Below are 461,373 nucleotides of genomic sequence, written 5' to 3'. Positions count from 1 at the left end.
GAGTGACGGTTGTCGTTCGGCACGTCGACCTGGACCGAGCCGTCCTGCACCTCGACCCGGTCGGCCACGACGACGGGCGGGTTCAGCGCCGCGCCCTCCTGACCGGACCACTCGGCCTCGCGCACCTGCACGTCCACGGTGTCGCCGAAGACCTCCGGGTCGATCCCGTCGACCTCGACCCGGACGTCCGCGCTACCGCCGCCGAAGATCGCCGTCGCCTGGCGACGGTCCGCGTCGATCGTGGCGGTGCCCTGCAGGGTGTCCACGGCGTCGAGCTGCGGCGGCGTCACCTCGACCGTCTGACCGGTGAGGTCGGCGTACCACTTGAGCAGCCACCACGCGCCGTTGGCGGCGTTGTTCTTGGCCATGTTGTCGTTGAGGTTGCCGGCGAACGTCCAGTACGCGGTCTGGGCGTCGACCTTCTCGTCCTCGAACATCGACAGCCACTGCACGAGCTGGCCGGGCACCGACATGTCGCGGCGCATGGCGTACTCGGTGATGTTCACCGGCAGCGGGCCGACCCCGACCTCCTGCTCGATCTGCCGGTACTCCGCCAGGTGCGAACGGAACGTCGCGAGGTTCTCGACCCCGAGCTCGTGCCACGTCCAGATGTCCGGCAGGGTGTCGTTGGCCTTCGCGGCCTCGAGGATCTCGCGCGTGCTGCCGCCGTGCCACCACGCGTCACCCGGGCCGGCGATGCGCGCCTCGGGGTAGATCTCCTTGATCGTGGCGTACGCGGCCTCCCAGTCGGCGAGGAACGTGTCCCGCATCGTGTCCCAGTCGCCGTACCAGTTGATCCCGTCCGGCTCGTTGAACGGGGTGAACACGTACCGCTCGGGGTACGCGGACTCCTCGACGATGCTCGTGACCACCGTGCGCACGGTCTCGAGATAGGTGTCGAAGTCCTCCGGGCGCTGACCGCCGTTGTAGGGCCAGTCGGGGTAGTAGTCCTGGATGTTGACCATCAGGTACTCGCCCCCGTTCTCGAAGAACGACCGCTCGACCTCGAGCGGGTCACCGTTGGGGTGCTGCGCGCCGTACGGGGCCTTCTGGGTGACGTTGGTGGGGCGCGCGCCGGCCACGATCGGGTCGGTGGGCACGCCGTCGTCGCCCAGCCCGTAGAGCATCCCCGACGCTCCGCCCTGGAACTCGCCGGTCGTCGCCGCGAGGTCGATCTCGAGGACCTCCGGGTCGGCGGCCGCGGCCGAGCTCATCGGCAGCACCGCGCCCGCGGCACCGACGGCCACCGCCGCGGCCACCGCGACGCCCCGCCGCATCCTGGGCGCGCGGTCGCGCGCGCCCCCGTCGCTTCGTCTCCTGCTCGAACGGTCATGCATTCAACTCACTCCTTCGTGATGGTTGCCGCCTGCGGGACACGCCGCACCGGCGCGACCCGCAGGCGTGGTGGCCGGTCTACTTCTGGAGGACGGTGTTGATCTGCTCGTTGGCGTCCGTCAGGGACGACGCCTCGGTGTTGCCGAGGTAGATGTCCTCGAAGGCGACGGAGGCGATGGCGTTGACCTCACCGGCGTTCAGGGTGATGGGCGGCAGGAACGTCCGCCCCTCCTCCTCGTAGCTGAAGAACGCCGAGACGTCCCAGCCCTTCTCGTCGAAGGCGGCCAGCGCCTTCTCCGAGGACTCCGGGATCGCGGGGAACACGACGGCGTGCTCCCCGACGATGTCCTGGCAGTCCGTCGACCCGAGGAACTGGACCCACTGCCAGGCGGCCTCCGGGTCGTCCGACGAGGCGCTGATGGAGTCGGCGACGCCGTTGAACAGCGACGCACGCTCCCCGGTGGGACCGACGGGGCCGGGCGCGATGCCCACGTCCACGCCGTCGAGCTCCATGAACGAGCCGGTCGCCCACGAGCCGTTGGTGCCCATGGCGACCTGGCCGGAGCCGAGCTGGGTGGGCGTCTCGTCCGAGAACACGCCGGCCGCGGGGGCGTAGCCCTTCTCGGCGAGGCCGTAGAACCAGTCGATCGCCTGCTGGAACTCGGGGTCGTCGAAGTGGTACTGGGTGCCCCACGGGTTGGTGTCGAGGTAGTCCCAGTCGAGCGTGCCGGTGAAGTTGGCCCACTGCATCTGGCCGGTCTCCTCGAAGTTCGGGTTGATCCCGAGCCCGTAGACCTCGACGTTCGTCGGGTCGAACCCGTCCTCGTCGCCGCGGACCCCGTTCGCGTCCACCGTGAGGTGGGCGACGATCTCCTCGAACGTGCCGCCGTCGTCCGGGTTCCAGTCCGCCGCCCACAGCTCCTCGGCGGTGATGCCGGCGTCGTCGAGCATCTCCGTGTTGTAGAAGAACGCGGTGGTGTCCCAGTCCTTCGGCAGTCCGTAGACGGAGCCGTCGTCGTACTGCCACGGGTCGATGAGCCCGTCGGCGTAGACGCCCGTGTCGAACCCGTCGCGCTCGATCATCTCGTCCAGGGCGACGATCTGGCCCTGGGCGGCGAACTCGCCGTACTTGGACAGGTGGTCGACGAACACGTCCGGGCCGGAGCCGCCGACGAACGAGGCGGTGAGCTTGGTCCAGTAGTCGTCCCAGGCGAACTGCTCGATCTTCACCGTGGTGTCGGGGTTCGCCTCGGTGAACGCGTCGGCGCAGGCCTGGTAGGCCGGGAGCTGGTTGGAGTCCCACAGCCAGTAGGTGATCTCGCCGGCCCCGTCGCCGCCCGACCCCGACCCGCCGCCCGACGAGCAGGCGCCCAGGGCGAGAGCGACGGCTCCCGCGAGCGCCATCGGTGCTGTCTTGCGCATCATTGTTTCCCTTTCGCAGTCATCCGCGTTGATGGTGCGGAGTGGTGGTGCGCCGGCGGCTGCCGGCGAGTGTTGGCACCGTGCCGTTCGCAGGCCGGATCACTTGATCCCGGTGAAGCCGATCGAGTTGACGATCCGCCGCGCGAAGGCGAGAAAGAGCAGGAGCATGGGCAGCGCGGCGAGCAGGGTCGCCGCCATGAGCCCGGCCCAGTCGGGTGCCGACTGGGGTGCCTGGGCACGGAAGATGCCCAGCGCCAGCGTCAGGACGCGCGACTGGTCCGACTGGCTCACGAGCAGCGGCCACAGGTAGTCGTTCCAGGCGGTCATGTAGGTCAGGAGGGCGAGCGTGGCCACGGCCGGCGCCGCCATGGGCAGGATGATGGTGAAGAACGTCCGGAACCGGCCGGCACCGTCGAGCCGGGCCGCCTCCTCGATCTCGACGCTGATCCCGGCGAAGAACTGCCGCAGGAAGAACACGGCGAACGGCGTCATGATCATCGTGGGCAGCGCGATGCCGGGCAGGGTGTCCAGCAGGCCGAGGTCGCGGATCAGCAGGAAGTTCGGCAGCAGCGTGAAGATGATCGGCACCATGAGGCCGGCCAGGAAGATGCTGAAGACGACGTCGCGGCCGGGCCAGCGCAGCCGGGCGAAGGCGTAGGCGGCCATCGCCGAGAAGAAGACCTGGAAGACGGTGACCAGCGTGGCCACGATCACCGAGTTCATCAGGTAGAGCGGGAAGTCCAGCGAGGCCCCCGAGCCGCCGTCGGCCAGCGACTCCGCCGCGGTGGCGAGCCCGAGGGCGCGACGGAACCCCTCGATGCTGAGGCCCACGGGCAGCGGGTCGGCCGCGCCGCCCGGCAACGCCGCGTTGGTGGACAGCGCCGTGCGGAGCATCCAGTAGAAGGGCAGGAGCGTCGCGAGCATCACGAGCGCCAGGACGAGCCAGCCGAGGAGCCGGCCGGCGGTGGGCCGACGACGACGGCGCCGGGGAGCCTCGCCGGACGACGTCGCGGGGGTCGTGGTGACGGTGGGTGACGGTGCGGTGGTGGTCATCGGTGCCTCACGCCATGTCGTTCTGGTTGGCCCGGGTGAGCCGGAACTGGACGATCGAGATGGTCGCGAGCACGACCATGAGCGCCACGGACATCGCCGAGGCGTAGCCGAAGTCGTAGCCGCGGCTGAAGGCGACCTCGTAGATGTAGTACTGGATGACGTTCGAGGCGTTGGCGGGGCCGCCCTGGGTCGCGACGGAGACGGTGTCGAAGACCTGGAACGAACCGATCATCGTGACGATGAGGACGAGCCCCAGGTAGGGGCGCAGCAGCGGCATCGTGATCGACCGGAACATCCGCAGCTCCGACGCGCCGTCGACCCGTCCGGCCTCGTAGAGGTTCCCGGGGATGGTCTGCAGGCCGGCGAACACCAGCAGCGCCGTGTACCCGACGTGCCGCCACACGTTCACCAGGGCGATGGTCGGGATCACGAGCGACTGGTCCCCGAAGAACATCACCCGGTCCCAGCCCAGCGCCGCGATCACCTCGTTGACGAACCCGAGCTGGTAGTCGAGCAGCATCAGGAACAGCATCGCCGCGACCACGTTGGACACGAGGTACGGCGTGAGGATGATGCCCCGGATCACCATGGACCTGGTGAGCCGGTGCATGAGCACCGCGACGAGGACGGCCAGCGTGGTCTGGATGCCGATGTTGAGCACCACGTACCAGAGCGTCACCCCGAAGGCGTTCCAGAACACCGGGTCGTCGGCCAGGCGCTGATAGTTCTCGAGGCCGATGAACCCGCCGGCCTGGAACGCCGTCGTGTCGGTGAAGCTCAGCCAGATACCGCGGAGGGTCGGCCACAGCAGGAAGACGACGAAGCCGATCGTCGCAGGCAGGACGAACACGAGCGCGGCGGGGAGGTCCCCCAGGTTCCGCCGTCGCCGCGTGGCCCGGCCGTCGCTCCGGGGCGCCGCCGTCGTGGTCGGCGCGTGGGTCGCGGCACTCATCGCACGGCCTCCACGTGGATCAGGGCGCTGTGGTCGGGGTCCAGCGCCGGCACGCTCACACCGGCGTCGGCGAGCGCCGCGCCGGACAACCACAGGCCCGACTGCCACCACGCCGGGTAGACGCGCGGAGAGGTCTGGCCTGCCACGCCGGGGCCGGACGGCCGCACGCGGTAGGTGCGGTCGCGGTCCAGGCCGGGCAGGCGCACGCGGCCCGGTGGCCAGGTGACGTGGCGCTCGTTGACCGTGACGGCGAACAACGCTTCCGACCGGTCGGGGCGGACCGCTCCGTGCAGCCAGACGTCCCCCGACTCGAGGGACCGCCGGACCGTGGTGCCGGTGTGCACGAGGTCGCGGACCTCCTGGTAGTACTCGACCCAGGCGCGCAGCTCGGCACGTTCGGCGGGATCGGCGGCCGAGAGGTCCCACTCGATGCCGAAGTGCCCGAACAGCGCGGTCGCCGCGCGGAACGACAGGTCGTGCCGCCGGCCCGTGGTGTGGGCACGGTCGGCGCCCACGTGGCTGCCGACCAGCTCGGGCGGGAGCAGCTGCGCCGTCCACCGCTGGATCTGCTGGCGCTCGCGGGCGTCGATGCAGTCGGACGCCCAGACGCGGTCGGTGCGTTCGAGGACCTCCAGGTCGACGCGCGCGCCGCCCGAGGAGCAGGACTCGATCTCGAGGCCGGGGTGGGCGGCGCGGATCGCGTCCATGAGCCGGTAGGCGGCGAGGGTCTGCTCGTGCACCGCCGCGCGTCCCGTCCGGGTGGATCCGGCGTCGACCAGGTCCCGGTTGTGGTCCCACTTGACGAAGTCGACGCTCAGCTCGGCCAGGACGGCGGACACGCTCGTCAGGACGTGGTCGAACGCGTCGGGGTGCGTCAGGTCGAGGACCTGCTGCCGGCGGGCCTCGACGGGCAGCCGCCCGGGGACCTGCAGGATCCACTCGGGGTGCGCGGCGGCGACCTGGGAGCGGACGTTGACCATCTCGGGCTCGAACCAGAGCCCGAACTCCATCCCGAGCCCGCGCACGTGCTCGACGAGCTCCTTGAGCCGGCCGTCGCCCCACACGTCCTCGGCGACGTGCCAGTCGCCCAGGCCCGAGGAGTCGTCCCGGCGGGAGCCGAACCAGCCGTCGTCGAGCACGTACCGCTCCACGCCGACCTCGGCGGCCCGGTCCGCGAGCTCGGTGAGCCGCGCCAGGTCGTGGTCGAAGTAGACGGCCTCCCAGACGTTCATCGTCACCGGCCGGGCGGTGCGCGGGTGGTGCGGCCGCGAGCGCAGGTGGGTGTGGAACCGGCCGGCGAGCGCGTCGAGGCCGACGGCGTGCCCGGCGAAGAGGCGCGGCGAGGAGTAGGTCTCGCCGGGGGCGAGCTCGATCTCGCCGGGCAGCAGCAGCTCGCCGCCGCTGAGCAGCCGGTGGCCGTCGAAGGTGCGCTCGGCCGTGACCTGGTGGTTGCCGCTGAACGCGACGTGCAGGCCCCAGACCTCCCCGCGGTCGAAGTCGAAGCCGGGCTCCCCCGCGAGCAGGATGGTCGCCGCGTCCGCCCCCGTGCGGCCGTGACGACCCTCGCGCAGGTGGGTGCCGACGGTCATCGCCCGGCGCTGCGGCACCCGCTCCTTGGCCCAGCGCCCGGCGAGGTCCATGATCTCGTCGGCCGACGTCGGCACCGGCAGCGCCAGGCGCAGCGCGTCGACGACGTAGCTCTCGTCACCGAGGTTCGTCACCGCTGCCCGCAGCCGCAGCAGGCCGGACGGCAGGAGCTCGGTCTCGAGCACGAGGCGCAGCGCCGCGTCGTCGTCGACCGCCGTCGTCGTCACCGCTCCCCCGGCGTCGTCGCGCCGGACGGTGACGTCCACGGGCCGGAACCGCGGCGCCCAGGCCGTGCCGGCGCGGTGCCCCTCGAGCCCCGGCGTGCCCGTCCATCCGGTCCACGCCTCGGGCAGGATCGCGACGGGCACCTGCCCGTCGACGCCGTTCGTCGCCAGCGCCGGGGAGGCGGCGGCCTCGAGGTCCGCCAGCCCGGCGTCGTCGAGCGGCCCCGGGTCCGCGCCCCAGTGGACGACCACCGGCAGCGCGTCCTGCGGCAGCGCGAGCACCACCGACACGCCTGCCGCGGCCAGCTGCACCGCTGGAGGCCAGTCGCTCGCGGTGCGGGCAGACGAGCCCTCGAGCTTCGGCATGATGCCCACGTGCACAACCCCTTCGTCGCACCCGCCACATCGCGGATGTTCTGCAAACGTTGGTCAGACGTTAGCGGCTGCTGGCCTGGTTCTGCAAACGTTGGTCAGAAATCAGGCGGACGAATCACGCGCAGGGTCCCGGGAGCCGGGGTCAGGCGGGCGGGGCGGCGGTGCTGGACCGCACGACGAGGCGCGGGGAGGCGGAGGTGCTCCGCGGCTTGCGTCCCGTGGCGGTCCACTCGGCGAGCAGCCGGAAGGTCCGCTGCCCCAGTCCCACGAAGTCCTGGGACACCGTCGTCAGCGGCGGGGTCCACATCCGCGCGAACGGCTGGTCGTCGAACCCGACCACGCTGACGTCCTCCGGGACCCGGCGCCCGGCCTCGGCGAGGGCACGCATCACGCCGATCGCGAGCTCGTCGTTGCCGCACAGCACCGCCGTCACGGACAGGTCCCGCGCGAGACGCTGACCGGCGTCGTAGCCCGAGTCCGGGTCGTAGCTCGCCTGGATGACCTTCGGGGGCTCGATGCCCGCGGCCTTCATCGCCGCACGCCACCCCCAGCTGCGCCCCGAGCGAGCACGCGTGGCGGGGATCGCCACGTGGTGGACGGTCCGGTGACCGAGCCCCAGCAGGTACTCGGTCGCCTCGCGGCCGCCGGTCTCGTCGTCGAGGAACGCGTGCGGCCTCGACCCGACCTTGCGCCGCGCACCCGCCGCGGCGACGACCGGCAGGGACTCCGGCAGGGCGTCCAGCGTCGCGACGCCCAGGGCGTCGAACTCCACCACGATCGCGCCGGCCAACGGCTGGGAGAGCACCAGGTCGACGGCGCTCTTCATCGCCTCCGGGTCCTCCGACTCGACGACGCCGATCGTCACCACGAAGCCCGACGCCCGAGCCGCCTCCTCGATCCCCTGCAGGGTAGCCGCGTACCCGTACCGCAGCGTGTTGCGGGCCAGCACCGCCACCGTGCGCCGTCGGCCGCTGACCAGCGTCTGGGCCGCCGCGTTGGGGCGGTAGCCGAGCTCGGCGACGGCGGACTCGACCCGTGCGCGCAGGCTCTTGCTGACCGGGGTCCGGCCCGTGAGCACCCTCGAGACCGTGGACAGGCTCACGCCGGCCCGCTCCGCGACGTCGCGAAGCACGGGAGGCTGCTGTTCCGGTCGGAGCACACGTGAAGGGTAGTCGCAGGCCAGGTGAGGCGCCGCATCGCCGCCAGCGGGTCCGCGTCGACTCCCTCTCACGGGGGTGGTCGCCCATGGCGACGGACCGGGATGATCACCGCATGACACGCCGTGACGCCGCTCCGCCACCGTGGTCCGACCGCCAGTGGGTCGCGCCCGCCGCGCTGGCCGTGCTGCTCACGATCCTCCTGCTGACGTCGCCCCTACGTCTGCCTCTCGACAGCTACGCGGACCACCAGGTGGACGGCGTCGAGGTCGTGCCCAGCTACCCGTTGCTCCTCGCGACAGGTTGGTGGGAGACGGGGCTGCTTCTCCCCCTCATCGCGTGGACGGCAGGGTTGAGCTGCGTGCTCGCCGTCCTGGTCGCGCGGCAGCACCCGTCGACCGCGACCCTGCTCGCGGCCTGGCCCTTCGTCACGGTCCCGCTGATCGGGACCTTCGTGTGGGGTTGGTGGCTCGCCCTGCTGATGATCACCTGCCTCGTGCTGCAGGACTCGTGGCGGCGCGCCGCCGTCCCCGGGGTGGCGACGCTGGCCGCAGCCTGGCTGTACGCGCTCAGCGGTGTCCCCGCCGCCCTGCCCATCGGCCCGGTGAACGCCGGTGACGTCGACGGCGGCCGGGCGGTCTCGGCGGGCGTCATCTACACGGTGGCGGTCGCCGTCGTCGTCGGAGGTGCCGCCGTCGTCCGCCTCGTCTCGGCCTCGGCACGGCGCAACGCCCGAGCCGCCGCCACCGAGCGGCGCGCCCTCGAGGTGGAGTCGGTCGCCGTCGAGCGGGCGCGCCTGGCACGCGACCTGCACGACGTCGTCGCGCACCACGTCTCCCTGGTGGCGGTCCGGGCCGAGTCAGCCCCGTACACGTACCCCGACCTGGACGAGGACGCACGGCGTGTCCTCGGGGAGATTGCCGACGACGCACGCTCGGCGCTCGGCGAGCTGCGGCAGGTGCTCACCGTCCTGCAACGCACCGAGGGCGCGGAGAGGGCACCGCAACCCGCGGCCTGCGACATCGTCGAACTCGTCGACCAGGCGCGCGACGCGGGGCAGGACGTCACGCTGTCGGGGGACTGCGAGGACGTGCCCGACGCCCAGGGCTACGTCCTCTACCGAGCAGCGCAGGAGGCGCTGACGAACGCACGACGACATGCCCCCGGAGCGCCGACGCAGATCGCCGTCTCGCACGTCGCCGACGTGGCGGGGCTCCGGGTCACCAACCCCGTCCAGGGGCAGGTCGGCCAGCCGGCAGGACGCGGGTTGACGGGCATGCGCGAGCGAGTCGAGGCGCTCGGCGGCGCGATGACGGCGACCGTGGAGGACTCGTCCTTCGTCCTGGTGATCACCTTGCCGACCTCCTCGGGCGAACGCCGTGGGCCGGCCGTCCGAGACGTTGCGGGTGCGGTGTGACGCGCGTCGTGGTCGCTGACGACCAGGCCGTCGTCCTGCACGGGTTCGCGTCGATCCTGGGTTCCGCAGCCGACCTGGACATCGTGGGCACCGCCTCCGACGGCGGCGAGCTGCTCGACGTCGTCGCTCGCGCGCAGCCCGACGTCGCGGTCGTCGACATCCGCATGCCCGTGCTCGACGGCATCGCCGCCACTGCTCGGATCGCCGCCGAGCACCCGGCCACGAGAGTGCTCGTGCTGACCACCTTCGATCTCGACGAGTACGTCTACGACGCGCTCCGGGCGGGAGCGAGCGGGTTCCTGCTGAAGGACGTGACCGGTGAACGACTCATCGAGGGGGTCCGGCTCGTCGCCGACGGCTCCATGCTGCTCGGTCCACGGGTCACGCGCCGCCTGGTGGACGACTTCGCCGCACGGCGACCCACGGCGACCGCCGTGCCGGCGCTCGACGCGCTCACGCCACGCGAGACCGACGTGCTCCGCGCCGTCGCCCGCGGACTGTCCAACGCGGAGATCGGGGAGGCCCTGTTCATCGGCGAGCAGACCGTGAAGTCCCACGTCTCCGAAGTGCTGCGCAAGCTCGCCTGCCGTGACCGCGTCCAACTCGTCATCGTCGCGTACGAGTCGGGGCTCGTCCTCCGGAACCCGTAGGTTCGTGCCATGCACATCCGGCACCTGGGCCTGGCCCGGCTCGACGGCGCTCCCGGCGTGACGACGGGCCTGCTCGCGCCGGGCACCGACCCCGAGGAGGTCCGCGTCGACGTCGCCGTGCTCGACGCGGGGTCCTCGCTGCCGCGGCACCCCGCCGGACGTGACCAGTCGTTCTACGTCGTGGCGGGCACCGGGCAGGTGGCCGGAGCCGACGACGTCCCCACCGACGTCGGGCCGGGCGACCTGGTGACCTGGGACGCCGGGGAGCAGCACACCACCTGGGCGACGACGGCGCTCACCGCCGTGATCGTGCAGCGCCGCCGAGCGTGACCGTCCCGGCCCTTCGGCAGGGTCAGGAGATGCTGCGCACGAAGGTGCGGAGGTCGTCCGCGAGCAGCTTCGGCTCCTCCATCGCGGGGAAGTGGCCGCCCTCGGTGAAGTCGCTCCAGTGGTTGGCCGCGTTCCACGGGTCCATCACGCGGCGCAGGAGCGGGTGGGTGTCGAACGCGGCCCAGCCGGCGGGGACGTCGGCGGCCATGGCCCACCCGAGCCCCGAGTGCTCGGACTCGTAGTAGAACTGTGCGCTCGACGCGCCGCTGCGGGTGAACCAGTAGAGGCTGATGTTCGTCAGGAGCTGGTCGCGGTCCACGGACTCGTCGGGCGTCCCGGAGGCGCCGTGGGTCCAGCCCTGGAACTTCTCGGCGATCCACGCGAGCTGGCCGACCGGGGAGTCGGTGAGCGCCGGTCCGATCGTGTCGGGCCGGTGGTTCTGCATCTCGAAGTACCCCCGTTCGGCCGCGTCCACGGCGCGCATCGCCTCGAGCTCGACGACCTCGTCGTCGGACAGCCCGTCGGGGAGGGGCAGCTTGTCACCGACCATGCCGAGCAGCCGGCGCTCGATCCCCGTGTGCGTGCCGATGACGCGCTCCGGGTGGAGCGCCGCCAGACGGCCGGCGATGCCCGACCCGATGTCCGTGCCGTGGGTCGCGAAACGTTCGTACCCCAGGCGCGTCATGATCTGGGCGTAGGCCTCCGTCGTCCGCGCCAGCTCCCAGCCGGTCCCCGACAGCGGGGTGGAGAAGCCGAAGCCGGGCAGCGCCGGGACGACGACGTGGAAGTCGTCGGCCAGCAGCGGGATCAGGCGCTGGTACTCGACGAACGAGCCCGGCCAGCCGTGGTGGAGCAGGAGCGGGGTGGCGTCCGGGTTCGTCGAGCGCACGTGCACCACGTGGAACGTCTGGCCGTCGACGACGGTGGTGAGCTGGTCGAGCTCGTTGAGCGCCGCCTCCTGGGCGCGCCAGTCGAACCCGTCGCGCCAGTACGCGGCGAGCTCCTGCAGGTACGCCTGCGGGATGCCGCGGCTGAAGTCGGTGCGGTCGTCCCGGCCGGGGACGGGGTGCGGCCAGCGGGTCTGCGCGAGCCGGTGACGCAGGTCGTCGACGTCGACCTGCGGGATGTCGATACGGAAGGGCGTGAGCGCCGTGTTCTCGGTCATGACCACCACGTTCCTCGCTATCGCGGCAGGCTTTCTTCCGCAATGACTGGAAAGATCGAGAACATGTTGGAGACCTCGGCCCGGCTGCTGGAGCTGCTGTCGCTGCTCCAGGTCAAGCGCGACTGGACCAGCGCCGAGCTCGCGGACCGGCTCGGCGTGAGCACGAGGACGGTACGTGCCGACGTCGGCAAGCTGCGGTCGCTCGGCTACCCCGTCGACGCCCGCCCCGGCGTCGCGGGCGGGTACCGGCTGGCCGCCGGGACGGCGATGCCCCCGCTGCTGCTCGACGACGACGAGGCCGTCGCCGTCGCCGTCGGGCTGGGAGCCGTCGCCACCCGGGGGCTCGGCGTCGAGGAGACCTCGCTGACCGCGCTCGCCAAGCTGGAGCAGGTGCTGCCCTCGCGCCTGCGCCGACGCGTCGAGGCGGTCCGTGAGGCGACGAGCGTCGTCCCCGGCATCGAACCGTCGCTCGATCTCGCGGTCCTGGGAGCGGTCGCCGCCGCGATCCGCGGCCACGAACGGCTCCGGTTCGGGTACACGAAGCCCGGCGGCAGCGAAGCGGCGCGCCGCACCGAACCGCAACGGCTGGTGAGCTGGGGAGCGCTCTGGTACCTGCTCGCGTGGGACCTGGACCGGGACGACTGGCGGGTCTTCCGCGTCGACCGCATGACGCCCCACCCGCCGACGGGAGCGCGGTTCCGGCCGCGCGTGATCTCGGAGGACACGGTCGTCGAGTACGTCGTCCGACGCATCGTCCGGGGCGCCTGGACGTACCGGGCACGCGTGCTCGTGCACGCTCCCGCGGCCGACGTCGCGGCGAAGATCCAGGTTCCCGTCGACATCGAGGCGGTCGACGAGTCCACCTGCCGCGTCGAGCTGGGGTCCGACGACCCGGACGGGCTGGCCCTGTGGCTCACCCGGCTCGGCGTCGACGTCGAGGTGATCGAGGGCGACGAGCTCGCCGCTGCCTTCGAGCGCCTCGCGACGAGGTTCCGCCGCGCGGCGGGGACGGCCGCCCGCCGGGAGTCAGGCAGGTCTCACCCGTCGTGAGAGGACCGCCGATCTCCGCCGTCGGCACCTTCCGGAGCGCGGCGCAGGATCGCGGTGCACTCGCGCTGGAGGTCGCCGTCCTGCCACATGGCGTGGTGCGGCGCGGCGTTGGAGCAGACGACGGATCCCCAGGCGCCGACGTCGGTGGCGTGCCGGACGGCGTCGCGGCAGATCTGCGCGCCCACGGGTCCCTCCTCGAACCGGGTGTCGCGCGGCGTGTACCCGACCCAGCCCTCCCCGAGGACGAGCGGGATCCCGAGCCGGGCGGCGTGGTCCGCGGCCACGCCGATCCACTCGCGCAACCGCTCGGCCATGGCGATCCGGTGCGCGCCGTACCGGTCGTACAGCCACCGGTCCACGGCCTGCGGGTCGCACCAGTCGTGCACGTAGATCTCGGCGTGGCCGACGATCGACGCGTGCCGCTTCCACTCCTCGTCGGACGGCGGGGCCCACTCCGCGAGCCGCGGGGCGCCGGGGCGCAGGAGCTCGGCGTCGGCCCGCTGCTGCGGGAAGTCGGCCGGATCGCCGCGCAGCGCGAACTCGCTCACCAGGTCGTCCAGGACGCCGTACACGTAGGGGTGCACGCCCAGCATCTGGGCGTTGCGCGGCAGCCCGCGCATCGCGGTGACGGGGACGGCGGCGTAGTTCGGGCCGCACAGCACGTCGGGGTGGCGCGCGGAGAACGCGGCGATGCCGCGCTCGAGGCGGTCGCGCAGCTCCACCACCGGGTCCTGCGTGCCGGGCAGCCCGGCGGTGAGGTGCCCGGCCTGCACCTCGTTGTGCGGCTCGACGCAGGCGAGCACGTGGTCGAGCCCCTGGTCCTCGAGCAGGTCGACGAGGTCGGCCATCGCCTCGCCGAGCACGGTCAGCCGTTCCTCGGGGTCGACGGCGTGCAGCGCGTCGTACCAGCCCCGGTCGACGGCGAAGGCCGGGCTCTGCTGGTACTCCCACGACGACGCGATCACGGTCATGCCGTGCCGGTCTGCGCCGCGGAACAGCTCCAGCAGGTGGGCGCGGGCGTCGATCGTCGTCGGCTCGCGCACGTCGTACCAGCGCACGCGGGACGCGTAGCCGCCCCCGATGGGCCCCAACCGGAGCGCCGTCGTGTCGAGGCCCGAACGGAACAGCAGGAACGGCATCGCACAGACCCGCACCGCGTTGTAGCCGAGCTCGGCGGCGCGGGCGAACGCCGCGTCGAGGTCCTCGAACGGCTCCCCCGGCCCGGTACGCACGTACCAGGAGAAGTCCCAGAGCGTGATCGCCAGCCGGCGCGGCAGGTGCTCGGGCAGGCTCGAGGGCACCGCCTCGCTCCCCGCGTCCGCCGTCGTCCCTGTCCCCGTCACCATGCGGGCCGTCGTGCCGGTCATGCGTCCTCCTTCAGGGTCAGCACCGTGCGCGCCACGCGCACGACGTCCACCGCCTCGACCGTGATCCCGTCGGGCACGTCCCGCACGGACGGGTCGACCCAGACGCCGATCTCGGCGCGCCACGGCAGCAGGTCGAGCGTCACGCCGTCGCGGGCGACGTCGTCGCGCCACGGCGTGAGGTCGACGTCCCATGCGCGACCGTGCCAGAAGTGGTCGCTCACCACCTCGCCGCCCACCAGTGCGCGGCCGACGTCGCCGGTCCAGGAGACCCGCAGCAGCGCGCGGTCGACGCCGGCGAGCGCGTCGGCGGGCACGTCCAGGTGCACGCGGGCCGCACCGGTGAAGTCCGTCGGTGCGCTGAGCCGGTCCATCGGACCGCCACGCGCGGGCAGCGGCGGTGCCGGCGCACCCAGCCGCAGGTCCGCGGCGACCCGGCGGCTCCCCGCGCCGGGGACGGCCAGCGTCCAGGTCGACCAGAGCGTGCCCGCCTCACCGGCCGGGGTGGCGGTGGCGCCGTCCGACGCCGACAGAGGGAGCGACGCCGCGAGCGACGCCGGCGCGGGGAGCACCGACACCGTCGTGGTCGGTTCGTCCGTGTGCACCACCAGGTTCCCGTCGAGGGCGTGGACCGGGGCGTCGCAGAGGACCAGGCGCTCGCGGCCGCCGACGTCCAGGCGGTACAGCCGGTTCGCCGTCGCCTCGTCGAGCACCAGCACCCGCACCCCGGACTCACCTGCCGTGCCGGGCGCACCGTGCAGCCGGACCACGGTCTCCGGCCCGGGGTCGCCGGTGAGGTCGAGGACGGTCGTCCCGCCCTCGCGCCGGACGGACACGGGGCCCGTCGCCTCGACGTCGCCGTCGAGCACGAGCTCCACCGGTACGCCGTCGGTCGCGACCAGCACGACGAGCTCCCCGGGCCGGTTGCCGGCGATGCCCGGGCCCCCGCCGTCCGAGACCCTCGTGAGGAGCTGCGCCGTCGCGCTGCGCAGCACCAGCCCCTCGGCGAGCGGGTAGCGCAGCGGCCACGCGACCGAGAGGCCGGCGGGCAGGTCGACCGGCCGCGTGGGCACGGTGACCGTCGTGTCCTCCTGCTCCACCTGCACCTGGGTGCTCGGCTGCGCCGCGAGCGGTCGGCGTGCGGGCTGGTAGGTGGTGAGGAAGACGTACCCGCGGCGCCCGTCCGAGCGCACCGACCAGCGCAGCGCGGACGGGTCGTCGCTGCCCCCGCCCACCGTCGTCGTCATGGCCGCGAGCGCGTCGCCGTCGGCCCGGAGCCACAGGTGCTGGCGCCGGAGCAGGTGGTGGTGGCGGCGCACCTGGCCGTGCTCGCCGACGGGCGCACCGAAGTCGTAGGTGCGCGTGGGGACGTCGTTCGGGTACCCCGTGGCCTGCGACTCCTGCTCGGTCCCCCGCGGCCCCACGCGCTGGGTGCCGCCCGCGTACATGTAGTACCCCTGCCAGACCGAGCCGCTGCCGATCTTCGCCAGCGCGAGCGCCGCCACGTCGTCGGGCGTGACGAGCGGACGCCGGTGGTAGGCCACGTGCATCCCGCCGCCGAGCTCGCACGTGGCGTACGGGAGGAGGTCGTCGTCGGGGCCCGGGGGCTCGGCCGCGCGGTCGACCGCGAGCCCGTCCAGGGCCTCGCGCAGGTCCGCGCCCACCGACAGGTCGTCGCGCACGGTGCTGTAGCGGAAGTGCACGGGCGCGAACGCCGGCCACTCGGTGTCGGCGTCCTCCCAGAACCCGTCCGCGTACGCGCTGTACACCGGCAGCAGCGTGTCCGGCACCTGCGCCCCGCCCCAGCCGGTGGCCGTCCAGAGCGGCACCTGCAGGCCGAGCTCCTCGGCGATCGTGCGCAGCATGGCCAGGTGCTCCGGCTGGTCGTAGAGCTCGTTGTCCATCTGGGCGCCGATCACCGGCCCGCCCTGGGCGTGCAGGAGCCCGTCGAGCTGCGCGATCGTCTGCGCGTAGAACGCCCGGACCAGGTCGAGGTAGGCCGGGTCGTTCGTGCGGGCGGCCACCCCGCGCTCGACGAGCCAGTCCGGGAACCCGCCGTAGCGTGCCTCGCCGTGCGCCCACGGCCCCATCCGCACGATCACGGCGAGGCCGTGCCGCGCCGCGAGCTCGACGAACGCCCGCAGGTCGAGGTTGCCGTCCCAGCGGAAGTCACCGGGCGTCGGCTCGTGCGCCTGCCAGAAGACGTACGTCGCCACCGAGTCCAGCCCGCCGGCCCGTGCGTGCCCCAGCACCTCCGACCAGCGCTCGCGCGGGATGCGGGAGTAGTGCACCTCCCCGGTCACCGGGAACCAGGGCCGGCCCGCCCGCTCGAGGTACCGGCCGGTCACCGCCACGGCGTCCGGCGTACCGGGCGGCGAGCCGAGCGCGAGGTGGTCGCGGCGCACGGCGGGCGGCCGGGTGACGCGCACGCGGTGCGTGGCGGCCCTGTCGAGGGCCGCGAGCTGGTTCCGCAGCGCGCGGACGCGGTCGTCGTGCTCCTCCTGGACGTCGTGGGTGAACAGGAGCATCGTCGGCAGCGAGGTCGCGAAGTAGTCGACGGTCGCGCGGCGCCCGGCCTCTTGCTCCACGTACCGGGCGAGCCCGTCGCGCAGCAGCCGTGCCTCGTCGTCGCGGCCCAGCCGACGTAGGGCGAGGACGGAGGCCGCCGTGCGCTCCGAGAAGTCCTGCACGGCCATGCCCTCGAAGTCGCCCTGCTGGTCGGCGGCCGTCCGCCAGGCCTCGCGCGCGTCGTCGGACCGGCCGACGGCGGCGAGCGCGTCGCCGAGCAGCAGGTGCAGGTCGGCGGTGTTGGCGAGCGGGTGCCGGGCCTCCCCGAGCGACGCCGGCGGGTCCAGCGCAGCGGCGGCATGGGCGAGCGCAGCCGCGGCGTCGCCGTCGTCCAGGGCCCCTCTGCCGAGGGCGAGGTGTGCGGCGTCCCAGGCCGCGAGCACACGCCCCTCGCCGCCCTCCCACGGCTGGAAGGGGCGGCCCGTCAGGATCTCGAGCGCGTCGTCGGCGCGGCCGACGGCGGTCAGCAGCTCGGCGACCTGGACGGACAGGTCGTCGCGCGCACCGACGAGGTCGGGCCGGTCGAGCAGCACCGCCAGGCGGTGCTCGGGGGCGGTGCCGCGGCGTGCCTCGAGCTGGTCGGCCTCGTAGAGCAGGCGTGCGTCGTCGGGTGCCACCGCCCGTGCCCGCGCGTACCAGGCGGCCGCCGCCTCCGCGTCGCCCTGCACGTTGTGGGCCGCGACGCCGAGGTTCCGCAGCACCACGGGGTCGGTCCCGTCGCCCGACGCCGCGACCTCCCACGCCGCGATCGCCTCGTCCCGGCGCCCCGCCGCGTAGAGCCGGTGCCCCGCCAGGCCGGCGACGAGCGGGTCCTGCGGCCAGGCGCGACGCAGGCGGGCCAGCGCGTCGTCGTCGGTCGCGGCCGGGAACGCCCAGTCCCGCGGGGCGCGGCGGGCCCGCTCGAGCGCGTCGGCCGCGGCACCGTGGTCGCCGCGGGTCAGCTCCAGGTCCGCGAGGTGCAGCAGGGCGAGCGCCCGGACGTCCCGCTGGCCGCGCGGGGACGGACGCGTCGCGACGTCCTCGAGCAGCTCGACCGCAGCAGCCGTCTGACCGGCCGACGCGTGCTCGAGCGCGACGTCGAGCGCGACGGTCGGGTCCGTCGTCGGGCCCGCCGTGGTCGGGGCGCCGAGCCGCGCCGCGAGGTCGCGCGCCCAGGCGTCGAGCGGGTCGACGGCGAGCGTGCCGCGCACCAGGTCGCGGGCGCGCTGGGTGTCGCCGATGCGGCCTGCGGCGACGGCTGCGAGGTTGCGCCCCTGGACGTGCTCCGGGCTGCGGCGCAGCAGCGCCTCGAGCTGCTCCGCGGCGTCGGCGTCTCGGCCTTCCGCGAGGTCGAGGCGTGCGGTCGCGACCGCCGCCGCGTCCCGCCAGGCCTGGTCCCACGACGCCGTCCCGAGCGCCTCGCGGGCCTCGGCCGTCCGGCCCTGGCGAGCCAGGACGACGCCCAGCCGGTAGTGCGCCTCGCCGTCGCGCGGGTTGGGGTTGCGCAGCGTCAGGCGCGCCGTCGCGGTGCGCAGCAGCCGCTCGGCGTCGGCCAGGCGGCCCGCGCGCGCCCGCCGGGCCGCGAGCGCCGTCGCGCAGCGCGCGTCACCCGGGTCCCGCCGCAGCGCCTCGGTCCAGTAGGGCTCCGGTGACCGGGTCGCGTGCCGGTACTGCTCCAGGTGGAGCCCGGTGACGTACAGCTCGTCGAGAGAGTCGATGTCCGCCGGGGCGGGCGGCTCGGTGGCGGGCTCGGGCATCGCGGGCTCGGGGATCGTCGTCCCGGGGTCGGCGTCGGGCCCGGTGTCGGGGTCGGCGTCGGGCCCGCTGTCGGGCCCGGCCTCGGCGCGAGGGCGCCAGGTCAGGAGGGTGGCGCCGTCGTGCTCGACGACGAGCTCGTACCCGGTGGCGCCGACGCCGGGCGGGCCGGTCAGCTCGCGCACCAGCGGGTTGCCGGGCGCGACGTCGGCACGCTCGTCCAGCAGCACCTCCTCGCCGGCGCGCAGCACCACCCGCGCACCCGGACGCGGGGACGTCACGGCGACGCCGACGCGCACCGTGCCACCGGTGCCGACGTCGAGCCGCACCGCCGCGTCCCGCGTCGCCTGGTGCACCGGGCCGATGTCCTGGATCGGGTACCAGTACTGCGAGAAGGTCGTCGTCTCCCCCGGGCGCAGGAACGCGAAGTCAGGCTGGTTGTCGGTGAAGACGCCCGCCATCAGCTCGATGTACGGGCCGTTGGTGTCGGTCAGGTGCCGGTCCCACGCCCGGCCGAACGGCGCGTCGCCCCAGGTCCACATCTTCTTGCCGGGCGAGATGCGGTGGTCCGCCCAGTGCACGAACCCCGCGCCGGCGGCGTGGTCGTACCCGCCGAAGAAGTCGTCCTGCGAGCCGAGGCACATGTACGACGTCGGCACCGGGATGTTGCGGTACCAGTCCAGGCGGTCGCCGTCGGGGTGCTCCGCGGTGCGGCGGGCCGGATAGTCGACGCCGTAGTAGCGGCCCGACGCCGCGGGGAAGGTCGTGACGGCACGCTTGGCGTGGTCGGCGACGACGGTGACGTCGGTCGGGAAGAACGCCTGGTAGTCGTCGTGCACGGCCGCGGCGACGTTGGCCCACCACAGGAACGTCTGCACGTCGTCGGTGCGGTTGACGAGACGAACCCGCAGCTCGACGAGCGCACTGTCGGGTCGCAGCCGGACGCCGTGCATGCCCTGCAGGCGGGCGAACGGGTCGTGGTCGGAGCACCAGACGGTGACCGCGCCGTCGGGCTCGGACTCGATCCACGTCTCGACCGGCAGGAACGTGGCGGGCCGGTGGTGCTGCGGCCAGTTGAGCTCCACCCCGCCCGAGACCCAGGGCCCGAGCAGCCCGACCAGCGCCGGCTTGATCACGTCGTTGCGGTAGAAGAAGTCGTAGCCGCGGGTGCGGTCGAGGCCCACGTGGATGCGCCCGCCCAGCTCCGGCAGGACCATCAGCCGCACGAACGCGTTCTCGAGGTGGATCGCGTCCCACTCCCGGGGCGCCTTGGTGTGCTCCACCCTGTCGACGAACGGCATCGGGTACACCGCCCCAGAGGATCCCTGGTAGACGCGCTGGTCCAGGTACGCCGGGTAGCGGTCCGGCTCGCCGATGCCGTACGTGTCGATGGACACCGGCTCGCGCCAGCCGCGCACCGGGCGGGCGGAGAGGCTGGCCGGGGCGGGCGGCAGGACGATCCGCGACTCCTCAGGGGGCATGGGACGAACCTAGGCCGCTTGACGGCGTGGTGCGATGGGCGATTCCCTCGGACCTATGGACGAATCGACGGTGGATGCGCTCGGTGGCCTGCCCGAGGGCTTCGCCGGTCAGCGCATGGTCGTCGTGCCGCGACCCACCGTGCGCGCCGCCCTGGCACGACCGGTGACGAACCGCCTGGTGGTGACGGACGCGGGATTCTTCCCTCACGCCGCCCGCCACGGCCGGTCGCGGCCCGACGGTGCCCGCGAGCACGTCCTGCTGGTCTGCACCGCGGGAGCCGGCTGGTGCCGCACGCCGGATGGACGGTTCGACGTCCGCCCCGGAGACGTCGTGCTCGTGCCCGCCCGCACGCCGCACGAGTACGCCGCCGACCGAGCCGACCCCTGGACCCTCTGGTGGCTGCACGCCACCGGCCCGGACGCCGACGAGCTCGCCACCGCCGTCCGCGACGCGGCCGGTGGCCCGGTGTCGCACCTGCGCGACCCGGCGACCGTCGCCAGCCTCGTCTCCCAGGCCATCGACGCCCTCGACGACGGCACCGCAGGAGGGCTCGTCCGGGCCGCGGGCGCCGCCTGGCACGCCCTCGCGCACGTCGTGGCGACCGGGCGCCGCTCACCCGGGCCCGCACCCGACCCGGTGGAGCGCGCCGTCGAGCACCTGCGGGCCACGGCCCCGCGCCGGACGCCGGTCAGCGCGCTCGCAGCGATGGTGGGGCTCAGCACCTCGCAGCTCGGCGCTCTGTTCCGCGCCCAGGTGGGCACGTCCCCGCTGCAGTACCAGACCGGGCTGCGCCTGGCCCGGGCCCGCGAGCTGCTCGACGCCACCGACCTGCCCGTCGCGGCCGTCGCGCAGGCGTGCGGCTACGCCGACCCGCTGTACTTCTCCCGCCGGTTCACCCGGACGCACGGCCTGTCGCCGTCGGCCTACCGCGGCCGGGACGTCTGACGCCACCCGGGCGGTCGTGCGCTGCTGTGCAACGATGTCGACACGGCTGACACGCGTCGGCCAGATCGGAGCCGGGGCGATGCAGCGACCGCACCGGGTCGTGGTCCTCGTACTCGAGGGGGCGCGCCCGCTCGACGTCGGGATCCCGACGGAGGTGTTCCACCCGGAGACAGGGTTCCCCTACGAGGTCTCCACCTGCGGCGCCACCACCGACACGGTGCTGTCCTCCGGAGGCTTCGGCTTCGCGGTGCAGCGCGGCCTGGACGCACTGTCCGACACGGACACGATCATCGTCCCGGGGTACGCCCCGCCGGGCCGGCCGATACCCGTGGAGGTGCGCGAGGCGCTCCGCAGCGCCGCAGCCCGTGGGACACGCATCGCATCGATCTGCTACGGCGCGTTCGCGCTCGCGGACTCGGGCCTGCTCGACGGCCTGCGGGCGACGACCCACTGGGACGCTGCGGAGAAGCTCGCCACGCGGCACCCGCAGATCACGGTGGAGCCGAACGTGCTCTTCGTCGACGAGGGACCCATCCTGACCTCGGCGGGAGCCGCCGCCGGTCTCGACCTCTGCCTGCACATCGTCCGGCGCGACCTCGGCGTGACCGCGGCGAACGAGATCGCCCGAGGACTCGTCACCGCGCCCTACCGCACCGGGGGGCAGGCCCAGTACCTGCCGAAGACCAGCTCGGCGGCCCAGGGCGAGACCCTCGCCGCGACACGCGAATGGGCCCTGACGCGACTCGATCAGCAAGTCACGATCGCCGACCTCGCCGCCCATGCCGACATGTCGCGACGCACGTTCTTGCGTCGCTTCACCGAAGAGACCGGCAGCACCCCGCTGCAGTGGATCCTCCGGGCGAGGGTCGACGCCGCCCGCGAGCTCCTGGAGAGCACGAGGCTGCCGATCGACCGCATCGCCGAAGAGGTCGGCCTGGGGACCGGGGCGAACCTCCGGCTGCACTTCCGTCGGCTCCTGGACGTGTCCCCCTCGGCGTACCGCGCCACGTTCGCCGGGCGGAGCTGACCACCGCGGCGATCCGCCGTCACCCGCGAAGAACGCGACAGCTACGCGTCCACACCGTCGACCAGCACGGCCCGGTAGGTCGCACCCTGGAAGCGGTCCTGCACGACCTCCTGGTACTGCTCACCGCGGTACCACCCCCTCGCCGCCGCCGCGTCGGGGAACCGGAGGACGACGACCCCTTCGATCGGAGGCCCTTCGAGCACCTCGTACGTGCCGTAGTCGACCAGGGCCTGCACGTCGTGGCCGTCGAACGTGCCGTCGGCGCGCTGCGCGTAGCGGTCGAGGGCTTGCTGGTCGTGGGTGCTCTCTCGCTGGAACACGATGTATGCGCTCATGTTTCCGTCCTCCGTGGTTGTCGATGTTCTGGTGCGCTGTTCGTCGCTGCACCGCTACGCGATGCGCGGCGGGAGCGCGACGGTGTCGCCCACGACATCGATGGCGACCTTGCCCCGGAGCACATACGACTGCCTGTTCTCCAGGAGCTCGTGAGCCTCACCCGTCCGTGCGAGCGGGAGGGTCGCGCCGATGACCGGCTTCACGAGTCCGCGCTCGACCAGCGTCGTGAGCGCGTCCAGCTTGCCTCGGTTCTGTCGTGTGAAGACGAAGTGGTAGGCGGCGTTGACGCCCCACGCCTCGATGAGGTTCTGCGGCTGCGCGTGGTCGACGATGCTGACGACGCGTGCAGAGTCGGCGAGCGTCAGCGGGCTCCGCGTGAGCGTGTCGCCACCGATCGTGTCGAAGACGACATCGACCCCCTTGCCCTCCGTCATCTCGGCCACAGCCTCGACGTAGTCCGTCGAGGTGTAGTCGATGGCTGCGTCCGCTCCGAGAGAGCGCACGAACTCATGGTCTCCGGCCTTCGCGGTGGTGATCACGCGTGCGCCCATCGCCTTCGCGACCTGGATCGCGATCGTGCCGACACCGCCTGTGCCGCCGTGGATCAGGATCGTCTCCCCCACGGTGAGCCGCGCTCGCGTCACCAGCGCCTCCCAGACCGTTCCACCGACGAGAGTCAGGCTCGCCGCCTCCAGGTGACTGACGTTCGCCGGCTTGCGACCGACGAGGTCGACGTCGACGACGTGCTGCTCGGCGTAGGAGCCGGGGCCACCGAAGATCTGGGGCGTGTAGTAGACCTCGTCGCCGACGGCGAACTCCGTCACGTGGGAACCGACCTCCTCGATCACGCCGGAGACGTCATGCCCGATGATCGCCGGCAGCGGCACGTGTTCCGCGTAGTCCCCGCGACGGATCTGAAAGTCCAGCGGGTTGACGGCGGTCGCGTGGACGCGCACCCGCACCTGGCGCGGTTCGACGTCCGGCACGGAGGTGTCGCGCAGCTCGAAAGCATCCACCCCTCCGAAACGGGTCAGGACGACAGCCTTCATCTGAGCGGTCATAGCGGATTTCTCCTCGCCGTGGTTCTTGGTGTGCGACCCGCCGGATCGGCGGTTCGCATCAAGTTACGCGCGGGAGATGCGGCAATCTAGGGGCGAGAATGCCAGTATCCGCAAGGATAGTGTCACGAATGCTGCACGAGGCTCGGGCGTGCTCGTTGCGGGGCATTTCAGAATGTACATTCTGGCCGGCACTGCGACACAGGTCCGGCGAAAAGCCGTCTTCCGCTCGCCTCCATGTGTGACACCTTGTCGGTCATGGAGCTCGCATCGCCGCGCAAGGCCGCCCCCGGGGACAAGGTCGCCGTCGTCTCGCCATCGTTCGCCGCGCCCGGGTTCGCGCCGGCGGTGCACGAACAGGCCATGGCGCGTCTGCAGGAGATCACCGGCCTGGTCCCCGTCGAGTACCCGACCACGCGCCAGCTCGGCGCGACGCCGCAGGCCCGTGCCGCCGACCTCGATGCAGCGTTCAGCGACCCCGCCATCCGGGCGGTCCTGGCCACCATCGGCGGTGAGGACCAGATCACCGTGATACCCCACCTCGACGCCGACCTGGTGCGGGCCGATCCCAAGCCGTTCCTCGGCTACAGCGACAACACCAATCTCCTCAACTGGCTGTGGACCCACGGCATCGCCGGCTTCTACGGCGGCTCCACGCAGGTCCACCTCGGGCCTGGTCCCTCCGTGGACCCGATCCACGCCGCCTCGCTGCGCGCCGCCCTGCTCACCGGCGAGCGCCTGGAGATCACCGAACCGTGCGAGTCCGAGGACTTCGGCATCGACTGGCAGGACCCCGCGGCGCTCACCGAGTACGGCGACCGGGAACCCACCGAGCCGTGGACCTGGGCCGGACCCGAACAGGCCGTCACCGGGCGCACCTGGGGCGGCTGCATCGAGGTGCTGCAGTGGATCCTCACCGCCGGCCGCTTCCCCACCGACCCGGGCGTGCTGCAGGGCGGAGTCCTGCTGCTGGAGACCTCGGAGGAGCTCATCCCGGCGTGCGAGTTCGGCTGGATCCTGCGCTCGCTCGGCGAGCGCGGTCTCCTCGACGCCGTCGACGCCGTCGTCGTCGCCCGACCGCCGACCTCGTCCTTCGAGGTGCACCGGACCTCTGCGGAGCGCGCCGTCAAGCGTGCCGAGCAGCGCGACGCCGCCATCGAGACGGTGAAGCGCTACAACTCGGAGGCCGTCATCGTCGTCGGCGTGCCGTTCGGCCACACGCGTCCGCAGTGGATCGTCCCCTACGGGGGATCGATGACCGTCGACGGTGCCGAGCAGCGGATCTGGGCCGACTTCGCGTAGGCGAGGCGCCGTGCGGCTCGGTATCGCAACTCGTCCGTGGATTCGTTGAGGATGGTTAGACCACCCCACTGCTCTCTGGTGAACTGTCCAGCAGCAGCAGCAGATCCCCCTGCTACTCCGACGCCTCGGCCGACCGTGGCGCCTTCAGTACTTCCCGCAAAGTGCCGAGGCGTGCCAGCACCTCGTCATAGCCCAAGATGCTCACCGACGACAGGTCTGCCCGGTACCGCAGGAACGACTCGCGTTGCTCAGGGGAGAGCCGAGAGACCTGACCGACGATGACTGCTCCGCGGACCTCGTTCCATGGATCAAGGTCGATTTCGGGCGTCGCCGCGAGTCGCCCCGCGAGGTCCTTCGGTACCGAAGCCAGTTGAGACTGCAACTGACTGACTGCCCCGCTCAATTCTCGGTGCGGCGCGAAGACCGCAGCGGTGCCCTTGCCGCGATACTCTCGGCTGTCCATCAGGTCGGTCTTCGGGGTCTTGATCTCGACGACGAACGCAGTGCGAGTCACCGTGTTGACGCACAAGAAGTCCGCTATACGTGACCCTCGTCCCTCGATGTCCGGCGACTTCACGCGCGCTTGCTGGCGCTCGACCACGATCGGCATCGAGAGGATCTGCTGTAGGGCGAACTGGTTTGTGCTGAAGAAGTCCTGCCAGTGGGACTCGTTCCCAGCGTTGCGGCCATTCATACTCTGCTCAAACTGCTCGATGAGGACCTCCAACGACACGAGCTCGACGCTCTGGCGTAGCCGACCAAAGCGCTCGGGGTTCTCGTGCGCGGCAGTCGGCGCTGCTCGCGTGGCATGCTCGACCAGGGCGGCCCGGTCGCCCGCGTCGACCACGTGACCAGTGAACGCCTCCTCAGTGATAGCGCGGATAACCTCGTTCCTGCCGTATCGCGGCTCGACATGATCCAGGCCGAATAGGTCCGCAACAGCGTTGTGGAGCTCGGCCTCGATCACCCGCCTGGCTGCAGTTTGGGCGCGCGACCGATCACGATCCACGGCCGCGCGGTACCTGTCGAAACGATCGAGAGAGATCCGGAAAGTCACCCCGTCCTCGCTGGCCCCCTCGTCTCCGGCCATCGTGAGTCTGACCGTCGTGCAGGTCGTGCGCGCCTCGATCTCATCGATCAGACCGCGATAGTCCCGCTTCACTCCGAGGCCATACTCGTAGGTGGTCCCGAACCCTCTGGGCAACCCGTTGGCACAGAGCAAGCCGAAACGATCGCCCTCAAACGAGTGGTCAGCCGCATTCCAGGAAGGGCTCTCGATTTGGATCTCGTGGACCCGTTCGAACTGCCCGACCCAGTCGCCGAAGCTGAGTTTCGTCGGGAAGATCCGCACTAGCTCCTGACCTCGGTCAAACCGGAGCATCTCGCGCGGCGCGCGCGTGCCGTCCAACGATGTCCTCGTCAGGACGAGCTCATCCCCGTCGACGCTGGCGTAGATCGCACCGAGCCTGTCCTCGAGTTCAAGGTCGCCGTCGTTGTCCTCTTCGATGACACCATCGTCAAACATCCTGCTGTTCACTCTGCCTCCGTCGTACCCGAGATGGAACCCGCCGTAGTCTGCACCGACCACACCTCGTCGCGCTTTCTCACTTGACCGGCATATAATTGCCCTTCTCTCGAGGTCTAGACGTACAGGATGGAGGTTCCTGGGTCTTCTCGTCGACCAGTTCAGTGGCCGACGAACGCAGCGCCCGGGGAATGCTTGCGGCCACGACGTTCGAGCAGTTCGTAAGCACTCTCGAAGACTTGGTAGGTGATGCTAAGCAGTCCAACCGCGTCGTCTAGTCGGGCAGAGACCAGGTGTCCCGTGCCATCCGAGTTCGGTGTCGCGATCCGTAGGAACGGCCACATGTTCGCATGGGCGTAGCCGCTCGTCTGGTTCCAGTAGCGGACGAGGACCGCCTCGCTAGTGATCGAGCGGGACGGCTCAACTTCGTCGGACTGCTGCAGTGGCTGCACCTTGTCGAGGTATTGTCCCGCCGTGCTAAACAGTTCCCCGTCGCCACGTAGGGATGCCCTCTCGATGCCAAGCGCTCGGAGTTGCTCCTTGACTTGAGCCGGGCCTGCCTTCAATCGGGTCTGCCACCCGGCCCACGTCGCGCTCATCGGGTCCTCCTCGCCGAGCACTTTCAGGGCGTCCTCGACCTCACGGAGCGAGCTTTCGCCATCCTTCAGCATCAGGGACGCGCACCGCGCGAGCCGGTCGTCGCTGGCCGAGGGCTCGAGGAGGTAGAGAGCTTTGCAGGCCGCGATCAGAGCGGTCCGGCTCATCGCTTGCTCCACCCCGAGCGGGTTGAAGGACTTCGTTGCCCGCGCGAGGATGCCGATGGACCGCAGGAACTCATAACTCACTTGCAGGTGGAAGTACGCGCGGTTTCCCGGTTGCAGGGTAGACCTCGCCTCGTCCTGTGCGAGGGATGACCCCTCCTCGATGGGCGGTTCGGCGGCCTGTAGACGGTCATCGTATTTGTGGAGCTGCCTGTAGACGAGGTTCAGGTGGTCGAGCGCGCGCTTCTCGTCGATGGGTGCCACGGTCAGACCGTAGCCGAGGCGGACCGAGACCACTGCACGGATAGGCACGTTGCCTGTGGTGCGTCTGACCCGCGAGGTCTGCCCCTGTGGATGCGGGCCAGATCACCACGTCCAACGCGTCCAGGGAGGCACCAGGACGGCCCAACCCACGCGTAGCCCACCGGGACAGATGAGTGGCCCGTCCATACGAGTGTTGCGCCTAGGGTTCAGCGGACTCCACGGAAGCCGGGGCAGACCACCTCCATCAGGCCTAAGGCGGTTCATGGTCCTAGACCCCTGCCGATACGCTCAGCTCAAACGAGCTTGTCAAATCTGGCCCAGCCCGTCGGGGACCAGTGGAAGATGCCCCCGGCGTTCCAAGTGCTCATGAACCACAGGTGCGTCAACTCTGGTGGTAGGTCGGGCGCGGCATCCGGCAGCGGCGCTGCGGCACGGGCCAGAAGGTCCGACACCGAGAACGGCGCGGACGTGAATCCGGGCATCAAGACGAATAGGTGCCGTTCGGCTCGATCCACGGCTGCAAGTTTGGCGAGGTTGTGCTCCAGGTCGGGTTGACGCACCCAGTGGTTGAACCAGGTCACGAGCTCGTCGCCCGTTTCGCCCGTCAGCCCGCCGGTGAGCGCATGATTGCGATCGATGGTCAAGTAGATGCTGCCGGGAAAGTCCGTGTCCGATCGGTGGGCGTCGACGACACCGAGCCCTTGGAGGAGCGCTCCCGCTTCACGATCACTCGCGTCGGCCTCCAGGCGATACAGCAGACTGGGTGCGCGCTGCTTGAGCTTCTTGACTTTGCAGCGAGGGGCCAGGCTCAGGACCCACCCTCCAGCGATCTCGGTCTCGATCCAGCGCTCCCCGCTGCCGTTGGCCACGTTCCACAACTCGATCGAGGTCGTGTCCGCAGCTGCCGTGATCTCGCAGGCACCGAACCGCACTCCGTCGCGCATCAGATCCATGTCATGCATCGCGGGGCGACTGCCGTCATCGTGCTGACGTGTGACAACGCCAGGCAGTGCCTGTTCGATGCATCTCGCTGCCCAACGCTCCTCGCCCCGTAGTTCCACCACGGGTGCCATCCTGGCCGCCGCAGTGGCCCAGGTCGAGGCCTTCGCAGATGCGTGCCAGGGTGAACTCCCGTGGGTCGACTGGTCAACCGCCCATGACCCGGGTCAAGGTGTAGGTGTGCCCTTCCGGGTCTGCTGCACAGTCAGGTGACACCCGACCGAGCAACAGACGAATCCTGGTTTGCGGCGATCATTCGAGAGCCATCGCGCTTGGCCCGCGCTACGGTCGCTTGCATGTCGACGACACCAGGCGATCGCTTCCCGGGCCTACTCAGCGACGATGCTCGCGATGGCACGCCTGGGCGGCCCGACGGCCTCGACCGCAAGATGTTTGTTGAACACCTATCGGCGCTGCTCGACAACGTCCGTTCACAGAGCGAGTCGACAGTTCTGGCTCTGATCGGCGACTGGGGTTCTGGCAAGAGTTCTGTCCTTGAGATGCTCCGTCGCAGCCTTGAGGATCCATGGCTCGTGGCCACGTTCAACCCGTGGACCTACCCCGACCCGGCGACCCTGCAGCGAGGATTCTTCAACGAGCTCGGAGCCGAGCTACCTGACGAGGACCGCCTAGGCAACGCGCGAGCGAAGGTTGGTGACTTCGCCCGTGCCATAAGCCCTCTCGGCGGGCTGGCCAGCGTCATCGGACTTCAACTTGAGAATCCGCTCAAGGCCGTGGGTGACCTCATCGCGGGTGACACCAGCGCCTCTGCCGCAAAGCGGGCCGCCGAAGTTGCCTTGCGACGGAGCGGTCGCCCCGTACTCATGGTCGTCGATGACTTGGACCGGCTAACACCGGACGAGCTACTCGAGGTCCTCAAGTTGGTCCGGCTCGTAGGCCGGCTCCCCCACGTCTACTACCTGCTTTCCTACGACGAGCGGACGCTCCTAGACGTCCTTCGACGCACTTCGGTGACGGGCGATGACGAGACCCGAGCCCGCGCCTACATGGAGAAGATCGTGCAGGTCCGGCTCGACATGCCCACTCTGCGCTACGCCCAACGTTCCGCCCTCCTTGAAGCCGGGATAGAGCAGGTCGGAAGCCAGGTGGACCTTCAACTATCCGAGGACGACGAACGACGACTCGGTGAGATCTACTTCTCTGTCCTGGACCGGCGCCTCGCGACGCCACGCGCAGTCAACCGGTTCCTCGGACAGGTCCAGGCCTTCTATCCCCTGCTTCACGGGGAGGTTGACTTCGTTGACTTCTTTCTGGTGACATGGCTTCGCACCCAGGAGCCAGGCGTCTACCGGATGTTGCAGAGCCACCGAGATGAGTTGCTTCGTGTCGGAGTGGCCAGCTTCACTGTCAACCAGAATGCCTCCGCACAGCAAGAGCGCCGCGAGAAGTGGCACGAGCGACTCGCCACCGCCCACGTGAAGAATGTGGACGTCGTTGGAGTCGTCAAGGTTCTCTCGACGCTGTTCCCTGAACTCGAAGCCGCGTTCTCCAACTTCCAACAGTTCGCCCAAGCCGGACAGCGAGCAACCCCGAAGGCGATCAGCGACCCCGACTACTTCGACAGATACGTAAGCTTCGGAGTCCCGATGGAGGACGTGTCCGATTCTGACGTCCTCGACGCCCTCGACGACCTAGCGAGAGGTGAACAGGGCCCGGCCAGCAGACGCCTCGCCGAGGAGGTCGCCGGCAACGCGGCGCGTATCATGCGCAAACTAGACGCCTTGAGGCAGTCTGGCCGGGCCCTGCCCGAGCGGTCACTTTTCGAACTGATCACACGGAACGCATCGTCCATCGACCGTAGACGCACCAGCATGTTCGATGACCCGTGGCGGTCTGCGGTGTTCGGTGGGGCTTCGTGTCTTGGCGCGATGGGCAGCGAGTCAGCAGCGGAAACAGTTGGTCTCCTGGCCGCCGAGCCCGATCTCGAGGAGTACGTCGTTGAGGCCGTCTGGTTCCTGCTGCGTAGCGGGAGCGATCCGGATCGGTCGCGGGTATCCAATGACTACGACCTGGACGCAGTTGCCCGCGCTGCCGCCGCAGCTCTCAAGGCATCCCGCGGGACGCAACCGCCAGAGAACCCGCTCGACGAGGGCGCACTGACGAGCTTCTGGACATGGCGAGCCCTCGACACGAAGGAGGCTGACGCGTGGTTCCGACAGCAGGTTGATTCCGGACGGTGGTCGCTGGTCGACGCTCTCGGAGCGCTCACGACCACAGCTGTGTCCATCGGAGCAGGCACACCTGAGACGAGCATCAGCGAGTTTGATATCCAGGCCGCAGACGAAATCTTCGGCTTAGAAGCAATCTACTCGGATGCGTCGGCTGACATCGACGCGGCCACACCACCGGGCGGCGGCACATTCCGTGTGCCAGCCACCCGAGACAACAGGATTCGACACTCCCTACTCGCGCTGAAACAGTCCCGCGAACAGCCATCCCCGCAGCCACCCCAGAAGGAGTGACCCTCTACCTGGGGGAGTCTGGGCTCCGCTGCACGGTCAGGTGACACCCGACCGTGCAGCAGTCTCTCAGAGCCGTCACCGGGGTGTCGCTGTTGGAGCAGCGGCACCCCATTTTGCGCTCTCACGCAGGCTCTGCCACCACCATGGTGGCTCTCTGAGCCTAGACCTGATCGATCGAGAGTGGAAGAGTTGTTTCGTCCACCTCTACCAGGGCACTTGCTGACATGATCAGGCAAACATCGTTCGCACGGGGACAGTTTCGTCTCAGATCAACGGTGCCGAGAGAATCCGCCCCTGACCAGGCCCTACGCGCCTTAGACCGACCGCCCGGAGCCGACATGCTGAACGCCGAGCAACTTGAGGTGCCGATGCGATGCATGGAGCCCAGGTGCACGAAGCTCTGCGAGCTCTCCCAGACCGGACGTCCTGGCGCCTTCTGCAGCTCTGCGTGCCGCAATCGGTACCACCGTCAACGAGCGACCTTGCTTGATGACCTCGACGTGGTCGACGACGCTCTAGCCCGGGCCCCCAAGAAGGAACGGCCCGAGCTCCTCCGACGGCGCACCGCCCTGCGCTTCCACCTTTATCGCTACCCACCCCTGCTCACCACGCACCAAGAAGTCGAAGCACGGGGTCCTGCAGCAGAGGGCTGAGTCGAGAATGTTCGCGGCGCGCATCGCACGGCCGAAGCCATACACCAGGGCCTTGTCCAGCGTCCGAGCGATTAGTGATTTCGCCCCCCGCCCCCGGGCAGGGGCCCGTTCACGCCGATAGCGTGAGTCGGGAGTCCGCCGCACTCCGCATGCCAAGCGATCGGAGGATCCGATGAGGGCTGGCGTAGCCTGCACCTCCATCGTGGCCATCGGCCTCGCGCTCGCTGGCTGCGACTCGGAACCGCCGACGTCGTCTGCGACGCCCGAACCGATATCCACATCGACGGAGGCTGGACCTACCCGGATGAGCCCGGGGAGCGGTGTGCTCCTCCCCGAGAACTCTCTGGACCAGCACGTCGACGAACCCTTGCCGACAGCGGACGCGGGCGCCGACCGACCAACGGCCGAGCCTTCACCGGAACTCGATGAGCCCGACGATGACTCCGGACCGGACCTGGACCCTGACGCCGAAGCTGATGAAATCTGCCGCCAGGCAAGCAACGCGCTCAGGGCGCCCCCGACTGCCGACGCCAGGGGCCTGCGTGCTCTCGCCTCGTCCTTCCAGATGGCAGTCAGCGCCGGGGGCAACTGGCCGACGACGAACATCCGACTCACCACGGTCCGAAGCGAAGCCTCAAGCGTGGCCTGGGCCCTAAACGACGCTGCCCGCATAGCCGAAGACCTCGAACGAGCCCGCGACTTCCCCGAACTGATCTCCGCCGTGACGGAGCACGACCTCGACACTGCTCTACAGCGGGCAGATACCGCCATCGGAAGGCTCAACACTCACTGTTGAGGGCCGTCCGTCAGAGCAAGGCGTACCAGCGGGATCGCCAGGTCCGGGCTGCCAGCGGACCCCGAATGACGTCATGTAAAGGTCGAGCAAGACTCAAGCCCGAACCATGTTACATAGGTGAGGGTTTGTGAAATCTAGGTTGCACGTCGACATAGGTCCTCGTCACACCTGCATGTCAACGAACCGCGAGTAGTGCCCCTGGAACGCTACGGTGATCGTGTCGGTCGGGCCGTTACGGTGCTTTGCAACAATCAGGTCTGCCTCCCCAGCGCGCGGTGACTCCTTTTCATAGGCGTCCTCGCGGTGCAGCAGGATCACCATGTCGGCGTCCTGCTCGATGCTGTTGTGGACAGCGATGCCGTTCGCGACAAAATTATGAGTATCCAGGACCGTCGCGTCGAATACCTGCTTCTCCCCGACCGGCTCGATCTCGACGACCTCGTCCCACAGGAGATCGTTCACCGCCATCATCTCTAGCTCTTCACTCTCGAGGACGGTCGCGATCTTCCCCAACCGCTGACGGGACGGCGAGCGCTTCCAGAGCGTGCTGCCGCAAAACTGGGTGCCGATCGCCTCAGCAAACTGGCGATGCGTCATTCCTCGCTCCACGAGAAGGTCCCGCACGTCGTCCCAGACCTGACGCGGCACGGTGTCGATATTGGTGTTCGCCTGCGTCTCGCGGATGATCTCTAGCAGCCTCTCTGCGATGTCCCCGCGGTCGCCGTGCACACCGATCTCCTGGAGGAAGCGGCGCTGGTCGTCAACGCCGCTGACGTCCAGTGTGTAACCCTGCCGGTAGGCGCCCTTCAGTGTCGTCCGGCGCACACGCGTCGAGATCCCGAAGCGGAGCAGCAGCCGAGACAGGCCGTCAACCAGCTCGCGCGACGTCGACGCGTAGTAGATCCGCCCGCTGCGACCGTTCTTGTTGATCGTCACTGAGCCGTCGGTCGCCCAGATGTGCTTGATGAAGAGCGCGATCTGATGCTTCGGCAGGTGGAAGACGCTCGATGGAACGAACTTCTGGTGGCTCCGCGCACCGAACAGACCCATGTCGTCGAGCCATTCGGCGATAGGATTCCGCCGGCCTCGAGCAAGACGGTAGGGCGCCGGCAGGCGCAGCGTCGTCACGCGTGCGGCGGCGTACTCGTCACGGATGGTTGTGATCCCAAAGGCTTCCGCCGCGTCCGTCACGGCCGAGAGGTTGCGCTCGTCGATCGACGCGTAGCGGATGGGCTGCCGCTTGACGAATGATCCGTCTCCGAGCAGGTGCGCAAGCATGACGACCTTGCGGTCGTCCCACTCGATGTTCTGCTCCGGCCCAGGCACATGGCGCGGCACTCCGAGGCGAGCGCCGACCTCGAGCTCGCCGAGCGGCGTCCAGCCCTCGTAGGTGAGGAACGGGTGGTTCGCCGTGGCCTCGATCTGCTTACCGGAGGCGAGACGCAGCCGGTAGACCTGCTTCACTCCCGTCGGGAAGACGTGCGTGAGGTGACGTCGCACGTACTGCAGCCGCTCATTGAGCGCCCAGACCGGGACGTCCTTCGCGTTCAGCGCGAAGAGCTCGCCCATCGTGGTCTCAGCGCCGGTGTCGGCGCGGAGGATCTTGGTGTCTTCGGTGAGACAGCCCGACTCACGAAGATCCGACATCGCCGGCTTCTTGTCCTGCCGCTGTTCCGGACCACGGTTCAACTGCGACAGCGCGATCACAGGAACCTCGATCTCCTTCGCCAGCAGCTTCAGAGCACGCGAGAACTCGGAGACCTCCTGCTGCCGTGATTCGACCTTCTTGCCGGACGTCATCAGCTGCAGGTAGTCGATGACGACCAGCTCGAGGTCGTGCTTCTGCTTGAGCCGCCGGCACTTGGCGCGGATCTCGGTCAGCGACATGTTGGGCGAGTCGTCGATGAACAGCGGCGCCTCGGACACCTTGCCCATGACCTTGGCGAGCTTCTGCCAGTCGTCGTCACCGAGCGAGCCGTTGCGGAGCTTCTGCAGGTGCACGCGCGCCTCGGCGGAGAGCAGACGCATCGTAATCTCGTTGCGGCTCATCTCGAGCGAGAAGACGACGGACGTCTTCTGGTGCTTGATGGACGCCGACCGTGCGATGTCGATGGCGAGCGTCGAGTTGTGCGTCGGGATCTTCGCCGCCGACGCAAGGTACAGATGCTCCGGGTGGTCGATCTCCACACAGCGTACGGGCCGCGAATCGACCGCCACGACGTCGACGATCTTCCAGGCGGCGCCGGGCCGCGCCACCGAGTGCGCAACGCCCGCACGCATCGACGCAAGGATGTCCTCCGTCGTCCGCACCGCGGCGTCAGCGGGCTTCCCCGACGTGCTCGTCACCCACTCGTGCCAGGCGTCCGCGACGATCGTCGTGCCGTCGTCGAACACCACCTCGTAGCAGGGCCTGCCGGTCATGACCTCGGTGGCGCGCACCACGCGCGTCGGCGTCCCGTCCGCGGCGATCAGCTCGTCCCCGACGGCGACGTCGCCCATCGTGGTCCAGCCGGTCGGCGTCGGCAGCGGGGTGTCGAGGGCGAGCGCCTTACCCATGGCCGGTCGCGCCGCGACCACGATCATCTGCCCAGGGTGCAGCCCGTTCGTCAGCCGGTCGAGGTCGGCGAACCCGGTCGGCACGCCGACCATGCCCTCGCCCCGGTTGCCCGCGGCCTCGATCTCGTCCATCGCGCCGCCGATGATGTCGGCGAGCGGTGCGTAGTCTTCGGACGTCTTGCGCTCGGTGACCGCGTAGATCTCGGCCTGGGCGTTGTTGACGACCGCGTCGACGTCGCCGCCGTCGGTCGCGTATCCGAGCTGGACGATCTTGGTCCCCGCCTCGACGAGCCGCCGGAGGACGGCCCGCTCCTGCACGATGCGCGCGTAGTAGCCGGCGTTGGCCGCCGTCGGCACGCCGGCCATGAGGTCGTGGATGTAGGAGGCGCCGCCGATCCGCCCGATCTCGCCCCGCTTGGTCAGCTCGGCGACCACGGTGATCGCGTCGGCGGGCTCACCGCGGCCGTACAGGTCGATGATCGCGTCGTAGATCGCCTCGTGCACCGGGCGGTAGAAGTCGACGCCGCGGATCTGCTCGACCACGTCGGCGATCGCGTCCTTCGACAGGAGCATGCCGCCGAGCACGCTCATCTCGGCCTCGACGTCCTGCGGAGGGGTGCGGTCGAAGCTCCCGCGCGACGAGTAGTTCGCCTCCAGCTCGTCGATCGACATGTCTCCCACCTCCCCCGGCTCCCACCGGCACCACGACCCGAACCCGGGCGAATCGACCGGTCCTCAGCACCTTGTTCTACAGTCCACCTCTGACACTCGGGACGACGCTAGGCGCGCCCGGTACGGTGCGCAAAAGACTCTGTGGACACATCTGTGGACAGGGTTGTGGAAGACTGCCCAGTCCTGTGCACCGGTGGTGGACAACCCTGTGCACAACTGGGGACATCTCCTGTGTACAACTCAAGATATGGCTGTGACCTGCAGCAACGCTGTTCCCAGCCTGTGGAGAAAAGAAAGGTGGGGTGAGTTGCGCCGCATCGACCGCGAGATCCTCGCGCTCGCCTGGCCGGCCCTCGGGGCGCTCGTCGCGGAGCCGCTGTTCGTGCTCGTCGACAGCGCCGTCGTCGGCCACCTCGGCACCGCCCAGCTCGCCGGGCTATCCCTCGCCTCGACGCTCCTCATCACCCTCGTCGGGCTCTGCGTCTTCCTCGCCTACGCGACCACCGCCGCCGTGGCGCGCCGCCTCGGCGCCGGGGCGGACCGCGAGGCTCTCCAGTCCGGCGTCGACGGCATGTGGCTCGCCCTGCTCCTCGGCACGGTCCTCGCCGCCGCCCTCCTCCTCGCCGCCCCGTGGGCGGTCAGCGCCATGGGCGCCTCCGACGACGTCGCCGCGCACGCCGTCACCTACCTGCGGTGGTCCGCCCCCGGCCTGCCGGGGATGCTGCTCGTGCTCGCCACCACGGGCGTGCTCCGCGGTCTGCAGGACACCCGCACACCCCTGTGGGTGGCCTCCGGCGGAGCGGTCTTCAACGCCGTCGGGTCGGTGACGCTCGTGTACGGCCTGGGGATGGGCATCGCGGGCTCGGCCCTGGCGACGACGACGGCGCAGCTGCTGATGGCGGCCGTGCTCGCCGCCGTCGTCGTCGCCGGAGCCCGGCGGCGCGGTGCGTCCCTGCGTCCGCACCACGCGGGGATCTGGGCCAACGCCGTCGCCGGGGCGCCGCTGTTCGTCCGCACCGTCTCGCTGCGGCTCGCGATCCTGCTGACGGTGTGGACGGCGACCTCGCTCGGCGCGGTGGCCCTCGCCGGGCACCAGGTCATCAACAGCCTGTGGGGACTGGCGGCGTTCGCCCTCGACGCCCTGGCGATCGCCGCCCAGGCGCTGGTCGGGCACGGCCTCGGGTCAGGCGACGTCGAGCGGGTCCGGGCCGTGCTGCGGCGCTGCCTGCAGTGGGGCGTCGGCGCCGGGATCGTGATCGGCCTGGTCTTCGCGGCGTCGGGCTGGTGGATCGCGCCCCTGTTCTCCCCCGACCCCGACGTGCGCCTCGCGGTCGCGGCGGGACTGGCCGTGTGCGGCGTCCTCATGCCGATGGCCGGCTGGGTGTTCGTCCTCGACGGCGTGCTCATCGGCGCGGGCGACGGCCGCTACCTCGCGTGGGCCGGGATGCTCACCCTCGTGCTGTACGTCCCGTGCGCGCTGGCGGTCCGGGCGTGGGCCCCCGACGGCGCCGTCGGGCTCGCGTGGCTGTGGGCGGCCTTCGCCGGGGTCTTCATGCTCGCGCGGGCGCTGACCACGGGGCTGCGGGCGCGCGGCGACCGGTGGATGGTCACGGGCGTCTGAGCGCCCCTCTCGTTCGGCACATCCTGCCTCGTTCGGCAGTTGGAACTGCCGAACGAGGCAGGAAGTGCCGAATGAGCCACCGACCCCGGCGTCATCGCGGCCGGGGCAGCAAGGGATTCTTGCGCGCAGCGCGCCGCACATCGCCAGGAAAGCGCGCCAGCAGACGATCGGCCACCGCCTGCGGGTCCGGAGCATCCTTCGACGTCACGTGGAGCGGCTGGATGCCGGTGGCCTCCGCGATGGCATCGGACCGCCGCTTCTCGTCGATCCGTGCCCGGTCCGGGTCGTGGTCCGTGCCGAGCGCGCCGGTCCGGTACTTCACGAGGCCGTCGAACTCGACGAGCACCCGGTGGTCCTCCCAGCCCAGGTCCACCCGGAAGCGGCCGAGCGCGGTGCGCACCGGCACCTGCGTCCGTGGCCGCGGCAGTCCCGCCCAGTGGGCCACGTAGCGCAACCACGACTCCCAGGGACTCTCGGCGCCTGGATCTGCCAGCTCGAGGACGAGGAGCGCACGCCGGACGCCTCGCGCACGCGACCTGACGAGCTCCGCCGTCCTGTCGCGGTCGAGACCCCGCGCCATGGCGGCGTCGGCGACCACCAGGGCGTCGAGCGGGGGCAGCGTCGTCGCGCAGTCGGCCACCGTCCGTTCCAGGGTAGTGACCGGCAGGCCGAGCACCTCGCAGCCATCGGCCGGGCGCCCCTCGACGAAGTGCCGGCGTACGTCCCGGGCCGCCCGCGACGACGCTCGATAGGTCTGCAGCACGTGCGTCTCCGAGGGCAGGCGCCACAGGGGCAGACCGTGCAGCATCGCCGCCGTCTGGTGGCTGAACCAGTGCGCCGACCGGAGCTGGCGTCCCAGGGCACGCGCTCGGTCGACCTGGAGCCAGCGTGCGGCGGACCAGCTGTCCGGTCCGCCGCTGCCGTCGTCGGGCACCACGCGGTACGCACCGCGCCGGATCCGTTCGATCTCGCCCGCACGGCGCGCGGTGCGCAGCGCGGTGGGCAGGTGCTCACGGGCGACGAGGATCTCGGTCGGCATGCTCCCAGCCTGGCGCCGGGGCACGGTCCCCGTGCCGGCTGTCCACAGGCTCGTCCCCTCGTTCGGCACTTCGTGCCGCGTTCGGCAGTTGGAACTGCCGAACAAAGCAGGAACTGCCGAACGCGCTCCCCTGCGGCATGCAGAAGGCCCCGGTCCTGCTCGCTGGGCGAGCGGGACCGGGGCCTCCGACGGTCTAGACCGGCGTCAGCCGGCGACGACCTCGAGCTCGATCTTGGCCGACACCTCGGGGTGGAGGCGGATCGACGCGGTGTGCACACCGGTCGACTTGATCGGCTGGCCGATCTCGATCTTGCGCTTGTCGACCGACGGGCCACCGGCGGACTTCACCGCAGCGGCGATGTCGGCCGTGGTGACCGCACCGAAGAGACGGCCGGACTCGCCGGAGTGCGCCTCGATCGTGTAGGTCTTCGACTGGATCGAGGCCGCAGCGGCCTCGGCGTCCTCACGCGTGGAGATCTCGCGGGCCTTGCGGGCCTTGCGGATCGCCGAGACCTGGGACTCGGCGCCCTTGGTCCACGGCGTGGCGAGCGAGCGCGGGATGAGGAAGTTACGGGCGTACCCGTCCTTCACCTCGACGACGTCCCCGGGCTCACCGAGACCGGTGACCTCGTGGGTCAGGATCAGCTTTGCCATGATCTGGATCCTTTCCGGTCAGCGGGCCGACGACGAGTACGGCAGGAGTGCCATCTCGCGGGCGTTCTTGACGGCCTTGGCGATCTGGCGCTGCTCCTGGACGGAGACGCCGGTGACCCGACGCGCGCGGATCTTGCCACGGTCGGAGATGAACTTGCGCAGCAGGGCGGTGTCCTTGTAGTCCACCGTCTCGACCTTCGCCGCCTTCAGCGGGTTGGCCTTCTTCTTGGGCTTGCGCACCACAGGCTTGGCCATGGTGAGTGCTCCTTACTCAGGATCGCCCCGGCCGGTACGTACCGCCGGGACAGGGATGATCTGGGGGTTGAGCGACGATCAGAACGGGGGCTCGTCCGAGAACCCGCCGCCGGACGACGCCGGGCCGGCCGTGGCCCAGGGGTCGTTCTGCTGCTGACCGCCGCCGGAGGAACCGAAACCGCCGCCCTGGCCGCCGCCGGGCTGGCCACCGGGGCCACCGGCGTTGCCGCCGTAGCCCCCGCCGCCGCCGAAGCCGCCACCGCCACCGGAGCGCTGGGCACGAGTGACCTTGGCCGAGGCGAACCTCAGGGCCGGGCCGATCTCGTCCACCTGCAGCTCGACGACGGTGCGCTTCTCGCCCTCGCGGGTCTCGTACGACCGCTGCGTCAGACGGCCCTGCGCGATGACGCGCATGCCCTTCGTCAGCGACTCGGCGACGTTCTCCGCGGCCTCACGCCAGATGGAGCAGCGCAGGAACAGCGCCTCCCCGTCCTTCCACTCGTTCGACTGCCGGTCGAACGTGCGGGGCGTGGACGCGATCGTGAAGTTGGCAACGGCAGCACCCGACGGGGTGAAGCGCAGCTCCGGGTCCGCAGTCAGGTTTCCGACGACCGTGATGACGGTCTCACCAGCCATGCCAAGCTCCTTCGTTCGTCCGCGAGATTCGGCTGTACTCGACTTCCAGGGAAGATCCCATCACGAGCCTCCCACAGGGGGCCGGGACGGGCGCAGAATGTTTCGGTTCAGCGGATTCAGCGAGCGCTGGGGCGCAGGATCTTGGTGCGCAGCACGGCCTCGTTCAGGCCGAGCTGGCGGTCCAGCTCCTTCGCGGTGTCCGGCGTGGACGTGAAGTCGACGACGGCGTAGATGCCCTCGGCCCGCTTGTTGATCTCGTAGGCCATACGGCGACGGCCCCAGATGTCCACGTTGTCGACGGTGCCGCCCTCGGTCTTGACGACCGTCAGCAGCTTCTCGAGCGACGGGGCTACGGTGCGCTCCTCGACCTCCGGGTCCAGGATCACCATCAGTTCGTACTGACGCATGTGTTCAACCCACCTCCTCTGGTCTCAACGGCCACGGTCTGTCCGTGGCAGGAGGGTTATTGCGTGCGTCGGCCGCGCCACCGGGTGGCACGGCCAGTCCACCAGGGTACCCGGTGCGGGCACCCCGGTGGAATTCAGGGGGTGGTGCTATCCATCACTGGCGTTGCCGAGGAGGCCACCGTCGTTGCCACCTCCACCGCCGCCACCGCCGCCGCCGCCACCGTTGCCGCCACCGCCGCCTTCCTCGTCGGTCGGCTCGGGCTCGGGCTCGGGCTCCTCGGTCTGCTCGGGGCCACGTGAGACGACGATCGTCACGGTCGAGTCAGGTGCCACCTCGGCTCCCGCGCCGGGGTCGGTGCGGATGACGTTGCCCACCGGCACGTCGTTGCTGAACTCCTCCGCGGTGGCCGCGGACAGCCCGACCCGCCGGAGCTGCTGCTCGGCAGCCGTGCGCGGCTGGCCGGCCACGTTCGGGACGGCGACCTGCTGCGGTTCGGCCGGCTGTCCGGTCGAGACCACCAGCGTGATGGTCGATCCGGCAGGGATCTTGCCACCGCCGGAGTTGACGCTGACGACCGTGCCCTTGGCGGCCTGGTCGTTCGCCGCCTGCGTCGCCACCTTCAGACCCATCTCCTGGAGCAGCGTCGTCGCCTGCGAGATGTCCATCCCGACGAGGTTGCCGGGAAGCTCCACCCACTCCGGCGTCGACTCGCTCGGTGACGGGCTGGGCGAGAAGGTGGGACGCGGCGGGGTGTACGCCGGGAACTCCTGGATCTCCTTGCCGTCGAGCGCCACCTGCATGAAATCCGTCCAGGCCGCGGCGGGCCACGTGCTACCGGTGATCTCGTCGTAACCGCCGAAGGCGTCGATCGGCTCCCGGTCGGCGAGGATCCCCTCCTCGACGTCGACCTTCTTGTATTGGCGCAGGTTCACCACCGTCGCGAGCTGCGGGGTGAAGCCGGCGAACCAGGCCGTCACGTTGTCGTTCGAGGTGCCGGTCTTGCCGGCTACCGGACGACGGGTCCCGTCCGGACCGGTCAGCTCGAGAGCGGCGCGGCCAGAGCCCTGCTCGACCACCTGGGTCATGGCGTACGTCGCCTGGGTGATGACGTCCCGTTCGAACCGCTGGTCGGGAGTCGTCTCGGGCTCCCACCGCAGCGACCCGTCGCGGTGCTCGACCCGCTCGACGACGTGCGGCTTGATGTAGTTGCCGCCGGCGGCGATCGTCGCGTACGCGGACGCGAGGTCCACCGGGTAGACGTCCGCCGTCCCGAGCACGTTCGACGGGTACGGGTCGATCTCGGTCTCCTCGCGGATCCCGAGGCGGTGCGCCACGTCGGCGGTCTTCTCGGGACCCACCTCGATGTTCAGCGCGACATAAGCGGTGTTGACCGAGTTCGCGGTCGCCTTGACCAGGTCGATCTGGCCGTAGCTCTGGAGGCCGAAGTTCGTCGGCCATTCCCTCGAGGGATCCTCTGGGTCCAGGTGGCCCGGCGAGTTGCCGTCGAACGTCTCGTTGAGCTCGTGGCCCTTCTCGAGCGCCCCGATGAGCGTGAACGGCTTGAACGTCGAGCCGCCCTGGATCCTGTCCTGGCTGGCGGTGTTGAGCGCTTGCTTGATGTAGTCCTTGCCGCCGTACAGCGTCACGACCGCGCCGTTCGACGGGTCGATCGAGACGATCGAGGCGCGGACCTTCTTGCTCGCGTCGTCGGGCATGTTCTTGACGATCTTGGCGGCCTCGCGCTGCAGCTTCGGCTTGATGGTGGTGTAGATCTGCAGACCCTTGGTCTCGATCTCCTCCTCGGTGAGGCCGTTCTTCAGCAGCTCAGCCTTGACCGCGGCCATGATGTAGCCCTTCTGGCCGCCGAGGCTGTTGCCGCCCTCTTCCTTCTCCTTGAACTCAGGGAACTCGGCGGACTGCCGCTCCTCCTCGGTGATGTAGCCCTGGTCGGCCATCCGGTTGATGCTGCGCTCCCAGCGCTTCTGCGTGACCTCGAGCTGCACCGACGGGTCGTAGTTCACCGGGGAGGGGATGATGCCGGCCAGCATCGCCGACTCCGAGTACGTCAGGTCGGCGGCGTCCTTGCCGAAGTACGCCTGCGCGGCCGCCTGGACGCCGTACGCGCCGCGGCCGAAGTAGATGGTGTTGAGGTACCGGTCCAGCACGAGCTCCTTGGACTGCTCGCGGGTGATCTTCAACGCGATGATCGCCTCCTGCGCCTTGCCCAGGATGTCCGTGGTGCTGCCCAGGTAGTAGCGCTCCACGTACTGCTGCGTGAGCGTGGACCCGCCCTGCGTGCCCCCGTCGCTCGTCAGGTTGGTCCACAGCGCGCGGGCCATGCCCTTCATGTCGACGCCGGGGTCGGTCCAGAACGACGCGTTCTCCGAGGCGACGACGGCGTCGCCCACGTAGGAGGGCAGCGTCTCGTAGTCGACGATCTCGCGCGTGATCGTCGAGTAGGAGCCGACCTCCTTGCCGTTGCCGTAGTAGACGGTGGTGGCCTGGTGGTTGACGTCGTCGAGGTTCTCCGGGATCTCGGTGGAGGTCCACGCGGCGAAGAACACGCCGGCGCCCAGGGCGAGGCAGCCCAGCATGCAGCCGACGACCACGCGCCACGAGGGCAGCCACCGCTGCACCGGGTTCTTGCCCCGGCGCGGGTAGTTCCAGAAGCGACGTCTGCGCTTGCTCGCCACGTCCCAGCCTTTCGATTGCGGAGGTCCTCGGAGGAGTCCCGCCCCCTGCGGGCACGAGGAACCACAGGGAACACTAGGGGATCGACCCGCGTGACTGTCCAGGCTCGCCCGGCCCTGACGCGGTTCCACGCCGACCGTCCCCAGACCCTCACAGGCCGCTCCACCGGGCCTTCACAACTCGTGGCCCGACGGCGGACGGGCGCGTCCCGTTGCTCGCACCGGTCGGCAGGTCCTATCCTGACGATGTATCGACTCGATACAACGAGTCATCAGACATGACCGGCACGTGCAGCACGGAGCGAAGGAGGGCAGCCGGGTGCGCAGTCGCTCGAACGTCCTCGAGACGGCCATCCTCGGCCTGCTCAGCTCCGCACCGCTGCACGGCTACGAGCTGCGCAAGCGCCTCAACCTGCTCCTGGGGTCCTTCCGGGCGTTCTCGTACGGCACCCTCTACCCGGCGCTGAAGTCGCTGGTGGCGCGGGGCCTCATCGAGACCGTCGACCCGGACCCCGAGGCCCTCCCCCGGGCCGCCGCACGGGCCGGCGCGTCGAGCGCCACCGGGCGGACGCCGTCGGGCACGAAGCCGTTGACGGGGCGCCGCGGGCGTATCGTGTACCGGCTCACTGCCGACGGCAAGGAGCACCTCCAGACCACTCTCTCCTCCGCGGGCCCCGCGGCCTGGGAGGACGAGAGCTTCGACGTCCGGTTCGCGCTGTTCGCGCAGACGGACGCCGAGACCCGCCTCCGCATCCTCGAGGGCCGGCGCACCCGGCTGACCGAGCGCTTGGAGGCGGTCCGGGAGTCCGCAGCCCGGACCCGTGAACGGCTCGACGAGTACACGCTCGAGCTGCAACGGCACGGGCTGGAGCAGGTCGAGCGCGAGGTGCGCTGGCTCGACGGGCTCATCACCACCGAGCGCGACCGCGCGAGCAGCCGCGACAAGACCGCCGGGACGCACGACGTCCCGGCCACGAGAAACAAGGAGCGAGGATGACCTCCGTCCGCGTTGCCATCGTCGGCGTCGGAAACTGTGCATCGTCCCTGGTCCAGGGTGTGCACTACTACCGCGACGCCGACCCGTCCGACACCGTCCCGGGTCTCATGCACGTGCAGTTCGGTGAATACCACGTGCGCGACCTCGAGTTCGTGGCGGCGTTCGACGTCGACGCGAAGAAGGTCGGCTTCGACCTGGCCGAGGCGATCCACGCCTCGGAGAACAACACCATCAAGATCGCGGACGTGGCGCCCACGGGCGTCATGGTCCAGCGCGGTCCGACGCTCGACGGCCTCGGCGACTACTACGCCGCGACGATCGACGAGTCCGACCGTGAGGCCGTCGACGTCGTGCAGGCGCTCAAGGACGCCCGCGTGGACGTCCTCGTCTCCTACCTCCCGGTGGGCTCCGAGGAGGCCGACAAGTTCTACGCCCAGTGCGCCATCGACGCGGGCGTCGCGTTCGTCAACGCCCTGCCCGTGTTCATCGCCTCCGACCCCGTCTGGGCGAAGAAGTTCGAGGACGCCGGCGTGCCGATCGTCGGTGACGACATCAAGTCCCAGGTCGGCGCGACGATCACGCACCGCGTGCTCGCGAAGCTCTTCGAGGACCGCGGCGTGGTGCTGGACCGTACGTACCAGCTCAACGTCGGCGGCAACATGGACTTCAAGAACATGCTGCAGCGCGACCGGCTCGAGTCGAAGAAGGTCTCGAAGACCCAGGCCGTGACCTCCAACCTCACCGGCGCGCTCGGTGGCAAGACGGAGGACCGCAACGTCCACATCGGGCCGTCGGACTACGTGGCCTGGCTCGACGACCGCAAGTGGGCGTACGTCCGCCTCGAGGGTCGCGCGTTCGGCGAGGCCCCGATCAGCCTCGAGTACAAGCTCGAGGTGTGGGACTCCCCCAACTCGGCCGGCATCATCATCGACGCCATCCGCGCCGCGAAGATCGCGAAGGACCGCGGCACCGGCGGGCCGATCCTGTCGGCGTCGACGTACTTCATGAAGTCCCCGCCCGTGCAGATGGAGGACACCGAGGGCCGCCGGCACCTGGAGGCCTTCATCCGCGGTGACGTGGAGCGATAGTCCGTAGCGAGCCTGCGAGCGCAGGACGATCGCGACCATCCAGGTGGAGCGCTGACCTGGAGCGAGCCCGGCGCGAGGTAGTAGCTCGCACGCCGAGGTAGTGGACGACGCGCCGAGGTAGTACTACCTCGGCGCGTCCCGCACTACCTCGGCGCGTCCCGCACTACCTCGGCGCCCCTCGCGCTACCTCGGCCGACGCCGCGCTACCTCGCGCCTCGTCCCTGGGCGACGGGACCGACGTCGCCGAGCGCTCCATCCTCCGCAGGACCGACGTGAAAGGCTGGCCTGCGTGGGCGCCCTCAGCGAGACCTGGCAGGACCTGCGCGCTCTGCTGCGCCTGTCGGGCTTCCGGCGGCTCTTCGCTGTGCGCCTGGTCTCCCAGGCCGGTGACGGCATGTTCCAGGTGGGTCTGGCGTCGCTGCTGTTCTTCTCCCCGGAGCGGGCCGGGACGGCGGCGGGCGTCGCGGGCGCGTTCGCGATCATGCTGGCCCCGTTCACGCTCGTCGGCCCGTTCGCCGGCGTGCTGCTGGACCGGTGGCGCCGCCGGCAGGTGCTCGCCGTCGGCAACCTGGTGCGGTTGGTCCTCACGGGCGCGATGGCGGCCGTGATGCTGACCGGAGGCCTGTCGGGCGCGGGCGAGGCCGTCGTGATCGTCCTGGGGCTGACCGCCCTGAGCGTCAACCGGTTCCTGCTCGCTGCGCTGAGCGCGGGACTCCCCCGCGTCGTCGACGGACCCCTGCTCCTCACCGCGAACTCGCTGACGCCCACGCTGGGCGCCGGAGCGGTGTTCCTCGGCGGGGGCGTCGGCTTCCTCCTGGGGCTCGGCCTCGCGCCCGGCCGGATGCACGACGCCGCGGCGCTCGTCTGCGCGTCCGTCGTCTTCGGTGTGGCCGGCCTGCTGGCGCTGCGCCTGGGCCGCGACCAGCTCGGTCCCGAGCACCCGGTCCGCGGGCGCCTCGGGGCGGAGATCGCCGCGGTCGCCCGCGGCCTGGTCGACGGCGCCCGGTACCTCGTCGCCCGACGGACGCCCGGGCAGGGCCTGCTCGTCATGGCCGCGCACCGGTTCCTCTACGGCGTCGTGTTCATCGCGGCGATCCTCATCTCGCGCAATCTGCTGGCCGAGCCGGGCGACACGTCGGCCGGCCTGGCGAACTTCGCCCTCGTCATCGCGATGACGGGCGTCGGCGGCGCCTGCGCGGTCCTCATCACCCCGGTGCTGTCCCGCCGCACGGGTCCGCAGGGCTGGATCGTGTGCATGCTGCTGCTCGCGGCGGCCTCGCAGCTTCTGCTGGCCACGACGCCGTCGCGCACCGTGGTCCTCGTCGGTGCGGGCCTGCTGGGGCTCGCCGCGCAGAGCGCCAAGATCGCCGTCGACACCATCGTCCAGCGCGACACGCACGACGACTACCGGGGCCGCGCGTTCGCGTTCTACGACGTGCTCTACAACGCGGCGTTCGTCGGCGCCGCCGTCCTCGCCGCGTTCGCGGTGCCCGACGACGGCTGGTCGCGGGGGCTGTTCGTCCTCCTGGCGCTGGCCTACCTCGCCGTCGCGGCGCTGATGTGGTTCCGCGGCGCGCGCCACCCCGCCGAGGTCGACCTCCCCCGCTCCCCGGCGGCGCGGTGAGGTCCACGCCGCGAGGCGTGACGGCGCGCACGTGGACAGGTGGACGCGCGCGACGCAAGATATAGCCGTCCGGACGGTCGAGCAGACGGCCGCCGGTGCTTCAGGACGAGAGGTACCCGATGACGCAGCACGCGACGTCGTCGCCGGCCGGCACGACACCCAGCACGATGGTGCTGCCCGATCTCGTCGACCCCGTGCAGGCCGCCACCGGTGGCGCGGTGCTGCTCCTGGACACGGCGAGCCAGATGGTGGTGGACGCCAACCGGGTCGCTTCGCGCCTGGCCGGCGGCATGGGCATCCCGTCGTCGTTCGGCTCGTGGTGCACGGCCGCGGGCATCATCCCTGCGTTCGAGACGCCGCAGAGCACCCCGGAGGCGATCTTCGCCGCGCTGCGTGAGGGTCGCGGGATCGCCGTCCGCTCGACCCGCCGTGGCCAGGACGGCGTCTCGTGGGCGGTGGGGCTGCCCCTCGTCGGCGCACCGGACCACCTCGCGGACCGCGCGCTCCTCGTGCTGCTGCCGATCGCCGGGCTCGACGAGCCCTCGGACCGCGACAACTCGTTGGACGGGCTCCAGATGCGGGCCGCCGTCGCGAGCCACCTGAGCTTCACCATCTCGGACCCGACCCTGCCGGACGACCCGCTGATCTGGGTGAACCCCGCGTTCTGCGAGGTGACGGGCTACACGGCGGAGGAGGTCCTCGGCCGCAACTGCCGGTTCCTGCAGGGTCCCGGCACCGACCCCGGTGCCGTGGCGCGCATCCGCGCAGCGATCGAGGCGGGCGAGGCCGTCGGCGAGACCCTGCTCAACCACCGCAAGGACGGCACACCGTTCTGGAACCAGGTGGTGGTCTCCCCGGTGCACGACGAGCAGGGGCGGATCACCCATCACGTCGGCATCCAGGCCGACGTGACCGAACGCATCCACGCCGAGCGCCGGCACGTGCTCGAGCTCGACGAGGTCAACCGCGAGAACCAGCGGCTCAGCCTGCTCGCCACGATCACGCAGGCGCTCGTCGACCTCTTCGACGAGGACTCCGGCGCCGCTCTCCTGCCCGAGCTGGTCGCCCCGCACTTCGGGACCTGGTGCGCCGTCGTGGTCGTGGACGACACGGGCGAGCCACGGCTCGTGCACGGCGCGGCGCGCGACCCGGAGCGTGCGGCGGACATCGCGGTGCTCGAGCGCTCGCACCGCTGGGTCCGCGAGTCACCCTCCGTCCTGCACGTGCTGTCGGCGCACCACAGCCAGGTGCCGGCACCGTTCCCGGTCCAGGTCGACACCTTGCCGAGCCGCACAACGCCGGAGGAGCTGGCCGCGCTGGAACGGCTGGGCCTCGGCAGCGCCCTCGTCGTCCCGCTGCGCGGCCGGGACCGCCACACCGGCGTCCTGGTCGTGGTCAGCGAGGACGAGGACGCCTTCTCCGGCGACGACCTCCACGACATCGTGGCGCTGGGTGCCCGCGCCGGGCTCGCGCTCGACAACGCCCGCCTGTACCACCGGGAGCACGAGGCGGCGCTGACGCTGCAGCGGAGCCTGCTGCCCGAGATCGTCGCCGCACCGGGGCTGGACTGCGCCACGCTGTACGACCCGGCGTCCGACGGCGCGGACGTCGGCGGCGACTGGTACGACGTCGTGCCGCTGCCCACCGGGCGCGTCGCCGTCACGGTCGGCGACGTCGTCGGCCACGACGTCCGGGCGGCCGCGTCCATGGGTCAGCTGCGCTCGGTGATCCGCAGCGAGGCGTGGTCCGGCCGGTCGCCCGCCGAGGTGGTCTCCGGGATGGACGAGCTGGTCCGGGGTCTGGGGATGGCGGACATCGCGACGTGCGTGTTCGCGCTGGTCGACCTGCCCGACGAGCACGGCTCGCGGCGGATCACCTACACGCGGTCGGGGCATCCGGCTCCGCTGCTGCTGCGGGTCGACGGGACCGTCGAGCACCTGGACGGCGCCCTCACCACGCCCATCGGCGTCTCGACCATCCACGAGGAGGTGCCGCAGGCCGAGGCCGTCCTGCACCCCGGCGACGTCCTCGTGCTGTTCACGGACGGGCTGGTCGAGCGGCGGGACCGCCCGCTGCGCGCCCAGCTGGAGAACCTGGCCACCTGCGCCGGGGAGATCGAGCAGGGGATGGACGCGGCCGGCATCCGTGACGCGATCGTCGAGGTGTGCGCGGACGGCACGCGCGAGGACGACACCTGCCTGCTGGTGGTGCGCAACACGCCCGGCTCCGACGGCGCCTCCTGACGGCGGCTGACGACGCTTCCTGACGGGACCCGTCGGCCCCTCCGATGAGTCCGGCGACGAAATCAGGTCGACCCCCCGCGGGGGAATACCGCACCCTGGTGACGACTTGAGTTGACGGGTCAGTCCGTGCGCAGCGTCGCCCGCGGTCGGAAGGCATCGACGAACCGGAGGGGACACATGTCTGTACGCACCACCGAGGCTCCGCCCGGTCCCACCCCGACGGACGGCGACCGCCTGCCTCGTGAGCACGTGCGCGTCATCGCCCTGCTCCTGGTCTCCGCGTTCGTCGTGATCCTCAACGAGACCACCATGGGCGTCGCCCTGCCGGCGGTCATGGAGGAGTTCGACATCCCGGAGTCGTCCGGGCAGTGGCTGACCACGGGGTTCCTGCTGACCATGGCCGTGGTCATCCCGTCCACGGGCTGGCTCCTGCAGCGGCTCGGCACGCGCGGCGCCTTCATCCTCGCGATGTCCCTCTTCACGACGGGCACGTTCCTCGCGGCGATCGCGCCGGTCTTCGGCCTGCTCGTCGCCGCCCGGGTGGTCCAGGCGTCGGGCACGGCGATCATGATGCCGCTGCTCATGACCACCGTCATGAGCACCGTGCCCCCGCACCGCCGCGGGCGCGTCATGGGCAACGTGTCGCTGGTGATCGCGGTCGCCCCGGCGCTCGGCCCGACCGTCTCGGGCGGCGTCGTCACCGCTCTGGGCTGGCGTGAGGTCTTCTGGGTCGTGCTGCCGATCGCGGCCGTGTCGCTGCTCCTCGGGTCCCTGCTCGTCCGGGACGTCGCCGACCGCGCGCGCACCCGCCTCGACCCGCTGTCCCTGCTCCTCGCGGCGGTGGCGTTCGGCGGCCTGGTGTACGGACTCTCGGCCCTCGGCGAGGCCGCGCAGCACGACCTCCCGCTCTCCCCGGCCGTCCCGCTCGTGGCGGGCGCGGTGTTCCTGGGGCTGTTCGTGTGGCGCCAGCTCGTGCTGCAGCGCACCGACTCCGCGCTGCTCGACCTGCGGGTGTTCCGCGCCCCGGGCTTCTCCGTCGGCCTGTCGGTCATGGCGGTGAGCATGATCGCGATGTTCGGCATGATCATCGGCCTGCCGCTCGTGCTCCAGCGCGGGATGGGTCTGGACGCGCTGACCGCCGGCCTGCTCATGCTGCCCGGAGGACTCCTGATGGGCCTGCTCGGCCCGGTGGTCGGCCGCCTCTACGACCGCGTCGGCCCGCGGCCCCTGGCCATCCCCGGGGTGGCCGCCGTCGGCGTCGCGATGCTCCTCTTCGCGTCGTTGTCGCCGACGTCGCCGCTGTGGCTGGTCGTCGTGGGGCACCTCGTGCTGAGCCTGGGTCTGGCGTTCATCTTCACGCCGACCTTCACCTCGGCGCTCGGCGGCCTCCGGCCCGGTCTCTACTCGCACGGTTCCGCCGCGATCACGACGGTCCAGCAGCTCGCGGGCGCCGCGGGCACCGCGATGTTCGTCGCGCTGCTGACGCTGCGCAAGGTGACGCTGCTCGACGCCGGCGCCACGGAGGCGGAGGCCACCGCGGGTGGTGCACAGCTCGCCTTCACGGTGGCGGCCGTCGTCATCGTCGGGGCGCTCGTCCTGGCCACGCGCCTGCGCAAGTCGGAGGCCCCGCAGCCCGCGCCCGCGCACTGAGGTCGCTCGCCGGACGTCGCCCTCCCTACCGCGCGACGTCCGGCGCCACGGCACCGGCGAGCGGCTTGCCCCGCCGGGCGCGGGCCGCCACCCGGAAGGCGGGGGCGAGCGCGACGACGCCGAGCGCGAGCAGCGCCGGCACCGCGAACGCCCAGCGCAGGCTCGTGAGCTCCGCGATCCCGCCGACGAGTCCGGCGCCGAGCACGAACCCGACGTAGTTGAAGAGGTTCACGCGCGCGACGGCCACACCGGTCTCGTCGAGCGCGCCCGCGACCGAGAACGACAGCGGCACCACGACGCTGAGCCCCAGACCGGTCGCGGCGAAGCCGAGGATCGCGACCCAGGGCACCGGGGCGAGCGCCACCAGCCCGAGGCCCGTCGCGCCGACGAGTCCGCCCACCGCGACGGGCCGCACCGGGCCGAACCGGTTGACCTGTGCGTCCGCCGCGAGCCGGCCCAGGAGCTGGCAGCCCAGGTAGGCGGCCAGCCCCAGCGGGGCCACCTCCCCCGCGCCGCCCAGCACGTCGGCGATGTACTTGGTGGACCAGCTCGAGGCCGCGGAGTCCGCCAGGTAGACGATGGCGACGGCGGTGCCGACCAGCAGGATCGGCCGCCACGGCACCCGCACCGCCGGGTCCTCGCCGGTGGCCGACGACGCGACGTCCGCCCCGTGGTCCACCAGCAGCGGGGCCGCGGCGAGATCCACCACGACCGCCACCGCCGCGACCAGTCCGAGCCCGGCGACGAGCCCCCAGTCCAGGGAGTGGGCGAGGACGGCCGCCAGCGCGCCGAGGATGCCGCCGATGCTCCACGCGCCGTGGAACGAGTTGAGCAGGCTGCGCCCGTACCGTCGCTCGACCGCGACTCCCTGCATGTTCATCGTCGCGTCCACCACGCCGAGCAGCAGCCCGACGAGCGCGACCACCGGGTAGAGGACCGCCGCCGACGGCGCCAGAGCCGTCCCGAGGACGGCCAGGGCGACGAGCGGGCCAGCCAGCCGCAGGAGCACCGCGCTGCCCGTCCGCGGGGCCAGGTGGCCGGCGAGGACGCTGCCGACGCCCGCCACCACGGGCACCACGAGCAGGACCAGGGTCAGCTCGGCGTCCGAGATCCCGAGGCCGTCCTGGAGCGTCGGCACCTGGGCGAGCAGCCCGGCGAAGCAGAGCCCCTGGACAAGGTAGTACGCGGTCGCCCCCGCACGTGCCCTGCGATCGGTCCCCATGCCCGGCCTCCGCTCGGCGGGTCCCGCAGGACGCGGCGACCTCGCGAGCCCACCCTAGGGCCGGGCCGTCACGCCTGGCGAGCCTCCCACCAGGCCGTCAGCTCCGCCGTCGCGCGCTCCGTGCCGAGCGGGCCGTGCTCCATGCGCAGCGCGAGGAGGTGCTTGTACGCCGCGCCGACGTCCGGTCCGGCGCCGATGCCGAGGATCTCCATGATCTGCGTCCCGTCCAGGTCGGGCCGGATCGAGTCGATCTCCTCCTGCTCGCGCAGCGCCGCGATGCGCTGCTCGAGGTCCGTGTAGGCGTCCGCGAGGCGCTTCGCCTTGCGCCGGTTGCGGGTGGTGCAGTCCGCGCGGGTGAGCCGGTGCAGCCGCTCGAGCAGGGGGCCGGCGTCGGTGACGTACCGACGCACCGCCGAGTCGGTCCAGGCGCCGTCGCCGTAGCCGTGGAACCGCAGGTGCAGCTCGACGAGCCGCGCGACGTCCTTGACCACCTGCTTCTCGAACTTCAGGGCCCGCAGACGCTTGGCCACCATCTTGGCCCCGACCACCTCGTGGTGGTGGAAGCTGACGCCGCCACCCGGCTCGAACCGGCGCGTCGGGGGCTTGCCGATGTCGTGCAGGAGGGCCGCGAGCCGGAGCACGAGGTCCGGCGCGGGCACCGCCCCGTCCGGTCCCGTCTCCTGGGCGATGGCCTGGTCGAGCACGATGAGGGAGTGCTCGTAGACGTCCTTGTGCCGGTGGTGCTCGTCGATCTCGAGGCGCAGCGCGGGCAGCTCGGGCAGCATCTGGTCGGCGAGGCCGGTCTCCACGAGGACCTGCAGACCGGCGCGGGGCGAGGGCGCGCACAGCAGCTTGGTCAGCTCGGCCTGCACCCGTTCCGCGGAGACGATGTCGAGCCGCGGCGCCATGTCCACGATCGCGGCGCGGGTCGCCGGCTCGACGTCGAACCCGAGCTGGGCGGCGAACCGCGCCACCCGGAGCATCCGCAACGGGTCGTCGTCGAACGAGCGCTCCGGGGCGATCGGGGTGCGCAGCACCTTCGCCGCCAGGTCCGTGAGACCCCCGAACGGGTCGACGAAGGTCAGGTCCGGCAGGCGCACCGCCATGGCGTTGACGGTGAGGTCGCGCCGGGAGAGGTCGCCGTCGAGCGAGTCGCCGAACGCCACGACGGGCTTGCGGGAGGCGGGGTCGTACTCGTCGGTGCGGTAGGTGGTCACCTCGACGACGACGTCCGCCGCGTCGTCGCCCGCGCCGCGCGCGAAGCGCCGGGCCCCGATGGTGCCGAACTCCTTGCCGATGTCCCAGTGGGCGTCGCCCCAGCGGGCGAGGAGCTGCTGGGTCTCGTCGGGCGAGGCGGACGTCGCGAAGTCCAGGTCGGCGCTGCCGCGGCCGAGGAACGCGTCGCGGACCGGGCCTCCCACGAGGGCCAGCTCGTGCCCGGCGGCGGCGAAGACCTCACCGAGCTCGATGGCGGCGGGAGCCATCTGGGTCAGCACGCTCAGGGCTCGGTGGAGGAGCTGGGCGGGGGCGGGGTTCGCAGGGGTCGACACGACGTCCCATCCTCCCAGATCGCGGCGCCGTCCGCGTCGGTGACGACCACCCGGTCCGGTTGTTCTGTTTGTCCTGGTTCGTCACTGTCAGGCGGACCGGGGTTCGGCACGGTCCGGGTCGTCGGGATGCCTCGACGAACTCGGTAGGGTGTGCGCATGTCTTCTGCGGCACCGGCGCCAGGCGCTTCCGACGGGCGCCCGCCCGTGCCGGTGCCCGTCCCGCCCGGCGGACACCCCCTGCGGGTCGACCCTGCCCGCCGGCAGGGCAGCCCGTCCGCCCCCGCGACACCCCCGGTGGGGAGCCTTCCCTCGGGTCACCTGCCCGTGGTGGACGAGACCTCCGCAGGTGGTCTCGTCGTCGAGCGCCACGTCTCGGGCCACCGGGCCGCGGTCATCCTGCGGCGCAACCGCGCCGGACGGCTCGAGATGTGCCTGCCGAAAGGCCACCTCGAGGGGCGCGAGACGCCCGAGGAGGCCGCGGTCCGCGAGATCCACGAGGAGACGGGCATCGTCGGGACGGTGCGCAGCACGCTGGGCGTGATCGACTACTGGTTCAGCGGTGAGGACCGTCGGGTCCACAAGGTGGTGCACCACTTCCTGCTGCGGTCGGAGGGCGGGGTCATCACCGCCGCCGGCGACCCGGACGGCGAGGCCGAGGACGCCTGCTGGGTCCCGCTCCACGAGCTGCCCGACCGCCTCGCGTACCCCAACGAGCAGCGCCTCGCCGCCACGGCGTTGCAGACGCTGTCCGACAGCCCGGAGCTCGTCGAGTGAGGCCCCCCGCGTGATCATGTCCCGTGCCGCGGTGGTGCTCCCCCGCGCCGTCGCCGTCGTCGTGGCCGCCCTGATGCTGGCCGGTGCGCTCGTCGCCCTCCCGCTCGCCGCCGCCGTGCCGTCGTCCGCGGCCGTGCGCGACGGCGTCACGGTCGACATCGTGGACATGTCTCCCACGGTGGTGGGCCCGGACCAGACGCAGGACGTCACGGTCCGCGTCACGAACGACTCGGGGGCCGCGCTGACCGGGCTGCAGGCCGACCTGGGCGTGGGCTGGCGCGAGGTCTCGGCGCGGTCCACCGTGGCGGCGTGGGCGGACGACGACTCGACGCGCACGGCGGCGCGCCAGCTCAGCCTGCCGATGGACGACCTCCCCGCGGGCGAGTCGGCCGAGGTGACCTTCGAGCTGGGCGTCTCCACCCTCCAGCTCGGCGTCGACGCCCCCTGGGGCCCCCGGCAGCTCTCCGTCGAGGTGCGTGACGACGGCGGCACCATCGACGTGCTGCACTCCTTCATGCTCTACGACCCGGACGGCGGGACCGGCGACGCCGGGTCGACGGCACCGGCACCGGTGGACCTGGCGGTGGTCGCCCCGCTGACCGGACCGCCCCTGGACCCGGCCGCGCCGGACGAGTACAACTCGACCATCGCGGAACGTACAACCGAGGACGGCGCCTACGAGGCGCTCCTGTCCGCTGCCGGCGCAGCCGACCTGCCGCTCTCCCTCGCGGTCGACCCGGCCGTCGTCGCCACGGCCGCCACCTCCTCCGACGAGCAGCTCAGCTCCTGGGCCAGCAGGTTGCAGCGCCCCGGTGCGGCCGACGTCGTCACCCTCCCGCCGTACGACACCGACCTCGCCGCCCTGGCGCACGCGGACGTCCAGCCGAGCGGCCTGCGCACCGTCACCACGCAGACCGGCCTGGTGCCGAGCGACTGGACGGCGCCCGACGCCTGGAGCACCCGGATCGGCTGGCCCGCGGGCACCGCCGACCTCGACACCCTCGCCGCCGCCCGGTCCGCCGGGACCCAGCACGTCCTCGTCACCGACGGCCTCGAACCGCGGATCGGTGTCACCGCCTCGGCCACCACCACCGTGCCCACCGCTGCGGGCGACGTGGCGGCCGTCGTCGCGGACCACGCTCTCGGCGGGGCCCTCGCCGCGAGCACCGCAGGCTCCGGGAGCGCGACGCCGGCCGCCACCCAGCGCCTGCTCGCCGACACCGCGGTGCTCGCCATGGCTGCCGCCGAGTCCGGGCGCCCCGTCTCCGTGGTCGCCGCGATGCCGCGGGAGTGGTCGCCGGACGTCGAGACCTACACCGCCGTCACGTCCGCCCTCGCGGGGCAGTCCTGGGTCGACGCGGTCGCCCTGACGGACGTCCTGGCCGAGGAGCCCACCGACGCCCCGCGCACCCCCCTCGAGCAGCGCGTCGTCGACGACGCCGAGCTGCGGCCCGGAGCCGTGCAGACCCTCGTCGACGAGCTGGACGGTCTCGCGTCCTTCGCCACCGTCGCCGCGGACCCCGCCGCGCTGACCGCCGACGTCGACCGCGACCTCGTCGCCCCGCTCGCCGTCGCCTACCGCCAGGACCGGGACGCCCGGGACGCCGCCATCCTCCTCGCCGGGGAGCGCGCCGACCAGCTCCAGTCCGGGATCCGGGTCATCGGGCGGGCCGACGTCCTCCTGATCAGCGACACCGGCAACCTTCCCGTCCGGGTGCGCAACGACCTGCCGGTCGACGCCACCGTGACGGTGACCCTCAAACCGGACGACCCCCGGCTCATCGTCGAGACCTCCCCCACCGTCGTGGTCCCCGCCGGCGAGTCCCGCGACGCCGAGGTCCGCGTCCGGGCCATCGGCTCGGGCGACGCGAACCTCGAGGTGAACGTGCTCGCGCCGAGCGGTGCCGCGGTCACGGCCCCGACCGAGTTCGCCGTCCAGGTCCGCGCCGGCTGGGAGACCGTCGGCACGTCGGTGATGGCCGTCGGGGTGGGACTGCTCTTCCTCGCAGGAATCTGGCGTACCGTGCGACGCGGCCGGTCCGACCGTCGTACCACCGCCGAGGTCGCCGAGACGGTGGCGCCGCAGGAGCCCCCGACGCACCGACCGCCGACACACTCACCGGAGGACCCGCAGGCATGACCGCCGAGAACCCCGACCCGGCCGCGCCGGGCCCCCTCCCCGACGACGCCCGACCCGCGCCGGCCGGGCCGTCGTCGTCGGGCTCCGGGGTTCGCCGGCCCAGCCTCGGCCGGGGTTCGGTCGCCATGTCCCTGGGCACGGCGGCGTCCCGGGCCTCCGGGCTGGTGCGGTCCATGCTGCTGGTCGCGTGCGTCGGCGCGGTCGGCACCGTCGCGGACGCCTTCGACATCGGCAACAAGCTCCCCAACGTGCTGTTCGCCCTGATCTCCGCGGGCGTGCTGCAGGCCGTGCTCATCCCGCAGATCCTGCGGGCGATGAACGCCGAGAACGCGCGGGAGCGGCTGGACAAGCTGCTGAGCCTCTCCGGGCTCGGGCTCCTGCTGCTCACGGCGGTCCTCGTCGTCGCCGCGCCCCTGATCGTGTGGGCGTACACCACCAGCGACGCCTGGTCGGACGACGCGCGCCACCTCGCGACCGTCTTCGCGTACTGGTGCATCCCTCAGGTCTTCTTCTACGGCCTGTACATGCTGCTCGGCCAGGTGCTCAACGCCCGCGGCCGGTTCGGTGCCTACGGCGTCGCCCCGGTGGCGAACAACGTCGTCTCGGTGCTGGGGTTCGGCGCCTTCCTGCTGGTGTGGGGCACCGCCCCCGACCGCGGCATCACCGACCTGTCGACCTGGACGACGCCGATGACGGTGCTGCTCGCCGGCACCGCCACCCTCGGGATCGCCGCCCAGGCGCTGGTCCTGGTCGTCGCGCTGCGCCGGTCCGGGTTCGCCTGGCGGTTCCGGCTCGGGGTCCGGGGCATCGGTCTGCGCGCGGCGGGCAACGTCGTCGGGTGGACGCTCGGTGCCGTCGTCCTCGAACAGCTCGGCGTCCTGTTCCTCACCAACGTGCTCGGCCGCGGGGCGCGCGCCGTCGAGGCGACCGGAGAGGTCGCCGCCGGCAACATGGCCTACACGCAGGCCATGACCATCTACCTGCTGCCCCACTCGCTGGTCATCGTGTCGATCGTGACCGTCCTCTTCCCGCGCATGACGGCGGCGGTCCAGGCCGGCAACCTCCCGGCGGTGCGCGCGGACATGTCGCTCGGCCTCCGGTCGGCCGGCATCTTCTCCGTCATCTCGGCAGCGGTCCTGTTCGTCCTGGCGAGCCCGCTCACCGGGGCGCTGCTGCCGTCGCTGAGCGCCGCCGAGGTCGACGCGATCGCCCCCATCCTGCGGGCGATGTCCCTCGGGCTGGTCGCGCTCGGGGCCACCGTGCTGGTCCGCCGCATGTACTTCGCCTTCGAGGACGGCCGCGGCCTGTTCCTCATCCAGATCGCCGCCACGGTCACGCTGGTCGCCGCGCTGGCCGTCGCCGTCGCCGTCCTGCCCGAGCAGTGGTGGGCGGTCGCCGGCGGCGGCGCGTTCGCCCTCTCCACCTGGGTCTCGCTGCTGCTGCGCCTGCGCGGCATGAACCGCAAGCTGCACGGCATGGACGGCGGGCGCGTGCTGCGCCTCTACGTCCGCGCCGCCCTCGCCGCCGTCGTCGCCGGGGTCCTCGGCTGGGGCGTCGTCCTCCTGATGGACGGCGGGGCGGCGTCCTGGCCGCACGCCGTGCTCATGACGGCGGCCGGCGGCCTCGTGATGGTCGCCGCCTACCTGGGCATGCTCAAGCTGCTCCGCGTCCGCGAGCTCGACGACGCCCTGGCCCCGATCCTGCGACGCCTGCGCCGAGGCGCACGATGACAGGACCTCTGACCAGCACTTCGCTCTACCATGGTCCGATGGCACGGACCACCGGCGCATCCCGCCGGAGCCCACTCTCCCACCACACCCCCACGGAGGCGTCCAGGTGAGCACCGTCCAGCCCGGGACCGTCATGGTCGATCGTTACCGGCTGACCCAGCCCGCGAGCACGGACCTGGCGACGGCGGAGGCGTGGGAGGCCCACGACCAGATCCTCGACCGGCCCGTGCGAGTCACGTTCGTCGACGGTCCGCAGGCCGCCTCCGCGCTCGACGCCGCACGCCGCGCAGCACTGGTCGCCGACAACCGCCTCTGCCGGGTGCTCGACGTCGGCACCACCGACCTCGGCGCGGGCGACCGTTCCTACGTCATCACCGAGCCCTTCGCCGGTGAGTCCCTGACGCAGATCGTCTCCCGCGGGCTGGTGGACGCCCAGCAGGCCCGCGCCCTCATGGGAGAGGCCGCGACCGCCCTGGAGGCCGCTCGCCAGCGCGGGGTGCACCACTGCGCGCTGCGCCCCGAGGCGGTGCGCGTCGACGGGCACCGCGTGGTCGTCACCGGACTCGGTATCGACGCCGGCCTCGCCGGGATCGAGCCCACGGACACCCAGGCCGCAGCGGCGGACGCCCGGGGCCTCGTGGCTCTCGGCTACTACGCGCTCACCGCACGCTGGGCCGCCGACAGCCTCGAGGTCCCCTGGATCGCCCCGGACGCCGTCCGTCCGCTGCCCGCCCAGACCGGACCCGACGGCGTCGTCCCGGTCTCGGAGCTCGTGCCGCACGTCGACGAGGAGATCGACGTGCTGGTCCGCCGCACCTTCACCGGGGACGATGCCGGCGCCCCGGCCACGCCCGCCGACGTCGTCGCCGCGCTCGAGCCCTGGGGGCAGGTCTCCGTCGTGGCCGCCCTCCCCCGGTTCGTGCAACCGCCCGAGCGGCCGGTCCGCTCGTCCGTCCTGGGTGCCGGCAGCCCCGCCGGGAACGGCCCGCGCCCGGGGACGCCGCCGCCGGCACCGCCGGTGCGCCGGCCGTCCTCCGGGGGCCGGATCGCCCGGGCCGGGACGGTCGGTGCCGGTGCGGGCGCCGTGGCCGGCGCCGCTTACGGACAGCCGCCCGCGCAGGGTGCGGTGCCCCCGCCCCCCGGCCAGCCGGGCTACGGGCAGCCTGCCCCCTACGGCCAGCCCCCGGTCCCGCCGCCGGGCCAGGGTCCGAACGGGTACGCGCAACCCGCCGCACCCGGCCAGCCGCCGACGGGTGCCTACGGACAGCCGGCGACCGGGGCGCAGGGCGTCCCGCCGTCGGAGGGCAACCCGCCGACGGGCGGCTTCGCCTCGACCGCCGCACCCAAGAAGCGTGGCGTCAACCCGACGCCGATCGTGCTCGGCGTCCTGCTCGTCGGCGTCGTGCTCGCCGCCGTCTGGGCGATGGCCCAGGCCTTCACGCCCTTCAGCTCCGAGCCTCCGCCCGAGGTCCAGGCCTCGCAGGAGGCCACCGCCGGGACCGAGCCGACGGAGACGTCGGACGGCGGCACGGAGCCGGAGCCGACGGAGTCCGAGACGCCCGAGGTACGGCCCATCATCGAGACCGGCGAGCAGCTCGACCCCGCCAGCGACGGAGAGCACCCGGAGGCCGTCGAGCTGGCGTACGACGCCGACCCGTCCACGTTCTGGTTCACGCGGACCTACTACAACAACCCTGTCTGGGGCGGCTTCAAGGAGGGCGCCGGCTACGGCGTCGAGCTGCGCGAGCCGGCACCCGTCTCCCAGGTCGACCTGAGCACGAACGGCAGCGGCGGCACCTGGCAGCTGCGCTCGACCAGCCTGGATGACCCGACCGGCGGCGACCTGCTCGCCGAGGGCTCGTTCTCCGAGGACACCACGATCGAGCTCGACGAGCCGGTCATCGTCGACTCGCTGGTCCTGTGGATCACGGAGCTCCCGGACACGGACAAGGCCGACGAATACCGCCTCGAGCTGAACGAGATCACGCTGTCCTGAGCCCTGGAACATCACCGATGCCCCGGGTGTTGACCCCTGGTGCCGGCCCGCGCCGGCACCGAACCGAACCGCAGGAGTTGATGTGACCGACCAGCCGACCCCCCCGGCCAGCACGGACGCCGCGCTGCACGACATCGTCATCGTCGGTTCCGGCCCCGCCGGGTACACCGCCGCCATCTATGCCGCACGGGCCGGCCTGGCGCCGATCGTCGTCGCCGGGTCTGTCACAGCGGGTGGTGCCCTCATGAACACCACCGAGGTCGAGAACTTTCCCGGCTTCCCGCCCGGGATCCAGGGACCGGACCTCATGGAGGCGATGCGCGAGCAGGCCGAGAAGTTCGGTGCGAAGGTCCTCTGGGACGACGCCGAGACGCTCGACCTCGCCGGGGACGTCAAGACCGTCGTCACGGGCGGCGGCGAGACGTTCCGCTCCCGGACCGTCATCCTCGCGACCGGGTCCGCGTACCGCGAGCTCGGCCTGCCCGAGGAGAAGAAGCTCTCGGGCCGCGGCATCTCCTGGTGCGCGACGTGCGACGGTTTCTTCTTCCGCGACCAGCACGTCGCCGTCGTCGGTGGCGGTGACTCCGCGATGGAGGAAGCGACCTTCTTGACCCGCTTTGCGTCGAAGGTCACGATCGTCCACCGGCGCGACGCGCTGCGCGCGTCCAAGATCATGGCCGACCGCGCCCTCGCCGACCCCAAGATCGACTTCGCGTGGAACAGCGAGGTCGTGGGCATCGACGGTGAGGACAAGCTCTCCGGCGTCCGCCTGCGGGACACGGTCACCGGTGCCGAGCGAGACCTCGACGTCACCGGGCTTTTCGTCGCCATCGGGCACGACCCGCGCAGCGAGCTGCTCGCCGGCCAGGTCGACCTGGACGACGAGGGCTACGTGCTCGCGGAGGGCCGATCCACCCGGACGAACCTGCCCGGCGTCTTCGCCTGCGGCGACCTCGTCGACCACACCTACCGCCAGGCGATCACCGCCGCGGGTTCTGGCTGCTCCGCCGCCCTCGATGCGCAGGCCTACCTCTCCGAGCTGGCAGACCTCGCGACCGCGCCCGACCCGGAGCAGCTCCCGGCCGCGCTCGACGCCGTCTGACCACCACCACGCATACCGAAGGAGTCTCCATGCCTACTGTCGCCGTCACCGACGACACCTTCCAGTCCGAGGTCCTCGAGTCCGACGTTCCCGTCCTGGTGGACTTCTGGGCCACCTGGTGCGGACCCTGCCGCATGGTCGCACCCATCCTCGAGGAGCTCTCCGAGGAGTACGAGGGCAAGGTGAAGATCGTCAAGCTCGACACCGACGCCAACCAGGCCACCACCATGGCCTACGGCATCACGTCGATCCCGACGCTCAACGTCTACTCGGGTGGTGAGGTGGTCAAGTCGATCATCGGCGCCCGGCCCAAGCGTGCGCTGGCCGAGGAGATCGACGGCGTCCTCGCCTGACACTCCCCCGCTGCAGACGGCCGCCCTGGTTCTCCGGAACCAGGGCGGCCGTTCTGTTTCTCCGGCACTTCGGAATCCCGGTGAGTCGACGACGGTGGCGGACTGACTCATGCTTGTCGAATAGCCGCCGTTTCACGTGAAACATCGCCGCGCCCGGGCTGTTTCACGTGAAACAGCCGGTCCCTCGCGCCGGCGAAACCGCCCCGTACCCACTCCTCTCACATGGAAACGGCCCGGTCTGTGTTTCACGTGAAACACAGACCGGGCCTTTCGCCTTTGGAGGCGCGCTACGAGGGCGCGAAGCCGGGATCCTCCGGAGCCATCACGGCCAAGATGCGATTGAGGTCCTCGACGGAGGCGAACTCCACCGTGACCTTGCCCTTGGTCTTGCCCAGGTTGACCTTGACCCGCGTCTCGAACCGGTCGGAGAGCCGCGTGGCGAGCTCATCCATCGCCTCGCTGCGCTGCCCGGCGCGTGGGGCGCGCGCGGCCGGCTGCTCGTCGGACCCCTCGGCCAGCAGCGTCACGACCTCTTCGGTGGCCCGCACCGACAGCCCCTCCGAGACGATGCGCTGCGCCAGCCGCTCGATCTCGGCACCATCGCTCAGGCCCAGCAAAGCACGGGCGTGACCGGCGGAGAGAACTCCCGCAGCGACCCGTCGCTGCACGAGAGGAGGCAGCTTCAGCAGCCGGAGCGTGTTCGAGATCTGCGGACGCGACCGCGCGATCCTCGTCGCCAGCTCCTCGTGGGTGCAGCCGAAGTCGTCCAACAGCTGCCGGTAGGCCGCAGCCTCCTCCAGCGGGTTCAGCGCGGCCCGGTGCAGGTTCTCCAGCAGCGCATCGCGCAGCATGTCGGAGTCGTCGGTGGAACGGATGATCGCCGGGATCGTGTCGAGCCCGGCCTCCTGCGCGGCACGCCAGCGCCGTTCACCCATGATGAGCTCGTACCCGGCAGAGGCGTCCGGGTCGGGTCGCACGACGATGGGCTGCAGCACGCCGATCTCGTTGATCGACTCGACCAGCTCGTCCAGCTCACCCTCGTCGAACACGCTGCGGGGCTGCCGCGAGTTCGGCCGAATTTGTTCCACCGGCACCTCGGCGAAACGCGCACCCGGGACGGGCACGAGGCCGTCCTCGTCGTGCGGGTGCTCCTCGCCCACGTCCTGCGCGAAGGTTTCGCCAGCCTCGCCGCTCCGTGCCGCCCCATCGGATCCGGGTGCGTCCTCGGTCGCCTCCGTAGCGGACGCCGGATCGTCCGGAGCGTCGTGCTCCCTGATCTCGATGGTGCCCAGCGACTCATACCCCGCGCCCGCGTCCCGGCCCGCCTCCGACTCCAGCCTGCCGGCGAGTCCCGCCAGGGCGGACACAGGGTCCGAGGCGTCCTCTGCTCGAGATCCCCCGTTGATGCTCAGCCGACCACCGGCGATGGCCGAGTCCCACGATGCCGAACGCCGACCGCCCCGGTCCGCGCTGGCCGACGACGCCTCCGAGGCCCGCTCCGACCTCTCGCCCCCCCGGTCGTCGTCGGGTGCCGTCATGACAGCACCGGGCGCTTCCTGCTCCTCGTCCCGCTGCGGGAAGAACACGTCCACCGGCTTCTCCTGCGGTGGTCCCTGGGGGATCAGCGCCCCGAGTCCACGGCCGAGCCCTCGCTTCTTCTGGCTCATGATCCACCAGCCTCCTGGTTCCGTCCGGGTGTCGGCCCGTGTTCGTGGTGTCGCGGCATCGCGTCCCTGACCGGTCGCGGCTCGCCGTCCTGCCTCGATGCTACGCGCATCATTGCAGGTCAGCGCGCTGGGCGGAGTGCTCGGACATCTCCCGTGCCGCCTCGAGGTACGCCAGTGCGCCGGTCGAACCGGGGTCGTAGGTCATCACCGTCTGCCCGTAGGAGGGCGCCTCGGAGATGCGCACGGACCGCGGGACCGTCGTGCGCAACGTCTGATCCGGGAAGTGCTGCCGAACCTCAGCGGCCACCTGCTGCGCCAGGTTGGTGCGACCGTCGTACATCGTCAGGAGGATCGTGGAGACCACGAGCTCCGGGTTCAGGTGTGCCTTGATCAGTTCGATCGTCTTCAAGAGCTGGCTGAGTCCCTCCAGCGCGTAGTACTCGCACTGGATCGGAATGAGCACCTCGCGGCCGGTGACGAAGGCGTTGACGGTGAGCAGACCGAGGCTGGGAGGGCAGTCCACGAACACGTAGTCGATCGGATCCTCCCCTCGCGCGGTCCGCTCGTCCAGGTACCTGTCGAGCGCCTTGCGAAGCCTGGTCTCTCGAGAGACCAGGGAGACCAGCTCGATCTCCGCGCCCGAGAGATCGATGGTGGCCGGGACACCCCACAGGCCGTCCACGTCCGGGCATGCCTGCACTGCCGACGCGATCGGCTCGTCCTCGACGAGCACCTCATAGATCGACGGAGTGCCCGCGCGGTGCTCGATACCCAGCGCCGTCGAGGCGTTTCCCTGCGGGTCGTTGTCGATGACGAGAACCTTCAGGCCGGCTCGCGCCAGGCCCGCGGCCAGGTTGACCGTCGTCGTCGTCTTGCCGACGCCGCCCTTCTGATTCGCCACCGTGATGATCCGCGTCCGCTCTGGCCGGGGGAACCTCCGACCATCGAGGTCGATCCGCCGGCGCGCGTCCAGCGCAAGCTGTGCCGCCAGGGGTGTGTCCTCATCCACCTGGGGAACCGATGAGATGAGAGCCTCGCGATGAAGATCGCCACCCCGCTCGGTCGAATTGCCGCCGTGCCAGGACGACGATGTTGTTTCACGTGAAACATCGGCGTCGTAGGCCTCGGGGGTGCTCCAGGTACCGTCCTCGGACGAGGCGTCCTGGCGGTCGGCGCTCATGCTCACGGGTCGTTCCTCCAGGTCGCGTCGCACGTCGATGCAGTTCCGCGCTCACTCTACGGCCTCGCACCGACGTGTGCGGCGGTGACACCCGCCCTCGTGGCACGTCACTCGGAGACCACGTCAGACGTCAGCGGCCCGGCATGTTTCACGTGAAACATGCCGGGCCGCCGGGTCGTCCACGGCGACCAGGTCGGGCCGGTCGCCGGGTGTCGGTCTACTTCCGCCGCACCCTGAGCACCGTGGTCGACTCCACGCCGTCGATGGTCCGTCCCTCCAGGATCTCCGGTTCGCCGACCGTGAGCTTGCGGAGGATCTTGCGCGCCGGCTCGATCTCCTGCTCCACGTTCCGCCCCTTGAGGATCACCAGCTCGCCCCCGGACCTCACGAGCGGGAGGCTGATCCGCGCCAGCTTCGACAGTGCAGCCACCGCGCGCGACGTCACAGCATCGACCTCCAGCGCGCCGTCGTACTCCTCTGCGCGGCCCCGCTTCACCTCCACGTTCGCCAGTCCTAGATCTGCGACGACCTCCTCGAGCCAGGTCGTGCGGCGCTCCATGGGCTCGATGAGATGCACCTGGGCGTCGGGTCGCAGGATCGCGATGACGATCCCCGGCAGCCCGGCTCCGGATCCGATGTCAGCGACCGATCCAGCCGAGGCGAGGAACGGGACGACCGCTGCCGAGTTGAGGATGTGCCGCTCCCAGAGCCGGTCCACCTCACGCGGACCGATCAGTCCCCGGACCTCCCCCTCGTCCCGCAGTCGAGCATGGAAGCGGGAGACCGCGTCGTAGTGCTCGCCGAAGTAGTCGCGTACCGCCGCGCTCGTCCCCATGACCTCGTCCGTGTCCACCATGCGCACCATCCTGTCACTTGACCTGAGTCGTCCAGACGCGACGGGGCCCGCTGTTTCACGTGAAACAGCGGGCCCCGTCGTTCGTCGTCATGCCGTGGCGGGCTCCGCCGGGTGGATCACCACGTACCGCTGCGGTTCGGTGCCGGCCGAGTCGCTCACGAGTCCCGCACCCGCCACCTCGTCGTGCACGACCTTGCGCTCGAACGCGTTCATCGGGTCCAGCGACACCGTCGCGCCGGACTCCTGCACACGTGCGATCGCGTCCGCGGCCAGCGCCTCGAGCTCAGCGCGCCGTGCCGCACGGAACCCGCCGACGTCCAGCATCAGCCTGCTCCGCTCCCCCGTCCGCGCCTGGACGGCGAGGCGGGTGAGGTCTTGGAGCGCCTCGAGCACCTCGCCGTTCCGCCCGACCAGGGAGTCGAGCGAGCGCGGGGATTCCTCGGAGACGATCTCGACCGCCGCACGCTCGTGGCGGATGTCGAGGTCGATGTCGCCGTCCAGGTCGGCGATGTCGAGGAGCTCCTCGAGGTAGTCGGCAGCGACCTCGCCCTCCTCCTCGAGACGTGCCACCAGCGTCTTGCCGTTCTCCGGCGTCGCGTCGCTCGTCATGGCTGACCTCATCTCTTCTTCTTCTTGCGGTTCTTGCGCATGGGCTGCTCACGCTGCCCCACCGGCTTCGGCGGCTCGATCTCCGTCGGCTCCTCGGCCACGATGCCCTTCTTGGCAGCCTTCGCGGCCTGCTTCTCCTTGAGCTGACGCTCTGCCTCGGAGCCCGGCGCCGGCATCCGCTTGATCGTGTAGAACTGCTGCCCCATGGACCACAGGTTCGTCGTGGTCCAGTAGATCAGCACACCCACCGGGAAGTTCACGCCCGAGATCAGGAAGATGACCGGCAGCGCGTACAGCATCATCTTCTGCGTGTTCGCCATCGGGCCCTCAAGGGCGGCCTTCGGCATGTTCTTCATCGTCAGCTGACGCTGGGTGAAGAACGTCGTGGCGCTCATCGCGAGGATGAGGACGAGGATCGTGATCCGAGCGCCCCAGTCGTCCGTCTGCAGGAAGATGTCCGACAGCTGAGCACCGAAGAGCGACGACTCCTCGATGTCCGCGGCCACCGACGCGTCGATGGGGCCGATCGGGTCGAGCGTGCCCGCCGCGATCGGAGGCAGGTTGTAGAGCACACGGAACAGTGCGAAGAAGATCGGCGACTGCAGCAGGATCGGCATGCACGACGCCATCGGGTTGGTGCCGTGCTTGCGATACAGCTCCATGGTCTCGCGGCCCATGGCTTCGCGGGACGACGGGTCCTTCTTGTTCTTGTACTTCTTCTGGATCGCCTGGAGCTCCGGCTGCATCATCTGCATCCCGCGCGACGCCTTGATCTGCTTGAAGAACAGCGGGATCAGGAGGATGCGGATGACGATCACGAGGGCGACGATCGACAGCACCCAGGCGAACCCCGGGCCGTCCTGGAAGCCGAGGGTGGTGAATACCTGGTGGGACCCGTACATGATCCAGGCCACGACCCACTGGATCGGGAACAGGATGGTATCGAAGAAGCCCATTTGTCTCCTCTGTCGGAAAGCTGAGCCCGGGTGGCGCGATCCCGGGAGGTCAGTGCGTGTCGGCGCCGCGGTGCTCGTGCTGACGAGCCGGCGGCACGTCGTCGACGCCGCCGAGGCTCCACGGGTTGCACCGCAGGATCCGCCAGAGGGCGAGTCCGGTCCCCCGCAGCGGCCCGTGCGTGCGGACTGCGACGAGCGCGTACTGCGAGCAGGACGGGTAGTACTTGCAGGTCGGCCCGGTCATCGGTGACACGACGGCCTGGTACACACGGATCGCGCCGACCAGCACGGCCGTGGGGACGGCGCGCGCGAGCTCCCGGCTGCGCCCGAGCACGGAACCGGTCATCAGCCCGGCCCCGCGACCCGGGCGAGCGCCTTGTGCATCCCGCGGGAGACGTCCCGGTCCAGGCGCGCGTAGTCCGCCTCGGCGGACGCCGGCAGCGCCCGCAGCACCATGAGCGCGTCGTCCGGCAGGTCGTCCAGGTGCGCGGCCGCGACGCCGCGGAGGCGTCGCTTGACGAGGTTGCGGTGCACGGCGTTGCCGACCGCCTTGGAGACCACCAGGCCCACCAAAGGGCCGTCCACCTGCCCCGGGGCGCGGGTCAGGTGGACGACGACGGTCGAGCGCCCTGCGCGCGCGCCACCGCGCACCGCTCGTTCGAAGTCGAAGGAGCGGCGCATGCGTCGCGCCGCAGGGAGCACGGCTCAGGCAGCGAGTTCGGTGCGGCCCTTGCGACGGCGGTTCGCCAGGATGGCGCGGCCGGCGCGGGTGCGCATGCGCAGCCGGAAACCGTGGGTCTTCGCACGACGGCGGTTGTTCGGCTGGAAGGTCCGCTTGCTCACGAGGTACTCCAAGAAACGTCGGGGAGGCACACCGTCAGGTCCTCGACGATGTCGGTCAGGTTGCTGGTCGGCGTCCGCACGGGCAGTGTGTCGACCGGGCCGACCCGAGGCCGCACGCCCGAAGGAGGGCGCGCGAAAGTACCTGGAACGGCTGTCCGACGTTACGCCGTCGCGGGCCCTCAGGTCAACTGCGCCCGGCGTGACGCCGACGACACGACCGGTCTCGCGCCGCCGTCGTCCACACCGATGTCCACAGGTTCCACAGGGTGTGGAAAACTATGTGGACACTGTTACCGACCGCCCGGAGGAACCCCCGTGCCCCAGCCCGACGCCGACATCACCGAGGTCTGGTCACAGACCCTGGCGACCCTCGAGGCGCGGTCGGACATGACCCAGCGGCAGCTCGCCTTCATCAAGCTGGCGAAGCCGATGGCGATCCTGGAGGACACGGTCTTCATCGCCGTGCCGCACGAGCAGACGCGCAACTATCTCGAGACGAGCGTGCGCGACCAGCTGGTCTCGGCTATGTCCTCCGCGCTCGGGCGGGACATCCGGTTCGGGATCACGGTCGACCCGGAGCTCAGCCACGAGGCACTCGCCGGCCCGACGCAGGACTACAGCCCTCCCTCGGAAGAACCGGAGCCCGAGATCTCCGCCCCGGAACGGACCGCGGTCCACCGCTCCGCGCCGCCGGCGCGCAAGGAGGCCGCGGAGCCCACCCGGCTGAACCCCAAGTACATCTTCGAGACGTTCGTCATCGGTTCGTCCAACCGGTTCGCGCACGCGGCGGCCGTCGCGGTCGCCGAGGCGCCGGCCAAGGCGTACAACCCCCTCTTCATCTACGGCGACTCCGGGCTGGGCAAGACGCACCTGCTGCACGCCATCGGCCACTACGCGCACAACCTGTACCCGCACGTGCGCGTGCGGTACGTGAACTCGGAGGAGTTCACCAACGACTTCATCAACAGCATCGGCGAGGGGCGCACCGGCGCGTTCCAGCGCCGCTACCGCGACGTCGACGTCCTGCTCATCGACGACATCCAGTTCCTGCAGGGCAAGGAACAGACGATGGAGGAGTTCTTCCACACCTTCAACGCGCTGCACAACGCGGACAAGCAGGTCGTCATCACCTCCGACGTGCCGCCCAAGCAGCTCGACGGGTTCGAGGACCGGCTGCGCTCCCGGTTCGAGTGGGGCCTGATCACCGACGTCCAGCCGCCCGACCTCGAGACCCGCATCGCGATCCTGCGCAAGAAGGCGGCGAGCGAGCGTCTCGACGTGCCGGCCGAGGTGCTGAGCTACATCGGTTCCCGCATCTCGACGAACATCCGCGAGCTCGAGGGCGCGCTGATCCGGGTCACGGCGTTCGCGAACCTGAACAAGCAGCAGGTGGACCTGGCCCTCACCGAGATCGTCCTCAAGGACCTCATCACCGACGACGACCAGGCCACGGAGATCACCCCGGCGATGGTCATCGCCCAGACGGCCGCCTACTTCGGTCTCACGATCGACGACCTCTGCGGGACGTCCCGGTCGCGCGTCCTGGTGACGGCACGCCAGATCGCGATGTACCTGTGCCGTGAGCTGACGGACCTCTCCCTGCCCAAGATCGGCCAGCAGTTCGGTGGCCGCGACCACACCACCGTCATGCACGCGAACAAGAAGATCGCCGGTCAGATGGCCGAGCGCCGGTCGACGTACAACCAGGTCACGGAGCTCACGAGCCGGATCAAGCAGCAGCACCGCGGCTGATCCACAATTCCACAACCCTGTGGACAACCGCGTGTTCACAGGGTTTCCCACAGCAGCCCGCCCGAGATCGTGCCATTTCGGGCGGGCTGTCCCCATCCTGTGGACCCGCACGGTGGACAACTCCGCCGATTCCGGTCAGGCACCCGTTCACACCTGTGGACAAATCTGTGGACGCCTGTGGAACACGCGCGAGAACCGGTGGACGAAGGCACCCCCATCGGTGGACGCCTGTGGGTACAGAAACCGTCGCCCACAGGGGCACCGAGTTGCCCACAGGCTCGCGCACAGCCGCCTCCACAGGGTTCCGTGCCTCCTGAACTGCGAAGACACCGGTTTTCCCCATGATCCACAACCCCTACGACGACGATGAACGTGTTTTTCCCAGGAGAGATCCACACGCCTTCGAAGCCCCGGACGGCGGTCGCAGGGCGCCCTTCCTCGAGGGCTCCGGCACGGTAGGGTTTGCACGGACGACGGCGCTGCTGACAGGCACGTCGTCGCACCGCACGAGCACACTGAGGAGTGGGATGAAGTTCCGGGTTGAACGTGACGTCCTGGCCGAGGCCGTGACATGGACGGCTCGTACGCTCCCCACACGACCGCCGGCTCCCGTCCTGGCCGGTGTCCGGCTCGAGGCCAGCACCGCGGGGTCGATCGGCCTGGCGAGCTTCGACTACGAGGTCTCGGCGCGCTCCGAGATCCCCGCCGAGGTGTCGGAGTCCGGCACGGTGCTCGTCTCCGGCCGCCTCCTCGCCGAGATCTCCCGCGCCCTGCCGAGCAAGCCGGTGGACGTCACGGTCGAGGGCAACAAGGTCGCGCTGACCTGCGGTGCCTCCCGCTTCACCCTGCTCACCATGCCGGTCGAGGACTATCCGGCGCTGCCGGCGATGCCCGAGCTCACCGGAACCGTTCCCGGTGACGCCCTCACCCACGCCGTCGCCCAGGTGAGCGTGGCCGCGAGCCGCGACGACACGCTCCCGCTGCTCACCGGTGTGCGGATGGAGATCGAGGGCGAGCGGATCACGCTCCTCGCCACCGACCGCTACCGCCTGGCGCTGCGCGAGCTGACGTGGACCCCCGCGACTCCCGGGTACTCCGCCGTCGCGCTGGTCCGCGCACGGACGCTCAACGACGTCGCGAAGTCGCTCGGCGCCGGTGGCGGACCGGTGAACATCGGGCTGTCCACCGGCGAGGGCATCGATCTGATCGGTTTCGAGGCCGGCGGTCGGCACACCACCTCCCAGCTGGTCGACGGCGACTACCCGGCCGTGCGCCGGCTGTTCCCGGACGCGACGCCCATCCACGCCGTCGTGCCCACCCAGGCCCTCATCGACGCCGCCAAGCGGGTCTCCCTCGTGGCCGAGCGCAACACGCCGATCCGCCTGGCGTTCTCCGAGGGCCAGGTCGTGCTCGACGCCGGCCAGGGGGACGACGCCCAGGCGTCGGAAGCCCTGGAGGCGGTGCTCGTCGGCGAGGACATCCAGGTGGCCTTCAACCCGCAGTTCCTGCTGGACGGTCTGGGCGCGCTGGGCACGGACTTCGTGCGGATGTCGTTCACGCACCCCAACAAGCCGGTGGAGTTCACCGGCCAGGAGTCCCTGGACGGCGAGGACTCGTCCGCCTACCGCTACCTGCTGGTCCCCATCCGTTTCTCGTCCTGAGAGGTTCTCCACATGGTCACCCACATGGGTCTGGTCGGTCTGGGCAAGATGGGCAACAACATGCGCGAGCGCCTGCGCCGCGCGGGCATCGAGGTCACCGGGTACGACCCGCGACCCGAGGTGTCCGACGTCGAGTCGCTCGCCGCGCTGGTCGACGCCCTCCCCGGACCTCGGCGCGTGGTGTGGGTGATGGTCCCGGCCGGCGACCCGACCCGGGGCGTCGTCCAGGAGCTCGGGACCCTGCTGGGCGACGGCGACATCGTCGTCGAGGGCGGCAACTCCCACTACCCGGAGGACCAGGCACGCGCGGCCGAGCTCGCCGAGCGCGGTGTCGGGTACGTCGACGTCGGTGTCTCCGGCGGCATCTGGGGGCTGGAGAACGGCTACGGCCTGATGTGCGGTGGTGACGACGACCAGGTCGCGCACCTCATGCCGGTCTTCGACGCGCTGCGGCCGGAGGGTCCCCGCGAAGAGGGCTTCGTGCACGCGGGCAACGTCGGTGCCGGGCACTTCGCCAAGATGGTGCACAACGGCATCGAGTACGGCCTGATGCAGGCGTACGCCGAGGGCTACGAGCTGCTGTCGGCGAAGAAGGACGTGGTCACGGACGTGCACGGCACGATGCGTGCGTGGAAGCGTGGCACGGTGGTGCGCTCCTGGCTCCTGGACCTCATGGTCAAGGCCCTCGAGGAGGACCCGCAGCTCGCCGCGATCGACGACTGGGTCGCCGACTCCGGCGAGGGCCGGTGGACCGTGGACGAGGCGATCGACAACGCTGTGCCGCTGCCGGTCATCTCCGCGGCGCTGTTCTCCCGGTTCGCCTCGCGGCAGGACGACTCGCCCGCCATGAAGGCCGTGGCGGCGCTGCGTCAGCAGTTCGGCGGCCACGCCACGAAGCCGTCGGCCGAGTAGGCCGCGCGACACTGGGGTCATGTACGTCTCGCACCTGTCGCTGCTCGACTTCCGCTCCTACGAGTCCGCCGACGTCGAGCTCGAGCCGGGCCCCAACGCCTTCGTCGGGCGCAACGGGCGCGGCAAGACGAACCTCGTCGAGGCGCTGGGGTACGTCGCGACGCTCGGCAGCCACCGGGTCGCGAACGACACCCCGCTCATCCGCGCCGGGGCCCAGCGAGCCGTGGTCCGGACCCGGGTCGTGCGCGGCGAGCGCGCGTCGACCGTCGAGCTGGAGATCACCGCGGGCAAGGCGAACCGGGCCCGCGTCAACCGCGGGCAGCTCGGCCGGGCCCGCGACGTCCTCGGCATCCTGCGTACCGTCCTGTTCGCCCCGGAGGACCTGGGGCTCGTCAAGGGCGAGCCGGACGGCCGACGCCGCTTCCTGGACCAGCTCGTCGTGCAGCTCCTCCCCCGCGCCGCCGGCGTGCTGTCGGACTATGAGCGGGTCGTCCGCCAACGCTCGGCGCTGCTGAAGTCGCTGCGGGGCCACCGGGCGGCTGGGCGCGACCCGGACCTGTCGGCGCTGGAGGTGTGGGACGCCCGGGCGGCCCAGCTCGGTGGACAGGTCCTGGCCTGGCGCACGGCGCTGGTCCGTGCCCTGCAGCCGCTCGTGGCCACCGCGTACGAGCAGGTGAGCGACGCGGACAGCGAGGCGCAGGTGCGGTACCGCTCGGCGGTGCTGCCGGATCCCGGCCCGGACGGTCCGCTCCCGCACGAGGCGCCGGAGGCGCTCGAGAAGCTCCTGGCCGCCGCCATCGAGGAGCAGCGCTCCCAGGAGATCGATCGCGGGCAGAGTCTCGTCGGGCCCCACCGGGACGACCTGGTGCTCTCCCTGGGCGACCTCCCCGCGAAGGGGTATGCGAGCCACGGGGAGTCGTGGTCGTTCGCCCTGGCGCTGCGTCTCGCGGCCTTCCGCTTGCTGGGCGGCGGCTCGGAGCCCATCGAGACCGACGGCGTCTTCTGGGACCCGGACCACGGCTCGGACGCGGATCCCGTGCTCATCCTCGACGACGTGTTCGCCGAGCTCGACGTCCGCCGTCGCGAGCGGTTGGCCGAGCTCGTGGTGCAGGCCCGTCAGGTGCTGGTGACGGCCGCGGTGCCGCAGGACGTCCCGGAGGCGCTCCTGGGCGCCCGCTTCGAGGTCACGTCGGGGCAGGTGCGTCGTGTCTGACCAGGGGGCCGACGCCGGCTCCCCGGACGCGCTCGACCCGCCGGAGGGGCGTACGGAGCGCGACCCGCGTCCCGTCGTCGAACGCACGGAGCTGACGCCACGCTCCGAGGTGGCCCGCGAGGCGCTGAACCGTGCGAAGGCGGCGGCTCGCGCCAAAGGTCTGCGGCCGGGGTCGCCGTCGCGGCGTTCGGCGCTGGCCGAGCCGCGCAAGGAACCGGGCAAGGGCCCGAACGCCCGCGACCCGCGCCTCGTGTCGGACGTGGTGGCGCGCCTCCTGCGGGACAAGGGCTGGCACGAGGAGGTGTCGGTCGGCGGGGTGATCGGCCGGTGGCGCGAGGTGGTCGGTGACCAGGTCGCGGACCACTGCACGCCGGAGACCTTCGAGGACAAGGTGCTCGTGGTGCGGGCGGACTCGACGGCGTGGGCCACGCAGGTCCGGCTGCTCGTGCCCACGCTGATGCGACGCCTCGACGAGGAGGTCGGCGAGGGCGTCGTGGAGAAGGTCACGGTGCTCGGTCCGGCAGGCCCGAGCTTCCGCCGTGGACGCCGGTCGGTGCGGGGCCCGGGACCGGGTGACACCTTCGGCTGAGCGACGCTGCGGCCGATGTGGAGAAACCTGTGGACAACGTGTGGCAGCGCACACGCTCAAGAGCCCGATCGCCGCGATTTCCTGCGGATCTCCGGTAGACTTGGCGGGTGTCCCCGGGTGTCGATCCGGGTCCGTGGAGAAGCGTGCGACCGGCCCCGCTGGGCCGGTCGACGACTGCTCGGGCCTCGATGGTCCCCCGGCGGCGCACGGCACCGACCCGCAGCCGGCACACCCGTGCCTGTCCCTGTGCTGCGGCCCGGACCCCTCGGTCCGGGACACCCCGTCGCGTGCCTGGACGACGAGGAGTGCTACAGCCTGTGGCTCAGCGATCCGACAGCAGCTACGACGCCGGGAACATCACCGTCCTCGAGGGCCTCGAGGCAGTCCGTAAGCGACCCGGCATGTACATCGGGTCCACCGGCGCGCGAGGTCTCCATCACCTCGTGTATGAGGTTGTGGACAACTCGGTCGACGAGGCTCTCGCCGGCCATGCCGACACCATCGACGTCACGCTGCTGGCGGACGGCGGGGTGCGCGTCGTGGACAACGGCCGCGGCATCCCGGTGGCGATGCACCCCACGGAGGGCCGGCCGACGGTCGAGGTCGTCATGACGATCCTGCACGCGGGCGGCAAGTTCGGGGGCGGCGGGTACGCCGTCTCCGGCGGTCTGCACGGCGTGGGCATCTCGGTCGTCAACGCCCTCTCGTCGCGGGTCGTCACCGAGGTGCGCCGTGACGGTCACGCCTGGCGCCAGGAGTTCGCCGACGGCGGCGCCCCGGTCGGTGAGCTGCAGCAGCTCGAGGCGACGGACGAGACGGGCACGACGCAGACGTTCTGGGCCGACGGCACCATCTTCGAGACGACGGACTACGACTTCGAGACGCTCCGGTCCCGCTTCCAGCAGTACGCGTTCCTCAACAAGGGCCTGCGCATCACGCTCACGGACGAGCGCACCGAGCACGTCTCCGGCCCCGACGAGATCACCGGCGTGCCGACCGACGGCGAGGCCGCCGGGATCGAGGGTGCGGACGCCCCCGCCGTGGACACGGTCGAGTCCCCGGACGACGAGGTGCACGACGCCGAGTCGGACGGCGGCGCGGTCCGGACGGTCACGTACAAGTACGACCACGGCCTCATCGACTACGTGAAGCACATCAACGCGGCGAAGCGGTCGGAGATCATCCACCCGGAGATCATCGACATCGAGTCGGAGGACACCTCGGCGCAGATCTCGCTCGAGATCGCCCTGCAGTGGACCAGCGCGTACAGCGAGTCGGTCCACACGTTCGCCAACACGATCTCGACGACGGAGGGCGGCACCCACGAGGAGGGCTTCCGCGCAGCGCTGACGGGTCTGGTGAACTCCTACGCGCGGGACAAGGCGATCCTCAAGGAGAAGGACGAGAACCTCACGGGTGACGACATCCGCGAGGGGCTCACCGCGGTGCTGAGCGTCAAGCTGGGCGAGCCGCAGTTCGAGGGCCAGACGAAGACCAAGCTGGGCAACACCGAGGCCAAGACGTTCGTGCAGCGCGTCGTGCGCGAGAAGCTGGTCGACTGGTTCGACGCCCACCCGAACGAGGCGCGGGACATCATCCGCAAGGCGATCTCGGCGTCGCAGGCGCGGATCGCGGCCCGCAAGGCGCGCGAGGCGACACGGCGCAAGGGGATCCTCAGCTCGGGCGGGATGCCCGGCAAGCTGAAGGACTGCCAGTCGAACCGCCCCGAGGAGTGCGAGATCTACATCGTCGAGGGCGACTCCGCGGGTGGTTCCGCGGTGCGCGGCCGCGACCCGCACCACCAGGCGATCCTGCCGCTGCGCGGCAAGATCCTCAACGTGGAGCGCGCCCGGCTCGACAAGGCGCTGTCCAACGCCGAGGTCCAGGCGCTGATCACCGCGTTCGGCACCGGCATCGGCGAGGACTTCGACATCGTCAAGCTGCGGTACCACAAGATCGTGCTCATGGCCGACGCCGACGTCGACGGCCAGCACATCTGCACGCTCCTGCTGACGCTGCTGTTCCGCTACATGCGCCCGCTCATCGAGCAGGGGCACGTGTACCTCGCGCAGCCGCCGCTGTACAGGCTCAAGTGGACGAACGCCCCGCACGACTACGTGTACTCCGACCGGGAGCGTGACGCGTTCCTCCAGCAGGGCATCGCCGCGGGCAAGCGGATCCCCAAGGAGAACGGCATCCAGCGCTACAAGGGTCTCGGCGAGATGGACTACACCGAGCTATGGGACACCACGATGGACCCGGAGCACCGCACGTTGATGCAGGTCACGATCGATGACGCTGCCGCGGCGGACGAGATCTTCTCGGTGCTGATGGGCGAGGACGTCGAGTCCCGCCGCAGCTTCATCCAGCGCAACGCCAAGGACGTCCGGTTCCTCGACATCTGACCGGAGCTGGGCGTACACGATGTGAACGTCCAGTTGTACAGAACCTTCAGGACTGATTGAGGCAGGACCCGCGCCCGGGCGGCGCAGGAAGAAACGGAGACACGGTGACGGACGAGACACCCGGCCCCGAGAACGACGGACCCGCGCAGATGCCGGCAGGCGACGACGTCGCGCTGGCCGCGATCCAGCACGGCCGCGTCGAGCAGGTCGACCTGCAGCTCGAGATGCAGCGGTCGTACCTGGACTACGCGATGAGCGTCATCGTCGGCCGGGCGCTGCCCGACGTGCGCGACGGCCTCAAGCCGGTGCACCGCCGCGTGCTCTACGCGATGTACGACGGCGGCTACCGGCCCGACCGCGCGTTCTCCAAGTGCTCCCGTGTCGTCGGCGACGTCATGGGCAAGTTCCACCCCCACGGCGACACGGCGATCTACGACACGCTGGTCCGCCTCGTCCAGGACTGGGTGCTGCGGTACCCGCTGGTCGCGGGTCAGGGGAACTTCGGCTCGCCCGGCAACGACCCGGCGGCCGCCCCGCGGTACACCGAGTGCCGGATGGCGCCCCTGGCCCTCGAGATGGTCCGGGACATCGACAAGGACACCGTCGACTTCCAGGACAACTACGACGGCCGGACGCAGGAGCCCGTCGTCCTGCCGTCCCGCATCCCGAACCTCCTGGTCAACGGCTCGGCGGGCATCGCCGTCGGCATGGCCACGAACATCCCGCCGCACAACCTGCGGGAGGTCGCCGAGGGTGTCCGGTGGCACCTGGCCAACCCGGACGCCTCCAAGGAGGAGCTGCTCGCCGCGCTCATGCAGCGCATCAAGGGGCCGGACTTCCCCTCGGGCGCGCAGATCCTGGGCACCAAGGGCATCGAGGAGGCCTACCGGACGGGCCGTGGGTCGATCACGATGCGCGCCGTGGTCAACGTCGAGGAGATCCAGAACCGGATCTGCCTGGTGATCACCGAGCTGCCCTACATGGTCAACCCGGACAACCTGGCCACCAAGATCGCCGACCTGGTCAACGACGGGAAGATCGCCGGCATCGCCGACATCCGGGACGAGACCTCCGGCCGCACCGGTCAGCGCCTGGTCATCGTCCTCAAGCGCGACGCCGTCGCCAAGGTCGTGCTGAACAACCTGTACAAGCACACCCAGCTGCAGGACAACTTCAGCGCGAACATGCTCGCGCTCGTCGACGAGGTGCCCCGCACGCTCAGCCTCGACGCGTTCGTGCGGCACTGGACGCAGCACCAGATCGAGGTCGTGCGCCGCCGCACCGCCTACCTGCTGCGCGAGGCGCAGGACAAGATCCACATCTACGAGGGCTACCTGCGCGCCCTCGACGCGCTCGACGCCGTCATCGCCCTCATCCGCCGCTCCCCCGACGCCGACCAGGCACGGTCCGGGCTCATGGAGCTGCTCGGGATCGACGAGACGCAGGCCAACGCGATCCTCGCGCTGCAGCTCCGCCGTCTGGCGGCGCTGGAGCGGCAGCAGATCCTCGACGAGCACGCCAAGCTCAAGGCGGAGATCCTCGAGTACGAGGACATCCTCGCCAAGCCGGCGCGTCAGCGGGAGATCGTCGCGACCGAGCTGGACGAGGTCACCGAGCGGTGGGGCGACGAGCGCCGCACCACGATCCTCCCCTACGACGGCGACATGTCGATCGAGGACCTCATCCCCGAGGAGGACGTGGTCGTCACGATCACGCACGGCGGGTACGCCAAGCGCACGCGCACCGACTCCTACCGTGCCCAGCGCCGTGGCGGGAAGGGTGTCCGGGGCGCCACGCTGCGCCAGGACGACATCGTCGACCACTTCTTCGTGACCACGACCCACCACTGGCTGCTGTTCTTCACCGACGCCGGCCGGGTCTACCGCGTCAAGGGCTACGAGCTGCCCGAGCAGGCGCGGGACGCGAAGGGCCAGCACGTCGCGAACCTGCTGGCGATGCAGCCCGACGAGAAGATCGCCCAGGTGCTGGCCGTCCGGGACTACGACGCGGCGGAGTACCTCGTGCTCGCCACGCGCCGCGGGCTGGTCAAGAAGACGCGCCTGAGCGACTACGACTCCCCGCGCAGCGGTGGTCTCATCGCCATCAACCTGCGCCAGGACGACGACGGCACCCCGGACGAGCTCGTGGCCGCCCGCCTGGTGAACGCCGACGACGAGCTCATCCTCGTCTCGCGCAAGGGTCAGTCGATCCGGTTCCCGGCCGACGACGACACGCTGCGCCCGATGGGACGTGCGACGTCCGGCGTGACCGGCATGAAGTTCCGCGAGGACGACGAGCTGCTCAACGCCGACGTCGTCACGCCGGGCACCGACCTGTTCGTGGTCACGGAGGGCGGGTTCGCGAAGCGCACCCGGATCGACGACTACCGCCTCCAGGGTCGCAACGGCTACGGCATCAAGGTGGCGAACCTCGTCGAGGCGCGGGGCGACCTCGTGGGCGCTCTCGTCACGGACGCGGACACCGAGGTCCTGGTCATCATGGAGCGTGGCAAGATCGTCCGGTCGCGGGTGGACGAGGTGAACCTGACGGGTCGGACGACCCAGGGCGTCACCTTCGCCAAGCCGGACAAGAAGGACCGGATCATCGCGGTCGCCCGGAACGTCGAGCGTCGCGAGGACGAGGTGTCGGTTAGCGTGGAGGAGCAGGCCGCTGACGGCGGCCCGGTCGGGGCCGCCGAGGCGACCGCGCCCGAGCAGGACGAGACCGGGGACGGGAACATCTGATGGCCAGCGACAAGAACGCGGGGCAGGCAGGGACGAAGACGGCGGAGGCTGTGGACTCGACGCAGCAGATGTCGCCCGTGCCGGCAGCCCCGACCACGTCGGGCGAGGACCGCGTCCCGGCGCCGAGCAACGGCAGCACGTCCGCCGCGGCGAAGGCCGACGCGAAGCCCACCGGTGAGCCCGTGGGCGAGGTGAGCGTGGCCGAGCCGGCCTCCTCGACGGAGGGCACGATGTCGGGCACCACGACGGGCACGACGTCGAAGCCCGCGCCGGCGGACACCACGCCGGCGGAAGCAGCCTCGGCGGAGCAGGCGCCCACGAACGGTTCCGCCGTGAAGGACGGTGCCGTCAAGGCAGCGGCGGCGGCCCTCGCGGCGGCGCGCAACGCGGCCAAGAAGGTGCAGTCGGCGGCGTCCTCGAGCACCGGTGCGGAACCGCCGGACGCGGCGTCCTCGGGCTCGCAGAGCGCTCCCCCGCCGCCGCCCTCGACGGGGACGACGCAGAGCGCCTCACGGCCGGAGATGCACTACTCCGCCGGGGGCGTGCACGGTGCGGCGCAGCCTGAGGCGTCGCCGGCGGGTGCGCAGTACGGGGGCGCGCAGTACGGCGCCGCCACCGGTGCGCAGCCCACGCTGCAGTCGGCGGCCAGCCCGAGCGAGGGTCTGGGCAGCCCGCGTCGGGTCCGCCTGTCCGTGTCGCGGATCGACCCCTGGTCGATCATGAAGCTCGCGTTCCTGCTGTCCGTCGCGATCGGCATCATGATCGTCGTCGCGACGGCTGTGGTCTGGTACTCGCTGAATTCCCTCGGGACGTTCGCGACGATCCAGGAGTTCCTCATCGAGACGATGGGGCCGCAGACGATCAACATCACGCAGTTCGTCGAGTTCGAGCGCATGATCTCGCTCTCGACGCTCATCGCGCTGGTCAACATGGTGCTGTTCACGGCGATCGCCACCATCATGGCGATCCTCTACAACATCACCGCGGCGCTGGTCGGCGGCGTGCACCTGACCCTCACCGACGACTGAGGCGGGACGCACCCGGCGCGACGGACGTCACACCGCGGCGACCGCCCGCGGTTTGGGACCGGAGCGCCGGGTACGGTAATGTTCCGTGCTGCACGCGTTCATCGGACACGTGCGGAGGGGCTATAGCTCAGACGGTTAGAGCGCTTCCCTGATAAGGAAGAGGTCGGAGGTTCAAGTCCTCCTAGCCCCACTCCCTGGCAGACGCGGAGGTCCAGCATGAAGAAGCTGTTCGTGATCCTGCTCGCCGCCCTGGCCGGGTACGTCGTCTGGCGGCGCCTGTCGGCAGACGCCGCCGACCGCGACCTCTGGACCGAGGTCACCGACTCCCTCGACTGACCCCCCCGGGGCCATGGCGCAATTGGTAGCGCACCTGCTTTGCAAGCAGGGGGTTAGGGGTTCGAGTCCCCTTGGCTCCACCCGAGAAAGGCCGCTGACCGACGGGTCAGCGGCCTTTCGTCGTCACAGGCCTCCTGCTACGGGGTGTGGATGTCAGGCCAGGGGTAGCTGCTCACCTCGCTGCCGATGTGGAAGCTGGGGTGCGGCGGCTGGTTGTAGCCCGTGTTCTGCCAGGCGATCGCCACGCGGTACTGCGGATCGTGCATGAGAGTGGGGATCCGCAGGTCCGTCTCGTACGGCGTGGAGTAGATCCGGAGCGCCGACGAGTCGTCGGTCCGCCAGACGACCTCTTCGCGCCAGTCACCGAAGAGGTCACCGGAGAGCGCCGGGTTCGACTTCGTGCCGTTGTTCGTGCTCACCCCGGAGGCGGTCAGCAGGCGTCCGTCGTCGTAGTCGTCGACGTGGGTGCCGTCGAGCAGCTCGCGCTCGCCGTCGTCGTCCCACCATGCCAGGAAGTTCGCCGAGCTCGGCTTGGCCCCGACGGTGTCCCCTGAGGCGTTGCGCAGGCCGGACACGTTGGACGACCAGTACTCGGCGCCCGGATTGGCGGTGGTGACGTTCGCGGCCACGCCACGGCCGTTGTCGCCGTCCGGGCTGGTCTGGAACAGCACCGTGCCGTCCGAGCCGAGGAGGCTGGAGGACGGGGCGCTGCTGCTCTCGTGCGGCATGTAGACCTCCTGCCCGGGCCGGCCGGGCACGAGGTCGGAGACGTGGAGCGCGTCGCCGTGGCCCATGCGGGAGTTCCACAGCGGGTCGCCGTCGGAGCCGATCGCCATCGCGCCGTAGACGACGTCCTGGCGACCGTCACCGTCGAGGTCCGCGATCGAGAGGCTGTGGGCGCCCTGGCCGCGGTACTGCGAACCCTGGTCGTCGGAGTCGAAGACCCACCGGGTGGTCAGGTCCTGCCCGTCGAAGTCGACCGCCCAGATGACTGAGCGGGTGTAGTAGCCGCGCGCGAAGACCATGGACGGGCTGGTGCCATCCAGGTACGCGGTCCCGGCCAGGAACCGGTCGACCCGGTTGCCGTAGCTGTCGCCCCAGCTCGAGACGTCGCCGCGCGGCGGCTGGTAGTCGACGGTGTCGACCGCGGCGCCGGTACGGCCGTCGAAGATGGTCAGGAACTCGGGCCCCGACAGGACGTAGCCACCCGCGTTGCGGTGGTCGGCGCCGGCGTTCCCGATGACGCTCCCCTGGCCGTCGCGCGTCCCGTCGGCGGTCTTCATCGCGATCTCGGCGTCGCCGTCGCCGTCGTAGTCGTAGACCTGGAACTGGGTGTAGTGGGCGCCAGAGCGGATGTTGCGGCCCAGGTCGATCCGCCAGAGGCGGCTGCCGTCGAGCGTGTACGCGTCGATGATCGTGTTGTCGGTGTACCCGGACTGGGAGTTGTCCTTGGCGTTGTCCGGATACCACTTGACGACGTACTCGTAGTCGCCGTCACCGTCCAGGTCGCCGACGCTGGCGTCGTTGGCCGTGTAGTTGCTCCCGGGCCGGTCGATCGGCACGTCGAGGTAGCCGCCCGCGGTGAACCGTGCCTCCGTGGCCGCCTGCGCCCCCTCGGACCCGCCGGTCACCGGGGCGACCGCATAGCTCGAGCTCGACGAGCCGCCGGTGTCGCGGTAGTTCGTGGCGCCGGTGAGCGGGGAGGAGTTGAGCCGCTGCCCGTCCCGGTAGACGTTGAAGGCCACGTCCGGGTCGTCCGTGCCGAGCAGGCGCCAGCTCACCAGGTTGCCGTCGCTCGTCGGTCGGACGCTCACGCCCCGGGTCAGGGCCTCGACCTCGTAGGCGCCGTCGCCTCCGGGCTGGTCTGACCCGCCGGGCGTGACGTCGAGGTAGTCGATGTTCGCCAACCCGTCCGGGCCGGTCGCCTGCAGGCGGACGGTGTTGACGCCCGCGTCCAGCTCGACGGTGACGCGCTCGGTCGCCCAGGTCGTCCATGCGCCGGTGGCGGAGAACTGCGCGGTCCGCACGGACGTCCCGTTGACGACGACCTCACCGGGCCGGCTGCTCGAACCGGCGTGGGCGTAGCCGACGTCGAGAGTCGTCGTCCCCGCCGCGGCGGCGTCGACCGAGAACTCGACCCCGGCGCCGACGGCGTTGTCGGTGTTGCAGAAGCCGGTGCCCGAGTGCCCGGCGTGGTTGGCCTCGACGAGGCCTTCGCAGAGTGCCGGGGCGTCCTCCGCCTCGTGTCGAGACGGTGTGGGGGCGGCGGTGACCTCGGCCTCGACGTAGTCGATGTTGGCGAGCCCGCCGGCGCTGGTCGCGGCCACGCGGATCGTGGTCGCGCCGCCGGTGACGGGAACGGTGACGGTGCTGGTGGTCCAGGCGTCCCATGCTCCGGTCGGGCCCAGCGCGACGGTGCCGACCGTCTCGCCGTCGACGACGACGTCGGCCGGCCGGTCGGTCGTGCCCCCGTTGGCGTACCGGATGCCGAGGGTGGCCGTGCCGCCGGATCCGGCGTCGATCGTGACGTCGAGGGTGGCTCCGACGGCGTTGTCGGAGTTGCAGAAGCCGGTGCCGGAGTGCCCGGCGTGGTTGGCGTCGATCGTCCCGGCACACACGGTTGGGGCGTCCTCGGCCTCGTAGCGGACCGGGTCCGCGTGGGCGGTGGTCAGCGTGCCGACGCTCGTCGCGGCGACCGCGACGCCGGAGAGCGCGGCGACGAGGACGGCTCTGGTTGTTCTTCGCCTGGACATTGCTTCACTCCTTCGTGAAAGGGCGCGGCCGCGGCGTTGCGGCCGGAGGGCTGGCATGTCGCAGCGGCGAGAGCGGGCTCCGTCGCCACGAGGTCGGATCGGATTGAATCCATCCAACCGCCGATTCACGATCGTAGGGCAGGCGCTTTCCGGCGGATGGTGGTGCGCGACCGCTTAAACGGTTCGGGCACCCGGCGCCAGCAGCACGAGAGCCCCCGTCCTGGTCAGGACGGGGGCTCTCGGCGTTCCGGACGGGCGGTCTACTTCGTGCCGTCGTTCTTCGGGTCGGTGGCCTCGTCGGCTGCCTCCACAGCCTCGTCGGCCTTCTGCTGGGCGGCGTCCGTCGCCTTCTTCGCGCCGTCCGCGGCGTCGTCCACCGCGTCCTTGGTCGCGTCGGCCGCGGACTTGCGAGCCCTGGAGGTCCGGGCAGCCGTCTTCTCCTTGGCGTCCTCCGTGGCCTGGGCGGCCCGGCTCGAGAGCTTCTCCGTGGCCTCCTTGCCCTTGGCCACGGCCGCACCGGCGGCCTCGCCCACGGCCTCGGCCGCGTCGCCGACCACGTGCCGCGCGTCGCGCGCCACGCCGTCGAAGTCGGGTGCGGTGGACTGCTCCCAGGGCTCGGCCCACGGGTCGTTCTGCGGCTGCGCCCGGCGGTAGAACGCGTACCCGGCGGCGGCGGCACCGCCCGCGACCAGCGTCCAGACGAACGTCTTGCGGCGCCGGGACTTGCGCTGGGCCTTGCGCGCCGACTTCTCGGCCGCCTTCGCGGCCTTCTTGGCGGCCTTCGCCGCCTCCTCGGTCGTCAGCGCCGCCTTCTTGGCGGCATCGTTGAACACCTCGACGAGCTTGGGCAGGTACTCGTCCACGATCTTGTCGTGGGCGCTGTCGACGAGCGGGCCGGTCCTGCCGGCGGCCTGCTCGACACGCGGCGCGGCGGCCTGAACACTTTCGCTCCACGCCTGCTCGACGCGTGGCCGGAGCCACTCGACGAACGAGTCCACACGCGGGGAGGCCCAGTCCCGGGCCTGCCCTGCGGCGTCCTTGGCGCTGTCCGCGGCACGGGAGCCCGCGCCGACGAGCGCGGCCGTGACCTCCGCGGCGGAGTCCTTGACCTTGGCGGAGTCGATCTTCGGGGTCTGCACCATGCGACCACTGTGCCACTCGTCGCGCCGGGTCGCACCGCTACACGCCCGGTGGCGTCCATCCGGGTCGCCGGTGAGAGGATGGGGCCATGTTCGCAACTCTCCACACCTCTGCCGGTGACATCCGCCTCGAGCTGTTCCCGAACCACGCGCCGAAGACGGTCGCGAACTTCGTCGGGCTGGCCCAGGGCACCAAGACCTGGACGGACCCGCGCACGGGCGCCGAGCGCAACGACCCGCTGTACGACGGCGTCATCTTCCACCGGGTGATCGACAACTTCATGATCCAGGGCGGCGACCCGCTGGGCACCGGCACCGGCGGCCCCGGCTACACGTTCGACGACGAGATCCACCCGGAGCTCGCGTTCGACGAGAAGTACCTCCTCGCCATGGCGAACGCCGGCAAGCGGCGCAACCCCGTGACCGGTGAGGTCGAGGGCACCAACGGCTCGCAGTTCTTCATCACCACGACGGTCACGTCCTGGCTGAACGGCAAGCACACGATCTTCGGCAAGGTCGCCGACGACGAGTCGCGCGCCGTCGTCGACGCCATCGGTTCGACCAAGGTGCGCCCCGGGGACCGCCCGGTCGAGGACATCGTCCTCGAGCGCGTCACGATCGAGGACTGAGGAGCCCCACCATCAGCACCCCGCAGCAGCCGCCCGCGGGCCGGCCGGGCGAGGCTCCGCCGGTCTGCCCGCGGCACCCCGACCGGGTCGCCTACGTGCGCTGCCAGCGCTGCGGGCGACCGACGTGCCCGGAGTGCCAGCGCCCCGCGCCCGTCGGTGTGCAGTGCGTCGACTGCGTGGCGCAGGCGGCGAAGGCCTCCCGCAGCGCCCGGACCGTCTTCGGGGGGACGGTCCGCGGGGGGCGCCCGGTCGTCACGCTGACGATCATCGGCCTGTGCGTGGTGAGCTGGGTCCTCCAGCTCGCGACGGGGGGCGCCTGGACGCAGCAGTGGGCGTTCGTCCCCGTGTTCGGCGACGAGGAGCCGTGGCGCTTCCTCACGGCGGCGTTCCTGCACTCCACCAGCCCGCTGCACATCCTGTTCAACATGTACGCGCTGTGGCTGGTGGGACCGTTCCTCGAGCAGGCGTTCGGGCGGGGGCGGTTCATCGCCCTCTACCTGCTCGCGGCCGTCGGTGGGTCGGTGGGCGTGCTGCTGCTGGCCGATCCGCTGAGCACGAGCTGGCTCACCCCGGTGGTGGGTGCCTCGGGTGCCGTGTTCGGCCTTTTCGGCGCCATCATCCCGGTGCTGCGCCGCATGGGCCGCAACGCCGGGCAGATCGTGGTGCTGATCGCGATCAACATGGCGCTGCCGTTCTTCATGGACAACATCGCCTGGCAGGCGCACGTCGGCGGCCTCGTCGTCGGGCTCGTCATCGGCGCCGGCTACGCCGCCGCACCGCGGGAGCGTCAGAAGCTCGTGGGCTGGGCGCTGCCTACCGCCGTCGGCGTCGTCCTCGTCGCCCTCACGGTGTGGAAGTACTCGACCGCGGTGTCCCTGCCGATGCTCTGACGGCGGACGCCGTACGAGTTATCCCCAGAGATATGCACAGGTGTGGAATCACACCGGTGGGACTTGTACAGCCCAGGTCACTTCCAGCGTGTGGTCAGGGAGAACCCGGCGATGATGAGGACGAACCCGACCAGGAGGTTCCAGTTGCCGAGCTGCGGGACGGGCAGCCCGAGGTTCTGGCTCGTCAGGTAGTAGATGACGATCCACGCGAGCCCGGCGAGCATCAGTCCGAGCATCGTGGGCACGAGCCAGCGGGGGTTGGCCGACGACTTCGGGACCGCGGGGTCGGACTTCTTCTTCTCGGGCTTCGACTCGGCCACGGGGCTGACTCCTGTGAGGGTGTTTTGCGACGTTCGAGAGGGATTCTCGACCGCCGACGACGGGTTTTTCGTCTAGCGTAGTGGCCACCAGCACCAGCACCAGAACCGGCACCATGAGAGAGGAGGCCCGCGATGTCACCACGGATCCGCTCCGCGATCTCCGTCGCGGGCGTGCTCGCCCTCTCCGGCGTGCTCTTCACCGCCAGCGCCCAGCTCGCCGGCGACCAGGACACCCGGCACCGCGACGACCTGGCCTCCGTGATCGCCGCGGAGTCGGCGCGCGTCGAGGAGCTGAGCGAGCAGGCGAACCTCCTGGACGACGAGGTCGACCAGCTCGGCGACGCCGTCGACGTCGACGTCCCGCGGCGTGACCCCGCGCTGCGCGCCCAGGAGGCGGTCGTCTCCGGCGCCTGGCCGGTGGCGGGCGGCGGGCTGAGCGTCGCGCTCGAGGACGCGCCGATCTCCGCGCTCGACAACCCGCAGGTGCGGCCCGACGACCTGGTGGTGCACCAGCAGGACGTGCAGCACGTCATCAACGCCCTCTGGGCCGGGGGCGCCGAGGCGATGACGCTGCAGGGCGAGCGCGTCACGTCCACGAGCGCGTTCCGGTGCTCGGGCAACATCCTGCTGCTGCACGGCAAGGTCTTCTCGCCGCCGTACGTCATCGAGGCGATCGGCGACCCCGACCAGCTGCAGGCGGCGCTCGACGCATCCCCCGGGATCGGGGTGTACAAGCAGTACGTGGACTGGATCGGGCTCGGCTACGACGTCCAGCAGCACGACGGCCTGGAGATGCCCGCGTACACCGGGGGTGAGGGGCTGCAGCACGCCACGGTGCCCGAGGGCACGGACGTGTTCTCGTGAGACATGCGCGGGGGCACCGGGGCGGTGCGCTCAGCGCGGCGGTCGGCGTCGTCGGTGAGCTGCTCATCACCGCCGGGGTGTTCCTCGGGCTGTTCGTGGTGTGGCAGCTGTGGTGGACGGACGTCCAGGCCGAACGGGTCCACACCCAGGTGCTCGCCGACCTCGACTGGCCCGAGCCTCCCCCGCTCGAGGTCGACGACGGACCGGCGATCGCGAGCGAGCACCGCGGCGAGCCGCCCGTCCTGGACGAGCCCGCGGACGAGACCGTCTTCGCCGAGCTCTACGTGCCCCGCTGGGGCGACGACTACGTGACCCCGGTCGCCCAGGGTGTGGACAAGGCGCGGGTGCTCGACCGGCTCGGTGCCGGCCACTACCCGGGGACGGCGATGCCCGGCGACCTCGGCAACTTCGCCACGGCCGGCCACCGCACCACCTACGGCAAGCCGTACCACCAGGTCGCGGACCTCCAGGAGGGCGACCCGCTCGTCTTCCGCACCGAGGACACCTGGTACGTGTACCGGAAGACGACGCACGAGATCGTGTGGCCGCACGAGGTGGACGTCATCGCGCCCGTGCCCGGCCTGCAGGCGGGCGACCCGGTGCCCGAGCTGACCGAGCGCTTGCTGACGCTGACCGCGTGCCACCCCATGTACTCCGCCGCCCAGCGGTACATCGTCCACGGCGAGCTGGACTACTGGGCCCCCGTCGAGGAGGGCACACCCATCGAGCTCATCGAGGTCGGCGTGCAGGTGCGCGGCGTCGAGGACGGGGAGGCGTGATGTACGGAGCGTTGTGGCGTATCCTCCCTGGACCCGCATGGTTCCGGGTGCTGGTGCTGCTCGTGGCGTTCGTGGCCCTCGTCTGGGTCTGCTTCGAGTGGGTCTTCCCCTGGCTCTCCACCTACGTCCCCATCAACGACAACACCGTCGAGGCACACCCATGACCTCCATCCTCGTCGTCGACAACTACGACTCCTTCGTCTACACGATCGTCGGCTACCTCGACCAGCTCGGGGCCCGCACCACCGTCGTGCGCAACGACGCCGTGCCGGAGCCCGATGCGGACGGTCGCTTCTGGCACGACGACGGCACGCCCTTCGACGGCGTCCTCGTCTCGCCGGGACCGGGCACGCCCAAGCACGCGGGCTCGTCGGAGGACGTCATCCGTGCCTGCGCCCGGTCCGAGACGCCGATGCTGGGCGTCTGCCTGGGGCACCAGGCCCTGGCCGAGGTGTACGGGGCGACGGTGTCGCACGCCGCCGAGCTCATGCACGGCAAGACGAGCGAGGTGGAGCACCAGGGCGTCGGCGTGCTGGACGGGCTGGGTTCACCCTTCACGGCGACGCGCTACCACTCCCTCGCCGTGGAGCCGCACACCGTGCCCGCCGAGCTCGAGGTCACCTGCACCACGGCCGGTGGCGTCATCATGGGCGTGCAGCACCGCGACCTGCCGCTGCACGGCGTGCAGTTCCACCCGGAGTCGGTGCTGACCGAGGGCGGTCACCGCCTGCTGGCCAACTGGCTCGCGGTGTGCGGCGACCCGGCGGCCGTGGAACGGTCCGCCGGGATGGCGCCGCTCGTCCACCAGGGCTGAGCGGCGCCGTCCGCGGCGTGCGGCAGGGCGTCAGCCCTCGTCGCCGGGCGTCTCCCCGTCGCCGCCCAGGCCGAGGCCGGGGCCGTCGTCCTCCGGCGGTGCCGGGGTCGCCTCACCGGCGCTGCAGTCCTGGCCCTCGGCACCCGTCGAGACGATGATCGTCACGTCGGACCCGATCTCCAGCTCGGTCCCGGCCGGCGGGTCCTGCCGCGCCACGAAGCCCGGGCAGTACTCCTCCGACGACTCGGTCCGCTGGACCGCGGTGAGGTTGGCCTGCCCGCCCAGCGCGGACTCGGCGTCCTCGGCGCTCATCCCCTCGACGTTCGGCACCTGCACCATCTCGGCCTCGGGCTCCTCGCCGATCGTGAGCTCGACGGTGGTGTCCTGGTCCACGGTGCCGCCCTCGGGCGACTGGTTGACGACCTTGCCGACGTCGTTGGTGTCCTGCACGGGCTCGCTGCTGATGCGGACGTTGAGGCCCAGGTCCTCGAGCGCGGCCTCGGCGTCCTCCTGGTCCTGCCCGATGAGGTCGGGCAGCTCGACCTGGCCGTTGGACCAGACGATGTCCACGGTGTCGCCCGGGTTGACGGCATTGCCGGGTGCGGGGTCGGTCGAGATGACGTCCCCCTCGTCCACGCTCGAGCTGGCCTGCTCCTCACGTTCGCCGACCTCCAGGCCGGCATCCGTGATCTGCTGCTCGGCCTCCTCGAGGCTCCGGCCGGTGACATCGGGCATCGAGAAGGTCTCCGGCCCGCCGGAGAAGTAGACGAGCACGGTCGAGCCCTCCGCGACCTGCTCGCCGCTGGCCGGGTCGGAGCGGGTCAGGGTGTTCTCGGGCTCGTCGGACTCGTCGTCGACGCGCTCGGAGTACACGAGCCCTGCCCCCTCCACGAGCCGCTGCGCCTCCGTCGGGCTCATGTTGGCCGTCAGCTCGGGCACCGCGACGAGGTCCGGCTCGTCCTCACCGCTGGTGAGCCAGAAGAACAGGATCGCGGCGAGGGCCAGCACGCCGACGCCGATCAGCGTCCACATGAGCCACTTGCGGTTGCCCTCGTCCTCCTCCTCGCCGGGCGGGACGGCCGTGCCGACGGCGGTCTGGTCGGTCGGGAGGCCGGTCTGGCCCCAGGGCGACGGGTCGCCGGCGGGCGACATCACCTGCGTGCCCTGCGGGTCCCCGAGCACCTGGGTGGCACCGTAGGCGGCGGCCGCACCGGCCGCTGCGGCGCCGAGCGCCGGGGCCATGATGTTGCCGCCGCGCACGGCCGACTCCAGGTCGGAGCGGAACTCGCCGGCCGACGAGTAGCGGTCGTTGCGGTCCTTGGCCAGGGAGCTGAGGACGATGCGGTCCAGCACCTCGGGCACGTCGTTGGCGATCTCGCTGGGCCGCTGGGGCTGCTGGCCCACGTGCTGGTAGGCGAGCGCCACGGGCGAGTCCCCCACGAACGGCGGGCGCCCGGTGAGCAGCTCGAAGAGGACGCAGCCGGTGGAGTAGAGGTCGCTGCGGGCGTCGACCTGCTCGCCGCGCGCCTGCTCGGGCGACAGGTACTGGGCGGTGCCGATGACGGCCTGACCCTGCGTCATGGTCGCCGCCGAGTCGGCCATCGCCCGCGCGATGCCGAAGTCCATCACCTTGACGGCACCCGTCGGCGTGATCATCACGTTGGCGGGCTTGATGTCGCGGTGCACGATCCCGGCGTGGTGGGAGTACTCGAGCGCGCTGAGGATGCCCACCGTGATCTCGACGGCCTCCTCGATCGGCACGGCGGCGCCGTCGGCGAGGATGTCGCGGACCGTGTGGCCCTCCACGTACTCCATGACGATGAACGGGATGTGGACCTGCTGCCCCGAGGCGTCGGTGGAGGTGTCCTCGCCCGTGTCGTACACCGCGACGATCGCCGGGTGGTTGAGCGCGGCGGCCGACTGCGCCTCACGGCGGAACCGGGCGAGGAACGAGGGGTCGCGTGCGAGGTCGGACCGCAGCACCTTGATCGCGACGGTGCGACCGAGGCGCGTGTCATGGCCGATGTGCACCTCGGCCATGCCACCGCGGCCGATGAGCTCACCGACCTCGTACCGGCCCGCGAGTACTCGGGGCGTGTTGTCCACCACTCAGACGTCCTTCTGGGTCGTTGTCGCACCGGCGGGGTGCGACGGGTCCGGGAGCATCATCCCAGAACCGGGATCGGTCATCGCCCGCAGACTCGCGGGTCGTGTCGCCAGCACGACGCCGGCGAGGAGCGGCAGGGCAGCAGCGTCGCCGTCGTCCCCGCCGAAGAGTCCGCTCATGAGCGTGGCCAGGAGCAGCACGCCGAGCAGCCCCAGCAGGGCCAGCAGCGGCCAGGAGAGCCGGCCCAGCGGCCCACCCAGCCGTTGGCCCGTGGTGGTCGAGCTGCGTTCCGGGCGCGCCGAGGACCGGTTCGAGGCCCGGGACGCCGGCGTGCGCGTCGGGTCGCTGCGCGTCGCGGCACGGCTGGGCGGCCCGCCACGCGGCGGCGTCGGGCGTGCAGGTGCGCTGGAGCGCAGGTCGCGGCGCGCCGGGTAGCTGCGGGGCACCACGGGTTCGGGCAGGTCCGGCGTGGACGACGACGGCGCGGCGGCGGGGCGCTCGGCGTGCGCCGCGGGGTCGAGCGGCCGGGCCGGCGGGGCGTCGTCGGGCCGCGCGTGGCGGACGGGTGCGGGCCGGCCGGTCCGGGCGGCACGGCGTGCGGCGCGGGAGCGTGCGCCGAGAGGGTCCTCGGCGATCTCCCGGGCGAGGACGTCGAGCTCGTCGGCCAGCGCGGCGCCAGAGGCGGGCCGCTTGTTCGGGTCCTTGGCGAGCATGCGCATGATGACGTCGTCGAGGCCCGGGTGGACGCTGGACGGCAAGGGCGGCACGGCGCTGTTGACGTGGGCGACGGCGATGTCGACCGGGGTGGACCCGGTGAAGGGCCGCTTGCCGGCGGTGGCCTCGTACGCCACGATGCCGAGCGCGTAGAGGTCGGAGGCCGCCGTCGCGGGCTGACCGACGGCCTGCTCGGGCGAGAGGTACTGGGCCGTGCCCATGACCATGCCCGTCGCGGTCATCGTCGCCTGGTTGGCGGCCAGTGAGACGCCGAAGTCGGTGATCTTGACGTTGCGGCTGTCGTGCTCGAGCAGGATGTTGCCCGGCTTGACGTCCCGGTGGACCACCTTGGCCCGGTGGGCGTGGTGCAGGCCCCGGGCGGTCGCCGCGAGGATGGGCAGGAGCTTGCGGGGTGCGACGACGGGCTCACGCTCGAGCAGGTCCGCGAGCGGTTCGCCGAGCACGAGCTCCATGACGAGGTAGCCGGCGCCGTCCTGCTCGCCGTAGTCGTACATCTGCGCGATGTTCGGGTGCGAGAGCGCCGCGCTGTTGCGCGCCTCGGTGCGCAGGCGCCGGAGGAAGTCCTCGTTGCCGGTGAACTCCTCGCGCAGCACCTTCACGGCGACGTCGCGGCCGAGGTAGCCGTCGTCGGCGACCCAGACCTCGCCCATGCCGCCGACGGCGATCTGCCGGGTCAGGTGGTAGCGCTCCCCGAGGGAGAGCCCGATGGAGGGCCTCATCCGTTCAGCACCGCCTCGATGACGGCCTTGGCGATGGGGGCGGCCACGCGCCCGCCGGTCGCCTCGCCCCCGAGTGCCCCGCCCTCGTCGACGATCACCGCGACCGCGACCTGCGGGTCGTCCGCGGGCGCGAACCCGGTGAACCACACGTGCGGGGGTGCGCTGTTGTCGCCGTGCTGGGCGGTGCCGGTCTTGCCGGCCACGGGCACGCCGGAGATCTGCGCGGAGGTGCCCGAGCCGCTCTCCACGACGCTGACCATCATGTCGGTGAGCGCGGAGGCCGTCTCGGTGGAGACGGCGCGCCCGAGGCTGTTGGTGCGCGTCTCCTCGACCACCTCCAGCTCGGCGTCGCGGACCCGGTCCACCGAGTACGGCTCCATGAGCTCGCCGCCGTTCGCGATGGCGGCGGACACCATGGCGACCTGCAGCGGGTGGGCGAGCACGCTGCCCTGCCCGATGCCGGAGAGCTCGACCTGGTCGGTGGACATGGCGTCCACGTCCGGGTCGTACTGGCTGGCCGACGTCGTGAACGGGATGTCGTGGGTGCTGCCGAAGCCGAACTTCTCGGCCTGCTCGTTCATGGCCTCGGCGCCGAGCTCGCCCGCGAGCCCGAGGTAGGCGGTGTTGCAGGAGATCCGCAGCGCCTCGGCCAGGGTCATCTCGCCGGCCGACGCGCAGGAGGTGCCGGCGAAGTTGCCGACGTCGGTGCTCGTACCGGTGAGCGTGTAGGTCGACGGCGCGTCGATGACGGAGTCCGCCGTGTACTCGCCGCTCTCCAGGGCGGCCGCCGTGGTGACGAGCTTGAAGGTCGACCCCGGCGGCTCCAGGGTGTTGCTCGCCCGGCTGAGGAGCGGGTCGTCCTCGTCGTTGAGCAGGTCGAGGTAGGCCTGGTTGGCCTCGGCCGTGTCGTGGCTCGCGAGGTCGTTGGGGTCGAACGTCGGCTTGGACACCAGCGCCAGGATCCGGCCGGTGGACGGTTCGAGGGCGACGACGGCGCCGCGCTGGTCGCCCAGGGCGTCCCAGGCCGCCTGCTGCGCCTCCGGGTCGATGGTCAGCTCCACGGAGGACCCCTGCGGGTCGGAGCCCGTGAGGATGTTCTGGACGCGCTCCACCCAGAGGGCGTCGGCCGACCCGGCGAGGAAGTCGTTCTCGGCCCGCTCGATGCCGGAGGTACCACTGACCAGCGAGTAGTAGCCCGTCAGCGGGGCGTAGAGGCGGCCCTGGGCGTACTCGCGCTGGTAGTTCCACTCGTCGTCCACCGGGACGGAGTCGACGATGGCCTCACCGCCCACCACGATCGGCCCACGGTCGGTGCCGAACTGCGCGTAGAGGGCGCGGGCGTTGCGCGGGTCGTTGTTCAGCCGGTCCGCCGCGAAGAACTGGATCCACGTCGTGGAGACGAGGAGCGCGAGGAACATGACCATGACGATCCCGGCCAGACGGCGCGTGGTCGTGTTCACCTGCTCTCACCTCCTCGGTGCTCGGGCGGGACGTCGGTCCCGATGTGCTCGGTGGGGGCGGCGTCCCCCGGGGCGCCGTGCGGATCGCGGTCGACGACCCGGCGGCGCGGCAGGTTGCTGCCGGCCGCGGGTGTCCCGTCGGCCGGTGTGCCGCCGTCGGCCCCCGACGGGCCGACGAGGATCGGTTCCGACTCGGGTGCCGGGGCGCCCGCCGAGACCTGCCCGCGGACCGGCAGGTCGGAGGGTCGTCGGGCGCTGTCCGATATCCGCAGCAGCAGGGCGATGACGATCCAGTTCGCGAGCAGGGAGGAACCGCCCTGCGCCATGAAGGGCAGCGTCAGGCCCGTCAGCGGGATGATGCGGGTGATGCCCCCGATCACCACGAAGACCTGCAGCGCCATCGCGAAGGCGAGGCCGCCCGCGAGCAGCTTGCCGAAGCCGTCGCGCACGCTGAGGGCCGACTTCAGGCCGCGCTGCACGATGAGCAGGTAGGTCAGCACGACGGCCGCCAGGCCGGTGAGACCGAGCTCCTCGCCCAGCGCCGCGTAGATGAAGTCCGAGAAGGCGTAGGGGATCTGGAAGGGGCGCCCCTCCCCCCAGCCCGTGCCGAACAGGCCGCCGTTCGCCATGGAGAACTGGCCCTGGACCAGCTGGTACGAACCGCCGACCTCGCGGTCGTAGTACTCGGCGTCGAACGGGTGCAGCCAGACGTCGATGCGGGCTCCGACGTGCGGGAACAGCCGCGCCGCGGCGAGCGCGCCCGCCGCGAACAGCGTCAGGCCCAGGACGATCCAGCTCGAACGGGCCGTCGCCTGGTAGAGCATCGCGACGAAGAGGCCGAAGAACAGCAGCGACGTGCCGAGGTCACGCTGCAGGATCAGCACCGCGAGCGAAGCCGCCCAGATCAGCAGGATCGGGCCCAGGTCGCGCAGCCGAGGGAGCTGCAGGCCGAAGATCTTGGGCCCGGCGAGCGCGAGGGTGTCCCGGTTGGTCACCAGGTAGCCGGCGAAGAACACCGCGAAGGCGATCTTGGCGAACTCGGCGGGCTGCAGCGAGAAGCCGCCGACGCTGATCCAGATCCTCGCCCCGTTGATCTCCTGGCCCAGACCGGGGATCAGGGGCAACGCGATGAGCACCAGACCGACGACCATCGCGGTGTACGTGTAGCGCCGCAGCCACCGGTGGTCCTTGAGGACCCACAGCAGGGCGAAGGCGACGATGGCGCCGAGCAGCGTGGCCTGCATGTTGCCGGCCGCGTCCGCGGGGGCCATGCCCGTGGCGTCGGAGATCTCCAGACGCCAGATCATGGACAGGCCGATGCCGTTGAGCAGCACCACCGCGGGCAGGATCACCTGGTCGGCCCACGGGGCGCGCAGGCGAAGGACGATGTGCGCGACCAGTGCGGTGGCCGCGAGCAGCATGCTGCGGAACCAGAACTGGTCGGGCAGCTCGCCGCGGATCGACAGCCCGACCATGGCGAAGCCACCGATGCCCCCGCCGAGGGCCAGGATCAGGAGGAACACCTCCGCGATGCGCAGCGGCCGGCGCTGCCGGGGTTCAACGGTGGAGCTCGGGGACGTCACGCCTCGGCCCCCTCGTCCTGCGCCGCGGGGTCGGACCCGGACGCGGGGCTCGCCGACGGCGAGGGGCTCACGCTCGGCTCGGGGGTGGGGCTCGGGGTGGGGGTGGGCAGCGCCTCGTCGATGAGGCGCTCGGCGCGCTCGAGGGCCTCGGCCTCCGACGTCGCGCGGATCGTGCCGTCGAGGCGCTCGCTCCAGTAGGCCGGGAGCTCGTCGACGGGCGTGCCCGTCAGCCGCACCGGCTGGGAGAGGGTGAGCGGGCCTGCGTCCTGGGGGATCCCCTGGTAGACGGCGACCTGACCGTCGGCCACGCCGACGTAGAACTGCTCCTGGGTCCAGCCGTACGCCCACCAGGCGCCGTAGCCGAGACCGCCCAGGACCACGAGTACGACGAGGACGCCGATCCAGGGACGCCGCTTCGGCGCCGGCCGCGCGTCGTCGTCCTCGTCGTCCTCCTCCTCGTCGTCGTCACGACGGCGGGAGCCGTCCTCGGGCGCGTCCGGCGCGGGACGGGCGAGCTCGGGTGCCATCTCCGACGCCGCGGCGCCGACCACCTGGGTCGAGGTGGAGACCGGCGAGGCCTCGTCCGCGTCCGGGTCGACGACGTCGGCCACGACGACGGTGATGTTGTCGGTGCTGCCCGCGGTCATCGCGAGCGTGACGAGGAGGTCGGCGGCCTCGTCGGGAGACTCGCACTCCGCGAGCACCTGCGTGATCTGCTCGATGGGCACGAAACCGGACAGCCCGTCCGAGCAGAGCAGCCAGCGGTCGCCGGGCCGCGCCTCGCGCACCGACATGTCGGGCGTGAGGTCGACGTCGAAGTCGCCCAGGACCCGCATGACGACGTTGCGCTGGGGGTGGGTCTCCGCCTCGTCCGGGGAGATGCGCCCCGTGTCCACCAGGTGCTGGACGAACGTGTGGTCCACCGTCACCTGGTTGAGCGCGCCGTCGCGCAGCAGGTAGGCGCGCGAGTCGCCCAGGTGGGCCATCGCCAGCGTGTTGCCGGAGCGCAGGAGCGCGGTCACCGTGGTGCCCATGCCGGCGAGGTCCGGGTCGACCTCCGAGGCGTGCACCAGGTCCTGACGCGCCTGCTCGACGGTCCGCTCCAGGTCGGCCAGTGCCTCCTGAGGGCCGTGCTCCGACTCGTCGAGCGGCGCGAGGGCGGCGATCGCGAGGCTGGACGCGATGTCGCCGCCGGCGTGACCGCCCATGCCGTCGGCCACCACTAGCAGGTTCGGGCCCGCGTAGGCGGAGTCCTGGTTGTTCTGCCGCACGAGGCCGACGTCGGAGCGCGCGGCATACCTCAGGGCGAGGGTCACGAAGGCGTCACCCCTGCAGCTCGACGACGGAGCGGCCGATCTGCACGCCGACGCCCGGGGCGAGCGGGATCGGCGAGGTGACCTGCTGGTCGCCGATGAACGTGCCGTTCGTGGAGCCGAGGTCCTCGACGTACCACTGGTCCCCCTGCGGGAAGATGCGGGCGTGACGCGACGAAGAGTAGTCGTCGTCGAGCACCAGCGTGCAGCTCGGGGCGCGGCCGATGAGGATCGACGACGTCGACAGCGGCAGGGTGGTCCCGGTCAGCGGACCCGCGGTGACCACCAGCTTGTGGGGCCCGGAGCTGCGCGCCGGGGCGGGGCTGCTCGCGGCCGGGGCCGGTGCAGCGACCGGTGCGCCGCCGTCGTCGGCCCGCTTGCGCGAGCGCGGGGAGCGCAGAGCGAGGTCGCGGCGCAGCACCGCGACGGCCGAGAGCACGAACACCCAGAGCAGCACCAGGTATCCCAGCCGCAGCAGGGTGAACGTCAGCTCGCTCATCCTCGGTCGATCACCAGTCCTCGTTCGATCGGCCGGCCGACGTACCCGTCCAGAACATGATCCTGGTCCGGCCGATGGTCATGGTGTTGCCGTCCAGCAGCGTGGCCGCCGGGACCTGGTGGCCCTCGACGAAGAGGCCGTTGGTGGACCCGAGGTCCGTCGCGACCACGCCCTCGGGCGCGACGCGGATCTCGAGGTGGCGGCGGGAGACGCCCGGGTCGTCGACGACGATGTCCGCCTCCGCGTCCCGGCCGATCACCGTCACCGGACCGGTCAGGAGGTAGCGCTGCCCGTCGATGTCGATGAGGGGGTGGCGGGTGCTCGGCGCCGGGTTCGTCGCCGGCGCGACGTTGCCGCGCACCGTGGCCGAGCGGAGCTGGAACCGACCGCCCGTCAGCTCCTCGTGGTTCTCGAAGGAGACGCTCACCGGACCGACGAACGCATAGTGCTGCGACGCCGCGTACTCGGTCAGGTTGGTCGCGAGCTCGTCGGCCAGGGTCTCCGCACCCCACGACTGCACCTGCGCGAAGTCGTTGGGGCTCAGCTCGATGGTGAACTCGTTCGGCGCGACCGTGCGGTCGCGACCGACGACGGCGGCACGGTCGTCGATCTCGCGCCGCAAGCGGCTGGCCAGCTCGACCGCCTTGACCTCACCGCCACGCCCGACCTTGGCGAACGCGTTGTTCATCAGCCGCTCGACGCTCTTCTCGAAGCGGTCCAGCGCTCCCATGCCACCTCCTCTCGTCCACCCGTGCTTGTCGCGGGCAGACTATCCAGATCGTAGGCAGGGGTGCACCACCCGCGCCCGTAAACCTGTGGATTTCGTGCGAATCCCTCGGGTAGACCCGTGCGCCGAGGTCACGAGCGTGTCACGACGTGCAGGTGGGGGCGCGTCGGGCCGGATCCGGTGGCTGACGGCGCGACGGCGGTGTGACGCAGGTCCCTCCCCCACGGGCCGGAACGGGTTGGGATCCGAGGGCCGGCGCGTGCTAATCTCCTACGGCACGCGCGAGTGGCGGAATAGGCAGACGCGCACGGTTCAGGTCCGTGTGCCCGAAAGGGCGTGGGGGTTCAACTCCCCCCTCGCGCACGTGAGGAGGGTTTCGGCTTCAGAGCCGGAACACCTTCGGAAAGTCCCGGTCAGGTTCTCCTGGCCGGGACTTTTTGCGTTCGGTGGGGCCGTCGGGGCGGGTTGAGTGCCGGGGGACGGCGCCCTTGCTGGTGGACGCAGCGTCAAGGGTGTCGCGGGGCGTTCATGGGCGTGGTGGGTCGTCACGCGGGCCGGTTGCGCGGTGGCAGGTCGTCCTCGTTGTCGCCGGAGGTCGTGTGCCGGCCGGGCGGTCCGCGGCGATGCAGGCCCGTGGAGCGGGTGGTGCGTTCCAGTGGGCCGGGTGTCGGGAGGTTCGCCGAGCTGTTGAGCCCATGGTTCGGGCTGGTCGTGGCTGGCGGCCCACTTGAAGAGCTCGACGGTGTCGTAGCTGGTGAGGTAGAAGGCCAGGAGCACTGCGGTCGAGTGCTGGTCGAGGACTCGTCCGTGGCTTCGCGCAGGCAATGCTGTCACGATGCCTTCCGTGACGAAAAAGTCGAGCGCACGCCGACCCTGGACGCTGCTCCTGATTCTCGGCGGGTGCCTGCTCGGCGCGGCGGCAGCTGCCGCGATCATCGAGGGGTACGTGTCAGACGCGCAGGGGCGCGGCGGCAACCCAGCCCTCGCGCTCACCCTGGCCGTCGTGGCCGTGCTCGTGACGACGATCGGGGTCGTGGGATACGTCCGGTCGCCGCATCGGACGGAGGGGGCTTCTGCACGAACAGGTGACAGGCGGAGTCACTGAACTCCAGTGAGCATCACTGAGCTGCACTGACGACTGCCCGGTCCTCGCTCAGCTCTTCCGCGCACCCAGGACGCAGAACTCGTTGCCCTCCGGGTCGAGGAGGGTCACCCAGGACTGCTCGTCCTGGACGGCGTCGGCGCGCCGGGCACCGAGGGAGAGCAGTCGGGTGACCTCGGCCTCCTGGTCGTCGGGGCGGAAGTCGGGGTGGAGCCGGTTCTTCGACGTCTTGCCTTCCGGCACGGGGACGAAGAGCAGCCCCGGCATCTGGTCCGGCGCAGGGCGGACCTCGATGATCTCCTCGGTCTCGTCGACCACGACCCAGCGGAGAGCCTCGGCCCACCAGCGCCCGAGAGCGACGGGGTCGGACGAGTCGACGATGATCTGTTCCCACTCCAGTGCCATGGGCGTGAGCATAGGCGGGCCGGCTGGGCGCGAGGATCGGGTGCAGGCGGAGACTCTGCCCCGATCAGGCGTGGAGTGCTGTGGCCCTGCTCGGGCCGGTGGGGACCTCCGTCGCCTCGGCGCCGTCGTACGGCGCCCAGGCCGGCTCGCGCAGGGCCGGGCAGTGCTCGGGGGTCGGATGGTTCGCCATGTCGACCACGCGGTCGAGGGCGTCGCGTGCCGCCGCGAGGTCCTCCATGGCCGCGGTGATGCGGCGGCGCTCGGCTGCGAGCAGCTCGAAGATCTCGGGTGACCCGTGCCCGGTATCGACGCAGGGCAGGATCCGCAGGATGGTCCGGCTCGGCAGACCCGCGGTGAAGAACTGCTGGATCATCCGCACTCGCTCGACGGCGGACTCGGGGTAGGTGCGCTGGCCGCTGGGGGAGCGCTCCGAGGTGAGCAGGCCCTGTTCCTCGTAGTACCGGAGAGCTCTGGTGCTGACTCCCGCGCGGCGCGCGACCTCGCCGATCCGCATCTGCGTCCTCCCTGTGATCTGTGCCTCGTGGCGTCCCCCTTGCCCTTGACGCCAACGTCAGGTTTTAGCGTAACCGATGCCGGGCCGGATGCGGCGCGGAAGACCTCATCGAAGACCTACGCAGGAAGCAAGGGACCCATGAACGTCACCGATCAGATCGCCCTCGTCACCGGAGCAAACCGCGGTATCGGCCGCCAGTTCGTGCTCGAGCTGCTCGAGCGCGGCGCGAGCAAGGTGTACGCGGCGGCACGCCGTCCCGAGAGCCTCGACTTCGACGACGCCCGGGTGGTGCCGCTGCGGATGGACCTGCTCGACCACGGGTCCGTCGTCGCGGCGGCGGCGACCGCGCGCGACGTGACCCTTCTCGTCAACAATGCCGGGATCTCGACCGGTGCCGCCCTCGTCACGGGCGACCTCGCCGAGGTGCGCCGCGAGATGGACACCCACTTCTGGGGCACGCTCGACGTCACCCGGGAGTTCGCCCCCGTGCTCTCGGCCAACGGAGGGGGCGCGATCGTGAACATCCTCTCGGCGCTCTCGTGGTTCGTCGCCCCGGGCACAGGCTCGTACTCGGCGGCCAAGGCCGCGGAGTGGAACATGACGAACGGTGTGCGCACGGAGCTCGCGGCGCAGGGCACCCTCGTCCAGGGAGTCCTCCTCGGCGCCGCCGACACGGACATCGCCGCCGGGTACGACGGGCCCAAGATCGACGCCCGCGAGGTGCCGCGCCGCTCGCTCGACGGCCTGGCGGTGGGCTCGATCGAGGTGATCGTCGACGACTGGACCGCGATGGTGAAGGCGTCGCTCGCCGGCGACCCGGCCGCCTTCTACGCCCAGATGAACGAGCTGCTGGGCGCGAGCTGAACGAACCGGCCGGAGCGCGGTCGAGCCGGGCGGGTCCCGACCCGCGGCGATGTCGGGGTCCGTCAGGCTGCCCGGGCGAACCAGTCGGTCGCGAGGTGCGCGACCGCGGTCGGGGCGTCGTCCGTGATGAAGTGTGCCGCGTCGTCGACGTAGGCGAACTCGACACGGTCGGCGTAGCGCTCGGGTTCCGGGCAGATGCGGGCCATCAGCTCCTCGGTGGTCGGGTGGTCCCGCCGGCCGAACACGACGAGCGTCGGCACGGCGAGCCTCCGACGGCGGTACGCGCCCCGCATCATGCGCAGGGCCTCGGGCAGGATCATGCGTCGGCAGAGCGGGCGGACCGCGCCGTCGATCTCGGGACGGGACAGGGGGGCCAGGTGTGCCTCGACGGTCGTCTCCGCCATCGGGCGGGCGACGTACCGCTCGGAGAACGTGCCGCGCAGCGACGACCCGGGCCGGTGCCAGATCAACCCGGGCAGGTGCTGGAAGGCCGGCGCCAGCCGCGGGCTGAACGTCAGGAACCCCGGCCACACGGAGAGCTGCACCGCCGTGCGGACACGCTCGGGGTGGTCGTAGGTGAGCTGCATGGCGGTGATCGCTCCCATGTCGTGGGAGACGAGGTGCACCCGCTCGACATCGAGCTCGTCGAGCAGGGCGAGCAGATCGTGCAGCCGCGTCTCCCGTGACATGCGCGGGTCGTCGGCGGTCGTCCAGCCGGCCCCGCGCAGGTCGGGGCAGAGGACGCGATAGCCCTGCGCGGCGATGATCGGCGCGACCGTGCGCCACTGCCACCAGTGCTGTGGAAAACCGTGCAGCAGCAGCACCGCCTCACCGTCGCCGGTCTCGGCGAGGTGGGTGTGCAGGCCCGGTGTCTCGACGACCCGATGATCGAATCCGGGGGCCTCCGGTAACGGCGGGGACCAGGCCAGGGCGGGGTGGGACATGGCGACCTCCTCGGTGCGCCTCGTCTTACTATGTTCATAGTAGACCTGCCCTGAGGAGGTGTCGATGCCCCCCGCGACCCGTGACCGTGGACTCGAGGCAGCCGTGGAGCTGCTCGGCGCGGAGGGTGTCCGCGCGCTGACCCATGCGCGCGTCGACGAACGCGCCGGCCTCCCACCGGGATCGACCTCGAACTGGTTCCGGACCCGCCGGGCGCTGCTCGGTGGAGTGGTCGACTGGATCGCCGAGCGCGAGCGTGCCGACTTCGCCCCGGCGGCGCTCGCGGTCTCGGACGTCGCCGAGCTGGCCGAGGGCCTGTGCGCGATGACCGAGCAGCAGGCCGGGCCGTTCGCCGTGCGCACCCGTGCCCGCTACGCGCTCTTCCTCGAGCTCGCCGACGACCCCGAGCTCGGCGCCCCGTTGCGGCAGCAGCGGCGACAGTTCGAGCGGTGGACGGAGGAGATGGTGAGAGCGGTCGGCATCGCCGACCCGCAGCCCGCGACGAGGGCGCTCATGGCGCTCTGCGACGGCCTGCTCCTGCACCGACTGACCGTGGACCCGGAGCTCGACGTGCGTCCCGCCGTCGAACGCGCTGTGCGCGCCCTCGCGGAGTCCTGACGCCGTGGATCAGGCGTCGCGGTCACCGACGGGGGCCAGCACCCCCGAGATCAGCAGCTGCACCAGCTCGTCGGCGTCGTAGCGCGGGTCGGCCGCTGCGCCGATGCACAGGTTCCCGACGCCCTTGAGCACCGTGTACGCGTCGGCCGGCGAAGCGCTGGCGCCCCGCTCCGCACGGGCCGCGTCCAGGAGCGAGCCGCAGACCGGGACGAGGCGATCGACGAAGTACCGGTGCAACGCGTCCGGTCCGGCGTCGTCGGCGTGCAGGGCACCCGCGAGGCCGTGCTTGGTGACCAGGAACTCGACGAACAGGGCGACCCACGCGCGCAGCGCGACCTCGGGCGTCGGGCTCTCCGCGAGCAGCCGCGGCCCTGCCTCGGCGCAGGCCTCGACCTGGTGCCGGTAGACCGCGACGACGAGCTCCGCGCGGGTCGGGAAGTGCCGGTAGAGGGTTCCCACCCCGACGCCGGCCTTCGCCGCGATCTCCCGCACCGGGGCGTCGACACCGGAGGTGACGAAGACCGCGGCCGCCGCCTGGAGCAGGTCCTCCTGGCTCCGGCGGGGCCGCCCCGCCGGCCTGGCCCGCGCGGCAGGCTGCTGCTCGGGACCGGGGTGAGACATGGGCCCTCCTGGGGTCGACGACGCAGGCTTGCGTTTCGGAACAGCGTTCCGTATCGTGGTGGAACAGCGTTCCGATAACCAGTATCGCAGAGCGCCGCACCCCTCAGGGAGGAACCTGTCATGACCACCTCGATCGTCGACACCCTGGACGGCATCGTCGGCACCGGCACCCCGGTCGTCTCCGTCGCTCCCCTCGAGCTGTCAGCCCCGCACCGACCCGTCCCGCTGGAGGTGCGTGTGTCCGCCCCGGCGTCGGGCACGAACCTCCCCGTCGTGCTCCTGTCCCACGGCAACGGGTGGAACCTCGACGGCTACGCGCCGCTCGCGGCGTTCTGGGCGTCCCGCGGCTTCGTCGTGGTCCAGCCCACGCACCTGGACTCGCGCCGCCACGGGTTCGGGTTCGACCACCCCGTGTTCCCGACCATCTGGACGGAGCGGATCGCGGACCTCACCCGCGTCCTCGACCAGCTCGACACCCTCGAGGCCGCGGTCCCGGGCCTCGCCGGCCGGGTCGACCGCGACCGGGTCGCCGCCACCGGTCACTCCTGGGGCGGGCAGACCGCCCAGACGCTCCTCGGTGCACGGATCCTCGACGAGTCGGGTCGGGTCGGTGAGGACCGGTCCGACAGCCGCGTCACGGCGGGCGTCCTGCTGGCGGCGACAGGGCTGGGCGGCGACGAGCTGCACCCCTTCGCGCAGGAGAACTTCCCGTTCATGCGCCCCTCGTTCCAGGAGCTGACCACCCCGACGCTGGTCGTCGCCGGCGACCGTGACCAGTCCAAGATGTCGAGCCGTGGACCGGACTGGTTCACCGACGTCTACACGCACAGCCCCGGTGCCACCGACCTCCTCACCCTCCACGGCGCCGAGCACGGGCTCGGCGGGATCGCCGGGTACGAGGTGGCCGAGACCACCGACGAGAGCCCGGAGCGGGTCGCCGTCCTGCAGCGTCTGACCACGGCCTACCTCCGGACCGCGCTCGGCGTGGACGAGGACGCCTGGCCCGCCGCGCGGGCCGCGTTCAGCGGTGCCCCCGACCCGATCGGGCGCGTCGACCGCAAGTGAGGCAGGAGGGCCGGCCTACGCCGCGTCCGCGACGAAGCGCTCCAGGGACCGCGCCGGGTGGCCGGTCAGCCGGGACACCGTGTCGGTGACGAGGGCGAAGTGCCCGGCGCGTACCCGCTCGTAGGTCAGCGCGGTCAGGTCCCGCTCGAAACCGCTCAGGCCCTCCAGCGACCCCTCGGTCCCCGGGTCGGTGTAGCGGACGGTCCGGCCCAGGGCCGCCGAGAGGCGTGCCGCCGTCCGGGCCGGCGGCACGGCCTCGGGGCCGGACAGCTCGTAGGTCTGCCCGACGTGCCGCTCGTCCGTCAGCGCCAGCTCGGCCACCTCGGCGATGTCACGCGTGTCGATCCACGCCATGCGGGCGTCCGGGTGCGGGAACGCGAACCGGCCCTCGGCGATCTGCTCGCCGAAGAACCGGGGGTCCGTGAGGACCTGCATGAACCATCCGGGCCGCACCATGGTCCACGACCGCCCGCTCTCACGGACGGCGCGCTCCACCCTCGCCGACCAGCCCTCCGAGCCCGACTGCTCCGGGTCGCGCTCGGAGAGCAGCACGACGTGCGTGGACGCCGGGGTGGTGGCCAGGAAGGACGCGACGAGATCGGGTGCGTCCTCGCGGAGCGGGACGACGACGAACACGGCGTCGACCCCGTCGGTCGCGCGAGCCCAGCCTTCCGGCCGGTCCCACGAGAGCTCGACCGGGACCACCCGGTCGTGGTCCACGAGCGCGGGGTCGCTGCTGCCGCCCCACAGCTCGACGTCGTCGCGCGGTGCCAGCCGGTCGGCCAGCGCCGAACCGGTCTTGCCGCGGACGCCGGTGATCAGGATGCGCATCGTGGGACCTCCGTGGGGGTGCGGGTCAGGAGTCGGTGGTGGGCGGTGTGATCGCGGTGACCCGGATCTCGACCCGCATGCCGACGGCGCCGAGCGCGGCGACGCCGATCTCGGTCCAGACCGGTGCACGCTCGCCCATCCGGAGCCGGAACTGCTCGGTCATGACGGACGTGTGCTCGTCGCCGATCTCGTCGGTCGCCGTGGGGACGTGGAAGCTGTCGACGGCGACGACGTCGCGCCACGTGGCACCGGCCAGCGCCAGGGTCCGCTCGACGTTGTCGAAGGCCTGGACGATCTCCTCCCGCAGGTCCTCGGGGAAGTGGAACTCGTCGTCCCAGCCCCCCTGGCCGGAGAGGTGGACGGTGTCGCCGATCCGGACGGCCTGCTGGTAGTGGAGCTGCTCGCGCAGCATGTCGCCGTAGCCGGGGGTGACGAAGAACTGGGGCTCGATCATCGCTAGCTCGCTCTCATTGGTTCAAGCATGAACTGAAAGGACGATCCGAACGTAGCACGGTTCACTTCATGCCAAAAGTAATCTAGGGTGAGGGCATGCCCCAGCCGACCCAGGACGAACAGGTCGACGAGGCCGTCGACGGCGGGCAGCGCTGGCTCTCGCCGAGCGAGAAGGAGGCGTGGACCGGCGCGGCCTCGTTGATGCTGCTGCTGCCGGGCCGCCTCGACGCGGCGGTGCAGCGTGCGGCCGGCCTGAGTCTCTTCGAGTACCTCACGCTGAGCCACATGTCGGAGGCCGAGGACCGCCGCCTGGTCATGAGCGAGCTGGCCTACCTCACCAACGGCTCGCTCCCCCGGCTCTCCAACGTCATGAAGAGGTTCGAGGCGCGCGGCTGGGCGCACCGGTACCCGGACCCCGAGGACCGTCGCTGCACGATCGCGGCGCTCACGGACGAGGGTTACGCGAAGGTGGTCGAGGCGGCCCCCGCCCACCTGCGCTCCGTGCGCGAGCACGTGCTCGACCCGCTGACCGCCACCGACCAGCGGGCGCTGGCCCGGATCGCCGCGAAGCTGCGCACCCGACCGGAGGACTTCCCGGCCCCGTGAAGCGGTGAGCGTCACGCGGTCGCCCACAGGAGGTTGTGATGAGCGAGTCAGGCCCTCGGCAGGTGCACGCGCCGGACGGCGCACGGATCGCGGTGTGGAGCAGCGGCTCCGGCCCACCGTTGCTGCTCGTGCACGGCACGATGTCGGACCATCGGCGGTGGCGCATCACCGACCTCCTCGCCGGCGACCGGACCGTCCACGCGATGGACCGGCGCGGTCGCGGCGGCAGCACCGACGGTCCGCGCTGGGCGCCCGAGCGCGAGGTCGAGGACGTCGTCGCGGTCGTGGACGACCTGGCCGCCGAGGCGGCGCAGCCGGTGGACGTGCTCGGGCACTCCCTCGGCGGGTACCTGGCGCTGCGTGCCGCTGCCCGCACGCCCCACGTCCGCCGTCTGGTGCTCTACGAGCCGGCGCTCGTCGAGCACCCCCCACCGGCCGACGTCGTCGCACGCCTGCAGGTGGCGTCCGACGAGGGCCGGTACGTGGACGTCGTCGACCTCATGATGCGCGAGGTGCTGCACATGCCCGACGACGAGATCGCCGCGCTGCGCGACCAGCCGAGCTGGGCGGCCCGGGTGGCCAGCGCCCCGACCGTCCCCCGCGAGGAGAGCGTCCCGCTGGTGCTGGCACCGGGTGAGGCGGCCGCCGTCACGGCACCCACCCTGCTGATCCGTGGCGGGGACAGCCCCGCGTTCCTCCAGGACGCGGTGCGCACGGTGGCCGAGTCCGTCCCGGACTGCGAGGTCGTGGCGCTGGAGGGCCACCGGCACGTCGCGGACCAGACCGATCCGGAGATGTTCGCGGCCGTCGTCCGCGACTTCCTCCTGCGGTGACGTCCCCGGCCCGGCGACGTCCCGCACGGGCAGCCCCGATCAGTGGAACGTCGTCGCGTAGTACGTCTGCCGGTCGACCTCCTCGACGGTGACGTCCCGCGTCCGTTCCAGGTGCCGGCGCAGGTTGTCGGCGAACCGCAGCCCGTCGTCGTTGAACCGGGACACGTCGTAGGCGCAGACCACGCGGTGCTCGGCGAGGTGGGCGACGAGCGCGTCGATCATGTCCATGAACGTGCGCGTCGCCCGTCGTCCGGGGTGCGCGAGCGTGTAGCCGATGTACCAGACGGCGCCGCGCGCCGCGTGCTCCGGGTACCGGGCGGCGAAGAACTCGGGACTGACCCACGGCACGGCGGCGAGGTCGGTCGCCAGGGTCGTCATCCCGACGGGCTCCCCGGCGTCGTCGTGGGCGAGCAGCTTGAGCACGCGGGGGTCGGCCATCTCCTCGTCGAACTCCTCGCGGTGCAGCACGTGACGGGCGGCGGCCCGCGTGCGCAGCGGCTCGAAGGCGTCCAGGTACAGCTGCCAGAAGCTCTCGGCGACGTCGCCGCCGAGCGTCGGCTCGAACGTGACGTCAGTGGCCATCGGCGATCGCCTCCCAGCCGGCCCGCCGGAAGGTCGCGACGACGACGGCGCACACGGGCAGCGAGTCGCACGTGATGCCGGTGATCAGGCGGCCGCTCGGGTGGTAGATGCCCCCGCGCGACGCGGAGAGGTCCTCCAGGCTGTGGATGAGGTCGGTGGCGACCTGCTCGTGCGAGGGGCCCTCGTGCTCGACGAAGAGCCCGGCACCGCTGCCGTCGTCACGGAGCGACCAGGCGACGCCCGCCCACGCCTCGTGCCCGGGCAGCGAGGCGTGCGCCTCCGCGTACACGCAGTACAGCGCGTCCCCGTGCTCGCCGACCAGGGCGTCCTCGGCGTCCACCTCGAGGATCGTGCTGCCGGGCGGGACGACGGAGCTCAGTCGGATGAGGTTGAAGTCACCGACCCCGGCGGCGACCAGGGCGGCGTCGAAGGCTGCCAGCGTCGTCCGGCCGGTGCCGGTCCCCTTGCTGATGCGGATGGTCAGGTTGGCGCTCATCGGTTCCTCGGTGGTCGGGATCAGTTCTGTCTGGGGCGCCGCGGCCGGCGACGGAGTCCAGGAGGTCCAGCACCGGGCCCAGGAGGGCCTGGGGTGCCGTGCGTTCCTTGGCGAGGAAGACGGTACGGCCCAGGCGGAGGTCCTCGCGCTCCTGCATGCCGACGGAGGAGCCGGTGTAGACGACGAGCGGGACCTGCCGCAGGCGCCCGTCGCGCCGCAGGTCGCTGACCAGCGCGTTGCCGGTGCCGTCCGGCAAGGAGAGGTCGAGCAGCAGGAGGTCCGGCTCCACCCTGGCGAGCGCCTGCCGTGCCTCCTCGACGGAGCGGGCCTGGGTCACGGCGAGCCCGCCGCTCTCGAGCACCGTGGCCACGACGCGACGCAGGTCGTCGTCGTCCTCCACGACGAGGACCTGCTCGTGGTGCGGGTGCCGCCGGGCGACGTCGCGCACCGTGCCGGCGAGCTGTGCCGGGTCGACGGGCTTGACCAGCCAGCCGTCGGCCAGCGAGGCGGCCTCCCGGGCGTCGGCGGGCCGGGTCCCGGACACGACCACCACGGGCACCCGTGCCGTCGCGGCGGTGCGCCGCACCTGCGCCAGCACCTCGGCGCCGTCGGTGCCCGGCATCGCGAGGTCCAGGACGATCGCCGCCGGATGCTCCGCGGCGATCAGCTCGATCGCCGTCCGGCCGTCCGTGACCCCGAGGACGGTGAAGCCACGTTCCTCCAGGACGGTGCTCAGGACGTCGACCACGTAGGGGTCGTCGTCCACGACGACGACGCGCGGCGGGCCTGCGGCGTCGATGTCCTCGGCGGTCTCCTGAGCGGCCAGGGACGACGGCGGAGCGTGGGTGCGCGTCGCGGGTTCGCCGTCGGCGGTGCGCGGCCCGGACGGCGCGCGGTGCGGGTCGACGCGACGCAGGGTGAAGCGCAGGCTCGCCCCGGTCCCCTCGCCGTCGCTCACGGCCCACATCCGGCCGCCGTGGCGTTCGACGATGCTGCGGGCGATGGGCAGCCCCAGGCCGGTGCCGCCGCGCTCGCGGGCGTCGGAGGCGTCGACCTGCTCGAACCGGCGGAAGACGGCTTCCAGCTTGTCGGGCGGGATCCCGCGGCCCTGGTCGTCGACGCGCACCTCGACCATGTCCCCGACGGGCACCACGCTGGTGCGCACCGCGCTCCCGGGCGGGGAGAACTTCACCGCGTTGGACAGCACGTTGACCAGGGTCTGGACGATGCGGTCCGCGTCGGCGCTGACGACCTCGGCGGACGGGTCGTGGTCGAGCGTGACCCCGGCCTTCTCGGCGAGGATCGCGACCTGCTCCTCCGCGGAATCCAGCAGCGTCTCCACCCGGTGGTCCGCCAGGTCCAGCTGCGTCGACCCGGCCGCCATGCGTTCGATGTCGAGGATGTCGTCCACGAGCCGGCCGAGGCGCTCGCTGCTGGTCAGCGCGATGTGCACCATCCGTTGCGCCCGCTCGGGGTCGTCGCCGAGGACGCCGCTGTCCAGCAGGCCGAGCGAACCGCGGATCGACGTGAGCGGGGTGCGCAGCTCGTGGCTCACCACGGAGACGAACTCGTCCTTGATGCGCTCCATCTCGCGGCGCTCGGTGACGTCGCGGAAGACGACGACCGCCCCGCGGATCGTCCCGTCGTCGCGCAGCGGGCTGGCGGTCACCTCGACCGGCACCTCCTTGCCGTCGAGCCGGAGGTAGACGTCCTGCTCGGCGGTGGTGGTGACGCCGTCGCGCACGGCCTCGGTGATGTAGCAGCCCTCCACGGGGTAGGGGGTGCCGTCGGCGTCCGTGGCGTGGAAGGTGGCGTGCACGTCGCACCCGACGAGGTCGGCCGGCGTCGCGCCGAGCGTGCGGGACGCCGCCGCGTTGATGAAGGTGAGCCGCCCCGCGGCGTCCACGCCGTAGATGCCGTCCGCGACGGACTCGAGCGTGCGCTCGCGCTCGCCGGCCAGGGCGCGCAGCTGCGCGGTACGGTCCTCGACCCGGCGCTCCAGGCCGTGCCGCAGCGACTCGTTGTCCACGACGACGAGGATCTGCCGGATCACCACCGCGGCCAGCACCGCCACCCACAGGGCGTCCGCCACCCACGGGACCCCCTCGCCCGACCGGACCACCCGGACCAGGGCCGCCGCGAGGAACAGGGAGAACGTCACCACGGTGCCGAGCACCGGCGAGCCGTCCCCCGGACGCCGGCTGTCGATCGGGCTCCCGGACGCCGCGGGGTGGCGCGCGGCGACGGCGATGGCGGCGTACCCGCCGATCCAGCCGAGGTCGACGGGGCTGCCGAAGGTGAAGCCGCCGCTGGCGGAGAACAGCGCGAACGCGACGTCGGCGACGGCGTAGAGCACGAACCCGCTGCCCACGAGGACCAGGGGGACGCGTTCCTCGGCGCTCGACCGCGTCATCACGAGCACGGCGAGCGTGGCGAGCAGCGCGTCCACCACGGGCAGGGCGTAGGCGCTGACGGCGGGCTGGGCGGTCCAGTCGCGCCCGCCCAGCACGACGGCGAACACGGCGATGTACAGCACCGACCCGCCGACCACGACGCTGTCGAGCAGCATGCGCACGATCTCCTGGCCGCGCGGTCGCACGGTGGGGAACAGGGCGAGGCCCACGACGCCCAGCGAGAGGGCGGCGATGTAGGCGATGTCGCCCGTCGAGGGGTCGCCGACGGCGGTGGCGTAGACGTTGCCCAGCAGGCCCACGATCCCGCCGAGGGACAGCGCTCCCCAGGCGCGACGACGTCGTCCGGTGGAGCGCACCGCGCGCCAGCCGCAGCTCACGGACGCGAAGACGGCGGCCGCGGCGAGGGCGGACTGGGACACCAGCTGGCGGGTCGCGGCGTCGAACGGACCCGCGAGCACGACGGCGAGCACGAGCATCACCGCCCCGGCTGCCCAGCACCAGCGGAGGAACAGTGCGTGCGCTCGTGCTGCCGCGCGTCGCGCCTCAACCATGGCCCGAGCGTAGGTGGCGGATGCCGATGGCGCCCGGGCGGGGTAGCGTCGGCCGGGTCCGGTCACGGGGGGACGGAGCAGATGGGAACGAGCCGACGCTGCGTGGTGGTGGTCGACGACGACCCGTCGATCCGCGAGGTCGCCGCCCTGTCGTTGTCCGCCGTCGGCGGGCACGACGTGCGCACGGCGGGCGACGGGGCCGACGGCGTCGAGCTCGCTCGTCAGGTGCGGCCGGACGTCATCCTGCTGGACGTCATGATGCCCACGCACGACGGCCCCACCGTCCTGGCCCGGATCCGGACGATCGACGTGCTGCGGGACGTCCCCGTCGTCTTCCTCACCGCGAAGGTGGGGGCCCAGGACATCCGCAAGCTCGACGGCCTGGGCGCGGTCGGGGTGATCACCAAGCCCTTCGACCCGCTCGCGCTGCCGCAGCGCCTCGCCGACGTGCTCGGGTGGGACGAGTGAGCGGGTCGGGGAGCGGTGTCCCCGAGGACGACGCGCTGGACGACGCCGTCGCGCGGCTCGCCCGCAGCGCTCGGCAGCGCAACCTCGGCCGGGCGGACCGGGTCCTGGAGCTGCTCGCGCCCTCCGGCGCGTCCCCCAGCGCGACCCCCGGCGCGACCTCCGGCGGTGCGGCGCCCGACCCGGCGGACCGCGACGAGGCAGCGCTGCTGTGCCACTCGATAGTCGGCTCGGCGGGGACGTTCGGGGACGACGAGCTCGCCGATGCCGCCCGGCACGTCGAGTCCGCGCTCCAGGACGGTCACCGGGACGGGATGCCGGCGGCCCTCGACCGGCTGCGCGCGACCGCGAGCGCCCTGCGAGGGCTCTGACACGACGCGCCACCGGTCGGGATCTTGAGGTGATCTTGAGGTGATCCTGATCGGAACGGCAGCCCTCCACGAGGTCGGGTGCTCAGCATCGAGGTATCGATGCCTCACTAGCCCGCGGAGCCGGACATGCCCGTACTGCTCTCGCACGACGCCGAGCCGACGTCCGCCGACGTCGGAGCCACCGTGCTGCCGTGGTGCCGGCCATGACCGGCCTCGATCCGCTCGCCGCCGTCGCGCGGGCGTGGCAGGACCTGATCGACGGGCTCGAGGGCGACGCGCCGGCGGTCGACCGGTTCGCGACGATCTGGCTCGAGCTGCTGCCGCGGCGGCTGACGTCCTGCCGACGGGCCCTGGCCCGCGGGGACGGCGAGCTGGCACGGGTGCGGCTCCTCAGCCTCCACAGCTCGGCGGTCATGCTGGGTCTGGAGGACCTGGCCCGGTCCACGGCGCGTTGCCAGGCGGCCCTCGACGAGGACGACCCCGGGCTGGAGACGGCGCGCGCCCTGGCCCGCGACGTCATGGTGGACGCGCAGGAGGCCGCGGCCCTGGTGTCGGCCGCCCTCGGTCAGGGTCGGTGGTCGAAGCGGTAGCCGACGCCGCGGACCGTCCTGATCCACCGCGGTGAGGCCGGGTCGTCGCCGATCTTGCGCCGCAGGTTGGCCATGTGGACCTCGACGCTGCGGCGGTCGGCCGGGGTCACGGGAGTACCGGTGTCGTACTCGTCGCCCCACAGGACCCGCACGAGGGTGTCCTTGGAGAGCACCCGGCCGGGCGCGTTGACGAGCGCGGCGAGCAGGTCGAACTCGCTGCGGGTCAGGTGGACCTCCACGTCGTCGACGTGGACGGTGCGGCCCGCCGGGTCCACCAGCAGCCCGTCGGCGTCCGCCGTCACCGTCAGCGCGGAGGCCGCACCGTCGGGCAGCGGCCGGGCCCCGGCGTGCGGTGCGTGGGCGGCGGCCGGTGCCGCGGCCGGGGCGGCGGCGGGCGGGACGTCGCGGCGGTGCCGGCGCAGGATCGCCTCGATGCGTGCCCGCAGCTCCCGTGGCCGGAACGGTTTGGTCTGGTAGTCGTCGGCGCCCGCGTCCAGGCCCATCAGGGCGTCGATCTCGTCGGTGCGCGCGGTCAGCATCACGACGTAGGTGTTCGAGACGGTGCGGATCTGGCGGCACACCTCGATCCCGTCGATGTCGGGCAGGCTGATGTCGAGCGTGGTCAGCAGGGGGTCGATCCGCGTCACCAGGTCGACCCCGCTGCGTCCGTCGACGGCGGTGTAGGTGGTGAACCCGGCCTGGGTGAGGACCTCCTCGAGCAGCGCACGGATCTCGGCGTCGTCCTCGACCACGACCGCGGTGCGGTCGGAGGCGGCGGCCGGGTCACGGGGGCGGCCCGGGTGGGGTCCAGCGGTCATGCCGCCACGGTAGTGGCCGGTTGCCCGAAGCGCACGGGTGCCATGCCTAGCCGTCCTCCCGGACGCCCGGCGCGGCCTCGTCCAGCGCGGTCCTGAGCGCGTCGAGATTCTGCCCGGCGAGCTCCTCGCCGAGCGTCGCGGCGCCGTCGTCGGAGCCGACGCCCCCCGGGGCGGCCGACGGCGAGACCACCGTCCCGGCGACCTCTCCCGCACCGATGACGCCGCCGTCGAAGGGCACGACGCTGTCGAGCCCGAGCGTGTTCCAGTGGGCCGGGACGGGCTCGGGCCCGTCGGGCACGGCGGGCTCCCAGAACAGCGCGAGGACGTAGCTGTGCCCGACCTCGAGCCGGGGGGTGCCCTCCGCGACGACCGGGACCTTCTCGCCCTCGTCGAGCGTCCATCCGCGGGCGACCAGCGGGAAGCGGCCTTCCGGAGCGCCGCGTGCCGGCTCCTCCGCCGACCAGACGACCTCGTCGAGGTGAAGGCTGACCTCGCGCGGCACGGTCGTCTCGCCGCTCTCCGCAGGGTCCTCGTCCTGCGGCACCTCCCGCTCGGCGACGACCGTCGCGACGACGACGTGGTCCGCGGACGCGACCCAGTCCGCCGCGGTGTCGTCGGGGTACCGCTCCGAGAGCCCTGCCGCGTCGGCGGGTGGGGTGGCCTCGTCGGCGCAGCCCGCCGTGAGCAGCGTCGCGGTGAGGGCGAGCGCGAGGGCCGTGACCGACCTGGTCATCACGCTCCCCTCCCGTGGCCGACCGGCTGGTGCCGGGCGCGCGCACGGTGACGCCGGACGGCGGCACGGTTGGCGCAGCGCACGGAGCAGTAGCGCTGACGCCCGTTCCGGGTGACGTCGACGACGACGGCGGCGCACGGGTCGCCCGGCTCCTCGCCCGCGGCGCACCGGTGCAGGCGGTGCATGCCGCGGGTGGTGAGGTGCAGGGCGGTGCCGACGCTGATGACGGCGTGCAGCACCCGCGGGAGCGACTGGTCCTCGTCGCGGTAGTGCAGGTGCCAGCCCTCGTCGTCGTGGTCGGTGAGGCGGGGGTAGGCCGCGGCGGCGGCCATCTGCGCGTTGAGCCGCCGGGCACGCTCCTCCGGGTCGGTGGCGTCGACGACGGCGAGCCAGTCGTCGACGACGCGGCGGGTGCGCGGGTGGTCGTCGGGCGCGACGGGGAACGTCATCGTCATGCCGAACTCGCGGGTCCGCGCCTCGATGCCGGCGCGGTCGCCGGGCCAGTCGTCCGCGAGGGAGGCGGCCAGGAGCACCGCGTACTCGCCGTAAGGGTTGAGGTGCACAAGACCATGACACCACGCTGGACCGCATGACGACACTCGAGGCGCACGGACAGGCGCACGGACAGGCACACGACCACCGGAGCACCGCGGCGTCGCCGCACGAGCACGGGTGGGTCGTGGAGTCCGGCCACACCGTCTCCACCGGCCGCATCCTCTACGTGCGGTGCGCCGGGTGCGGCGTGCGGCGCGTCGACCAGCAGGACGACCGCCGTCGTCCGCCGGTCGCGCTCAGCCGCGAGACGGCGCGGTAGGTTGCCTGCGCAAGCCTTGCTCGGACGCCGGTGTCACGACGAGAGGACCGCGATGACGGCACGGTACGACGTCGACCTGCCCGACGGACGCACGCTCGTGGTGCACGACACCGGCGCGCACACCGACGCGCACCGCGACGAGCCCGCCGTCGTCTGGCACCACGGGTCGCCCCAGTCCGGGGCGCTGCTCGCGCCGGTGGTCGCCGCGGCGGCCGCCCGTGGCCTGCGCGTCCTCTCCCCCGCGCGCTCCGGGTACGGCGGTTCGACCCCGGCGCCCGGACGGTCCGTGGCCGACGCCGCGGCCGACGTCGGCCACGCCCTCGACGCGCTCGGCGTGCCCGCCTGCCACGCCGTCGGCGCCTCCGGCGGGGGGCCGCACGCCCTCGCGCTCGCGGCGCTGCGACCCGACCTGGTCCGCGGCGTCGTGACCCTCGCGGGCGTCGCCCCGTACGACGGCACCGACGCCTGGTTCGCCGGCATGGCCGACGACGGCGGGCTCCGGGCCGCGCTCGGCGGCCGGGCCGCGCGCGAGCGGTTCGGCGAGACGGCCGAGTTCGACGAGACGAGCTTCACGGAGGCCGACTACGCGATGCTCGCCGGCTCCTGGGCCGGGCTCGGGGACGACGCCGTACGCGCCGGCCAGGAGTGGCCGGGAGGCCTGGTGGACGACGACGTCGCCTTCGTCCGGCCGTGGGGTGCGGCGCTCGCGGACGTGACCGCGCCCGTGCTGGTGGTCCAGGGTGGCGCCGACCGGGTGATTCCCCGCCACCACGGCGAGCTGCTGGTGACGGGCCTGCCCGCGGGCGAGCTGTGGCTGCGCCCGCGCGACGGGCACGTCAGCGTCCTCGGCGCCCTGCCGGTCGCGTACGACTGGCTGCGCGCGGTCTGACCCGTCCGCGGGTGAAACAGCGGGTGAACTTGCGCCCTGGGAAACCGATCTCTAGCATGAGAAACCGGTTCCTGATGGAGCCGACCTCATCTGGGTGTCTCGCTCCAGCGTCGGAGCCAGGCACGACAGGGGCTTCTCGATGAGGCCACGCGTCACCCGGGCAGTGCTGCCCGACGGCGGACGGTCCGCCTGGCGCGTCGCACCACCCGCCATGCCCGATTCGATGACGAAGTGAGGCAACGATGAGAAGAACAGCCGCCAGACGGCTCACCGCGGCAGGAGCCACGATGGCCCTCGCCGGGACGATGGGCATCACCGCCCTGTGGATGGCCGACGCCCAGGCCGCCACCGGCAGCGCCACCGGGTTCGCCACCCAGAACGGCGGGACCACCGGCGGCGCGGGCGGGCAGACCGTCAGCGCCAGCACCGGCACCGAGATCCACCAGGCGCTCTGCTCCCGTGCCAGCAGCGACACCCCGATCATCATCGAGGTCGAGGGCACCATCAACCACGGCAACACCAGCAAGGTGTCCGGGGACAGCTGCAACACCGCCGACGGCGTGATCGAGCTCAAGGAGATCAGCAACGTCACGCTGGTCGGCGTGGGCAGCGGCGCGCTCTTCGACGAGCTCGGCATCCACATCCGCTCGTCGGACAACATCATCCTGCAGAACCTGCACGTGCGGAACGTCAAGAAGTCGGGCTCCCCCACCTCCAACGGCGGCGACGCCATCGGCATGGAGAGCGACGTCAGCAACGTCTGGGCGGACCACCTCACGCTCGAGGCCTCCGGCGGCGAGTCCGAGGGCTACGACGCCCTCTTCGACATGAAGAACGACACCACGCACGTGACGCTGTCGTACTCGATCCTGCGCAACTCCGGGCGCGGCGGGCTCGTCGGCTCCAGCGACGGCGACACCGGCAACGGTCCCGTCACGTACCACCACAACCTCTACGAGAACATCGACTCCCGCACGCCCCTGCTGCGGGCCGGGACGGCGCACACCTACAACAACCACTTCGTGGGGCTGACCAAGTCCGGGATCAACTCCCGCCTCGGCGCGGAGGCGCTGGTCGAGAACAACTACTTCGAGGACTCCAAGGACCCGCTCGGCACCTTCTACACGGACGACATGGGGTACTGGGAGGTCAGCGGCAACATCTGGGACAACATCACCTGGTCCTCGGACGGCTCGGACAACCACCCCGCCGGGCCGAACCCGACGTCGACCACCTCGGTGTCCGTGCCGTACTCCTACCAGCTCGACGACGCCCAGTGCGTCCCCAACCTGCTCGCGGCGACCGCCGGCGCGAACAAGGGCCTCCAGGTCTCCGACGGCTCCTGCTCGCCGCAGAACCCCGACCCCACGCCGGACCCGGACCCGACTCCCGACCCGGACCCCACGCCGGACCCGGACCCGACTCCCGACCCGGACCCCACGCCTGACCCGGACCCGACTCCGGACCCGGACCCGACGGACCCGACGGACCCGCCCAGCGGCGAGAACCTCAGCATCGGTGCGGGCTCGGACGGCTCCTCCAAGGGTGACGGCACGAGCTACGGCAACGTCCGTGACGGCGACATGAGCACCTACTGGTCGCCGTCGGGCTCCACCGGCCGGATCTCGGTCAAGTGGGGCACCGACACCACGGTGTCCTCGATCAACATCCGCGAGGCCGCGGGAGCCGAGGGCAACATCGGTGCGTGGCAGGTCGTCAACCACGACAACGACGACGTGCTGGCCACCGGCAGCGGCGCCGGCGTCATCGACGTCCCGACGACGTCGCTGAGCAAGATCGACTTCGTCATCACCTCCTCGAGCGGCACCCCCCGGGTCGGCGAGTTCGAGACCTACGCCGGCGACCCGGGCACCGACCCGGCACCGGACCCCGACCCGACCGAGGACCCGACGCCGGACCCGGACCCGACCGACGAGCCCCAGCCCGGCGCTGACACCCTCTACGTGGCACCGGGCGGTTCCTCCGGAGCCTCCGGGACGGAGTCCGACCCGACCACGCTGACGGCGGCGATCGACCGGGTCGACGCGGGTGGCGAGATCTTCCTGCGGGGTGGCACGTACGACCTGGCCGACACCGTGACCATCGAGCCCGGCAACGACGGCACCGCGGGCGACCGCACGCTGCTCTCCGCCTACCCGGGCGAGACGCCGGTGCTCGACTTCTCCGCGCAGGCGGAGGACTCCTCGAACCGCGGTCTCGCCATCGGTGGCGACTACTGGCACGTCTACGGGCTCGTCGTCCAGCACGCAGGGGACAACGGCATCCTGCTCGGCGGCAACCACAACATCATCGAGCGCGTCGTGACCCGGTACAACCACGACACCGGGCTGCAGCTCTCCCGCCTGATCGCGGGCGCGCCGTCGGACCAGTGGCCGTCGCACAACCTCATCGTCTCGAGCGAGTCGCACGACAACGCCGACTCGGACGGCGAGGACGCCGACGGGTTCGCGGCCAAGCTCACCTCCGGGCCGGGCAACGTCTTCCGCGACACGGTGGCGCACCACAACATCGACGACGGCTGGGACCTCTACACCAAGTCCGAGACCGGGCCGATCGGCGAGGTGACCATCGAGAGCTCGCTCGCCTTCTCCAACGGCACGCTGTCGGACGGCTCGCAGGCCGGCAACGGTGACCGCAACGGCTTCAAGCTCGGGGGCGAGGACATCGAGGTCGACCACGTCGTCCGCGACTCGTACGCGGTGGACAACGGCAAGCACGGGTTCACGTACAACAGCAACCCTGGCTCGATGACCATCACCGGCAACGTGTCGATCGGCAACGAGGAGCGGAACTTCAACTTCGACGAGGGGTCGCACACCTTCAGCGGCAACGTGTCCTGCGACAGCGGCTCCAGCGACCGCTACTCCGGCACGGACGCCGGCGGCAACTCCTTCTGGTCCGGTTCGAACGGGTCCGCGTGCGGTCAGTACGCGGGCAACCTCGCCTGGTCGTTCGCGGCCGACGGCTCGCTCGACGTCACGTTCGGGTAGATCCAGGCGCAGTAGCGTGATTCGGGGGGCGGGGGCACGAGGGGTCCAGCAGCGGGCTTCTCGGGCCCTCGCCCACCACGACGCGCAGCGTTCGTCCGTCAGTCGGGCAGCTCGGGCACCTGGCTGCCTGCTGCGCGCACGCGGGCGAGTCGCTCGTCGTCCTTGCGGGAACGTGCTTCGTCGCGCGACCGGTAGTCGGCGGAGCTGTTGACGTGCGGGAAGGGGCGGCCCGGTAAGGCCATGCCGAGGGCGCGGCAGATCGGCTCCCAGCCGTCGCCCGGCTGCCACTCGACCAGTCGTTCGGGCGGGACCAGTGCTCGGACCTCCTGGAGCCGGCGGTGGTAGCCCTCCTTGACCGCGTGCGGATCGGTGATGTCGGTGAAGACATCACGGAAGAGAACCCTGAAGAGCGGGACCATCGGGTCGTCGGCGTCCCTGGCGAGCATCTCGCTGGTGCGGGGCAGGACGGTCGACGCCATGCTGCGGTACCAGACCTCCGGGTCGCCGCGGTGCGACAGCAGCACCGGAACGTCCGGGTTGGCAGCGGCGAGATCACGCCAGCAGTTCGAGAACGGCGCGTCCACTCCCGCGGCGTACCCGGCGAGAAGATCGTCCCAGTCGGGCATGTCGCCGTCGATGGCTCGGACCCAGGTGGCAGCGTGCTCGGGGTGGGCGAACACCTCGCTCATGTGGTAAACCGGCGCGTCCAGGAGGAACGCCAGCGCCTCCCGCAGCGAGGACGTCCCGGTGCGGGGCAGGCCCGCGCCGATCAGTCGTAGGGTCACGGCGGCAGTCTAGGCGCGGCTGCCCCTGTCCTCCGGGCGCGCCCCGGCTGATGGCTGTGGTGGCGTACCTGCTGGTGGAACCCGGCGGGTAGCAGCACGTCGGAGGACCTCGCCGTCTGGCGTGGCGACGCCATAGGCTCGGGCCATGAACGCTGACAAGGCTTCGACCGGCTCCTCGTCCGCCCTGACCCGGAGCTTCCTGACGATCGCGCTGGTCGAGGGCGCGCTTCTGGGCGCGGCGGTGATCCTCCTCGCACTGGACGTCATCCCGTTCAACGTCTTCCTCGGGGTGATCGCCGTGTGCGTGGCGGGCACGGGCATCGCGTTCCTGCGGGTGATCCGCGGGGCGCAGCGCACCGCCTCGTCCGACGCCGGACCGGACTCCGGCACGGGCGCACGCAGCACGAGCCCCGGCTCGACGATCGACCGGTCGAACCCCTTCACGCGCTAATAATGCGCATCATCTCGTTGACCTGAGTCGCGGGGCCTCCGGAGACTGCCGGTGCCGGGCACGTCCCGGCGCCGGTGGCGACGGTGCCGCCGGTCCTACCGACGGAGGTCACCGTGCACCCTCACCGCAGACGAAGCCGTCTGACCGGCCGCCTGGCGGCCGTCACCACCTCGCTGACGATCGCGCTCGCCGGAGCTCTCGTGGCGCCGTCGACCGCCGCAGCGGCCGACGCCGAGCCGGCGCTCCCCGAGTTCGCGTTCTCCGGCCGGGTCATCGACAAGGCCGAGATGGACTACAACCCGACGAACGAGTTCATCTTCCCGAGCATCTTCCACGCCGGTGAGCACCTCGCCGACCCGCTGGGCGAGTGGTACCTGTACTACGCCCCGCACGACTCCCCCGGCGGCATCTCGCTGCTGTACGCCGACTCGCTCGACGGCCCGTGGACGGAGTACGCCGAGAACCCGCTCATCGACAACGAGTGGCCGCCGCACTACGACCGCGTCTCCCACGTCTCCTCCCCGGACGCGGTGTGGGACGACGCCACCGGTCAGGTGCTGCTGTACTTCCACGGCGAGAACTCCACGACCCGCTGGGCGAGCTCGGCCGACGGCGTCACGTTCGACGACTCCGGCGTCGCCGTGACGAACGCCGACGGCGGCCCCGGCACCACCGAGACGTCGTACGCCCGGGTGTTCCCCCACCCGGACCCGGACTCGGCGTACCGCTGGGGGATGTTCTACATGCAGAACCGCACCGACAACATCCGCCGCATCAAGATGGCGGAGTCGGTGGACGGCAAGAGCTGGGACGTGCGGGCGGAGCCGGTCGTCGTCCCCGACGCCGCGACGGGGCAGAACGTGTCGGGCGGCAACCTGCTGACCTGGGAGGGGCAGCACTACCTCGCCTACCACGGCTCGTCGGGCGTCACCTATGCCCGTGCGATCGACCCGACGGTGACCGAGATCGGCCCCCAGCGGGTGCTGCACCGCTCGTCGGGGGTCGGGGACGACGTCGGACGCGTCGCCGCCCCGGAGGTGGTCACCGAGGGTGAGGACACCTACCTGTTCTACGAGTCGGGCGACCGGCTCGGCGCCACGATCGCGTACGCGACCAGGGTGGAGCCGACGCCGCCCGACCCCGACCCGCTGCGGGAGCAGTGCAGCGGCGCGGCGTCCGACGAGTTCGACGGCGCGGTGCTCGACGGCGCGCTGTGGGACGTCGTGAACCCGGGCGGTGCCCGGCACGAGGTGGCCGACGGCGCGCTGACCGTCCCCACGTACGGCACGGGCGTGGCGGGGGCGCCGTTCCCGGTGCAGGCCGTCCCCGACGGGCCCTGGGAGGTCACCACGGAGGTGGACGTCGACCCGCGCGAGCGCTACCAGCAGGCGGGCCTGATCCTGCACACCGCGGGCGACACGTACGCGAAGCTCGACTACGGGTTCGGGTCGAACGGCCTACGGTTCTCGTACATCTGGCGCCAGGACGGCGCGGAGCGGAACGCGTCGATCGACACCCCACCCGTCCCGGCCGGGACGGGGACGACGGTGTGGCTGCGCCTGACGAGCGACGGGACGAACGTCCTCGCCGCGGCCTCGACGGACGGGCGGGAGTTCGCGACCATCGGCCGTCCGGTCCCGCTGGCCGAGCTCGCCCCGACGGGCGTCGGGGTCTCGGCCCTGCGCGGGGCCACCGCGGCGCCCGAGATCGAGGCGACGTTCGACTGGTTCCGCTGGACGCCGACGGCGCAGGAGTCGGCCGCGTGCGACGCCCCGGACGACACCTGGGACGCCACCGCGGTGTACGACGACGGCGCGACGGTCGCGTACGACGGCGCCACCTGGGAGGCGCTCTGGTGGAGCAGCGGCGACGTGCCCGGGGCGAGCGTGCACGGGCCCTGGGCCGAGCAGGGGGCCGCATCGGGCTGCGGCACGGCGTGGACGGCGAGCGCCGTGCACCACTCCGGTGACGTCGTCGTGCACGCCGGGCACGAGTGGTCCGCCGCGTGGTGGACGCGTGGCCAGGAGCCGGGGGCGTCGCCGTGGGGTCCGTGGCAGGACGAGGGAGAGTGCGCCTGACCCGAGGGTGAGCCGGGCGCTCGGATAATGCGCAGGGAGGGGCCCTCAGCCGCAGCAGGACGCGGCTGGGGGCCCTTTCGTCGGCGCGATAATAATGCGCATAATCGTCTTGTTGCCGACTCCTCGGCCCGGGCAGACTCTCGACCACGTCATCGCCGGCGGATCGAGGAGGATCGGATGCCGAAGCGTCGCATCACCCAGGCCGACGTCGCCGCCATGGCCGGCGTCAGCCAGGCCACCGTGTCGTTCGTGCTGAACGACCGGCTCCCTGCCGGCGTCCGCCTGAGCGCCGAGACCCGCCAGCGGGTGCTCGACGCGATCCGCATCACCGGCTACTCCGCCAACCCGGTGGCGCAGCGCCTGGCCGGTGGCCGCAACCAGATCATCGGTGTCTTCACCTACGAGGCCACCTTCCCCGGCGGCGGGCGGGACTTCTACGGCCCGTTCCTCGTCGGGATCGAGCACGCGGCCGAGCAGCTCGGCATCGACATCCTGCTGTTCACGAGCGCTCGCGTGGTCGAGGGTCGGCGTCGGCTGACCCGGGACGGCTGGCAGCGGCTCGGCATCGCCGACGGCTGCCTGCTGCTCGGCCAGCACGAGGACCGCAGCGAGCTGCAGCACCTGCTCGACACCAACTACCCGTTCGCGTTCATCGGCAAGCGGTCCAGCGAGGGCGGGCGGCTGCCCTACGTCGGCGCCGACTACACCGGGGCGACCCGCCGGGTGGTCGAGCGGCTCGTCGGCCTCGGGCACCGCCGGATCGGCTACGTCGGGGCGCTGGGCACCGACCAGCCCACCACCGACCGCTGGGAGGGTTACCGCGACGCGCTGCGCGACGCCGGGCTCGGCGCCCGCCTCGTCCCCGAGGAGGAGCCGGACGAGATCGTCACGGCCGTCGTCGAGCAGGGCCTCACCGCCGTCGTCCTCTCGCCCGAGCGCGACCCCGAGGAGCTGCACGACGCGCTCGGCCGGCATGGGCTCGACGTCCCCCGCGACGTCTCGGTCCTGCTGCTCGGCCAGCCGCACCACCGGCTGCGCCGGCCGCAGGAGTGGTCGGGCTACGCGATCCCGCGCGAGGAGATGGGAGCCCGCGCGCTCCTGCTGCTCTCCCGGCTGGTCGCGGGCGACGACGTCGGCGACGAGGAGCTGCACCGGCTCCTGGAGTGCACCGAGGTCACCGGTGGCACGGTCGGCCCACCCGCGTCGCAGCGCGCGCCCACCGGCACCGACGGCTCGCTCGTCCCCTGAACCACCGCACCACGACAGAACGGAAGCACCTGTGCCCACCACCCCGGACGTCACCACCGACGTCACCACGGACGTCCTCGTCGTCGGCGGCGGCCTCGGCGGCGTCGCCGCGGCGCTCGCCGCCGCCGACCGCGGCGCCCGCGTCGTCCTGACCGAGGAGCACCCGTGGATCGGCGGCCAGCTCACCTCCCAGGGCGTCCCGCCCGACGAGCACCCCTGGGTCGAGGACTTCGGCGTGACCCGGCGCTACCGGGCCGTGCGCGACGGGATCCGTGACGCGTACCGCCGCCGCTACCCCCTGACCGCGGCGGCGCGGACCCGGGCGGCCCTGAACCCGGGCGCCGGCTGGGTGTCGAAGCTGTGCCACGAGCCGCGGGTCGCCGTCGGCGTCCTGGAGGAGATGTTGCTGCCCGCCCGGGCCGCGGGCCGCCTCACGCTGCTGGAGCGCGTCCGGCCGGTCGCCGCCGAGACGGCGGACGACACGGTGCGCTCGGTGACGCTGGAGTCGGTGCTGGACGGCACGCGGACCACGGTGACCGCGGGCTACGTGCTCGACGCCACGGAGACGGGCGAGCTCCTGCCCCTGACGGGTACCGCGTACGTCACCGGGTTCGAGTCCCGGGAGACGACCGGCGAGCCCAGCGCCCCGGCCGAGGCGCAGCCCGGCAACGTCCAGGCCCTGAGCGTGTGCTTCGCCGTCGAGCACACCGACGGTGACCACACCATCGACAGGCCGGAGCGCTACGAGTTCTGGCGCAGCTACCGGCCCGGGCCGTGGAACGGCGAGCGGATGCTCTCCTGGCACGCACCGAACCCCCGCACGCTCGAGATGGACGTGCGCAGCTTCACGCCCAACCCCGGCGACGACGCCGGTGCGGTCGTCGCGGACCAGTCGCGCAACCCGGGCGACGGCAACCTGTGGACGTTCCGCCGGATCCTCGCGCGCGACCTGTTCGAGCCGGGCTTCCTCGCCAGCGACGTCTGCCTGGTCAACTGGCCCGCCATCGACTACTTCCTCGAGCCGGTGCTCGACGTCCCGCGCGAGGTGGAGCTCGCCCGGATCGAGGACGCAAGGCAGCTCAGCCTCTCGATGCTCTACTGGATGCAGACCGAGGCCCCGCGGCCCGACGGCGGCACCGGGTTCCCGGGACTGCGCCTGCGGCCCGACGTCATGGGTACGTCCGACGGGCTCGCCCAGGCCGCCTACCACCGCGAGGGTCGCCGGATCCGCGCCGTCACCACCGTGACGGAGAACGACGTGTCGTACGCGGTGCGGGGCGACCGGGGCGCCACCCGCTACGAGGACAGCGTGGGCGTGGGTATGTACCGCATCGACCTGCACCCCTCCACCGGCGGGGACACCTACATCGACGTCCCCTCCACCCCGTTCGAGATCCCGCTCGGCGCGCTGCTGCCCGAGCGCACGACCAACCTGCTGGCCGCCGCGAAGAACATCGGCACCACGCACATCACCAACGGCTGCTACCGCCTGCACCCCGTGGAGTGGAACGTCGGCGAGGTCGCCGGCCACCTCGCGGCCTTCTGCACCGAGCGCGGCGTGCGGCCCCACGACGTGCACGCCAAGTCCGACCTGCTCGCCGAGCTGCAGGAGGAGCTCACGGCCGCCGGCGTCGAGATCCGCTGGGCCGACGGCGCACACCCGTACTGACCCCGTCCCCCCGACGGCGCACCCGTGCAGCACCCACCGCCCATCCAGTTCGAAGGAGCACTGATGCACACCATCCGACACCGCGGCCTCGCCGCGGGCATCGCCACCGCGGCGGTCCTCGGCCTGGCTGCCTGCGGGTCGTCCGACCCGCAGGCGGCGGGCGAGCCCGAGGCACCGGGCGAGCCCGTCCCGCTGACGATGACCGTCTGGACCGCCGACGAGGCGCAGCTCGCCCTGTTCCAGTCCATCGCCGACGCGTACGTCGCCGAGCACCCCGAGCTCGTCTCGGAGGTCACGTTCGAGGCCATCCCGTTCGACGACTACACGACGTCGCTCACCACCCGCCTCGCCGGCGGCAACGCCCCCGACCTGGCGTGGATCCTCGAGAGCTACGCACCCGAGTTCGTGCAGAGCGGCGCCCTCGTCGACGTCGGCCCGGTGCTCGAGGGGACCGACGGCTACGCCTACGACGACCTCCTCGAGAGCTCGCTGGCGCTCTGGCAGCAGGACGGCGGCCTCTTCGCCTACCCGTTCTCCAACAGCCCGTTCGCCCTGTTCGTCAACACCGACCAGGTCGAGGCCGCCGGCCAGCCGTCCCCCGCGGAGCTCGTCGGGTCCGGGGAGTGGACCTACGACGCCGCCCGGGACATCGCTGCGGCGGCGGCCGAGGAGTCCGGCAAGCAGGGCCTGGTGGTCCGGGACTTCGACTACAAGGTGTGGGAGAACCTCTCGACGATCTGGGACGGCTGGGACGCCGCACCCTGGAGCGCCGACGGCGCCACCTGCACCTTCACCGACCCCGCCATGGTCGACGCCATGACGTGGATCCACGACGCGACGTTCGACGACGGCGCGATGCCCGGCCCGGGCACGACCGCCGACTTCTTCGCGGGCGACGCCGCCCTGACCATCACCCAGATCTCGCGCGCCTCCTCGCTCGACGACAGCTTCGCCTGGGACGTCGTGCCGCTGCCGGCCGGGCCCGAGGGCCGGCAGAACGTCATCGGTCAGGCGGGCATCGGCGTCTTCGCCCAGGGGGAGCACCCCGACGTGGCCGCCGACTTCCTGGCGTGGTTCACCAACCCGGAGAACGCCGAGCAGCTGGCCGCCTACTTCCCGCCGCCGCGGGAGTCGCTGCTCACCGCCGAGGTCCTCGGCGCGGCCAACCCGCTGCTCAGCGAGGACCAGCTCCAGGCGGTCGTCGTGGACGGGATCACCGACGCCGTCACCAAGCCCGCCCACCCCAGCTTCGCCAAGCTGCAGGACACGGTGCGCGCCGGTCTCGACCCGCTGTGGACGGCGGACGCGGACGTCGAGGCGGTGCTCGCGGACGTGTGCACGTCGATCGACCCCGTCCTGGCCGGCTCATGACCTCGACACCGGTGGCCGCGCGGCCGCGGGTGCGCACCGCGCGCACCCGCGGCTCCGCGGCGCAGCGCGACCGCGCCGTCGGCTACCTGATGGTGGCGCCGCAGGTGCTCGGCACCGTCGCGTTCGTCATCGTGCCGCTGGTCACCGTCGCCTGGTACTCCCTGCACGAGTGGAACGTGCTCGCGGGCACGTTCGTCTTCAGTGGCGCGGACAACTACGAGCGGATGCTCGCCGACCCCGGGCTGCGGGACTCGCTCGTCGCGAGCCTGTGGTTCTCCGTGGGCCTGGTGGTCCTCAACGTCACGCTGGCACTGCTCCTGGCCGTGCTGCTCGACCAGAAGCTGCCGGGCACGACGACGTTCCGCACGTTCTTCTTCTCGCCCGTCGTCGTGTCCCTCGTCGCCTGGACGATCGTGTGGGGCTTCCTGCTCCAGGACGACGGCGGGATCAACGGGTTCCTCGCGTCGGTCGGCGTCGAGGGACCCAACTGGTTGCGCAGCGGACCGACGGCGATGCTCGCCGTCATCGTGGTCCAGGTCTTCAAGAACGTCGGCCTCAACATGATCCTGTTCCTGGCCGCGCTGCAGAGCGTCCCCGAGGAGGTCCAGGAGGCGGCCCGGATCGACGGCGCGGGTGCGTGGCGCCGGTTCCGCTCGATCACCCTGCCCCTCATCAGCCCGACCGTGCTGCTCGTGTCGATCCTCACCGTGGTGGGTTCGCTCGAGGTGTTCGCGCAGATCGACGTGCTGACGGGCGGCGGGCCCGGGAACTCCACGACGGTGCTCGTCTACTACCTGTACCAGCAGGCCTTCCGGTTCAACGAGTTCGGCTACGCGAGCGCGATCTCCGTGCTCCTGTTCGTCATCGTCCTGGCCCTGACCCTGATCCAGTGGCGGACGCGAAAGAGGTGGGTCCACGATGAGGTCTGACGTCACGTCCGCACCGGTGGCCGGTCCGGCGACCGACCCGCCGGCGCTCGCCGGGCCGCCGCCCGCCGTCGGTGACGTGCCGGCCGCGCGCCGCCGTCGTCGGCCGCGCGCCGTCCGTGGGCTGCTGGTCGCCCTGCTGGTGGTGCTGAGCGTCCCGTTCGTGTTCCCGACGTGGTGGATGGCGACGTCGAGCCTCAAGCCGATGAGCGAGATCCTGCGGATCCCGCCCACGCTGTGGCCGCACGAGGTCTCCTGGGACGCCTACGCCGACGTGTTCGCGCTGCAGCCGTTCGCGCAGCAGTACTGGAACAGCCTGTACATCGCGGCGCTGGTGACGGCCGGGACGATCCTCGTGGCCTCGCTGGCCGGGTACGCGTTCGCGCGGATCTCGTTCCCCGGGGCGAACGCGCTGTTCGTGCTGGTGCTCGTCGGGATGCTGGTCCCGGCCGAGGTGACGATCGTGCCGCTGTTCCGCATGGTCAACGCCCTGGGCCTCGTCGACACGCACTGGCCGTTGATCGTGGTCCCGATCTTCGGCGCACCGAGCGTGCTGGCGACGTTCATCATGCGGCAGTTCTTCCTCGGGCTGCCGCGGGAGCTGGAGGAGGCCGGGCGCATGGACGGGCTGGGCCGCTGGGGGATCTTCTGGCGCATCGCGTTCCCCCTCGCCCGGCCGGCGGTCGCCGCCGTCGCGATCTTCACGTTCCTCAAGTCCTGGAACCTCTACCTGGAGCCGATCGTGTACCTGTCGAGCCGGGAGAACTTCACGCTGCCGCAGGCCCTCACCCAGTACGTGGACGCCTACGGCGGGCCGATGTGGAACGTGCAGCTCGCGGCGACCACCCTGACGGTGATCCCCGTGCTCGCCGTGTTCCTCGTGGCGCAGCGGCAGTTCGTCCAGGGCCTCGCGCACTCCGGTCTGAAGGGCTGAGCGGGTGACACGTGCCAATGATGCGGAATCGTTGCCGTTCTGCGACGGTTTCATCCTGTCGTGAAGCGCTTTCCGTCCGGTACGTTGCGGCTCGTGAGGCGCAACGGAGCGAGAACCAGGACGAACGGGCGACGGCTGGCGGCCGTCACCGCCGGCTGCACGGCACTGCTGCTGACGGGCTGTGCGGGCGCGGACGACCCCGGAGCGGGTGAGGCGTCCGCGAGCGCCTCCGCCGACACGGCGCCGGCGGTCGAGAGCAGCTGCGGCGGCGGGGTGTCGGTCGAGTGGCTCGGCACGCCGGAGTCCGAGGACATCTACACGGCCGTCACCGTGGTGCGCGTGTCGGGCGACGGCGGCACCGCGGTGCAGAGCGAGTGGAGCCGGGGCGAGGACGCCGGTGCACGCGCCGAGGGCGGCGCGACCGAGGACCAGGAGGCGATGGTGCGGGACGCCGTCGCGGGCGGGCTCCTCGAGGCCACCGGGGCCCCCGCGATCGTGGAGACCGACTCCCTGCTGGTGGACGTCGACAAGGGCACCTACGTGCTCTACGCGTACGCCGAGCGCACGACCGGCAGCGCGACCGTCAGCTGCGGCGACGGCAGCAACGCGGTGGACGCGGACGTGACGTCGTTCGAGGAGGTCGAGACCGGCGTCGCCGACTGCAGCACCTCGCCCGACCCGGTGACGGAGTACGTCGCCGCCGACGCCATCACCGACTACTGCGGGCGGGCGTAGCGTCCGCAGGCACGGAAGAACCCGCGGGGTGGAGTGGTCTCCTGCCGTGCTGGACGATGGCACGGCCCCCGCGGGTCCCGGTGGTCACGGGACTCAGCCCGTGACCACCTCGCTGGTCCGAAGAGTCTTCACTGCTCGGATCACCTCCTTTCAGTTCGTAGGCACGACGCTATGCCCGACGGCGCGGCACGCCAAGGGTTTTTCAGCGTGCAGATCCGCTCGGGCCGCCGCCCGGACCGCGCAGCAGGTGCTCCCACTCGAACGGGTAGTCGTCCAACCACTGCTCGAAGGAGCGTGCAGGGCGCCCGACCAGGCGGGAGACGTCCGGCGAGACGTGCGCCAGCTCGCCGGCCGCGATCGCCGTGTACGACGACACCCAGCCCGCCAGCTCGACGTCCGAGGCCCCCAGGCCGGCCCGGGACGCGTACGCCTCGTCCAGCGTCTCGTCGTGGTAGGTGATCTGGCGGCCGGTCGCGAGCGTCAGCAGCGCCGCCACCTGCGTGAGGCTCAGGGCGATCGGTCCCGTCACGTCGTACGTGACGCCGTCGTGCCGTCGCGGGTCCTCGTCGAGCAGGACGGCGGTCGCGACGTCCGCGACGTCGTCGTGCGCCACCGAGGCCACGCGACCGTCACCCGCCGGGCCGCGGATGACGTCGTCCGCACCGACGAAGCTCGCCAGCGACTGGTGGTACAGGTTGTCGCGCAGCACCGTCCACCGCAGGCCGCTGCGGCGCAGGTGCTGCTCCGTCGCCCAGTGGTCGCGGGCGAACGTGAACGTGGCGTCCGGTGCAGCGCCGACGAACGAGATGTACACCAGCCGTTCGACCCCGGCGGCGACGGCGGCGTCGATCGTCGCGGTGTGCAGGGCCACCCGGTCGGCCGACTCCCGGGCGCTCACGAGGAAGACGGTCCGTGCGCCCTCGAACGCCGCGCGCATCCCGGCGGCGTCCTCGTAGCCGTCGGCGACCGCCACCTCGCACTCCGGCAGCGGGCGGCCGTCGCCGAGCCGGGGCGCCCGGGAGCGTTCGCGGAGCACCAGTCGCTGGTGCGCGCCCTCCGCGGCGAGCCGGAACGCGAGGCGCGAACCCAGCCGTCCGGAGGCGCCGGTCACCGCGATCAAGCCGTCTGCGGACCACCTCATGCGGCAACGCTACGCGGACGAGCCGCGACCCGCCCGGTCGCGCCCGGTCTGCGACCATGTGCCCGTGAGCTCAGAGACCTTTCGTGTGATGACCGTCTGCACCGGCAACATCTGCCGGTCCCCGATGGCGCAGATCGTGCTGCGTGACCGGCTCGCGGCGGCAGGTCTGGAGGACCGGGTCGTGGTCGACTCGACCGGTGTCAGCGACGAGGAGCACGGCAACCCCGTCGACCCCCGGGCGCGCCGCGTGCTGGCGTCGCGCGGCTACCCGACGGGCGACGGCCACCGCGCCCGTCAGGTCCGGGCGGACCAGCTCGGCGACCGGGACCTGGTGCTGGCCATGACCGCTCGGCACGCCCGGGCGCTGCGGGCCCTCGCCGACGGTACAGACGCAGACATCCGGATGTACAGATCGTTCGACCCGAGCGCCCCGGCGGTCCCCGCGGGCGGGAGCGAGTCCGTGCTCGACGTCGACGACCCCTGGTACGGCGACCAGGACGGCTTCGAGACCTGCCTCACCGAGATCGAGGCGGCCGCCGACGGCATCGTCGACCACGTCCGCGCCGCGCTCCGCGAGAGCTAGCGGACCGCCGCGTCGAGCAGGCGGCTCCCCCGGCTCAGGCCGGCCGACGGCCGGCCTGCCGTCGCCCGGAGAACCAGCGACGCCAGCCCCGCGGCTCCGGCTCCGGCGCCGGGCCCGCCGCCGGCGGGACGTAGGCGCGGAACCAACGCGCCACCTCGAACCAGACGACGTCGCGCACCGCGGGTGCCGACAGCGTGACGTCGTGCAGGGCTCCCTCGATCCGGGCCAGCGTCGTGAGCCGCCCCAGCTGGGGGACCCGGGCCGCGATGCCGACGACGTCGAGCACTGTGTCCGTGCGCATCATGTCCTCGCTCCAGCGCACCGGCGGCGTCGAGCGGGCCGAGAGCAGCACCAGGATCGGGATGTCGATGGTCAGGCCGCGGGCGACCCGGTCGTGGCCCGAGAAGATCGCGGCCAGCCAGGCCGGCGTCACCCGCCACCCCGCGTCGGGCCGCCACGCCGCGTCCAGCTCCCACGCGCCGTCGTGCCGGGCCGAGATGGACCGTGCGTAGAACCCCAGGTCGACGTTCACCAGGTGGCTGCGGGGTGCGATCGCCGCCTGCGCCCGGATGCTGGGCTCGAGGACCAGCCGGCCCACCTTGCGGGTCTGGAACTCCAGCCAGGGGCTGTTCAGCACCAGTGCGTCGGCGCGGCCGGGGCGGTGGTGCGCCCACAGGCTGAGGACGAGCCCGCCGGTGGAGTGACCCATGAGGACCAGCCGCCGGTCGCTGCCGGCGCCCGGGCCGTGACCGATCTCGGCGAGCGCCGCCTCGATGTCCTCGTCGTAGGTGCGCAGCCGCGTGATGAACCCCGGCGTGTGGTGCGGGCGCAGGCTCCGGCCGTACTTGCGCAGGTCCAGCGCGTGGAAGCGCACGCCGAGCCCTTCCCAGAAGTCCGCGAGGTGCGTCTGGAAGAAGTAGTCCGTCCAGCCGTGCACGTACAGCACGTCGACGCCCGCGTCGGCCGACGGCGGAGCGTCACGCCGCCGCCGGACCAGCGTCGCGACGACCTCGCCCTCGAAGTCGGGGGCGAGCGCGAGCGTGCGCTGCTCGAACCCGTCCAGCACGTCGGGCACCCAGCCCGCCTCCGGCGCCGGCCCGGGGCCCGGAGCGGGCGCCGGGAGCGGCGTGCTCATGCCGCGACCAACAGGTCAGGGGTCGACAGGAACGTCACCGGCACCTCCGGGACCGTGGCGTGCAGCCAGTCGGCGAAGAGACTCATGCCCGCCTGCTCGCTCGGCACGTGGCCGGCGACGACCAGCCCCGTGCCGTCCAGGTGGGCGAGGTCCGCCGCGTACGACGCCGTCTCCCACTCGTGCGCCTCCCCCACCACGACGGCGTCCACGCCGGCCGTGCGCAGCAGGGAGCGGTGGCGGGCGAACCCGCGGAAGCCCAGGTCGAGACCCACCCGGCGCACCGTCCGGTGCGGGTCGCCCGCGAACCGCGTCTGGGTCGAGCCGAGCGCGGCGGCGACGTGGCGGGCCAGCTCGCGGACCGTCGTCGGGCGCACGTCGCACCACGCGACCCCGCGCGCGGCCGCCTCCGGGTCCAGCGTCCAGCCGAGCGCGCGGGCGGTGCCGGCGTCGATGCCGTCCGGGCGCCGGTCGTGCCACGCGTCGTGCATCCGCCAGACCGCGAGGCCGTGCTCGCGGACGAACGCGGCCTTGGCGGCGTGCACCGGGTCCCCCTCGTGGGCGAGCTGCGCCGTCGCGGCGCCCAGGTGGTCGTAGAAGAGCGGTTCGTGCGTCACGACGACGTTGGCGCCCACCGCCACCGCTCGCTCGAGGACCCCCAGCGTGGCGAGCGTCGTCACCGCGACGCCCCGCACGACGGCTTCCGGGTCGCCCGCGTCGAGGCCGTCCACGGTGGTGGGCCGCGCCGGCACGTCGAGCGCCGTCGCCGTGCGCGCCACGAGCTCGGCGACGGTCCAGGTCATGAGCGCGACACTACCGGCGCCGCTGACGCCAGCGGGAGACCTCGCGCTCGACGTCGCGGGTCGGGGTCACGACGGGCGGGCCGCCCGTGAGCTGCCGGCGGGCGTCGATCACGCGGGCGTTGAAGTCGGCGACGATCTCGCGCACCCGGTGCTCGTCGTGCTCGCGGTCCAGCGTCTCGTCCATGGCGGAGTGCTCGGCGCGGAGCTGCGCGGCGGGCAGGACGCCGCTGATCTGCTCGCGCTCGACGAGGTTCCGCAGCCACCAGTCCGGGTCGTGGGTCCCGCCGATGCCGGGCAGCGGCTTGCCCTGCAGCGGCAGGTCGTCGAACTCGCCTCGGCGGATCGCCTGGTCCACGACGGTGTCCACCCACCGGGCGCGGTCGTCCATCCGGGGGCGGGGCGGGGCCTCGTCGGCAGGCGGGTCGGCACGGCCGGCCCGCTGGTCGGCGTGCTCGGCGCGGTCGGCGCGGTGCCGCCCGCCGGCCGACCGCTGGGCCCGCTCGCGGTCGATCTCGCGGTCCACGCGGTACTGCGCGGCCCGGCGCGCGGGGTCCTGCGCCACGGCGGGGCGCTCGCGGGGAGCATCGTCAGGCTCTCGGCGGTGGGCGACCATGCGGTCACGTTACCCAGCCGGGGGACGACGGACATCCCGGGACGGCGGCCGCCGACGCCGACGCCGGGCATGATGGGCGCCATGAAGGTCTCGCGCCGCAGCCAGGTCCCGCCGTTCGCCGTCATGGAGGTGCTCGCCGCCGCCAACGCACGCCGGGCCGCGGGCCACGACGTCCTCAACCTCTGCGCCGGCGAGCCCTCCACGGGCGCCGCCGACGTCGTGCGCGAGCGTGCGGCGGACCTGCTGCGCCGCGCCGACCTCGGCTACACCGAGGCGCTGGGCGTGCCCGCCCTGCGCGCGGAGATCGCCGCGCACTACCGGCGCTGGTACGACGTGGAGGTGGACCCGGCCCGCATCGCCGTGACCACCGGCTCCAGCGGCGGGTTCGTGCTCGCGTTCCTCGCGGCGTTCGACGTCGGCGACCGCGTCGCGCTCGCCCGTCCCGGCTACCCGGCGTACAAGAACATCCTGGCCGCGCTGGGCTGCGAGGTCGTCGAGCTGGACTGCGGCCCCGAGACCCGCTACCAGCCCACCGTGTCGCAGCTCATGGAGGCGTACTACGGCGGCGGCCTCGACGGGGTGGTCGTCGCCTCCCCCGCCAACCCGACCGGGACGATGATCGCCCCGGCCGAGCTCGACGCCGTCGCGCGCTGGTGCGCCGAGCACGAGGTACGGCTGATCAGCGACGAGATCTATCACGGCATCGCCTACAGCCAGGACGTGCAGCAGGCGACCGCGGCCACCCACACGGACCGGGGCGCCGTCGTCGTGAACTCGTTCTCGAAGTACTGGGCGATGACCGGCTGGCGCCTCGGGTGGCTGGTGCTGCCCGAGGAGCTCGTCGGTCCGGTCGACGCGCTGGCCGGCAACGTCGCCCTGTCTCCCCCGGCGCTCGCCCAGCACGCCGGGATCGCGGCGTTCTCCGCCGAGGGCTACGCGGCCGCGGCGGAGAACGTGGCGCGCTACGCGGCGTCGCGCACCGCGCTGCTCGACCGGGTGGACGAGCTCGGGTGGCGACCGGTGGCTCCGGCCGACGGCGCCTTCTACCTGTACGGGAACGTCTCCCGCTTCGGTCTGGACGCCGTGACGTACTGCTCACGCCTGCTGGCGGAGGCCGACGTCGCGATCACGCCGGGGACGGACTTCGACGGCGAGCGGGGCCGCGACTGGGTGCGGTTGTCCTTCGCCGCGGCCCCCGACGTCGTCGCGCGCGCCGTCGACCGGATCGTGGCCTGGCAGGCCACGCTCTGAGGCGGACGCCTCAGCGCACGGCCAGCGGCGTCCGGACCTCGAGGTGGTCGACGACGAGCTCCGGCGTGACGGTGGTGCTGGTCGTCTCGCTGAAGCCGGTCTCCGTGAAGGTGCTGCTCTCGGCGTACGCCGGCTCGGCGTAGGCCTGCTCGGCGTACTTCGCCCCGCGGCGGGCGTCGCGGCGGGCGCGGACGATCATGAGGACGGCCTGCGCCCCGATGACCATCCAGGCGACGTTCGCGGCGACCGACGGCCACACGCCGTGGACAGCGGCGACGAGGAACAGCATCGAGGTCGCGCAGAGGTTGGCGGCCTGGAACTGGATCGAGTTGGGTGCCCAACGACCTCGGGACACCTGGAAGTAGGCGACGAGGCCGACGATGGCGCCGACCCAACCGAGAGCGGTGACCACGGACAACAGGTACGGCAACATACGAGCCTCCTCACGGGGGTTTCAGGTGGGATGACGCCGGCCTCGGACCACTGACTCCGGCGGGCGCCGAGAGCAATGTTGCGGCACGAAACACGTTCAGCACAATTGAATGTTTCTGCAGATGCCGCTTAGCATCGCTACATGGCCACCGACCCACGAAGGCTTGCCTTCCTCCTTGCCGTGCACCGCGCCGGCGGCGTCCTCGCCGCGGCAGATCTTTTGCATGTGACCCCCTCTGCCGTGTCCCAGCAAATCGCTCGTCTGGAGGCCGAGGAAGGCTTCCCGGTGCTGGACAGAGGGCCGCGCGGCGTCACGCTGACACCCGCGGGCCGGGTGCTCGCCGACGTCGCCGAACGCATCGAGGCCGAGCTCCTCGAGGCGCGCCAGGAGATCGCGAACCTCGGCGAGGGCGTCACCGGGACGGTCAAGGTCGGCGCGTTCCAGTCGGCGATCCGCGCGGTCGTCGCTCCCCTGCTCGCGCCGCTCGCCGAGGAGCACCCCGGCGTCACCATCGACGTCCGCGAGCACGAGCCCGCCGACTCCGTGCGGATGCTGCGCGCCGGCGACCTCGACGTCGTCCTCCTCGAGCACGACGGCGACGTCGACGCCCCGGCCCCCCGCGGCGCCCACGACGTCCCGCTGCTCGACGAACCCTGGCGGCTCGTGGTGCCGGTCTCCCTGCCCACGCCGGAACGCCTCGACGACCTGCGCGACCTGCCCTGGGTCGGCGCCCTCGGCGGGACCGCGGCCGACCGTGCGCTGCGGCGCCTCGGCCGCACCCTGGGGACCACCATCGAGGCACGGCACGCCTACTTCGACTTCGACACCGCGCTCGCGCTCGTCGCCGCCGGTCAGGGCATCGCCATGCTCCCGGCGCTCGCCGTCGAGAGCGGCGAGGTGCCCGACGGCGTCGACGTGGTGGCGATGCCCGGTCTCGGTTCGCGCCGGGTCATCATGCGGCACCGGGCCACCCGGCACGAGCCGGGCCCGGCGGTGCGGGCGGTCGTGGACGCGATGGTCGACGTCGCCCGCGGCCTCGAGCTCACCTGACGTAGCACCCCGCCCGCCGAGGTGGTGCGGTTCCGGCCGAGGTAGTGCCCCGTTCGCCGAGGTAGTGGGGTTCCCGCCGAGGTAGTGGCCCGTTCGTCGAGGTAGTGCGGTTCCCGCCGAGGTAGTGCTCGCTGGCCTGGAGTGCGGGCGTGGCGGTTAGCATGCCGGGATGAACCCGACGGTGCCGTTCATGCCAGCCTGGTACGACGTCGCGTGGACGGTGATAGCGCTCGGCGTGCTCGCGATGACGCTGGTCGCCCTCCACGCCTGGTGGCGCTCGCCCCGGATGGTCGGCGGCACCGCCGTCGGGTGGGCGATCGTGATCCTTGCGCTCCCGGTGGTCGGGCCGGCGCTGTACCTCGCCATGGACACCGATCGACGGTGGGCCGACGACGACGCCTCGTCGCGCTGAGGGCACTACCTCGGCCCACCGGCCACTACCTCGGCCCACCGGCCACTACCTCGGCCCGCCGGCCACTACCTCGGCCCACCGGGCACTACCTCGGCGAACGGGGCACTGCCTCGGCGGTAGACTGCGCGGACAACCGCACAGCCGCTCGAACCGTGACGGGAGAGCCCGGCCCCCCGGGGCCGGCGCCGAAGGAGCAAACCCTCCCCGGGAATCTCTCAGGCCCCTGTACCGTCACGGCGAGGCAACTCTGAAAAGTGGCCCCCGCCTCGGCGGAGGCCCACCGACGGTGCAAGCCGGCGCGCCCCGTACAGGCGGACCGGCAAAACTCTCAGGTCCCATGACAGAGCGGGGAGGGTCCCAGTCCACCGACCCTCGGAGCGCTCCTCGTGACCCACTCCCCCTTCGACCCGGACGTCTTCGCCGACCGGCACATCGGCCCGCGCGGGCACGAGACGGCGGCGATGCTGGACCAGCTCGGGTACGCCGACCTCGACGCGCTCGTCGACGCGGCCGTGCCGGCGACGATCCGTGAGCGCGAGCCGCTCGACCTGCCGGCGGCGCGCAGCGAGGCGGAGGTCCTCGACGACCTGCGGGCGATCGCCGCGAAGAACCAGGTCAAGCGCCAGATGATCGGCCTGGGGTACTACCCGACCGTCACTCCCCCGGTCATCCGGCGCAACGTGCTCGAGTCGCCGGCCTGGTACACCGCGTACACGCCGTACCAGCCCGAGATCTCGCAGGGCCGGCTCGAGGCGCTCCTCAACTTCCAGCAGGTCGTCGAGGACCTCACCGGTCTGGCGATCGCCGGGGCGTCGCTGCTCGACGAGGCCACCGCCGTCGCGGAGGCCGTCGCGCTGATGTGGCGGGCGTCCCGGGCCAAGCAGGGCTACGTGGTGCTCGACGCCGAGCTGTTCGGCCAGTCGATCGCCGTGACGCGGGGCCGCGCCGAGGCGGTCGGCCTGCCCGTCGTCGTCGTGTCGCTCGAGGAGGGCCTCGACGCCGGGCTCGCCGCCTTCGAGGCGGACGGCGGCACCCTCCCCGAGGGCAACCTCGTCGGGGTGGTGGTCCAGCAGACCGGTGCCTCCGGACGCGTGCTCGACGTCCGTTCGGTCGTCTTGGAGGCCAAGGATCGCGGCGCCCTGGTCACGATGGCCACCGACCTCCTCGCGCTGACCATGCTGGTCTCCCCCGGCGAGCTGGGCGCCGACGTCGCGGTCGGCTCGGCGCAGCGGTTCGGCGTCCCGCTGTTCTACGGCGGTCCGCACGCGGCGTACATGTCGGTGCGCAAGGGTCTGGAGCGCCAGCTTCCCGGCCGCCTCGTCGGGGTGTCCGTCGACGCCGACGGCGCGATCGGGTACCGCCTGGCGCTCGCCACGCGGGAGCAGCACATCCGGCGCGAGCGGGCGACGTCGAACATCTGCACCGCGCAGGCGCTGCTCGCCGTGGTCGCCTCGATGTACGCGGTCTACCACGGGCCCGAGGGCCTCCGGGCGATCGGCGAGCGGGTGCACGGCCGGGCCGTGGCGCTCGCGGGCGGGCTCCGTGCCGCCGGCGTCGAGGTGGTGCACGGCGCGTTCTTCGACACCGTCCGCGTGGCGGTGCCGGGCCGAGCCGCCGCGATCGGCGCCGCGGCCGCCGAGGCGGGATACAACCTGTACGTCGCGGACGCACACCATGTACAGATTGCCTGCGACGAGACGACCACCGAGGCCGACGTCGAGACGCTGCTCGGGTTGTTCGGCGCCGCTCCCGCCGACGCCGCCGACGGGCTCGGGCTCGACGACGCCCTCCTGCGCGGCAGCGGGTACCTCCAGCACCCCGTCTTCCACCGCCACCGGTCCGAGACCGCGATGCTGCGCTACCTGCGCCTCCTGAGCGACAAGGACCTCGCGCTGGACCGCACGATGATCCCGCTGGGCTCGTGCACGATGAAGCTCAACGCCACCGCGGAGATGGAGCCGATCAGCTGGCCGGGCTTCGCGGACCTGCACCCCTACGTCCCGGCCGACCAGGCGCTGGGGTACGCCGAGCTGATCGCCGACCTCGAGGAGTGGCTGGCCCGGATCACCGGGTACGCCGCGGTGTCGGTGCAGCCCAACGCCGGTTCGCAGGGCGAGCTGGCCGGGCTGCTGGCGATCCGCGCCTACCACGAGTCCCGCGGCGAGCAGCACCGTGACATCGTGCTGATCCCGGCGTCGGCGCACGGCACCAACGCGGCGTCGGCGGCGCTGGCGGGCCTGCGGGTCGCCGTGGTGGCCACGGCGGACGACGGCGAGATCCAGCTCGACGACCTGCACGCCAAGCTCGCGCAGCACGGCGACCAGGTGGCGGGGATCATGATCACCTACCCCTCCACGCACGGCGTCTACGAGGAGCACGTCCGCGAGGTGTGCGGTGCCGTACACGATGCTGGTGGTCAGGTGTACATCGACGGCGCGAACCTCAACGCGCTCGTCGGGCTCGCGCGCCCGGGCCGGTTCGGCGGCGACGTGTCGCACCTGAACCTGCACAAGACGTTCTGCATCCCGCACGGCGGCGGCGGCCCCGGCGTCGGCCCGGTCGCCGTGGCCGAGCACCTGGTGCCGTTCCTGCCCGGCGACCCGACGCCGTCGGCCCACGCGGACGACGACGGGGGAGTGCCGCCCGTCTCCGCGGCCCCGCACGGGTCGGCCGGGATCCTGCCGATCTCCTACGCGTACCTCGCGCTGATGGGCCCGGACGGTCTCACGGCGGCCACCCAGAACGCCGTGCTCACGGCCAACTACGTCGCCTCGCGCCTCGCGGGCCACTACCCGGTGCTGTACACCGGCGCCCACGGCCTCGTGGCGCACGAGTGCATCCTGGACCTGCGCCAGATCACCCAGGAGACCGGCGTGACCGTGGACGACGTCGCCAAGCGGCTCGTGGACTTCGGCTTCCACGCGCCCACGATGGCGTTCCCCGTGCCGGGCACCCTCATGGTGGAGCCGACGGAGTCCGAGGACCTCGGCGAGCTCGACCGGTTCGTGGAGGCGATGATCGCCATCCGCGGCGAGATCGACGCCGTCGCCGCCGGCCGCTGGGCCGTGGCGGACTCCCCGCTGCGCCACGCGCCGCACACCGCGGCCAGCCTCCTGGGCACCGACTGGGACCGCCCGTACACGCGCGACGAGGCGGCGTTCCCCGTCGCCGGGCTGCGCTCCGCCAAGTACTGGCCGCCGGTGCGCCGGATCGACCAGGCCCACGGCGACCGCAACCTGCAGTGCTCGTGCCCGCCGATCGACGCCTACGCCGAGCCCCTCGGCGAGAACTGAGGACGCCATGACGGAGAAGAAGACGCCGCTGCACGCCGAGCACGAGGCGCTCGGCGCGACGATGACGGACTTCGGCGGCTGGATGATGCCGTTGCGGTACACCTCGGACCTCGCGGAGCACCGCGCCGTGCGGGAGGCCGCCGGCCTGTTCGACCTGTCCCACATGGGCGGCATCGCGGTGACCGGCCCGGACGCGGGAGCGGCCCTCGACCACGCCCTGGTCGGCAACCTGTCGAAGCTCCGCCGCGCGGGCGCCCGGTACACGATGATCTGCGCCGACGACGGGGGAGTGCTGGACGACCTGATCGTCTACCGCACCGGCGAGGACGAGTACTTCGTCGTGGCCAACGCGGCGAACTCCGAGACCGTGCTCGTCGCGCTCCTGGAGCGGGCGGCCGGGTTCGACGCCCAGGTGCGCGACGTCTCCGCGCGCGACGCGCTGATCGCCGTGCAGGGCCCGCGCGCCGCACAGATCGTGCGGGAGGTCCTCGCCGAGGACTCCGAGATCTCCGGTGGCACCGCGTTCGACGAGCTGAGGTACTACGCCAGCCTCGGCATGCGGTTCGGCGAGGAGGCCGTGCTCGTGGCCCGCACGGGGTACACGGGCGAGGACGGGTTCGAGATCTGGGTCGCCGCGCCGCACGCCGTGGCACTGTGGCGCGCGCTGCTCGCAGCGGGGGAGCCGCGCGGGCTCGTGCCCGCCGGGCTCTCCGCCCGCGACTCGCTCCGCCTCGAGGCGGGGATGCCCCTCTACGGCCACGAGCTCGACACGACGACCACGCCGTACGACGCCGGCGTCGGCCGCATCGTCAAGCTGGACAAGGTGTCCGACGACGGCACCCCGGTCGAGTTCGTGGGCCGCGCCGCGCTGGCCGCCCGTGCCGAGCGCGCGCCGGAGCGGGTGCTGGTGGGACTGCGCGGGACGGGACGGCGGCCCGCCCGCGCGGGCTACCCCGTCGTGCAGCCGGAGGCCGTGCCGTCGCCCGACGGGTCCCTCGGGCCTCGGGTCGGCACCGTCACGTCGGGTGCGCCGTCGCCCACGCTCGGTCACCCGGTGGCGATGGCGTACGTGAGCCCGGAGGTCTCCGCCGAGGGGACCGAGCTGGCCGTGGACGTGCGGGGGAGGGCGGAACCCTTCGTCGTCGTCCCGCTGCCGTTCTACCGGCGCGAGCGCGGCTGAGACCCGGCGCACCGCGCCGCCGTCCGACACAATCGAGCCAGCCCTACCCCACGACAGGAGAACTTCTCATGGCCGACTTCCCCACCCACCTGCGCTACTCCGTCGAGCACGAGTGGGTCGACGACGCGACCCCCGCCACGGTGGGCGTGACGTCCGTCGCCGCCGACGCGCTCGGTGACGTGGTCTATCTCGAGCTCCCCGAGGTGGGCGCCACGATCGAGGCCGGCACGGTCATCGGCGAGATCGAGTCCACCAAGTCCGTGTCCGAGCTCTACTCGCCGGTGTCCGGCACGGTCGTGGAGGTCAACCAGGCCGCGATCGACGACCCGGCGGTGGTGAACTCGGAGCCCTTCGGGTCGGGGTGGCTGTTCAAGGTCGAGGTGACGGGCGCCGGCCAGCTCCTGTCCGCGGAGGAGTACGCGCAGCACGCAGGGTGAGTCAACCGTGATCCAATCGTGATAATCGGGTTTCGGTTGCTTGACGCAACACCCCGGCAGGGCGCTGGCCTGCGGAGATACCGCCCCGCGGCCGCCCTGACGCGGGCCGTGGGAGCGCTCCGACTCCGGTTGCATCCCCGGCTCGCGTGTGGCCTGCGTCATGAACCGTCACCCGCACTCTCTCCACTCATGACGGATATCCCCGAGCCGGTCATGGCGACTGGCGGCCGTCATGGAGGAAGAACGATGAGTGCAATCGAGATGGACCGTCTGACCCTTGACCCTGGCCTGACGGTTCGTGAGCAGGTCGTGCTGTCCAACCTGTCCGAGGAAGTCACGCTCGAGCAGATCGCCAGCAAGCTTTTCGTCACGCGAAACACCGTGAAGTCTCAGGTGCGGAGCGTCTACCGCAAGCTCGGGGTCTCGACCCGGGCCGATGCCGTCGCCTGGGCCCGCAGCACGGGCATGCGCACGACCTGACCGGTTGACGACGTCTTGCCCCGCCACCACTCGGGGGATGTTGGTGGCGGGGCACACGTCTCTTCGGGGCCGGATGGCAGACTCACCGCCATGATCCGTCGCCTCGTCGTCGCCGCCGCCATCGTCGACTCGCTCGACCGGCCGGCGCGTCTCCTCGCCGCCCGCCGGTCCCAGCCCGCGGAGCTCGCCCGGAGGTGGGAGTTCCCCGGTGGCAAGGCAGAACCGGGGGAGCGGCCCGACGAGGCGTTGCACCGTGAGCTCCACGAGGAGCTCGGCGTCACCGTCACGCTCGGGCCGGAGGTCCCGGGGCCCGACGACGGCGCCTGGTTCATCACGGAGCGCCACGTGCTGCGCCTGTGGATGGCCACGCTCGCCGGCGGCGAGCCGGCACCGCTCGTCGAGCACGACGAGCTCCGCTGGCTGGACGCGGACACCCTGTGGGACGTCGACTGGCTCGACGGTGACGTGCGGATCGTGAAGCTGCTCGCCGACCGGCTCGTGTCCTGAGGTCCCGCGTCTCCTGAGGTCGCGTCTACAGAGGGCGTACGCCGACGGCGGGAGCCGACGTCGGCACGGGACGCCCGGTGCGGGCGGCGGCCCGCTCGAGCCACCGCTCGGCCTCCGCGTGGCTGCGCAGGCGCACGACCTCCACGTGAGGCGCCTGGACGGCCAGCCGCTCGTCGAGACCGTCGAGCGTGCGCCGCGTCCGCCACGCCCAGCGCACGATGTGGTCGCGGTCGGTGCAGAAGGTCCGCAACGGCGGCTCGATGTTGCCGTTCCACAGCACCGTGCGGTGGCGCCGCCGGTCCAGGGTGCGCCGGACCACCTGGCGCATCCGCAGGCGGACCGGCAGGTCCAGCCACACCAGGAGCTGGACCCGCTCGAGCAGGAGCGGCCGCACGGCGCGGTACTGCCACTCGGTGACCCAGGCGTCGGTCGCGACCAGCGCGCGGACGTCGTCGAGGAACGTGGGCCGCGGCGTCCAGCTCGGACCGTGGAACAGCCCGTCCAGCTCCGTGTGCGGGACGTCGAGGATCTCGCCCAGTCGGGCCGCCAGCGTCGTCTTGCCGGCCCCGGAGGTGCCGGCGACCAGCACGCGGCGGGGGATCGCAGGCTCGGGCATCCCGTGATCGTAGCGGGCGGTGCGCGACCCGGGCCGGTGCGAGCCGCGGGCCGGTGCGAGACTCAGGGCGTGGCACCCCTGGCACCCTTCGAGTACCCGGTCGAGATCGAGCTCCTGCTCGTGTCCCCCGAGCACGCCTACTTCGGGCGGCCGCGTGACGGCGCGGCAGACGTGCCGACGTCGTACCCCGAGGCCGCCGAGGTCGTGGCCGGCAAGGGTCTGGTGGGGGACAGGTTCTTCGGCAAGGCCGCCCACATGGACGCAGCGGTCACGCTCTTCGCGGCCGAGGCGCTGGAGGAGATCGCCCGCGAGCTCGGCACCGGTCCGCTCGACCCCACGCTCACGCGACGCAACGTCGTGCTGCGCGGAGCCGAGCTGGCACCCCTGGTCGGAGAGGAGTTCACGATCCGTTCCGGCGACGGCGGTGACGAGGACGCCGTGACGCTGCGTGGTGGACGCCCGGCGCACCCGTGCGCCTGGATGGACCGCGTCCTGGCGACCGGTGTCCATGCCGCGATGCGGGGACGCGGCGGCGTGCGCTGCATGCCGCTGACCGACGGGGTGCTGCGGCGCGGCCCCGCCGTGCTGGTGAGCCCGGTCCGGCTCGACCCCGCGCGCGCCGGCGTCGCGGTCCGGCGCCCGCGGCTGCCCTGAGCGGCGCGGGCTAGGCTGGGCCCATGAGCGACTTCAAGGTGAACCCGGCCCCGCAGAACGACACCCCGGGCGCGATGCTCGGGCGCGTGATCGTCTCGTTCGTGCTGTTCCTCGCCGGCCTGGTCCTCATCGGTGTCGGCGCCACGGCCGACCCCGCGATCGCGCCGTACGTGTTCGGCGGGGGCATCGTGGCCGCGTCGCTCGCGTTCGGCCTGCCGATGATCGGCGCCAGCAAGGGCTGAGGCCCTCACCGACGCCGATCGCCGGTCTCGCCGCGAGGAGATCGCCGCTGGTCAGCCGTTGCCGGCCTCGATGGCCTCGGGGCGGGAGTCGTGGCTGACCTCGATCCGGCGCGGCTTCGCGTCCTCCGCCACCGGGATGGTCAGCGTCAGCACCCCGTCGGCGTACGACGCCGTGATCCGGTCGAGCGCCAGCCCCCGGCCCAGCGTGAGCTGCCGGGCGACGGTGCCGGACGTGCGCTCCCGCAGGAGCCACTGACCCTCGCCGGAACGTGGCGTGCGCTCGGCGCGGATGGTGAGCGTGCGGTCCTCGCACGAGACGTCGATGCTGCCGGGGTCGATCCCGGGCAGGTCGACGGCGAGGACGTAGTGGTCGCCCTCGCGGAACAGGTCCATCGGCATGGCCGGGGCGTTCCTCGACGTGGCGAGCGACCCGAAAAGTCGGTCCATCTCCTGGAACGGGTCCCAGTAGGTAGCCATCGCGCATCACCTCCTCGACGAGGGCCGCGCGGTGCGGCCCCGACCGCGATCAGCGCGCCGGTCCGTCCGGCGTCGCCTGGCTACACCTCCTGATTTAGCACTCTCGGCCGCAGAGTGCCAAGAGGGGTCGTTTCGCTCTCGGCGAACATGCTGCTCCGCCCGCCATCACAGGTCCCAGCGCTGGTTGGCGGCACCCCAGCAGCCGTACTGCTGCAGCCGGGTGCCGTTCGCCGTCGACCTGCTCGGCAGGTCGAGGCACTTGCCGGAGTGCCGGGCCACGAGCTCGTAGCCGCCGCCCGCCTCGCGGAGCTCCCACTGCTGGTTGGTGCCGCTGCCGCACGTGTACTGGATGATCGCCGCGCCGTCGGCCGTGGAGGCACCGCTGACGTCGAGGCACTTGCCGGAGTGCTGCGCCACGAGGTGGTGGTAGCCGTTGCCCAGGTCTCGTAGCTCGAACCGTTGGTTCGAGCCGCTGCCGCAGGTGTACTGCACCACCTCGGCGGCGTTCGCCGTGGAGGCGGAGACCACGTCCACGCACTTGCCGGACACCTCGCTGACGATCTGGGTCACCGTGCCGCCCGGCCCGCCGCCGGAGACGTCGTCGCCCCACCCGTACCGCAGCCGGTCCGCGCCGGTCTGGTTGCGCAGCGTGAGGTCGAGACCGGTGCCGGTGCCGCTCTTCGCGTACATCGAGTACCAGTCGTAGCCGATGGTGCCCGGCTTGCCGCCGAGGGCCGGCCAGTAGGTCGCCCCCATCCCTTCGTCCCGCATGACCTGGGTCACCGCGCGGACGTGGCGCACGAAGTTGTCCGTGCTGCCGGCGTCGGCGTAGTCGCGGCCGTCGTTCATCGGTGCGCCGAACTCGGTCACCACGGCCCGCGAGGCACAGTCGCCGAGCCGGTACCGGACGTGATCCACCCAGCCGTCGTAGGTGTTGCTGCCGTACATGAACGCGTAGTGGTGGAACGAGAACAACGTGTCCGCGAACCGGGAGTCGGCGCACAGGTCACGCAGGTCCTGGCTGTACCCGGTCCCGCCGATCAGGACCCGGCTCGGCACGGCGGAGTAGTGGTAGTCGAGCCAGTCGGCAGCGACGTCTCGCCACGCGGTCGAGCTGTATCCGTGCGGCTCGTTCATCGGCTCGAAGTACACGAGGCCGTTCGAGCCGTACTGCGACGTCACGGTGGACCACATGGTGTTCCACGCGGCGTAGTCGGTGATGCGGCCGTCCGACGCGGCGCCGTCCTCCCAGTACGCCAGGACGACCTTCCAGCCGCGGGCGGTCGCCGCGTCGATGGTGGCGCGGTAGCTGTTCCACCAGGCCGTGCCGACCGTGTGGGTGTTGACCGGCAGGCGGACGGTGTCGACACCGAGCGTGCTCTCCATGTCGTCGTACAGGGCGTCGGCCTTGGCCTCGACGGTCGCGTAGCTGTCGGAGCTGCTCAGACCGTCCAGGACGAGCGGACCGGTGACGAAGTTGTCGCCCAGCACCGCCCAGTTCATCCCTCGGAACTGGCTGGTGGCGGCGGCAGCGGGTGCGGAGGACACGGTCACCGCGGCGATCGGCAGCAGCACCAGCGCGGCCAGTCCTGCCAGTAGTCGGGTCAGGAACGTCTTCATCATCAGGACCTCTCGTGCGTCGTTGCAGGGGAGCTGGTCAGGTCGACCGGGTGGCGTCCAGATGGCACCGACCGCGTCGACTGAGGACGCACGCTAGTGCACGAGTGATCGCGACGGCATGCTTCCAGGGCACACTCAATCCGAAACGAGCACTATCGATCACCGCCTGGCCCGACCGCGGTCCGGGCCAGGCGGCTGCTGTTCCCTCGCGGCACCGGTCAGGCGGTGCTGCGGACCTCCTCGAGGAACCGCCGGGTGCGTTCGCGCAGGCCGTCGATACGCCGTTCGACGACGGCGGCGCGCGCCACGTCGTCGTCGAACCCGGCCTCCGCGAGGGTGGGGCGCCGGCGTACGTTGCGCGAGCAGCGGAAATCCGTGCAGATCAGGGTGCCGATGGTGTTGCCCTTGCGGCCGGGCGCCCCGGCCCGGCGCGCCACGTAGAGGGACGTGTCGTTGCCGTCGGCGACGTCCTCGCACCAGGCGCACATCGCCGCCCGGCGGCTGCTGGTCTCGGGGGCGCGCAGGATGATGCCGACGGGCTCGCCGTCGACCTCGGTGACCGCGTACGCGGCCAGCGGCTGCTTGCGGTCGCGCCAGCCGAGGTAGTCGAGGCGGTCCCAGCGGACCTCGGCGAGCTCGGGAAGGATCATCCGCTGCCGCTCGCTGCGCGTGGCGTTGACGAGGCTGGCGCGGATCTGCTGTTCGTCCAGGGGGTTCATGGGTCGGCTTTCGGGAGCAGGGCACCACCCGCGACCGACCTCGGCGGGCGCCTGAGCGCGTCAGCCGTGGGTCGGTGGATCGGGTGGAGGAGGGCAGGGCGGAGCCAGGTCCCCTCCGCGCACGACCCGTATCGGGTCAGCGGCAGGCGGCCTGGGTCGACGGGTTGCCTGAGCAGGCCCTGAGGGCCACCCCGCTCCCCGCGACGACGCGCTGCATCTCTCGCTCCTCGTACCGATCCGTCGGTCCGCCCGTGCGACGGCCCCGCCCACCATGGTGGCACAGGGCCGCCGCCCCGAGCGATGAGATTGCTCACCCCCGCGGGGCAACGCTCGGGGCGACGGCGGTGCCGCGGCTCAGAGGCCGGCGCGGACCGCCTGCGCCGCCGCGACCAGGTGACGCAGCGACGGCTCCACCTCGGCGTACCCGCGGGTCTTCAGCCCGCAGTCCGGGTTGACCCACACCACGTCCGGGTCGATCGAGCCCACCGCGAGCCGCAGGAGCTCGGTGACCTCGTCCACGGACGGGACCCGGGGGGAGTGGATGTCGTAGACGCCCGGTCCGACGCCGCGCGCGTACCCCGCGGCGTGCAGCTCCGGCACGACCTCCATGCGCGAGCGCGCCGCCTCGATGGACGTCACGTCCGCGTCCAGCCCGTCGATCGCGCCGATGACCTCGCCGAACTCCGAGTAGCACAGGTGCGTGTGCACCTGCGTGGAGGCGCCGGCCCCGGCCGTCGCCAGCCGGAACGCCCCGACGGACCAGCGCAGGTAGTCCGGCTGGTCCGCGCGGCGCAGCGGCAGCAGCTCGCGCAGGGCGGGCTCGTCCACCTGCACGACGGCGGTGCCGGCGGCCTCGAGGTCGCGCACCTCGTCGCGCAGGGCGAGCGCCACCTGGTTGGCGGTGTCCGCCAGCGGCTGGTCGTCGCGCACGAACGACCACGCGAGGATCGTCACCGGCCCGGTCAGCATGCCCTTGACCGGGCGCGCCGTGAGCGACTGGGCGTAGCGGGTCCACTCGACCGTCATCGGCGCCGGCCGCGTCACGTCGCCCCAGAGGATCGGCGGGCGCACGCAGCGCGAACCGTAGGACTGCACCCAGCCGAGGTCCGTCGTCGCGAACCCGTCCAGCAGCTCGGCGAAGTACTGCACCATGTCGTTGCGCTCCGGCTCGCCGTGCACCAGCACGTCGAGGCCGATCTCCTCCTGGAGCGCGACCACGCGGGCGATCTCCGCCCGCATCGCGGCGGTGTACGCCTCGTCGTCGAGCTCGCCCTTCGCCCAGGCGGACCGCGCCGTGCGGATCTGTGACGTCTGCGGGAACGAGCCGATCGTCGTGGTGGGCAGCGGCGGGAGCCCGAGCCGCTCGCGCTGGGCGGCGACCCGGTCGTCGTGCGCACCGCGGGCGAAGTCGCCCTCGGTCAGCGCGGTCAGCCGCTCGCGGACCGCGGGGACGACGACGCCCGCCGCGGCAGCGCGCTCGGCCACGGCCGCGCTCGCCGCGTCCAGCTCCGCGCGCACCGCGTCCGGCCCCTCGGCCACGGCGCGGGCCAGCACGGTGACCTCGCGGACCTTCTGGTCGGCGAAGGCCAGCCAGCGACGCAGCGCGGGGGAGCGCCCGGCGCGGTCGGCGGCCGGCCCCTCCCACGTCTCGTCGTCGGCGTCGTGCGGCACGTGCAGCAGCGACGTCGAGGTGCCGACGGCCAGGGCACCGGCACCCAGCGAGCGGAGCGCGACGAGCCGGTCGAACCGGGCCGCGAGGTCGGCACGCCACACGTTGTGCCCGTCGACGACGCCCGCCACGAGGGTCTTCGTCGCCAGGCCGGGGACGGTCCCGTCCGGTCCGGACCCCGTCGGGACGGCGCCCTTGACCAGGTCGATCGCGATGGCGTCCACGTCCGTGGCGGCGAGCAGGGCCAGGCCGTCACGGGCCGTCGTCGTCCCGGCGCCCTCGGAGGCGCCGGTCGTCAGCCCCCCGAACGGGGTGGCCACGAGGATGGCCGGACGCTCGGCCTCGGCGTCGAGGCCGTCGTCGTCGGACCGGGCGGTGAGCTCGGTCGCCAGCGCGCGGTACGCGGTGGTGATCGCGGCGTCGACCCGCTCGGCGGGGGCGTCGACCGTGTCCGAGACGAGGACCGGCTCGTCGAGCTGCACCCAGGGCGCTCCGACCGCGGCCAGCGCTCGCAGCAGGTCGGCGTAGGCGGCGACGACGTCGTCCAGCCGGTCGAGGGGGTGGAAGCCCTCGCCCGCGTCGTCGGCCGCCTTGGACAGGGCGAGGAAGGTCACCGGCCCCACGAGGACCGGGCGCGTGGTGATGCCGGCCTCCTGGGCCTCGGCGAACTCCCGCACGATGCGGTGGTCGGCGAAGGAGATCGGGGTGGTCTCGCTGATCTCCGGGACCAGGTAGTGGTAGTTCGTGTCGAACCACTTGGTCATCTCGAGCGGCGCGTCCTCGCCGCGCCCGCGGGCGACGGTGAAGTAGCCGTCCAGGTCGAGCGAGCCGTCCTCGTCGTCGATCAGGTCCCGGAACCGGGCGGGGACGGCGCCGAGCAGCGCCACGACGTCGAGCACCTGGTCGTAGAACGAGAACGAGCCCGGGACGGAGCCGTCCTCGGGGTCGAGGCCGAGCGCGACGAGGCGCTGCAGGGTTTCGCGGCGCAGCGCGCCGGCCGTCACCTCGAGGGCGACGGCGTCGGTGCGGCCCGCCCAGAACGCCTCGACGGCGCGCTTGAGCTCGCGGCGTCGGCCGATGCGGGGGTAGCCGAGGATGGTGCCGCCGGGGAACGCGGCGCGCGATGCCGGGGTGGTGGGGGTGTCGGTCGTGGTGGTCATGAGCACTCCTGGTGTCGGTCGTCCCGCGTCGTGCCTCCTGCGGTGCAGGCGTCAGACGGCGGGAGCCTCGGTCGGGATGCCCGGTACCAGCGGCCTTCTGGCCAGGTCAGGGACGCCGTGCGGCGTCCGACCGCCGAGGTGGACACCCTCGAGCAGGTCCAGAGCGGGTCGGTACTTGTTGAACGTGTACACGTGCAGGCCGGGCGCGCCGGCGTCGAGCACGCGCTGGGCGAGCTCGACGGAGTACGCGGTCCCGTAGGCGTGCTGCGCCTCCGGGTCCGGCAGGGCGTCCAGCGCGGCCAGCAGGTGCCGGGGCGCAGGGACGCCGGTGAGCTCCTCGACACGACGGAGCCGGCGCGGCTCGGTCGTGGGCATCAGCCCGGCGAGGATCGGGATCGTCACGCCGGCCGCGCGGGCCTCGGCGACGAAGTCGGTGTAGCTGTCCGCGGCGTAGAACAGCTGGGTGATCGCGAAGGACGCGCCCGCCTGCTGCTTCTCCAGGAGGCGCTGCACCTCCTGGGCGCGGGTGGTCCCCGCCTGGCGGTTGCCGTCGGGGAACGTGGCGACGGCGACGGTCAGGGGTCGTGCCGCGCCGCGGACGGCGGCGGCCGGGTCGGCGGCGCACCGCCGCGCCTCGACCTCGCGCAGCAGGGCGACGAGCTCGATCGAGGAGTGCACCCCGTCCGCCGGCGGGCGCCAGTCGGGCTGGTCGCGCGGCGGGTCGCCCCGCAGCGCGAGGAAGCTGCGGACCCCGGCCTCGAGGAACTCGTCGACGACGTCGGAGACGTCCTCGCGCGAGGCGCCCACGCAGGTCAGGTGCGCGATCGGCAGGACGGGCGTGCCCTCGAGGAGGGTCGCCACGACCTGGCGGGCGGTCGCGCGGTCGCCGCCCCCGGCGCCGTAGGTCACCGAGACGAAGTCGGGGTCCGCCGCGACCAGGCGGCGTGCGGTCTCCCAGAACTTGGGGGCGGCCTCGGGCCGCCGCGGCGGCATGAGCTCGAAGCTCACCGTCGGGCGGTGCCGTGGCGTCAGGGATGCCTCTGCGACCATGCGTCACTCCATCGGGCCTGGTGTTGAGCACCTTCGTCCTCGGGAGGCTTCCGTCGGAGAACGGGTTGCTGCGGCGTCGTCGAGCCAGGACTCTCGGCCGCTCTGGATGGTGAGACTCGATCGTAAGCCGTGACCGCGATGCGGTCGAGCCTGACCACGAAGTGAGACACCAGGTCGAACGCAGCGGGCCGCGCCCCCGGGGGAGCGCGGCCCGCTGCGTTCGACGGTCGGTGACCGGGTCAGCGACCGATGCTGGACAGCTCCGCCGCCATGATGATCCGCCGGCGCTCGACCGGCTTGAGGACCTTGTCCTGCACGAGGTCCCTCGTCACCTGCTTGACGTGCCGCAGGAACGCCCGGTGGGTGCGGTAGTCGTCGTCCTCGGCGATCACGTCGTTGAGGGTGCATCCGTCGCCGGTGTCCACGTTGGCCACGGTGCTGTCGTTGCCGTCGATCACCACCGTGGGCCGCACGTCGGAACCGACGCACCGGTCACCGTCCCGCGCGACCACCGTGAAGACGACGCCGCCGGTCCGCGACGCGTTGCCCGCGCCGTCGGTCGCCCGGTAGCGCACGACGTGGTCGCCGTCGGACCCGACGACGAACGGAGCCGCGTAGCGCTGCCACGTGCCGCCGTCGACCTGGAACTCGGTGCGGTCCACGCCCGAGCCCTCGTCGGACGCCGCGAGCGTCACCGTCGCACGCCCGACGAAGCTCCCGCGGGCGTCGCGCTCCCCGCTGACGGACGCCGTCACCTCGGGGGCGACGGTGTCCTCCGGCACGTCCGACGCGACCGTGAAGGTGACGGTCCCGGGCGCCGAGACGTTGCCCGCGACGTCGGTCGCCCGGTAGGAGAGCGTGTGCTCGCCCGGGGTCGGCACGGTGAGCCGGGACGCGTAGCGGTACCAGGTCCCGCCGTCGAGCTGGTACTCGACGGACGCGACGCCGGAGTCGTCGTCCGTGGCGTCGAGGGTGATCGACGCGCTGCCCACGTACTCGCCGGCGTCGTTGCGCGCGCCGTAGAGGGCGTGCTCCACCGTGGGCGCCTCGGTGTCGCCCGGCTCGGCGGCCACGACCGTGACCGTCACCGACCCGACCTCGGACACGTTGCCGGCGGCGTCCGTGGCCCGGTAGGAGACCGTGTGCTCGCCCGGCTCGTCGAGCACCAGCGCCTCGGTGTACCCGGTCCAGCCCGCCCCGTCGAGGTCGTACTCGACGGTCTCGACGCCCGAACCGTCGTCGGACGCCGTGAGAGCCACCGCGGCGGAGCCCAGGTAGGCGCCGTCCGCGTCCTGCTCGCCGCTGACCTCGGGCTCGACCACCGGGGCGACCGTGTCGCCCCCACCGTCACCCGCGACCACGGTGAACGTCGTGACGCTCTCCGGCGAGACGTTGCCGGCGGCGTCGGTCGCCCGCGCCACGAGCTCGTGCTCACCGGGCTCGTCGACCACCACGGCCTCGGTGTACTCGGTCCAGCCCGCGCCGTCGAGGTCGTACTCGACGGTCTCGACGCCCGAACCGGCATCGGTGGCCGTCAGGACCGCGCTCGCGGACCCGACGTACGCGCCGTCGTCGTCCTGCTCGCCCGAGAGCTCGGTGGCCACGGTCGGCGCGGTGGTGTCGTCGCCGCCGCCGTCGCCCTCGACGACCGTGAACGACGTCGTCCCGACCTCCGAGACGTTGCCGGCCTCGTCCGTCGCGCGGTACGAGACGGTCTGCTCGCCGGGCTCGGTGAACTCCACCGGCGTGGTGTACGGCATCCAGTGACCGTGCGCGTCGTACTCGATCGAGGCGACGCCCGAGCCGGCCTCGTCGTCCGTGGCGGCGAGCGAGAGCGTCGCGGACCCGACGTACGCGCCGTCGTCGTCCTGCTCGCCCGCGACCTCGGCGGTCACGGTCGGCGCGGTGACGTCGTCGTCGCCGCCGTCGCCCTCGACGACCGTGAAGTCGATCGACTGCGGCTCGGACGTGTTGCCGGCCTCGTCCGTCGCGCGGAACTCCACCGTGTGCGTCCCGACGGCGTCGACGACGAACGGCTCGTCGTACCCCTGCCAGCCCGCACCGTCGAGGTCGTACTCGACACCGGCGACGCCGGAGCCGTCGTCGGTCGCGGCGAGCGTCACGGTGGCCCCGTCGACGTACGCGCCGTCGTCGTCCTGGTCGCCCGTGACCTCCGCGGACACGGCGGGCGCCGTGGTGTCGTCACCACCTCCGCCACCGTCCTCGGTGACGACGAGCTCGCCGGCCATCGCGCCGTGGCCCGGGATCGCGCAGAAGTAGCGGTAGGTCCCGGGCTGGAGGTCGACCTCGACCTCGTAGAGCCCGCCGTTGGCGTCGAACGGGCTCGCGAGGATGTCGAGGTCGAGGTCGTGGTTGTACCCCTCCGTCGTCGTGTCGAACGTGAGCGTGTGGCTCATGCCGATCGTGTTGCCGGTGTCCTGGCTGTTCTCGAACACGATCGTCGCCGGTCCGGCGGTGGCCGTCGTCGGGAACGTCAGGTAGTCGCTGATGCTGTTGCCCGCCGTCCAGGTGAGCGTCTGCTCGGCGGCCGCCTCGGCCGAGGGCGCGTCGGCGGCAGCGGCAAGGGCGCTCGGCGGTACGGGACTCGTCGGTGGTGGGGCGGCCGCCGCCGGGGCGGCGACGACGGTGGCTGCGGTGAGCGCGGTGACCACGGCGGCTGCGAGCCGCCCGGCCCCGCGCGGTCGCGCGGTACGTCGATCCATGGATCTGCACTCCTCGTGCGTCGGGACTCCGGAAGATGAGGTGGCCGCCCGTGGCGGCCGGTCGGCCGGGCCGGCCGGTCGGTGACGTCCCGCACCGACCGGCCCGGCTGCGGCCTACAGGTCCGCCACGCGGACGTCGCGGAACTCGATCAGGTCGCTGGCGCCGTGGTTCTGGAGCCCGATGAACCCGCTGTCGAACTGGCGCAGGTCCGTCGGGGGGTCGCCCTCCCGGGAGGACTCCTGGCCGGGCGTGTTCTCGAACTCGTTGATGACCACGCCGTTGCGGATGATCGTGTACTCCTGGCCGACCACCCGGATCTCGTACTCGTTCCACTCGCCCTTCGGCTTCTCGCCGCCGGTGTCGAGACCGACCGGGTCGAAGTTGTAGACCGAGCCGGTCTTCTGCGGCTCGCCCGTCGGGCCGTCGTAGATCTGGATCTCGTGGCCGCAGGAGATCGCGACCCACGCCGCGTCCTGCCCGTCGGCGCACTCGGCGTCGCCGGGGTCCGTCGGGTCCGGGAACCGGGTGAACACGCCGGTGTTGGCGAAGTGGTCACCCTCCGACACGTCGCGGTAGAGGAGCTTCACGGAGAAGTCCTCGAGCTCCTCGGCCTCGTACCAGAGCATCCCGAGACCGCCGCTGGAACGCAGCGACCCGTCGGGCTGCAGGTCGAACCTGCCCCCGGGCGCCTGCTCCCAGTCGAACAGCGAGTCCCGCGTCCCGTCGAAGATCGTGCGGTAGCCGCCCGGCTCCACGCCGATCTGGGAGCGTGCCGCCCAGTCCACCAGGTCTCGGCGCTCTCGCCGCGAGATCTCGCCGTCGTCGAACAGGCCCCTCGACACGGACTTCACGTGCCGCAGGAACTGCTGGTGGGTGCGCCACTCCTTCTCGTCCTGGAACAGGTCGTTGATCGTGCAGCCGCCCAGGTCGACGTTCTCGACCCCGGAGTCCGTGTCGCCGAAGAAGACCGTGTCCCGGTCGTCGGGCAGCGTGCACGTCGTGGCCGCGTCCGCCGTCGTCCTCGACTTCGTCCCGTCGGCGTAGGTGACCGTCAGCGTGGCCTCGTAGTCGCCGACCCGCGGGTACGTGTGCTCCGGGTTCGCCCGGGTCGAGGTCGTCCCGTCACCGAAGTCCCAGTGGTAGGACACGCCGCCGGACCGCTCTCCCTCGAAGGCCACCGTCAGCGGGTCGCCCTGGATGCTCGCACCGGTCGCGGTCGCGGCCGGGGTGGGTGCCCCACCCGTGTACGAGATCCGGAGGAGCTTCTGGTTCGGGTCGAGGCTGAAGAACCCGCTCGCGTAGTCGAGCATGTACAGGGCGCCGTCCGGACCGAACTTCGCGTCCATCCAGCTCTGCAGCAGCTCGTCGCCCCGGCCACCCGGGATGATGTGCCGCAGGTCCTCGGCGAAGGCGGGCGCACCCTGGTCGGGCACCTGCTCCGGGTCGATCGTCACCGCGACGCGGTTGTTCGAGTTCGACTGGTCGCCGAGGAACCACTTGCCCTCCCAGTACGACGGCCAGGCGACGTCGCTGTCCGGGTCGACCTGCGACGAACGGTACGTGGGGCCCGTCATGACGGCCTGCCCACCACCGCTCAACCACGGGAACGTGTAGGTGGCCTCGTCGTCCTCGTACGACGGGATGCCGTCCTCGCCCTCGGGAAAGACGGGGCCACCACCGCTGGGGGAGTACCAGATCATGTTGTCGCGCACCGGTGGCACGTCGACCAGACCGGTGTTGTGCGGCGAGGTGTTCTTCGGGGCGTCGCAGTCGTACCAATCGGTCAGGACGCTCGCGTCCTCGTCGCTGCGGTCGCGGTAGGGCTGCTTGTCGCCCATGCAGTACGGCCAGCCCTGGTTGCCGGCCGAGGTGATGATGGTCGCCGTCTCGTACTTCGCCGGTCCCAGCTCCGGGTCCGGCGATCCGGCGTCCGGACCGACCCACGCGGCGGTCAGCCAGTCGGTGTCCGGGTCGATCTGCAGGCGCGAGATGTTGCGCACGCCCATCACGTAGATCTCGGGCCTGGTCTTGTCCGCGGGGTACTCACCCACGGGGAACAGGTTGTCGTCCGGGATCGTGTACGTCCCGTCGTCCTCCGGGTGGATCCGCAGGATCTTGCCGTTGAGGCTGTTGGTGTTGCCCGAGGTCCGGCGCGCGTCCTGGAACCCGAACCCGGCGTACTCCTGCGTCCAGTTGTTGGCGGAGTACCCGTCGGACCCGCCGGACGAGGTGTTGTCGCCCGAGCCGACGTAGAGGTTCCCCGCGTCGTCGAACGCCATGCCGCCGCCGGCGTGGCAGCAGCTGTGGATCTGCGCCTCCCACTCGAGCAGGTCGACCCGGCTGTTCGGGTCGATGCGCGGACCGTCGGGGTCGTAGGTGAAGCGGGAGACCGTGCGCATGCCCACGCGGCGCTCGGTGTCGATCGACTCGTGGGGCATCCAGTAGACGTAGAGCCAGTTGTTGTCGGCGAAGTCGGGGTCGGGCACGATCCCGAGCAGCCCTTCCTCGTTCTTCACGAGCTCGCCGCCGCTGCCACGGTTGCCCATGACGTCGAGCGTCGTCAGCAGCGACGCCTGCCCGGTGTCCGGGTCCCACTGGTGGATGGTGCCGCACCCCAGCCCGACGTCGGGGTCGTCCCACGACGGGACCGGCCCGGAGGGGCACGCCCCCCGGCCGACGTAGAACGCGGTGCCGTCGGCCGCCACGGTGAGCCCGTGCGGCTCGCCGACCTGGTCCAGCTCGCCCTCGGAGTTCTCCGCGGTGAGCCGGTCGATGCGGTAGTTCGAGGCGATCGTCGCCTGGCAGTCGCCGCGGACCACGCCGGTGGTCCACTGCAGGGCACCGAGCAGGTGGTCGCGGAACGCGTCGTCGGACCAGCTGTCGGCGGTGCCGCCCATACCGGTGTAGAAGGACCGGCCGCCGTCGTAGTCGTGGCACCAGGACTGCGGCTGGAAGGGGGACGTCCCCGGGCCGGAGTCGGCACCCGGCTCGAGCTGGGCGACCGTGTGCACCTCGCCGGACGGGTCGTCCGCCCAGCTCAGCCACCGGTCCTCGCGGTCCCAGGTCAGGGGGAGGTCCTTCGTCGCGGGGTGCTGGCGGTCGACGAGGTCGACGGTGCGTTCCTCGACGGGCAGCTCCGGTGCGGGCTGGTCCACCGACTCGGCGTCGAGCAGCGCGATCTCGGCGAGCTGGAGGAGGTCGTCCCCCGCGGTCTCGCTGAACTCGAACCGGTACCACCCGTAGGCGGTCCCGGACTCGGCGTCGAAGTCGCGGGCCTGGAAGCGCTGGGGGAAGTCCTGGTCGGTGCGCGAGTCCACGTCCTCCCACACCTCCCCGTCCTCGGAGCCCTGCAGCGTCCACGACTGCGGGTCACGGCCGTCGAAGTCGTTGGCCGACGTCAGGGTGTAGCGAGCGATCTCGGTGGGCTCCTCGAGCTCCAGCGTGACCGTCGCGCTCGGTTCGAACGCGAGCCACTTCGAGCCCGGGTCCCCGTCGACGAGGTTGCTCGCGCTCTCGTCCGGTGGGTTCTCCGCGGTCGCGGTCACTTCGGCGACATCCGCGGGGTCCGGCTGCGCACCCGCGATCCGGGCACCGACGAGGCCCGTGAACCACTGCGACGCCTCCTGCGCCCGGGCGGCGTCGCGCACACCCAGGTATCCGCCGCCGTCGCTCACGAAGCCCCGCAGCGCCGCCTCCTGCGCGGCGTCGAGCTCGACACCCTGCGAGGAGAGCTGGACGACGCCGCGGTACTCGGCGAGCGACGCGTCGGTGAAGACACCGGGGTCGGAGGACGTCTCCACGGTGAACCCGTTCGCGGCGCCGATCTCCGCCAGCGCGGCCGTCGCCGCGGTGACGGGGTCGTCCTGCGCGTCCGGCGCACCGTGGAAGACGAGGACGCGGGCGCCACCTGCGCCCGCCACCGCGGTGCGCGGCGCGCCGTGCGGTGCGGCGGTGACGTCGGGGGTCGCGGTGGCCGGCTGGGCCGCGGCGGGGACCGTGGTCATGCTGACGACGAGCGCTGCGCCCGCCAGGCCGACGGCCATGGTCGTGGGCGCTCCCGGCCGGGCCCGCCCTCTCGTTCTCGTTGCTCGTGCTGCTAGCACTCTCCAACTCCTTCGTCATCGGTGCGGTGCGTGCGCCCGGGGTGGACCCGGGTGTCGAGCGCCTCTCGGTACCCCCGGGTCAGGGGGCGGTGTCGGGCATGGCGTGCTCCTCGTGCGAGCCGTGGTCCTGGAAGCGGTCGATCGACGCCTGGGCGCCGGGCGGCATGCTTCCGTCCGCGTTGCGGACGAGGAAGATGCCCGCCATGCCGCCGTCGGCGTGGAACTGGACGTGGCAGTGGTACATCCACGCCCCGGGCCCGACGCCGAGCCCGGCGACGACCTGGAAGCCGAACGAGTCCCCGGGATTGAGGTCACGGTTGTCGACGACCTGGCTCGGGTCGTCGCGGTTGGCCAGGAGGCCGGTGCGGTTGTTCACCCAGCGGTGGGCGTGCAGGTGGAACGTGTGGAACGTGTTGCCGTGGCCGATGCAGATGAACTCGACCCGCTCGCCGAGGTTCGCCTCGAACATGGGGGTGTCCGGAGCCATCCGGTTGTTGATGAGCATGTCGTTGAAGACCACGGTGAACTGCCGCTCGGGGAGCACGTCACCGACGCGGCGGACGACGAGCGCGCCGTAGAGCCCGGCCGCGATCCCCGGGGTGCCGTGCGGGCCCCAGGCGTGGTCGTGGTAGTGCCAGTAGCCGGCGCTCCCGGGCATCCAGATGCCCCGGTCCCGCCGCGGGGCGACGGTCGACCAGACGTAGGTGCGCGTCTCGCCCGGTTCGTTGAAGGAGTCGTTGAAGGGGCTGCCGTCGCTGTCGACGTCGTAGTTGACACCGTGCGGGTGGATGGACAGCCGCTGGTCGGTGGTGTTGACGAGCGTGATCTCCAGCGTCTCGCCCTCCCACATCTCGAGGATCGGGCCGGGGACGGTGGCCTCGCCGGGCTCGAACCCGTAGCCCACGGTCTTCGCGTCGATCCGCTCGGCGTACATGGTGATGCGCCGGACCTGGTCGGTCGTGGCGTCAGCGGCGGCTGCCGGGGCGGCGGTGACGAGCCCGTCCGCACCGAGCGCCACCGCGGTCACCGCGCCCGTGGCGACGGTGCCCGCCGCCCCGGTGAGCAGTGCCCGTCGTGACAGCGCCGTCAGACGTGGCTGGGTGGTCGGCTCACTCATCGGTCTCCCTCTCGACGGCAGGCCGTCGAGCCGGTCACGACGTCGTCGCGTCGGGGCCGACCCGCGCTCCGTCACGCGATCGTCGGTCCGGGCGCCCGCCCACCGTGGCCGGCGCCCGTGGCCCCGCAGGTTTCCAGGGGCAATGAAAGACAGCACAACCCACGGGCGTCGAACTGTCAAGCGTTACGCAGAAGTATTATCAAACGCGGCAGAAGTAGCGTTGGACGAAACACCTTTTGTCTTTGATGCGCCAGATGGACGGGCGCGAGAGGGCTGACCGGTTCGCCGGGGCCTAGGCTGCGGGCATGGACACCGAAGAGCGCCTTGCCGTCTTCCTCGACTACGAGAACCTCGCGCTCGGCGCCCGGGAGCACCTGGGCGGGATGCAGTTCGACTTCCAGCCGATCGCCGACGCCCTCGCGGTGCGCGGCCGGGTGGTCACGCGGCGCGCGTACGCGGACTGGTCGTACTTCGACGAGGACCGGCGGATGCTGACCCGGCACCAGGTCGAGCTCATCGAGATGCCCCAGCGCATGGGCGCGTCCCGCAAGAACGCCGCCGACATCAAGATGGTCGTCGACGCCATCGAGATGGCCTTCGAGCGGGAGTACATCTCGACGTTCGTCATGTGTACAGGAGACTCCGACTTCTCCCCGCTCGTGCACAAGCTCCGCGAGCTCGACAAGCGCGTCATCGGTGTCGGGGTCGAGAAGTCGACCTCGCGCCTGCTGCCCTCCGCCTGCGACGAGTTCCTCTTCTACGACCGGCTCGAGGGCGTCGAGGTGCCCGACGAGTCCGAGGCCCCGCAGAAGAAGAGCCCCGCCCGTCGCTCCGGCTCCGGCCGCTCGAGCAGCGCGCGCGCCACGACCGGCCGCGCCAAGGCCGGGGCAGTCGCGGAGGAGCTCCCGCCCGCCGAGGAGGCTGCGCCGACCGCGACCTCGGCCACGGCGTCGGGGACGACGTCGGGCGGCAGGACCCGCCGCAAGAAGCCCGAGATCACGCTGCCCGAACCGGTCGACGTCCCGGACCGGGCCCCGGAGCCCGCCAACGACGAGGACGACGACGCCCCCACCGGCGAGCCGCCCACGATGGAGGTCAAGGTCGCCCAGACCCTCGCCGGGCTGCAGGGCTCGGCGTCCGGCTCGGTGACCGCCTCGCAGCTCAAGCGCACGCTGGTACGCAAGGAGCCCACGTTCAGCGAGTCCGACTACGGCTTCCGCACGTTCGGTGAGTTCCTGCGCTACCTCGCCGACCGGGACGTCATCGTGCTGAGCGACGGCCCGTCCTCCGGCGACCCGGTGGTCGAGCTCCCCGAGCAGCCCGACAGCGCCAAGGCGTTCGACCTGCTGCGCGCCGTCGTCCAGGAGGCGGGCGGCACCGCCGCGCTGTCCGGTCTCAAGAACCACGTGCGCAAGCGCCGCCCCGACTTCTCGGAGAAGGCGCTCGGCTACGGCGGCTTCCTCCAGTTCTGCAAGGCCGCCGCCGCGGCCGACGCCGTCCGCCTCGCGTGGGACGACGACGCCGAGGACTATCTCGTCAGCCTCGGCTGAGGGGACAATGGGCCGGTGACGTACCGCATCCTCAAGCTCGTGCTGTCGCTCCTGGTGTACGTGTTCCTGCGTCCCCAGGTCACCGGCCTGCACAACGTGCCCCGCCGCGGGCCCGTGATCATCGCGAGCAACCACCTGTCGTTCATCGACTCGATCATCCTGCCCCTGGTGGTCCCGCGGCACGTGACGTTCATCGCCAAGGCGGAGTACTGGACCGGGCGCGGGCTCAAGGGCCGGGTGTCCCGGTGGTTCTTCACCACGATGGGGCACATCCCCGTCGACCGGGAGGACCCGCGCGCCGGACAGCGGTCCCTCGAGGACGCGCTGCAGGTGCTCCAGCGCGGCGACGCGTTCGGGATCTACCCGGAGGGCACGCGCTCGCGTGACGGTCGGCTGCAGAAGGGCCACACCGGCGTGGCGTGGCTCGCGCTCACCGGGGCGGCCCCCGTGGTGCCCGTCGCGCTGCGCGGCACCGACAAGGTCCAGCCCGTCGGTGCGCGCCTGCCACGGCCGGTCCGCGGCATCCGCGTCGAGTTCGGCGTACCGATCGACCCGTCGCGCCAGATCGCGGCGGGCACCAGGCCTGCCCAGGCGCGACGCCGGCTCACCGACCAGGTCATGAGCTCGATCCACGAGATGAGCGGTCAGGAGCTCGTCGCCTGACGGCACGCCGGGTCGGAGTGCCGGCCGTTCCCCCGGGCGGGGGAGGCGCCGCGACCTCCCGCTGGGCAGACTGGCGGGCATGGTGGTGAGCACGGCGAGCGGCCGACGGCGGCACACCGGCGTGCGGCGCGCCGTCGCGCCGCTCGTGGCCGGGTCCACGGTGCGTGCCGGGATCTACCTGGTCATCGGTGGTGTCCTCGCCGGGGCGTACCTGACGCTCGGCGCCGGGTTCGTGCAGATGTTCGCCTCCGCCGACGTCCCGCGGGTGGCCGCGGTGGTGCTGGCGCTCGTGACCTTGGCGATCGTCGCCGCCCCGCCGTTCCTCGCGCCGGTGCGCACCCTCCAGGTGCTCGCCGTGCGGACGTTCCTCGACGTGGACCCCCGTGACCTGCCCGAACCGTCCGGCTCGCCGAACGCTGCGACCCGGTGGCGCGGCGCCGCCTGGTTCGCGCTGCACCTCGCGCTCGGCGCCGCGGTCACGGTGGGCCTGCTGGTCGCGGTGCCGGTGGCCACCCAGCTCGTGCTGTCCGCCGGTGGCGTCGACCGCTCGTTCCTGCGGGGTGTCACGCCGCTGATCAGCGACAGCCCTGCCGCCTGGCTGACGCTCGCCGTCGTCCTGCTGCTCGCGCTGCCGTACCTCGTGGCGCTCGCCCGCCGGGTGCTGCGGCAGGCCGCCGTCCCCCTGCTCGGCCCGGACCAGTCGGCCCGCATCGCGGAGCTCGAGGCCGCCGCCCGCCGGTCCGCCGAGCGCGGCCGGCTCGCCCGCGAGCTGCACGACTCGGTGGGGCACGCCCTGACGATCACCACGCTGCAGGCTGCCGCGGCCGCGCGGCAGATCGACACCGACCCCGACGCCGCCCGCCGGGCGCTCGCCGCCGTGGAGGAGACCGGGCGCTCGGCGATGGCGGACCTCGACCACGTGCTCGGCCTGCTGCGTGGCACCTCGGGGGCGCCGGACGCTCCGGCCCGGGGCGGGACGCCGTCGCCACCGGCCGGCCCCGTGCGCGACCTGCGTCACGTCGGCGACCTGGTGGCGGACACCCGGCAGGCGGGCACGGAGGTCGCGTCGTCGGCCGACCCGGACGCGCTCGGGTCGCTCGTGCCGCCCGCCGTGTCGCGCGAGGCGTACCGCATCGTCCAGGAGGCCCTCACCAACGCCGTCCGGCACGCGCCCGGCGCCCCGGTGGACGTCCGCCTCGAGGTGCGGGGCCGCACGCTGGAGGTCGAGGTCACGAACCCGGTGCCGGCGTCCGAGGGCTCGGCCGAGGCACGGCCCGCCGCGGGGACCGGCACCGTCCCGGGCCGCGCGGCGGGCGGGCACGGCCTGGCCGGCATGGCCGACCGGGTGCGCCTCCTCGCCGGCGAGCTGGTGGCCGGGCCCGACCCGGACGGTACGGCCCGGTGGGTCGTCCGGGCGCGGCTGCCCCTGGGTGCGCGAGGATCGGGCGCATGAGCACCCCCGGCGGTGACACGCCCGTCCGCGTCGCGATCGTCGACGACGAACCGCTCGTGCGGGCGGGGCTCCGGGTCGTCCTCGACGCCGAGCCCGGTGTGACGGTGGTCGGCGAGGCGGAGGACGGCGCCGGTGTCCCGCAGCTCGTCGCCGACGCACGGCCCGACGTGCTCCTGATGGACGTCCGCATGCCGCGCGTCGACGGGATCGCCGCCACCCGCGCCGTCGTCGACCGGGCGTCCCACGGACCCGCGCCCCGCGTGGTGATGCTCACGACGTTCGAGAACGACGACCACGTGCTCGACGCCCTGCAGGCCGGCGCCCAGGGGTTCCTGCTCAAGCGGGCCCGGCCGGCGGAGATCGCGCAGGCGGTCCGGCTCGTCGCGCGCGGCGACTCGCTGCTGTTCCCGGACGCCGTGCGCCGCCTCGCCGCCGGACGTCCGCCGTCGGGCGACGCCCTGGCGTCCGCGCGTCTCACCGACCGCGAGGGGCAGGTGCTGCGACTCATGGCGGACGGGATGTCGAACGCGGAGATCGCCGGCGAGCTGTACCTCGGCGTCGAGACGGTGCGCACCCACGTGGGCAACGTGCTGGGCAAGCTCGGGGTCCGCGACCGGACGCAGGCCGTGGTGCGCGCCTACACGTCCGGGTTCGTCAGCGCCGGCTGACCTTCCCCCGCACGGGTGAGGGCGCTGGTCGCGGCGGGTGATCCGTCCGGCGGCGGCGGCGGCGAGGCTCGAGGCATGACCACACACCACACGACACAGCACCCGTCGTCGCCGACCGGTGGGACGCTCCGCCGCCAGCCGTCCCACCGGGTGGAGAGCCTCGCCGTCCTCTGGTGGGTCGCCGGGCTCGTCGTCGCGCTCGTCCACCGGTGGGCCGTGGGCTCGGCCGCGGGGGCGCCCGAGCCGCTCAACCACGGCCTGCTCCGCGACGTCCCGGTCGACACGCTGGCCACCGGCGTCGCGGTGTTCGCGGCCGTCGGTGCCGCGCTCGCGGCCTGGATGCGCTGGAGCCGGTCCACCGCGCGAGGACCGCGCGTCCTCGTCGCCGTCGGCACCGGCGTCGTGCTGCTCGCCGCCGTCCTGCTCGTCGACGCCACCGTCCTGGCCGGGCTCGGCTACCTGCCCGCGCTCCTCGTGACGTCGCTCTTCAGCGCCGAGGTGCGCGCCTCCCTCGACCACTACGTGGCACCGGACTTCCTGTTCCAGACGGCGGTGCTGTGCGGTGCGGTGCTCCTCGCCGTCGCCGCGGTGCGCTCCACCCGCCGCAGCAGGGGAGCGTGCGTGCGCTGCGGGCGTCGGCACGACGGCGTCGCCGCGGCCTGGACGACTCCTCCCGCGGCGGCGCGCTGGGGCAGGGTGGCGGCGCTCGTGGCCGCGGCGGTCCCGGCCTTTTACGGCCTGACCCGCATCGCGTGGGCGCTGGGGATCCCGCTGGGCTACTCCCGCGACTCCGTCGAGTCGATGCGCGGGCTGGACTTCCTCGGCCCCGTCGGCCTCGGGACGTTCGCCCTGCTCGGCGCGGTGCTCACCCTCGGCCTCTACCAGCGGTGGGGCGACGTGTTCCCGCGCTGGATGCTCGGCCTCGCCGGCAAGCGGGTCCCGGTGGGCCTCGCGGTCGTCCCCGCGACCGTCGTCGCCGTCACCGTGCTGCCCGCCGGGACCTCGATGATCGCCCTCGGTCTCACCCAGGGGGTGCTCGGCCTCGGTGCCGAGACGTGGGGGGCCGTCGGACCGGCCTTCCTGTGGCCGCTGTGGTCGCTCGCGCTCGGTGCGGCGACCTACGCCTACTGGTTGCGCCGCCGCGGCATCTGCCCGGCGTGCGGGCGAGGGTGAGTCCTACCGACCTACGATGAGCCGGCAGGAGGGTGAGGAGGCCGCCGTTGGACGCGACGCCGGGCGAGATCTGGACGATCGGGCACTGGAGCTGCCCGCGTGCGGCCTTCCTCGAGACCTTGCGGGCCGCGCACGTCGAGCTGGTGGCCGACGTGCGGCGGATGCCCGGGTCGCGCCGGAGCCCTCAGTTCGACGCCGAGGAGATGACCGGCTGGCTCGCGGACGCGGGCATCGGGTACCAGCACCTCACCGAGCTCGCCGGACGCCGGCCGAAGCAGCGCGACGTGGATCCGGACCTCAACGCCGGGTGGCAGAACGCGAGCTTCAAGAACTACGCGGACTACACGCTCACCGCGCCGTTCGAGACCGGCCTCGAACGGCTCGCCGCACAGGCCCGGGAACGGCCCGTCGCCGTCCTGTGCGGCGAGCCGATGCCCTGGCGCTGCCACCGGCTGCTCGTCGCGAACACGCTGGCGGCGCGCGGTTGGCGGGTGGTCCACCTCCTGCACGGTGGTCGCCCGCAGGCCCACGAGCTCGGGCGCTGGGGCGCGACGCCGGCTGTGGGCCCGGACGGCGTGGTGACCTACCCGCGGGAAGCGCAAGGACCCGCCTGACCGACGGTGCTCGCGGACCTTGCGGCTGCGGCGGAGCATGTTTTCACCCGGCCCTCCCGGTCACGACGAGCACGTGGGGGCGCACCCTCAAGAGATGGAGACCACACCACCCCTGGCGGACCGCGTGTTCGAGACCGGGGTCGCGATGATGGAGGGCCTGGCCGTCTACCTCGGCGACCGGCTCGGCTGGTACCGCGAGCTGGCGGCGTCCGGCCCGCTCGTCCCGGCCGAGCTCGCGGCGAGGACGCACACGCACCACCGCTACGCCCTGGAGTGGTGCGAGCAGCAGGCCGCGGCCGGCTTCCTGACGGCGCACGACGCCACCGGGGACGGCGGGGAGCGACGCTACGGGCTCGACGCCGAGGGCGTCGCCGTCTTCACCGACATCCGGTCCACGGACTTCCTGGCGCCGTTCGTCCGGCTGGTGGCGGCGTCGGCGATCCAGCTGCCGGCACTGTTGGAGGCCTACCGCGAGGGGGGCGGCGTCTCGTGGCAGCAGCTCGGCGACGACGCACGCACCGGCCAGGCGGACATGAACCGGCCGTGGTTCGAGCAGGTGCTGCCCGGTGAGCTGGCCGGTGCACCGCACCTGCACGCGGCGCTCGGCCGCCCCGGTGCCGCCGTCGCGGACGTCGGGTGCGGTTACGGCTGGTCGACGATCGCGCTGGCCCGCGCCTATCCCGAGGCGAGGGTGGTGGGCATCGATATCGACGGCCCGTCGGTGGAGCGCGCCCGCGCCCACGCCGCCGACGCGGGGATCGAGAACGTCGAGATGGTGCACAGCGCCGGCGAGGAGATCGAGGGCGGCCCGTACGACGTCGTGTTCCTCTTCGAGTGCCTGCACGACATGCCGTACCCCGTCGAGGTGCTCACCGCGGTGCGGCGATCGCTCGCCGACGGCGGGACCGTCGTCGTCATGGACGAGGCCGCGGCCGACGAGCTCACCGCCCCCGCCGACCTCGTCCAGCGAGCGTTGTACGGGTTCAGCGTGCTGTGCTGCCTGCCGGACAGCCTCAGCCATCCCGACAGCGTCGGCACCGGCACCGTGATCCGGCGCGACGTCGTGGAGCGGTACGCCCGCGAGGCCGGGTTCGGGCGCGTCGACGAGCTGCCGATCGAGGACTTCGGGTTCTGGCGCTTCTACGAGCTGCGCTGAGCCGGGGCTGCGGGCCCGCGAAGCCCTATCGTGGCCAGATGCTCCCTGCGCCCACCGCACGCCTGCGCTTCCGTGAGATGACCGGCGACGACGTCGACGTGATGGCCGCCCTTCTCGGTGACCCGGTGGTGATGGCCTACTACCCGGCGCCGAAGTCGCGCGCCGACGCCCTGGCCTGGATCGCCTGGAACGAGGAGGGCTATGCCCGGCACGGGCACGGCCTGTGGATCGTGGAGACGGCGGACGGGGAGTTCGTGGGCGACTGCGGGCTGACGTGGCAGCAGGTGGGCGGCGAGGCGAGGCTCGAGGTCGGGTACCACGTGCGGGCGGACCTCCAGGGGCAGGGCTACGCCACCGAGGCGGCCGCGGCGTGCCGGGACCTGGCCCGCGACTCCCTCCGTGCGGCCGAGCTCGTGGCGATCGTCCACCCGCACAACGCGGCGTCCCGGCGGGTGGCCGAGAAGATCGGCATGCGCCACCTCACCGACGACCGCACCGGGCCCCTCACGGTGCGCACGGTGATGGGCATGGCGCTCTGAGCTCCGCGACTACTGCGGCCGGGTGCCCTCGGGTGCCGTCTGATCGACGTCCGCCCACACCTCGGTCAGCTCCGCGACGAGGCCGTCGCGCACGGAGACGAAGCCGGCCACCTCGAAGTGCTGCCGCTCGCCCGCTGTGGTCCCGGTGACATGGGCACGTGAGGCCGCGCGGCTGCCGTCGGCGACGACGTCGAGCAGCTCGAACCGCTCGAAGCCCGGGTACTCGGCGTTGAGGCGCACCCAGCCGTCCCGGTCGAAGGTCTCACCGGTGTGGACGAGCCGGCAGGAGAAGTCCGGGTGGAGCAAGGCGGGCAGGTCCTCCCAGCGGTGACCGTCGATGGTGTCGGCGAGCTGTTCGACCAGTGCTCTCGGAGTCATGTGCCGAGGGTGCCAGGCACCCCCGACACCGCGGCACGGGCGCCGGGGGCCGCGCCGGGGCGTCAGGAGCCCGGCACCCCCAGCACCCCCGGCACCTCCGCCAGCCGCTCGGCCAGCTCGTGGCCGTCCACGCCCGAGACGGTCGGCACCGCGGCTCGTCCGCCGGCGCCCTCCAGGTGCGAGCCCTCCGGCCCTGCCGTCGCACCGCCGTCGGGCGGGTTGCCCGCGAGAACCTGCTCGGCCGGGCGGAGCCGGCGGATCGCGACCGCCGCCACCTGGTCGGGCCGGCGCTCGACGGCGCGGGCATAGATGCCGCTGTCGTGCTGGCCGTCGTCGCCGACGAGCAGCCAGCGCACGTGGGGGAACCAGGACATGAGGAGCTCGAGGCTGGCGTCCTTGTGCGCCTGCCCGCTGCGGAACCACCCGGTCATCGTGGGACCCCAGTCGGTGAGGAGCAGCGGGCCCGGGGGATAGGCGTTGCGGGCGAGGAAGGCTCGCAGCGTGGCAGCCGTGTTCCACGCGCCGGTCGAGAGGTAGACGAACGGGCTCTCCGGGTGCGCCTTGCCGAGCCGCCGGTAGAGCTCGGGCATGCCCGGTACCGCCCGCCGTTTGCTGGAGTGCCGCACGAACGTGTTCCACGCCGCGAGCAGCGGGCGGGGCACCGACGTGACCATGGTGGTGTCGTCGATGTCGCTGATCACGCCGAACCGCGTGTCCGCGTCGATGATCAGCAGCGGGGCGTCGGCGCTGTCCTCCGGCGTCGGCGCGCGCACCGGCTCGGCGGCGCGCTCCGCCGCCGTCGGCGCCCCCGCGTCGCTCAGCCGGGCGCGCTGCCAGCCCGGCGGCAGCGGAGGGTCTTCCGGCACGTCCACCTGGACGTCGACGTAGCCCGCCCGGTCGCTGTGCACGACCTGCTGCGCACCCCCGACCTGCACCAGGACGCGTCGGTGCGGGGCGGGCACCGTCAGGTAGTGCCGGAACCCCCGGCGCCCGGCACGGTAGGCGTTGTCCGCGGCCACCCGGCCGGGCGGCGCCAGCAGCACCCGCGCGAGGACCCGGACCCGACGCGGCGAGCCGTACCCGGAGTACGTCTCCATCCGTGGCCGCCAGCCGACGCGGCGCAGCAGCCAGCCCGCTGCCTCGTAGAAGCGGTCCTCGATCACGGCGGCCAGGTGCGGCCGCTGCGACGGGTGCGGGGTCTCGGTCATCATGCGCTTCATCCTCCGATCGCTGACAGGCCGAACGCGCTCGCGAACCCGAGCACCGTCACCAGCCCGGTGACGGGACCACCGAACTGGGACGCCTCGGGGATCATCGTGTCGACGAGCATCGTGAGCAGGGCACCCGCGGCGAAGGCCTGGACGACGGCGAGGATCTCCGGGGGAGCACCGGCCAGGGCCGCGTACCCGATCCCGGCAGCGACGGCCGAGACCAGCGTGGTGCTGCCCCACAGGGAGAGCAGCCGGACGGTGGACATGCCGGCCTGGCGCAGACCGACCGTCGCGGCCATCGCCTCGGGCAGGTTGGAGACGAACACCGCGACGAGCACCGCGATGCTGACGCCACCACCCCCGACCAGCGTGGACCCCAGCACCACCGACTCCGGGACGCCGTCGAGCACCGTGCCGAGCGCGATCGCCCCGCCCGCCCCGCTGCTCTGGGCACCGGTCGAGCGTTTGCGGTGGTCTCCCCCCGAGCGGTCGATCAGCAGGTCGCCGACGAAGAAGGTCAGGGCCCCCGCAGCGAGTCCCGCGAGCAGCAGCCAGCCGCCGGCGGACTCCGAGGCGTCCTCGACCAGGTCGTAGGCGACCGCGCTGATGAGGACGCCGGCGCCGAACGCCATGATCAGGCCCGTCAGCCGCCGGCTCGGCGTGCGCCAGAGGACCAGCAGGGCGCCCAGGACCAGCGACGAGCTGCCCACGAGTCCCCACCAGAAGCCTTCCACGCCGCTATCAGACCAGGTCGCGAGGCTGGGCGCACGGTGCGACGATCTCCGGCATGGATCTCTCCGCGTTCACCCGGCCCTCGCCGCGCACGTCCCTGCCGCGCACGCTGACGCGGATCGGCCTCGGTCTGGCGCTCGCGGGTGCGGGCATCACGCACCTCACGGTGGCGCGCGAGGAGTTCCAGGCGCAGGTGCCGGGCTGGTTCCCGGTCGACGAGGACGTGACGGTGCTGGCGTCCGGCGTGGTCGAGATCGTCATCGGCGGCTCGCTGGTGGCCCTGTCGCGGTGGAAGGTGGCCGTCGGGTTGATCGCCGCGGCGTTCTTCGTGGTGATCTTCCCGGGCAACGTGGCCCAGTGGCTCGAGGGCAAGGACGGGTTCGGTCTCGACACCGATGCCAAGCGGCTCGCCCGGCTGCCCTTCCAGGCGGTCCTCGTCGCGCTCGCGCTGTGGTCGACGGGCGCGTGGTCGGCGCTGCGCGGCACCGACCGCGGAGACTCCCGCTCCGCCGGGTGAGTGGGGCGCGCCCTGCTTAGCATGCGGCGATGAGCCACAAGGACCTGCCCGACGGCGAACACCAGACTCCTGCGGGGGTCTCCGACGCGACGGTCGAGGCGCTCGGCATGCTCAGCGAGGCGCTGGAGACGGTCGAGCGTGCCCGGGGCCACCTGTACACGTTCCACCAGCTCACGGGCGAGGCGGACCTGGCCCTCGGCGACGCCGTGGACAAGCTGCGCGAGGCCGGTCACGAGGACGTCGCGCGCCGGATCTCCGAGGACCTCGTCGGCCGCAACGTCATCGCCGGCCGGTGGACCTTCCAGATCGTCGAGGACTACGACGACGGCTACTGGCAGGCGTTCCGCGAGCACGAGCGCAGCGCCCGCGAGGAGCTCGCCGGCGGCGTGCGGCACCTCGCCGAGGCGCGCATGAAGCAGGACCGACGGACCCATGGGCGCCCCGGGCACGAGGCGGGCCCGGCGGACGCCGGGACCACGACGAAGGAGTCGACGCGATGACCAAGTACCTGATCTCGTTCCCCAGCGGCGAGATGGACCTGTCCGACGGCGGCCTGCAGGCCGCCGCGGACGCCGCGCACGCGGTGGTGGCCGAGGCGAAGGCCGCCGGTGTGTGGGTGTTCGGCGGGGGGATCGACGAGTCCGTGCCGCCGGTGAGGGTGGCCGCCGACGGGACCGTCACGGAGGGCACCTACCCCCAGACGCGGCACCTCGAGGGCGGCTACACGGTGCTGGAGCTGCCCACGTACGAGGCGGCGCTGGAGTGGGCCGCCAAGATCGCGGAGGCCTGCCGCTGCGCCCAGGAGGTGCGGGCGTTCGGCGACGACCCCGCCAGCTGACGGCTAGGCCTGGGGAGATCGACGACGGTTGCGGAACCACCGCCAGGCGGCGGCGGCGAACGGGAGGTAGCGCAGGATTCGTGCCATGACCTCACCCTCGGGCGGAGTCCGTCTCGTCGCCACCCGGTGCCGAGCGGCCGGTGCTACGCGGCCGAGGGCCGGGCGACCACGGGGCACGTGGCGAGGTGGTCGTCGACCAGCCCGCACGCCTGCATGGCCGCGTACGCCGTCGTCGGGCCGAAGAAGCGGAAGCCCTCCTTCTTGAGGGCCTTGGCGAGCGCCTTCGACTCGTCGGTGGCCGCCGGCACGTCCTGCCAGGTGGCCACCCGCTCGGCGCGGGGCGGGGGAGCGAAGGACCAGAACAGCTCGTCGAGGGTGCGTCCGGAGTCGTGCAGAGCCAGCACCGCGCGCCCGTTCCCGATCGTGGCCTCGATCTTGGCGCGGTTGCGCACGATCCGGGCGTCGCCCAGGAGCCGCTCGACGTCGTCGGGCGTCATGGCCGCCACGTGCTCGGGCTCGAACCCGCCGAAGACCTCGCGGAACGCGTCGCGCTTGCGCAGGATCGTCAGCCAGGACAGACCGGACTGGAACCCCTCGAGGGCGATCCGTTCGAGCAGCTCGGCCTCGCCGTGCACCGGGTGGCCCCACTCCGTGTCGTGGTACGCGGCGTAGAGCACGTTGCCGTCGCCGAAGCAGCGCGCGGCGGGGGCCGGTGTCGTCTCCTGGGTCATGTCCCCAGCCTGACGGAAGGGACCGACACCCGGCGCGAGCCGTCCACAGGCCGACAACGCCCCCCTCCCGCTGTGGGTGCACGACACGCCGGCGGGCCCGGTCGGCCCCGCGGCGTGTCGTGCACCCACAGCGGGAGGGGGGTGTGGCGTACGGTGCGAATCGGTTCGACGATCAGCGAGCGTATCGGTGTGATCACGGCTCGATCAGGGCCCTTGCGTGACGCGCACCACGCGCGCTACTGTCGAACCGGTTCGCAAAGAGGAGACCGACGAGAGAGTTCGAGGAGGCACGGTGGCCACCATCGGGGACGTCGCCAGGGTCGCGGGTGTCTCGCGCAGCACGGCGTCGTACGCGCTGTCGGGCAAGCGCACCATCTCCGCGGACGTCCGCCGTCGCGTCGAGACCGCCGTCCGCGACCTCGGCTACACGCCGAACGCCGGCGCCCGGGCCCTCGCCACCGCCCAGACGCGCGTCATCGGGCTGCTCGCCCAGTTCCTCGAGGACGAGTTCGCCCCCGCGATGCTGCAGTACATGCTCGGCGTCTCCAACACGGCCCGCGAGCTCGGCTACGACATCCTGCTCGCCACGGAGGCCGACGGGCGCAACGCGCTGCGGCGCATGACCGACTCGCGCATGGTCGACGGAATCGTGCTGCTCAACGTGGCCGAGCACGACGACCGCCTGCCGATCCTGCGCGAGGCCCCCCAGCCGGGCGCGCTCGTCGGGCTGCCCGCCGACTGCACCGGCGTCGACGTGTTCGACCTCGACTTCGAGGACGCCGGCCGCCTCATGGTGGACCACCTGCACCGGCTCGGGCACCGTGAGCTGGTGCTCGTCTCCCAGCCCGAGCACGTGGTCGAGCGGGGCGGCGCCTACGTCTGGCGCCTGCAGAACGCCGCGATCGAGGCGGCCCGCACGCGCGGCATCACGCTGCACGCCGAGTTCGGCTCGGCGCACCAGCCGGAGGTCGGCCGCGACCTGCACGGCCTGCTCGACGCCTACCCCCGCGCCACGGGCCTGCTCATCAACAACGAGGCGGCCGCGGCCGCGCTGCCGACCGTGCTGCACGAGCGCCGGCTCACCGCGCCGGCCGACCTGTCCGTCGTCGGGCGCTACTCGGACGAGTTCGCCCGCACCTTCTCCCTGCCGTACTCCTCGATCGAGAGCGCACCCGACCGCCTCGGCCGCATGGCCGTGCGCGAGCTGGTGCGGCGTATCGAGGGCCAGGCGGGGGCCGACGAGCCGCACGTCGTCCGGTTCGTCACGCCCGAGCTGGTCGACCGGGGCAGCACCGCCGCCCCGCGAGGGGACTGATTCCGCACCACCTTCCGAGGTGGCTCTCGCGCCGCCTGTTAGCGAACCGGTTCGACACCGGTGGAGACCTCAGCACACGAAGCACCGCCCCGGCCGCCGACGACGTCGGACCGGCCCCGTTCAAGGAGGAACTGCCATGCAGCACACCCGGCGCAAGCCCACCAGTCTCGCGGCCGCGGCCGCTCTCGCCGTCGTCGGCGTCAGCGTCCTCGGCGCGTGCTCGTCCGACGACGGCGGCAGCGGGTCCGGTGACGGATCCACCGACGCCGCCGGCGGCACCTACACCTGGTGGGACCCGTACCCCCAGCACGACGGCTCGTCCGACTGGGAGGCCCGCGTCCAGGCCTGCGGCGAGGAGGCCGGCGTCACCATCGAGCGCACCGCCTACGACACCACCGCGCTGACCAACCAGGCGCTGCTCTCGGCGCAGGAGGGCACGTCCCCCGACGTCATCCTCATCGACAACCCGGCCGTCTCCACCCTCGCGGACACCGGGATCCTCACCACCGTCGAGGAGTTCGGCCTGGACACGTCCGCGATCGACCAGAACCTCCTGGACGCCGGCGTGGTCGACGGCGAGGCGTACGGCATCCCCATCGGCGCCAACACGCTCTCGCTCTACTACAACGCGGACATCCTGTCCGACGCCGGCGTCGACCCGGCGTCGATCACCGACTGGGACTCGCTGACCGCGGCGCTCGCGCAGGTCACCGACGCGGGCCACAAGGGCATCACCTTCGCGGGCATCGGCACCGAGGAGGGCTCGTTCCAGTTCCTGCCGTGGTTCTGGGGCGCGGGCGCCGACCTCACCGACCTCGACTCCCCGGAGGCCGTCGAGGCGCTCGAGCTGTGGAAGGGCTGGCTCGATCAGGGCTACGCACCCAACACCGTCATCAACAACTCCCAGAACACCGTGTGGGAGGAGTTCCTCACCGGCGACTTCGCCTTCGCGGAGAACGGCACCTGGCAGGTCAACAGCGCGGCCGAGGCCGAGTTCGAGACCGGCATCGTCCAGCTCCCGGCCCAGGACGGCGGCGTGGCCCCGGCCCCGACCGGCGGCGAGTTCATCGTCGCGCCCGTCCAGGAGGACACCGCCCGCTACGAGGTGACCCGCCAGATCGTCGAGTGCATGACGACGCCGGAGGGCTTCGTCGAGACGGCGAACACGTTCGCGTACTACATCCCGCCGACGGCGGAGGGCCAGGAGCAGCTGCTCGCCGAGAGCGGCGAGGACGCGGACCTCGAGCCCTGGGTCGAGGCGGTGCAGAACGCCAAGGGCCGCACCAGCGACGGGCTCGGCACCGACTACCCGGTGATCTCCGAGGCGCTGTGGACGGCGGTGCAGAACGCGCTCTCCGGCGCGGCCACACCGGCCGAGGCGCTCGAGACGGCGCAGGCGGACGCCGAGGCCGCCACCAGCTGACGAACGGCAACCCCGACGAAGGACCTCTCATGACCAGCACCCCGACAGACGTCGGGTCGCGCGGCACGCTGCGCGGCACGGCGGGCACCACGCCCGCCGTGCCGCCCGGCGGCCGGCGCCGACGGACACCGAGCCCGAGCCAGTGGGCCGCGGTCGGCTTCGCCGCACCGCTCCTGGTGTACCTCGTGCTCTTCTACGCCTACCCGTTGTGGCGCAACATCGACCTGTCGGTGCACGACTACACGATCCGCGCGTTCGTGCAGGGCGACGCCGAGTTCGTCGGGCTGCAGAACTACGTCGACGTCTTCAGCTCCGCGACGTTCCCGACCGCCCTGTGGAACACCTTGGTGTTCACGTTCGGATCCATCGCCTTCCAGTTCACGATCGGCCTCGCGCTGGCCGTGTTCTTCCGGTCGAGCTTCCGGCTGTCGGGCACCCTGCGCGCGATGTTCCTCGTGCCGTGGCTGCTGCCGCTGATCGTGTCCGCCTCGACGTGGGCCTGGATGCTCAACAGCGAGAACGGCGTCGTGAACTCGGTGATCACCGCGTTCGGCGGCGAGCAGATCAACTGGCTCACCTCGCCGGACACGGCCCTGCTGTCGGTGACGATCGCCAACATCTGGCTGGGCATCCCGTTCAACCTGGTCATCCTCTACTCGGGGCTGCAGAACATCCCCGGCGAGGTCTACGAGGCCGCCGCCCTCGACGGCGCCGGCGCCTGGCGGCAGTTCTGGTCCGTCACGTTCCCGCTGCTGCGCCCGGTCTCGGCCATCACGATCCTGCTGGGGCTGATCTACACGCTCAAGGTCGTCGACGTCATCTGGGTGATGACCACCGGCGGCCCCGGCGACTCGTCGACCACGCTGGCGATCTGGTCCTACCGCGAGGCCTTCGGCACCGGCCAGCCGGACTTCTCGCCGGCCGCCGCCGTCGGCAACCTGCTCATCGTCATCGCGCTGGTGTTCGGGTTCCTGCACCTGCGTCTCCAGCACCGACAGGAGGCCTCGTCATGACCGAGCGCAAGGTCTGGTGGAAGACGGCCCTGGGTCTGGTCTTCACCGCGCTGATGCTGTTCCCCGTCTACTGGATGGTGAACGTCTCGTTCACCCAGACGCGGGACCTGCGGGCCGACCCGCCGCACTGGTTCCCCTGGGACCCCACCTTCGAGGGCTACGAGGCGGTGTTCAGCCAGCAGCTGCCGGCCCTGGGCACCAGCCTGCTCATCGGGCTCGGCTCGGTGATCCTCACCGTGGTGATCGCCGCCCCCGCCGGCTACGCGCTCGCGCTGCTGCACCTGCGGGGCGGGCGCACGCTGAACTTCCTGCTGCTGGTCGCCCAGATGATCCCCGCCGTCGTCATGGCGATGGGCTTCTACGCCGTCTACAACAACCTGGGCCTGCTCAACACGGTCCCCGGGCTGATCGTCGCGGACTCCACGGTGGCGGTGCCGTTCGGCGTGCTGCTCTTCACCGCCTTCATGGCGGGCATCCCGCGCGAGCTCCTCCAGGCGGCACGCGTGGACGGCGCCGGGCCGTGGCGCACGTTCGTCTCGATCGTGCTGCCGGTGAGCCGCAACTCGATGCTCACCGTGTCGCTCTTCGCGTTCCTGTGGGCGTGGTCGGACTTCATCTTCGCCTCGACGCTCAACCGCAACGGTGACCTCATCCCGATCACGCTGAGCATCTACAACTACATCGGCAACAACACCACGCAGTGGAACGCGATCATGGCGACCGCCGTCGTCGCCTCGATCCCGGCGTCGATCCTGCTCGTGGTCGCCCAGCGCTACGTCGCGGCCGGCGTGACCGCCGGCGCCGTCAAGGACTGACAAGGACTACTTCGTGACCAACACCCTCACCAGCAGCGGCGTCCGGGCCCGTCCGGTCGCCCCCGGCGGCACCCGCCGCGGGCTCGGCATCGGCGAGCTGCTGCTCGACGGCGGATTCTGGGGGCGTCTCCAGGAGACCAACGCCCACGCCACCCTGCAGCACTGCCTCGACTGGATGGAGCGCCTCGGCTGGCTCGCCAACTTCGACCGGGTCAGTGACGGAACAGCCGGGACGTCGGGTGTCCCGCGGCCCGGGTGGCAGTTCTCCGACTCCGAGGTCTACAAGCTGCTCGAGGCGATGGCGTGGGAGCTCGGGCGCACCGGCGACCCGGCGGTCGGCGCGCTGTGGGACGAGCTCGTCGACCGGGTGGCGGCCGCCCAGGACGACGACGGCTATCTCAACACCTGCTACGGCCACGGCGGCCAGCCGGCACGCTGGTCCGACCTGTCGGCGGGGCACGAGCTGTACTGCACCGGCCACCTGCTGCAGGCCGCCGTCGCCCGGTGGCGCACCCATGGCGAGGACCGGCTGGTGGAGGTGGCGCGCCGCGCCGCCGACCAGGTCTGCCGGGAGTTCGGCCCGGACGGCCGCCCGGGGATCTGCGGCCACCCCGAGATCGAGGTCGGCCTGGCCGAGCTGGGCCGGGCGCTGGACGAGCCCCGCTACACCGCGCAGGCCCGGTTGTTCGTCGAGCGCCGCGGCCACGGGACCCTCGCCCCGATCGCCCTGCTCAGCCCCGCCTACTTCCAGGACGACGTCCCCGTGCGCGAGGCGGACGTGTGGCGCGGGCACGCGGTCCGTGCGCTGTACCTCGCGGCGGGAGCGGTCGACGTCGCGGTCGACACGGGCGACGACGAGCTGCGTGCCGCCGTCGAGCGCCAGTGGACGCGCTCGGTGGAGCGCCGCACCTACCTCACCGGGGGCATGGGCTCGCGGCACCAGGACGAGGGGTTCGGCGACGACTGGGAGCTGCCGCCGGACCGCGCCTACTGCGAGACGTGCGCCGGCATCGCCTCGGTCATGGTGTCGTGGCGCCTCCTGCTCGCGTCCGACGACGTCCGGTACGCCGACCTCGTCGAGCGCACCCTGTACAACGTGGTCGCGACGTCGCCGCGGACCGACGGTCGCGCGTTCTTCTACGCCAACCCGCTGCAGCAACGGGAGCAGGGCGCCCCGATGCAGCCCGACGCCGTCAACCCGCGCGCCGAGGGCGGGGCGCGGGCGCCGTGGTTCGACGTGTCCTGCTGCCCCACCAACGTGGCGCGGACGCTCGCGTCGTGGCACACCTACGCGGCGTTCGTCGACGACGCCGACGGCGACGCTGCGGGCACCACGACCGTCACGCTCGCCCAGTACGCGAGCGGCGACGTCCGCGTGGCGGTGGGCGAGGGCGAGCTCGCGCTGCGGGTGGACACGACCTACCCCGCGTCGGGCACCGTGCGGGTCACGGTGCTCGAGGCTCCCGACCGTCCCGTGACGCTGCGCCTGCGCGTCCCGGCCTGGGCCGACGGCGCGACGCTCGCGACGTCGTCCGGCCCGCTCCCCGGAGCGGATGCCGGGGTGCCGCGCGCGGTGGCCCCCGGCTGGGCCGAGGCGTCCGGGGCGCTCGCGGTGGGCGACGTCGTCGTGCTCGAGCTGCCCGTGGCGCCCCGCCTCACCTGGCCGGACCCTCGCGTCGACGCCGCGCGCGGCACGGTCGCCGTCGAGCGGGGACCGCTCGTGCTCTGCCTGGAGTCGGTGGACCTGCCCGCCGGCGTCGCGCTGGACGAGGTCCGGATCGACGTGGCGGCGGGCGTGCGGCCGCACGCCGACGGCGCGCTCGTGCGGGCTCGCAGGCTCTCGCTGCCCGACGACGGCACGGGAGCACCGCCGTTCACGTCCGGGCCGTCCCGGCCGCAGCCCGACGGCGCGACGGCGGACGGGTTCGACGTCCCGCTCGTGCCGTACCACCGCTGGGCCGAGCGCGGCCCGTCCACCATGCGCGTCTTCGTGCCGGAAGGAGATCCACAGTGACCGACCACCCCACGCCGCCCGTCCGGGCGGACGGAGACCGACTCGTCTGGCGCGGCGGCGGCGAGGTCCTCGTCGTCGAACCCTGGGGCCGCGACTCGGTGCGCGTGCGCGCCACCGTCCTGGGCGACGTCGAGGACACCGACTGGGCGCTGCTGCCCCCGGACCCGGAGGCGCACGACGACGCGCGGGTCGAGATCCGCCCGGACGGCGCCACCCTGGCCAACGGAGGGCTGCGGGTCGAGCTGACGACGTCGTCGTGGTTCCACGAGCCGGTCGGCTACGAGGTGTTCCGGTGCGACCTGGCCTTCTACGACGCCGCGGGGCGGCTGCTGTTCCGGGAGCTGGGGCGCGGCGGGTCGCTCGACCTGCGGGCCCGGCACTTCCGGCCGCGCGCCGGGGGCGACGGGCACGAGCTGACGGTGGCGTTCGAGGCGGACCCGGACGAGCGGCTCGCCGGCATGGGGCAGTACCAGCAGCACGTGCTGGACCTCAAGGGCTCCACGTTCGAGCTGGCCCACCGCAACTCGCAGGCCTCCGTGCCGTTCGTGGTCTCCAGCGCGGGGTACGGGTTCCTGTGGCACGACCCGGCGATCGGGCGGGCGACGTTCGCCCGCAACCGCACCGAGTGGCACGCGGAGTCCACGCGGCAGCTCGACTACTGGGTGACGGCGGCGCCGACCCCGGCCGCGATCTCGCGCAACTACGCCGACGCGACGGGGCACGCCCCGATGATGCCGGAGCGCGGCCTCGGGTTCTGGCAGTGCAAGCTCCGCTACGCCAGCCAGGAGCAGCTGCTGGAGGTGGCGCGCGAGCACCGCCGGCGGGGGCTCCCGCTCGACGTGATCGTCGCGGACTTCTTCCACTGGCCGCACATGGGCGACTACCGGTTCGAGGACGAGTTCTGGCCGGACCCGGCGGCGATGGTCGCCGAGCTCCGGGAGCTCGGCGTCGAGCTCATGGTGTCGGTGTGGCCGCAGGTGGCGCTGTCCTCGGAGAACTTCGCGTTCCTGCGGCAGAACAACCTCCTGGTCCGCACGGAGCGCGGGCTCGACGTGCAGATGTCCTTCGAGGGGCCGAGCGTCTTCCTCGACGTCACGAACCCCGAGGCGCGGGCCTGGCTGTGGGAGACGTGCCGGCGCAACTACGGCGAGCACGGGGTCCGCACCTTCTGGCTGGACGAGGCCGAGCCGGAGTTCGGCGTCTACGACTACGACGCCTTCCGGACGCACCGGGGCTCGTACCTGCAGGTCGGCAACGTGTACCCGCAGCACTTCGCGCGGGCCTTCGCGGACGGCCAGCGGGCCGACGGCGAGACCGAGGTGGTCAACCTGGTGCGGTGCGCGTGGGCCGGCAGCCAGCGCTACGGTGCGCTCGTCTGGTCGGGGGACATCTCCTCGACGTGGGAGGACCTCGCCCGGCAGGTCACTGCGGGCATCCACATGGGCGTCGCGGGGATCCCGTGGTTCACCACGGACATCGGCGGCTTCCACCACGGCGACGTCGCGGACCCGGCCTTCCACGAGCTGCTGGTGCGCTGGTTCCAGTTCGGCGCGTTCTGCCCGGTCATGCGGCTGCACGGCGACCGGCTGCCGTACGAGAAGGTCACGGCGGCCGACGGCTCGCGGCGGCTCCGTTCCGGTGGTCCGAACGAGCTGTGGAGCTTCGGGGACGCGGTGTACGGCGTCCTGGAACGGTACGTGCACCTGCGCGAGGCGCTGCGCCCCTACGTCCGCGAGGTGATGCGCGCCGCACACCTCGACGGCCAGCCGGCCATGCGCGGCCTCTTCCACGACTTCCCCGACGACCTGCACGCGTGGGAGGTCGACGACCAGTTCCTGCTGGGGCCGGACGTCCTCGTGGCGCCCGTCCTGGAGCCCGGGGCCCGCGAGCGGGAGGTGTACCTGCCCGCCGGGGCGTCGTGGGCCGACGCCGCGACCGGCGAGGTGCACGACGGCGGCGCCTCCGTCGTCGTGGACGCCCCGCTCGACGTCGTGCCCGTGTTCTTCCGCGACGGGGCGCTGACGCACCTCGTCGGACGGACGGCGGGGACGACGTGACCCGCGCCGGGCTGCGCGGTCGGCTGACCGCCTAGACCTCAGCGGACGACGGCCGCCTGCCGGCCGTCGTCGAACCGGTTCGATAGCGAAAGGAGGCAGGAACGCCACCGCCCGTCGGGCGGGCTCGAACGACGACGTCCGAGCGTGCGCAGCACGGCGCGGACGCACCACCAGAAGGAAGGCACTCGATGATGAGCACGACACCTTCGCGGGGCAGACCACGACGGACCACCGTCGCGCTGTCCACCGTCCTGGCGCTCGCCGCCGGGTCCGGAGCCGCTGCGCTCCCTGCCGCGGCCGACGAGGTCCCGGCACCCGACCTGCACTACACGATGGAGGACGTCACCGACGGCACGGTGCCGGACGCCTCCGGCAACGGGCTCGACGGCACGATCTCCGGCGACACCGCCGTCGTCGAGGGTGCCGGGGGGACCGCCGCCCTCGACCTGCTCGGCGGGCACGTCGTCATCCCCCGCGGCGCCCTCGCCGGTGCCGCGGACCTGACCGTCTCCGCCCAGGTGCGCTGGGACGGCGAGGGCGGACCCTGGCAGCGGGTCTTCGACCTCGGCACCGACACCAGCCGCTACCTGTTCACCACACCGTCGAACGGCGGGGACCTGCGCACCGCGGTCACCGGCGGGGGCGCGGGCGGCGAGGCCCAGGTGACCGGCCACGGCCCCCTCGAGGCCGGGGACTGGGTCACGCTGACCGTCACGCTCGACACCGCGGCGGGCGCGCTCACCACCTACCTCGACGGGGTCGCCGTGGGCTCGGCCGACACCTCCGTGGCGGGCACCGACCTGCTCACCGACGCCGCCGCGCAGGCCGGCTACATCGGGAAGTCCTTCTACCCGGACCCCGCGTTCGACGGCGCCGTGGACGACTTCCGCATCTACCGCTCGGCGCTGACCGCCACCCAGGTGGGCGAGCTGACCGAGGAGCTCGGCGGGACGGTCCCGACGCTGGGGTCGCTGAGCACCGACACCTTCGAGGTGCGCACCTCGGCCGGGACCGCGCCGGACCTGCCCGCGGCCGTCCGGGCGTCCTGGTCCGACGGCTACGATCGCGACGTGCCGATCGCGTGGGACGACGTCGACCCTGCCCAGTACGAGACCTCCGGGTCGTTCACGGTCGCCGGGGACGCGGCCGGGACGCCGGTGACCGCGGAGGTCACCGTCACCCGCGGTGAGCTGGTGGTCGACCTCGGTACCGACACCGGCGAGTTCCAGGGCGGCGCGTCCGGCCTGCTGTACGGCCTGTACGGCGAGGGCATGCCGACCGACAACCTGGTCGAGGGCATGGGCGTGCAGTCCGTGGCCACCAAGGCCCAGGACGGCGCCCAGCACCCCGGGTCCGACGCCCTCGAGGTGCTCGAGCCGCTGGCCCGCACCACCGGCGGGGACGTGTACCTGCGCGTCACCGACTGGTACCGCGGCTTCCCCTACCAGTGGCCGTCCCCCGACCAGCCGGACGCCTCGCCCGCGGAGAAGCTCGACAGCTACCGCTCGGTGCTCGACGAGCAGCTCGACATGATCGAGACCCTCGACGCCGACACCCGCGAGCACCTCGTCATCGAGCCGTACAACGAGCCCGAGGGCAACATGTTCGGCACCGGGCAGTGGAGCTACGACCGCACCTCGTGGCTGACCGACCCCACCGACTACTTCGCCGCCTGGGACGAGACCTACCGCACCATCAAGGAGCGGTTCCCGGACATGCGGATCGCGGGCCCCGGCACCAGCCGGCTGTACACCCAGGTCCAGGGCTTCCTCGAGCACACCGTGGCCGAGGACACCGTGCCCGACATCATCACCTGGCACGAGCTGACGCACCCGCAGGCCATCCGTGAGTCCGTGGCGGAGTACCGCGAGTGGGAGGCCGAGATCTTCGCCGGCACCTCCTTCGAGGACACCGAGCTGCCGGTCAACGTCAACGAGTACGCGTTCAACTACCACACCTCGGTCCCCGGCCAGATGGTGCAGTGGATGTCCGCCATCGAGGACGCCAAGGTCCAGGCGATGATCGCGTTCTGGAACATCAACGGCAACCTGTCCGACTCCGCGGTGCAGACCAACCGGGGCAACGGCCAGTGGTGGCTGTACAACGCCTACAGCCGGATGACGGGGCACACCGTCGAGGTCACCCCGCCCTACCCGGGCCAGAACTACAGCCTGCAGGGTGTGGCGACGCTGGACGAGGAGCAGCGCCAGGCGCGCGTCATCCTCGGTGGCCAGGACGGCACGGCCCCGATCGACCTGGTGAACGTCCCGTCCGACGTCTTCGGGGACGACGTGCGGGTCACGGTCCGCGAGATCCCGTGGACCGGTCAGCTGGGTGACTCCGCCCAGCCGCGGCACCTGGCCGACCTCACCGTCCCGGTCGCCGACGGCACCGCCACGGTGGCCTTCGACGGCGCGCAGCTCCCCGAGCTGGACGAGTCCAGCGCGTACGAGCTGATCATCACACCGGTGGGTGCCGGCGAGACCACCGCGTCGACCCCGACGCTGTGGCAGGGCAGCTACGAGGCGGAGGACGCCGAGTACACCGGTGACGGCTACTCGCGCAACGGTCCGGAGGGCTCGCCGCAGGACGTCGGCAAGTTCTACACCTCCGGGGGCTTCGACGTCGGCGGCCTGCGGACCGGCTCCGACGGCGTCCTCGACTTCGAGGTCACGGTGCCGCAGGACGGCACCTACGACCTGTCGGTCTTCGCCTCCAGCCTCAACACCTACGAGCTCGTGGCCGAGCAGGGCCCGACCAACGTGTTCCTGCGGGTCGACGGCGACGCCGAGCAGGAGATCTTCCTGCCGCTCGGCTACAAGTGGGTGGTCTGGGACCACGCCGACACCACCGTCGAGCTCACCGAGGGCACGCACACCATCTCGCTCGCGGCCCAGAGCCTCGACGGGTCCGGTGCCACGCAGGGTGACGCGCTCATCGACCGCATCACGCTGGCGCTGCCGAACCCGGAGGCCGAGACCTCGGTGTACGAGGCCGAGACCGCGGTCATCGACGGCGGGACCACCACCTACGAGGCGGCCGACGTCTCTGGGCCGGGCGCCGTCGAGCTGGCCGAGGGCGACTCCGCGACGTTCTGGGTCTACTCGCCCGTCGACGGCGAGGCGCTCCTCGGGGCGGACGTCGTCGGCGCCGCCGGTGACGGCACCCTGACCGTCAACGACGAGGACGTGCTCGACCTGAACGCGTCGCGGGAGGTCGCCGTGCACCTGGCCGGGGGCGTCAACAAGGTCGTCGTCACGGCCGGTCCCGACGGCCTCGTGCTGGACCGCCTGACCGTGGCGCCCGGCACCGGCGCCCTGGAGGCCACCGCGTACCAGGCGGAGGACGCGGAGCTCGCGGGCGAGGCGACCGTCGCCGAGTACTCCCTGGCCGAGGGCGGCTCCGCCGTCACCGGCGTCGGGGGCGAGCCCGGCAACGGCAACACGCTCACGTTCCGCGTGGCCGCCGCCGAGGCCGGGAAGCATGCCGTGGTCGTGCGCTACTCCAACCCGGAGCAGGTCGACGGCACGCACTACAACCCCAACCCCGTCGCCCGGTACGCCGACATCTCGGTGAACGACGGCGAGGCTCGCCGGGTGGCGTTCGTCCCCACGTTCCACGAGAACAACTTCTGGGAGCGCACGGTCGTGCTCGACCTCGCCGAGGGCGAGAACACGATCTCCCTGCGTGCCGAGGAGATGCCGAACTGGGACGGCGAGACCTACGCCTCCGAGACCTGGCCGGCCGACTACCTGCTGCGCTCGCAGTGGGCGCCGATCGTCGACCGGATCACCGTCTCGCCGCTCGCCCGCTCGCAGGCGGCCGCACCGGCGAGCCCCGTGGCGGTCGACGTCGCGACCGAGTGCCGGGGCAGGAAGCCGTTCGTCGTGGTGACCGCGACCAACACGTCCGACGCGCGCACGGACGTCACGGTCGCGGTCGGCGGCGACGTCCGCACCCGGGACGTGCTCAAGCCCGGGAAGACCTGGAAGCTGCCGTTCGCGGCGGCGGGCCGCACCGTCGAGGCGGGCGAGGTCACCGTGACGGCCGGCGGCGTCACCACCGCGCACGCGCACGAGGCGGTCGGCTGCCGCTGACCCGGTCGCACGCCCGGAGGGTCCGGTCCCTCGAGCAGCCAGCTCGAGGGACCGGACCCTCCGGGCGTCGTACGGCAGCCGTCAGGACCGGGTCAGCACCAGCGCCGCGCTGTGCCCCCCGAAGCCGAAGGCGTCCACGAGGGCGACCTCCGCCGTCGTCGCCCGGGGCGCCGTGACCACGTCCAGGTCCACCTCCGGGTCGAGGCGCGTGGTGTGCAGCGTGGGCGGGACGACGCCGTCGCGCATCGCGCCGAGCGCTGCCAGCACACCGAGCGGGCCGGAGCCGCCGAGCAGGTGGCCCGTCGCCCCCTTGGTGGCCGTCACCGGCGCTGCCACGCCGACCGAGCGCAGGGCGCGCGCCTCGTTGAGGTCGCCGGCGGGCGTGGACGTCGCGTGCGCGTGCACCAGGCCGACGTCCGACGGCGTCACCTGCGCCGAGCGCAGCGCGAGACCGATCGTGCGGGCCTGGTTCACGGGCTCGCCACCCACGATGTCGTGCGCGTCCGACGTGAGCGAGAACCCCTCGACGGCGCCGAGGATCGTGGCGCCGCGCGCCCGGGCGTGCGACTCCTCCTCGAGGACGACCATCGCGCTGCCCTCGCCCATGACGAACCCGTCGCGCGTCGCGTCGAACGGGCGCGAGGCGGTCTCGGGGTCGTCGGTGCGCGAGGACATGGCCCGCGCCCGCGAGAACGCGGCGATGACCAGGTCGAGGACGCTCGCCTCGACGCCCCCGCAGACGTACACGTCCGCCTCGTCCGCGAGGATGGCCTGGCGCCCCATGCCGATCGCCTCCGAGCCGGCGGCGCAGGCGGTGACGGGGGCACGGGCGCCCGCCTTGGCGCCGAGGTCGATGGACAGCCACGCCGCCGGGCTGTTGGCCATCACCATCGTCACGGCGTGCGGCGACACGCCCCGCTGCCCGCGTTCGTCGAGGAGCGTGTGCTGGGCCAGGGTGGTGCCGTACCCGCCGTTGGCGGTGCCCACCGCGACGCCCAGCCGCTCCGGCTCCACGTCCGGGCTGCCGGCGTCGGCCCACGCGGCGCGTCCGGCGACCAGGGTGAGCTGTGCGACGCGGTCCGTGCGCCGGACCTCGCGCACCTGCAGCGCGTCGGCGAACACGTCGTCGACGCGGGCCGCGACGTGCACGGGCAGTCCCTCGGCCCAGGGCTCCTTGAGCGCCGACACGCCGTTGGCGCCGTCACGCAGGCCGGTCCAGGTCTCGGTCGCCGTCAGGCCGAGGGGTGTGACCGCCCCGATCCCGGTGATGACTGCTCGTCGCACGTGTGCTCCCCATGTTGTCGTCAGGCGCCCCCTGCGCGATGGTGCGCATGTTTTCACGGGCAACGGGCGGGCGCCACAGCGTCCCGCCACCTGCTCGGACGCATCCGCGAGAGGTGCTCGGGGCGAACACGGGGAGTGTCGGCGGCCGCCGGGTCGCCGCTCCCGCCGGGCAGGGTGCCCGGCGTGTGGACAGGAGGTGCTCAGCATGATCGTCCGTCGTCGTACGACCCGCGGCCTGACCGCGCTCGTGATGTCCCTCGGGCTCGCCCTGGGGCTGCTCGCCCAGCCGGCCGCGGCCACCTCGGACCCGTCGCCCGGGAGCGCGGAGGCGGCCGCCGGGGAGGTGGTCGGTGTCTCCGGGCTGGACGTCGAGCGCTACCTCGGCACCTGGTACCAGATCGCCGCCGTCCCCGCCGTCTTCGAGCTGCAGTGCCGCCGGGACGTCACCGCGGAGTACACGCTCGTCCGGGAGGGCGTGGTCGGCGTGCGCAACGAGTGCCGGACCTGGTTCGGCCGCACCAGCTCGGTGACGGGCGAGGCCAAGGTGCTCAACTCGCCCGACAACTCGGAGCTGAACGTCTCGTTCCTGCGCCTCGGTGGCCGGTACGTGCACCTCGGCGGCGCGAACTACGTCGTGACCGGCCTCGGGGCGGACTACGACTGGGCGGTCGTGGGGGACCCTGACCGGACGAGCGGCTTCATCCTGTCCCGGACGCCCGATCTCACCGAGGCGCAGCTCGACCAGGCGCGGACCGCGGTGACGGACGCCGGGTACGACCCGTGCGAGTTCCGCCTGACGGTCCAGTCGGACGGGCAGAGCGAGCGGGGCCGCCTCTGCTGATCCTGCTCCGGGGCGTGCGGGCGCCCGCCGGGTCACCCCACCGGCGTCAGCGCTCGCACGCCTCGGTGAAGGCCGTCAGCGCGACCGCGTCGAAGAGCACGAACCGGACCTCGTCCACGGCGCCCGGATTCTCCGCGTCCCAGGTCCGTACGGCGTCGACGGCGACACGCGCGACGTCGTCGGCCGCCCAGCCGTAGACGCCGGCACCGACGGCGGGGAAGGCGACGCTGCGGGCCTTCGCGTCGGCCGCGGCCCCGAGCGAGGCGCCGAAGCACGAGGCGAGCAGGTCCGGGTCGGTCTCCCCGCGGTGGCGGTTCGGGCCGACCGTGTGGACCACCCAGGCGGCGGGCAGGTCGAAGCCCGGCGTGACGACGGCGTCGCCGACGCCGAGCCCGTCCGGGAGCGTGGTGCGACGCAGCGCGCGGCAGGCCTCCAGCAACCGGGGTCCGGCCGCGGCGTGGATGGCGCCGTCGACGCCGCCACCGCCCAGCAGCGTGCTGTTCGCGGCGTTGACGATCGCGTCGACCGTCGTGGTGGTGATGTCGTTCTGCTCGACGTCGATGCGCATGTCGTCCTCCGGGTGGTCGGCCGGTGCGTTCCTTGTCGACGCTAGTGCGTCTCGCGCCCGTCCGGCACCGGACCCGTCGACTCGCGGACCATGAGCTGGGGGCTGATCGCCGTGCGGTGCACGGGCCGGTCCGGGTCGGCGAGCCGCTTGGCGAGCAGGTCGACGGCGGCGCGCCCGACGGCGTCGCGCGGCGGGCGCACCGCGGTCATGGCCGGGCTGAAGAGGCCGGCCACCTCGTCGTCGTAGGAGATGATCGACAGGCCGCCGGGGACGGCCAGCCCGCGTTCCATCGCCCGCTGCGCCACGATCGACGCCTCGGGGTCGGAGTGCACCAGCAGCGCCGTCGTGCCCGAGCCGACGGCCGTGGCGACGATCTCGTCCACGACCCCGGGGAACTCGGGGGAGTGGCGGTCGGGGGCGAGCCGTTCGAAGTGCTCGTCGGTGGTCAGGCCCAGGTCCGCGCAGGCGGCCCGCCAGCCGGCGGCGACCTTCCGCGACGTCGGCGACTCCCGCGACAGCACCAGCCCGACCCGCCGGTGGCCCAGGTCGGCCAGGTGGTGGACGGCCATGAGCGCCCCGAGCGCGTGGTCGGACACGACCGACTCGAGCGCCTCGCGGTGCGGCGCCAGGGTCGCCTCCCGCTCGACCAGCACGTGCGGGATCCCGGAGTCGACGAGCCACCGCGCCACCTGGGAGCCGTGGCCGGCGTCGACCCGGGGCGCGAGGATCAGCCCGCGCAGGTTCTCGGTCTGCGCGAGACGCTCCAGGGCGGGGCGCTCGTCGGCGGCCTCGTAGGACGACCCGCGCAGCACCACGCGCAGCCCGTGGCGCCGTGCCTCGTCCTCCATGCCCCGCACCACCCCGGGCCAGTAGTAGTCGAGCGAGGGCACCATGACACCGACGGTGCCGGTGGTGCCGGTGGTGCTCGTGGTGACAGGTCGCTCCCCGACCTGCCCCGTCGCGTCGGGGCGCTCGTCGTCGGGGCGGGCAGGCGGTGTCGTGACCGGAGCGCTCCCGGGAGCACCGCCAGGTGTCTCCAGCGGCACGGCCCCGCCGTGCACCCGGCGCAGCAACCCCTCCCGCTCGAGCTGGGCGATGTCGCGGCGCACGGTCACCGCGGTCACGTCGAGCTCGGCCGTCAGCTCGGCCACCCGGAGCACGCCGTCGTGCCGGAGCGTCGCGAGCAGACGGGCGCGACGCTCCGCGGGCAGGGTCGCTCGGGGTGCGGGCTCGGTGCTCACGGATCCTCCTCGGTGCCGGCATCGGTGCTGGTGGTCAGGGTCCCATGCCGCTCAGCCCGTCGGCGTGATCGCTTGTGATCGCTCACGACTCTTCCGTGGACAGTCGCGCCCCGTCGACCGTATCTTCACGGGTGAACGCGCCATGAGCGGCCCGAAACGATCAACAGCGATCATCGGCCGGGCGCGTACTTCAACGGGGAAGGAAAACCATGAGATCACCATCCGTGCCACGCGCCGGCCTGGTGGGACTGCTCGTCTGCGGTCTCCTCGCGCCGTCGCTCGCCCTGGTCGGGACGGCGTCGGCGGCCGAGCAACCGGTCCCGACGGACGCCACCGAGATCGTCGTCGACGGCGACGACGTCGCCGCGGACAACGTCAACGGCCTCACCTTCAAGGGCTTCGGCGTGCTCAGCGCGAACTCGACGAGCGCGGTGCTGCTGGACTACAAGTCCGAGCACCCCGAGAAGTATGCCGAGATGCTGCAGATCCTGTTCGGCGGCGACCGCCCGATCATGGGGCACGTCAAGATCGAGATGGGCGACGACCGCAACAACTCCACCGGCTCCGACGTCGCCACGATGCGCACGCCGGACGAGCCGGCCAACGTGCGGCGGCACCCGGGGTTCCAGCTCGCGGCCGACGCGAAGAAGGTCAACCCCGACCTCAAGGTGTCGATCCTGCGGTGGAACGCCGTGCCGTGGGCGGACACGAACGACAAGATCTACGACTGGTACAAGAACACGATCCTCGCGGCCTACCGCGAGTACGGCTACATGGTCGACTACGTGAACCCGGGGGTGAACGAGCACGCCGCCGACCTGGCCTGGACCACGGAGTACGCCGAGCGCGTGCGCACCGACTCCACCGGCTACGTCAGCGACGACGCCGACCTGGCCGGGTTCCGCCCGGGCGAGGCCGACCTGTTCCACCAGATCGAGGTGGTCATCTCCGACGAGGTCGGCACCGGCACCTTCGGCGACGAGATGGTCGCCGACGCCTCGCTGCGGGACGCCGTCGACGTCGCCGGGTTCCACTACAACACCAACGACGACGGCGCGGGGAACTTCACGCGGCTCGCGGAGGAGTTCGACACCGAGATCTGGAACTCCGAGGCGCAGGCGACGTTCAGCAACTCGGCGTTCCGGCCGCACAACAACACCGCCGACCCGACGGTCGCCGGCACGGGCCTGGGCGGCACCGGCAGCTCCCTGGAGATGGCGAACACCATCGTCAAGGGCTTCGTGAACTCGCGTCGCACCCACTTCGTGTACCAGCCGGCGATCGGTGCGTTCTACGAGGGCGGGCAGTACTCCTTCAAGGAGCTCGTCAGCGCCCGTGACCCGTGGTCCGGCTGGCTCCACTACGACGCCGGGCTCGCCGTGCTGCAGCACTTCACCAGCTTCGCGGACACCGGTTGGGAGAACGAGGACAACACGGCGGGCGTCTGGCGCGCCGTGCCGCAGGCGAGCACGACGACCGCCACGGGCACCAACCCCGTCGTCGGGCGCAACGGCGGCCCGAACTACCTGACGCTCGCCGCGCCCGACCGCTCCGACTTCTCCACGGTGCTGGTCAACGACTCGGAGGAGCCGCGCACCTACCGCATCACCCCGCAGGACCTCGACCTCGGCAGCGACCCCACGCTGGCCGCCTGGGAGACCCGGGCCGCCGACGACGGCGAGGCGTTCGACGCCCGCTACAAGCAGCAGGTCGCCGACCTCACGGCCGACGACGACGGCGGGTACACCGTGACGGTCGAGCCCTTCTCGATCATGACCGTCACCTCCCTCGACGTCACGGGCGACGCGTCCTGGACGACCCCGCTGCCGGTCGAGGGCGAGCGCACCGTGCTCGACGCCGGCGCGCAGGGCGGCCAGGACGACGGCGTGCTGTGGTCGGACGACTTCGACTACACGGACCGGACCGTCCCGGTCATCGGCGCCGACGGCGATCCCACGGGCGCCACCGAGGACTTCACCGCCTCCCGCGGCGGCGACACCGGCGCGATCCCGCTGTTCACGTGGGACCGCAACGGTTCCTTCGAGGCCTACCTGGCGGACGACGGCGAGCGTGTGCTGCGCCAGCAGGTCGACCGCGCCGGGACCGGCGTCGGCGGCGCGTGGAACGGCGGCGATCCCATCACCGCCGTCGGCGACCGCCGCTGGACCAACTACCGGGCCACCGTGGACGTGCGCTTCGAGCGCGCGGCCGCGAGCGACAACTACGCCGTGCTCGGCGCGCGCTCCAGCGGCGGCGGCAGCTCGCACAACCTGAACGGCACGCCCTACGGGCTCCGGCTCGGGTCCGACGGCGGCTGGCGGCTCGTGCGGTTCGGTTCCGTCGTCGAGAGCGGCAGCCTCGACGGGTTCGACGCCGCGGCGTGGCACGAGCTCTCCCTGCGGGTGGCGGGCGACGAGATCACGGGCTGGGTCGACGGCGAGCGGGTGTTCCGCTGGAGCGACCCGTCGCCGATCGGGTCCGGCTGGGTGGACCTGGCCAGCGGGTTCCACTGGACGCAGTTCGACGACCTGCGCGTCGAGCGTGTGGCCGACGAGCTGCCGTACTACGGCGAGTACCTCGACGGTCTCGAGATGACCGACCTCGCCGACCCACCGGCCACGCAGCTCGTCTACGACGGCCCGTGGAAGCACGCCAACGGCGGCTCCATGTACGAGTACATGCGGTCCACCTCCACCAGCCAGGGCGAGGGGGCGTCGCTGACGTACACCTTCACCGGTTCCGGGCTGGACGTGCTCGGTCCCAACGACGGGTCCGCGCGGCTCGACGTGACGGTCGACGGCGAGCCCGTGGCCCGCAACCAGCCGACCCGGCGCTCCGGGCAGTTCCAGCAGGCCTACGAGCTGCGCGGCCTGCCCTGGGGCGAGCACACCGTGACCCTCACGGTGATCTCCGGGACCCTGCTGGTCGACGCCGTCGGGGTGGCCTCCACCCCCGCGACCGACACCGCCGGCACCGAGGCGCTCGCCGGCGCCGTCGCCGCGGCGGAGGACGTGGAGCGCGACGCCGACTTCACCGACGCCGACTGGGCGCTGCTGCAGGCCACGATCGCCGCCGCGCGGGACGCGGTCGCCGACCCGGCGGGCTACCGGCTCGACGGTCAGGGTGCGGCACAGCTCGTCGAGCGGCTGCGCACGGCGTCGGCGCCGGTGGCCGCGCGGATCGTCGGCCTGGAGCCGGTGTCCACGGCGACCTACGTCGGGGACGCGCCGTCGGACCTGCCGACGACGCTGGAGGCCGAGCTCACCGACGGCACCACGCGCGAGGTCCCGATCACCTGGGAGCTCGACGGGGTCTCCTTCGACGAGGCGTGGGCGACGGCCGCCGTGCCGGGCTCCTACGGGTCGGCCACGACGACGGCGCGGGTCGAGGTGGTCCCGGCGGGCACGGTGGCGTTCGCCGACGTCAACGGCACCGCGGGCGGTCCGCTCGGCGAGGACTCGCCGTCGTACCTCGCGATCGACGAGCTGGTGGGCGGCCTCGCCAACGAGGCTCCCGACCAGGTGCGCGCCGACGGCGAGGCCTGGGGGCACTGGGCGCAGAACGCAGCCGGCACGCGGGACATCCAGTACAAGGGGATCGTCGCGGGGGACTACTCGAAGACGACCACCACCGGCATGTACACGGCCAACCAGGTCGGGGCCGAGGTGTCGTACACGTTCACCCTGCCGGCGGGGCCGCACACCGTCGCGGCGGGCAGCCACTCGTGGTGGCCGGGCAACGGCCGCAGCGCCGACGTGGTGCTCGACTACGACGGCGCGAGCCACCCGGTCGGCTCGGTCACCCTCGACGCGGGCAACCCGAGCGAGGTGCTGTCCTACGACGTCGAGCTGGCGGAGCCCGGCCCGGTGACGATCACCCTGCGGGCGACGAACAACCAGTCGCCGATGCTCTCCTGGGCCGCGGCGGTCGGGGAGCCGGCGCCGGAGCACCCGGCGTGGGACGCGACGGCCGTGTACGACGCCGGTGATCGGGTGACGCACGAGGGGGCCGTGTTCGAGGCCACGTGGTGGACGCGCAACCAGGAGCCGGGCACGTCGCCGTGGGGGTCGTGGCAGGAGGTCGCCGAGACCTCGGACGGCACGGCCGTGTGGACCCCGTCGCGGATCTTCGTCGCGGGTGACGTCGTCGAGCACGACGGCGTCCAGTACGAGGCGCAGTGGTGGACGCGGAACGCGGAGCCCGGCGGCTCGCCGTGGGGCCCCTGGACCGTCGTCGACTGACCCGCTGGACCACGAGCGTCCCGGTCCGTCCCGCATCGAGCCACGATGCGGGACGGACCGGGACGCTCGTGCGTTCTCGGCGGGCGGCGCGCAGGGGCTCGGCCCCGGCGGGACCTCCTCAGCGGCGCACGGGGCCCGTGGACTCGCGGACCATCAGCCGGGGGCTGATCGCCATGCGGTGCACCGGCCGCGACGGGTCGGCCAGCCGCTTGACCAGCAGGTCCACCGCGGCGTGCCCGACGGCGTCCCGCGGCGGCCGCACGGCCGTCATGGCGGGGCTGAACAGGTTGGCCACCTCGTCGTCGTAGGCGACGATCGACAGGTCGCCCGGCACCGAGAGGCCGCGGTCCATGGCGCGCTGCGCGACGGCGGACGCCTCCGGGTCCGAGTGCACCAGCAGCGCGGTGGTCCCCGAGCCGAGCGCGGTGTTCACCACCTCGTCGACCACGCCGGAGAACTCGGGCCGGTTCCGGTCGGGCGCCAGGCGCTCGAAGTGCTCCGCGCTGGTCAGGCCCAGGTCGGAGCAGGCGGCCCGCCAGCCGGCGGCGACCTTGCGCGACGTGGGCGACTCGCGCGACAGCACCAGACCGACCCGCCGGTGACCCAGGTCCGCGAGGTGGTGCACGGCCATGAGCGCGCCGAGCGCGTGGTCCGAGACCACCGACTCGAGGGCGTCCCGGTGCGGCGCCCGTGCGGCCTCGCGCTCGACGAGCACGTGCGGGACGTCGGACGCCCAGAGCCACTTCGCGACGTCGTGCACGGTGGTGCCGTCGATGCGGGGTGCGCAGATGATGCCGCGCACCCCGTCCGCCTCGACGAGGCGGCGCAGCGCCGGCCGCTCGTCCGCGGTGTCGTACGACGAGCCGCGCAGCACGATCCGCAGCCCGTGGCGGCGGGCCTCGGCCTCCATGCCGCGCACGACGCCGGGCCAGTAGTAGTCCAGCGAGGGGACCAGGACGCCGATCGCCGCGTCGGCGCCCGGCGTCACGACGGGCGCCGAACGTCCGGCGGGGTGCCGGTCGTCGGGCTCCTCGTCGCGCGCGCCGTCGTGCGCGGCGGCGGCGACGGCCCCGCCGTGCACGCGGACGAGCCTGCCCTCGCGCTCGAGCCGCGCGATGTCGCGGCGGACGGTCACCGGGGTGACGCCCAGCTCGGTGGTGAGGTCGGCGACGCGGACCACGCCGTCGCGCTCGAGGGCGGCCAGCAGGTGGGAGTGCCGCTCCGCGGGCAGCGGCGAGCGCTGGGACTCCTGGGTCACGGCGTCTCCTTCGGGGTCGGGTCGGCCATGCTGACGACCACGCGCAGCGCGGTGCGGCCGGTGACGTCGAGGTCGAGGCGGGTGAGCAGCGCGCCCCAGACGCCCGACAGCATCGGGTCGTCCAGCTCGCGGCGGATCAGGGAGGCGGGGACCTCGGCGGGCCAGCGCAGCTCGACCGGCGGCGCGCCGTCGAGCGGCCGGACGACGGCGCGCGCCGTGTCGAGGTCGACGTCGCCGGCGAGCAGGAAGCGCACGGTCGTGCCGCCGTCGTCCGGGGTGTCCAGGTCCCACGCGTCGTCGACGACGGCGCGGGCGACGTCGCCGACCCGCTCCAGCCGCGCGGTGCGTCGCCAGGACCGCAGGCCCTCGTGCGGATAGGCGCCGGCGAGGCCCAGTGCGAGACCGGTGGCGTCGTCGGGCGGGCCGACCGGCTCGACGTCGCGGGCGGCGAACTCCTGCCCGGCTCCCTGGGCCACGCCGGCGACCTGCGGCACCGAGTGCCACGAGGACTGCATGGTCCAGAGGTCGTAGCGGTCCGGCCCGAAGGTCTGCGCCGTGTACGTGGGCCGCCCGGCGTCGACGATCACGGGGACGCCGTCGGAGGCGACGACGACGGAACCGACGTCGTTGTGGTTGTGCGCCTCGCCGTTGTGGCCGCCCTTGACGGCGAGCGTCAGCCCGGCGGGGGTGCCGGCCTCGGGCCGCACGAGCAGCACCTGGGTAGAGGCCCACCAGGTGGTCCGGGGCAGGGGCGCGGTCGCCCCGGCGGCCAGGGCGTCGCGCCACGCGGTGTCGGTCAGCCCGCGCAGCAGCCGGCCCAGCCCGGCCCCGGCCTCGGCGGCCGGCGCGGCGGGTGCGCCGGGCCCCGACGCGAGCCGGGAGACCGCGTAGGCCGCGGCGTCGGCGTCCCCGACGGCCCGGGCGGCACGGTGCAGGGCGTGCCAGGGGTGGACGTCGGTGGGGCGCGCCTGGGCGTCCGCCACGGAGAGGTACCAGTCGCCGCCCAGGTGCATGCGGTGCGGGAACGCGACGGTCTCGCGCAGGGCGGGCGGCACGACGCCGGGGGCCAGCGCGTCGAGCGCGCCCCCGGTCGCGTGGCGCAGCAGGTCGAGCGACTCCAGCGCCCGGCAGGCGCCGTTCCACCAGTAGCCGTAGCCCTCGTCGATCGCGCCGTCGTCGGGCAGCGAGGCCACGTACCGGTCGATGCCCTCGACGCAGAGCTCCACCGTCCGCAGGCGGGTGGTGGCGTCGTCGGGGCCGTCGAGCAGGCGCAGCGCCGCGACGAGCACGTTGCCGTGGATCCACGGGTTCCAGTTGTGCACGCGCCCGTCGAGCCCGAGCCAGTGCCAGTCGCGCCGGCGCAGGAACGGCTCGATCACCCGGGTGCGGGCCTCGTGCCGGATGCGCCCGCGCAGGCCGGGGTACCGCTCGTCGAGCAGCGCGCCGAGCACGTGGTCCGCCCAGGCGAGCTGGCCGACCGCCTCCCCGGCACCGAGGTCGAGGTAGGGGTCGGTCACGGTGGGCAGGACGGCCCCGTGGACCGCCCGGGTGTCGTCGTGCGCGGGCCAGCACCAGGAGCTCTGCTCGCAGAGCTGCCAGATCCCGTCGGCCGCCTCGTCGACCCAGCGGTCCTCGAGGGTGGTCGCCGCCGCCAGGACGGCCCGGGAGAGCCGGTGCTGGCGCGCGAACACGAGCTGTTCGTGGGTGTCGCGGTCGCCGTCGCGGTGCAGCCGGGCGGCGGTGCTGGCCAGGGGCTGGGGCCACGGTGTGCCGAGGTCGGCCCGGGCGCGCGCGACGACGGCACCGGCGGTCGGGTGGACGACGCCGGTGCGCGGCTCCCACACGGAGCGGTCGGTCGCCGGGGCCACGGGCAACGCGTGGTCGGCGGCACGGAGCGCGGCGGCGAGCGTGGTCCGGCGCAGCGCCGGGGCGAGGGCCGCGGCGAGCGGCCCGGTGAATCGGTCGGTCCCCATCTCTCCCCATCGAGATCAGTCACAGGTCATACGCACAGCAAAACGATCGGAAACGATCATCACGGTACAGCAACGCGGTTGACATGGCCAGAACCTGACCTCTTTACTTCGAACATGTTCGGTCACTGCGGACCGGGCGATCGCCACGACGGCGATCGACAGTCGACGAAGAAGGACGGCATGAGCGAGTCAGCGACGATCCACGGGATGCCCGGTGCCACCGGCGTGCACGGCTCGCCGGCCGCCGTGGACAGCTGGGACCGTGACCGGTGGGCCGCCCACGCCGACCACCTGCTCGCCGCCGTCGCGCCGTACACGTCTCCCGGCGGCGCCCGCGTGACGCTGCCCGGTCCCGAGGGCGGCTACGGCCGGGCGATCGACGGGCTCGAAGGCTTCGCCCGCACGTTCCTGCTCGGCGGCTTCCGCCTGGCGGGCGAGCGCGGCGACGACCCCCACGGCTACGCCGAGCGGTTCGCCGCCGGCCTGGCCACCGGGACGGACCCGGCCTCGCCCGAGCGCTGGCCGCGCCTTGCCGAGCACGGGCAGGCCAAGGTCGAGGCCGCCTCCATCGCGCTGATCCTCGACCTGACCCGCCCCTGGATCTGGGACCGGCTCGACGCCGTCGTCCAGGAGCAGGTCGTGGACTATCTCGCCGAGGCCGTCGGCGACGACACCTACCCGCGCATCAACTGGGTCTGGTTCCGGCTCGTGGTCCAGACGTTCCTGCGGGGCGCCGGCGGCCCGCACGCCCTCGCCGAGATGCGCCAGGATCTCGCCACCCACGACACCTTCGCCCGTGCCGACGGCTGGCTCGCCGACGGCGCCGAGCGTTCCTTCGACCACTACAACGGGTGGGCGCTGCACCTCTACCCGACGCTGTGGGCACGCATGGCCGGCGCCCACGACCTGGCCGCCGAGCGCCGCGAGCACGACGTCGCGCAGCTCGACCGGTTCCTCGGCGACGCGCTCGCCCTGGTCGGGGGCGACGGCTCGCCGCTCGTCCAGGGCCGCTCGCTCGCCTACCGCTTCGCCGCCGCCGCACCCTTCTGGGTCGGCGCCATGGCCGAGGTGCCCAGTCACTCGCCGGGCCGTCTGCGCCACGCCGCGAGCGCCGTCGTCGGCCACTTCGCGGGCCGCGGCGCGCCCGACGACGACGGCCTGCTCACGCTCGGCTGGCATCACGCCTGGCCGCGGATCGCGCAGGCCTACTCCGGGCCGGGCTCGCCGTACTGGGCGAGCAAGGGCATGCTCGGCCTCGCGCTGCCCGCCGACCACCCCGTGTGGACCGCGCCCGCCGAACCCCTGCCCGTGCAGACCGGCGACGTGCTGCGCACCGTCGCGGCACCCGGCTGGATCGTCAGCGGCACCCGGGCCGACGGCGTCGTGCGCGTCGTCAACCACGGCACCGACCACGCGCTGCCCGGCGCGCAGGGGGGCGACTCCCCGCTGTACGCGCGGCTCGGCTACTCGACCGCCACCAGCCCGTGGCTCGACGAGCAGAGCTGGGACTCGCCCGCCGAGCAGTCCGTGACCCTGCTCGACGCCGACGGCCGCGCCACCCACCGCACCGGCTTCGAGGTGCTGAGCGGGCCCGAGGTGCGCGGCCACGGCGACTCCGCCGTCGCGGTCGCGGCGTCGCGCGCGGCCGCCCACTGGCTCGACCCCGAGCCCGGCCAGCGCGACCACGGCTCCGGCCGCCGCGGCACCGCGACACCTGCCGGCACCCTGACGACCGTCTCGCTCGTGCGCGGCCCGTGGGAGGTGCGGTGCGTCCAGGTCGACGACGTGCCCGACGGCGCGGCACCGGTCGCGCTGCGCGTGTCCGGCTGGCCCACCGTCGCCGGCGACGGGCTCGACTCGCGGCTCGAGCCGCTGGTCGGGGACTGGACCGCCGGCACGGTCGAGCGCGACGGGGCGAGCCCGCTCGGCGAGCACGCCCGGGTCCCGGTGCTCGACGCCGCCGTCGAGCCCGGCCGGCGGCTCGCCGTGCTCCTGACCCTGCGCGGCACCGCGCCCGACCCCGTGCCCGCACCCGACCCCACCGCGGCGGACGATCCCGCCACCCTGACGCTCGACGGCACCGACGCCGTCGTCCGCTGGCCCGACGGCGTCACCACGTCGACCCGTCTGGACTGACGACCCCGCATTCCTGCCACGACGGCCCGACGGCGGGCCGTCCACTCGAAGGAGAGAGCACCGATGAAGCGCATGATCCCCACCGCGGCCGGCACCGCCGCGGTCGTCCTGGCCCTGACGGCCTGCAGCAGCGGCAGCGGCGGCGACGAGCCCGCCGCCGCGGCCGAGGGCCCGGTCACGCTGACCCTGGCCGGGTGGAGCCTGTCGACCACCCCCGAGTTCCAGACGCTCGCCGACGCGTACCACGAGGAGAACCCCGACGTCACCGTCGAGCTCGCCGAGTACGACGCCACCGAGTACGACACGCAGATGATCGCCGACCTGGCGGCCGGCTCCGCCCCCGACATCTACGTGCAGAAGAACCTCAAGAACTTCTGGACGTACCAGGACGGCGGCCAGCTCATGGACGTCTCCGACGTCACCGAGGGGCTCGACCCGGCGACCGGCGGCGTCGACTTCTACGAGGTCGACGGCTCCAGCTACGCCGTGCCGTACCGGCAGGACTCCTGGGTCCTGTACTACAACAAGGACCTGTTCGAGCAGGCCGGCGTCGCGGAGCCCGACGGCTCCTGGACGTGGGACGACTACGCCACCGCCGCCGAGGACCTCACCAGCGGTCTCGAGGAGGCCGGCAGCGACGCCCTCGGCACCTACCAGCACTCGTGGCAGTCGGTGGTGCAGGGCTTCGCCCTGGCACAGACCGAGGGGGCCGACCTCACCAGCGGTGACTTCGGCTACCTCGAGCCGTTCTACGACCAGGCCGTCGCGCTGCAGGACGCCGGGGCGCAGGCCGACTTCGGCACCGTCACCACGAACCAGCTCACCTACCAGGCGCAGTTCGGCACCCAGCAGGCCGCGATGATGCCGATGGGCTCCTGGTACGTCGCCACCCTGCTCGCGCAGCAGGAGTCCGGCGAGGCCGACGAGTTCGAGTGGGGCATGGCACCGATCCCGCAGGCCGACGCCTCCACCACCGGCACCGACGCCACCCCGGTGACCTTCGGCGACCCGACCGGTCTGGGGATCAACCCGGCCCTCGACGAGGAGAAGGTCGCCGCCGCCAAGGACTTCCTGGCCTTCGCCGCGGGCGAGGGCGGCGCGCAGGCGCTCGCCGAGATCGGCATCACGCCGGCGCTGCTGAGCGACAGCGTCGTGGAGACCTACTTCGGCCTGGACGGCGTGCCCACCGACGAGCTCTCGCAGTTCGCGTTCGCCACCCACGACACCCGCCCGGAGAACCCGGTGGACGCCGACACCGCCGCCCTGCAGAACATCCTGGGCGACACCCACTCGGAGATCATGTCCGAGTCGTCGTCCGTGGCCGACGCCATCGAGGGCGCGGAGTCCCGCGCCGCCGCTGAGGTCGGCTGACCCACCGGCCCGGCCGAGCCACCGGCTCGGCCGGGCTGACCCCGGGCCCAGGCCCGGCCGGGAGCAGTCCCGCACTGGTCCCCACCTCCCCGGGGGTGCCGCCGCCCGCGCGGTACCCCCGGGCCCACCCGCCAGACACAGGAGTCCCTCATGGCGACGACCGCCGTCGACGACCGCCGCAGCGGTCCACCCGGCCCCCTCCCGGACGCGCCGCCCGGCCCCCGCCGACGCCGGCCGGGCAGCCGGCTGAAGCGGCGCAACACCCTCATCGGGTGGAGCTTCATCCTGCCGAACTTCATCGGGTTCGCGCTGCTGACCCTCATCCCCGTCGTGACGCTGTTCTACCTGTCCCTGACGGAGTGGAACGTGTTCGGCGGGGCCGAGTGGGTCGGCCTCGACAACTTCACGCGGCTGGTCGGCGACCCCAGCTACCGCACCGCGCTGTGGAACACGATCTACTACTCGGCCGTGCACATCCCGGCCACGCTGGTGGCGTCGTTGTGCCTGGCGCTGCTGCTGAACCGCAAGCTGCGCGGGGTCGCGTTCTTCCGCACGGTCGCGTTCTTCCCGTACATCACCTCGATCGTGGCGATCGCGGTGGTCTGGAACATGCTGTTCAGCCCGGAGTACGGGCCGATCAACCAGTTCCTGTCCTTCCTCGGGGTCGAGAACCCGCCCGGATGGACCACGTCGGCCGACTCCTCGATGCCCGCCGTGATCATCGTCGGCGTGTGGCGCGAGATGGGCTACTACATGCTGCTCCTCCTCGCCGGGCTGCAGACGGTGCCCCCCGAGCTCTACGAGGCCGCACGCGTCGACGGTGCCGGGGCGTGGTCCCGGTTCTGGAACGTCACGCTCCCGTGCCTGCGCCCCACCATGTTCTTCGTCACCGTGATCCTCACGATCAACAGCCTCAAGGTCTTCGACCTCATCCTCGTGATGACCGACGGCGGCCCCGGCCAGTCGACGCTGGTGCTGAGCCAGTTCATCTACGCCAAGGGCTTCGAGGAGAACCAGTTCGGGTACGCCTCCGCCGTCGCCGTGACGCTGTTCTTCCTCTGCATCACCGTGACGATCGTCCAGTTCCTCTGGAACCGAAGGAGGGACGCCTGATGGCTGCCGTCTCCCCGCCCGCGGCCGGCGCGTCGGCCACCCCGCTGCGGCCTGCCCAGGTGCGCGCCCGGTGGCGGCGCCAGGCGTCCCGCGTGGCCGGCTACACCGCCCTGGCCGTGGCCGCCGCCGGCATCCTGCTGCCGTTCGTGTGGATGGTGATCTCCTCGCTGAAGGAGAACAACCAGGTCTTCACGGTGCCGCTGCAGTGGATCCCCGACCCGTTCGTGTGGCAGAACTACGTCGACATCTGGGCGAAGTCCGACATGACGACGTGGATCAAGAACACCCTGGTCCTGTCGGTGAGCGTGACGTTCCTGCAGGTCCTCACCGGGAGCTTCGCGGCCTACGGGTTCTCGAAGATGCGGTTCCCGGGACGCGACGCGCTGTTCCTGCTGTACGTCGCCACCATCGCGGTGCCGTGGCAGGCGTACATGATCCCGCAGTTCGTGATGCTCTCGAACGTCGGGCTGTCCAACACCCTCTGGTCGATCCTGGCGCTGCAGACCTTCAGCGCGTTCGGCGTGTTCCTCATGAAGCAGTACTACGAGTCGATCCCGGAGTCGCTGAGCGAGGCCGCCCGGATCGACGGCATGAGCGAGTACGGCATCTGGCGGCGGATCATCCTGCCGCTGTCCACGCCGGCCATCGCGAGCCTGACGCTGCTGACCTTCGTCAACACCTGGAACGACTACCTCGGACCGCTGATCTACCTGCGCAGCCCCGACCTGTGGACGCTGCAGCTCGGCCTGCAGACGTTCGTCGGGCAGTACAACGCGGAGCACGCCCTCATCATGGCGGGCTCGGTGATCTCCGTGCTGCCGATCGCCGTGATCTTCCTGTTCGGGCAGAAGTTCTTCGTGCAGGGCATCGCCACGGCGGGGGTCAAGGGATGAGAGCGAGCCCAGAGGGGCACCGGATGAGCGCGAGGAGCCCCCGCGCCGGGACGCCGCGCCGTCGGCTCGTCAGCCAGGAGACGTACGAGACGGTGTTCGGCACCGTGTACGTCGGGCTGGCCACCAACGCGATGCTCGTCGTGGCCTGCCTCCCGGTCCTCGTGCTGCTGGCCACCACGGACCCGCGCGCGTCCTGGCCGGCCCTCGCGGTGGTCGCCCCGCTCGTGGCCCCCGCCCTCGTCGCCGCGTTCGCCGTCTTCTCCGCCCTGTCGGCCGACGGTTCGACGACGGCGGTCCGCACCTTCTGGCGCGCCTACCGGCGGCACGCCCGGCGCGCCCTGGCGATCGGGGCGATGACCAGCGCCGTCGTCGTCGTGCTCGCCGTGGACGTCGCCGCCGTGTGGGGTGCGCGCATCGGCGCCGCGGCGATCCCGGTGTTCGTCACCCTGCTGGTGCTGACCGTGCTCACCGCGCTGATGGCGCTCGTCGCCGTGCCGGAGCTGCCCACGGCGCGGCTCCGCGACCTGCTGCGCACCAGCCTCTACCTGGCGGTGCGCCGCTGGTACCTCAGCGTCGCCGCCCTGGCCGTGCTCGGCATGCTCCTGAGCATCGTCGCCACCCGGCCGGCCGTCGGCCTCGGGTTCGTCGCCGCCCCGCTGCTCTTCGTCGTCTGGGGCGGGTGCCGGTTCGCCCTGCGGTCCGCCCTGCCCGACGGCGAGCACCGGCGGGCGCCCGGCGTCGCCGCCTCCTGAACCACCCCGACGGCGCATCCTGGTGCGCCGGAAAGCGAGATCGACCCATGCCCTCCATCGACGTCCGCGCCGCGGCGACCGACTCCTCGTCCGGTGCGGCTCACCCCGTACCGGGTGACCTCGCAGGCGCCGTCGCCGCTGCCGTGGCGACCGTCCGACGCAACGCCGCGGCCTTCGGTACGCGGTACCCGGACTCCACCACCCGGGAGAACCTCTACCCGCTGCGCCCCGCCACCGCCGAGTTCGCCGAGGGTGCCAACCGCGACTGGACCACCAGCTTCTGGCCGGGTATGCAGTGGCTCGCCGTGGAGCTCACCGGCGACGCGGACCTGCGGGCCTCCGCGCTGGCGCACGCCGCCGACTTCGCCCGGCGCGTGCACGCCGGGGAGGACCTCGACACCCACGACCTCGGCTTCCTGTACACGTTGTCCAGCGTCAACGCGTGGCGGCTGGCCGGCGACGCCGCCGCCCGCGACGCGGCCCTCGCGGCCGCCGACCACCTCATGACGCGGTTCCTGCCGTCGGCGGGGATCATCCAGGCGTGGGGTGACCTGTCCGACCCGGCCCAGCGCGGGCGCACCATCGTCGACAGCCTCATGAACATGCCGCTGCTGACCTGGGCCACCGAGACCACCGGTGACGCGCGGTACGCGGACGTCGTGGCCCGCCACGTGGTCCAGGTGCGCACCCACCTGCTGCGGGACGACGACTCCACGTTCCACACGTTCTACTGGGACCCGGAGTCGGGGCAGCCGTTGCGCGGTGCCACCGAGCAGGGTGCGGGCGACGACTCCTGCTGGGCCCGGGGCCAGGCGTGGGGCATCTACGGGTTCGCGCTGCACCACCGCACCTCGGGTGACGTGGATTCGCTGCGTGCCGCCGAGCGCTGCGCCGACTACTTCCTCGCGCACCTGCCCACCGACGGCGTGCCCTTCTGGGACCTCGTCTACACCGACGGCTCGGACGCACCGCGCGACTCGTCGGCCGCCGCCATCGCGGCCTGCGGGCTCCTCGAGCTGGCCTCGGTGTCGCACGACGCCGGGACCGCGGCGCGCTACGAGTCCGCCGGACGGGAGATGCTCGCGGCGCTCGTCGCCGGGTACACCCCGGGGCCGGACCAGGCGTCCGACGCGCTGCTGCTGCACGCCGTCTACGACGCCCCCAAGGGCAAGGGCGTCGACGAGGGCTGCCTGTGGGGCGACTACTACTACCTCGAGGCGCTGACCCGCCTCACGCTGCCGGGCTGGGTCTCGCCCTGGTGGCCCGCCACCCCGGCCGACGACGGCACCGACGGAGGGAACGCATGATCCTCGACCAGTTCCGGCTCGACGGGAAGGTCGCCCTGGTCACCGGCACCAGCCGCGGCCTCGGGCAGGGCGCCGCGGTGGCGCTCGCGGAGGCGGGTGCCGACGTCGCGCTGCTGGACCGCAGCGAGCCCACCGAGACGATCGCGCGCATCGAGGCACTCGGCCGCCGGGCGTTCAGCGTGCGGCGCGACCTCGCGACGGCGACGCCGGCGGAGCTCGACGCGGCGGTGGCCGAGGTGGTCGCGGAGCTCGGGGAGGTGGACGTGCTCGTCAACAACGCGGGCACGATCCGCCGTGCCCCGGCCGCGGAGCACCCGGCCGAGGACTGGGACACCGTGCTCGCCGTGAACCTCGACGCCGTCTTCCACCTCTCGCGGGCCGTGGGCCGCGGCATGCTCGAACGCGGCGCCGGCTCGATCATCAACGTCGCCTCGATGCTGTCGTTCCAGGGCGGCATCCTCGTGCCGGGCTACGCGGCGTCCAAGCACGCCGTCGTCGGCCTGACCAAGGCGCTCGCCAACGAGTGGGCGGGCCGCGGCGTCAACGTCAACGCCGTCGCGCCCGGGTACATGGCCACCGACAACACCGCCCCCATCCGCGCCGACGAGGCGCGCGAGCAGTCGATCTCGGCGCGCATTCCGGCCGGCCGGTGGGGCACCCCCGAGGACCTCGCCGGGATCTTCGTCTACCTCGCCTCGCCCGCCTCCGCCTACGTGCACGGCGCCGTCGTCCCCGTCGACGGCGGCTGGCTCGTGCGCTGAGAAACGACCGAAGGAGCACCACCATGGAACAGCGTTACGCCACGAACCCCACCGAGATCCCCGGCCTGACGACGCAGGGCCTGCGCGAGCGGTTCCTCGTCGAGGACCTCTTCGTGCCCGGCGAGGCACGGACCGTGTACACCCACCACGACCGCATCGTGCTCGGCGGCGTCCTGCCGACGGGCGAGCCGGTCGCCCTGCCGAACCCCGACGAGCTGCGCGCGGAGTACTTCCTGCAGCGGCGCGAGGTCGGGATCGTCAACGTCGGTTCCACGGGCTCGGTGACTGCCGACGGCGAGACGTACGAGCTGCCGCACTGCGCCGTGCTGTACATCGGCAGCGGCACGCGGGACGTGTCGTTCGCCGGCGACGGGGCGGCGTTCTACCTGTTCAGCGCCCCCGCGCACACCTCGTACCCGACGGTGCTGACCCTGCCGGGCGAGGGCAACACCCTCGAGCTCGGCGACCAGGTGACGTCGAACCGTCGCTCCCTGGAGCAGGTCGTCCACGCGAACGGCGTGCAGTCCTGCCAGGTGGTCATGGGGGTCACGCGCCTGCACGACGGTTCCATGTGGAACACGATGCCCGCGCACACCCACGACCGGCGCACCGAGTGCTACCTGTACTTCGACCTCGACGCCGACGCCCGGGTGCTGCACCTGTGCGGCGAGCCGACCGAGACGCGCCACCTCGTCGTCGCGGACCGTCAGGCGATCATCTCGCCGAGCTGGTCGGTGCACTCGGGCGTGGGGACGTCGTCGTACGCGTTCGTGTGGGCCATGGCGGGGGAGAACCAGGACTTCACCGACATGGACGCGGTGCCGCCGACGGACATCCGCTGAGGGAACGCCCCTCGGCACGAGGGAGTACCGCCCGCGCCGAGGTAGGGGGTCGCGCGCCGAGGTAGTGCGACTCGCGCCGAGGTAGGGGGTCGCGCGCCGAGGTAGTACCGCTCGCGCCGAGGTAGTGGTCAGGCCCCGTAGACCTTGCGCTCGTCGGGCATGAGGATCCAGAACACGATGTACGCCAGGACCTGCGGGCCGGGGATGAGGATCGAGAGCGCCGTCAGGAGGCGCACGAGGCCCCGGCTCCAGCCGAAGTAGTCGGCGATGCCGGCGCAGACCCCGCCGATCACGCGGCCGTTGCTGGGGCGGTAGAACCTACGGGGCTGCTGGACGGTCTGGGGATTGCTCATGCCTCCACGCTAGGCACGACGGCGGTACCTCGGTATCCGGTGACCCCCGGATTCGACCCCGGGTCACCCTGAGGTCGCCGATCCGACCGGCACTCCGTGTTCTGACCGGCATTCCGAACTGCCGGTCAGAACACGAAGTGCCGGTCTGAACGTCTCAGTGGTCGGGTCGGGCTTCGCCGACGACCGGCCGGCGGGCCAGCAGGTCCTCCGGGACGAGGTGCGCTCCGACGACCCCGCTGAGCAGCTCCGGGTCGATCGGCGCACCCCGGCGCAGCACGCTGATCGCGCCGGTGGGCTCCAGCAGCGCGACGGCGACGTCGTCGTAGCGCGCCACGCCCGCGAGCCGGAGCCGGGACGCCAGCTCGGCGGGGGAGACGTGGGCGCGGCGCAGCTGCTTCTCCAGCACGCGGCCGTCGGCCAGGAGCAGCACCGGTTCGGAGGAGACCGCCCGGGCGCCGAACGGCATCGCCCGCAGCCCCCCGGCGACGGCCTGGAGGCCGACGAGAGTCAGCAGCGCCACCAGCCCGCCGCCCAGCACCGCGACCTCGCCCAGCGCGGCGCGCCCCAGGACGGCGCCGAACGCGATGATCGCCACGAGGTCGTAGCTGGACATCGCTCCGAGCATCCGTGGCCCGAGGACCCGCACCAGGAGCACCATCGCGAGATACATCCCGATAGTGGCCAGGACGACGGCGAGCGCCTCCGTCGGGGTCAGCCAGAGCAGGTCTCCGAGCGGGTCGGGCATCGGCGGATCTCCTGGTGTCGGGTGCGGGGCACCCCGAGGATCTCATCCTGGCACCGGCACGGGGCCGACGGCGGGACTCGCGCGTGCAAGATCGCGCCGGCTGGGCACACAGTCAAAGCATGGGGAGCAGAGCGCACACCGGCGGGCTCGCCGCCACCGCCGCCGTCGTCGTCGCCGTCGTGTCGGCGCTGGCGGTGGCCGGGTGCGCGGGTCCGGGCGCGACGGGCACGCCCGAGCCCGCGGACGTGCCCGACTACCGGTGTGCCGACGAGCCGGTCCCGCCGGCCGTGCTGGACGGTGGCCGCTCGGCCGCGACGCTCGGCGAGCACGGACAGGCCGCGCTCCGGGGCGAGGAGGTACCCGCGATCGAGCCGGCGGACTGGCTCGTGGTGTCGGAGTCGGACCGATGGGTCGCGCTGATCCGGGAGCTCGACGCGCCGCAGGTCCGCGGTGCCGGGGACGTGCGCACGCACGAGATCCTCACGGTGCAGCGGGACGTCGCGGCGGACGCGGCCTCTGGGTGGTGGCTGAGCATGTCCGGGGAGTGCACCCTCCGGCGTGATGTCGGGGAGGGGGTCGCGACGCTGACCCTGGATCCGGACCACGCGCCGGACCCGGCGTCGACGCAGGTGGCCGTGCTCGTGACGGAGCAGAGCTGCAACTCGGGCGAGGACGCGGAGGGCAGGGTCATGCTGGTCGAGCTGACGGAGTCGAGCGACGTGGTGGACCTGGTCGTCGTCGTCGCGCCCAGGGGCGGCGACCAGAGCTGTCCCTCGAACCCGGCGACGCCGTTCGTCGTCGAGCTGGACGCGCCGTGGGGCGACCGGGTCGTGCGCGACGCCGCGGTCGTGCCGCCGCGCGAGCTCGAGCCCGCCGGATAGGTCAGCGTTCGGCACTTCCTGCCTCGTTCGGCAGTTCAAGCTGCCGAACGAGGCAGGGAGTACCGAACGGGCTCACCAGCCGCCGGGGTTGAGGATCTTGCGGATCCGCTTCTCGCTCACGGCGCCGTCGGTGCCGAGCTGCTGGGCGAACAGCGACACGCGCAGCTCCTCGAGCAGCCAGCGGACCTCGGCGAGCTCGGCCTCCCGCGCAGGGTCCGCGGCGCCGGCGGTGTACGCGGCCCGGGCGCGGTCGTACGCCTCGGTGACGTCGTGCACCTTCCAGGCGAGCTCGGCGTCGCGGTGCGGGTTCGACTGCGCCTTCTCCAGCCGGTACGACGCCGCCCGCAGGTAGCGCACCAGGTGCGGCACGCGGCGGGGCGGGGTCGCGGCGACGAACCCGTCGAAGACCAGCCCGGCCACGTGGTCGCGGATGTCCTGCAGCGTGTTGAGCAGCGCGAGGGACGACGACGCCCGTACCTCGCCCTCGACGGTCCGCCATGCGCTGAGCGCGGCCACCACGTGGCCCACGATCCGGTGCACCTCGTCCTCCAGGTGCTGCCGCAGCAACGCCACCGCCTCCTTGTACGACTCGGCGTCCCTGATCTGTACAGCGACCGGTCCGCCGGTCGGCGTGCCAGGTGCCTTGTCCCCGTCCGGGCTGGTCAGCGCGATGACCGCGGCCAGCTGGAGGTCGGCGACGAGCGCCTCGGTGTTGCGGTACGGCGCCGCGGCGAGCGTCAGCGACTGCTTCGACGTCCACCGCGAGGTGATGCGCGCGGTCGCCAGCGCCGCCTCCGACAGCAGCAGCCGCCGCACCCCGCGCTCGTGCGCCGCGTCCTGCGCAGCGGCGTCGGCCAGCACCCGCAGCGCCACCGAGGTGCCGGTCCGCCCATCGCGCTGCGCACCCCGCTCCTCGACCAGCGCCGGATACCCCTGCACCACGACCCCGCCCCCGAGGTCGGTCGACACCACCCGAGGCAGCCCCCCGTCGACCAACGACGCAGGCCACGTCGACAGCCCGGTCTCCTCCGCCACCACAGCGCCCGAGACGCCCGACGAACCCCGAGTGGTGCTGGACGGGCCAGCGGCACCGGACGTACCGCCGTCGGGCACGGAGGTTGGTGCGCCGCCGTCAAGCCGTAGCGGAGGGCCCCCTGGGGCCCGTGAGCGAGGCGGCGCACCAGCATCCGCGCCCGACGGCCCCGATCCCGACCCAGAAGCAGCCCGCGCCGCCTCCTCGAGCGCGACCCCGACAGCCCCCTTCACGGCCGCCCGCACCGCAGCTTCCGCCTGCGGGGCCAACCGCTTCTGCAGCGAGAGCAGGTCCTTCGACTCGTCGAGCGGCACGGGCGTCACGGGCTTCGAGAGCTTCCCCCGAGCCTTCCCGCCCTTGCGCCCGGCTCCCGATGCGCCGGCACCGGCGGCGTCCTCGACCCGGAAGGTCATGCGCAGGTGGCCCGGGAGCCGCTCGACGCGCTCGGCGTCCCAGACGTCGTCGGGGATGACGACGTCGCGCAGCTCGCGCACGGCGCGCGAGAACTCGACGTGGAACGGCGACGCCATGTCACCGGCCCGCGTCATGTCCTCCCACGCGGGCGTGTTCTCCCGCAGCCAGTGCGCGACGGCGGCCCCGACGTCGGGCGCAGGGACCAGCTCGCGCCGCACGGCCTTGGGCAGCGAGCGGATGGTGGCGACGCAGAGCTCGTCGAGCAGCCCGGGGACCATCCAGTCGAAGCCCTCGGGCGCGACCCGGTTGAGGATCGACAGCGGGACGTGGACGGTGACGCCGTCGGCGTCCGTGCCGGGTTGGAACTGGTAGGTGAGCGGCAGGGTGACGTCGCCCTGCGTCCACGTCTCGGGGAACTCGGTGGTGTCCACGGCGGCGGCGTCGACGAGCTGGTCGAGCGTGAAGGTCAGCAGGTCGGGGTCGTCGCGCCGGGCCTTGTTCCACCAGGTGTCGAAGTGCCGGGCGCTGACCACGGACGCCGGCACGCGCTCGTCGTAGAACGCGAAGAGGTCGTCCTCGCTGGCGACGAGACCGCGCTGGCGGGAGCGGGCCTCGAGCTCCTCGGCCTCGGCGAGCAGGCGGCGGTTCTCGGCGAAGAACCGGTGGTGGGTGGTCCACTTCCCCTCCACGAGGGCGTGCCGGACGAACATCTCCCGGGCGGCCTCAGGGTCGACCTTCGCGAACAGGACGGGCCGGTCGGCGACGATCGGCACGCCGTAGAGCAGCACCTTCTCGGTGGCCATGGCGGCGCCCTGCTTGCTGGACCAGTGCGGGTCGGCGTAGGTGCGCTTGGCGAGGTCGCCGGCGAGCTCCTCGGCCCACTCGGGCTGGATGCGGGCGACGTCGCGGGCCCACAGCCGGGAGGTCTCCACGAGCTCGCCCGCCATGATCCAGGCGGGTGGCTTCTTGCTCAGCGGCGAGCCGGGGAAGATGGCGAACCGCGCGCCGCGCGCCCCGAGGTACTCGTTGCGGGCGCGCTTGGCGGCCTGCCGCAGCGCCCGGGCGCGGGCCTCGCCGCGCAGGTGCGCCACGGAGGACGCCTTGACGTCGCTGGTCTCCTGCATGCCCACCTGGGAGAGCAGCCCGGCGAGCAGTGACCGGTGGACGGTGTCGCCGTCCCAGACGTGCCGCCAGTCGTCCGCGTTCTCGGGGTCGGCGGGCTGCGCCGCCCGTGCCGGGCGGGACAGGTCGATGCCCAGCGGGCCGGACATCTGCCGGAGCTGTGCGACGACGTCCTGCCACTCGCGTACGCGCAGGAAGTTGATGTACTCGGCCCGGCACGTGCGCCGGAACGCGGAGGACCCCATCGCGTGCTGCTGCGAGCGCAGGTACTCCCACAGGTTGAGGTAGGTGAGGAAGTCCGACGTCGGGTCGGTGAACCGGGCGTGCAGCTGGTCGGCCTGCGCGCGGGACTCCGCCGGGCGCTCGCGCGGGTCCTGGATGGACAGCGCGGCGGCGATGATCGCGACCTCGCGGGCGACGCCGTGCTTGGCGCCCTCGATGATCATGCGGGCCAGGCGCGGGTCCATGGGGAGCTGCGCGAGGGTGCGTCCGACGTCGGTCAGCCGCGCTTCCCTCGTCCCGCTGCCGTCGCGCTCCTGCACCGAGAGCGCGCCGAGCTCGGTGAGGAGCTGGACGCCGTCGCGCACGGCGCGGGTGTCCGGGGGCTCGACGAACGGGAACTTCGCGACGTCGTCGGGCGTGGTGACGACGCCCACGGAGATCATCTGCAGCAGCACCGACGCGAGCGAGGTGCGCAGGATCTCGGGCTCGGTGAACTCCGGCCTGCTCTCGAGGTCGTCCTGCGCGTAGAGCCGGATCGCGACGCCGTCGGCGACGCGGCCGGAGCGGCCGGAGCGCTGGTTCGCCGAGGCCTGCGAGATCGGCTCGATGGGCAGGCGCTGCACCTTGGTGGCCTTGGAGTAGCGCGAGATGCGCGCGGTGCCGGGGTCGACGACGTAGTGGATGCCGGGCACGGTCAGCGAGGTCTCGGCGACGTTCGTGGACAGCACGATGCGCCGCGAGGAGTGCTGCTGGAACACGCGGTGCTGCTCGGCGGCGGACAGCCGCGAGTACAGGGGCAGGATCTCGACGTGCTGCGGGTGCTTCGGGTCGCGGGCGCGCTCCTTGAGGTGGCCCTCGAGGGCGTCGGCGGCGTCGTGGATCTCCCGCTCGCCGGAGAGGAACACGAGGATGTCGCCGGGGCCCTCGCGCATGAGCTCGTCGCACGCCTCGACGATGCCGGTGACGAGGTCCTTCTCCTCGCCCTTCTTCTTCTGGGGCTTGTCCGGGTCCGTGTCGGGGGAGAGCGGCCGGTAGCGGATCTCGACGGGGTAGGTGCGCCCGGTGACCTCGATGACCGGGGCGTGGTCCGGCAGGACGTCGACGACGGCGTCGGGCGCCCCGCCGCCGCGCGCCAGCGACGCCGGGGAGAAGTGCGCCGCGAACCGCTCCGAGTCGATCGTCGCGGAGGTGATGATCAGCTTGAGGTCGGGGCGGCGCGGCAGCAGCCGGGACAGGTACCCGAGCAGGAAGTCGATGTTGAGGGACCGCTCGTGCGCCTCGTCGATGATGATCGTGTCGTAGGCGAGCAGCTCCGGGTCGCGCTGGATCTGCGCGAGCAGGATGCCGTCGGTCATGACCTTGACGAGGGTGTCCGCGCTGGAGGTGTCGGTGAACCGCACCTGGTAGCCGACGACGCCGCCGAGAGGCTGGGGCCGAGCTCCGTTGATCTCCTCGTTGACCCGCTCGGCGACCGACCGCGCCGCGATGCGTCGCGGCTGGGTGTGCCCGATCTGGCCGGCCCGGCCACGGCCGAGCTCGAGGAGGATCTTGGGCAGCTGGGTCGTCTTGCCGGAGCCGGTCTCGCCCGCGACCACCACGACCTGGTGCTTCTCGATGGCGGCGGCGATGTCCTCGCGCCGGGCGGAGACGGGTAGCTGCTCGGGGTACGTGATCTCGGGGACGACGACGGCGGCTCGCGCGGCCGCTGCCCGGTCGAGCTGGTCGCGGCTCACCCGCGCCGGTCCGCGGCCGTTCCGCCCGCCACGGTCCCGGTGGCCGCCGGTCCGCGACGCGCCGGACGTCCGCGCCCCGCGGCCGCGCCGCCGTCGGGCGCCGTCCTGGCCGGTGCGCTGCCCGGCCTGCTGGCCGCCGCGCCGGTCCGCGCGGTCGCCACGAGCGCCGCCGTCGTCGGCGGGCTGCGGGGCGGGGGATGGCTCAGTGCTCACGACGTCTCATTCTCCCAGCCCCCGCAACCTCATTCGGCGGTCGGTGCCGACGGCGCGAGCAGCGCCTCCGCGGTGGCGCGGGCCTCGGTCAGCGCGGACGGGTGGCCGCCGGCCGTCGAGAGCACCAGCGCGCCCTCGTACAGCAGGTGCACGGACGCTCCGGACGTCTCGGGCGAGGGCAGGCCCGCGCCGGCGGCGAGGGCGACGAAGAGTCGGCGCATCCAGTCCTTCTCCTGGCGGACGACGTCGCGGGTCGCCTGGTCGCCGGCGCCCACCTCGGCGTAGGCGTTGACGAAGGCGCACCCGCGGTCCTGTCCGGCGTGCCACTCCTCGAGGGCGTCGAAGACGGTGAGCACGCGCCGTCGGGGGTCGGGCTGCGCCGCGAGGTGCTCCAGGACGTGGTGCTGCCAGCGCGCGCCGCGGCGGGTGAGGTACTGCGCGACGAGCCGGTCCTTGGAGCCGAACCGGTCGTAGAGCGTCTTCTTCGTCGTGCCGGCCTCGAGGGCGACGAGGTCGACGCCGACGGCGCGGATGCCGCGGGCGTAGAAGAGCTCGCTGGCCGCGTCGAGCAGGCTGTGGCCGGCCGGGGTGAGCTCGGGCTCGGCGAAGACGGGGACGGGGGTCTCGGTCGTGGTCGTCATGGTGCGCTCCCGGAGAAGAGGGTACTGCGAGTATACAGACCGGTGTGGTTATGTCGCTGGCATGGGACGAGACACCGTGGCAGCCGTCGGACTGGTCGTGTTCTGGAGCTCCGGCTTCATCGGGGCGGACCTGGGCACCCGTGACGCGTCGTCGCTGACGCTGCTCGCCTGGCGCTACCTGTTCGCGGGCGTGCTGGCCGTCGCGGTCCTCGCCGTGCTGTCCGCGCGCCGGCGCCGCGTGACCCACCGGCGCGCGCGCCACGCCGTCGTCGTCGGCCTGCTCACCCAGGCCGGTTACCTGAGCGGCATCGTCGGAGGCGTCGCCCTCGGTGTCGACGCCGGGACGGCGGCGCTCGTGGCCGCGCTGCAGCCGCTGGTCGTGGCGGTCCTCGCCCACGCGGCCTGGGGCGAGCGCACGACGTCGGGCCAGCGCGTCGGGCTCGCCCTCGGGCTGATGGGCGTGCTGCTCGTCGTCCTCGGCGACCTGGGACAGGGGACCGCGCCGTGGTGGGCGTACCTGCTCCCGCTCGGCGGCATGCTGTCGATGTCCGTCGGGACGGTCCTGGAACGCCGGGCGCCCGACGGCGGGGACCTCCTGGGCGACCTGGCCGTGCACACCCTCGCGGCGGGAGCGGCGCTCGTCGGCATCGCGGCCGTGACCGGCCGCATGGCACCGCCCGAGAGTGCGCCGGGGTTCTGGGTGGCCGTGGTGTGGCTGGTGCTCCTCGCCACCGTGGGCGGGTACGGGTGCTACCTCGTGGTGCTGCGGCGGAGCGGGCCGCAGGCCGCGAGCACCCTGCTCTACCTCACGCCGCCGGTCACCGCGGCCTGGGCGGGGCTGCAGCTCGGTCAGGTCCCCGGGCTGCTCGCCGTCCCGGGGGCGCTCGTGTGCGCGGCCGCCGTCTGGCTCGTGGCCCGCCGGGACCGGCCTCGTCAGCCGGTGCCGGGAGCGGCCCGGGCGTAGCGGCGGGCCAGGACGCGCACGTGCTCGACCAGCTCCGGCGGTTCGGTGACGTGGAAGTCGAACCCGAGCATGCCGCTCCACACGGCGACGGTCTCGACGCTGTCGCCGCCGGTCACCAGCACGGACCGCCCGTCCGGCAGCGCCTCGACGGTGCCGACCGCGGGGTTGATGCGGGCCAGCACCTGCTCCGCCGTGGCGTCCACGACGATGCGGGCGTGCACGGCCCACCCGGTCCGGGCGACCTCGCGGACCACGAACTCGGTGAGGTCGCCCGGGAACGGTGCCGGGGTGAACCTGCGCCCGCCGGGGGTGCGCAGCCGGAGCCAGTCGACGCGGTACGGAGCCCAGCCGTCGCCGGTGGCGGCGCGGGCCACCAGGAACCACCGCCGCTGCCACGCGACGAGGTGGTACGGCTCGAGCTCGACGGGCTCGCCCTGGTAGAAGGCCCGCAGCCCTCGGTGGTCGCGGATCGCGTCGGCGACGGCGGTCAGGGTGTCGGGATCGACCGGCGGGTCCTCGACGTCGGAGTCGGTGTTGGCGGGGCCGGCCGTGCTGGCCGAGCGCAGGGCGGCGAGCCGGCGTCGCAGGCGGTCCGGCATGACCTGCTCCAGCTTCGTCAGGGCGGACTGGCCGGACTCCTCGAACCCGGCGGTCCCTGTCGCGGAGCGGAGGCCGACGGCGACGGCGACGGCCTCGGCGTCGTCCAGCAGGAGCGGGGGCAGGCGCGCGCCGGCGCCGAGCCGGTACCGGCCGCCGGGGCCGCGTACCGAGTCCACGGGGTAGCCGAGCTCGCGCAGCCGGGCGACGTCGTGGCGGACGGTGCGGTCGGTGACACCGAGGCGTGCGGCGAGCTCGGCGCCGCTCCAGTCCGGGCGGGACTGGAGCAGGCCGAGCAGCGCGAGCAGGCGGGCCGAGGTGGCCGTCATGAGGTTCCTCCGAGATCATCGCGACCGGTGCAGAATACCGGAGCGAAACGTTCCTGAATCCCTTCTAGCGTCGGAGACAGCAGCAGGGCACGAGCCCCGCGCCGACACCGGGAGAGTCGCCATGGACACCACCACCGAGCTCACGATCCGCCCCTTCGCCGTCGAGGTCCCGCAGGCGGACCTGGACGACCTGCACGAGCGCCTCGAGCGCACCCGCTTCGCCCCCGCCGCCCCCGGCGACTCGTGGGAGTACGGCACGCCGGAGTCCTACCTGCGCGACATGGTCGAGCGGTGGAAGGACTTCGACTGGCGCGCCGTCGAGGCCCTCCTGGCGGCCTACCCGGGCTTCCGCACGGAGATCGACGGCCAGCCGATCCACTTCCTGCACGTCCGTTCCGAGCACGCGGACGCGACGCCGCTGCTGCTCGCCCACACCTACCCGGGCTCCGTGCTCGACTTCCTCGACATGATCGACCCGCTGGTCGACCCGGTCGCCCACGGCGGCCGGGCCGAGGACGCCTTCCACCTGGTGATCCCGTCCGTGCCCGGGTTCGGCTTCTCGACGCCCCTGGTCGGCGAGAGCTGGACGACGGCGCAGGTCGCGCGGGCGTACGACACCCTCATGCGCGCGCTCGGCTACGACGCGTACGGGGTGCACGGCAGCGACAACGGCGCGCTCGTCGGCCGGGAGCTCGCCGTCGTCGACCCGGAGGGGTTCCTCGGGGCGCACGTGCTCCAGCTCTTCTCGTTCCCGTCCGGGGCCGAGGGCGAGATGGACTCCTTCGGCCCGCGGGAGTACGCGGCGCTGGAGCACATGCAGTGGTTCCGGTCGGTGGGCGCCTACAACACCATGAACGCGTCGCGGCCGCAGACGGTCGCCGCGGGTCTCGCGGACTCGCCGGTCGCGGTGCTGGCCTACCACGAGCTCTTCGAGAGCTTCGGCAACGGCACGTCGCTCGTGCGGCCCGAGCAGGTGCTGGCCCAGGCGACGCTCTACTGGTTGACCAACACCTACGCGACGGCGGTGCGCCAGTACCACGCCGAGCAGCGCGCCCAGGCGGAGCCCGTGGTCAGCACCGGCCGGATCGGGGTGGCCGTGTTCGCCGACGACTTCCAGACGATCCGCAGCCTCGCCGAGCGGGACAACGCCCGCATCGAGCACTGGTCGGAGCTCCCGCGCGGGGGCCACTTCGCAGCGCTCGAGGTGCCGGACGACGTCGTCGCCGACCTGCGGGCGTTCTTCGCCTGAGGCGGGCGGTTCAGTAGGAGTAGCTGCCGGCGGACAGGCCCATCGCGCCGATGAAGAAGACGAAGAACAGCACGTAGGCGAGGACCGCCAGGACGCCGAGCGCCGTGAAGATGATCGACAGCCACAGCCCCCACTTGCCCAGGGCGTTGTCGTAGCCGACCTTCTTCGACTCCGACAGGGCCATGGCCGAGACCACGATCCCGGCGGGCGCGATGACGAACGCCAGCACGAACCCGATGATCCCCATCGTCTTGCCGGGCGGGTCCGGGGCGTAGGCCGGCTGGTACCCCGCCGGGTAGCCGGGCGCCGCGTAGCCCTCAGGCGGGTAGCCGGGCTGGCCGTACGGCTGCTGCTGGCCGTATCCGGGCTGCTGCCCGTAGCCCTGCTCGGTGCCGGGCTGCGACGGGTCGTGGTGCGGTGTGCCGCCCTGCGGCTCCCCGGCGGGCGTGCCCGAGGAGTCGGGGGTCGAGTACGGCTGCGGCGGCTGGTACGGGTCGGTCATCAGGCCATCCTCCCGGACCGAGGGCGCGCGCACCAGGGGCAGTCTTCACCACTCAGCACATCCGTGATGGGATCGACGGGTGTTCTCGCGACCTCGCACCCCGCTCGACCTGTTCCCGCGCCGTGTCCGCGTGCACGCCGTCCGGCAGCTCACCGGTTCGATGGTGCGCACCACGTTCCGGGACGTCGACGGCGCGGACCCGGCGGCGCCGTCGTCCCTCGCCGCGCTGCGAGCGCCGGGTCCCGACGACCACGTCAAGGTCTTCCTGCCCGACCCGGCCACCGGCCGGCTGCACCCGCCGACCGTCGCCGCGGACGGCGGGATCCAGCGCCCCGCTGGCGTCGTGTCGATCTCGCGCGAGCTCACCGTGCGCGCCCAGCGGACGGTCGACGGGGTCGCCGAGGCGGACGTCGACTGGGTGCTCCACGGCGACGACGGTCCGGCGTCGGCCTGGGCGTCCCGGGCCGCCGTCGGCGACGAGGTGGTGCTCGTCGGCCCGAGCGTCAGCACGGGCGTGCCGGACGGCGTCGACCGGCTGACCGTCGTCGTCGACGAGACCGGCCTGCCCGCCGCGGCCCGCTGGGTGGCGGCCCTCGGGCCGGACGTCCGCGTGACAGCGGTCGTGGAGATCGGCGACGACGTCGACGAGTCCTTCGTGGAGGCCGAGCTGGGCCACGCGGACGTCGAGATCCTCTACCGCACCGACGGCCCGGGGCAGCTCGCCGAGGCGGTGCGCTCGCTGGGCGGCCTCGAGGACGGTGAGCTGCTGGTCGCGCTCGGCGAGGCGGACGAGCTGGTGCCCGTGCGCCGCCACCTGCGGCACGAGGCCGGCGCGCGCCCGGATCAGCTCGTGATCGCCGGGTACTGGCGCCGCGGCACCGTCAACCTCGACCACGACCAGCCGCTGGACCCCGCGGACCCGGACTGACCGGGCGCACGGCGGGTGTCGGTGGGTGGCCGCATGCTGGAGGCATGGAGCACTCGACCGCACCACGCACGTACCCGCACGGCGTGCCCTGCTGGATCGATCTCGAACCGCCGGACGTGGATGCGGCGCTCGCGTTCTACGGGGCGCTGTTCGGCTGGACCTTCACGGAGAAGCTGCCGCCCGGCGTCCCCGGCCGCTACGTGGTCGCGTCCCTCGACGGGACGGACGCCACCGCCGTCGCCGCCGTCGCGACGCACGTCCCCGCCGACGGCGCGCTCGCCTGGAACACCTACCTGGCGGTGGACGACGTGGCCGCGGCGGCGGCGCGGGTGGCCGAGCTGGGCGGGACGGTCGTCACGCCGCCGGAGACGGTCGGCCCGCCGGACCGGCCCGCCGGCCGGATGGCCCGCGTCCGCGACCCGCAGGGCCTCCCGAGCAGGCTGTGGGAGGCCGGCACCCGGCTCGGGGCGCAGGTGGTCAACGCCCCGGGCACATGGAACTTCAGCGTCCTGATCACGCCCGACCCGGCCGCCGCGCTCGCGTTCTACGGGCCCCTGCTGGGCTGGGAGGTCGACCCGGAGCTGGCGGCGGGCATGGCGCGCGTGCCCGGGTACGGCCGGCACCTGGCCGGCACGAGCGACCCCGACATCTTCGAGCGGCAGGCGTTCGCCCCGCCCGGCTTCGCAGACGCCGTCGCACCGATCGAGTCCGACGACGGCCCGGCCCGCTGGTCGGTGGCGTTCGCGGTCGAGGACCGGGACGCCGCCGTGGCGGTGGCCGAGGACGCCGGGGCGACCGTGCTGTCCACCACGGAGACGCCGTGGACCAGGGACGCGGAGGTCCGCGACCCGCAGGGTGCCGTGCTCGTGCTGTCGCAGTTCAGCGCGCCGGACGGCGCCTGAGCCGGGAGTCCGTCAGGGGCGACGGGCCTGCACGAACACCACCGAGTCGCCCAGGATCGGCATCCGCTCGAGCGTGCGCGCGTCGGCGAGCCCGGCCTCCGTGAGGAGTCGCTCGATGCCGCCGTCGGCGTTGTCCGCGTCGTGGGTGCCGCTGCCCGGTCCGTGGCCGGGCCGGCGTCCGTGCGTGCCCGGCCGGTGCCGGTCGCGCCCGCCGTCGCGCGCCGAGGAGGGCCCGTGCCCGTGCGCGCTGGCGTGGTCGCCACCGAAGTCGGTGACGGTCACGCGCCCGCCCGGCCGTAGCACCCGAGCGACCTCCGCGGCGAGACGCTCCTTCTCCTCCGCGGGCACGTGGTGCAGCGCCAGGGACGAGACGACGTGGTCCTGGCTGGCGTCCGGCACGGGCAGGCGGTGGGCGAACCCGCGCACCAGCGTGACGTCGCCGCTGCGCCGACGGCGGAGCTTGCGGGCCGCGCGGCGCAGGGACTCGCCGTCGGGGTCCAGCCCCGTGACGGCCGCGTCCGGGACGGCGCGCAGGACCGCGCGGGACAGGTTGCCGGTGCCGCAGCCGACGTCGAGCACTCGCTGACCGGGGCCGATCGCGGCGAGCTCGACCGTCCGGCGGTACAGACGGTCCAGGCGGCGGAACCGGGCGGTGAGGTCGTACCAGGGCATCAGCCAGCCGCGGGACATGCCGGGCAGGAACTCGTGGTCGGACTCGTCCGGGCGGACGTCGTCGAGCATGCGGACTTCGCGGGGCATCAGGCCTCCAGAGGGTGCGGGCGGTCCCATGCTCCTCTGCGGACCCGCAGCGAGGAAACGGTGTTGCCGGACCGGCAAGCGTCGCTCTCGTCGCGGCCCCCCGGCGCCGCCGACCGACCGTGCTCGGGCTGCGCCGCGTCCTGGCCAGGCAATTGATGGCTTCCAGGACTCACGCCGGCTCTCGGAGAAACTCTGGACGGACAACCCTGGTCAGCTCGTCGTGCAGGCTCGCACGCACCACGCCTTGCATCTCCGCACCCAGGGTGTCGCGTACCAACAGGTACAGGTGCTCCAGGATCTCGGGCCGGTTCTCCAGTTCCGCAGCATCCGCCGTGCGAGAGGCCAGGCCCCGCAGGATCAACACCCGCGCGAGCGTCGAGACCGCGAGGCCCGCATTCTCCGCCTCGGCGGACAACTCGTCGAACTGTTCGCCGCTCAGGCGCACCGACAGCACGCGTGGAGCGATGCCCTCACTGTGCGGGCGGGCGCCCACGGCATCGGTAGGCAGCGGCTCGTGGCGTGTCTGCTCAGCCTCGGCTGCTACCTCCTTGATGAGGTCGCGCACGTTGTCGCTCATCGCTTCTCCTTGTTTACCTCTCGGTCCTTGCTCTCGTACACGGCCACCTCGTCGGGGTTCGAGCGCCACGCGCTCGCGCCCCACACGAACCCGGAGCCCTCAGGGTCAGGAACGGTGACCACCGTGATGACGAACCCCGCGGTCTCGGACCACCCGATGGTCCGGTTCGACATGCCCTTCCTCCCCTTGGGGTCAGGGACGAACCACACGGCCTCGGGATCGCTGTATGCCTCGTTCGCCCAGTCAGGCTCGATGTTCGTTTCCCGTGTCTGGCCTTTGCGGCCCTGGCGGTCGCGGATGTGCTCGGTTGCGTGCCGCCAGTCGGGGAGGATCACCACATGCACTACAAACTACTACAGCCACTCTCTGTCGTACAGGCATGACGTGGTATGGCAGGTGTCTTCGGGATGCTGTGGCATCGCGCGTGGAGCTGGCTGTGTGGGAGTGCGGCGTCCGGGCGGCGGAGTCCTGTGAACTGGGCGTGGAGCCGGACCGGCAATCGAGACCGGAGGAACGCCCGCCGGTGGACGGATCCGTACGATGACGGCATGCCTGTGGATGGACCGCCCCCGCCCAGCACCGCGTACCTCGACCACGTCGTCGACGAGACCGAGGAGCGCCGTCGCGTCGCCCTCGCCGCGCAGGCCGCGTACCCCGTGTCCGTGGACGACGGCGGGGCGCCGCCCGCGCTGCGGGCCGCGGTGGAGGAGGCGGTCGCCTCGCTGGGGGACGACCTGACCAGGGTCGTGCAGACGTTGCACGCGAACCCCGAGACCGCGTTCCAGGAGCACGAGAGCGCCCGGCTGCTCGTGGATCTCCTCGCGCAGCACGGCATCGCGGCGCAGCTCGGCGTGCACGGCGCCGACACCGCGTTCCGCGCCGAGCTGACGGGCCCTGGCCCGGCCGTCGGGCCGACGATCGCGATCTGCGCCGAGTACGACGCGCTGCCGGTGATCGGTCACGCCTGCGGCCACAACGTGATCGCGGCGGCCGGGGTGGGGGCGTTCCTCGCGCTGCACGGCGTGATGTCCGGCCCGGACGCGCCGTCGGGCCGGGTGGTGCTGCTCGGCACGCCCGCCGAGGAGGGGCGCAGCGGCAAGGAGGTCATGGCGCGTGCCGGGGCGTTCGACGACGTCGACGCCGCGATCATGGTGCACCCGTACGGCGTCGACGTCGCGGACCAGGTGTGGCTGGGTCGGCGGCTGCTGACCTGGACCTTCACGGGACGGGCGGCGCACGCCTCGGCGCAGCCGTTCATGGGGCGCAACGCCCTGGACGCGGCGAACCTGGCCTACCAGGGCGTCGGCCTGCTGCGGCAGCAGATGCCGCCGTCGGACCGTGTGCACGCCACGATCGTGGAGGGCGGCACGCGGCCCAGCATCATCACCGAGCGTGCGGTGATGCACCTCTACGCCCGCTCTAAGTATCCGGACACGCTGCGCGACCTGTCGCGCCGTCTGGACGACGTCGCCCGGGGCGCCGCCCTCATGACGGGGACCGACGTGCAGATCGAGTGGGACGACGGCGCCCACCCGTCGCTGCCCGTGCGCACCAACCAGGCGCTCACCCGGCGGTGGGTGGCGGCCCAGGAGGCGCGGGGCCGCGACGTGCTGCCGGGTGGCGTGGTGTCCGAGACGTTGGCCGCGTCGACGGACTTCGGCAACGTCAGCTTCCGCGTGCCGGGCATCCACCCGCTGATCCAGGTGTCCGACCCCTCGGTGGCGTTGCACACGGAGGCGTTCGCCGCGGCGGCGGGCGGGCCGGCCGCCGAACGAGCCGCCGTCGACGGCGCCGCGGGGCTCGCGCAGACCGCGCTCGACTACCTGTGCGATGCCGCGCTGCGCGAGGCCGTCGACGAGGAGTTCGCGGCTGCCGGCGGCGCGATCGACGTGCCCCGCTACTTCGACTGAGCACGGCCAACCCTGGGCGCCGAACGTCACGGTTCGGACCGGTTTGGGGCGCGATACCGGTCCGAACCGTGACGTTCGGCCCGCGTGCGGCGGGGTGGGGCGGCTCAGGCCGTGGTGACCTCGATGCGCTGCGGCGTCGTGCCCGCGAACACGCCGGCGACGGTGACCGTCAGGACACCGGCTTCGTAGGAGGCCGTCACGGCAGCGCCGTCCACGGCCTTGCGCAGCGGGACGACGCGGCGGAACTCGCCGTAGCGGACCTCCGAGTAGCGGCGGCCCTCGGCGTCCTCGTCGCGGTGGTCCTTGCGCTCGCCGCGCACGACGAGCTGGCGGCCCTCGACCTCGACGGTGACGTCCTCGGCCGGGTCGATGCCCGGCAGGTCGAAGCGGGCCACGAGGTCCTCGCCCTCGCGGTAGACGTCGGCGGGTGCGGTCTGACGCTCGGGCGTCCGGCGCTCCGCCGTGGCCAGCGGCAGCCGGCGCGGGTCGCGGATCCGGACGTCGGCGAACGTCGGACGGTTCAGGGTGGTGATCATGCTTCCTCCTCAGGGTGGGTGCTGCTGAGGGGTGCAACTTGAGTCGTGCCGACTCAATTTCCGGGTTCGCCCACGGCGGACGGTCCGCCGTCCGCCCCGGGGCTCGCGGGACGGCGCTCAGAAGTCGCGGGCCGTCTCCGCGTCCGAGGAGCCGATGCGCCGCAGGTGCACGCGGCGGGCGAGGCGGATCATCGGCCGGGCCAGCATCTGCAGGCTCCCGAGCAGGAAGAGCACGATGCCCACGGTCTCGGTGGACGGGCTGAAGAACAGGACGCTGCCCACCACGAACCAGAGACCGATGAGGATGTCGTTGGCGATGCTGGCGGACTCGTAGCGGTGGCGGACGATCAGCTCGTCGCCACCGAGACGCAGGCGGAGGCTGTGGTCGTCGTCGGGCATGCTCCCACTCTCGTCACCGACCTTCCTGGACGCATCCGAGGGGGCAGGATGGGCGGCATGAGCACCCTCACCGCCGCCGAGCTCACCGCGGTCTACACCGACCTGCACGCCCACCCCGAGCTCGCGTTCGCCGAGCACCGCACGGCGGGCCTAGTCGCCGAGCGGCTGGGCGCGGCGGGATACGCGGTGCACGAGCGGATCGGCGGGACCGGCGTCGTCGGCGTCCTGGCGAACGGCGACGGCCCGACCGTGCTGCTCCGCGCCGACATGGACGGGCTGCCCGTCGCCGAGCGCACCGGCCTGCCGTACGCGTCGACGGACACCGCCACCCTGCCGGACGGGCACGAGACGCGGACGATGCACGCCTGCGGGCACGACGTGCACGTCACGTGCCTGCTGGGCGCGGCCGCGCACCTGGCCGCGCACCGCGAGGAGTGGTCGGGCACGCTCCAGGTGCTCTTCCAGCCGGCGGAGGAGGTCGGCGCCGGCGCGGCCGCCATGGTCGAGGACGGCCTCTACGAGCGCGTCGGCACGCCCGACGTCGTGCTCGGGCAGCACGTCATGCCGCTCCCGGTCGGGACGGTCAACCTCACGCCCGGCACCGCCATGGCGGCCGCCGACTCGATGCGGATCGTGCTGCACGGCAAGGGCGGCCACGGGTCCAGCCCGGAGGGTGCGGTCGACCCGGTGCTGATGGCGGCCGCGACGATCCAGCGGTTGCAGGGCATCGTCTCCCGCGAGGTGGGGGCACGGGAGGCGGCGGTGGTCACCGTCGGTTCGGTCCGTGCGGGCACGCAGGCCAACATCATCCCGGACCGCGCGGAGCTGCTGGTCAACGTCCGCACGTTCGACGAGGCCGTGCGCGAGCGGGTGCTGGCCGCCATCCACCGCATCGTGGACGCCGAGGCGGTGGCGTCGGGCGCTCCGCGGTCGCCGGAGTACGAGCAGGTCTCGACGTTCGGGCCCACGGTCAACGACCCGGGGGCCGCCGCGCGGACGGGAGCCGCGCTCGAGCGCACCCTGGAGGCGCGCCGGACGACGATCGAGGCGGCGGGCGGCCGTCCCGCCGTCGTCGCGCTCCCGCCGTTGGCCGGCTCGGAGGACGTCGGCGAGCTCGCGACCGCGGCGGGCGTCCCGCTCGTGTACTGGTTCCTGGGCGGGTCCGACGCCGCGCTGTTCGAGGGGTTCGACCCGTCGACGGCCAGCATGGGCAACCTGCCCGAGGCGGTGGCGCCGAACCACTCACCGTTCTTCGCGCCGGTGCCTGCGCCGACGCTCGAGCTGGGCGTGGACCTCCTCGTCGCCGCGGCGCGGGAGTGGCTCGGCCGGCAGCGGCCGGCCTGAGCTCCTACTCGCCGGCGTTCTCCGTCTGGCCGCGCAGCGCCTCGATCTGCTCGTGCAGCTCGGTGAGCGCGGTGACGACCTCGGGGCTGGCGTCGGCGTTCTCGATGACGTAGCTCACCTCGGCGGAGGCGGCCTCCAGCGCGACCTGGGCGTCCGCGAGGGCCACGACGGCACCGTCGGACGACTCGGCGGCCTTGTCCAGGGCCGCGCGGGCCTCGTCGGTGGCGGCCTGTGCAGAGTCGACGGCGTTCGTGACGTCCTCCCCGAGTCCTGAGGTGAGCTCGGAGGTCTGGTCCGCGAGCTGCTGGAGGTCTGCGTCGAGGCTGTCGGCCTGGACCTGGGCGTCGGCGATGTACTGCTCGACGTCGTTCGGGACGGAGCAGGCGCCGAGGGTGAGGGTGACGGCGAGCAGTCCTGCCGCGGCGGCGCGGCCCGGTGCTCGACCGGTCGTGGTGCTGGTCGTCGTTGACGTCATGCCCCGATTGTGCCCGGCGAGTCGCGCATTGTGTGTGGTCGTGGCCACAGAGTCGGTGGAGATCTTGCGCACACTCACGTCACACGGAAGCGGAGGCGGGCGCCGGGCGGCACCTGGCCGGCGAGCCACAGGGCGGCCGCGGGCACCGCCGCCACGACGGGGTAGCCGCCGGTGAGCGGGTGGTCGGCGAGGAAGAGCACCGGCCGGCCGTCGGGCGGCACCTGCAGGGCCCCGGTGACGCAGCCCTCGCTGGGCAGCTCGGCGTCGACCAGAGCGGGTCGCCGGTCGAGCGGGGTGTCGCCGGCCAGCCGGAGCCCGACCCGGTTGGACCGCGGTGTGACCTCCCACTCCTGCTGCGTGAGCAGTCGCAGTGCGCCGGCGGTGAACCAGTCGTCGCGCGGGCCGAGCACCAGCGGCAGCGTCACGACCTCTCCCGGTGCCGGCAGCGCGGCAGGGTCGGGCGCCCCGGTCTCCCCGGTCTCCACGGCGGCCGACGGCGGCGGTCCGGCCGGCAGCAGCGTCCCGGCACGCAGCGGATCGGGCCCGAGCCCGGCGAGGACGTCGGTGGCGCGCGAGCCAAGCACGGCCGGCACCTCGAGACCGCCCCGCACGGCCACGTAGCTGCGCAGCCCGCGCGGCGGGGTCCCGATCGACAGCTCGTCGCCGTCGGCGAGCGCGAACGCCCGGCCGAGGTGGTGCGGCCGGGCCGGACCTCCGCCGTCGGGCACCGTGATCAGCGGGGCCGGCGCGCCGGTGACGGCGACGACGACCGCGCCGTGGGCCCGCAGGCGCAGGCCACCGAGCGTCTCGAGGGCGGCGGCACCGACGGGGTTGCCGACGGCGCGGTTGGCGGCGCGCAGGCTGCGGGGGTCGGCGGCTCCGGAGGCCGCGACGCCGAGGTCGGCGTGGCCGGGCCGGCCGAGATCCTGCACGAGCGTCTGGAGGCCTGGCCCGACCACCTCGAGGCCGCCGCGTTCGGCACTTCCCGCCTGGTTCGGCACCTCGAGCTGCCGAACCAGGCGGGAAGTGCCGAACGCGGCACCGGCGCCGCGCACCGACTCCCGCACCGCCTCGAACCGCACCCGGTCGCCGGGGACCCACAGCGCCGGCGGGTCGCGCCGCACGTCCCAGGTGACGACGGCGGTGCGCCCCACGAGCTGCCACCCGCCCGGGCTCTCGCGCGGGTAGACGCCCGAGTGCTCCCCGGCGAGGGCCACCGCACCCGCCGGCACGCGGGTGCGGGGCGTGGTCCGGCGCGGGACCACGAGCCCCGGGTCGTCGCTCACCAGATAGCCGAACCCGGGCGCGAACCCCACGAACCCCACCGTCCACCGGGCGTCGGTGTGCCGGCGCACCACCTCGGCCGGGCTGCACGCCAGGTGCGCCGCGACGTCGTCCAGGTCGGCGCCGTCGTACACCGTGGGGACCACCACCAGGTGCCCTGCACCCTGCGCGCCCGACGGCGGGACCGCAGCCCGCGCGCGCAGCTCGGCGGCGAGCGTGGCGGCGGGCACGACCCGGGGGTCGAACGGCACCAGCACCGTCCGGGCGCCCGGCACCGGCTGCCCGACGCCGGGCACCGGGTCGGCCGCCAGCGAGCGGTCCAGCGCGGCGGCGGCGCGCAGGTCGTCGACCTCGACGAGGAGCGCGTCGTCCCGGGCGACCCGCACCCGCACGCTCATGCGTCGTGGACGAACGGCCGGAGCCGGACGCCGGCGCCGACGAGCGCGTCCCGCACGCGCTCGGCGATGGCGGCCGCACCGGGGGTGTCGCCGTGCACGCACACCGAGTCGGCCCGCACGGCCACGTCGGTGCCGTCCACCGCGGTGACGAGGCCGGTGGTGACCATCCGCAGCATGCGCGCGGCGACCTCCTCGGCGTCGTCGAGCACCGCACCGGGCTCCCCGCGCGGCACGAGCGTCCCGGCCGCGGTGTACGCGCGGTCGGCGAACGCCTCGGCCGCCGTCGGCAGGCCCGCCGCGGCCGCCGCGGCCAGGGCGACGCTGCCCGGCAGGCCGAGCATCACCAGGCCCGGGTCCACCGCGGCGACCGCCGCCGCGACGTCCACCGCGACCCGCTCGTCCGTGGCCGCCGTGTTGTACAGCGCCCCGTGAGGCTTGACGTACCGCACCCGGGTGCCCTCGGCGACGGCGACGGCCTGCAGCGCGCCGAGCTGGTAGACCACGTCGGCGCGCAGCTCGTCGCTGGGGACGTCCATCGCCCGGCGACCGAAGCCCGCGAGGTCCCGGTAGGCGACGTGCGCCCCGACCATGACCCCGCGCACGACCGCCTCGCGGACGGTGCTGCGCATGGTCGCCGGGTCGCCCGCATGGAACCCGCACGCCACGTTGGCGCTGGAGACGACGGCGAGCATCCGGGCGTCGTCGCCGAGGCTCGACCGCCCGAAGCTCTCGCCCAGATCGCTGTTCAGGTCGATGCGCGGAGGCGTCGTCGCAGGGTGGACCGTCATGGGTCCAGTCTGCCCGCTGCCCGCCGGTTCGAGGTGACCGGGTGGACTTGCTCCGGAGCACTGGCGGGGCACGCCGCGGTGCCGCAGAGTGGACCCCGGGGGACGTTGCCCGCAGCATCTGGACACGTGGATGTGCAAGGATGCGTCGTGCAGCACAGCGGCTGGTAGAAGGGTTTCCGCGTGGCGGTCGAGAAGAACGGTGACCTGGGAGAACGTGACGCCCACGGCGTCGACGGCTCCGTGCCGCGACGCGCCACGCCCGCCCAGCGCGTCCACCCGATGCTCCGCACCCTCGGCGCAGGCGCGGCGGCGCTCACCCTGGCGGCCGGCATCATGGCCGGCTCGGTGGCCGACCTCCCCTGGAACGACTTCGCCGAGCACCCCGCGTTCTCCGCGCCCGTCGAGGCGGACCCTGTGGTCGTGGGCGTCGTCGGCGCCTCCACCTCGACCGGCCCGACGACGCTGGGTCAGCTCCTCGACATCGTTGAGCGCGCCGAGCTGGCCGCCGTCGACTCAGGTCGTGCGCTCGACCCCGAGGTGCAGCAGGCCGCGGCCGAGCTGGGCTCCCTGCTGAGCATCTACGTCGCCCAGCGGGACGCCGCCGTCGCGCCGCGCGCCGGCGCACCGGAGCAGCGTGACGACGTCGCGGGTCCCGTGCCGGGCGACACCGACACCGACGAGCCCGCCGCGCCGGACCCGGCGGACGAGCCCGGCCAGCCCGACGGCGGCGAGCCGATCGTCGACCCGGACCTCGGCGACGGCGAGCTGCGCCCGCCCGCCGAGGCCGACGAGCCCGCGGGCGACGACGGCGGCTCGGTGCGCCCGCAGGACGTCGCAGACGTGGGGACGCCCCAGGTCGAGTACTCGGACGCCACGCAGGACGACGCCGACGAGCCGCGGCCGACGGCGGAGCTCGAGCCGATCGAGCCCGTCGACGTGCCGAGCCTGCAGCTCCCCACGCTGGACGAGCTCCTCGACGGCGACGGCACGGGCGACGGTGACGAGGCGCTCCGCGTCGCGAGCCCCGTCCTCCCGGACGACGCCGGCGCCGCGGACGAGGGCGACCCGTCCGACCGCGCGAGCGCCCCGGAAGTGCCAGGGACACCCTCGGCAGGCCCCGACGCCACCGACGGCCCCGACGACGAGGCCCACGGTGCCCCGGACGGCGCCGGTCACGAGCACGTGCACGACGCCGTGACGTTCGACGACGTGGTCGTCGCGGCGACGCGCCTGTCGACGCTCCTCGACCCGGCGTCGGCGGGCTACGTCGTCGACATCCGCCCGCCGGTCACCGAGCTGGCCGACGGGACGTTCGTGCTGAACGACGGCACCCCGGCCACCGCGGACGGGCTGCCGCTGGACGCCGTGACGAGCTCGTTGTCGGCGGCGCTGCGCTCGGTCGTCGACCAGCACGCGTCCTCGACGGCGGGCTACAGCAACGGCATGATCCCGGCCTCGGTGCTGTGCGCGATCCCGTGGGCGCCCGGTCACATGCTCCGGTGCGACGCCGCCCTCCAGCTCGAGGCGCTCAACGAGGAGTACCGGGCGCGGTTCGGCACCGACATCCCCATCACGGACTCCTACCGCTCCTACGCCGCCCAGGTCGCGGTCCGGGCCGCGAAGCCGCACCTGGCCGCGGTGCCGGGCACGTCGAACCACGGCTGGGGACTGGCGCTCGACCTCTCGACCCCGATCTCCGGCGGCCGGTCCGCCGAGTACGCGTGGCTGCGGGTCAACGGTCCCGACTACGGCTGGGACAACCCGGCGTGGGCACGGCTGGACGGCAGCAAGCCCGAGCCGTGGCACTTCGAGTTCTTCGCCGCCGGCCCGATCCCGGACCGTGCGACGTCGACCGACGACTTCGACACCGACGGTGGAGCGTCCACCGGGGGGTCCGCCACCGGTGGGTCGTCCGGCGGCGGCTCGAAGGGCGGTGCGGGCGACGGTCAGGGCGCGGGCGGGGGCTCGGCGGACTCCAAGGACGGCAAGAAGAAGGACGGCGGCACGAACGGCACCGGCGACAAGACCGGTACCGGCGGCAAGGGTGGCAAGGACGGTGGCGACTCGAAGCCGTCCCCGAGCCCCAAGCCGAGCCCGAAGCCGTCCCCGGGCCCGTCGGAGCCGTCCGAGCCGAGCCCGACACCCAAGCCCTCGCCGAGCCCGTCGCCCAAGCCGACGCCCGAACCGTCGCCGAGCACGCCGCCCGAGCCGACGCCGACGCCGGAGCCGTCCGAGCCGGAGCCCGAGCCGACGGAAACGACGGAACCGGCGGAGCCGACCGAGCCGACCGACCCGACTCAAGAGCCGGCCCCGGAACCGACGAAGTCTGCGCCCACGACGACGGAGCCGACCTCGGAGCCGACGTCCACGGCCCTTCTCGACCCGGCACTGGAACTGCTCGGTGCCAAGGACGACGACCCGGAGGGCGACTCCGGCGCGGACGAGGAACCGGGCGACCAGTGACCGGACAGCAGTCCTCCGGCGACCCCCGCCGGTTCCTGGACGAGGGGCGCCTGCGGCGCAGCCCGCGGCGATGGCGCGACAAGCAGGCCGTCACGCGCTATCTCGCGACGCTCGCCATGCCGCACCTCCTCGAGCCGCTCACCGAGCGCGAGCTGACGGACCGGCTCGCTGACCTCGCCGACGACCCGGTCGGCCTGCGCCGTGCCATGGTGGACCTGGGCCTGGTCTCCCGGACGCGGGACGGCGCCGAGTACTGGCGCACGGAGCGGACGGAGCACGACGAGACGTCGGACGCCGCGGCCACGGCGCAGCGCGTGCTGGGGGAGGACCGTTGACCGGGCCGGAGGCGCAGGAGCGCGCCCGCCGCGGTCTCGAGGCGGCCGGTGTCGACTTCGAGATCACGCGGCACGGCCGGGTCGGCTCGCTCGCCGAGGCCGCCGCGGCCCGTGGGCTGGAGCCGCACCAGGTCCTCAAGACGCTCGTGGTGCGCCGGGGGGACGGCGATTTCCTGTTCGTGCTCGTCCCGGGCGGGCGCACCATCGCCTGGCCGAAGCTGCGGTCGCTGCTCGGCGCGAACCGGTTGTCGATGCCGGACGCCGACGTGGCCCGGGAGGTCACGGGATACGAGCGCGGAACCATCACTCCCTTCGGCGCGACCACGGACTGGCCGGTGGTCGCCGACGCGTCCGTCGCCGGTGCGGGGCGCGTGTCCGTCGGCGCAGGGGGTCACGGCGTCGCCGCGACGCTGGACGCCGACGACCTGGTCCGGGTGCTCGGCGCCGAGGTCGCCGACGTCACCGACCCGGACCCACCACCCGGGTCGGAGGACCGCGGGTAACGATCGTCCGGCAGCACTGGACGAATCCATCAGACCGGTGAACACTCGACCATGGCCTTCGACGGGGGTAGAAGGGCCACATCGGTCGCCGACGGCACTACGGGAGCCAGCAACCCCATGGATACCGACCACACCACCGAGCTCGAGCACGATCCCGGGTCCGGCATCTCCTGCCAGCACCAGGAGGACAGCACCTACCTGACCCTGTGGGGCGAGGTGGACGCCGCGCTGCGTGAGGCGGCGAGCGACGCGATGTCCACCGTGGTGGCTCGCCCGCCGGGCATCCCCATCGTCCTCGACGTCCGCGACGTGACGTTCCTCGACTCGTCGGGCGTCGCCTTCATCCTGCAGATCTACATGCTCGGCCAGGAGACCGGTTCGCCGGTCCAGCTGCTCGAGCCCTCCGCCGCCGTGACCGAGGTCCTCGACATGGTCGGGATGGGCGGGCGCATCCCGATCATCCGCCAGGAGCAGCCCGCCGGTACCTGACCGGCCGGTGGGGGCACCCCGCGCTCAGCCGCGCCGCTCCCGGGTGGTGGCCCGCAGGACGAGCTCCGCCGGTGCGGTGACGTGCCGGGGAGCGTCCGCCGCGCCGTCGGCCCCTCGCCCGGGGCCGCGTGCGACGGCCACGTCGAGGAGGCGCAGCGCCTCGGTGGCCAGGTGCTCGTGGCCGGGGTCCACCGTGGACAGCGCGGGCACGGTGAGCTCGGACGAGGCCAGGTTGTCGAACCCGACCACCTGGACGTCGTCGGGCACCCGCAGGCCGGCTTCGGCGAGGCCTGCGAGGACGCCGGCGGCGAGCGTGTCCGTGACGGCGAGGACGGCGTCGAACGCGATCCCGTCCCGCACGATCCTGCGGACGGCCTCGCGGCCGGAGGCGAGGTCGGCCGGCGCGCGGACGACCAGCCCGGGCTCGGCCGCCGCCCCGGCGTCCTCGTGGGCGAGCGCCCAGCCGAGGGTGCGCGCCGGCATCATGCCGGCGTCGGCGGAGGGTTCGGCGCCGCCGACGACGGCGATCCGGCGTGCCCCGGTGGCCAGCAGGTGGGCGGTGGCGAGGCGGGCGCCGCCGACGTTGTCCATCCGGACGTGGTCGTAGCGGGCGGGCATCTGCTGCTCCCCGAGGAGCACCAGGGGCACGGACGTGCGCAGGTCGTCGAGGTCCGCGGCGGTCATCCCGACCACCGACAGCAGCACGCCGTCGTAGAGCTGCCAGCGCGCCCGGGTGACGGCGGCGAGCTCGGCCTCGCGGCTGGGTCCGGTCTGCTCGACGACGAGGTGGCGGCCCTCCGGCGCGAGGAGCCGGGCGAGCCGGGCGGCGAGCTCGCCGAAGTACGGGTGGTCGAAGAAGGGCACGGCGAGCGCCACGGTGTCCGTGCGCCCGGCCCGCAGGTGGCGGGCGGTGAGGTTGAGCTCGTAGCCGAGGTCGGCGGCGGCCCGCTCCACACGGGTCCGGGTCTGCGTGCTGACACGGCGCCGTCCGGTGAGGACGTTCGAGACGGTCATGGTGGAGACGCCCGCGGCGTGCGCCACGTCGCTCATGGTCGGCCTCACGCCCGTCACGGTATCGGTCAACCCCTTCCGTCCAGCGCGATTATATCGATAAACTCCTGCCCATGGATCAGACGACAGCGATCATCGACCTCGACCTGCCGGGCCCGCGCATCTCCCGGCACGTCTACGGGCACTTCGCCGAGCACCTGGGCCGGTGCATCTACGGCGGCTTCTTCGTGGGCGAGGACTCCGACGTGCCGAACGAGCGGGGCATCCGTACCGACGTCGTCGAGGCCCTGCGCGCGCTGAGCATCCCGAACCTGCGGTGGCCGGGAGGGTGCTTCGCCGACGACTACCACTGGCGTGACGGCATCGGCCCGCGGGACCAGCGGCCCCGCATGGTCAACTCGCACTGGGGCGACGTGGTCGAGGACAACTCGTTCGGCACCCACGAGTTCATGGACCTGTGCGAGCTGCTCGGCACGGACGCCTACATCTCGGGCAACGTGGGCTCGGGCTCGGTGGCCGAGATGAGCGAGTGGATCGAGTACCTCACCCGTGCCGACGACTCGCCGATGGCCGACCTGCGGCGTCGGAACGGGCGCGACGAACCGTGGAAGGTGCCGTTCTTCGGCATCGGCAACGAGGCGTGGGGCTGCGGCGGCAACCTGCGCGTGGAGCAGTTCGCGTCGCTGGCGCGGCAGTACTCGACCTATGTGCGCAACCACGCGGGCAACGAGGTGTACCGGATCGCGGCCGGGGCCTCGGACGCCGACCTGCACTGGACCGAGGTGCTCATGCAGTCGTTCGACGCGCTCGACCGCGCCGAGGAGGCGGACGCCCCTGCCGGGCCGTTCCAAGCGGTCTCGCTGCACTACTACACGATGACCGGCCCGTGGGCGGACAAGGGCTCGGCGACCGAGTTCAGCGAGGACGAGTGGTACCTCGCGCTGGAGCGGGCCGGCTACATGGACCAGCTGCTGACCCGGCACGGGCAGGTCATGGACCGCTACGACCCGCACCGGCGCGTGGGCCTCGTGGTGGACGAGTGGGGCACCTGGTGGAACGTGGAGCCGGGCACGAACCCGGGGTTCCTGTACCAGCAGAACACCCTGCGCGACGCGCTGGTGGCCAGCGTCCACCTCGACGCGTTCCACCGGCACGCCGAGCGGGTGGTGATGGCGAACATCGCCCAGACCGTCAACGTGCTGCAGGCGATGCTGCTCACCGACCCGGAGTCCGGCGCGCTGGTCAGGACCCCGAGCTATCACGTGTTCGAGATGAACACGGGCCACCACGACGCCGACTCCCTCGACGTGCACCTGCAGGGCGTCCCCACCCGGACCGGGGAGAAGAGCGAGCTGCCGCTGGTCTCGGCGTCGGCGTCCACGCGCGGCGGCACCGCGCTGGTCTCGCTGACCAACCTCGACGCCCAGGCCGGGCGCACGGTCGTGCTCGACCTGCGCGGTCGCGACGTCGTCGGCCACTCCGCCCGGGTGCTCAGCGCTCCCGGTCTCGCCACGCACAACACCCCCGAGGCGCCCGACGCCGTCGCTCCGGTGACGCTCGACGCCGTCCGCCCGCACGACCGCGGCCTGGAGGTGACCCTCCCGGCGCACTCCTACGTCACGGTGAGCCTCACCCTCGCCTGACCCGCGCGGTGGTGGGCGCGATCTCTGGCCCGATTCGTCCTTGTGAGCGGCATCTCCGGCCCAGAGATCGCGCCCACCACAGCGGCGGGATGTCGGGGTCGGGTGGCAGCATGCCGGCATGAGCGTCGACGCCGTCACGGTCCGCGCCGCCCGTCTGCGGGCCCAGCGCCTGCGCGAGCCGGACCTGCCCGACCTGCCGTCCGCCGTCGGGCACCTGCTCGCCGTGCAGGGGCAGGAGCTGCGCCCGACGCTCTGGGGGCTCAGCCGCCGCCTCGCGCCCGGCGCGCGCACCGGCGAGGCCCCGCAGGTCACGGAGCCCGTGGCGCTCCGGGCGCTCGACGAGGGCGCGTTCCTGCGCACCCACGTCCTGCGCCCGACCTGGCACCTCGTGCGGCCCGACGACGCCCGCTGGCTCCTCGAGCTCACCGCACCCCGCGTGGCGCGCACCATGGCCTCCACGGAGAAGCAGTGGGGCCTCGGCGACCCGACGGCCGCGATCGACGCCGTGGCCGACGAGGTCGCCCTCGGGGCGCGCACCCGCCCCGAGCTCGCCGCGGCGCTGGTCGCGCGTGGGCTGGTCGCCGACGACGCCCCCGGCATCGTGGTCACGCACGTGCTCATGCACGCCGAGCTGCGGTGCGTGGTCGTCAGCGGCCCGACGGCGCAGGGCCAGCACACGTACGTGCCCTTCGACGAGCGCGTCCCGCCCGGGTACGGGCCCCTCGGCGGACGGTTCGACCGCGAGGCCGCCGTGCTGGAGCTGTGGCGGCGGTACCTGCCCGGCCGTGCCTACGCGACGGCCAAGGACCTCGGGCAGTGGTGCGGGCTCACGCTCGCCGAGCTGCGCGCCGGGCTCGCCGTCCTCCTCGACACCGGCGAGGCCGTCTTGGTCCCGGGGCGCGACGGCCTCGACGGCGCGGCGCTCGTCAGCACGCCGGAGCTGCACGACGCCGCCACCCGCCCGACCGTCCCGCAGCAGGACGTGGCGCTCCCCGCCGCGGCGCCGCCGTCGGGCCCCGTGGTGGACCTGCTGTGCGGGTACGACGAGGTCCTGGCCTCCTACCGGGAGACGCGCGGCGTGCTCGGCGACCCGCGAGCGCCCGAACCCGGCCGCATCGGCGCGTTCGTCCACACCGTCGCCGTGGACGGGCTGCTGGCCGCCCGCTGGCGCTGGCCCGCCCGGCCCCCGCACGACGGCGAGGTCGAGGTGCAGTGGCAGCGCGACCCGGAGCCGTCCGAGCGTGCCGCCGTCCGGCAGGCGGCGACGGCGCTCGCGGCGTACCTGGACGCAGCCGTGGCAGGCTAGGCGGGTGCAGAACTGGGCAGGCAACCTCGACTACGCGGCGCACACCCTGGCGCGCCCGTCCACCCTCGACGAGCTCGCGACGGTGCTCGCCGCCGCGGGCCCGGTCCGGCCCCTCGGGTCGCGGCACTCGTTCAACGACATCGCCGACACACCCGGCACGCACGTCCAGGTGGACCGGCTCGACGACGGACGCCCGGCCGTCGACCTCGACCCCGCCACCGGCGTCGTCTCGGTCAACGCCGGGCTGCGCTACGGGGAGGTCTCGCGCGCGCTGCAGCTCCAGGGCCGTGGCCTGGGCAGCCTGGCCTCGCTGCCGCACATCTCCGTGGCCGGGGCCGTCGCCACCGGGACGCACGGGTCCGGCGACAGCAACCAGTCGCTCGCCGGCCCCGTCGTGGCGCTCGAGATCATGACCACCGCGGGGGAGCTGCGCCGGGTCAGCCGGGCCGACGACCCGGAGGTGTTCCCGGGCGCCGTCGTCTCGCTCGGTGCGCTGGGGATCGTCACCCGGGTCGAGCTGGAGACCATGCCGAGCTTCGACGTCCGCCAGGACGTGGCCGTCGACGTGCCGTGGGAGACGGTCCTCGGCAGCTTCGACGCCGTGAGCGGCGCCGCCTACTCCGTCAGCCTCTTCACCAGCTGGGAGGCGGCGGCGGTGCGCCACGTGCTGTTCAAGTCGCTGGTGCCCGCGGGCACCGTGGGCGAGCGCCCCGCGGCGGTGCCGGGCCTGCGGTGGGCGACGGAACCGGTGCACCCGCTGCCCGGCGTCGACGCCGCCGCCTGCACCGAACAGCTCGGCGTGCCGGGGCCGTGGCACGAGCGGCTCAGCCACTTCCGGCTCGAGTTCACGCCGTCGTCCGGCGCGGAGCTGCAGACCGAGTACCTGCTGCCGCGGCGCCACGCGGTCGCGGCGATCGAGGGCATGCTCGGGCTGGCGCCCCGGGTCGCGCCGCTGCTGCAGACCTGCGAGATCCGCACCGTCGCCCCTGACGACCTGTGGCTCAGCCCGTTCGACGAGGACTCCGTGGCGCTGCACTTCACCTGGCACCCGCGCGGCGCCGAGGTGGCGGCGGTGCTGCCCGCGATCGAGGAGCTCCTGCTGCCGCTGGGCGCCCGGCCGCACTGGGGCAAGGTCTTCGCGATCGACCCGGCCGAGCTCGGCGCCCTCTACCCGCGGTTCGGGGACTTCAAGGCGCTGACCGAGCGGTTCGACCCGGGCGGGCGGCTGCAGGGCGGCTACCTCGGCCGGTTGCTCGGCTGACCGCTGGACCGCCGACACGTTGCCTGTGCGTGCGGCATCGCGCATGATCGCAGGTGACGTGGTTTGACTCGAGGGCGATCGACGCGGAGGCTGTGGGACTCGTGAGCACTGACAACACGACTGCGGCACCACGCGAGCAGTTCACCGGGCAGGTCGGCTTCATCCTGTCGGCGATCGGTTCGGCGGTGGGGCTGGGCAACATCTGGCGCTTCCCCGGCGTGGCGTACGAGAACGGCGGGGGCGCCTTCATGGTCCCGTATCTCGTCGCCCTGCTGACGGCGGGCATCCCGATCCTCTTCCTGGACTACGCGCTGGGCCACCGGTTCCGCGGGGGCGCGCCGCAGGCGTTCCGCCGCGTGAAGGGGTGGCTGGAGAGCCTCGGCTGGTTCCAGGTGATGATCTGCGTGCTCATCGCCGTCTACTACGCCGCCGTGGTCGCCTGGGCCGCGAGCTTCTTCGTCTACTCGTTCGGCCTGGACTGGGGCGACGACGCCGCGGCGTTCTTCGTGGGCGAGCACCTCCAGCTCGCCGACGTCGGCGGGGCCGACCCGTGGCTCACGTTCGACTTCGTGGCCGCCGTCCTCATCCCGCTCGTCCTGGTGTGGGTCGCCGTGGTCGCCGTGCTGGCCGCCGGCGTGGTCAAGGGCGTGCAGCGGGCCAACGTCGTCTTCATCCCCCTGCTGATCGTCGCGTTCGGCATCCTCGTGGTCCGCTCGCTGTTCCTCGAGGGCGCGGTCGACGGCCTCAACGTGCTGTTCACCCCGGACTGGAGCGCGCTCGGCGACCCGTCGGTGTGGATCGCCGCCTACGGTCAGATCTTCTTCTCGCTCTCCGTGGCGTTCGGCATCATGATCACCTACGCCTCGTACCGCCGTCGCCGCTCCAACATGACCGGCCCGGGGCTGGTCGTGGCGTTCTCGAACTCCGGGTTCGAGCTGCTCGCGGGGATCGGCGTGTTCTCGGCACTCGGGTTCCTCGCGTCGCAGCAGGGCGTGACGGTCGCCGACCTCAACTTCCAGGGCGTGCTGCTGGCGTTCGTGACGTTCCCGACGATCGTCACCGAGATGCCGGGCGGCGCGTTCTTCGGCGCGCTGTTCTTCGGGTCGCTGGTGATGGCCGGATTCACCTCGCTGGTGTCGATCCTGCAGGTGGTCTCGGCCGCCGTCCAGGAGAAGTTCGCGCTGTCCCGCCGGGCGGCGACGCTCGGGATGGGGCTCACCCTCGGCGTCGTCTCCGTGCTCGGGTTCAGCACCACGACGGGCCTGATCCTGCTCGACACGGTGGACGCGTTCGTCAACAACATCGGGATCGTCGCCTCGGCGATCTTCATGTGCGTGTTCGTGATCTGGCTCTACCGCAGCGGGCCGGAGCTGCGCCACCACCTCAACACGGTCTCGACGTTCCAGGTCGGTCGCTGGTGGTACGTCTGCGTCGGTGCGATCGTCCCGGTCATGCTCATCGTGATGCTCGTGCAGTACGTCATCACGCGGATCAACGAGCCGTACGAGGACTACGACACCACGTACCTGCTGTACGCGGGCTGGGGCTCGGTGGCGCTGCTGTTCGTCGGTGCGATCGTGTTCTCGCTGCCGCGCTGGCGGAGCCGTGAGGAGTTCACCGCGTGGCCGCCGTACCCGCCGGTCGACGCCGCCACCGAGCAGAAGGGGTTCATCCGATGACCACCGAATCGATCCTCATGATGGCCGTGGCCATGGTGATCATCTGGGGCGGCCTGATCGTCAGCATCGTGGCGTTGCGCGCCCGTCCCGAGCGCGACGACCTCCCGCCGGGCGGCGTGGACGACCACCGCCAGGACGCGGGGATCATCGAGCACGACACGTAGGCCCTCACCCGCCCCGGACCGTTCCGCCGACGCCGGGGGTCCGTGCCGAGGTGGCAGTGCACGCTGCCATCTCGACACGGACCCCCGGCGTCGGCTCTTTCCGTGCCGGCGTGACGCACCTCATGCCCCGCCGGTTTGGTCGCCGTAGGAATAGGTATGCATACTCCTGCATAGACGCCGACCGCCCGACCGGGTCCCGGCGTCGTCCCCTCCCGCGACCCTTCGGAGACCGTCATGCGCGCCCGCCCCGTCACGTCCCTGTCCGCGCTCGCCGTCGGCGTCCTCGGCGCCGCCCTGCTGACCGGCTGCACCACCGCCTCGGAGGATCTCGGGTCCGCGTCGGGCGACGCCGCGGCGCAGGACGGCGCCGCCGTCCAGGGCTTCGACGTCTCCGGCGTCGAGGCCGACGCCGACCTGGCCGCCCTGGTCCCGGCGGACGTCGCCGAGGACGGCGTGCTGACCGTGGGCGCCGAGCTCTCCTACGCACCGGCGGAGTTCGTCGCGGCCGACGGCGTCACCCCGGTCGGGTTCGACGTCGACATCGCCGGCGCGGTCGCCGCGACGCTGGGGCTCGAGGCCGAGGTGGAGCCGTCGACGTTCGACGCGATCATCCCCGCCGTCGGCACCAAGTACGAGGTCGGCGTCTCGGGCTTCACGATCGACGCCGAGCGCCTGCAGGTCGCGCACATGGTCAGCTACTTCGACGCGGGCTCCCAGCTCGCCGTGGCGGCCGGCAACCCGGACGGCATCGACCCGGCCGACCTGTGCGGCGTCGTCGTCGGCGTGCAGACCGGCACCGTCCAGCAGGGCGAGCTCGAGACCGTCTCGGCCGACTGCGAGGCCGCCGGCTCCGAGGCCGTCGAGGTGCTGCCCTACGACTCGCAGGCCGACGTGACCACGAACCTCGTGGGCGGCAAGGTGCAGGCGATGTACGCCGACTCGCCCGTCACCGCGTACGCCGTGGACCAGGCGGACGGCGAGCTCGAGACGCTCGGCGACATCACCGACGCCGCCCCGTACGGCGTCGTCGTGGCGCAGGACGACACCGAGCTGGCCGAGGCCGTCCGGGCCGCGCTGCAGCAGCTCATGGACGACGGCACGCTGACGGCGATCCTCGAGGAGTGGGGCAACGCCGACGGCGCGCTGGCCACCGCCGAGCTCGACCCCGGCGTCTGACGTGCCCGCCCAGACCGCGCTGCCCGAACCGCTGCGCGCCCGGCCGGTGCCCCGGCCTGGCCGCTGGGTGTCCGGGGCGATCGTCCTCGTGCTCGCCGCGATGGTCGTCAACGCCCTGGTCACCAACCCGAACTTCCGGTGGGACACCGTCTGGCTGTACCTGCGCGACGTCAACGTGGTGCGCGGTGTCGGCTGGACCCTCGTGCTGACCTTCGGGTCCATGGCCATCGCCGTCGTGCTGGCGGTGCTGCTCGCCGTGATGCGCCGCAGCGACAACCCCGTGATGCGGTGGGTCGCCTGGTGCTACATCTGGTTCTTCCGTGGCACCCCCATCTACACCCAGCTCGTGTTCTGGGGCCTGATCTCGGTGCTGTACCCGCGGCTGAGCCTCGGGGTGCCGTTCGGCCCCGAGCTGCTGGTCTTCGACACCCGCACGGTGATCACGGCGTTCTGGGCGGCCCTGGTCGGGCTGGCCCTCAACGAGGCCGCCTACCTCGCAGAGATCGTGCGGGCCGGGCTGGGGTCGGTCGACGCCGGCCAGGCCGAGGCGGCCCGCGCCCTCGGCATGCCGGAGAGCAAGATCCTGCGGCGGATCGTGCTGCCGCAGGCGATGCGCGTCATCGTGCCGCCCACCGGCAACGAGACGATCTCGATGCTCAAGACCACCTCCCTGGTGGTCGCCGTCCCGTTCACGCTGGAGATCACCTACGCCACCAGCGCGATCGGTTCGCGCACGTTCGAGCCGATCCCGCTCCTCATCGTGGCAGCCCTGTGGTACCTGCTGATCACCTCCGTGCTCATGGTCGGCCAGCACTACCTGGAGCGGTACTACGGGCGCGGGGTCGCCGGCGGTCCCGGCGGCCGACGGCGGAACCGACGGCCGAGCAGGCAGGCCGCGATCCGCGCGGCCGGCACCACCCGTGACGACCCGTTTGCCGAGGTGACCCCATGAGCGACGTCCAGGCGACCCCCATGGTCGAGGCCCGCGGCGTGCACAAGGTGTTCGGCCACGGCGCCGAGGGTCTGCACGTGCTGCGCGGCGTCGACCTCGCCGTCCCGCGCGGCTCGGTGACGGTGATCCTGGGACCGTCCGGCTCCGGCAAGTCCACGCTGCTGCGCTGCCTCAACGAGCTGGAGCAGATCACCGCCGGCTCGGTGCACGTGGACGGCGAGCTGCTCGGCTACCGCGAGGACGCGCAGGGCGTGCTGCACCGCCTGCACCCCACGCGGATCGCCGCCCAGCGGTCGCGCATCGGCATGGTGTTCCAGCGGTTCCACCTGTTCGGGCACCTGACGGCGCTGGAGAACGTCATGGAGGCACCCGTCCAGGTGCGCGGGCTGTCGAAGCGCGCGGCGCGCACCCGCGCGCTCGAGCTGCTCGACCGGGTGGGGCTGACCGACCGGGTCGAGCACTACCCGGCGCAGCTCTCCGGCGGCCAGCAGCAGCGCGTGGCGATCGCGCGGGCGCTGGCGATGGACCCCGAGCTGATGCTGTTCGACGAGCCCACCTCGGCGCTCGACCCCGAGCTGGTCGGCGAGGTGCTCACGGTCATGCAGGACCTCGCGGCGTCGGGCATGACGATGGTCGTGGTGACGCACGAGATCGGGTTCGCCCGGGAGGTCGCCGACCACGTGGTGTTCATGGACGACGGCGCGATCGTCGAGCAGGGGCCCCCGGCCGAGGTGCTGGACCGGCCGAGCGAGCCGCGGCTGCAGGAGTTTCTCGCGCACGTGCTCTGAGGTCGTCGTCCCGGCCGGCAGCGCCCGTCAGAGGCGTGAGCAGGCCGAGCCCCAGTCGGTGTGCCCGAACGTGACCTTCTTCCAGATGTGGCCCGAGTACCCGGTGCTGGTGGTCTTCGTCTTGGAGATGCTGCGCGTCATCCCGCTGCTCCAGGTGGAGGACGGTCCGGTCAGCCAGGTGCTGCCGCGGTAGCAGCCCGAGGCGGACGACGAGATCTGGTAGATCCGCAGGAACCCCGAGACGCTGCCGGAGCCCCGGTACTTCCACGAGGCGTAGATCCGCCCGCTGCTCTTGTACACGCAGGCGGTGCCGGGGCCGTGGGTGCTGCTGCACGACGTGCCGCTCGACAGCGCCAGGGTCCGGACGTCGCCGGCCGGGGCGTCGGCCGCGCCGTCCTCGGCCGTCCCCATGAGGCGCTCCGCCTCCGGGGACGAGCAGTCCTCCACGAGGTCCACGCGATGGGTGGCCAGGTCGTCGGGCGCGCCCATGGCGCGGTTGTAGTCGACGTCGACCTCGTCGGAGATCTCTACCTCCTGCAGCTCGCAGCCACGTGTCGCGGCGTCCGCGTCCCAGTCGGTGGCCTCGGCCTGCGCCCGTTCCTCGGCCGCCCAGGACTCCCAGACGTGGTCGGGGCTGCCCGGTTCCGGCACGCCCGGCAGGTTCTCGCTCGCGGCGACGGCGGCGGGTGCCGACGTCGGCGCGAGGGCCAGCCCCAGCACGAGGGCGGCGGCGCCGAGGAGCACGCCGGCGCGGCGGTGGACGGTCCTGCATCGGCTCATGTCGTTCTCCTCGCCCTGTCGGGCGTCGTCGAGCGCGTCGTCTCCGGCGTCGTCCGGGGCGTCGTCGCCTCGACGTCGGGCCCGGAAGACGCTGACGGGTGGTGGTCCGGCGTGCACGAGTTGGGTGAGAGCGTACCGGCCGGGCCCTCCACCGCAACAGATCGTGCCCTACCGTGTAGGCATCGCAGCCCTGCCGGCAATGACAGGGTGATGGGTGAAAGAAGGTTGCGGAGCGTGGAGGACGCCGAGGCGCAGGAGCGGCTGACCGGGCTGTGGGTCGATCACCACGAGCAGGTCACGCGGTTCGTGGCGCGCCGCGTCGCGCCCGAGCTGGTCGACGACGTCGTCTCCGAGGCGTTCCTCGTGGCGTGGCGCCGACTCGACGACGTCCCGGCCGATCCTCGCCCCTGGCTCTTCGGGGTGGCGCGCAACGTCCTGGCGACGCACCTGCGCACGCACGGCCGCTGGCGCGCGCTCACCGTGCGCATCGAGCAGCAGCCCACCCCGACCCAGGAGGGGACCGACGACGTCGCCGCGGACCGCGCGGACCTGCGCCAGGCGTGGGAGCTGCTCTCCGACGGCGACCGCGAGGTCATCGCGCTGGTCGCCTGGGACGGGCTGACGACGGTCGAGGCCGCCCGCGTGCTCGGCTGCCGGCCCACCACGTTCTCCGTGCGCCTCACCAGGGCCCGCAAGCGTCTGCTCGCGTTCTCCGAGGTGCCCAGCGAGACGGCCGAGGTCCTGCAGAAGCTCCAGGAGGCGCGATGAGGTCCCCGATGCTGGCCGACCTCGCCGAGCTGGACCCCGCGCGTGAGCTGCACGCCCCGGGCAGCGCCGAGGACGACGCCCTGGCGCAGATCCTCGCGCAGTCGCGTGTGGCCCCCGCGGGGGAGCGTCGCCCGGGGGCCCGCCGTCCGGGGCGTGCGGCCGCCGTCGCGAGCGCCGCAGCCGCCGTCGCGGTCGCCGTCGTGGTCACCACGGTCACCCTCGACTCCCCGGCCGCGTACGCGTCGTGGACGCCGGTGCCCGCCGCGCTGCCCGCGGCGGAGCAGGAGCTGCGCGCCGAGCAGTGCGGCACCGGCGCGGCCGAGATCGTCGAGGGCCCCGACGGCCCCGTTGTGCAGGAGTCGCCCGTCGAGCCGGTGCTGACCGACGTGCGCGGCGACTACACCTACGTGGTGCTGGCCGGGGACGGTGCCTACTCCGAGTGCTTCGTCACGAGCACCGACGGCGAGCCCCCGATGGTCGTCACCTCGAGCGCCGCCGGCGTCGACCTGCCCGCACCGGACGCGCGCGAGCTGACGACCCTGCAGAGCGGGACGGCCTCCTGGTCCGAGGGGGACGGCACGGAGGGCGCGCTGACGTCCGCGTTCGGCCAGGTGGGCGAGGACGTCACGGCCGTCGAGCTGACCCTGACCACCGGCGAGGCCGTCGAGGCCTCCGTCACCGACGGCTGGTGGGCGGTGTGGGCACCGGGCGGGTCCGCGCTCGCGACGAGCGCCGAGGTCACCTACGCGGACGGCACGACGGCGCAGGTCGTCGTCGGGTAGCGGGGGCGTCCGGGTGCCGGCCCGGGCCACCGGGCCCCGGCTCACGGGGAGGCCAGGTGGCGCCTGAAGAACGCGACGATCCGTCGTCGGGCGTCGCGGGTGGCGTCCTCGTCGTACCCGGTCCCCGAGACGCGGGCCAGGAACCTCAGCAGCAACGTCTGGTCCGTGGGGTCGTGGTCGTTCATGAAGCCGTGCCCGACACCGGGATAGATCTTGACGTCGTGGGGGACGTCGAGCCCGGTCAGCAGCCGGTCGAGCCGCGCGCCGGCCCGGCCACCCAGCGGGGAGCGGTCTGCACCACCGAAGCTCCCCACGATCGGGCAGGCCTCGGCCAGCCAGTCCGCGGCGTCGGACGGGCACCCGCCGTAGTTCACGCTGGCACCCGCGAACCCGCGGTGGGCGGCCAGCGCGAGGGCGTACCCGCCACCCATGCAGAAGCCGATGACCCCGACGACTCCCGTGCACGCCTCGTGGTCGCTCAGCCATCCCCGGGCCGCTTCGATGTCGTCGAACGAGCGGCCCCTGCGGCGGACCAGGTCTCGCATGACGGTGCGGAGGCAGCCGAGTCGGCTGCCCCAGTAGTAGAGGTCGGGCGCCACGGCCAGAAAACCCTCGCCCGCCAACCAGTCGGCCTGGGCACGGAGGTCGTCGCTCATCCCGGTGACGTCGTGGACGACCACCACCCCGGGCCAGGGCGGTGGCACGTCCGGGGTCGCGCAGTAGACCGGCATCGTTCCTCGCCCGGTCTCGATCTCGTGGTTCATGGCCGGGCTCCGTCCGCCACGGGGGCGGTGTCTCGTGGCGGCCGCGCCGTGGGAGCCGACCGCGGCAGCGTGAGCGTGAAGCGGCAGCCGCGTCCGCCGTCGGGCAGGACGACGTTGTCCACGTCCACGCGGCCGCCGTGCGCCTCGGCGACGGAGCGCACGATGGACAGTCCGATCCCCGCGCCGCCCCCGCCGGGCGTGCGGGCGGCGGTGCCGCGCCAGCCGGCCTCGAAGACGCGGGGCAGGTCGGCGTCGGGGATGCCCCCGCAGGCGTCGGTCACCTGGACGACGACGGCGTCCTCGCCGGGCCCGCCCGTCGAGACCCGGACGCACACCGTGCCGCCGCGCGGGGTGTGCCGCACGGCGTTGCCGACCAGGTTCCCCAGGGCCCGTGACACCTCGCGGGCGTCCACGTCCGCGACGACCTGCTCGGTGACCTCGCCGGTCAGCCGGACGCCGGCGGCGCCCGCCAGCGTCCCGGCCGCGGCCAGGGTGTCCGACGCGAGGTCGCCCACGTCCGTCGGCTCGCGCCGGAGCTCGAGCGTCCCGGACTGCAGGCGCGACAGCGCGAGGAGGTCGTCCACCATGTCGCTCATGCGGCCGTTCTCCGCGAGGATCCCGGCGGCCGCGTCGGCGGGGGAGGTCACCTCGTCCTCCATCGCCTCGGCCAGCGCCCGGACGGCGGCGAGCGGCGTGCGCAGGTCATGGGAGACCCAGGCGACGAGCTCGCGCCGCCGCTCCTCGACCTCGCGGTCCCGACGGCGGGCGGCCAGCGCGGCCGTGCGCTCGGCGGTGAGCCGGTGGGTGCGCACCGCGAGGGCCGCCCCGACGCCGAGCGCCACCGGGACCGTGGCGAGCAGCAGCCACAGCACGGTCACGGAGTCGGCCTCCGAGAGGAACATCGCCCGCGCGCTGGCGTACACGCCGGCCGCGACGGAGGCGACCACCACCAGGGGTGCCAGGACCGCCGCGACGGAGGGCCGTCGTCGTCCCACCGCGACGACCGCCGCCGCACCGAGAGCGCCCACGGCCGCCGCCACCCCGGCGGCGAGCGCGACGCCGGCGAGCGGCGTCATGCGGTGCTCCCGGTGTCCCAGCGGTAGCCGACGCCGAACACGGTCACCAGCCGGACCGGCCGGGACGGGTCCGCCTCGACCTTCTCGCGCAGCCGGCGCACGTGCACCGTCACGGTGGAGCGGTCCCCGAACTCCCAGCCCCACACCTCGCGCAGCAGGGTCTCGCGGTCGTGCACCTGGCCGGGGTGCGCGAGGAACCAGGCGAGCAGGTCGAACTCGCGGGCGGTGACGGGCAGCTCCGCGCCGCGGCGCAGCACCCGGTGGGCGGCGACGTCCAGCTCCAGGTCGCCGTCGCGCAGGGTGCCCGACGGCGGCTCGGGGGGCGCGCTGCCGGGCCCGGCCGGGTGCGGCGCCAGCGCGCCGGCGCGGCGCAGCACGGACTGCACGCGCAGCGTCAGCTCGCGGGGGCTGAACGGCTTGGTGACGTAGTCGTCGGCGCCGACCTCGAGCCCGGCGATCCGGTCCTCCTCCTCGCCGCGGGCGGTCAGCATGAGGATCGGCAGCCCGGGGCGGTCCGCGCGCAGCCGCCGGCACACCTCGATGCCGTCCAGGCCGGGGAGCATCAGGTCGAGCACGACGGCGTCGGGCGGGCGGGTGGTCGCGGCCGCGAGGGCGTCGAGGCCGTCCACGGCGCGCTCGGCCGACAGACCGGCGCGCTCCAGGTAGGCCACCACCACGTCGGCGACGGTGGCGTCGTCGTCGACCACGAGGACCCGGACCATCCGCCCAGCCTAGGGCGGCGGCGGGTCGACGGGCGCGCCGGGAGACCGCAGGCAGGCAGCCGTCAGGAGACGGTAGGACGCGGGCCCGCGGGCGTCGGGGCGAGCCGTGATGACGGATGTCATGGCAGGCCCGTGAGGGGGCCACGTGAACCGGTGCACCCAGGCACTGCCCATCGCGCGAGAGCGCCCCGAAGATGGGATCACGTCCGCACGCCACGACCTGGGAGCACCTGATGATCGAGAACCTGCAGTCCTTCACCGAGTCCCTGCCCCCGCTGCTCCAGTGGGTCGGCGTGATGCTGGCCGGGGCGATCCCGTTCGTCGAGTCCTACGGCGGCTCCGTGCTCGGCATCCTCGCCGGGGTGAACCCCGTGGTCGCGATCGCGGCCGCCATCGTCGGCAACGTGATCTCCATGCTGATCTTCGTGCTGACGACCTCCCGCGTGCGGACCGCCGCCGTCGCGCGGCGGGACAAGCCGGACTCGCCGCGCCGCGCGAAGCTGCGCGAGCGGTTCGACCGGTTCGGGGTGCCGGGCGTGAGCCTGCTCGGCCAGACGGTGCTGCCCAGCCAGATCACCGCCGCCGCCATGGTCTCGTTCGGCGCCTCGCGCAACGCGGTGATCGGCTGGCAGATCGTCTCGATCATCCTGTGGGGCGTCGTGTTCGGCGTGCTGGGGATGGTGGGCTCCGACCTCGCCGGGTACGGCGTCTGAGCGCGTCGCAAGGGGCCACCCCGGCTGACCGGCTCTGCCGGTCAGCCGGTTCCCTCGTCGACGGTGCCGCGGGAGACCCTCGCGAGCAGGCGCCGGGTGCGACAGCCCGCGGCTACTCCCCGGCCTCGCAGGCGACGCCGTTGCCGTTGGGGTCCAGACCGTTGCGGTAGCCGGGCTGGCCCTGCTGGATGGGGGCCGCACCGGCGTCTCGCGCGCCGTTGCAGTCCCAGTACCACCACTGGCCGCCGCCCTGCTGCTCTTGCTGCTGCTGCTGCTGAGCCTGCTGCTCCTGGGCCTGCTGCTCGGCGTCGGCGATCTGGTTCTCCCGGTTCGTGAGCTCGGCGTCGCGGTCCGCGACCGCCGTCTCCCGCTTCTGGAGGTCCTTCTCGAGGCTGTCGAGAGCCTTGGCGCGCTCCTCGAGCGCGGCGCGGTCGGCCTCGACCTGTTCCTGGGCGATCTCGGCCGCCTCGACATCCCGGGTCGCGTCGGCGACCGCCTGCCGGGCGTCCGACGTCTGCACCATCGAGAACATGACGCCCAGGATGATCCCGAGCGCCAGGCAGGCCACGGCCACACCCGCGACCATCAGGGACGGTGGGCGCCGCCGGCGGGCCGGCCTCCCGGTGGCACCGTCGCCGGCACCCCGGGTCGGGGCGGGGCTGCCGGCCGGACGGCCGGGCGCGGGCGTGCCGAGAGGCGGCACCGGCGTCGTGGCGTGCTCGACCGGGTGCGGTCCTCCCGCGGGCGGGCCGGGCGGCGGCGCTGTGGGTGCGGCCGGGGCGGGCGCCGGTGGCTGTGCGGCGGGCCGCACGGCGGGTGCGGGTGCGGATGCCGGCGACGCCGTCGCGACCGGCGCGATCACGGTCGTCGCGCCGACGTCGTGCGTGGCGGAGGCGGCGGGGGCGAACGACGGAGCGGGTGCGGCCGCCGTCGGCTCCTCGATCCAGTACTCCCAGCCCGGCGGTGCAGGGGGCCAGGAAGGGTCTGGAGACCAGCCGGCGTCGGGCCGGAACCCGGGAGGGACCTGCCAGCCTGGAGGGGGGTTGAACCGCACGGACATGGGACTCCTTCGAGATCGCGCGGCCCCTACTATGGCGGACGCGACCGCCCGAGGTCCATGTCGGGGGCCACTGGTAGACCTGTCACATGTTCCTGCTGAGCGACGGCGACGGCGCTGAGGTACCGCCGACGGGCGGCGCGGAGCCGCGGCTCGTGCACTCGGCGAGCGACCTCGTGGTCGCCGCGGAGTGCGAGCACGCGCTGCTGCGGCGCCTCGACGAGGTGCTCGGTCGTACGCCCGGACGACGGCGCGAGCGCGACGAGATGCTCGAACGCACGGCAGCGCTGGGTGAGTCGCACGAGCGGGCCGTGCTCGACGAGTTCGTCGACCGGTTCGGCTGGGCGTCGGGCGACGGCCCTGGTGGTGTGGTGGCGATCGCGCCGCCGGGCCGCATGGAGCACGACGAGCTCGTCGCCGCGCACGCACGCACCCTCGCCGCCCTGGGGCGGGACGCCGACGTCGTCTTCCAGGCGTCGTTCTTCGACGGCCGGTTCCACGGCCGGGCGGACTTCCTCGTGCGCGACGGCGGGCCCCGCTACGCGGTGTGGGACACCAAGCTGGCCCGGCGTGAGAAGGTCCGCGCCGTGCTGCAGCTCGCGGCCTACGCCGACCAGCTTCTCGCGGCCGGCGTCGACCCGACGCCGCACGCCCACCTGGTCCTGGGTACCGGGGAGGTCACGGACCACCTGCTCGCCGAGGTGCTGCCCGTGTTCCGGGCGCGTCGCGAACGGCTGCTCGAGGTGGTGGAACGGCACGTGGCCGCCGACGCCCCGGTCGAGTGGGACGCGCCGGGCCACACGGCCTGCCGTCGGCTGGGCCAGTGCCCGGACTGCGCGGCGGCGGCCGAGGCGCACTCCGACGTCCTGCTCGTCGCCGGGGTCTACGGGACGCAGCGTGCCCGGCTGGGGGAGGCCGGCATCACCACGATGGAGGCGCTCGCCGCGGCGACGTCGCCGCCGGACGGGATGAGCGCCGACCGGTTCGCCGGGCTCCGGTTCCAGGCCGGGCTGCAGCTCGGCAGCGAGCCCGGGCACGGTTCGGTGAAGATCGAGACCGACGACGGCCCCGACGAGCTGCGGTGGGCGTTGACCGATCCGCGCTCCGTCGAGCGACTGCCTCCGCCCAGCGAGGGCGACGTCTTCTTCGACTTCGAGGGCGACCCCCTGTGGACGCCGTCGGACGGCGCGGGTGCCCCGGCGGCGTCCGGCATCGACTACCTGTTCGGCTGGGTCACCCGGGACCTCGACGCCGAGGGTCGGCCGGCGTTCCACGCCCTGTGGGCGGACTCGCTGGCCGAGGAGGCCCGCGCGCTCGTCGAGTTCGTGGACGACATGGCCGAGCGTCGCCGCCGGTGGCCGGACATGCACATCTACCACTATGCCGCCTACGAGCGGACGCACCTGCTCTCGATCGCCGCGCGGCACGGCGTCTACGAGGAAGAGGTCGACGAGCTGCTGCGGGCCGGCGTGCTCGTGGACCTGTACGCCACGGTGCGGGCCGGCCTGCGGATCTCCCACCGCTCCCGGTCCATCAAGAAGCTCGAGCCGCTGTACATGGGTGACGAGGCGGCACGCTCCGGCGTCACCGACGCGGCCACCTCCGTGGTGGAGTACGCGGAGTACTGCGACCTCGTCGCCGCGGGCGCCCGGGACGAGGCCGCCGCACGGCGGGCGGAGATCCTCGACTACAACCGGTACGACTGCCTCTCGACCCTCCGGCTGCTCGAGTGGCTGCGCCGCGCGCACGACGAGGTGGTGGGGCCGGTCCAGGTGCCGGTGGCGGCCCCGCTCGCCGTCCCGGAGGAGATCGCGGTCGACGACGCCCGTGCCGCCCGCGACCGGCTCGAGGCCGACGTCCGTGCCGCCGTCGAGCACGCGCACCCGCACGACCCGGGGGACGTCGCGGCCGTCCGGGCGCTCAACCTGCTCGGCGCGAGCGTCGGGTACCACCGGCGCGAGGGCAAGCCGTTCTGGCACGCGCACTTCGCGCGGCTCGAGCTGCCGCCCGACGAGTGGCCGGGCCGCCGGTCGGCATCGGTGGTAGCGGCGTGCCGGGTGCTGCGCGACTGGGAGGTCGAGCCCGGCCGCAGGACGCCGTCGCGCGTGCTCGAGCTGACCTGCCCGGCGGTGGAGGGCTCCGAGCTGCGCGTGGGCGTCGGCGCGTTCCTGCTGTACGAGGCGCCCGGGCCCGCCGCCGTCGGGGAGCTCGGGCCGCGCGCGGTGCGGGGCTGCCACGGCAGGGTCGAGATCACCGCGGTGCGCCGGGTGTCCGACGACGGCGGCGAGCGGGACGTCTTCACCGTGCGGGAGGCCGTGGGCCGCGGACACGAGCCGTACGCGGAGGCACCGTCGGCGATCTCCGTCAACGGGTTCGTCCAGGCGAAGCCGCAGGAGGCTGCGACCGCCGAGGCGGCAGGAGCGGCCCTCGCTGCGTGGCAGGCCGGGGAGGCGGACGGCATGGCGATGGCCGACCGGCTGCCGCCCGGCCCCATGACCGACCTGCTCCAGCGGCGCGTCCCGCGGGTCACCGGTGGCCTGCCGGTGCCGGCGCTCGCCGCCGACGGGGAGCCCGACGTCGTGGCGGCGGTCGAGGAGGCCGTGCGCCGGCTCGACCGGTCCTACCTCGCGGTGCAGGGGCCGCCCGGGACGGGCAAGACCTACCTGGCGTCGCACGTCATCGCGGCGCTGGTGCGCAGCGGCTGGCGCATCGGCGTGGTGGCGCAGTCGCACGCCGTGGTGGGCAACCTGCTGCGCGGGGTGCTCCGGGCGGGCGTGCCGGCCGAGCAGGTCGCCAAGAAGTCGTCGTCGGGGGACCCGGACGACGTGCCCTGGCAGGCGATGTCGCCGGAGCCGCTGGAGCGGTTCTCTGCGTCCGCCGGCGAGGCGGGAGACGGCTGCGTGGTCGGCGGGACGGCATGGGACTTCGCGCACGAGCGCTGGCCGGACTCCGGGCTGGACCTGCTGGTGATCGACGAGGCGGGCCAGTTCGCCGTCGCGAACACCGTCGCGGTGGCACGCGCCGCCTCACGGCTGCTGCTGCTCGGCGACCCGCAACAGCTCCCGCAGGTCACCCAGGGCACGCACCCCGACCCCGCCGTCGGGGGGTCGGCGCTCGGATGGCTCGCCGACGGGCACGAGACGCTCCCGGAGGGGCTCGGGTACTTCCTGCCGGCCTCGCGCCGGATGCACCCGGACCTGTGCGAAGGCGTCTCCGACCTGGCCTACGACGGCCGGCTGCACGCCCACGCCACCGCGCGCGGCCGATCCCTCGAGGGCATCGCGCCCGGGGTGCACGAGGTGCTCGTGGCCCACGAGGGTCGCGCGGTGGCCTCCCGGGAGGAGGCGGACGAGGTGGTGCGGCAGGTGCGCGCCGTCCTCGGGCGGAGCTGGGTCGAGGCCGCGGGCGGTGCGCCGCGGCAGCTCGGGCCGGCGGACGTCATCGTGGTCGCGGCCTACAACGCGCAGGTCTGGGTGGTGCGGCGCGCGCTCGAGGCCGCCGGCCTCGAGGACGTCCCCGTCGGCACGGTCGACAAGTTCCAGGGGCAGGAGGCGCCGGTGGCGATCCTGTCGATGGCGGCGTCGTCCCCGGAGGACGTGCCACGCGGCATGGGGTTCCTGCTGAGCCGGAACCGGGTCAACGTGGCGGTCTCGCGCGGGCAGTGGTGCGCGATCGTGGTCCGCTCACCACGGCTGACGGACTACCTGCCGACGTCCGTGCGGGATCTCGAACAGCTCGGCGCGTTCCTCCGCCTCCTCACGCCGAGGTAGTGCGGCTCACGCCGAGGTAGTGGGTCACGCGCCGAGGTAGTGGGTCACGCGCCGAGGTAGTGCGGCGCACGCCGAGGTAGTGCCGCTGCCGTTCAGATGTCGAACCCGCCGTCGAACCCGCCGCCGTCGCCACCGAAGAAGCCTCCGCCGTCTCCTCCGAAGAAGCCCCCGAAGAGCCCTTCGTCACCGGCCGCCTCGGCACCACCCGCGTCCGCCCCGGCCTCGGTGGTACCGGGATCCGCGCCCTCGGCTCCGGCGTCGCCGCCCTCGGCCCCGGCGTCGTCACCGGCAGCCGCATCCTCGGCGACAGGTGTCGTGGGGTCGCCGAACATCGGGCCGAACATCGCGTTCGCGACAGCGGAGCCGATGACCACGCCGGCCACCGTCCCGAGCAGGCTCGAACCGACCATCGCGCCGAACCCGGGCGCTCCCGCGCCGCCCTGCCCGCGGAAGGTCTTCTCGAGCGTGCCCGGGCTGCGCATCTCCGCGCGGGTCGCCATCCGGGCCAGGGCCTGCGGGTCGTCGGACGTGGCGCGCTCCGACGCCGGCACCGTCGCCCCGACCTCGGCCAGCACGCGCTGCCGCTGCTCGGGCGTGAGCTGCGAGAACGCTTCGGCGTGCGCCTGCTCGACGGCGTCCGGCGGGGCGGTGCGGAGCAGGTAGCGGTAACGGTCGATCGCCACGTCGTCAGGGTGGCGTTCGGTCGCCGGGCCCGACGCGGCCGGGCCGGACGGCGTCGTGCTGCGTGCCGTCGTCGGCCGCTGCTGGGAGGACCCGGCCTGGTAGGCCTGGGTGGGGGACTGGTAGCCCCGCGGGGTCCCGCCACCGGTCATGCCGGGGATGTCGGGACGCTCGTCGCGTGACCTGCCGAGGAGTCGGTCGAGGAAGCCCATGTCGGTGGAACGACCGGTACGACGCCGCGGTTCCCGGCCGGGCGGACGGGCTGGGACCGCCGCGGGGACGAGAAACGGCCCGCACCTGCTGCCGTGAGGCAACGGGTGCGGGCCGTTCGCACGAGGAGAGGGCCGCCGTCAGGCGACCGTCACACGCGAGATCAGACGGGGCGAACGTTCTCCGCCTGCGGGCCCTTCGGGCCCTGCGTGACGTCGAACTCGACCTTCTGCTCCTCCTCCAGCGAGCGGTAGCCCTGCGACTGGATCGCGGAGAAGTGAACGAACACGTCAGCGGTGCCGTCCTCGGGGGCGATGAAGCCGTAGCCCTTTTCGCTGTTGAACCACTTCACAGTTCCGGTGGCCATGGGGTACTCCTTCAAGAGTCGGCGACCCCGACTGTCGGGGGCGCTCATCACGGTGTTCGTCGTCAACTCTTGAAAGACCAAGGTCCGCCGACTGGCTGCGTCAATCCTGACGACACAACCTCGTCGACGCAGGACGGGTGACCGTCCCGGTACGAGCAACACACTGCAACAGGCTCAACCGTACGCGAGCGCGCGCCATCGCACCAGCACAAGACACAATGTTGTGCATGACTGTTCCCAGTATCACCCTGAACAACGGTGTCACGGTCCCGCAGGTCGGCCTCGGAGTCTTCCAGGTGCCCGACGACGGCACGCAGGCCAACGTGGAGCAGGCGCTGGAGCGGGGCTACCGGCACATCGACACCGCCGCGGGCTACTACAACGAAGACGGCGTGGGTGCCGCGCTGCGCGCGTCCGGCCTCCCGCGCGAGGAGCTGTTCGTCACCACGAAGCTCCGCAACGGGGACCAGGGCTACGACTCGGCGCTGCGGGCGTTCGAGGACTCGCGGCGCGCGCTGGGGCTCGACGTCGTCGACCTCTACCTGATCCACTGGCCCGTGCCGAGCAAGGACCTCTACGTCGAGACCTGGAAGGCGTTCGAGAAGCTCCTGGCCGATGGCGCGGTGCGGGCCGTCGGGGTCTCGAACTTCCTGCCGGAGCATCTGGACCGCCTGGTCAGCGAGTCGGACGTCGTGCCCGCGGTCAACCAGATCGAGGTGCACCCCACCTTCCAGCAGCTCGACGTGCAGGCGGCGTGCCGCAAGCACGGGATCGCCGTCGAGGCCTACTCGCCGCTCGGCCGTGGCGCCGATCTGGAGGCCTCCGCGGTCGAGTCGACCGCCTCCGCGCTCGGCGTGACGCCTGCCCAGGTGGTGCTGCGCTGGCACGTCCAGCAGGGCACGATCGTCATCCCGAAGTCGCTCTCCGCCGAGCGTCAGGCCGCCAACATCGACGTGTTCTCGTTCGAGCTGAATGAGGAGCAGATGGCTGCCGTGTCGGGGCTCGACTCCGGCGTGGCCGGTCGCACCGGATCCGACCCGGCGACCGCGGACTTCACCCAGTTCCGCGCCTGAGCACGGGGGCCGACCGCCGGGGCCGGGCCCGACGATGTGAGGCACATAACAGGTTCGTCACGATCCATCGGATGTGGCGCATCTGACACATCGCCGTCACACAATCGGGTTAGGTTCAGCGCCACTACATGCGGCATTGAGTGGCCGTAGGGAAGTCCGACCCCGAAGGGGAAGCACATGAATCGACGCATGACGGCTGCCAAGGGCATCGCCTTTGCGGCAGTCCTCAGCCTGGGCCTGGCGGCCTGCAGCTCCGACACGGAGCCGGAGGGCGAGTCCACCGCCGACGAGATGTCCGACGAGGAGATGGCTGACGCCGAGCCCCTGACGATCGGCACGATCCTGCCGGTCACGGGCACCCTCGCGTTCCTCGGCCCGCCCGAGATCGCCGGCGTGGGCCTCGCCGTCGCCGACATCAACGAGGCGGGTGGCGTGCTCGGCAACGACGTCTCCGTCGAGTGGGGCGACTCCGGCGACACCACCGACCCCTCGGTGGCCAGCTCGACGGCGACCGACCTCATCAGCAACGGCGTCTCGGCCGTCATCGGTGCCGCATCCTCCGGCGTCTCCCTGTCGGTCGTCGACACGTTCGCCGAGGCCGAGGTCATGCAGATCTCGCCCGCCAACACGGCGGCCGACCTCTCCGGCTACGGCGACTTCTTCGCCCGCACCGCCCCGCCGGACACCGTCCAGGGCGCCGCCCTCGGTTCGCTGATCCTCGACGGCGGCCACATGGACGTCGCGATGCTCGTGCAGAACGAGGCCTACGGCACCGGCCTGCGCGACCACACCCAGTCGGCCATCGAGGCCGGCGGCGGCTCCGTCGTGTACGGCGCCACCGGTGGCGGCGAGGAGTTCCCTCCCGGTGAGACCAACTTCGGTGCCCAGGTGACGGCTGCGCTGGCCACCGAGCCGGACGCGATCGTCATCATCGCCTTCGAGGAGACCGTGGCGATCGTCAACGAGCTCGTGGCGCAGGGCTGGGAGTTCGACGGGACCACGTACTTCTGCGACGGCAACCTGTCCAACTACGGCGACCAGTTCGACGAGGGCACGCTGGCCGGTGTCCAGGGCACGCTGCCCGGCGCCCAGGCCGAGGACGACTTCAAGGAGCGCCTCACCACCTGGTACTCGGAGAACGAGGGCGGCGAGCTGGCCGACTTCTCCTACTCCGCCGAGTCGTACGACGCGACGATGCTCGCCGCGCTGGCCGCGGTCAAGGGCGGAGCGACGGACGGCCGGACCATCGCCGACAACATCCGTGCGGTCTCCGGGTCCGAGGGTGGCACGGAGGTGAGCTCCTTCGCCGACGCGGTCGCCGCACTCGAGGCCGGTGAAGAGATCAACTACCAGGGCATGTCCGGCACCGGCCCGCTGAACGAGGCGAACGACCCGTCGTCCGCGTTCATCGGCATCTACGAGTACGACGACTCGAACGAGTACTCCTTCGTCCGGGAGATCGAGGGCTCGATCGAGTGACGCTTCACGGCTGACCCCTGGGTCGGCGAGGTGCGACGGCGGCCCGGTCATCTACGCGATGACCGGGCCGTCGTCGTCGTCCCCCGAGGTAGTGCCCCGCTCGCCGAGGTAGTGCCCCCGCTCCCCGAGGTAGTGCCCCGCTCGCCGAGGTAGTGCCTGGCTCGCCGAGGTAGTGCCCCGCTCGCCGCAGTAGCGCGGCCGCGCTGCGGTCGCGCCGTGGAGAGGTGTCGCTCCGACCGCACCCCCAGGTTGCACGGTCCACATCCAGGCCCGACGGCGGCACACCGGTGGGTCGTCGCGCGCGAGCCTCGCCGCATGAACGAAGAGATCCACACCGCAGCGATCCGGCGGATCACCCGGATCTTGGCCACGATGAGAGCCCCGGGCTCGCCGGTGCGTGCGATGCACTCGGCGAACCGGGCAGAGGCACCGGCGCCGCCCCCTGCTCTGGACATCACGCACACCGACGGCGAGGCGTTGTCGAGGCACGTCGCACAGGGGCGGATCGAGCGCCTGGGGCGCTCGCTCTACATCGAGAGGCGCGACGCCACGGCAGGTGGCGACCACGAGCAGTACGAGCAGTCGATCCTGCGGGAGGTCCGGCGCGTCCTGGAGAACGGTTGCGGGTCAGCATGGTTCTCCCACTCGACCGCCGCGCTGCTTCACGGCGCCTGGACGTACCGGATGCCGCGACTGGTGCATGTCACCCACGCGGTGAACCCCCACGTCGACAGCGACGAGGCGTCGATCGTCCGACGGCACCACACGAGCCTGCCGCAGCGAGACCGCGACCAGGTGGGCGGCGTCCCGGTGACGACGAAGGAGCGCACTCTGGTCGACTGTGTTCGGACCCTCCCGACAGCGGCCGCCCTGGTGGTCTGTGACTCCCTGTTCCGGGGCGGGGCCGACCCTCGCGAGGTCGACCGCCTCATGTCCACATCCAAGGGAAAGCGCGGCATCGTCCAGGCGCGGCGCATCCTCGAGCTGTGCGACCCTCGTGCAGGGTCCCCCGGGGAGTCGGTCGCGCGGCTTGCCGCCGTCGATGCCGGCCTCCCGCGGCCGGAGTGCCAGATCGAAGCGCCGACCAGGTCGGGGAGCTACTACGTGGACCTCGGTTGGGAGGACCTGAAGGTCGCGGTGGAGTTCGACGGCGACGTCAAGTACAGCGGCGGTGAGTACGGCGATCCGGAGGCAGCGCGGCGGGCCGAGCTGGCGCGCCAGCGGGCGCTGGAGCGGGAGGGCTGGATCGTGATCCGCGTCCGTTGGGAGGACCTGGCAGACCTCGACGAGCTGGGAGCGCGCGTGCGCGCGGCCTACTGGGCTGCGCTGTGGCGCCGTCGGGCAGCGTGAGGCCGACTACCTCGCCGGTGCACGTACTACCTCGGCGGTGCCCGCACTACCTCGGCGGTGCCCGCACTACCTCGGCGCGCGAATGCCTACCGGGGAACGCCGAACCGCGCAGAACGCACGCGCGGGTGCGCCGTCGTCGGGCCGCGGAACGACGACGGCGGACGCCCCGGTGTCCCGGGACGTCCGCCGTCGCGCCGTACTACCTCGGCGTGGCCGCTACTACCTCGGCGCGGCCGCTACTATCTCGGCGGGGTCGGGGTGTCGGCGGCCGGGGCCTCCGACTCCGGCTCCGCTTCCGACACCGACACGGCCTGGGCCTCGGCTTCGGCCTCCGCGGCGTCGGCAGCGACCGCGGCGTCGTCCACGTCCTCGGCGAGCGTGCCGAGGTACAGGGAGATGACCTTGGGGTCCGCCTGCAGCTCGCGGCCGGTGCCGGTGTACGCGTCCTTCCCCTGGTCGAGCACGTACCCGCGGTCGCAGATCTGCAGGCAGCGGCGAGCGTTCTGCTCGACCATGATCACCGAGACGCCGGCCTTGTTGATCATCCGGGTGCGCAGGAACGTCTCGTCCTGGCGGACGGGCGACAGGCCTGCGGACGGCTCGTCGAGCAGCAGCACCGACGGGTTCATCATGAGCGCGCGCGCCATGGCGACCATCTGCCGCTCACCGCCGGACATGGCGCCCGCGCGCTGCGAGCGCCGGTCGTGCAGCACGGGGAAGAGGTCCCCGATGAACGACCAGCGCTCGTCGAAGATCTTCGGCCTGAGGTACGTCCCCATCCGCATGTTCTCCTCGACCGTGAGCGAGGGGAACACGTTGTTGTTCTGCGGGACGAACCCGACGCCGTTGGCGACGAGCTGGTTCGCCTTCATCCCGGTGATGTCCTTGCCCTCCAGCGTCACCGTGCCGGAGTACACCTTCACCAGGCCGAAGAGGGCTTTCAGCAGCGTCGACTTGCCGGCGCCGTTGGGGCCGATGATGCCGACGAGCTCGCCCTTGGCGACCTCGAGCGAGCAGCCGTCGAGGATGTTGACGCCGGGGATGTAGCCGGCGACGAGGTTGTCGGCGTGCAGGAGCAGGTCCTTCTGGGGCACGCCGGCAGCCGACATCTTCTCGCCGGGAGCCGTGGTGGTGGCGCTCATCGCTTCTCCTCCTCTGCCTCGAGCCGGGCCAGGACCTCGGGGTCCAGCAGGGCGTCGTCCCCGAGGTCGGTGTCGTGGTGGGCGCCGAGGTAGGCGTCCACCACGGCCTGGTCCTTCATCACGCTGCCGGGCGGCCCCTCGGCCACGATGCGGCCCTCGGCCATGACGACGACCCAGTCCGAGATGTGGCGCACCGCGTGCATGTCGTGCTCGACGAACAGCACGGTCATGCCCTCGTCGCGCAGTGCCTGGACGTGTCCCAGGAGCGACTGCACGAGCGCCGGGTTCACGCCGGCCATCGGCTCGTCGAGCATGATGATCGTCGGGTCGGTCATCAGCGCCCGAGCCATCTCGAGCAGCTTGCGCTGACCGCCCGACAGGGAGCCCGCGTAGTCGGCGGCCTTGGTGTCGAGCTTGAACCGGGCGAGGATCTCCATCGCCTTGGCGGTCGTCTCGGCCTCGTGCTTCTTCCACAGGAACGGCAGCCAGGAGAGCGCGAGCTTCTCGCCGGGGTTCGACGGCGAGGCCAGCAGCATGTTCTGCAGCACCGTGAGGCGCGAGAGCGCCTTGGTGAGCTGGAACGTGCGGACCATGCCGGCCTTCGCCACGGCGGCGCCGCTCTTGCCGCTGAGCGACCTGCCCTGGAAGCTCCACTCGCCCGTGTTGGGGCGGTCGAACCCGGTGAGCAGGTTGAACAGCGTGGTCTTGCCGGCGCCGTTGGGCCCGATGAGGGCCGTGATGACGCCCTCCTGGACCTCGAGGTGGTCGACGTCGACGGCGGTCATGCCGCCGAACTTCCGGGTGACGTGGTCGGCCACCACGAGGGGGTTCGGCTTGGCCGCGCCGGGGACGTGCTCGACGGAGCGCAGCACCTCGGCTGCAGCTGTCGTGGTGTCGTCAACGGACATTGAACGCCAGCTCCTTCTTGTTCCCGAGGATGCCCTGTGGTCGGAAGATGACCAGAAGCATCAGGGTCACACCGACGAGCATGCCGCCGATCTGCTCGACGTTGGTGGTCGTGATGACGTCACCGACGCCGGTGTTCTCGGCCAGCGCCCGCATGCCGGTGCGCATGAACATGTAGGCCGCGAAGAAGATCATCGATCCGAGCACGGGCCCGAACACGGTGGCCGCGCCACCCAGCAGCAGGATCGTCCAGACGAAGAACGTCATGGTGCGACCCATCGAGTCGGGCACGATCGCCGCGGGCAGCGCGAAGATCACGCCACCGAGCGCGCCGATGGCACCACCGATGACCAGTGCCTGCAGCTTGTAGGAGTAGACGTTCTTGCCGAGCGCGCGCACGGCGTCCTCGTCCTCGCGGATGCCCTTGAGCACGCGGCCCCACGGGCTGCGGGTGATGAGCCAGACGAACACGAGCACGAGGGCGACGAGGCCCCAGGCCACGATGCGCGTCCACCAGGAGTCGGAACCGGTGTTGATGTACTCCAGCGGGCCCAGGGCGAACCTGCCCTCAGGAAGGAACGAGAGCTCCTGGAACGGTTCCTTGTAGTAGCGACCCTGGAGGCCGGACGCGCCGCCCGTCCACTCCTGCCACAGGGTGGAGCGGCCGAACCAGCGGACGATCTCCGCGGCGGAGATGGTCACGATGGCCAGATAGTCGCCGCGGAGCTGCAGCGTCGGCATACCGAGGATGAGGGCGAACAGCACGCCGGCCGCGATCGCGACCAGCAGTGCCAGCCAGAACGAACCACCCGTGGTGAGGGTGATGCCGAACCCGTAGGCGCCGAGCAGCATGAAGCCTGCCTGGCCCATGTTGAGCAGACCCGTGTACCCGAAGTGCAGGTTGAGGCCGATGGCGGCCATCGCGTAGGCCGCGGTCGTCGGGGCGAGCAGCTCGCCCATCGACTGCGTGAGGATGCGGAGGAATTCTTCCATGATGCGTCTCCCTTCAGCCGATCCGCTCGCGGCGGCCGAGAATGCCCTGCGGCCTGAACAGGAGCACGAGAATGAGGATCACCAGCGCGGAGGCGTACCGCAGGTCGCTGGGGATGAACAGGTTCGACAGCTCGACCACCTGTCCGATGAGCAGCGACCCGACGAACGCGCCGAGCGCGGTGCCGAGTCCGCCGAGGGTGACCGCGGCGAACATGAGCAGCAGGAGCTGCACGCCGAGCTGCCAGTTGAAGGAGCCGAAGGACACGCCCCACATCAGGCCCGCCAGTGCGGCGAATCCGGTCGCCATGATCCACACGATGCGGATGATCCGGTCGGGGTCGATCCCGGTGGCCGAGGCCAGGGCGGGGTTGTCCGACACGGCGCGCGTCGCCCGCCCGATGCGGGTGCGGGTGAGGAACCACGCGATGCCGAGGACGCACACGAGCGCGACGACCATCGACAGCCAGGACGCGGTGCTGAGCGTGATGCCGGCGATCGTCAGCGGCTGCGGGTTCCGCGAGAGGATCCGCTCGGAACCGCCGCCGATCATCAGCTGGATGACGTACTGCAGCGTGATCGAGAGCCCGATGGAGACGATCATCAGCTGCATCACCGGCACGTTGCGCTTGCGCAGCGGGCGCCAGATCGCAGAGTCCTGCGCGAGGCCGGTCAGCGCGCAGACCGCCAGGGTCAGGAGCCCGCCGACCCAGATCGACATGCCCATCTGATTGATGGTGATGAAGCCGACCGCGGCACCGAGCGCGAACTGCTCGCCGTGCGCGAAGTTCGACAGCCCGGTCGTGCCGAACACGAGGTTCAGCCCGATGGAGGCGAGCGCGAGGAGCAGCCCGAACCGGAGCCCGGAGCCGATCTGCTGCCAGACCTGCGCGAAGGTGAGCGCCCGTTCGGACGCGTCGCCCTCGGGCGCTGCCGCCACCCCGTCGCCGTCGTCGGTGGTGGTCGAGTCGGCGGGGGCGCCGTCGGACGCCTCGCCCGACGGGGTGGCCGGCGCCTCGGCGCCGGGCCCGACCCGGAACGCGGCGCGAGCGGTGCCGCCGGACTGCGCGGTGACGGTCACCTCGGTCTCGGCGCCCTCGGGGAGCTGCTGGTCGTCGGGCAGCGTGGCCGGGTCGATGGTGACCGTGTACTGACCGACCTCGGGGGCGGCGACGGTCGCGGGACCGTCGGCGTTGGTGGTCAGGTCCGCGGTGAATCCGGCTCCGGCGACGGTGATCGCCACGTCGCTGATGCGGTCGTTGTCCGCGTTCAGCACCAGGACGGCTATGCAGGCTGTCTCGTTGTCGGGTTCGCAGGGTGGCTCGTCGGTGCTCGCCGTCGCTGGTGGTGCGACGAGCATCGCCGGCAGGAGCACGAGCGCGATCGCCGCGAGCAGGCGGCTCCATCGGCTCGTGGTGGTGGGTCGGTCCGCTGTCATCGGACGGGGTCCTCCGTCGGGTCATGGTCAGATGCCCCGGGTCACCCCGGGACCGGCCGCACCGACCTCGACCATGTAGGCATGCTGAAGCCCCCATTGACCGGCGAGCGGTACGAACGTGCGGGAAGTGTAACGGCGCACTGTGACGTGGACGACACCCCCGTGTCACACGCGCATCACGCGAACGGGCGATATCGGGGCAACGTGCGGGTCTGGCGGTGCAACGGGCGGAAACCGTTGCAGAGACGTGACCATCGTCCGGCCCGGGCCGGACGGCGGAGGCCCAGCCCCGCTGTCCGTGCCGCGCCGTAGGCTGGCCGGGTGCCCGACGACGCCACCGCCGCCCAGACCGAGCCCGCCGCCCCCGAGAACCTCGTCCGTCCCGCCGTGAGCGCACCGGTCGCCGACCGCCGTCCGGCGGAGCGCACGCACCACGGCCACACGTTCGTCGACGAGTACGAGTGGCTGCGCGCCAAGGACGACCCGGAGGTGATCACCCACCTGGAGGCCGAGAACGCCTGGACGCAGGCGCAGCTCGCGCACCTGGCGCCCCTGCGCGACCGGGTCTTCCAGGAGATCAAGGACCGCACCCTGGAGTCGGACCTGTCGGTGCCGGTCCGCCAGGGCGGCCACTGGTACTACGTGCGCACCGTCGAGGGCAGGCAGTACCCCCTGAACGCCCGTGTGCCGGTCTCCGGGCCGGAGGACTGGACCCCGCCGGCGCTCACGCCGGGCGAGGTGCCCGCCGGCGAGCAGCTCCTCCTGGACCAGAACGCGGAGGCCGAGGGCCACGACTTCTTCTCGCTCGGCTCCTTCGCGGTCTCCGGGGACGGGACGCGCCTGGCGTACGCCGTGGACACCACGGGCGACGAGCGCTACACCGTGCGGGTGCGGGACCTGGTGACCGGCGCGGACCTGCCGGACACGATCGAGCAGACGTTCCCCGGCGCGGTCATCAGCCCGGACGGGCGCTACGTCTTCTACCCGACCGTCGACGACGCGTGGCGGCCGTACCGGATCTGGCGGCACGAGGTCGGCTCCCCGGCGAGCGACGACGTCATGGTCTTCTCCGAGCCCGACGAACGCTTCTGGGTCGGCGTCGGGCTCTCGCGCGACGACCGGTTCCTGCAGATCGAGCTGGGCTCCAAGAACACGAGCGAGTCCTGGATCCTCGAGGCGGACGACCCGACGGGGGAGTTCCGGGTCGTGTGGGAGCGCCGCGAGGGCGTCGAGTACACGGTCGAGCCCGCCGTGCTGCCGGGTCGAGGCCCGGCGCTGCTGATCCTGCACAACGAGCGGGCGCAGAACTTCGAGCTGGTCGCCGCGGACGTGCCCGCACCGGGTGCCGGGCCGGCGGACCCGGCGGCAGGCGCCGTCGTCGTGCCCCACGACCCGGACGTGCGCCTCGAGTCCGTGGACGCGTTCGCGACGCACGTGGTGCTGGGCGTGCGCCGCGACGCCACGCCCCGGGTCGCCGTCGTCGCGCTCGACGGGCTCGTGCCGGGCGTCCCGTGGACCGCTCGCGAGCTCGAGTTCGACGAGCCGCTGCACTCCGCGGCGCTGGGCGCCAACCCCGAGTTCGCGACGCCGGCGCTGCGCGTGCACGGCACGTCGTTCGTCACGCCGGCCACGGTCTACGACGTCGACCTGGCCACCGGCGAGCGGGTGGTGCGCAAGCGGCAGGAGGTCCTCGGCGGCTACGACCCGGGCGACTACGCGCAGAGCCGCGAGTGGGCCACGGCCGAGGACGGCACCCGCGTGCCCATCTCGCTCGTGTGGAAGCGGGACGCCGTCACGCTGGACGCCGCGGGCACCGGGGCGGACCCGGCCCCGCTGCTGCTCTACGGCTACGGCGCCTACGAGATCAGCATGGACCCGTACTTCAGCGTGCCGCGCCTGTCGCTGCTCGACCGCGGTGTCGTGTTCGCCGTCGCGCACGTGCGGGGCGGCGGCGAGATGGGGCGCGCCTGGTACGAGGGCGGCCGGCTGGACCGCAAGCGCAACACGTTCACCGACTTCGTGGCGTGCGCGAAGCACCTGGTCGGCACGGGGTGGACCACGCCGGAGCGCATGGTGGCCGACGGCGGCAGCGCCGGCGGGCTCCTCATGGGCGCGGTGGCGAACCTGGCGCCGGAGATGTTCGCGGGCGTGCTCGCCGGGGTGCCGTTCGTCGACGCGCTCACCTCGATCCTCGACCCGTCGCTGCCGCTGACGGTCGTGGAGTGGGAGGAGTGGGGCAACCCGCTCGCCGACCCGGAGGTGTACGCGTACATGCGCTCGTACTCGCCGTACGAGAACGTGCCCGACGACGCCTCGCACTACCCGCGGATCCTGGCGGTCACGTCGTTGCACGACACGCGCGTGCTGTACGTCGAGCCGGCCAAGTGGGTGGCGCGCCTGCGGGCGGCCGGGGCGCCCGCGCTGCTCAAGATCGAGATGTCCGCGGGCCACGGCGGGGTGTCGGGGCGCTACGCGCGCTGGGAAGAGATCGCGTTCGAGCACGCCTGGACGCTGGAGACGCTGGGGCTCGCCGACCACGTCTGACCGACCGAGCCGTTCGAGCCGTTCGAGCGCCAGGTTCGAGCACTCGAACCACAGGTGAACATCAGGTGAACTCTCACCGAACAGTTCACCTGGAAGCCACCTGACGGACCGAATCGGACGAGCGCGGGCCCCACCATGGGACCCGTGACCGAGACGCTCCTCCTCGTGCTCGTCGTCGTGACCGCTCTGGCCTTCGACTTCACGAATGGTTTCCATGACACCGGCAACGCGATGGCCACCTCCATCGCGACCCGCGCGCTCAAGCCCAAGGTGGCCGTGCTGCTGTCCGCCGTGCTCAACATGGCGGGCGCGTTCCTGTCCCTGGCGGTCGCCGCGACGATCGCCAAGGGGCTGGTGGACGCCGGCGCGATCAGCCTCGAGGTGGTGTTCGCCGGACTCGTGGGCGGCATCGTCTGGAACCTGCTCACCTGGTTGCTCGGGTTGCCGTCGAGCTCGTCGCACGCCCTCGTCGGCGGCGTGATCGGCTCCGTCCTGGCCGCCGCAGGCACCGCCGGTGTCCTCTGGTCGGGCGTGCTGTCCAAGGTGCTCCTGCCCGCGCTGCTGGCACCGGTCATCGCGATCGGCGTCGCCTCGGTGGGAACCTTCCTCGTGGCCCGGCTGACGCGCGGCGTCTCGCAGGACGTCACCTCGCGCGGCTTCCGCTGGGGCCAGGTCGGCTCGGCCTCGCTCGTCTCGCTCGCGCACGGCACCAACGACGCGCAGAAGTCGATGGGCATCATCCTGCTGGCGCTCATCACCGCGGGTGCCGTTCCCGCGGACTCCAGCGTGCCGTTCTGGGTGATCATCTCCTGCGCGTTCTTCATGGCGCTGGGCACCTACCTCGGCGGCTGGCGAATCATCCGCACTCTCGGCAAGGGCCTCGTCGAGATCGACAGCCGCCAGGGCATGGCCGCGGAGACGTCGTCGGCCGCGGTGATCCTGCTCTCGAGCCACTTCGGCTTCTCGTTGTCCACCACCCACGTGGCCACCGGGTCGATCCTGGGCTCCGGCGTCGGCATGCCCGGTGCAAAGGTGCGCTGGGGCGTCGCCGGCCGGATGCTCGCCGCCTGGGGCCTGACGCTGCCGGCTGCGGGCATCGTCGGCGCCGTCTGCTACTGGATCCAGCACGTCATCGGCGGGTTCTTCGGCACGTTCCTGGTCTTCGCGCTCCTGGTCGGCACCTCGATCGCCATCTGGGTGGCCTCCCGGCGCAAGCCCGTCGACCACAGCAACGTCAACGAGGAGTGGGACGAGGCCAAGGGCGCCCGCCTGCGCACCTCGGTGGCGACCACGGGCGAGGTCGGCGAGCCGCAGGTCGGCCCCGTCGTCGAGGAGCGCCTCGCCTCGGCCATGACCCCGGTGATCTCGGCGACGACCCCGGGCGGTCCGGGCACCAGCGGCAAGGGAGAGCAGTGATGAACGGTCTCATCGAGTGGAGCGCCCTCGGCCAGGTGGTCGTGGCGGGCCTCCTCATCGGGGCGGGCATCCCCGCACTCTTCGCGCTCGGCCTGCGTCTCGTGGCCGGGACGTCGGAGACGCCGGAAGCCCCGGAGCGCAGCAGCGGCACGCCCCGTGAGACCAAGGGTCCGGTCGTCATCGCGCGGCCGTCGCCGGCCCGGCTCGTGGGCGCCCTGCTCTGCTTCGGCACGGTCGTGGGCGCCGTGGGCGCCGGTCTGGTCTTCCTCGCCGCGGGCGGCCACAGCTAGCAGCGCCTGAGCGGCCGACGGCGCCTCGTCGGCCGGTCCCCGCCACGACTCGCCGAGGCGTGGGACGTGGGCCGACGGCGTGCTCGCGTCCGTCTATGATCCTGCGCGTCAGGCCGCAGGCCTCGCCGATGGTGCATGCGCCAGGAGCCGGGTCCGACGCCGTCGACCGAGCTGCGCGTGGGACCAGGTTCTTCCGGTGGGTCGGCGACCTGCCTGCACGACCGCGCGCACCCAGGGGGACGCCCGTCACGGGGCCGACATCGGAATCGACCTTCTGGAAGGATCTCCATGCGCGCACTTCTCCGGCTCGCCGCCACCTCGGTGGCGGCCGCGTCTCTCCTGCTCGGCACCCTGGTGGCCCCGGCTGCCGCGGCCGGCTCGCCGATCGACGTCACCTCGGTGTCGGTCAAGCCCAGCTACGACGGCGCCGCCATCTCCGCGAAGACCAAGTACTACCAGTTCACCACCAGGGCGAGGGTCGGCACCCTCACGGGCTGGGCCGACATCTACGGTGACGTCTACCGGGGCAGCAAGAAGGTCGCCTCGAAGGTGGACCTCGGCTACGCCTACTCCGGCGGCAAGAGCCTCACGGGCTACATCAAGGCGAAGTCGTCCTGGGGCCGCGGCACGTTCCAGGTGAAGAACGTCCGCGTCGTGTACGAGGGTGAGACCTATCGCGACACCAGCGTCTCGGGCGGCAAGTTCACGATGAAGTCCGCGATCGCCGGCAAGCTCAAGTACGGCCACGTCATCCAGGTCAGGGCCGACGGCAAGCGCAAGACCGTCAAGGTCGGGGTCAAGCAGTACACGGCCACGAAGGCCTGGGAGCCCTACGCCGGCAAGAAGGTCAAGATCCAGTACAAGGCCAACGGCACCTGGAAGACGAAGAAGATCGTCCGGCTGAAGTCGAACGGTCAGGTGACCTACCAGTTCTCCTCCGGCAAGCGCTACAAGTACCGCGTCCTCGTGCCGCCGAGCAGCACGGTGGTCGGCGGCCGGACGGTGGGGACGCCGCGCCTCTGAGCCCGGCCACCTGACACCGGACACGCCCGGCGAGCGGGCCCGGGGCAGGAGCGCACCGCACCTGCCCCGGGCCCGCGCGCTCGTGCCGGGTGGTCAGCCGCGGAGCTCGGCCTTCGCGGCCAGCACCCGCGCGACGGCGGCGTCCACCGTCGCGGCGAACTCCCGGTCCTCCTCGGCCCGGGCCACCAGCGCCTCGGCCATCGCGGGCACGACCGTCGGGTCGGCGGAGGCCAGGATCAGGTCCGCTCCGGCGTCGACCGCCTCCACCGCTCGCTCGGCGGGGGCCAGGTTCTCCACCGCCGCGGCCGCCGAGACGTCGTCGGTGACGACGACGCCGTCGAATCCCAGCTCGTCGCGCAGCAGATCCACGACCGCGGGCGAGAACGTCGCCGGGTTTTCCGGGTCGATCCGGGTGTACACGGCGTTCGAGAGCATGACGAACCGTGCTCCGGCGTCGATCCCCTCGGCGAACACCTCGACCGAGGCCGAGTCCGCGGTCACCGTGTCGTCGGTGACGCGCTCGGTGGTGTCCGTGTTCTGGGTGACGTACCCCAGCCCGGGGAAGTGCTTGATCACGGGCTCCACGCCGGAGGCCTGCATACCGGCGGAGAACGCGGTCGCCGAGCGCACCACGGACCGCGCGGTGTTGCCGTAGTTGCGCGAGAAGTAGCCGATCGGCGCGTTGGCCGACTGGTTGTCCGCCGGCACCAGGTCCATCACGGGCGCCAGGTTGAGGTTGACGCCCGCGTCCGCGAGCTCGGCGCCCCACGCGGTCGCCTCGTCCTCCAGCCGGTCGGGATCCCACGTCGCCTGCTCCGTCGCGGGCGGAAGCTCCGAGAACCCCGGCCCGCGCAGCACCTGCACCGATCCGCCCTCCTGATCGGTCGCGACGAGCATCGGCGTCGCGTCGGCGTCGCGTGCCAGGCCGGTCGCCGACTCCACGAGGGCGCGCGCCGCCTCGACGCCCGCCTCGCTGCGGCCGTGCAGGAACACGTTGCCCACGTGGTGCTCCTCGATGGCCGTCCGTGTCGCGTCGCCCACCGTCGCCGCCTCGGCGGGGGTCCCCACCATGAGCATCTGGCCCACCTTGCGCTCCAGGCTCCACCCGGCCGCAGGGTCCAGCGCGTCCGGGGTGCCGCCGTCGGGCACCGTGGTGGGCTCCGTGCCGGGCGACGGTCGCGCACCCGGGGTGCCCGACGGCGAGGGGCCGGCCGCGCTGCCCGTCGCGGGCCGCTCGGGGGCGGGCGTCGGCGCGGGCTGGCTCCCCGGGCTGCTGCAGGCGGTGACGGCCGCGCAGGTGAGCGCGACGAGCGTGACGGTCCGGCGCCGGGTCACGGTCCGGAGGTCGGCGCGGAGTCCCGGTGCGCGAGCGTGGACAGGGCCTCCCGCCAGTGCTGCTCGGAGCGGGTGGCGTGGTCGGCGGTGTCGATGTTGTGCTGCTCCACCGTGACCTGGGTGCCGCCGTCGTCGGCCACGAGCGTGATGCGGACCTCGTGGTAGCTCTCGGGGACGTCGGGGAGCTCGCTCAGCGGCGAGTAGTGCGTGAAGTGCAGCAGGTGCGGGCGCTCAGCGGCGATGACCTGGCCCTTGTCGGCGAACGGGCGGCCGAAGAAGTGTCCCTCGAAGGTGATGGGGCTGCCGGGCCGGAAGTCCGTCTCGATGTTGGCGCCGAGGACCCAGCGGGCTCCGGGGTGCATCAGCTCGTTCCAGACCCGTTCCGGCGGCTCGGCGACGTGGGTCGTGGCGGTGGCGGTGAACCCGGTGGTGTGCTCGGTGGTCATGGCGGCTCCTGGACTGGTCATGCGGGCGGGCCGCCCCGTCGCGGCCTGTCAGCACGACGGTAACGCGAGCCTCGAGACCCGGCCGAATCGGCTGTCGCCTCCACTGGCGCTGATCCTCTGGTCGTCACTTCGTGTTGTGCCCGGCAGTCCGGACTGCCGGACAGAACACGAAGTGACGATTGCATCCGTTTCCCCAGGTCCAGGCCGTCCACAGATGTCGGCATGCGGCCCTGCCCGTGCCGCGCGCCGCGGCAACCTGGTCGCGTGACCCACGACGACGCAGTGCTCATCGCCCGCGAGCACGATCGCCGCGGCCTGCGGCGCGGGCTGCTGAGCGGCGACCTGGAGCGGGTGCGCCGGGGCGCCTACCGTGCGGCGACCTCGGACCAGAGCGGTCTCGCGGCGGCGCGGCGGCTCACGCTGGACCGCCTCCACGCGGTCCACCGGCAGCTCCGTGCGCGCCACGTGTTCAGCCACGAGAGCGCGGCCTTCCTGTGGGGCGCGCCGCTGTGGCGGCTCCCACGGCGGGTGAACGTGCTGGTGCCGTCCAGCCCGAGCAGCCGCGCCGCGACGGACATCGTGCGACGGCGCGGGGTCCCGGACGAGCGCGTGGTGCTGCGAGGCCTGCCGGCGACGCCGCTGCTCCGGACGGTCGTCGACTGCGCGCTGACGCTCCACCCGCTGGACGCGCTGGTGATCGCGGACTGGGCACTGGCCGATGGGCTGTCTCGCGAAGCGGCACTCGAGCTGTTGGCCCGGCCGCGGCGACGCAACGGTACGGCGCGGGCGCGATGGGTCCTCGAGAATGCCGACCCGGGTGCCGAGTCGCCGTGGGAGACGTGGATCCGCTACCTGGCCCTGCGGGCAGGGCTGCCCCGGCCCCGCACGCAGCTCCCGGTCGAGGTGGACGGGCGCTGCTATCGCGTGGACCTGGGCTGGGCGGAGCACCGGGTGCTGGTCGAGTTCGACGGCCGGGTCAAGTACGTGGACGGCTCTTTCGGCGACCGCTACGACGCGGATCGCGCGCGGTTCGAGGACAAGGTGCGCGAGGACGCCATCACTGCGCGGCTGGGCGTGCGGCCGCTGCGGTTCACGGCGAAGGACGGTCCGGACCCGGCCGCCGCGACGGCCACCCTGCTGAGGGCGTTCCCGGTGCCGCTGCGGGGATCGCTGAAGGTCAATCCGCTGCTCCCGCTTCCGGGCGCCTCGTACTGATCGTCACTTCGGTTTCTGTCCGGCAGTCCGGAGTGCCGGACAGAAACCGAAGTGACGATCAGTCACCGGGCCAGGGCGTCGGCGACGGCGGCGACAAACGCGTCGACCGCCTCTGCCGGCGTGTCCCAGGAGCACATCCAGCGGACCTCGACGCGATCGGGCGTCTCCCCCGGTGCCCAGTCGTAGAACCGTGCCTGCTCGCGCACCCGGTCCGCCGCCGCCCTGGGGAGCGTCGCGAACACGGCGTTCGCCTCGACGGGCCGCGTGATGCGCACGCCGCCGACGGCGGCACCACCCTCGGGCGCGGCACCTGCCCTGGGCGCATCCCCCTCGGCAGGTGCCGGGGCGAGCACCCCGGACGACTCCAGGCCGGCCCGCAGTCGCGCGGCCATCGCGTTGGCGTGCACCGCGTTGCGCCACCACAGCGGCTCGGCGGCGGCACGCGCTATTGCGCCCGCGGGACCGGCGCCGGCGGGACCGGCGCCGGCGGGACCGGCGCCCGCCCGGGCGCCCGACCCTGCGCCCGCGGGACCGGCGCCCGACCCTGCGGCCGCGGGACCGGCGCCCGCCCCGGCGGCGCCCGGCGTCACCGGCGCGGCCGCCGCCCCGCCCCCCACGGGCGCTCCCGGCTCCCCGAGCAGCGCGAGCAGCTGTGCCGAGACGAACCGCGTCTTGGACGCCAGCTGCATCGTCGACTTGCGCAGGAACGGGACCGCAGCGGCCGCGCGCTCGCGCAACGCTCCGCCGTCGTACCCGGAGCCGGGCACCACGGGCGCGTCCTGCGGCGCGAGCACCACGACGGCCTCGCCGATCATGCCGCCGATCTTGGCGGCACCGAGCGAGACGACATCGACGCCGAGGTCGGTGGTGAGCGCGCGCAGGGAGCAGCCGAGCGCGGCGGCGGCGTTCGCGAGCCGCGACCCGTCGACGTGCACGGCCATGCCGAGCCCGTGCGCGGTGTCGACGAGCGCCCGCAGCGCCTCGACGGGGTAGACGGTCCCGAGCTCGGTGGACTGCGTCAGGGACAGCACGCCGGGGTGGGCACGGTGCACGTCGTGACGCTGCCCGGCCCACCGTTCCACGTGGAACGGCTCGATCCGCCCGTCGGCGGAGGGGCAGGGGAGCATCTTGAGCCCGCCGACCCGCTCGGGCGCGCCGTTCTCGTCGGTGTTGACGTGCGCGACGTCGGAGGTCACCACGCCGCCCCAGCGCTCGGACAGCGCCATGAGGGAGACGACGTTGGCGCCCGTGCCGTTGATCAGCGGGTACGCGAGCGCCCCGGGACCGAACACCTCGGCGACCCGGGCGTCGAGCCGGGCGGTCCACGGGTCGTCACCGTAGGCGACGGCGAACCCGTCGTTGGCGGCGGCCACCGCGGCGAGGACCTCGGGATGGGTGCCGGCGTAGTTGTCGGAGGCGAACGGGGGGAGGCTGGTCACCCGCTCAGCGTAGGCACCGGCGCCCGCCCGCCGGGACGCCGCCCGGGTGACGTGTCGAGATCCACAGTGCGGCCGGAACGGCAAGGAGGGCCTGAGCGTCTTAACCTCAAGGGCGGGTGTCGACATGCCCGTCGCGCCGGGTCCTGCCCCAGGAGCCGGCGAATCGTCGTCGTTCCGGCGCAGTGCGCGGCCGGATGTCTGGAGCTCGAGTGTCTGGAAACGCCACCACCAGGTTCGCCAACGTCGCGCTGTTGTCCGTGACGAGCCGGCTGCCGTCGCGGGTCACGACCTCGGCCGACGTGCAGGAGCGCCTGGCGCCCGCCCTGTCGCGCCTCAAGCTCCCGACCAGCCTGCTCGAGCGGGTCGCGGGGGTCGAGGCGCGGCGCAACTGGGGCCCGGGCGAGGACGCGAACACCGCGACGGTGGCGGCCGGGATCGAGGCGCTCGGCAGCGCGGGCGTGGAGCCGGACGACGTCGGCCTGCTCATCAACACGTCCGTGACGCGCAAGCACCTGGAGCCGTCGGTGGCGGTCGGTCTGCACCACGGGCTGGGGCTGCCGAGCTCGGCGGTCAACTTCGACGTCGCGAACGCCTGCCTGGGCTTCATCAACGGCATGAGCATCGCCGCGGGGATGATCGAGTCGGGGCAGGTGCGGTACGCGATGGTGGTGGCGGGCGAGGACGCCGACGACATCCAGGACGTGACGGTCGAGCGGCTGCTGCGGGACGACGTCGGGCGCGAGGACTTCATGGCCGAGTTCGCGTCGCTGACCCTCGGCTCGGGCTCCGCGGCGGCGGTGCTGGGCCGGGCCGACGAGCACCCGGAGGGCCACCGCGTGCTGGGCGGCGTGACTCGTGCCGCGACGCAGCACCACCTGCTGTGCGTGGGCAGCACGGAGGGGATGTTCACCGACGCGCAGGGGCTGCTCGAGGGTGGCCTGGAGCTGGTGGTCGACGCCTGGAAGGACGCGACGGCGGACTGGAGCTGGGGCGGGATGGACCGCTACATCACCCACCAGGTCTCGCGCGTGCACACCAACGCGATCGTGGAGGCCGTGGGCCTGGACCGCTCGGCGGTGCCGACCACGTTCGGCCACCTGGGCAACGTGGGGCCGGCGTCCGTGCCGCTCACGCTGGTCGAGCAGCAGGACTCGCTCTCCGCGGGCGACCGCGTGCTGCTGATGGGCGTCGGCTCGGGCATCAACACGGCGATGATGGAGCTTGCGTGGTGAGCTCGGGCGCCAGCACCGTCCCGCCGGGCCTGCCCGGCCTCGATCCACGGTTCAGCCACGTGCTGCGCGTGCCCGACGGCGGCACCCCGGCGGGCGTTCCGGCGTCCGACGGCGGTGGTCCGGCCGCGCGCGGGCCGGTGACCGAGTGGCACTACCTGGACAACGGGCCGGAGCTGGCCGCCCGGGGGATCGAGCCGGTGGGCACGGTGCTGGCCGTGCACGGCAACCCGACGTGGTCCTACCTGTGGCGCGACCTGCTGAACCTCGCGACCGAGACGGCCGTCACGGAGGCCGCGGCGACGGGGGAGCGTCCCGGCGGCGTGCCGGACGCGTGGCGGGTCGTCGCCGTCGACCAGCTCGAGATGGGGCTGTCGGCCCGCAGCGGGCGGGCGCGGTCGCTGCCGGAGCGGGTGGCGGACCTGGGCGCCTTCACCGACGCGCTCGGCCTGGACGGCCCGGTGGTCACGCTCGGGCACGACTGGGGCGGCGTGGTCTCCCTCGGCTGGGCCGTGGACCACCCCGACCTGCTGGCCGGCGTCGCGCTGCTCAACACCGCGGTGCACCAGCCCGACGGCGTGCCGATCCCGGCGGCGCTGCGGCTCGCGCTGGCGCCGCCCGTGCACCGGCTGGGCACCAGCACCACGCGGGCGTTCCTCGAGACCACCCTGGCGCTGGCCCACCCGCGCCTGCCCGCCGACGTGGCGGGCGCCTACCGGCTGCCGTACCGGGCTGCTGCCGACCGCGGGGGGATCGAGGGGTTCGTCGCGGACATCCCCGCGACGGCGGAGCACCCGAGCAGGCCGGAGCTCGACCGCATCGCGGCGGGCGTCGCCGCGCTGCAGGTGCCGGCGCTGCTGCTGTGGGGGCCGCGCGACCCGATCTTCTCCGACCGCTACCTCGACGACCTGGTCGGCCGGCTGCCGCACGCCCGCGTGCACCGGTTCGAGGGCGCCGGGCACCTGGTCGCGGAGGACGTCGACTACGCGGGGCCCGTGCTGGGCTGGCTGGACACCGAGATTCGGCCGCTCGACCCGCGCGCAGATGTCAATCCCGAAGTGGAGGGCCCCCTGGGGCCCGTGAACGCATCTGCGCGCGGGTCGAGCGGCCGAAGCGCCACGCTGACCGACCCCGCCGCCGTGCCGCCGCGCGGCGACCGTTCGGCCTCGCCGTCGGGTACCGCGTTCCGGCCGATCTGGGCAGGGCTCGACGAGCGCGCCGCCGACGACGCGACGCGCTCCGACCCGGCCGTGCTCGACATGTCGGGCTCCGGCCCGGCCACGGTGACCTGGCGGGCGCTGGACCGGCAGGTGCGACGGATCGCCGCGGGCCTGCACTCGATCGGGGTGCGTCGCGGCGACCGCGTCTCCCTCCTGGTCCGGCCCGGACCGACGCTCACGGCCCTGGTCTACGGGTGCCTGCGCATCGGTGCGGTGGTGGTCGTGGCGGACGCCGGGCTCGGCGTCCGCGGGCTGACCCGCGCCCAGCGTGGCGCGTGGCCGCAGTACCTGATCGGGCAGACGACGGCGCTCGCGGCCGCCCGGGCGTGCGGCTGGCCCGGGGTGCGGATCGCTGCCGACCCGTTGGACGCGGTGCGCCGGCGCGCGCTCGGCGTGGACCACGAGCTGGTCGACGTCGCCCGTGCGGGCGAGGGCGTCGACCTGCCGCCCGAGCCGGGTCCCGACGACGAGGCGGCCGTGCTCTTCACGTCCGGCTCGACCGGGCCGGCCAAGGGCGTCGTCTACACGCACGCCCGGCTCTCCGCGCTGCGGGACGTGCTGGCCGAGCACTTCGGGGTGACGGCCGGGACGGGCCTGGTCACCGGGTTCGCGCCGTTCGCGCTGCTCGGCCCGGCGTTGGGCACGCGGTCGGTCACGCCCGACATGGACGTGTCCGCGCCACGCACCCTGACCGCCCGGGCGGTGGCCGACGCCGTGCGCGCCTCCGACGCACGCATGGTGTTCCTCTCCCCGGCGGCGATCCTCCACGTCGTCGACACCGCCGGAGCGTTGGACGCCGCGGACCGGGCCGCCCTCCAGCGTGTCGAGACCTTCCTGTCCACAGGGGCGCCGATCAGCGCCGAGCTGCTCGGATCGGCGCAGTCGCTCATGCCGGGCGCGCAGGCGCACACCCCGTACGGCATGACCGAGTGCCTGCTGGTCACCGACATCACGCTGGACGGCATCCGCGAGGCCGCGTCCGCGCCGGACACCGGCGTGTGCGTCGGCCGGCCGATCGTCGACGCGGCCGCGGGCGGGGTGGCCATCAGCCCGCTGGACGCCGACGGCGCGGCGACCGGGGCGCCGTCGTCGGGCACCGGGATGGAGGGCAACGAGGTGCACGGTGTGCTGGGCGAGGTGCTCGTGCATGCCCCGCACCTCAAGGAGCGCTACGACCGGCTGTGGCTCACCGACGCCGCCGCCGAGCGGGACACGCCGCCGGGGCACTGGCACCGCACCGGGGACGTCGGGCACCTGGACGCCGCGGGGCGCCTGTGGATCGAGGGGCGGCTCGCGCACGTGCTGACCACGGCCGAGGGGCCGCTGGCGCCGGTGGGACCGGAGCAGTCGATCGAGCGGGCCGAGCCGGTGCGACGCGCCGCGGTGGTCGGCGTCGGCCCCGCCGGGGTGCAGCAGGCGGTCGCCGTGGTCGAGCTGGTGGAGGCGGCCCGGCGGCCGGGGCTCGCCCCGCGGGACGTCGACGCGGCGGTGCGGGCGGCGTCGTCGGTGGCGCTCGCGGCGGTGCTCGTGGTGCCGCGGATGCCCACGGACGTGCGGCACAACTCGAAGATCGACCGGGCGCGGCTGGCCCGCTGGGCCGACGGCGTGCTGGCCGGCGGGCGCGTGGGCGCCCCGTGACGGTCCTGGTCACGGGCGCGTCGGGGCTGCTCGGCGGTGCGGTGGCGCGTGTGCTCGTGGCGCGCGGGGAGCAGGTGCGCACGCTGCAGCGCAGCCCGTCGGGCGTGGCGGGGGCCGAGGACGTCGCCGGGTCGGTGACCGACGCCGCGACGGTGGCGCGGGCCGTGGACGGGGCCGACGCCGTCGTGCACCTCGCGGCGAAGGTGTCGCTGGCCGGGGACCCGGCGGAGTTCGAGCGCGTCAACGTGCACGGCACCGAGCTGCTGCTGGACGCCGCCGAGCGGGCCGGCGTGCGGCGGTTCGTGCAGGTGTCCTCGCCGTCGGTGGCGCACGCCGGGGTCTCGCTGGTGGGCGTCGGCGCGGAGCCGGCCGACCCGGCGCGGGCGCGCGGCGAGTACGCGCGGACCAAGGCGGCGTCGGAGGTGCTGGCGCTCTCCCGGGACCGGGGAGCCGGTGCCTCGCGACCAGGGGCCGACGGCGGCACCCCGGACGGGCGCGGAGACTTCCGCGTCGTGGCGGTCCGGCCGCACATCGTGTGGGGGCCGGGGGACACCCAGCTCGTGGAGCGGGTCATCGACCGCGCGGCGAGCGGGCGGCTGCCGCTGCTGGGTCACGGGGCAGCGCTCATCGACACCACGTACCTCGACAACGCGGCGGACGGCATCGTCGCGGCGCTCGACCGGCTGGGTGATCGGCCCGAGGCGGTCCGGGGCCGGGCGTACGTGCTGACCAACGGCGAACCGCGCACGGTGGCCGACCTGCTCGCCGGCATCTGCCGGGCCGGCGGCGTCGAGCCACCGCGGTGGCGCGTGCCCGCCGGCCTGGCGCGGACGGCCGGCGGGCTGATCGAGGCCGTGTGGCGCGTGCGGCCCGGTGCCGACGAGCCGCCGATGACGCGGTTCCTCGCCGAGCAGCTGTCGACGGCGCACTGGTTCGACCAGCGGGCCGTGCGGGCCGAGCTCGGGTGGCGCCCCGCGGTGTCGATCGACGAAGGGATGCGGCGGCTGGCCGCGCACTACGGCGGGACATCCTGACCATCCGGACCTCGCGAGCGAGGAGGGCCCACCGACGACGAAGAGCGTCGGCGCCCGCCGGCGTGGTACGTCTCCGTCGCGACCCGCAGCGGTGGTCCCGGGGAGCGGAAGACGTTCAGTCGAGGATCGCGGTGGCCTCCACCTCCACGAGGACGTCCGGTGCGAAGAGGGCTTCCACGCCGAGAAGCGAGGCCGGCGGCATGGGCAGGCGCAGGCCGACCTCGTCGGCGACGGACTCGACGCCGGCCATGAAGGCCTCCATCTTCTCCGGCGCCCATGCGGTGACGTAGAAGGTCAGCCGCAGCACGTCGTCGAACGTGGCACCGGCACCGGTGAGCCCGTGCGCCGTGGCGCGCAGCGCGTGCGCGACCTGACCGGCGAGGTCGCCCGGGGCGAGCGGGGTGCCGTCGGCCTGGAGTGCGACCTGCCCGGCGACATGGACGTGCCGGCTACCTGTCCCGACGGCGACGTGGTGATACGGCGTGGGCTGCAGCATGCCGTCGGGGGTCATGAGCTGAACGGACATCGTGGTCTCCTGGGTGAGCGATCAATTAGGTATACCCTGGATACCAGGTACATCACAGACACTTCAAGGAGACCAGGTTTCGTGGACGACACCACCGCCACCCCACCCGGCGAGCTGCGCATCGACCCCTCGCACCGGGACGTGCTCGACCAGGTGCTCGACAAGTGGTCCGTCAGCATCCTCGACCAGCTGTGCGAACGGCCGTGCCGGTTCAACGTGCTGCGCCGGGCGATCCCGGGCATCACGCAGAAGTCGCTCACCGCCACGCTGCGACGGCTGGAGCGGAACGGGATCGTGGAGCGGCGCGTCGTCGCGGACCGCCCGGTCGCCGTCGAGTACCGGATCAGCGACCTCGGCAAGACCCTGCGCGAACCGGTCGACGTCGTCCTCGCCTGGGTCACCACCCACCGGGCTCGCATCGAGCGGGCACGCGAGCAGTTCGACGACGCGGCCGAGACTGCCGGGTCCCTCCAGGCGTGAACGCAGGCCACTGCACGGAAAGGACGTGCGCCGTCGGCCTGCCGGACGGCAGGATGCGGGGATGCCGCTGCACCTCCGCCCACCACGCCCTGACGACGAGGCCGCGCTGCGCCGTCTGCACGACGAGCTCGCTGCCGACGGCTTCACGTTCTTGCTGGCCGACGGCACGTGGGACGAGGTGCTCGCGCAGGTCCGGCGCGAGTCCGCCGGCACGGACCTGCCGCCCGGCCGGGTGCGGGCCGACTTCCTCGTCGCCGAGGTCGACGGCGAACCCGTGGGTCGCGTCTCCATCCGGTACGCGCTCAACGACTACCTGCGCGAGGTCGGCGGGCACGTCGGCTACGGTGTCGCGCCCGCGCACCGCCGTCGGGGGTACGCCACCGAGATGCTGCGGCAGTCGGTGGCGCTGCTCGCCGACGCCGGCGTGGACCGCGTGCTGGTGACGTGCGACGAGGACAACGCGGGGTCCGCCGCCGTCATCGAGGCGTGCGGCGGCGTGCTGGAGGACGTGCGCGCCGTCGAGGGCGAGGCGCCCAAGCGCCGGTACTGGATCGACGCCCGGGCCGCCGTCGCCTGACGCGCTCGCCGTCAGACCGTGAGGTCGACCCAGACCAGCCGGTGGTCGCTGCTCGGGAACGGGTAGGTGCCGGTCAGCGCGGACAGCGGGTCGTCCTGGGTGGGCCAGAACACCCCGGCGTCCTGGACCCGGAGCCGGTGCTTCGACGGCAGCACGTAGTCGGCGCGCAGGTTGCCGGGCGCGGTGTCGGCGAAGTCAGCGGTGTCGTAGGCCGGGTCGCCGGTGTGGGCGTCGTTGGCGCCGCCCTGGAGCGCAGCCGCCTCGACCGCACCGGCCGACGTCGGCAGCGGGTCGACGATGCGCCGGTGGTCCAGGAGCTGGTCGATCGCGACGTCGTAGGAGTCGCCGTCGTGCGGGTCGGCGTTCTGGTCGCCGAGGATCACGAAGGGTGCGCCGGGGTGCAGACCGCCGCGGCCGCCGTCGTCGTCCTCGATGTAGCGCGACGCCGTGCCGGGGGTGACGTAGTCCGCCCAGAAGCGGATCTCGTCGTGGTTGCGGCGGCCGTTGCGGTCCTCGGGGCCGTCGAAGGTGGGTGGCGTGGGGTGCGAGGCGAGCACGTGCACCGTCTGGCGCCCGACGCGGATCGGGACGTCCCAGTGCGACTTGCTGGACAGGCGCACCACGTCGAGCTCCTCGGCGCTGAACCAGTCGGCGGGTGCGGGCGTGGCCGGATCGTCCGGCAGGAGCGCGCCCGGCATGTCCTTCCACAGGAAGTGCTGGAACGTGCGCACGCGGTCCGTGGCGATCGGGTACTTCGAGAGCACGACCATGCCGTACTGACCCTCGAACGCTCCGAAGCCGAAGGCGTCGTCCCCGCCGCCGACCGTGCCGTCGTTGTTGAGGTCGAACCCGCTCGGCACCCCGGTGTTCGACGGCGCGGAGTAGGCGTAGCGGTAGGTGACCGGATCGGCGCCGCCCTGGCTCACCTCGAGGTAGTTCTCGCGGAAGAGGTCGACGGCGGTGCCCGCGGCGTCGAAGTCGAACTCGTTGAGCAGCACCACGTCGGGATTCGCGCGCTGGATGACCTCGGCGACCGTGGCCGCCTGCGCGTCGTCGCCCGTGGCGAGGTCGGCCTGCAGCTCGCCCGCCGTGGCGCGGTTGAGCGACAGGTTGTACGTCGCCACGCGGAGCTCGTCCTTGCCGTGGCTGCCGGCGTGCCCCTGGCCGTGGCCTTGGCCGTGGTGGTCCGGGTGGCCGACGGCGGCCGGCGCGAGCGCGGCCGACAGCGCCACCGCGAGGGCGGTGGCGGCGGACAGGGTGGTGCCTCGTCGCATCGTCATGCCGTCACGCTAGCGCCGGCCTGTGACGGCCGCCTCAACCGGCGGTGAACAGTGCGTCCCGGGTCCGCGGTGCCGCGCGGCCGGTGCCGCTCGGCACCGCGGACCCGGGAGCAGTGTCGTCAGCGACGCCCGGACAGGGAGTACCGGACGAGCTGGCCGTCGGGCGGGCTCGTCTCGTCGGGCGGCAGGACGTTGACGGTGGCGAGCAGGTCGCGACCGTGCAGCTCGACGTCGCCCGGCAGCGGGACGGACACGACCTCGGTGGCGCCGTGGCGGCCGACCTTCGAGATCTCGCCGCCGAACAGCTGGGCCACGTAGACGGTGCCCTTCTTGTCCACGGCGATCCCGGTGGGCGAGAGCAGGTCGTCGGCCACCGTGTGTGCCCGGCCGTTCCACGGCGACACGACGACGACGGAGCCGCGCGCCCCGAGGGAGTCGTCCTCCGGGCCGCCGGGCAGCAGCGACACGTAGAGCAGGCCGAACGGACCGACCTCGACGTCCGTGGGGACGGGTTCGAACCAGTACTTGTGCCCGACGACGCAGCTCGGCAGACCCTGCGCCTCGGCCGCCGCGGCGGTGATGCGGACGGGCTGCGCGGGCAGCACGGCGGCGGTGCGGACCTTGCCGCGGTGGTCCACGGACAGGATCGCGTTGGCGGCGGCGTCGGCCACGTAGGTGGTGCCCCGGTGGGTGGTGGTGGTCGCGTACGGGTGGGACTCCACGATGCCGGTGTACTGGGCGGGGATCTCGGGCGGGACGTCGGCGAGGCACGACTCCGGCACGGTGCGGAAGCCGTACGTGACGCTGCCGTCGGGGTTCTTGGCCGCCTCGTAGGCGCCCACGTCGGCGAGGACCGTCGGTTCGCCACGGGGGTTGCCGCGCTTGTCGAGGTGCAGCTGCTTGACCGTCTGCGTGGCACCGGTCTCGGCGAAGGTGACGGTGCGGTGGGTGTAGCTGAGGCCGCCGACCTCCGCGCCGTCGTCGGAGGCGTAGAGCACGGAGGCCTCGCCGCGGCGGTCCACCGCGGTGAGCAGGCCGGCGAAGTTCTGGCTGACGAACGTGGTGCCACGGGGGCCGACGGCGAGGCTCAGCGGGGTGACCAGGCCGGACGCGATCGTCGTCGACGACGGTGGGCGAGGGTCGTGGGACCCGTGGGACCCGTGTGCCGCCGCGGGGGTGGCGGCGAGGACCAGCGCGGCCACGACGGCCGCGCAGGAGGACAGGGTGCGACGCATGAGCAGACTCCTGGGATGCGCAGGGGTAGGCGCGGCCGGGTGGCTCGCGGGTGCGCTCGACGCGATCCTGCTGCGGGTGCGCGACACGGCCCGAGGGCCGAAGCGTGTGCCGCGTCCGCTGTGACGCGTCACTCCGAGAACGAGTCTGCGCCGGGGGTTCCTGATACGCGCGTGGGGGAGCGGGTGACTTTCGGGTGGCTCAGTCGCGCAGGGGCGAGCCGACCACGGTGAAGTCGAACCCGCCCATCTCCCCGGAGAGCAGCGGCCGTGCCGCGGCGATGGAGGCCTGGACGCTCGCGAGCTGCAGCGAGGCGCGGTGGGCCTCCGTCGACGTCCACAGCTCGGCGACGTAGACGGTGTCGGGGTGGTCGTCGTGGACGCCGACCTCGTAGAGCAGGCAGCCGGCGTCGGCCAGCTCCTGGCTGCGGCCGGTCAGGTGGGCCACGAGCTCGTCGCGCTTCCCGGGGGCGGCACCCAGCGTGCCGACGTTGGCGTAGGTCATGGTCGCGACGGTAGCGGCGGGGTGTGACAGCTGCGTCACACGGACGCGGTCCACGCCCTGAGCAGGTCTGCGGGCCCGATGGCGGTGACGCCGTCGACGTCGACACCGCTGCGCGAGACGGCGACGAGCGGTGTGTCCTCGGTGGCGCCCGGCAGCTGGTCCCGATGGCGGTGCAGCCGTGCCAGGTCGCGGTGGTCGAAGGCTCGGTGCTCGAGCCACTTCACGGAGCCGACGAAGGTGAGGGTCTTCGCGACGCCTGGCCTGTCCGCTCCCACGAGGTCGATCTCCGGGTCGTTGGTGCGTGTCCAGTAGCCGCCGACGGCGCCGGTGTGCTCGAAGAGGCCGGGCCCGACCGAGCGCCACAGGGCTTCGCGGATCAAGGGCGCGACGGCGCGCCCTCGCCAGGAGGTCCAGCCGTTGCGGACGCGTTCGAGCAGCTGGTCGCCACGGCCCCGCTCGATCAGCGGTATCCCGGGGCCGACGAAGTGCAACCAGAAGCGCAGGTACGGGTCGTCGACCCGGTAGCGCTTCTCCTTGCTGGGGCGGGTGGACAGGGGTGTGTCGGCGGCGACGACTCGCCGTGCGATCAGGAGGTCGAGTGCGCGCTTGAGCGAGGCTGTCGGCAGTCCGGAGGCCCGGCCGATCGTGGTGAACGTGCGTTCCCCGTGCCCGACGGCGCGGAGCACGGTGCGTGCCTGCGCCTCGGTGGGGAGTTCCGCGGCCAGGCTCCGCTCACCGCTCACGATCAGTGCCGATGTCGCGTCGGTGAGCGCCTCACCGAGGTAGGCCCACAGGTCGGCGCCCGACGGCCAGGCGTCGAGGACCAGGGGGAGTCCCCCGGTGACGAGGTAGGCATCGAGGGCCTCTGCCGGGCCCAGCGAGAGCAGTTCCGCGACGTCGGCGGGGTTGAGCGGGGGGACGACCATCTCGGCCGCGCGCTGAAAGAAGGGTCGGCCGTACGTGTTGATCTGCTCCATCGTCGCGAGATCCGAACCCACCAGGACGAGGAGCACCGGGAGGCGCGAGAAGAGTCGGTCGAAGGCGCGTTGCAGTGCGCCCTCGAACGACGGGTCCGCCCGCACGAGGGAGGGCATCTCGTCGAGGACGACGACGCTCGGCCGGTCTGTCGGGAGCGCTGCTGCCAGCATCTGGAAGGCATCGGTCCAGGTCGCAGGCGGTTCCGAGGGCGTCGCGGCCGAGGCGTCGGGAAGGTCTGACGCCGACAGCTCAGCGGTGAAGTCGGCGAGGTCCGTGGCCGGCGGGCCGCCGGCAGCCGTGAAGAAGAGGCTCGGGACGCCGGCACGGTCGACGAACTCCTCGACGAGTCTCGACTTGCCGACGCGCCGCCGACCCCGGACGAGGACCGCGCGACCTGGTCGGTCGGCGTCCTCGGCCGTGCGGGCGAGGAGCCGGTCGAGGACGTCGAGCTCCGCGGTGCGGCCGACGAAGGAGCGCATGATGACCTCGCTAAACTTTCGGACGTGATACTTCCAAAGTTGATAGTCTCATATCTGGAAGCCTCGCGCCTGGATCAACCCGCGCGGTCCACGAGCACGGCCAGGCGGACGCGGTTCGTCCCCAGCTTCTGGCAGGCCTTGCTCAGGTGGGTCTTCACCGTCGCCTCGCCCATGAACAGCCGCGCCGCGATCTCGATGTTGGACAGGCCCTCGGCCGCGCAGTGCGCGATCTCCAGCTCGCGGTCGGTCAGCCGGGCCAGCATCTCTTGTGCCTCGCGCTGGCCGCGCGCCGTCGGGGCCGCCGCCACCTGCTCCATCACCACGCGGGCCGCGCGGGCGGACAGCGCGCCGTCACCGGAGGCCACCGCCTGGACGGCGGCGACGAGCTCGTCGGGCCCGGCGTCCTTGGCGAGGAAGCCGGCGGCACCGGCGTGCACGGCGTCGAGGATCGTGGACTCGGTGTCGAACGACGTCATGGCGACGACGCCGGGCGGGTCCGGCAGCGCGACGACGGCCGCCGTGGCGCGCACCCCGTCCATACGCTCCATGCGCAGGTCCATGAGCACGACGTCGGGGTGGTGCGCCTGCACCGCCGGCACCACCTCGTCGCCGTCGGAGGCCTCTGCGACCACGTCGATCCCGCGCTTCGTCAGGATCTGCCGCAGGAAGCTCCGGACCATCGTGTCGTCGTCGACGACCAGCACCCTCACCACGGGACCGACGGTACTGCCCACCTGCGACATCGCACCGGCAGAGCCCGCAGGACGGTCTACGGGGCCGGGACCCACGGCAGATGGGCACGCACCAGGAACGTGCCGTCGTCCTGCCATCCGGCGTCGAAGCTGCCGTCGAGCGCCTCGCAGCGTTCGCGCATCCCGACGATCCCGGCGCCGCTGCCCGGCACGGCGTCGGGGGTGAGCGCCGACGCCGGCGGGTTGCGCACCGTGATGTCGATGCCGTCCCGCGGCCTGGCCCGGACCTGCACCGCGACCCGGGTGCCTGGCGCGTGCTTGGTGGCGTTCGTCAGCGACTCCTGGACCACCCGGTACACGGTGCGGGTGAGTGTCGCCGGTGCGTCGTCCCCGTCGGAGACGAAGACCGTCGCCACCAGGTCGACGCCGCGCTCCCGGGCCGACTCGAGCAGGTCGCCGAGGTCGTCGAGCGACCATGAGCGGGCACCGTAGTCGTCCGCTCCCTCACGCAGCGAGGTGATGAGCGTGCGCATCTCCTCCAGCGCGTGGTGCGCCGAGGCCCGCATCGACCGGGCGGCGTCCCCGACCTCGCCGTCGTCGGAGGACACCTCGAGCACCGAGGCCTGCAACGACATCAGCGAGAGCTGGTGGGCGACCGTGTCGTGCATCTCCCGGGCGATGAGTTCGCGTTCCTCCTGGCGGGTGAGTTCCGTCTGCAGCGACTGCGACTGCTGCTGCCAGGTGGCGGCCCGGCCGGCCTCGGCAGCGGCCACGGCGCGCGCGGCGTCGGCGTCGGCGTCGGCGCGGGTCGCCAGGCGCCGCAGGAGGCCGACGCCCACCGCGAGGCCCAGGGCGAGCGCCCCGAGGATCGTGTAGCCGAGCGGCGACATGTACGTCGTCGGGCCGCCGTCCTCGAGGGTCGCCGAGAAGATGACGTTCTCCGCGGTGCGCGAGCCGTCACGCCAGAACGTGGCGACCAGCGCGGCCGCGGTAGCCGCGCCGCACAGCAGGCTGCGACGCCAGTCGGTGCGAGCCACCACCCAGGGCAGCGCGATCAGCGGGGCGACGGCGCCGAGCGGGCTCACGATGCCGACCACGGCCGTCGCGAGGCACACCACGACGGGGTACCGCTGCCGCCACACCATCGCCGTCGCCACGCCGCCGGCCACGAAGAACCACAGGACCTCGACCGCCAGCCCGGCGCCCGTCATGACGTCGGGCGCAGCCATGGCCCAGCCGGTGACCGCGCAGAACCAGGTGACGACGACGGCGCCGACGGTGCCGAGCACGTTCCGGACGGTGCGGCCCGGCCGACGCGCGGGCCGGTACGGGACGGCCAGGCCCGGGATCGGGTGCGATCCGGGCGGCGGGAGCGGCGGCGGGGCGCCGTATCCCGTCCAGCCACCGGCCCCGGGCGGTGGTCCGCCGGGCGGGGACGGGGGCGGTGGCGGGTGCATGCGGTGAGCGTACGAGACACCTCCGACGCCGGCGTCCGCTGTCCGGGTCGGTCCGGCCGTGCGGGCTCCACCGTTCGGCTCGGTGGGTCGACCTGATCGGGGGATCCGTGGCCGGGGTGGTACGGCGCAGGATCGTGCCGTTCGCCACCGACCACACCGCTCAGGGAGACATCATGTCCATGCAGCACCCCGACCCGTCGCAGCAGCAGCCCTCGTCCTTCGGCCCGCCGCCTGCCGGCTCCGCGCCCGGCGGTGCCACGCCGTCGGGCCCCCAGCCGCCGTACGGCCAGCAGCCGCCGTACGGCCAGGCGCCGCAGGGTTGGGCCCCGCAGCCGCCGGCGCCCGAGAAGCGCAAGAACTGGTTCGCCCGGCACAAGGTGCTCACCGGCCTCGGCGCGCTCGTCGGCATCTCGATCGTCGGTGCCTCGCTGGGCGGCGGAGACGAGTCGACGGTGGCCGACGACGGTGTGACGGTCGTCGAGGAGACGGCGGCGGACGCTCCGGCAGACGAGGGTGGGTCGGCCGACGAGGAGGTCGCGGCCGAGGAGCCCGAGGCGGCTGACCTGCCGGGCCTGGGCGACCCCGTGCGCGACGGCAAGTTCGAGTTCACCGTCACCGAGCTGGAGGACGACGTGAAGCAGATCGGCGACGACTTCCTCAACGAGAAGGCCCAGGGGCGGTTTCTGCTGGTGCACGTGACGGTGGAGAACATCGGTGACGAGGCGCAGTACTTCGACGGGGACTCCCAGGAGCTCGTCGACACCAAGGGTCGGACCCACTCCGCGGACACCGGGGCGGCGATCTACCTCGACGACTCGAACAGCTTCCTCAACGAGATCAACCCCGGCAACTCCGTGGAGGGTGTGGTCGTGTTCGACCTGCCGAAGAAGGCCACCCCGGCGACGCTCGAGCTGCACGACTCGATGTTCTCCGACGGCGTCGAGGTGGCGGTGGAGTGATCGCGTGCGCGGGCGGCCGTGCCGCGTCGGCCCTGGGAGAGACTCCGGGGCCGACGCCGGGCGGTTGCGATCGGTATCGCTGCTCGTGGACAGATCGCCTCGGCCAGGAGCGGCCGGTGACTAGCGTGCCCCGTGCCGTTCCAGGAGAGTTGCCAGCCCCGACCACGCGTCGTCGCCGGCAGAGAGCTCCCGTGCACGGCGTGCGGCATCGTTGAGATCGATCACCAGCCGAGTAGCTTCGTCGCTGCGTTCCTCGACGTAGCGCTGGTCGAGGAGGAACGGTGTCTCCTCGACGGCATGCATCGCCATCACGTCGAGGAAGACGGTCAGCGCCCGGGCGGCTCGGCGGGTCTGCACGTTGTCGTCGGGCTGCCGGAGCTCCTGGTCCTCAGGGCGCGTCCGCGGCGCTGACTCTGCATCGCCGCCTTCCAAGCTCGGCACGACGACGTCGAACCGGCCCTGCCAGAGCTTGCTGAAGGCAGCATCGTCGAAGAGATGGACCAACGTGCCGATCGCTGACGTCGGCTTGCCCGGTGACTCGATCGAGGCGCGCAGTCCTGCCACCTCGTAAGCGAAGCGCAGCAAGTTCTCGTCGGTCATGGAGGCCCCGATCACGACGAGGTGCTTCGTCATCATGAGGGACTGGACCAGGGAACCGACCGGCTTCCAACGGCTGTCGTAGTGGACGAAGGAACTCCGCGAGAGCACGATCGAGGCTGGATGGTCCACATCGCCATGCATCTTCAGCAACCACGGCCGCCCCGGTGTCACGCGATCCCAGGGGAGAACACGGATCGGTGCTTCCGCCTCCTCCTCTCGATGCGCTGCCGACACCGCGGCCTCGTACAGCTGGTCGTAGTTGGTCGTGGCGGCCTCGGTCACGTGCATGCTCGCCATCAGCGCATGACTGAGACTCGGTCGAGGCGCCCGACGGCGAAGGACCTCGACGACGTGCTGTCCCAGTGCCAACTGAGATGCGGCCGGCTCGAGCGTGGAGCGATCTGCGACGGTGACCTGGATGAGTTCGGCCTGCTCGAGAGGGCCGAGCCGGTTGATCTGATCCCTCATGTCCTCCAGGCCGAGGGTGGTCACGAGCTCGGACAGCAGGTCCTTCCACGACGGCATTCCCGCGGCGATGCTGACACCTGCGCCGAAGAAGAACGCGACGTCGCCGGCCGCTACGCGCCGACCCAGATCGCGAGCCTGAGTCGCCAACGGCGATGACAGCCCGTCGGCGATGCCGAGCGCCCGACGGCGGTACTGGAGTGCCGAGTAGTCCCGGGAGTCCGATGCGACCACTGCGATGTCCACACCTTCGCGACGAGCGGTCGCATCGAGAGACTCGAGCAGGGAGCCGATCACCTGTCCGCGGACGAGCCGATGGCCACCACGGCCGGTGCCGATGACAGGGATCGCGATGAGGGGAAGCTCGCGCCCGGCATGGTGGGCACCACGTCGCAGGGCCTGCCCGCCCTTGCTCACGATCGTCTCGACGGCGCGCCGAGCCTTCTCGCCGACACCCTGCGGGGTCGATGCGATGGAGTCGAAGAACCAGATTTCCGGGGTCGCGTCATCGTTCAGCCGATGTCGGGAGCGTTCAACGGCGTCTTGTCCCCAGGCGTCTGGCCTCAGGTACTCCCAGGGCGTGGATTCGTCGAGCTCGGCCGCCGGACGCCACCAGTCACCCACCGAGAACCGGGAGTCTGTCGGGATGACGCGTGCATCCGCACTGAGAACTTCGAGCCTGCCGTGGACGACGAAGAGGTGACCTGGCGTCATGTGGGAACGCTAGAGGGCATCGCCCGGCAGCGCTCTACGAGGCATTGCCGAGGCTGTCCTGACGACGGCCGAGACCAGCCGGTCGAAGACCACTCCGTGTCTGGTTCTGCTACGACTGGCGGTACCGGTGTTCCATCCACACCACAACGTCGAAGACTCGCAACGCGGAGATGTCGTCCCCGATGCCCGCCTCGCGGCGCAGTGAGAGGAGGTGCCGATGAAGTGCGCATTCATCGGCACGGAGAGCGTTGGCGAGCCATGTCCAGAAGGAGCCGTCCGGGGAGACGGCGTCTCGGACGACGGAGTCGTAGACGGGCACGAGTCTGGGACGTTTTCGGGCGAGGAGCTTTCCCGCCGTGACCCAGCCCACCCCGGGCAGCCTCTTCAGTTGCGACCAGAGCTGCCATGCGGGCCAGTCCTCGTCAATGAGCGACGGATCGACGTCCACGAGGTCGAGGGCTCGGGGCACCCTCGAGAGAAGGGTGGCGAACTCCCTCTGACGATCCTCGAGCAACTGGAGCGCTGCACGCGGGGGCACCTGGACCGAAAGCAGAGTGACGGCGACGAGGTCGGCAGGGACGAATCGATCGGCCACAGCGATCTCGTCACCCCCGCCGAGAAACCTCTCGAAGCGGCTACCTGCCCATCCGGAGTCGTTCGTCAACCGGCCGAAGTACCGGTGGAGGTGGTCAATAGCCTCCGCTCGGCGAGAGTCGCTGAGAATCGACGGCAGGGGGACTGTCGTTGCGGTGTGGGCAGCCAGCTGGTCATGTGGGGTCGTCATGAGGCGTCAATTTCTGGTGTCGCCTCGTCGCTGACGGCGTGGCGAGGTGGGGTCCAACGCAGGGTGACCGGAAAGAGGTCGCCTTCGTCGGGGTTCCAATCGAAGACCTCGAGGAGGCCGCTCCCGGCGACTACTTCGCCGTCCGCGCCGAGCGCGATCTGCGAGACGACACCCATGACGCACCGGCCGGGGTGGTCGATGGCGAACTGGACCTCCCCTGCCGTCACCATGACCTTCTGTCCGTTGCCCTGCGTACCCTTGGCCTCGAGGTATCGGATCTCGCCGTCGCGTCGCGCCACCGCGTCGTAAGGGTGGCCGATCCGGGTGTCCTCCACCTCCCAGCCGTCCTGACGGAAGTGCTCCTCGACGAGTTCCTGCGCATAGTTCTCCACGGACATCCGTGCCTCGCCAAGAGCTTCGAAACCCTGGCCGTCCGTGCGCTGTGGCCTCGAGGCCAACCTGTCGGGCCGATGCATGCGAGCAGTCCGACGCAGGTGAGCGTTCCACAGTTCGTCGATGGTGATGACCGCGGAATCAGGCGCGTCGACGCCCGAACGCATGAGGTTGTTCCAGCTCACCTCAGGAACCTTGGCGAGGAGATCAGCCGTCGGGAGCGGGTCGTCCAGGGGCGTGAGTTGGTCCCAGACGACCTCGACATAGTGCGCCTGCCGTGAGGGGTCGTCGTAGTGCTCTTCCTCGAAGACCTCAGTCGTGGTCCAGCCGCTCGCGATGATGCCCCGTGGCTCGGGCCCTTGTCGGAGGAGGTATGCCCGCTGTCCGAGGGGGATACTTCTCCGGTTCCCTACTGACCATTGGCCCTCGGTGAGGCCGCCTGCCTCGGTTGCGGCGAGCTCGTCGTCCCAGTTGTCGCCGAACTGTGGATATCGGGCAGGGTTCCATGTCATCAAGACGGCAACCATCGAGACTCCTCATTCGTTCGGCGACCGCTCGACCCTATGGAGATCTGAAGCGCCCTGGTGGGATTTCTCCCGAGCTCCGCGGGTGAAATCAGAACGAGCAGGCGGCTCGCTGACGCCCATCTCGCTACCCCGCGCTCGCAGCTGCCGGCAGCAGCCCGCTCCGCCGTCCGTTCCACAGCACCGCCAGCTCGTCGCGTGCCCGGGTCGCTGCCACGTAGAGCAGGGATCGTTCGCGCAGCTCGGCGTCCGCGCGGTCAGCCTCGGGCAGCGAGGACTGGCCGACGCCCCAGCCGCCCTCGTCCGGCGAGACGCCGAACAGCACGACGCGCTTGAACTCCATGCCCTTGGAACGGTGCATGGTCATGACGAGCACGCTGCCGGTGCCGGTGGCTGCGTCGTCCTGGACGAACTTCGCCTTTACCTTGCGCTCGCTGAGCGCGTGGACGACCTTGTCGCCGATGGTCTTGGTGCGGACCAGCACGCCGAGGGTCTCGGGAGCATCCCCCTGGTCGAGCCACTTCCCGACGACGGCACCAGCGCTCTCGTACTCGTCGACGAGCGAGGTGGCGCCCACCTCGACGGGCGCAGGGCCGGTGCGTGCGGAGCGGTAGCCCGTGACGGTCGCGTCGTCGGCCTCCATGTCGACCCACTCCTCGCCGGAGAGCACCCCGACGGCGTACCGGAGCACCTGCGCCGTGGTCCGGTAGTTGAGGGTCAGCCGGCGGGAGCGGCCGCGCACGTTGATGCCGTAGCGGGACAGCACGACCTTCTGGCCGTAGATGCGCTGCTGGGAGTCCTCGGCGAGGAAGAGGTCGTCGGGTCCTTGCGCGGCGAGCGCACGGAGCAGGACGAGTCTCGACGGCGCGAGGTCCTGCCCCTCGTCGACGAGGACGTGATCGGCGAGGCGCGCGGTGCCGGCGGCCGCGACGGTGTCGAGGTGTGCGGCGGCGATCATCGCCTTCTCGTCCCAGTCGGTCGACCCGGCCGCGTCCGCGGAGGCGCGGTACGCCGCGACGACGTTCCAAACGGCGACGCGCTGGGCGCGGCTGAGGGGGACACCGCGACCTGGACGGCGCACCCGCAGGTAGTCGTCGCGGCTGACGATCCTGTTCGGCACGACGACGGTCGCGTACTCGGCCACGAAGAAGGCCTGGCTGCGCAGCTCCGGTGCGAGGTCCGCCCCGTGCGTCGAGATGGCGGCGTCCCAACGCGCCGCCGCGGTGGGCTCCAGGACGTAGGGCGAACGAGCTCCCAGCACCGACGCGACCGTCTCACCCCATGCCTGGGACGCCGCGTGCACCGACTCCGCGGTCGCCAGGACGCGACGGGCGATGGCGTCCACGCCGGCGATGTAGACGCCGGGGTCGCCGAGCTCCTTGGCGAGAGGCAGGTCCGGGTCGAGGAGTCGCAACGTCTCGCGGAGCGAGGCAGCGAGGGTTCTGTTGAACGTCGTGAGGACGACCCGGGCATCGGGGTTCGTCCGGGCGAGGTGCCGCGCACGGTGCAGCAGGACGACCGTCTTGCCGGTCCCGGCGCCCCCGGAGAGCCGGAAGGAGCCGTTGCGCGGCCGGAACGCGTAGTCGCGCTGCTCGGGGTGCAGGAAGACCCGCCACCGGCCGAAGTTGCCGTCCTCGATCGCGGCACGCAGCTCGGCGTCGTCCTCGATGAACGCGAAGTCCATCTGTGCGGCGGGCTGCTTGAGCGCGGTGAGCAGCTGCTCGTCGCTCTGCGGGTCGGGCTCGGCTGCCGGGGCGCTCAGGCCGAGCTTCTCCTTGACGGTGGCGAGGCCGGTGCCGATCGAGAGGTCCAGCAGTGCGTCGCCCTGCCAGGCGGCGGGCGCCCGCTGTGCCACCGCGAGCATCTGGTCCTCGGTCTCGGCGACAGCCGCGTCGACGGCGGTGTCCGGGTCGATCCCGAGGTCGAGGAGATCAGCGACGGCGATGCCCTGGGTCTGCAGCAGCGGGTACGTGGCGAGGTCGACGTCGTCCGGCTTGGGCTTCTGCTTGGCCGGGACCTTGGTGACCCGCTCTTCGAGGGTCGGCGCGTCGAGCTGGTCGGCCTTGACGAGCTCGGCGATGCCGTTGCGAGGGTTGATCCGCACGACGGCCGACTTCGCGTAGGAGATCGCGTCGTCGTGCTGGTAGGTGCCGAGGTAGACGTAGTGCGCCTCGGCGGCCTGACCCTGGACCTTGACCAGCACGGCTCGCCAGAAATCGTTGACCCGGCCGGTGCGGATGCGGGGGTCCGCGGAGCCGTTGATCGGCTCGATGTGGAGGCCCGGCGTCGCGTCGCTCTCCTGGAGCTTCTCGAGGAACGCGAAGGCGGCCTTGCGCACGGCGCCGTCGAGCTTGCCGAACGACGGTCCGAGGATGATCTGCGGCATCGGTGCTGCTTCTTCCGGTTCAGTGGGTGAGGGCTGCGCGGATGGCGGCGGCGTCGGGTTCGAGGATGGTCCAGCCCTCGGCGACGAGGTCTGCGGTGGTCGTCGGGTCCAGGTCGTCGGACCGCACGGTCACCCTACGGTCCGGCCACGACAGCGAGAGCGGCACTCCGTCGCCCACCTCGTCGCCGATCGTCGGTGCCTCGACGCCGTGGGCGGCGACGTCGAGGACCTCGACGAGGAGCTGGTGCTCCAGCTCGGTGGCGAGACGGGCGACCTGCCGCCACCGCGGGTGCTCGTCGAGCCGCGCCTGGAGGGCGTCCTCGACCCGGCTCGCCTCTTCGGCGGCCGTCGCGGCGTCGCCCGAGGGGGCAGCCTGCGGCCCTGCGCCCTCGAGCATCGTCCGCGTGACGATGCTGAGCGGGAGGTCGCTGCGGAAGTTGAGCAGGTTGGACAGACGCAGCCACTCGCGCCAGGAGGCCTTGTGGTCCGGTCCGAGCACGTCGGTGGCGTCGTCGAGCACCACGGCGATCTCGTAGGCGCCCAGCGCGAAGTCGCGGACGCCGATCGCGAGCCCGTCGTGGTGCCAGACGCCGCCGAACTTGGTGCCGGGAGGCAGTGGCGCGCCGTCGAGCACGTCGAGGGCGACCTGGTCGATGCCGGCGTCCGTCGAGATCACGCCGCCGGTGAGGGACGGGGCGACGAGCATCGGCATCCAGCGCGCGAGCTCCTCGCGCGCCGCCAGGTCAGGTCGCTCGATCCAGTCGAGCAGGAGGTCGAGTGCGGGACGACCCGCGAGCGCGAGGGTCGCCGGCGAGAGCCTGTCCTTCGCCTCGTTCAGCACCGCTGCCGTCGCCTGAGGATGCAGCCACGGCGCCCCTGTGGCGGCGGACGCTCCGTCGAGGTCGTCCCAGGTCAGAGCGAGCACCTGGTAGCCGACCTGGCGCAGTGCCTGCCGCTTGGCGGCGTCGTCGGCCAGGCGGTTGACGGCTGGCGACGCGTGGTACCGCCAGCCGTCGGTGAAGATCGCCGTCGGCGGGATGCCGGGACGGTCGCTGCGCAGGATGAAGTCGGGCTTGGTCCCCGCGCCGGGGACGAGCACCTGCGGCTCGAGCCGCCAGTGCGCACCGCCGGGCATGGTGACCGACCACGTGCTGCCGTTCGGGCCCGGCTTCTCGGTGAGGGTCGCGCCCAGGGTCTGGAGCCGCTCGCGCAGCACCTGGCGGAACAGCAGCTCGATGTGGGACTCGGGGTCGGTGGTGGCGGGCTCGTCCACAGTGACCGACCACGGACTCGAGGACGGGACCTCGTCCTCCGCTCCGCCCTGCGAGCGACCGAGCAGGATCGACTTGAGGTGCCGCGCCGCCGCGGCGCGGGAGACGTGGTCGACCTCGTGCAGACCGGCGTGCGGCAGCAGACAGCGCTCGCACGAGAGGCGGCCGTCCTGCTGGCAGTGGCAGTCCTCCAGGTGGGACCACGCGTCGCGCAGCATGGTCCAGACCGCCTCGTGGTCCGCGAGCTCGGCAAGGTAGCCGGTGCCGCCACGGACCACGTCGTGCAGCAGGAGCGCCTCGGCCGGGCTCCCGGCGGCGGGGCTGGGGTCGATGACGTTCGTGACCTCGAGATGGTCGGGGTCACCGCCGATCCGCAGCCGCAGCGCCAGCAGGAGCGCCGCGCGCAGCGACGGCAGCGAGAAGTCGTCGCCCAGGGTGACGGACTCGGGCAGGCGCAGCACGAGACCTTCGGTGGTGAGCGACCGAGCGAGGGCCACGGTGCGCACCTGCTCGGTGCTGGCCTTGCGGAGCGGGCACCAGGGCCGGTGCTCGGACGCCCGGTTGGCGCCGGTGGAGGTGTCCAGCTTGCCGCACTGCTCGCAGACGCGGAACATCGCCACGTCGTGCGGCTGCCCGGCGATCTCGACCGTCGCGCCCTGCGCCGACGCCTTGCCGAGGTTGAGCCAGCGGATGTGCATCTGCCGCTGGTAGCGGGCGCCGAACCCGTAGTCCTCGACGAACCACTGCTTGGCGACGCCGGCGGGGTCGACGTCGGCGAGGGTTCGGATGGTGTACCGCTCGCGCTCGCGCTCGTCGCTGCGGTCGTCGATCGTCGCCTCCTCGCGGCGGATGACGGACGAGACGCGCTGGAGCTTGACCACCTCCACCTGCTGGGCGATGTCGCTGATGCCGTCGTCCCCGCAGCGGGGGCACGACGTCGGTGCGGTCTCGGCACCGGGGGCGCCGGCGTCGGTCACGTCCGCGGAGTACCCGCAGGCCGGGCAGCAGGCCCAGGTCCGTACGGCGTCGTCGCCGCGCCCGAGGTCGAGCGCGTCGATGGCGATGGCGTACCCGCGGGCGTAGAACGTCGACCCGGGGGCGAAGTCGCGCAGGGCCTGGGCCGAGCCGCGGCTGAGCTCCAGGTGCTCGGTGCGGTAGTCGCGCGAGTCGGGGTCGATCCAGGACAGCGAAACCTCGAGCGCCACCGAGTCGTCGAGCAGCGTGTAGTTGGGCAGCAGGCCGTGCTCCTCCAGCACGCCGACCCAGTGCTCGGACGACGCCTGGCCGCGCTGGTGCTGGGTGAGGCGGAGCGCCGCCTGCGCCGTCCGCAGCGCGCGCTCGTCGTCACTGGTGGCCGCCGTGGACTCGGCCTTGACCCGCAGCCCGTCGGGGGCGTTGATCGCTGACAGGATGTCCGTCTCGCGGTGGGCGAGCGTCTCCATACGGGTGCGCCAGGTGATCGACGCGGCGTGCGCGCGCGCGGCCAGCTCGGAGGGCACGGCCTCTCCGGAGCTGGGTTCGACAGACGGAAGAGCCCAGGTCCGCAGCCGGTCCGCCACGGCGGTGGAGACCTCGGGGAACCCGGCGAGGAACCGGTTGAGCAGCGCCGGGCCCTCCGCCTCGGACACCGCGAGGAGCTCGCCGAGGAACGTGCCGGGCTCGCTGGAGCCGAGGGCGTCGGCTGCCGTGCGGGGGTGGGGCGCATCCGGGCGCCTTGCCAGCTCGTCGGCGATGGAGGCGAAGTACTGGCGGCGCAGGATCTCCTCGGCGTCGAGGTAGGTCGCCGGGGGGCGGACGGCGCCGTTGACCACGCTCGTCGGGTCGGAGAACCGGGGGAGCTGGTCACCGCGCGCGGTGACGTAGGCGAGCGCGAGCGCGTTGCCGGTGAGGCGGCCGGCCCGGCCGACGCGCTGGGTGTAGGAGGCGACCGTGCGCGGCAGGGAGGACAGCATCACGGTCGAGAGGTCGCCGATGTCGATGCCCATCTCGAGCGTCGGCGTCGCGACGAGGACGTTGGGGGCGTCGGGCTCGGGGTCGCTCGACTTGAACGCCGTCTCGTAGGCGAGCCGGACCTCGTCCTCGAGCATGCTCGTGTGCTCGCGCGCGACGACGCGGGCGGGGTCGGAGTCGCCGTACATGCTCCGGTAGAAGTTGTCGGCGAGCGCGTGCCGGCGCAGCCGTCCCGTGCACCGGGCGACGAGGCACGGGGCGCCGTCGAGCTGGTCGACGACGGCGCCCGAGGCGGGCACGGCGGAGCCGCAGTCGGAGCACTCGAGGCAGAGGTCCCCGGCGACGAGAGCATCGAGGTCTGCGCCCTGCACGACGACGTCGCGCGGGGACAGGTGGTAGGTGGTGGCGCCGGAGGAGGACAGCAGCGAACCGACGACGTCGAGGCGCGCGAGCTGCGCCAGGAGCAGGCGGGCGAGGGTCGCGGCCTCGGTGGTGTCGGTCCGCAGGCACTTCACGGTCCAGGAGGCGTACCAGCCGCGCGGGGAGGCGACGGGCTCGAGGTCCTCGCCGGCGGCCTGGGACTTTGCGCCCACCGTCGTCACGGCACCGCCGACGCGCGGGAACCCGGGGGCGCTGGACCCCTTGCCGAACCCGGGCATGCCCTCGTGCCGCTTGCGACCACCGGTGATCCACCACCGGTTGCCGTCCTCCTCGCGGAACTTCTGGAACCACTCGTGGTCGATCGCGCCCCGCAGCCGCATGTGCTCGAGCACCCCGCGCACCCAGCCGAGCAGCTCGGCCTCCGTGGGCTCGAAACCCTCGAGCACACCCTGGCGGTCCACCTCGGCCAGGGTGGCGCGTGCCGCTGAGAGCAGCACGCCCGGTTCGGCCCGCACCTCGGCCACCACGGTGCCCGTGGCCTCCAGCGTGCGCCCGACGGCGGAGCGCAGGCCGTGCTCCAGGAGCACGTCGAGCAGCAGGCGACGGCGGACCCGGCGGCGCACGCTGTGGTGCACCTGGGCCCAGGTCTTCTTCTGCCAGAAGGCGGCGAACTTCTCCCGCTCGGACAGGTCGGGCGGCAGCAGGCGGTGGCGCCGCCTGCCGTCGTCGCCCGCCTCGGCGATCATCCGGTCGACGACCGTCTCCAGGTCGACGGGTTCGTCGCCGACGGCGTGCCGCAGCACGGCGCGCAGCGTCAGGGCGTGCGAGCGGGACTGGACGAACCCGGCGCGGTGGGCGGCGTCCTGCACCGAGTCGGTGAAGACCAGCGCCTTCTTCTCGGCGGCGTCGAGGCCCGCCGTCCCGAACAGGCTGGACAGCGACACGGACAGCAACGTCGCGATCGCCGAGCCGAGGAACCGGATGCCGTCCTTCTGCCCGCACGACGGGCAGTCGTCGCCCTTGGACGGCTTGCCGCCGGCGTCGTCCATCGGGTGGGCCAGCACCGGCAGGACACCGCCGTCGGCGTCCTCCTCGGAGGGCGCGGACGTGACGAGCCGTCGCTGCCCGACGAGGAACCACCAGAGCCCCTCGACCTTCTCGCCGCCCTCGGCCCGCTCGCCCTCGGCCGGGGCGTGGATGAGCGTGCGGAAGCGGTCGTCCCCGCGCAGGTGCCGGCCGCGGATGTCGTGGTCGTGCGTGTCCAGGTCGGTGCCCGTGGGCGCCAGGGCCACGCCCCAGCCGGAGCGGCCGCAGTGCCGGCAGTACAGCGCCGGGAACGTGCGGTCTTCCGTCCCGGCGTCGTCGGGGTCGTCGCCGACGCCCTCGTCCTGCCAGCCGAACTGCGCGGCGCCCGCCGTCGTGCGGTAGAGGCGGGTGAGCTCACGGATCCACAGGTGGACGTCCACCGAGAGCGCGGAGCGGCCGCAGACCTTGCGCAGGTGCGAGAGCGCGGACAGCACGGCGGCGAGCAGCGCCTCGGTGCGTGCGGTGCGGGCCGGGTCGTTCGGCAGGCCCGGCAGCGTGCGTGCCAGGGCGGCGAGGTCGCTGGCGTCGGAGGTCTCGGTGATCAGCCACGAGACGAGCGGATGCGCCTTGAGCAACGTCAGGAGGTCCTCGGCGTCGTCACCGGCCAGGTCCGGTCGCGCCCACCCGGGCTCGACGACGTCGTCCGGCTCGGCGGAGGCCGGGCGCTCGCGGAACAGGTGGCCCACGACGGCGCGGGTCAGCGTGGCCGGTTCGACGTCGCGCAGGCGGGGCAGAGCGTCGCCGTCCCACCCCCCGAGGTCGTCACCGAGCGCGTCGACCACCAGCGGTTCGGGGTCGATCGGCGCGAGGCCGCGGGCCGCCGCGATCTCGCCCGCGTCTCCGACCCACTCGGCCAGCGGCAGCCGTGACTCGGTGACCACCGCGTCCTCGGTGACCTCCTCGCCGAACACCGTGCGCGCGAACGCCAGCATCGCCGTCGGGTCGCCCTTGTCCCCGAGGGTGGCGGAGGTCGCGACCGGGGTGACGGCGCCGAGCGGGCGGGCCACGTCGTCCTCGGTGAGTCCGGCCTCCGCAGGTGCGTCCGTGCCCGTGGGCCAGTGCGACTTGAGGGCCAGCCCGAGCCGCCGGATCAGCATGGCGACGTCGGTGCCCTGGGCGCCGTCGTAGGTGTGGAACTCGTCCAGCACCAGGTACTGCAGCGACCGGGCCGAGGACGACCAGATCTTCGCGTCCGTGTCCCGAAGCAGCAGCTGGTCGAGCATCTTGTAGTTGGTGAGCAGGATGTCGGGCGGCGAGTCCCGGATGACCGAGCGGTCGGTGATCAGCCCGGCGGGGGAGACCTTGGTGCGCTCGGGACCCTGCTGGCCGGTGTAGAGCGCGGCGGTGACGCCGCCGAGCTCCGGGTCGCCCGTGAGCAGCTCGGTGAGGCGCTTGGCCTGGTCGTTGGCCAGGGCGTTCATCGGGTACAAGATGATCGCCTTGGTGCCGCCGATCCCGGCGCGGCGGGCGCGGAGCACGTGATCGAGGATCGGGTAGAGGAACGACTCCGTCTTGCCGGACCCGGTACCCGTCGTGACGAGCGTCGGGTCCGGGCGGCGCATCGACCCGTCGGGGCCGAGCGAAGAGAGCCGTTGGAAGGCCGCCGCCTGGTGGCCGTAGGGCTTCGGATAGCCGCCGTACCAGTCGAGGGCGCCCCGCCAGCCGTCCTCGGCCGGGCGGAACGGCAGCCGCAGGCGCACGTACGGGCCGCGGAACAGGCCCGTCGACGGCGAGGCGAGGAACTCCTCGAGCGAGGCCCGGGTGCTGGCATCCGCGAGAGCGAACGTCGTGCCCAGGTACTCGAGCAGAGCGGTGCGCAGGGACTCGGCCTGGACGACGGGGAGGAGCTCGCTCACGTGCGTATCGTTTCAGACTCCCCGGGCGATTCCCCACGTCCGGGTGGGTGGGAGGCCAAGACTTCACCCGCCGGCACACCTGATCGGTTGCGGGTGAACTTGACCTTCGCGACCGGACCGAGGCCGCGTCAGCCCGCTATCGTCGCCTCGACATACCAAGAGGAGCTGTGAGATGAGCCGGACCGATCAGGGGCGCCGACGGCAGGGTGGAACCCCCGGACAGCCAGGGAGCGAGGGCGAGGACCGCGGCTTCGACCCGACCCCGATCATCGACGCGGAGCGCGAGCAGCGCGCCAAGATCGGCCGGTTCAACCTGGCGGTCGTCGGCGGCACCGGTGTCGGCAAGTCCTCCCTGATCAACGCGATCTTCGGCAAAGACAGCGCGCCCACCGGCGTGGGGATGCCCGTGACCAAGGGGATCGACTACCACCTGAACCCCGACGGATCGCTCGGCATCTGGGACTTCGAGGGGTTCGAGGCGGGCTCGGTCAAGACGCCTGAACAGCATGTCTCCGACGGGCTGAGCAAGATCGCCGCAGGTCCGCGCGAGCAGCAGATCGCGGTGGTCTGGTACTGCATCCTCGCGTCGTCCGGCCGCCTGACCGAGAACGACGTCCGCCTCATCAGGACGTTCGCGGCCCAGGGGTTGCACGTCATCCTCGTGCTCACCAAGGTGCAGCGTGCCAAGGATCGCATCGCGGGTCCGTGGGTCCCGTCCGGCCAAGCAGTGGAGATGCTCGAGTTCCTCCAGGACCCTCGTGACGAGAACGGTGACCCGATCGACCTCCCCGTCGCCGGAGCCGTCATGACCGCTGCCGTCGACCAGGGAAAGTTCGGCGGCCCGAGGCACGGCCTCGAAGACCTGCTCGCACTGACACTGGCGACCGCACCTGAGGAGAACCAGGACGCGCTCCGGGTCGTCCAGGAACTTTCCCTCCCTCTCAGGCGCGAACTGGCGCTCCGATACATCAACGCGGCGGCCGCCTCCGCCATGGGGATCGCGGCGACCCCGATCCCTTTCGCCGACGCGGTGGCACTCGCACCCATCCAGCTGACCATGATGGGTAAGGTCGCCGCCGCCTACCGGATCGACTTCAAGGTCATGCTGTCGGCGCAAGCGCTGTCGCAGCTGGGAATCCAGTACGCAGGCAGGGCGACGGCACGGAGTCTCGTTAAACTCGTACCCGGCATCGGGTCGCTCATCAACGCGGCGGTCGCCGGCGCCATCACTTACGTCACCGGGCAGTCCTGGATGCGGCTCTGCGAGGCCGTCCACACCAAGAAGGTGAACCTCGACGACGTCGAGAAGGCGTGGAAGGAATACGGGCCGACGGCTCAGCAGGTGCTCAGGTACTACGTCAAGTTTGCCAGGCCTTCTCGCGCCGCATGAGAGTTTCGCAGCGGTTCGGGGAAGTGGCCTACCCGTCGGCCGGGCGGGCGATGTCGGCTTCCGTGATGTCCATGGCCATCGGCAGGCTGAGGCTCTTGCCCGCCACCGGCGGGACGAGGGAGACGAGCTCCGCCCGAGCACGCGGCCAGAGAGCGACGCCGCCGGCCGACAGCTCCGCGAGCCCGAGCTGTGGGAGGGAGCGTCAGGGCCGTTCAACTCCTGGACCCGGACCTTTACGTCACGAGTACGGCTTCCGGGCTCCACGGGTTCGTGGGCTCAAGCCGAAGCTCCTGACCTCTGGCGAGCGTGGAGAGCTGATCGGGTGCGACGGAATGCGCCACGCCTTGACGGACCATCGCCTCGCCGCGACGTGGCGCGTTCCGTGAACGAGGAAGGAGCACCGGATGCTCCCGGCGTGACCGCATCTCGACGGGGACGACGCGACGGGTCGCGGGTCCTGCCAGGCGACGACCATGCGGCGACGGCCAGTGACGCCGCGCTCACGGCCTGGCTGCGACTCCAGCGTTGCGTTCGCACTCACGACCTCCTCGCGGTCTCTTCCAACCCGGCGACATCGCAGTCGCGCATCACGTTGGCCATAGCTGCCCCTGCCGAGTGCAGTCCCGCGGGAGATCGGACCGCCCTCCGCTACTCCTGCAGGTGGGCGATCGCTGCTGAGGCCAATGCCTGGCCGACTGCGATCAATGCCGCGACCAGAACGACCCAGCCGAACCTCCCCGCGTCCCAAGCGGATCCGTCCGGTGCCGTCGATGCTTCGACGCAGTAGAGAAGGAAGCTGTTCAGAAAGAGAGAGACGAGTGCCAGCGGTAGGGCGCCCTCCACCCTGATTACGGCGCCGAGCGTGAAGAAGTTCATGCCGACGGCCAAGAGCACCACGAGAAGTGCGACGATCCAGAAGTCGTCGTCGACGCTCGCGAGGCGGAGGTGGCCTCCCGTCGCGAAGGGCGCGAGCCAGACCCCGACGGCAGCCACGACGACCCGCGCGACGGCCTGGGTGAACAGGACGGTGAGCACCAGCGCGATCACGGCGAGGTAGACGCCCTCGAAGATCCAGCCCGTGACGAACCGTGCCGTCGAGTCCGGCGCTGCGCCGCAGAGCCCCGCAACCCACTTGCCGAGGAAGTACGGGCCGACAGCGACCGCTCCTACGAGGGCGGCGCCGACGAGGAAGACGACGAAACCCTGCATGTCGCGGTTGGATGCGGCGACGCTGAACGGGCCGACACCGATCCCTGCGCCACGGTTGCTGACTCCCCCACGCAATGGGCCGATGCTGCCCCCGACGCCGATCTTCACTCGCCCGCTCCCTCTCGTTCCTAGCGCTGTGAACAGCGAGGACGCTATCTGCATCCGAGGGCGATTGGGGTGTTATGAGTGTTTCGTGCCGGGTGAAGTCCTTCGGATCAGACCGGGCGGGCTGCTCGCGCCACTGCCCGCAGCAGCACAGGAGGTTGGTAGGTAGCAGTAGCTACAACGACTTCATCGATCGACCGCGTCCTCTTGAGCGGCGTGACACTCGCGCACGCGCTGCCACGTTTCGGCGACGGCGGTCTCCATGCGGTAGTGCCACTGCCCACCGACGTTGACAAAGCCGAGCGGCGGGTTGGACCGCTCGTAGCGGGTGTAGACCATCCGTGCCAGCGCGCCGGAGACTCCGGCGATCTGCGACGAGGTGAGGTCCATCGGGGCGAAGTCGGTGCCGCGGAGCAAGTCCCCGGCGTGCTCGGTGGCGACGTGGTCCAGGACGGCGAGCGTGGTCGGGGCGAGCCTGCCGGAGAGGTCGATGAGCTCGTCGGCGGTCCACGGAACCTCGGCGTGCCCTGACGACTCGGAGGTGGACGGGATCTCCGAGTGGCCTTCTTGCAATTCGAGGTCGGGCTCGACGGGAGGCGGTCCTGGCCAGACGCCGCAGATCGCCTCGGTGAGCACGGACGACCTGGTACGGATGTCGTCGTCGGTCCAGGCGTGAGGGTGCGGGGTGACGATCTGCTTGGTGAGAACGAGCAGGGCGAACTCCTCCAGGAGGCCGCGCTTGCCGCGCCCGGCCATGCCTCCGGACTTTATTCCGGTCGCCTCGTCATCGGTCCACGGCCGGTGGGAGAGGGACCCATTGAGCGGCTGGGTGACGAGGGTGAGGTTTCCCAGGGTGTTGACGAGCTGGTCGCGATTCGCGGCCGCTTCGGGGTCGAGGGGTGGTTCATCGTCCCAGTGGGTGCGCCAGCCCTGCGGCATGACGTGCTCCACCTGGAGCTTCGGCGGCTGGGGAAGGTCCTCGTTGAACTTGGTCCGCAGGCTCGTCTCGATGGCCCACAGGACCTCGGCGATGCGCGACTGCCGGATGTTGCCGTAGAGGCGGAGGCCGGGCAGCACGGCGTGCATCTGCTCGTCTGTCGGCCAGTACCGGGCGTCCGCAGACTGCCTGGCGAGGTAGTCGCGAACGGCGTCACCAGCAGTGTCCACGGGCGCGTCGGCCACGACCTTCAGGATGGCGACCATGAGCTGGTTGACGCCCTTCATGGTGGCGCGGGCGAGGGTGCGACGGATGACCCAGCTCTCCAGCGCGTTGAGCCCTACGGCGACCTGCGAGGCGGGGACCTCATGGTTCTCGGAGACGAACCACAGCAGGAGCGGACTGGTGGCCGCGAGCTCCATCGTCTCCACGACGCGCGAGTGGAAGGAGCCCTCGGGCGAGGTCGGATCGAGCTGCGTGAGCTGCCGGTAGGTGTCGGCGTCGCGTCGCATCGCACCGAGGAACTCCTCTGCGCCTGTCGCATCCGCCATGTGCGGCTTGGCGTACTGGGTGAAGGTGCGGAAGACCTGCTCGGTCTTCACCTCGTTCTGCATCCGCATGGTGAGCCAGTACTGCAGGAAGATGTCGATGCGGGACCGCATCTGCCGTCCCTGGGTGATCTCCGCGCGCCACCACTCGTCGTCGAAGTCGACCCAGTGGGTGTCGGGCCACTTGTCGACGTCAGCCCCGACGTCGGTGCCGACCTTGTAGACCCAGTTCTTGATGAGGTCGGCCTTGAGCAGGGGTGTGCCGCGGTCGTTGAGGGTTTCGAAGATGAGCTGGGAGTCGTCATGCCCGGTGAGGTTGATCGCGACGACGTAGAGGCCGTCCTGCAGGGTCGAAGTCAAGGCCCAGGCGCGTTGCTCCTCGGTGCCGGGTGGGAGATTGCCGTCCTCGTCGGGCTTGCCCTCGAGCCACGCACTGGCCTCGCCGCTGAAGAATCGGTGGGCCTCGAGCACTCGGTGCTCGCCGTCGGACGGCTGACTGTCGTCCATGGCCTGCTCGAACGCGACGCGGTCCTGGCGGGACGGCCAGAGCTTGAAGCGCTCGGGCTTGCCGCGGAATGCCGCGGACTTGTTCAGGGCGAGGTCTTCGAGGTCTTCGGCGAGCGTCTCGTGTTCACGCGTCGAGATGGCGGACTGCACGGCGTCGATGACGAGCTGGAGCGTCGTGGTGCGCTGCTGGCCGTCGATCACGAGGTGACGGGTGACGTCGCCGACGACGGGCGGCCGCGACTCGTAGACGATCGCGCCGAGGAAGTGTCGCTCCGGGTCGACCGCGGCCCCGGACGCGGGCGGGATGTAGCTCACCGCTACGCGGAGGATGTCCTCCCACAGCGGCGCCCACTGGTCCTCCTCGTTCCAGACGTAGGGGCGCTGGAACGACGGGATCTCGTAGTGCATCTTCCCGTCGAACAGCTGGCGCGGGGTAAGAGCGTCTGCCTTCATCGCTGCTCCTTCATCGTTGCGCTGACCGCAAGTGGCCGGGGAACCAGTTTTCGGGTGCCACGCGCATCACGAACGCGGGGACTCTGTCCTGGTACGTGACGAGAATGCCCGAGTCGTCGATCTTGAACGTGCCGCCGCTGGGCCGTGCGCGTCGCATAGCCTCGATGACAGGGCGTGCGGCGACCTCACCGATCGCCGACTCAAGGTCCACGCCACCGTCCCGGGGGCGTACGGAACCCGTGTAGTCGAGCTGGTAGCGCTGACCGGTGTGCCAGGCGTTCTCGATCTCGGCGAGCGACGGGGGAGTCGTTGCCGCAAGGTCGGGTGCCGTTCTCTGTGCCACCGAGTTGTCGGGAAGGGCGAGGGGCTCCTGGGCCTCCGTAGAAACCTGTTCCGATCGCCGGGCGTGGGCCTCGTCGTAAGCTCGCCGGACCTCCGGAGAGAGGCGACCACGGTCACCGACGGCGACCCCGTTCGCGCGTGCCCACTGTCGGATGACGGATGGCGGCACCTCGGCCGACGCCGAGGACGTGCGAGCGCTCGGGCTACGAGAGGGCGCAGCGGATGCCACTGCGATGTTGTGTGGTTCCTCGGAGTTCGGACTCTTCGGATCCTCTGCCGCGGCGACATCTTCACTGTCGCTCCGCTTGGTCGGAGCAGATTCGGCTGCCTGCTCTGCCTCGCGTTCCAGCTGAGCAAGTCGTTCGGCCGCGCGCTTCGCGTCCTGAGCACGGCGCCGCTCCTCGTTCTCCACGGCGCGCTCCTTCATCCCGTCGAGACGCTCCCAGAGGGGCTGCATGGCAGCATCGGGGTCGAGGTAGTAGGCAGAGGCCCGAACCCGCCAGAAGCTCCAGCCGAGTCGCTCGAGCACTCGTTGGCGTCGAACGTCCTCGTCCCACTTGTCGGGGCCGTGGAACGAGTCGCCGTCGCACTCGACGGCGAGCCGTTCCCCCTCGCCGACGGTCACCATGAAGTCGATGCGGTAGGCGCCGACCTTGTGCTGAGGAGCGACGTCATAGCCCCGTTCGAGCATCTGAGCGAGGACGTCACGCTCGAACTTTGACTCGGTGAGCTCGTACAGGTCGGTCGGGTCGACACGCCGTCCCGCGTCCCGTACGTGCTCGACGAGGTGGCGCCGTTGATCGTTGTGGTTGAGCGTCGACGGGTCGACGCTGTAGAAGACCCACAGCTGGTCCTGGGCTCGTGACGCTGCGACGTTTGCCCACTGCTCGTGCATCGTCCGTGTGGCGGCGAAGGAGTCGTCGTCGGCGACGACCGAGATGAAGACGATGTTGCGTTCGTCGCCCTGGAACACCGGAGGGTTGCCGACCCGTAGGTGCCGACGCTCGTACTCTTCTGTGCCGAGGCGCTCGACCAGCATGCTCTCGATGATCTGAGCCTGTGGACCGCTCATCATCGTTACGACGCCGAACGTGAGGCCGTCGTAGTGCGGGTCGGCGGAGCACTCGGCGATCTGCTCGACCAGGACTTCGGCCTCTCTTCGGTTGGTCCGGTGCGAGCCGGTGCGCACGGACGCTCCGTCAGCCACGTGGACGGCCCGGAGGGGCCCACCGATCTGCGGAACGGTGACCTCACGCAGGGGCAGCACCTTGCCGTTGTAGTAGCGGTTGGAGAACGAGATGATCTCCGGCACGCAGCGGAAGTGCTCACGCAGGAGGATCGTGGACGGGAAGGCGCGGCCGGAGATGGAGTAGAGGGACTCGTCCATCGTGAGCAGCGACTTGTCGTGCAGGTCCGCGATGAACTGGCTCTGCAGGTCGAAGATGCGGTCGGTCTTCACGCCCACAGCCTGGGGCGAGGTCTGCTTGTCGTCGCCGACGACGACGGACTTCTCACCGAGCGCGAGCACTCCCAGGGAGAGCAGGTCGCACTGGGACGACTCGTCGACGATGACGACGTCGAACGGTTCGGAGACCCTGGGGTCGAAGTTCTCCAGCACGCGATAGATCGGCATGATCCAGACCGGAACCGAGCCCATAGCCTCGGGCAGCGCTGCCCGGGCCTGGGCGAGGAATCGTGGCGCGTTCTTCCCCGTACCTTTGCCGGCGCGGCGGGTGGCCTCGAGCCACGTGCCGAGCGCCTTGCGCTGGCGGTCCTTGGTGTTCTGCATGAGGCGGAGCCGCGCTGACCTGCTGGCGAGATCAATGATGAGCAGGCGGAGGTCGGCGGCCTCCTCGTGAGCGCGTTCCATCAGGCGCGAGACGTCCGACTCGCTGTGCAGGGTCGTCAACCATGATCTTGCGGCAGCGACGGTCCAGGCCGAGGCGGCATCATGCGGGTCGCCGACGACGGAGGTGTCACCGGCGGAGGCGAGGATCGAGCGGGCCCACAAGGGTGCTCCAGCATCCGCCAGGCGGGTGAGGAGCTCGGCGCGGCGGTGGACGCGAGGGCGGACTGTCAGGAGCCTGCTCGATTCGGCCTGAACTTGTTCCCAGCGGCCCGGCTCTCTGGCCGCTAGAGCTGATCCGAGGGCTCCCCAGAGCTCCGAGGACTTCTCCTGGGTGGAGCGCTGGTCAAGGTCGACCGCCAGCTGGTGGAGTCGAGCGCTGAGCTCGCGCTCTTCCAGGCGCGCTGCCGCCGACGACAGGAGTTCCCCTGTTCGCTGCAACGACTGCACCGAACCCGCCGGATCGGCAAAGGACGTCAGCGGGGCGAGCGTCCCGGCCAGTCCTGGATGGACGGAGCTCCACCACCGGTGGACGGACACCACGCGTTGCGCGAGCTGCTCTGCTTCGAACTGGAAGGCCGTCCCCTGGTCGGGGAGGGGGATGTTGAAGGGTTCGTAGGCGCTGGCCATGAGTCGCCGCACCTCGACCAGCATGGCGCGGAGGCGAACAGCCCAGGCGACGAGATCGACCTGTTGGGCTGTTCTCACGGGGTATCCGCTGACCTTGACCTGGTTGCTGAGCTCCTTGAGGTCCCGTGCGCCGACCAGAGGGAGCTTCTTTCCGGCGGCGAGCCGTTCGGACCACTGCCGGAGGAGGGGAAGCTGGATGTGAGGGTCCCCGTCAGGGACCTCGATCTCGTGTCCTGCGGTCTGTGACTTCATGGCGCGCGCCTCGGCGAGCTTCGCACCCACGGCGTGGTTGTGCTCAATCGTGAAGGCCACCGCCGGGTTGCCGTGGAGGATCCCCTGAGCAAGTCGTGTCTCCCAGTCCCCGCCCAAGGTCTCGAGCGCCTGCGCCTCCTGGCGCGCAGACTGAGCGGTGGCTTCGAGGGCCGAGTGGCTCAGGCGGTCGACGGCTTCGATGCGCAGACCACCGGATTCGAGGGACGTGACCGTCGTCTGGAGCTCGTCGATACGGTCGAAGAGCTGACGCAGCTGAGCGCCTGCGGGCAACCAGTTCTCGTCCGGTAGGTCGAGACCCGCGCGCTCGGCGTCCCCAGGGTCGATCGTCTGGGCGAGGTCCTGCAGCTCGATCAGCTCGTCCGGGTTGAGCGGGATGCGCGACTGCGCCGGCACCCGGTCGGGGATCACGTCGATGCCGCGCCGCGAGGTGACCCACTCGGCAAGCTGGGGCGCGCGCACGGGCCCGGCGGGAAGCGGGTACTCGCGCTGCTCGCTGCGTAGGGCCTCGATGAGTGCCAGGTCCGTTCGGCGCAGGTTCTCGCGAACCTGGTCGATCTTGTCGCCCAGCTCGGAGATCCGCTTCTCCTCGCGCCGCGGGTCGATCGACGAGAGGGAGTCCTGCATGGATTGGGCTGAGCTGCGGAGGTCCTCCATGGCGGCGGGTGTCGATCCGAGGACGGCGACGGAGAGGTCACGAAGCTGTTCGGGGATCTTGTCCCGCAGCACCCGCAGGGCTTGATCGTTCTGGGCCGTCACCAGTACGCGCTTGCCCTGCGCCACGAGGTGCGAGAGAAGGTTGACGATCGTGTGCGACTTGCCGGTTCCGGGCGGGCCCTGCACGGTCACACCGCGTGAGTGCGAGAGCTGGCGCGCGATCCGTTCCTGGTCCTCGTTCGTCGGCAGCGGCATGAGCAGACGGCGGGCCGTGCCGTCATCGGTGTCGACGTCGTGCCCGAGGGCGCGCAGCGCATGATCGACGATGTCCTTGTCGGCGACGACGGATGCCAGAGCGTCCGGCACCCGCTCTGTCTCGCGAAGCTTGTCGGAGAGCTCGTCGTAGAACCGCTCCTGACGTAGTGGGCGTTTGCGAAGCATCAGGACCCAGCCCTCGTTGAGGACCGGCTTGCCTGTGGCGGGCGCAGGATCGGTGCTGCTACTGAGCGTCGCGTCCTGACCGAGAGGAAAGACGATCTGTCCCCGGACACCAGCGATCTCTTCAGGAGACCAAGGGTCCGGCGGAGTCTCCTGCACCTTGGCACGGAGGGCGACGAGCCCTTCGAAGCCGCTGAGGCCGGTGCCCTCGAGGGCATCGAGCTCCAGCTCGACGGTACGTTCTGGCGTGACCCGGATCGAGCCGTCGTTGTCGTCCATCTCGACGACGACCGGAGCGGTCAGCAACGGTGCGACGACGCCGACCCCTTCTCCTCGGTAGGAGATGACTGAGTGGCCCCAGACCACCTCGTACTGGTCCTGCTCCGCCTCGGCACGCAGGTGGAGGCCGTAGAGCTTGCCGTAGAGGGCTCGTGCGGCGAGGTCTGGTGTGACGACCGCGACCCAGTTCTGCCACGTGGTCGAGAGCCATGCAGAGAACTTCTCGTCGAGCTCTTCTCGGAGGATCGCCCGCTGCTCGTCGACGTCGGGGACTTCGGTGGCGGGCTCGTCCTCGTCCTCGGCTTCAAGGTCGGGCCGCGCTTCCGGTTCCTGGGCATCTGCGTCGAGCTGCGCTTCCTCGTCCGGGTCCGGGACCTGCGCGCGGAGCCATGCGTCGACAGCTTCGGGTCGAAGTCGTGGCTGGTCCGTTGGTTCAGCGATCGACCTGGCGTCCAGGAGTGGCTGGAGGTCCTCGGGAACCGTCACCTGCGCAGGTTGAGGAACGCGCTTCACCTGCAGCCACGAGAGTCGCTCCTGCGTCGGCCCCGCCAGGACCGCGCGGTGGGACGGTACGTCGGCCGGCCAGAGGGTGAACTCGTGATGTCGCACGTCCCGGACGGGCGCAGGGCCGACCTCACGCGCGACGGCTGACAGGTAGGCCAACAGGCGGGAACTCTGATCGACCACCCGGTAGTGCGCGTCAGTGTTCGTCTGGCTCACGGGTATGTCCTTCGTGCTGTTCTCATCGTGCTCGAGTGATTCGCTCTCCGACCATCATCGGAGATAGATGCCGCCGCCGTCATCAGGAGTTTCGGGCGGCTCATGCCTTCGCCTCGTCAGTCGACGAGCCAGCGAGGCGGGACTCGAAGGCGGCATAGGCCTGGCGCATGTGGGCCTCGCGGTCGAGGGTCTCGAAGGGGAGCTCGTAGGAGTAGTCGACGCCGCTGCCAGGGTGGGTGGCGGTGAGGTCCTCGTCGGAGTAGCGGCCGTCGTTGCCGCCGCGCTTGCGCCACGTGGTCAGCACGGTGTTGGGGACGATGCGGCCGTTGGCGTCGTAGTGGTCGCGGTTGCGGTCGTAGCCGTAAAGCACCGGGAACTGGGTGCGGTAGATCGTGCACAGCTCGTCGGCGGTCAGGCCCAGGGAGAGGGCGACCAGGGCGTCGATCTCCAGCATCGCCTGACGGCGGTCCTCGGCCCGGCGCAGCGGCATGTCCGGGGTCCACTCCGGCCCGACATCGCCGAGGTCGACCCAGCCGGTGCGCTCCGGTAGACCGGTCCACAAGTCCTCTCGGAACGTCGATTCGTAGCACTCGGCCCACAGATCGGCATAGGCATCGGTGACGCAGTTGAGGCGTAGGGCACGGAGTGCGATCGCCATTCCCCAAGGGCCGCTAACGACCTCGGCCAGGGCTGAAACCGTCGACATCAGGATGTTGGCCTTGGGTGCGACACGGACCGTGAAGTCCGAGAGGAGCGAAGCCAGAGACCCTGCACACACGACGAGATCACGTTGGCTGCCGCGCGGAGAACCCACGCAAGTCAGGCCGTGTGTGGGCGCACAGTCTCGCGGGATGATTGCCGGGATTAAGGTTCGCTCACCGGTGTTTGCAGCCATCTTCCGCCAGGCGATCCGATAAAATGCCCTTGACGAGATGGTTTCGGTGCGGACGGCGGTGCCGTCGGCGAGGGTGGCGGTCTCGACGTCGCAGATGTACTTCGGGTCGACCGCAGGGATGTCATCGACGGGGTTGCCGTCCGGACCGAGCACGACGTCGCGGGTCCAGTGCGTGTACGCCGCGTCGTAGGCAGCCCGGTCGCCTCGCGGCTTGTACGACGTCGCCGGGATCGCGCGAGGCGCGAGCTCCTCGAGGTCGACCACCGACCAGTCGAGGTTGCTCTTCATCGACTCGTTGGGCGTCTTGTAGGCGGGGTTCGCCACGTGCAGGTGGGGGCCTTGAAGGATGGCATCGCCCCACGAGTCCGCGATATCCCACTCCTTCCCGAAGTAGCCCTTCTTGAAGTCCGTGGTCTCGTTCCAGCCCTGGGAAAACTCGAGGGCGAGCGATCCGATGCGCGGCGCCTCGGCGACCTTGTCGAGCACCGAGATCGTCGCGCGGTTGACCGCATAGACCATGCGGGTCTGGGTCATCGGCACGTTCGCGTTTTCCAGGACGGCGTGCCAGGTGCTGAGCACCGTCTTGTCGACGCTGATGATTCGGTCGCGGTGCGGCCGCACATCCCAGCGGCCGTCCGGGTCCTTCAGGCCAGGTTCCTCACCGGTGCCGTCGTGCATAGCCGAGCGGTCGACTGTGTCGGGGTGATAGAGAGATGCCGCCTGGAGGAAGTGAGGAGTTCGCTCGGCACCGTAGACGTGTATCCCGTAGCTGACGAGGTGGTGAATCTCGAAGAGCTGCAGTTCGTTGATGAACTGCCAGTGCCGACGCAAGCGTCCGTAGGCCGCACCTCGGAGCGGTCCGGCCTTCTCGTCCGTGAAATGCGTCTCCGGGTGGATGAGTCCGACCGCCCCGGATGCCGAGTGGTGACGCCAGGTCTGCTCCATGAAGCAGCGGTAGAGATCGGGACGGAGACCCGCGAGGTGCGGAAAGTCGGGAACGCTAGATGCCGCCTCGCGCGTACCGATCGTGGCGATGAGCGAGTCGAGGTAGAAATCTCGCGCCGCCGCGTTCGCGAGCGTTGTGGATCGCAGCTCGTTGGCGCGGGCGGTCGCGATCTTGCCCTCTAGCGCGAAGGCGATCTCGTACTCGGCGAGCGACGCCGCCTCGTCGAAGTCCGGCCGCACCCACGGCGGGTTGCCCACTTGCAGGTCGAAGCCGCCCCGCGCGGCGAACACCGGCGCGAAGTCGAGCTCCCAGTGGAAGAAGCCCTGCCGCTCGGCCACCTGCTGGCACACGCGTAGCCACGGATGGTCAGCCAGCACCCGCTCGGGCGCGACCGCGCCGGCGAAGGAGAGCTCAAGTTCCTCGGTCTCGTTGAGCTGGTCCCAGTCCGCCGTGGAGGCGAACGTCTGGTCGCCACCGCGCCACGCCTTGCCGTGACCGGTAGCACCGGTCTCGGTGTGGACGCCGAGCACAGCGCGGAGCCCGGCGGTCCACTCGTCCAGGTTCGGCGGCTCCACGACGCCGGCCTCAGCCGAGTCCCCGGCGGGGTTAACCCGGGTTAACCCCTCCGTCAGCGGCCAGAACCACAGCGCGCACCAGGCGTCCATCACCAACCGCAACCGCCGGTAAGCACCCCGAGCATCGGCAAGCGCCGCCTCGATCTGCTCGCGGGTCACCTCGCCGCCGACGGGCAGGTCATCGGCGCCCCAGACATCGAGCGACCGCCGGATCTGCTGCTCGGCGATCTCGAGGCGTCGGTGCGCGAGGTCCCAGAGCACCTCGACCCGGTGGCCGAGCTTCACCAGCTCGTCGGCCTGCTTCTTCGACGGAGTGACGAGCACGGACTTGCGCCAGGCCTTGAGCCGCGCGAGCGCCTCGGGGGCGAGCTCCTTGGCTTCCTTGGCCTCGACGGCGCTGCCCCATCCTGCGGCGGGCAGCAGGAAGTGGTGGATCCGGCCGCCCACGACGCCGAGCGAGCTGGTGCGCCCGGCCGCACGATCGCCGTCGGACGGCGCGAGCGGGACGTCCGCGGGCACGGACTGGAGCCACGCCTTCTTGGCGAGCTGGTCGCGCCGGTACACGGCCCGCCGTGCGCCGATGAGGGAGTTGCCGCGCCGCAGGTGCAGGCCGAACCAGGGGGCGCTAAGCCCCTTGCCCATGGTGTCGAGCCACAGGGAGATCTCGGCGAGCTCCACGGCGGTGCCGTTGAGGTCCACCCCGTACACGTTGTGCAGGGCGATGTACGCCTTGACCTTCTGCAGCTCGCGCGCGTACTCGTCCGGCTCGATCTTCACGCCGGTCTCGGCCTGGCGGCGCCGGAGGTACGCAGCAGCGAGCTGGCGCACCGCCTCGATGGCGAATGCGCCGGACCCGAGGGCCGGCTCGCAGACGGTGAGGTCGAGGATCTCGCGAGCCGAGAGCTTGCGCGGGATCTCACGGCCCTTCCATTCCACGGACTCGGGGTCCGGGTCGTCCGGCCCGATGAGCTCGACGAGCGCTTGGGAGACGGTGAACCGGGTCAGCACCTCGGGCGTGTAGTACGACGCCGACTGCTGCCGCTCGCGCCCCGCGAGCCGGAACACGAACGTGCCCTGCTCGTGCACCACGGGCTTCGGCTCGCCGGTCACCGGGTCGTCGAACGTCACAAAGTCCTTCGGGGCGATGCCCTGTGACCGCACGACCGGGACCACCCAGGAGCCCTTCTCGGCGTTGCCGTCCTTGGCGACCTCGTGCAGGTCCTCCGTGGCGAAGAAGCCCGTGTAACTCATGAGGCCCTCGTACACCGCGCCGAGCTGGTTGATGCCGAGCTCGGCGTACGAGATGAACCCGCGGTCCTTGCCCCGCGACTCCTTGCTTAGCAGCAGGTGGCGCAGCACCTGCTGCAGGGCCGCGTTCCCGAGCCCGACGGCGTCGATCAGCGCCGTCGCCTCCGGTCGGAACAGGTCGGCCTTGAGCGGGGTGAAGGTCAGCCCGGCATCGCCCGCCTCGGGGCCGGTGCCGCCGCCGTCGTGCCCCGTGTCGACCATGCGGAACAGCGTGCCGAGCGAGGCGTACAGGTGCGTGCCGTGCTCGGCCGCCGGGCCGGGGAGCTCGACCAGCGTCAGCTCGCGCAGGCGGTCGAGGCTGTAGCCGCGCTCGTAGACCGGCGCGCCGACGGGCAGCACGCCGAGCTCGGGGGAGGCCTCCGCGTACAGCAGGAACAGCACGCGGTACAGGTAGCGCAACGACTGCCGCGCGAGGTTCTGCGCCTCCGCCTGCGGCAGCGGCTCGAGCCCCTGGGCGGCACGGCGGCGGACCACCTCGTTGGCGATGATCTCGATGGACAGGCGCACGCCCTCGCGCAGGTCCTTCGAGACGCCCACGGTGTGCTTGACCGACTCCTCGAGCACACCGGGCCACCAGAGGTTGCCCTCGGGGTCCGGGGCGAGCGAGGCCGCCTCGACGCACGTCAGCGCGCGGTCGGTCTCGCCACCGCGCTTGTCGTCGGCGCGCTCGGCGACGAGCTGCAGGTCGACGGCCAGGTACCGGCCCTCGGCCCAGCGGGCCTTCTCTGCCACCAGCAGCCAGCCGCCAGCCAGCACGAGCGCGTAGTCCGGCCCCTCGTCCTGGACGAACAGGTGCGAGAGCAGCCGGGCCACCGAGTAGATCTGGGTCTTCTCGTCAGCCTGGTACGGCTCCAGCAGGGTCCGGTCACCCCGTGCGGGCTTGGCCGGGTCGCCCTTGGCGAGCAGCGACTCGACGTCCTTGACCGCCACCGCCTCGACGAGCACCAGCGGTGCCTTCGCCTCCAGCCCCGTCGCGTGCACCCACTCGACCGGGCCCTCGCGCTTGGCCTGCAGGGCCGCCGTCGTGTAGCCAAGGACGGCGCGCAGCCGCTCGTACAGCTCGGGCAGCACGGCGAACCGGCCGCCCTCCTCGCCGAGCCCGGCGAGCGTCGAGAGCGATTCCGCCCGGGCCGCGACGAAGCGCGTGCGGGTCGACGGCGCGTCCGTGCCGCCGTCGTCCCATGCCTTGCGCCGTTCCAGGACCTTCGCCTGGAACGACTGCTTGCCGTCCGTGGAGAAGTAGTGCTCGCTGATCCAGTCCTCGCCGACGACGATCGCGTCACTGGCGGCCATCAGTTGTTCTCCTCGGTGCTGTGCGGCTCGGCTTCCGGCTCGGGAAGGTCGAGGCCGGGCGGGACGACGACGAGCAGCGGGCGGAGCAGGGTGCGCTCCGGCAGCATCTCGCGCGCCAGGCGCGACTCCTCGTCGATGTCGGACTGCCGGTTCGTGATGCCGGTCCGGGCGGCCCCCACCTCACGGCTGATGAGTGCGGTCGCCTCCATGCGCCAGTGCTGACTGCGTTTCAACCAGGCCTCGACCCGCTGCTGCGCGGCGAACTCGATCGAGGTGACCTGGTCGCCCACCGCGCTCTCCGCCGAGCGCACGGCCTGGCGCACGTACGGCTGGAGGCCCGATGCCCCGGCGACGCCGCCCTTGTTCGTGGCACCGAGGTGCAGCGCCTCGATCGCCGCTGCGGCGGACTCGTGCGGCTGCGGGAGCGCGAAGCCCGGGTTGTCGAGGTTCGGGAACGCCACCGTCTGGTACGACGTCGCCACCACCTGCCCGCGCACGTTGTACAGCGCGGCCTGGATGAGCACCGTCAACTCCTCGAGGTCGCCACGGACGGCGAAGACCTGGTTGCGGCCCAGCGACGCGAGCGCCCGGTCCGACGCCCACTCGACGACGGGGTGCAGGGGGCCGAGGAAGTGGGCCTCCGGCCACACCGACGTCGACTCCGCGCTGCGGGCATTGGCGAGCTCGCGGGTGCCCTGCGCCGTCGTCGTCGCCAACCGGAGCACCTCGGTGACGCGTCGGTCCGCGAGGTAGGACTGCGGGAGCACCTCGAGGCGCTGCCGCAGGTCCCGCGGGGGCTTGAGAGAGGCGACCGAGGCGTTCGCGGCCTTCTTCCACGCCACACCGTTCGAGGGCTCCTGCCCGGGTGTGGTGTAGATCTGCGTGAGGGCGTCCTCGAGGAACGCGAGGTCATCGTCGTACACCCCGGTGCGTCCGCCGGTGGGGGCCGCTGCTGGTGCGGGCGGTGCCTCGGTGCTCGCGCCGAGGTTCATGAGCCGGGCGAGCAGGCCGGCAGGGCCGTCGTCCGCCACGACCTCCTCGACCTCCTTGACGACGCTCTCCAGGGAGCGAGCCTGGCGGAGGACGTCGGCGATCGACTTCTCCTCGGCCGCCACCGAGTACTGGCCCATGAGCGAGGCGGTGTCCCCGAGCGCGTGGTGGGCATGGTGCTCACGCTCGACGAGGCGCGTCAGGACGCGCAGGTCGCCGCCGAACCGGCGCGTGCGCTGCGGGTCCAGCAGCAGCGTCGTGATCTGCGGCGCGTTCTTCTGCCCGTACCGGTCGATGCGGCCGTTGCGCTGCTCGATCCGGATGAGGGACCACGGGATGTCGTAGTGCACCAGGTGGTGGCAGTGGCTGTGGAGGTTCACGCCCTCTGACGCCACGTCGCCGGTGACGAGTACGCGGATGGGGGAGGAGGCGAGCTTGAAGGACTCGACGATCCGCTGCTGGTCGACGTCGGAGAGCCCGCCGTGCAGCACGGCCACGTTCTCCGGCTTGAGGCCGAGGTCCGTGACCAGCCGGCCCTGCAGCCAGCCCAGCGTCGCGACGCGCTCGGCGAAGACCACCGCGCGCATGTCGGAGCCCTTGCCGACGCCGATGCCGCGTAGATGGTCGCGCAGCGCGTCGTACTTCGCCGAGCGCTCGGTGAGCGAGCGGGCCGCGAGGTCGTGCAGGCGGGCCAGGGCGGTGCGCTCGGTGGCACGGGTCCCGGTGCCCGCGGTGGCTCGCTCGTCCGGGGTGCCGCCTTCGGCTGCGTCCGGCGTGACGAGCGACTCGTCGTCGTCGGAGGTCTCGGTGCCTGCGTCGAGCGCGCGCAGGCGCTTGCGCACGGACTCCTCCAGCGCGGCGGGCGACGAGAGGAACGCCTTGGCGAGGGTCCAGGGGAACAGCGTGGCACCGCCGCGGCCCGAGTACGGGGAAGTGCCGCGCGTGGGCCAGAGCCAGATGTCCTCCAGCTCGACGGCGATCTCCTCCTCGAGCGGCGAAGGGGTCACCAGGACGTTCTGCGGCTCCTTGCGCTCCGCCCAGTCCGCGCCCACCACCGAGGCGACCTCGGGCGAGTGCCGGTGGCGGCGCACGATGAGGCGCTTGACCTGCTCCTCGTCCAGCTCGACGCCGTCGGGCTTCACTGCCGACGGCTCGAGCATGCGGACCAGCGCCGCGAACGACCGCGGGTCGCCGTTGTGAGGCGTGGCCGAGGCCAGGACCATGGCGTCCGTCTGCCGGGCCAGCATCGAGGCGAGGCGGAAGTTCTGGGTCGAGGAGTTCGTGACGTTGTGCGACTCGTCGATGACGACGGCGTCCCACCGGTGACGGCGCAGGTGCGCCACGTACTTGTCGCTCTTGAGGGTGTCGATCGAGATGATGACGCGCTTGAAGAACGCGAACGGGTTGCGGTTCGCCGGGAGCTTCTGGCGGATGCGCTGGATGCCCGTGGAGTCGAGGCGCACGAACGGCAGCGCGAAGCGGGTCCACAGCTCGAACTGCATCTGCTCCAGCACGTGCTTGGGCGTCACCACCAGGATCCGCTCACCACGGCCCCGGCGGGCCAGCTCGGAGAGGATCATGCCGATCTCGAGCGTCTTGCCCAGGCCGACGGCGTCAGCCAGCAGGATGCGGGGGCGCAGGTTGTCCGGGTGGAGGGCCTTGCGCACCGCCTCGAACTGGTACGGCAGCGGGTCGGCCAGTGCGCGGTGCGCCGTCGTCAGCGCGTCCTCCGTGACCGGGACCGGCGTCTTGCGCAGCATCGCCTCCAGCCAGAGACGGGACTCGCGGTAGCGCGGGGACTCGTCCGCCACGACGGCGGCGTCGGCCGGGTCCGCGACGGCGACGTCTTCGATCGCGGTGGAGAACACGGCCTCCGTGTCCCGGACCAGGCCTGAGAGGCCGACCACATGAACGAAGTGGCCGTCCGCCGTCGGCTCCACCTGCGTGACGAGCCACTCCTCGTCGCGGATGACGACCGTGGATCCGGGAGCGGCGTCGAGCTCGGTGGTCCGTGGCGCCGTCGTCGGTGCTGTCACGCGTGTACCTCTCGGTGGTGCTTGCTACGTGGCGGGGTGCGCCCATTCTCGCCGCCCGGGACGCCGAGTGCCTCCTTCGCCCCAGCGGGAGGATCCGTTGCTCCTGGCACGGGAAGCGTAGCCGTCAAATGTAGGCAAAGTGACCGGCGCGGTGGGTGAAGTCGGCCGCCTCGCTGCGTCCGGCGGACGCCCAGAACCTCCTTCACGCAGAGGCTGGCGTGTTCACGAACACTCTGGTGCGATGCCACTCCATATAGGACTTACCCGGAGGGCGTCCGTTGTGCGGAACCGCTACGCGACCTCGGAGCTGCGGCGCGGTGAAGTAGACGCGCGCGGGAGGGTTCGCATCGATCGTGCGTGTCAACCGGTCGGAGACCCGAACGTCCAGATCGTCAGTGACAGTCAGCAACCCGGCGTCAAACGCCGCATCGTGGACCGGGCACGCAGCGAACCCGTTCGAGGCATCGAGCCGCTCACGAGCCTTGGAGTCCCGCCATGGCTTGATGTGGCTGGCGCGGAGAAGGGTCGGGCGCACCTCATCGTGCATAGCGAAGCCACAGAAGGCGCATTCGTGGGACCAGGAATCAAGGACCGAGGTAGCGAACCGATGCTGGCCCACCCTCAGCGAAGCGAGGATAAGACGCTCCGTCACGCGTTCCTCGACATCGTCGACCAGCCACTCGTGGATCTCGCGCTCGACCACGGACTCGAGCGCGCCGCCCGCAAGCTCATCTTGGCCCAGAAGCTCCAGATCGCGCCCGCTCTCCACGTCCAGGAAGTCGGGAAGCGTCGCGCTGTCGATGCCTGCCGTGCGCCCTGCGGCGAGGATGACTCGATAGAGGTCAGCCATCGCACGTGGGTCCGTCCGGAGGACAGATCCGACCAGAAGGTCGTTACTGGCACCGTGCGATCGGGACCCGTCCAGATTGTTCATCTTTGCGATGATGCTGGTCGGCGGGCGCTTCACGAGGCGCGCGAGCGACTGGACCGGCTCGGGAGCTCGGTGGGCACTGCTACTCCCGAACCTGGAGTGTTCCACGACGAACATCGCCGCGAGGCAGAGGAGTGTTTCCACCGGCACGAACGGGACCTGCTTGCCGGCCACCGGCCACGAACGCGCGAGGATGTCCTGCCATTGCTGAGCTGCCTGCGCTTGCGTCAGGTCGAAGTAGTCCGCCTGAGTGAATGCCATCGGCGACCTCCGGTTCGGCTCGTGCCACTCAGGGCAGGCTCCAGGGATCCCGGCTGCGGGGTGCCGTCTTTCGAAGGAGCCCTTCGTTGCGAAGCTGCTGGGCGGCCCAGCGGATGTCGTACTGCCAGGTGTAGAAGAGGCTTCCTGCAGCTCGAAGGTCAGACTCATGGCGTCGCCACACCACCTGCGAGACCTCGACGACCGTGCCACGACCGTTGAGCTCCTCGAGCGCCTCCAGGACCCACTCCCGAAGGATGTGCTTGTCTGCCATGGGCCCGAGCTTGGCAGCTCGGAGGGGCGCAGGCCACTCGCGTGAATGAGCTCTCGGGGTCGCGACCCACTGCAGATCAGCTACCTGCGTACAAGTGTGGGCGTCGTTCTACCTCCCGGCCCGCCGCCGCAACTCCACGATCAACCACGGATACGGATCCGCCAGCGCTGGCCGGTCAGCCCTGATCTCCTCCCCGAGCTCTCGCAACGCCCCGCTCGCCGTGTAGTAGCGCCCCCGCGTCTGCCCGTGGGCTTCGAGCAGGCCCGCCGAAACCAGCCCTCGCAGGTCGCGGCTCGCCGTCTGCTCCTCGACCCCGCTCTGCTTCACATAGGTCGGTCGAACGACGCGCAACCCGCGGACGGCGTCGAACAGGGCATCAGCGACGCGGGAATGCAGGCTGAACCGCGTGATGAGCTCGTCGAGCGCCACCCACGTTCGGTCGGCCTCGTCGAATCGGCGCTGCAGCGTCTGTGCCTGCATGTGGTGGGCGCGGAGGTTGAACTTGATCCACAGTCCGGCATCGTTCTGCGGATTCCAGGCGCCGGCGCCGGTCACCGCCAGGACGCGGTAGTAGTCGTCGGTGTTCTTGCCGAGCCATTCCTCGATGCTGGAAAACGTCGGTTCCAGCACACGGTCCTGGGCGAGCACCAGCGTCTGCAGCGCGCGTGCCATCCGCCCGTTGCCGTCCTTGAACGGGTGGATCATCACGAGGTTGAGGTGTGCCATGGCGGCGTCGACCAGGGTGTCGGTCCCGTCCGTCCGCAACGAGCCCACCAGCTCGTCAACGAGCTCCGTCACTGTCTCTGACGGCGGTCCCTCGTAGACGGTGACATCGGCCGCGTCGTCGCGCACGTAGATCGATCCCGGCCGGAACCGTCCCGGATCGACCGACAGGTCGTGTTCCATCAGCATGAAGTGCAACGACCGCAAGGTCTGGGAGTCCACGGCGAATCCGGGCTCGGGCGCCATCCTCAGGATGTACGTCATCATCCGGCGGTAGCCCAGGATCTCGGACCAGGTGCGCTGGTCTGCTGTCAGGGGAGGCTCGTCGTCGACAGCGGCCAGAGCGTCTTGGTCCGACACGGTGTAGCCCTCGATGGTGTTGGACCCTTGGATGGCGCGTGCCTGCGTGGTGCGGCGCATACCGCTCGTCCAGCGGCGCGGTGTGCGGAGCATTAAAGCGAGGGAGTCGCGGAGATCCTGGATCTCGGCGACGACTCCGGTGTCCTCGATGTCGATCTCGGGCGTCCGGTAGATGGTGGGCACGATCCGCTCCTCGCGTGACACGATGACTTAATCATAGTGTCACGGCCGCTCCCGATGACGCAATGATTAAGTCATAGTGTCATCCTGCGTTCGGCCCACCACCCGGCTGGCCCACCTGGGCGGTATCAACGCCTGACGCGCCGCTCCCCGTGTTTCGGTCGCGGTTGGGAGTTGCGTCAAGGCCCGAGCAGCGCCACCGGAACGACACCGACCCCGTCCGGGCGGCGGTAGGCATGTGAACCAGTGGTCACGACGACGGCGTCGACCAGGTCGTCGCCGAGCTTCTCGCGCAACCAGCGCAGGTGTCGAGCGTCGTCGGCGTCCACGGTGGTCGCCAGCTTGACCTCGATCGCCAGAACCTTGCCGTCTGGCCGCTGGATGATGATGTCAACCTCATGGTCGCCCTTGGCGGTGCGCAGGTGAAACACCTGCGCACGTGCGGCGTCGGAATATGTGCGCACGCTGGATGTCACGAGGTTCTCGAACAGTCGGCCGAGGACGGACTTGGTCGCCCCCTTGACCGGAGGCAGGGTCGTGGAGCCCGACTCGCCGCGCAGCAGGCGGGCCTCGTCCAGGTGCAGCAGGCGGGTCGCCAGGGCCGTGTCGGTCAGCTGGTGGGTCTCCTTCGAGGCCAGAGCAGGTAGGGCCGGATGTCCGGGCCAGGCAGGTACCGGCTCGAGCAGCCACAGGCTCTCCAGGGCCTCGCGCCACGCGATGATGGTGTTCTTGGAAGGCTGGGAGTCCTTGGCGAACGCCGCCGCAGCGACGATCTTTGTGTAGTCGGTCTGCGTGCAAGTCGCCGCCGCGTAGGCCGTCAGCCAGGACATCAGGGCGGCGGGCCGACGCACGGTATACCCCTGCTCGGGGAACTCCTTGGTCACGACGTTGTCGAGGTAGGCGTCGAGCTCGATCTCCCGCACTGGGGCGGGCAGAGTGCGCAGGTGGGGCAGTCCGGACGCGGTGATCTCCCGGACGTAGTCACGCAGGATCACTTCGGTGGCCCCCGCCAGTCCGGCTCCGCCCTCGAGCAGGTCGGCCAAGGACACGGATGGTTCCTGGAGTCTGCGCTCGGCGAGGCTCAGCGGGCGCATGCGCAGCGGCACGATGCGTCCGGCTCCGGAGTGGATCTGCGCGCCCTGGGGGACCGAGGACCCCGCAAGGATGAAGTGTCCGGGCGGGCTGCCAGCGTCCACGGCGCGTTTGACCATGTCCCACACGGCAGGCAATCGCTGCCACTCGTCGACCAGTACCGGGCCGGGCGCGCTGGTCAACACACCGGGGTCGGCGGCGACGATCTCGCGAACCTGGTCATCGGAGAGGTCGTAGACCGTACGGGCCCGTTGGCTCGCGGTGGCGGTCTTGCCCACCGCCTTGGGGCCCTGCAGGGCAAGAGCCCGCAGGTGAGGCTGAAAGTCGTCGAGGAAGCTGTCCACGACGCGCCGCGCGTACTGGCTGCTCACGCCGTCTATGCAACCTTCTCAACCAGTTCTAGTCAACGTTTCTGACGCTTCCTACTGAACTTTTCTTACCCGAGCGACTCGACGCCTCGCCGAGCCGAGGTCACCGTTCGGGTCGGCATCGGCCGCTGACGTGCTTCAACGCCATCGCCAGAGAGCGTAGGTCGGCAGCGCCGGATGCATTCGCCGACGGCGACGGCCTCACGTTCAGTCTGTGGACCAGATGCAGGGACTCGTGCGAGGCGCTCGTACTGCTGCGCGGCCGGCGTCTTGCCAGGTCATCGGCGTTCTCGCCGTTCTGCACGATGATTCTCGCCAATCCGCAGCGATCGCCGGCCACGCACCTCAGGCCCGGCCGAGCCGCACCATCCCCCGCACCCCGGCCTCCGACACCGCCTTGAACCGCGCGATCGCCGCGACCACCTCGTCCCGCTCCCGATCAGCCGCCGTCACCCGCGTGGGGTTCAGCGACGTCGAGTGCGACCACGCCGCCACGTCCGGCTCGGCCATGTAGGCCGCCGTCGCCAGGGCTCCGGCCGCCTGGATGCCGACCCACTCGGACGGAGTCGAGAACAGCGGGGTGGAGCGACACACTGCGTTGAGCTCCGCGTCGCTCCACGCCGGCCGCGTCGCCTCGACGTACCCCACCAGCGCCGCCCCGAAGCACGGGAACCCCGCCCGCACGGGCTGCAGCACCATCCGCCCGTCGGACCAGATCGGCACGGCGGGCCGCTGCCGCAACCCCTTCGCCGCACAGTGCACGGCGACGGCGCCCGCCCCGACCCGCACGTCCCCGCGCTCGAGCGACACCAGCCCCGGCGACACCCGCCGCACGTGCCCGAGCCGCACCACGTTCTCCACGGTCCGCAGCAGCTCGAGCTCCCAGCGCGCGAGCGTCGGCACGCGCGCCATGGTCGGCAGGACCCCACGATCAAGACGCAGCATCACGCCGTCGTCCTCGAGTCGCAGGAAGAACTCGTCCACCGAGGCCGCCGCGGCCCCCGCCTCCATCATCGACGCCGCCATCCCCAGGAAGATCGCCGGGTCCGGCTGCACCACGGCCCGGTCGAGCATCCACGGGTCGCGCGGCCGCACCCAGCAGATCGCGTCCGCAGACACCCCGCGCCCGAGCAGCCACACGATGGCATCGGTCGCCGTCTTCCCCGACCCGACCACCACGAACGACTCGGCCGACACGACCGACGGCAGCTCGCCCACCGGCACGCACGTCACGCCGTCGGACACCTCGAAGGGCGGCGGCTCCAGCGCGGGGATGCGTGGCGACAGGTACCGGGCGTCGACGACGCGCCGCCGGACGCGCACGTCCCGCTCGGCGCCGGATCCGAGCGCGACCACCCGTCCGTCGTCGGACACGTCATGGCCGCCGAGGAAGGTGAACCGCCCGCTGGGCTCGAACCGCTCGCGCCGCACGCGCTCGTAGTAGGCGCAGACCTCGGCGCCCGTGGCGCGCTCGCGCAGGCCGGCCTCCGGGCCGGACGTCTGGATCGCCCCGCCGAACGGCGTGGACGCCACCCCGTAGAACGGCGACGCCTGGTGCAGCCGGACGAACGGGTAGGCGTCGCGCCAGTGGCCGCCGACGTCGTCACGCCGGTCGACGAGCGTGACGTGCGCGTCGCTGTGGTCCAGCACCGCGTCGGTGAACGCCATGCCGGCGGCCCCCGCGCCGATCACGAGGTAGTCGGTCTCCAGGGCCTGCGCCATGAGGCCAGTGTCTCTCAGCGGGCCAGGTCGTGGAACGGCCCCGTCCAGGACCGCTCCACGACCGGGCGACGGTCAGTCGAAGCTGACGCGGAACGTCGCCTTCGCGTACGTGTCGTCGGCGCTGGTGGTCATGCCGGCCGCGCGCAGCGGCTCGAGGTAGCCGAGGGCCGTCGGGTCGGACTCCAGGACGGGTCGCAGCACCTCCGTGAGCCGGTCGACGTCCACGTACATCACGCCGCTCACGTCCTCGGGGCTGACGACGCTGCGGTAGGCGTCGGTGGACCCGAGGCCGCCGTCGCCGGCCAGCTCGTCGGCGTACGCGCCGTTCGTGGCGAACACGAACCCGTCGTCGGCGGGCGACGTGGCCAGCGGGTCCATGTCCGACTCGGTCAGGAGGCTGTCGATCCGGCCGGAGAGGTCCTGCAGGGCATCCGTGTCGCCGACGGTGCGCAAGCCCGCCGAGACGTCGTCCATGCCCTCGACCGCGTCGAGCGACTCCAGCCCGCGGGAGTCGACGGCGAGCACGACCTGCTCGCCGACGAGCGTCTTGAGGTCGTCGGGCAGGCGGAGGTCGTACTCCTCCTCGAGGAGCGCCACCATGCCGTCGAAGTCCGGCTGGCCGGCCCCGCCCCAGGGGTCGTCCGCGACGGTCGCCGGCTCCTCGGCCGCCGCGCCCGTGCAGGCGTCCATGAAGACGTCGATCATCATCTGCTCGTCGTCCGAGAGGTCGTCGCCGGTGATCCCGAGGCTCTCCTTGGACGCCTCCAGGCAGTACTCCTCCAACGGGTCGACGTCACCGCCGACCGGCCCCGTCGGCGCGGTCCGGCCCGTCGGTGCGGTGACGCCGGCGCCGGTGCTCGACATCAGCGCGCCGCCACCGAGCGACGACCCCATCGAGTCGTACAGCTCGCGGAACTGCTCCCAGGCGTCGTCGACGGCGTCCGGCGTGGTCGAGCCCCCGAGCGCCAGCAGGGTGGTCTCGGGCAGCGCGGTGGTCACCGAGGTGCCGCTCGCCCGGTACGGCGCGACGACGGCCTCGTCCCCGGCGGAGAGGGTCTCGAGCTCGATCCCGTCCGGGTTGACGCGCAGGGCGCCGGCCGCGGTGGTGAGGGCTTCGAGGTTCTTCAGGTCGTTCTCGGGCAGCGCGCCGTCGGTCAGCTCCGGGATCGCGGCGAGCGACCAGTCGAGGGCGGCCTCGGCGTCGGCCCAGAAGGACACGAGCCCCGGGTCACCGAGCGCTGCCATGTCCGCGGCGAAGGTCGCGTCGTCCGCGAGCGAGCCCTGCTCGGTGTCGGCCACGACGTCGGCGGCGGGCACGCCGTCGGTGACGATCGCGTACCCCTCGGTGAAGGCGACCTGGTCGGCGCCGATCGTCTCGCCGCATCCCAGGCCGGACTCGAGCGCGGGCCGCGCGGCGTCCTCGTCGGTCACGGCCAGCACCCACACCGGCTGCGGCTCGCCGTCGTCGCCCGGGACTGCGGCGAGCGCGCCGCGGTCCCCGATCCACGGGGCGATGTCGGCGTCGTAGTCGAGGTCGCACTCGCCGCTCGCGGTGACCGCCTCGGCGATGACCTGCTTGAGGTCGGAGTCCTCGTCGATCTCGACGCCCAGGTCCGCGGAGAGATCCGGCAGCCGGTCGGCCAGCCGCAGCAGGTTGATCTTCTGCTCGGCGGACGGGTCGAGGTCAACGCGCACGTACCCGATGGTGGACGCCGGCAGGGCCGCCTCGGGCTGAGCGCCACCGCCGTCCAGCATGGCGTAGGCGGCAGCGCCCGCGCCGCCGAGCACGAGGAGCCCGGCGGCGATCGAGCCGCCGATCACGAGGCCCTTGCGCGAGCGCCGCACGGGCGCCGCGGCTGCGGCCTCGGCGGGCGCCGAGTCCGCTGCAGGCGCCGAGCCCTCGGCAGGCGTCGCGGGCTCAGCAGAGTCGTCGGTCGGCGGTTCGGCGGGCGTGCCGGGGTACGGCGGCGGGTGGTCGGTCACGGATTTGTCCCCTTGGTGGTGGTTGGTGGCGGGATGCTGACCGTACCGAGCCGCCGACCAGGGCGGAAGGGGCGTCCACGGGCAGAACTACCCACCGCCCGTCATTTCACCCCGCGACGTCCCCGTCCACGTAGAACCACCGGCCGTCCTCGCGGACGAACCGGCTCACCTCGTGCAGCCGCCCGCGCGCCGAGGGCCCGTCCACACCGCCAGCCGCACCCGCACCCGCGCCAGCACCAGCACCGGCACCCGCGCCAGCACCCACCGCCGACCGGAACGTCGCGACGAACTCCACCTCGCCGTCGTCGTCGAACGGGCCACCGCCGCGCGTGGCCAGGACGTCGAGCCGGCGCCACTGCTGGTCCGGGTCCAACGTGAGCGACGACGGCCTCGTGGTCGGGTGCCACGTCTGCAGCAGATACGCCGCGTCGCCGACGGCGAAGGCCGCGTACCGCGACCGCATCAGCGCCTCGGCGGTGCCGGCCGTCCGTGCGCCGGCGTGCAGCGGCCCGCAGCACTCGCCGTACGGCAGGCCGGTCAGGCAGGGGCAGCGCGCGGCGTCGTCCATGGCGACCATGATGCCGCAGGCCCGTTGTTCACCTGGGTGAACTCGTCGCCGGTTCGGTGCGCGACCCCGGGCGGTGCAGTAGACCTGGGAGCAGTTCCGTCGACGGGGGGCTCCATGGTCCGGGTGCGTGCGCAGGTCGAGGGCCGCGAGCGCACCGTCCCGCTGCTGTGGTGGGGCGACGAGTCCCGCATGCCGGCCGAGGGCGTGGCGGGCGTGCTCGCCCGCCAGATGGTCCCGGAAGAGGCCGCGGGGGCGCTCGCGGAGCTCCTCGGCCAGGTCCGGGGAGAGCCTCCGTCCCGCGCACTGACCGAGCGGCTCCTCCGGGAGGCAGCCGACTCGCACGTCGTGCTGGGGGAGAGCCCGGAGACCTGGAGCCCGCTCGGTTCCACGGAGCTGCCGTCCCGCGGCGCGCTCCAGCCGATCCAGGACGTCCTGCACCGCACGGGGGACCTGTGGTTCGACGCGGAGTCCCACGACGGCTGGCTGTGGACCCGCCTGCTCGACACGGAGACCACCCGCAGCGGTGTGACGATCTATGCCCCCGACGCGTTCGTCGCGGTGCTGCCGCCCGGGACGACCGGCGTCACCCTGGACCTCACGGAGGACGCCGACCCCGACGGCCCGTTCGTCCAGGAGGCGGTCGAGGTGGCGATGAGACGCGGGTGGGACGGCCCCTGGGTGGACGACGGCGACGTCGCCGTCGCCTGGCGCACCTACGTGGGCACCGGCACCGCGGTGACCGACGGTGATGCGACCGTCCATCCCGGCGACGCGCGCGTGGACGTGCCGTTGTCCGTCGGGGGCCGGGCCGGCTACCTGGTGGGCCGTCTGCTGCGGCGGAGGTCGGGCAGCACCTTCACCGGCTCGCGGGACCCGAGCCGCAGCGCCCGCCTGGCGCGGCACCGCCGGGCGCTGCCGCACGTCGCGGCGGCGACGCCCGAGCTCGCCGACGCCGGTCCCCACGACCGGGCCGTCGTCGTCGTGCACGGCACGATGAGCTGCGCGATCCCGTTGGCGGAGACCGTGCTCGACGTCGTGGGCGCCGCGGGGGTCGACGTGCCCGTGCTGCGGTTCGAGCACGACACCTGGCTGCCGATCTGGGAGAGCGTGGACGAGCTGGTCGCCGGGGTGCGAGCGCTCGGGGCGGCGTCCGTGCTGCTGGTCGGGCACTCCCGCGGCGGCCTCGTCGCGCGGGACGCCGGGATCCTGCTGGCCGCCGACGGCGTCACGGTGCGCACGCTCACCCTCGGCGCACCGTTCGGCGGCACCCCGGTCATCGACGTGACGGAGCGTGGCCGCCGCGGGCTGGCCGCCGGTCTCGCCGCCCTGCGGTCGACGTCGGGTCCGGTCGTCGACGTCCTCACGCGGGCGGTGCTGCGCGAGCTGCGGTCTCAGCTGCCGGAGGGGATCCGTGACATGCACGCCCGGTCGAGCTGCCTCGGGCGGTTGCGCGCCACGCCGGGCCCGCCGTTCGTGGCCGCGGCCGGGTCGGTGGCCCCGGACGGCGTCGGCGGCGACTCGTGGGGTGCGTTCCCGGGGTTCTTCCGTGGCCTCTTCGACGGGGCGAACGACCGTGTGGTCGCCGTCGCCTCGGCGACCGCCGGCCGGGACGTCACCGCGCTCCACGTCCGCTGCGACCACTCGTCGTACGCGGGCGAGCCTGCGGTGCGCGCCGAGATCGCCGCTCTGCTCGCCGGCCTGTGAGCGGCGGCGGTCACGCGGAGAGGTCCTCCGCGACGACCTCGTCGACGGCCCGCCGTGCCACCGAGTCGAGCGGTGCGCACATCCGCTTCTCGACCAGCGCGACAGCGAGCGCCAGCAGCACCAACCCCGCGCTGACCAGCGGCACGGCCCGTACGCCGACCATCGACACCAGCAGCGCCCCGAGTCCGGAGCCGGCCGCGATCCCCAGGTTGAACAGCGACGACGAGATCGCCTGCCCCATGTTGGTCCCGCGGGGCGCGACCAGCAGCACGCGGTGGGACAGCACGGGCGGCACGGTGGAGAACGCGAACCCGAAGAGGGCCAGGCACGCCACGGCCCCCACCGGCGACTCGCCGACGGCCCACAGGCCCACCAGCGCGACGACCAGCACCGTGGCCCCGACGAGGTAGGCGCCCACGGGGCGCTTGTCGAGGAACCGGCCGACGACGACGGCGCCCACCACGCCCGCACCGCCCTGCAGCAGGAGCAGGGCCGGGATGTCGGACTGCGTGTAGCCCGCGACGTCCTGCAGGTACTGGGTGACGAACGTGATCACGCCGAACGCGCCGGTGACCACCAGCACCGTGGTGACCATGAGGAACCCGAACCGCCGTCCCGACGGGAACGGCGCCTCGCTCGCCCCGCCGGCCGACGGCGCCACGGAAGGGAACAGGGCGATGACGATGACGGTGATGATCGTGGACAGCACCGCGACGGCGACGAAGGTGACCCGCCACGAGGTGAGCTCGCCGAGCCAGGTCCCGGCCGGCACGCCCAGCACAGGGGCGAGCGAGTTGCCGATCGCGAGCCGGGCCATGGCCTTGCCGCGCTGTCCCGGCGGGAACAGCCCGGCGGTGGCGGGCACCACGGCCACCCAGAACAGCGCCTGGGCGAGCGCGGTCACCACGCGGGCGATCATGAGCTGCTCGTACGACGGCGTCAGCGCGGCCCACAGCGTGGCGACGGCGGCGACGCCGGCGCAGGCGGAGAGCACCCACCGCCGGGGGATGCTCCGGGTGACGTGCGCGAGCGGCACGGAGCTGACCAGCACCACGAGGGCGTAGGCGGTGACCAGCAGGCCGATCTGGGAGGTCGGTCGGTCGAGGTCCGGCGCCATGAGGGTGAGCAGGCCCGAGGGCAGTGACTCCACGGTCACGAAGAGGAACGTCGAGGCGGCCAGCGCGACGAGGATGATCGTGGCGCGGCGGGCGTCGACGGCAGGGCCGACGGTGTTCATCGAAACGATTCTATGCGTGCCGAGCGGGGGCGTCCCGCCCTTGTGCGACGGCCGTCCTCCGGCTCTCTTCGTCACTTCGTGTTCTGTTCGGCAGTCCGGACTGCCGGACAGAACACGAAGTGACGACCAGACGGCTCAGGGCCGCTGCCACTCGCGGGCGAGCATCCCGTAGACGAGGGTGTCGGTCCACTCGCCCTTCGACCACCAGTCGGCGCGCAGCTTGCCCTCGCGCACCATCCCGACCCGTTCGCAGAGCCGCGCGGACGCCTCGTTGCGGGCGTCGAGCTGGGCGACCACCCGGTGCATCCGGTACCGGTCGAACGCGATGCCGAGCAGCGAGCGCAGCGCCTCGGTCGCGAACCCGCGCCCGCCGTGCTCCGGGTGGAACGCCCACCCGACCTCGCCGCGGGAGACGGTGTCCCCGGTGGTCCACAGGGAGATGTCGCCCACGACCGCCCCCTCGTGCTCGACGACGAGCGCCAGCGCGGACGCCGGCCCGTCGACGCCGGTGCGCAGCTTGCGCAGCGCGAGCTGGGTCTCGGCGACCTCGCGCGTCCACGGCTCCTCGAGGAGGAACCGGGCGACCTCCGGGTCGGCGTAGTAGTCGAGCAGCGCGTCGATGTCGTCGTCCCGGTAGGTGCGCAGCACGAGCCGGCTCGTCCTGACGGGCAGGAGAGCTGGCGGCGGCGGGGTCACCTCGGTCACGGTGACGAACCCTAACCCGAGCCGGCCCCCATCACCCTGCGGGAGCGCCCCCGGCCCCGGGCGGGTCGCGGCAGCACGTAGCGTGGTGACATGGCCGATCGCCTGCGCACCGCCACCAGCCCGTACCTGCGCCAGCACGCGGACAACCCCGTCGACTGGTGGCAGTGGGGTGAGGACGCGTTCGCCGAGGCCCGCCGTCGCGACGTCCCGGTGCTGCTCTCCGTCGGGTACGCCGCCTGCCACTGGTGCCACGTCATGGCCCACGAGTCCTTTGAGGACGACGGCGTCGCACAGGTGATCAACGACGCGTTCGTGCCGGTCAAGGTGGACCGGGAGGAGCGCCCCGACGTCGACTCCGTCTACATGACCGCCACCCAGGCCATGACCGGGCAGGGCGGCTGGCCGATGACGGCGTTCCTCACCCCGGACGGCGAGGCGTTCCACTGCGGCACCTACTTCCCCCGCGAGCACTTCCTCGGGGTGCTCGGCGCGGTCCGCGACGCCTGGGCCGACCGGCGTGACGCCGTCGTGCAGCACGGCGCCGCCGTGACCGAGGCGATCGCCCGGACGGCAGGCCCGCTGCCCGGAGCGCCGCTCGACGACGAGGCGCTCGCCGGGGCGGTCTCCGCCGTCGCGCGCGACGCGGACCGCGTCCACGGCGGGTTCGGCGGGGCGCCGAAGTTCCCGCCCTCGATGACGCTCGAGCACCTGCTGCGCCACCACGCCCGCACGGGCGACGACGCCGCCCTGGCCCTGGTCGAGCGGACGTGCGAGGCCATGGCGCGCGGCGGGATCGACGACCAGCTCGGCGGCGGGTTCGCGCGCTACTCCGTGGACGCGCGCTGGGTGGTGCCGCACTTCGAGAAGATGCTCTACGACAACGCCCAGCTCCTGCGTGTGTACGCGCACCTGTGGCGTGCGACCGGCTCGCCGCTCGCCCAGCGCGTCGCCCGCGAGACCGCGGAGTTCCTCCTGCGGGACCTGCGCACCGCCGAGGGCGGCTTCGCCTCGGCGCTCGACGCCGACACGGTCGTGGACGGTCACGCCGTCGAGGGCCTCACCTACGCCTGGACGCCCGCGCAGCTGCGCGACGTGCTCGGGGACGACGACGGCACGCGGGCGGCGGAGGTCCTCGCGGTCACGGAGGCGGGCACCTTCGAGGGCGGGGCGTCCACCCTGCAGCTGCCCGAGGACCCGGACCCCACCTGGTGGGCGGACGTGCGTGCCCGGCTGCTGGCCGCCCGCGACGAGCGCCCGCAGCCCGCCCGCGATGACAAGGTCGTCACCGCCTGGAACGGCCTCGCGGTCGCGGCGCTGGCCGACGCCGGAGCGCTGCTCGAGCAGGAAGCCTGGGTGGACGCCGCCCGGGAGTGCGCGGAGCTGCTGCTCGACCGCCACGTCGTCGACGGGCGGCTGCGGCGCGCCTCCCGCGACGGGGTGGTCGGGGCGCCAGCCGGGGTGGCGGCCGACCACGGCGACCTGGCCGAGGGGCTGCTGGCCCTGCACCAGGCGACCGGCGAGGCACGTTGGCTCGACGCCGCCGGCGAAGTGCTCGACGTGGCGCTGGACCACTTCAGCGACCCCCACGGCGGCGGCTTCTACGACGTGGCCGACGACGCCGAGCGGCTCGTGGTGCGCCCGCGCGACCCGAGCGACGGCCCGGAGCCGTCGGGCCAGTCGGCGCTCGCCGGTGCGCTCGTGACGTACGCCGCGCTGACGGGATCGTCGCGGCACCGCGCTGCCGCCGAGGCAGCCGTCGAAGCCTCCGGGGCGCTCGCCCGCCAGGCACCGCGGTTCGCCGGCTGGGCGCTCGCCGCCGCCGAGGCCCTGGCGGCCGGACCGCTGCAGGTCGCCGTGGTGGGCACCGGCCCCGGAGCGGCCGACCTGGTGCGGACCGCGCGCCGCACGCCCGCTGCCGGTGCCGTCGTCGTGCACGGACCGCCCGACGCCGAGGGCGTGCCGCTCCTCGCGGACCGCCCCCTCGTGTCCGGCGGCCCGGCCGCCTACGTGTGCCGCGGGTTCGTCTGCGACCGGCCCGTGACGACGACGGCGGAGCTGGCGGCCGCGATCGCCCGCTGAGCCGGGGACTCAGAGGGCCAGGGCGCGCAGGTCCTCCAGGGAGCCGTCGAACACGTTCATGTCGATGTGCGTCTCCTCGCCGGCGTACCCGTCGAGCACGTCGCGGTCGGAGTACTGCCAGAACTCCCAGACGCGGCGCGGCACCTCCGGGGTGAGCGCCACCGAGCGGATCCACAGGGGGTAGCGGTCGTACTCCGCACCGAGGTAGACCTCCCGCACCTCCTGGGTCGTGTAGATGATGGGCGGTGCACCGTAGTGCTCCTCGAGCGCGTCGAGCATCGGGTCCAGGATGCCGCGCAGCTCGGTCACCGACGGCGGGTCCGCCGCGAAGTCGCCGTAGTACTCGACGTCGACGACGGGTGGCAGCGTGCCCGGGGTCGCCGGCACCTGCTCGATCAGGTGCGCCGCCTGGCCCGCGCCCGGGCTCTCGAAGCTGAGGAAGTGGTAGGCGCCCACCAGCAGGTCCGTCTCCTGCGCGCCGGCCCAGCTCGCGGCGAACCGCTCGTCCACGTGGCTCGACCCCTCGGTCGCCTTGATGAACGCGAAGTCGAGGTCCTGCGCGGCCAGGACCGGCCAGTCGATCTTACCCTGGTAGGCAGAGACGTCGACGCCGCGCACGTCGTAGCCGTCCGCGGCGAGCCGGTTCGGCCACAGGACGCCCTCCCAGACCAGGGCGGCCGCGACGGCGACCACCAGCACACCCACCGCCAGCGCACCCAGGGCCCACCACCGACGTCGTCCGCTGCGCTCGCTCACCGGGCGATCATGGCAGACCGCCCGACGGCGGCCGGCCCGGCGGGGCCCAGGCCTGCGACGCGCTGCGGGTGGCGGCGAGCGACCCCAGCAGCCGGAGGGCCTCCGCGCTCGACTCGTCGTGGGCGTGGTAGACCACGAGCTGCTGACCGGGGCTCGCGGGGACGTCGAAGGTCTGCATGCGCAGCGTGAGCCCGCCGACGTCCGGGTGGTGGAACCGCTTGGTGCCGTGCCCCTTGCCGCGCGCGTCGTGGCGTGCCCACCGGTCGGCGAACTCGGTGCTCTGCGCGGTCACGGTGCGCAGCACCTCGCCGATCCGCGGATCGTGGGGGAAGGCTCCGTGCAGGAGCCGGAAGCCCGCGACCGTCCTGCTCGCCACCTCGTCCCAGTCCGGGTAGAACGTGCGTGCCGCGGGATCGAGGAACACCGCGAGGACCAGGTTCGCGCCGTCGTCGAAGCCGTCGAAGAGCGCGCCGGCCAGGGCGTTGGTGGCCAGCACGTCGTAGGCGCGGCCGACGACGATCGCGGGAGTGTCCGGCCACCGGTCCAGCAGGTCGGCCAGCCCGGCGTCGACCTGCTCGGGCAGCGTCGACCGTCCCGGTGCGGGGGCGAGACCGGCGATCCGGTACAGGTGCAGCCGGGCGTCGTCGTCGAGCTGCAGCACCTGGCTCAGCGCGTCCAGCACCTGTGCCGACGGGTGGCGCTCGCGGCCCTGCTCGAGGCGGACGTAGTAGTCGACGCTCATCCCGGCCAGCATCGCGACCTCCTCGCGCCGCAGGCCCGGCACGCGGCGCACCCCCACGACCGGCACCCCGGCCGCGTGCGGGGTCACGCGGGCGCGCCGGCCGCGGAGGAAGTCGCCGAGCGGGGTCGAGGCCATGGTCCCGATGCTAGGTCGGGCCGGGCTCGTGAGGGAGGGTGCGCCGCTCCCAGGCACGGCACGTCCTTCCGGGGCCGGCGAGCGGCGAGGAGGGTCGACGGCATGACGACCCACACGACGAACACGACGAGCACGACCGAGACCTCGACCGGCAAGACCGTCCTCGTGACGGGGGCCAGCAGCGGGATCGGCGAGGCGACCGCCCGCCGCCTCGCCGCGGACGGGCACCACGTGGTCCTGACCGCCCGGCGCACCGACCGGCTCGACACCGTGGTGGCGCAGCTGCGCGACCAGGGACACAGCGCCGAGGCCCGCGGCCTCGACGTGACCGACCGGACCGCGGTGAGCACGCTGGTGGACGCCGTGGTCGCCGACCGCGGCCGCCTCGACGTCCTGGTCGGCAACGCCGGCGTGATGCTGCTGTCCCGGCTCGACGCGCTGCTGGTCGACGAGTGGGACCGCATGCTCGACGTCAACGTCCGGGGGCTCCTGCACGGCATCGCGGCCGTCCTGCCGCACTTTCGCGCCCAGGGCGGCGGGCACGTGGTGACCGTCGCCTCCATCGGCGCCCACGAGGTCGTCCCCACCTCGGCGGTGTACTCCGCCACCAAGTACGCGGCCTGGGCGCTGACCGAAGGGCTGCGGCAGGAGTCCGACCCGAGCATCCGGGTGACGACGATCTCGCCCGGCGTCGTGGCGAGCGAGCTGGCGGACCACATCACGGACCCGCTCGCCGCCTCGGCGATGGAGACCTACAGGGCGGCGAGCATCCCGGCGGACGCCGTCGCGCGGGCCGTCGCCTTCGCCGTCGGGCAGCCCGCCGACGTCGACGTCAACGAGATCGTCGTGCGACCCGCGGCGCAGCGCTGACCCGGCGCCCTCCCGTCGTGCTGCGGGTCGTCGCCGTCCCGGCCGCGATCAGCAGCACGCCCATCACCAGGCACGCCACCGCGACGATCAGAGTGAGCCCGTTGAAGGAGTCGCGGGCCACGTAGTCGAAGACGGCCGTCGACACCACGCCCGCCGCGAAGACGAAGCCGAAGGTGAGGGCCGGGCGTGCCGCCCGTGCCGGGAGGGACGCACCCACCAGGAGCACGGCGCACAGCACGACGTCGGGCACGAAGAACGGGTTGCCGAGGTGCGCGTTGTCGCGGAGGAACAGGTAGGCGAACGTCGGGACGCTGACCGCGACGGCGACGCCGCGCGCCACCGGGAGCAGACGGGATCCGGGCATGGGCGAACCTCCGGGCGTCGACCGGACGCACCGGTCGACCGTTCGTGACGGGGCCGGCGGCTCGAGCGACCGGCCACTCGACAACCTAGCGACCGACGTCGGCGGCGGACACCCCGGGGAACCCGGACGACCGGTCGCGCGTTGGACCCGGCGACCCCACCCGTCCCGGAAGGACACCCGCATGCCCGCGCCCGCCGACACCCAGCCTGCCGACGCCCGGCCCGCCGTCGCCCCGCGCGCCACCGCCCCGACCCGGCCGACCGGCCTCGGCCGGCTCTACGTCGTCGTCGCCTGGATCGAGGCCTTCACCTGGGCCGGCCTGCTCGTCGGGATGTTCCTCAAGTACGTCACCGAGACCACCGAGGCGGGGGTCTGGCTGTTCGGGCGGCTGCACGGCGGGGCGTTCGTGGCGTACGGGATCGTCGCGCTGATCGTGGCCGTCCGGTATCGCTGGGGGATCTGGCGCACCCTCGTGGCGCTGGCCGCCGCTGTCCCGCCCCTGACCACGCTCCTCGCCGAGTGGTGGCTGCGCCGCACCGGGCACCTCGTCGCGCCCCCGCAGATCCCCGGCGCGCCGGACCGCCGTCCGTAGTTTCCCCGATCGTTACCCGCCCGGTGCCCGCGGGTCGGTGGTGCTGGCTAGTGTGATGCCATCCATCTCGAACAGTGGGAGACATCACACATGCACACCACGCGCAAGCAGGTGGCCGGAGCCACGACGCTCGGCCTCGCGCTCGCCGGTGTCGTCACCGTGGGCACCCTGCCGGCCCAGGCCGCCGACCCGGTCGACATCCAGATCCTGGCCACCAACGACTTCCACGGCCGCATCCTCGAGGACTCGTTCAACGGCAGCGCCGGCGCCGCCGTGCTCGCGGGCGCGGTGCAGGAGCTGCGCGGCGAGAACCCGAACACGGTCTTCGCCGCCGCGGGCGACCTCATCGGCGCCTCGACCTTCGAGTCGTTCATCCAGCAGGACAAGCCGACCATCGACGCCCTCAACGCCGCGGGCCTCGACGTCTCGGCGGTGGGCAACCACGAGCTCGACGGCGGCTACAGCGACCTGGTCGACCGCGTCCTCGGTGACTTCGACCCCGAGACCAACCCCTACGGCGGCGCCGAGTGGGAGTACGTCGCGGCCAACCTCAAGATGCGGGCCACCGGCGACGACGCCGTCCCCGCCTCGTACATCTCCTCCCAGGGCGGGGTCGAGATCGGGTTCGTCGGCGCGGTGACCGAGGACCTGCCGTTCCTCGTCAGCCCGTCCGGCATCGAGGACATCGAGGTCACCGACATCGTCGACTCGGCCAACGCCGAGGCGGACGCCCTGCGCGCCGAGGGCGTCGACGTCGTCGTCCTGCTGGTGCACGAGGGCGCCACGTCGAGCGACTGCGCGAGCGTCACCGACGGCGCGTTCGGCGAGATCGTCACCGGGCTCGACGGCGACGTCGACGCGATCGTCTCCGGCCACACCCACCTGGAGTACGACTGCCGGGTCCCCGTCGCCGAGTGGGCGGGCGAGGCCGTCACCGAGCGGCCCGTCGTCTCGGCAGGGCAGTACGGCGTGAACCTCAACCAGCTCGTCTACACCGTCGACCCGGACACGGGCGACGTGCTCGGACTCGAGACCGACGTGCTGCCGCTGCTCGGCAACTACCCGGCCGACCCCGAGGTCCAGCAGATCGTCGACGACGCCGAGGACGTCGCGGCCGAGCTCGGTGCCGAGCCGCTCGGCGAGGTCGCCGGCGTCCACAACCGCGCGCAGCGCTGGGGCGTGGACTCCGAGACCGGCGAGGAGGTGCTCGTCGAGAACCGTGGTGGCGAGTCCACCCTGGGCAACCTCGTGGCCGAGGTGCAGCAGTGGGCCACCGAGACGGAGGAGGCCGGCTCCGCGCAGATCGCGTTCATGAACCCGGGCGGCCTGCGCGCCGACCTGACCGGCGACCCGGAGTCCGAGCTGCCGCGCACGCTGACCTACCAGCAGGCCGCCGTGGTGCAGCCGTTCGCCAACACGCTGGTCAACATGCAGCTCACCGGCGAGCAGATCAAGACGGCGCTCGAGCAGCAGTGGCAGCGCGACGCCGCCGGCAACGTCCCGTCGCGGCCGTTCCTGCGGCTCGGCGTCTCCGAGGGCTTCACCTACACCTACGACCCGGCGCTCGCCGAGGGCGACCGGATCACCGGCATGTGGCTCGACGGTGAGGCGATCGACCTCGACGCCTCGTACTCCGTCACGGTGAACTCGTTCCTGGCCGCCGGCGGCGACAACTTCCGGGTCTTCGCCGAGGGTGCCGACGCGCGCGACACGGGCAAGATCGACCTGACGGCGTTCGTCGACTACATGGCCGAGCAAGCCACGGACGAGCCGCTCGAGGTCGACGCGAGCCAGCGGGCCGTCGGGGTGTCGTTCAGCAAGAACGAGGCGCTGAAGGCGGGCAAGAAGACGGCGTTCGACGTCTCGTCCTGGTCGATGTCCACCGCCGCCGACGTCACGGACGACGAGCTGGTCGTCGAGCTCGACGGCGAGGAGATCGGCCGGTTCGCCGTCGACAGCACCGTGGGCAGCGAGCCCTTCGACGAGGTCGGGGCCGCGGCCGTGGAGCTGACCCTGCCGAAGAAGCAGGCGGGCACGCTCACGCTCGTCGGCCCCAGCACGGGCACCGAGGTCGTCGTCGGCGAGGTCGAGGCCCAGGGCGGCAAGCCGGAGTGGACGCCGGGCTCGGTGTACACGGCCGGGGACCAGGTGACCCTGGACGGCCGCCTCTTCGAGGCCATGTGGTGGACCACCGAGACCCCGGGCGCCTCGCCGTGGGGCTCGTGGCAGGAGATCGCCGAGACCTCCGACGGCACCGCCGTGTGGACGTCCTCGCGGGTCTTCACCGCCGGTGACGTCGTCGAGCACGACGGCGCCACCTACGAGGCGCAGTGGTGGACGCGGAACCAGGAGCCCGGCGGCTCGCCGTGGGGCCCCTGGCAGCTCGCCGGCTGAGCTGGGTCGCGTCAGTCCCAGCCGCAGGCCTCGCCGAGCCAGTCGAAGAACGCCGGCTGCGCCTCCTCGGGCATCGGCAGGTAGACCGGGGGCTGCTCGGCGCCGTCCACCGTGGCCAGGACGGGCACGAACGTGCCGCGCTTGTCCTCGGCCACGGCGTGCGGGTCGCACCGCTGCGGGGCGACGTCGAGGACGACGTCACCCGCGTCGTCCGGCGCCAGGGCCTCGCCGGTCCACGCCGCGGCTCCGTCGGCAGGGGCCATGAGCGTGGTGCCGGTGACCCGGTCCAGCCTGACCACCGGGCCGCCGGGCACCGGCTCCACGCGCACGCGCAGCAGCAGCACGAGGCGGTCCCCGCGCCGCTCGGTCGCCAGGTCCGGCAGCACCCGCAGGTCGGCGCCCGACGCCACGAGCCGCCGTGCGCACTCCTGGGTGTGGACGGCGGCGAGACGCCCGTGCGGATCGGTCGCGGTGAGCGCCACCTGCCGCGACGGCCCCGGCGCGGCGGCCTCGCCGAGCGCGACCGTCACGCTCACCGCGACGGTGCCCGACGCCGGAGGTGCGGCGTCGCAGTCCACCTCGCCGAGGGCGATCCGCACGTCCCGCGCCCCTCCTGGCTGCAGCGTCGCCGGCTGCGCGGAGCCGTCCGGGCCGCTCGGCCCGAACCCGCTGGCCTCCAGCCGTCCGGACAGGAGCGTGAGCGTCTCGGTGGAGCCGTTGGTCACGTGCAGCTTCGCGGTGCCGTCGGCGTACTGGGTGCGGTCCTGACGGACCTCGACCTGCAGGCCCGAGGCGACGTCGTCGGGCACCGTGGCCGGTGGCTCGTCCGGGGTGCACGCCGCCGTCGCGGCCGTGATCGCCACGGCCGCGGCAAGCGCGGCGGCCGCACGGGCGGGGCGACGCCCGACCGTCACACCGACCCCGCGTCGGCGCGGGCCGGGCGGTCGATCACCCGGGACATGACGATCGCGGTGCGCGTCTTGTCCACGCGCGCGCCCACCCGGAACGACTCGACGATGCGTTCCACGTCGGCCATCGAGTCCGCCATGATCTGCACCAGCGCGTCCGCCTCGCCGGTGACGGTGTCCACGCGCACCACCTCGGGGATGGAGCCGAAGTCCCGCTCCAGGGCGGCGGGGGAGATGTTGCCGCGGCAGAACACCTCGACGTAGGCCTCGATGCGCCAGCCGAGCTGCTCGGGGGAGACCCGCACGGTGAAGCCGGAGATCTCGCCGCGGGCCTGCATGCGGTCGACGCGTCGCTTCACCGCGGGTGCCGACAGGCCCACGGCCTCGCCGATCTCCGCGTAGGAGGCGCGCCCGTCGCGCAGCAGCAGGCCCACGATCTTGCGGTTGGTGTCGTCCACGGCCCGTCCTCGGCGTCGATGCGGTGATTCGTTGTGATCACAGTATCGAATCCTGCAAGAGTGGCCATGGATGCGCAGGATTCGGAACGTTCGGGGCAACGGCTCGCCCCCTACCGTCGCCGCATGACGTTGATCACACCTTCCGCCGCTCCCGCGGCGCCCGCGCCGCTGCCCGAGACCACCGCGACGCACCGCACCGCGACCCCGCGCCACTTCCTCATGTGCCCGCCCGTCCACTTCGACGTGGTCTACGCGATCAACCCCTGGATGGACGTCACCGTCCCCGTCGACGCCGGGTACGCCGTCGTCCAGTGGCAGGCCCTCAAGGCGGCCTACGAGTCCCACGGCCACACGGTCGACGTCATCTCTCCCGTCCCCGGCCTGCCGGACATGGTCTACGCGGCCAACGGCGGCGTCGTCGTCGGCGGCAAGGCTCTCGCCGCACGCTTCACGTTCCCCGAGCGTCAGCCCGAGGGCGTCGCGTACGAGGCATGGCTCCGCGACGCCGGCCCGGCGCGCGGACTGACCAGCCTCGGCCAGGCGGCCGAGCGCAACGAGGGCGAGGGCGACCTGCTGTGGGACGGCGAGGTCATGCTCGCCGGCACCGGCTTCCGCACCACGCGCGGCGCCCACGCCGAGGTCGCGGAGAAGCTCGGTGTCGAGGTCCTCACGCTCGAGCTCGTCGACCCGCGCTTCTACCACCTCGACACGGCGCTGACGGTGCTCAGCACCGCCGGCAGCGGGCCCGACGGCGGACCTCGCGCCGAGATCGCGTACTTCCCGGCGGCCTTCACCCCGGAGTCCCAGGCGGTGCTGCGCGAGCGGTACCCCGACGCCATCGAGGCGACCGAGGCCGACGCCGCCGTGCTCGGGCTCAACGCCGTCAGCGACGGACGGCACGTGTTCCTCACCGACCGCGCCACCGGCATGCACGCCGCCCTGCGCGAGCGTGGCTTCGAGCCCGTGGGCATCGACCTGTCCGAGCTGCTCAAGGGCGGCGGCTCGGTGAAGTGCTGCACCCTCGAGCTGCGGCCCGCCCCGAGCGCCGCCGTCCCGACGCCCGCGAAGGAGGCCTGAGCATGACCACCGTGGACCTGCTGGACGTCCCCGCCGCCGCCCGCTGGATCGCCGCCCGCGGCCCCGAGCGGATCATCGCCGAGCTCACCGACGCCCTCGCGACCGACTTCCGCCGCTGGCCCGAGCTCGACAAGCGCCCCCGCGTCGCCTCGCACTCCGCCGAGGGCGTCATCGAGCTCATGCCCACCTCCGACGGCGTCACGTACGGCTTCAAGTACGTCAACGGCCACCCGGTGAACCCGCTGCGCGGCTTCCAGACCGTCACCGCGTTCGGCGTGCTCGCCGACGTGCACAACGGTTACCCGACGTTCCTCGCCGAGATGACGCTGCTCACCGCGCTGCGCACGGCCGCGACCTCGGCGCTCGCCGCCCGCGCCCTGGCCCGGCCGGACTCCCGGACGCTCGCGCTGATCGGCACCGGCACGCAGGCGGAGTTCCAGGCGCTCGGCATGCGCTCCGCCCTCGGCATCACCCACGTGCGGGCCTGGGACGTGGACCCCGCCGCGCGCGAGAAGCTCGTGCGCAACGCCCGCAGCCTCGGCTTCGAGGTGCACGAGGCGACCAGCGGCGCCGACGCCGTCCGCGGCGCCGACGTCGTCACCACCTGCACGGCCGACAAGCGCAACGCCACCGTGCTCACCGCCGACATGCTCGCCGACGCCGCACCGGGCGTGCACGTCAACGCCATCGGCGGCGACTGCCCCGGCAAGACCGAGCTCGAGGCGAGCATCCTCGCCGCGCCGGGCACCGCCGTCGTCGTCGAGTACGAGCCGCAGACGCGGATCGAGGGCGAGATCCAGCAGCTCCCGCCGGACTCCGAGATCACCGAGCTGTGGCAGATCCTCACCGGTGACGCCCCCGGACGCACCAGCCCCGACCAGGTCACCGTGTTCGACTCCGTGGGGTTCGCCGTCGAGGACTGGACCGCGCTGCGCTACGTGCACGCGGCGATGCTCGCCGACCCGGCGGCCCGCGGGCTGCTGCAGCAGGTCGACCTGATCGCCGAGCCGACCGACCCCAAGGACCTGTGGTCCCTGGTCTCCGCGGAGGTGCTGCAGCCTCTGGTGTGACGGCGCCGACGGCGCGGCCGGGTCAGGTACGCACCGGCCGTGCCGTCGCGACGTCGTCCACGACGTCGACGATGGCCATCAGGTTCGCGATGAGCGCGCCGTAGAGCGGCCAGTACCGGCCTGAGAGGTCTTCGTCGGAGAGGTCGTCCGCCAGGCGGCTGAGGTCGGAGCGCAGCTCCGCGACCGAGGCGTCAGGATCCGCCACCCGGCGTCCGGTCTCGTCGAGCAGCTCGATGAACCGGTCGCGGAACCGGGGGTCCCACTCCTGGGCGTCGTGGTGCGAGCGGCGCACGTGGCGCGCGATGCTCCGCGCCTGCGCCACCCCCTCCTCGAGCCGGACGAGGACGCGCGGATAGTCGTGGACCTCGTCGTCCGGGTGGTTCCGCCGGCGGGGGTTCCACTGCCCGGCCTCTTCCGCTCCGCGCACGAGCGACCAGGCGTGCTCGACGTCGCCGGAGATCGAGCGGGTGCGCTCGATCCAGTCGTCCTCCTCCTGCGACTCCGTCGACCGGCGCATCTGTACGGCCATGTCGCTGAGCAGCCGGCCGAGGCGCTGGTCGACGTCGTCGATCTGGTGCTGGGCGCTGCGGTCGTTCAGCGGCGGGAACACGACGAGGTTGACCAGCACGGCGACGACGACGCCGACGGCGGTGGCGAGGAGCCGGTCCGGCAGCAGGTCGATCGCCTGCTGGTCCGGGACGCCGTAGCCCGAGGTGATGACGAACAGGATGGTGGTCGCGACGGTGATCCCCTCGTCCCGCACCGCCTTGACCCGCCCCAGGACGAGGCCGACCAGGATCGCCAGCCCGAACGACCAGACGGTCGCCGCGAAGAGCTCGACGACGACGAGCGAGACCAGGATGCCCGCTGCCACGGCGATGACGGTCTGGGCGCCGCGCCAGACGGTCCGGTACACCGTGGCGTGCACGGTGAGCAGCGCCATCCAGGGCGCCAGGAACGCCTGCTCCAGGCCGAGCACCATCTCGGCGAGCGCCCACGCGACCGTGGCGGCCACCGCCGACTTGAGCATCTGGAGGGCGTCGGTCTGGTGCGCGGGCGACGCCCACCACGTGACGAGGCGGGACCAGGGGCGGGGACGGGCGGTGGGCGGCACACGACCAGTCAACCCGAATGTGCACCGCGGTTCTCGTCGACGGTGCGGCGGCCCGGGCGCCGCCACCGCGGGGCCGACTTGCCCTCCCCCTGCGGTGCCCTGCGATCATGGGCCGGCGCGGGGTAGAGACCGCACGGGATGCGCCGGTCGGCCGGCAGGGAGCGAGGTCGCGTGAGCGCGTCAGGGAGTGGTCGGGAGCGTGCTCCCGACGACGGTTCGGCCCCGCGGAGCGACCCTGCCGTCGACGACGCCGTCCAGCGCCTGCGTGCCGTGGCCGCGGCTGCCGGGCACGCCGACGGCCCCGGCGCCGCCGGATCGGCCGACCCCGATATCGTCCGCACGGCGCTGGCGACCCTGCCGCACGAGGATCAGCAGCTCCTGTGGTCCCAGCACGTGCTGGGCCGGGGCATCGACGTGGTCGCCCGCGAGCTGGGCCTCCACGTGCGGGCGGCGGCGCGGCGGCTCCGGGCCGCGGAGGACCGGCTCGGACGTGCTCTCTCCGCCGCGCACTCCCGTGCCCCCGGGCGCGAGCGGTGCATGGAGACCCGCGGCGCGCTCCACGACTACGTCACCCACCGGCTCGGCGCCGGGCGTCGCCAGTCGCTCGAGGACCACCTGTTCGGCTGTGCCGGGTGCATGCGCGCGTTCATCGACGTGCGCCACGCCGCGTGGGCGCTGCGGGACACGGCGCCGCTGCTCGCCGGCGGCCTCGCCGTCGCGGGCGCGGCCGGGCCGGTCGTCATCGGCGCGGCTGGCGCCGCGACGACACACACCGGGCTGCTGGGCTGGCTCGGCCCGCTCGGGGCGGGGATCGCGGCCGCCGGGGACTGGGTCGCCCGTGTCCTGCGGCAGCTGTTCGGCCGCCCCGTCGCCGTGACCGCCGGCGTCGGGGTCGCCGCGGTGGCCGTGGCCGCGGTCGCGCTCGTGGGCGGGATCCCGGGCGGCGGTGCCCAGGACCTTCCACCGCCGGCGGTCGCGGGTCCTTCCCAGGCGTCCGACCCTCCGCAGGAACCGGTGATCGAGGAGGCCTCCCCGACGCCCACGCCCGATCCCGCACCGGAGCCCTCGCCGTCGGGCACGCCGCAGCCCACGCCGTCGGCCGAGCCCGAGCCCGAACCCGGACCGACGGTGGAGCCGCAGCCCCAGACCGTCTGGGAACCCGAGCCGGAGCCGACGCCGGAGGAGGACCTCGCGGCCGAGCCGGACCCGACGACGGCGCCGGCCGCCGAACCGACGCGGGCGCCCGAGCCGGGAGATCCCGAGCCCGTGGAGCCCGAGCCGACGACGGCGCCCACGAGCCCACCGCCGTCGGCGTCCCCGTCGCCGGTCCCGTCATCGCCACCGCCCGTCGAGCCGGAGCCCGAGGTGCGCACGCTGACGCTCACGGTCGAGGGCATCGGGTGGTTCCGCGTGGTCGCGACCGACGGTGCGGAGATCGTCGCGGTCGAGACGGTCGAGGGCTACACCAAGGCCGAGTTCGGCTGGAACGACCACTGGCGCGTGTGGACGGCGAACGCCAGGCGCGGCACCGTCGAGGTCACCGTCCGCGGCGCGGAGGGCTCGGCGCCGGGCGCGGTCCTGCGGCGCTGGGACCACGGCTGACGTCCTCCCTCGCGGGGTGGGGCACTACCTCGCGGGGTGGGGCACTACCTCGCGCTCGAGGAGGACCAGCACCTCGTAGTGGTCCGTCTGCGGGAACATGTCGAGCAGCACGGCGCGACGCGGCCGCAGCGACGGCATCTCGGCCAGGTCGCGGGCCAGCGTCGTGGCGTGGCAGCTCGAGTACAGCACGTGCTGCGCGTTCGAAGCCTCCAACCGCCGCGCCAGCTCCGTCCCGATCCCGCGCCGCGGCGGGTTGACGACCACCAGCTCCGGGTCCGCGTCCGTGCCGAGCGCGAACCCGGTCGCGTCGCCCGCGGCGAACCGCACGTCCGCCATCGCGTCGCGCCACCACGCGGCGTCCTGCCCGCCGACGACGGCGTCCGGCGGCAGCGCGGCCAGCTCGCCCGCCGTCGTCGTCGCCGACGCCACGGCCTCCGCCGAGATCTCGATGCCGGTCACGGCCCGGCCCGGTGCGGCGCAGTGCAGCGCGAAGCCGCCGACCCCGCAGTACAGGTCCCAGAGAGACCCCGGGTCGACCTCACCGACCCACTGGCGGGCCTGCCGGTACAGGGCCGCGGCCACCTCGGTGTTGGTCTGGAAGAAGCTCTGCGGGCGCAGGTGCAGGGTCACGCCGTCGACACCCATGGGCAGCGTCTCGCGGTCGGTGAGGACGATCTCCTGCTCGCCCTCCAGCACCGCGGCGTGCACGGGCTGGACGTTGACGCTGAGCACCGCCAGGCCGGGGAGCGCGCTCTGCAGCCACGGGAGGTGCTTGCGGATCCGGGCGACGGCCTCGGTGGAGCGCAGCACGAGACGGACCATCAGCTCGCCGTCGGGGGAGAGGGTCACCAGGACGTGCTTGAGCTCGCCGCGCCGGGCGGCGTCGCGCGGGGTGACCTTGCGGCGGCGGCCGGGAGTGCCCGGGCCACCGCCCTGCGCCGCGGGCGAGAGGTCGTAGGGCCGGAGCCGTGCTCGGGTGACCAGCTCGGCCAGCGGGCCGAACGCCGCCTGCAGGGCCGGCGGGTAGAGGCCGCAGTCCGTGAGGTCCACGCTCTGCCCGGCGAACGGCCCCGGCGGGCCCACGATCCCGAGCACCGGCTCCTCGACCGTGCCGGTGACCACCATCTTGGCCTTGTTGCGGAAGCCGCTCTCGGCCCCGGTGACGGCCGGGAGCCACGTGACGTCGTCGTACACCGCGAGCAGCTCACGGACGTGCGCTTCCTTGCCGGCCACCTGTGTGGGGCGGTCGAGCTGGATCAGGGTGCACGAACGGCACCGGCCGGCGTCGTAGTGGGGGCACTGCACCGGACCATTGTCCCGCGGGTCAGCCCGGGAACTGCTCGGCGATCGACCGGACCTTCGTCACGTACGCGTCCTGGTCGATGTCGGGGATGTTGGTGGCGCGCGGGATCAGGCCGACGGCGCCGTCGATGCCCTCGCGCAGGATGTCGGCGTGCCCGGCGTGCCGGCTCAGGTCGTAGATGACATGCACGACGATCCGCTCCAGCGTGACGTCACCCCGCTCGCCCCACCACGGCACGCGGCCCGGCGCGTCCAGGGGCAGCTCGGTGATGGTGGCGTCCGCGAACTCCGCGACGCGACGGTACAGGTCGAGGATCTGCTCGGCGGACTCGTCGGCCGTCGCGTAGAAGTCCGCGTTCGGGTCGTCCTCGAGCAGGGCGTCCGAGGGCACCTCGTGCGGCGTCGGCCAGGGCCGTCCGAAGACCTCGCCGAAGTAGCCGGACTCGATGCTGGCGGCGTGCTTGACCAGGCCCAGCAGGTTGGTCCCGGTGGGCGTGCGCGGCATCCGCAGCTCCCGTTCCGAGAGGCCCGCCGTCTTCCACAGGAGCGACTCGCGGACCTCGTGCAGGTAGTGCAGCAGCATCTGCTTCGTGTCGGGCAGCGTGTTCACGCAGGGCTCCTTCGCCGTGTCGGGGATCGAGGGGTCAGACGGCCAGCAGGCCGCGGCGGGTGGCCACGGCGACGGCCTCCGCCCGGCCCGAGACCCCGAGCTTGGCGAGGACGTTGGACACGTGGACGCTGACCGTCTTGGTCGAGATGTAGAGCTGTTCGCCGATCTGCCGGTTCGACAGGCCCTGGGCCACGAGGGTGAGGACCTGCTCCTCCCGCTCCGTGAGCGTCGAGGACTCCCGGCGCGCGCCCGGGACGGCGAGGCGGGCGCGCCGGGTCCAGGCGAGCACGGTGTCGGTCAGGGGCCGGGCACCCATCTCCTGCGCCTCGTGCAGGGCCTCGGCGGCCTCCAGCTCGGCAGCCGACCGGTCTCCGACGGCTCGCAACGCCTGCGCCCAGCGGAACCGCGACCGCGCGGTCTCGTACCGGTAGCCGTACGAGAACTCGCGCACCGCGGCCTCCCAGAGGGCGGGATCGGCGGGCGTCCCGTCGGTGGCGGCGGCGAGCCGTGCGTGCTCGGCCTCGGCGCGCCGGAGCCACGCGCGGCCCTCGGGCCCGAGCACGCCGCCGCGCGGGCGCCCCCGCTCAGCGGTCTCGCGGGCCACGGCGAGCAGCGCGTCGCCGGCCTCCCGGCGCTCCGCCTGCTGTGCATCGGCGGGGCCGACGGCGGCCTCCTCCGCGGCGTCGGCCAGGGCGGCCAGGGCGAGCGCGGAGATCCAGATACGCCCGAGGAAGTAGGTGCTCCACACGGCGCCGAGGTGCGCGACGACGGCCTCGGCGAGGTCGACCGCCTCGTCGTACCGGCCGGCGTACGTCAGGGCGTCGATGCGGCAGCCGCCGGAGATCAGGGCGACGAACCCGTCGACGTCCCAGTCCTTCTGCAGGGCCGCGGTCCGCTCCAGGACCCGCTCGTCACCGCGGGCGACCGCGGCGTACAGGCCCGCGCTCTCCAGGACCATGGCCTCCAGCGCGGGGACGCCGTCGCGCCGCGGGGCCTCGGTGAGGTCGCCGCGCACGTAGCGCAGCAGCTCGGCGATCATGCGCATCGAGATGCCGGTGGAGCTGCGGGTCGTGCCCGTCTCCTCCGCCCGCGCCAGGCCCTGGTGCAGCAGCTCCTGCGCGTCGTCCAGGCGGCCCGCGTAGTACCAGGTCGTGGCGAGGTTGTACCGGCAGCGCATCTCGGCGGCGAGGCTGCCGGCGTCGATCGCGCGGTGCATCGCCGACTCGATGAGCCGGGCCGCCGTCTCCGGGTCGCCCACCTCGATCACGGCGAGGGAGGCGAGCGCGTCGGCCTCCGCCTGGGGAGCGCGTGCCCGGTGGGCCACGTCGACCGCCCGTTCCAGGAAGTCACGGGCCGCGTCGTCGGCGTCGCGGTTCATCTCGATCCGGCCGCGGACGGCGAGGGTGGCGGCGAGGTCCTCCGTCGGCTCCGCCGGGAGGGCCGCGAGCGCGAGGTCGGTCTGGCGGGTCGCCTCGGTCATGTCCTCCTCGACGTCCAGGAGGTAGCGGGCCAGCACGTGCCGCAGGCTCGCCTGGCGTCGCCGGTCGGCGTCGAGCGACTCGACCGTGCGGCGCGTGAGCTGGACGGCGCGCTGGGGCTGACCGTTGCGCGAGGCGGCCGCCGCCGCGTCGAGCGCGACCTCGACCCGGTCGACACCGACACGTGCGACGGCGTCGGGCACGGAGTCCCAGAGCGAGAGCACCTGCTCGAGGTGCCGGAGCTCCTCCGTCGGTGCGAGCAGGTCCCGGGCGCGGACGGCGGCGTCGTAGGACGCGGCGAGCGCCGTCGGCAGGTCGTGGCCCTGCTGGGCGTGGTGCGCGCGCTCCGCGGCCGAGCCGAGGTCCGGGGAGTCGAGCAGCGCCGCGAGGTAGGACAGGTGCATGGCGGTGCGCTCGCCGGGCAGCAGGTCGAGGTAGAGGGCCTCGGCGAGCAGGGCGTGCCGGAACGCCAGGTGGGCGCCCTCGACGGCGAGGACCTGGTGGGTGACGGCGTCGCGCAGGGCCGTCGCGGTGGTGGCGGCGTCGAGCCCGGGTGTGCGCTCGGCCGCAGCGCGCAGCAGGTCCTCGCGCACCTGGCGACCGGCGACCGAGGCGAGCCGCACGAGCTGCTGCACCCCCGGGTCGAGGTGCTGCATGCGGGCGTGCAGGACGTCGGCGAGCGACCACGGCAGCGTCCCGGAGGCGAGGCCGGCGGCGACCAGCTCCTCCGCGAAGAACGCGTTGCCCTCCGAGCGTCGCAGCACCTCCGTGAAGTCGGCCTCGGGCAGCGGGCCGTCGTTGAGGGCGGTGGTGAACTCGCGCAGCTCGCCGGCCGTGAAGGGATCGAGCTCGACGTGGTCCACCCGTTCGGACCGGTGCAGCTCGGCCAGCAGCGGCCGCAGGGGGTGGCGGCGGTCGACGTCGTCGCTGCGGTAGGTGAGCACGAGCAGCAGGTGCTCGGCGCGCAGCCGGGTCACGAGAAAACGCAGCACGTCGCGGGTCGACGGGTCGGCCCAGTGCAGGTCCTCGACCACCAGCACGAGCGGTGCACCGGGCCCACCGGCAGCCGCGAGGGCGCTCGCGAGCCCGTCGAGCAGCGGCAGACGTTCCGCGTGCTGGTCGTCCTGGGCGGTCCGGGGACCGGCCGGGTCGAGGAGCCGGGCGAGCGCGGGACGCTCGGCGATCAGCTCGGCCACGCAGGAGGCCACGTCGTCGTCCGTCCCGGTGGGCCGCTGGAGGTGGCCCAGCGCCTCGGTGAACGGCAGGTACGGGATGCCGATCTCGCCGAGGTCGACGCAGTGGGCGACGACGACGCGTCCACCGGTCTGCGCTGCCTGCGTGGCGAGGTGGGTCACCAGTCGTGTCTTGCCCACGCCCGCGTCGCCACCCACGAGGAGCACTCCCGGTTCACCGGCGGCCGCGCGGTCGAAGGACCGACGGAACCCGGCGACCTGGTGCTCTCGAGCGATGAGAGGGATCTGAGACGACCGGCGCACCCTCGCATCGTCCCACCCGCTACCGACAACGGCCGAGGGTAATTCGGCCGGGACCGCAGCCCGGTCCGCCGTCGTCGTCGGGCCCGGGCTCACGCCGCGCGGTGGGTGCGGTCGGTCGTGGGACGGAGCGCGGCGAGGCCGGCCTCGATCTCCGCGACCCGGCGAGCCATGCGGGCGTCCCAGGCGGCGCGGTCGGTGCGGTCCGCCACGGTGTCGATCGTGTCGGCCAGGCGGTCGACGGCCTCACGCGCTCGCGCTGCCAGCTCCGGGCGCCGCGACCGGGCCTGAACCCTGGCGGCGCGACGAGCGCGCCACCGGGCCCAGAAGGACGGCGCGCCGAACGACTGCGCCGCACGCTCGCGTCGGTAGGCCAGCTCTGCCTCGAAGGCAGGTCCCTGCAGGTTCATGATGTTCCCCTCGCCGTGCGCCGGTCGTTCCGGCATGACTCCACACTCGTGCTGAGGTGGGGCCCGGCGGATCGGCCGGTCGCCCAGTCCTGCACGGCGGGGGTACCTCAGACGCGAACCGCACGACGACTCAGGCGGCCTGAGGTGCCTCAGGGCACGGCGGCCCAGGCCTCGATCTCGACGAGCTGGTCCGGGTACCCGAGCACGGTGACCCCGAGCAGGGTGCTCGGCACGGCGTGCTCGGCGAACCGGGCCTCGACCACGTCCCAGGCGGTGTGGAGGTCGCGCCGGTCGGTGGTGGCGACGAGCACGCGGGTGCCGAGCACGTCGGTGAGGGCGGCTCCGGCAGCGTCCAGCGCGGTGACGAGGTTGTCGAGGCAGCGGGCGGTCTGGGCGGCGACGTCGCCCGGGGCGACCGTCCGCCCGTCGGCGTCGAGCGGGCAGGCGCCGGCGAGCTGGACGGGCCTGTGGCCGGCGGCGGCCGTCGCGGCGTAGGCGTACGGGGCGGTCGGCGCGAGGCCGGGGACGTCGAGCAGCTGAACGGTCATGTCGGCACGCTAGATCGGCGTCGTCGTCGGCGTCACGGAGATACCGCCGCTGTCGCGTGCTCCGTTCGGCAGTTCGCGCTCCGTTCGGTCGTTCGAACTGCCGAACGGAGCTGAAACTGCCGAACGAAGCGGTGAAGCTGCGCGGTCAGACGACGGCGGCCCCGCCGACCCGGGATGTACCCGGGCGACGGGGCCGCCGCACTCTCTTCCGGTCGGTCAGTCGCGGTGCCTGAACACCGTGACCTTCACCGGCGTCTCGACGATCGTGGTGCCGGGCACCTCGTCCGCCACGAGCTCGGTGTGCACCACGCCCTTGCCCGGCCGCTTGGCCTCGAGCGTCACGTCGTACGTGAGGCTGCCTCCGGGGGTCGGGTCGGTCGAGGTGACCACCTGGGTGTTGCCGTCCGGCAGCTCCGCCACCATGTCGCCCGCACCGGCGGCGTTCTCCGCCCCGACGAGGAAGTCCATCCCCGGGGAAGCCATCGGCTCGGCGTAGTCGAACGTGATGTCCTGCTCACCGTTGGTGCCGATCCACACCTGGAACGACCGCGCGTCCTGGGTGCCCCAGACGTACATGTCCCACTGGACCACGAGCCAGCTGTTCACCCCGTCGCTCAGGCTGCCGATCCGGACGCCCTCGGCCGCGGTGCCGTCGCCGGCCTCGCTGTTGAGGTCCGTCCAGAACGGCGCGAGCACCGAGTTGGGGCGGGCCGACGAGGCGCCGCCCGGCAGGTCGCAGCAGTTGTTGTCCTCCGACGTCCCGCCGCCGGCCACGAGGTAGCCGTTGGAGTCGACGCCGAGCGACGTATACGTGCGGCCGTTGTACTCGTAGGCCGGTACGTCGTAGGTCGTCAGCGTCTCGTCCCCGAAGGCCTCCGGCGAGATGCCGAAGCTCTCGAGGTCGAGGAACCCGGAGGCGTCGAGCGTGTCGACGCTCGGCACGCCGAGCTCGGCGGCCGCGAGGGTCGCCGTCTCCGTGTGCTTGCCCCGCAGCGCCCGCTCACCGGTGGTGGTCGCCGACACCGACTGCTCGTTGAACGACTCGTTGGTCGCCGTCACCGTGCAGGTCACGTCGTCCTTGAAGTGGATCGACTCCTCCTCGCAGGACTGCGTCAGCGCCACGTTGCCCTGGGTGGGCACGAACGCCACCGGGATGTGGCCGTCGCCCCGCTGGGTGCGGAACGTGATCTCGGCGAACTTCTGCTCGCCGCTGGCCGAGGTGTCCGTGATGGTGATGTCGAACTCCACGCTCTTGCCCGGTCGCACGGTCGCGATCCGCGGGCTGAACGAGATCTTCGTGCCACGGGGCGTGTCCGCCGTCGGGCGCACCACGAGCGTGCGGCCCGAGGTGTTCTCGAGCGTGCGGGTGGTGGTCAGCCGACCGGGCAGGGTCGGTGCGTTGATCGACGGGATGTTGAGGTCCACGGCGTGCACCGGGTCCGTGGTCAGCGCCGCGAAGTTCTCCGTGGTGTCGCTGATCGTGAACGGCGGTGTCAGCGCCTCGCCGACGTCGACGCGCCCCGCACCCATGTCGAACGGGTCGGCCGGGGTGGTCAGGTCCTCCTTGACGACGTCGGTGGTCGACTGCGTCATGATGGCGGACTTGATCTGACCGGGCGTCCAGTCCGGGTTCGCCGCCTGGAGCAGCAGACCCACGCCGGCGACGTGCGGCGACGACATCGAGGTGCCGTTGATCGCCTGGTAGTACTGATCGGACGGGCCGCTCTCCGGAACCTCCGGCGTCGGCGTCATGGCCGCGAGGATCTGCACGCCGGGCGCGGTGATGTCCGGCTTGATGAACGGGCCGGCCGGGCCGCGGGAGGAGAACGCCGCGATGACGTCGCCCTGTCCCTCGGACGGCGCGCCGTCCGTGAACGTCCCCGTCACGCCGGAGTGCTCACCGAACCACGCCATCATCTCGGTGCCGTCCGCGAGGTGCAGCGCCGGCAGGTAGTGGTTGTCGGTGGCCACGTCGGCGAGCGTGGGGTTGTAGAGGACCATGCCGGCGGCGTCGCCCTCCAGCACGTTGTAGCCCTTGAGCACGCGGGCGTTCTGACCGCGCTCGCAGAGCACGATCATGCCCTCGAAGGTGCCCTCGGGTGCCGGCTCGAGGCACATCGGGTCGGAGTAGGGCGGCTCGGAGGCGTGCACGACCGGCAGCGGCTCCTCGACCCCCTCCACGATGGAGGCCCCGTCGGCGGTGAACGTGGAACCGTCGTCCGCGGTCAGCGTGAGCGTCGAGCTGAACTCGCGCGTCTGCGTGGAGGCGGCGACCGTGGTGACCCACGGGCTGACGTGGTTCGACGTCGCCGCCCCCGGTCCGTCGTTGCCCGCGGACGCCGCGACGAAGATCCCGGCGTCGTAGGCGTTGAGGAACGCGATCTCGATCGGGTCGGTGACGGTGCTGCCGCCGGAGATCGAGTAGTTGATCGCGTCGACGTCGTCGACGATCGCCTGCTGCACCGCGGCCACCAGGTCGGAGGTGTAGCCGCCGCCCGGGCCGAGCGCCTTGTACTCGATGATCTTCGCGCCGGGGGCGACGCCCTGGATCCGCTCGAGCTCGGGCCCGATGGTCTGGACGTCCTCGACGACGTTGCCCGCCGTGGTGCCGGAGGTGTGCGAGCCGTGGCCCTCGGCGTCCCGGGCGGTGCCCTCGTACAGGTACCCCTCCGGGTCGAGCAGGTCGTACAGCTCGGTGAACGAGTACCCGCCGATGAGCTTGTCGTTGCACTCGAACGGGTCGACCGCGGCGGTCAGCGGGTTGTCGCCGTAGTTGCAGGCCACCGGCGGGCCGTCGTACGGGCTGAGGTTGCCGTCGTCGGCGAACGACGGGTGCTCCGGCCACAGCCCGGTGTCGATGTTGCCGAGCACGAGGCCGTCGCCGGCCTCGGAGGTGGTGCCCAGCTCGGAGTAGGCCGCGGGCGCGTCGATGAAGTCGGTGCTGGAGTCGGTCAACGGCTTCTCGAGGGTGTTCTCCTGCACGGCGACGACGCCGGGCACGTCGAGCAGAGCGGGGATCTCGTCGCCGGGCACGAGTGCCGCGATGCCGCCGTAGACGACGTCGAAGGTGTCCACGACCTCGGTGGCGGGGACGGCGTCGGTGACGTCGGCGGTGATCGAGCGCTCCTGCTTCTTGACGTACCCGCGGTAGCGCTTCTCCGCGGGCGCGTCCTCGGTCAGCGGCTCGCCGGTCACGGCCGGGCTGGTGGCGTCGTACTCCGGGATGGAGCCGTCGTAGGAGGCCACGGCGTCGTAGTCGTACTTGACCAGGACGGGGATCTTCTTGCTCGAGCTCAGCGAGAGCAGCTTCTTCGGTGTCTCGACGAGCGCGCTGGTCGGCGCCTTGGGGCCGTCCTCCCGCGACGTCGCGGTCGGTTGCGACTCGGTGAGGCTCAGGTCGTCCGGGTCCGCCGGCGCGGCGCCGGCCCCCGTGGCGGTGAGGGAGGTGATGACCAGCGCGGCGCCGGAGGTGATGGCGGCGAGCCGGGTTCTGGACTGGTGCTTCCGTAAGCGCATGTGAGCGCACCCTTCGTCTCGGTCCGTAACGAGACTCCCGACCCGGGGGCCACCTCGTCGTGGCCTTTCCGTCGCCGGAGGTCCCTCGCAAGATAGCCCTTCTGTGATGCAGGCAACATTCGGGCGTGTGACGGGCGTGTGACGCGGCCCAGCAGGCATCCGGGCAATCCGGGCAAAGACCTCAGGATGCACGGGCAACCAGAATCGCGCACCATAGGGCGCATGTTGTGGTGGGGGGCTGTCCTGGTCGTGCTCGGCGTCGCGCTGGCCGCAAGGTCGGTGTGGACGGCGCGGCGCGGCTCGACGGGCGCGCACGGGATGCTCATCGCCGTCGGTGTCGGTCTCGTCTTCTGGGGGCTCGTGCTCGGCGTCGTCGCCGCCGTGCGGGCGTGACATCCCGGCGACCGGCCCGGCGGCCTGACGAACCTGACGGCGTCCTCCCGCTGGCCGCCCGCTCCCGTCGGTAGGGTGCGCTCATGGTCGCCCGCTACGCCGCCGCCGTGCTCGTCTGCGGTTCCGCCATCCTCCTGTTCGCCGTGCACGTCCGTCCGCTGGGCTACGTGCCCCTCGTGGCCGGCGTCCTGCTCGGGCTGCTGGTGGACCGGGCGCTGGGCAAGCACCTCGCGCTCATCGCGGCGGGCATGGCGATCGTGTCGGCCATCCCTCTCGCGGCGGACCTCTCGAACGCCGGGATGACGCGGTTCACCGTCGCGCTCTCGTTGGCCGTGCTGGTGCCGTGGGCGCTGTCCCGGTTCGTCCTGCGGGACGACGACGGCGCGGGTGCGGTGCGCTTCCCCGTCGCCACGGGACGGCGGTGGACGCGGGGGCAGTGGATCTACCTCGCGGCCGTGGTGGTCATCGGCTACCTGATCCTGCCGCCGTACTTCCTCGGGTCCGGGGCGTACCTCAACTGGCCGTCGCTGGAGGGCGACACCGACATCGCGCGGCTGTTCGTCGGCGTGAACGCCGTCGGGCTCTGGGACGAGCTGTTCTTCATCTGCGTCGTGTTCGCCCTGCTGTGCCGGCACTTCCCGGTGCAGGCCGCCAACGTGCTGCAGGCGATGGTGTTCGTGTCGTTCCTGTGGGAGCTCGGCTACCGCGAGTGGGGGCCGGTCCTGACGATCCCGTTCGCGCTGGTGCAGGGCTGGATCTTCGCGCGGTACAAGTCGCTCTCCTACGTGGTGGCCGTGCACCTGCTCTTCGACGCGGTCGTCTTCGGGGTGCTGGTGCACGGCCACCACCCCGAGCTGCTGGACGTCTTCGTCACCGCTCCCTGACGCTCGTGCGTGCGGGCAGCGGGTCAGGAGGCGGGGCGCATCGGCGAGCCCGGACCGTCCGGCCTCACAGCCCGTCGAGGAGCTCCTGCATACGGCCGATCTCGGCGAGCTGACCGGCGCCGATGTCGTTCGCGAGCTCGTGGGCGCGCTCGTCGACGCCCTCGGTCATCACCGTGGTCGACATCGTGATGGCACCCTCGTGGTGCTGGATCATGCCGGCGAGGTAGAGCTCGTCGAACTCCGCACCGGACGCCTGCTCCAGCTCGGCCAGCTGGGCCTCGCTGAGCATGCCGGGCATGCCCTCGTGGTCGTGGCCGGCGTCGGGCTGCCGAGGGCCGGATCCGTCCCCCTCCTCGACCTCGACGGGGACGGGCAGGTCGCGTTCCTGCAGCCAGGCCGCCATCCCATGGATCTCGGCGCCCTGGGTGTCGTAGATCCGGCTGGCCAGCGAGCGGACGGCCGGGTCCTGCGCGCGGTCGGGCGCCAGCTCGGACATGTCGAGGGCCTGGCGGTGGTGCAGGATCATCCCGGTCACGAAGTCGGCGTCGGCCTGGTTCCACTCCGGGCTGCGGTCGCGCGCCTCGTAGTCCTCGGGCTGGACGGTGGTGTTGCCCTCGCCGGGACGGCCCGGCTGGACGACGACGCTCGACGGCGGGACGGCGTCGTCGGCGGGGTCGTCGGCGGTGCACGCGGCGACGGGCGCGGCGAGCAGGAGCGTGACGGCCGCGGCGGCGACCCGTGGCGGGCGCCGTCGTCGGGCACGCTGGACGAGCCTGGGCGGAGGCTGGAGGTCCACTGTCACCATCCCGTTAATTCTCGGCGCTTCGCCTGGTGACTCACGTCACATCAGGCCAGAGTGGGGTGACACTACCAAGGAGGTGTGACGCCAGTGCGTCAACTGACAACGATGCAGCGACGCCGAGCGCTGGGGGCCGGGGCGATGACCGGACTCCTGGCGCTCGGCTCGTTCGCCGTCGCGGCACCGGGCTCGGCCGAACCGAGCGACGGGTCGGAGCTGCCCGCCCAGAGCATCGCCGCTCTGGACGACTCCAGCGCCCCGGCCTCCCTCACCGACCCGGGCACCACGGACTCGCTCAACATGGAGCTGCTCGCCAACATCCCGAAGAACGGTGCCTTCGCGTCCGAGGGCTCCTACAGCTCCGACCTGGCGTTCCAGGGGGACTACGCGTTCGCCGGGAACTACGACGGCTTCACGGTGTACGACATCAGCGACCCGGAGAGCCCGGAGCAGGCCGCGCAGGTCGTGTGCCCCGGATCCCAGAACGACGTCTCCGTCTACGGCGACATCCTCGTGCTGTCCACCGACTCCTGGCGCACGGACGACTCCTGCTCGAGCTCGTCGATCTACCCCGTCGGCGTCGACTACTGGGAGGGTCTGAAGATCTTCGACATCTCCGACCCGACCGACCCGCAGTACGTCTCCGCCGTCGAGACCAAGTGCGGCTCGCACACCCACTCCCTCGCGCCGACGAAGAACGGCAAGACGCTCTACGTCTACGTCTCGTCGTACTCGCCGAACGCGCTGCTCTCCGGGTGCCAGCCGCCGCACGACAAGATCTCCGTGGTGAAGATCCCGACCAAGGCCCCGGCGGACGCGGCCGTCGTGTCGGAGCCGGTCCTCTTCCCCGAGGGCGGCTACACCAACACCTCCGGCTGCCACGACATCACCACCTACGTGAAGCTCGACCTCGCGGCCGGCGCCTGCATGGGTGACGGCATCCTCATGGACATCTCCGACCGGGAGAACCCCGAGGTGATCTCGAACGTGCGCGACACCGAGAACTTCGCGTTCTGGCACTCGGCCACGTTCAACAACGACGGGACCAAGGTCGTCTTCACCGACGAGCTGGGCGGCGGTGGCGCGGCCACCTGCAACCCGGACGTCGGCGAGACGCGGGGCGCGAACGGCATCTACGACATCGCCGACGGCGAGCTCGAGTTCCGCAGCTACTACAAGATCCCGCGGACCAACACGAACACCGAGAACTGCGTGGCCCACAACGGGTCGCTCATCCCCGTCAAGGGCAAGGACATCATGGTCCAGGCCTGGTACCAGGGCGGCATCTCCGTGTTCGACTTCACCGACTCGGCGAACCCGACCGAGCTGGCGTGGTTCGACCGCGGCCCGCTCTCCACCGAGCGGCTGATCGTGGGCGGCTCGTGGTCGGCGTACTACTACAACGGGTACGTCTACTCGAACGACATCCAGCAGGGCTTCGACGTGCTGGCGATCGACGACGCGGCCGGCGTCGGCAAGCAGAAGCCGAACACCTACAGGGAGCTCAACCCGCAGCAGCAGGTCCGCTTCCACGGCTGACGGCCCACGGCCACGGCTGACAGCCTGCGGCCACGGCTGACGGCTCGGCGCACGACGACGGCCGGCCACCCGTCGCTCCCACGGAGGGGAGCAGGGTGACCGGCCGTCGGTGCGCGCCGGACGACATCGGGGACGTCAGCTCACGTCGCGGACGTCAGCTCACGTCGCCGCGCCAGGCGCCGGTCTCGGCGCCGCGCGACTCGATGAACGACTTGAACTTCTTCAGGTCGCCCTCGACACGGCGGTCGTCGAAGTTGAGGGCGGCGCCGACCTTCTCCTTGGCACCCTCCGGGTCCCAGTCCATCTGGACGGTGACCCGCGTCTGGGCGTCGCTCAGCCGGTGGAACGTCACGACTCCCGCATGGTCGGGGCCGGTGGTGCTGCTCCAGGCGACACGCTCGTCGGGGTGCTGCTCGGTGATCCGGGCGTCGAACTCGTGCTCCGTGCCACCCACCTTCGTCTTCCAGTGCGTGGTCGTGTCGGTGAGCTGACGGATCTCCTCCACACCCTCCATGAAGTGCGGGAAGTCCTCGAACTGCGTCCACTGGTTGTAGGCGGTGCTCACGGGGACGTCGACGTCGATGGACTTGGTGACGCTTTCCATGGATCCTCCTTCGTGTCGGTGACCCCACCGTGACCCGGATGCGGGTGTGCTCGCACGTCGAGCCCGACGGCCCCGGGTCTGCGCTGGTCAGCCTCGGTTTTCGGGGTTCAGCGCCGCCGTCGGCGGAGCAGCCGCGCCTCGACGACGGGCACCGTCACCGCCACGAGGGTCAGCGCGGCCCCCGCGAACATGGCGGGGCCGGGCGCCGCCACGCCGGGGACGACGACGTCGAGCAGCAGCGCCCCGACGATCTGCCCGGCGATCATCCCCAGCGCCAGCAGCAGCACCCCGATCCGGTGGACCACGGCGGCCTGGATGGCGATGAACACGATCCCGAGCAGCCCGCCCGAGTAGAGCACCAGGTCGAGCGGCCACTGCGTGGGCAGCGTGCCGGTGGGTGGCCCGACGGCCAGCACGGACACGCCGAACGCCACCGCCAGCGCCGCCGTCCCGACCACGAAGTTGCCGAAGGTGGCCGCAGCCACCCCGGCGAACCGGTCGCCGGGCGCGGCGGCCACCCCGCGTACGCGCCCGTTCATCGCCTGCTGCCACGACTGGAACGCCCCGGCCAGGAACGGGATGACGGCGAGGCCGACGGACGGCACCGTCCCCACCGAGCCCGAGACGGCGATCCCTACCGCGACGACGGTCAGGAGCGGTCCCAGCGCCCGTCCGAGCGTGATCAGCCGCACGCCGCCCGGGGCGAGCCCGAACCGGTCGACCAGCAGCGAGCTGGTCGACTGCCCCGCCACGACCGCCACCATGAACAGGGCCACGCCGAGCGTCGCGGCGGTCAGGCCCTGGGCTGCGACGTAGAAGCCGCCGGCGGTCCCGCCCAGCACCTCCCACCACCGCAGGCGCCGGGTACGCAGGCCCGACAGGACGCGTCCGACGGCGCCGCGCGCGGCGGGCCAGCAGGCCAGGGCGAGCAGCAGCCACAGCAACCCGGACCCGAACGAGACGACCGCCGCGCCGAAGCCGCTGCCGACGTGCTCGGCGAGGGAGCCGTTGACGCGGGTCTGGAGTGCCGCACAGAGTCCGCCCACCACGGCGGCTCCGACGCCGACGATCGCGGCGGTGGAGGGCGCGGGGACGGCGGCGTCGGTCACCACGGGAGTCTACGGCGCGGGCTCCCGACGGGTCCCGGGCCGCGTGGCAGCATGACCGCGTGACGACCGAGCTGGAGCCCCGCCGGGCACGCCACGCCGCCGCTCCGCGGGACGGCTCGCCGGACGACGGCCTGCCGCCCGGAGGCCATGCGCACTCCCACGGCGGGCCCGTCCCGCCGGCCCCGTGGCGCACCCGACTGGTGCTGGCGCTGCTGGTGCTGCCCGCCCTGGTCGCCACCGCGTTCGGGCTGTGGACCCTGTGGCCGTCCCCGGCCGACGTCCCCGAACGCATCCCCGTCGTCGTCGAGGGCAGCGAGCTCGTGGTGGTCACCGTCGTCGGGCCGCTCGAGGAGACGGCGGACGAGTCCTGGCCCACCATGGAGGACGCCACGGCCGGGGACGTGGCGATCCGGTTGCCCGACGGCGGCACGTCCGGCATGCAGGCCGACCCGCGGTTCGAGCTGGAGCCCGGCGAACGCGTGACGGCGCTGTACATCGGCGACTTCGCGGACACGGTGACGCCGTACGTGTTCATGGACCACCAGCGTGACGTCCCCTTCGGCGTCCTCGCGGCGGTCTACGCGCTGGTGGTGCTGCTGGTGGCGCGGTGGCGCGGGCTGGCGGCGATCGCGGGGCTGGCGGTGGCGTTCGCCGTGTTCGTCGGCTTCACGTTCCCGGCGCTGCTGGCGGGGGAGAGCGCGATGGGCGTGGCCCTCGTGACGTCGTCGGCGGTGATGCTGGCCGTCCTCTACCTGGCGCACGGCCTGACGGCGCGGACCACCGTGGCGCTGCTGGGCACCCTGGCCGGGCTGGCGCTGACGGCGGGCATCGGCACGTGGGCGACGGGTGCCGCGCACATCACCGGGGCGTCGGACGAGCTGGCGCAGAACCTGACCATCATCGCGCCGTCGGTGGACCTGCGGGGCATCGCCCTGTGCGGCCTCGTCCTCGCCGGCATGGGCGTGCTCAACGACGTGACGATCACCCAGGCGTCCGCGGTGTGGGAGCTGCGCTCGCTCGCCCCGACGGCCCCGCGACGGGTGCTGTTCGCGCGGGCGATGCGGATCGGCCGGGACCACATCGCCTCGACGGTGTACACGATCGCGTTCGCGTACGTCGGCGCGGCGCTGCCGCTGCTGCTCACGGTCTGGCTGCTGGACCAGACACCGCTGATGACCATCACCTCGGGCGAGATCGCCGAGGAGGTGGTCCGCACGCTCGTCGGGTCGATCGGGCTGGTGCTGGCGATCCCGATCACGACGGCGATCGCGGCGGTGACGGTGCCCGGCCCGGACCCGGACCCGGGCCTCGACGCGCGCACCGCGCCCGGCTCGTCCACGATGGGGACGAACCCATCCCTGGAGGACGCCGTGCAGGACCGCCCGTGACCAGCCCCGACGCGGGCGGCGACCCGGACGCCCATCCGCGGACCGACGCTGACCCGCACGCTGGCGTCGATCCGCACCTGGACGGTCCGCGGGGCTTCTTCGCCCGCCGGCAGCAGCCGCCGGAGGAGGGCGACCTGTTCATCGACCCGCGCTCGCGGTGGGTCGACCGGTTCGGGCTGCTGCTCGTCCTGGCGGCCCTGACGGTGGCGCTGCTGTCGCTGGTCGACATCCACGCCGGGCCGGCGGCTGTCGGCGCACAGGTGGCCGGGCTGGGGACCACCCTCACGGTGGGGGCGACGCTCGCGCTCGCCCTGCGGGCGTCCGGGCTGCGGGCGCGGTGGCGCCGCTGGGGCTACGTGCTGGTGGGCGCGCTGATCGTGCTGTCCCTGGTGGTGGTCCTCGTCCTCGAGACGCCCGACGAGGTGACGTCGGCGCCACCGCTGCTCCTGCTCATCGCGGCGTGCGCCCCGGTGGTGGTGGCGCGGCGGCTGGTGCAGCACCGCGTCGTGACGCTGGCGACGCTGCTGGGGGCGGTGTCGGCCTACCTGCTGATCGCGCTGGCCTACTACTACGCGTTCCTCACGGTCGACAACGTCACGCAGGGACACTTCTTCGGCACGGAGCAGTCCACGACGTCGTTCATGTACTTCAGCCTCACCACGATCACGACGCTGGGCTACGGGGACCTGGCGGCGGTGACGCCGCTCGGGCGGCTGCTCGCGACCAGCGAGGCGATCATCGGGCAGGTGTACCTGGTGGTCTTCGTGGCGCTCATCGTCAGTCTGGCCGCCGGGCGCCGCCAGCGCGCGCTCGGCTGAGCCGGACGAGGCCCGTCTTGATAACCGTTCTCATGCGTGGTTGACTCGGCGGAGCATGATGCGAATGATTCTCGTTCGCATCCTGGTCCCCTGTCGCTGAGATGGAAAGTCACCACCCATGAGCTCCCGTTCCCGCGCCGCCACGGCGCTCGCCCTGGCCCTGCCGCTCGCGCTCGTCGCGGCCTGCGCCACCGAGTCCGAGGACCCGGCATCCGCCGGGTCCGCGGGCAGCACCGCCGACGAGTCGGCCCCCGCGGCGCCCACCGAGGTCCAGGGCCGCAGCCCGCGCCTCGCCGTCACCTACGACGGCGGCATCAAGGTGCTCGACGCCCAGTCGTTCGAGGAGCTCGCCGACCTCGAGCTGGCCGGCTTCAACCGGCTCAACGCCGCCGGTGACGGCCGGCACGTGCTCGTCTCGACCACCGGAGGGTTCCAGGTGCTCGACACCGGCACCTGGGGCGAGGGGCACGGCGAGCACTTCCACTACTTCACCGCCACGCCGGACCTCACGGACGTGACCTACGCGGCGCAGCAGCCCGGCCACGCCGTGGTGCACGACGGCGTCACCGCCCTCTTCGACGACGGCACCGGCCTGGTGCAGCTCGTCGAGTCCGCCGAGATCGCCCATCAGGAGGGTGTCGAGGACGTCCAGCTCCCCGAGGCCCACCACGGCGTGGCCGTCCCGCTGAGCGACGGCTCGCTGCTGGTCACCGACGGCAACGAGGACGAGCGTTCCACCGTCCGCGTCCTCGACGCAGACGGCGAGGAGATCGTCGCCAGCGACGACTGCCCCGGGGTGCACGGGGAGGCCGTGGCCGAGGGCGAGGCCGTCGTCGTCGGGTGCGAGGACGGCGCGCTGATCTACGCCGACGGCACGGTCACGAAGGTCGAGACGCCGGACGACTACTCCCGCATCGGCAACCAGGCCGGCACCGAGGCGTCGCCGATCATGCTCGGCGACTACAAGACCGACCCGGACGCCGAGCTCGAGCGCCCCACGACCGTCAGCCTGATCGACACCCGCGACGCGAGCCTGGAGCTCGTCGAGCTGCCGGCCTCGTACACGTTCCGGTCGCTCGCCCGCGGCGACGACGGCGAGGCGCTGGTGCTCACCACCGACGGCGACCTGCAGGTCATCGACCCGGAGACCGCGGAGATCACCGCGTCCATCCCGGTGCTGGACGAGTGGGAGGAGCCGATGGAGTGGCAGGAGCCGCGCCCGGCCGTGCTCACGCTCGACGGTTCCGTCTACGTCACCGACCCGGCGAACGACGCGATCCACGCGGTGGACCTTGTCGAGGGCGAGGTCTGGGCCACCGGCGAGCTCGGCGTCACGCCGAACGAGATCGCCGGCGCGCTCGGCGAGCCCGAGCCCGAGCACGACCACGCGGAGGGCGAGGACGACCACGCCGAGGACGAGCACGCGGAGGACGAGCACGCGGAGGACGAGCACGCGGAGGACGAGCACGCCGACGAGGACCACGACCACTGATCCGTGCGGCGCCCCGCGCGACACCTCACGTGAGGTGGTCGAAGTCCCCGCGCACCCATGCCGCGTGCCGTCGTGCTGATCTCAGCACGACGGCGCGCGCGTCGGCCGGGATCACGCCGTCGAAGTTGTTGTACATCCGGTCGAAGGGTCGCCGGGCCACGTGCCCGGCGACCCGCAGCGCCACCGCCCCCGACAGCGGGATGCGGTTCGGGTAGCTGCGCAGGAAGCTCGCCGTGCGGTCCGGGTTCGCGAAGATCGTGTCGCCCGACAGCAGCACGCCCCGGCCGCCCGCCCCCGCGGCCCAGTGGACGACGGCGGAACCCGGGAAGTGCCCGCCCGGCTGGCTGAGCGTCACCCCGGGGAGCACCTCCCGCTCGCCGGACCACGGCACGATCGAGTCGTCCGGGCGGGCGACCCAGCCGGCGTCGGCCTCGGCGACCAGGACCGGGACCGGTCCGGCGTCGCCCGCGAGGCGCCGGCTCCACTCCACCTGCACCCCGAACATGTGCGGATGGCTCGCCGCCACGGCGACGACACCCGCGATGCCGGCGAGGTCGCGCACGGCCGCGGCGCCGTCGTCGTCCACGAAGCCCAGCGGGTCCCACAGCAGCGACCCGGCCGGGGTGCGCAGGAGCTTGGCCTGCTGCCCGATCCCGACGCCGGGCGTGGTCTGCAGCCCGAACAGGTCGGGCTCCAGCTCCTCGACCTCGATGTGCCGGCCCTCGGCGGCGAGCTCGTCCAGCGTGGTCCAGGACTGGCCCGACGCCGGGACCCACTGGCGCTCGTCGGCGCAGATCGCGCAGACCTCGGGCCGTGTCGCGTGCTCGACGGCGCAGGTCCGGCAGATCCAGAAGGACGTCATGGCCACAGGCTGGCACGGGGCCGGCCGACCCACCCGGCGGGCCGGCGCCTCCGTCGTGCGACGGATCCCGCCGCACCGCCGACTCCCTAGGCTGAGGGGATGCCGCGCCCCCACCCCGCCGAGGTGATCGCCGAGTGGTTCGGCGTCGACGCCGACTTCGAGAGAGTCCCCGCCGACCCGCCCACGGCCTACCGCCGCGACGTGTGGCTCGGCCTGGCGCTCACCGTCCTCGCCGTCGGCGGCATGGAGCTGACCCGCTCGGCGGGCTACCTCGCCCAGTCCGACGACAGCCCGGCCTGGCTGCTCTACGTGCTGGCGGGGGCGGGCGCCCTGCCGCTCGTGGTCCGGCGCCGGTACCCCCTGACGGTGCTCGCCGTCGTCTACGCGCACTTCCTGCTGGTCGGTCTGACCGTGCCGGTGGTCCCGCTGAGCCAGGTGCTGCAGGTCGTGTACTTCATGACGCTCTACACGGCGGTGGCCTGGGCCCGTGACCGCCGCGCGATGCTCATCGTGGTCGCCGTCTGCCTGGCCGCGATGTTCGGCTGGCTGTTCTGGCAGGTGGCGGTCAGCACCGGCATGCAGCAGTACGCCGAGAGCGAGGGCCTGCTCGACGACCCGCCGGGGTTCCTGTCGCCCCTCGACGCGATGATCGCCCAGACCTGGCTGACGAACATCGCCTACTTCCTCGGGGCCATCGCCCTCGGCCAGGTCACGTGGCACGCCGCCCGGCGGCGCGCCCAGCTCGCGGAGCAGGCCGCCACCATCGAGCGGCAGGCCGAGGAGCTCGGCCGCCGCGCCGTCGTCACCGAGAGGCTGCGCATCGCGCGCGAGCTGCACGACGTCGTCGCGCACCACGTGTCGGTCATCGGCATCCAGGCCGCGGCCGCGCGGCGCCTGCTGGCCAAGGACCCCGGCTCTGCGGCGGTGCCGCTGAGCACGATCGAAGCGGCCTCGCGCGACGCCGTCGAGCAGATGCGCGGGCTGGTCGGCACGCTGCGCGACATCGGGGACGACGGCGGCACGGCGGGCGGCGGGGACCGCTCGCCCGAGCCGGGGATCGCCGACATCGAGCGGCTGGCCGGCGCGGACGGCGGGCTCGAGGTGACCTACGCGCTGGTCGCCGAACCGGCGGGTGCGGAGGAGGCGGTGTCCGGGCCGATGGGTCTCAGCCTGTTCCGCACGGCGCAGGAGGCGCTGGCCAACGTCCGCAAGCACTCCACGGCGCGTGCCGCGAGCGTCACCGTGCGGGTCGACCGGCGCCCGGCCGCCGACGACGCCCGGTTCCGCGGCGGGTACGCCGAGGTCGAGGTGATCGACGACGGCCGCGCCCGGCCCGGGTCGTCGGGCTCGGGCCTGGGGCTCGTGGGCATCCGTGAGCGGGTCGCGACGCACCACGGGGTGGCGGAGATCGGCCCCCGCGTCACGGGTGGGTACCGTGTGCGCGTCCGCCTGCCCCTGCCGCTGGAGGAGTCATGACCACCGTCCTGCTGGTGGACGACCAGGCGCTGGTCCGGTCGGGGTTCCGTCTCATCCTGTCGGTGGAGGACGACCTCGAGGTGGTCGGCGAGGCGGCCGACGGCGCCCAGGCCGTCGAGGCGGCCCGCAGGCTGCGGCCGGACGTCGTCCTCATGGACGTGCAGATGCCCGTCATGGACGGGATCGAGGCGACGCGGGAGATCGTGGCGCAGGACCTGTCCCGGGTGCTGGTCCTGACCACGTTCGACGACGACGCCTACGTGTTCGACGCCCTCGGCGCGGGTGCGTCCGGGTTCCTCCTGAAGAACTCCGACGCCGAGCACCTCGTCGAGGCGGTGCGCACCGTGGCCGAGGGCCAGGCGCTCCTGTCTCCCCAGGTGACGCGCCGCGTGGTGGACAGGATGGTGGGCCGGGGCTCGGCGGCGTCCGGCGACTCACCGGCCGGTGCGGTCGGATCCTCCCCGGCCGCGGTCCCGCACCCGACCGGTGCACCGGCGTCGGCGCCCGGTGTGCAGCTCCTGACACCCCGCGAGCGCGAGGTGCTGGTGCACGTGGGACGAGGGCTGTCCAACGCGGAGATCGCGGCCGAGCTGTTCCTCGGCGAGGCCACCGTCAAGACGCACGTGTCCAGCGTGCTGTCGAAGCTGCACCTGCGCGACCGGGTGCAGGCGGTGGTCTACGTCCACCAGCACGGGGTGACGTAGCGGAACGTCCGGCATCACGCCTGGATGGCTGCACCAGCACGACGGCGGTCCGTCTCGCGGGGGAGACAGGCGATTCCGTCTGGCGGCGGATCCGCGCCGGGGCCTGGTTCCGTAGCGTCGGTGCCATGACCACGCTCGAGGTCCACGACCTGACCAGAACCTTCGGAGACCGCCGCGCCGTCGACGCGGTCTCCTTCCAGGCGCCCGGAGGGATGCTCACCGGGTTCGTCGGCTCCAACGGTGCCGGCAAGACCACCACCATGCGCATGATGATGGGCGTCCTGTCGATCACCTCGGGTGAGGTGCGGTTCGGCGGGGCACCCGTGACCCGCGCCGACCGCCGCACGTTCGGGTACATGCCCGAGGAGCGCGGCCTCTACCCGAAGCAGCCCGCCATCGACCAGCTCGTCTACCTGGCGAGGCTGCGCGGCATCCCGGCCGCGGCCGCCCGGACCGAGGCGATGGAGCACCTCGACCGGCTCGGGCTGGCCGAGCGGGCCAAGGACCACGTCGAGAAGCTCAGCCTGGGCAACCAGCAGCGCGTGCAGATCACGGCGGCGCTCATGGGCCGGCCGCGTGCCCTCATCCTCGACGAGCCGTTCTCCGGCCTGGACCCGGCGGCCGTCGACGGCATGGTCGACCTGCTGCGTGAGCACACCGCTCGCGGCGTCCCGGTGCTGTTCAGCTCGCACCAGCTCGACCTGGTCGAGCGCCTCTGCGAGCGGCTCGTCATCCTGCGCACGGGCGAGGTCGTCGCCGACGGCACGCCCGCCGAGCTGCAGGAGGCGGGCACGGTGCGCCACCGGCTGGTCCTCGACTCCGACGCCGGGTGGGTGCGCGGGGTGCCCGGCGTGCATGCCGTGGACGTCGACGGTCCGACGGCGCTGGTCGAGCTCGCCGACGACGCCACCACGCAGCGCCTGCTCGCCACCGCCCTGGAGCGCGGCCAGGTCCGCGAGCTCAGCCCCGTCCGGCCTTCCCTGGCCCAGATCTACCGTGAGGTGACGGCATGACCACCGTGAGGCAGAACTCCTCGAACGCGCCGGCCCAGGAACCGCCGGACGACGGCTCCCGGGGCGCCTGGCTCCTGGTGGCGCAGCGCGAGATCGTGACCCGGGTGATGAACAAGGCGTTCGTCATCGGTCTGCTGGTCTCCCTCGCCGTGATCGCCCTGCTCGCCGCGTTCTTCACGTGGCAGTCCACCCGGGTCGACACGTACACGGTCGCGGTGGCGGGTTCCGACGCCACGGCGGTCGCGTCGGCGACGGCGGCGGCCGAGCTGGCCGACGCGGAGGGCGGCAGCACCGAGCTCGAGCTCCTCGAGGTGGCCGACGACGACGCGGCGCGCGCCGCGCTGTCCGCGGGCGACGCGGACGTGTGGCTGCACCCGGGCGGCGACGGCTGGGTGCTGGCGGGCGAGGGTCAGCCGGACAGCACCGTCTCCCGCCTGGTGGGTACCGCCGTCGAGCAGGAGGTGCTGGCGGCCAACGCCGAGGCCGCCGGGACCACTCCGGCGGAGCTGTCGGAGGGCGCCGCGCTCACCACGGAGGCGCTGGACCCGGACGCGATGGGCGAGGACACGCTGTTCTTCGCGAGCTTCGCCCTGTCGTTCCTCTTCTTCGCCGGCGCGATCGGTTCGGGGATGATGATCGCGAGCTCGGTGGTCGAGGAGAAGCAGTCGCGGCTGGTGGAGATCATCGCGACGGCGGTGCCGCTGCGCCAGCTCCTGGCCGGCAAGATCGTGGGCAGCTCCGTGATCGCGGCGGGGCAGAACCTGCTGTTCGCGGCCGTGGGGCTGGCCGCCGTGGCCGTCAGCCCGATCGCGATCGCGCTGCCCGCGCTGTCGACGTCGCTGATCTGGTTCGTCGTGTTCTTCACGGTGGGCTTCCTCGCGCTGGCCGCGCTCTACGCGGTGGCCGGGGCGCTGGCCAGCAGGTCCGAGGACCTGCAGTACACCTCCACGCCGATGACGATGCTGGTGATGGGCGTCTACTTCCTGACGTTCACGGCCTCGGGCTCCTTCCTCACGGTGCTGTCGTACGTCCCGGTCGCCAACGTGGTCGCGATGCCGGCGCGGGTGCTGTCGGGCGACACGTCGTGGTGGGAGCCGGTGGTCTCGCTGCTGATCCTGGCGGCGTTCGCGGTGCTGGCCCTGCTGGTCTCCGAGCGCGCGTTCCGCGGGGCGCTGATGCAGACCGGCGGCCGGATCTCCTGGAAGCAGGCGCTGCGCGCGGAGGCCTGACCTGCACATGGGGTTCGTGACCAGCCGCTGGTTGGTACGTTGCCCTGGTGGCCCGACGACGTGACCCCGGCATGGTCTCCTTCGACGTCTCGTCCGACAACGAGACCGAGGGGGCCGACGGCGGCGCGCCGGCCGGCCCGCACGGCCCGCACGGCCCGGCCGGCCCCGGGCAGGGCGACGGCTGGTTCGTCCGCCGGGTCGGCCGGCCCGCCGCTCGCCGCTGGAGCGCGGTCCCGCGGCGGGCCCGGCGGATCACCGTGACCGCCACCGCCGCGGTCCTGGTGCTCGGCACCGGCGCGGCCGTCGCCGTCGACCACCACCTCGACACCGAGCACGCCGAGCGTCTGGCGGCCGCACCCGGCGGCGTCGTGGATCTGTCGGCCCCGGTGGAGCCGACCTGGGAGGTGGCGAGCGACCACGGGGTGCTGGCCGTGCTGCCCGGCGGCGTGGTCGTCACCACCGCCGGGTCGGAGGTGCTGGCGGTCGAGGCCGCCAGCGGCGCCGAGGTGTGGCGCCACGACCTGGGCGTCCAGCCCGACTGCGGCCCGCGGCAGCGGACACCCGCCGATCTGACCAGGCCGGTGGACCGCATCGTCTGCCTCAGCGGGGCACCGTCCCGGACGGTGACCGTCGTCGACGCGAGCGGTGACGTGCTCGGTCAGCGGGACATCGGGCCCGCGGCGACGACCCAGGACGAGCAGATGGCGGGCCAGGGGGACGGCCACGTGCGGGCGGCGGTGCCCGCCGCCGGCGGTGCGGTCGCCGTCCTCGAGCGGAGCGACCTGGTCCTGGACTCCGCGATCTCCCCCGCCGAGGCGTTCGCCGTGCTGGAGGAGCATCGCGCGGAGGGCACCTGGCGGGACCCCGTCCTGCGGATCGAGGACGCGCGGACCGGGGAGGTCCGGGCCGAGGAGACGCTCGAGGTGGGGCGGGACGACCTGGAGGGCTGCGGCCTGGGCAGCTGGAGCGACGAGCCGGGAGGGCAGGTCTGGTTGACCGCGCATCTCGGTGCGGAGCCCGCGGGCACGGCGCTGTCGTTCTGCGGTCTCGGCGTATGGATCGCCGCCGACGGCACGGTGCAGGACGCCTTCCCGCGGCGGACGGTCGACGGTGACCTGCTGGAGTACACCGAGGAGGGCACCCGGATCATCTCCGGCGACGACGCGGACGACGACGTCGTCCTGCCGGGGTTCGTCCTCGAGCCGCACGCCACCGACGGGACCGAGGGCCCGTTCGTCGCCCACGACGGCGACGGTGCGCTGGCTGCCTTCGACAGGTCCGGCGAGCGCCTGTGGACGAAGGACATGACGGTGTGGGACGTGCTCGCCCGCGCCGGTGGGACCGTCGTCGTGTCCGGCGAGGCCTCGGGTCTGACGGGCCTCGACCTGGCCACCGGGGAGGAGCTCTGGTCCCGGGACGACCTCGTCGAGGGCGCGGGGGGCTACGGCGTGCCGGGTACCGGCGGGGCGGTCACCGACGGCACGGTGGTCGCGGTCGTGGTCCCGGGCGATCCCCGTCTGGTCGCGCTCGACCTCGCCGACGGCAGCACCCGCTGGAGCGCGGACGGCGAGGCCGCGACCGGTCTCGTCGCGGTCGACGGTCACCTGCTCGAGCACGACGCCGGCGGCATCCCGTCCGGCGGCAGATCGGCCGCGACGGTCGAGGGGGTCCTGCGGGGCCTGGGCTGACCGGCCGGGGCCGGCCAGGAGTTCGCCCGCCGTCGGGCGGGCCTCGCGCACGGCGGCGGGCTACGTTGCTCCCGTGGCCCGACGACGTGACCCCGGCATGGTCTCCTTCGACGTCTCGTCCGACGCCGACGCCGGTCTCGAGGGGGACGACGGCGGTGCGCCCGCGGTGGCGGAGGCGCGCCCCGGGTGGTGGTCGCGCGCCGGCGAACGGTGGCACCGCGCGGACCCTCGGCAGCGCCGGCTGTTCGCGGGCGTGGCGGGCGGGCTCGCGATCGTCCTGGTCGGCGGCACGGCCGTGGGAGCCGCCGTCGCCTCGCACACGCAGACGGAGCGGCTCCGGAACTCTCCCGGGGGAGTCGTCTCGCTCGAGGGTGAGCTCGCCGCGGTGTGGCGGGTCGAGGGTGGCGGCGTGCCGGTGGTGCTCCCGGACGGGCTCGTCGTGCTGGCGGAGGGCGACGACGCGGTCGCGCTCGACGCCGGCACCGGCGAGGAGCGCTGGCGTGCCGCGCTCGGGGCGGACCCGGTCTGCGGCCCGCAGCCGCGCCTGGAGAGCGGCGTCGAGTGGGCGATGCCGAGCGAGCTCGTCACGTGCCTGCACGGACCCACCGACGAGCGCGCCGTGACGGTCCTCGACGCGGCGGGAGACGTCGTCGGGCAGCGCGAGCTCCCGGGCGCGGAGTACGGCGGCGAGGACCGCGACGTCGCACCGGCCGCCGACGGCGGCCTGCTCGTGGTGGAGCACGACACCGACATGCCCGACCGCCTCGACCACGCGACCCAGGCCGGGGCGCGGGCGGCGATCCGGCGGGTCGACCCGGAGGAGGCGAGGGTGCACGTGGAGGACGCCGTGACCGGTGACGTCCGGTTCGAGGTGCCGACCGGCGCACCCTCCGGCCGCCTCCTGGACGAGTGCGCCTTCGTGTGGGACCGGTCCGACGGCAGCTTCCCGCGGAGCTTCGACCAGGCGACCCCCTTCCGGATCGAGGTGTCCCCGCCACGGACCCTGGTGGCGTCACCGGCGCTGGTCGGCTACCAGTGGTGCGACGTCGGCGGGGCGACCACGACGACCGGGGCGGTGCTCGTCGAGAGCACGGGCGAGGACGCGGTGTTCCTCGGGGGTGTCGCAGCCGTCGAGGCGTACTCCGCCGACCGGTTCGTCGTCCCGTCCCAGGATCCGGCCAGCGGTGAGATCGGCTCGGACCTGGTCGGCGCCGACGGGTCCGTGCTCCTCGAGAGCCCGACGCGCCAGGTCGCGACGCCCGGGGCGTCGGTGGACGCCGACGAGTCCGTCGTTCTCGCGACCGACGGCTTCGGCCAGGCGCTGACCGGCCTGGACCCGGCGGGGGAGGAGCTCTGGCGCCTGGACCACGAGGCTGCCGGCGTGCTGGCGCGGGCCGGCGACGTGGCCGTGGTCGCGGGCAACGAGGACCTGGTCGGGGTGGACGTCACCGACGGCACCGAGCGGTGGCGCGTGGCGATGAGCGCTCCGGAGGGCCGGCCGTACGCCTGGCCGACGTCGGCCGTGACCGACGGCGACCGGGTGACGGTCGCGCTCACGGCGGTCACGGGTGACGACGACCAGGTGGGCGAGCTGCTCACCGTGGACCTGGCCACCGGGACCGCGCGCCGGGAGCGGCTCGGCGCCGGGACCGTGCCGTACCTCGCCGCCGTCGACGGCCACCTGCTGCTGCAGGAGCTGACCGTGCCCCCGGACTCGTGGGTGGAGGAGGCCGACCTCACCTCGGTGAGTGTGCTCGCTCCGCGCTAACGTCGAGGGGTGGGGCGGCGGCGTCGAGCCCCTGAGGGGGCCTACACGTTCGACCTCGTGCCCGACGACGGCGCGGAGGCCGCGGGCTCCCCTGCGGCCGGCCCGGCCGCACCGGCACCTTCCGACCCGCCTGCCGCCGTCGGCGCCGGACCCGCCGTGCCGTCGTCTCCCGGGCCGGGCGCCCTGTCCCGCGCCGGTCGGCGGTGGCGCGGCCTGTCCCGCGGCGTCCGGCTCGGTGCCGTCGTGGTGGCCGCGACCCTGGTGGCGACGGCGGTGGTGGTCGACGGCGTCCTCGACCGCGGGCGGTCGGCCGAGCTGCGGGCCGCCGCGGGCGGCGTCGTCGACCTGTCGGTGCCGCCGACCGAGGCCTGGCGGCTCGACGACGCGGAGGCCGGGGTGCAGATGCCGGGCGGGCTCGTCGCGGTCGCGGGCGGCGTGGCGGCCGTCCACCGCAGCGACGAGCTGCTCGGCATCGACATGCTGACGGGGCAGCGGCGCTGGACCGTGGACCTCGTGGACCGGGCCGCGGCGTGCGGGCCGGGGCTGGCCTTCTGGGCCGAGACGGTCGAGCTGACCCCGACGGCCCAGGTGGTGTGCGTGGGCGAGGCGGTCTCGGGGGAGGTGATGGTGACCACCGTGGACCCGGACGGGACGGTGCTGGGACGTCGCGCGGTCGCGGAGGACCACGACGTCGTGGTGCCCGGACCGCAGGGCACGGTGCTCACGGCGACATGGGTGGGCGAGGCCCGCGCCGTCGACGTCCAGCTCCGCGGCAACCCGATGACCGACCTGACGGTCGTGGGCACGATCGACGACGGGTACGACCTCGAGGTGCGGGCCACGGACGCCGTCACGGGTGCGGAGCGGTGGTCGGAGGTGGTGCCCTTCGGCGAGGTGATCGACTCCACCCAGTGCGTGCGCTGGAACACCGGGGGCCGCACCGTCGAGCTCGACCGCCGTGGCGACGTCGACCACATGGTCAGCGGGCGCCTGGTCGGTTTCTCCGGTTGCGGCGTGCTGGCGTACTTCACCCCGGACGGGCAGCGGCTGGACCTGACCGGCCTGGAGGACGCCGAGGGGGAGGTGGTCCGGCGCGTGCGGCCGCTGGCGGACGGCGGGTACGCGGTGTCCGCCGGGCCGTGGGGCCAGGCGTCGTGGGAGTTCCAGGTGCTCGGCGCCGACGGCCGGCACCGGTTCGACCTCGAGGGCCGGCTGCTGGACCCGCTCGCCACGGACGGGCGTCCGGACGGGCAGCGGCTCGTCACCGGACGGGGCGAGACCCGCGCCGTGGGGCCTGAGGGTGCGACGACGTGGTCGGTGCGGCTGGCCGCCACGCGCTACCTCGCCCGGGCGGGGGGCACCGCCGTCGTGCTCGACGAGCGTGACCGGGTGGTGGGCCTCGACCTCGCCACCGGCGAGGTCCTGTGGGTGCGCGAGGACCTGTTCGAGGCGTACGCGGCGCTGAGCGACGGGCCGGACGGCCAGGTGCAGTCGGTGTTCACCGACGGGAGGGTGGTGGCCCTCGTGGTCCCGACCTACACCGACACCGGGGTGGTGTCGCGGTGGCGGGCGATCGACGCCATCACGGGGGAGGACCTGTGGTCCACCGACCTGCCCGAGGACGGCTGGGGCGTCGACGTCGCCGTGGACGGCCACCTGCTGCGGTGGTGGCCCCTGGGGCTCGCGGGGTTCACCACCTCATAGGGGGCGTCACTCGCCGGCGAGCAGCAGGTAGAGGTCGCGGCGCGCCCCGGCCAGGATCGCCGCGGCGGCCGTGGCCTGCTCCGGCGTGCCGGTGCGGGCGACCTGCTCGACGGCGCCGGCGAGCGAGCGCATCGCCCCGTGCAGCTCGCGGCCCGGTCCGCGCGGGCCGGTCGGCGCCCAGGGTGTGCCGAGCTCGTCCCGGTGCGCCTCGACGTGCTCGCGGCCGGCGTCGGTGAGGGACGCGAGACGACGACCTCCGTCGTCGGCGACCTCGACGAGGCCCTCGTCCTGGAGCTGGGCGATCGCCGGGTAGACAGCACCCGGGCTCGGGCGCCAGCCGCCCTCGGAGCGGTCGGCGAGCTCGGTGATGATCTGGTAGCCGTGCTGGGGCGCCTCGGCGAGCAGGAGCAGGATCGCGGCGCGCATCTGGCCGCGGCCGCGCCGGCTGCCGCCGCGACGGCCGCCGGGGCCTCCCGCGCCGGGGCCGCGGCCGCCGCGCGGGCCGGTCTCCCAGCCGACGTCGAAGCCGCCGCGTCGTCCACGGCCGCCGCGCGGGTGGTCGCCGCGGCGGTGCGGGCCGCCGGGCAGGTCGAAGGGATCGGGGTGGGGGGTGCGAGGGGTACGCATGGTGGTTCTCCTGTCGAGCGCGGGGAGCCGGATGCTCACCCGACGTATCGAAGATACATCAACGATATATCGTTGACAAGAGATCGGCCGGACGTGGTTGGCTCGCACCTGTGACCGGCTACGACGCCCAGTTCCTCGGCCCCGACGAGGCCGTCCGCGTACCCCTGCCCACCGCCGGGCGTCCGCTGCGGCAGCTCGACCACCCCCGATTCAGCGTGCTCCTCGACCCGCAGCGCCGACTCGCCGCCGCCACGGCCTGCACCGTGGACGGGGCACGGCTCCGGCCCCTGCCCAGGTCCGGGAGCTGGCGGCTCGACCCGCAGGCGCCGCCGCACGAGCAGGCGGGCAACGAGCTCTACCGCCACAACCCGCTCGACCGCGGGCACCTGGTCCGGCGGCTGGACCCCATGTGGGGCACGATCGAGGAGGCTCGCGAGGCGGGCGAGGCCACGTTCGTCTACACCAACGCGGCGCCGCAGGTCGCCGAGCTCAACCAGTCGAAGGAGCTGTGGAACGGGCTCGAGGACCACGTGCTCGAGTACGCCGACGCCCACGACCACCGGGTCGTGGTCCAAACCGGGTGCGTGTTCCTCGGCGCCGACCCTGTCTACCGGGGCGTCGCGATCCCGCGGCAGTTCTGGAAGGTCGTCGCCTGGGCAGCAGCGGGCGACGGGCCGGGGACGGGCAGCCCCGCACCCACCCTGCAGTCCGCCGCGTTCGTGCTCGACCAGACGCCGTTGCTCACCGACGCCGAGCTGAGCACCGCGACGGGACGGGCGCTCGCCGTCGGGCACGTGCCGCCCCTCGGCCCCTTCCGCACGTTCCAGGTGCCGGTCGCCGACGTCGAGCGGCTGACCGGCCTGGGCCTCGGCCCGCTGGTGGCCGCCGACGTCCGTGGCCCGGCGCCCGACCGCCCGCTCGAGCCGAGGACCGTCTCCCACCGGCCGCCGTCGGGCTGGACGGAGCTCACCGGACCCGCCGACGTCGTCCCGTCCCCGCCGAGGTAGTGCGAACCTCGCCGAGGTCGTGGCGCCCCGCTGCCGAGCGGGACGAACCCGCCTACCTTGAACGCCATGGACGTCATGCTGGTCGCGGTCGCCTCGGTGGTGATCATCATCGCCGTCACGGCGCTCGCCCCGCGGGCGGGGGTGGCGGCCCCGCTGATCCTCGTGCTGATCGGGACCGGCATCAGCCTCCTGCCGACGACGCCGGCCATCGAGATCGATCCCGAGCTGATCCTCGCCGGCGTCCTGCCCGCGCTGCTGTACGCGGCGGCGGCGTCCTTCCCCGCCATGGAGTTCCGCCGCGAGCTCACGGCGATCGGCGGCATGTCGGTGCTGCTCGTCGTGGTGTCCGCGGTGGTGCTCGGTGCGGTCTTCGCGGCCGTCGTCCCCGGGATCGGGCTCGCCGCCGGCATCGCGCTGGGCGCCATCGTCAGCCCCACGGACGCCGTCGCCACCTCCATCATCAAGAAGCTCGGGGCGCCACGCCGCGTCGTGGTCATGCTCGACGGCGAAGGGTTGCTCAACGACGCCACGTCCCTCGTCCTGCTGCGCTCCGCCATCGCGGCGACCGCCGCGACGGTGTCCGTCTGGAGCGTGGTGGGGGACTTCCTGCAGGCGGTGGCGATCGCCGTGGTGTGCGGCGTCATCGTCGGCCGGCTGGGCCTGTGGGTACGGGCTCGGGTGCGCAACGCGGCGCTGTCCACCGCGGCCTCGTTCGTCGTGCCCTTCGCCGCCTACGCGCCCGCCGAGGCCCTGGGTGCCTCGGGCATCGTCGCCGCGGTGGCCGCCGGGCTGGTGACGGGCACGCTCGCGGCGCGGCACCTGCGGCCCCAGGACCGGCTGTCCGAGGAGTCGAACTGGCGGACGGTCGAGGTGCTGCTCGAGGGCGGGCTGTTCCTGGTCATGGGGCTGCAGATCTTCGGGCTGGTCGAGGACGTCCGGGCGGAGCACGGCTCGTTGGCGCTCGCGCTCGGCGTCGCGACCATCGGCGCGGTCGGCATCGTGCTGGTGCGCGCCGCGTTCGTGCTGCCGCTGCTGGCGCTGCTGGAACGTCGTCGTCGGCGCGCCGAGCAGGTGCGGGAGGTCGTCCACGGGATGCAGGCCCGGCTGGAGGCCGGGCGGGCGTCGTCCGAGGAGCCGGGCCGCGGCCTGACCGCGGCGGCCGTCGCGGAGGCGTACGCCGCCAGCCTGCCCGCCGGGATGGACCCACGACGACGGCGCCGCGCGGTGCAGCGCATGACCCGACGCGTGGAGGCCGAGCAGCGACGCCGGGCCGCACCCCGCACCGAGCGTCGCGAGGCCGGCATGGCCACCCGCATGGCCCAGTTCCAGCGGCGGATGCTCCGCAAGCTGGCCGACGTCGACTACCTCATGGCTGCGCCGCTCGGGCCGCGGGAGGGCATGGTGCTGGTCTGGGCGGGGATGCGCGGTGTCGTCACCCTGGCCGCGGCGCAGACGTTGCCGGCGGACTTCCCGCAGCGGTCGCTGCTGGTGCTGGTGGCCTTCGGCGTGGCCGCCGGGACCCTGCTGGTGCAGGGCGGCACGCTGCCGTGGGTCGTGCGACGCCTCGGTCTCGCGGGCAGCGCGTCACCCCGGCACGCCGAGGGCATGGAAGGGCTGCGCGCCGTCCACGACGCCGCGTCGCGCGCCATGCTCGACGACCCCGGCCTGCGGCGACCCGACGGCGGCACCTACGCCCCGGTGGTCGTGGCACGGGTGCGCGACCTCGTGCTGCGCGACCAGGAGGACCAGGTCGAGGAGGAGCAGACGCCGGAGGAGCTGGCGACCCAGTTCTTCGAGCTGCGGCTCGCGACCATCGGTGCGCAGCGCGCGGCGCTCCTCGAGGCACGGTCCGTCGGCAGGTACGACTCCGTGCTCCTGAACCGCGCGCTGGAGCTGCTCGACGCGGAGCAGATCGCCGTGGAGATGCGCGCCGAGTAGCCCCGCCGCCGAACGTCTCGGTGCCGAACGTCTCGGTGCCGAACATGTCGATCCGGACCGCTTTGCGGAGTCAAAGCGGTCCGGATCGACACGTTCGGCGGCTGGAGGCGGCGGGAGTGAGGGCGGCTCAGGCGGTCTTGATCTCTCCGCGCTGGACCCGCAGGACTCCGACCAGCAGCGGCAGGCCGACCCAGATCGCGGTGGTGACCGCGAGCTGCGCCCACTGCTCGCCACCCATCGACCCGCCCGTGATCAGCGGCATGGAGGCGGTCTGCAGGTCGAGCCACGGCCACACGTCCTGCCACGACTGCACCAGCGCCGTCAGGCCTCCCACGATGGTCGGCACCACGAGGTAGACGACGATCGCGCCCGGCGTGCTCTGCAGCGCCAGACCGAACGCCACGCCCTGCATCATCCAGATCGCGAGCATCAGCACCATGCCGGCCGTCATCGCGCCGAGGCCCCAGTCGGCGTCGGCGTCGCGGAAGGTGATGACCGCCAGGTGCGCGATCGCGGCGATCGCGACGGCGACCAGGAAGAAGGCCAGCCCGGAGCCGACGGCGGTGACCAGCTTCGCCCACACGACGCGCAGCCGGCGCGGCTCCAGCGTGAAGGTCGTCAGCCCGGTGCGTTGGGACCACTCGGCGGTGGTGGCGAGGATGGCGACGATCGGCAGCAGCATCGCCAGCGGCGTCGACGTGTTGGTGACGAACGCCTCGAACGACACGTTGCCGTCGCCCACCAGCCCGGTGACGGCCAGGACCCCGGCGGTGATCACGGCGATGGTGACGAACAGCCAGCGCACCGCCCGGGTGTCGAGCTGCTTGCGCCACTCGTACGCCGCGAGCCGGGTGAACGGCACGGGCCTGAGGTCGTGCTTCCGGGTGCGGGTGGCAGGCGCGGACTGCTGGACGGCGGTCATGCGGACACCGCCTCTCGGGCGTCGTCGGCGGTGAGCTCGAGGAACAGCTCCTCCAGCCCGCGGGAGGACGTGTCGCGCAGCTCGACGACCAGGACACCGGCGGCGACGGCGGTCCGTGCGACCTGCTCGGCACCGGCGGTGGTGGTGAACCCGCCGCCGGGCTGCGGCTCGACGTCGATCCCGGCCTCGCGGCACGCGGCGGCCAGCGCGGCGTCGTCGGTGGAGCGCACGAACGTCCCGGCGGCGCGCAGCAGGTCGTCCTTGGTGCCCTCGGCGACGACGCGGCCGCGTCCGATGACGACGAGCCGGTCGGCGACGTGCTCGATCTCGGAGAGCAGGTGGGAGGACAGCAGCACCGTGCCGCCGTCCGCCGCGAAGTCGCGCAGCAGGTCACGCATCCACCGGATGCCGGCGGGGTCGAGGCCGTTGGCCGGCTCGTCGAGGATGAGGACGTCGGGCTCGCCCAGCAGCGCCCCGGCGATGCCGAGCCGCTGGCGCATGCCGAGGGAGTAGGTGCGCACGCGGCGGCCGGCCTCGGCCGGGGTGAGGCCGACGACGTCGAGCACCTCGTCGACGCGGTGCCGTCCCACGCCGGTGAGCAGCGCGGACAGGGCGAGCGTCTCGCGGCCGGTGCGTCCGGCGTGCTGTGCCGCGGCGTCGAGCAGGACGCCGACCCGGCGGCCGGGGTTGGCGAGCGCGCCGTACGGCTTGCCCAGGATGCGCGCGGTCCCGCTGGTGGGCGGCGTCAGGCCGGTCATCATGCGCATGGCGGTGGACTTCCCGGCGCCGTTCGGCCCGAGGAAGCCGGTGACGAGGCCTGGCTCGGCGGTGAACGACACGTCGTTCACGGCCGAGACCGGCCCGTATCTCTTGGTCAGGTGCTCCACGGTGATCATGCCTCCAGGCTGCCGCGGGAGCAGGGGCCCGCGCATCGCCCGCAGGGTGGGTCCGTGTCCGCCGTCGGGCTCGTCCGTGTCATCCCTTCGGCGGATGCCGGCCAGGCCAGGCAGCGTCCGACGGCGGATGCCCGGCCGGGGCGATCGCCCTACGCTCGCTGGGTGCCCACCCCGACGGACGACCCGTACCGGCCCGACCCGGCCGTGCTCGACACCGACCCCGCAGCGCGGGACAGGGCACGCACCCGGGGGGTCTGGCGTCGGGTGTGGGGCGAGACGTGGCGGCTGGCGGTGGCGCTGGTGTTCAGCACGATCGTCTTCGGTGGCATGGCGGTGGAGGCCGAGTCGGCGCAGCAGCCGATCTCCGAGCAGCAGGTCGCCCTCGACGTCCTGGTGGGGCTGGTCTGCTTCGGCCTGGTGCTCCTGCGTCGGCGGTGGCCGACGACGATCGCCCTGCTCGTCTGTGCGGGTGCTGCCGTGTCGGTGCTCGCCGTCGGGCCGGTGGCCCTGGCGGTGGTGTCGTTGGCGACGCACCGGCAGTGGTGGCGCATCGTCGCGGTCGGGGTGGTGTACGTCCTCAGCGGCTGGACGTACGAACGGCTCTACCCGCCGGTGGACAGCGTGGGGTGGCCCGTCGCCCTGGGCGGGGGAGTCGTCCTCTACTCGCTCATGGTGTGGATCGGGGCGTACATCGGCCTGCGGCGCGAGTACCTCGCCGGCCTGCACGAGCGGATCGCGACGGCGGAGCGTGAGCAGGCGAGCCGGGTCGCGCAGGCACGGGCGAACGAGCGCGCACGGATCGCGCGGGAGATGCACGACGTGCTGGCGCACCGCATGTCGCTGGTCGCGATGCACGCGGGCGCGTTGGCGTACCGGACGGACCTGCCGCGCGAGCAGGTCGCCGAGACGGCCGCGCTGGTGCGGGACAGCGCCCACGCGGCGCTCGGCGAGCTCCGCGAGGTGCTCGGCGTGCTGCGCGGGCTGGACGGTCCGCCGGCGGGCGCGGTCGGTGGGCCCCACGCAGCCGATCCGGAGCGTCCCCAGCCCACGCTCGTCGACCTGCCGGCGCTGGCCCGCTCCACCACGGACGCCGGGACCCCGGTCCGGCTGGAGGACCGCCGGGACAGTCCGGAGAAGCTGCCGACGGCGGCGTCCCGCACCGCGTACCGGATCGTCCAGGAGGCCCTGACGAACGTGCGCAAGCACGCGCCGGAGCTCTCCGCCTCGGTGGTGCTGCACGGTGCGCCGGGGCAGGGGCTGTGGATCACGGTGACGAACCCGACCGCGCTGACGGACGCCGGCGGGGACGACGCACCGTCGGTGCCGCCGTCGGGCCTGGGGCTGCTCGGGCTCACGGAGCGGGCCGAGCTGGCCGGGGGCACGTTGACGGCACGGGCGACGGACGGCCGCTTCACGTTGCGTGCCTGGCTACCGTGGGCGCCATGACCGACTCGATCTCCGTCGTCGTGGTCGACGACGACGCGCTGGTACGCGCCGGGCTGGGCCTGATCCTCGGCGGCGCCCCGGAGGTGCGGGTCGTCGGCGACGCCGGCGACGGCGACGATGGCGTGGAGCTGGTACGCCGCATGCGCCCCGACGTCGTCCTCATGGACATCCGGATGCCGCGCATGGACGGGATCGAGGCGACCCGGCGCATCGTCGCACCCGGAGGTGCCGCGGGTGGTGCCGCGGGTGGTGCCACCGGTGGCGGTGCGAGTGATGGTGCGCCGCGGGTCATCGTGCTGACCACGTTCGACACGGACGACATGGTGCTGCGCGCCCTGCGTGCCGGGGCCGCGGGTTTCCTGCTGAAGGACACCCCGCCCGACCGGCTGGTCGCCGCGGTCCGGGCGGCGGCGGACGGGGAGCCGACGCTGTCACCGTCGGTCATGAGCCAGCTGATGGCCCAGTTCTCGGCGGACCCGGCGGACGGCGCCCGCGACGCGCGGCTGCTCGCACGGCGCCGTCTCGCGACACTGACCGACCGGGAGCGGGAGGTCGCCGCGGTGCTGGCCGAGGGTCTGTCCAACGCGGAGATCGCGGCCCGGCTCTACCTGAGCGTGCCGACGGTCAAGACGCACGTGTCGCGGATCCTCGACAAGCTGGGGGCGGCCAACCGGGTGCAGGCGGCGATCGCGGTCCACGACGCCGCGTCGGGCGGCAGGTAGAGCGCTCGCGCGCCGTCCGCGAGCTGCCCGGCCGGATGCACGGCCCGCCGGTCGAAGCTGCTTTTTTCGCACGTGTCCGGTGAGCGGGATCCGAGCCACCGCAGCGCACGCCATTCACGCTCCGCGTGAGATTCACGCACAGCGTGAGTGGCGTGCGCGACTCGCGTCAGGATTACCGCTTGCCGGACACCCCTGTTTCGCAGTGCCGCGCCCCGCGGCACGTGCGGGATCTACCAAGGGATTCGCCCGTTCCGGTCGGGCGCCTCGCTGACCAGCTCGATCACGCGGCAGCCGAAGAGCTGCGCCAGGCGACCGATCTCGTCGAGGGACCACGGGACGCGCTCCCGGAACCGGGCCGAGACCGCCGTGCGCGACAGCCCGAGCTCGATGGCGAGCTGCTGCTGGGACAGCCCGCGCCGTGCGCTCTCGAGGCGGACGGCGCCGGCCGCCACCCTGCTGAGCCCGTCGCGCGCCATCCGGGGAGCGGGTCGTGGGCGCGCGCGTCCGGTCGCTCCACGGCCACCCTCGGGGCCGCCTTCGCCGTCGTCCACGTCGAGGACCAGCTCGAGGTCGGGGACATCGAAGAATCTCCGCATGGCAGCAGTGTCGTGCCGTCCCGTCCCGGCACGGCGGTCGTCCACAGGGTCGGTCGCCGCGCGGCGCGCGGTGGGGGCGCTCAGAGGCGCTCGCGCAGCCAGGCGATGTCGGTGCCGACGTCTCCCTTGGTCTCGCAGATCACCGGCGCGCCGGCCTCGCGGACCACGCCCACCAGCAGCTCCGGGGGGATGGTGCCCGCACCGAAGTTGGTGTGCCGGTCGGCACCGGAGCCGGCGTCGTCGCGTGAGTCGTTGGCGTGCACCAGGTCGATGCGCCCGGTGATCGCCCGGACGTCCGCGACCGCGGAGGCCAGGTCGATCCCACCCGCCCAGGCGTGGCACGTGTCGAGCGTGAAGCCGACGTCCGAGCCGCCGTCGGCCTGCTGCACGGCGGCCCAGAGCTGCTCGATCCGTTCCAGGCGCCGCGCCATCGAGTGGTCGCCGCCCGCGGTGTTCTCGATGAGGACGGGGACGTCGGTCTCCAGGGAGTCGATCGCCTTGCGCCAGTTGTCGAACCCCTTGGCCGGTTCGTCGTTCGCGGTCACGTGCCCGCCGTGCACCACCACGCCCCGGGCGCCGATCTCGCCGGCGCGCGCCATGACCTGCTGCAGGAGCTTGCGGCTGGGGATGCGGATGCGGTTGTTGGTGGACGCCACGTTGATGACGTACGGGGCGTGCACGTAGACGTCCAGGCCGGCCGCCGCCGTCGCCGCACGGAACGCCTCGGCCTCGCCGTCGGCGAGCGGCGGCACCTTCCACGCCTGCGGGTCCGAGACGAAGACCTGGACGACGTCCGCACCGATGGCCGCCGCGTCCGCGACGGTGTCGGCGAGGCTCACGTGGGCACCGATCCTGAGGCTCATGGGTTCAGCGTAGGGCGAGACCCCGACGGTGGTGGCCCGGCTGCTACGGTGCCCGCAGTCGACGAGGAGGACAAATGTTCTCGATGGGCTTGAGCGGGCTGGTCATGGTGATCCTGCAGATGCTCCTCCCGCTGGTGACGGCGGTCGCCGTCGTGGTGATCGCCGTGACCATGGTCCGCGGCGGCTCGCCGGCGCGGGCGGCCGGAGCGCCGACGGACCGACCCGGCCTCCTCGAGCAGCGGCTGCACCACCTCGACCGCCTCCACGACGCCGGCCGGATCACGGACGACGAACGCGCCGAGGCCCGGGCCCGGCTGCTGGGTACCCTGTGACGCTACCCGGGTGACCGAGGACCCGGATCGCGACGGCAGGCACGCGTCGTACGCTGGAACGCATGCCCAGCACACCACCGCTCGCCTACGTCATCGCCGGCTCGGAGGCCACCGGCGGTGCCGGGATCCAGGCGGACCTGAAGACGTTCCAACAGCTCGGCACCTACGGCGTCGGCACGCTGACCTGCATCGTGTCGTTCGACCCGGAGAACGACTGGGGGCACCGGTTCGTGCCGGTCGAGCCGCAGGTGATCGCCGACCAGTTCGGGGCCGCCACGGCCACGCACGACCTCGACGTCGTGAAGATCGGCATGCTCGGCACACCCGCCACGATCGACGTCGTCGCGCGGTCCCTCGCCTCCCGGCCGTGGCGGCACGTCGTGCTGGACCCGGTGCTCATCTGCAAGGGCCAGGAGCCGGGCGCCGCCCTGGACACCGACACCGCGCTGCGCGCGCAGGTGCTGCCGCTCGCCACGGTGGTCACCCCGAACCTCTTCGAGGCGAAGACGCTCGCCGGCATGGACTCCGTGGAGACGGTCGACGACCTGGTCGAGGCGGCGCGCCGCATCCACGGCCGGCTCGGCACCACGGAGGGCGCCGGGGACGGGACGCGGTACGTCGCGGCGAAGGGCGGCGTCGAGCTGCCCGGGCCGGACGCCGTCGACGTCCTGTACGACGGCGAGCACGTCACCGTCCTGCGCACGCCCAAGGTCGGCGAGGAGCGGGTCTCCGGTGCCGGTTGCACCTTCGCGGCGGCCATCACGGCCGAGCTCGCGAAGGGCACCGACGTCCCGACGGCGGTCCGGACCGCCAAGGACGTCGTGACCCAGGGGATCCGTGCGCGCGTGGCCGCGCACACGCCGTTCGACACCGTGTGGCAGGGAGCGTACGCACCGCAGGGTGCCTGAACCCCGGCTGCTCGCGTCGCCTGCGGCACCTGCCGGTCCGTACGGCGGACGCAAACTATGTCTCAAGCGGGGTTCGGCTTAGTCTCTAGGGCGTGAGCGACAACTACGGACAGCAGAGCCCGAGCACCGGCGCGATCGAGCGCGTCGTGGCCCGGCACGAGATGCCCGACCCGTTGCGCGACGACATCCGCCTGCTCGGCGGACTGCTCGGCACCGTGCTGCGCGAGGCCGGCGGACAAGGCCTGCTCGACGACGTCGAGCGCCTGCGCGAGCTGACCATCCGCGCCTACGGCGTGGACGACGGCGGAGCGAGCCTCGAGGAGGCAGCGGAGGTCGTCGCGGGGTTCAGCCTCGAGCGGGCCGAGCAGGTGGCCCGGGCCTTCACGTGCTACTTCCACCTGGCGAACCTCGCCGAGGAGTACCACCGCGTGCGGGTGCTGCACCACCGCGAGTCGGAGTCGGGTGCCGCCATCGAGGAGTCGCTGCCCGCGGCCTTCACGCAGCTCACCGAGGAGGTGGGTCGAGAGGAGGCCGTCCGACGCCTGGGCGAGCTGGAGTTCCGCCCGGTCCTGACGGCCCACCCGACCGAGGCCCGCCGTCGTGCGGTCTCCGGCGCGGTGCGGCGCATCTCGACGCTGCTCGCCGAGCGCGACACGATGCGTCCCGGCGGGACGTCGCGCACCGAGAACGAGCGGCGCATGCTCGCCGAGATCGACACCATGTGGCGCACGTCGCCGATCCGGGCGTCGAAGCCCACGGTGCTGGACGAGGTCAAGACCGCCATGGGCGTCTTCGACGCCACCATGTTCAGCACGTTCCCCGAGGTGTACCGCCGGCTGGACGACTGGCTGCTGAACGGCGAGGCCGGGGCGCGCGCGCCGATCGCGAAGCCGTTCGTCTACCTGGGTTCCTGGATCGGCGGCGACCGCGACGGCAACCCCAACGTCACCGCGGAGGTCACCCGTCAGGCGGCCACGCTCGCCGCGGAGCACGCGCTGACCGCCCTCGAGGAGGCCGCCCGCACCACGGGGCGCAAGCTGACGCTCGAGGAGGCGACCACGCCGGCGTCGGCCGAGCTGAAGGCCCTGTGGCAGCGGATCCGCCAGCTCTCGGACGACCTGACCACCGCCGCCGCCGCGGACTCCCCGAACGAGCCGCACCGCGCGGCGGTCCTCGCGATCGCCGGCCGGATCGCCGCGACCCGCACGCGGGACGCCGACCTCGCCTACCAGCGTCCGGAGGAGCTGGAGGCGGACCTGCGCACCGTGCAGGCGTCGCTGGTCGAGGCCGGGGCGCAGCGTGCCGCGTTCGGCGACCTGCAGAAGCTGGTGTGGCAGGTGCAGACCTTCGGGTTCCACCTGGCCGAGATCGAGGTGCGTCAGCACTCGCAGGTGCACGCCGCCGCGCTCGAGGAGATCGCCGAGAAGGGCGTCCACGGCGAGCTGAGCGACCGCACCCGCGAGGTCCTCGACACCTTCCGCGCCCTCGGTGCGGTGCAGAAGCGGTTCGGTGAGCGGGCCGCCCGTCGCTACATCGTGTCGTTCACCCAGGCGCCGGAGCACATGGCGGCCGTCTACCAGCTCGCCGAGCTGGCGTTCGACGGCGCGGACGACGCACCGATCATCGACGCGATCCCGCTGTTCGAGACGTTCGCGGACCTCGAGAACTCGGTCGACATCCTCGAGGCGATGCTCGAGATGCCGCAGGTGCAGCGGCGCCTGGCGCAGAACGGCCGGCGCGTCGAGGTCATGCTCGGCTACTCCGACTCGTCGAAGGACGTCGGACCGGTCGCGGCGACCCTCGCGCTGCACTCCGCGCAGTCGCGGATCGCCGAGTGGGCGCAGCGCCACGACCTCACGCTGACGCAGTTCCACGGCCGGGGCGGCGCCCTGGGCCGCGGCGGCGGCCCCGCGAACCGCGCGGTGCTCGCCCAGCCCCCGCACTCGGTGGACGGCCGGTTCAAGCTCACCGAGCAGGGCGAGGTCATCCTGGCCCGCTACGGCGACCCGACCATCGCGGCACGGCACATCGAGCAGGTCGCCGCCGCGACGCTCCTCGCCTCGGCGCCGTCGACGGAGAAGCGCAACGCCACCACGGCCGAGCGGTTCTCGGCGCTCGCCTCCTCCCTGGACGCGACGTCGCGGGCACGGTTCCACGAGCTGGTGAAGTCCGAGGGCTTCCCGCAGTGGTTCGCCGAGGTCACGCCGCTGGAGGAGGTCGGCCTGCTGCCGATCGGCTCCCGCCCGGCCAAGCGCGGCCTCTCGGTGAACTCCCTCGACGACCTGCGCGCCATCCCGTGGGTCTTCTCCTGGTCGCAGGCGCGCATCAACCTGGCCGGCTGGTACGGCCTGGGCACGGCGCTGCGCACGTTCGGCGACCTGGACGAGCTGCGGGCGGCCTACCGCGAGTGGCCGCTGTTCGGCACGCTGCTCGACAACATCGAGATGTCGCTCGCCAAGACGGACGAGCGCATCGCCGCCAAGTACCTGGCGCTCGGCGACCGCGACGACCTGGCAGCCATGGTCCTTGACGAGCTGCGCCTCACCCGCGAGTGGGTCCTGAAGATCACCGGCAACGACTGGCCGCTGGCCAGCCGCCGCGTGCTCGGTCGGGCCGTGCAGCTCCGCTCGCCGTACGTGGACGCGCTGTCCCTGCTCCAGGTGCGCGCGCTGCGGGCGCTGCGCACCCAGGGCGCCAGCGAGGGCCTGACGATCGAGGACGGCGAGTGGGTCGACGGCGGCTACAAGGACCGCTGGCGCCACCTGCTGCTGCTCACCGTGAACGGCGTGAGCGCCGGCCTGCAGAACACCGGGTGATGACGCCGGACGCCGCGGTCGCGCTCGAGCTGGCGGTGCAGGACGTCGCGGGCGTGGCGGTCGCGGCGTCCGTGGGCGCGCGCCGGGTCGAGCTCTGCACCGCCCTGGGTGCCACCGGCGGCGTGACGCCGGGCCCCGGTCTGCTGGCCGCGGCCGTCGAGCGTGCCGCTGCTCCGCCGTCGGGCACCCCCGTGGAGGTCCACGTGCTGGTGCGCCCGCGGCCGGGCGGGTTCGTCCTGGCCGCCGGCGAGCTGGACGTGCAGGTGCGCGAGGTCGAGGCGGCCGTGCACGCCGGAGCGAGCGGCGTCGTCGTCGGTGCGCTCACCGCCGCCGGCGGGGTCGACGGGGCGGCGCTGCGCGCGCTCGTCGCCGCGGCGGGCGAGGCCGAGGTGACGTTCCACCGGGCGTTCGACCAGCTCGCCGACCCGGTCGCCGGCCTCGACGCGCTCGCCGCGGCCGGCGTCGCCCGCGTCCTCACCTCGGGCGGGGCCGCCCGCTGCGCGGACGGCGTCGAGCAGCTGCGCGCCTGCGCGGCGCACGCCCGCGGCCGGCTCGGAGGCGCGGTGCAGGTCATGGCCGGCGGCGGTGTGCGCGTCGAGGACGTCGCCGCGCTGCGTGCCGCCGGCGTCGACGCGGTCCACCTGTCCGCCAAGCGCACCGTGGCCGACGACGGCGGGCCCGGCGGCGGCGGAGGCTCCGGCTACGAGGTGACCGACCCCGAGGTGGCGGCCGCCGCGGCCGCTGCCGTCGCCGCGGCCGCTGCCGTCAGGCGGTGATGAGGCGAAGCACGGCCCCGACCGGGTCGCGCACGTCGACCAGCCGGCCGAACGCGGAGTCGGTCGGCTCGCCGAGGACGGTGCCGCCGAGCTCCGCGGCCCTCGCGGCTGCCGCGTCCACGTCGGCCACACCCAGGTAGACGAGCCAGGACGACCGGTCGGTCCGTTCCTCGCCGGCCGCGTCGTAGACGCCGGCCGTGGCCGCCTCCTGGGTGTCGTTCGTGGCGTACCGCATGCTGCCGTCAGACGGCACGAGCGTGATCCGCCAGCCGACGGCGTCGCGGTAGAACGCCGTCGCGGCGTCGAAGTCCGTCGTCCACAGCTCGAACCAGCACGGTGCGCCGGGCTCCATGACGCGCGCGAACCCGTCGTGGCCGTGCGGCTCCCAGAACGCGACGGACCCGCCCACCGGGTCGTCGGCGACGAGGAACCGACCCTGCCCGGCCGCGTCGTCGGGACCGATGAGGAGCGTGCCGTCGTGCTCCGTGACCTGCCCGGACACGGCGTCGAGGTCCGCGGTGGCCAGGTAGACCGACCACTCGCTCGGCCCGCCCGGCCGCATGCTCGGGCCGACGCCCGCCACCGGTTCTCCCCGGTGGAGGAACTGCCCGTAGCCGCCGAACTCCTCGCCGAAGCCGACGTGCTCCCAGCCGAAGAGCTTGGTGTAGAACGGGATGGCGGCGTCGACGTCGTCCGTCCCCAGGTCGATCCAGATCGGCGCGCCGTCCGGCAGGTCTCCGCGTGCGGGCATGTCGTCCTCCGTGGTGTCGGCTCGGCGCCGGCCGGCGGCCGGCGCTCGTCAGGACAGACGGTGCCCGACGGCGGAACTCATCGCCGCGCGAGCGCTGTCAGCACGCGGTCCACGCTGGAGCGGATGCCCCAGCGGTCGGCCAGGGCGTCGAGGGTCTCGGCGTCGTACGGCTCGCGCGGCAGGGCGTCGTCGAACGTCCCGACGGGTGCGTCCGAGGAGACCTGCACGACGGCGGGAGCCACCGCGAGGTAGTCGGCCGCCTCGGCGAGCTTGGCGCGCTGGGTCGGGGTGACGCCCTTGTCGCCGGCGGCGGCAGCCTCGAGCAGGCGGTCCAGGGAGCCGTACGCCGCGAGCAGCTTGGCCGCCGTCTTCTCCCCGATGCCGCGCACGCCCGGCAGGCCGTCCGAGGGGTCCCCGCGCAGGACCGCCATCTCGGCGTAGGCGGCGCCGGTCGGCACCCCGTACTTCTCGGCGAGCAGCGCCTGGTCCACGACGTCGGGATCGCGCACCCCGCGCGCCGGGTAGAGGATCGCCACCCCGGCGTCGTCGTCCACGAGCTGGAAGAGGTCGCGGTCACCCGTGACGACGGCGACCCGCGGGCCGGCGCCCCCGGTCCCGGCGGGGCTGCCGCCGTCGGCGGCGGACGCGGCGAGCTCGCGGGCGACCAGCGTGCCGATGACGTCGTCCGCCTCGAAGCCCGGCGCACCGACGCGGGCGATGCCGAGCGCGGCGAGGACGTCGACGACGACCGGCACCTGCGGGACCAGGTCCGCCGGCACCTCCTCGACGTCCGGGCCGTCGTCGCGCCGTTCGGCGACCCGGTGCTCCTTGTAGGAACTGATCGCGTCGACCCGGAAGGCGGGCCGCCAGTCGTCGTCCCAGCAGGCCACGAGGCGCTCGGGCCGGTGCTCGGTGACCAGGAACGCGATCATGTCGAGCAGGCCGCGCACCGCGTTGACGGGGCGGCCGTCGGGGGAGCGCAGGGAGCCGGGCAGGCCGAAGTAGGCCCGGAAGTAGAGGCTCGCGGTGTCCAGCAGCATCAGGCGCATGGGGCCAGCCTCTCAGGAGCCACCCACGGCGGCACCTACCAGGGCGATCCCGCCGACGACGGCGAGCACCGTCACGGCGAGCGTGCTCAGCGCGTGGAGCACGGCGGCGACGTGGCGCCCGCCCCGGAATATCGTCACGGTCTCGACGGTGGCGGTCGAGAAGGTGGTGAAGCCGCCGCAGAGACCTGTCGCCAGCAGCAGCCGCCACGGCTCCCCGCCCGGGCCGGCGAGGACGAGCCACCCCGCGACGGCGCCGATGAGCAGCGAGCCGAGCACGTTGACGATCCACGTCCCCCACGGGAACCCGGTCGGGCGGCGGGCCCTGATGCTGTCGGCGAGCCAGAAGCGGGCCGCCGCGCCGATCCCGCCGCCGAGGCCCACGAGCAGCATCCCCAGCAGCGGGGACACCGTGGCGGTCATCGGCCCCGCCCCGGGCGGGGGCCGCGGGGGCCGCGGGACGTGCGCAGGCCGGCGAGCACCCCGAGCAGCGCAGCCACGAGGCCGAGCAGCAGCGTGGCTCCGGAGTACGCCAGCGCCGTCTGCCACTGGCCGCCCGAGAGCAACGTCTCGACGTCGAGCGCGAGCGACGAGTAGGTGGTGAAGCCGCCGAGCACGCCGGTGCCCCCGAACAGGCGGAGCCGGCGCAGGCGGTCGGTCTCGCGACCGTGGACCGCGAGGGCCTCGAGCAGCCATCCGAGGGCGAACGCCCCGACGACGTTGACGGCGAAGGTCGCCCACGGCCAGCCGTCCGGCTCGGCCGGGAGGGCGAGCGACACCGCGTAGCGCAGGCCGGAGCCGACGGCCCCGCCGAGCGCGACGAGCCCGAGCAGCCGCAGGTCGCGGTGCGGGGGCCGGGGCGAGGTCACGGGCACCATCATGGCGGACGCGCCGCGCTGCTACCTCGCCGCGAGCGGCCCTACCTCGGCGAGTTCCGCCCTACCTCGGCGAGTCCCGCGCTACCTCGGCGTGTCCCGCGCTACCTCGCGGGCTCGGTGGGCAGGTGGTCGGGGAGCCCGAAGCGCGGGAACCACGTCGCCGTGTCGAGGAACGTCGTGATGCCGGTGATGTGACCGACGCCGTCGTCCTCGAGGACCACCAGCCCCCACGGCGCCCACCCGCCGTCCGGGGACGCGCGGTACTGCCCGAACGCCATCGAGCCGTTGGCCCGCACCCGCAGGCACCGCGACCCGCGGCACCCGTGCCCCGGGCCGAGCATCCACCGGGCGATCTCCCGCGGACCGGACACCCACAGCGTGTACGGCGGCATGTTCAGCACGGCGTCCTCGCGCAGCAGGGCGACCAGGGCCTCCATGTCGTAGCGCTCGAACGCATCGAGGTAGCGCTCCAGGAGCTCGTCGTCGACCGTGCCCCACCGGGCCTCGTCGCGCTCCAGCGCCTTCGTGCCGAGGGTGGCGCGGGCCCGCTGCAGCGCGGAGTTCACCGAGACCACGGTGGTGTCGAGCAGGGTCGCCGTCTCCGCCGCCGACCAGCGCAGCACCTCGCGCAGCACCAGCACCGCGCGCTGGCGGGGCGGAAGATGCTGCAGGGCGGCGACGAACGCGAGCCGGACCGACTCGCGCCCCACGGCCATCTGCGCCGGGTCCCCCTCGCGGGGCAGCACGGCGTCGTCCGCCACGGGCTCGACCCAGCGGTCCTCCGGCAGCGTCTCGCCGAAGTTCTCGATCTCGGCCGGCTGGGGGCCGCCGAGCCCCATCGGTCGTTCGCGGCGCTTGGACGCGCCGAGCGCGTCGAAGCACACGTTGGTCGCGATCCGGTAGAGCCAGGACCGCAGGGAGGACCGCCCCTCGAAGCGGTCGTAGGCGCGCCAGGCGCGCAGCATCGTCTCCTGGACGGCGTCGTCCGCGTCGCCGGCCCCGCCGAGCATCCGGTAGCAGTAGCCCGTGAGCTCCCGCCGGTACTCCTCGAGGCGCGCGCCGACGTCGGGGACGTCGCCGACACCCGTCACGGTCTGTGTCATGCCTCACACGGTAGGACGAGGTACCGACACCCGCGCGCCACGGGCAGCGCCGGCTCACGTCCGCCGACGTCGCGCCTCGTCACGCGTCCACGGCAGCACCCGCTCGACGAGCGGCACCGAGCTCGTGGTGGGCGACGAGCGCCGCACCACGGGCACGTTGCCGCTCAGCGGCCGCGCCGTCCGGTCGATCTCGAACCAGACCGTCTTGCCGGCGCCGACGGCGGCGTGCCGCCCGACCACGTCGCCCACCTGGTGCTGCTGGACCCCCCACCGCGACGCGAGCTTCTCGAGGAACTGCACCCCCCGGCCGGACAGGTCCTGGGGTTCCGGGGCACGCAGCACCGGCGGGCGGGTGCAGCCGTCCCGCACCCCGACGCGCAGCCGGCGGTCGTCCACCTCGACGGTCGCCACGATCGGTCCCCGGCCGTGCTCGAGCGCGTTGGTGAGGATCTCGCTCGCGAGCAGCATCGCCGTGCGCCGCTGCTCGCCGTCGACGTCGCACGACTCCAGCACGTCGTCGACCCAGCGCCGCGCGGGCCCGAGGTCGCTGAGAGCCTCGGCGACCTTGCGCTCGGCGGTGGCGGGCCCGTCCTCCCCGGGTGGTCCCGACGGCGCCGGGACGCGGGCGCGCACCGCGAGCACGGCGACGTCGTCGCGCTGGGCCCGCCCCACGAGCCGCCGGACGAGGGCCCGCGGCAGGGCCGCCGTCGCCTCGCCGTGCACGTCGGCGAGCGCCTCGCGCAGGTCGCGCATGCGGTCGGTGATCATCACGCCGCGCCGCTCGACGAGCCCGTCGGTGTAGAGCAGCAGCGTGTCGCCGGGCAGCAGGCGGGTGACGTGGTCGTGCCGGTCGGTGCCGGGGTCGACGCCGAGCAGCATGTCGGTGCGGGCGTCGAGCTGCTCGACCGTCCCGTCGCGGCGCAGCACCAGCGGCTGCGGGTGCCCGGCGTCGGACCAGGTCAGGGTGTACCCGCGCTCGGGGGTGCCGTCCTGCCCCGTGTCGCCCTGCGGGTGCTCGTCGTGGTCGAGCCGCACGACGACGGCGGTCGCCAGCGCCTGGGGGCCCAGGGTGGCGTTGGCCCGGTCGAGGCGGCTCAGCAGCGCGGCCGGCGACTCGTCGTGGCTCCAGGCGAGGGCCCGCAGCATGGACCGGAGCTGGCCCATCTGCGCGGCGGCGTTCACGTCGTGCCCGGCGACGTCGCCGATGGTCAGCACGGCGGTGCGGTCGTCGCGCACCACCGCGTCGTACCAGTCGCCGCCCACCTGGTCGGTGCGGGCGGCGGGCGCGTACGTCGTGGCGATGTCGAGGTGCGCGACCTCGGGCGCGTCGGAGAGCAGCGACTCCTGCAGCGTCGTCGCGACCCGTCGTCGGGCCTCCAGCAGCGCGACGCGCTCGAGGGCCATCGCCACGTACCGGCTGAGCGTGGTCTCCAGCGCGGCCGTCCCGGCGTCGTGCTCGCGCGCCTCCTCCCACACGCACACGACGACGCCGATGACGTCGTCGTCCGCGACGACCGGCAGGAACGACCGCGCGCCGGTGGTCATGAGGCCCACGCCCGCCATGGCGGGGTAGGCCTCGCCCATCTCTCGCTGGTCGCGGTAGAAGAGCGTCCGGCGCTCGCGCACGACGGCGGTGTCCGGCCGGGGGGAGTCGAGCCGCGTCGAGCGCATGGTGTCGGGGAACCCGGGTTCCTGGTGCCCGACGGTCACGTAGCGCAGGTGCCGGCGGTCCGCGTCGACGAGGGCGAGCGAGCACCAGCGTGCCCCCATGCCGGTGCCGACCACCTGGGCGATGGTCTCCTCGACCTCCTCGAGCGTCGTCACCCCGGCGAACTGCTCGGAGAGCCCGAGCAGGAACTGCGCCCGCTGGTGGGCGCGGAACGCGACCTGCTCGGCGCGGCGGGCGCGCTCCCGCTCGGCCCGGAGCCGCAGCTCGCCGGTGCAGGAGGCCGCCAGGTCGCTGAGCGTCGCGAGCTCGTCCTCGGTCCAGCGGCGCACCGCCGTGTCGAGCGCCCAGAGGGCGCCGACGACCTGTCCCCGGCCGTCCTCGACGGGGAACCCCGCGACGGCCAGCGTCCCCATCTTCTGGGAGATGTACCGGTGGGCGAAGCGCTCGTCGGTCCGGGTGTCGTCCACGACGAGCGGCGACCGCTCCGCGACGACGATCCCGGTCGCGGGGTCCGCGACGTCGATGGCCCGTTCGCGCTGCAGCGCCGCGGGCATGCCGACCGCACCGGGCAGGAGCTGCACGCCGTCGGCCAGCACGACGAAGGCGGCTGCGGGCACGCCCAGGTTGCGGTGGACGAGCCGCACGATGCGGTCGAACACCTCGTCGGCGATGGACTCGTCCGGGGCGCCACGGAGCAGCGAACCCAGGACCTTGGTCGCGGGCACGGACCCAGTATGGCCCCCATCTCCCGGATCGCGTGCCTCCTCCGGTGCCTCGACGCGTCGCGCCTCCGGCGGGGCGCGGCAGGAGGGTTCGCGCTACCCGTTGCGACCTACGTCACACCGCGCGCACACTGGGAGCAGGAACCGATACGGGGGTGGACTCGTGGTGGGAACCGCTGGAACGTTCGACGCCTTGCCCATGCTGGGGCGGGGAAAGCACCGCAACCCGAAGAAGGGCGCGTGCTTCATGGAGCTCGCGTCGTTCCTCGCCGGTGAGCGCTGGAGCGACCATCCGCAGTGCACGCATCCGCTCCTGGCGATGCTGGCACGTGCGGTCAACGACCTGACCTCGGACCAGGCGCGGCCACGGCTGTCGACCATGATCCCGTCGGTCATCGGCCTGACGAGCGACGATCCGCGCTGGGACGTCCGGATCGCGCTGCGGTCCGCCCGGACGGCGCTGCCGGTGGCACCTGCCGACCGGCAGCAGACCCTGGCCGTGGCCGTCTTCGGCGCCGAGCGCATGCTCGACGCCCTCGACGGCAGGCCGGACGGGACGCTGGGGCCCGAGAGCGTGGCCGCGCTGGCCAGCGCGCCGAAGACGGCCGACTGGGCCCGCCGGTTCTGCGCGGGGACGCACGTCAAGCCGAAGCGGTTCGTGCGCGACGCCGCGCCGTCCGTGGTGTCGACGGCGGTCCAGGGCATCAGCGAGGCGTACGTGCCCGACTCCGACGCGCGGCTTCGGGAGCTGCTGCAGGCCACCATCGAGGACGCGCGCCACTGGTCGGGGCTCGAGGAGCGCTCGCAGGAGCTGCGCGCGGAGCAGTGGGTCGACGTCGTGCGGCCCGCCGAGGTCTGAGGACCGCGCACCCCCTCGGCGTCTGGTAGACCGAGGGGGTGATCGAGAACCCCCTGGACCAGCTCTCACTGGCTGACCTGCGCCGTCGTACCTCCGTCAAGTGGCGCGCCTACCCCGAGGACGTGCTGCCGCTGTTCGTCGCGGAGATGGACGTGCCCCAGGCGCCGTTCCTCGTGGCCGCCGTGCAGCGCGCGCTGGAGCTCGGCGACACCGGCTACGACCACGGCACCGGGTACGCCGCGGCGCTCGCACCGTTCGCCGCGCGCCGCTGGGGCTGGACGCCCGACGTCGGCACGAGCCGCACGCTGCCGGACGTGATGGTGGCCGTGGTCGAGGTGCTGCGAGTCCTCACCGGCCCGGGGGACGCCGTCGTCGTCACCCCGCCCGTCTACCAGCCGTTCTACGCGTACACCCGCAACGAGGGCCGCCAGGTCGTCGAGGCGCCGCTCGACGCCGCCGGCCGCCTCGACCTCGGCACGCTCGAGTCGGCCTTCAAGGTCGCGACGGGCATCTCGGGGCACGGCCGCGGCCCCGGCTCGGGCCGCCGCGCCGTCCTGCTGCTGTGCAGCCCCCACAACCCGACGGGCACCGTCCACACGCGCGCCGAGCTCGAGGCGGTGCTGGCGCTCGCGGACCGGTACGGCGTCCGGGTGGTGGCCGACGAGATCCACGCACCCTTCACGTTCGCCGACCTGGCCGACGGCGCCACCCCGTTCACGCCGTTGCTCTCCGTCGCGGGGAGCGAGGGCGCGATCGCGGTGCACTCGGCGTCGAAGGCGTTCAACCTCGCCGGCCTGCGGGCCGCGACGGCGGTGGGTGGCCCCGGCGCGGCCGACGACCTGCGGCGCATGCCCGAGATCGCCGGGCACGCCGTGAACCACCTCGCCGTCATCGCGCACGCCGCGGCGTACACCGAGGGCGACGAGTGGCTCGACGCGCTGCGGGCGGGGATCGTGCGCAACCGGGAGCTGGTGACGGGGCTGCTGGCCGAGCACGCGCCGGCGGTGCGGGTCCACCCGGCCGACGGCACCTACCTGATGTGGCTGGACGTGCGGGATGCGGTGCCCGAGGGCGCCGACCCGCACCACCACGTGCTGCGGACGGCACGCCTGGCCCTCGGGGACGGCCGGCAGTTCGGCACCGGCGGTGAGGGCCGGCTCCGGCTGAACCTCGCGGCGTCGGCCGAGACCCTCACGGAGGCGGTGTCGCGCCTGACGAAGGCCCTCCCGCCGAGGTAGTAGCGCTCGCGCCGAGGTAGTACCGGTTCAGCCGAGGTAGTCGGGGGCCGCCTCGGCGCCGAGCGCCTCCTCGAGCGTGAGCCCGGTGTGGTGCACGTACGCCGCCAGGTCCGGCCCCACGTAGCGCAGGTGCCACGGCTCGGCCGCGTAGCCGGTCACGTCCGCGTCGCCGGCGGTGTAGCGCACCACGAACCCATGGCGCCAGGCGTGGGCCGCGACCCAGTCCGACGACGGCGTCCCCCCGAAGCGCGTGAGGTCCACCCCCGCCTGGGTCACGTCGGCCGCCAGCCCGGTCTGGTGCTCCGAGTGCCCGGCGCGGGCGGAGAACCGCTCTGCCGCCTCTGCTCCGTGCCCGCGCACGTACCGGTCGTGGAGCCGTTCCTGGTAGCCGGCGGACCGATAGCCCGAGACGAGGACGAGCTCCTTGCCGGTCGCCTTCCGGGCGGCGGTCGCCAGCCCGGCCAGCGCGTCGGCGGCCACGGGCCGCAGCCGCACACGCGACCCGGCGGTGGCGAGCGCGGGCCGGACCAGCCGGTCCGGCTCCCAGGACCGGGGCTGCACCGGGTGCCGCTTGTTGACCAGGACGGCCGGGTCGCGCGGGTCGTCGGCAGCCTCCCAGGAGGCCGTGACCACCTTCACGCCGCTCACGGCGGGCGCCGCGGACCCGCTGCCGCCGACGGCGAGACGCCAGCGGGTGGCACGGTCGTGCGTCCAGTGCCGGGTGAGCGGCACGTCGGTGACGTCCACCTCGCCGTCCGCGAGCCGGAGGACCTGGCGCGTCACCCAGGTGCCGCCGACCTGCTGCTGCACCTCGAGCTCACGGCCCCGGGCCGGCGAGACCAGCACGACGTCCCTGAGGTGCTCCCCGGCCACGCCGGACTCCGCCGGCCGCCATCCGGTGATCGTGGTGGCCTCGGGCAGCGGCACGTGCCGGGCGGCCACGGGCGGGCCGGCCGGCGAGACCTCTGCCGCGCCCGCCGTCGTCGGCCACCCGAGGGCAGCCAGGACCGCCGCCGCCAGGAGCGTGCGGGCGGCGCGACGTCGGGAGGCTGGGCGGGGCACGGACGACAGCCTGCCAGGCGTCCCGCCACCTTGGCCACACGAGCAGGCGGCTCGCTCGTGGCACGTTCGACGGGATCGGGACGGCGCGCGCTACCCTCCCAGCGTGCGCCGACGGACAACGTTCACCGTGACCGCCCTCCTCTCGCCTGCCGTCGTGCTCGCCCTGGCGGCCTGCACCGGCGCGGACCGACCACCGGCGTCCGACGCGGCCGACACGCTGGCCACGGCGCTGGCCTCCCTCGACCTGACGGGTGTCCCGGTCGCCACGAGCACGTCGGCGGACCCGCAGGCGCACCTGGTCGAGGTGACCGAGCCGCTCGTCGAGGTCGCCGAGGCGGCCGGCGTCGAGCCCACCGTGACCGTCGCCGAGGTCACCGAGGTGGACGAGGGGTCCGACGACGCCCCGCCCGCCGCCGAGGTCACCCTCGCGTGGACCTGGCCGCTCGACGGCGACCGGACGTGGGAGTACACCACCACGACGGAGCTGGTCTGGGTCGCACCGCCCGAGGGTTCCGAGGAGCCGGGCACCTGGGAGACGCAGTGGGACACCGATCTCGCCGTGCCGGGGCTCGCGGCGGGCGAGCGGCTCGCGATCGACGAGCTGCCCGCCGAGCGCGGCGACATCCTCGACGTCGACGGCGAACCGCTCGTCACCGAGCGCGACGTCTACCGGGTCGGCATCGACAAGACGCGCATCGCGTCCACGCAGTGGGCCGCGCAGGCCCGCCGCCTGGGCAAGATGATCTGGACGGATCCCGCCGACTACGTCGCGCGCGTCGAGGCCGCGGGCGACAAGGCGTTCGTCGAGGCGATCACCGTGCGCCAGGAGGACCCGGGCATCGACTTCTCGGTCGGCCGGGCGCGGGGCATCGAGGGCGTCAACGTCATCTCCGACACGATGGAGCTCGCGCCGACGTCGTCGTTCGCGCTGCCGATCCTCGGCCGGTCCGGCGAGGCGACGGCCGAGATCATCGAGGAGTCCGACGGCGAGGTCGTCGCGGGCGACGTCGTCGGGCTCTCCGGGCTGCAGCGTGACTACGACGAGCAGCTCCGCGGGGCGGACGGGCTCGTGGTGAGCGCCGTCCCCTCGGAGGGGGACGCCGAGGACGGCGAGGAGCCCCGGGAGCTCTACCGGGTCGAGCCGACCGAGGGCGCCGACGTCGGGACCACCTTCGACCCCGCGCTGCAGGTGCTCGCCGAGGAGACGCTGGCGGGCGTGGAGCCGGCCAGCGCGATCGTCGCGATCCGGCCGTCCACCGGTGACGTGCTGGCGGCCGCGAGCGGACCGGGCAGCGAGGGGTGGTCGACGGCGACGCTCGGCCAGTACGCGCCGGGCTCGACCTTCAAGGTGGCCACCGCGCTCGCCCTGCTGCGGGCCGACACCTTCCCGGAGGACACGGTCGAGTGCCCGGAGACCATCACGGTCAACGGTCGCACCTACTCCAACGTGCCCGGCTACCCGGCGTCGGCGACGGGCGAGGTCTCGTTCGCCACGGCGTTCGCGCACTCGTGCAACACGGCCTTCATCGGGACGGCCGAGGCGGTCACGCAGGCCGAGCTCGCCGCGGCCGGCGCGGACCTGGGGCTCGGCACCTCCACCCGGTTCGACCGGACGCCGGTGTTCACCGGCTCGGTGCCGGACGAGGCGTCGCAGACGGGGCACGCGGAGTCCGTCATCGGGCAGGGCAAGGTGCTCGCGTCCCCCGTGGGGATGGCGACCGTGGCGGCGAGCGTCGCCGCGGGGGAGCGGGTCGAGCCGCGCATCGTCCGGTCGGTGACGGACGCCGAGGGCGCCGAGGTGGACACGTCCGCCGAGCCCGAGGCCTCTGCGGACGCCTCCGCCGAGGCGCCGGAGGACGGCCCGGCCGGGGACGGGCTGACCGAGACGGAGGCCGCCGACCTGCTCGACCTCATGGGCGGCGTGGTCACGGACGGCAGCGCGTCGGTGCTCGCCGACGTCCCCGACGTGGTGGGCGCCAAGACCGGCACGGCGCAGTACGGCGACGGCTCACGCCAGCACGCGTGGATGCTGGCGGTCGCGGACGACCTGGCCGTGGCGGTGTTCGTCGAGGACGGCGAGTACGGCTCGACGACGGCGGGCCCGCTGATGGAGAGGTTCCTCGCGGGCCGCTGAGCCGCCGGTCAGCCGCTCATCAGCCGCTGGTCAGCGGCTCAGGAGCGGTAGCCCGCGTCGGCGCACATCCGCTTCACCACGTCGGCGGCCGACTCGACGTCGGCGGGATCCGCCGAACCGCCGGCGAGCGAGGTGGCGAACGGCTCGCGGACGGCCTCGAGGATCGAGGCGGGCCCGGGCTGCGCGTCGAGGATCTGTCCCTCGAGACGGTCCCGGATGGTGGTCAGCTCCACGGAGTTCTCGGCGGTCGCGGGGTAGGCGACCGCCGAGGTCCACCGCTTGACGCGCTTGTTGATCGACTGGCTGCCGCCGACGTGGTACGCGCGGCAGGTGGCCGCGACGTCGACGCTCTCCGCCTCCGCCGGACCGGCGGCGGCGGTGGGGGACTCGGCGGCGGGGCCGCCGCTGCCCGGCTGGGCGCACGCGGCGAGCAGGAGGACGGCGGAGAGGGCCGCGGCGGCGGCGAGGGGACGCATGGGGCGATTCGACTACGAGGTGCCACGCCCAGGCAATCCTCAGCCCCCGACTGTGCCGAGGGTCACTCCCGGACGAACCGTGCGCCGCGCTCGGCGACGCGTCCGGCACCCCGCCCGCCGTCGGCCGCCGCGTCCCAGGTGTAGACCTCCGTGCCGGTGACGAACACGTGCTCGGCACGGGAGGTCACGTCGAGCGGGTCGCCGGACCAGACGACGACGTCGCCGTCCAGCCCGGGTCGCAGTGCCCCGACGCGCTCGTCGAGACCGAGGAACGCCGCCGGGTTCACGGTGAGCGCCTCGAGCGCCACCTGCCGGTCCAGGCCCTCCTTGACCGCCAGCGACGCCTGGTGCACCAGGAAGTTGATCGGCACCACGGGGTGGTCGGTGGTGATGGCGACCCGCACCCCGGCCTCGGCCAGGCGCGCGAGGCTGGAGATCGCCCGGTTGCGCAGCTCGACCTTGGTGCGCGTGGTGAACATCGGGCCGAAGATGACCGGCACGTCGCGCTCGGCGAGCACGTCCGCGACCGCCGCGCCGTCGGTGCCGTGGTTGATCACGAGGCGGTAGCCGAACTCGTCGGCGAGCCGCAGGGCTGTCGCGATGTCGTCGGCGCGGTGGACGTGCTGGTCCCAGGCGAGCTCGCCGGCGAGCACGCGGGCCAGCGTCTCCTTGCCGAGGTCGCGGGCGAACGGCTCGCCCTTGGCCTCGGCGGCGGCGCGGGCGGCGGCGTAGTGCTGGGCCTCGACGAAGGCCTGGCGTATGACCGCGGCGACGCCGAGCCGGGTGGACGGCAGCTTCTTCTGGTCGCCGTAGACGCGCTTGGGGTTCTCGCCGAGGGCGGACTTCACCGAGACGGCCTCCGCGAGGAGCTGCTCGTCGACGGTGCGCCCGCCCCACGTCTTGATCGCGACGGTCTGCCCGCCGATCGGGTTGCCGGAGCCGGGCTTGACGACCACGGACGTCACGCCGCCACCGAGGGCGTCACGGAACCCCTCGTCCTCGATGTTGATGGCGTCGAGGGCGCGCAGCGCGGCGCCGTTCGGGTCGGTCATCTCGTTGGTGTCGTTGCCCGCCCAGCCCTCGGACTCCTCGTGCACGCCGACGTGCCCGTGCGACTCGACGAACCCGGGCAGCACCCACCGCCCGCCCACGTCGAGGGTGCGCACGCCGTCGGGCACGGCGACGTCGGTGCCGATGGCGGTGATGACGCCGTCGGTGACCAGGACGGTCCCGCCGTCGACCGGGTCGCCGACCACGGGGACCACGTAGGCGTTGGTGAGGGCCACGGAGCTGCGGGTGGTGCCCGGGGTGCCGGGTCGCGTCGAAGAGGTCATCACCCCATCCTGCCCGGTCCCGTCGCCCGGGTCACCGGTCGGACGGCAGGTGCGCGGTGACGGCCGTGCCTCCCGGTGCGATGATTCGGTCCGTGCTGCGCCCACCGTTCCTTGCCCTCGTCGGCCCGGCGTCGAGCGGGAAGTCGACGCTCGGCGAGATCGTGGCCCGTCGGCTCGATCGGCCGTTCGTCGACCTCGACGCCGTCGCGGCCGACTACTACGCGGAGGTCGGCTGGAGCATCGAGCGCCTGGTCGACCGGATCGCCGTCGTGGGGCGGGTGGCTGCCGAGCGTGAGTGGGAGCCGGCACGGACGCATGCCGTCGGGCGCGCGATCGAGTCGAGCCCGGACGCCGTGCTCGCTCTGGGCGCCGGGCACACCACCTACGTCGACCCCGAGCAGCGCGAGCGCGCGGCGTCCTCCCTCCGACGAGTGCCGCACCGCGTGCTCCTCGTGCCGTCCCTGGACCGGAGGACGGCGCTGGGCGAGCTACGACACAGGTCGCTCGCCGACAAGGGGACCGATTGGATCGCCGGGGGCCATGACTTCTTGGCCGAGTGGTATGACGACCCGGGCGCCCGCGAGATCGCGACCGGCGTCCTCGTGACCGCTGGGCAGACACCGCGGAAGTCAGCGGAGCGCGTCGTCGCTCTCGTCGGAGGAGCGCACCCGTGACCGCCGGCGGTGCCGAGACGGTCCCCTGGCGGGTGCTGCTGCCGGTGTGCGTGGGTCTCGTCCTCGCCGTCGGCGGCGCGTTCGTCGCCGGGGACGCGGGATCCACGGTCCTGACCGCCGAGCGTCTCGCCACCCACGGGGAGGCCACCACAGCGGCCGACGCCGAGGGGTCGGGCGGCCGGGAGCGCGCGGTCGAGGCGTCGGTCGCCCTGCCCGGCCGCGACCGTCGGCTCCGGCTCGACGGAGCGACCGTCGCGGACTCCGACCTGGCACCGGCGTCGGTCGGCGCGGAGCTGTCCGGCGCATGGCGTCCGGTGGACAGCGGGCCCTATGCCGGGACGTTCGACGTCCTGCACGATCCTGCCGACGTCGAGACGGTCATGGCCGTGCGCGACGTGGAGAGCGTCACCGGCGACGAGGTGACGCGGACGATCGCCGTCGTCTCGGCCGGGGTGTCGCTGACCGCGACGGCGCTCCTGGCGCTCGCGGCGGTCGTCGGGTACCGCCGTGCCCGCCGGCGGACCACCGGCACCGCCTGAGCGCTGCCGCCCCGTTCAGGCCTCCGGGACGTTCTCCTCGATCTCGCGCAGCCAGGCCGCCGGCGACGCGTCCGAGGGCATCCGCCAGTCCCCGCGGGGCGACATCGTCCCGCCCGCGGAGACCTTGGGCCCGTTGGGCAGGGCGGAGCGCTTGAACTGCGCGGCGAAGAACCGCCGGTAGAACACGAGCATCCAGTGCCGGACGGTCGCCAGGTCGTAGGCGGAACGCTCGTCGTGGGGGTAGTTCGGCGGCCAGTCCCCGACGGACGCGTCGCGCCACGCGTGCCACGCCAGGAACGCGATCTTGGACGGCCGCAGCCCGTGCCGCAGCGTCCAGTACAGCGTGAGGTCCTGCAGCGCGTACGGCCCGACCATCGCCTCGGTGGACTGCGGCGTCTCGCCCTCGCCGACGGGGACCAGCTCGGGGGAGATCTCCTGCACCACGATCTCGCGCAGCACGTCGCCCACCTCGGCGGGGAAGTCCTCGGAGTCGGCCACCCAGCGGATGAGGTGCTGGATGAGGGTCTTCGGCACGCCGGTGTTCACGGCGTAGTGCGACATCTGGTCGCCCACGCCGTACGTGCACCAGCCCAGCGCCAGCTCGGACAGGTCGCCCGTGCCCAGCACGATCCCGCCGCGGTGGTTCGCGATCCGGAACAGGTAGTCGGTGCGCAGCCCGGCCTGGACGTTCTCGAACGTCACGTCGTACACCGGCTCGCCGTCGCCCGCGGGGTGGCCGAGGTCGCGCAGCATCTGGGTCGCGGCGGGCCGGATGTCCAGCTCCTCGAACCCCACGCCGAGGGCGCGCGCCAGCCGGGTGGCGCGGTCCTTCGTCGCGGCCGACGTCGCGAACCCCGGCATGGTGATCGCGTGGACGTCCGTCCGGGGTCGCCCCAGCCGGTCCATCGCCCGGGCGGCGACGACGAGCGCGTGCGTGGAGTCCAGCCCGCCGGAGACGCCGATGACCACCTTCGGCCGGCCGATGGCCTGCAACCGCTTCTCCAGGCCCGTGACCTGGATGTTGTACGCCTCGTAGCAGTCGAGCGCGAGGCGCGCCGCGTCGTCGGGCACGAACGGGAAGCGGTCGACCTTGCGGAGCAGCCCGAGGTCGCCCGTCGGCGGCCGGACCTCCCACTCGACGGTGCGGAAGCCCGCGACCCGCTCGCCGAGCCCGCGCCGGTTGTCGTCGAAGGTGCCCTGCCGCAGGCGGTCCTGGCGCAGCCGGTCGAGGTCGACGTCCGCGACGGCGCGGCGGGGCCCGTCCGGGAAGCGCTCGGTCTCGGCCAGGAGGTCGCCGGCCTCGTAGACCATCGTCTGGCCGTCCCAGGACAGGTCGGTGGTCGACTCGCCCTGCGCCGCGGCGGCGTACACGTACGCGGCCAGGCAGCGGGACGACGCCGAGCGCACCATGAGGCGCCGGTCCTCGGCGCGCGCGATCGTGATGGGGCTCGCGGACAGGTTGAGCAGCACGGTGGCGCCGGCCAGGGCGGCCTCGGCGGACGGCGGGACCGGGACCCACATGTCCTCGCACACCTCGACGTGCACCGTGAGGCCGGCGACGTCCGCGGCGCGGAACAGCAGGTCCGGGCCGAACGGGACGTCGTCGTCGGCGAACGGCAGCCGGACGCTGCCGCCCCGGCGGTCCGCGCCGGCGGCGAACCACCGCGACTCGTAGAACTCGCGGTAGGTCGGCAGGTAGGACTTCGGGGCGACGCCGAGCACCCGGCCGCCCTGGACGACGACGGCGCAGTTCAGCACGCGTCCGCCGACCTCGAGCGGTGCGCCCACCACCAGCAGCGGGCGCAGGTCGACGCTCGCGGCGACGATCTCGGCGAGGGCGTCGGCGACAGCCTCCAGGAGGGTGTCGGCCAGGTGGAGGTCGTCCAGCGCGTAGCCCGACACGGACAGCTCGGGGAAGACCGCCACGGCGACGCCGTCGTCGTGGCAGGCGCGTGCCTCGGCGAGGATGGCGGCCGCGTTGGCGGCGGGGTCGGCGACCGTCACGGGCACGGTGCAGGCGGCCACACGGGCGAAGCCGTGGGCGTAGGCGTTGCGGAAGTCCACCCTCCGAGTGTGCCCGACGTCCTGCCCTCCGTGTTCGCCGCGGGCGGCGCGGCCCGGATATGGTCGCACCGTGGCGCAGAAACCCGCGGGCTCCGAGCCTGCTCCCCGACCTTCCCCCCGCTCGGGGGGCTCCGGACCGGACTGGACGCCCGTGCGCAAGAACCGCGGCCGCGTCGTCGCGGCGATCGTGGCCCTGGCGATGCTGCTGACGGCGATCGGGGGGACGGCCGTGAGCATCCTGGGGGCCTCGTCGGCGAGCGCCCACGACCGGCTGGTCTCCTCGGACCCCGCCGACGGCGCCGAGCTCGACGCGCCGGTCGACACGCTCACGCTGACCTTCAGCGCGGCGATCATCCCGGACGGCACCCAGGTGCGGGTCAGCACGCCGGCCGCCGAGGTCGACGCCGACGTCGCCGTCGACGGCGAGACCGTCACCGCGACGTTCGACCCGCCCGCGGAGGGCGGCGAGCACCGGGTGCAGTGGCGTGCGGTCTCCGCGGACGGGCACCCGATCGAGGGCGAGCTCGCCTACGACGTCGCCGCGCCCGCCGAGCCGAGCCCGGAGGCGTCGGAGCCGGCGGACGCCGGTGCGGCGGAGGCGGAGCTGGAGGAGTCGGGCGAGCTGGAGGGCCTCGGTGCCGCGGCACCGGAGCCGTCCTCCTCGCCCGCCGGCGGCGGTGCGGGCACCGAACCCGAGGCCGGCGGCGCGATGCCGCTGGTCTACGGTGCTGTCCTGGTGGCCCTGGTCGGGACGGCGGGCGTGCTCGTCGCCCGGTCGCGCCGCCGCCTGCACCAGTCCGTCGAGCCCGGCCGGCAGGACGGACCGCAGGGCTGAACCAACCGTCCGCGGGGACTGCGAGCCACGCCGAAGGGCGCAAAAGTCGCAGGAACGTGCGGATGTTCCTTAGTGTGTTCCCGGTCCACCGGTTCGCGCCGGACCGACCGAGAACGTGACGACGTGCGGGTCTCGTACGTCGTGATCCGGAGAAGGGATTCACATGTCGCTGAACAAGTCCGAGCTCGCCTCGGCCATCGCCGCCAAGGCCGACCTGACCAAGTCGGACGCCGAGGCTGCGCTCAACGCCCTGCAGGAGGTGCTCATCGAGTCCCTCGGCAAGGGCGAGGCCGTCAAGGTCACCGGTCTGCTGTCGGTGGAGCGCGTCGAGCGTGCCGCCCGTACCGGCCGCAACCCCCGCACCGGCGAGGAGATCCAGATCCCCGCGGGCTACGGAGTCAAGATCAGCGCCGGTTCGCTGCTGAAGAAGGCCGTCGCCAAGTGACGTCCCGCTGACCCCGGTCAGCATCTCGAGAGCCCGTCGTCCGATGCCGGACGGCGGGCTCTCGCGCGTCGTGCCGGGGGACGCTCAGAGGTCGCCCTTGCGCTCCAGGTAGCGCATGGCCACCCAGCCGAACGGCACCCGGCCCCAGTAGGTCACCAGCCGGAACAGGATCGTCGTGGACAGCGCGATCGACGCCGGGATGCCCGCGGCGGTGAGCCCGGCGGTCAGCGCGGCCTCGACGCCGCCCAGGCCGCCCGGGGTGGGGACGAGCGCCCCGAGGGCGTTGCCGACCAGGTAGATGACGGCGACGTCGATGAGCCGGAGGGACTGCCCGAACGCCGCCAGCGACGCGTCGAAGGCCAGCACGTAGCCCAGCGACATGATGACGTTGCCGCCGATCCCCAGGGCGAGCCGGTCCGGCCGCCCGAGCATCTGCGACAGGCGGGGCCACACCTGCTCGAGGGTGGGGCGCGTCTTCTCCCAGACCCAGCGGCGGACGGCGGGGACCAGCAGGGTGGCGATGACGGCGGCGGCGACGCCCGCGATCGCCAGCAGCACGGTGATGGACGGCAGCTCGATGAGACCGCCGGAGCCGGTGAAGATCGAGAGCACCACGAGCAGCACGACCGTCACCACGAACTGGGACGCCTGCACCAGGGCCACGGTCGCGACGGCCATGGGCACCGCGACGCCGCGGCGGGTCAGCATGCGCAGGTTCAGCGCCGCGGGCCCGATCCCGGCCGGCGCGGCGAGCGACACGAACGAGCCGGCCATCTGGGTCAGGGTGGCGCGCCACACCGGCAGCCGCTTCGGCGAGAACGCCACGAACGTCAGCGCCGCCCCGAACCAGGTGACCGCGCCCAGCAGGAACGCGACGACGATCCACCACGGGTTGGCCTGGCTCACCGCGGCGGTGATCTCGTCGAGGTTCATCGTGGTGACCAGCGCGGTGATCACCACGATGAACAGGGTCAGCATGATGACGGTGCGCGCACCGAACCGGGTGATGTTCTGCGGCTGGACGTCCACCTGCGGGAGCCGTGCGACCAGCGCGTCGCGCAGCGCGTCCAGCAGGCCCTTGCGGTGGCGCACGGCGACCCGGGTGGGGGCCGGCAGCGCGACGGACTGCAGCAGCGGGCCGACGGCGGTCACGTCCGCGTCGGGCAGCGCCCGGACGGCGGAGGCGACGGCACGGTCGGGACCGACCTTGAGCGCGAGCAGCGCGAGCATCTGCGTGAGGTCCAGGCGGCGGCCGAGCGTGGTGGAGGCGATCTCGCCCTGCTCCCAGCCGGTGAGCCAGACCCGGGGGCCGCCGTCGTCGTCGCGTCCCACCAGGAGGACGTCCTGCGTGAGCGCGTGGTGCGTCAGGCCGGCCGCGTGGGCGCGCCGGAGCTGTTCCCAGGCGGCCGCGAGGACCGCGTCCCCCGCGGGGCCGTCGAGCGCGTCGTCCGGCAGGTCCCGCCACGAGACGGCGCCCTCGGCGTGCTCGGTGACCAGCACGATGGAGTCGGCGGCCTCGCCGACGCCGAGCAGGTGCGGCGTGCGGACGCCGGCGGCGGTCGCGGCGTAGGTGAGCAGCGCGGTGCGCTCGGCCACCGCCTTGAGCGACACCTGGGCGCGGCCCTCGAGGCCGCGCAGCCGCAGCGCCCGCCACGCCCGCGTCAGCATCCCCACCACGTGCCGGTCGCCGTCGAGGACGACGACGTCGCGGCGGTCGCCGTCGGGGGTGAACATCGCGTACACCCGGGTGTCGCCCGCCCGGGTGAGCGCCATCGTGGCGGGGTCGGCGAGGGTGCCCGACGACGGGAGGTCGGGCTGGTCCAGCGGCTCGCCGCGGCTCCCGCGTGCGCCGACCCGGCCGCGGTGGCGGAGCATGGCGCGCAGGGTGGTGCGTCCCGTGACCTCCCCGGCGGCGTCGACGTGGGTGACCGTGTCGTCGGGGAGCCCGCCGCCCGAGCCGTGGTCGGGTCCGTCGGTGTCGGTGTCCTCGACCTGGGCGGACACGCCCCGGACGCGGACCAGGGCGGTGGGCCGGAATCCTGCGTGCCGCACGGCGGTGACGAGGTCGCCGCCGTAGGCCCGCTCCGAGCGCACCCCCGAGGCGTACTGGACCGCCTGCCCCGCGATGCGGCCCAGCAGCAGGGCCACGAGCACGCCCGGCAGGGCCGCCTGCCCGGTGATGAGCGCGATGACGAGCGCCAGGTAGAGCACGTTCCACGACCAGCGCACCGTCCGCCGGCGGGTGCGCGGCCCGGCGGTCGTCAGCAGCCCGGCGATGGCCGCGACGTACCCGGGGATGGTGATCCTCCACGAGCCGTCCCGGAGCACGGAGAGCGTCCGGACGAGCTCGTCGCTGCCGAGCCAGTCGATCGCCAGCACGGCGAGCACGCCGAGGACCAGGCCGAGCGCCGCGGCGACGATCGACTCGACGACCTGCCGTCCCAGCCGGCGCATGCCGAGCTCGAGCAGCACCGCGACCGGCACGATGAGCGTGACGAGCCCTTCGAGCAGGGCGACGGGGACGAAGAGCAGCTCGCCGAGGAGCGTGTTGAACGCACGCACGTCCTGGGTGACGCCCTCGGTGGTGCCGTGCGCGACCACGGACAGCACCAGCACCAGGGCGACGCCCAGCGCGCTGAGGACCAGCCCGAGCAGGTCGGACGGCTTGCGGACGCGCTGCTCGGGGTTGTCGACGACGCGCACGAGGCCGGCGTCGCGGTCGGACGGACCCTCCGGGGCGAACAGCGCGCGCAGCGCGCCCGTCGGCGGCTTCGCGACGTCCCCGGGCGCGAGGGAACCGACCTCGTGCACCACGGAGCGCGGTGCAGCGGGGCCCGTGGGGGCCTCCTCACGCGCGCGGGACATGCTCGCGAGTCTAGGTGGGCGCGGCGCGGAGGGCTGGTCGAAATGTGCCGTGTCCGGGGGGTAGTGTGCCCGCACAACTACCGCACCGTCGCGGAGCAGGTCTGATGGCGTCACACCGACGTGATCTGCCCGACACAGGCGGCTGCTAGACAACTCCGTGCCCGCGACGACCCGCGGACGCATCCAGAGGAGATCAACCATGAGGTTCATTCGAGGCAACCGACGGGGCGTGCCCGCCGTCGCCGGTGCAGCAGGCATCGCGGTCCTGCTCGCGGCGTGCAGCGGCGGCGGCGACGGGGAGAGCACCGACGAGGGCGGCGGCGAGGCCGGTGGCGCGCTGACCATCGGCACCACCGACAAGGTCACGACGATCGACCCCGCCGGTTCGTACGACAACGGCTCGTTCGCCGTCATGAACCAGGTCTACCCGTTCCTGATGAACACCCCGTACGGGAGCCCCGACGTCGAGCCCGACATCGCCGAGTCGGCCGAGTTCACGGCGCCCACCGAGTACACGGTGACGCTCAAGCCCGGCCTGAAGTGGGCCAACGGCAACGACCTGACCGCCTCGGACGTGAAGTTCAGCTTCGACCGCATGGTGGGCATCGCCGCCGAGAACGGTCCTTCCTCGCTGCTGTACAACCTCGACAGCACCGAGGTCGTGGACGACACCACCGTGGTCTTCCACCTCAAGAGCGAGAACGACCAGGTGTTCCCGCAGATCCTGTCGTCCCCGGCCGGCCCGATCGTGGACGAGGACGTCTTCTCCGCCGACGAGCTGACGTCCGACCAGGAGATCGTCGACGGCAACGCGTTCGCCGGCCAGTACACGATCACGAGCTACAACTTCAACGAGCTCATCACGTACGAGGCCTACGAGGGCTACCAGGGTCTGCTCGGCCCGGCCGAGACGCCCGAGATCAACGTGTCGTACTTCGCCGACTCCTCGAACCTCAAGCTCGAGGTGCAGCAGGGCTCCGTCGACGTGGCGTTCCGCTCGCTGTCCTCGACGGACGTCGAGGACCTCCAGGGCGACGACAACGTCAAGGTCGTCGAGGGGCCGGGCGGCGAGATCCGCTACGTCGTCTTCAACTTCGACACCCAGCCGTACGGCGCCGCGCAGCCGGAGGCCGACGAGGACAAGGCCCTCGCCGTGCGCCAGGCCGTCGCGCACCTGATCGACCGCGAGGCGATCTCGGAGCAGGTCTACAAGGGCACCTACACGCCGCTGTACTCCTACGTCCCGGCGGGCCTGACCGGTGCCACCGAGTCGCTCAAGGAGCTCTACGGCGACGGCCAGGGCGGCCCCGACGCGGCCGCTGCCGAGCAGGCGCTGAACGACGCGGGCGTCGAGACCCCGGTCGCCCTGAGCCTGCAGTACTCGAACGACCACTACGGCCCGTCCTCCGGCGACGAGTACGCGCTGATCAAGGACCAGCTCGAGGCGTCCGGCCTGTTCACGGTCGACCTGCAGACCACCGAGTGGGTCCAGTACAGCGAGGACCGCACGGCCGACGTCTACCCGGCCTACCAGCTCGGCTGGTTCCCGGACTACTCGGACGCCGACAACTACCTCACGCCGTTCTTCCTCACGGAGAACTTCCTGGCCAACCACTACTCGAACCCGGCCGTCGACGAGCTCATCCTCGAGCAGAGCGTCACCGCGGACCCGGACGAGCGCACCGCCGTCATCGAGGAGATCCAGGACACCGTGGCGCAGGACCTGTCCACGGTCCCGTACCTGCAGGGTGCTCAGGTCGCCGTCGTCGGGGCCGACGTGACGGGTGCCGAGGACACGCTCGACGCGTCGTTCAAGTTCCGCTACGCGGCGCTGGCCAAGGGCTGACGGGCCGGTACGTCGCTCGTGGCTGCAGCACCTGCAGCAGGAGGCGCACTGGGACGGTACGTCCTGGTGCGCTTCCTGCTGATCATCCCCACCGTCTTCATCCTGGTCACCACCGTGTTCGTGCTCATGCGCGCCACGGGTGACCCGATCACGGCCGCCCTCGGCGGTCGTCTCACCCCGGACCAGCTCGCCGAGCGCATCCATGCCGCCGGGTACGACCGGCCGATCCTCGTGCAGTACTGGGACTACCTGTCCGGCGTCTTCACCGGCGACCTCGGCACCACCCTCAGCGACAGCCGGCCCGTGACCGAGGTGCTCACCACCTACGGCGCGGCGACGCTGGAGCTGAGCCTCTACGCCGTGCTGGTCGCGACGGTGCTGGGCGTCCCGTTCGGGATGCTCAGCGGGTACTTCCGCGACCGTGTCCCGGACGCCGTCCTGCGCGTGCTCGCGATCCTCGCGTACGCCACCCCGGTGTTCTTCGCGGGCCTGCTGCTCAAGCTGGTCTTCTCCGTCTGGCTCGGGTGGTTCCCCGTGGCCGGCCGCGTGTCGACCGCCGGCGAGATCGAGATGCGCAAGGCCGGGGCCGACTCCGGCTTCATGGTGATCGACGCCCTGCAGACCGGGGACCCCGCCGTCCTCCTGGACGTGCTGTCCCACGCCGTCCTGCCGGCCATGGCGCTCGGGCTGCTGACCGCCGGGATCTTCCTCCGGCTGGTCCGGACCAACATGATCGGCACCCTCGGCACCGACTACGTGACGGCGGCCCGGTCGCGGGGCGTCCGCGAGCGCCGTCTCGTCACGGGCCACGCCTGGCGCCCGGCTCTCATCCCCGTCATCACGGTGGCGGGCATGCAGATCGCCATGCTGCTGGTCGGCGCGGTGCTCACCGAGACCACGTTCGAGTGGCGCGGGCTGGGCTTCCAGCTCGCCCAGTACCTGCAGGCGCGCGACTTCGTCGCGGTGCAGGGGATCGTCGTGGTGATGGCGGTCGTGGTGGCCGTGACGAACTTCCTGGTCGACATGATCGCGGTCCTCGTGGACCCGAGGGTGAGGTACTGATGACTGCGCCGGAGATCACGGGCGCCGGCACCGCCGGCGCCGCGCCGGAGCACCTGCGCGGTCGCGGTGCGTGGTTCAAGCGGCTGCCCGTGGTGCACCAGCTGCGCCAGAGCGTCGGGCTGCAGCGCGGCATGCTGGTGGCGGGCCTGGTCCTCACGGTGGCCTTCGTCGTGCTCGCGGCCGGTGCCCGGTGGATCGCCCCGTACGGCTGGGCACAGCTGCGCGGCCCCGACGGCATGTTCGGGGCGCAGCAGCCGCCCAGCGCCGACCACTGGTTCGGCACCACCGTGGGCGGCTACGACGTGCTGTCGCGCGTCGTGTGGGGCGCGCAGACGGCACTGTTCGTCGTCGTCGTCGCGGTGCTGTCCTCGATCGTGGTCGGGGTGGTCCTCGGGCTGCTGTCCGGGTACTTCGGCGGCTGGGTCGACCGGCTGCTGGTGCTGGTGGCCGACGCCGTCTACGCGTTCCCCTCCCTGCTGCTCGCCATCCTGCTCGCGATCGTCATCTCCGGCGGTCAGTCGAGCATGTGGGGCGGCATCTTCGCGGCGGCGCTGTCCATCACCGTGGTGTTCGTGCCGCAGTACTTCCGGGTGGTGCGGGCGGAGGTGGTCCGGGTCAAGGGCGAGGCGTTCGTCGACTCGGCGCGCGTGCTCGGCACCGGGCACTGGCGGATCATGACCCGTCACGTGCTGCGCAACTCGATCCGCACGCTGCCCCTGATCGTGACCCTCAACGCCTCCGAGGCGATCCTCACGCTGGCCGGGCTCGGGTTCCTCGGGTTCGGGATCGAGCCGACGGCGGCCGCCGAGTGGGGCTACGACCTGCAGCGGGCCGTCGCCGACGTGACCTCGGGCATCTGGTGGACCGCGCTGTTCCCGGGCCTGGCGATCGTCGTCGCCGCGATGGGCATGACGCTGGTGGGCGAGTCGCTCAACGACCTCGCGGACCCGCGGCTGCGCTCGCGGTCGCGCTCGAAGCAGGTCTCCGGGAAGGTCGCGGCCACGTCCGTCGTCGCGGACGACCAGCAGAAGGGAGACGTCGCGTGAGCGCCGTCGCATCGATCAACGACCTGGCGGTCTCGTTCGCCACCGACGCCGGCCCGGTGCGCGCCGTCGACGGCGTGAGCCTCGAGGTCCGGCCCGGCGAGGTCCTCGCCGTCGTGGGCGAGTCCGGCTCGGGCAAGACCGTCACGGCGAAGGCGATCCTGGGGCTGCTGCCCGCCACGGCGACGACCCGTGGCGCCGTGGTGCTCACGGCGCGGGACGGCACCACCACCGACGTCGTCTCGGTGTCGGGGGCGAGGCTGCGCGAGGTGCGCGGCCGGGACGTCGCCATGGTCTTCCAGGAGCCGTCGAGCGTCCTCAACCCCGTGTACACGGTGGGGCGGCAGATCGCCGAGGGCCTGCGCGCCCACGGCAAGGTGTCGAAGAAGGAGGCGCGCCGGCGCGCGATCGAGGTGCTCGGCACGGTGGGCATCCCCGACCCCGAGGAGCGGGTGGACCACTACCCGCACCAGTTCTCGGGCGGGCAGAAGCAGCGCATCGTCATCGCGATGGCGCTCGTGCTGAACCCCGGCCTCATCGTGGCGGACGAGCCCACCACCGCCCTCGACGTGACCGTGCAGGCGGAGATCCTGGAGCTGCTGCGGCGGCTGCGGGACGACACGGGCACGGCGATCGTGCTCATCACCCACAACATGGGCGTGGTCGCGGACCTCGCGGACCGGGTCGCGGTGATGTACCAGGGCGAGGTGGTGGAGAGCGCTCCGGTCAAGGACCTCTTCAGCGACCCGCAGGCCGAGTACACCCGGGCGCTGCTCGGTGCGGTCCCGCGGATCGGCGAGGGCGTGGCCCGCGCGGCGGCGCGGCTCGAGGCACGCCCGGAGGGCTGGCACGACGCCGAGCCGGTCGTCCGGGCCGAGGGCCTGACGATCACCTATCCGGGCCGGTTCCGGCAGCCGTCGTTCACCGCGGTGGACGACGTCTCGTTCACCATCCGGCCGGGCGAGGTGCTGGGCCTGGTGGGGGAGTCCGGCTCGGGCAAGACGACGATCGCCCGCGCGATCGCCGGTCTGACCCCGGTGAGCGGCGGCTCGCTCGAGGTGCTCGGCGCGCAGATGAACGGCGCCCGCGGGCGCCGGCTGCGCACGATGCGCCCCCGGCTGGGGTTCGTGTTCCAGGACCCGGCCACCTCGTTCAACCCGCTGCTGACCATCGCCGAGTGCGTGGCCGAGCCGCTGGTGGTGCACGGGCGGGCCCGGACGCCGGAGGCGGCGCGCCGGCGGGTCGACGAGCTGCTGGAGGCGGTGCAGCTGCCCCGCTCGTACGGTGACCGGTTCCCGCACGAGCTGTCCGGCGGGCAGCGCCAGCGCGCCTCGCTGGCCCGGGGGCTGGCGCTCGACCCGGAGCTGCTGGTGGCGGACGAGCCGACGTCGGCCCTCGACGTCTCCGTCCAGGCCAAGGTGCTGGAGCTGTTCACCGAGCTGCAGGCCGAGCTCGGCTTCGCGTGCCTGTTCGTCTCGCACGACCTCGCGGTGGTCGACCTCCTCGCGGACCGGATCGCGGTGCTGTACCGCGGCCGGCTCGTCGAGGAGGGCACAGGTGCCGAGGTGCTCGGGTCACCGCGGGAGGACTACACGCGCCGCCTGCTCGCCTCCCTGCCCGTGCCGGACCCGGTGGCCCAGGCGGAGCGGCGGCAGACGTGGGAGACGCTCGCCGAGCCGTCCGTCAGGTGATGCCCAGCGCCTCGCGCCAGGCGGCCGGCACCAGCGCGTAGCCGACGAACGCGACGACGTCGAGCACGGTGTGCGCGACGACGAGCGGCAGCACGCGGTGCCGGCCCCACCGGGAGGTGTAGAACCAGGCGAACACGACGCCCATGACGACGTTGCCGACGAACGGCCCGATGCCCTGGTACAGGTGGTAGGACCCGCGCAGCAGCGCACTGGCGGCGACGATCTTGAGGCGCGTCCAGCCCAGGTCGGCGGTGCGCTCGGCGAGGTAGGCCACCGCGACGACCTCCTCGAGCAGCCCGTTCTGCAGGGCCGCCAGGATCAGCACGGGCACCGTCCACCAGTGCTCGTCCAGGGCGCTGGCCTGCACGCTGACGGTGATCCCGAGGAGCCGTCCCAGGGCGTAGAAGGCGAGCCCCGGCAGCCCGATGGCGGCCGCCAGCGCGAACCCCCAGGCGGTGTCGTGTCCGGGCCGTGCGGCGTCGAGCCCGATGCGGCGCAGGGTGCCGGGACCCCGGGCGCTGAGCAGGTAGAGCGCCAGGGCCACGGGGACGAGCGCGAACGCGATGCCGAGGAGCTGGTACGTCAGGTCGAGCCACGGCCGGGGCGAGCGGGACGCGTTGAGCGTGGCGGACTGCTCGGCCAGCGACGTCTCGGCGGTGAGCCGCGCGACGATGTTCACCAGTGCGTAGACGCCGCTCTGCCCCAGGCTCAGGCCGAGCACGATCCAGATCTCGGCACCGGTCCGACGGCGGTCGCGAGGCGTGCGCACCGGAGCGGCCGGGGCGGGCGGAACCCATCGGTCGGTGGCGGCCGGGGCGGGGGCTGAGTCGGGCACGGCGTCCAGCGTAGGCCCACCGCCACGCCGCCGCGGGGCGCGGCGTGGGCTCAGGAACGGGCCGGGCGATCGGCGTCGCTGCGGGCGTAGAGCCGGACGAGCGGGGCCGCCGTCGTGCCGTGCACCACGGTGCTGGCCGCGACGACGAGCATCCCGAGCGCGAAGACCCGCGGGTCGGTCACACCCTGGTCCCGCGCGTGGGCGAGGTAGAACACGGCGGAGACACCCATCGGGCCGAACCACCCGGCGAACGCGGCGTCGCGGCGGGTCAGGCCGAGCACGGGCGCCATCAGCAGCACCGTCGGCAGCCGGCGCACGACGAGCACCCCGACGGTGACGAGCACGACGACGGGTCCCAGCGCGGCCCAGTCCGCCCACGGCAGGGCGGCCCCGACGAGCAGGAAGAACGGGACGACGGCGTAGCGGTTCACGGCCTCGTCGATCATGTCCTGGTGCTCGCGCGTCGACTCGTCGGTGCGCGCCCCGTAGGCGATGCCGGCCACGAAGACGGCGAGCACGCCGTCGGTCCCCGCGAGCCGGGCGACGCCGAGGGCGGCGAGGGCGAGCAGGAGCGTCAGCACGAGCGACGGCCCGCCGGCCAGGTCGTGCTCGCGCGTCGCGAGCCGGCGTCCCGCGGCGGTGACGAGTCCGGCGACGACGCCGATCACGACGGCACCCAGCACCTCCCAGGTGAGGATCAGCAGCTCGTGGCCCGTGTCGCGCGCGGTGAGCGCGAGGGAGACGGCGATGGCGACCAGGGGCAGGGCGAGGCCGTCGTTGGCGCCGCTCTCCGCGGTGAGCAGCGCGCGCAGGCGGCTCGGCAGGGACCTCTCGGCGACGTCGCCGGTGACCACGGAGGCCGCGAGCACCGGGTCGGTGGGACTCAGGCAGGCCCCGACGACGGCGGCGAGCGCCAGCGGCAGCCCGAGGGTGAGGGCGAGGCCGCCCGAGATCACGGCCGCGGCGGGCATGACGACGAGCAGCATCCAGGCGACCGGGCGCACCAGCGCCCGCAGCCGGCGGGTCGGGAAGCGCAGCGCGGCGGCCATGACGGAGGCCGCGAGCAGCAGGCGGGACGACTCGAGCAGGAGGGTGTCGCGCTGGGTCTCGTCCCAGCCGAGGGCGCCGGACCCGCCCAGGACGCCGCCCTGGCCGAGCACGACGCCGAGCAGCAGGCCCACCAGGGGCTCGGTGACGGGCAGCGAGCGCAGCCGTCTGCTCAGCAGGGCCAGGACGACGCTCGCGACGCCGACCGTCGCGTACAGCAGCGGCAGCTCCAACCAGGTCACCTCCCGGGTCGTGCGGCGGTGTCCTCGCACGGTAGACGCGACCCCGTCGGGTCGCAGGTCTTGTGCCGCCACGATCGGCGTGAGACTCTACAAACAGGTTTGCAGCACAAACTACTTCGCAGGTCCCGAAAGGCAGAGAGATGACGACACCCGAGCACGACGACGCGGCCGGTCGCGGGCCGGCCGAGCACCGGGGCCACGGGCGCTCGGCGTTCGACCCCGCCGAGTCCCTGCGGCTCATCGAGGAGTCCCAGCAGCGCGCCCGTGCCGCGACGGAGCCCGACGGGCGCCTGCTCTACCTCGTCTGGGGCGTCGCGTGGCTCGCCGGCTACCTGGTGCTGTGGATGAGCGCCCGCTCGGCCGACGGCGCACCCGGCGGCGTCGCCTTCGCCGTCTTCTTCGCCCTGCTCGCCGCCGCGATCACCATCACGGTCGTGCACAGCGGCGTCCGCAGCGCCGGGACGCGCGGCCCCAGCGCCCGCGTCGGCATGATGTACGGCTGGTCCTGGGCGCTCGGGTTCGTCGCGTACCCGTTCGTCATCAGCGGCATCGCCCGCGCCGGGGCGTCCGACGAGGTGATCGGCCTGGTGGCCAACGCCCTCGCCTGCGCCGTCGTCGGCCTGCTGTACCTCGCCGGCGGCACGTTCTTCTGCGACAACCGGCTCTACGTCCTCGGCCTGTGGATCCTGCTCACCGGGGGCGTCGCCACGATCGCCGGCATGCCCGCCACGTACCTCGTCATGGCGCTGGCCGGCGGCGGCGGGTTCCTCGTCATGTGCGGCGTCGAGTCCGTGCTCGTCGCCCGACGACGCCACCGCGGCCGCGCGTCCGGCGCGACCACCGGCGTCGGACCGGGGGTGGGTGATGACTGAGCTCGACACCGTCATCCACGCCCCCGCCCGGCTGCGGGTGGTCTCGACGCTGGCGGCGCTGCCGCCCGGGGACGAGATCGTCTTCCCGAAGCTGCAGAAGCTGCTCGACATGACCGCGGGCAACCTCTCGACCCACGTGCGCAAGCTGGAGGACGCCGGCTACGTCCGGGTCGCCAAGGCGCACGCCGGGCGCAAGCCCGTCACCTACCTCGCGCTGACCACCGAGGGTCGCCGCGCCTTCGAGGACTACACCGCCACCCTCACCGCACTGCTGAAGGGAACAGGAGCATGACCGTCATCACCGTCGACGGCGTCACCCGCAGGTTCGGGGACGTGGTCGCGCTCGACGACGTCTCCCTCGACGTCGGACCCGGCGAGCTCGTGGGGCTGCTCGGCCCCAACGGCGCCGGCAAGTCCACCCTGCTGTCCCTCGTCAGCGGGCAGCGCCGACCCGACCGGGGGACGGTCCGCCTCCTGGGCGGCGACCCCCGCGACGCGGCCAGCCGGATCGGCCTCGGCGTCACCCCGCAGGAGACCGGCCTGCCCCCGACGCTCCGGGTGGGGGAGGTCGTCGACTTCGTCGGCGGCCACTTCCCGGCCCCCGTGCCCACCGGCGAGCTGCTCGACCGGTTCGGCCTCACCGAGATGGCCCGCAAGCAGACCGGCGCGCTGTCCGGCGGGCAGAAGCGGCGGCTGGCCGTGGCCCTGTCGCTGGTCGGCAACCCGCGCGTCATCCTGCTCGACGAGCCCACGACCGGGCTCGACGTCGGGGCCCGCCAGGCGCTGTGGGACGCGATCCGCGCCTACCACGCGGACGGCGGCACGGTGCTGCTGACCAGCCACTACCTGGAGGAGGTGCAGGCGCTGGCCGAGCGCGTCGTCGTCATCGACCACGGCGTCGTCCGCGCCGACGACTCCCTCGGCGCGATCCTGCGCCGGGTCGCGCTGCGGCGCGTCGTCCTGACCTGCGCCGACGACCTCTCGGCGTGGCCGGGCGTCGCGCGCGCCGAGGCCGTCGCGCCGACGGCCGGGGCCGACGGCGGCACGCGGCAGTCGCTGTTCACCCCCGACGCCGACGCCCTGGTCCGCGACCTGGTGCGTGCCGACGTCGACTTCCGCGACCTCGAGATCCGGGGCGCCAGCCTGGAGGAGGCGTTCGCCGAGATGGTGGACGCCGACGTGCCGGCCCGTCTGGAAGGAGCGACCCGATGACCACCGCGAACCCTGCATCGGCTACCCCGAGGGTCGTCAGCCCCCTCCGGCTCGCCTGGCTGCACCTGAAGTTCCAGTTCCTCGAGACCGTCCGCATCCCGATGGCCGTGATCGGCAACGCGGTGTTCCCGGCGCTGGCGATGGTGTTCTTCGTCGTGCCGCAGGACTCCGTCGCCGGCAACCCGCAGTTCGCGACGATGGCGGTCGCGGGACTGGCGATGTTCGCGGTGTGCTCGGCGAGCCTGTTCACCTACGGCCTCGGCGTGGCCGAGGACCGGGCGCTGCCCTTCGACCCGTTCGTGCGCTCGCTGCCGGCGGGTCCCGGGCCGCGGATGGTCGCCCGCGTGGGCAACGGGGCGATCTTCACGCTCGTCGGGCTGCTCCCGCTCATCGCGGTGGCGTGGCTCTTCACGTCGGCGGCCGTGACGGCGACGCAGCTCGCGGCGGGGGTCGGGATGATCCTGCTGGCGTCGGTGCCGTTCGTGCTCCTGGGCATGGCGGTGGGCTACTCGCTGACCGCCAAGGCGGCGCTGCCGGTGGTGCAGGTCGTCCTGTTCCCGCTGGCGTTCGCCGGCGGGCTGTTCCTGCCGCCGATGATGTTCCCGGCGTGGCTGGACACCCTCTCCCAGCTCACGCCCACGCGGGCCGCCCGGGACCTGCTGGTCCAGGCGCTCACCGGCGCACCGGCCAACCCGTGGGCCTGGCCGGTGCTCGTCGGCTGGACGGCGGTCTTCGCCGCGCTGGCGGCCTGGGCCTACCGCCGCGACGAGGGACGCCGCTTCCGCTGAGCCCGTCGAGCGTTGTGGGCGCGAATTCTGTGCCGCAGTATCCCCGCAAAGGGGATGAAACGGGCCAGAATTCGCGCCCACAGCGCAGGGTAGGGGCGGTGCGATCCGGGTGGGGTCAGCCGGCGCGGCGCAGGCGCAGCGAGTTCGTCACCACGATGACCGACGACGCCGCCATCGCCGCGCCCGCGATCATCGGGTTGAGCAGCCCGGCCGCGGCGAGCGGGATCGCCGCCACGTTGTACGCGAACGCCCAGAACAGGTTCTGCTTGATCACGCGCAACGTGCGCCGCGAGAGCCGCACGGCGGTGGCGGCCGCCCGCAGGTCCCCGCGCACCAGCGTGATGTCGCTCGCCTCGATGGCCACGTCGGTGCCCGTGCCCATCGCGAGCCCGAGATCGGCGGTCGCCAGCGCCGCGGCGTCGTTCACGCCGTCGCCCACCATCGCCACCGTCCGTCCCTCGGCCTGCAGCCGGGAGATCGTCGCCGCCTTGTCCGCCGGCAGCACGCGGGCGATCACCTCGTCGATGCCGACCTCGGCGGCCGCGGCGCGCGCCGCGCCCTCGGAGTCGCCGGTGAGCAGCACGGGGTGCAGGCCGAGCGCCTTCAGCTCGGCCACGGCCTCGGCGGAGGTCGGCTTGACCGGGTCGCGCAGCACGAGCGCGGCCCGGGCGGTGCCGTCCCACGCGACGACGACGGCGGTCGCCCCGTCCCGCTCGGCGTGCCCGACGGCGTCGCGCACCTCGTCCGGGACGCGCACGCCCGTCTCGTCGAGCCAGGTCAGGCGGCCGACCGCGACCCGGCGCGCGCCGAGCCCACCCGATCCCTCGCTGCCCAGGCCCGCGTGCGCCGTCCGGACCACGGCCTCGACACCGCCGCCCGCCGTGGAGCGGAAGTCGAAGACCTGCAGCGCGCCGATCGTGACGCCGTCGGCCCCGGTTCCCGCGGAGCTGTCAGCACCAGCGCGCGGTACCCCGCCGCGAGGTTCTGACAGCTCGGAGGAGGCGATCGCCTGGGCGATCGGGTGCTCGCTGCGGTCCTCCACCGCGGCGGCCCAGCGCAGGGCCTCGTCGGCGTCCACGCCCTCGGCGGGCACCACGCGCTCCAGCGCCATCGCGCCGGCCGTGACGGTGCCGGTCTTGTCGAGCACCACGGTGCCGACCCGGCGGGTGGACTCCAGGATCTCCGGGCCCTTGATGAGCACGCCGAGCTGGGCGCCGCGCCCGGTGCCGACCAGCAGCGCCGTCGGGGTCGCGAGACCCAGGGCGCAGGGGCAGGCGATGATCAGCACGGCCACGGCGGCGGTGAAGGCGAACTGCGCCCCGGCACCGGCCAGCAGCCAGCCGCCCAGGGTGAGGACGGCCAGGGCCAGCACGATCGGCACGAACACCGCCGAGATGCGGTCCGCGAGCCGCTGCACCGGCGCCTTGCCCGTCTGCGCCTGCGAGACCAGCCGCCCGATCTGGGCCAGCGTGGTCTCCTCGCCGACCCGCGTGGCGCGGACCAGCAGGTGACCGGAGGTGTTCACGGTGGCCCCGGTGACGGCGTCGCCGGGGGCGACGTCCACGGGCACCGGCTCGCCCGTCAGCAGCGAGGTGTCGACCGCGGAGGTCCCCTCGACGACCTCGCCGTCGGTGGCGACCTTCTCGCCCGGGCGGACGGTGAACAGGTCGCCCGTGCGCAGCGCCCCGACGGCGACGCGCTCGGTGACCAGGGTGCCGCCGTCGGAGCTCACGGGACGCCCGTCGGGGCCGGTGACGACCCGCTCGGCCTCCTTGGCGCCGAGCTCCAGGAGCGAGCGCAGCGCGTCGCCGGCGCGGCGCTTGGACCGGTGCTCGGCGTAGCGGCCGGCCAGCAGGAACGTCGTGACGACGGCGGCCACCTCGAGGTAGAGCTCCGGCGTGGCGCCGTGCTCCCGCGACGGCAGCAGGGAGACCTGCATGGTCATGCCGATCTCGCCGGCCCCGCCGAGCAGCAGCGCCCACAGCGACCACAGGGTCGCCGCGACCACGCCGATCGAGACGAGGGTGTCCATGGTCGAGGCACCGTGCCGGGCCGCACGGGCCGCCGCGGCGTGGAACGGCCAGGCGCCCCAGGTCACCACGGGCAGGGCCAGGGCCGCGACGACCCACTGCCAGCCGGCGAACTGCAGCGCGGGGACCATGGAGAGCAGCACGACCGGCACGGTGAGGACGGCGGCGACGCGCAGGCGCCGCCGCAGGTCGTCGCCGCGGTACTCGGTGTGCACGTGGCCGCCGGAGTGCTCGCCGTGCTCTGCCTGCTCAGGGTGCGTGTCGTGCTCAGGGTGCGCGCCGTGTGCGTCGTGCTCGTCGGGGTGTGCCACGCCGTCGGGAGCGGGCGCCGTGGACCGCGAACGGGTGACGGTCGCGGTGTAGCCGGCGGACGCGACGGCCTGCACGAGGTCGGCGTCGGTGACGCCGTCGGGGCGGCGCACGTGCGCGCTCTCCAACGGCAGGTTCACGGTGGCTTCGACGCCGGGCAGCCGCGTGAGCTTCTTCTCGACCCGGGCGACGCACGAGGCGCACGTCATGCCCTGGATGGCGAGGTCGACCTCGGCCTGCGGTGCGGCCGGGGCGGTGTGGGTGTTGTGCGGGGTACTCATGGGTGACTCCTGAGGAGAGCTGGTGCGGAGGTCACCGGCGACGGACCGGGGTGGCGGCCGTCGGGGTCGGGGCGCGGGGCGGATGCCGCCCGGCGCGGCGCGGAGTGCCTGCACGGTCCGACGGCGTGGCGTCGGACCGTGGTTCGGCAGGCTGTCCGCGAGGGAGGGCCGGGCTACTCGCCCGGCCCGAACGAACGGGCGGCGGCGTCGTGGGCGTGCTGGCGCGCCGGGGCCTGCTCGGCGTGCTGCTCCCGCAGGGCGTTCGGCTGCACGGTCAGCGAGGCGACGGCGTAGCCGGCCTCGTCCACGGCGTCGCGCAGCGCCTGCTCGTCGAGCGGCTCGTCGGAGAAGACGGTGGCCTCGGACTCGCCACCGTTCTCGAGGACGATGCTGACGTGCTCGACGCCCTGGACGTTCTCGAGCTCGCTGGTCACGTGGGCGACGCAGTTGGCGCAGGTCATGCCGGTGACGCCCAGCGTGGTGACGGTGCTCATGGGTGCTCCCTCGGTCGGTGGTGGGTGGATCAGCTGCGGACGAGGCGCCCGATCGCGGCGGACGCCTCCTTGACCTTGGCGGCCCCGGCCTCGTCGGACTCGCGGGCCGCGTCGACGACGCAGTGCCCGAGGTGGTCCTCGACGAGGGCGAGGCTGACGGACTGCAGGGCCTTCGTCACAGCGGACACCTGCGTGAGGATGTCGATGCAGTAGACGTCCTCGTCGATCATCCGCGCGATGCCCCGCACCTGTCCCTCGATGCGACGCATGCGCTTGAGGTACGCCGCCTTGTCGGACGCGTACCCGTGGGGTCCGTCGTGCTCGCCGATGGTGGCGTCGGGGTGCGTGATGGCCTCGGTCATGCTTCCAACATACCCCCATGGGGTATAAAGTCAAGGGGCGTCACCGAATTCGCGGGACGTCTCGACAGCCCGGGCGCTCGCCGCGAGGATGGAGGCATGGACGACGACGCGGACGCCGGCCCCGAGTTCGACGGCGTGCGGATCGGGCGCCCCGCCACCAGGGCGCTGTCGCGCGCGGGCTACACCACCCTCGCCGAGCTGCCCGAGCCGCTCGACGAGCTGCTGGCCCTGCACGGCGTCGGACCGAGGGCCGTCCGGCTGCTGAACGAGGCCCGCGCGGACCGCTGACGCGCGCGCGTCACTTCTTCTTGGACTTCTTGCCCTTCTTCGACTTCTTCTTGCCCTTGGCGTCCTTCTTCGAGCTCGCCGTCGAACCCTTCGCCGCGTCCTTCTTCGCCTTCTTCTTCGCGTCCGAGGTCGAGCCCTTCGACCCACCGGCCGACGCCGCGGTCCCGGCCGCCGGGACCGGCTTGCGCGCCGTGGCGGTGGCGCGTGCCGCCGTCGGACCCTCGGCGTCGGCGACCTTGGCCTTGAAGCCCGCCCCGATCCTGAACCGGGGCACGACGGCGGCCGGCACGTCGACGGTGGCGCCCGTGCGGGGGTTGCGGGCGGTCCGGGCGGGGCGCGACGTGCTGTCGAACGTGCCGAACCCCACCAGGGACACCCGCTCCCCGGCGGAGACGCCGTCGACGATGGACGCCAGGACGGCGTCGACGTGCCGCCTGGCCTCGGCGGGGCTGCTGCCCGCGCGCTCGGCGACGGCGTGGACGAGCTCGGCCTTGTTCATGCGTACCTCCGGTGTCGTCGTCGGCACGCGGCGGCGTCCATCGAGCGGGGTGTCGACCGGTGCCAGTCCATGCCCCATTGAAGCGTGAAGCCCGCAGCAGGTCACCGACCGCGCGGGCGCGCCGTCCTGACCGTGTGCTCAGTCGGCGAGCCGGATCGACGCCGCGAACTCGTCGAGGACGGGCAGCAGGGCATCGAGCTGCACGAGGTTCGAGGTGCCGTACATCACCACGACGTCGCGCCCGCCGGCACGCCACGCCCAGTTCACGGAGACGACGATCTCGCCCTCGAGCGCGTCGGCGCGCGTGTACCGGACCGCACGGCGACCGCTGCCCAGCCCGCCGACGACGTCGGTCACCTGAGGCTCGCGGGTGGCGTCCGGGTCGGGCAGGCCGAGCATCCTCTCCTCGGTGGTCTCGGGCGAGGTGGGGGCGTCGACGACCTGCACCATCTCCAGCCCCTTGTCGGGCGTGCCGAGCAGGGCGAACCGGTGCATCCCCTCGAGCATGCGCGGATAGGCCAGCAGGGCGTCGAGCATGCGACGGAGGGCTGTCTGCTCGTCGGCGGTGTACTCGAAAGCCTCGGCGGCGAGGTGCGCGACGGTCCCGGCCCACTCGTCCTCGTCCGGGTAGCCGTTCCACGGGAACGCCTCCGGGACGTAGACCCATCGGTCGGTGTCGAAGTCGACGCGGAGCGTCATGCGGGCTGCCTCTCGGGGGTGGTGTCGTCGGCCGTCGACCGGCCGGCGGGAACGTCCCGCCAGCGCAGCGAGGCCATCATCGTGTCGCCCAGCTCCGTGAGCTCGTCGACCAGCGGCGTCAGCTCCGGGTCCGAAGCGCCCGAGATCGTGAACGTCCCGACCAGCACCGCCGCACCGGGGACCGGCGGCGTCCAGACGTGGTGCACGGTGCGCACCGCGCCGCCCGGCGACTCCCCGGGAAGGTCGACGTCCGGGGCGGGCGCGTCGTGATGCTCCACCACCTGACGGCGGGCCTCACCCGCCCGGGTCACGACCGTCGTCGCGTCCGCGTCGGGTGCGCCACCCGGCCCGGCCGGGGCGAACGCCAGGGCCAGGGACACCGGTGCCCGCCACGGGACGCCGAGCGGGAGGACGACGTCGACGACGCCGCGCTCGCGTGCCGACCTCACCGTCGCGACCAGCGACCGCTCCAGCCGGCGGATACGCCCCCGCGTCCGGTCGTCGAGCCGGGTGCCGTAGTGACGCCGGACGACGGCGCGGACGTCGGCCTCGACGTCGCCCTGCGCCGGGATCAGGACGAAGCCCGGCGGCAGGATGAGGGCGTATGCCGGTGGTCTGGGGTGTGTGGGGGCCACGGTCTCGGTCACGGAGCAGGTGGCTCTCGGGTAGTGCGTGGGGGTGCGAGTCGCTGCTCGGGGACCTCGATGCCGTCGCCGGGCGCAGGTGCTGACGCCGGGGCGACGCGCCAGGAGCGCGGGAGCAGTCGGAAGGTGCCCAGGACAATGCGCGTCAGGAGGATGCCGTTCAAGCACAACATCACGGTGACGACATACCCGGCGGTGGGGGGAGGAGAATCCTCGGGCAAGAGCGACCCGGCGTGCGCACCTGTGCTGAAGAAGAGCAGGACTCCGAAGAAGAGGAGCATCCCGCGACCGATCGGTGGAATCCGCAGGTGCCCGTCAGCGGACCAACTCGTGTCTCGACGGACGCGTGGAAGCCGGATGCTGAGGAATATTGCCGCAGCATAGATGGATGCCGGGACCCAAGAGAGCCAACGGAACGCTGTAGCGAGGAGACCCAGCGATCCAAAGTTGTCGCCCATCGCTAGTGCGACGAACATCTGCACCACCACCCAGAACATCTCGGCACAGAAGCACATCGCCATGACAAACGTGAGTCTGCCGACCACGTCCCAGCGATCGAGCATCTTCTCGAGCGTCACTTGGATCTCCCTGCTGGGTCCCATGCACCGACGACATCGAACGTCGCACCATCGATCTCGGACCACCAGTCGCTGTCCTGCTCGCAGCAGGCATCGCGGACGCTCATGGTGTGCGGTTCCTACCAGAGGAACGGCTCGGCGCGAATCGTTGATCGGGGATGCCGATCGGCGTCTCGGTGGGCGCAGGATCGGGCGCGATCCGCCATGAACGCGGCACGAGCCGGAAAAGGCCGAGGATCATGCGAAGTATGTGCAAGAGCCAGGCGCCGATGATGATGTAGCTCGGGTACAGAAGGTATGCGGCGCCGGAACCTTGAGGAATAAGGAAGACTGACTGCGCGCCGGTGCTGGTGATGAGAACAAAGCCGAGGACGAAGACGGGAAATCGGCCGAACTGAGGGATCTGTATGGATCGTCCTCGTCTGCTGGGACGCGCTCTCATCCGGGGCTGGGGGATCGACAGCACGACGAGTGCGAGGTACATCATTGCTGGCACGAAAGCAAGCCAGCGAATAACAAACGATCCCGGTACCTGCTCCGTCACGAGATTGCCGTCGGTCACCATCAGCGGCAACACGAAGAAGAGAGTCTGCCCAACAAATATGAATGCGAGGATCGTGCCGAGCCTGGTGATCCAGTCCTCACGCTGAGTGATCGTCATTCTTGGAACTCCAACGGTGCGATCGTCGACGCATCGACCTCACGCCACCACGCCGCATACCGGACGGCGGGATTCATCTCGTTGTCAAGGCGGCTTCCGATGAGTTGCGCGAGATCGTGGTGGTAGCGAACGTCGCGACCGCGCCAGCCAGCCCGCGGTGCGGGATCATCGCGGCGAGGTCGTCGGCGGCGGACTCCGCGTCCGCGAGCGATCGCCCGATGCTCCGCAGCCGCGCGGACGTGTCCCGCACCGCTTCCAGGTCGAGCTGCAGCCGTTCACCCATCCGTCGTCTCCCTCGCCGATCCCCACGTCGCCGGGGGACAGCATGCCAGACCGGCGCCGTGCTGCCGATGGGCTGGACGACCCGTCTCACCTGCTGAGTCGGCTGGTCAGGCGCTCGCCGCGGCCGCCGCCCGTGCCCCGGCGGGGAGCGCCTCGAGGATGCGGTGCACCGCGTCGTCGTCGTGGGCCGCCGAGCAGAACCACGCCTCGAACACCGACGGCGGCAGGTTGACCCCTGCGTCGAGCATCGCGTGGAAGAACGGTCCGTGCCGGAACACGTCCTGCGCCTGGGCGTCGGCGTAGGAGGCGACGCCGTCGTGGGCCGCGGCCTCGCCGAAGAACACCGAGAACAGCGACCCGGCCCGCTGGATGCGGTGCGGCACGCCCTCGGCGTCGAGCGCCTCGCCCAGCCCGTGGGACACGGCGTCGGCCGCCTCGGCGACGCGCGCGTACACGCCGTCGTCCGCCAGGCGCAGCGTCGTCAGGCCGGCGGCCACGGCGACGGGGTTCCCGGAGAGGGTGCCCGCCTGGTACACCGGCCCGGTCGGTGCGAGCTGGTCCATGATCGCGGCCGGCCCGCCGAGCGCGGCCACGGGCATCCCGCCGCCCACCACCTTGCCGAAGGTGAACAGGTCGGGGGTCCAGACGTCCTCGGCCGCCTGGCCGGCGTTCTCGAAGCCCCAGTACCCGGCCTCGGAGACGCGGAACCCGGTGAGCACCTCGTCCAGGATCAGCAGCGCCCCGTGCGCGGCGGTGATCCGCCGCAGCCCGGCGTTGAACCCGTCCGACGGCGGCACCACGCCCATGTTGGCGGGCGCGGCCTCGGTGATGACCGCGGCGATGCGCTCCCCGTGCTCGGCGAAGGCCGCCTCGACCGCGGGCAGGTCGTTGTAGGGCAGCACGAGCGTCTCGGCGGCGGAGGCCTCGGTGACGCCCGCGGTGCCCGGCATCGCCAGCGTCGCGACGCCGGAGCCCGCCTCGGCGAGCAGCGCGTCGACGTGCCCGTGGTAGCAGCCGGCGAACTTGATGACCAGCGGGCGTCCGGTGACGCCGCGGGCGAGGCGGACCGCCGTCATCGTCGCCTCGGTGCCGGTGGAGACGAGGCGGACCCGCTCGGCGGCGGGGACGCGACGCCGGATCTCCTCGGCGAGCTCGATCTCGCCCACCGTGGGCGCCCCGAACGACAGCCCGCGGGCGGCGGCGTCCTGCACGGCGGCGACGACCTCGGGGTGCGCGTGTCCCAGCAGCGCCGGACCCCACGACCCGACGAGGTCGACGTACTCGCGCCCGGCGACGTCGGTGACGTACGCGCCGCGCGCGCTCGCCAGGAACCGAGGGTCGCCGCCGACCGAGCCGTAGGCGCGGACCGGCGAGTTGACACCGCCGGGGATCGCGCGCTGGGCGCGCAGGAAGGCCTCGTGGTTGTCGACCGGGGGCGTGCTGCTCACCAGTGCCGCCTCGATGTGCCCGAAGCCTGCGGTGTCCGTCATCGTCGTTCCTCCGTGGGGTTGCTGCGGCGTGCGTCGTGGGCCGGGGTCACTCGAGCCACGAGGCGATCTCGAGCGCCCAGTAGGTGAGGATCACGTCGGCCCCGGCACGCCGGATGCCGAGGACCGACTCGAGCACCGAGGCGCGCCGGTCGATCCAGCCGTTCGCGGCGGCTGCCTCGATCATGGCGTACTCGCCGGACACCTGGTACGCGGCCACGGGGACGTCGGAGCGGTCGGCGACACCGCGCAGCACGTCCAGGTAGGAGCCGGCCGGCTTGACCATCACCATGTCCGCGCCCTCGGCCAGGTCCAGGTCGGCCTCGCGCAGTCCCTCGCGGGCGTTGGCGGCGTCCATCTGGTAGGTCCGCCGGTCGCCCTGCAGCGCCGAGTCGACGGCCTCGCGGAACGGACCGTAGAAGGGGCTGGCGTACTTGGCGCTGTAGGCGAGGATCGACACGTGCTCGAACCCGGCGTCGTCGAGCGCGTCGCGGATCGCGGCGACCTGGCCGTCCATCATGCCCGACGGCGAGACGACGTCGGCGCCGGCCCGCGCCTGGGCGACGGCCATCGTCGCGTACCGCTCGAGCGTGGCGTCGTTGTCGACGACGGCCGTGCCGTCGGGGCCGTCCGTGAGGACGCCGCAGTGCCCGTGGTCGGTGAACTCGTCCAGGCAGGTGTCCGCCATGACGACGGGCCCCGGCCTTCCGGTCTCCGACTCGACCGCGGCGACGGCCTCGCGCGCGATGCGGATGCCGCGCTGCAGGATCCCGTCGGGCGCCTCGGCCTGGGTGCCGCGGGCGTCACGCACCGCCGGGATGCCGAAGAGCATCACGCCGCCGAGCCCGGCCCGCGCGGCCGCGGTGACGGCGTCGTGCAGGGTGTCCTCGCTGTGCTGCACCTGGCCGGGCATGGAGCTGATCGGGACGGGCGCGGCGATGCCCTCCTTGACGAACAACGGCAGCACGAGGTCCGCCGCGTGCAGCCGGTGCTCCGCCACGAGGCGGCGCATGCGGGGCGTGGCGCGCAGCCGCCGCGGCCGGTGGACGATCCCCGAGGTGCTCATGGTTCTCCTTCGCAGGCGGTGGTGACGGCGGCGGCGAGCGCCGCGTCGGTGGGACGGTCGGCGACGGCGGCCACGGTCAGCCCGGCCTCGCGCGCCGCCTCGGCGCTGGGTCGGCCGATCGCGACGACGGGCGCGTGCGTGCCGTACTGCGTGGCGATCTCGCGGGCCACGGAGCCGGAGGTCACCACCACGATGTCATAGCGTGCGCCCACCACGTCCGCCGGCAGGTCGCTGCGCACGGTGCGGTAGGCGGTGACGACGTCCGGCGCCCACCCGAGGGCCCGGAGCGCTTCGCGCAGCGTGGGGCGCGCCCGGTCCCCGAGCGGCAGCAGGACCCGGGTGCCGACCGGACCCGTGGATGCCGGATCCGCGGACGACGGGGCAGGGAAGGTGGCGACGAGGCCGTCCGCGGACGCCTCGCCGTCGGGCACCAGGTCGGCCGCGATCCCGGCGTCGGCCAGGGCGCGCACGGTCGCGGGGCCGACGGCGGCCCACCGGACGGGTGCGGCGGCCAGCGTCGCGCTGGTCGCGCCGGTCGGGTGGTGCTGTGCGGCGGTGAGCGCCTCGACCGCGTTGACGCTGGTGATCACGACCCAGGCGTAACGGCCGGCCAGCACGTCGGAGACTGCTGCCGCGAGCGCGTCGCCGTCGTCGGCGGGAGCCCGCTCGATGACGGGAGCGACGGTCACCTCGGCCCCGGCGCGGCGCAGGAGGCCGGCGAGCCCGGCGGCGCGCGCGGGGGAGCGGGGCAGCAGGACGGTGCGCCCGGTCAGGTCGGTCACGCCCCCTCCGGGTCGTCCGTCCCGGTGGTGGCCAGGGTCGGCTCCGGCGGAGCGGGCTCGGCCGGGGAGAGGGGTGCGAGGCGGGCGGCGCCGTCGGCCAGCAGCCGCTCGGCGACGCGGACGCCCAGGGCGTAGGCGGCCCCGTCGGCTGCGGTGAGCGTCGCCGTCGGGGCGATCTCGACGCGGGCGGTGTGCTTGAGCTGCTCGGTGCCGTCCAGGGAGGCGACGACGGCGGACAGCACCAGCACTCCGTCCTCCAGCCGGGCGTAGGCACCGATCGGTGCGGCGCAGCCTGCCTCGAGCCGCGCCAGGACGGCGCGCTCGGCGGTGACGGCGAGCCGGGTGGGCCGGTGGTCGAGCTCGGCGAACGCCTCGGCGAGCACGGCGCCGAGGCCGGGGCCGCCCGTCGTGCCGCCGTCCGGCACCAGGTCGGTGCTGCGCGCCTCCACGGCGAGCGCACCCTGGCCGGGTGCGGGGGCGACGACGAGCGGGTCGAGGACCTCGCTGACCACCTCGGTGCGGTGCAGGCGCGCAAGACCGGCGAGGGCGAGCACCACGGCGTCGAGGTCCGGGTCGGGTCCGAGGGCCCGCGCCAGGCGGGTCTCGACGTTGCCCCGGATGTCGACGATCTCGAGGTCGGGACGTGCGGCCTGGAGCTGTGCGGCACGGCGCGGCGAACCGGTCCCGACGCGACCGTTGCGCGGCAGCGTGTCGAGCGTGCGTCCGTCGCGGGCGCAGAGCGCGTCCCGCGGGTCCTCGCGCTCGGGCGTGACGTAGGTCAGGCCGGGCGCGGGGGTGGTCGGCAGGTCCTTGAGGGAGTGCACGGCGACGTCGCAGCGGTCCCCGGCGAGCGCGTCGCGCAGCGCGGTGACGAACACGCCGGTGCCGCCGAGGGAGGCGAGGGAGCCGGTCTTGACGTCGCCCTCGGTCTTGATGCGGACGAGCTCGACCGGGCGGTCCAGGAGCACCTCCAGCCGACGCGCGACGAGCCCGGACTGGGTGGTCGCCAGTGCGCTGCCGCGGGTGCCGAGACGCAGAGGGGCGGGTGCGGGGGTTGTCACCCGTCCATTGTCACGCATGGGCGCGGTGCGGCGTCGAGGGCACGGAGTGACGTGGGACCGAGGTTGACGGGGCAGAGGTGCAAGCCAGCGGCGGTTCAGAACGGAGGGTCGCCGGAGCCCACGGACGAGAGGTCGCGTGGCGCCGAGTCGCGTGGCGCCGAGTCGCGTGGCGCTGAGCCGTGCCGACTGGCGACGACGCCGCCGTCCGGGCGGGTGGTGTGGCGTCGACCGGTGGGTGAGGTCCACTCGAGGTTGCCGCCGGATGCCGGACCCTGCCGTGCCGTCCAGCCGGTCTGGTGCTTGAGCACGTGGTGGTGCCGGCACAGGTGGGCCAGGTTGTCCGCCCCGGTGGTGCCGCCGTCGGCCCACGCCGTCGTGTGGTCGAGGTCGGCGCGGACCGCCGGCACCGTGCACCCCGGGAACCGGCAGGTGGCGTCGCGGTGCCTGAGCGTGGCCTTGAGCGCCGACGGGGCCGTGTAGCTCTCCCGTCCCACCGACAGCGGGACGCCCGACTCGGGGTGGGTCAGCACGCGCCAGAGCGACGGCGCGAGGGCGGCGAGCTCGCGGGCCGTGTCCGGTGCGACCGGTACGTGGCCGTCCAGGTCCGCGGGGATGTCGGCGACGCCGAGCAGGGTCAGGACCGGCACGGTCACCGTGACCTGCGGGCGGATGCTCCGCGCGATCGTCGCGATGCCCGGCACGGGGCGCGTGCGGGCCGTACCGGGGGCTGTGTCGGGGGCTGTCCCGGGGTCTCTACCGGGGTCTCTACCGGAGTCTCTACCAGGTGCCGACGCGGGTACCGCGTCGCGGTCCAGGGTGCCGTCGTCGAGCAGCAGCGCGGCCAGGACGTCCGCGCGGCCCTGGGAGACGATGAGGCTGTCGGTCTCCGTGTGGAGCGCCGTCGCGGTGCGGGTCAGCCGGTCGTACGCCGCATGGGCGAGGGTCACGGGCAGGCGCGCCGTGAGCCAGGCCATCCCGTCGCGGGCGTCGTCGAGGTAGACCGCCCGGTGCTCCGACGCCTTCGCGGACCGGACCTCGACCGGTTCGGGGTGGACGCTGTCGCGTGCGCGCCGCGTGCGGGCGTCCACCTGGGCCGGGGTGCTGGTGGCCAGCGCAGGGGCGACGGAGGACTCGACGCGCCGGGCGTCCGCCGGGTCGAGATCGGCGAGGTGCCGGGCCAGGCGCGCCGCGTGGGCCCAGGAGCACCGGCCGGCGGCCAGCGCCGCGAACGACCGGGGTGCCTTGCGCCGCAGGGTCTGCGCCTGCTCGCAGAGGCTTCCGGCGGCGTGCTCGCCCAGGCGCAGCGTGGTCCCGACCTCGGCGACGACCGCCCGCCGCACCAGCTCCCGCCGGCGGGACGAGGAGGTCCGCCGCCGGGACGGGTCGTCGGTGTCGAGCACCGCCGACTCGGCGTCCTCGGCCAGGTCGGCGATGTCGGCCAGCAGCGCGGCCCGCCGGCCCTCCAGGGCGTTGATCTCGGCCTGGGCCGCGCTCAGGTCCGCCAACAGCTCGTCCAGGCGTGCGAGCGTCACGTCCCGGCCGGCGTCGCGCCGTCGGGCACCGGAATCCGCCCTGGTGCGGGTGTCGGCGGACCTCGTTGTCATGCACCGAGACTACCAGAGATCGAACACCCGTTCGAGTGCCCGCGAGGGCTGATCGCGCACTCGCTGCCGGTCCGCCCCGCGCGTGGAAGCATGAGGCAGACGGGTGCAGCGCGCGCCCGGGTGAGGAGCGCTCCCATGGACGCGGTTCAGCACAGCATCGCCCTGGTGGCCCACGACAACAAGAAGGTCGAGCTCCTGCGCTGGGCAGAGTTCAACCGGGGGACGCTCTCCGGGCACTCGCTCTGGGCCACGGGGACCACCGGGACGATGCTGGAGTTCGAGCTGGGCCTGCCGGTCCACCGGCTCCTGTCCGGACCGGTGGGCGGTGACCAGCAGATCGGCGCGAAGATCGCCGAGGGCTTCATCGACATGCTGATCTTCTTCTGGGACCCGCTCGAGGCGCAGCCCCACGACCCGGACGTCAAGGCGCTGCTCCGGCTCGCGGCGGTCTGGAACGTGCCCATGGCGTGCAACGTCGCGACGGCGGACATGATGATCTCCTCGCCGATGATGCGCGAGGACTACGCGGCGAGCCGGCCCGTGATCGGCGCGCGGCCCTGGGAGGGCGGCGCCGTCCCGTGACGTGCGGCCACCAGGCTTCATGAGACCTCTCTCACGGTGCTGCCACGGTGGCCTCATGGACCGTCCCTAGCGTGCGAGGCACGAGCCGCACAGCGCATCCCGCGCCCCGCGGCACTCTCACCGGGGAGCACCTGTGATGAAGAACAGGATCTTAGGGACGTTCGCCGCGCTGTGCCTGGCACTGGCGAGCGTCGGCATGGGAGCGGGCGCGGCGCACGCCGACGACGACGGCCGGGTCAGCTGCACGGGGTACGCCTCGAAGAACGCGCAGTACCGGGTGACGCTCGCGGAGCGCGACGACGACCGGATGCGGGCGGCCATGCGGGTCGACGCCGCGAAGTCCGGCCAGCGGTGGACCGTCACGGTCTACCGCAACGGCAGCAAGGCCTACCGGATCACCGAGCGGGCGAACCGTCACGGGAACATCAGCGTCGCCAGGACCGTGCGCGGGGACGACGACGACCGGTTCCGGTTCGTCGCCGTCTCGAGCAGCGGCCAGCGGGCCGCGCGCACGGTCGAGCTCGACGACGATCTCGAGTGCCGCAGCGGCGAGGGCTCGAAGGGCAGCAGGTACGGCTACTCGGTCCAGGAGTCGGGCGACGACCGCGTGACGGCGCAGGTTCGTGTCAACGGCCCGACGAAGGGCGCCCGGTGGACCGCCACGTTCTACCGGGACGGCAGCAGGGTCGCCTCGACCACCTCACGGGCGAACTCGTACGGCAACGTCACCCTCGGCCGGACGTTCGGCGCGGACGACGACCGGGTCAAGGTCGTGGTGAGGTCCTCCACCGGCGAGCGGATCTCGCGCACCGTCGACCTCGACGACTGACGGCCGGCCCGTACGCCTCGCTCCCGGCCGCCCTCGTGGCACGCCGGGGGCGGGGCGACGCCGCGTGAGACGCTGAGCCATGCCGCTGCGCTTCGAAGAGCTCGACTTCCAGACCACGCCGATGGGGGAGATCAGCCTGCGCCGCCGGTACGACCCGGCCGCGCAGCAGGACGTGTACGAGGTCCGGCTCGGTGACGAGTACCTCATGTCCAGCCTGTTCACGGTGGCGGAGCGCGAGCTCGCCACCCTCGCCCTCGCCCGGCTCGACTCACCCCTCGCCCGGCTCGACGCACCCGCCGGCGGCCTGCGCGTCCTCGTCGGCGGCCTCGGGCTCGGCTACACGGCGCTCGCAGCGCTGGCCGACCCGCGCGTCGGGGACGTGACCGTCGTCGAGTACTCGGGGCCGGTCCTGGACTGGCACCGGCGCGAGCTGCTGCCGGAGGCCGCGGGGCTCGCCACCGACCCGCGCTGCCGGCTCGTCCAGGACGACTTCTTCCGCCGCGCCCGTGCCGAGCCCGAGGTCCGGTACGACGCGATCCTGCTGGACATCGACCACAGCCCGCGGCACGTGCTCCACCCGAGCCACGCGGCGTTCTACGCCGCGGACGGGCTGCGGGCGATGTCCCGGCACCTGGCGGACGGGGGCCTCTTCGCCCTCTGGTCGGACGACCCTCCCGACGCCCCGTTCGAGGCCGTGCTCGGCCAGGTGTTCGCCGAGCGCTCGGCGCACCCCGTCGACTTCCCGAACCCGATCACCGGTGGTCGCTCCAGCAACACGGTCTACCTGGCCCGCGGCGTCACAGCCCGTTGACCGCCGCCTGGGCGTGCGCCACGATCGCGGCCAGCCCCGTGCCGGCCACCCAGCCGCCCGTCACGGCGAGCCCGGGGACCTGCCCGACGGCGGCGCTCAGCGCCGTGACGTCGGCCCGGTAGGCGGGGGTCGGCGGCGGCAGGGCGCCGTCCCAGCGCTGCAGCAGGTGGTCCTGCACCCGGTCCGCCAGCGGCACGCCCAGGAGCACCGAGGCGTCCCGTGCGGCCTCGTCCGCGGTCGGGGGGACGGTCTCCTCGCCGAGACGCCCGTACGACAGCCGCACCACGTGCATCCCCGCACCGGCCGCGCTCCGCACCCGGGCGGCGAGCCACGGCCACTTGGCGGTCGAGTGCGTCAGCGCCTTCGCGCGCACGTCCGCGGCACCGGGAGCCACCAGCATCCCGGACCCGCGCGGCGCGGCGTCCAGCTCCGGGGCGTCCACGAGCAGCGTCGCGAGCCGCACGTCCGCCCCGACCTCCGGCGTGGGGACGACGTCGGTCCACGGCGACAGCAGCGGCCCGACGGCGGGTGTGGTCACCACGAGGCGCGGCGCCGTGACGGTGTGCAGCGACCCGCGGCCCCCGGCGACCCCCGCGGCGGTGGCGCGCGAGCGCACGACCCAGCCGCCGTCGTCGGCCCGCTCGATGCCCACGACCTCCTGGCCGAGCCGGAGCGCGGTGTGGATGGGTCCGGTCGCGTCCGTGATCGGGGTGTCGGTCCAGATCTCGGCGCTCGCGGCGATCTGCCCGGCGAGCGCCTCGACGACCGCGTGCATCCCGCCGTCGATGCCGCGTACGGCCGAGCCGGCCGGGGCGGCGGCACGCAGCGCCGCGACGGCCCGGGTGAGGGACCCCTCGACGGCGAACCGGTCCTGGAGGCCGGGGGCGACGGACGCCACGGCGAGCCGGTCGAGCGGTGCCGAGTGCACACCGGTGGCGACCGGGGCGACGAGCCGGTCGGTGGCCCGCGCGCCGAGCCGGGCGCGCACCAGCGTGCCGAGGTCGTCGGCGTCGGCGCCCACGAACCGGGGCAGCACGCGGTCGAGGGAGGCGCGCAGCACGCCGGGCCAGCCGATGGCGCGGCGGACGTCGGGGGCCCACGGCACGGCCGGGATGCCGAGCACGCCGGCCCGGGGCAGCGGGAACGCGTTCCCGGCGGCGTACCCCCAGGCGGACAGGGGTGCGGGCTCGACGACGTCGAGCCCGAGCTCCTCCGCGAGCTCGGTGACGGCGGTGCCCCGGGCGGCGAAGGACTCGGCACCGAGGTCGACGGGGACGCGTGGCAGCGACTCGAACGCGCCGCCGCGCACCGGGCCGCCCAGCCGGGTCGACGACTCGAGCACCACCGTGCGCAGCCCGCGCTCGATGAGCGTGCGCGCCGCGACCAGCCCGCCGATCCCGCCGCCGACGACGACGGCGTCGACCTGCTGGCTCACAGCGAGTGGACGAGCTCGACCACGCGCGTGAGCACGGTCGGGTCGGTGGTCGGGGGCACGCCGTGGCCCAGGTTCACCACGTGGCCCGGAGCACCGGCACCGCGGGCGACGACGTCGCGGACGTGCGCCTCCAGCGCCTCCCACGGGGCGGCGAGGAGCGCCGGGTCGATGTTGCCCTGCACCGGGACGTCGCCGCCGAGGAGCTCCGTGGCCTCGTCCAGCGGGGTGCGGTAGTCGACCCCCACCGTCGGGTGGCTGATCCCCGCGTCGCGCAGCACGTCGCGCATCGCCGGGAGCAGGTGCCCCGTGGCGGTGCCGAAGTGGATGCCGGGAACCCCCAGCTCCGCCACATGCCGCAGGGCACGGGTGGACGACGGCGCCACGTGCGCCGTGTAGTCGGCGAGGGACAGCGAACCCGCCCACGAGTCGAAGAGCTGCACGGCGCTGGCGCCGGCCAGGACCTGGGTGCGCAGGAACCGCCCGGTGAGGTCGGCGGTCCACGTGGTCAGCCGGCGCCAGGTCTCCGGGTCGGCGTGCATGAGCGTGCGCGCGGCCAGGTGGTCCCGCGAGGGCCGGCCCTCGACGAGGTAGGCGGCGAGCGTGAACGGCGCGCCGCCGAACCCGATGAGGGGCGTCGAGGCGGAGCCGTCGGACAGCCCGGCGACGGTGCGCTCCACGGCCTGGGCGATCGGCGCGAGCGTCTCGTCGTCGAGGTCGCGCGCGACGAGCTCGTCGATGTCGGCGGCCGTCCGGTAGGGGCGGTCCATGACCGGCCCGACGCCGGAGACGATCTCGACGTCGACGCCGGCGAGCTTGAGCGGCACCACGATGTCGCTGAAGAAGATCGCCGCGTCGACGCCGTGGCGGCGGACGGGCTGCAGCGTGATCTCGGCGGCGAGGTCCGGCCGCAGGCAGGACTCCAGCATCCCGACACCCTGTCGCACCTCGCGGTACTCGGGCAGGGACCGGCCCGCCTGCCGCATGAACCACACGGGCGTCCGTGCCGGGCGATCACCTCGCAGCGCGCTGACCAGCGGGGACGTGGTCGTGCGCCCGTCGGCGAGGGGGTGAGAGGCGGGCAGGTTGCTGACGTTCACCGTGGGGGATGTCACGGTCAACGATTCTGCCCCGTGGGGGCACAGATCATAAAGTGGGGGCACTGTGGTTCTCCTCTCCCTCACCGCGTCCCACCACGAGCTGGACCTCGACGCCCTCGAGCGTCTGTCCACCGGCTCGATGTCCGTGGGCCGTACCGTCGTGGGCACGTGCCGCCCCGTGCAGGGCACCGTGGTCATCTCGACCTGCAACCGGTTCGAGCTCTACCTGGACGTCGACGCCCCCCTCGACGGGGACACGGTCCGCCACGCCACGCGCCACGTCGCCGAGCTCGTCGCCGAGTCCTCGGGGGTGTCCACCGACGTCGCCGCGAGCTCGTTCACGGTGCGCACCGGCTCCGAGGTCACCGAGCACCTCTTCGCGGTGGCCGCCGGCCTGGACTCGATGGTGGTGGGCGAGCGGGAGATCGCCGGGCAGGTGAAGCGGGCGCTCGCGGAGTCCCGGGCCGACGGGACCACCTCCAAGACGCTGGAGCTGCTGTTCCAGACGGCGTCGCGCACCTCCAAGCAGATCGGGCGGTCGACGGCGCTGGGCGGCGCCGGGCGCTCCCTGGTGGCGGTCGGGCTGGACCTGGCCGGCCGGTCGATGCGCCCGTACCCCGTGGCCCGCGCCGTCATCATCGGCACCGGTGCCTACGCGGGCGCCACCGTCGCGGCCTTGCGCGCCCGGGGGTGCGAGGACATCCGGGTGTACTCGCGGTCCGGGCGGGCGCAGGCGTTCGCGGCGTCGCACGGCACGGGCGCCGTCGGCGTCGACACCGAGTCGCTGGTGGAGGCGCTGGGCGACGCGGACGTCGTGGTGTCCTGCTCGGGGGCGCGGGGCGGCCGCCCCGGTCCGGCGGCGGACGCGGAGGCCTCGCTGGCCTACGTCCTCGACGCGGCCTCCGTGGCCCGTGCCCGGGAGCGCGCCGCCGCACGGGCGGGCGACGAGCCGGAGCCGGACGCCCTGGTGATCCTGGACCTGGCGCTGCACCGTGACGTGGAGCCGTCGGTGGCGGACGTCGAGGGTGTGCTGCTGTACGACCTGGCCTCGCTGACGGCGCACGCCCCGGCCACCGAGCGCGCCGTCGTCGACCAGGCCGGCCGGCTGGTGGCCCAGGCCGCCGCACGGTTCGAGGAGACCCGGCTGGGTCGCGCCGCGGACGCCGCCGTCGTCGGGCTGCTCGACGAGGCGGAGCGCCAGGTCGCCGTCGAGGTGGCGGCCGCCGTGGAACGGCTGGCCGGCGAGCTCGCGCCGCACGGGCAGGAGCCCACCGAGTCGGACCGGGACGAGATCGCCCGGGCGGTGCGCCGCCGCGCGCACGCCGCCCTGCACGGCCGCATCGTCGCGGCCCGCGCGACGGCCCTCGCCGAGGCACGGGCGGCGGAGGCCGCCGTCGTCGCGGCGGCCGAGCGGACGCTTCGCGCCGTTCCGGCGACCGATTGAACCTTTGTCGGGTTATATCGGGCCGTTCTCCGCGTTCGTGGGTAGCGTGATCGCCGAGGGGTCGCGGCTGCGGTCCCCGCGGGATCTCACCTCGGACGCGGAAGGACATTCACGATGGATGACTTTTGGAGCTATGTCTGGTTCCTCCTCTGGATCTTCCTCTTCATGGCGTACCTCATCGTCCTGTTCCAGATCCTCACGGACCTGTTCCGGGACCATCAGCTGAACGGCTGGTGGAAGGCGCTCTGGGTCGTCCTGCTGATCTTCGTCCCCATGATCACGGCGCTGGTGTACCTCATCGCGCGCGGGCGCGGCATGGCCGAGCGCAACATGGCGGCCGCGAAGGACGCCAAGGCGGCCACCGACGACTACATCAAGACGGTCGCCGGCTCGCCCGCTGACCACATCGCGTCGGCGAAGAAGCTGCTCGACGACGGCACGATCACCCCGCAGGAGTTCGAGGCGCTCAAGGCCAAGGCGCTGGCCTGAACCGACGGTCCGTGCGGTGCCGTCGACCGGTAGTTTGAGCGCCATGCGACTCGGCGTGATCGACATCGGCTCCAACACCGTGCACCTGCTCGTCATGGACGCGCGAGCAGGTGCACGGCCGGTGCCGCAGGCCAGCCACAAGACCACCGTGCGCCTGATGCGGTACGTCGAGCCCGACGGCTCGATCTCCAAGGCGGGCGTCAAGGAGCTGCGCAAGGCCGTCGAGGCGGCGGCGGCCGAGGGCGCCGAGCACGGCATCGAGCAGACGATGGCGCTGGCGACCTCCGCGCTGCGCGAGGCGACCAACGGCGCCGAGGTGCTGGCCGACCTGGAGAAGCGCGCGGGCGTGCCCATCGAGGTGCTCGCCGGCGACGAGGAGGCGCGGCTGACCTTCCTGGCGGCGCGCCGCTGGTACGGCTGGGGCGCCGGCCGGCTCCTGCTGCTCGACATCGGCGGCGGCTCCCTCGAGATCGCCACCGGCGTGGACGAGGCCCCGGACGTCGCCCTGTCCGTGCCGCTCGGTGCCGGCCGCATGACCCGGCGCTTCCTCCTCGACGCCGACCCGCCGAAGCCCGACGACGTGGAGAAGCTGCGCGAGCACGCGCGGTCGGTGCTGCGCGACGCCGTCGGACCCGTGGCGAAGGCGCCGGCGCCCGACCACGCGGTGGCCACCTCCAAGACCTTCCGCTCCCTGGCCCGGCTGGCGGGGATGCCCCGCCAGGTCATGGGAACCGGCGAGCGCTGGCGGATGCGCCACGACCACCTGGCCGACTGGGAGCCGCGCCTGGCGAAGCTGTCCTCGGCGGACCGCACCGTGCTGCCGGGCATCGGTCCGGGCCGGGCGCTGCAGATCGTGGCGGGCGCCGTCGTCGCGCAGGAGGCGATGGCCGCCCTCGGCGTCGACGAGGTGGAGATCTGCCCGTGGGCCCTGCGCGAGGGCGCGATCCTGCAGCGGCTCGACCACCTCTGACTCACCAGCGGGGCGGGTCGCCGCCCCAGGGCCGCGCCGGTGCGGCGTAGTCGTCGACCGGCAGCGCCGGGCGCGCGGACCGCACGCGGCCGTGGGTGACGGTGGTGCCCGACGGCGGCAGCGCGGCCGGCGGGTGGTCCGGCTCCCGGCCGGGCGCGTCGAGGAGCCAGGCGGCCGTGCGGGCCAGGGAGGTCGCCACGTCCCGGCCGGCGCCGTCCCGGGCGCGCTCGACGAGGGCGTCGAGCACCCCCGCGACGAGCAGGTAGCCGGTGGCGTGGTCGAGGGCCTGTGCGGGCAGCGCGCCCGGGGTGACGCCGTCGGTGGACTCGAGCAGCGCGATGCCGCTCGCGGCCTGCACGATCGAGTCGAACCCGCGGCGGCCCGCCCACGGGCCGGCCGACCCCCAGGCCGAGACGCGGGCGTGCACCGCACCGGGCGGCAGCCGCAGCCCGTGGGCCTCGATCGCACCGGGACGGTAGCCGGTCACCAGCACGTCCGCGGCGTCGAGGAGCTCCTGGGCGCGGGCGTGGTCGTCGTGGCGGCGCAGGTCGAGGAGCGTCGACCGCTTGCCCTGCCCGGTGTCGAGGTGCTGGGCGGCGATCTCGGCCGGCTCGGGCGGGTCGACGCGCAGCACGTCCGCGCCGAGCAACGCGAGCGTCCGGGTCGCGACGGGTCCCGCGATGACCCGGGTGAGGTCCAGCACCCGCGCACCCGCCAGGGGAGCAGCCGCCCGCCGGGCCGGTCGTCCGTCGGCGCGCGCCGTCGTCGCGACGAGGGGGCCGACGGCGGCGGCCCGGCCGGGTGCGCTCGCCCGCCACCCGCTCTCGCTCCGCACCCGGACCGCGACCGCCCCGGCGTCGGCCGCCGCGTCCTCGACGTCCTGGGCGGAGGCCTGCGCGAGGTGGTCGGCGAGGTCGTCGCGCGAGGCGTCGTCGGGCAGGTCGAGGATCCGCAGCAGCCGGGCGCGGTGGTGCGGGTAGTTGGCGTGGGTGCGGACCCAGCCGTCGGCCGTCGCGAAGAACCCGGAGTGGCGGGCGAACCCGGCCCAGGGTTCGCCGTCGAGGCGCAGCAGGCGGTCGGAGGCGAAGGACGCCGCCACGCGCGCCGGGTCGAGCGGGGCGTCCACCAGCGGCCCGCGCACCCCGGCGCGGCGCGCGGCGGAGCGCAGCGCCTCGAGCGCGGTGCGGGCGAGGTCGGCGACGGGCAGCGTCGCGGCGAGCCACGGCATGCCCCGACCGTATGCCACGGGATTTCACCCGTCCCGGTGGGCGAGCCGGGTGGATCCTGGGAGAGGCGGCGCCCTCATGCCACGGGCCCTCGGCCCCCGGGACCGCCGTGGCGCGAAGGAGTGCCTCATGGTCAGCACGCAGCGAGGTTTCGGCAGCTTCTCGGTCGACGACGTGGACGCCGCACGGCGGTTCTACGAGGACGTCCTCGGGATGCGGGTCACGGGCGACCGCGGGTTCCTCGCCCTGCACCTCGACAGCGGGACCACGTTCATGGTGTACCCGAAGGAGGACCACGTCCCTGCGAGCTTCACGGTGCTGCACCTCGCGGTCGACGACGTCGACGAGGTGGTGGACGAGCTGGGTCGGCAGGGGGTGGAGATGCTCCGGTACGAGTCCTTCGACCACGACGAGCGAGGGATCGTCCGCGGCTTCATGGAGGGTGGCGACGGCGCCTGGTTCACCGACCCGGCCGGCAACGTGATTGGTCTCATGGACGGTCCGGGGGCGGAGCTCTTCGGCGCGATGACCTCCTGACCGCGGCGGCCGATAGGATCGGGCGCATGGCCAAGACTGCTGAGTTCGTGCTGCGTCCGTTCGAGGGTCTCCCGGGGGAGGCCGACTGGGTCTCGATGCGGGAGATCGTGCCCTCGGCGACCGCGCCGGCCCGCACCGTCGAGGCCCACGGCGGCCGCGACGTCGTCGTCGCCACCGTGCTGCCGGGCGGCTGGGCCGCGCTCCACCGCGAGGACGGCACCGTCCTGCTCGCGGTGCAGGGCGTGCTCAGCTCCGACGACATCAGCCGGTCGCTGGCGGCCGCGCTGCTCGCGGCGATCGACGCCGAGCCGGGCACGGGCGTCCTGCCGGAGCAGCTCGAGGTCACCGCGGAGACCCCGCGCCTGCAGGACGTGCTGGACGCCTCCGTGCCGTTCGAGGTCACGGTCCACGAGGGCTACGACTACTGGATCGACTCCTCGGCCGAGATGACCGCCGAGATCAAGGAAGGCCTCGAGGAGGCCGCCGAGCAGACCGTCCCCACGGTCAAGCTCGAGGGTGTCGACGCCGCCTACTGGTGCCGGATGAGCCGCGAGTTCGTGCGGTGGGCCCGCACCGAGGACGAGGACCGCGTGGTCGACGCGATCGCCCGCCTGCACGCGAAGCGGGACTCGGGTCTGGCCGGCGGCAAGTTCCTCGGCATGTTCCGCGCCTGCGGACTCGTGGTGCCGGTGTGGGAGCTGCCGCGCGGCACGGAGGCGGACGAGCTGGCCGAGCCGGTCCAGGACCTGTCGACCCGGTTCGAGGCGGCGCTGGCCGTGGACGCACCGCTGGACGCGAACGAGCGCCGCGCGCGGGCGGGCATCATCTCCCGCCAGGTGACCCTGCGCTGACCCGCACAGAAACTTCACCCGGTCGCCCCCGACCGCGCCCCGAGGCGTGCAGGATCCCGCCCTACCCTGGGAGTAGGATTCTGAGGGAAGTTCTTTGCACTTCCGATCCCGGCGGGTCGCGCCGAGGATCACACCGACGATCGTGGCTGTGACGGCCGCACAGGCAGGGAGCTGTGAACGCGGACCAAGGGGGAACACGGACGAGCCGTGAGCCGGTGCCCGGCGAGACGGCGGTCAACCCGGGGGCACGCCGGCCGAGCATGCCCGTGGCCAAGACGCCCCGCCCACCCACCGCCCGGGGTGGTCGGAGCGTCCAGCGCGTGGCGGTCATCGTCCCGGCGAAGGACGAGGCCGAGCGGATCGCGGCGACCGTCCGGTCGGCCCGCGCCATCCCGCACGTCGACCTCGTGCTCGTGGTGGACGACGGCTCCGAGGACGAGACCCAGCACGTCGCCCGGGACGCGGGTGCCGTGGTGGTGCGGCACTCCCACAACCGGGGCAAGGCCGCCGCGATGGAGACCGGTGCCGCCGTCGTGGCCATGCGGGACGCCGACGGCCGGGCGCCGCGCCTGCTGCTCTTCATCGACGGCGACCTCGGCGACACGGCGGTCAACACCGCCCCGCTCGTCAGCCCGGTGCGCGAGGGCGTCGCCGACCTGGCCATCGCGCTGCTGCCCACGCAGCAGGGGGCCGGCGGCCGCGGCATCGTCGTCGGTGCGGCACGGCGTGCGATCCAGCGGCTCACCGGCTGGAGCCCCACCCAGCCGCTGTCGGGCATGCGCTGCCTGACCCGCGAGGCCTTCGAGTCCGCGACCCCGCTGGCGCACGGCTGGGGCGTCGAGACCGGGATGACGATCGACCTGCTGCGCGCCGGCTACGTCGCGGTCGAGGTGCCCTGCGACCTGCGGCACCGGCCGTCGTCGAACGACCTCGCCGGCCAGCTCCACCGCGCCGGGCAGTACCGCGACGTCATGGCGGCGGTCAGCGCGCGCCAGGTGCGACGGGTCGTCGACCGGATCGGCCGGATGGGCACCCGCCCCTCCCCGCGCGGCTGACCGACCCTCCCCGGCGTCAGCCGGCGGGGTCGGCGTCGTCGGCGCGGAGGGCCACGAGCGCGACGAGCGGCACAGCGGCGAACAGCATGAGCGACACGACGCGGATGCCGTAGTCGTTGGCCACCGCGCCGCCCACGCCGGCGATGAGCAGGGCGACGAGGACGGGCCGCAGGAGCGGCCACGCCGCCTCGGCCCGCGCGAGCCAGTCGGGGCGCCACCGCCGCGGGCCCCACAGCGCGAGGACGAGCAGCACGACGACGGCGAGCGCCAGCCAGGCGTCGAACCCTCCGGACAGCGACCGGTAGGCGTACCCGGCCTTGCGCCCGATCGTCTCCAGCCCCGTGCCGTCGATCGTCGACTGCACGAACGACCCGAGGTGCGACCTCTCGGTGGCCGGCCGCAGCCAGTCGAGGACCCCGATGGCGGCCACGAGCAGCACGCCGGCGCCACCGGCGACGAGCAGGCGCTGCCACGTGATCCGCGCGCCGACGACGGCGAGCACGACGACGACCATGACGGGCAGCAGCACGAGCCCGCCGCCGACGTCGGCACCGAGCGAGGGCAGCACGCTGACGACGAGCGCCACGAGCCCGACCACGGACGCGGCGACGCCGCCCGCCAGGCGACCGAGGCGGCGGGCGAGCACGGTGCCCAGGCCGGCGGCGCAGACGACGGCCGCCACCGCGTACACGGAGTAGGTCGGGTTCCCGAACCCGTAGAACCGCCCGCCGAGGGTCGGTGCGGCACCGAGCGGGCTGCCGCGGTGCAGGGGCGTGCCGAGCAGCGCGTCCAGCGTCAGCACCGCGAACGTGAGCGTGGCCAGGACGGTGGGGCCGGTCCACACCGGCCAGCGGGGGGCCAGGGCGGCGACGAGCGCCACGAGCGCCGTGCTCGCGCCCAGCGACAGCCAGAGGGCCAGGGTGATGTTCTCCCCGCGCCACCAGCCCCAGGTGGTCATGAGGAACGTCGCGGCGGGCAGCGAGGCGCCGACGAGCAGGGTGACGTCCAGCGCACGCGACCAGGCGCGGGCGGCCCGGGGCGCCCGTCGGCGCAGGCGCGGCAGCCAGAGCGCCACGAGGGCGAGGGCCAGGAGGGCGACGATCGCCGGGATGCCGGTGATCGTGCCGGTGGTGGTACGCAGCTCGTGGTCCCTCGCGGTGAGGGAGTCGAGCTCGCGGACGGTCGCCGTGGTGGTGCTGGGGCGGTCGTCGGCGAGGGTGAGCGGCGCGCCGGAGAAGTCGGCGGGCCGGGGCAGCCCGTAGGCGTCGACGAGCGTGACCGGTACGTCGAGCAGCCGCACGACGCCGAGCCACCGCGTCGAGGAGGTCGTCAGGTAGGCGGGCGCGGTGTCGGTGTCGGTCTGCACGACGCCGACGCCCAGCGCCGGCCGGCCGGGTGCCGGGTTGCCGACGTCGAGCACCATGACGGTGGTCTCGTCCGGCACGCCGGCCAGGACCCGGCGCACGGTGGTGTCGACGGCTCGCAGCGCGGCGACCCGCTCCTCGCCGCCGGCGGTCGCGTCGTCCGGCACCGGCCGGGACGTGCTGCTCTCGCCGGTGGGGTGGTAGGGGGCGGCGCCCGCGTCGACCATCGTCACCGGGCAGGAGAAGGCGTCGTCGGGGTCGGCGAGCGCCGCCTCGAGGGTCCGGTAGCGCTCGACGGTCCCGTCGGTGCCCGCGAGGGCGAGCGCGGCGCCGGGCTCGACGGCGGTCGCGCACGTCCCGCCGTCGGCCAGGGACTCGCCGAGCACGCCCAGCTGCGGGCGGAACTCGGACCGGGACTGCAGGGCGGCCAGGTCGTCCCAGCCGTCGACCTGCGCGGTCCCGTCGGAGCCGGGCTCCACGTCCCACGGGGTGCACGTCCACGTGCCGTCGACCGGCTCGCCGGTGACGGGGCTGCGGCCCGAGCTCAGGCCCAGCCAGCCCGCGGCGGGGCAGTCTCCCGAGGCCCCCGTGACGGCGGCCGTGACCCCGGTGGCGCTCGCGCCGTCGCGCAGCAGCCCCCACAGGGTGGGCGTCGCGGCGGGATCGACGTCGGCCCAGCTCAGCCCCTCGGTGCCGATGATGACGACGGGCTCGGCGTCGAGCACCTCGACCCCGGCACCGGAGACGTCACCGGCGCCCGCGAGGCCGCGGGCGGGCACGGCCGCGGCGCCGAGCAGCAGCGCCACGAGCAGGCCGGCGGCGACGCCGACGGCGACCGCCGGGGTGCGGGCCAGCAGCGGGCCCGACCGCGGCGCGCCCGCGCCGTCGTCGGGGTCCGCGGGCTCGGTGGGCTCGGTGCGGGTGGGGGGCGCGGCGGTCGCGTCCGCGTGCTCGAGCGGTCCGACGACGAGCAGCGGCGTGGCCACGAGCAGCACGTAGACCGCCACGACGATCCCGGAGTCGTTGAGCACGGTGCCGACGACAGCGACGGTCACCAGCGCCAGGACGGCGCGGCGCAGCAGCGGGTCGGCCCGGTAGGCGGCGGTCACGCCGCGCAGCCGCGCGCGCTCGGGGTCGAGCACCGCCCAGCCGACGACGGCGCACACGACGACGGCGAACGCCCCGGCGGGGTTCGCCACCGTGGCCCACGCCCCGGCCGCCTTGCCGGCGAGCACGTCGAACGCGTCGCCGTCGAGCACGGACTGGACGAACCCGCCGAGGTGGGTGCCGGGCCCGGGCAGCACCCAGTCCACGACGGACACGAGGGCGACCGCGCCGACCGTGACGCCCACCACCGCGAGGACGCGCCGCCAGGTCAGGCGCCACCCGGCCACGCCCGCGACGAGCACGGCGAACGCCGGCAGGAGCGCGAGGATGCCGCCGAGGTCGGCACCGAACGGGGGCAGGCCGTCGACGGCGGTGGTCGCCAGCCCGACGGCGGCCGCCACCAGGACGCGGGTGCGGCGGCGCACGCCGGCGTCACGCAGCAGCGCCGCCAGCCCGGCGGCGAGCACCAGCCCGGCGACCGAGTAGACCGCGAACACGGAGTTGGAGAAGCCGTAGAACCGGGCGCCCAGGGACGGCGCGGGGCCGAGCAGGGAGCCCTGCTGCAGCGTGGTGCCGGTCAGGCCGTCCACGGTCAGCACGAGCCAGGTGACCGCGGCGAGCGCCGTCGGCAGGCGCCAGGGACCGGGCGGGACGACGCGCCGCAGCGCCCAGGCCGCGAGCGCCGCGGCGAGCGCCAGCCCGCTGAGCGCCACGGCGAGCAGCGTCACCGGGGTGGTGCCGACCCACCAGCGGGTCAGGGTGGCCAGGGTCGCGGCCACGGGCAGCGAGGCGGCGACGGCGAGGACCGCGACCGCCAGGCGGCGCGACACGGCGCCCTGGGTGCCCCGCACGCCCTGCCGGGCCGTCGTCCCGGCGGCGCGGCGGCGTGCGACCAGCAGGCCCGCCACGACCACGACGTCGGCGAGGGCCAGGATGCCGACGAGCACCGGCGTCATGAGTGGCAGCGCCTCGGTGAGCACGCCGAGGTACTGGCGGTTCTCGACCGTCCGGCTCACGGACAGCCGCCGGTCGTCGCCGCGCTCCAAGGGCGACCCGGTGAAGGCGGAGGGCTCCTGGTCGGCGGACGCGTCGTCCTCGTCCTGCTCCGGGTGGGGCTCGCCGGGCGGCGTGGTGGCGCTGGCGGTGATCGCGTCGGCGAGGGTGGCCGAGAGGTCGGCGCTCACCACCACACCCGGCCACCGGGCCGAGGTCGAGCTCAGCCACGTGGCGGTCCCGCCGGGGGCGGTCCAGTCCGCCACGACCTGCAGGTCGGCCGGGCCGTTCGGGGTGTCGGAGATCCCCGCGACGACCAGCCGGCCGCCGTCGGGCAGCAGCGCGCCCAGGGAGCCGATGGCGCCGTCGAGGACGGTGAGGGCCTCGGTGCGTTCCGTCGCGGCGTCGGGCAGCTCGCCCAGGTCGACGACGGTGACCGGGCAGGCGGCGACGTCGTCCGCGGTGAGGTCCCCGGCACCGGTGACGTACCGGGTGACGTCCCCCGAGCCGTCCGCGAGGGCCACCGCCCCGCCCGGGCCCGCCGCCGTCGTGCACACGCCCGACGCCGCGGCGAGGTCGCCGAGGGCTCCCGGGTCCGCCGTCGGGCCCGTGGTGTCCTGGTCGACCAGACGGTTCCAGCCGGGCACCGTGACGGGGGTGGGCTCGGCGGCCGCGGGCAGCAGCGGCATGTCCGCGCAGCCGACGGCGGCGGCCTGGTCGCCGAGCGCCGCGAGCCCGCCGCCCTCGTCCTCCTCGTCGGGACCCGGCGCCGGCAGGGCGTCCTCGTCGACCGCCGCGGAGACCCGGCTGCCCGCCGACATCGAGAGCCAGGCGTCGAGCGGACAGGTGGGCGTCAGCGTGCGCACGGACACCGACGCGACCGACCCGCCGCCCACGAGCCGCCACAGGTTCGGCGTGCGCGCGGCGTCCACGTCCGACCACTGCAGGCCCGCCACGCCCGCCATCACCAGCGGCGTCTGGGTCGGCCGCTCGACGTCGTCGGCGTGCGCCGCCGTGGGCACCAGGCCCAGGAACAGGGCGGTCAGCAGCGCGGCGACGACGGTGAGGGGACGGACCAGGGAAGGCACCACGCCAGCCTATGCGGGCGCGCGCACCACCAGCGCTCCCGGCTCCACCCACGACTCCATGCAGCTGGCCCGGCCGAGCACGTCGCCGTCGACCTGCGCCTGCTCCCCGCCCTCGACGTCGATGCGGATGTGGCGGGCGCGCACGTGGTCGATGCGACCGATCCTGAGCTTCGCCTCGTTCTGCACGCCCATGCCCTGGGCGACCACCTCGCCGAAGAGCTGCGCCCAGCCGGCGAGACCGCCGCGGGTGTCGATCGCGGCGACGTCGAGGATGCCGTCGTCGATGATGGCGTCCGGCAGCAGCGTGATGCCGCCGGGCAGCCGGCCGGTGTTGCCGACCAGGATGCTGCGCAGCCGGGCAGCCACCGGGGTCTCGTCGTCGATGGTGATCTGCGCCTTCATCCGGCGACCGTGCAGGTGCCGCGCACCGGCGAGGAAGTACGCGACCCAGCCCATCTTCGCCTTGAGGTGGTCGTCGGCGTCCGCGACCATCGCGGCGTCGAAGCCCAGCCCCGCGATGACGAGGAAGATGTGTGCGTCCTGCTCGTCGCCAGGACCCTCGGGCGCCACGTCCTCCGACGTGACGGCCTCCGGGGCGACGTCGCCCGGGGCCGTGCCGTCGTCGGGCACGGGCGTGATGCGGGCGCGTCCGACGTCGATCCGGCGGTCCCGCCCGCCGATGACGACCGCCATCGCCTCGCCGACGTCGGCCAGCGGGATGTCGAGGTTGCGGGCCAGCAGGTTGCCGGTGCCGGCCGGGACGATGCCCATGGGGGTGTCGGTGCCGGTGAGCCCCTCCGCGACCGCCCGCACCGTGCCGTCGCCGCCGGCGGCGACCACGACGTCCGCGCCCGCGGCCAGCGCGGCACGCGCCTGCCCGGTGCCCGGGTCGTCGACCGTCGTGTCGTAGAAGAGCGGGTCGGGCAGCGCCGCCTCCGCGCAGACCCGCCGCGCCGTGTCCACGATCCGGTCGGTGTTCTCCTTCGACGGGTTGACGACGACGGCGATCTGCGGTCCGGTCCGCGGCGGACCGGACCGGGGTGCCGCCGTCGGGCGGGACGCGGCGCGCTGCCGGGTGCGCCGCATCCCCACCACCGCCGTCGCGAGCGCGGCGACGCCGATGACGAGGGCGACGATCCCGACGGTGAGTTCCCAAGGCATGGGGGCAACATAGGACGAATCGGGGCCCCGGCGCGCGAGGTAGGGCGCGTGGCCGACCGTTAGGCTGACGGGCGTGATCGACATCCGACTCCTGCGCGACAACCCCGACGCCGTCCGCGCGAGCCAGCAGGCCCGCGGCGCGGACCTCTCCCTGGTCGACGAGGCCCTGGCCGCCGAGTCGCGACGACGGTCCTCCCTGGCGGAGTTCGAGTCGCTGCGTGCGGAGCAGAAGGCGCTGGGCAAGCAGGTCGCCCGGGCGACGGGTGACGACAAGGCGGCGCTGCTCGCCCGGACCAAGGAGCTCGCCGGCCAGGTCAAGGAGCACCAGGCCGCGGCCCACGCGGCCGAGGCCGAGCTGGACGAGCTGCTGTACCGGATCCCCAACGTGGTCGACGGCGCCCCGGCGGGCGGCGAGGAGGACTACGTCACGCTCAAGACCGTCGGCACACCGCGCGACTTCGCCGCCGAGGGCTTCACCGCGCGCGACCACCTGGACCTGGGCGAGGGCCTCGGCGCCATCGACACCGCGCGGGGCGCGAAGGTCTCCGGCTCGCGCTTCTACTTCCTCGCCGGCGTGGGGGCGCGGCTCGAGCTGGCGATCCTCAACGCGGCGATGGACCAGGCCGTGGCCGAGGGCTTCACCCCGATGATCACGCCGACGCTCGTCACGCCCGACACGATGCGCGGCACCGGGTTCCTCGGCGAGCACGCCGACGAGATCTACCGCCTGGAGCGTGACGACCTGTACCTCGTGGGCACCAGCGAGGTGGCGCTCGCCGGCTACCACGGCGACGAGATCCTCGACCTGTCGGACGGTCCGCGGCGGTACGCGGGCTGGAGCGCCTGCTACCGGCGCGAGGCGGGCTCGCACGGCAAGGACGTGCGCGGCATCATCCGCGTCCACCAGTTCCACAAGGTGGAGATGTTCAGCTACTGCCCGGTGGACGACGCCGCGGCCGAGCACCAGCGCATGCTCGCCTGGGAGGAGGCCATGCTCGCCAAGGTCGAGCTGCCCTACCGCGTCATCGACACCGCGGCGGGCGACCTGGGCACGAGCGCGGCGCGCAAGTTCGACTGCGAGGCGTGGCTGCCGTCCCAGGAGCGGTACCTCGAGCTCACCTCCACGTCGAACTGCACCACGTTCCAGGCGCGCCGGATGAACGTGCGCGAGCGCACCGACGCCGGCACCCGGACGGTCGCGACGCTCAACGGGACGCTCGGCACCACGCGGTGGATCGTGGCCATCCTGGAGAACCACCAGCAGCCCGACGGCTCGGTGCGCGTCCCCGAGGGGCTGCGCCCCTACCTGGGCGGCCTCGAGGTCCTCGAGCCGGTGCGCTGACGATGACCGGTGGTACCGCCGCGGACCGGCTGCTGGTCGCGCTCGACATCGACGGCACGCTGCTGTCCTACGACGGCGACATGACGCCCGCGGTGCGCGACGCCGTGGGCGCGGTGCGCGCGGCGGGCCACGAGGTGGTGCTCGCCTCGGGGCGGTCGCTCATCGCGATGCTTCCGGTCGCGGAGCACCTGGGCATCGACACCGGCTGGATGGTCTGCTCCAACGGTGCGGTGACGGTCCGTCTCGACCCGGCCCTGCCGGAGGGCTGGGTCGAGACGGACGTCGTGACGTTCGACCCGCAGCCGGCGCTCAGCCTGCTGCGGGACGAGCTGCCGGACGCCCGCTACGCGGTCGAGGACCTCGGCGTCGGCTTCCGGATGACCGAGCGCTTCCCCGAGGGCGAGCTCGAGGGCGTGCACGTCGTCGTGCCGCTCGAGGACCTCTGGTCCAGCGAGGTCACGCGCGTCATCGTGCGCAGCCCGGAGTCCACGTCCGAGCGGTTCCACGAGCTGGTGGAGCATCTTGGTCTCGACGACGTCACCTACGCGGTGGGCTGGAGCGCCTGGATGGACCTGGCGCCCCTGGGGGTCTCCAAGGCCACCGCGCTCGAGCAGGTCCGACGGCGCACGCACGTCCAGCCGCACCGCACGGTCGCGATGGGCGACGGGCGCAACGACGTGGAGATGCTCGAGTGGGCCGCCCGAGGTGTCGCGATGGGGCACGCGGACGACGTGGTGCGGGCGGCCGCCGACGAGGTGACCGGGTCGATCGACGAGGACGGCGCGGCCCAGCTGCTGAAGTCGCTGCTGTAGCCGCCGCCGTCGCCCTCAGTCGCGGGCGGTGAGGACGACCGGTCCGTCCTGCGTGATCGCGATGGTGTGCTCGCTGTGGGCGCCGCGCGAGCCGTCGACCGAGCGCAGCGTCCAGCCGTCGTCGTCCGTGTAGATCTCGTCCGTGGTCTCGAGGAACCAGGGCTCGATGGCGATGACGAGCCCGGGGCGCAGGGGGAAGCCGCGCCCGGCGCGGCCGTCGTTGGGCACGTGCGGGTCGCCGTGCATGGTGCGGCCCACGCCGTGCCCGCCGAAGTCGGTGTTGATCCGGTAGCCGGCCTCGCGGGCGACGGCGGCGATCGCGGCGGAGATGTCGCCGATCTTCTTCCCGGGCAGGGCGGCGGCGATGCCCGCCTCCAGCGCGACCTCGGTGGTGCGGATCAGCCGGGCGTCGGCCTCCGCGCGCTCGGTCGAGGTCGGCTCGCCGACGACGAACGACAGCGCGGAGTCGGAGACCCACCCGTCCACCGCGACGGCGAAGTCGATGCTCAGCAGGTCCCCGTCGCGCAGGTCGTAGTCGTGGGGGAGACCATGGAGCACGGCATCGTTGACGGACGTGCAGATGACCTTGCCGAAGGGGCTCGCGCCGAAGGAGGGGTGGTAGTCGATGTAGCACGACTCGGCGCCGCGCTCCTTGATGCGGCGGTGCGCGAGCTCGTCGAGCTCGAGCAGGTTGACGCCGGGCCTCGCCGCCTCGCGGACCGCCTGCAGGGTCTCCGCGACGAAGCGGCCCGCTGGCCGCATCTCCTCGATCTCCCGCGGCGTCCTCAGCTCGATCATGGTGGTCCTTCCGCTCTGGTCCGACGTGCTCGTGACATCCGACGCCCAGGGTGTCACGACGGGCGGGGAGGTCGGATCGTCACCGCATCGTAACCGTCGGGCAGCGCTCTCTCGGTTGCATGGCCTGCAAACTTGCGGTCAACTTTACAAAGGGGTCGTGAGTGCCGAAGACGGGACAAAACGGCCCAGGGAGAGTCCGACGGCGGACCTTGCCGGCGGCACGACCACACGACGTAGTGGAGGGTTGGACATGAACAGAACGACCACGGCACGACGTCGCCGGCTGGCGGCGGTCGCGACCGGTGCGAGCCTCGCACTCGTCCTGGCGGCCTGCGGCGGGGACGGGGACGACGGCGGCGGTGACGACATGGAAGAGGGCGGCGCCGGGGCGGCGGAGGACATCGACTGCGCCGCCTACGACGAGTTCGGTGACCTCGAGGGCACGTCGGTGAGCGTCTACACCTCGATCGTCGAGCCCGAGCAGACCCAGCAGGAGAACTCCTACGACGCGTTCGAGGAGTGCACCGGGGTCACGGTCGACTACGAGGGGTCGCGCGAGTTCGAGGCGCAGCTCCTGGTGCGGATCCAGGCGGGCAACACCCCGGACATCGCGTACCTGCCGCAGCCCGGCCTGCTGAACACGATCGTCAGCGACTTCCCGGACGCGATCGTGGAGCCGCCGGAGGCCACCGTGGCCAACGTCGACGAGTTCTTCAGCGAGGAGTGGAAGGAGTACGGCTCGGTCGACGGCACCTTCTACGCCGCCCCGCTCGGCGCGAACGCCAAGTCGTTCGTCTGGTACAACCCGGCGATGTTCGCCGACGCCGGGTACGAGGTCCCGGAGACCTGGACCGAGCTGATGGAGCTCACCGAGACCATCGCGTCGGAGCAGGAGGTCCTGCCGTGGTGCGCCGGGGTCGAGTCCGGGGACGCGACCGGCTGGGCCGGCACCGACTGGATCGAGGACGTCGTGCTCCGCACGGCCGGCCCCGAGGTGTACGACCAGTGGATCTCCCACGAGATCCCGTTCAACGACCCGCAGATCGTCGAGGCGTTCGACACGGCCGGGGAGATCCTCAAGAACCCGGAGTACGTCAACGCGGGTCTCGGCGGGGTCGACTCGATCGCCACGACGGCCTGGGACCAGGCCGGTGTCGGCGTGCTGGACGGCAGCTGCTGGATGTACCGCATGGCCAGCTTCTACGCCACGCAGTGGCCGGAGGGCACCGAGGTCGGTTCGGAGGGTGACGTCTACGCGTTCTACCTGCCGACCGACCAGACGGACATGCAGCCGGTGCTCGGCGGCGGGGAGTTCGTCGCGGCGTTCGACGACCGCCCGGAGGTCCAGGCGTTCCAGACCTACCTCGCCAGCGCGGACTGGGCCAACCAGAAGGCCATCGCCACGCCCGAGGGCGGCTGGTTCAGCGCCAACAACGGCCTGGACGTCAACAACCTGGCCTCGGAGTTCGACCGGGACGCCGCGGCGCTGGTCGCGGACGAGGAGACGGTCTTCCGGTTCGACGCCTCCGACCTGATGCCCGGTGAGGTGGGGGCGGGGACGTTCTGGAACGGCATCGTCGACTGGCTGACCGGTGCCTCCTCGCAGGAGGTCACCGACCAGATCGAGAGCAGCTGGCCGATGTGATCCCCCCGGTCCGGCCCGTCGGACGCCGCGCGCGTCCGACGGGCCGGGCCGGCCCTATCTTGTGCGGAGGTGAGTCGTGGACTGGTTGACGGAGTTCTTGCTCGAACCCGATACCCCGGGGCAGAAGTTCGCGGTGATGGCGGTGGCGATCCTCCTCTTCGCGGGGGTGATGAGCCTGATCCTGTTCCTGGTGGACCGGCCGCGGCGCATCCCGTCGTGGGTGGTCGCCGTCGGGTTCGTGGGGCCGGCGCTCCTGCTCATCGCGTTCGGGCTGCTGCGTCCCGGGCTGGAGACGCTCTGGAAGTCGGTCTTCAACCGCACCAGCACGGAGTTCGTGGGTGTGGACAACTACGTCCAGATGCTCACGGTCGGGACGTTCCAGAAGGTGCTGGTCGTCACGGCGGCGTGGGTCATCCTGGCGCCGTTGCTGAGCACCTTGATCGGACTGATCTACGCCGTGCTGGTGGACCGGGCACGCTTCGAGAAGGTCGCCAAGACGCTGATCTTCATCCCGATGGCGATCTCGATGGTCGGTGCCTCGATCATCTGGGGATTCGTCTACGAGTTCCGACCCGACCAGCCGGGCGTCGCGCAGATCGGTCTCCTCAACCAGGTGCTCGTCTGGCTCGGCCTGCCACCGCAGCAGTTCCTCATCGGTGAGCCGTGGAACACCGGGTTCCTCATCCTCGTGATGATCTGGATCCAGACCGGTTTCGCCATGACGGTGCTGGCGGCGGCCATCAAGGCCATCCCGGACGACATCGTCGAGGCCGCGCGGCTGGACGGGCTGCACGGGCTGGGGATGTTCCGCTACATCACCGTGCCGAGCATCCGCCCGGCGCTGGTGGTGGTGCTGACCACGATCGCCATGGCGACGCTCAAGGCCTTCGACATCGTCCGGACCATGACCGGCGGGCAGTTCGGCACCCAGGTCATCGCCAACGAGTTCTACACGCAGGCGTTCCGGCAGAACAACCAGGGACTGGCCTCTGCGCTGGCCGTGGTGCTGTTCATCCTGGTCATCCCGATCGTCGCGTACAACGTCCGCCAGATGCGCAGGTCGGAGGAGATCCGATGAGCACCACTCCCGCCGTCCCGACCTCGGTGCCCCAGACCGAGGACACCGGGCCGACCAAGCCGCGCAAGCTGAGCCGGCTCGAGAAGCGCGCGATCGCGACCAAGGGGCGCCTCACGTCACCCTGGGCCTCCCTGACCGCGGTGATCCTCGCGGTGCTCTGGACGATCCCCACCGTCGGGCTGCTCGTGACGTCCTTCCGGTCCGAGATCGACATCCGCACCAGCGGTTGGTGGACCGTCCTGCCGGGCATCTTCTCCGGAGAAGCCGAGTTCACGCTCGACAACTACGACCAGGCCCTCTACGGCAACGGCAGCAACCTGTCGGAGGTGTTCGTCAACACCTTCGTCATCACGATCCCGGCGGTGGTCATCCCGATCACGGTGGCGCTCCTGGCGGCCTACGGGTTCGCCTGGATCGACTTCCGGGGCCGCGACCTGCTGTTCGTCGGCGTCTTCGCCCTGCAGGTCGTGCCCATCCAGGTCACCCTCGTGCCGCTGCTGACCAACTACAACCAGTGGGGCATGCAGGGCTCGTTCTGGACGGTGTGGCTCTCCCACTCGATCTTCGCGCTCCCGCTCGCGATCTTCCTGCTGCACAACTTCATGAAGGACATCCCGCGGTCCCTCGTGGAGGCGGCCCGGGTCGACGGCGCGGGCCACGTGAAGATCTTCTTCCGGGTGCTCTTCCCGCTGCTGGTCCCCGCGATCGCGGCGTTCGGGATCTTCCAGTTTCTGTGGGTCTGGAACGACCTGCTCGTCGGCCTGACGTTCGCGGCACCGGAGTACCGGCCGCTGACGGTGGCGGTCGCCGAGCTGGCCGGCTCCCGCGGTGGCGACTGGCACATCCTCACGGCCGGCGCGTTCATCGCGATGGTCGTGCCGCTCGTCGTGTTCCTGCTGCTGCAGCGCTACTTCGTGCGCGGGATGCTGGCGGGGGCCGTGAAGGGGTAGAGGAATCGGTCCGGGCAGACCCGAGGCCCGCACGGTCGCGTTCACGGGCGCTGCGCGCCCTCCACTTCGGGGATGACGACCGTGCGGGCCTCTGGTCTGCCCGGACCTCCTACCTCGCGCTCACCGGCTCGCGGGTCTGAGGGGGCCTGGGCTACGCCAAGGTGACCCGGGGCGTCAGGCCGTGGGCTGGGCCGCGGAGACGGCCTTCGGGTCCGGGCCGAAGCGGTTCGGGCCGCGCGTGCCCTCGAGGATCACGAACACGAGCAGGACGATCGGGCCGACCAGCGGCACGAGGCCGATGAACCACCAGAAGCCCGAGCGGTCGGTGTCGTGCAGGCGGCGCACGGTCACCGCGAGGTTCGGCAGGACGAGCGCGAGCTGGACCAGCGCGGCGACGAAGTAGGTGGCGCCGAAGGTCGGCGTCATCGTCTCGGCGTCGATCGTGAGGCCGTTCGTGGCGCTCACGAAGATCGCCAGCACGGCGCCGACGAGGAACACGAAGAGGGCCCAGAACCAGAACTCGGACCGGCGGGCGCGGCCGGAGAAGGTGGCGTACTTGCTGAAGACGGTCTTGACGGCGGTGCCGAAGCTCATGGATGTCCCTCTGTGCGGTGGTCCGGTCGTCACGGGCGTGGCGACCGGACGCGAACCTAGGGCACGGATCACGTCCCGTCCAGGTTATCGCCGCGATTCCTTCACATCTCTCGGACGGTGGACGGCAGGCGCGGTGCGCCTCCCCGCCCCGGCGTAGGCTCCCCAGGTGCCCGACGCCACCTCTCCCGTCCCGCCCGGCCCGCCGACGTCGGTGGCCGGCGGGCCGCTGGACCGGGTGCCCGCTCCCGCGATCTTCGTGGTCTCGGGCCTGACGCTGTACCTGGGGGCGGCCGTCGCGGTCGGGCTCTTCGACACCCTCGGCGCGCCCACCGTGAGCTGGTGGCGCATCGTCCTCGCCGCCGTCGTGCTGCTCGCCTGGCGACGTCCCTGGCGCCGTCGGTGGACGCGGCACGACGTCGTCGCGGCCGCGCTCTTCGGTACCGCCCTCGCGGCGATGAACATCGTCTTCTACGTCGGGATCGACCACCTGCCGCTCGGCGTCGCCGTCGCGATCGAGTTCACCGGGCCGGTCGCGGTCGCGGCGATCACCGGGCGCGGCTGGCGTGAGCGCGGGGCCATCGTCGTCGCCGCCGCCGGCGTCGTGCTGCTCGCCGGCGTGACGTTGGAGGGCGACCTGCCGCGGGCCGACGTCGTCGTCGGGCTCGTGGCGGTCCTCGCCGCCGCCGCGTGCTGGGCCGGCTACATCGTCCTGGGCAAGCGCGTCGCCGGGGGCGGGGCCGGGATCGACGGCCTGGCGGTGGGCATGCTCGTCGGCGCGCTGGTCTTCGCCCCGTTCTTCGGCGCGTCGGTACCGACGGTCGTGCTCGACCTCCCGCTGCTCGGCTTCCTGCTCGTGGTCGCCCTGTGCTCCTCCGTCGTGCCGTACGTGCTGGACCAGGTCGTGCTGCGGCGCGTCGGCACGGCGACCTTCTCGGTGCTGCTCGCGATGCTGCCGGCGACGGCCACCGTGATCGGTGCCGTCGTCCTGCAGCAGATCCCCTCGTGGCCGGAGATCGCCGGGCTGGTCCTCGTCTCCGGCGCGATCGTCATGACGGCCGTCGGTCGCGAGTAGCGCCTCAGGGCACTAGCAGCACCTTGCCGAAGACCTGACCCGAGTCGAGCAGCGCGTGCGCGGCGTCGGCCTCGTCGAGCGGCAGGCGGGCGTGCACCACGGGCCGTACCCGGTCGTCGGCGACCATCGGCCACACGTGCTCCCCGACGGCCGCGACGACCTCGGCCTTCTCCTGCACGCTGCGCGACCGCAGCGTCGTGCCGGTCACCGTGGCGCGCTTCGCCATTAGGCGGGCGAGGTCGAGCTCGCCCGTGCGCCCCTGCTGGAGACCGATGACGACGAGCCGTCCGCCGGTGGCCATCAGGCGCACGTTGTCGCCCAGCGCCCCGCCCCCGAGCACGTCGAGCACGACGTCGGCGCCCCGGCCGTCCGTGGCCTCCCGGACCGCGGCCACGACGTCCTGGGCCCGGTGGTCGACGGCGACGCTCGCGCCGAGCTCGCGGCAGCGGGCGGCCCGCTCGGGACCGCCCGCGGTGGCGACGACCCGTGCGCCCAGGGCGGCGCCGATCTGGACGGCGACGCTGCCGACGCCGCCGGACCCGCCGTGCACCAGGAGCGTCTCGCCCCGGCTCAGGCGTCCCGTGTCCACGAGGTTGGTCCAGGCGGTGCAGACGGCCTCGGGCAGGGCGGCGGCATCGACGAGATCGACACCGTCGGGCACCGGCAGCGTCTGCCCCGCGGGCACGACGACCTGCTCGGCGTAACCGCCCCCGGCCAGCAGCGCGACCACCTGGTCACCGACACGCCGGGACGACACGCCCGCTCCGAGGCGGCGGACCGTACCCGATATCTCGAGACCCGGCCACTCGGGAGCACCGGGCGGCGGAGGGTAGAGTCCGGCGCGTTGTAGCAGGTCAGCGCGGTTGACGCCACTCGAGGCGACGTCGATCAGTACCTCTCCGGTGTCCGGTTCGGGTAGGTTGACGTCAGTTGTGGTGAGTTTCCCTGCGGGGCGTTCGCCCGATATCGTGACGGCTCGCACACACAGGGAGGCTACTCGCGCGCGGCGTCGAGTGACCAGAGGAGCCCCCTCAGGTGCGATGAACACCGGAGACAGCGAAGGCGGGACGCCTCTCGACGCTCCGAACGATCAGTGATGGAGAGAGGTCCCCATGCTCCGCAGGTTGGGCGTTCGCGGGAAGATCCTTGCGACACTCGCCGTGCCGATCTTCGTCCTACTTCTGGCCGCCACGTACATCTCGTGGGGCGCGCTGCAGGACATGATCCAGTCCAGCCAGACGTCGAGCCTGGTGGACAGCCTCGAGCTGCAGGACCGCGCCGGTACCGCGATGGCCGCGGAGCGTGCGCTGTCCGTGGCCGCGCTGAACGACGTCGAGGGCGCGATGGACCGTCTCGTCGAGGCCCAGGAGCAGACGGACGAGGCGGTCGACGCGCGCAACGACGCGCTGGCGGCGCTCGACACCGACCTCCTGAGCACCAACGTCCGCGACGCCATCAACGCGACCCTGGAGGACCGGCGCGCGGTCGACGACCTGCAGACCGACGTGATCGCCGGCCAGATCACGCCCGCCTCCGCCACCGCGCAGTACGGCGAGCTCATCGAGCGGGCGCTGAACATCCCCCGGGCGCTCTCCGCCGCCTCGACCGACTCGGCCCTCGCCGAGCGCCTGAACGCCTACGTCGCGATGGACGAGGCGATGCTGGCGAACACCTACGAGCGGCCGATCGTGGCGCTCGGGCTCGCCGAGGCCGCACGCGCCGCCGCGGCCGGCCCCAACGAGACGCCCAACGGCGACCTCATGAGCCAGATGGTCACCGCGCTGAACACCACCGACGAGCTGCGCGCCGCCGCGCAGGACCGCGTCGACCGGCTGGGCCTCGGCATCCAGCTCCCGGCGTACTCCGACGAGCTGGACGCGCTGCGCTTCCAGCTGCAGTTCCTCGACTTCTCCCGGATCAACCAGCGGGACGCGGCGGCCTGGTCCGAGCTCTCGCAGTCCTGGATCGACCAGATGCAGCCGGTGCGCGACGAGGTCCGCGCCGAGACGGTGACCTACGCGCAGGACGTCTCCGACGCCGCCCGCAACCAGGCGATCGGTACGCTGGTCGCCACGTTCGGCATCGTGCTGCTGTCGCTCGTCATCGCACTGGTCATCGCCCGCCGGATCGTCTCGCCGCTGCGGCGCCTGACCGTCGCCACGGCGGACGTCCGCGAGCGCCTGCCGCAGATGGTCGAGCAGATGGCGGTGCCGGGCCAGTCGCCCGACATCGACCTGGTGCAGATCCCGGTCGAGTCCGACGACGAGATCGGCCGCCTGGCCCACGCGTTCAACCAGGTGAACGAGACCACGATGGAGGTCGCCCGGGAGCAGGCGGCGCTCCGTGGCTCGATCGCCGAGATGTTCGTCAACGTCGCGCGCCGCGACCAGGTGCTGCTCAACCGCCAGCTCGCGTTCCTCGACGAGCTCGAGCGGTCGGAGGAGGACGCGAGCACGCTGTCGAACCTCTTCCGGCTCGACCACCTCGCCACCCGGATGCGCCGCAACGCCGAGTCGCTGCTGGTCCTCGCCGGCATCGACTCCGGCCGTCGCGTCCGCAACCCGATGCCCGTCTCCGACGTGATCCGGACCGCGTCGTCCGAGATCGAGCTCTACGACCGGGTGCGGCTCAGCCTGCACACCGACCCGCAGATGCTCGGTCACAACGCCCTCAACGCGGCGCACCTCATCGCCGAGCTGCTCGAGAACGCCACCATGTTCTCCGAGCCGCACACGCCGGTCGAGGTGTCCACCGCCCGCGACGAGCGGGGTGTCGTCGTGACCGTCCGCGACCACGGCCTGGGCATGTCGGCCGAGGAGATCGCGGAAGCCAACCACAAGGTCGCCTCGACCACCGCCTCCGACGCGGTGGGCGCCCAGCGCCTCGGCCTCTTCGTCGTCGGCCGGCTCGCCGTCCGCCTGCGCGCCGTGGTCGAGTTCAGCGCCGGCCAGGGCGGCAAGGGCACCACGGTCACGATCGCGTTCCCGTCGGAGCTCTTCCTCGCCGACGACGCGGTACCCCTGCCGCAGCCGACGGACCCGCTCGAGACCACCACGCAGCAGGCGGTGGCCCAGATCGGTCAGGAACCGGCTCAGACCGGCCTGACCACCGCGGTGCCGGCCACCGTGCCCGCCGACCCCCGGACGGCCTCGAGCCCCTCCGCCCCGGCGCCCGTCGCCGCGCAGGCGCCGGAGAGCCGGTACGCCGAGGAGGGCACGATCGACCGCCGACCGACGTCGGCGATGCCGATGCCGGCCGCCCGGCCGCAGCCGGTCGACCACCGGCAGTCCGTCCAGTCGTCCTTCGGGATGCCGCAGCCCGAGCCGCCGACGGCTCAGCCGGTCGACCTGGACGCGCTCACGGACGGGACCACGTCCACCGGCATGCCGCGTCGCCGTCGGGGTGACGAGGGGCTGCCGACCGAGTCGATCGTCCTGCCGCCCCTGGCCACGCCGCACATGGACGAGTCCGCCGCGGAGCAGACCGAGGACGCCTCGTGGTCGCCGCCGAGCGAGGTGGCGACGTCGGGCAGCTCGTTGCCGAGCCGTCAGCGTCCCTCCGAGGGTGCGCAGGAGCCGAGCGCCCACTCGGGAGCGATGCCGCTGCTGCCCCAGGACGAGCCGCCGGCCGCGCCGATCGAGCCCGAGCAGCGCACGGGACTCTTCTCGAGCTTCCGCTCGATGGAGCGGCTCGAGGAGGGCGCCGGTGACGGCACTCTCCAGCTCGACGCCGTGACCGACGACCCGGCGGACGTGCCGGTGGCCTTCAGCCCGGTCGCCGAGGAACCCGAGCCCGCCCGGTCGCCGTCCGTGGCGGCCCCTGCTCCGGCGACCGCACCGGCCCCGAGCGCGCCCGTCCAGAGCGAGCCGACCCGGAGCGAGCCGGTTGCTGCCGAGCGTGGCCGGGACGAGACGGCGGAGTCGGAGGACTCCGGTTTCATCTCCCTGCCGGCGTTCGAGGACCTGATGTCCGACCTGCCGAACCGGCGTGGCGAGGCGGCACCGGCCCAGGGGTCGCGGAAGCGTGGGCTCTTCGGTCGCAAGCCCGCCGTGGCGGAGACCGCGGCCGCGGCGGCCGACTCGGTCACCAACGGTTCACCGGCGGAGCCGGTCGGCTCGGCGCGCGGCGTCGACCCCCTGACCTCGCCGACGCTCGCCGTGAGCGCGGACTCCGCGGGCTCCGCGCCCGACCGCTCTGCGCTGCAGCCCGTCCAGGAGGCGCCGCGTCCCGACAGCGGGTGGCCGCAGGCGCCGCGCGCGGCGGAGCCGCAGCCGTTCGCCCCGGAGCGACCGGCGCCGGTGGCCTACCAGCCGCCGGTCGTCGAGGACGTCCCGCTCCCCACGCCGCGCCCGGCCGAGCCGGCGCCGGCCGAGGAACCCGCCGCACCGGCCTTCGCGGCGTCGGCGGACGAGGGCCGGCCGGTGGCCAGGTCCTACGGCGAGTCCGTGCTCCCGCTGCGTGCTACCGGGGACGCCAAGGCGGACCCGCTCGATCCCCACTACGTGCCCGACACCGTCGAGGCACGCTCCGAGTGGATGGCCTCGGCCGTCCTGTACGAGGAGATGTCCACGCTCATGCAGCGCGGCGTCTTCCAGGAAGAGAACGTGACGACCAGCAACGAGGAGCAGACGTACCGACCCACCGCGGTGGCACCGGTGGCCGCGAACGGCCTGGCCCGCCGGAGCAGGAACGCCGAGCAGCCCGCGTCCGCGGACCGGTTCTCGGCCCGCATCGAACGTGATCCGGAGCAGCTGCGCGCGCGGCTGTCGGCCTTCCAGTCGGCGACCGCCCGTGGACGTTCCGAGGCAACCGGGTGACGGGGCCTCGACGGATGACCCCCTGACCGTGAATGATGTCCCTGGATCGTCTCCGCAGCAGCGGTGACCTGCGCACTCAGCGCACCTGACGAGGAGGAAGCGTGACCCTCAGTACTGAAGCGACCAATTTCGGGTGGCTTCTCGACAACTTCGTCCGGACCGTCCCGGGCAGCCGCCACACCCTGGTGGTCTCTGCGGACGGTCTGCTCATGGCGATGTCGGACCACCTCGACCGGACCAGCGGCGACCAGCTCGCCGCGATCGTGTCGGGGATGTCGAGCCTGACCCGTGGCGCCTCGCGCCAGCTCAGTGGTGGCAACGTCCGCCAGGCCATCATCGAGATGGACAACGGCTACCTCTTCCTGATGAACGTCTCGAACGGTTCGGTCCTCGCCGTCGTGGCCGAGGCGAACTGCGACATCGGCCTCATCGGCTACGAGATGGCGCTGCTGGTGTCCCGTACCGAGGCCACCCTCACGCCCCAGCTCATCTCCGAGATGCGGGGCAGCCTTCCCGTCGACGGCACGACGCGCTCAGCGCAGGTTGGATGAGATAGAGGATGACGCACGCACCGTTCGGTTCCCTGGGTACGCACTCCGCAGACGGCTACGAGGCTTCCACGGTGCGTCCCTACGCGGTCACGGGTGGCCGCGTCCGGTCCTCCCTGTCCGACCTGCCGCTCGAGGCGTTGGTCGAGGTCATGCCCGGGGCGGTCAGCAGCTTCGGGCTCACTCCTGAGAAGCGCGCGATCCTGCAGCACGCGGCACACACGTACGTGTCGATCGCCGAGCTCTCGGCCCTTCTGAAGCTCCCCCTGGGGGTGGTCCGCATCCTCGTGGCGGACATGCAGGAGGAGGGCCACATCACCGTGCACACCTCGGCCCCGGTGAACGTCCACACGGGCCACGGCAGCAACCACTCGGGGCTTTCCCTGAGCGTCTTGGAGAGTGTTCTCAATGGCATTTCCACCCTCTGACAGCGCGGCGCCCGGGGGCTCCGGCAGTCTGGCGCCCACGTGGGCGCCGGTCTCGCCGCCGGCGGGCGGGCTGAACGCGACCACCGCCGGCGCGCCGTCACCCTTCGGCGGCGCCCGGACCAGCTCACCGGTGCGCCAGAGCGTGCTCGGTGGATCGACGCGCGCCGAGGCGGGTGCACCCCAGGAGAAGCAGCAGATGTCGAACGCCCCGCAGGCCCCCACGCAGTCGGCTCCCGAGCAGCAGGCGAACGGTGGGTCGCCCGTGGCCACCGCCCCTCAGGGGACGGTCAGCCAGCAGGCTGCCCCGACCGGACAGCCCTCGCAGCAGCAGTCGATGCAGCAGTCGTCGGCGCAGCAGACGGCTCCCGCGGCGGGGGCCAAGCCGTCCGGAGACGCCGGCGGTGCGGCGCCGACCGTCACGAAGATCGTCGTCGCCGGTGGTTTCGCCGTGGGCAAGACGACCTTCATCGGCTCCATCTCGGACGTCGAGCCGCTCAACACCGAGGCTGCGATGACGGAGCACTCGGTCGGCGTCGACGATGCGGGCGGGGTGACGGACCGCAAGACGACCACGACGGTGGCCATGGACTTCGGGCGGGTGTCGCTGCCCGGGAACCTCTGGCTGTACCTGTTCGGGACGCCGGGTCAGGACCGCTTCCTGTTCATGTGGGACGACCTGGTGCGCGGTGCGATCGGTGCCGTCGTCCTGGTGGACACCGACCGGCTCGAGCAGTGCTTCCCGGCGATCGACTACTTCGAGCAGCGGGGCATCCCGTTCGTGGTCGGCGTCAACTGCTTCGACGGTGTGGCCAAGCACCGGCTCGAGGACGTCCGTGAGGCGCTGCAGATCCCGGCGCACGTGCCGATGCTCTACACGGACGCTCGCTCCCGCGCAGCCACGAAGCAGACCCTGATCTCGCTCGTCCAGCTCGCCATGCGTCAGCTGAGGTCCGGCGGCGCCCCGAGCTGACCGGTGCGTGCCGGGGGCGGCCGGTCGGTGGGCGTCGGCCCACGGGCCGGCCGTCGTCCGTCACGGGTCGTGGCCCCGCTAGACTGCGGGGCCTGGGAGGGCTGACAGAGCGGCCGAATGTGACGGTCTTGAAAACCGTTGTGCGGCAACCCCGCACCGGGGGTTCGAATCCCCCGCCCTCCGCCGATGCCCTTGCTGGTGGGAGCCGTGCGGTCGGCTCCCGGGCGTGTCCCGGGGCCTGGCTTTTGCTCCGTGGGCCTTCCGACCGGTAGTCTGGGCGCCGCAGCAGAGGCTGAGGCCTGCCTGTTGCGAGGAGACGTCGCATAGTCTGGTCTAGTGCGCCACCCTGCTAAGGTGGTAACGGGGCAACCCGTTCGGGGGTTCAAATCCCCCCGTCTCCGCCAGGAAGACTCCGGAGCTCAACGCCCGGGGTCTTTTCTGTGGGTGAGGACATCTGTGCACGGCCACGGTGGCGTCGGTCACGATGGCGGTTCCCGGTTTGGGGATCGGCAGTCGGCACGGTAATGTTCTCGTCGGCCGGTGCGCGAGCGCCGGGATGATCTGCGCCCGTAGCTCAACGGATAGAGCATCTGACTACGGATCAGAAGGTTGGGGGTTCGAATCCCTCCGGGCGCACGCTGAGATGACGGCTCGATCCCCGAGGGGTCGAGCCGTTTCTCATTGCTGGGCCCTGTGGGGCGGTACCGCAGCGAGGCACGTCGGCGGCAGCGATCCTGACGTCGGACGGAACTGACCTGGCCCCACCCCGCCGCGGCTGAGCGGCGGAGGGCGCGCGGCGCGACGGAGCGCCGGGTGCGAGACGCTGCACGACGTACGAGAGGGTGAACGATCGCATGAGCGATCAGACCTGGACGACGATCGCCATCGTGGCCTACCTGGCTCTGATGCTGGGGATCGGCTATGCCGCGTTCCGCAGGACGAACGACCTCGACGACTACATGCTGGGCGGCCGCCGGCTGCATCCAGGGGTCGCGGCGCTGAGCGCCGGCGCGTCGGACATGTCCGGCTGGCTGCTGATGGGGCTTCCCGGCGCCATCTATCTCTCCGGCCTCGTCGAGGCGTGGATCGCCATCGGCCTGACGATCGGTGCCTGGCTGAACTGGAAGTTCGTGGCGCCACGCCTGCGCGCCTACACGGAGGTCTCGAACAACTCCATCACGATCCCGAGCTTCTTCGAGAACAGGCTCCGAGACACCTCCCGCCTGCTGCGCATCGCCGCCGGCGCGATCGTGCTGGTGTTCTTCACCTTCTACGTCTCGTCCGGCATGGTCGCGGGCGGCACGTTCTTCGAGAGCTCGTTCGACATGAGCTACACGACCGGCCTGCTCGTGGTCGGTGGCGTCACGCTCGCCTACACGTTGTTCGGGGGATTCCTGGGGGCGACGTGGACCGACGTCGCCCAGGGGCTCCTCATGCTCCTGGCATTGGTGGCCGTGCCGATCGTGGCGATCGTCGAGATGGGCGGCTGGGACGTCGTGCGCGAGGGAATCCTCGCGGCGGACACGGCGGCTGCCGCCGACCACCTGTCGTTCGTCGCCGGCGCCTCCGCCACGGGGATCATCTCGGCCCTCGCCTGGGGTCTCGGGTACTTCGGGCAGCCGCACATCATCGTCCGGTTCATGGCGATGCGTTCGCCCGCCGACGCCACGGTGGGGCGTCGCATCGGTATCTCGTGGATGATCCTGACCGGCATCGGCGCCGTCCTGACGGGCCTGATCGGTGTCGCCTACGTCAACGTCAACGGGCTGGCGCTGGAGAACCCGGAGACGGTCTTCCTCTTCCTGGCCCAGACGCTGTTCCACCCGGTCGTCGCGGGACTCGTCCTCGCCGCGGTGCTCGCAGCGATCATGTCGACGATCTCCTCGCAGCTGATCGTCTCGTCCTCCGCGCTGGTCGAGGACCTCGTGAAGATGACGACGCGGCGCGACCTCTCCGCACGCGCGCAGGTCATGCTCGGCCGTGCCGGCGTGCTCACGGTGGCGATCGTCGCCGGTCTCATCGCGATGGACCGCACGACGACGATCCTCGACCTGGTCGGGTTCGCCTGGGCAGGGTTCGGCGCGGCGTTCGGACCGATCGTCCTGCTCAGCCTGTACTGGCGCCGGCTGACCCGGTGGGGTGCGCTCACCGGGATGGTCGGCGGTGCGGTGGTCGCCTTCGCCTGGGGCCGCAGCCCGTTGTCCGACTCGCTCTACGAGATCGTCCCCGGCTTCGTCGTGGGTCTGGTGGCCGCCGTCGTGGTGAGCCTGCTGACCGCACGGCCCGGCGCGGACGTCGAGGAGGAGTTCGTCGAGGCCCGGCGACTCGCTACGGCCCCCGCCACGCCCGCGACGGTCTGACCGGGGCGCAGCTGCTGTCGACGGCCCTGCTCCGGCCCCCACGCGGGGTCGGAGCAGGGCCGTCCTCGCTCTCGCGGGACGGTCGTCGACGACACGCCTGCGCCTACCCCCGAGGGCCGGCCCCGGGGGAGTGGCGCGCGCCACGTCCTGCCGCGTTGACGGCGGGGCGGAGACGTCTGTAATGTTCTCTGAGTCAGCCCGACGGGCCGACGGACACTGAGGAGACAGCCCACGGGCTGGGTACCGGTGGCCGGGCCGGAGCTGAAAACCACATCCTTCTGGATCGGAACGTCATGCGCGCTCTGATAGAGTGGGGCGGGTTCGGAATCACCGAAATAGCACGAATCAGAGATTCGAGCGATTTGCACGGGGATATCGGAACTGCTAAGTTAGAGGGGTTGCCCCGGACGGGGTCGGGACGGTGTTCCGGTCGTGGATGGTGTGCGTCGGTTGTTTGAGAACTCAACAGTGTGCTTGATAGTCAATGCCAAATTTTGAACCTTTTTGGTTCCTTTGGACTGGATTGAACAGCTAGTCTGTTTGGTCTGGCCAGTATCGATAGGCGACTGGTGGCTCTCTTCGGGGGTCGTTGGTTGTTTTCTCTCTTTTACGGAGAGTTTGATCCTGGCTCAGGACGAACGCTGGCGGCGTGCTTAACACATGCAAGTCGAACGGTGAAGCCCAGCTTGCTGGGTGGATCAGTGGCGAACGGGTGAGTAA

Annotated in this window: 386 protein-coding genes, 6 tRNA genes, 1 rRNA gene and 2 riboswitches (1 of these 395 only partly in view); of the genes, 205 read left to right on the top strand and 188 right to left on the bottom strand. The window is 72.7% G+C overall.

What is annotated here, in order from left to right; all coding sequences use genetic code 11:
* The 6 genes from BCL65_RS05320 to BCL65_RS05295 all read right to left on the bottom strand — a co-directional run.
* Window positions 1-1,337 carry the 5' end (the start) of a hypothetical protein gene (locus BCL65_RS05320; protein ID WP_181340713.1) on the bottom strand. 1,840 nt of this gene lie to the left of the window's left edge, so 1,337 of the gene's 3,177 nt are visible here — the first part of the coding sequence; it begins with the start codon at window positions 1,335-1,337; the stop codon falls past the left edge of the window.
* 76 nt (window positions 1,338-1,413) lie between these two features.
* Window positions 1,414-2,757, bottom strand: a complete 1,344-nt coding sequence (locus tag BCL65_RS05315; RefSeq protein WP_106265978.1) for an ABC transporter substrate-binding protein — start codon at window positions 2,755-2,757, stop codon at window positions 1,414-1,416.
* Window positions 2,758-2,856: 99 nt separating this feature from the next.
* Window positions 2,857-3,810, bottom strand: coding sequence for a carbohydrate ABC transporter permease (locus BCL65_RS05310; protein ID WP_106265857.1), 954 nt, complete (start codon window positions 3,808-3,810; stop codon window positions 2,857-2,859).
* Between the two features lie 7 nt (window positions 3,811-3,817).
* Window positions 3,818-4,762 (bottom strand): carbohydrate ABC transporter permease, encoded by a 945-nt coding sequence (locus BCL65_RS05305; protein WP_106265855.1) that lies wholly within the window; start codon window positions 4,760-4,762, stop codon window positions 3,818-3,820.
* Window positions 4,759-6,939, bottom strand: coding sequence for an alpha-galactosidase (locus BCL65_RS05300; protein WP_106265976.1), 2,181 nt, complete (start codon window positions 6,937-6,939; stop codon window positions 4,759-4,761). Before BCL65_RS05300 ends, BCL65_RS05305 begins: the two co-directional genes overlap by 4 nt.
* 151 nt (window positions 6,940-7,090) lie before the next feature.
* Window positions 7,091-8,107: a LacI family DNA-binding transcriptional regulator gene (locus BCL65_RS05295; protein WP_106265853.1), complete on the bottom strand. Its 1,017-nt coding sequence runs from the start codon at window positions 8,105-8,107 to the stop codon at window positions 7,091-7,093.
* Between the two features lie 113 nt (window positions 8,108-8,220).
* Between BCL65_RS05295 and BCL65_RS05290 the strand changes: the two genes are divergently transcribed.
* Genes BCL65_RS05290 through BCL65_RS05280 form a run of 3 tightly spaced genes read left to right on the top strand, consistent with a single transcriptional unit; the run spans window position 8,221 to window position 10,502 of the window.
* Window positions 8,221-9,522 (top strand): sensor histidine kinase, encoded by a 1,302-nt coding sequence (locus BCL65_RS05290; RefSeq protein ID WP_125206448.1) that lies wholly within the window; start codon window positions 8,221-8,223, stop codon window positions 9,520-9,522.
* Window positions 9,519-10,172 carry a response regulator gene (locus tag BCL65_RS05285; RefSeq protein ID WP_106265850.1) on the top strand — a complete coding sequence of 218 codons (654 nt, stop codon included), beginning with the start codon at window positions 9,519-9,521 and terminating at the stop codon, window positions 10,170-10,172. The genes BCL65_RS05290 and BCL65_RS05285 overlap by 4 nt, the downstream gene beginning before the upstream one ends.
* Before the next feature lie 9 nt (window positions 10,173-10,181).
* Entirely contained in the window at window positions 10,182-10,502 is a 321-nt protein-coding gene (locus BCL65_RS05280) for a cupin domain-containing protein (RefSeq protein ID WP_106265848.1), read from the top strand.
* 22 nt (window positions 10,503-10,524) lie between these two features.
* Here BCL65_RS05280 and BCL65_RS05275 read toward each other — a convergent pair whose 3' ends face one another.
* Entirely contained in the window at window positions 10,525-11,667 is a 1,143-nt protein-coding gene (locus tag BCL65_RS05275; RefSeq protein ID WP_106265847.1) for an epoxide hydrolase family protein, read from the bottom strand.
* 63 nt (window positions 11,668-11,730) lie between these two features.
* Between BCL65_RS05275 and BCL65_RS05270 the strand changes: the two genes are divergently transcribed.
* Complete coding sequence (locus BCL65_RS05270; protein ID WP_106265845.1) at window positions 11,731-12,717, top strand: helix-turn-helix transcriptional regulator; 987 nt, start codon at window positions 11,731-11,733, stop codon at window positions 12,715-12,717.
* Here BCL65_RS05270 and BCL65_RS05265 read toward each other — a convergent pair.
* Together BCL65_RS05265 and BCL65_RS05260 are read right to left on the bottom strand one after the other, a co-directional pair.
* Complete coding sequence (locus BCL65_RS05265) at window positions 12,705-14,084, bottom strand: cellulase-like family protein (protein ID WP_106265843.1); 1,380 nt, start codon at window positions 14,082-14,084, stop codon at window positions 12,705-12,707. The genes BCL65_RS05270 and BCL65_RS05265 overlap by 13 nt on opposite strands.
* Entirely contained in the window at window positions 14,081-19,864 is a 5,784-nt protein-coding gene (locus BCL65_RS05260; protein ID WP_106265841.1) for a DUF5107 domain-containing protein, read from the bottom strand. The genes BCL65_RS05265 and BCL65_RS05260 overlap by 4 nt, the downstream gene beginning before the upstream one ends.
* A 55-nt stretch (window positions 19,865-19,919) precedes the next feature.
* On the opposite strand from BCL65_RS05260, the gene BCL65_RS05255 reads away from it, so the two are divergent.
* Both BCL65_RS05255 and BCL65_RS05250 read left to right on the top strand, forming a co-directional pair.
* Complete coding sequence (locus BCL65_RS05255) at window positions 19,920-20,810, top strand: AraC family transcriptional regulator (protein ID WP_106265839.1); 891 nt, start codon at window positions 19,920-19,922, stop codon at window positions 20,808-20,810.
* A 34-nt stretch (window positions 20,811-20,844) separates the two neighbouring features.
* On the top strand, window positions 20,845-21,837 hold the full coding sequence (locus tag BCL65_RS05250; protein WP_258176894.1) for a GlxA family transcriptional regulator: 993 nt from the start codon (window positions 20,845-20,847) through the stop codon (window positions 21,835-21,837).
* Window positions 21,838-21,878: 41 nt separating this feature from the next.
* Here the strand turns inward: BCL65_RS05250 and BCL65_RS05245 are convergent, their stop codons facing one another.
* Window positions 21,879-22,172 (bottom strand): DUF1330 domain-containing protein, encoded by a 294-nt coding sequence (locus BCL65_RS05245; RefSeq protein ID WP_106265838.1) that lies wholly within the window; start codon window positions 22,170-22,172, stop codon window positions 21,879-21,881.
* A gap of 54 nt (window positions 22,173-22,226) precedes the next feature.
* On the bottom strand, window positions 22,227-23,234 hold the full coding sequence (locus tag BCL65_RS05240; RefSeq protein ID WP_106265836.1) for a zinc-dependent alcohol dehydrogenase family protein: 1,008 nt from the start codon (window positions 23,232-23,234) through the stop codon (window positions 22,227-22,229).
* Window positions 23,235-23,468: 234 nt separating this feature from the next.
* On the opposite strand from BCL65_RS05240, the gene BCL65_RS05235 reads away from it, so the two are divergent.
* Window positions 23,469-24,533, top strand: a complete 1,065-nt coding sequence (locus tag BCL65_RS05235; protein ID WP_243400750.1) for a S66 family peptidase — start codon at window positions 23,469-23,471, stop codon at window positions 24,531-24,533.
* Between the two features lie 112 nt (window positions 24,534-24,645).
* On the opposite strand, the gene BCL65_RS05230 is transcribed toward BCL65_RS05235, so the two are convergent.
* The 3 genes from BCL65_RS05230 to BCL65_RS05220 all read right to left on the bottom strand — a co-directional run bounded on the left by BCL65_RS05230 (window position 24,646) and on the right by BCL65_RS05220 (window position 28,036).
* Window positions 24,646-26,070, bottom strand: coding sequence for a Shedu anti-phage system protein SduA domain-containing protein (locus BCL65_RS05230; protein WP_125206449.1), 1,425 nt, complete (start codon window positions 26,068-26,070; stop codon window positions 24,646-24,648).
* Between the two features lie 149 nt (window positions 26,071-26,219).
* Window positions 26,220-27,083: a hypothetical protein gene (locus tag BCL65_RS05225; RefSeq protein WP_125206450.1), complete on the bottom strand. Its 864-nt coding sequence runs from the start codon at window positions 27,081-27,083 to the stop codon at window positions 26,220-26,222.
* A 293-nt stretch (window positions 27,084-27,376) separates the two neighbouring features.
* The gene (locus BCL65_RS05220; RefSeq protein WP_125206451.1) at window positions 27,377-28,036 is read right to left on the bottom strand and encodes a hypothetical protein; all 660 of its coding nucleotides are present in this window, start codon (window positions 28,034-28,036) and stop codon (window positions 27,377-27,379) included.
* 342 nt (window positions 28,037-28,378) lie between these two features.
* On the opposite strand from BCL65_RS05220, the gene BCL65_RS05215 reads away from it, so the two are divergent.
* Window positions 28,379-30,565, top strand: a complete 2,187-nt coding sequence (locus tag BCL65_RS05215; protein ID WP_106265827.1) for a KAP family P-loop NTPase fold protein — start codon at window positions 28,379-28,381, stop codon at window positions 30,563-30,565.
* A gap of 855 nt (window positions 30,566-31,420) precedes the next feature.
* Entirely contained in the window at window positions 31,421-32,014 is a 594-nt protein-coding gene (locus BCL65_RS05205; RefSeq protein WP_125206452.1) for a hypothetical protein, read from the top strand.
* 162 nt (window positions 32,015-32,176) lie between these two features.
* On the opposite strand, the gene BCL65_RS05200 is transcribed toward BCL65_RS05205, so the two are convergent.
* Window positions 32,177-35,242 carry a replicative DNA helicase gene (locus BCL65_RS05200; protein WP_106265822.1) on the bottom strand — a complete coding sequence of 1,022 codons (3,066 nt, stop codon included), beginning with the start codon at window positions 35,240-35,242 and terminating at the stop codon, window positions 32,177-32,179.
* 307 nt (window positions 35,243-35,549) lie between these two features.
* Between BCL65_RS05200 and BCL65_RS05195 the strand changes: the two genes are divergently transcribed.
* Window positions 35,550-36,863 carry an MATE family efflux transporter gene (locus BCL65_RS05195; RefSeq protein ID WP_243400751.1) on the top strand — a complete coding sequence of 438 codons (1,314 nt, stop codon included), beginning with the start codon at window positions 35,550-35,552 and terminating at the stop codon, window positions 36,861-36,863.
* Between the two features lie 91 nt (window positions 36,864-36,954).
* On the opposite strand, the gene BCL65_RS05190 is transcribed toward BCL65_RS05195, so the two are convergent.
* The 6 genes from BCL65_RS05190 to BCL65_RS05165 all read right to left on the bottom strand — a co-directional run bounded on the left by BCL65_RS05190 (window position 36,955) and on the right by BCL65_RS05165 (window position 42,548).
* Window positions 36,955-37,902 carry a hypothetical protein gene (locus tag BCL65_RS05190; protein ID WP_243400752.1) on the bottom strand — a complete coding sequence of 316 codons (948 nt, stop codon included), beginning with the start codon at window positions 37,900-37,902 and terminating at the stop codon, window positions 36,955-36,957.
* A 204-nt stretch (window positions 37,903-38,106) separates the two neighbouring features.
* A complete protein-coding gene (gene rplI / locus BCL65_RS05185) occupies window positions 38,107-38,556 on the bottom strand; it encodes a 50S ribosomal protein L9 (protein WP_106265818.1) in 450 nt (149 codons plus the stop codon).
* A gap of 18 nt (window positions 38,557-38,574) precedes the next feature.
* Window positions 38,575-38,811: a 30S ribosomal protein S18 gene (gene rpsR, locus BCL65_RS05180; RefSeq protein ID WP_106265817.1), complete on the bottom strand. Its 237-nt coding sequence runs from the start codon at window positions 38,809-38,811 to the stop codon at window positions 38,575-38,577.
* Between the two features lie 78 nt (window positions 38,812-38,889).
* Window positions 38,890-39,447, bottom strand: coding sequence for a single-stranded DNA-binding protein (locus BCL65_RS05175; RefSeq protein WP_106265815.1), 558 nt, complete (start codon window positions 39,445-39,447; stop codon window positions 38,890-38,892).
* A 116-nt stretch (window positions 39,448-39,563) separates the two neighbouring features.
* A complete protein-coding gene (gene rpsF / locus BCL65_RS05170) occupies window positions 39,564-39,854 on the bottom strand; it encodes a 30S ribosomal protein S6 (protein ID WP_106265813.1) in 291 nt (96 codons plus the stop codon).
* Between the two features lie 147 nt (window positions 39,855-40,001).
* Entirely contained in the window at window positions 40,002-42,548 is a 2,547-nt protein-coding gene (locus tag BCL65_RS05165; protein WP_106265811.1) for a transglycosylase domain-containing protein, read from the bottom strand.
* A gap of 316 nt (window positions 42,549-42,864) precedes the next feature.
* Between BCL65_RS05165 and BCL65_RS05160 the strand changes: the two genes are divergently transcribed.
* The 5 genes from BCL65_RS05160 to BCL65_RS05140 all read left to right on the top strand — a co-directional run bounded on the left by BCL65_RS05160 (window position 42,865) and on the right by BCL65_RS05140 (window position 50,147).
* Complete coding sequence (locus tag BCL65_RS05160; RefSeq protein ID WP_106265970.1) at window positions 42,865-43,542, top strand: PadR family transcriptional regulator; 678 nt, start codon at window positions 42,865-42,867, stop codon at window positions 43,540-43,542.
* Window positions 43,539-44,630 (top strand): inositol-3-phosphate synthase, encoded by a 1,092-nt coding sequence (locus BCL65_RS05155; protein ID WP_106265809.1) that lies wholly within the window; start codon window positions 43,539-43,541, stop codon window positions 44,628-44,630. The genes BCL65_RS05160 and BCL65_RS05155 overlap by 4 nt, the downstream gene beginning before the upstream one ends.
* 289 nt (window positions 44,631-44,919) lie before the next feature.
* Entirely contained in the window at window positions 44,920-46,254 is a 1,335-nt protein-coding gene (locus BCL65_RS05150; protein ID WP_106265807.1) for an MFS transporter, read from the top strand.
* A 119-nt stretch (window positions 46,255-46,373) separates the two neighbouring features.
* Complete coding sequence (locus BCL65_RS05145) at window positions 46,374-48,497, top strand: SpoIIE family protein phosphatase (RefSeq protein WP_243400753.1); 2,124 nt, start codon at window positions 46,374-46,376, stop codon at window positions 48,495-48,497.
* A 177-nt stretch (window positions 48,498-48,674) separates the two neighbouring features.
* On the top strand, window positions 48,675-50,147 hold the full coding sequence (locus BCL65_RS05140; protein ID WP_106265805.1) for a DHA2 family efflux MFS transporter permease subunit: 1,473 nt from the start codon (window positions 48,675-48,677) through the stop codon (window positions 50,145-50,147).
* Window positions 50,148-50,172: 25 nt separating this feature from the next.
* On the opposite strand, the gene BCL65_RS05135 is transcribed toward BCL65_RS05140, so the two are convergent.
* The gene (locus tag BCL65_RS05135) at window positions 50,173-51,369 is read right to left on the bottom strand and encodes an MFS transporter (RefSeq protein ID WP_106265803.1); all 1,197 of its coding nucleotides are present in this window, start codon (window positions 51,367-51,369) and stop codon (window positions 50,173-50,175) included.
* A gap of 68 nt (window positions 51,370-51,437) precedes the next feature.
* Window positions 51,438-52,919 (bottom strand): CCA tRNA nucleotidyltransferase, encoded by a 1,482-nt coding sequence (locus BCL65_RS05130; protein WP_258176893.1) that lies wholly within the window; start codon window positions 52,917-52,919, stop codon window positions 51,438-51,440.
* 156 nt (window positions 52,920-53,075) lie between these two features.
* Between BCL65_RS05130 and BCL65_RS05125 the strand changes: the two genes are divergently transcribed.
* The 6 genes from BCL65_RS05125 (at window position 53,076) to trxA (ending at window position 61,014) form a co-directional block, all read left to right on the top strand.
* Window positions 53,076-53,693 (top strand): NUDIX hydrolase, encoded by a 618-nt coding sequence (locus tag BCL65_RS05125; RefSeq protein WP_106265801.1) that lies wholly within the window; start codon window positions 53,076-53,078, stop codon window positions 53,691-53,693.
* Window positions 53,694-53,709: 16 nt separating this feature from the next.
* Window positions 53,710-55,833, top strand: coding sequence for a DUF6049 family protein (locus tag BCL65_RS05120; protein ID WP_243400775.1), 2,124 nt, complete (start codon window positions 53,710-53,712; stop codon window positions 55,831-55,833).
* Window positions 55,830-57,563, top strand: a complete 1,734-nt coding sequence (gene murJ / locus BCL65_RS05115) for a murein biosynthesis integral membrane protein MurJ (protein ID WP_106265798.1) — start codon at window positions 55,830-55,832, stop codon at window positions 57,561-57,563. The genes BCL65_RS05120 and murJ overlap by 4 nt, the downstream gene beginning before the upstream one ends.
* A 106-nt stretch (window positions 57,564-57,669) precedes the next feature.
* Window positions 57,670-59,559: a hypothetical protein gene (locus BCL65_RS05110; protein WP_106265796.1), complete on the top strand. Its 1,890-nt coding sequence runs from the start codon at window positions 57,670-57,672 to the stop codon at window positions 59,557-59,559.
* An 82-nt stretch (window positions 59,560-59,641) separates the two neighbouring features.
* The gene (gene trxB, locus BCL65_RS05105; RefSeq protein WP_106265794.1) at window positions 59,642-60,661 is read left to right on the top strand and encodes a thioredoxin-disulfide reductase; all 1,020 of its coding nucleotides are present in this window, start codon (window positions 59,642-59,644) and stop codon (window positions 60,659-60,661) included.
* 29 nt (window positions 60,662-60,690) lie between these two features.
* Complete coding sequence (gene trxA, locus BCL65_RS05100) at window positions 60,691-61,014, top strand: thioredoxin (protein WP_106265792.1); 324 nt, start codon at window positions 60,691-60,693, stop codon at window positions 61,012-61,014.
* 287 nt (window positions 61,015-61,301) lie between these two features.
* Here the strand turns inward: trxA and BCL65_RS05095 are convergent, their stop codons facing one another.
* The 8 genes from BCL65_RS05095 to rpmH form a co-directional block, all read right to left on the bottom strand.
* Window positions 61,302-62,681, bottom strand: a complete 1,380-nt coding sequence (locus tag BCL65_RS05095; RefSeq protein WP_106265790.1) for a ParB/RepB/Spo0J family partition protein — start codon at window positions 62,679-62,681, stop codon at window positions 61,302-61,304.
* 109 nt (window positions 62,682-62,790) lie between these two features.
* A complete protein-coding gene (locus BCL65_RS05090) occupies window positions 62,791-63,861 on the bottom strand; it encodes a ParA family protein (protein WP_106265965.1) in 1,071 nt (356 codons plus the stop codon).
* Window positions 63,862-64,078: 217 nt separating this feature from the next.
* A complete protein-coding gene (gene rsmG, locus BCL65_RS05085; protein ID WP_106265789.1) occupies window positions 64,079-64,717 on the bottom strand; it encodes a 16S rRNA (guanine(527)-N(7))-methyltransferase RsmG in 639 nt (212 codons plus the stop codon).
* A gap of 87 nt (window positions 64,718-64,804) precedes the next feature.
* The gene (locus BCL65_RS05080; protein ID WP_106265787.1) at window positions 64,805-65,338 is read right to left on the bottom strand and encodes a Jag family protein; all 534 of its coding nucleotides are present in this window, start codon (window positions 65,336-65,338) and stop codon (window positions 64,805-64,807) included.
* Complete coding sequence (gene yidC / locus BCL65_RS05075; RefSeq protein ID WP_106265785.1) at window positions 65,335-66,282, bottom strand: membrane protein insertase YidC; 948 nt, start codon at window positions 66,280-66,282, stop codon at window positions 65,335-65,337. Before yidC ends, BCL65_RS05080 begins: the two co-directional genes overlap by 4 nt.
* A 49-nt stretch (window positions 66,283-66,331) precedes the next feature.
* Window positions 66,332-66,628 carry a membrane protein insertion efficiency factor YidD gene (yidD, locus tag BCL65_RS05070; protein WP_106265783.1) on the bottom strand — a complete coding sequence of 99 codons (297 nt, stop codon included), beginning with the start codon at window positions 66,626-66,628 and terminating at the stop codon, window positions 66,332-66,334.
* A complete protein-coding gene (gene rnpA, locus BCL65_RS05065; RefSeq protein WP_106265781.1) occupies window positions 66,628-66,984 on the bottom strand; it encodes a ribonuclease P protein component in 357 nt (118 codons plus the stop codon). The genes yidD and rnpA overlap by 1 nt, the downstream gene beginning before the upstream one ends.
* 3 nt (window positions 66,985-66,987) lie before the next feature.
* Window positions 66,988-67,125 carry a 50S ribosomal protein L34 gene (gene rpmH, locus BCL65_RS05060; protein WP_106265963.1) on the bottom strand — a complete coding sequence of 46 codons (138 nt, stop codon included), beginning with the start codon at window positions 67,123-67,125 and terminating at the stop codon, window positions 66,988-66,990.
* Between the two features lie 315 nt (window positions 67,126-67,440).
* Between rpmH and dnaA the strand changes: the two genes are divergently transcribed.
* The 11 genes from dnaA to BCL65_RS05010 all read left to right on the top strand — a co-directional run bounded on the left by dnaA (window position 67,441) and on the right by BCL65_RS05010 (window position 79,845).
* Window positions 67,441-68,877, top strand: coding sequence for a chromosomal replication initiator protein DnaA (dnaA, locus tag BCL65_RS05055; RefSeq protein ID WP_106265780.1), 1,437 nt, complete (start codon window positions 67,441-67,443; stop codon window positions 68,875-68,877).
* Window positions 68,878-69,404: 527 nt separating this feature from the next.
* Window positions 69,405-70,538 (top strand): DNA polymerase III subunit beta, encoded by a 1,134-nt coding sequence (gene dnaN / locus BCL65_RS05050; protein WP_106265778.1) that lies wholly within the window; start codon window positions 69,405-69,407, stop codon window positions 70,536-70,538.
* 12 nt (window positions 70,539-70,550) lie between these two features.
* On the top strand, window positions 70,551-71,450 hold the full coding sequence (gnd, locus tag BCL65_RS05045) for a phosphogluconate dehydrogenase (NAD(+)-dependent, decarboxylating) (RefSeq protein WP_106265776.1): 900 nt from the start codon (window positions 70,551-70,553) through the stop codon (window positions 71,448-71,450).
* Window positions 71,451-71,469: 19 nt separating this feature from the next.
* Complete coding sequence (gene recF / locus BCL65_RS05040; RefSeq protein WP_106265774.1) at window positions 71,470-72,663, top strand: DNA replication/repair protein RecF; 1,194 nt, start codon at window positions 71,470-71,472, stop codon at window positions 72,661-72,663.
* A gap of 91 nt (window positions 72,664-72,754) precedes the next feature.
* Window positions 72,755-73,252, top strand: coding sequence for a DUF721 domain-containing protein (locus BCL65_RS05035; RefSeq protein ID WP_106265961.1), 498 nt, complete (start codon window positions 72,755-72,757; stop codon window positions 73,250-73,252).
* 188 nt (window positions 73,253-73,440) lie between these two features.
* Window positions 73,441-75,657 (top strand): DNA topoisomerase (ATP-hydrolyzing) subunit B, encoded by a 2,217-nt coding sequence (gene gyrB / locus BCL65_RS05030; protein WP_106265772.1) that lies wholly within the window; start codon window positions 73,441-73,443, stop codon window positions 75,655-75,657.
* 149 nt (window positions 75,658-75,806) lie between these two features.
* The gene (gene gyrA, locus BCL65_RS05025; protein ID WP_106265959.1) at window positions 75,807-78,401 is read left to right on the top strand and encodes a DNA gyrase subunit A; all 2,595 of its coding nucleotides are present in this window, start codon (window positions 75,807-75,809) and stop codon (window positions 78,399-78,401) included.
* The gene (locus BCL65_RS17945) at window positions 78,401-79,429 is read left to right on the top strand and encodes a DUF3566 domain-containing protein (protein ID WP_243400756.1); all 1,029 of its coding nucleotides are present in this window, start codon (window positions 78,401-78,403) and stop codon (window positions 79,427-79,429) included. The genes gyrA and BCL65_RS17945 overlap by 1 nt, the downstream gene beginning before the upstream one ends.
* 116 nt (window positions 79,430-79,545) lie before the next feature.
* Window positions 79,546-79,619: transfer RNA gene (locus BCL65_RS05015), tRNA-Ile, on the top strand.
* A gap of 26 nt (window positions 79,620-79,645) precedes the next feature.
* Complete coding sequence (locus tag BCL65_RS18100; RefSeq protein WP_219885641.1) at window positions 79,646-79,765, top strand: DLW-39 family protein; 120 nt, start codon at window positions 79,646-79,648, stop codon at window positions 79,763-79,765.
* Window positions 79,766-79,772: 7 nt separating this feature from the next.
* Window positions 79,773-79,845 (top strand) — tRNA-Ala (locus tag BCL65_RS05010).
* A 57-nt stretch (window positions 79,846-79,902) separates the two neighbouring features.
* Here the strand turns inward: BCL65_RS05010 and BCL65_RS05005 are convergent.
* On the bottom strand, window positions 79,903-82,518 hold the full coding sequence (locus tag BCL65_RS05005; protein ID WP_125206453.1) for a rhamnogalacturonan lyase family protein: 2,616 nt from the start codon (window positions 82,516-82,518) through the stop codon (window positions 79,903-79,905).
* A 260-nt stretch (window positions 82,519-82,778) separates the two neighbouring features.
* Entirely contained in the window at window positions 82,779-83,660 is an 882-nt protein-coding gene (locus tag BCL65_RS05000; RefSeq protein ID WP_106265768.1) for a hypothetical protein, read from the bottom strand.
* A gap of 86 nt (window positions 83,661-83,746) precedes the next feature.
* On the opposite strand from BCL65_RS05000, the gene BCL65_RS04995 reads away from it, so the two are divergent.
* Window positions 83,747-84,286: a peptidylprolyl isomerase gene (locus BCL65_RS04995; RefSeq protein ID WP_106265766.1), complete on the top strand. Its 540-nt coding sequence runs from the start codon at window positions 83,747-83,749 to the stop codon at window positions 84,284-84,286.
* 176 nt (window positions 84,287-84,462) lie between these two features.
* Window positions 84,463-85,176, top strand: coding sequence for a rhomboid family intramembrane serine protease (locus tag BCL65_RS04990; protein WP_308701007.1), 714 nt, complete (start codon window positions 84,463-84,465; stop codon window positions 85,174-85,176).
* Window positions 85,177-85,253: 77 nt separating this feature from the next.
* On the opposite strand, the gene BCL65_RS04985 is transcribed toward BCL65_RS04990, so the two are convergent.
* Window positions 85,254-85,496 carry a cell division protein CrgA gene (locus BCL65_RS04985; RefSeq protein WP_106265762.1) on the bottom strand — a complete coding sequence of 81 codons (243 nt, stop codon included), beginning with the start codon at window positions 85,494-85,496 and terminating at the stop codon, window positions 85,254-85,256.
* Between the two features lie 132 nt (window positions 85,497-85,628).
* Between BCL65_RS04985 and BCL65_RS04980 the strand changes: the two genes are divergently transcribed.
* Genes BCL65_RS04980 through BCL65_RS04970 form a run of 4 tightly spaced genes read left to right on the top strand, consistent with a single transcriptional unit; the run spans window position 85,629 to window position 87,953 of the window.
* Window positions 85,629-86,360 (top strand): DUF881 domain-containing protein, encoded by a 732-nt coding sequence (locus tag BCL65_RS04980; protein WP_106265760.1) that lies wholly within the window; start codon window positions 85,629-85,631, stop codon window positions 86,358-86,360.
* The gene (locus tag BCL65_RS04975; protein ID WP_106265758.1) at window positions 86,357-87,139 is read left to right on the top strand and encodes a class E sortase; all 783 of its coding nucleotides are present in this window, start codon (window positions 86,357-86,359) and stop codon (window positions 87,137-87,139) included. The genes BCL65_RS04980 and BCL65_RS04975 overlap by 4 nt, the downstream gene beginning before the upstream one ends.
* The gene (locus BCL65_RS17940) at window positions 87,139-87,303 is read left to right on the top strand and encodes a hypothetical protein (RefSeq protein ID WP_165799904.1); all 165 of its coding nucleotides are present in this window, start codon (window positions 87,139-87,141) and stop codon (window positions 87,301-87,303) included. Before BCL65_RS04975 ends, BCL65_RS17940 begins: the two co-directional genes overlap by 1 nt.
* The gene (locus BCL65_RS04970) at window positions 87,300-87,953 is read left to right on the top strand and encodes an aminodeoxychorismate/anthranilate synthase component II (protein WP_106265756.1); all 654 of its coding nucleotides are present in this window, start codon (window positions 87,300-87,302) and stop codon (window positions 87,951-87,953) included. The genes BCL65_RS17940 and BCL65_RS04970 overlap by 4 nt, the downstream gene beginning before the upstream one ends.
* Window positions 87,954-87,983: 30 nt before the next feature.
* Here BCL65_RS04970 and pknB read toward each other — a convergent pair whose 3' ends face one another.
* From pknB to BCL65_RS04935, 7 genes are read right to left on the bottom strand one after another with little or no spacing between them, the layout of a single operon-like run.
* Window positions 87,984-90,062, bottom strand: coding sequence for a Stk1 family PASTA domain-containing Ser/Thr kinase (gene pknB / locus BCL65_RS04965; protein WP_106265754.1), 2,079 nt, complete (start codon window positions 90,060-90,062; stop codon window positions 87,984-87,986).
* The gene (locus BCL65_RS04960; protein WP_106265752.1) at window positions 90,063-91,514 is read right to left on the bottom strand and encodes a serine/threonine-protein kinase; all 1,452 of its coding nucleotides are present in this window, start codon (window positions 91,512-91,514) and stop codon (window positions 90,063-90,065) included.
* Window positions 91,511-92,974: a peptidoglycan D,D-transpeptidase FtsI family protein gene (locus BCL65_RS04955; RefSeq protein ID WP_106265750.1), complete on the bottom strand. Its 1,464-nt coding sequence runs from the start codon at window positions 92,972-92,974 to the stop codon at window positions 91,511-91,513. Before BCL65_RS04955 ends, BCL65_RS04960 begins: the two co-directional genes overlap by 4 nt.
* Complete coding sequence (locus BCL65_RS04950) at window positions 92,971-94,557, bottom strand: FtsW/RodA/SpoVE family cell cycle protein (RefSeq protein ID WP_106265748.1); 1,587 nt, start codon at window positions 94,555-94,557, stop codon at window positions 92,971-92,973. The genes BCL65_RS04955 and BCL65_RS04950 overlap by 4 nt, the downstream gene beginning before the upstream one ends.
* A complete protein-coding gene (locus BCL65_RS04945) occupies window positions 94,554-95,873 on the bottom strand; it encodes a PP2C family protein-serine/threonine phosphatase (protein ID WP_106265746.1) in 1,320 nt (439 codons plus the stop codon). Before BCL65_RS04945 ends, BCL65_RS04950 begins: the two co-directional genes overlap by 4 nt.
* Before the next feature lie 7 nt (window positions 95,874-95,880).
* Complete coding sequence (locus BCL65_RS04940) at window positions 95,881-96,369, bottom strand: FHA domain-containing protein FhaB/FipA (RefSeq protein ID WP_106265744.1); 489 nt, start codon at window positions 96,367-96,369, stop codon at window positions 95,881-95,883.
* Between the two features lie 10 nt (window positions 96,370-96,379).
* The gene (locus tag BCL65_RS04935; RefSeq protein ID WP_106265742.1) at window positions 96,380-97,099 is read right to left on the bottom strand and encodes an FhaA domain-containing protein; all 720 of its coding nucleotides are present in this window, start codon (window positions 97,097-97,099) and stop codon (window positions 96,380-96,382) included.
* Between the two features lie 276 nt (window positions 97,100-97,375).
* Here BCL65_RS04935 and BCL65_RS04930 point away from each other — a divergent pair.
* Window positions 97,376-97,459, top strand: a tRNA-Leu gene (locus BCL65_RS04930).
* A 790-nt stretch (window positions 97,460-98,249) separates the two neighbouring features.
* Here the strand turns inward: BCL65_RS04930 and BCL65_RS04920 are convergent.
* Window positions 98,250-98,603, bottom strand: a complete 354-nt coding sequence (locus BCL65_RS04920) for a VOC family protein (RefSeq protein WP_207767651.1) — start codon at window positions 98,601-98,603, stop codon at window positions 98,250-98,252.
* A gap of 64 nt (window positions 98,604-98,667) precedes the next feature.
* Window positions 98,668-99,117, bottom strand: a complete 450-nt coding sequence (locus BCL65_RS04915) for a MerR family transcriptional regulator (protein ID WP_106265736.1) — start codon at window positions 99,115-99,117, stop codon at window positions 98,668-98,670.
* A gap of 138 nt (window positions 99,118-99,255) precedes the next feature.
* On the opposite strand from BCL65_RS04915, the gene BCL65_RS04910 reads away from it, so the two are divergent.
* Complete coding sequence (locus tag BCL65_RS04910; RefSeq protein ID WP_106265734.1) at window positions 99,256-99,981, top strand: SDR family oxidoreductase; 726 nt, start codon at window positions 99,256-99,258, stop codon at window positions 99,979-99,981.
* A gap of 62 nt (window positions 99,982-100,043) precedes the next feature.
* Here BCL65_RS04910 and BCL65_RS04905 read toward each other — a convergent pair whose 3' ends face one another.
* Window positions 100,044-100,925 carry an alpha/beta fold hydrolase gene (locus BCL65_RS04905; RefSeq protein WP_106265732.1) on the bottom strand — a complete coding sequence of 294 codons (882 nt, stop codon included), beginning with the start codon at window positions 100,923-100,925 and terminating at the stop codon, window positions 100,044-100,046.
* A 64-nt stretch (window positions 100,926-100,989) separates the two neighbouring features.
* Between BCL65_RS04905 and BCL65_RS04900 the strand changes: the two genes are divergently transcribed.
* Window positions 100,990-101,541 (top strand): TetR/AcrR family transcriptional regulator, encoded by a 552-nt coding sequence (locus BCL65_RS04900; RefSeq protein WP_106265730.1) that lies wholly within the window; start codon window positions 100,990-100,992, stop codon window positions 101,539-101,541.
* 9 nt (window positions 101,542-101,550) lie between these two features.
* Here the strand turns inward: BCL65_RS04900 and BCL65_RS04895 are convergent, their stop codons facing one another.
* Complete coding sequence (locus BCL65_RS04895) at window positions 101,551-102,162, bottom strand: TetR/AcrR family transcriptional regulator (protein WP_106265728.1); 612 nt, start codon at window positions 102,160-102,162, stop codon at window positions 101,551-101,553.
* Window positions 102,163-102,282: 120 nt separating this feature from the next.
* Here BCL65_RS04895 and BCL65_RS04890 point away from each other — a divergent pair, with 120 nt between their 5' ends.
* Window positions 102,283-103,227 (top strand): alpha/beta hydrolase family protein, encoded by a 945-nt coding sequence (locus tag BCL65_RS04890; protein ID WP_106265726.1) that lies wholly within the window; start codon window positions 102,283-102,285, stop codon window positions 103,225-103,227.
* A gap of 15 nt (window positions 103,228-103,242) precedes the next feature.
* On the opposite strand, the gene BCL65_RS04885 is transcribed toward BCL65_RS04890, so the two are convergent.
* Together BCL65_RS04885 and BCL65_RS04880 are read right to left on the bottom strand one after the other, a co-directional pair.
* On the bottom strand, window positions 103,243-104,058 hold the full coding sequence (locus tag BCL65_RS04885; RefSeq protein WP_106265724.1) for an NmrA family NAD(P)-binding protein: 816 nt from the start codon (window positions 104,056-104,058) through the stop codon (window positions 103,243-103,245).
* A 25-nt stretch (window positions 104,059-104,083) separates the two neighbouring features.
* Window positions 104,084-104,512 (bottom strand): Rid family hydrolase, encoded by a 429-nt coding sequence (locus BCL65_RS04880; protein WP_106265722.1) that lies wholly within the window; start codon window positions 104,510-104,512, stop codon window positions 104,084-104,086.
* Between the two features lie 95 nt (window positions 104,513-104,607).
* Here BCL65_RS04880 and BCL65_RS04875 point away from each other — a divergent pair, with 95 nt between their 5' ends.
* On the top strand, window positions 104,608-105,117 hold the full coding sequence (locus BCL65_RS04875) for a MarR family winged helix-turn-helix transcriptional regulator (protein ID WP_106265720.1): 510 nt from the start codon (window positions 104,608-104,610) through the stop codon (window positions 105,115-105,117).
* A gap of 38 nt (window positions 105,118-105,155) precedes the next feature.
* The gene (locus tag BCL65_RS04870) at window positions 105,156-105,950 is read left to right on the top strand and encodes an alpha/beta fold hydrolase (protein ID WP_106265719.1); all 795 of its coding nucleotides are present in this window, start codon (window positions 105,156-105,158) and stop codon (window positions 105,948-105,950) included.
* A 39-nt stretch (window positions 105,951-105,989) separates the two neighbouring features.
* On the opposite strand, the gene BCL65_RS04865 is transcribed toward BCL65_RS04870, so the two are convergent.
* The 3 genes from BCL65_RS04865 to BCL65_RS04855 are packed head-to-tail and all read right to left on the bottom strand — an operon-like array spanning window position 105,990 to window position 109,993.
* Complete coding sequence (locus BCL65_RS04865) at window positions 105,990-106,532, bottom strand: hypothetical protein (protein WP_106265717.1); 543 nt, start codon at window positions 106,530-106,532, stop codon at window positions 105,990-105,992.
* Complete coding sequence (locus BCL65_RS04860) at window positions 106,522-107,028, bottom strand: pyruvoyl-dependent arginine decarboxylase (RefSeq protein ID WP_106265715.1); 507 nt, start codon at window positions 107,026-107,028, stop codon at window positions 106,522-106,524. The genes BCL65_RS04865 and BCL65_RS04860 overlap by 11 nt, the downstream gene beginning before the upstream one ends.
* Complete coding sequence (locus tag BCL65_RS04855; protein WP_125206454.1) at window positions 106,928-109,993, bottom strand: response regulator; 3,066 nt, start codon at window positions 109,991-109,993, stop codon at window positions 106,928-106,930. Before BCL65_RS04855 ends, BCL65_RS04860 begins: the two co-directional genes overlap by 101 nt.
* A gap of 81 nt (window positions 109,994-110,074) precedes the next feature.
* On the opposite strand from BCL65_RS04855, the gene BCL65_RS04850 reads away from it, so the two are divergent.
* The 3 genes from BCL65_RS04850 to BCL65_RS04840 all read left to right on the top strand — a co-directional run bounded on the left by BCL65_RS04850 (window position 110,075) and on the right by BCL65_RS04840 (window position 111,419).
* Window positions 110,075-110,461: a response regulator gene (locus BCL65_RS04850; protein ID WP_106265711.1), complete on the top strand. Its 387-nt coding sequence runs from the start codon at window positions 110,075-110,077 to the stop codon at window positions 110,459-110,461.
* Entirely contained in the window at window positions 110,458-110,829 is a 372-nt protein-coding gene (locus tag BCL65_RS04845) for an Hpt domain-containing protein (protein WP_165799905.1), read from the top strand. Before BCL65_RS04850 ends, BCL65_RS04845 begins: the two co-directional genes overlap by 4 nt.
* Window positions 110,830-111,032: 203 nt before the next feature.
* Window positions 111,033-111,419 (top strand): hypothetical protein, encoded by a 387-nt coding sequence (locus BCL65_RS04840; RefSeq protein ID WP_106265707.1) that lies wholly within the window; start codon window positions 111,033-111,035, stop codon window positions 111,417-111,419.
* Here BCL65_RS04840 and BCL65_RS04835 read toward each other — a convergent pair.
* The 3 genes from BCL65_RS04835 to BCL65_RS04825 are packed head-to-tail and all read right to left on the bottom strand — an operon-like array spanning window position 111,395 to window position 113,533.
* Window positions 111,395-112,237 carry a response regulator transcription factor gene (locus tag BCL65_RS04835; protein WP_106265706.1) on the bottom strand — a complete coding sequence of 281 codons (843 nt, stop codon included), beginning with the start codon at window positions 112,235-112,237 and terminating at the stop codon, window positions 111,395-111,397. The genes BCL65_RS04840 and BCL65_RS04835 overlap by 25 nt on opposite strands.
* Window positions 112,238-112,283: 46 nt before the next feature.
* Window positions 112,284-112,970, bottom strand: a complete 687-nt coding sequence (locus BCL65_RS04830; RefSeq protein WP_106265704.1) for a hypothetical protein — start codon at window positions 112,968-112,970, stop codon at window positions 112,284-112,286.
* Window positions 112,970-113,533 carry a CGNR zinc finger domain-containing protein gene (locus BCL65_RS04825; protein ID WP_106265703.1) on the bottom strand — a complete coding sequence of 188 codons (564 nt, stop codon included), beginning with the start codon at window positions 113,531-113,533 and terminating at the stop codon, window positions 112,970-112,972. The genes BCL65_RS04830 and BCL65_RS04825 overlap by 1 nt, the downstream gene beginning before the upstream one ends.
* Before the next feature lie 26 nt (window positions 113,534-113,559).
* On the opposite strand from BCL65_RS04825, the gene BCL65_RS04820 reads away from it, so the two are divergent.
* The 3 genes from BCL65_RS04820 (at window position 113,560) to BCL65_RS04810 (ending at window position 117,684) form a co-directional block, all read left to right on the top strand.
* Complete coding sequence (locus BCL65_RS04820; RefSeq protein ID WP_106265701.1) at window positions 113,560-113,784, top strand: hypothetical protein; 225 nt, start codon at window positions 113,560-113,562, stop codon at window positions 113,782-113,784.
* A gap of 52 nt (window positions 113,785-113,836) precedes the next feature.
* Complete coding sequence (locus BCL65_RS04815; RefSeq protein ID WP_106265700.1) at window positions 113,837-114,673, top strand: alpha/beta fold hydrolase; 837 nt, start codon at window positions 113,837-113,839, stop codon at window positions 114,671-114,673.
* Window positions 114,674-114,960: 287 nt separating this feature from the next.
* Window positions 114,961-117,684 carry a pectate lyase family protein gene (locus BCL65_RS04810; RefSeq protein WP_243400758.1) on the top strand — a complete coding sequence of 908 codons (2,724 nt, stop codon included), beginning with the start codon at window positions 114,961-114,963 and terminating at the stop codon, window positions 117,682-117,684.
* Between the two features lie 98 nt (window positions 117,685-117,782).
* On the opposite strand, the gene BCL65_RS04805 is transcribed toward BCL65_RS04810, so the two are convergent.
* On the bottom strand, window positions 117,783-118,469 hold the full coding sequence (locus tag BCL65_RS04805; protein ID WP_106265697.1) for a sulfotransferase family protein: 687 nt from the start codon (window positions 118,467-118,469) through the stop codon (window positions 117,783-117,785).
* A gap of 145 nt (window positions 118,470-118,614) precedes the next feature.
* Between BCL65_RS04805 and BCL65_RS04800 the strand changes: the two genes are divergently transcribed.
* From BCL65_RS04800 to BCL65_RS17935, 8 genes are all read left to right on the top strand, one after another.
* The gene (locus BCL65_RS04800; protein WP_106265695.1) at window positions 118,615-118,920 is read left to right on the top strand and encodes a hypothetical protein; all 306 of its coding nucleotides are present in this window, start codon (window positions 118,615-118,617) and stop codon (window positions 118,918-118,920) included.
* Between the two features lie 113 nt (window positions 118,921-119,033).
* Window positions 119,034-120,998: a DUF1349 domain-containing protein gene (locus tag BCL65_RS04795; RefSeq protein ID WP_125206455.1), complete on the top strand. Its 1,965-nt coding sequence runs from the start codon at window positions 119,034-119,036 to the stop codon at window positions 120,996-120,998.
* Between the two features lie 177 nt (window positions 120,999-121,175).
* A complete protein-coding gene (locus tag BCL65_RS04790; protein ID WP_165799906.1) occupies window positions 121,176-122,246 on the top strand; it encodes a LacI family DNA-binding transcriptional regulator in 1,071 nt (356 codons plus the stop codon).
* A gap of 31 nt (window positions 122,247-122,277) precedes the next feature.
* A complete protein-coding gene (locus tag BCL65_RS04785) occupies window positions 122,278-123,915 on the top strand; it encodes an FAD-dependent oxidoreductase (protein WP_106265689.1) in 1,638 nt (545 codons plus the stop codon).
* 63 nt (window positions 123,916-123,978) lie between these two features.
* Window positions 123,979-125,286, top strand: coding sequence for an ABC transporter substrate-binding protein (locus tag BCL65_RS04780; protein WP_106265687.1), 1,308 nt, complete (start codon window positions 123,979-123,981; stop codon window positions 125,284-125,286).
* Window positions 125,283-126,215 (top strand): carbohydrate ABC transporter permease, encoded by a 933-nt coding sequence (locus BCL65_RS04775; RefSeq protein WP_106265685.1) that lies wholly within the window; start codon window positions 125,283-125,285, stop codon window positions 126,213-126,215. Before BCL65_RS04780 ends, BCL65_RS04775 begins: the two co-directional genes overlap by 4 nt.
* A complete protein-coding gene (locus BCL65_RS04770) occupies window positions 126,205-127,146 on the top strand; it encodes a carbohydrate ABC transporter permease (RefSeq protein ID WP_106265683.1) in 942 nt (313 codons plus the stop codon). Before BCL65_RS04775 ends, BCL65_RS04770 begins: the two co-directional genes overlap by 11 nt.
* 93 nt (window positions 127,147-127,239) lie before the next feature.
* Entirely contained in the window at window positions 127,240-127,881 is a 642-nt protein-coding gene (locus BCL65_RS17935; protein ID WP_165799907.1) for a hypothetical protein, read from the top strand.
* A gap of 202 nt (window positions 127,882-128,083) precedes the next feature.
* Here BCL65_RS17935 and BCL65_RS04760 read toward each other — a convergent pair whose 3' ends face one another.
* Window positions 128,084-129,022, bottom strand: a complete 939-nt coding sequence (locus BCL65_RS04760; RefSeq protein WP_106265681.1) for an SDR family oxidoreductase — start codon at window positions 129,020-129,022, stop codon at window positions 128,084-128,086.
* An 88-nt stretch (window positions 129,023-129,110) separates the two neighbouring features.
* On the opposite strand from BCL65_RS04760, the gene BCL65_RS04755 reads away from it, so the two are divergent.
* A complete protein-coding gene (locus tag BCL65_RS04755) occupies window positions 129,111-129,605 on the top strand; it encodes a low molecular weight protein-tyrosine-phosphatase (RefSeq protein ID WP_106265680.1) in 495 nt (164 codons plus the stop codon).
* A 34-nt stretch (window positions 129,606-129,639) separates the two neighbouring features.
* Here the strand turns inward: BCL65_RS04755 and BCL65_RS04750 are convergent, their stop codons facing one another.
* From BCL65_RS04750 to BCL65_RS04740, 3 genes are read right to left on the bottom strand one after another with little or no spacing between them, the layout of a single operon-like run.
* A complete protein-coding gene (locus BCL65_RS04750; protein WP_106265678.1) occupies window positions 129,640-130,740 on the bottom strand; it encodes an alpha/beta hydrolase in 1,101 nt (366 codons plus the stop codon).
* Window positions 130,737-131,540 (bottom strand): Nif3-like dinuclear metal center hexameric protein, encoded by an 804-nt coding sequence (locus tag BCL65_RS04745; protein WP_106265676.1) that lies wholly within the window; start codon window positions 131,538-131,540, stop codon window positions 130,737-130,739. Before BCL65_RS04745 ends, BCL65_RS04750 begins: the two co-directional genes overlap by 4 nt.
* A gap of 10 nt (window positions 131,541-131,550) precedes the next feature.
* Complete coding sequence (locus tag BCL65_RS04740; RefSeq protein ID WP_106265675.1) at window positions 131,551-132,153, bottom strand: DnaJ family domain-containing protein; 603 nt, start codon at window positions 132,151-132,153, stop codon at window positions 131,551-131,553.
* 81 nt (window positions 132,154-132,234) lie between these two features.
* Between BCL65_RS04740 and BCL65_RS04735 the strand changes: the two genes are divergently transcribed.
* Window positions 132,235-133,404: a pyridoxal phosphate-dependent aminotransferase gene (locus BCL65_RS04735; protein WP_106265955.1), complete on the top strand. Its 1,170-nt coding sequence runs from the start codon at window positions 132,235-132,237 to the stop codon at window positions 133,402-133,404.
* A 10-nt stretch (window positions 133,405-133,414) separates the two neighbouring features.
* Here the strand turns inward: BCL65_RS04735 and BCL65_RS17930 are convergent, their stop codons facing one another.
* Window positions 133,415-133,837, bottom strand: a complete 423-nt coding sequence (locus BCL65_RS17930) for a CBU_0592 family membrane protein (RefSeq protein WP_181340712.1) — start codon at window positions 133,835-133,837, stop codon at window positions 133,415-133,417.
* Between the two features lie 141 nt (window positions 133,838-133,978).
* On the opposite strand from BCL65_RS17930, the gene BCL65_RS04725 reads away from it, so the two are divergent.
* The 7 genes from BCL65_RS04725 (at window position 133,979) to BCL65_RS04695 (ending at window position 141,196) form a co-directional block, all read left to right on the top strand.
* The gene (locus BCL65_RS04725) at window positions 133,979-134,887 is read left to right on the top strand and encodes a LysR family transcriptional regulator (RefSeq protein ID WP_106265673.1); all 909 of its coding nucleotides are present in this window, start codon (window positions 133,979-133,981) and stop codon (window positions 134,885-134,887) included.
* A 169-nt stretch (window positions 134,888-135,056) separates the two neighbouring features.
* On the top strand, window positions 135,057-135,299 hold the full coding sequence (locus tag BCL65_RS04720; protein WP_106265671.1) for a PLDc N-terminal domain-containing protein: 243 nt from the start codon (window positions 135,057-135,059) through the stop codon (window positions 135,297-135,299).
* 146 nt (window positions 135,300-135,445) lie between these two features.
* Window positions 135,446-135,540, top strand: a riboswitch (glycine riboswitch).
* A gap of 145 nt (window positions 135,541-135,685) precedes the next feature.
* The gene (gene gcvP / locus BCL65_RS04715; protein WP_106265669.1) at window positions 135,686-138,592 is read left to right on the top strand and encodes an aminomethyl-transferring glycine dehydrogenase; all 2,907 of its coding nucleotides are present in this window, start codon (window positions 135,686-135,688) and stop codon (window positions 138,590-138,592) included.
* Window positions 138,593-138,599: 7 nt separating this feature from the next.
* Window positions 138,600-139,772 carry a glycine cleavage system aminomethyltransferase GcvT gene (gene gcvT / locus BCL65_RS04710; protein WP_106265668.1) on the top strand — a complete coding sequence of 391 codons (1,173 nt, stop codon included), beginning with the start codon at window positions 138,600-138,602 and terminating at the stop codon, window positions 139,770-139,772.
* 68 nt (window positions 139,773-139,840) lie between these two features.
* The gene (gene gcvH / locus BCL65_RS04705) at window positions 139,841-140,209 is read left to right on the top strand and encodes a glycine cleavage system protein GcvH (protein ID WP_106265666.1); all 369 of its coding nucleotides are present in this window, start codon (window positions 139,841-139,843) and stop codon (window positions 140,207-140,209) included.
* Between the two features lie 246 nt (window positions 140,210-140,455).
* Window positions 140,456-140,689, top strand: a complete 234-nt coding sequence (locus tag BCL65_RS04700) for a helix-turn-helix domain-containing protein (protein WP_106265665.1) — start codon at window positions 140,456-140,458, stop codon at window positions 140,687-140,689.
* 90 nt (window positions 140,690-140,779) lie between these two features.
* Window positions 140,780-141,196 carry a (deoxy)nucleoside triphosphate pyrophosphohydrolase gene (locus BCL65_RS04695; RefSeq protein ID WP_106265663.1) on the top strand — a complete coding sequence of 139 codons (417 nt, stop codon included), beginning with the start codon at window positions 140,780-140,782 and terminating at the stop codon, window positions 141,194-141,196.
* Between the two features lie 25 nt (window positions 141,197-141,221).
* On the opposite strand, the gene BCL65_RS04690 is transcribed toward BCL65_RS04695, so the two are convergent.
* The gene (locus tag BCL65_RS04690; RefSeq protein WP_106265661.1) at window positions 141,222-141,812 is read right to left on the bottom strand and encodes an AAA family ATPase; all 591 of its coding nucleotides are present in this window, start codon (window positions 141,810-141,812) and stop codon (window positions 141,222-141,224) included.
* A 78-nt stretch (window positions 141,813-141,890) separates the two neighbouring features.
* On the opposite strand from BCL65_RS04690, the gene BCL65_RS04685 reads away from it, so the two are divergent.
* Both BCL65_RS04685 and BCL65_RS04680 read left to right on the top strand, forming a co-directional pair.
* Window positions 141,891-142,466, top strand: a complete 576-nt coding sequence (locus tag BCL65_RS04685; RefSeq protein ID WP_106265953.1) for an MOSC domain-containing protein — start codon at window positions 141,891-141,893, stop codon at window positions 142,464-142,466.
* Window positions 142,467-142,489: 23 nt separating this feature from the next.
* The gene (locus BCL65_RS04680; protein WP_106265659.1) at window positions 142,490-142,708 is read left to right on the top strand and encodes a hypothetical protein; all 219 of its coding nucleotides are present in this window, start codon (window positions 142,490-142,492) and stop codon (window positions 142,706-142,708) included.
* A gap of 51 nt (window positions 142,709-142,759) precedes the next feature.
* Here the strand turns inward: BCL65_RS04680 and BCL65_RS04675 are convergent, their stop codons facing one another.
* The 8 genes from BCL65_RS04675 to BCL65_RS04640 all read right to left on the bottom strand — a co-directional run bounded on the left by BCL65_RS04675 (window position 142,760) and on the right by BCL65_RS04640 (window position 157,347).
* Window positions 142,760-143,185: an Hsp20/alpha crystallin family protein gene (locus tag BCL65_RS04675; RefSeq protein WP_106265658.1), complete on the bottom strand. Its 426-nt coding sequence runs from the start codon at window positions 143,183-143,185 to the stop codon at window positions 142,760-142,762.
* A 165-nt stretch (window positions 143,186-143,350) separates the two neighbouring features.
* Window positions 143,351-144,805 (bottom strand): RICIN domain-containing protein, encoded by a 1,455-nt coding sequence (locus tag BCL65_RS04670; RefSeq protein ID WP_207767652.1) that lies wholly within the window; start codon window positions 144,803-144,805, stop codon window positions 143,351-143,353.
* A 218-nt stretch (window positions 144,806-145,023) separates the two neighbouring features.
* Window positions 145,024-145,524 carry an FBP domain-containing protein gene (locus tag BCL65_RS04665; protein ID WP_106265655.1) on the bottom strand — a complete coding sequence of 167 codons (501 nt, stop codon included), beginning with the start codon at window positions 145,522-145,524 and terminating at the stop codon, window positions 145,024-145,026.
* 354 nt (window positions 145,525-145,878) lie between these two features.
* Window positions 145,879-148,353 carry a 5-methyltetrahydropteroyltriglutamate--homocysteine S-methyltransferase gene (gene metE, locus BCL65_RS04660; protein WP_106265653.1) on the bottom strand — a complete coding sequence of 825 codons (2,475 nt, stop codon included), beginning with the start codon at window positions 148,351-148,353 and terminating at the stop codon, window positions 145,879-145,881.
* Window positions 148,354-148,404: 51 nt separating this feature from the next.
* Window positions 148,405-149,403 carry a methylenetetrahydrofolate reductase gene (locus BCL65_RS04655; RefSeq protein ID WP_106265652.1) on the bottom strand — a complete coding sequence of 333 codons (999 nt, stop codon included), beginning with the start codon at window positions 149,401-149,403 and terminating at the stop codon, window positions 148,405-148,407.
* Window positions 149,404-149,408: 5 nt separating this feature from the next.
* Window positions 149,409-149,516, bottom strand: a riboswitch (SAM riboswitch).
* Between the two features lie 126 nt (window positions 149,517-149,642).
* Window positions 149,643-152,126 carry an OmpL47-type beta-barrel domain-containing protein gene (locus BCL65_RS17745; protein ID WP_125206456.1) on the bottom strand — a complete coding sequence of 828 codons (2,484 nt, stop codon included), beginning with the start codon at window positions 152,124-152,126 and terminating at the stop codon, window positions 149,643-149,645.
* Window positions 152,127-152,240: 114 nt separating this feature from the next.
* Entirely contained in the window at window positions 152,241-156,170 is a 3,930-nt protein-coding gene (locus BCL65_RS04645; RefSeq protein ID WP_106265650.1) for a ThuA domain-containing protein, read from the bottom strand.
* A gap of 139 nt (window positions 156,171-156,309) precedes the next feature.
* Window positions 156,310-157,347 (bottom strand): multicopper oxidase domain-containing protein, encoded by a 1,038-nt coding sequence (locus tag BCL65_RS04640; RefSeq protein ID WP_106265649.1) that lies wholly within the window; start codon window positions 157,345-157,347, stop codon window positions 156,310-156,312.
* A gap of 305 nt (window positions 157,348-157,652) precedes the next feature.
* Between BCL65_RS04640 and BCL65_RS04635 the strand changes: the two genes are divergently transcribed.
* From BCL65_RS04635 to BCL65_RS04600, 8 genes are all read left to right on the top strand, one after another.
* Window positions 157,653-158,897 carry an NYN domain-containing protein gene (locus tag BCL65_RS04635; protein WP_106265647.1) on the top strand — a complete coding sequence of 415 codons (1,245 nt, stop codon included), beginning with the start codon at window positions 157,653-157,655 and terminating at the stop codon, window positions 158,895-158,897.
* A 15-nt stretch (window positions 158,898-158,912) separates the two neighbouring features.
* On the top strand, window positions 158,913-159,560 hold the full coding sequence (locus BCL65_RS04630; protein ID WP_106265646.1) for a lysophospholipid acyltransferase family protein: 648 nt from the start codon (window positions 158,913-158,915) through the stop codon (window positions 159,558-159,560).
* A 79-nt stretch (window positions 159,561-159,639) separates the two neighbouring features.
* Window positions 159,640-161,013 (top strand): sensor histidine kinase, encoded by a 1,374-nt coding sequence (locus BCL65_RS04625; RefSeq protein ID WP_106265644.1) that lies wholly within the window; start codon window positions 159,640-159,642, stop codon window positions 161,011-161,013.
* Window positions 161,010-161,681, top strand: a complete 672-nt coding sequence (locus BCL65_RS04620) for a response regulator (protein ID WP_106265642.1) — start codon at window positions 161,010-161,012, stop codon at window positions 161,679-161,681. Before BCL65_RS04625 ends, BCL65_RS04620 begins: the two co-directional genes overlap by 4 nt.
* A 75-nt stretch (window positions 161,682-161,756) precedes the next feature.
* Window positions 161,757-162,854, top strand: a complete 1,098-nt coding sequence (locus BCL65_RS04615) for a hypothetical protein (protein ID WP_106265640.1) — start codon at window positions 161,757-161,759, stop codon at window positions 162,852-162,854.
* Between the two features lie 47 nt (window positions 162,855-162,901).
* The gene (locus tag BCL65_RS04610) at window positions 162,902-163,468 is read left to right on the top strand and encodes a DUF488 domain-containing protein (RefSeq protein WP_106265638.1); all 567 of its coding nucleotides are present in this window, start codon (window positions 162,902-162,904) and stop codon (window positions 163,466-163,468) included.
* A gap of 94 nt (window positions 163,469-163,562) precedes the next feature.
* On the top strand, window positions 163,563-164,624 hold the full coding sequence (locus BCL65_RS04605; RefSeq protein ID WP_106265636.1) for a class I SAM-dependent methyltransferase: 1,062 nt from the start codon (window positions 163,563-163,565) through the stop codon (window positions 164,622-164,624).
* A 38-nt stretch (window positions 164,625-164,662) separates the two neighbouring features.
* Complete coding sequence (locus BCL65_RS04600) at window positions 164,663-165,163, top strand: GNAT family N-acetyltransferase (RefSeq protein WP_106265634.1); 501 nt, start codon at window positions 164,663-164,665, stop codon at window positions 165,161-165,163.
* Between the two features lie 9 nt (window positions 165,164-165,172).
* Here BCL65_RS04600 and BCL65_RS04595 read toward each other — a convergent pair whose 3' ends face one another.
* The 3 genes from BCL65_RS04595 to BCL65_RS04585 form a co-directional block, all read right to left on the bottom strand.
* Window positions 165,173-165,541: a nuclear transport factor 2 family protein gene (locus BCL65_RS04595; protein ID WP_106265632.1), complete on the bottom strand. Its 369-nt coding sequence runs from the start codon at window positions 165,539-165,541 to the stop codon at window positions 165,173-165,175.
* 62 nt (window positions 165,542-165,603) lie between these two features.
* Window positions 165,604-166,752, bottom strand: a complete 1,149-nt coding sequence (locus BCL65_RS04590; RefSeq protein WP_106265630.1) for an App1 family protein — start codon at window positions 166,750-166,752, stop codon at window positions 165,604-165,606.
* A 5-nt stretch (window positions 166,753-166,757) separates the two neighbouring features.
* Entirely contained in the window at window positions 166,758-167,486 is a 729-nt protein-coding gene (locus BCL65_RS04585; protein WP_106265628.1) for a ZIP family metal transporter, read from the bottom strand.
* A gap of 53 nt (window positions 167,487-167,539) precedes the next feature.
* Between BCL65_RS04585 and BCL65_RS04580 the strand changes: the two genes are divergently transcribed.
* The 3 genes from BCL65_RS04580 to BCL65_RS04570 are packed head-to-tail and all read left to right on the top strand — an operon-like array spanning window position 167,540 to window position 168,839.
* Window positions 167,540-168,001 carry a DoxX family protein gene (locus BCL65_RS04580; protein ID WP_106265626.1) on the top strand — a complete coding sequence of 154 codons (462 nt, stop codon included), beginning with the start codon at window positions 167,540-167,542 and terminating at the stop codon, window positions 167,999-168,001.
* A 29-nt stretch (window positions 168,002-168,030) separates the two neighbouring features.
* The gene (locus BCL65_RS04575; protein WP_106265625.1) at window positions 168,031-168,501 is read left to right on the top strand and encodes a hypothetical protein; all 471 of its coding nucleotides are present in this window, start codon (window positions 168,031-168,033) and stop codon (window positions 168,499-168,501) included.
* Window positions 168,498-168,839: a YciI family protein gene (locus BCL65_RS04570; RefSeq protein ID WP_106265623.1), complete on the top strand. Its 342-nt coding sequence runs from the start codon at window positions 168,498-168,500 to the stop codon at window positions 168,837-168,839. Before BCL65_RS04575 ends, BCL65_RS04570 begins: the two co-directional genes overlap by 4 nt.
* Window positions 168,840-168,982: 143 nt before the next feature.
* On the opposite strand, the gene BCL65_RS04565 is transcribed toward BCL65_RS04570, so the two are convergent.
* Window positions 168,983-169,570 (bottom strand): DNA-3-methyladenine glycosylase I, encoded by a 588-nt coding sequence (locus tag BCL65_RS04565; RefSeq protein WP_106265621.1) that lies wholly within the window; start codon window positions 169,568-169,570, stop codon window positions 168,983-168,985.
* Between the two features lie 292 nt (window positions 169,571-169,862).
* Between BCL65_RS04565 and BCL65_RS04560 the strand changes: the two genes are divergently transcribed.
* The 7 genes from BCL65_RS04560 (at window position 169,863) to BCL65_RS04530 (ending at window position 182,304) form a co-directional block, all read left to right on the top strand.
* Window positions 169,863-170,885 carry a LacI family DNA-binding transcriptional regulator gene (locus tag BCL65_RS04560; RefSeq protein ID WP_106265619.1) on the top strand — a complete coding sequence of 341 codons (1,023 nt, stop codon included), beginning with the start codon at window positions 169,863-169,865 and terminating at the stop codon, window positions 170,883-170,885.
* 136 nt (window positions 170,886-171,021) lie between these two features.
* A complete protein-coding gene (locus tag BCL65_RS04555; protein WP_106265617.1) occupies window positions 171,022-172,308 on the top strand; it encodes a sugar ABC transporter substrate-binding protein in 1,287 nt (428 codons plus the stop codon).
* A gap of 29 nt (window positions 172,309-172,337) precedes the next feature.
* Window positions 172,338-173,321, top strand: a complete 984-nt coding sequence (locus BCL65_RS04550; protein ID WP_106265615.1) for a carbohydrate ABC transporter permease — start codon at window positions 172,338-172,340, stop codon at window positions 173,319-173,321.
* Entirely contained in the window at window positions 173,318-174,136 is an 819-nt protein-coding gene (locus BCL65_RS04545; RefSeq protein WP_106265613.1) for a carbohydrate ABC transporter permease, read from the top strand. Before BCL65_RS04550 ends, BCL65_RS04545 begins: the two co-directional genes overlap by 4 nt.
* 13 nt (window positions 174,137-174,149) lie before the next feature.
* Entirely contained in the window at window positions 174,150-176,150 is a 2,001-nt protein-coding gene (locus BCL65_RS04540; protein ID WP_106265611.1) for a glycoside hydrolase family 127 protein, read from the top strand.
* Window positions 176,147-178,207: a glycoside hydrolase family 31 protein gene (locus BCL65_RS04535; RefSeq protein ID WP_106265609.1), complete on the top strand. Its 2,061-nt coding sequence runs from the start codon at window positions 176,147-176,149 to the stop codon at window positions 178,205-178,207. Before BCL65_RS04540 ends, BCL65_RS04535 begins: the two co-directional genes overlap by 4 nt.
* A gap of 191 nt (window positions 178,208-178,398) precedes the next feature.
* A complete protein-coding gene (locus tag BCL65_RS04530; RefSeq protein WP_106265952.1) occupies window positions 178,399-182,304 on the top strand; it encodes a LamG-like jellyroll fold domain-containing protein in 3,906 nt (1,301 codons plus the stop codon).
* A gap of 81 nt (window positions 182,305-182,385) precedes the next feature.
* Here the strand turns inward: BCL65_RS04530 and BCL65_RS04525 are convergent, their stop codons facing one another.
* Window positions 182,386-183,588, bottom strand: coding sequence for a beta-ketoacyl-[acyl-carrier-protein] synthase family protein (locus tag BCL65_RS04525; protein WP_106265608.1), 1,203 nt, complete (start codon window positions 183,586-183,588; stop codon window positions 182,386-182,388).
* A gap of 205 nt (window positions 183,589-183,793) precedes the next feature.
* On the opposite strand from BCL65_RS04525, the gene BCL65_RS04520 reads away from it, so the two are divergent.
* The gene (locus BCL65_RS04520) at window positions 183,794-184,429 is read left to right on the top strand and encodes a lipocalin family protein (protein WP_165799909.1); all 636 of its coding nucleotides are present in this window, start codon (window positions 183,794-183,796) and stop codon (window positions 184,427-184,429) included.
* A gap of 46 nt (window positions 184,430-184,475) precedes the next feature.
* Here the strand turns inward: BCL65_RS04520 and BCL65_RS04515 are convergent, their stop codons facing one another.
* Entirely contained in the window at window positions 184,476-184,997 is a 522-nt protein-coding gene (locus BCL65_RS04515; protein WP_106265606.1) for an O-acetyl-ADP-ribose deacetylase, read from the bottom strand.
* A gap of 41 nt (window positions 184,998-185,038) precedes the next feature.
* The gene (locus tag BCL65_RS04510) at window positions 185,039-186,238 is read right to left on the bottom strand and encodes a substrate-binding domain-containing protein (RefSeq protein WP_106265605.1); all 1,200 of its coding nucleotides are present in this window, start codon (window positions 186,236-186,238) and stop codon (window positions 185,039-185,041) included.
* Between the two features lie 209 nt (window positions 186,239-186,447).
* On the opposite strand from BCL65_RS04510, the gene BCL65_RS04505 reads away from it, so the two are divergent.
* A complete protein-coding gene (locus tag BCL65_RS04505) occupies window positions 186,448-190,479 on the top strand; it encodes a carbohydrate-binding protein (RefSeq protein ID WP_106265603.1) in 4,032 nt (1,343 codons plus the stop codon).
* Window positions 190,480-190,597: 118 nt separating this feature from the next.
* Here BCL65_RS04505 and BCL65_RS04500 read toward each other — a convergent pair whose 3' ends face one another.
* Complete coding sequence (locus tag BCL65_RS04500; protein ID WP_106265602.1) at window positions 190,598-191,737, bottom strand: LacI family DNA-binding transcriptional regulator; 1,140 nt, start codon at window positions 191,735-191,737, stop codon at window positions 190,598-190,600.
* Window positions 191,734-193,710, bottom strand: coding sequence for a heparinase II/III domain-containing protein (locus tag BCL65_RS04495; RefSeq protein ID WP_106265600.1), 1,977 nt, complete (start codon window positions 193,708-193,710; stop codon window positions 191,734-191,736). The genes BCL65_RS04500 and BCL65_RS04495 overlap by 4 nt, the downstream gene beginning before the upstream one ends.
* A gap of 180 nt (window positions 193,711-193,890) precedes the next feature.
* Between BCL65_RS04495 and BCL65_RS04490 the strand changes: the two genes are divergently transcribed.
* From BCL65_RS04490 to kduI, 8 genes are all read left to right on the top strand, one after another.
* Entirely contained in the window at window positions 193,891-195,846 is a 1,956-nt protein-coding gene (locus tag BCL65_RS04490) for a DUF2264 domain-containing protein (RefSeq protein WP_243400759.1), read from the top strand.
* A gap of 63 nt (window positions 195,847-195,909) precedes the next feature.
* Entirely contained in the window at window positions 195,910-197,217 is a 1,308-nt protein-coding gene (locus tag BCL65_RS04485; protein WP_106265598.1) for an ABC transporter substrate-binding protein, read from the top strand.
* Between the two features lie 150 nt (window positions 197,218-197,367).
* The gene (locus BCL65_RS04480; protein WP_106265596.1) at window positions 197,368-198,330 is read left to right on the top strand and encodes a carbohydrate ABC transporter permease; all 963 of its coding nucleotides are present in this window, start codon (window positions 197,368-197,370) and stop codon (window positions 198,328-198,330) included.
* The gene (locus BCL65_RS04475; RefSeq protein WP_106265594.1) at window positions 198,330-199,223 is read left to right on the top strand and encodes a carbohydrate ABC transporter permease; all 894 of its coding nucleotides are present in this window, start codon (window positions 198,330-198,332) and stop codon (window positions 199,221-199,223) included. Before BCL65_RS04480 ends, BCL65_RS04475 begins: the two co-directional genes overlap by 1 nt.
* 23 nt (window positions 199,224-199,246) lie before the next feature.
* Entirely contained in the window at window positions 199,247-199,975 is a 729-nt protein-coding gene (locus BCL65_RS04470) for a DUF624 domain-containing protein (RefSeq protein WP_165799910.1), read from the top strand.
* 47 nt (window positions 199,976-200,022) lie between these two features.
* Complete coding sequence (locus tag BCL65_RS04465; RefSeq protein ID WP_106265590.1) at window positions 200,023-201,282, top strand: glycoside hydrolase family 88 protein; 1,260 nt, start codon at window positions 200,023-200,025, stop codon at window positions 201,280-201,282.
* A complete protein-coding gene (kduD, locus tag BCL65_RS04460; protein ID WP_207767653.1) occupies window positions 201,279-202,043 on the top strand; it encodes a 2-dehydro-3-deoxy-D-gluconate 5-dehydrogenase KduD in 765 nt (254 codons plus the stop codon). Before BCL65_RS04465 ends, kduD begins: the two co-directional genes overlap by 4 nt.
* Before the next feature lie 23 nt (window positions 202,044-202,066).
* Window positions 202,067-202,885 carry a 5-dehydro-4-deoxy-D-glucuronate isomerase gene (kduI, locus tag BCL65_RS04455; protein WP_106265588.1) on the top strand — a complete coding sequence of 273 codons (819 nt, stop codon included), beginning with the start codon at window positions 202,067-202,069 and terminating at the stop codon, window positions 202,883-202,885.
* A 128-nt stretch (window positions 202,886-203,013) separates the two neighbouring features.
* Here the strand turns inward: kduI and BCL65_RS04450 are convergent, their stop codons facing one another.
* Window positions 203,014-203,238, bottom strand: a complete 225-nt coding sequence (locus BCL65_RS04450; RefSeq protein ID WP_106265587.1) for a PspC domain-containing protein — start codon at window positions 203,236-203,238, stop codon at window positions 203,014-203,016.
* Between the two features lie 154 nt (window positions 203,239-203,392).
* A complete protein-coding gene (locus tag BCL65_RS04445) occupies window positions 203,393-203,983 on the bottom strand; it encodes a DUF421 domain-containing protein (protein WP_106265585.1) in 591 nt (196 codons plus the stop codon).
* Between the two features lie 119 nt (window positions 203,984-204,102).
* Between BCL65_RS04445 and BCL65_RS04440 the strand changes: the two genes are divergently transcribed.
* A complete protein-coding gene (locus tag BCL65_RS04440; RefSeq protein ID WP_106265583.1) occupies window positions 204,103-204,864 on the top strand; it encodes a hypothetical protein in 762 nt (253 codons plus the stop codon).
* Between the two features lie 72 nt (window positions 204,865-204,936).
* On the opposite strand, the gene hrpA is transcribed toward BCL65_RS04440, so the two are convergent.
* Both hrpA and BCL65_RS04430 read right to left on the bottom strand, forming a co-directional pair.
* The gene (hrpA, locus tag BCL65_RS04435) at window positions 204,937-209,601 is read right to left on the bottom strand and encodes an ATP-dependent RNA helicase HrpA (protein WP_106265581.1); all 4,665 of its coding nucleotides are present in this window, start codon (window positions 209,599-209,601) and stop codon (window positions 204,937-204,939) included.
* A 29-nt stretch (window positions 209,602-209,630) separates the two neighbouring features.
* Window positions 209,631-210,242: a TetR/AcrR family transcriptional regulator gene (locus BCL65_RS04430; RefSeq protein ID WP_106265579.1), complete on the bottom strand. Its 612-nt coding sequence runs from the start codon at window positions 210,240-210,242 to the stop codon at window positions 209,631-209,633.
* A gap of 61 nt (window positions 210,243-210,303) precedes the next feature.
* On the opposite strand from BCL65_RS04430, the gene BCL65_RS04425 reads away from it, so the two are divergent.
* Window positions 210,304-211,206, top strand: a complete 903-nt coding sequence (locus tag BCL65_RS04425; protein ID WP_165799911.1) for a DMT family transporter — start codon at window positions 210,304-210,306, stop codon at window positions 211,204-211,206.
* On the opposite strand, the gene BCL65_RS04420 is transcribed toward BCL65_RS04425, so the two are convergent.
* Complete coding sequence (locus tag BCL65_RS04420) at window positions 211,176-212,132, bottom strand: helix-turn-helix transcriptional regulator (RefSeq protein WP_106265576.1); 957 nt, start codon at window positions 212,130-212,132, stop codon at window positions 211,176-211,178. The genes BCL65_RS04425 and BCL65_RS04420 overlap by 31 nt on opposite strands.
* Before the next feature lie 121 nt (window positions 212,133-212,253).
* Here BCL65_RS04420 and BCL65_RS04415 point away from each other — a divergent pair, with 121 nt between their 5' ends.
* Window positions 212,254-213,381: an epoxide hydrolase family protein gene (locus tag BCL65_RS04415; protein ID WP_106265574.1), complete on the top strand. Its 1,128-nt coding sequence runs from the start codon at window positions 212,254-212,256 to the stop codon at window positions 213,379-213,381.
* A 10-nt stretch (window positions 213,382-213,391) separates the two neighbouring features.
* On the opposite strand, the gene BCL65_RS04410 is transcribed toward BCL65_RS04415, so the two are convergent.
* Window positions 213,392-213,883 carry a DUF4190 domain-containing protein gene (locus BCL65_RS04410; protein WP_181340711.1) on the bottom strand — a complete coding sequence of 164 codons (492 nt, stop codon included), beginning with the start codon at window positions 213,881-213,883 and terminating at the stop codon, window positions 213,392-213,394.
* 79 nt (window positions 213,884-213,962) lie between these two features.
* Here BCL65_RS04410 and BCL65_RS04405 point away from each other — a divergent pair, with 79 nt between their 5' ends.
* Complete coding sequence (locus tag BCL65_RS04405) at window positions 213,963-214,811, top strand: siderophore-interacting protein (protein WP_106265573.1); 849 nt, start codon at window positions 213,963-213,965, stop codon at window positions 214,809-214,811.
* A gap of 44 nt (window positions 214,812-214,855) precedes the next feature.
* Window positions 214,856-215,713 carry a VOC family protein gene (locus BCL65_RS04400; RefSeq protein ID WP_106265571.1) on the top strand — a complete coding sequence of 286 codons (858 nt, stop codon included), beginning with the start codon at window positions 214,856-214,858 and terminating at the stop codon, window positions 215,711-215,713.
* Window positions 215,714-215,725: 12 nt separating this feature from the next.
* Here BCL65_RS04400 and BCL65_RS04395 read toward each other — a convergent pair whose 3' ends face one another.
* The 3 genes from BCL65_RS04395 to BCL65_RS04385 all read right to left on the bottom strand — a co-directional run bounded on the left by BCL65_RS04395 (window position 215,726) and on the right by BCL65_RS04385 (window position 217,384).
* Window positions 215,726-216,472, bottom strand: coding sequence for a class I SAM-dependent methyltransferase (locus tag BCL65_RS04395; protein WP_207767654.1), 747 nt, complete (start codon window positions 216,470-216,472; stop codon window positions 215,726-215,728).
* A 169-nt stretch (window positions 216,473-216,641) separates the two neighbouring features.
* Window positions 216,642-217,049, bottom strand: a complete 408-nt coding sequence (locus tag BCL65_RS04390; RefSeq protein ID WP_106265567.1) for a hypothetical protein — start codon at window positions 217,047-217,049, stop codon at window positions 216,642-216,644.
* Window positions 217,046-217,384 carry a transposase gene (locus BCL65_RS04385; RefSeq protein WP_125206458.1) on the bottom strand — a complete coding sequence of 113 codons (339 nt, stop codon included), beginning with the start codon at window positions 217,382-217,384 and terminating at the stop codon, window positions 217,046-217,048. Before BCL65_RS04385 ends, BCL65_RS04390 begins: the two co-directional genes overlap by 4 nt.
* Window positions 217,385-217,597: 213 nt before the next feature.
* Between BCL65_RS04385 and BCL65_RS04380 the strand changes: the two genes are divergently transcribed.
* The gene (locus BCL65_RS04380; RefSeq protein WP_106265563.1) at window positions 217,598-218,959 is read left to right on the top strand and encodes a M20 family metallopeptidase; all 1,362 of its coding nucleotides are present in this window, start codon (window positions 217,598-217,600) and stop codon (window positions 218,957-218,959) included.
* 104 nt (window positions 218,960-219,063) lie between these two features.
* Here the strand turns inward: BCL65_RS04380 and BCL65_RS04375 are convergent, their stop codons facing one another.
* Window positions 219,064-219,495, bottom strand: a complete 432-nt coding sequence (locus BCL65_RS04375) for an Hsp20/alpha crystallin family protein (RefSeq protein ID WP_106265562.1) — start codon at window positions 219,493-219,495, stop codon at window positions 219,064-219,066.
* Between the two features lie 117 nt (window positions 219,496-219,612).
* Window positions 219,613-219,894, bottom strand: a complete 282-nt coding sequence (locus tag BCL65_RS04370; RefSeq protein ID WP_106265560.1) for a YrhK family protein — start codon at window positions 219,892-219,894, stop codon at window positions 219,613-219,615.
* Window positions 219,895-219,951: 57 nt separating this feature from the next.
* On the opposite strand from BCL65_RS04370, the gene BCL65_RS04365 reads away from it, so the two are divergent.
* Entirely contained in the window at window positions 219,952-221,238 is a 1,287-nt protein-coding gene (locus BCL65_RS04365) for an amidohydrolase (RefSeq protein WP_106265559.1), read from the top strand.
* 4 nt (window positions 221,239-221,242) lie between these two features.
* Here the strand turns inward: BCL65_RS04365 and BCL65_RS04360 are convergent, their stop codons facing one another.
* The 3 genes from BCL65_RS04360 to BCL65_RS04350 form a co-directional block, all read right to left on the bottom strand.
* Window positions 221,243-221,713, bottom strand: coding sequence for a hypothetical protein (locus BCL65_RS04360; RefSeq protein ID WP_106265557.1), 471 nt, complete (start codon window positions 221,711-221,713; stop codon window positions 221,243-221,245).
* Between the two features lie 74 nt (window positions 221,714-221,787).
* A complete protein-coding gene (locus BCL65_RS04355; RefSeq protein WP_243400760.1) occupies window positions 221,788-223,395 on the bottom strand; it encodes a 5-oxoprolinase subunit B/C family protein in 1,608 nt (535 codons plus the stop codon).
* Window positions 223,392-224,183, bottom strand: coding sequence for a LamB/YcsF family protein (locus BCL65_RS04350; RefSeq protein ID WP_106265554.1), 792 nt, complete (start codon window positions 224,181-224,183; stop codon window positions 223,392-223,394). The genes BCL65_RS04355 and BCL65_RS04350 overlap by 4 nt, the downstream gene beginning before the upstream one ends.
* Before the next feature lie 180 nt (window positions 224,184-224,363).
* On the opposite strand from BCL65_RS04350, the gene BCL65_RS18275 reads away from it, so the two are divergent.
* From BCL65_RS18275 to BCL65_RS04330, 4 genes are all read left to right on the top strand, one after another.
* Window positions 224,364-226,646 (top strand): M15 family metallopeptidase, encoded by a 2,283-nt coding sequence (locus tag BCL65_RS18275; RefSeq protein ID WP_106265552.1) that lies wholly within the window; start codon window positions 224,364-224,366, stop codon window positions 226,644-226,646.
* Entirely contained in the window at window positions 226,643-226,981 is a 339-nt protein-coding gene (locus tag BCL65_RS04340; RefSeq protein WP_106265550.1) for a DUF2087 domain-containing protein, read from the top strand. Before BCL65_RS18275 ends, BCL65_RS04340 begins: the two co-directional genes overlap by 4 nt.
* A complete protein-coding gene (locus BCL65_RS04335) occupies window positions 226,978-227,484 on the top strand; it encodes an aminoacyl-tRNA deacylase (RefSeq protein ID WP_106265548.1) in 507 nt (168 codons plus the stop codon). The genes BCL65_RS04340 and BCL65_RS04335 overlap by 4 nt, the downstream gene beginning before the upstream one ends.
* Before the next feature lie 117 nt (window positions 227,485-227,601).
* Entirely contained in the window at window positions 227,602-227,973 is a 372-nt protein-coding gene (locus BCL65_RS04330) for an STAS domain-containing protein (RefSeq protein ID WP_106265546.1), read from the top strand.
* 24 nt (window positions 227,974-227,997) lie between these two features.
* On the opposite strand, the gene BCL65_RS04325 is transcribed toward BCL65_RS04330, so the two are convergent.
* A complete protein-coding gene (locus BCL65_RS04325) occupies window positions 227,998-229,035 on the bottom strand; it encodes a LacI family DNA-binding transcriptional regulator (RefSeq protein ID WP_106265944.1) in 1,038 nt (345 codons plus the stop codon).
* 62 nt (window positions 229,036-229,097) lie between these two features.
* Between BCL65_RS04325 and BCL65_RS04320 the strand changes: the two genes are divergently transcribed.
* From BCL65_RS04320 to BCL65_RS04285, 8 genes are all read left to right on the top strand, one after another.
* A complete protein-coding gene (locus BCL65_RS04320) occupies window positions 229,098-230,627 on the top strand; it encodes an alpha-N-arabinofuranosidase (protein ID WP_106265544.1) in 1,530 nt (509 codons plus the stop codon).
* A gap of 118 nt (window positions 230,628-230,745) precedes the next feature.
* On the top strand, window positions 230,746-231,933 hold the full coding sequence (locus BCL65_RS04315; protein WP_106265542.1) for a winged helix DNA-binding domain-containing protein: 1,188 nt from the start codon (window positions 230,746-230,748) through the stop codon (window positions 231,931-231,933).
* A 4-nt stretch (window positions 231,934-231,937) separates the two neighbouring features.
* Window positions 231,938-233,194, top strand: a complete 1,257-nt coding sequence (locus tag BCL65_RS04310) for an FAD-binding protein (RefSeq protein ID WP_106265540.1) — start codon at window positions 231,938-231,940, stop codon at window positions 233,192-233,194.
* Between the two features lie 101 nt (window positions 233,195-233,295).
* Complete coding sequence (locus tag BCL65_RS04305) at window positions 233,296-234,873, top strand: sodium-dependent transporter (RefSeq protein WP_106265942.1); 1,578 nt, start codon at window positions 233,296-233,298, stop codon at window positions 234,871-234,873.
* The gene (locus tag BCL65_RS04300; protein WP_106265538.1) at window positions 234,870-235,037 is read left to right on the top strand and encodes a methionine/alanine import family NSS transporter small subunit; all 168 of its coding nucleotides are present in this window, start codon (window positions 234,870-234,872) and stop codon (window positions 235,035-235,037) included. Before BCL65_RS04305 ends, BCL65_RS04300 begins: the two co-directional genes overlap by 4 nt.
* A 234-nt stretch (window positions 235,038-235,271) precedes the next feature.
* Window positions 235,272-236,213, top strand: coding sequence for an ABC transporter substrate-binding protein (locus BCL65_RS04295; RefSeq protein WP_106265536.1), 942 nt, complete (start codon window positions 235,272-235,274; stop codon window positions 236,211-236,213).
* 1 nt (window position 236,214) lies between these two features.
* Entirely contained in the window at window positions 236,215-237,165 is a 951-nt protein-coding gene (locus BCL65_RS04290; RefSeq protein ID WP_106265534.1) for an amino acid ABC transporter permease, read from the top strand.
* A complete protein-coding gene (locus BCL65_RS04285; protein WP_106265532.1) occupies window positions 237,162-237,953 on the top strand; it encodes an amino acid ABC transporter ATP-binding protein in 792 nt (263 codons plus the stop codon). Before BCL65_RS04290 ends, BCL65_RS04285 begins: the two co-directional genes overlap by 4 nt.
* Window positions 237,954-237,980: 27 nt before the next feature.
* Here BCL65_RS04285 and BCL65_RS17925 read toward each other — a convergent pair whose 3' ends face one another.
* Window positions 237,981-238,733: a hypothetical protein gene (locus tag BCL65_RS17925; RefSeq protein ID WP_165799912.1), complete on the bottom strand. Its 753-nt coding sequence runs from the start codon at window positions 238,731-238,733 to the stop codon at window positions 237,981-237,983.
* A gap of 234 nt (window positions 238,734-238,967) precedes the next feature.
* Between BCL65_RS17925 and BCL65_RS17920 the strand changes: the two genes are divergently transcribed.
* Window positions 238,968-239,501, top strand: coding sequence for an RNA polymerase sigma factor (locus tag BCL65_RS17920; protein WP_165799913.1), 534 nt, complete (start codon window positions 238,968-238,970; stop codon window positions 239,499-239,501).
* Window positions 239,498-240,283: a hypothetical protein gene (locus BCL65_RS04270; protein WP_125206459.1), complete on the top strand. Its 786-nt coding sequence runs from the start codon at window positions 239,498-239,500 to the stop codon at window positions 240,281-240,283. Before BCL65_RS17920 ends, BCL65_RS04270 begins: the two co-directional genes overlap by 4 nt.
* Window positions 240,284-240,324: 41 nt before the next feature.
* Here the strand turns inward: BCL65_RS04270 and BCL65_RS04265 are convergent, their stop codons facing one another.
* The 3 genes from BCL65_RS04265 to BCL65_RS04255 are packed head-to-tail and all read right to left on the bottom strand — an operon-like array spanning window position 240,325 to window position 242,845.
* Window positions 240,325-241,047, bottom strand: a complete 723-nt coding sequence (locus BCL65_RS04265; protein WP_243400761.1) for a dienelactone hydrolase family protein — start codon at window positions 241,045-241,047, stop codon at window positions 240,325-240,327.
* Window positions 241,044-242,123, bottom strand: coding sequence for a sensor histidine kinase (locus tag BCL65_RS04260; RefSeq protein WP_106265523.1), 1,080 nt, complete (start codon window positions 242,121-242,123; stop codon window positions 241,044-241,046). Before BCL65_RS04260 ends, BCL65_RS04265 begins: the two co-directional genes overlap by 4 nt.
* Window positions 242,120-242,845: a response regulator transcription factor gene (locus tag BCL65_RS04255; RefSeq protein WP_106265521.1), complete on the bottom strand. Its 726-nt coding sequence runs from the start codon at window positions 242,843-242,845 to the stop codon at window positions 242,120-242,122. Before BCL65_RS04255 ends, BCL65_RS04260 begins: the two co-directional genes overlap by 4 nt.
* Window positions 242,846-243,078: 233 nt before the next feature.
* Between BCL65_RS04255 and BCL65_RS04250 the strand changes: the two genes are divergently transcribed.
* The gene (locus BCL65_RS04250; protein WP_106265519.1) at window positions 243,079-243,558 is read left to right on the top strand and encodes a hypothetical protein; all 480 of its coding nucleotides are present in this window, start codon (window positions 243,079-243,081) and stop codon (window positions 243,556-243,558) included.
* A gap of 112 nt (window positions 243,559-243,670) precedes the next feature.
* Here BCL65_RS04250 and BCL65_RS04245 read toward each other — a convergent pair whose 3' ends face one another.
* The gene (locus BCL65_RS04245; RefSeq protein ID WP_106265517.1) at window positions 243,671-244,618 is read right to left on the bottom strand and encodes an excalibur calcium-binding domain-containing protein; all 948 of its coding nucleotides are present in this window, start codon (window positions 244,616-244,618) and stop codon (window positions 243,671-243,673) included.
* An 86-nt stretch (window positions 244,619-244,704) separates the two neighbouring features.
* Between BCL65_RS04245 and BCL65_RS04240 the strand changes: the two genes are divergently transcribed.
* Window positions 244,705-248,385, top strand: a complete 3,681-nt coding sequence (locus BCL65_RS04240) for a TM0106 family RecB-like putative nuclease (protein WP_106265515.1) — start codon at window positions 244,705-244,707, stop codon at window positions 248,383-248,385.
* 92 nt (window positions 248,386-248,477) lie between these two features.
* Here BCL65_RS04240 and BCL65_RS04235 read toward each other — a convergent pair whose 3' ends face one another.
* A complete protein-coding gene (locus tag BCL65_RS04235; protein ID WP_106265514.1) occupies window positions 248,478-249,278 on the bottom strand; it encodes a hypothetical protein in 801 nt (266 codons plus the stop codon).
* Window positions 249,279-249,439: 161 nt separating this feature from the next.
* Entirely contained in the window at window positions 249,440-249,643 is a 204-nt protein-coding gene (gene cspE, locus BCL65_RS04230; protein WP_106265512.1) for a transcription antiterminator/RNA stability regulator CspE, read from the bottom strand.
* Between the two features lie 227 nt (window positions 249,644-249,870).
* Here cspE and BCL65_RS04225 point away from each other — a divergent pair, with 227 nt between their 5' ends.
* From BCL65_RS04225 to BCL65_RS04215, 3 genes are all read left to right on the top strand, one after another.
* Entirely contained in the window at window positions 249,871-250,716 is an 846-nt protein-coding gene (locus BCL65_RS04225) for an aldo/keto reductase (protein WP_106265510.1), read from the top strand.
* Between the two features lie 177 nt (window positions 250,717-250,893).
* Window positions 250,894-252,195: an ABC transporter substrate-binding protein gene (locus BCL65_RS04220; protein WP_106265508.1), complete on the top strand. Its 1,302-nt coding sequence runs from the start codon at window positions 250,894-250,896 to the stop codon at window positions 252,193-252,195.
* Between the two features lie 315 nt (window positions 252,196-252,510).
* On the top strand, window positions 252,511-253,545 hold the full coding sequence (locus BCL65_RS04215; RefSeq protein ID WP_106265506.1) for a hypothetical protein: 1,035 nt from the start codon (window positions 252,511-252,513) through the stop codon (window positions 253,543-253,545).
* Between the two features lie 239 nt (window positions 253,546-253,784).
* On the opposite strand, the gene BCL65_RS04210 is transcribed toward BCL65_RS04215, so the two are convergent.
* From BCL65_RS04210 to BCL65_RS04195, 4 genes are read right to left on the bottom strand one after another with little or no spacing between them, the layout of a single operon-like run.
* On the bottom strand, window positions 253,785-254,687 hold the full coding sequence (locus BCL65_RS04210) for an ABC transporter ATP-binding protein (RefSeq protein WP_106265504.1): 903 nt from the start codon (window positions 254,685-254,687) through the stop codon (window positions 253,785-253,787).
* The gene (locus BCL65_RS04205) at window positions 254,684-255,595 is read right to left on the bottom strand and encodes an ABC transporter ATP-binding protein (RefSeq protein WP_106265503.1); all 912 of its coding nucleotides are present in this window, start codon (window positions 255,593-255,595) and stop codon (window positions 254,684-254,686) included. The genes BCL65_RS04210 and BCL65_RS04205 overlap by 4 nt, the downstream gene beginning before the upstream one ends.
* Entirely contained in the window at window positions 255,585-256,586 is a 1,002-nt protein-coding gene (locus tag BCL65_RS04200; RefSeq protein ID WP_106265501.1) for a branched-chain amino acid ABC transporter permease, read from the bottom strand. Before BCL65_RS04200 ends, BCL65_RS04205 begins: the two co-directional genes overlap by 11 nt.
* A gap of 13 nt (window positions 256,587-256,599) precedes the next feature.
* Window positions 256,600-258,021, bottom strand: coding sequence for a branched-chain amino acid ABC transporter permease (locus BCL65_RS04195; RefSeq protein WP_106265499.1), 1,422 nt, complete (start codon window positions 258,019-258,021; stop codon window positions 256,600-256,602).
* A gap of 387 nt (window positions 258,022-258,408) precedes the next feature.
* Here BCL65_RS04195 and BCL65_RS04190 point away from each other — a divergent pair, with 387 nt between their 5' ends.
* From BCL65_RS04190 to BCL65_RS04175, 4 genes are all read left to right on the top strand, one after another.
* Window positions 258,409-260,565: a S9 family peptidase gene (locus BCL65_RS04190; RefSeq protein ID WP_181340714.1), complete on the top strand. Its 2,157-nt coding sequence runs from the start codon at window positions 258,409-258,411 to the stop codon at window positions 260,563-260,565.
* Window positions 260,566-260,700: 135 nt separating this feature from the next.
* Entirely contained in the window at window positions 260,701-261,981 is a 1,281-nt protein-coding gene (locus BCL65_RS04185; protein WP_106265495.1) for an inorganic phosphate transporter, read from the top strand.
* On the top strand, window positions 261,981-262,271 hold the full coding sequence (locus tag BCL65_RS04180) for a hypothetical protein (protein ID WP_106265493.1): 291 nt from the start codon (window positions 261,981-261,983) through the stop codon (window positions 262,269-262,271). Before BCL65_RS04185 ends, BCL65_RS04180 begins: the two co-directional genes overlap by 1 nt.
* Window positions 262,272-262,559: 288 nt before the next feature.
* Window positions 262,560-263,294 (top strand): hypothetical protein, encoded by a 735-nt coding sequence (locus BCL65_RS04175; RefSeq protein WP_106265491.1) that lies wholly within the window; start codon window positions 262,560-262,562, stop codon window positions 263,292-263,294.
* Window positions 263,295-263,387: 93 nt separating this feature from the next.
* Here the strand turns inward: BCL65_RS04175 and BCL65_RS04170 are convergent, their stop codons facing one another.
* Window positions 263,388-264,629 carry a glycoside hydrolase family 3 N-terminal domain-containing protein gene (locus tag BCL65_RS04170; RefSeq protein ID WP_106265489.1) on the bottom strand — a complete coding sequence of 414 codons (1,242 nt, stop codon included), beginning with the start codon at window positions 264,627-264,629 and terminating at the stop codon, window positions 263,388-263,390.
* Window positions 264,626-265,075 (bottom strand): SRPBCC family protein, encoded by a 450-nt coding sequence (locus tag BCL65_RS04165; protein WP_106265487.1) that lies wholly within the window; start codon window positions 265,073-265,075, stop codon window positions 264,626-264,628. The genes BCL65_RS04170 and BCL65_RS04165 overlap by 4 nt, the downstream gene beginning before the upstream one ends.
* Window positions 265,076-265,339: 264 nt before the next feature.
* Here BCL65_RS04165 and BCL65_RS04160 point away from each other — a divergent pair, with 264 nt between their 5' ends.
* A complete protein-coding gene (locus BCL65_RS04160; RefSeq protein ID WP_125206460.1) occupies window positions 265,340-266,290 on the top strand; it encodes a hypothetical protein in 951 nt (316 codons plus the stop codon).
* Between the two features lie 62 nt (window positions 266,291-266,352).
* On the opposite strand, the gene BCL65_RS18270 is transcribed toward BCL65_RS04160, so the two are convergent.
* Entirely contained in the window at window positions 266,353-267,729 is a 1,377-nt protein-coding gene (locus BCL65_RS18270; RefSeq protein WP_243400762.1) for a threonine aldolase family protein, read from the bottom strand.
* Window positions 267,730-267,923: 194 nt separating this feature from the next.
* Here BCL65_RS18270 and BCL65_RS04150 point away from each other — a divergent pair, with 194 nt between their 5' ends.
* Genes BCL65_RS04150 through BCL65_RS04140 form a run of 3 tightly spaced genes read left to right on the top strand, consistent with a single transcriptional unit; the run spans window position 267,924 to window position 272,850 of the window.
* The gene (locus BCL65_RS04150) at window positions 267,924-268,961 is read left to right on the top strand and encodes a 3-oxoacyl-ACP synthase III (protein ID WP_106265936.1); all 1,038 of its coding nucleotides are present in this window, start codon (window positions 267,924-267,926) and stop codon (window positions 268,959-268,961) included.
* The gene (locus BCL65_RS04145; protein WP_243400763.1) at window positions 268,955-271,816 is read left to right on the top strand and encodes an alpha/beta fold hydrolase; all 2,862 of its coding nucleotides are present in this window, start codon (window positions 268,955-268,957) and stop codon (window positions 271,814-271,816) included. The genes BCL65_RS04150 and BCL65_RS04145 overlap by 7 nt, the downstream gene beginning before the upstream one ends.
* Window positions 271,813-272,850 carry an NAD-dependent epimerase/dehydratase family protein gene (locus BCL65_RS04140; RefSeq protein WP_106265483.1) on the top strand — a complete coding sequence of 346 codons (1,038 nt, stop codon included), beginning with the start codon at window positions 271,813-271,815 and terminating at the stop codon, window positions 272,848-272,850. The genes BCL65_RS04145 and BCL65_RS04140 overlap by 4 nt, the downstream gene beginning before the upstream one ends.
* A 115-nt stretch (window positions 272,851-272,965) precedes the next feature.
* On the opposite strand, the gene BCL65_RS04135 is transcribed toward BCL65_RS04140, so the two are convergent.
* Entirely contained in the window at window positions 272,966-273,376 is a 411-nt protein-coding gene (locus tag BCL65_RS04135; protein ID WP_106265482.1) for a RidA family protein, read from the bottom strand.
* 81 nt (window positions 273,377-273,457) lie between these two features.
* On the opposite strand from BCL65_RS04135, the gene BCL65_RS04130 reads away from it, so the two are divergent.
* Window positions 273,458-273,856: a winged helix-turn-helix transcriptional regulator gene (locus BCL65_RS04130; protein ID WP_243400764.1), complete on the top strand. Its 399-nt coding sequence runs from the start codon at window positions 273,458-273,460 to the stop codon at window positions 273,854-273,856.
* Between the two features lie 61 nt (window positions 273,857-273,917).
* A complete protein-coding gene (locus BCL65_RS04125) occupies window positions 273,918-274,433 on the top strand; it encodes a GNAT family N-acetyltransferase (protein WP_106265480.1) in 516 nt (171 codons plus the stop codon).
* 11 nt (window positions 274,434-274,444) lie between these two features.
* Here BCL65_RS04125 and BCL65_RS04120 read toward each other — a convergent pair whose 3' ends face one another.
* Together BCL65_RS04120 and BCL65_RS04115 are read right to left on the bottom strand one after the other, a co-directional pair.
* Window positions 274,445-275,713 carry an endonuclease/exonuclease/phosphatase family protein gene (locus BCL65_RS04120; protein WP_106265478.1) on the bottom strand — a complete coding sequence of 423 codons (1,269 nt, stop codon included), beginning with the start codon at window positions 275,711-275,713 and terminating at the stop codon, window positions 274,445-274,447.
* Between the two features lie 119 nt (window positions 275,714-275,832).
* On the bottom strand, window positions 275,833-276,948 hold the full coding sequence (locus BCL65_RS04115) for a ScyD/ScyE family protein (RefSeq protein WP_106265476.1): 1,116 nt from the start codon (window positions 276,946-276,948) through the stop codon (window positions 275,833-275,835).
* Between BCL65_RS04115 and BCL65_RS18265 the strand changes: the two genes are divergently transcribed.
* The gene (locus BCL65_RS18265; protein ID WP_258176884.1) at window positions 276,947-277,072 is read left to right on the top strand and encodes a hypothetical protein; all 126 of its coding nucleotides are present in this window, start codon (window positions 276,947-276,949) and stop codon (window positions 277,070-277,072) included. The two genes, BCL65_RS04115 and BCL65_RS18265, sit on opposite strands and share 2 nt — an antisense overlap.
* A gap of 75 nt (window positions 277,073-277,147) precedes the next feature.
* On the opposite strand, the gene BCL65_RS04110 is transcribed toward BCL65_RS18265, so the two are convergent.
* The 4 genes from BCL65_RS04110 to BCL65_RS04095 all read right to left on the bottom strand — a co-directional run bounded on the left by BCL65_RS04110 (window position 277,148) and on the right by BCL65_RS04095 (window position 281,056).
* Window positions 277,148-277,450 carry a putative quinol monooxygenase gene (locus BCL65_RS04110; protein ID WP_106265932.1) on the bottom strand — a complete coding sequence of 101 codons (303 nt, stop codon included), beginning with the start codon at window positions 277,448-277,450 and terminating at the stop codon, window positions 277,148-277,150.
* Window positions 277,451-277,485: 35 nt separating this feature from the next.
* Window positions 277,486-278,907 (bottom strand): ATP-binding protein, encoded by a 1,422-nt coding sequence (locus BCL65_RS04105; RefSeq protein WP_106265475.1) that lies wholly within the window; start codon window positions 278,905-278,907, stop codon window positions 277,486-277,488.
* 74 nt (window positions 278,908-278,981) lie between these two features.
* Entirely contained in the window at window positions 278,982-279,620 is a 639-nt protein-coding gene (locus tag BCL65_RS04100; protein WP_207767656.1) for a response regulator transcription factor, read from the bottom strand.
* A gap of 56 nt (window positions 279,621-279,676) precedes the next feature.
* Entirely contained in the window at window positions 279,677-281,056 is a 1,380-nt protein-coding gene (locus BCL65_RS04095; RefSeq protein WP_106265472.1) for a sensor histidine kinase, read from the bottom strand.
* 173 nt (window positions 281,057-281,229) lie between these two features.
* Here BCL65_RS04095 and BCL65_RS04090 point away from each other — a divergent pair, with 173 nt between their 5' ends.
* Window positions 281,230-282,015, top strand: coding sequence for a DUF4352 domain-containing protein (locus BCL65_RS04090; RefSeq protein ID WP_243400765.1), 786 nt, complete (start codon window positions 281,230-281,232; stop codon window positions 282,013-282,015).
* Between the two features lie 120 nt (window positions 282,016-282,135).
* Here BCL65_RS04090 and BCL65_RS04085 read toward each other — a convergent pair whose 3' ends face one another.
* The 5 genes from BCL65_RS04085 to BCL65_RS04065 form a co-directional block, all read right to left on the bottom strand.
* Window positions 282,136-283,794 carry an SIR2 family protein gene (locus BCL65_RS04085; RefSeq protein WP_106265470.1) on the bottom strand — a complete coding sequence of 553 codons (1,659 nt, stop codon included), beginning with the start codon at window positions 283,792-283,794 and terminating at the stop codon, window positions 282,136-282,138.
* Between the two features lie 109 nt (window positions 283,795-283,903).
* Complete coding sequence (locus BCL65_RS04080; protein ID WP_106265468.1) at window positions 283,904-284,578, bottom strand: DUF6308 family protein; 675 nt, start codon at window positions 284,576-284,578, stop codon at window positions 283,904-283,906.
* On the bottom strand, window positions 284,575-285,498 hold the full coding sequence (locus BCL65_RS04075) for a protein NO VEIN domain-containing protein (protein ID WP_106265466.1): 924 nt from the start codon (window positions 285,496-285,498) through the stop codon (window positions 284,575-284,577). Before BCL65_RS04075 ends, BCL65_RS04080 begins: the two co-directional genes overlap by 4 nt.
* Window positions 285,499-285,622: 124 nt before the next feature.
* Window positions 285,623-287,881: a UvrD-helicase domain-containing protein gene (locus tag BCL65_RS04070; RefSeq protein WP_106265464.1), complete on the bottom strand. Its 2,259-nt coding sequence runs from the start codon at window positions 287,879-287,881 to the stop codon at window positions 285,623-285,625.
* A gap of 19 nt (window positions 287,882-287,900) precedes the next feature.
* Window positions 287,901-294,425, bottom strand: a complete 6,525-nt coding sequence (locus BCL65_RS04065; protein WP_106265462.1) for a DEAD/DEAH box helicase — start codon at window positions 294,423-294,425, stop codon at window positions 287,901-287,903.
* A 172-nt stretch (window positions 294,426-294,597) separates the two neighbouring features.
* Here BCL65_RS04065 and BCL65_RS04060 point away from each other — a divergent pair, with 172 nt between their 5' ends.
* Complete coding sequence (locus BCL65_RS04060; RefSeq protein ID WP_106265460.1) at window positions 294,598-295,815, top strand: DUF697 domain-containing protein; 1,218 nt, start codon at window positions 294,598-294,600, stop codon at window positions 295,813-295,815.
* Window positions 295,816-296,463: 648 nt separating this feature from the next.
* On the opposite strand, the gene BCL65_RS04055 is transcribed toward BCL65_RS04060, so the two are convergent.
* From BCL65_RS04055 to BCL65_RS04000, 12 genes are all read right to left on the bottom strand, one after another.
* The gene (locus BCL65_RS04055) at window positions 296,464-297,132 is read right to left on the bottom strand and encodes a hypothetical protein (protein WP_106265458.1); all 669 of its coding nucleotides are present in this window, start codon (window positions 297,130-297,132) and stop codon (window positions 296,464-296,466) included.
* Window positions 297,133-297,315: 183 nt separating this feature from the next.
* Window positions 297,316-299,574, bottom strand: coding sequence for a DUF262 domain-containing protein (locus tag BCL65_RS04050; RefSeq protein WP_106265457.1), 2,259 nt, complete (start codon window positions 299,572-299,574; stop codon window positions 297,316-297,318).
* Window positions 299,575-299,584: 10 nt separating this feature from the next.
* Window positions 299,585-304,756, bottom strand: a complete 5,172-nt coding sequence (locus BCL65_RS04045) for an AAA domain-containing protein (protein ID WP_106265455.1) — start codon at window positions 304,754-304,756, stop codon at window positions 299,585-299,587.
* A gap of 100 nt (window positions 304,757-304,856) precedes the next feature.
* The gene (locus BCL65_RS04040) at window positions 304,857-309,773 is read right to left on the bottom strand and encodes a restriction endonuclease subunit M (RefSeq protein ID WP_106265453.1); all 4,917 of its coding nucleotides are present in this window, start codon (window positions 309,771-309,773) and stop codon (window positions 304,857-304,859) included.
* Window positions 309,773-312,799 carry an SNF2-related protein gene (locus BCL65_RS04035; RefSeq protein ID WP_106265452.1) on the bottom strand — a complete coding sequence of 1,009 codons (3,027 nt, stop codon included), beginning with the start codon at window positions 312,797-312,799 and terminating at the stop codon, window positions 309,773-309,775. The genes BCL65_RS04040 and BCL65_RS04035 overlap by 1 nt, the downstream gene beginning before the upstream one ends.
* 202 nt (window positions 312,800-313,001) lie before the next feature.
* Complete coding sequence (locus BCL65_RS04030) at window positions 313,002-313,991, bottom strand: HNH endonuclease (RefSeq protein WP_165799914.1); 990 nt, start codon at window positions 313,989-313,991, stop codon at window positions 313,002-313,004.
* 28 nt (window positions 313,992-314,019) lie between these two features.
* Window positions 314,020-314,262: a hypothetical protein gene (locus tag BCL65_RS04025; protein WP_106265449.1), complete on the bottom strand. Its 243-nt coding sequence runs from the start codon at window positions 314,260-314,262 to the stop codon at window positions 314,020-314,022.
* Between the two features lie 108 nt (window positions 314,263-314,370).
* Window positions 314,371-315,528, bottom strand: a complete 1,158-nt coding sequence (locus BCL65_RS04020) for a Fic family protein (RefSeq protein WP_243400766.1) — start codon at window positions 315,526-315,528, stop codon at window positions 314,371-314,373.
* A 176-nt stretch (window positions 315,529-315,704) separates the two neighbouring features.
* A complete protein-coding gene (locus BCL65_RS04015) occupies window positions 315,705-316,988 on the bottom strand; it encodes an ATP-binding protein (protein ID WP_106265447.1) in 1,284 nt (427 codons plus the stop codon).
* Window positions 316,989-317,330: 342 nt separating this feature from the next.
* Complete coding sequence (locus tag BCL65_RS04010; protein WP_106265445.1) at window positions 317,331-318,707, bottom strand: NAD(P)-binding protein; 1,377 nt, start codon at window positions 318,705-318,707, stop codon at window positions 317,331-317,333.
* Between the two features lie 72 nt (window positions 318,708-318,779).
* Window positions 318,780-320,690 carry a DUF3352 domain-containing protein gene (locus BCL65_RS04005; protein WP_106265444.1) on the bottom strand — a complete coding sequence of 637 codons (1,911 nt, stop codon included), beginning with the start codon at window positions 320,688-320,690 and terminating at the stop codon, window positions 318,780-318,782.
* A gap of 106 nt (window positions 320,691-320,796) precedes the next feature.
* Window positions 320,797-321,258 carry a YchJ family protein gene (locus BCL65_RS04000; protein ID WP_106265926.1) on the bottom strand — a complete coding sequence of 154 codons (462 nt, stop codon included), beginning with the start codon at window positions 321,256-321,258 and terminating at the stop codon, window positions 320,797-320,799.
* Window positions 321,259-321,372: 114 nt separating this feature from the next.
* Between BCL65_RS04000 and BCL65_RS03995 the strand changes: the two genes are divergently transcribed.
* Window positions 321,373-322,962 (top strand): hypothetical protein, encoded by a 1,590-nt coding sequence (locus BCL65_RS03995; RefSeq protein ID WP_106265442.1) that lies wholly within the window; start codon window positions 321,373-321,375, stop codon window positions 322,960-322,962.
* A gap of 10 nt (window positions 322,963-322,972) precedes the next feature.
* Here BCL65_RS03995 and BCL65_RS03990 read toward each other — a convergent pair whose 3' ends face one another.
* Window positions 322,973-324,199, bottom strand: coding sequence for an MFS transporter (locus BCL65_RS03990; RefSeq protein ID WP_106265440.1), 1,227 nt, complete (start codon window positions 324,197-324,199; stop codon window positions 322,973-322,975).
* 135 nt (window positions 324,200-324,334) lie between these two features.
* The gene (locus tag BCL65_RS03985) at window positions 324,335-324,904 is read right to left on the bottom strand and encodes a GNAT family N-acetyltransferase (RefSeq protein WP_106265439.1); all 570 of its coding nucleotides are present in this window, start codon (window positions 324,902-324,904) and stop codon (window positions 324,335-324,337) included.
* Between the two features lie 90 nt (window positions 324,905-324,994).
* Here BCL65_RS03985 and BCL65_RS03980 point away from each other — a divergent pair, with 90 nt between their 5' ends.
* Entirely contained in the window at window positions 324,995-326,983 is a 1,989-nt protein-coding gene (locus BCL65_RS03980) for a thioredoxin domain-containing protein (RefSeq protein WP_106265437.1), read from the top strand.
* A gap of 9 nt (window positions 326,984-326,992) precedes the next feature.
* On the opposite strand, the gene BCL65_RS03975 is transcribed toward BCL65_RS03980, so the two are convergent.
* Both BCL65_RS03975 and BCL65_RS03970 read right to left on the bottom strand, forming a co-directional pair.
* Entirely contained in the window at window positions 326,993-327,739 is a 747-nt protein-coding gene (locus BCL65_RS03975) for a GH25 family lysozyme (protein WP_243400767.1), read from the bottom strand.
* A gap of 7 nt (window positions 327,740-327,746) precedes the next feature.
* Window positions 327,747-328,616: a helix-turn-helix transcriptional regulator gene (locus BCL65_RS03970; RefSeq protein ID WP_106265435.1), complete on the bottom strand. Its 870-nt coding sequence runs from the start codon at window positions 328,614-328,616 to the stop codon at window positions 327,747-327,749.
* A gap of 102 nt (window positions 328,617-328,718) precedes the next feature.
* Here BCL65_RS03970 and BCL65_RS03965 point away from each other — a divergent pair, with 102 nt between their 5' ends.
* Entirely contained in the window at window positions 328,719-329,486 is a 768-nt protein-coding gene (locus BCL65_RS03965; protein ID WP_106265433.1) for an SDR family oxidoreductase, read from the top strand.
* Here the strand turns inward: BCL65_RS03965 and BCL65_RS03960 are convergent.
* Window positions 329,449-329,850, bottom strand: a complete 402-nt coding sequence (locus BCL65_RS03960; RefSeq protein ID WP_106265431.1) for a hypothetical protein — start codon at window positions 329,848-329,850, stop codon at window positions 329,449-329,451. The two genes, BCL65_RS03965 and BCL65_RS03960, sit on opposite strands and share 38 nt — an antisense overlap.
* Window positions 329,851-330,031: 181 nt before the next feature.
* Between BCL65_RS03960 and BCL65_RS03955 the strand changes: the two genes are divergently transcribed.
* Window positions 330,032-330,442: a DUF3817 domain-containing protein gene (locus BCL65_RS03955; protein WP_106265429.1), complete on the top strand. Its 411-nt coding sequence runs from the start codon at window positions 330,032-330,034 to the stop codon at window positions 330,440-330,442.
* Between the two features lie 90 nt (window positions 330,443-330,532).
* Window positions 330,533-332,836 (top strand): 5'-nucleotidase C-terminal domain-containing protein, encoded by a 2,304-nt coding sequence (locus tag BCL65_RS03950; protein WP_106265427.1) that lies wholly within the window; start codon window positions 330,533-330,535, stop codon window positions 332,834-332,836.
* 11 nt (window positions 332,837-332,847) lie between these two features.
* Here the strand turns inward: BCL65_RS03950 and BCL65_RS03945 are convergent, their stop codons facing one another.
* Together BCL65_RS03945 and BCL65_RS03940 are read right to left on the bottom strand one after the other, a co-directional pair.
* Window positions 332,848-333,750 carry a hypothetical protein gene (locus BCL65_RS03945; protein ID WP_106265425.1) on the bottom strand — a complete coding sequence of 301 codons (903 nt, stop codon included), beginning with the start codon at window positions 333,748-333,750 and terminating at the stop codon, window positions 332,848-332,850.
* Window positions 333,747-334,202: an Lrp/AsnC family transcriptional regulator gene (locus BCL65_RS03940; RefSeq protein ID WP_106265423.1), complete on the bottom strand. Its 456-nt coding sequence runs from the start codon at window positions 334,200-334,202 to the stop codon at window positions 333,747-333,749. The genes BCL65_RS03945 and BCL65_RS03940 overlap by 4 nt, the downstream gene beginning before the upstream one ends.
* A gap of 123 nt (window positions 334,203-334,325) precedes the next feature.
* Between BCL65_RS03940 and ddaH the strand changes: the two genes are divergently transcribed.
* Entirely contained in the window at window positions 334,326-335,279 is a 954-nt protein-coding gene (gene ddaH / locus BCL65_RS03935; RefSeq protein WP_106265421.1) for a dimethylargininase, read from the top strand.
* Window positions 335,280-335,281: 2 nt separating this feature from the next.
* Window positions 335,282-336,349, top strand: a complete 1,068-nt coding sequence (locus tag BCL65_RS03930) for an ornithine cyclodeaminase (RefSeq protein WP_106265419.1) — start codon at window positions 335,282-335,284, stop codon at window positions 336,347-336,349.
* Window positions 336,350-336,371: 22 nt separating this feature from the next.
* Here the strand turns inward: BCL65_RS03930 and BCL65_RS03925 are convergent, their stop codons facing one another.
* Complete coding sequence (locus tag BCL65_RS03925) at window positions 336,372-337,463, bottom strand: FUSC family protein (protein WP_106265417.1); 1,092 nt, start codon at window positions 337,461-337,463, stop codon at window positions 336,372-336,374.
* A gap of 171 nt (window positions 337,464-337,634) precedes the next feature.
* On the opposite strand from BCL65_RS03925, the gene BCL65_RS03920 reads away from it, so the two are divergent.
* The gene (locus BCL65_RS03920; protein ID WP_106265415.1) at window positions 337,635-339,065 is read left to right on the top strand and encodes a zf-HC2 domain-containing protein; all 1,431 of its coding nucleotides are present in this window, start codon (window positions 337,635-337,637) and stop codon (window positions 339,063-339,065) included.
* Window positions 339,066-339,089: 24 nt separating this feature from the next.
* On the opposite strand, the gene rlmC is transcribed toward BCL65_RS03920, so the two are convergent.
* From rlmC to BCL65_RS03890, 6 genes are all read right to left on the bottom strand, one after another.
* Window positions 339,090-340,370, bottom strand: a complete 1,281-nt coding sequence (gene rlmC / locus BCL65_RS03915) for a 23S rRNA (uracil(747)-C(5))-methyltransferase RlmC (protein ID WP_106265413.1) — start codon at window positions 340,368-340,370, stop codon at window positions 339,090-339,092.
* A 19-nt stretch (window positions 340,371-340,389) separates the two neighbouring features.
* Window positions 340,390-340,977: a DinB family protein gene (locus BCL65_RS03910; protein WP_181340710.1), complete on the bottom strand. Its 588-nt coding sequence runs from the start codon at window positions 340,975-340,977 to the stop codon at window positions 340,390-340,392.
* Between the two features lie 34 nt (window positions 340,978-341,011).
* On the bottom strand, window positions 341,012-343,951 hold the full coding sequence (locus tag BCL65_RS03905) for a helix-turn-helix transcriptional regulator (RefSeq protein ID WP_243400768.1): 2,940 nt from the start codon (window positions 343,949-343,951) through the stop codon (window positions 341,012-341,014).
* Window positions 343,952-344,040: 89 nt separating this feature from the next.
* Window positions 344,041-344,394 (bottom strand): hypothetical protein, encoded by a 354-nt coding sequence (locus BCL65_RS03900; protein ID WP_106265411.1) that lies wholly within the window; start codon window positions 344,392-344,394, stop codon window positions 344,041-344,043.
* 113 nt (window positions 344,395-344,507) lie between these two features.
* Window positions 344,508-344,906 (bottom strand): RidA family protein, encoded by a 399-nt coding sequence (locus tag BCL65_RS03895; RefSeq protein WP_106265409.1) that lies wholly within the window; start codon window positions 344,904-344,906, stop codon window positions 344,508-344,510.
* Window positions 344,907-345,122: 216 nt separating this feature from the next.
* A complete protein-coding gene (locus BCL65_RS03890) occupies window positions 345,123-348,422 on the bottom strand; it encodes a S8 family serine peptidase (protein WP_106265407.1) in 3,300 nt (1,099 codons plus the stop codon).
* A gap of 222 nt (window positions 348,423-348,644) precedes the next feature.
* On the opposite strand from BCL65_RS03890, the gene BCL65_RS17915 reads away from it, so the two are divergent.
* Entirely contained in the window at window positions 348,645-348,815 is a 171-nt protein-coding gene (locus BCL65_RS17915) for a hypothetical protein (protein WP_165799915.1), read from the top strand.
* A gap of 83 nt (window positions 348,816-348,898) precedes the next feature.
* Window positions 348,899-349,699, top strand: coding sequence for a CPBP family glutamic-type intramembrane protease (locus BCL65_RS03885; RefSeq protein ID WP_106265405.1), 801 nt, complete (start codon window positions 348,899-348,901; stop codon window positions 349,697-349,699).
* 64 nt (window positions 349,700-349,763) lie between these two features.
* On the opposite strand, the gene BCL65_RS03880 is transcribed toward BCL65_RS03885, so the two are convergent.
* Window positions 349,764-350,504, bottom strand: coding sequence for a DUF305 domain-containing protein (locus BCL65_RS03880; RefSeq protein ID WP_106265403.1), 741 nt, complete (start codon window positions 350,502-350,504; stop codon window positions 349,764-349,766).
* A gap of 102 nt (window positions 350,505-350,606) precedes the next feature.
* Between BCL65_RS03880 and BCL65_RS03875 the strand changes: the two genes are divergently transcribed.
* Window positions 350,607-352,037 carry an LVIVD repeat-containing protein gene (locus BCL65_RS03875; protein WP_181340709.1) on the top strand — a complete coding sequence of 477 codons (1,431 nt, stop codon included), beginning with the start codon at window positions 350,607-350,609 and terminating at the stop codon, window positions 352,035-352,037.
* Between the two features lie 154 nt (window positions 352,038-352,191).
* On the opposite strand, the gene BCL65_RS03870 is transcribed toward BCL65_RS03875, so the two are convergent.
* Together BCL65_RS03870 and BCL65_RS03865 are read right to left on the bottom strand one after the other, a co-directional pair.
* Window positions 352,192-352,641, bottom strand: coding sequence for an SRPBCC family protein (locus BCL65_RS03870; RefSeq protein ID WP_106265399.1), 450 nt, complete (start codon window positions 352,639-352,641; stop codon window positions 352,192-352,194).
* Window positions 352,642-352,748: 107 nt separating this feature from the next.
* Window positions 352,749-353,750: a DMT family transporter gene (locus tag BCL65_RS03865; RefSeq protein WP_207767657.1), complete on the bottom strand. Its 1,002-nt coding sequence runs from the start codon at window positions 353,748-353,750 to the stop codon at window positions 352,749-352,751.
* Window positions 353,751-353,809: 59 nt separating this feature from the next.
* On the opposite strand from BCL65_RS03865, the gene BCL65_RS03860 reads away from it, so the two are divergent.
* The 3 genes from BCL65_RS03860 to aztD all read left to right on the top strand — a co-directional run bounded on the left by BCL65_RS03860 (window position 353,810) and on the right by aztD (window position 357,448).
* Window positions 353,810-355,138 (top strand): YibE/F family protein, encoded by a 1,329-nt coding sequence (locus BCL65_RS03860; RefSeq protein WP_243400769.1) that lies wholly within the window; start codon window positions 353,810-353,812, stop codon window positions 355,136-355,138.
* A complete protein-coding gene (locus BCL65_RS03855; RefSeq protein ID WP_165799916.1) occupies window positions 355,135-355,956 on the top strand; it encodes a potassium channel family protein in 822 nt (273 codons plus the stop codon). The genes BCL65_RS03860 and BCL65_RS03855 overlap by 4 nt, the downstream gene beginning before the upstream one ends.
* 118 nt (window positions 355,957-356,074) lie before the next feature.
* Window positions 356,075-357,448 carry a zinc metallochaperone AztD gene (gene aztD, locus BCL65_RS03850; RefSeq protein WP_106265395.1) on the top strand — a complete coding sequence of 458 codons (1,374 nt, stop codon included), beginning with the start codon at window positions 356,075-356,077 and terminating at the stop codon, window positions 357,446-357,448.
* Window positions 357,449-357,473: 25 nt separating this feature from the next.
* Here aztD and BCL65_RS03845 read toward each other — a convergent pair whose 3' ends face one another.
* Complete coding sequence (locus BCL65_RS03845) at window positions 357,474-358,310, bottom strand: MBL fold metallo-hydrolase (protein ID WP_106265914.1); 837 nt, start codon at window positions 358,308-358,310, stop codon at window positions 357,474-357,476.
* 99 nt (window positions 358,311-358,409) lie between these two features.
* On the opposite strand from BCL65_RS03845, the gene BCL65_RS03840 reads away from it, so the two are divergent.
* The 7 genes from BCL65_RS03840 to BCL65_RS03805 all read left to right on the top strand — a co-directional run bounded on the left by BCL65_RS03840 (window position 358,410) and on the right by BCL65_RS03805 (window position 367,892).
* Window positions 358,410-359,786 carry a sensor histidine kinase gene (locus BCL65_RS03840; RefSeq protein ID WP_106265393.1) on the top strand — a complete coding sequence of 459 codons (1,377 nt, stop codon included), beginning with the start codon at window positions 358,410-358,412 and terminating at the stop codon, window positions 359,784-359,786.
* Entirely contained in the window at window positions 359,783-360,490 is a 708-nt protein-coding gene (locus BCL65_RS03835) for a response regulator (protein ID WP_106265391.1), read from the top strand. Before BCL65_RS03840 ends, BCL65_RS03835 begins: the two co-directional genes overlap by 4 nt.
* Window positions 360,491-360,615: 125 nt before the next feature.
* Complete coding sequence (locus BCL65_RS03830) at window positions 360,616-361,503, top strand: ABC transporter ATP-binding protein (RefSeq protein WP_106265389.1); 888 nt, start codon at window positions 360,616-360,618, stop codon at window positions 361,501-361,503.
* Window positions 361,500-362,732 carry an ABC transporter permease gene (locus BCL65_RS03825; RefSeq protein ID WP_106265387.1) on the top strand — a complete coding sequence of 411 codons (1,233 nt, stop codon included), beginning with the start codon at window positions 361,500-361,502 and terminating at the stop codon, window positions 362,730-362,732. The genes BCL65_RS03830 and BCL65_RS03825 overlap by 4 nt, the downstream gene beginning before the upstream one ends.
* Window positions 362,733-362,779: 47 nt before the next feature.
* Window positions 362,780-364,420: an outer membrane protein assembly factor BamB family protein gene (locus BCL65_RS03815; RefSeq protein WP_125206463.1), complete on the top strand. Its 1,641-nt coding sequence runs from the start codon at window positions 362,780-362,782 to the stop codon at window positions 364,418-364,420.
* A gap of 73 nt (window positions 364,421-364,493) precedes the next feature.
* A complete protein-coding gene (locus BCL65_RS03810; protein ID WP_125206464.1) occupies window positions 364,494-366,188 on the top strand; it encodes an outer membrane protein assembly factor BamB family protein in 1,695 nt (564 codons plus the stop codon).
* A gap of 57 nt (window positions 366,189-366,245) precedes the next feature.
* Window positions 366,246-367,892: an outer membrane protein assembly factor BamB family protein gene (locus BCL65_RS03805; RefSeq protein WP_125206465.1), complete on the top strand. Its 1,647-nt coding sequence runs from the start codon at window positions 366,246-366,248 to the stop codon at window positions 367,890-367,892.
* Window positions 367,893-367,898: 6 nt separating this feature from the next.
* Here the strand turns inward: BCL65_RS03805 and BCL65_RS03800 are convergent, their stop codons facing one another.
* Window positions 367,899-368,519: a PadR family transcriptional regulator gene (locus BCL65_RS03800; RefSeq protein WP_106265380.1), complete on the bottom strand. Its 621-nt coding sequence runs from the start codon at window positions 368,517-368,519 to the stop codon at window positions 367,899-367,901.
* 110 nt (window positions 368,520-368,629) lie between these two features.
* Between BCL65_RS03800 and BCL65_RS03795 the strand changes: the two genes are divergently transcribed.
* Window positions 368,630-369,526: a DNA/RNA non-specific endonuclease gene (locus tag BCL65_RS03795; RefSeq protein WP_106265379.1), complete on the top strand. Its 897-nt coding sequence runs from the start codon at window positions 368,630-368,632 to the stop codon at window positions 369,524-369,526.
* A gap of 66 nt (window positions 369,527-369,592) precedes the next feature.
* On the top strand, window positions 369,593-371,464 hold the full coding sequence (locus BCL65_RS03790; protein ID WP_106265377.1) for a cation:proton antiporter: 1,872 nt from the start codon (window positions 369,593-369,595) through the stop codon (window positions 371,462-371,464).
* A 127-nt stretch (window positions 371,465-371,591) separates the two neighbouring features.
* Here BCL65_RS03790 and BCL65_RS03785 read toward each other — a convergent pair whose 3' ends face one another.
* Entirely contained in the window at window positions 371,592-372,386 is a 795-nt protein-coding gene (locus BCL65_RS03785; RefSeq protein ID WP_106265375.1) for an ABC transporter permease, read from the bottom strand.
* The gene (locus BCL65_RS03780; RefSeq protein ID WP_106265374.1) at window positions 372,383-373,282 is read right to left on the bottom strand and encodes an ABC transporter ATP-binding protein; all 900 of its coding nucleotides are present in this window, start codon (window positions 373,280-373,282) and stop codon (window positions 372,383-372,385) included. The genes BCL65_RS03785 and BCL65_RS03780 overlap by 4 nt, the downstream gene beginning before the upstream one ends.
* 162 nt (window positions 373,283-373,444) lie before the next feature.
* On the opposite strand from BCL65_RS03780, the gene BCL65_RS03775 reads away from it, so the two are divergent.
* A complete protein-coding gene (locus BCL65_RS03775; RefSeq protein WP_106265372.1) occupies window positions 373,445-374,728 on the top strand; it encodes a sensor histidine kinase in 1,284 nt (427 codons plus the stop codon).
* Window positions 374,725-375,450 carry a response regulator gene (locus BCL65_RS03770; protein WP_106265912.1) on the top strand — a complete coding sequence of 242 codons (726 nt, stop codon included), beginning with the start codon at window positions 374,725-374,727 and terminating at the stop codon, window positions 375,448-375,450. The genes BCL65_RS03775 and BCL65_RS03770 overlap by 4 nt, the downstream gene beginning before the upstream one ends.
* A 230-nt stretch (window positions 375,451-375,680) precedes the next feature.
* Here BCL65_RS03770 and BCL65_RS03765 read toward each other — a convergent pair whose 3' ends face one another.
* Complete coding sequence (locus tag BCL65_RS03765; RefSeq protein WP_106265370.1) at window positions 375,681-376,046, bottom strand: helix-turn-helix transcriptional regulator; 366 nt, start codon at window positions 376,044-376,046, stop codon at window positions 375,681-375,683.
* 80 nt (window positions 376,047-376,126) lie between these two features.
* The gene (locus BCL65_RS03760; protein ID WP_106265369.1) at window positions 376,127-376,909 is read right to left on the bottom strand and encodes a deoxyribonuclease IV; all 783 of its coding nucleotides are present in this window, start codon (window positions 376,907-376,909) and stop codon (window positions 376,127-376,129) included.
* A gap of 74 nt (window positions 376,910-376,983) precedes the next feature.
* On the opposite strand from BCL65_RS03760, the gene BCL65_RS03755 reads away from it, so the two are divergent.
* From BCL65_RS03755 to BCL65_RS03740, 4 genes are all read left to right on the top strand, one after another.
* Complete coding sequence (locus tag BCL65_RS03755; protein ID WP_106265367.1) at window positions 376,984-377,241, top strand: hypothetical protein; 258 nt, start codon at window positions 376,984-376,986, stop codon at window positions 377,239-377,241.
* Window positions 377,242-377,303: 62 nt separating this feature from the next.
* Window positions 377,304-378,149, top strand: a complete 846-nt coding sequence (locus BCL65_RS03750) for a hydroxymethylpyrimidine/phosphomethylpyrimidine kinase (protein ID WP_106265365.1) — start codon at window positions 377,304-377,306, stop codon at window positions 378,147-378,149.
* A 161-nt stretch (window positions 378,150-378,310) separates the two neighbouring features.
* Window positions 378,311-380,965, top strand: a complete 2,655-nt coding sequence (locus BCL65_RS03745) for a phosphoenolpyruvate carboxylase (protein ID WP_106265910.1) — start codon at window positions 378,311-378,313, stop codon at window positions 380,963-380,965.
* A complete protein-coding gene (locus BCL65_RS03740) occupies window positions 380,965-381,741 on the top strand; it encodes a copper homeostasis protein CutC (RefSeq protein ID WP_106265908.1) in 777 nt (258 codons plus the stop codon). The genes BCL65_RS03745 and BCL65_RS03740 overlap by 1 nt, the downstream gene beginning before the upstream one ends.
* Here the strand turns inward: BCL65_RS03740 and BCL65_RS03735 are convergent.
* The 6 genes from BCL65_RS03735 to BCL65_RS03710 all read right to left on the bottom strand — a co-directional run bounded on the left by BCL65_RS03735 (window position 381,731) and on the right by BCL65_RS03710 (window position 387,913).
* Window positions 381,731-382,492, bottom strand: coding sequence for a VOC family protein (locus BCL65_RS03735; RefSeq protein WP_106265364.1), 762 nt, complete (start codon window positions 382,490-382,492; stop codon window positions 381,731-381,733). The two genes, BCL65_RS03740 and BCL65_RS03735, sit on opposite strands and share 11 nt — an antisense overlap.
* 77 nt (window positions 382,493-382,569) lie before the next feature.
* Window positions 382,570-383,541 (bottom strand): 5'-3' exonuclease, encoded by a 972-nt coding sequence (locus BCL65_RS03730; RefSeq protein WP_106265362.1) that lies wholly within the window; start codon window positions 383,539-383,541, stop codon window positions 382,570-382,572.
* A gap of 12 nt (window positions 383,542-383,553) precedes the next feature.
* A complete protein-coding gene (gene crcB, locus BCL65_RS03725; RefSeq protein WP_165799918.1) occupies window positions 383,554-383,961 on the bottom strand; it encodes a fluoride efflux transporter CrcB in 408 nt (135 codons plus the stop codon).
* Window positions 383,958-384,407: a fluoride efflux transporter FluC gene (locus tag BCL65_RS03720; RefSeq protein ID WP_243400770.1), complete on the bottom strand. Its 450-nt coding sequence runs from the start codon at window positions 384,405-384,407 to the stop codon at window positions 383,958-383,960. Before BCL65_RS03720 ends, crcB begins: the two co-directional genes overlap by 4 nt.
* 110 nt (window positions 384,408-384,517) lie before the next feature.
* Window positions 384,518-385,519 carry a sigma-70 family RNA polymerase sigma factor gene (locus BCL65_RS03715; protein ID WP_106265358.1) on the bottom strand — a complete coding sequence of 334 codons (1,002 nt, stop codon included), beginning with the start codon at window positions 385,517-385,519 and terminating at the stop codon, window positions 384,518-384,520.
* A 54-nt stretch (window positions 385,520-385,573) separates the two neighbouring features.
* Window positions 385,574-387,913, bottom strand: coding sequence for a SpoIIE family protein phosphatase (locus tag BCL65_RS03710; RefSeq protein ID WP_106265356.1), 2,340 nt, complete (start codon window positions 387,911-387,913; stop codon window positions 385,574-385,576).
* Window positions 387,914-388,076: 163 nt separating this feature from the next.
* Here BCL65_RS03710 and BCL65_RS03705 point away from each other — a divergent pair, with 163 nt between their 5' ends.
* Together BCL65_RS03705 and BCL65_RS03700 are read left to right on the top strand one after the other, a co-directional pair.
* Window positions 388,077-388,769 carry a hypothetical protein gene (locus BCL65_RS03705; RefSeq protein WP_243400771.1) on the top strand — a complete coding sequence of 231 codons (693 nt, stop codon included), beginning with the start codon at window positions 388,077-388,079 and terminating at the stop codon, window positions 388,767-388,769.
* A 38-nt stretch (window positions 388,770-388,807) separates the two neighbouring features.
* Complete coding sequence (locus BCL65_RS03700) at window positions 388,808-390,007, top strand: MalY/PatB family protein (RefSeq protein ID WP_106265352.1); 1,200 nt, start codon at window positions 388,808-388,810, stop codon at window positions 390,005-390,007.
* A gap of 27 nt (window positions 390,008-390,034) precedes the next feature.
* Here the strand turns inward: BCL65_RS03700 and BCL65_RS03695 are convergent, their stop codons facing one another.
* On the bottom strand, window positions 390,035-391,069 hold the full coding sequence (locus BCL65_RS03695; protein WP_125206466.1) for a M15 family metallopeptidase: 1,035 nt from the start codon (window positions 391,067-391,069) through the stop codon (window positions 390,035-390,037).
* A 103-nt stretch (window positions 391,070-391,172) separates the two neighbouring features.
* Here BCL65_RS03695 and BCL65_RS03690 point away from each other — a divergent pair, with 103 nt between their 5' ends.
* Entirely contained in the window at window positions 391,173-393,203 is a 2,031-nt protein-coding gene (locus BCL65_RS03690) for a penicillin-binding transpeptidase domain-containing protein (RefSeq protein ID WP_243400772.1), read from the top strand.
* A 38-nt stretch (window positions 393,204-393,241) separates the two neighbouring features.
* Here BCL65_RS03690 and BCL65_RS03685 read toward each other — a convergent pair whose 3' ends face one another.
* Window positions 393,242-393,679 (bottom strand): hypothetical protein, encoded by a 438-nt coding sequence (locus BCL65_RS03685; protein ID WP_106265345.1) that lies wholly within the window; start codon window positions 393,677-393,679, stop codon window positions 393,242-393,244.
* A 62-nt stretch (window positions 393,680-393,741) separates the two neighbouring features.
* The gene (locus tag BCL65_RS03680) at window positions 393,742-395,013 is read right to left on the bottom strand and encodes an amidohydrolase (protein WP_106265343.1); all 1,272 of its coding nucleotides are present in this window, start codon (window positions 395,011-395,013) and stop codon (window positions 393,742-393,744) included.
* A 92-nt stretch (window positions 395,014-395,105) separates the two neighbouring features.
* Here BCL65_RS03680 and BCL65_RS03675 point away from each other — a divergent pair, with 92 nt between their 5' ends.
* The gene (locus tag BCL65_RS03675; RefSeq protein ID WP_165799919.1) at window positions 395,106-395,687 is read left to right on the top strand and encodes a shikimate kinase; all 582 of its coding nucleotides are present in this window, start codon (window positions 395,106-395,108) and stop codon (window positions 395,685-395,687) included.
* Window positions 395,684-396,226, top strand: a complete 543-nt coding sequence (locus BCL65_RS03670; protein WP_106265339.1) for a hypothetical protein — start codon at window positions 395,684-395,686, stop codon at window positions 396,224-396,226. The genes BCL65_RS03675 and BCL65_RS03670 overlap by 4 nt, the downstream gene beginning before the upstream one ends.
* 15 nt (window positions 396,227-396,241) lie before the next feature.
* Here BCL65_RS03670 and BCL65_RS03665 read toward each other — a convergent pair whose 3' ends face one another.
* The gene (locus BCL65_RS03665; RefSeq protein WP_106265337.1) at window positions 396,242-398,290 is read right to left on the bottom strand and encodes an NAD(+) synthase; all 2,049 of its coding nucleotides are present in this window, start codon (window positions 398,288-398,290) and stop codon (window positions 396,242-396,244) included.
* A gap of 70 nt (window positions 398,291-398,360) precedes the next feature.
* Here BCL65_RS03665 and BCL65_RS03660 point away from each other — a divergent pair, with 70 nt between their 5' ends.
* Both BCL65_RS03660 and BCL65_RS03655 read left to right on the top strand, forming a co-directional pair.
* Window positions 398,361-399,125, top strand: a complete 765-nt coding sequence (locus tag BCL65_RS03660) for a copper resistance CopC family protein (protein ID WP_125206467.1) — start codon at window positions 398,361-398,363, stop codon at window positions 399,123-399,125.
* 163 nt (window positions 399,126-399,288) lie between these two features.
* The gene (locus tag BCL65_RS03655) at window positions 399,289-399,570 is read left to right on the top strand and encodes an HU family DNA-binding protein (RefSeq protein ID WP_106265333.1); all 282 of its coding nucleotides are present in this window, start codon (window positions 399,289-399,291) and stop codon (window positions 399,568-399,570) included.
* 84 nt (window positions 399,571-399,654) lie between these two features.
* Here the strand turns inward: BCL65_RS03655 and BCL65_RS03650 are convergent, their stop codons facing one another.
* On the bottom strand, window positions 399,655-402,435 hold the full coding sequence (locus BCL65_RS03650; RefSeq protein ID WP_106265331.1) for a lysylphosphatidylglycerol synthase transmembrane domain-containing protein: 2,781 nt from the start codon (window positions 402,433-402,435) through the stop codon (window positions 399,655-399,657).
* 199 nt (window positions 402,436-402,634) lie between these two features.
* Between BCL65_RS03650 and BCL65_RS03645 the strand changes: the two genes are divergently transcribed.
* From BCL65_RS03645 to BCL65_RS03630, 4 genes are all read left to right on the top strand, one after another.
* Entirely contained in the window at window positions 402,635-404,281 is a 1,647-nt protein-coding gene (locus BCL65_RS03645) for an ABC transporter substrate-binding protein (RefSeq protein WP_106265329.1), read from the top strand.
* 66 nt (window positions 404,282-404,347) lie between these two features.
* Entirely contained in the window at window positions 404,348-405,343 is a 996-nt protein-coding gene (locus BCL65_RS03640) for an ABC transporter permease (RefSeq protein ID WP_181340708.1), read from the top strand.
* The gene (locus BCL65_RS03635; RefSeq protein ID WP_106265324.1) at window positions 405,343-406,389 is read left to right on the top strand and encodes an ABC transporter permease; all 1,047 of its coding nucleotides are present in this window, start codon (window positions 405,343-405,345) and stop codon (window positions 406,387-406,389) included. The genes BCL65_RS03640 and BCL65_RS03635 overlap by 1 nt, the downstream gene beginning before the upstream one ends.
* Window positions 406,386-408,077: a dipeptide ABC transporter ATP-binding protein gene (locus tag BCL65_RS03630; RefSeq protein ID WP_106265322.1), complete on the top strand. Its 1,692-nt coding sequence runs from the start codon at window positions 406,386-406,388 to the stop codon at window positions 408,075-408,077. The genes BCL65_RS03635 and BCL65_RS03630 overlap by 4 nt, the downstream gene beginning before the upstream one ends.
* Here BCL65_RS03630 and BCL65_RS03625 read toward each other — a convergent pair.
* Entirely contained in the window at window positions 408,070-408,921 is an 852-nt protein-coding gene (locus BCL65_RS03625) for a CPBP family intramembrane glutamic endopeptidase (protein ID WP_374956669.1), read from the bottom strand. The genes BCL65_RS03630 and BCL65_RS03625 overlap by 8 nt on opposite strands.
* Before the next feature lie 41 nt (window positions 408,922-408,962).
* Window positions 408,963-410,201 (bottom strand): cation:proton antiporter domain-containing protein, encoded by a 1,239-nt coding sequence (locus BCL65_RS03620; RefSeq protein ID WP_207767658.1) that lies wholly within the window; start codon window positions 410,199-410,201, stop codon window positions 408,963-408,965.
* A gap of 140 nt (window positions 410,202-410,341) precedes the next feature.
* Here BCL65_RS03620 and BCL65_RS03615 point away from each other — a divergent pair, with 140 nt between their 5' ends.
* From BCL65_RS03615 to BCL65_RS03600, 4 genes are read left to right on the top strand one after another with little or no spacing between them, the layout of a single operon-like run.
* Window positions 410,342-411,073 carry a hypothetical protein gene (locus BCL65_RS03615; RefSeq protein ID WP_106265319.1) on the top strand — a complete coding sequence of 244 codons (732 nt, stop codon included), beginning with the start codon at window positions 410,342-410,344 and terminating at the stop codon, window positions 411,071-411,073.
* Window positions 411,066-411,365, top strand: coding sequence for a transcriptional regulator (locus tag BCL65_RS03610; RefSeq protein ID WP_106265317.1), 300 nt, complete (start codon window positions 411,066-411,068; stop codon window positions 411,363-411,365). The genes BCL65_RS03615 and BCL65_RS03610 overlap by 8 nt, the downstream gene beginning before the upstream one ends.
* Complete coding sequence (locus BCL65_RS03605) at window positions 411,362-412,285, top strand: ABC transporter ATP-binding protein (protein ID WP_106265315.1); 924 nt, start codon at window positions 411,362-411,364, stop codon at window positions 412,283-412,285. The genes BCL65_RS03610 and BCL65_RS03605 overlap by 4 nt, the downstream gene beginning before the upstream one ends.
* Entirely contained in the window at window positions 412,282-413,073 is a 792-nt protein-coding gene (locus tag BCL65_RS03600; RefSeq protein WP_106265313.1) for an ABC transporter permease, read from the top strand. Before BCL65_RS03605 ends, BCL65_RS03600 begins: the two co-directional genes overlap by 4 nt.
* A gap of 115 nt (window positions 413,074-413,188) precedes the next feature.
* Here the strand turns inward: BCL65_RS03600 and BCL65_RS03595 are convergent, their stop codons facing one another.
* The 3 genes from BCL65_RS03595 to BCL65_RS03585 all read right to left on the bottom strand — a co-directional run bounded on the left by BCL65_RS03595 (window position 413,189) and on the right by BCL65_RS03585 (window position 416,549).
* Window positions 413,189-415,693: a heavy metal translocating P-type ATPase gene (locus tag BCL65_RS03595; RefSeq protein WP_106265311.1), complete on the bottom strand. Its 2,505-nt coding sequence runs from the start codon at window positions 415,691-415,693 to the stop codon at window positions 413,189-413,191.
* 173 nt (window positions 415,694-415,866) lie between these two features.
* Complete coding sequence (locus BCL65_RS03590; protein ID WP_106265309.1) at window positions 415,867-416,187, bottom strand: heavy-metal-associated domain-containing protein; 321 nt, start codon at window positions 416,185-416,187, stop codon at window positions 415,867-415,869.
* Window positions 416,188-416,216: 29 nt separating this feature from the next.
* Complete coding sequence (locus BCL65_RS03585; protein ID WP_106265307.1) at window positions 416,217-416,549, bottom strand: metal-sensitive transcriptional regulator; 333 nt, start codon at window positions 416,547-416,549, stop codon at window positions 416,217-416,219.
* Window positions 416,550-416,645: 96 nt separating this feature from the next.
* On the opposite strand from BCL65_RS03585, the gene BCL65_RS03580 reads away from it, so the two are divergent.
* Complete coding sequence (locus tag BCL65_RS03580) at window positions 416,646-416,837, top strand: hypothetical protein (protein ID WP_106265305.1); 192 nt, start codon at window positions 416,646-416,648, stop codon at window positions 416,835-416,837.
* Window positions 416,838-416,847: 10 nt separating this feature from the next.
* Here the strand turns inward: BCL65_RS03580 and BCL65_RS03575 are convergent, their stop codons facing one another.
* The 11 genes from BCL65_RS03575 to BCL65_RS03525 form a co-directional block, all read right to left on the bottom strand.
* Window positions 416,848-417,363, bottom strand: coding sequence for an HU family DNA-binding protein (locus BCL65_RS03575; RefSeq protein ID WP_165799920.1), 516 nt, complete (start codon window positions 417,361-417,363; stop codon window positions 416,848-416,850).
* 111 nt (window positions 417,364-417,474) lie between these two features.
* On the bottom strand, window positions 417,475-418,035 hold the full coding sequence (locus BCL65_RS03570) for a hypothetical protein (RefSeq protein WP_106265301.1): 561 nt from the start codon (window positions 418,033-418,035) through the stop codon (window positions 417,475-417,477).
* The gene (locus BCL65_RS03565) at window positions 418,032-418,682 is read right to left on the bottom strand and encodes a hypothetical protein (RefSeq protein ID WP_106265299.1); all 651 of its coding nucleotides are present in this window, start codon (window positions 418,680-418,682) and stop codon (window positions 418,032-418,034) included. Before BCL65_RS03565 ends, BCL65_RS03570 begins: the two co-directional genes overlap by 4 nt.
* Window positions 418,679-419,257, bottom strand: a complete 579-nt coding sequence (locus BCL65_RS03560; RefSeq protein ID WP_125206468.1) for a hypothetical protein — start codon at window positions 419,255-419,257, stop codon at window positions 418,679-418,681. Before BCL65_RS03560 ends, BCL65_RS03565 begins: the two co-directional genes overlap by 4 nt.
* A gap of 103 nt (window positions 419,258-419,360) precedes the next feature.
* Complete coding sequence (locus BCL65_RS03555) at window positions 419,361-419,918, bottom strand: hypothetical protein (protein WP_106265295.1); 558 nt, start codon at window positions 419,916-419,918, stop codon at window positions 419,361-419,363.
* Between the two features lie 73 nt (window positions 419,919-419,991).
* Window positions 419,992-420,201 carry a hypothetical protein gene (locus BCL65_RS03550; RefSeq protein WP_106265294.1) on the bottom strand — a complete coding sequence of 70 codons (210 nt, stop codon included), beginning with the start codon at window positions 420,199-420,201 and terminating at the stop codon, window positions 419,992-419,994.
* Window positions 420,202-420,307: 106 nt separating this feature from the next.
* Entirely contained in the window at window positions 420,308-421,690 is a 1,383-nt protein-coding gene (hemL, locus tag BCL65_RS03545; protein WP_106265292.1) for a glutamate-1-semialdehyde 2,1-aminomutase, read from the bottom strand.
* A gap of 46 nt (window positions 421,691-421,736) precedes the next feature.
* Window positions 421,737-422,753 (bottom strand): porphobilinogen synthase, encoded by a 1,017-nt coding sequence (hemB, locus tag BCL65_RS03540; RefSeq protein ID WP_106265290.1) that lies wholly within the window; start codon window positions 422,751-422,753, stop codon window positions 421,737-421,739.
* On the bottom strand, window positions 422,750-423,535 hold the full coding sequence (locus BCL65_RS03535; protein WP_106265288.1) for a uroporphyrinogen-III synthase: 786 nt from the start codon (window positions 423,533-423,535) through the stop codon (window positions 422,750-422,752). The genes hemB and BCL65_RS03535 overlap by 4 nt, the downstream gene beginning before the upstream one ends.
* Window positions 423,532-424,614, bottom strand: coding sequence for a hydroxymethylbilane synthase (gene hemC / locus BCL65_RS03530; RefSeq protein WP_106265286.1), 1,083 nt, complete (start codon window positions 424,612-424,614; stop codon window positions 423,532-423,534). Before hemC ends, BCL65_RS03535 begins: the two co-directional genes overlap by 4 nt.
* A 77-nt stretch (window positions 424,615-424,691) precedes the next feature.
* Window positions 424,692-426,200 carry an HNH endonuclease signature motif containing protein gene (locus BCL65_RS03525; protein ID WP_106265285.1) on the bottom strand — a complete coding sequence of 503 codons (1,509 nt, stop codon included), beginning with the start codon at window positions 426,198-426,200 and terminating at the stop codon, window positions 424,692-424,694.
* Between the two features lie 135 nt (window positions 426,201-426,335).
* Between BCL65_RS03525 and BCL65_RS03520 the strand changes: the two genes are divergently transcribed.
* The 3 genes from BCL65_RS03520 to BCL65_RS03510 all read left to right on the top strand — a co-directional run bounded on the left by BCL65_RS03520 (window position 426,336) and on the right by BCL65_RS03510 (window position 428,422).
* Complete coding sequence (locus tag BCL65_RS03520; protein ID WP_106265283.1) at window positions 426,336-426,782, top strand: methylglyoxal synthase; 447 nt, start codon at window positions 426,336-426,338, stop codon at window positions 426,780-426,782.
* A gap of 136 nt (window positions 426,783-426,918) precedes the next feature.
* Complete coding sequence (locus BCL65_RS03515) at window positions 426,919-427,611, top strand: hypothetical protein (RefSeq protein WP_125206469.1); 693 nt, start codon at window positions 426,919-426,921, stop codon at window positions 427,609-427,611.
* A 79-nt stretch (window positions 427,612-427,690) separates the two neighbouring features.
* Window positions 427,691-428,422 carry a spermidine synthase gene (locus tag BCL65_RS03510; protein ID WP_106265280.1) on the top strand — a complete coding sequence of 244 codons (732 nt, stop codon included), beginning with the start codon at window positions 427,691-427,693 and terminating at the stop codon, window positions 428,420-428,422.
* Here the strand turns inward: BCL65_RS03510 and BCL65_RS03505 are convergent.
* Together BCL65_RS03505 and hemE are read right to left on the bottom strand one after the other, a co-directional pair.
* Window positions 428,409-429,857, bottom strand: coding sequence for a protoporphyrinogen/coproporphyrinogen oxidase (locus tag BCL65_RS03505; protein WP_106265278.1), 1,449 nt, complete (start codon window positions 429,855-429,857; stop codon window positions 428,409-428,411). The genes BCL65_RS03510 and BCL65_RS03505 overlap by 14 nt on opposite strands.
* Entirely contained in the window at window positions 429,854-430,969 is a 1,116-nt protein-coding gene (gene hemE / locus BCL65_RS03500) for a uroporphyrinogen decarboxylase (protein WP_106265276.1), read from the bottom strand. Before hemE ends, BCL65_RS03505 begins: the two co-directional genes overlap by 4 nt.
* A 49-nt stretch (window positions 430,970-431,018) precedes the next feature.
* On the opposite strand from hemE, the gene BCL65_RS03495 reads away from it, so the two are divergent.
* From BCL65_RS03495 to BCL65_RS03485, 3 genes are all read left to right on the top strand, one after another.
* Entirely contained in the window at window positions 431,019-432,398 is a 1,380-nt protein-coding gene (locus BCL65_RS03495) for a glutamyl-tRNA reductase (RefSeq protein ID WP_106265274.1), read from the top strand.
* Between the two features lie 114 nt (window positions 432,399-432,512).
* On the top strand, window positions 432,513-432,887 hold the full coding sequence (locus BCL65_RS03490) for an SHOCT domain-containing protein (RefSeq protein ID WP_106265272.1): 375 nt from the start codon (window positions 432,513-432,515) through the stop codon (window positions 432,885-432,887).
* 43 nt (window positions 432,888-432,930) lie between these two features.
* Window positions 432,931-433,857: a Ppx/GppA phosphatase family protein gene (locus BCL65_RS03485; protein WP_106265270.1), complete on the top strand. Its 927-nt coding sequence runs from the start codon at window positions 432,931-432,933 to the stop codon at window positions 433,855-433,857.
* Window position 433,858: 1 nt separating this feature from the next.
* Here the strand turns inward: BCL65_RS03485 and BCL65_RS03480 are convergent, their stop codons facing one another.
* Window positions 433,859-435,085, bottom strand: a complete 1,227-nt coding sequence (locus BCL65_RS03480) for a CoA transferase (RefSeq protein WP_106265268.1) — start codon at window positions 435,083-435,085, stop codon at window positions 433,859-433,861.
* Window positions 435,086-435,212: 127 nt separating this feature from the next.
* On the opposite strand from BCL65_RS03480, the gene BCL65_RS03475 reads away from it, so the two are divergent.
* From BCL65_RS03475 to BCL65_RS03465, 3 genes are all read left to right on the top strand, one after another.
* The gene (locus tag BCL65_RS03475; protein ID WP_106265266.1) at window positions 435,213-435,620 is read left to right on the top strand and encodes a VOC family protein; all 408 of its coding nucleotides are present in this window, start codon (window positions 435,213-435,215) and stop codon (window positions 435,618-435,620) included.
* Window positions 435,621-435,646: 26 nt separating this feature from the next.
* Window positions 435,647-436,471, top strand: a complete 825-nt coding sequence (locus BCL65_RS03470) for a DUF5926 family protein (RefSeq protein WP_106265264.1) — start codon at window positions 435,647-435,649, stop codon at window positions 436,469-436,471.
* 260 nt (window positions 436,472-436,731) lie between these two features.
* Window positions 436,732-437,526 carry a glycosyltransferase family 2 protein gene (locus tag BCL65_RS03465; protein ID WP_106265902.1) on the top strand — a complete coding sequence of 265 codons (795 nt, stop codon included), beginning with the start codon at window positions 436,732-436,734 and terminating at the stop codon, window positions 437,524-437,526.
* A 16-nt stretch (window positions 437,527-437,542) separates the two neighbouring features.
* Here the strand turns inward: BCL65_RS03465 and BCL65_RS03460 are convergent, their stop codons facing one another.
* Together BCL65_RS03460 and BCL65_RS03455 are read right to left on the bottom strand one after the other, a co-directional pair.
* On the bottom strand, window positions 437,543-442,078 hold the full coding sequence (locus tag BCL65_RS03460; protein ID WP_125206470.1) for a hypothetical protein: 4,536 nt from the start codon (window positions 442,076-442,078) through the stop codon (window positions 437,543-437,545).
* Window positions 442,079-442,087: 9 nt separating this feature from the next.
* Window positions 442,088-443,239: a diacylglycerol/lipid kinase family protein gene (locus BCL65_RS03455; protein WP_106265260.1), complete on the bottom strand. Its 1,152-nt coding sequence runs from the start codon at window positions 443,237-443,239 to the stop codon at window positions 442,088-442,090.
* A 73-nt stretch (window positions 443,240-443,312) separates the two neighbouring features.
* Here BCL65_RS03455 and serS point away from each other — a divergent pair, with 73 nt between their 5' ends.
* Together serS and BCL65_RS03445 are read left to right on the top strand one after the other, a co-directional pair.
* Complete coding sequence (gene serS, locus BCL65_RS03450) at window positions 443,313-444,581, top strand: serine--tRNA ligase (protein ID WP_106265258.1); 1,269 nt, start codon at window positions 443,313-443,315, stop codon at window positions 444,579-444,581.
* A 2-nt stretch (window positions 444,582-444,583) separates the two neighbouring features.
* The gene (locus BCL65_RS03445; protein WP_106265257.1) at window positions 444,584-445,393 is read left to right on the top strand and encodes an HAD family hydrolase; all 810 of its coding nucleotides are present in this window, start codon (window positions 444,584-444,586) and stop codon (window positions 445,391-445,393) included.
* Between the two features lie 15 nt (window positions 445,394-445,408).
* Here BCL65_RS03445 and map read toward each other — a convergent pair whose 3' ends face one another.
* Window positions 445,409-446,191 carry a type I methionyl aminopeptidase gene (map, locus tag BCL65_RS03440; protein ID WP_106265255.1) on the bottom strand — a complete coding sequence of 261 codons (783 nt, stop codon included), beginning with the start codon at window positions 446,189-446,191 and terminating at the stop codon, window positions 445,409-445,411.
* Between the two features lie 250 nt (window positions 446,192-446,441).
* On the opposite strand from map, the gene BCL65_RS03435 reads away from it, so the two are divergent.
* The 3 genes from BCL65_RS03435 (at window position 446,442) to BCL65_RS03425 (ending at window position 449,864) form a co-directional block, all read left to right on the top strand.
* Window positions 446,442-447,836, top strand: a complete 1,395-nt coding sequence (locus tag BCL65_RS03435) for an ABC transporter substrate-binding protein (protein ID WP_106265254.1) — start codon at window positions 446,442-446,444, stop codon at window positions 447,834-447,836.
* Window positions 447,837-447,972: 136 nt separating this feature from the next.
* Window positions 447,973-448,914, top strand: a complete 942-nt coding sequence (locus tag BCL65_RS03430) for a carbohydrate ABC transporter permease (RefSeq protein ID WP_106265900.1) — start codon at window positions 447,973-447,975, stop codon at window positions 448,912-448,914.
* Window positions 448,911-449,864, top strand: coding sequence for a carbohydrate ABC transporter permease (locus tag BCL65_RS03425; protein ID WP_106265252.1), 954 nt, complete (start codon window positions 448,911-448,913; stop codon window positions 449,862-449,864). Before BCL65_RS03430 ends, BCL65_RS03425 begins: the two co-directional genes overlap by 4 nt.
* Before the next feature lie 174 nt (window positions 449,865-450,038).
* On the opposite strand, the gene BCL65_RS03420 is transcribed toward BCL65_RS03425, so the two are convergent.
* Window positions 450,039-450,458: a DUF805 domain-containing protein gene (locus BCL65_RS03420; protein ID WP_106265250.1), complete on the bottom strand. Its 420-nt coding sequence runs from the start codon at window positions 450,456-450,458 to the stop codon at window positions 450,039-450,041.
* 235 nt (window positions 450,459-450,693) lie between these two features.
* Between BCL65_RS03420 and BCL65_RS03415 the strand changes: the two genes are divergently transcribed.
* Window positions 450,694-451,530 (top strand): EamA family transporter, encoded by an 837-nt coding sequence (locus BCL65_RS03415; RefSeq protein ID WP_106265898.1) that lies wholly within the window; start codon window positions 450,694-450,696, stop codon window positions 451,528-451,530.
* A gap of 4 nt (window positions 451,531-451,534) precedes the next feature.
* On the opposite strand, the gene BCL65_RS03410 is transcribed toward BCL65_RS03415, so the two are convergent.
* Window positions 451,535-452,512, bottom strand: coding sequence for an NAD(P)H-quinone oxidoreductase (locus tag BCL65_RS03410; protein ID WP_106265248.1), 978 nt, complete (start codon window positions 452,510-452,512; stop codon window positions 451,535-451,537).
* 178 nt (window positions 452,513-452,690) lie between these two features.
* On the opposite strand from BCL65_RS03410, the gene BCL65_RS03405 reads away from it, so the two are divergent.
* From BCL65_RS03405 to BCL65_RS03365, 9 genes are all read left to right on the top strand, one after another.
* The gene (locus BCL65_RS03405) at window positions 452,691-456,347 is read left to right on the top strand and encodes a sensor histidine kinase (RefSeq protein ID WP_165799922.1); all 3,657 of its coding nucleotides are present in this window, start codon (window positions 452,691-452,693) and stop codon (window positions 456,345-456,347) included.
* A gap of 101 nt (window positions 456,348-456,448) precedes the next feature.
* Window positions 456,449-456,898 (top strand): roadblock/LC7 domain-containing protein, encoded by a 450-nt coding sequence (locus BCL65_RS03400; RefSeq protein WP_106265244.1) that lies wholly within the window; start codon window positions 456,449-456,451, stop codon window positions 456,896-456,898.
* Window positions 456,899-456,906: 8 nt separating this feature from the next.
* Window positions 456,907-457,323, top strand: a complete 417-nt coding sequence (locus BCL65_RS03395) for a DUF742 domain-containing protein (RefSeq protein ID WP_106265242.1) — start codon at window positions 456,907-456,909, stop codon at window positions 457,321-457,323.
* Between the two features lie 334 nt (window positions 457,324-457,657).
* Window positions 457,658-458,293 (top strand): GTP-binding protein, encoded by a 636-nt coding sequence (locus tag BCL65_RS03390; RefSeq protein WP_106265896.1) that lies wholly within the window; start codon window positions 457,658-457,660, stop codon window positions 458,291-458,293.
* Window positions 458,294-458,388: 95 nt separating this feature from the next.
* Window positions 458,389-458,476, top strand: a tRNA-Ser gene (locus BCL65_RS03385).
* 129 nt (window positions 458,477-458,605) lie between these two features.
* Window positions 458,606-458,697: transfer RNA gene (locus BCL65_RS03380), tRNA-Ser, on the top strand.
* Between the two features lie 159 nt (window positions 458,698-458,856).
* Window positions 458,857-458,929, top strand: a tRNA-Arg gene (locus BCL65_RS03375).
* A 218-nt stretch (window positions 458,930-459,147) separates the two neighbouring features.
* Window positions 459,148-460,653, top strand: a complete 1,506-nt coding sequence (gene putP, locus BCL65_RS03370) for a sodium/proline symporter PutP (protein ID WP_106265240.1) — start codon at window positions 459,148-459,150, stop codon at window positions 460,651-460,653.
* Between the two features lie 606 nt (window positions 460,654-461,259).
* Window positions 461,260-461,373 (top strand): 16S ribosomal RNA (locus BCL65_RS03365); the annotation flags it as partial.

Origin of the sequence: Isoptericola halotolerans (assembly GCF_003003075.1) — a bacterium.
Taxonomy (GTDB): Bacteria; Actinomycetota; Actinomycetes; order Actinomycetales; family Cellulomonadaceae; genus Isoptericola; species Isoptericola halotolerans_A.
Note: the sequence above shows the minus strand (reverse complement) of the source record. Positions and strands in the feature narration are given on the sequence as shown.

Bases quoted from the DNA above. Each gene is read 5' to 3' on its own strand.
- BCL65_RS05200 (WP_106265822.1), bottom strand. From the start codon at position 35,242: ATGTCGATCGACGAGCTGGAGGCGAACTACTCGTCGCGCGGGAGCTTC.
- BCL65_RS05095 (WP_106265790.1), bottom strand. From the start codon at position 62,681: ATGAGCCAGAAGAAGCGAGGGCTCGGCCGTGGACTCGGGGCGCTGATC.
- BCL65_RS05290 (WP_125206448.1), top strand. From the start codon at position 8,221: ATGACACGCCGTGACGCCGCTCCGCCACCGTGGTCCGACCGCCAGTGG.
- BCL65_RS04195 (WP_106265499.1), bottom strand. From the start codon at position 258,021: ATGACAGCGGACCGACCCACCACCACGAGCCGATGGAGCCGCCTGCTC.
- BCL65_RS05175 (WP_106265815.1), bottom strand. From the start codon at position 39,447: ATGGCTGGTGAGACCGTCATCACGGTCGTCGGAAACCTGACTGCGGAC.
- BCL65_RS03580 (WP_106265305.1), top strand. From the start codon at position 416,646: ATGGACGACGACGCGGACGCCGGCCCCGAGTTCGACGGCGTGCGGATC.
- BCL65_RS04880 (WP_106265722.1), bottom strand. From the start codon at position 104,512: ATGATCGAGCCCCAGTTCTTCGTCACCCCCGGCTACGGCGACATGCTG.
- BCL65_RS05140 (WP_106265805.1), top strand. From the start codon at position 48,675: ATGTCTGTACGCACCACCGAGGCTCCGCCCGGTCCCACCCCGACGGAC.
- BCL65_RS04740 (WP_106265675.1), bottom strand. From the start codon at position 132,153: ATGGTCGCCCACCGCCGAGAGCCTGACGATGCTCCCCGCGAGCGCCCC.
- BCL65_RS05155 (WP_106265809.1), top strand. From the start codon at position 43,539: ATGACCTCCGTCCGCGTTGCCATCGTCGGCGTCGGAAACTGTGCATCG.
- BCL65_RS04070 (WP_106265464.1), bottom strand. From the start codon at position 287,881: ATGCCGCAGATCATCCTCGGACCGTCGTTCGGCAAGCTCGACGGCGCC.
- hemL (WP_106265292.1), bottom strand. From the start codon at position 421,690: ATGACGGACACCGCAGGCTTCGGGCACATCGAGGCGGCACTGGTGAGC.
- BCL65_RS03765 (WP_106265370.1), bottom strand. From the start codon at position 376,046: ATGCGGAGATTCTTCGATGTCCCCGACCTCGAGCTGGTCCTCGACGTG.
- BCL65_RS03585 (WP_106265307.1), bottom strand. From the start codon at position 416,549: ATGACCGAGGCCATCACGCACCCCGACGCCACCATCGGCGAGCACGAC.
- BCL65_RS04790 (WP_165799906.1), top strand. From the start codon at position 121,176: ATGCCGAAGCGTCGCATCACCCAGGCCGACGTCGCCGCCATGGCCGGC.
- BCL65_RS03875 (WP_181340709.1), top strand. From the start codon at position 350,607: ATGCAGCGACGCCGAGCGCTGGGGGCCGGGGCGATGACCGGACTCCTG.
- BCL65_RS04115 (WP_106265476.1), bottom strand. From the start codon at position 276,948: ATGCGTCGCACCCTGTCCTCCTGCGCGGCCGTCGTGGCCGCGCTGGTC.
- BCL65_RS04980 (WP_106265760.1), top strand. From the start codon at position 85,629: ATGTCACCACGGATCCGCTCCGCGATCTCCGTCGCGGGCGTGCTCGCC.
- BCL65_RS04520 (WP_165799909.1), top strand. From the start codon at position 183,794: ATGATCGTCCGTCGTCGTACGACCCGCGGCCTGACCGCGCTCGTGATG.
- BCL65_RS03995 (WP_106265442.1), top strand. From the start codon at position 321,373: ATGGTCCGGGTGCGTGCGCAGGTCGAGGGCCGCGAGCGCACCGTCCCG.
- BCL65_RS04725 (WP_106265673.1), top strand. From the start codon at position 133,979: ATGGCCACCGACCCACGAAGGCTTGCCTTCCTCCTTGCCGTGCACCGC.
- gyrA (WP_106265959.1), top strand. From the start codon at position 75,807: ATGCCGGCAGGCGACGACGTCGCGCTGGCCGCGATCCAGCACGGCCGC.
- BCL65_RS03550 (WP_106265294.1), bottom strand. From the start codon at position 420,201: ATGGGTGAACGGCTGCAGCTCGACCTGGAAGCGGTGCGGGACACGTCC.
- BCL65_RS04580 (WP_106265626.1), top strand. From the start codon at position 167,540: ATGGATCTCTCCGCGTTCACCCGGCCCTCGCCGCGCACGTCCCTGCCG.
- BCL65_RS04450 (WP_106265587.1), bottom strand. From the start codon at position 203,238: ATGAGCAATCCCCAGACCGTCCAGCAGCCCCGTAGGTTCTACCGCCCC.
- BCL65_RS04565 (WP_106265621.1), bottom strand. From the start codon at position 169,570: ATGACCCAGGAGACGACACCGGCCCCCGCCGCGCGCTGCTTCGGCGAC.
- BCL65_RS03980 (WP_106265437.1), top strand. From the start codon at position 324,995: ATGGCCGATCGCCTGCGCACCGCCACCAGCCCGTACCTGCGCCAGCAC.
- BCL65_RS04255 (WP_106265521.1), bottom strand. From the start codon at position 242,845: ATGGTCCGGGTCCTCGTGGTCGACGACGACGCCACCGTCGCCGACGTG.
- rpsF (WP_106265813.1), bottom strand. From the start codon at position 39,854: ATGCGTCAGTACGAACTGATGGTGATCCTGGACCCGGAGGTCGAGGAG.
- metE (WP_106265653.1), bottom strand. From the start codon at position 148,353: ATGACCACCACGACCGACACCCCCACCACCCCGGCATCGCGCGCCGCG.
- dnaN (WP_106265778.1), top strand. From the start codon at position 69,405: ATGAAGTTCCGGGTTGAACGTGACGTCCTGGCCGAGGCCGTGACATGG.
- BCL65_RS03870 (WP_106265399.1), bottom strand. From the start codon at position 352,641: ATGGAAAGCGTCACCAAGTCCATCGACGTCGACGTCCCCGTGAGCACC.
- BCL65_RS04365 (WP_106265559.1), top strand. From the start codon at position 219,952: ATGAGCACCCTCACCGCCGCCGAGCTCACCGCGGTCTACACCGACCTG.
- BCL65_RS04850 (WP_106265711.1), top strand. From the start codon at position 110,075: ATGGGAACGAGCCGACGCTGCGTGGTGGTGGTCGACGACGACCCGTCG.
- BCL65_RS03520 (WP_106265283.1), top strand. From the start codon at position 426,336: ATGGACGCGGTTCAGCACAGCATCGCCCTGGTGGCCCACGACAACAAG.
- BCL65_RS17930 (WP_181340712.1), bottom strand. From the start codon at position 133,837: ATGTTGCCGTACCTGTTGTCCGTGGTCACCGCTCTCGGTTGGGTCGGC.
- BCL65_RS04030 (WP_165799914.1), bottom strand. From the start codon at position 313,991: ATGGCATTCACTCAGGCGGACTACTTCGACCTGACGCAAGCGCAGGCA.
- BCL65_RS03595 (WP_106265311.1), bottom strand. From the start codon at position 415,693: ATGAGTACCCCGCACAACACCCACACCGCCCCGGCCGCACCGCAGGCC.
- BCL65_RS03455 (WP_106265260.1), bottom strand. From the start codon at position 443,239: ATGCCTTGGGAACTCACCGTCGGGATCGTCGCCCTCGTCATCGGCGTC.
- BCL65_RS03435 (WP_106265254.1), top strand. From the start codon at position 446,442: ATGAACAGAACGACCACGGCACGACGTCGCCGGCTGGCGGCGGTCGCG.
- BCL65_RS04700 (WP_106265665.1), top strand. From the start codon at position 140,456: ATGAGTGCAATCGAGATGGACCGTCTGACCCTTGACCCTGGCCTGACG.
- BCL65_RS05125 (WP_106265801.1), top strand. From the start codon at position 53,076: ATGTCTTCTGCGGCACCGGCGCCAGGCGCTTCCGACGGGCGCCCGCCC.
- hemB (WP_106265290.1), bottom strand. From the start codon at position 422,753: ATGAGCACCTCGGGGATCGTCCACCGGCCGCGGCGGCTGCGCGCCACG.
- BCL65_RS04570 (WP_106265623.1), top strand. From the start codon at position 168,498: ATGACCAAGTACCTGATCTCGTTCCCCAGCGGCGAGATGGACCTGTCC.
- BCL65_RS04770 (WP_106265683.1), top strand. From the start codon at position 126,205: ATGAGGTCTGACGTCACGTCCGCACCGGTGGCCGGTCCGGCGACCGAC.
- BCL65_RS03605 (WP_106265315.1), top strand. From the start codon at position 411,362: ATGACCGTCATCACCGTCGACGGCGTCACCCGCAGGTTCGGGGACGTG.
- BCL65_RS04355 (WP_243400760.1), bottom strand. From the start codon at position 223,395: ATGAGCGTGCGGGTGCGGGTCGCCCGGGACGACGCGCTCCTCGTCGAG.
- BCL65_RS04545 (WP_106265613.1), top strand. From the start codon at position 173,318: ATGACCGAGCGCAAGGTCTGGTGGAAGACGGCCCTGGGTCTGGTCTTC.
- BCL65_RS05305 (WP_106265855.1), bottom strand. From the start codon at position 4,762: ATGAGTGCCGCGACCCACGCGCCGACCACGACGGCGGCGCCCCGGAGC.
- BCL65_RS04320 (WP_106265544.1), top strand. From the start codon at position 229,098: ATGGATCAGACGACAGCGATCATCGACCTCGACCTGCCGGGCCCGCGC.
- BCL65_RS17945 (WP_243400756.1), top strand. From the start codon at position 78,401: ATGGCCAGCGACAAGAACGCGGGGCAGGCAGGGACGAAGACGGCGGAG.
- BCL65_RS04285 (WP_106265532.1), top strand. From the start codon at position 237,162: ATGAGCGACGTCCAGGCGACCCCCATGGTCGAGGCCCGCGGCGTGCAC.
- BCL65_RS05240 (WP_106265836.1), bottom strand. From the start codon at position 23,234: ATGACCGCTCAGATGAAGGCTGTCGTCCTGACCCGTTTCGGAGGGGTG.
- BCL65_RS04680 (WP_106265659.1), top strand. From the start codon at position 142,490: ATGAGCGACTTCAAGGTGAACCCGGCCCCGCAGAACGACACCCCGGGC.
- BCL65_RS04265 (WP_243400761.1), bottom strand. From the start codon at position 241,047: ATGAACCACGAGATCGAGACCGGGCGAGGAACGATGCCGGTCTACTGC.
- BCL65_RS03615 (WP_106265319.1), top strand. From the start codon at position 410,342: ATGACGACACCCGAGCACGACGACGCGGCCGGTCGCGGGCCGGCCGAG.
- BCL65_RS05310 (WP_106265857.1), bottom strand. From the start codon at position 3,810: ATGACCACCACCGCACCGTCACCCACCGTCACCACGACCCCCGCGACG.
- BCL65_RS04165 (WP_106265487.1), bottom strand. From the start codon at position 265,075: ATGACCACCGAGCACACCACCGGGTTCACCGCCACCGCCACGACCCAC.
- BCL65_RS04135 (WP_106265482.1), bottom strand. From the start codon at position 273,376: ATGTCCGTTCAGCTCATGACCCCCGACGGCATGCTGCAGCCCACGCCG.
- BCL65_RS04110 (WP_106265932.1), bottom strand. From the start codon at position 277,450: ATGACCTACGCCAACGTCGGCACGCTGGGTGCCGCCCCCGGGAAGCGC.
- BCL65_RS04695 (WP_106265663.1), top strand. From the start codon at position 140,780: ATGATCCGTCGCCTCGTCGTCGCCGCCGCCATCGTCGACTCGCTCGAC.
- BCL65_RS04505 (WP_106265603.1), top strand. From the start codon at position 186,448: ATGAGATCACCATCCGTGCCACGCGCCGGCCTGGTGGGACTGCTCGTC.
- BCL65_RS04605 (WP_106265636.1), top strand. From the start codon at position 163,563: ATGGAGACCACACCACCCCTGGCGGACCGCGTGTTCGAGACCGGGGTC.
- BCL65_RS05315 (WP_106265978.1), bottom strand. From the start codon at position 2,757: ATGCGCAAGACAGCACCGATGGCGCTCGCGGGAGCCGTCGCTCTCGCC.
- BCL65_RS03780 (WP_106265374.1), bottom strand. From the start codon at position 373,282: ATGATCACCGTGGAGCACCTGACCAAGAGATACGGGCCGGTCTCGGCC.
- BCL65_RS18265 (WP_258176884.1), top strand. From the start codon at position 276,947: ATGAGCAGACTCCTGGGATGCGCAGGGGTAGGCGCGGCCGGGTGGCTC.
- BCL65_RS04775 (WP_106265685.1), top strand. From the start codon at position 125,283: ATGACCTCGACACCGGTGGCCGCGCGGCCGCGGGTGCGCACCGCGCGC.
- BCL65_RS05265 (WP_106265843.1), bottom strand. From the start codon at position 14,084: ATGACCGGCACGACGGCCCGCATGGTGACGGGGACAGGGACGACGGCG.
- BCL65_RS04830 (WP_106265704.1), bottom strand. From the start codon at position 112,970: ATGACCAGGTCGGTCACGGCCCTCGCGCTCGCCCTCACCGCGACGCTG.
- gcvT (WP_106265668.1), top strand. From the start codon at position 138,600: ATGACGGAGAAGAAGACGCCGCTGCACGCCGAGCACGAGGCGCTCGGC.
- BCL65_RS03635 (WP_106265324.1), top strand. From the start codon at position 405,343: ATGACTGCGCCGGAGATCACGGGCGCCGGCACCGCCGGCGCCGCGCCG.
- BCL65_RS05300 (WP_106265976.1), bottom strand. From the start codon at position 6,939: ATGCCGAAGCTCGAGGGCTCGTCTGCCCGCACCGCGAGCGACTGGCCT.
- BCL65_RS04655 (WP_106265652.1), bottom strand. From the start codon at position 149,403: ATGGTCGCAGAGGCATCCCTGACGCCACGGCACCGCCCGACGGTGAGC.
- BCL65_RS05145 (WP_243400753.1), top strand. From the start codon at position 46,374: ATGACGCAGCACGCGACGTCGTCGCCGGCCGGCACGACACCCAGCACG.
- BCL65_RS04480 (WP_106265596.1), top strand. From the start codon at position 197,368: ATGGCGACGACCGCCGTCGACGACCGCCGCAGCGGTCCACCCGGCCCC.
- BCL65_RS05215 (WP_106265827.1), top strand. From the start codon at position 28,379: ATGTCGACGACACCAGGCGATCGCTTCCCGGGCCTACTCAGCGACGAT.
- BCL65_RS03650 (WP_106265331.1), bottom strand. From the start codon at position 402,435: ATGTCCCGCGCGCGTGAGGAGGCCCCCACGGGCCCCGCTGCACCGCGC.
- BCL65_RS04905 (WP_106265732.1), bottom strand. From the start codon at position 100,925: ATGTCCCACCCCGCCCTGGCCTGGTCCCCGCCGTTACCGGAGGCCCCC.
- BCL65_RS04465 (WP_106265590.1), top strand. From the start codon at position 200,023: ATGCCCTCCATCGACGTCCGCGCCGCGGCGACCGACTCCTCGTCCGGT.
- BCL65_RS04600 (WP_106265634.1), top strand. From the start codon at position 164,663: ATGCTCCCTGCGCCCACCGCACGCCTGCGCTTCCGTGAGATGACCGGC.
- BCL65_RS05270 (WP_106265845.1), top strand. From the start codon at position 11,731: ATGTTGGAGACCTCGGCCCGGCTGCTGGAGCTGCTGTCGCTGCTCCAG.
- BCL65_RS03880 (WP_106265403.1), bottom strand. From the start codon at position 350,504: ATGGTGACAGTGGACCTCCAGCCTCCGCCCAGGCTCGTCCAGCGTGCC.
- BCL65_RS04590 (WP_106265630.1), bottom strand. From the start codon at position 166,752: ATGATGACCGAGACCCCGCACCCGTCGCAGCGGCCGCACCTGGCCGCC.
- BCL65_RS03390 (WP_106265896.1), top strand. From the start codon at position 457,658: ATGCAGCAGTCGTCGGCGCAGCAGACGGCTCCCGCGGCGGGGGCCAAG.
- BCL65_RS03525 (WP_106265285.1), bottom strand. From the start codon at position 426,200: ATGACAACGAGGTCCGCCGACACCCGCACCAGGGCGGATTCCGGTGCC.
- yidC (WP_106265785.1), bottom strand. From the start codon at position 66,282: ATGGGCTTCTTCGATACCATCCTGTTCCCGATCCAGTGGGTCGTGGCC.
- BCL65_RS04075 (WP_106265466.1), bottom strand. From the start codon at position 285,498: ATGGTTGCCGTCTTGATGACATGGAACCCTGCCCGATATCCACAGTTC.
- BCL65_RS04440 (WP_106265583.1), top strand. From the start codon at position 204,103: ATGGGGAGCAGAGCGCACACCGGCGGGCTCGCCGCCACCGCCGCCGTC.
- BCL65_RS04865 (WP_106265717.1), bottom strand. From the start codon at position 106,532: ATGGCCACTGACGTCACGTTCGAGCCGACGCTCGGCGGCGACGTCGCC.
- gcvH (WP_106265666.1), top strand. From the start codon at position 139,841: ATGGCCGACTTCCCCACCCACCTGCGCTACTCCGTCGAGCACGAGTGG.
- BCL65_RS04395 (WP_207767654.1), bottom strand. From the start codon at position 216,472: ATGCCCCGCGAAGTCCGCATGCTCGACGACGTCCGCCCGGACGAGTCC.
- BCL65_RS04890 (WP_106265726.1), top strand. From the start codon at position 102,283: ATGACCACCTCGATCGTCGACACCCTGGACGGCATCGTCGGCACCGGC.
- BCL65_RS04670 (WP_207767652.1), bottom strand. From the start codon at position 144,805: ATGAAGACGTTCCTGACCCGACTACTGGCAGGACTGGCCGCGCTGGTG.
- map (WP_106265255.1), bottom strand. From the start codon at position 446,191: ATGATCGAGCTGAGGACGCCGCGGGAGATCGAGGAGATGCGGCCAGCG.
- aztD (WP_106265395.1), top strand. From the start codon at position 356,075: ATGAGCTCCCGTTCCCGCGCCGCCACGGCGCTCGCCCTGGCCCTGCCG.
- BCL65_RS04615 (WP_106265640.1), top strand. From the start codon at position 161,757: ATGACCACACACCACACGACACAGCACCCGTCGTCGCCGACCGGTGGG.
- rpsR (WP_106265817.1), bottom strand. From the start codon at position 38,811: ATGGCCAAGCCTGTGGTGCGCAAGCCCAAGAAGAAGGCCAACCCGCTG.
- trxA (WP_106265792.1), top strand. From the start codon at position 60,691: ATGCCTACTGTCGCCGTCACCGACGACACCTTCCAGTCCGAGGTCCTC.
- BCL65_RS04495 (WP_106265600.1), bottom strand. From the start codon at position 193,710: ATGGGGACCGACCGATTCACCGGGCCGCTCGCCGCGGCCCTCGCCCCG.
- BCL65_RS03680 (WP_106265343.1), bottom strand. From the start codon at position 395,013: ATGACCTCTTCGACGCGACCCGGCACCCCGGGCACCACCCGCAGCTCC.
- BCL65_RS04000 (WP_106265926.1), bottom strand. From the start codon at position 321,258: ATGGACGACGCCGCGCGCTGCCCCTGCCTGACCGGCCTGCCGTACGGC.
- BCL65_RS04870 (WP_106265719.1), top strand. From the start codon at position 105,156: ATGAGCGAGTCAGGCCCTCGGCAGGTGCACGCGCCGGACGGCGCACGG.
- BCL65_RS04860 (WP_106265715.1), bottom strand. From the start codon at position 107,028: ATGAGCGCCAACCTGACCATCCGCATCAGCAAGGGGACCGGCACCGGC.
- BCL65_RS04200 (WP_106265501.1), bottom strand. From the start codon at position 256,586: ATGGAAGAATTCCTCCGCATCCTCACGCAGTCGATGGGCGAGCTGCTC.
- BCL65_RS03770 (WP_106265912.1), top strand. From the start codon at position 374,725: ATGACCGACTCGATCTCCGTCGTCGTGGTCGACGACGACGCGCTGGTA.
- BCL65_RS04490 (WP_243400759.1), top strand. From the start codon at position 193,891: ATGAGCGAGTCAGCGACGATCCACGGGATGCCCGGTGCCACCGGCGTG.
- BCL65_RS04260 (WP_106265523.1), bottom strand. From the start codon at position 242,123: ATGACGCCGCTCGCCGGCGTCGCGCTCGCCGCCGGGGTGGCGGCGGCC.
- BCL65_RS04040 (WP_106265453.1), bottom strand. From the start codon at position 309,773: ATGGCCGCCAGTGACGCGATCGTCGTCGGCGAGGACTGGATCAGCGAG.
- BCL65_RS04380 (WP_106265563.1), top strand. From the start codon at position 217,598: ATGCCTGTGGATGGACCGCCCCCGCCCAGCACCGCGTACCTCGACCAC.
- BCL65_RS04330 (WP_106265546.1), top strand. From the start codon at position 227,602: ATGGATACCGACCACACCACCGAGCTCGAGCACGATCCCGGGTCCGGC.
- BCL65_RS18100 (WP_219885641.1), top strand. From the start codon at position 79,646: ATGAAGAAGCTGTTCGTGATCCTGCTCGCCGCCCTGGCCGGGTACGTC.
- BCL65_RS03990 (WP_106265440.1), bottom strand. From the start codon at position 324,199: ATGAACACCGTCGGCCCTGCCGTCGACGCCCGCCGCGCCACGATCATC.
- BCL65_RS05255 (WP_106265839.1), top strand. From the start codon at position 19,920: ATGGACGAATCGACGGTGGATGCGCTCGGTGGCCTGCCCGAGGGCTTC.
- BCL65_RS03730 (WP_106265362.1), bottom strand. From the start codon at position 383,541: ATGCGCCTGATGCTGCTGGACACCGCGAGCCTCTACTTCCGGGCCTAC.
- BCL65_RS04640 (WP_106265649.1), bottom strand. From the start codon at position 157,347: ATGAGTGAGCCGACCACCCAGCCACGTCTGACGGCGCTGTCACGACGG.
- BCL65_RS04550 (WP_106265615.1), top strand. From the start codon at position 172,338: ATGACCAGCACCCCGACAGACGTCGGGTCGCGCGGCACGCTGCGCGGC.
- BCL65_RS04800 (WP_106265695.1), top strand. From the start codon at position 118,615: ATGAACGCTGACAAGGCTTCGACCGGCTCCTCGTCCGCCCTGACCCGG.
- BCL65_RS03835 (WP_106265391.1), top strand. From the start codon at position 359,783: ATGACCACCGTCCTGCTGGTGGACGACCAGGCGCTGGTCCGGTCGGGG.
- BCL65_RS04445 (WP_106265585.1), bottom strand. From the start codon at position 203,983: ATGCCCGACCCGCTCGGAGACCTGCTCTGGCTGACCCCGACGGAGGCG.
- BCL65_RS04410 (WP_181340711.1), bottom strand. From the start codon at position 213,883: ATGACCGACCCGTACCAGCCGCCGCAGCCGTACTCGACCCCCGACTCC.
- BCL65_RS03475 (WP_106265266.1), top strand. From the start codon at position 435,213: ATGGTCAGCACGCAGCGAGGTTTCGGCAGCTTCTCGGTCGACGACGTG.
- BCL65_RS03840 (WP_106265393.1), top strand. From the start codon at position 358,410: ATGCCGCGCCCCCACCCCGCCGAGGTGATCGCCGAGTGGTTCGGCGTC.
- BCL65_RS04940 (WP_106265744.1), bottom strand. From the start codon at position 96,369: ATGAGCGAGCTGACGTTCACCCTGCTGCGGCTGGGATACCTGGTGCTG.
- BCL65_RS04810 (WP_243400758.1), top strand. From the start codon at position 114,961: ATGGCCCTCGCCGGGACGATGGGCATCACCGCCCTGTGGATGGCCGAC.
- BCL65_RS04895 (WP_106265728.1), bottom strand. From the start codon at position 102,162: ATGTCTCACCCCGGTCCCGAGCAGCAGCCTGCCGCGCGGGCCAGGCCG.
- BCL65_RS03510 (WP_106265280.1), top strand. From the start codon at position 427,691: ATGCCGCTGCGCTTCGAAGAGCTCGACTTCCAGACCACGCCGATGGGG.
- BCL65_RS03445 (WP_106265257.1), top strand. From the start codon at position 444,584: ATGACCGGTGGTACCGCCGCGGACCGGCTGCTGGTCGCGCTCGACATC.
- BCL65_RS04150 (WP_106265936.1), top strand. From the start codon at position 267,924: ATGTCTGGAGCTCGAGTGTCTGGAAACGCCACCACCAGGTTCGCCAAC.
- BCL65_RS05190 (WP_243400752.1), bottom strand. From the start codon at position 37,902: ATGCCGACCGAGATCCTCGTCGCCCGTGAGCACCTGCCCACCGCGCTG.
- BCL65_RS04225 (WP_106265510.1), top strand. From the start codon at position 249,871: ATGACTGTTCCCAGTATCACCCTGAACAACGGTGTCACGGTCCCGCAG.
- gnd (WP_106265776.1), top strand. From the start codon at position 70,551: ATGGTCACCCACATGGGTCTGGTCGGTCTGGGCAAGATGGGCAACAAC.
- BCL65_RS04060 (WP_106265460.1), top strand. From the start codon at position 294,598: ATGAGCCGGACCGATCAGGGGCGCCGACGGCAGGGTGGAACCCCCGGA.
- putP (WP_106265240.1), top strand. From the start codon at position 459,148: ATGAGCGATCAGACCTGGACGACGATCGCCATCGTGGCCTACCTGGCT.
- BCL65_RS05260 (WP_106265841.1), bottom strand. From the start codon at position 19,864: ATGCCCCCTGAGGAGTCGCGGATCGTCCTGCCGCCCGCCCCGGCCAGC.
- BCL65_RS03420 (WP_106265250.1), bottom strand. From the start codon at position 450,458: ATGAGCTTCGGCACCGCCGTCAAGACCGTCTTCAGCAAGTACGCCACC.
- BCL65_RS03760 (WP_106265369.1), bottom strand. From the start codon at position 376,909: ATGAGCCTCAGGATCGGTGCCCACGTGAGCCTCGCCGACACCGTCGCG.
- BCL65_RS04300 (WP_106265538.1), top strand. From the start codon at position 234,870: ATGACCACCGAATCGATCCTCATGATGGCCGTGGCCATGGTGATCATC.
- BCL65_RS04645 (WP_106265650.1), bottom strand. From the start codon at position 156,170: ATGGCCGTCGGCCTGGCGGGCGCAGCGCTCGTCGTCAGCATGACCACG.
- BCL65_RS03845 (WP_106265914.1), bottom strand. From the start codon at position 358,310: ATGACGTCCTTCTGGATCTGCCGGACCTGCGCCGTCGAGCACGCGACA.
- BCL65_RS04420 (WP_106265576.1), bottom strand. From the start codon at position 212,132: ATGACGGCCACCTCGGCCCGCCTGCTCGCGCTGCTCGGCCTGCTCCAG.
- BCL65_RS03895 (WP_106265409.1), bottom strand. From the start codon at position 344,906: ATGACCGTTCAGCTGCTCGACGTCCCCGGCCTCGCGCCGACCGCCCCG.
- BCL65_RS03600 (WP_106265313.1), top strand. From the start codon at position 412,282: ATGACCACCGCGAACCCTGCATCGGCTACCCCGAGGGTCGTCAGCCCC.
- BCL65_RS05120 (WP_243400775.1), top strand. From the start codon at position 53,710: ATGTCCCGTGCCGCGGTGGTGCTCCCCCGCGCCGTCGCCGTCGTCGTG.
- murJ (WP_106265798.1), top strand. From the start codon at position 55,830: ATGACCGCCGAGAACCCCGACCCGGCCGCGCCGGGCCCCCTCCCCGAC.
- BCL65_RS04920 (WP_207767651.1), bottom strand. From the start codon at position 98,603: ATGGCACTGGAGTGGGAACAGATCATCGTCGACTCGTCCGACCCCGTC.
- BCL65_RS04315 (WP_106265542.1), top strand. From the start codon at position 230,746: ATGAGCGTCGACGCCGTCACGGTCCGCGCCGCCCGTCTGCGGGCCCAG.
- hemC (WP_106265286.1), bottom strand. From the start codon at position 424,614: ATGCGTGACAATGGACGGGTGACAACCCCCGCACCCGCCCCTCTGCGT.
- BCL65_RS04900 (WP_106265730.1), top strand. From the start codon at position 100,990: ATGCCCCCCGCGACCCGTGACCGTGGACTCGAGGCAGCCGTGGAGCTG.
- BCL65_RS05220 (WP_125206451.1), bottom strand. From the start codon at position 28,036: ATGGATCTGATGCGCGACGGAGTGCGGTTCGGTGCCTGCGAGATCACG.
- BCL65_RS04120 (WP_106265478.1), bottom strand. From the start codon at position 275,713: ATGACGATGCGACGAGGCACCACCCTGTCCGCCGCCACCGCCCTCGCG.
- BCL65_RS04220 (WP_106265508.1), top strand. From the start codon at position 250,894: ATGAATCGACGCATGACGGCTGCCAAGGGCATCGCCTTTGCGGCAGTC.
- BCL65_RS05080 (WP_106265787.1), bottom strand. From the start codon at position 65,338: ATGAGGTCAGCCATGACGAGCGACGCGACGCCGGAGAACGGCAAGACG.
- BCL65_RS04430 (WP_106265579.1), bottom strand. From the start codon at position 210,242: ATGACGACCACGACCGAGACCCCCGTCCCCGTCTTCGCCGAGCCCGAG.
- BCL65_RS04760 (WP_106265681.1), bottom strand. From the start codon at position 129,022: ATGAGGTGGTCCGCAGACGGCTTGATCGCGGTGACCGGCGCCTCCGGA.
- BCL65_RS04935 (WP_106265742.1), bottom strand. From the start codon at position 97,099: ATGGGAGCGCTGGACCGCTTCGAGAAGAGCGTCGAGCGGCTGATGAAC.
- BCL65_RS03590 (WP_106265309.1), bottom strand. From the start codon at position 416,187: ATGAGCACCGTCACCACGCTGGGCGTCACCGGCATGACCTGCGCCAAC.
- BCL65_RS04360 (WP_106265557.1), bottom strand. From the start codon at position 221,713: ATGACGTCAACGACGACCAGCACCACGACCGGTCGAGCACCGGGCCGC.
- BCL65_RS17940 (WP_165799904.1), top strand. From the start codon at position 87,139: ATGTACGGAGCGTTGTGGCGTATCCTCCCTGGACCCGCATGGTTCCGG.
- BCL65_RS03960 (WP_106265431.1), bottom strand. From the start codon at position 329,850: ATGCCCGGATCCCGTCTGCTCCCGGTGGCGCGCGGCGTCGCCGTCGCG.
- BCL65_RS05000 (WP_106265768.1), bottom strand. From the start codon at position 83,660: ATGGTGCAGACCCCGAAGATCGACTCCGCCAAGGTCAAGGACTCCGCC.
- BCL65_RS03950 (WP_106265427.1), top strand. From the start codon at position 330,533: ATGCACACCACGCGCAAGCAGGTGGCCGGAGCCACGACGCTCGGCCTC.
- BCL65_RS04635 (WP_106265647.1), top strand. From the start codon at position 157,653: ATGGACACCGAAGAGCGCCTTGCCGTCTTCCTCGACTACGAGAACCTC.
- BCL65_RS04575 (WP_106265625.1), top strand. From the start codon at position 168,031: ATGAGCCACAAGGACCTGCCCGACGGCGAACACCAGACTCCTGCGGGG.
- BCL65_RS04375 (WP_106265562.1), bottom strand. From the start codon at position 219,495: ATGATCACCACCCTGAACCGTCCGACGTTCGCCGACGTCCGGATCCGC.
- BCL65_RS04175 (WP_106265491.1), top strand. From the start codon at position 262,560: ATGCGCGCACTTCTCCGGCTCGCCGCCACCTCGGTGGCGGCCGCGTCT.
- BCL65_RS04085 (WP_106265470.1), bottom strand. From the start codon at position 283,794: ATGACGCCAGGTCACCTCTTCGTCGTCCACGGCAGGCTCGAAGTTCTC.
- recF (WP_106265774.1), top strand. From the start codon at position 71,470: ATGTACGTCTCGCACCTGTCGCTGCTCGACTTCCGCTCCTACGAGTCC.
- BCL65_RS05235 (WP_243400750.1), top strand. From the start codon at position 23,469: ATGTGTGACACCTTGTCGGTCATGGAGCTCGCATCGCCGCGCAAGGCC.
- BCL65_RS17915 (WP_165799915.1), top strand. From the start codon at position 348,645: ATGTTGTGGTGGGGGGCTGTCCTGGTCGTGCTCGGCGTCGCGCTGGCC.
- BCL65_RS03465 (WP_106265902.1), top strand. From the start codon at position 436,732: ATGCCCGTGGCCAAGACGCCCCGCCCACCCACCGCCCGGGGTGGTCGG.
- yidD (WP_106265783.1), bottom strand. From the start codon at position 66,628: ATGACCGGTTCCGTGCTCGGGCGCAGCCGGGAGCTCGCGCGCGCCGTC.
- BCL65_RS03430 (WP_106265900.1), top strand. From the start codon at position 447,973: ATGGCGGTGGCGATCCTCCTCTTCGCGGGGGTGATGAGCCTGATCCTG.
- cspE (WP_106265512.1), bottom strand. From the start codon at position 249,643: ATGGCCACCGGAACTGTGAAGTGGTTCAACAGCGAAAAGGGCTACGGC.
- BCL65_RS03480 (WP_106265268.1), bottom strand. From the start codon at position 435,085: ATGCCGTGGCTCGCCGCGACGCTGCCCGTCGCCGACCTCGCCCGCACC.
- crcB (WP_165799918.1), bottom strand. From the start codon at position 383,961: ATGACCGCCACGGTGTCCCCGCTGCTGGGGATGCTGCTCGTGGGCCTC.
- BCL65_RS05090 (WP_106265965.1), bottom strand. From the start codon at position 63,861: ATGAGCGCCGACCGCCAGGACGCCTCGTCCGAGGACGGTACCTGGAGC.
- kduD (WP_207767653.1), top strand. From the start codon at position 201,279: ATGATCCTCGACCAGTTCCGGCTCGACGGGAAGGTCGCCCTGGTCACC.
- BCL65_RS04960 (WP_106265752.1), bottom strand. From the start codon at position 91,514: ATGAGGCCCTCCATCGGGCTCTCCCTCGGGGAGCGCTACCACCTGACC.
- BCL65_RS04755 (WP_106265680.1), top strand. From the start codon at position 129,111: ATGACCGTCTGCACCGGCAACATCTGCCGGTCCCCGATGGCGCAGATC.
- BCL65_RS04025 (WP_106265449.1), bottom strand. From the start codon at position 314,262: ATGGCAGACAAGCACATCCTTCGGGAGTGGGTCCTGGAGGCGCTCGAG.
- BCL65_RS03890 (WP_106265407.1), bottom strand. From the start codon at position 348,422: ATGCGCTTACGGAAGCACCAGTCCAGAACCCGGCTCGCCGCCATCACC.
- BCL65_RS03735 (WP_106265364.1), bottom strand. From the start codon at position 382,492: ATGCCCGCACGCGGAGACCTGCCGGACGGCGCGCCGATCTGGATCGAC.
- kduI (WP_106265588.1), top strand. From the start codon at position 202,067: ATGGAACAGCGTTACGCCACGAACCCCACCGAGATCCCCGGCCTGACG.
- BCL65_RS04105 (WP_106265475.1), bottom strand. From the start codon at position 278,907: ATGCGCTCCTTCGTCGGCCGCACCGCGGAGCTCGACGTCCTCGACCGG.
- BCL65_RS03490 (WP_106265272.1), top strand. From the start codon at position 432,513: ATGGATGACTTTTGGAGCTATGTCTGGTTCCTCCTCTGGATCTTCCTC.
- BCL65_RS04090 (WP_243400765.1), top strand. From the start codon at position 281,230: ATGTCCATGCAGCACCCCGACCCGTCGCAGCAGCAGCCCTCGTCCTTC.
- BCL65_RS04835 (WP_106265706.1), bottom strand. From the start codon at position 112,237: ATGACCGCTGGACCCCACCCGGGCCGCCCCCGTGACCCGGCCGCCGCC.
- BCL65_RS03645 (WP_106265329.1), top strand. From the start codon at position 402,635: ATGAGGTTCATTCGAGGCAACCGACGGGGCGTGCCCGCCGTCGCCGGT.
- BCL65_RS04215 (WP_106265506.1), top strand. From the start codon at position 252,511: ATGAACGAAGAGATCCACACCGCAGCGATCCGGCGGATCACCCGGATC.
- rsmG (WP_106265789.1), bottom strand. From the start codon at position 64,717: ATGGTGGACACGGACGAGGTCATGGGGACGAGCGCGGCGGTACGCGAC.
- BCL65_RS04205 (WP_106265503.1), bottom strand. From the start codon at position 255,595: ATGTCCGTTGACGACACCACGACAGCTGCAGCCGAGGTGCTGCGCTCC.
- BCL65_RS04180 (WP_106265493.1), top strand. From the start codon at position 261,981: ATGAACGGTCTCATCGAGTGGAGCGCCCTCGGCCAGGTGGTCGTGGCG.
- ddaH (WP_106265421.1), top strand. From the start codon at position 334,326: ATGACGTTGATCACACCTTCCGCCGCTCCCGCGGCGCCCGCGCCGCTG.
- BCL65_RS17925 (WP_165799912.1), bottom strand. From the start codon at position 238,733: ATGAGCCGATGCAGGACCGTCCACCGCCGCGCCGGCGTGCTCCTCGGC.
- BCL65_RS04820 (WP_106265701.1), top strand. From the start codon at position 113,560: ATGACGACACTCGAGGCGCACGGACAGGCGCACGGACAGGCACACGAC.
- BCL65_RS04555 (WP_106265617.1), top strand. From the start codon at position 171,022: ATGCAGCACACCCGGCGCAAGCCCACCAGTCTCGCGGCCGCGGCCGCT.
- BCL65_RS03570 (WP_106265301.1), bottom strand. From the start codon at position 418,035: ATGACGCTCCGCGTCGACTTCGACACCGACCGATGGGTCTACGTCCCG.
- BCL65_RS04970 (WP_106265756.1), top strand. From the start codon at position 87,300: ATGACCTCCATCCTCGTCGTCGACAACTACGACTCCTTCGTCTACACG.
- BCL65_RS04690 (WP_106265661.1), bottom strand. From the start codon at position 141,812: ATGCCCGAGCCTGCGATCCCCCGCCGCGTGCTGGTCGCCGGCACCTCC.
- BCL65_RS04010 (WP_106265445.1), bottom strand. From the start codon at position 318,707: ATGGCGCAGGCCCTGGAGACCGACTACCTCGTGATCGGCGCGGGGGCC.
- BCL65_RS04675 (WP_106265658.1), bottom strand. From the start codon at position 143,185: ATGGCTACCTACTGGGACCCGTTCCAGGAGATGGACCGACTTTTCGGG.
- BCL65_RS03515 (WP_125206469.1), top strand. From the start codon at position 426,919: ATGAAGAACAGGATCTTAGGGACGTTCGCCGCGCTGTGCCTGGCACTG.
- BCL65_RS04350 (WP_106265554.1), bottom strand. From the start codon at position 224,183: ATGACGGTCCACCCTGCGACGACGCCTCCGCGCATCGACCTGAACAGC.
- BCL65_RS04735 (WP_106265955.1), top strand. From the start codon at position 132,235: ATGAAGGTCTCGCGCCGCAGCCAGGTCCCGCCGTTCGCCGTCATGGAG.
- BCL65_RS03470 (WP_106265264.1), top strand. From the start codon at position 435,647: ATGGCCAAGACTGCTGAGTTCGTGCTGCGTCCGTTCGAGGGTCTCCCG.
- BCL65_RS04855 (WP_125206454.1), bottom strand. From the start codon at position 109,993: ATGGTTGAGGCGCGACGCGCGGCAGCACGAGCGCACGCACTGTTCCTC.
- BCL65_RS03800 (WP_106265380.1), bottom strand. From the start codon at position 368,519: ATGCGTACCCCTCGCACCCCCCACCCCGATCCCTTCGACCTGCCCGGC.
- BCL65_RS03790 (WP_106265377.1), top strand. From the start codon at position 369,593: ATGGACGTCATGCTGGTCGCGGTCGCCTCGGTGGTGATCATCATCGCC.
- rplI (WP_106265818.1), bottom strand. From the start codon at position 38,556: ATGGCAAAGCTGATCCTGACCCACGAGGTCACCGGTCTCGGTGAGCCC.
- BCL65_RS04665 (WP_106265655.1), bottom strand. From the start codon at position 145,524: ATGAACCCCCTGGACGAACAGCAGATCCGCGCCAGCCTCGTCAACGCC.
- BCL65_RS04995 (WP_106265766.1), top strand. From the start codon at position 83,747: ATGTTCGCAACTCTCCACACCTCTGCCGGTGACATCCGCCTCGAGCTG.
- BCL65_RS04720 (WP_106265671.1), top strand. From the start codon at position 135,057: ATGAACCCGACGGTGCCGTTCATGCCAGCCTGGTACGACGTCGCGTGG.
- BCL65_RS03965 (WP_106265433.1), top strand. From the start codon at position 328,719: ATGACGACCCACACGACGAACACGACGAGCACGACCGAGACCTCGACC.
- gyrB (WP_106265772.1), top strand. From the start codon at position 73,441: ATGGTCCCCCGGCGGCGCACGGCACCGACCCGCAGCCGGCACACCCGT.
- BCL65_RS05275 (WP_106265847.1), bottom strand. From the start codon at position 11,667: ATGACCGAGAACACGGCGCTCACGCCCTTCCGTATCGACATCCCGCAG.
- BCL65_RS03610 (WP_106265317.1), top strand. From the start codon at position 411,066: ATGACTGAGCTCGACACCGTCATCCACGCCCCCGCCCGGCTGCGGGTG.
- BCL65_RS04270 (WP_125206459.1), top strand. From the start codon at position 239,498: ATGAGGTCCCCGATGCTGGCCGACCTCGCCGAGCTGGACCCCGCGCGT.
- BCL65_RS03970 (WP_106265435.1), bottom strand. From the start codon at position 328,616: ATGGCCTCGACCCCGCTCGGCGACTTCCTCCGCGGCCGGCGCGCCCGC.
- BCL65_RS04080 (WP_106265468.1), bottom strand. From the start codon at position 284,578: ATGACGACCCCACATGACCAGCTGGCTGCCCACACCGCAACGACAGTC.
- BCL65_RS04240 (WP_106265515.1), top strand. From the start codon at position 244,705: ATGTTCCTGCTGAGCGACGGCGACGGCGCTGAGGTACCGCCGACGGGC.
- BCL65_RS05280 (WP_106265848.1), top strand. From the start codon at position 10,182: ATGCACATCCGGCACCTGGGCCTGGCCCGGCTCGACGGCGCTCCCGGC.
- BCL65_RS04415 (WP_106265574.1), top strand. From the start codon at position 212,254: ATGGACACCACCACCGAGCTCACGATCCGCCCCTTCGCCGTCGAGGTC.
- BCL65_RS03745 (WP_106265910.1), top strand. From the start codon at position 378,311: ATGCCCGACCCGTTGCGCGACGACATCCGCCTGCTCGGCGGACTGCTC.
- BCL65_RS05250 (WP_258176894.1), top strand. From the start codon at position 20,845: ATGTCGACACGGCTGACACGCGTCGGCCAGATCGGAGCCGGGGCGATG.
- BCL65_RS03885 (WP_106265405.1), top strand. From the start codon at position 348,899: ATGGTCGCCCGCTACGCCGCCGCCGTGCTCGTCTGCGGTTCCGCCATC.
- BCL65_RS03395 (WP_106265242.1), top strand. From the start codon at position 456,907: ATGACGCACGCACCGTTCGGTTCCCTGGGTACGCACTCCGCAGACGGC.
- BCL65_RS04875 (WP_106265720.1), top strand. From the start codon at position 104,608: ATGCCCCAGCCGACCCAGGACGAACAGGTCGACGAGGCCGTCGACGGC.
- BCL65_RS04915 (WP_106265736.1), bottom strand. From the start codon at position 99,117: ATGCGGATCGGCGAGGTCGCGCGCCGCGCGGGAGTCAGCACCAGAGCT.
- BCL65_RS03900 (WP_106265411.1), bottom strand. From the start codon at position 344,394: ATGCCGGAACGACCGGCGCACGGCGAGGGGAACATCATGAACCTGCAG.
- BCL65_RS04780 (WP_106265687.1), top strand. From the start codon at position 123,979: ATGCACACCATCCGACACCGCGGCCTCGCCGCGGGCATCGCCACCGCG.
- BCL65_RS04840 (WP_106265707.1), top strand. From the start codon at position 111,033: ATGACCGGCCTCGATCCGCTCGCCGCCGTCGCGCGGGCGTGGCAGGAC.
- BCL65_RS03830 (WP_106265389.1), top strand. From the start codon at position 360,616: ATGACCACGCTCGAGGTCCACGACCTGACCAGAACCTTCGGAGACCGC.
- BCL65_RS04095 (WP_106265472.1), bottom strand. From the start codon at position 281,056: ATGCACCCGCCACCGCCCCCGTCCCCGCCCGGCGGACCACCGCCCGGG.
- BCL65_RS03930 (WP_106265419.1), top strand. From the start codon at position 335,282: ATGACCACCGTGGACCTGCTGGACGTCCCCGCCGCCGCCCGCTGGATC.
- BCL65_RS03715 (WP_106265358.1), bottom strand. From the start codon at position 385,519: ATGACACAGACCGTGACGGGTGTCGGCGACGTCCCCGACGTCGGCGCG.
- BCL65_RS03740 (WP_106265908.1), top strand. From the start codon at position 380,965: ATGACGCCGGACGCCGCGGTCGCGCTCGAGCTGGCGGTGCAGGACGTC.
- BCL65_RS03825 (WP_106265387.1), top strand. From the start codon at position 361,500: ATGACCACCGTGAGGCAGAACTCCTCGAACGCGCCGGCCCAGGAACCG.
- BCL65_RS03425 (WP_106265252.1), top strand. From the start codon at position 448,911: ATGAGCACCACTCCCGCCGTCCCGACCTCGGTGCCCCAGACCGAGGAC.
- BCL65_RS04125 (WP_106265480.1), top strand. From the start codon at position 273,918: ATGCCGCTGCACCTCCGCCCACCACGCCCTGACGACGAGGCCGCGCTG.
- BCL65_RS04910 (WP_106265734.1), top strand. From the start codon at position 99,256: ATGAACGTCACCGATCAGATCGCCCTCGTCACCGGAGCAAACCGCGGT.
- BCL65_RS04515 (WP_106265606.1), bottom strand. From the start codon at position 184,997: ATGCGCATCGACGTCGAGCAGAACGACATCACCACCACGACGGTCGAC.
- BCL65_RS04235 (WP_106265514.1), bottom strand. From the start codon at position 249,278: ATGGGCTTCCTCGACCGACTCCTCGGCAGGTCACGCGACGAGCGTCCC.
- BCL65_RS04210 (WP_106265504.1), bottom strand. From the start codon at position 254,687: ATGAGCGCCACCACCACGGCTCCCGGCGAGAAGATGTCGGCTGCCGGC.
- BCL65_RS03755 (WP_106265367.1), top strand. From the start codon at position 376,984: ATGTTCTCGATGGGCTTGAGCGGGCTGGTCATGGTGATCCTGCAGATG.
- BCL65_RS04595 (WP_106265632.1), bottom strand. From the start codon at position 165,541: ATGACTCCGAGAGCACTGGTCGAACAGCTCGCCGACACCATCGACGGT.
- BCL65_RS04390 (WP_106265567.1), bottom strand. From the start codon at position 217,049: ATGAGCGACAACGTGCGCGACCTCATCAAGGAGGTAGCAGCCGAGGCT.
- BCL65_RS04370 (WP_106265560.1), bottom strand. From the start codon at position 219,894: ATGCCCGACGACGACCACAGCCTCCGCCTGCGTCTCGGTGGCGACGAG.
- BCL65_RS03750 (WP_106265365.1), top strand. From the start codon at position 377,304: ATGCCCAGCACACCACCGCTCGCCTACGTCATCGCCGGCTCGGAGGCC.
- BCL65_RS04425 (WP_165799911.1), top strand. From the start codon at position 210,304: ATGGGACGAGACACCGTGGCAGCCGTCGGACTGGTCGTGTTCTGGAGC.
- BCL65_RS04750 (WP_106265678.1), bottom strand. From the start codon at position 130,740: ATGAGCACGCCGCTCCCGGCGCCCGCTCCGGGCCCCGGGCCGGCGCCG.
- BCL65_RS04050 (WP_106265457.1), bottom strand. From the start codon at position 299,574: ATGAAGGCAGACGCTCTTACCCCGCGCCAGCTGTTCGACGGGAAGATG.
- BCL65_RS05245 (WP_106265838.1), bottom strand. From the start codon at position 22,172: ATGAGCGCATACATCGTGTTCCAGCGAGAGAGCACCCACGACCAGCAA.
- BCL65_RS17745 (WP_125206456.1), bottom strand. From the start codon at position 152,126: ATGGATCGACGTACCGCGCGACCGCGCGGGGCCGGGCGGCTCGCAGCC.
- BCL65_RS04620 (WP_106265642.1), top strand. From the start codon at position 161,010: ATGAGCACCCCCGGCGGTGACACGCCCGTCCGCGTCGCGATCGTCGAC.
- BCL65_RS04470 (WP_165799910.1), top strand. From the start codon at position 199,247: ATGAGCGCGAGGAGCCCCCGCGCCGGGACGCCGCGCCGTCGGCTCGTC.
- BCL65_RS04530 (WP_106265952.1), top strand. From the start codon at position 178,399: ATGAGCACGACACCTTCGCGGGGCAGACCACGACGGACCACCGTCGCG.
- BCL65_RS04245 (WP_106265517.1), bottom strand. From the start codon at position 244,618: ATGTCCGTGCGGTTCAACCCCCCTCCAGGCTGGCAGGTCCCTCCCGGG.
- BCL65_RS04885 (WP_106265724.1), bottom strand. From the start codon at position 104,058: ATGCGCATCCTGATCACCGGCGTCCGCGGCAAGACCGGTTCGGCGCTG.
- BCL65_RS04625 (WP_106265644.1), top strand. From the start codon at position 159,640: ATGGTGGTGAGCACGGCGAGCGGCCGACGGCGGCACACCGGCGTGCGG.
- BCL65_RS04295 (WP_106265536.1), top strand. From the start codon at position 235,272: ATGCGCGCCCGCCCCGTCACGTCCCTGTCCGCGCTCGCCGTCGGCGTC.
- BCL65_RS04185 (WP_106265495.1), top strand. From the start codon at position 260,701: ATGGGACCCGTGACCGAGACGCTCCTCCTCGTGCTCGTCGTCGTGACC.
- BCL65_RS05135 (WP_106265803.1), bottom strand. From the start codon at position 51,369: ATGGGGACCGATCGCAGGGCACGTGCGGGGGCGACCGCGTACTACCTT.
- BCL65_RS04745 (WP_106265676.1), bottom strand. From the start codon at position 131,540: ATGACCTGGACCGTCGCCGAGCTCGTGGCGCGCACGGCGACGGCGCTC.
- BCL65_RS03485 (WP_106265270.1), top strand. From the start codon at position 432,931: ATGCGACTCGGCGTGATCGACATCGGCTCCAACACCGTGCACCTGCTC.
- BCL65_RS04250 (WP_106265519.1), top strand. From the start codon at position 243,079: ATGATCGAGAACCTGCAGTCCTTCACCGAGTCCCTGCCCCCGCTGCTC.
- BCL65_RS04400 (WP_106265571.1), top strand. From the start codon at position 214,856: ATGGAGCACTCGACCGCACCACGCACGTACCCGCACGGCGTGCCCTGC.
- BCL65_RS03555 (WP_106265295.1), bottom strand. From the start codon at position 419,918: ATGACGATCACTCAGCGTGAGGACTGGATCACCAGGCTCGGCACGATC.
- BCL65_RS04815 (WP_106265700.1), top strand. From the start codon at position 113,837: ATGACGGCACGGTACGACGTCGACCTGCCCGACGGACGCACGCTCGTG.
- BCL65_RS05005 (WP_125206453.1), bottom strand. From the start codon at position 82,518: ATGTCCAGGCGAAGAACAACCAGAGCCGTCCTCGTCGCCGCGCTCTCC.
- BCL65_RS04475 (WP_106265594.1), top strand. From the start codon at position 198,330: ATGGCTGCCGTCTCCCCGCCCGCGGCCGGCGCGTCGGCCACCCCGCTG.
- BCL65_RS03955 (WP_106265429.1), top strand. From the start codon at position 330,032: ATGCCCGCGCCCGCCGACACCCAGCCTGCCGACGCCCGGCCCGCCGTC.
- BCL65_RS04485 (WP_106265598.1), top strand. From the start codon at position 195,910: ATGAAGCGCATGATCCCCACCGCGGCCGGCACCGCCGCGGTCGTCCTG.
- BCL65_RS03685 (WP_106265345.1), bottom strand. From the start codon at position 393,679: ATGCGTCCCCTCGCCGCCGCCGCGGCCCTCTCCGCCGTCCTCCTGCTC.
- BCL65_RS03785 (WP_106265375.1), bottom strand. From the start codon at position 372,386: ATGACCGCCGTCCAGCAGTCCGCGCCTGCCACCCGCACCCGGAAGCAC.
- BCL65_RS03655 (WP_106265333.1), top strand. From the start codon at position 399,289: ATGTCGCTGAACAAGTCCGAGCTCGCCTCGGCCATCGCCGCCAAGGCC.